Below are 452,089 nucleotides of genomic sequence, written 5' to 3'. Positions count from 1 at the left end.
GCTTGTAATCCGTTGTTCCGTGTCAGTGGAGGCGCATTATAGGGAGTTATTTCAGGCTGACAAGGGGAAATTTAAAATAACTTTCCGAGTGCGTGTTTTTTCATCAAAACCACCATTAACATGCCATAAAATAAGCAAATTGCCGTTTTTGCAGCCGCAATCACATTTCCTGGTGGCATACTAATGAATAAGAAAATAAGTAAGGAAGAACATTCATGCCGTTAAATGCCCAACAGCTAGCCGCACAGAAAAACCTGTCCTACGTTCTGGCCGAAAAGCTGGCTCAGCGAATATTAAAAGGTGAATACGCACCAGGCGCGATATTGCCTGGCGAAATAGAGCTGGGCGATCAGTTTGGCGTGAGTCGCACTGCGGTAAGAGAAGCGGTAAAAACGTTAACGGCAAAAGGTATGGTATTACCGCGCCCGCGTATTGGTACACGCGTCATGCCGCAAGCAAACTGGAACTTCCTCGACCAGGAACTGCTCACCTGGTGGATGACGGAAGATAATTTCCCACAGGTCATTAAACATTTTCTGGTGATGCGTATCAGCCTGGAGCCTCAGGCGTGTTCACTGGCGGCGACCATAGGCACGGCAGAACAGAAAGCGCATCTCAACACGCTGATGGAAGAGATGGTCGAGCTGAAAAGAAACTTCAGACGCGAGCGCTGGATTGAAGTTGATATTGCATGGCATGAACACATCTATGAAATGAGTGCGAATCCGTTCCTTATATCCTTTGCATCACTGTTTCATTCCGTTTACCAGACCTACTTTACTTCTATTACCTATAACGACGTGGTTAAACTGGATCTGCACCAGGCCATTGTTGATGCAATTGATGATAGCGATGGCGATCGCGCCTTCACTGCCTGTCAGGCATTGCTGATAGCACCAAACGTGCTACCGGATAAATAATATGTCAGAAAAGAAATCACGCAGTATGGCCGGGCTGCCGTGGATAGCAGCCATGGCCTTTTTTATGCAGGCACTAGACGCCACAATCCTCAATACCGCCTTACCCGCAATAGCACATAGTCTTAACCGCTCTCCGCTCGCCATGCAGTCGGCCATTATCAGCTACACCCTGACGGTCGCCATGCTTATCCCGGTGAGTGGATGGCTGGCAGACAGGTTCGGCACCCGGCGCGTCTTTATGATTGCCGTTAGCCTGTTTACATTGGGATCGCTGGCCTGTGCGCTGTCCAGCTCCCTAAGCGAACTGGTGATTTTCCGCATCATTCAGGGCATCGGCGGCGCCATGATGATGCCCGTTGCCCGTCTGGCATTATTGCGAGCTTACCCCCGCAGCGAACTGCTTCCCGTGCTTAACTTCGTAACCATGCCTGGACTTGTAGGGCCGATTTTAGGTCCGGTATTGGGCGGTGTACTGGTCACATGGGCTAGCTGGCACTGGATATTCCTGATTAATATTCCAATTGGCGTGGCAGGTATCTTCTATGCACGCAAATATATGCCGAACTTCACCACGCCGCGCCGCAGTTTTGATATGACCGGTTTCTTTCTGTTTGGTTTGAGCCTGGTGTTGTTTTCCAGCGGGGTAGAGCTTTTCGGTGAGAAGCTTGTCGCAACCTGGATAGCGCTCAGTATTATCCTTGCCAGCATTTTGTTACTGCTTGCCTACATTCGCCATGCGCGTCGTCACCCAACGCCGCTGATATCGCTTCCTATATTTAAAACCCGAACCTTTTCTGTCGGGATCGCCGGAAACCTCGCCACTCGTCTGGGTACAGGGTGCGTGCCTTTCTTAATGCCGCTGATGTTGCAGGTAGGCTTTGGTTACCCGGCGCTGATAGCCGGTTGCATGATGGCGCCAACGGCACTGGGATCAATACTGGCGAAATCAATGGTGACGCAGGTACTGCGCCGGCTCGGCTACAGGACCACACTGGTCGGCGTTACGGTGTTTATCGGCCTGATGATTGCGCAGTTCGCGCTGCAATCTCCCGCCATGCCGGTCTGGATGCTGATCCTACCGTTGTTCATTTTAGGTATGGCGATGTCCACCCAGTTTACCTCAATGAATACTATCACTTTAGCGGATCTGACCGATGAAAACGCCAGTAGCGGCAACAGCGTGCTGGCTGTCACTCAGCAGTTATCAATCAGTTTAGGGGTCGCCATCAGCGCCGCCGTTCTGCGAATCTATGAAGGTATGGAAGGAACCAATACGGTCGAGCAGTTCCACTACACCTTTATAACGATGGGCGCTATCACGGTAGTGTCTGCGCTGATGTTCATGCTGCTAAAAGCCAAAGATGGACGCAACCTGATTAAAGAGCGACATAAGCCTAAACCGACCCCCGCTCCATCAAAACAGGAGTAAGTTGCAGGCGCTGCTGCTGCAATGCGGGCTGCGCCATCCGATGAATTAAAACATCGATGGCCAGTTCGCCCAGTTCATCTTTTGGTTGGTGAATGGTCGTCAGGGGTGGCGTCATATAGCGCGCCAGCTCGATATCGTCATAACCCACCACCGCCATATCCTGCGGAATACGCAATCCCGACTGGTACAGAGCCTGATACGCGCCGACCGCCATTGCATCATTGCCGGTAAAAACGGCCTGCGGTCGCTGTTTATGCGATAGCAACGTTTGCATAGCTTCAAAGCCGCCGCCGAACTCAAAGTCACCGGTAATCTCGTAGCCTTCCGGGACAGGCAAGCCCGCCCGCTTCATGGCCGCCCGATATCCTTCCAGACGTAAACGCGCCGGAGTTTTATCCAGCGGCCCGGTAATGCAGGCAATGCGCGTAAAGCCTTTTTCGATAAGATGTTGCGTGGCTAAATCCCCGCCCAGCAGGGAGTTATCCTGAATCAGATCGCTTTCACCATCAAAAGGTGACCAGTCCATCATCACGGTTGGTATAGAAGGATAACGCTGCATTATCTCTCTGGAAGGCTGATGTGTTTCCGTACAGAGCAGCAGCAAACCGTCCACGCGTTTTTGCATCAGCGTTTCCAGATTACGGTTCATGCGCTGTTCATCGCCTTCGGTATTGCACAGCACCAGGCTGTAACCGCGCTCAAAACAGCTACGTTCAACGCCGCGCACCAGCTCAGAATAGAAAGGATTGGTACTGGCAGTAATTAACATGCCAATAGTGCGGGTCTGGTTTAACTTGAGACTACGCGCCAGCGCGGAGGGCGCATAGTTAAGCTCTTTAATCGCCGCTTGCACTTTGTCTGTGACAGACTCACTGACAAAGCGATCTTTATTAATGACGTGAGAAACCGTCGACGTGGAAACACCCGCCAGGCGGGCGACATCCTTCATTGTAGCCAAGCGTTACCTCTGCTGACTTAAAAACGCTTCTATTTCTTCGCGCCATGGAACAGAAGGCTGCGCGCCTTTACGGGTGACCGCAATCGCCGCAGCGGCATGTGCAAAACGGATAGCTTCAGGCAGCGGAGTCTCTTCCAGTAACGCTGTAATTAACGCGCCGTTAAAGGTATCCCCAGCGGCAATGGTATCAACAGCGTCAACTTTAAACCCTGGCACACGCTGACCTTCACCCTTTACGCTGGCCCATACTCCGCGACTGCCTAAGGTAATCAGTACCGTATCGATCCCCTTCGCGTGCAATGCCTGCGCCGCTTTGGCCGCGTCTTCATCGTTTTCGACCCGGATCCCCGTCAGCTTTTCAGCCTCGGTTTCATTCGGGGTAATAATATCCACCAGCGCCAGCAGTTCGTCAGAAAGTTCACGTGCCGGAGCCGGATTCAGGGCAACCGTGGTCTTATTTTGATGTGCAATCTTTGCCGCAGCCAGTACGCTTTCGATCGGCGACTCTAACTGCATCAGTAAGGCTGACGCCTGCGCAATACGCTCATGCTGTGCTTCCACCAGAGCTGGCGAAAGCGCTGCGTTCGCACCAGCATGAATACCGATGACGTTCTCGCCTTCACCATTCACAAAGATCAACGCCACACCGGTCGATTCCCCCGAAATTACGCTAATCGGCGCAATATCGATATTATCTTTGGCTAACTGTTTACGAACACTTTCGCCAATATCATCATCGCCCGTACAGGCAATAAATGCGATATTCGCGCCACTACGACCCGCAGCAACAGCCTGATTCGCGCCTTTACCGCCAAATGCGACCTGATAATGGCTACCGGTTACGGTTTCACCAGGTGTCGGGAAAGAATTAAGATTAAGGATGTGATCGGCATTGATACTGCCAAGAACAACGAGGTTGCCTGCGGTTTTCATATTTGGTGTTCCAAGTCAAAGTGCGCCACCGGGTTAGGGTGGCGCGTGCCCTGCTTTTCTTTTTACGCTTTCATCCCCAAAACCAGATACGGGGATGGCGTATTTATGTCTCCATCAGGCCGCGAGCGACCTGAATCGGTATTACTGCTTGATGACCAGCTTCAGGTCAACCGGATATTTAGCCTGAACCTTCTCGCCTTTCAGGACCTTATCCGCAGTCTCAACGCCTTTGGCGCCGATCTGATCCGGCAACTGAGCAATGGTCGCAGCCAGTTTGCCATCATTTACTGCTTTTTCGCCATCTGGAGTGCCGTCAAATCCAACCACCATCACATCAGATTTACCCGCAGTTTGCAGTGCGCGCAGCGCGCCAAGCGCCATTTCATCGTTCTGGGCAAATACGGCCTGCACGTCAGGATGCGCGGTCAGCAGGTTCTGCATGACGTTCAGACCTTTGGTGCGGTCGAAGTCTGCCGGCTGGCTGGCCAGTACGTTAAATTTGTGTGCCGCAACGGCCTGCTGGAAACCTTCGCCACGCTCACGCGCCGCTGAAGTACCGGCAATACCCTGCAGTTCGATAACTTTAGCGCCTTCACCTGCTTTCTTCGCGATGTAATCACCCGCGATTTTGCCGCCCAACACGTTATCAGACGCAATGTGGCTTACCACTTCGCCTTTGGACGCAACGCGGTCAAGGGTAATAACCGGAATTTTAGCCTGGTTAGCCATTTTCACAGCGTTACCAACAGCATCAGAGTCGGTCGGGTTGATCAGCAGAATTTTAGTTCCACGAACCGTTAAATCCTGAACGTTAGCCAGCTCTTTCGCCGGGTTGTTCTGTGAGTCCAGAATCACCAGGTTGTAGCCCAGCTTATCCGCCTCTTTTTGCGCCCCATCCTTCAGAGAAACAAAGAACGGGTTGTTGAGGGTGGAGACCACCAGCGCAATGGTATCTTTCGCCATCGCATTCGCGCTCACGGTGGCGCTCAGCGCAACAGCAGAAACCAGGGTAGCCAGTTTTTTCATGTTCATATTTAAGATGTCCTGTAATCGTTGTTACTGCTTTTTGTTGTCTACCAGTACCGCCAGCAAAATCACCACCGCTTTAACGATCATCTGGTAATAGGAGGATACACCTAACAAATTCAAACCATTATTGAGGAAACCAAGAATCAATGCGCCGATCAGCGTCCCAACAATACGTCCTTTACCACCCGCCAGGCTGGTACCGCCTAACACTACCGCTGCGATAGCATCCAGCTCATAGCCAGTGCCTGCCGTTGGTTGCGCAGAGGAGAGGCGCGCTACTTCAATGATGCCCGCCAGCGATGCCAGCAGACCGCACAGTGAGTAAACGATAATTTTGATTTTACTGACGCTGATACCGGACAGACGCGTTGCCGCTTCGTTACCGCCCAGCGCATAGATATAACGGCCCAGACGAGTGTGGTGCAGCATGTACCACGCCGCGAGGAAGACAACCCCCATGATCCACACAGGCGTCGGGACGCCTAACGGACGACCAATACCAAACCAGCCAAACAGATCGGCATTATCAGTAAACCCGGTATTTACCGGACTGCCGTTGGTGTAGACCATGGTTACACCGCGCAGCAGCAGCATCATCACCAGAGTTGCGATAAACGCCTGCACGCGGCCTTTTGCAACAATCACCCCGGTGACTGCGCCAATGGCAGCGCCGAGCGCCAGGGCCGCAGCAACAGCCACCAGCGCATTGACTTCAATCCCTACAATCGAAGCTGCAACCGCGCCGGTAAGCGCCAGCAAGGAACCGACTGACAGATCGATACCCGACGTCAGGATAACCAGCGTCATGCCGACGGCCATGATGGCGTTCACCGACGTTTGCTGGAGAATGTTGAACAGGTTATTAACGGTAAAAAAGTTAGGGCTCATGGTAGAAACAATCGCGATCAGCACTAGCAGAGCGATGAGCGACTTTTGCTCCAGAAGCCATGCTTTAGTGAAATAACGGCGACCAGAAACAGCCTGGGTAGTCATCTTTTTTACTCCTGATTCACGCGATTAAGCTTGCCCACAGCGGCAGCCATTAATACTTCCTGAGTGGCCTGCTCGCGAGTGAACTCACCGCCGAGATGCCCTTCATGCATAACGATAATTCGATCGCTCATGCCCAATACTTCTGGCATCTCAGAGGAGACCAGAATGATGCTCAGCCCATCAGCCTTAAACTGGTTGATAAGCTGATAGATTTCTTTCTTGGCCCCAACGTCAACGCCGCGCGTTGGTTCATCAAGGATCAGGACTTTGGGTCGGGTCATGAGACCGCGCGCAATGGCCACTTTCTGCTGATTACCGCCGGAGAGCAGGCCGATAGCCTGTTCCATCGACGGCGTTTTAACATTGAACAGACGAATAAAATCACCTACCGCCTGCTGCTCATCTTTATGCTTCAGGCTTCCACCGGCGCGGCTGAAATAGCGCAGCGCGGTCAATGACATGTTCTCTTTCACCGACATGCCCAGCACTAAACCATCGCGTTTACGGTCTTCAGAAATATAGACGATGCCGTTTGCCAGTCCATCCTGCGGCGAACGGGTGACAACCTCATGGCCATCAAGCGTGACGTAGCCGCTGGTGCGTGGCAATGCGCCGTACAACACTTTCATCAGCTCGGTACGTCCGGCTCCCATCAGCCCTGATACGCCAAGGATCTCGCCTTTACGCAGCGTGAACGAAACATCATTTACGCCAGGGCCACACAGGTTATCGACCTTCAGGCGAATATCACCCGGCGCTTTTTCCAGGCGCGGGTACTGATCTTCCAGCTTACGTCCCACCATCATTTCAATCAGCGAGTCTTCGGTGAGCGAGGCGACTTCACGCTCGGCAATAAACTGCCCGTCGCGGAAGACGGTTACGTCATCGCAAATCTCGAAGATCTCTTTCATGCGGTGAGAAATATAGACAATGCCGCGTCCCTGGGATTTCAGTTCGCGAATGACGCGGAACAGAGATTCAGTTTCAGTATCGGTGAGCGCATCCGTCGGTTCATCCATAATGATGACCTTCGATTCAAAGCTCAGCACTTTGGCAATTTCGACCATCTGCTGATCGCCAATCGACAGCTCACCGACCAGCCTGTCGCTTTTAAAGCGCAGATTGAGTTTGGCGAGCAGCAAATCGGCTTCGGCGTACATCTTTTTCCAGTCAATTTTGCCAAAGCGATTCACAAACTCGCGGCCAAGAAAAATGTTCTCGGCGATAGTGAGTTGCGGGATCAGGTTCAGCTCCTGGTGGATGATACCGATTCCGGCTTCCTGGGAGGATTTCGGGCCGTTAAAGGTGGTCTCTTTCCCCAGCCATAATAAAGAGCCGGCATCACGGGTGTAGATCCCGGTCAGCACTTTCATCATGGTGGATTTGCCCGCGCCGTTTTCGCCCACCAGCGCCATTACGCGGCCTGGATAGACATTCAGCGCAGCGCCGGATAGCGCTTTTACGCCCGGGAACGCTTTATCGATCCCTTTGAGTTGCAGTAATGCGTTCATGATGGCCTCAGAACGTGACGCCAGCACAGAGAATGATATTCGCATACGGAGAACACTCTCCGCTGCGAATTACCGCCTGACTGTCTGCGGTTTGTTTTTTGAATTGTTCATGCGTGGTGTAACGAATTTCAATGGTGTTTCCCTGGTGTTGTTGCAGTTGCTCAATGAACTTAAGCAACGTTTCGTGGAGTTGCGGATTATGTTGTTTAATTTCCGACGCGAGAATGGCCGCCTCGACCTGCATTTCACGTGTAACCACATCCAGTACCTGCATAAAAGAAGGTACGCCCTGGGTTAATGCCATATCAATACGCGTTGTGCTGTTCGGGATGGGTAAACCTGCATCACACACCACCAGCGTATCGGTATGCCCCAGACGGGAGATCACCGTTGAAATTTCAGAGTTGAGTACCGTGCCTTTCTTCATTTTCTTTCCCCACTAGCGAAACGTTTCGCTGAAGATAAGTGTAGTGTGAAGAGTGGACAGAAAACCACCGTGACGTTACGAAAATGTGATCGTCATCGAAACGTTTCGCAAGGATTATCATTCGATGAAATGAAAACTGAGAGGGACAAAACAAAACGCCCCCTTTCGCGATGAAAGAGGGCGTCGATGAGATTAAATCTCGACCTGAGTACCGAGCTCAATAACCCGGTTCGGTGGGATTTCAAACTGGTCCGGCGCGCGCAGCGCGTTGCGCTGTAGCAGCAGATACAGCTTGCCGCGCAGACGCAGATACCATGGCCGCTTGCCAACAATCAACGACTCGTGCGACATGAAGAAAGAGGTTTCCATCATTCTACAGCTTAAACCTTCCAGACCGCAGCGATGGAACACTTCCTCAACGTTCGGCGTTTCGCGCCAACCATAGCTGGCCACCACGCGCCAGAAGGTGGGCGATAATTGCTCAATCTGCACCCTACGCACGTTGTGAACATAGGGCGCATCTTCCGTGCGCAGCGTCAGCAGAATAACGCGCTCATGCAGCACCTTGTTATGTTTGAGGTTATGCAGAAGCGCAAACGGGATGACGTTCAATGCACGAGACATATACACCGCCGTTCCCGGCACGCGTACCGGTGGAGATTTCTCCAGAGAGGCAATCATCGCCTCCAGAGAATTGCCGTGCTCATGCATGCGACGCAGCAGACGGAAACGCTCGCTTTTCCAGGTGGTCATGATGGTGAACATCACCAGCCCCAGCGTCAGAGGCAGCCAACCGCCGGAAATCAGTTTATCGAGGTTCGCGGAGAACAGCGGAATATCGACGCACAAGAACGCCACCAGGATCAGGAAGACAAAGTATTTATTCCAGTGCCAATTTTTGCGCGCCACGGTGGTCGACAAAATTGAGGTCAGCACCATCGTTCCCGTCACCGCAATTCCGTACGCCGCGGCCAGATTACTGGAGTGCTCAAAGCTCACAATCACGATAACCACCGCAAAATAGAGCATCCAGTTAACGAAAGGAATGTAGATCTGGCCAGATTCCATTTCCGAAGTATGAATGATACGCATCGGTGACAAATACCCCAGACGCACGGCCTGACGCGTCAGCGAGAAGACGCCAGAGATAACTGCCTGTGAAGCGATGACCGTTGCCAACGCGGCGAGGATCAGAAGCGGTATCAACGCCCAGTCCGGCGCCAGCAGGAAGAACGGGTTTTTGATCGCTTCAGGATGCTTTAACAGCAACGCCCCCTGACCAAAATAGTTCAGCACCAGCGAAGGTAATACCACGGAGAACCAAGCCAGGCGAATCGGCAACTTACCGAAGTGGCCCATATCTGCATACAGCGCTTCAACACCGGTGATCGACAGCACCACCGCACCCAGCGCTATAAAGGACAACGTTTTGAATTCGAGGAAGAAATGCACCGCCCAATACGGATTGAGCGCCTGCAGCACTTCCGGATTGCCAATAATACTGCGTACACCTAATACCGCGAGCGTCAGGAACCACAGCAGCATAATCGGCGCAAACAGCTTACCGACCATGCCGGTACCGTGTTTTTGAATCAAAAACAGCAGGGTCAGCACGATTATCGAGAGCGGAACAATCCAGGTGTCCAGTTGCGGGGCAACTATCTCCAGACCTTCAATCGCCGACATCACCGAGATGGCAGGTGTTATCACCACTTCTCCATAGAAGAAGCTGCCGCCAATCAACCCCATAATCACCAGCATGGAGGTGGTTCGCGCCGAGGTATTGCGCCCCGCCAATGACATCAGCGTCAGGATCCCGCCTTCTCCGGCGTTATCCGCGCGCATGACAAACGTCAGGTATTTAATGGAAACAACAAAGATAAGCAGCCAGAAAATCAGCGAGAGAAAGCCAAATACGGCATCACGTTCAACGCCAAAACCAAACTGGCCGGACAAACATTCACGAAGCGTATAAAGTGGGCTGGTACCAATATCACCGTAGACAACCCCAATGGCCGCAAGGGTAATCGCAGACAATGATTGTTTATTATCAGTGCTCATAGACTCGTCTTTCGTTTATACACATCATCTTTCAAGCCGCCTCCGCGTGGGCTGCATTCGTTATTCCCCCCATCCCCGGAGAAAACTCCATTGCCGCCTTGGTGCAGCTTGATTGATTTGGTGTATATATAAGAAATGTGTGCGTCGTCCCTTGGCCCACAAAAAGGCGCACAGTATGCACGATTAATCGCAAAATCGTACCCCTAAATGAGACCAGATTAATCTGGCTCAAAGAAAAATAAGCGCACCTTCAGTCTATTACTGCACTGGTGTGAAGCATCTATACTCGCAGTTTATGCAGTACATTTGGCGAAAGGACGCCACTTCATTATGGCTCACCCACATTTATTAGCGGAAAGAATTTCCCGTCTGAGCAATGCGCTGGAAAAGGGACTTTATGAACGTAGCCACGCTATTCGCCTGTGTCTGCTGGCTGCACTCAGCGGCGAGAGCGTTTTCTTATTAGGTCCTCCCGGGATTGCGAAAAGCTTAATTGCCCGCCGACTGAAATTTGCTTTTCAAAATGCTCGCGCCTTCGAATACCTGATGACGCGTTTCTCTACACCGGAAGAGGTTTTCGGCCCGCTGTCGATTCAAGCCCTTAAAGATGAAGGTCGCTATGAACGCTTAACCGCAGGCTATCTTCCTGAAGCTGAAATCGTCTTTCTCGACGAAATCTGGAAGGCGGGCCCGGCGATTCTTAACACCCTGCTAACCGCCATCAACGAACGCCACTTTCGTAACGGCGCGCATGAAGAGAAAATCCCGATGCGCTTGCTGGTGGCAGCCTCCAATGAACTGCCAGAAGCAGACAGCAGCCTGGAAGCACTGTACGACCGTATGCTGATTCGCCTGTGGCTGGATAAAGTTCAGGACAAAGCCAACTTCCGCTCGATGCTGTTAAGTCAGCAAGATGAAAGCGACAATCCGGTCCCGGCGTCGTTACAGGTGACGGATGAAGAGTATAACCAGTGGCAAAAGGACATTGGCGCCATCAAGCTTCCCGATCGCGTGTTTGAGCTTATTTTCACGTTGCGCCAGCAACTGGACACGCTACCGAATGCCCCTTATGTGTCCGATCGGCGCTGGAAAAAAGCCATTCGCTTACTCCAGGCCAGCGCTTTCTTTAGCGGACGTGATGCCGTAGTACCTATCGACCTGATCCTGCTGAAAGATTGCCTGTGGTACGACGCGCAAAGCCTGAATCTGATGCAACAACAGCTGGAAATATTGATGACCGGACACGCATGGCAGCAGCAAGCCATGCTGACGCGACTGGGCGGTATTGTGCAGCGCCGCATTCAACTCCAGCAGCAGCAAAGCGACAAAACGGCGTTCACGGTGATCCGCCAGGGCGGCATGTTCAGCCGTCGCCCTCATTATGATTTACCGCCGGAAGCTACGTCTTCTGTCGTAACATTACTCCTGCAAAAGCCCTTAAAGCTGCATGACATGGAAGTTATCCATATTGCTTTCGAACGCGGCGCACTGGAGTTGTGGCTCACCAAAGGTGGTGAGATCCGCGGAAAATTAAACGGGATCGGTTTTGCCCAGACGCTGAACATGGAAGTGGATAGCGCGCAGCACCTGGTCGTGCGTGATGTCAGTTTACAAGGCTCTCGACTGGCATTGCCCGGTTCTTCACAAGAGAGTATGCCTGCAGAGATAAAACAAGAGCTCGAAGCACTTGATAACGAGTGGCACCAGCAGCACAGCGCATTTAGCGAGCAGCAAAAATGTCTGTTTATTCATAGCGACTGGTTAGGCCGCATTGAGGCCAGCCTGCAGGATGTCGGGGCGCAAATCCGCCAGGCGCAACAATGCTGACCCTTGATACACTCAACATCATGCTGGCAGTCAGTGAAGAGGCGATGATCGAAGAGATGATCGTCGCCCTGCTGGCTTCTCCAAAGATGGTGGTCTTTTTTAAAAAATTCCCCCGCCTCAAAAAAGCGATCGCTGAAGATATACCGCGCTGGCGTGAATCTTTGCGTAGCCGCCTTAAAGATACCCATGTGCCGCCGGAGTTGGCGGAAGAGGTCATTTGTTATCAGCAAAGCCAGCTCCTCTCTCATGCGCAGTTTATCGTCCAGCTACCGCAAATATTGTCGCTATTGCACCGCCTCCATTCGCCGTGGGCCGGACAAGCGCAACAGTTGGTCAATGACAACAGCGCGTTTACGCCTGCCCTCCATACGCTTTTTCTTCAGCGCTGGCGCCTGAGTCTGGTGGTGCAAACCACAACCCTGAATCAGCAACTGCTGGAAGAAGAACGCGAACATTTGCTCAGTGAAGTACAGGAACGGATGACCCTTAGCGGGCAACTGGAACCCGTACTGGCAGAAAATGACAACGCCGCAGGCCGGTTATGGGATATGAGCGCGGGTCAAATCAAGCGCGGTGATTATCAGTTGCTGGTTAAATATGGCGAATTCCTGACGCAACAGCCCGAACTCCAGCGTCTGGCTGAGCAGTTAGGCCGTTCCAGAGAGGCGAAATCCGTGCCGCGTAAAGATGCGCCAATGGAAACCTTCCGTACCCTGGTACGCGAACCGGCAACCGTACCGGAGCAGGTGGATGGCATCCAGCAAAGTGACGATATCCTGCGCCTGTTGCCGCCGGAACTGGCCACGCTGGGCATTACCGAACTGGAATACGAGTTCTATCGTAGGCTGGTGGAAAAGCAACTGCTGACCTACCGTCTGCACGGCGAAGCATGGCGCGAGAAAGTAACGGAACGTCCGGTGGTGCATCAGGATTTTGATGAGCAGCCGCGCGGGCCTTTTATTGTTTGCGTAGATACGTCGGGATCGATGGGCGGGTTCAATGAACAGTGTGCGAAAGCCTTTTGCCTGGCGCTAATGCGCGTCGCCCTTGCCGACAATCGGCGCTGTTTCATTATGCTGTTTTCAACAGAAGTGGTGCGCTATGAGCTGTCTGGTCCAGAGGGTATCGAACAGGCGATTCGTTTTTTAAGTCAGCGCTTTCGTGGCGGTACCGATATTGCCAGCTGTTTTCGCGCCATTATTGAGCGCATGCAGGGTCGGGAATGGTTTGATGCCGATGCGGTGGTTATCTCTGATTTTATCGCTCAGCGATTACCCGATGAGGTCGTCAGCAAAGTGGGGGAATTACAGCGGGTACACCAGCACAGATTTCACGCGGTGGCGATGTCTGCACATGGCAAACCCGGCATCATGCGCATTTTCGATCATATCTGGCGCTTTGATACCGGGATGCGAAGCCGCCTGCTCAGACGCTGGCGGCGTTAATTATTACAGCAGAGAGGCGACGCTTTCACGTACCTGTGCCGGCCATACGCCACACTGAACCTGACCAATGTGCGGTAATTGCAGCAACAGCATGGTCAGACGCGACTGCCCAATGCCGCCACCAATTGTCTGCGGCATTTCACCGCGCAGCAGCGCCTGATGCCATTCCAGACTCAGGCGATCTTCATCACCGGTCAGAGACAGTTGGTGTTTCAGGGCGTCAGCATCTACACGGATCCCCATAGAAGACAGCTCAAACGCATCTTCCAGCACCGGGTTCCAGACCAGAATATCCCCGTTCAGACCGGCGTGACCCAGCTCGGACGCTGAACTCCAGTCATCATAATCCGGCGCACGTACATCGTGACGGTGACCGTCACTGAGCTTGCCGCCGATCCCCACCAGGAATACCGCGCCCAGCTCTTTAGCGATCGCACGTTCACGACCTTTTGCATCAAGATCCGGATAACGAGATAACAACTCCTGGCTATGAACAAAGTGGATCTGCTCTGGCAGGAACGGTGCCAGACCAAACTCTTTGCTAACCGCAGCCTCAGTAGCCTTAATACCCGCCCAGATAGCCTCTACCGTGCTTTTCAGAGTGGAGAATTGACGCTCACCGTCGCCCATCACGCGCTCCCAGTCCCACTGATCAACATACACTGAGTGCAGCGGGGAGAGGCGATCTTCATCGGGACGCAGGGCCTTCATGTGCGTGTACAGCCCTTCACCTGCGCTAAAGTCGTGTTGTCCTAACGTTTGACGCTTCCACTTCGCCAGTGAATGAACCACTTCGAATTGAGCGTCTGGCAATGCTTTAACCTTCACCTGCACCGCTTTTTCACAGCCCGACAAGTTATCCTGCGTGCCATCTCCAACGCGGCTGAGGATCGGTGCCTGAACTTCGATCAGACCTAAACGCTCTTCCAGCTGACGAGAAAAATGAGATTTTACGAAGCTAATTTGACGTTGTTTGGCAATGTAAGCGGTTTTCATTATGTGTACTCCTGTGTCCTGTTGCCTATGATTAAGCAACAGAATGGAGGTAATATTCAATAATCAACAAACAAAAAGCCGACTTCGATTTTGATTCGTTAAAATTAACGTCTAAAATAGAGGGAATCATTAATCTACATAAGAAAAACCTATGGAAAATTATCAGATCGACAATCTGGACCGCGGCATTCTTGACGCCCTGATGGAAAATGCCCGTACCGCCTACGCAGAATTAGCCAAACAATTCGGCGTCAGCCCAGGAACAATTCACGTACGTGTAGAAAAGATGAAACAGGCCGGGATTATTACCGGCGCGCGGATTGATGTGAGTCCCAAACAGTTGGGCTATGACGTCGGCTGCTTTATCGGCATCATCCTGAAAAGTGCGAAAGACTATCCGTCAGCGCTGGCCAGACTGGAAAGCCTCGATGAAGTGACCGAAGCGTATTACACCACCGGGCACTACAGCATCTTTATTAAGGTGATGTGCAAGTCGATCGACGCGTTGCAGCAGGTACTTATCAACAAGATCCAAACAATTGACGAAATTCAGTCCACGGAAACCCTGATCGTCCTGCAAAACCCGATCATGCGTACCATCAAGCCGTGATCGCTTTTTTTAATACCCTGGTTTTCCACAGGTAGATCCCAGCTCGCTCACAGCGTACAATACGCCCTCTTTATAAAGGTGGGCGATCATGGCAGACATCACTCTTATCAGCGGTAGTACGCTTGGCAGTGCGGAATATGTAGCAGAACATCTGGCTGAAAAGCTGGACGACGCCGGTTTTTCCAGCGAAATACTGCATGGGCCAATGCTTGAAGAGGTTCCGACTGACGGCATCTGGCTGATTATTAGCTCTACGCACGGTGCGGGAGACATTCCTGACAACCTACAGCCTTTATATGATGCGTTACGCGAGCAAAAGCCGGACCTGTCACAAGTGCGGTTTGGCGCAATCGGGATCGGAAGTCGTGAATATGACACCTTTTGCGGCGCAATCGACAAGCTGGAAGCCGAATTGAAGACCTGTGGAGCAAAACAGGTAGGCGAAACGCTCAGGATCAACGTACTGGAACATGAAATTCCGGAAGATCCGGCTGAAATTTGGCTGGGATCGTGGCATCCATTGCTCAGAGATTTGTAAAGATCGTACTTTTTTATGTGGATAACTCTGGTTAAAAGCTTGGATCAACCGGTAGTTATCCCAAGAACAACCGTTGTTCAGTTTTTGAGTTGTGTATAACCCTTCATTCTGATCCCAGCTTATACGGACCAGGATCACCGATCATTCACAGCTAATGATCCTCAGCAACCTGTTGATCTTATTCAAAGGATCGCCCTTATCCACAGAAACTTGCGATCCTAATAAGAGATCACAATAAAACAGATCTCTAAATAAAAAGATCTTCTTTTTAATACCCAGGATCCCAGGTCTTTCTCCATCGACTAAAGTTGAGTAGAATCCACGGCCCGGGCTTCAATCCATTTTCACACCGCGTTATGCGAGGCAATTACCATGTTTTATCAGGATCCTTTTGACGTCATCATCATTGGCGGGGGTCATGCAGGCACCGAGGCCGCAATGGCCGCGGCGCGAATGGGTCAACAGACTCTGCTTTTGACACACAATATCGACACTCTGGGGCAGATGAGCTGCAATCCGGCGATCGGCGGTATTGGGAAGGGACACCTGGTAAAAGAAGTGGATGCGCTTGGTGGGTTGATGGCAAAAGCGATCGACCATGCAGGTATCCAGTTTAGGATACTAAACGCAAGCAAAGGGCCAGCCGTTCGCGCTACCCGAGCTCAGGCCGATCGCGTGCTCTATCGCCAGGCGGTACGTACCGCGCTGGAGAATCAACCCAACCTGATGATCTTCCAACAGGCGGTTGAAGATCTGATTGTTGAAAACGATCGTGTTGTGGGCGCAGTGACCCAAATGGGACTGAAGTTCCGTGCCAAAGCGGTTGTATTAACCGTGGGGACTTTCCTCGACGGCAAAATTCATATTGGTCTGGATAACTACAGCGGTGGCCGTGCTGGCGATCCGCCGTCTATCCCGCTGTCACGTCGTCTGCGTGAACTGCCGCTGCGCGTCAGCCGCCTGAAAACGGGTACACCGCCGCGTATCGATGCGCGCACTATTGATTTCAGCGTGCTTGGCCAGCAAAACAGCGATAACCCGATGCCGGTCTTCTCATTCCTGGGCGATGCTTCTCAACATCCGCGCCAGATGCCGTGTTACATCACGCATACCAATGAGAGAACCCATGACGTGATCCGCAATAACCTCGATCGTAGCCCGATGTACGCCGGCGTGATCGAAGGTATCGGCCCGCGCTACTGCCCGTCGATCGAAGACAAAGTGATGCGCTTTGCCGATCGTAACCAGCATCAGATCTTCCTCGAACCGGAAGGACTGACGTCTAACGAAATTTACCCGAATGGCATCTCTACCAGCCTGCCGTTCGATGTGCAGATGCAAATTGTCCGCTCTATGCAGGGAATGGAAAATGCCAGAATCGTCCGCCCTGGCTACGCTATTGAGTATGATTTCTTCGATCCGCGCGACCTGAAACCTACTCTGGAAAGCAAATTCATCCAGGGTCTGTTCTTTGCGGGACAGATTAACGGTACAACCGGTTACGAAGAAGCCGCCGCGCAAGGCATGCTGGCTGGTCTGAACGCCGCACGCTTGTCTGCTGAGAAAGACGGCTGGGCACCGCGTCGCGATCAGGCTTATCTTGGCGTGCTGGTGGACGACCTGTGTACGCTAGGCACTAAAGAACCGTACCGCATGTTTACCTCACGCGCAGAATACCGTTTGATGCTGCGTGAAGATAACGCCGACCTGCGTCTGACCGAAATTGGTCGAGAACTGGGTCTGGTGGACGATGAGCGCTGGGCTCGCTTCAACGAGAAGCTGGAGCGCATCGAACAAGAACGCCAGCGTCTCAAATCAACCTGGGTAAACCCGTTAGCGGAATCTGCAGCAGAAGTGAATGCTCACCTGGCAACGCCTCTGTCACGTGAAGCCAGCGGTGAAGATCTGCTGCGTCGCCCGGATATGACCTATGCTCAGTTGACCTCTTTATCTGCGTTCGCACCAGCGCTTGACGATGCTCAGGCCGCGGAACAGGTTGAGATTCAGGTGAAATACGAAGGGTATATCGCCCGTCAGCAGGAAGAAATTGAAAGACAGCAGCGTAATGAGAACACCCTGTTGCCTGCAACGCTGGATTATCGCCAGGTCTCTGGCTTGTCGAATGAAGTCATCGCCAAACTGAACGATCACAAACCGGTATCGATCGGTCAGGCATCGCGCATTTCCGGCGTAACGCCTGCCGCCATCTCCATTCTGCTGGTATGGCTGAAAAAACAAGGTATGCTGCGCCGCAGCGCTTGATAACTCTCATTTGGCGGGGGCGCTTCGCTTGCCCGCCGTACAAATTTGTAGGCCCGATAAGCGAAAGCGCATCGGGCATTTGATTATTAACAGGTAACGACCGTGCTCAACAAACTCTCTCGTCTGCTGGCTGATGCCGGTATTTCTCTTACCGATCACCAGAAAAATCAGCTGATTGCGTATGTCGATATGCTGCACAAATGGAATAAAGCGTACAACCTGACGTCGGTGCGGGATCCTAACGAAATGTTGGTGCGCCATATTCTGGACAGCATTGTCGTCGCGCCGTATCTGAAGGGGGAGCGTTTTATCGATGTGGGGACGGGACCTGGCCTGCCGGGAATTCCGCTCTCTATCGTGCGCCCTGAAGCGCATTTCACACTGCTGGATAGCCTGGGAAAACGCGTCCGTTTCTTGCGTCAGGTGCAGCATGAGCTTGCGCTTACTAACATCACGCCTGTGCAAAGCCGTGTTGAAGAATTCCCTTCAGAACCGCCGTTCGATGGGGTCATTAGCCGTGCTTTTGCATCACTCAATGATATGGTGAGCTGGTGCCATCATTTGCCAGGACCTGATGGACGTTTTTATGCGTTAAAAGGGCAGTTGCCTGCAGATGAAATTGACTCGCTGCCAGCAGAATTCAGCGTCGAGTCGGTTGAAAAATTACGCGTTCCGCAGTTGGAAGGCGAACGTCATTTGGTGGTTATTAAGCCAAACAAAATTTAATTTTTATCAAAAAAAATAGAAAAAAAACGGCAGTTCAGGTGTTAAAAGTCATAGGGAATAGTGTGGTTAAATGTCGTTACATTTCACCAATGCCTTACGGTTTTGCATCATAACTATAACGTACCGTTTTTTGTTAAAAGCGAAACAAGTCAGCTGTGAAAATATCAGTCTGCTAAAAATAGAACGTAAGAATCACCCGTTGTGTTAATTTTTTATTATAAATGTCAATGCGTGGTTTTTTTGTTGTTAGCTGTTGTTTTTTAAATAGTGGCTATTTTTACGCTTAAATATCAAAAAGATGAAAAGGCATCATTTGCCACGTAAATAAATTATGCGAAGGTGAATATGTTCAATATGTGATCTGGTGCACGCTTTGCCGCCAGTGTTTACGCGGCATTTGCAGTTTTGCATGATCGTTCACAGTTTGCCAAAAAGTGATAAATGTGGGGTAGCGAAAAATATTTAAACATTTATTCACTTTTTAGCTACTTATTGTTTGAAATCACGAAGCCGCACCGTATAATTTGACCGCTTTTTGATGCTTGACTCTAAGCCATAAAGAACGTTTTATACGACACGCGGCATACCTCGTAGGGAGCAGGAGTAAAAACGTGATGTCTATGTCGCTCTTGAGTCGAAACGTTGCTCGTAAGCTTTTGCTCACACAGCTTCTGGCGGTAATAGCAAGTGGATTGCTGTTTAGCCTCAAAGACCCTTTCTGGGGCATCTCCGCGTTGTGCGGTGGATTGGCAGTGTTACTGCCTAACGTGTTGTTTATGATATTTGCCTGGCGTCACCAGGCGCATACACCAGCTAAAGGTCGAGTAGCCTGGACGTTCGCTTTCGGCGAAGCCTTCAAGGTGTTAGCGATGCTGGTTTTGCTGGTGGTGGCGTTGGCTGTTTTGAAAGCGGTATTCATGCCGCTGATCGTTACGTGGGTTTTGGTGCTGGTGGTTCAGATACTGGCGCCGGCTGTAATTAACAACAAAGGGTAAAGGCATCATGGCTTCAGAAAATATGACGCCGCAGGATTACATAGGACACCATCTGAATAACCTTCAGTTGGACCTACGTACATTCTCGCTGGTGGATCCGCACAACCCCCCAGCCACCTTCTGGACGCTCAATATTGACTCCATTTTCTTCTCGGTGGTTCTGGGTCTGTTGTTCCTGCTTATGTTCCGTAGCGTAGCCAAAAAGGCGACCAGCGGCGTACCAGGTAAATTTCAGACCGCGATTGAGCTGGTAATCGGCTTTGTGCATGGTAGCGTGAAAGACATGTACCATGGCAAAAGCAAGCTGATTGCTCCGCTGGCCCTGACGATTTTCGTCTGGGTATTCCTGATGAACTTGATGGATTTGCTGCCTATCGACCTGCTGCCGTACATCGGTGAGCATATCTTTGGCCTGCCGGCTCTGCGTGTGGTTCCGTCTGCTGACGTGAACATCACCCTGTCGATGGCGCTGGGCGTATTTATCCTCATTCTGTTCTACAGCATCAAAATGAAAGGCATCGGTGGCTTCGCGAAAGAGTTGACGCTGCAGCCGTTCAATCACTGGGCGTTCATCCCTGTCAACTTAATCCTTGAAGGGGTAAGCCTGCTGTCCAAACCAATTTCTCTTGGTCTGCGACTGTTCGGCAACATGTATGCCGGTGAGCTGATTTTCATTCTGATTGCTGGTCTGTTGCCGTGGTGGTCACAGTGGATCCTGAATGTGCCATGGGCCATTTTCCACATACTGATTATCACGCTGCAAGCCTTCATATTTATGGTTCTGACGATTGTCTATCTGTCGATGGCATCTGAAGAGCATTAATTTACCAACACTACTACGTTTTAACTGAAACAAACTGGAGACTGTCATGGAAAACCTGAATATGGATCTGCTGTACATTGCTGCCGCTGTGATGATGGGTCTGGCGGCAATCGGTGCTGCGATCGGTATCGGCATCCTCGGGGGTAAATTCCTGGAAGGCGCAGCGCGTCAACCGGATCTGATTCCTCTGCTGCGTACTCAGTTCTTTATCGTTATGGGTCTGGTGGATGCAATCCCAATGATCGCTGTAGGTCTGGGTCTGTACGTGATGTTTGCTGTCGCGTAGTAAGCGTTGCTTGAATTAAGAGCAATATCAGAACGTTAACTAGATAGAGGCATTGTGCTGTGAATCTTAACGCAACAATCCTCGGCCAGGCCATCGCGTTTGTCCTGTTCGTTCTGTTCTGCATGAAGTACGTATGGCCGCCATTAATGGCTGCCATCGAAAAACGTCAAAAAGAAATTGCTGACGGCCTTGCTTCTGCAGAACGAGCACATAAGGATCTTGACCTTGCAAAGGCCAGCGCGACCGACCAGCTGAAAAAAGCGAAGGCGGAAGCTCAGGTAATCATCGAGCAGGCGAACAAACGCCGCGCTCAGATCCTGGACGAAGCTAAAACTGAAGCAGAGCAGGAACGTACTAAAATCGTGGCACAGGCGCAGGCGGAAATTGACGCCGAGCGTAAACGTGCTCGCGAAGAGCTGCGTAAGCAAGTTGCTATCCTGGCTGTTGCTGGCGCCGAGAAGATCATCGAACGTTCCGTGGATGAAGCTGCTAATAGCGACATCGTGGACAAACTTGTCGCTGAACTGTAAGGAGGGAGGGGCTGATGTCTGAATTTATTACGGTAGCTCGCCCCTACGCCAAAGCAGCTTTTGACTTTGCCGTTGAGCACCAAAGCGTTGACCGTTGGCAGGATATGCTGACGTTTGCCGCTGAGGTGACTAAAAACGAACAAATGGCAGAGCTTCTTTCTGGCGCACTGGCGCCGGAAACGCTCGCTGAGTCGTTTATCGCCGTGTGCGGTGAGCAGTTGGACGAAAGCGGCCAGAACCTGATTAGGGTAATGGCTGAAAATAACCGTCTGAATGCGCTCCCGGATGTTCTTGAGCAGTTTATTCACCTGCGTGCAGCCAGTGAGGCTATCTCTGAGGTAGAAGTCACTTCTGCCAATGCACTGAGTGATGAACAGCTTACGAAGATTAGTGCAGCGATGGAAAAACGTCTGTCACGCAAAGTTAAGCTGAATTGCAAAATCGATAAGTCTGTAATGGCAGGCGTAATCATCCGAGCGGGTGATATGGTCATTGATGGCAGCGTACGCGGCCGTCTTGAGCGCCTTGCAGACGTCTTGCAGTCTTAAGGGGACTGGAGCATGCAACTGAATTCCACCGAAATCAGCGAACTGATCAAGCAGCGCATTGCTCAGTTCAATGTTGTGAGCGAAGCTCATAACGAAGGTACTATTGTTTCTGTAAGTGACGGTGTTATCCGCATTCACGGCCTGGCCGATTGTATGCAGGGTGAGATGATTTCCCTGCCGGGTAACCGTTACGCTATCGCACTGAACCTGGAGCGCGACTCCGTAGGTGCAGTTGTGATGGGTCCATACGCTGACCTTGCCGAAGGCATGAAGGTTAAGTGTACGGGTCGTATTCTGGAAGTTCCGGTTGGCCGTGGCCTGCTGGGTCGTGTGGTGAACACTCTGGGTTCCCCGATTGACGGTAAAGGTCCGGTTGATAACGATGGCTTCTCGCCAATCGAAGTTATCGCACCAGGCGTAATCGAACGTCAGTCCGTCGACCAGCCAGTACAGACCGGTTATAAATCTGTTGATGCCATGATCCCAATCGGTCGTGGCCAGCGTGAGCTGATCATCGGTGACCGTCAGACAGGTAAAACTGCGATGGCAATCGACGCCATCATCAACCAGCGTGATTCCGGCATCAAATGTGTGTACGTGGCTATCGGCCAGAAAGCGTCCACCATTTCCAACGTGGTTCGTAAACTGGAAGAACACGGCGCACTGTCCAACACCATCGTTGTGGTGGCGACTGCGTCTGAATCTGCTGCACTGCAATACCTGGCGCCATATGCCGGTTGCGCAATGGGCGAATACTTCCGTGACCGCGGCGAAGATGCACTGATCGTTTACGATGACCTGTCTAAACAGGCTGTTGCTTACCGTCAGGTTTCCCTGCTGCTCCGTCGTCCGCCAGGACGTGAAGCATTCCCAGGCGACGTATTTTACCTCCACTCCCGTCTGCTGGAACGCGCATCCCGCGTAAACGCGGAATATGTTGAGAAGTTCACCAATGGTGAAGTGAAAGGTAAAACCGGCTCCCTGACCGCTCTGCCGATTATCGAAACCCAGGCGGGTGACGTTTCTGCGTTCGTTCCGACCAACGTAATTTCCATTACCGATGGTCAGATCTTCCTGGAAACCAACCTGTTCAACTCCGGTATTCGTCCGGCTGTTAACCCGGGTATCTCCGTATCTCGTGTAGGTGGCGCAGCGCAGACCAAGATCATCAAGAAACTGTCCGGTGGTATTCGTACCGCACTGGCGCAGTATCGTGAACTGGCAGCGTTTTCTCAGTTCGCTTCCGACCTGGATGAAGCTACGCGTAAGCAGCTGAGCCACGGTCAGAAAGTAACTGAACTGCTGAAGCAGAAACAGTATGCCCCAATGTCTGTAGCACAGCAGGGTGTGGTGCTGTTTGCGGCTGAACGCGGTTACCTCGAAGATGTGGAACTGGCGAAAATCGGTAGCTTCGAAGCCGCTCTGCTGGCTTACGTTGACCGTGACCACGCTCCGCTGATGCAAGAGATCAACCAGTCCGGTGGCTATAACGATGAAATCGAAGGCAAGCTGAAAGCTATCCTCGATTCCTTCAAGGCAACCCAGTCCTGGTAACGTCTGGCGGTCTGCTTTAGGGCGGACCGCAAGGCATTGAGGAGAAGCTCATGGCCGGCGCAAAAGAGATACGTAGTAAGATCGCAAGCGTCCAGAACACGCAGAAGATCACTAAAGCGATGGAGATGGTCGCCGCTTCCAAAATGCGTAAATCGCAGGATCGCATGGCGGCCAGCCGTCCTTATGCAGAGACCATGCGCAAAGTGATTGGTCACCTTGCGAATGGTAATCTGGAATATAAGCACCCTTACCTGGAAGAACGCGACGTTAAACGCGTGGGCTACCTGGTGGTGTCGACCGACCGTGGTCTGTGCGGTGGCTTGAACATTAACCTGTTCAAAAAGCTGCTGGCGGATATGAAAACATGGTCCGATAAAGGCGTTCAGTGCGATATCGCAATGATCGGCTCTAAGGGCGTGTCTTTCTTTAACTCCGTTGGCGGTAATGTGATTGCTCAGGTAACCGGTATGGGGGATAACCCTTCCCTGTCCGAACTGATCGGTCCGGTTAAAGTGATGCTGCAAGCCTACGATGAAGGTCGTCTGGACAGACTGTACGTTGTCAGCAACAAATTTATTAACACCATGTCTCAGACGCCAACCATCACCCAACTGCTGCCTCTGCCGGCATCAGATGATGATGAATTGAAGCGTAAATCCTGGGATTACCTGTATGAACCAGACCCGAAAGCGCTGCTGGATACCCTGCTGCGTCGTTATGTCGAGTCTCAGGTTTATCAGGGCGTGGTAGAAAACCTGGCCAGCGAGCAGGCCGCACGTATGGTGGCGATGAAAGCCGCGACCGACAATGGCGGCAGCCTGATTAAAGAGCTGCAGTTGGTATACAACAAAGCTCGTCAGGCCAGCATTACTCAGGAACTCACCGAAATCGTCGGTGGTGCATCCGCGGTATAACCAGGTTAATTCGTAGAGGATTCAAGATGGCTACTGGAAAAATTGTCCAGGTAATCGGCGCCGTGGTTGACGTCGAATTCCCTCAGGATGCCGTACCGCGCGTGTACGATGCTCTTGAGGTTATGAATGGTAAAGAGAGCCTGGTGCTGGAAGTTCAGCAGCAGCTCGGCGGCGGTATCGTACGTACCATCGCCATGGGTTCTTCCGACGGTCTGCGTCGTGGTCTGGAAGTTAAAGACCTCGAGCACCCGATCGAAGTCCCGGTAGGTAAAGCAACTCTGGGTCGTATCATGAACGTCCTGGGTCATCCGATCGACATGAAAGGCGATATCGGTGAAGAAGAGCGTTGGGCTATCCACCGCGCGGCTCCTTCCTATGAAGAGCTGTCCAGCTCTCAGGAACTGCTGGAAACCGGCATCAAAGTTATCGACCTGATGTGTCCGTTCGCTAAGGGCGGTAAAGTTGGTCTGTTCGGTGGTGCGGGTGTAGGTAAAACCGTAAACATGATGGAGCTGATCCGTAACATCGCGATCGAGCACTCCGGTTACTCCGTGTTTGCGGGCGTAGGTGAACGTACTCGTGAGGGTAACGATTTCTACCACGAAATGACCGACTCCAACGTTCTGGACAAAGTATCCCTGGTATATGGCCAGATGAACGAGCCGCCGGGAAACCGTCTGCGCGTTGCTCTGACCGGTCTGACCATGGCAGAGAAGTTCCGTGACGAAGGTCGTGACGTACTGCTGTTTGTCGATAACATCTATCGTTACACCCTGGCCGGTACTGAAGTATCTGCACTGCTGGGTCGTATGCCTTCAGCGGTAGGTTACCAGCCGACTCTGGCGGAAGAGATGGGCGTTCTGCAGGAACGTATCACCTCTACCAAAACCGGTTCTATCACCTCCGTTCAGGCGGTATACGTACCTGCGGATGACTTAACTGACCCATCGCCAGCAACCACCTTTGCTCACTTAGATGCAACCGTGGTACTGAGCCGTCAGATCGCATCTCTGGGTATTTACCCGGCAGTTGACCCGCTGGATTCCACCAGCCGTCAGTTGGATCCGCTGGTTGTTGGTCAGGAACACTACGACACTGCGCGTGGCGTACAGTCCCTGCTGCAGCGTTATCAGGAACTGAAAGACATCATCGCCATCCTGGGTATGGATGAACTGTCTGAAGAAGATAAACTGGTGGTAGCACGTGCGCGTAAGATCCAGCGCTTCCTGTCCCAGCCGTTCTTCGTTGCGGAAGTATTCACCGGTTCTCCGGGTAAATACGTATCCCTGAAAGACACCATCCGTGGCTTTAAAGGCATCATGGAAGGCGAATACGACCACCTGCCAGAGCAGGCGTTCTACATGGTTGGTTCTATCGACGAAGCCGTGGAAAAAGCCAAAAAACTTTAACGCCTTAATCGGAGGGTGATATGGCAATGACTTACCACCTGGACGTCGTCAGTGCAGAGCAACAAATGTTCTCTGGTCTGGTCGAGAAAATCCAGGTAACGGGTAGTGAAGGTGAACTGGGTATTTTCCCGGGTCACGCACCGCTGCTCACCGCCATTAAGCCTGGTATGATCCGCATCGTTAAACAGTTCGGTCATGAAGAGTTTATCTATCTGTCCGGCGGCATTCTCGAAGTGCAGCCTGGCAGCGTGACCGTCCTGGCTGATACCGCGATTCGCGGACAGGATCTCGATGAAGCGAGAGCCCTGGAAGCGAAGCGTAAGGCTGAAGAGCACATCAAGAGCTCTCATGGTGACGTGGATTACGCTCAGGCATCTGCGGAACTGGCCAAAGCGATCGCGAAACTGCGCGTTATCGAGTTGACCAAAAAAGCGATGTAACACCGGCTTGAAAAGCACAAAAGCCAGTCTGGTTTCCAGGCTGGCTTTTTTTTGGGTTTTGTTTCAGTAAGAGTGAAACTAAAAAGCTATTTTATTGTTTTGTGATTTGTATCACAAAAATGTTGATCGGTTAAAAAATGAGGCGTAGACTTCTTTTTGTGATATATGTCACATAATTAATTCAGATAAAAACAGGATATCAACATGAAACTGATTAACAAAATCATCGCGCTTTTCAGCAGCATGGAAGTTTAGTCTTCCCTGAACTGCTCTGTGGCGCGATGCTTCATACGGTTACCTGCTCGCGCCATCTGTTAATAAATTCCCCTCCCCCGTATTATCATTTGTACTCTTTCCTTTTAAAACTGTATTTCTCCTGTCTGTTTTTTCTGCTTTTCACTGAATCACTTTAATAAAATTGTATTTTTCTTTTGTAGCTCTTTATTCATGCAGTAAAAAAATAGCAAAAACATTAACCTAAGGCTTTAATAAGAGCAGACTCCTGGTTTTTGGGAGACAAAAGACGCCGAAATAGATGAAAATAGATAGTTATCAGAGGGAAAACTTCCCCGATTGAACGTTTTATCTTCGGTCCATTTTACGCTGAAAAAAATGTAGTATTTTCAATGTGAAACGGTATAAATTCGTTCTCAAATTACAGTCAGGACGTGTATGTTGAATAATGCTATGAGCGTCGTGATCCTTGCCGCAGGCAAAGGCACGCGTATGTATTCCGATCTCCCTAAAGTGCTGCATACCCTCGCAGGAAAACCGATGGTTCAGCATGTCATTGATGCTGCTAATGAATTAGGTGCGACTCACGTACATCTGGTCTACGGGCACGGTGGTGATTTGCTCAAGCAGACGCTGAAAGATGGCAATCTAAACTGGGTTTTGCAGGCAGAGCAGTTGGGCACCGGCCATGCAATGCAGCAGGCAGCGCCATTCTTTGGTGATGACGAAGACATTTTAATGCTCTATGGCGATGTGCCGCTGATCTCTACCGATACCTTGCGTCGCCTGCGTGAAGCCAAACCGCAGGGTGGCATTGGCTTGTTAACGGTAAAACTGGACGACCCGTCCGGTTATGGGCGTATTACGCGTGAAAACGGTAACGTCACCGGTATCGTTGAGCATAAAGATGCAACCGACGAGCAGCGGCAAATCCAGGAAATCAACACCGGTATTCTGATTGCCAATGGCGCAGACATGAAACGCTGGCTGTCCAAACTGACTAATAACAATGTGCAGGGTGAATACTACATCACCGATATCATTGCGATGGCATACCAGGAAGGGCGCGAAATTGCTGCGGTACATCCGGCACGTATTAGCGAAACGGAAGGGGTGAATAACCGTCTTCAGTTATCCCGTCTGGAGCGCGTGTATCAGTCCGAGCAGGCAGAAAAACTGCTGTTAGCGGGCGTGATGCTGCGCGATCCTGCACGTTTTGATCTTCGCGGTACGCTTATTCACGGGCGCGATGTTGAAATTGATACTAACGTTATCATTGAAGGTAACGTAACCGTTGGGGATCGCGTCAAGATTGGCGCCGGCTGCATCATCAAAAACAGCGTTATTGGTGAAGGTTGTGAGCTTAGCCCATACAGTGTGGTTGAAGATGCCCATCTGGAAGCCGCTTGCACCATCGGCCCATTCGCGCGTCTGCGTCCGGGCGCTGAGCTGCAGGAAGGCGCGCACGTGGGTAACTTTGTCGAAATGAAAAAAGCGCGTCTGGGTAAAGGCTCCAAAGCCGGTCACCTGACCTATCTGGGCGATGCGGAAATTGGCGATAACGTGAACATCGGCGCGGGTACGATCACCTGCAACTACGATGGTGCCAATAAGTTTAAAACCATTATTGGTGATGATGTGTTTGTGGGTTCTGATACTCAGCTGGTGGCGCCTGTCACCGTGGGTAAAGGTGCGACGATTGCCGCAGGAACTACCGTAACGCGTAATGTTGCCGATAACGAACTGGTATTAAGCCGTGTACCTCAGGTCCATAAACAGGGCTGGCAGCGTCCGGTGAAGAAGAAGTAATTTATTTTGCCGGATGGCGGCCTACGTGCGGTGACGTTCTGTAGGCCTTATAAGCGTGAGCGCCATCAGGCAGACAAGAGATGAGGGGATAATATAATCCTCCGCTCAACAAGCAGTACCTAAAAAAATAACCCCACTCTCTACAAGGCTCGGGGCGCCCGGAAAGGGCAAATACAGGTCAGCGACAACGACAGGCACAATGCCTAAATTCGGAATCAAAAAATATGTGTGGAATTGTTGGCGCTATCGCGCAGCGTGATGTAGCTGAAATCCTTCTCGAAGGTTTACGTCGTCTGGAATATCGTGGTTATGACTCTGCTGGTCTGGCCGTTGTCGATGCTGAAGGCAATATGACCCGTCTGCGTCGTCTGGGTAAAGTGCAGATGCTGACTGCTGCTGCGGAAGAACATCCGCTGCATGGTGGGACAGGTATCGCTCATACCCGTTGGGCGACACACGGCGAACCTTCAGAAGCGAACGCGCATCCTCATGTTTCTGAACACATTGTCGTGGTGCATAACGGCATCATTGAAAACCATGAACCGCTGCGTGAACTGCTGAAAACCCGTGGTTACACCTTTGTTTCTGAAACAGACACCGAAGTGATTGCTCACCTGGTGCACTGGGAACTGGAACAGGGTGGTACGCTGCGTGAAGCCGTGCTGCGTACTATTCCGCAGCTGCGCGGTGCCTACGGCACGGTGATCATGGATACCCGTAACCCGGAAACCCTGCTGGCCGCTCGTTCTGGTAGCCCGCTGGTGATTGGGCTGGGTATGGGTGAGAACTTTATCGCTTCCGATCAGCTGGCGCTGCTGCCGGTAACCCGTCGCTTTATCTTCCTGGAAGAGGGTGACATTGCGGAAGTGACCCGTCGTTCGGTTACCATTTTCGACAAGTCTGGCGCGGAAGTTAAACGTCAGGATATCGAATCTAATCTGCAATACGATGCGGGCGAAAAAGGTATTTATCGCCACTACATGCAGAAAGAGATCTACGAACAGCCGAACGCAATTAAAAACACGCTGACCGGGCGCATTAGCCACGGTGAGGTGGATTTAAGCGAGCTGGGTTCGCATGCCAACGAGCTGCTGTCTCAGGTTGAGCATATCCAGATTATCGCCTGCGGTACGTCGTACAACTCAGGTATGGTATCGCGCTACTGGTTTGAATCGCTGGCGGGTATTCCTTGTGATGTCGAAATCGCTTCTGAGTTCCGCTATCGCAAATCTGCCGTGCGTCGTAACAGCCTGATGATCACCCTTTCCCAGTCTGGTGAAACGGCGGATACCCTGGCGGGTCTGCGCTTATCTAAAGAGCTGGGCTATCTGGGCTCGCTGGCTATCTGTAACGTCCCGGGATCTTCTCTGGTGCGTGAATCCGATCTGGCGATGATGACCAATGCCGGTACCGAAATCGGTGTGGCCTCCACGAAAGCCTTTACCACGCAACTGACCGTTCTGCTGATGCTGGTGGCGAAACTGTCTCGTCTGAAAGGCCTGGATGCGTCTATTGAGCAGGAAATCGTTCACGGACTGCAGGCGCTGCCGAGTCGTATTGAGCAGATGCTGTCTCAGGACAAACGCATTGCCGCTCTGGCTGAAGGTTTCTCTGACAAACACCATGCGCTGTTCCTTGGTCGTGGCGATCAGTACCCAATTGCGCTGGAAGGCGCGCTGAAGCTGAAAGAGATTTCTTATATTCACGCTGAAGCGTATGCCGCAGGTGAACTGAAGCACGGTCCACTGGCGCTGATTGACGCTGATATGCCGGTTATCGTCGTGGCACCGAACAACGAACTGCTGGAAAAACTGAAATCCAACATTGAAGAAGTTCGCGCCCGTGGCGGCCAGCTGTACGTCTTCGCTGACCAGGATGCTGGCTTTACCAGCAGTGAAAACATGCACATCATTGAGATGCCGCATGTGGAAGAGGTAATTGCACCAATCTTCTACACCGTTCCGCTGCAACTGCTGGCGTATCATGTGGCGCTGATTAAAGGCACCGACGTGGACCAGCCGCGTAACCTGGCGAAGTCGGTTACCGTAGAGTAATCCGTACTTAACTGAACTGAAAATGCCCTGCTACAAGCGGGGCATTATTTTTTCGTTTGTTCTGTTTTTAATCAATTATCCCGCCTGTTTTATGTGACAAACCGTCATCTTCAGCTACTGTTTGCAGTGTCATAAAAAGAAAATTTTAGCGAAATGTTATTGTCATGATAATGACTAACGTTTTGTTTTAAATATATTTTTATCTAAAAAACTTCACGTATTTTTCGTTGTCATAAAACTGTCATATTTCGTACATTTAACTGTCACCTGTTTGTCCTATTTTGCTCACAGTAGCAACTCAAACAACGATTTACGAAAACCGTGCAGGAGACATTATGAAAGTTATGCGTACCACTGTCGCAACTGTTGTCGCCGCGACCTTATCCATGAGCGCGTTCTCTGCGTTTGCAGCAGCGAGCCTGACAGGTGCAGGTGCAACCTTCCCTGCGCCAGTGTATGCCAAATGGGCAGATACCTATCAGAAAGAGACCGGTAGCAAAGTAAACTACCAGGGTATCGGCTCCTCCGGTGGTGTAAAACAAATCACTGCGAATACCGTTGATTTCGGTGCTTCAGATGCGCCGCTGTCTGACGAAAAACTCAATCAAGAAGGCCTGTTCCAGTTCCCGACCGTTATCGGTGGTGTGGTACTGGCAGTCAACATCCCTGGCCTGAAATCCGGCGAGCTGGTGCTGGACGGTAAAACGCTCGGCGACATCTACCTCGGTAAAATTAAGAAGTGGGATGATGAAGCCATCACCAAACTGAACCCGGGTCTGAAGCTGCCTTCGCAGAATATCGCCGTTGTACGTCGTGCTGACGGTTCCGGTACGTCCTTTGTCTTCACCAGCTATCTGGCAAAAGTGAACGAAGAGTGGAAATCTAAAATTGGTTCCGGCTCTACCGTTAACTGGCCGACCGGTCTGGGCGGTAAAGGTAACGACGGTATCGCCGCGTTCGTCCAGCGTCTGCCGGGCTCTATCGGCTACGTTGAGTACGCTTACGCTAAGCAGAACAACCTGGCGTACACCAAGCTGGTCTCTGCTGATGGTAAACCGGTAAGCCCGACCGAAGAAAGCTTCGCTAATGCCGCAAAAGGCGCTGACTGGAGCAAAACCTTCGCTCAGGATCTGACTAACCAGAAAGGTGACGATGCGTGGCCTATCACTTCCACCACCTTCATCCTGGTGCATAAAGAGCAGAAGAAACCTGAGCAGGGCGCTGAAGTGCTGAAGTTCTTCGACTGGGCGTACAAAAATGGCGGCAAACAGGCTAATGACCTGGATTACGCCAGCCTGCCGGACAGCGTGGTTGAGCAGATTCGTGCTGCATGGAAGACCAACGTGAAAGACAGCAGCGGTAAAGCGCTGTACTAAATACCCGTCATACTTCGAGCCGCAGCAGTGTTGGCTGTGCTTGTTCACCCCAGTCACGTAGTGAATCTATGCTCCTGGGGATCCACAAGCTTGCCGCCTTGCTGCAACTCGAATTATTTAGGGTATGGCATTACGTTAGCCGGGAAGCACGATAAAATGCGTGCTTCCTGGCCCAAACTTAAAGAGTGATTTATGGCTGCAACCAAGCCTGCTTTTAACCCACCGGGTAAAAAGGGTGACATGATATTCAGCGCGCTGGTAAAACTGGCTGCGCTGATTGTGCTATTGATGTTGGGTGGCATTATTGTCTCTCTGGTTATCTCCTCCTGGCCAAGCATTCAGAAATTTGGCTTCTCCTTTCTGTGGACTAAAGAATGGGATGCGCCAAACGACATCTATGGTGCATTAGTACCGATTTACGGTACGCTGGTCACCTCGCTTATCGCGCTGCTGATTGCCGTTCCGGTGAGTTTCGGCATTGCTTTATTCCTGACTGAACTTGCACCTGGCTGGCTGCGTCGCCCGCTGGGTATCGCTATTGAACTGCTGGCGGCAATTCCAAGTATCGTGTACGGCATGTGGGGCCTGTTTATTTTTGCTCCGCTGTTTGCGACTTATTTCCAGGAACCGGTCGGGAACATCCTTTCCAACATTCCGTTTGTTGGCGCGCTGTTTGCTGGTCCGGCGTTTGGTATCGGTATTCTGGCTGCTGGCGTGATCCTCGCTATCATGATCATCCCGTACATTGCGGCGGTTATGCGCGATGTGTTTGAACAAACGCCGGTCCTGATGAAAGAGTCAGCCTACGGCATCGGCTGTACTACCTGGGAAGTTATCTGGCGCATCGTCCTGCCGTTCACCAAAAACGGCGTGATTGGCGGAGTGATGCTTGGTCTGGGCCGCGCGCTGGGTGAAACCATGGCGGTGACCTTTATCATCGGTAACACCTACCAGCTCGACAGTGCCTCGCTGTACATGCCTGGCAACAGTATTACCTCTGCGCTGGCGAATGAATTTGCCGAAGCGGAATCAGGGCTGCACGTTGCCGCGTTGATGGAACTGGGTCTGATTCTGTTTGTGATCACCTTCATCGTACTGGCGGCGTCTAAGTTCATGATCATGCGCCTTGCGAAGAACGAGGGGGCACGCTAATGGCTACGCTTGAAATGCAAAACACCGCTGCACTAGCGGAATCCCGCCGTAAAATGCAGGCGCGTCGTCGCCTGAAGAACCGCATCGCGCTGACGCTCTCTATGGCGACCATGGCGTTCGGTCTGTTCTGGCTGATCTGGATCCTGATGTCCACGATCACCCGCGGTATTGACGGTATGTCGCTGGCGTTGTTCACCGAAATGACGCCTCCGCCGAATACGGCGGGCGGTGGTCTGGCGAACGCCCTGGCCGGTAGCGGGCTGTTAATTCTGTGGGCGACCGTGTTTGGTACACCGCTTGGTATTATGGCGGGCATCTACCTGGCAGAGTATGGACGTAAGTCCTGGCTGGCTGAGGTCATCCGCTTTATCAACGACATCCTGTTGTCTGCGCCATCAATCGTAGTTGGCCTGTTTGTTTACACCATCGTGGTAGCAAAAATGGAGCACTTCTCCGGCTGGGCGGGCGTTATCGCGCTGGCGCTGCTGCAGGTGCCCATTGTTATTCGTACCACGGAGAACATGCTCAAGCTGGTGCCGGATAGCCTGCGTGAAGCTGCCTATGCACTGGGTACGCCGAAGTGGAAGATGATTTCTGCGATCACCCTGAAGGCGTCTGTCTCGGGCATTATTACAGGGGTTCTGCTGGCTATTGCACGTATCGCAGGTGAAACGGCTCCGCTGCTGTTTACGTCGCTCTCCAACCAGTTCTGGAGCACCGACATGATGCAGCCTATCGCCAACCTGCCGGTCACTATCTTTAAGTTTGCGATGAGCCCGTTTGCTGAGTGGCAGCAACTGGCCTGGGCCGGGGTGCTGATTATTACCCTGTGCGTACTGCTGCTGAACATTCTGGCGCGCGTCATTTTCGCGAAGAAGAAACACGGTTAATTTTTACGGCGTGGCTGATGCGGCGCCGGATGAGGAAGAGATTGAAATGAGTATGGTTGATACTGCCCCGGGTAAGATTCAGGTTCGTGATTTGAACTTCTACTATGGCAAATTCCATGCCCTGAAGAACATCAACCTGGATATTGCTAAAAACCAGGTAACGGCGTTTATCGGGCCGTCAGGCTGTGGTAAATCGACGCTGCTGCGTACATTCAACAAAATGTTTGAACTGTACCCGGAACAGCGTGCGGAAGGCGAAATCCTGCTGGATGGCGACAATATTCTCACTAACACTCAGGATATCGCTCTGCTGCGTGCCAAAGTGGGCATGGTATTCCAGAAGCCGACGCCGTTCCCGATGTCCATCTACGACAACATCGCTTTTGGGGTGCGTCTGTTTGAGAAACTCTCGCGTGCGGATATGGACGAACGTGTGCAGTGGGCGTTGACCAAGGCCGCACTGTGGAACGAAACCAAAGATAAATTACACCAGAGCGGGTACTCTCTCTCCGGTGGTCAGCAGCAGCGTCTGTGTATTGCGCGCGGTATCGCCATTCGTCCGGAAGTGCTTCTGCTTGATGAGCCGTGTTCAGCGCTCGACCCTATTTCTACCGGGCGCATTGAAGAGCTGATCACTGAGCTGAAACAAGATTACACCGTCGTTATCGTAACCCACAACATGCAGCAGGCTGCGCGTTGTTCCGATCACACGGCGTTTATGTACCTGGGCGAGTTGATTGAGTTCAGTAACACGGACGATCTGTTCACCAAGCCCGCGAAGAAACAAACTGAAGATTACATTACTGGCCGCTACGGTTGATATGCCCGGGCATCTGGAGAAATGATGGACAATTTAAACCTTAACAAACATATTTCCGGCCAGTTCAATGCAGAGCTGGAAAGCATCCGTACCCAGGTGATGACCATGGGCGGCATGGTCGAGCAGCAGCTTTCTGATGCGATTACCGCCATGCATAACCAGGACAGTGAGCTGGCGAAGCGCGTCATTGAAGGCGATAAGAACGTCAACATGATGGAAGTGGCGATCGACGAAGCCTGCGTACGTATCATCGCCAAGCGTCAGCCGACCGCTAGCGATCTGCGTCTGGTGATGGCGATTATCAAAACCATCGCCGAGCTGGAACGTATTGGCGACGTGGCGGACAAAATCTGCCGCACCGCGCTGGAGAAATTCTCGCAACAGCATCAACCGCTGCTGGTAAGCCTGGAGTCACTGGGCCGCCACACCGTACAAATGCTGCATGACGTGCTGGATGCGTTTGCGCGTATGGATCTCGACGAAGCGGTACGTATTTATCGCGAAGATAAGAAAGTCGACCAGGAATATGAAGGCATCGTGCGTCAGCTGATGACCTACATGATGGAAGATCCACGTACCATTCCAAGCGTGCTGACCGCGCTGTTCTGCGCCCGTTCCATCGAGCGTATCGGTGACCGCTGCCAGAATATCTGCGAATACATCTTCTACTTCGTGAAGGGACAGGACTTCCGTCATGTGGGCGGCGATGAGCTGGATAAGCTGCTGGCGGGCAAAGATCCTAAAGAGTGATAAAAACGCAGAAAGTAGGCCGGATAAGCGTTAGCGCCATCCGGCAATTGCCCGGTGGCGCAAGCTTACCGGGCCTACAAAAAATTACCGGGTAATATCCCAACCCCGCGCTTTCCACAATTCCGGCAACTGTGCCAGATCGGTAAACGTCGTGACTTTTGGATGATCGATCGGTTTGTTGTGCGGATCGGCGCAGAAATAGAACACTTCCATTCCCGCAGCAATCCCCGCCTGCGCGCCGGCACTGGAATCATCGACCAGAATGCAGTTCTCAACGTTAACGTCCATCGCTTTCGCCGCATGGAACATCAGGGCCGGATCGGGCTTCCAGCGCTGAATATCGTATCCGCTGAACAGTAAATCAGGGAAATGGTGCAACATGCCCAGTTTACCCAGCGAATGCTGCATTTTGCTGACCGGACCGTTGGACACTACGCACATGGGCACCGTCATACTGTCCAGCAGCGCATTAGCGCCAGCGATCACCTCCAGTTCCGTATCGAACAGACGTGCGACCTCAGCGCGGTAGACCGGTTCTAAATCGGCTTTTGCCAGTTCGACACCGTGCTCTTCGTTGATAATGTCGATGATCTCGTACAGCTTTACCCCTTTGAAGCGTTTGAACGTTTCTTCAAGATCGAGCGTAATGCCGAACGCCTGGAACATGCTGACATACGCGCGAGAACAAATCACTTCACTGTCGACAAGGGTACCGTCACAGTCAAAAAATACGGCTTCTATCTGGGACATGTCATTTCCGTTTTAACAAGTTTAACGTTTTCGTAATGCATTATTAGGCAACGCAATCGTTGCCGTATAAGCAAAATCAATGAAAAAAGTTGCTCATAACCCAACCCTATTGTCGCATTTTGGTATAGGATAGCGACGAATTTTCCCTCCTTGTTCGGAAATTGATAATGAGTCAACAACACACAACCCAGGCTTCTGGCCAGGGGATGCTGGAACGCGTGTTCAAACTGCGCGAACATGGCACGACGGCACGGACCGAAGTGATCGCCGGTTTAACCACCTTCCTGACGATGGTTTATATCGTTTTTGTTAACCCGCAAATTCTTGGCGTGGCTGGCATGGATACCAGCGCCGTCTTTGTTACCACCTGTCTTATTGCTGCATTTGGTAGCATCCTGATGGGGCTATTTGCCAACCTGCCGGTCGCACTTGCGCCAGCTATGGGCCTGAACGCATTCTTTGCTTTCGTGGTCGTTGGCGCCATGGGCCTGTCATGGCAGATCGGTATGGGGGCTATCTTCTGGGGTGCGGTAGGTCTGCTGCTGCTGACCATTTTCCGCGTACGTTACTGGATGATAGCCAATATCCCGGTTAGCCTGCGCGTGGGGATCACCAGCGGTATTGGTCTGTTCATCGGCATGATGGGGCTGAAAAACGCCGGCGTTATCGTGGCGAACAAAGACACCCTGGTGTCCATCGGCAACCTGACCTCCCACAGCGTACTGCTCGGCATTCTGGGCTTCTTTATCATCGCGATTCTGGCGTCACGTAATATTCATGCGGCGGTGCTGATCTCCATCATTGTGACCACGCTGCTGGGCTGGATGCTGGGCGATGTTCATTACAACGGAATCGTCTCCGCGCCGCCGAGCGTAATGTCTGTTATCGGACATGTTGATCTGGCTGGTTCGTTTAACATTGGCCTGGCGGGTGTAATTTTCTCGTTCATGCTGGTCAACCTGTTCGACTCCTCCGGTACGTTGATTGGCGTCACGGATAAAGCTGGTCTGGCGGATGCGAAGGGCAAGTTCCCGCGCATGAAGCAAGCGCTGTATGTGGATAGCGTGTCGTCTGTTACCGGCGCGTTTATCGGGACGTCTTCCGTTACCGCGTATATTGAGTCTTCTTCCGGGGTTTCAGTCGGCGGACGTACTGGCCTGACAGCGGTAGTTGTTGGCTTGCTGTTCCTGCTGGTTATCTTCCTGTCGCCGCTGGCGGGAATGGTGCCGGGCTATGCGGCCGCAGGTGCGCTGATTTATGTTGGTGTGCTGATGACATCAAGCCTGTCGCGCGTGAAGTGGGATGACCTGACAGAAGCGGTTCCGGCGTTTATTACCGCCGTGATGATGCCGTTTAGCTTCTCGATTACCGAAGGTATCGCGCTGGGCTTTATTTCCTACTGTGTGATGAAAATCGGTACCGGACGTTTCCGCGATCTCAGCCCGTGCGTCATTGTTGTCGCGCTGCTGTTTGTGCTGAAGATTGTGTTTATCGACGCGCATTAATGTACACATGCTTCAGTCTTATGATTTAAGGCTGAAGCATAATTTTTTATCACTCATCTCCTGTCAGACCTGCAAATTATCTCTCTTCAATCAAAAGTCTTAAGTGATTTATTCACCGTCCTTCATTGTGATTTGCTAGCCGTGAACTGTTGCTTCATCTGGTGAATTATCTGTTAATAAATTGAAATGTTTTCATTTTGATTTTTTTGAAATATCAAAAATAGCCTTAATAAATGCAGGGGCTATTTCAACTTTCGCACAGGCTTTTTTCGTTACTGTTTCTTATCTCTATTAAAAGGAGTTTAGAAATGAAGAAGACTGTCATTGCGACGTTCTGCGTCTCCCTGTTTTTTCCGTTATTCGCGTATTCGGCTACCAGCGTAACGCTGGATGGTCATTCATTGACACTGGATGATGCCTGGGCCATCGCTCAAGGAGAAAAACAAGTCGACATCGCTTCAACTGCAATGGATCGCGTCGATAAAGCGAACAAACTTTTGATGATTGCTGCCGGTAAAGGGGTTCCTGTTTACGGGCTGACGGTAGGTGTCGGTCTCAACAAAGATAAATCATTGTTCGATGCGCATGGAAAATTGACGCCGGAAGTTATTCAGGCCTCACGTGAATTTAATATCAACGCTCTGCATGCACACGCAGCAGGTGTTGGGCCCGATATGCCGGATGAATTGGTTCGTCTGGCGATGGTGATCCGCCTTAATACGATGTTGACGGGAAATACAGGAGCCCAACCGCAGGTAGCCAAACTGTATCAGCAGTTCCTCAATAAGCATATTACTCCCGTCGTGCCCTCGCGCGGTTCCGTTGGTGAAGCTGATATAACGCTTGCATCACATATTGGCGACGTAATGATTGGTGAGTGGCGTGTTCGTGTGAAAGGCGTCGAGATGGATTCAGCGAAAGCCCTGAAACAGGCGGGCATTGAAAAGCTGGAACCGCTTGGTAAAGATGCTCTCTCAATTCTCTCTTCAAATGCGATATCAACAGCCTACTCCGCTCAGGCCTTACTGGAATCCCGCCAGATCATAAACGTTACACCTGTGGTCTATGGTTTATCTCTGGAGGCGCTTAATGGCAATGTTGCCCCATTCTTGTACCAAAGCTTAAGTGTGCGGCCTTTCCCTGGAATTCAGGATACTGCCGGAAGTATTCGTAATGTACTAACCGGTTCTTATCTTTGGCAGCATCAGGATGGACGACCTTTACAAGATCCGCTCTCTTTCCGTACGACAGTATTTGTTCTTAATGAAGCACGTCGCGAGTGGAATGAAGCCTGGCAAATGCTGGAAATTCAGATGAACAGCTCTGATGACAATCCGGCGGTGATCGTAAATGCCGATCGTTCGTTGGCGGAAAATAGCCAGGTTGAGCAGTACTTCGTGAGCGAAAAAGAGGCCAATGGCGAAACCCTCAGCGGCGCGATTTTCCCAACCTCTAATTTTGAACCTCTGCCTCTGGCGCTGGCAATTCAGAATCTGTCTTTAGCGATGGGGCATTTGGCGCATAACAGCGTACAGCGCACTTTGCATTTATCTGACGAGCATTTCACTGGATTGAGTCGCTTCCTTGCTTCTGACACCAATCAACAAGGACATGCTTTTGGGGCAATTCAGAAGCCACAGGTTGCGCTACTGGCTGATATTCGCGACCTGGTTAATCCGGTATCCCTTGATGGCCAACCGATGGCGGGCACGATTGAAGATACCTATACCAATAATCTCCGGGCGTCCAAACGCTTGAATCAGATCGCTGATGATATGCGTAGCATTTATGGTCTGGAATTGTTGCATGCCAGCCAGGCTATCGATCTAAGAAAACAAAAAAATCCTGACCTGAAGTTGGGAGAGATGACAGGCAAACTTTTTGCCGCTTATCGGGAAAAAGTACCGTTTGTTTCGCAGGATCGGATTTTCAGCGACAACATTGCAGATTCCTCTGCATTAGTCGCATCGTTTCCTGCCGGGACCCTGGTTAATACGCAAGCAGGGAGCAAATGACGAAAATGAAAAAAACCGTTAATGCATCGCGGCGGGCCTTTTTAACGAAAAGCACCATTCTGGCGACGGGAGGTGCGCTGACGGCGCTGGCGGGGAGTGCGCGAGCACAGCTGAGCAGCTGTCAGGCAACGGCGGTTCGTTACCATAAAATTTACGATGTGATTGTGGTGGGAAGTGGTTTTGCTGGGTTAGCTGCTGCGCTCGAAGCGGCCCAGGCAGGCCGCAGTGTACTGGTGATCGATAAAATGCCGGTTTTTGGCGGTAACTCTGCGATTAACGGTGGTGCCGTTGCGGTTGCGGGTTCTCCGTTGCAGGAAAAAGAGGGGATAGTTGACTCTCCTGAGCTGATGTTTAAAGACATGCTTAAAGCCGGGCGGGGGCTTAATGATAAAGATCAACTGAAAATTTTGGTCAGTAATACCATGGCTGCCTATGAGTTTACCCTGCAACATGGCGTGAAATATAAACCGTTTGTCCAGCATTTTGGCGGTCACTCGGTTCCCCGTACGCTGCAAACTGTCGAGAGCTCAGGGGCTGGTATCACCCGGCCCCTGAAAGAGTCTGCTGCAAAAATGGGGGTTGTTTTTCGTTCACGATGCAAGCTGGAATCTTTCCGACTAAACGGCGAGGGGCGAGTGGTTGGTCTGACTGTTCGTGATGGGTATCGTTTCCCTGATGAACAGACGGGTCAGATAAGGCACTACGGCGCACGATACGGCGTGGTGATGTGTTCTGGCGGTTTTTCTAACGATTTACGTTTTCGTAAAATGCAAAACCCCATGCTGGATGAGCGTGTCGACTCCACAAACCATCCTGGTGCGACGTCGGAATGTCTGGTGCAAATGCTACGTATTGGCGCAACACCAGTACAACTTGACCTTATTCAGCTAGGCCCCTGGTCTTCACCAGACGAACGCGGATTTGGTTACGTATCGCAGTTCAATACTATCTCCGGTTTTCCTAATGGAATCATGGTTAACCCACGTACTGGCCATCGCTTCACAAACGAACTTGCCGATCGTAAAGAGCGTGAAGAAGGGATTTTGGCACAAGTCGATGAAAAGGGAGATCCACTTTATCCCATCTGTTTTACCACCCTGGAAGGCGCAAAACAGGCACAAAGCCTGGGGCATGCCCTGCACTATGGCGTGGCCTGGCAATTTGACTCCCTGGAGTTGTTGGCTGCGCATTTCGGTATACCTTACGACGTGCTGACAGAAGAAGTAGATACCTACAATGCCGCCGTAGCCCGTAAGGGGGGCGATCGCATGAAGAAAGATGTGAGTCGTGCAGTTCCACTGGATAAAGGACCATTTGTCGCCGTACGTGTGTGGCCAAAAGTGCACTACATCATGGGTGGAGTACAGATAAATATGCGGACAGAGGTACTTAACGCTGCTGATAGTAAGCCGATCCCAGGTCTGTATGCTGCCGGAGAAGCAACTGCAGGTTCACATGGTGGAAGTCGTCTTGGTAGTTGTGCTGTGGCTGATTGTCTGGTTTTTGGTCGGATTGCAGGCGCCAGCGTTGCTTCTTCGAGCGCAGTGGGTGATGTATTTGATGTTGAGGGAATTTAACATGGCAAAGTTATGGATAGCCCTGTTGCTGCTTATTGGTGGTTTTTCCCAGGTTACAGCTGCGGCGGATGATGAGGCTGCTTTTCATCAGCAACTGAACACAATGACCGTTAAGCCTTATCACCATTCGCTGGAGGCAACCGGACGAGATACATCATGTCAGTTGTGCCATGGCGCCAGTACGCCAGTTGCGGCACCCAATGATAAGTCGTGCCTTAGTTGTCACGGTTCACGCGATCAGGTTGCCGAATTAACGCAACCTAATCCACAAGATAAAAATGCTGAGCCTAACCCGCATGACTCAATGCATTACGGAAAAGATGTTCCTTGTACTGCTTGTCATAACGAGCATAAACCCTCGGTAATTTATTGTAATAATTGCCATCTATTTAAATATCCGGATATGAAGCCATGAGGGAAATCATGCGCGGATTCTTAATAAGAGGCTTCTTTTTTCTACTGTCAGGGGGGATGCCGCTGTCGGGATTTTCTGCGCCAATTCCGACACAACAACTCAATCAACCTTGTCTGGCATGTCACGCAGACGGAGATATCCAGGGCATATCGACGGATAAAGTGCAGGATAATTTATTCGTTTCACCAGATAAGTATCACGATAGCGTGCATGGCGAGGTGCCATGTATCGCTTGTCATCAGAGTAAACCCGGAAGCGAGGGATTTTCAGTTACCCCTCATGTTTTAAAAGCAGGAGCAGAGAAGAGTTGTGAAAGCTGTCATGGCGTAGTCATGCGCGATACGGTACATGCCGTACAGCAGAGTGTGCATAGTGAAAAGATTGCCAATGGCGAGTTCACCTGTACCTCGTGCCATAACGCACACACCATGACTGCTGGAGAACTAAATCATCCGGGTAAACAACGGGTTGCTGACGACAATTTAATGTGTACGAACTGTCATTCGCGGGCGGGGGTCTTTACGCAGTTGTCAGGGGGAAAAACCTCAACTACTCAGAATCTGGCGCACTCGGCGCTCCCTTATGCTTCTGAGCATCTCAACAGTTTACGCTGCATTGATTGTCATGCTGATATAGCCGATACCACCCTGCATCGAATTCTGCCTGCCTCGCAAGCTGTCAGTTGTGAACAGTGTCATGGAGATAGCGCGTTGCTGACGAGCCGACTGAAAACGTTCGCGCCGGATGAAAATGCACTGGCTGGAAGTCTTTTAGGGAAAGGGCTCTTTGATGAAAGTGTGCTGAGGGAAAAACTCGCGACGGTATCAACGTTACCACCGGTCGTTCGCCAGGTTGATGGTGCTTTGTTTACCAATACCTACATGATTGGTAATAATGGCAGTGGGCAGGCGGATAGTCTGGTGGCCTGGGGATTGGGCGGCCTTGTCGCTTTGTTAATCTGCCATGGTTTGGGACGAATCATCTTGTCTCACCGCGCTATCGATATGTCGATGGATAAACATTATCTTTATACGCTTCCTGTCCGTTGCTGGCACTGGCTGAATGCGCTCTGCTTTACTGCACTGATCGTTAGTGGTTTTGCACTACACTGGGTAAGTGCGCAATTCTCACTTTGGGTCGATGTGCATAATATTGCTGGTGTATCGTTATGTATTATTTGGCTGGGCTTCATCCTGGTGGCGATATGCGGTAACGGGCATCATTATCGAGTAAGCTGGCAAGGTTTTATGGGGCGGTTTACCCGGCAGACACGTTATTATCTATACGGTATTTTTCGTGGCGAATCCCATCCAGAGCAAGCATCGCCAGAGGCTAAATTCAATATCCTCCAACAACTTGGCTATATTGGCGTGATGTTTTTGTTGTTGCCGTCGTTGATAGTGACCGGATTATTCATGATGTATTCTGATCTTACTCCCGAAACGCTATTTTCGTTGCCGGGTAAGCAGGTTGTGGCCTGGCTCCATTATGGTCTGGCTGTGGTTATGATAGCCTTTATCATCGTGCATCTTTATTTATGCAGTACAGGAGATAAGCCAGGATCACTAATTAAAGGTATGATTGACGGTTTCCATCGTTCCAAAAAACTGTAGTAATGAAAATTCTCCCCTTTCCCATACCAGGGGAAGGGGATTAATCTTTAACAACTATGCCCAGCTTTTTTATTTTGCTGTAGAGGGTGTTACTGTTGACACCGAGTAGTTCTGCGGCCCCATCTTTACCTGATATTCTTCCCCCTGTCTGTTTTAATGCCTTTTGAATGTGCTGGCGTATAGCCTCATCAAGCGTGCTGATTGACAAAGTATTCCTCTCTCGGGGGATAATAATATTCAATTCATTAGCTGGGCAACGGAAGAACGCATTCTCTAATAATCCAATTAATTCTGTGATGTTGCCCGGCCAGTTATATTGCAATAATAATCGTAGAGCATCATCCCCTAACACTGGTAGAGTATGGTATTTATGTTGACCTGATAATTTCCTTAAATAATGTGTTAACAACAGAGGGATGTCATCATGGCGATACCGTAGGGGCGGTAAGGTGATTATCTGGCAGAGAATGTTAGCATACCGTTGATTTGTCAGATGGCCTTTAGATATATCGTAGATACCGGAGTTTTGTACCATTGAAAATGGTTGTGTTTGCGTAGCAATAATCTGCAACTGGCAATACTCGCGATAGCTTGCATGGAGTGCGAGTAGAAAAGTTTGCCAGCGCTCGGGAAATGACTTTATTTCTTTTACTAGTAAAGAACCTTGATGTAATATCAAAAACATAGCCATATTAGGTGTTTTATTCAAGTCTATGTTTATTGTTCTATCTACAACCCCACTTCTCATAATAACCAACTGGCCTTGAGGTGTTATCAATCCATAATAACCACTACGGTTGGTTTTTCGTTGTTGAAGTTCTGAGGCTAGTGTTGTTTTTCCTACACCTTCCTCGCCCAGTAGTAAAATAGGTTGCTCACTATTTGCTAATTTATCCAGCGACCTATATAACTGATACAGATGGGAATTGGTTTGACTGATGATAAATTTTTCATTCTCTTCTGGGACAGGAAGTTCTGATAGTGGAACTGGAGTATTATTCACTAAAAGATTTTGTCGTGACAAGGCAATAAAAGCCAGTAATGAGAGCTCTCCTCTCACAGATTCAAATAATTCAGCATGTTGAGGTGTAAAGGCATTTGCATGGTGGCTAAATATACCCATTGCACCAAGTCGTAAACCATCCAAATGCATGCGCATCAGGATAAGCGATTTGATATTACGAAAGCAGGTACTAACCACATATTCAGTCAACGGGCATTGGCTCAGATTGTCGATAACCTGAGTAGAAAAATTATCTGAGTGATTGAATTGTCGGGCAATGTTTTCAGGAATGGGGATGACATCCCTTTTCAATCGTGCCGTTTTATGCGTCGCCAATGCTAAAAACTGGATGCAACGAATATCACTACGGTAGTAGTTAAAGAAAATACCGTCGCAAACTATTGAATCTGGTATCGATTGTAGGCAAGCATACATGGATTTCTCCAATTGTGTACTGCTACATAAAGCGGTCCTGAGATGTGAAAATGTCCTGTCCATGGCATATCCATTGTTCACGGTAGACAAAATGTCGGGAAAATATTAGAAATATTTATTGGTATAATTGCAACTGCAATGTCTGGTAACACTATGCCACAATAGTGAAGGAGAAAAAATAGACAAAAGTGAGTTATTGGATTGGTTTACGGAAATAAGAAAATAATCCAGAAGCATAGACACTTACTGGATTATTTAAGAGTACGAAGCAAATTTTCTTTTACGCTTTCACGCGCTGAATGTAGTCACCAAATGCGGTCAGCTGACCGGTCAGATGGTCCAGCGTACTTTGGTCGATCACTTCGCCCGTCTGCGGGTCAACTTTGTTCTGAATGACGCCGCCCATAAATTCAGGCTTGTTCATAACCATGGCGTCAAGGAACACCAGGATCTGACGCAGATGGTACTGGCAGCGCGCGCCGCCAATGGCGCCCATGGAGCTGGTCTGAATCAGCACTGGTTTGCCCGATAACGGCTGATCCGGCAGACGAGACAGCCAGTCGATAGCGTTCTTCAGTCCGCCGGGTACTGAATAGTTATATTCCGGCGTCACGATGACAACACCGTCAGCCTTCCTGATTTGCTCTGCCAGCGCTTCTACGCTTGCCGGAAAACCTTCTTCCTGCTGGAGATCGGCATCGTACAGTGGGATATCACCAATCGATGGTAACGCGTTCACTTCCATGCCCGCTGGAGCAATCTTAGGCAGCGTACGGGCAACCATTCCATTAAACGAACCTTTGCGCAGACTTCCCAGTAACGTAACAACATTCAATGTTTCAGACATGGTAACTCCTGTTTCATCATGAAGGTTAAATCAGCTAAGCGTATAGCTCTTCGCTGCGCATAATTGAGAGAATCGAATCAGACGACCTGTAGGCTCATTGGCGCGAGTCTGGATATCCGGCAAACTTTTCCAGTCCTGTTTACCATCAAACTCCCAAACCTTGAGTTTTTCAATGGTTGGCGTAACCGCAACCGACCACACCAGCACATCTTCCGCATCGCAAATGGCTTCAACCTGCGCAACGTGGGCACATTTCAGACGTCCTGCACCGGGTAAAAGCTGGAGTTCGCGCGGGTCGTCATTGCACACATCGCCGGTGAGTTTGAGTACGCTCTGGCGCAACGTAATGAGCTGCGCGCGTGCTTCGTTGGGGTCGTTTTGATTGTTGATCCACAGATTTTCGTTGCTGGAGAAGCGCCAGGTTTCCGCTGAATTCGGATTGTGAAAGCCGCGGGTAGCCCGCTGAAGCTCCAAATCCAGGCCGCACGTTCCTTCCGTCGTTAGCGCAACGCCGACGATATTCCCGGCATAAGAAATCGAAAACCCCGGCAGGTTCGTATCGCGAAAAACGGGTTTTCCTTTGGCCTGAGTAACAATCTCGGGCAGCGTGCTGGTGCCGTAAAGCATAAACATCAGTTCGGCGAGAAGACTTCGGGAAGCCAGGAAACGTGTTCGGCGATGAACGGGTAGATCTCTTGCTTCGATATGACATGGAGAAGGGAGGCGAGCTGAAACCAGGTGTCCCTCCGTAAGAATCCCTCTGGCAAAATGTGTCGCCATTTGTCGCTCCGTGAGTAATGGTCCGTGATAATTACCAGAGTAACATTTACGCGCTTTCCAGGCAGGCTTTGCTGCCCAAAAAGTAAGCTGAAATGGAATACATTACGCGATATTTACATTTCTGTTGCCAGAATAGTCGATTCAGCAACAAAGTGGCGGCGGATCGTCAGGACATATCGCGATAAAGCGCCTTGATCGTGTCTTTCAACCAGACGATCTTAGGATTATGACTGTTACGTTTATGCCAAAGAAGGGTGAAGGGTACGCGCATTTTTTCCAACTGCGCGGCATCAAAAGGCATTGGGCGCGCCACCAGCGGAAGCTGGTGGAGTTGGTTATAACGCTGGCAATAAACCGGAGCTGTGGCTATCAGCGCGTGTTCCGGCTGGGCGGCCATGAACAGCGATTGCTCAAAACCGGGCAGACATAACGCGATATTGCGCGCGCGCCCCATCTCTTGCAGGACTTCATCCAACGCCCAGGTATCGCTTTGCTCCCAGCTAATGCTGATGTGCGGATAGCGCAGAAAAGTGTCCAGATTCCACTCTTCCTGCAGTGCGGGATGATCTTCACGTAGCCAGACGCAGGGCAGATCGGAAAACAGCACTTCATGGTCGATCGACAGCGGCAATAAACTTAACAGCTCACGCGAGCGTGGATGGCTTTCACGCCCGGTAAAGCCGATATCCACTTCGCCGCGAATAATCGCATCCAGCGAATCATAGTCCCAGTTGCGAATTTTGATCGTCGCCTGAGGATAACGCTGATAAATCTGCCTGGAAAGCGCGTTGAACATGATCATCACCAGCGGCGTTTCGGCCACCAGATCAAACTTCAACCCGCGCGGCGCTTCATGATGTGGCTTATCCAGCAACTGGTTGCTCATCTGCATCCACTCTGCCAGGTTCTGTTCCATGCTGACCATCAGCGGCGTTGGCGTTAGCCCCAGCGGGGTGTTTACAAACAGCGGATCGTCAAACCAGGCCCTTAACTTCGACAACGATTTACTCACCGCCGACGGCGTGACGTTCATCCGTTTGGCGGTTTTGGTGACGCTGCGCTCCTGCATCAACAGCTGCAGGCAGAGTAATAAATTAAGATCGAGACTGCTGAGCGATTTCTTCATGAGTTGGCGCGGACCGGTTAGGTGCAACAGTGATAATCAGCATGATACTCACTATGCTACAGCCAATCAGAATCCCGATCAGCATATTCAACGCATCAAGGCCGAGCACCGCCGCCAGCCAAATCCACAGCGAGGAACCGCAAACCTGCGCAATACCTAACGCCGAGCTGGCAACGCCCGCGCGCAGCGAGAACGGACCCAGTGCCTGGCTCATGGCGACACCAAAACCAACCGAGAACCCCGCGCAGATTAAAGTCAGCCCAAACAGCGTTACTGCGTGTGAGGCGGCAAGGGTTAACACCACACCTGCACACAGAAACAGCACCTGCGAGGTCAACATCAGAACGCGAGGCTTAAATACGCTCAGAGCGAATGGTGTGGAGAAAGAGACCGCCATGCTGATGCCTGCGGTCATGGCCATGGTGGTGGCGTACTCGCCGCGGTCGAAGCCCATCACTTCCATCAACAGCACTGGGGAGGTATTCACGAAGGTCAGGATCACCGACACGCTGAGGGTGGTAATAGCCAGGCGGCTTAAGAAAAAGCGGTTAACCAGAGATTCGGACAGATGATTCTTTTCCGCAGAGGCCGGGAGCATCGCTGGGCGCGATTCTCGCAGGACAAACACCGACAGCAGGCAAACAGCCACCCCCATACCGATCATCGTGTAGAACAGGCTCTGCCACGGGTATTTGAGCATGATCAGATGCCCCATCACTGGAGCCAACACCGGCACAATACAGGTAATTCCGTTCAACAGCGACAGTACCTTCGCCCGGCGGCGATCGTCGAGCGTATCGCGCAGAATAGCGAAGGCCACCACATAGCAGCAACCTGCGCCTGTGCCCTGAATAAAGCGGCCAATAAGAAACGGCGTACCGCTTTCGGCGAATGAACACAGCGCAGAGGCGAAAATAAAGATGAGGGCGCCGACAATAGCGACGGGTTTGCGTCCTGACCGATCGGCAATTTTTCCCGCGAACAGCATCGCCGTCGCCATTCCCGCCAGATAAACCGAAAACGCGATATGCAGTTGCGCCTCGCTGGCCTGTAAATCGGCAGCAATACGGGGCAGCCCTACCAGATACATATCAATACCGGCGGGATAAAGTAACACCAGGGCGAAACTGCAGATTAGAAAGCGTGTCATAGCGACCTCATGAGGAATGTGGCGCTAAGCATACGGTGATAGAGTCAACTGCACGAGTTGCCATTTGGACAACAGTGATTTCCCCATGGGAAATTATTGTTGCCGGATGGCTGCGTAGGCCCGGCAAGCATCGCGCCACCGGGCAACACAACGTTACTTACCAATACAGAAACTGGAGAAAATCCGTCCAAGCAGATCGTCGGAGGTAAATTCCCCGGTGATCTCACTGAGGTTCTGCTGCGCCAGACGTAGCTCCTCTGCCAGCAGTTCTCCGGCCCATGCTCCGAGCAGTTGGGCTTTGCCTTGTTCAAGATGTTCCGCCGCTTCTGCCAGCGCCTGCAGGTGACGACGACGCGCCAGAAAGCCGCCTTCCATATTGGTTTCAAAGCCCATGCTCTGCTTGAGATGATTACGCAGCACGTCAACGCCTTCCCCGGTACGCGCGGAGAGGCGAACCAGTGAGTGGCCATTTACTTCGCTAAGGCCCAGCGTCTCACCGGTAATATCCGCTTTGTTACGCACTACGGTAATCGGCAGTTTAGCTGGCAGACGGGCAATAAAGTCTGGCCAGATGTCAGCCGGATCCACGGCGTCGGTGGTGGTGCCATCAACCATAAACAGTACGCGGTCGGCCTGTTCGATTTCCTGCCACGCACGTTCGATACCAATGCGTTCAACTTCATCGCTGGCATCACGCAGACCGGCTGTGTCGATGATATGCAGCGGCATCCCGTCGATATGGATATGCTCACGCAGCACATCGCGGGTTGTCCCGGCGATGTCGGTGACAATGGCTGCCTCACGGCCAGCCAGGGCGTTTAACAGGCTTGATTTCCCGGCGTTAGGACGCCCGGCAATCACCACCTTCATCCCTTCGCGCAGCAGACTGCCCTGACGCGCTTCGGCACGAACGGCATCAAGATCGCTGATAACGCTGTTGAGCTGCGCTTCAATCTTGCCGTCAGACAGGAAGTCGATTTCTTCATCCGGAAAGTCGATCGCCGCTTCCACATAGATGCGCAGGTGAGTGAGCGCTTCCACAAGATGATTTACCCGTGCGGAAAATGCGCCCTGCAACGAGTTTAGCGCCGAGCGAGCCGCTTGCTCTGAGCTGGCATCGATCAGGTCGGCAATCGCCTCTGCCTGGGCTAAATCGAGCTTATCATTGATAAATGCGCGCTCGGAGAATTCACCTGGTCTGGCAATGCGCAGCCCGGGAATAGTCAGAATACGTTTGAGCAGCAGATCAAGAATCACCGGACCGCCGTGGCCCTGAAGCTCTAAAACGTCTTCGCCAGTAAAGGAGTTCGGGCCGGGGAACCACAGGGCAATCCCCTGATCCAGCGCGCTGCCATCCGCGTCTTTAAACGGCAGATAGTCGGCATAACGCGGTTTTGGCAGTTTCCCCAGTACGGTTTCTGCGACTTCACGTGCCTTCAGGCCGGAGATACGCAGGATACCCACGCCACCACGTCCCGGAGGGGTGGCCTGAGCGACGATGGTGTCGTTATGGCTCATGGTTTGTCTCTTCTTAATACAATAAAAAAGGCGGTCTAAAATGACCGCCCTTTACTTTATGTTCCGTTTGCCGGATGGCGGCTTCGCCTAATCCGGCCTACACCGAATCAGGAGTTTTTCTTCTCGCGGCTATGCAGCCCACGCTTCTCCAGACCACGGTAAATCAGCTGTTGCTGAATAATGGTTACCAGGTTGCTGACGATATAGTACAGCACCAGACCTGACGGGAACCACAGGAAGAACACGGTGAAGATGACCGGCATAAAGGTCATGATCTTCTGCTGCATCGGGTCGGTCACGGTGGTCGGAGACATCTTCTGAATGAAGAACATCGTCACGCCCATCAGGATCGGCAGGATGTAGTACGGGTCCTGTGCAGACAGGTCATGGATCCACAGAGCGAACGGCGCATGACGCAGTTCAATGGAGCCCATCAGCATGTAGTACAACGCCAGGAAGATTGGCATCTGGATGATCAGCGGGAAGCAGCCGCCCAGCGGGTTAACCTTCTCAGCTTTGTACAGGGCCATCATTTCCTGGCTCTGACGCTGTTTGTCATCGCCCAGACGCTCACGCATAGCCTGAATCTTAGGCTGCAGCATACGCATCTTCGCCATGGAGGTGTACTGCGCTTTGGTCAGCGGGTACATGATGCCACGAACGATAAAGGTGATAACGATGATGGAGAAGCCCCAGTTACCCAGGAAGCTATGGATCCACTTCAGCAGTTTAAACAGCGGCTGAGAGATGAACCACAGCCAGCCGTAATCCACGGTCAGATCCAGGTGCGGTGCAACGGCCGCCATTTTATCCTGAATTTCCGGGCCGACCCACAGGGTGCTGGTCATCGCGCCAGTCTGACCAGGCTGAACCAGTACCGGCTGTGATTTATAGCCGATAGCGGCAATGCCGTTACCCAGATTAGCGGTGTAGAAATTGTTGGTACCGTCGTTACGCGGAACCCATGCCGTTGCGAAATACTGTTGCAACATTGCGACCCAGCCGTCTTTAGCGTTGACGTTCAGGTTTTCGTTTTCAGCAATGGTGTCGAATTTGTATTTCTCATACTTCTCATCCGGCGTGGAGTACGCCGCGCCACGGAAAGTGTGCAGCGCAAAGTTGCTGCTCCCGGTGTCGCGATGAGATGGCAGATTGATGGATTGCTTCAGCTGACCAAAGGTGGAGACTTCCAGCGGTTTTTCGCCGGCGTTCTGCACGCTGTAGTTAACGTTGACAGCATATTCACCACGCTTGAGGACAAACGTTTTAGTGAATGTGTTACCCGCTGCGTCAGTATAGGTCATCGGGATCTGCAGTTCGTTCTGACCGTCAGCCAGTACAAACGCGTCTTTTTCGACGTTGTACAGCGGACGCGGGCCGTTAGCCGGGTTATCCGGGCCGTCACGACCTGTCAGGCCACTCTGTGCCTGGTAGATGAACTGTGGCGTGGTTTCCAGTAACTGGAACGGTTCGGTAGAACCGAGTTCTTTCGGGTAAGCTGGCAGTGAAGCCTGTTCCACATCACCACCACGGGTGTTGATGGTCAGATCAAGCACGTCAGTTTTAACCGTAATCAGTTTCCCCTGGCCACTGGCCGGTACGCCCTGGTCTGCGGCGCTACCCGCTGCGGTGGTCGTTGTCTGCGTGGTCTGTTGGGCCTGAGGTTGCGGGTTTTTATCCTGCTCCCAGGCTTGCCAGATCATGAAAGACACGAACAGCAAAGCGATGACTAAAAGATTGCGTTGCGAATCCATCGTTAGTGTTCTCTGGTATCAAATGGTCCGGGCGGGACGGGATCGTCACCACCAGGGTGTAAAGGGTGGCATTTTAATACGCGTTTCACCGTCAACCAACTGCCTTTTATCACTCCAAACCTGCGCAATGCCTCAATTCCGTAGCTCGAACAGGTTGGAGTGAAACGGCAATGCGGCCCAAGCAGCGGACTGATCAGGCGTTGATAGACCCGAATGAGGGCTATCAGGACCCGCGAGCCAGGCGACAATGGCGACGCCATAATTTTTCCAACGCTTCCGAGAGAGCACGGTTATCGAGGTCAGCAACCCCTTTTTTCGCCACCACCACGAAATCCATTGCTGGAAGCTCGTGCTGACGTAAACGGAAGCTTTCACGCGTCAGACGTTTAATCCGATTGCGTTCATGCGCACGCTTAACATTTTTCTTGGCGACTGTGAGACCGATACGGGGATGCCCCAGCGAATTCAGGCGGCCGAGGATGGTGATTTGCGGCGTGCCAGCCCGTTGTGGCTGCTGGAAGACGAATGTGAAATGAGTGGGAGTTAACAAACGTAACTCCCTGGGAAATGCGAGCTTAACCACTCAGGGGCTAGCTTTTATTACTTAGAAACGGTCAGACGAGAACGGCCTTTAGCACGACGACGTGCCAGAACCTGACGACCATTTTTATTAGCCATACGAGCACGGAAGCCGTGAGAACGGTTGCGCTTCAGTACAGACGGTTGAAAAGTGCGTTTCATGGCGATTTCTACCTAAACTTGAATAAATTCACTGACTTTTGCGTATACCCGAACGAGTTTCGAACGACTTACGCCACAGTGTGGGTGATTAAAGAGGCCGGATTGTAATAATTGTACACTCCGGAGTCAATTCTCTTTCCTTATTTCCCGCTTTTTTCCGCACGGTTTCGCGTAAAAAACAGGCAGCGTTGACGCCGTAAGGCGACCGTTACTCGCTGGGGGTAAGAATTATACGGGCTGGTGGATAAAGCGCAAGGATCGCACGGGATCTTTATTAGATCGTTTAAGCAGTAAAGCATCTTTACTCATTAATTTTTTCAATATGCGCGCTAAAACCTGCAGCACTTCTCCAGGATCGTTTACACTTAGCCGATTCTGGATCATCCTGTGGATAAATCGGGAAGAATCTGTGAGAAACAGAAGATCTCTTTCTCAGTTTACGCTATGATCCGCGGTCCCGATCGTTTCAATGGATCCTGATCGGGGAAAAATTGCAGATAGCAATTCGCACGTCACCCTTTGCATAGGGTCTTGTCGATGTGCGTCAACAATCATGAATGTTTCAGCCTTTGTCATTTATCGACTTTTGTTCGAGTGGAGTCCGCCGTGTCACTTTCGCTTTGGCAGCAGTGTCTTGCCCGATTGCAGGATGAGTTACCAGCCACAGAGTTCAGTATGTGGATACGCCCGTTGCAGGCGGAACTGAGCGATAACACGCTGGCTTTGTATGCGCCAAACCGTTTCGTGCTCGATTGGGTAAGGGATAAATACCTTAATAATATTAATGGATTACTCAATAACTTCTGTGGAGCGGATGCCCCACAGCTGCGCTTTGAAGTCGGTACTAAACCCGTCACGCAAACGCTGAAGACGCCGGTGAACAACGTTGTTGCGCCCGCTTACGTAGCGCAGCAAGTGCAACCGCAACGCGCCGCTCCGGCAGCGCGCCCAGGCTGGGATAACGTCCCGGCCCCGGCAGAACCTACCTATCGTTCTAACGTCAACGTCAAACACACGTTTGATAACTTCGTTGAAGGTAAATCTAACCAACTGGCGCGCGCGGCGGCACGTCAGGTGGCGGACAATCCTGGCGGCGCCTACAATCCGTTATTCCTTTATGGCGGTACGGGTCTGGGTAAAACTCACCTGCTGCACGCTGTCGGTAACGGCATAATGGCGCGTAAGCCAAACGCGAAAGTGGTGTATATGCACTCCGAGCGTTTTGTGCAGGACATGGTTAAAGCCCTGCAAAACAACGCGATCGAAGAGTTTAAACGCTACTACCGCTCCGTTGACGCGCTGCTGATTGACGATATCCAGTTCTTCGCGAATAAAGAACGATCGCAGGAAGAGTTTTTCCACACCTTTAACGCCCTGCTGGAAGGCAATCAGCAGATCATCCTGACCTCGGATCGCTATCCGAAGGAGATCAACGGCGTTGAAGATCGTCTGAAATCCCGCTTCGGCTGGGGACTGACTGTGGCGATCGAACCACCTGAGCTGGAAACGCGCGTCGCGATCCTGATGAAAAAAGCCGACGAAAACGACATTCGTCTGCCCGGGGAAGTGGCGTTCTTTATTGCCAAACGTCTACGCTCTAACGTGCGTGAACTGGAAGGCGCATTGAACCGCGTGATCGCCAACGCCAATTTTACCGGCCGGGCGATTACTATCGATTTCGTGCGTGAAGCGCTGCGCGATCTGCTGGCTTTGCAGGAAAAACTGGTCACCATCGACAATATTCAGAAGACGGTGGCGGAGTATTACAAAATCAAAATTGCGGATCTGCTTTCTAAGCGTCGATCTCGCTCGGTAGCTCGTCCGCGCCAGATGGCGATGGCGCTGGCAAAAGAGCTCACTAACCACAGTCTGCCGGAAATTGGCGACGCGTTTGGTGGGCGTGACCATACTACCGTGCTTCATGCCTGCCGCAAGATTGAGCAGTTGCGTGAAGAAAGCCATGATATTAAAGAAGATTTCTCCAATTTAATCAGAACATTATCTTCGTGACGCTATGAAATTTACCGTTGAACGTGAACATTTATTAAAACCGCTTCAGCAGGTCAGCGGCCCGCTGGGTGGACGTCCTACACTGCCTATTCTCGGAAACCTGCTGCTGCAGGTTGCTGACGGTGCGCTTTCGCTGACCGGTACCGATCTCGAAATGGAGATGGTGGCGCGCGTGGCGCTGATCCAGCCGCATGAACCTGGTGCGACCACCGTTCCGGCGCGTAAATTCTTCGATATTTGCCGCGGGTTGCCGGAAGGCGCGGAGATTGCCGTTCAACTGGAAGGCGACCGTATGCTGGTGCGTTCTGGTCGCAGCCGTTTCTCGCTGTCTACGCTGCCTGCTGCCGACTTCCCGAATCTGGACGACTGGCAGAGCGAAGTCGAATTTACCCTGCCGCAGGCTACGATGAAGCGTCTGATTGAAGCCACGCAGTTTTCGATGGCGCATCAGGACGTACGTTACTACTTAAACGGCATGCTGTTTGAAACCGAAGGGGAAGAGCTGCGTACCGTGGCGACCGACGGTCACCGCCTGGCGGTCTGTTCAATGCCTGTCGGTCAGCCGTTGCCAAGCCATTCGGTGATCGTACCGCGTAAAGGCGTGATTGAACTGATGCGTATGCTCGACGGCGGTGATAACCCGCTGCGCGTGCAGATTGGCAGCAACAACATTCGTGCGCACGTGGGTGACTTCATCTTTACTTCCAAGCTGGTTGACGGTCGGTTCCCGGATTATCGCCGCGTATTGCCGAAGAATCCGGACAAACATCTGGAAGCCGGTTGCGATATCCTCAAACAGGCATTTGCTCGTGCGGCGATCCTCTCTAACGAGAAATTCCGCGGCGTGCGTCTGTATGTCAGCGAAAACCAGCTCAAAATCACCGCCAACAACCCGGAGCAGGAAGAAGCAGAAGAAATTCTGGATGTCTCCTATCCTGGTACTGAGCTGGAAATCGGCTTTAACGTGAGCTACGTACTGGACGTTCTGAACGCGCTGAAGTGCGAGAACGTGCGTATTCTGCTGACCGATTCCGTATCGAGCGTACAGATTGAAGATGCAGCGTCACAATCTGCAGCCTATGTCGTCATGCCTATGCGCTTGTAAAGAATATCGGGCTATCTTACTTGTTATTCTGGCTCCGGGCAGTGCTCGCAATCCTCACGTACTTCAGTACGCTCCGGTTGCTGTGCGCTGGCCGTAACCAGACTAACTGCGACGATAACGCCCTGGTTATGAGTTGATATGTCGCTATCCCGACTCCTGATTAAAGATTTCCGCAATATTGAAAATGCGGATCTCGCTTTATCTCCCGGCTTTAACTTTCTGGTTGGCGCGAACGGCAGCGGCAAAACCAGCGTGCTGGAAGCCATCTATACGCTCGGCCACGGCCGGGCGTTTCGCAGTTTGCAGATTGGTCGCGTCATTCGCCACGAGCAGGAGTCGTTTGTTTTACACGGGCGTTTGCAAGGGGAAGAGCGTGAGACGTCGATTGGTCTGACGAAAGACAAACTGGGCGACAGCAAAGTGCGTATTGACGGCACTGACGGGCACAAGGTTGCAGAACTGGCGCACCTGATGCCGATGCAACTGATCACGCCAGAGGGGTTTACTTTACTCAATGGCGGCCCCAAATACAGAAGAGCATTCCTTGACTGGGGATGCTTTCACAATGAAGCCGGATTTTTCACCGCCTGGAGCAACCTGAAACGACTGCTCAAGCAGCGTAATGCGGCGCTGCGCCAGGTGAGTCGTTATGAGCAACTGCGCCCGTGGGATAAAGAACTGATCCCGCTGGCGGAACAAATCAGCACCTGGCGCGCGGAGTACAGCGCCGGTATCGCGCAGGATATGGCGGATACCTGCCAGCAGTTTCTTCCCGAGTTTTCTCTCTCCTTCTCATTCCAGCGCGGCTGGGAGAAAGAGACTGATTATGCCGAAGTGCTGGAACGCAGTTTTGAACGCGATCGCATGTTGACCTACACCGCGCACGGCCCGCATAAGGCGGATTTCCGCATTCGTGCCGACGGTGCGCCGGTGGAAGACACGTTGTCGCGTGGGCAGCTAAAGCTGCTGATGTGCGCCTTACGTCTGGCGCAAGGGGAGTTCCTGACCCGTGAAAGCGGACGGCGCTGCCTGTACCTGATAGATGATTTTGCCTCTGAACTGGATGACGCGCGTCGCGGGCTGCTGGCCAGCCGCTTAAAAGCCACGCAATCTCAGGTCTTTGTCAGCGCAATCAGCGCTGAACACGTTATAGACATGTCCGATGAAAATTCGAAGATGTTTACCGTGGAAAAGGGTAAAATAACGGATTAACCCAAGATAAAATGAGCGAGAAACGTTGATGTCGAATTCTTATGACTCCTCCAGTATCAAAGTCCTGAAAGGACTGGATGCGGTGCGTAAGCGCCCTGGTATGTATATCGGCGACACGGATGACGGCACCGGTCTGCACCACATGGTATTCGAGGTGGTAGATAACGCTATCGACGAAGCGCTCGCGGGTCACTGTAAAGATATCGTGGTAACGATTCACGCTGATAACTCCGTGTCCGTTACCGATGATGGCCGTGGTATCCCGACCGGTATTCACCCGGAAGAAGGCGTTTCGGCGGCGGAAGTTATCATGACCGTTCTGCACGCAGGCGGTAAATTCGATGATAACTCCTATAAAGTTTCCGGCGGTTTGCACGGCGTGGGTGTTTCTGTCGTTAACGCCTTGTCGCAGAAACTGGAGCTGGTGATTCGTCGTGAAGGCAAAGTGCATCAGCAAACTTACGTGCACGGTGTGCCGCAGGCGCCACTGGCGGTAACCGGCGAAACAGAACTGACCGGGACTCAGGTCCGTTTCTGGCCAAGCCACGAAACCTTTACCAATGTCGTTGAGTTTGAATACGACATTCTGGCGAAGCGTCTACGTGAGCTGTCCTTCCTGAACTCCGGCGTCTCTATTCGTCTGCGCGACAAGCGCGACGGCAAAGAAGATCATTTCCACTATGAAGGTGGCATTAAGGCGTTTGTTGAATACCTCAACAAAAATAAAACGCCGATCCACCCGAATATCTTCTACTTCTCCACTGAAAAAGACGGTATCGGCGTTGAAGTTGCGCTGCAGTGGAACGATGGTTTCCAGGAAAACATCTACTGTTTCACCAACAACATTCCACAGCGTGACGGCGGTACTCACCTTGCAGGCTTCCGTGCGGCGATGACCCGTACCCTGAACGCCTACATGGACAAAGAAGGCTACAGCAAAAAAGCGAAAGTCAGCGCCACCGGTGACGATGCCCGTGAAGGTCTGATTGCCGTTGTTTCTGTGAAAGTACCGGATCCGAAGTTCTCCTCACAGACCAAAGATAAGCTAGTCTCCTCTGAGGTGAAATCGGCGGTAGAACAGCAGATGAACGAACTGCTGAGCGAATACCTGCTGGAAAACCCATCTGACGCGAAAATCGTCGTTGGCAAAATTATCGATGCTGCGCGTGCCCGTGAAGCTGCACGCCGCGCGCGTGAAATGACCCGTCGTAAAGGCGCGCTGGACTTAGCCGGTCTGCCGGGCAAGCTGGCGGACTGTCAGGAACGCGACCCAGCCCACTCTGAACTGTATCTGGTGGAAGGGGACTCCGCGGGCGGATCTGCGAAGCAGGGCCGTAACCGTAAAAACCAGGCGATTCTGCCGCTGAAGGGTAAAATCCTCAACGTCGAGAAAGCGCGCTTTGACAAGATGCTCTCCTCTCAGGAAGTCGCGACGCTGATCACCGCGCTCGGCTGTGGCATCGGTCGTGACGAGTACAACCCGGACAAACTGCGTTATCACAGCATCATCATCATGACCGATGCGGACGTCGACGGCTCGCACATTCGTACGCTGCTGTTGACCTTCTTTTATCGTCAGATGCCGGAAATCGTTGAGCGCGGCCACGTTTACATTGCACAGCCACCGCTGTACAAAGTGAAAAAAGGCAAGCAGGAACAGTACATTAAAGATGACGAAGCGATGGATCAGTACCAAATTTCTATCGCTCTGGATGGCGCAACGCTGCACACCAATGCCAGCGCACCAGCCCTGGCGGGTGAAGCATTAGAAAAACTGGTTTCTGAATACAACGCGACGCAGAAAATGATCGGCCGTATGGAACGTCGTTTCCCGAAAGCGCTGCTGAAAGAACTGGTTTATCAACCGACGCTGGCTGAAGACTGCCTGTCTGATGAAGCGAAAGTGACGGCCTGGGTTTCCCAGTTGGTTAACGTGCTGAATGAAAAAGAAATGCACGGCAGCACCTGGAACAGCTTCGTGCGTAAAGACGCTGAACTGAACCTGTTCGAACCGGTGATCCGTGTGCGTACCCACGGTGTCGATACCGATTATCCGCTGGAGCATGAATTTGTGACCGGTGGCGAATACCGTCGTATTTGTACACTCGGCGAGAAGCTGCGCGGGCTGATCGAAGACGATGCGTTTATCGAACGTGGCGAACGTCGTCAGCCAGTATCAAGCTTTGAGCAGGCGCTGGAATGGTTGCAGAAAGAGTCTCGTCGTGGTCTCGCTATCCAGCGTTATAAAGGTCTGGGTGAGATGAACCCGGAACAGCTGTGGGAAACCACCATGGACCCGGAAAGCCGTCGTATGCTGCGCGTTACCGTGAAGGATGCGATCGCCGCCGACCAGCTGTTCACCACGCTGATGGGTGATGCCGTTGAACCTCGTCGTGCGTTTATCGAAGAAAACGCCCTGAAAGCGGCGAACATCGATATTTAACCTGCACCCGGGCCTGCTCCTGTGGGCCTGTGACCGATCGACAAAAGGGGAATCTCGATTCCCCTTTCTATCCCCCTTTTCGTAGCTGTTTTTTGAGCGGAATCGCGTTAGCATGAGGACGGACTCATTTCATCCGGGGAACTCATGGCTATCAAACTTATTGCTATCGACATGGATGGCACACTTCTGCTGCCCGATCACACCATTTCACCTGCGGTCAAAACGGCAATTGCCGCGGCGCGCGCGCGTGGCGTGAATGTGGTGCTGACCACGGGGCGCCCGTATGCCGGCGTTCACAGCTATCTGAAAGAACTACATATGGAACAACCCGGTGACTACTGCATTACCTATAACGGTGCGCTGGTGCAGAAAGCGGGGGATGGCAGTACCGTGGCGCAAACCGCGCTGAGCTATGATGATTATCGTTACCTGGAGCAGCTCTCCCGGGAAGTTGGCTCGCATTTCCACGCCCTCGATCGCAATACGCTGTATACCGCGAACCGTGATATCAGCTACTACACGGTGCATGAATCGTTTGTTGCGACGATTCCGCTGGTGTTCTGCGAAGCCGAGAAAATGGATCCCGCAACCCAGTTCCTGAAAGTGATGATGATTGACGAGCCGGAGATCCTTGATAAAGCCATTTCGCGCATACCTGCAGAAGTAAAAGAGAAGTACACCGTGCTGAAAAGTGCGCCGTACTTCCTCGAAATCCTCGATAAACGCGTCAACAAAGGAACTGGCGTAAAATCGCTGGCCGATGCGTTGGGCATTAAAGCCGAAGAGGTGATGGCGATTGGCGATCAGGAAAACGACATCGCGATGATTGAATACGCAGGCGTGGGCGTTGCCATGGACAACGCTATTCCATCAGTCAAAGAAATCGCCAACTTCGTGACGAAATCCAACCTTGAAGATGGCGTCGCGTATGCCATTGAGAAATTTGCGCTGAATTAAGAAGTTATGGGCAAGTGCCTTGTTACATTTGCCCATTTAAATTTTTATTGGTGATAATAATTAAAAAATAATATTTGTAATGGAGAGGTTACGACATCCAGAGTGATAGTAATGGGCAGTAGTCCGTTTGTGACGAATTCGGGTATATGTGAGGTTTTATATTCGTAAAAACCAACGGTAAATGGATGATAAAACGTAAGCATCTGCGAGTAATCCTGTTTGGTGCTTTTTTTATGGATTGTCCCTTCCAGTTTGGATAGATTTTTAGTGCAGTATTGCGCTGAGCAGTCAAAACCGTAGCCCGTAAGCACTTGTTTAACGTCCTGCGTTTCCCCTGTGTATTTAAGCGTTAATACGCCTTTAAATCCCTTTTTATTGTCGCTGATGATGAATTCGGCGATATCAACGGCCTGTAAATTATGACGGTCGATTTGCGGATCTTGCAGCAACTTCACCACGCTTTCGGCACCACTGGTTATCAGATAATCAAACGTTTTGCCGACAAAGACATAGCCTTCATTACCATCATTATCTTTACCTGACGATAAGCCAATAACGGTGTCTGTTTTCCACTTTTCCCTTGTTGTTTGTGGATCGCCTGCTTTGAGCCACATAAAGCTCAGGCACCCTGATAACATAACGCTAAGCGATGATACGACCAGCGATTTTACCAACCAGCTATGTTTTATGTTCAACTTAATCCCTTAAAAAAACGCGCCGTAATGTCATGGCCATACTACGCGATTTATCACGCTTTTCTTTTGCTGGCGGGTGACTTTCAGATTTTGCCAAGGGAATGTGCGCCACGCCGCTGCGCATTATCCATTTACGGGAAAACGCCGATGTCAGGGCGCGACTTTTCAGGATTTTGCCATACAGTTTGAGGCGTAACTTGCGGGTGGCGTTGCGGTAGGCGTGATTCATATCTGGCGTATCCCGCAGGAGTACAGATTTGAGGATCTCCGCGCTGTCCAGCGCATAGCTAATCCCTTCCAGCGAGCTGGCGCTGATAAAACCGGCCGCTTCGCCAATCAAAAATGCGTTGTCCTCTCCGCAGACGAAGTCTTTCCAGCGTGAGGGGAACAGCACCGTACATTTTTCGCTTTTCACCGGTTTGCCGAACTGGAAATGGAACGCTTCCAGCTTCTCTTTCAGCGCGTCAAAGCGCGCCTGGCCGTCCTTCATGGGGTACGCGCCGCCAAAGATAAAATAGCCGTCTTTGCTGATACTCCAGGAATAACAGTCGGTTGCGTCATTATCAAAAATACAGGAATAGAACGGGACAGGATGTTTTTCCGTAAACCATTGTTGAATAGCGACATATTTACGGATTTGGTGCTGGGGATAGAGATGACGGCGTACCAGTGAATTCGCTCCGTCGGCACCTACCAGATAACGCGCGGTGATCTGCTGCTCCCAACCGTCGGCGCGGAAGATTACATGCCATTTATCGCCCTCGCGCCAGATTTTCCGACACAGGCTGTCGTGGTACACCTGTACATCGTCAGGAATGAGCGATTTAAGCCATAAATCAAACGCATGGCGATTGATATTAATGTAGCTACGTTGGTAGTTACGCGTCAAAGAAGCGGCAACATCAACCGTTTTAACGCTAAATATCTGCGGGTTGGCGATGACATTAACGGGTAAGGTTATCCCGTCGCGGATAAACGAACGCTGGGCATCCGGGGCCAGCAGACCGCCGCAGGGTTTGGTAAAACCTTCGTTGCCGCACTGGCGTTTTTTATCCAACGCGATCACGCGCATTTTTCCACTCAACTGCCGCGCCAGCGCTGCGCCTGCCGGGCCTAATCCGATAATCGCTACGTCAAAATGTTCCATCTTTCTGTCCGCAAAAAATGAAGATAGCGATACGCTAAAGCCTGAAAGTGAAGTGCTTGTGAAGTATGATTGCTGAAATCGTCTTGTATCAGGGCATCCCATGAAGCAAATCACCTTTACGCCGCGTAATCATCAGCTTACCAATATCAATACCTGGACACCGGACAGCCAGTGGCTGGTCTTTGATGTGCGCCCCTCCGGCGCCTCTTTTACCGGTGAAACAATTGAGCGCGTTAATATCCATACTGGCGAGCTGGAGGTGATTTACCGGGCTAGTCAGGGATCACACGTTGGCGTGGTGACCGTTCATCCAAAGTCGGAAAAATATGTATTTATTCATGGGCCTGAAAATCCTGATGAAACATGGCATTACGACTTCCATCATCGGCGTGGGGTGATTGCTTCGCAGGCTGGGATGGAGAATCTGGATGCGATGGATATTACTGCGCCATATACGCCGGGCGCGCTGCGCGGCGGCAGTCATGTGCATGTTTTTAGCCCGAACGGCGAGTTTGTCAGTTTTACCTATAACGACCATGTGCTGCATGAGCGCTCTCCGGCGCTCGATTTACGCAACGTCGGCGTGGCTGCGCCGTATGGTCCGGTGAATGTTTCCTCGCAGCATCCCCGTGAATACAGCGGTAGCTACTGGTGCGTGCTGGTGAGTCAGACGACGCCAGCGCCAAAGCCGGGGAGCGATGAGATTAACCGCGCCTATGAAGAGGGCTGGGTGGGGGAAAGCAGACTGGCGTTTATCGGCGATACGTTGTCCGCCTCTGGTGAGAAGGTGCCGGAGCTGTTTATTGTTGATTTGCCACAGGATGAAAGCGGCTGGAAACAGCCTGGCGACGAGCCACTGGAGGGGACTGAGGCGACAATGCCTGCGCCGCCATCCGGCATAACTCAACGCCGCCTGACGTTTACCCATGAGCACGTCTTCCCTGGGCTGGTTAATCAGCCGCGCCACTGGGTGCGCAGTAATCCAGGAGCCTCTGAGATTGCGTTTTTAATGCGCGATGATCGTGGTGTTGTGCAACTGTGGCTGATTTCCCCACAAGGAGGGGAGCCGCGTCAGCTTACCCGCTGCGCCACGGATATTCAGTCAGCGTTCAACTGGCATCCGTCGGGGAAATGGCTGGGATTTGTACTGCAGAACAAAATCGCCTGTTGTGATGCTCTTACGGGAGAGATTGATTTTTTAACGGATCATCATGGCAACCCGCCGTCAGGCGACGCGATCGTCTTTTCTCCTGACGGTCAATGGGTTGCGTGGATGGAAGACGTCGAGGGTTTCCGCCAGTTATGGGTGACAGAAACCAGGCGCTAGCTTAAGGCGCGGTCATTTCAGCCGGGGGAATAACCGCGTTTGTGGCCTGCGTTCTCTCCTCGCTTTTTTCTACGCGGGATCTCACCGAGTTGTCTTTGCGAAAGAGATCCCACGGAAGCAGTACCGTATCCAGTACGGCGGTAAACGGCATATCCAGAATCGCCAGCGACTTGGTTCCCCAGTTTGTATCACTTTCGCTAATCATTGTGGCGCTGGCGCGCGTGCCAGGATACGTCCCTTCCTTGCCTCCGGTATGTGACATAATGCTGGAACAGCCGCTCAAAAACGCCATCCCGCTGCACATTGCCAGTGTTACCAACATTTTTTTTATCATCATTTATTCATCTGTATTTATCGTGTTTGCATGGTGAGTTAAAGCGATCCGTTGCGAAAATAACATCACCATTTCGTCGCACTGTGGCGGCTATCGCGATTTAACGATAACAACTGCTTCCCCCAGTGTATGCAATAGACACCAAACTGCAAAAAAAGTCAGATGAATACGCTTGAAAAGTTTGTATTAAGACCCATTTTTAGAGTGTAGACAAATGAAGGGCATGCCTGATGGGTGTCCTGGCTACCTGACCTGTCCATGATGGAAGGTCGATTATTCTCGCTGATTTCAGGAGCTATTGATTATGCGTAACTTTGATTTATCCCCGCTGTACCGTTCTGCAATTGGTTTTGATCGCCTGTTTAACCTGCTGGAAAACAATCAGGGCCAGAGCAATGGCGGCTACCCTCCGTATAACGTTGAGCTAGTAGACGAAAACCATTACCGCATTGCGATTGCCGTTGCCGGTTTTGCTGAAAGCGAACTGGAAATTACTGCCCAGGACAATCTGCTGGTGGTGAAAGGCGCTCATGCGGACGATCAAAAAGAACGTACTTACCTGTATCAGGGCATTGCCGAGCGCAACTTCGAACGTAAGTTCCAGTTAGCGGAGAACATTCATGTTCGCGGCGCAAACCTGGTGAATGGTCTGCTGTATATCGATCTTGAGCGCGTGATTCCCGAAGCGAACAAGCCGCGCCGCATCGAAATCAACTAATTCTGTGGGCCGCTGCAGGCGGCCCTGCTAAGTCATCGGCTTGCCGTCAGGGAGCCGAAAAGTACCTACTCGCTTCTTAGAAGGAGATTATTATGCGTAACTACGATTTATCCCCACTGCTGCGTCAATGGATCGGTTTTGACAAACTGGCCAATGCCTTGCAAAACACCGGTGAAAGCCAGAGCTTCCCGCCATATAACATCGAAAAGAGCGATGATAACCACTACCGCATTACCCTTGCGTTAGCCGGTTTCCGCCAGGAAGATCTGGATATTCAACTGGAAGGCACGCGCCTGACCGTGAAAGGTACGCCGCAACAGCCGGAAAAAGAGACCAAATGGTTGCATCAGGGGCTGGTCACTCAGCCGTTCAGCCTGAGCTTCACGCTGGCTGAAAATATGGAGGTCTCCGGCGCAAGCTTCACTAACGGCTTGCTGCATATCGATTTGACCCGGAATGAACCTGAAACCATTGCTCCACAACGTATCGCCATCAGCGAACGTCCCGCATTAAATAGCTAAATAGCTCCATGCCTTTGCCCCGCCAGAAATGACGGGGCTTTTTTGTGCTTTACCACCCATACATTGCGACTGTACTCTGCGAGAATCCATTTACTTAATGATGTTATTCACAGGGAACAGGATAATGAGTGATATAGCATTGACGGTCAGCGTTCTGGCATTGGTGGCGGTTGTCGGATTATGGATCGGCAACATAAAAATACGTGGTGTTGGTTTTGGCATTGGAGGCGTGCTGTTCGGCGGTATTATCGTCGGACATTTTGTCGATCAGGCAGGGATGACCCTGAGCGGCGACATGCTGCATTTTATTCAGGAATTTGGCCTGATTCTTTTCGTCTACACCATCGGTATTCAGGTGGGGCCGGGCTTTTTTGCGTCACTGCGCGTTTCCGGGCTGCGGCTGAATCTGTTTGCCGTACTGATTGTTATTATGGGTGGCCTGGTCACCGCGATCCTGCATAAGATTTTTGCCATTCCCCTTCCGGTGGTGCTGGGAATATTTTCCGGTGCGGTCACCAATACCCCGGCCTTAGGCGCGGGCCAGCAAATTCTGCGCGATCTGGGTACCTCTGCTGATGTAGTGGATCAGATGGGGATGAGCTATGCCATGGCCTATCCTTTTGGTATCTGTGGTATTTTGCTCACGATGTGGCTGATGCGCCTCATTTTTCGCGTTAACGTCGATGCCGAAGCCCATCAGCATGAATCCACGCTGACCAACGGACACGCGCTGATTCAGACGATGAACATCCGCGTGGAAAACCCAAACCTCAACAATATGGCGATTCAGGATGTCCCGATTCTGAACAGCGATAAAATCATCTGCTCGCGTCTGAAACGTGAAGAGACATTGATGGTGCCGTCGCCAGGGACAATTATCCAGATGGGCGACCTGTTACACCTGGTCGGTCAGCCTGGCGATCTGCACAACGCGCAGGTGGTGATTGGGCAGGAGGTGGACACATCGCTGTCGACGCGAGGTACCGATTTACGCGTTGAGCGCGTGGTGGTGACCAACGAACAGGTACTGGGTAAACGAATCCGCGACCTGCATTTCAAAGAGCGTTACGACGTGGTTATCTCCCGTTTGAACCGTGCGGGGGTTGAGCTCGTAGCCAGCAGCGACGCCAGCCTGCAATTCGGCGATATCCTCAATCTGGTGGGGCGTCCCGCGTCCATTGATGCCGTCGCCAATGTTGTCGGCAACGCGCAGCAAAAACTGCAGCAGGTGCAGATGCTGCCGGTATTTATTGGTATCGGGCTGGGTGTTCTTCTGGGTTCCATCCCACTGTTCATCCCGGGGTTCCCGGTGGCGTTAAAACTGGGTCTGGCCGGTGGGCCGCTGATTATGGCCTTGATCCTGGGGCGTATTGGCAGCATTGGTAAGCTGTACTGGTTTATGCCTCCCAGCGCTAACCTGGCGCTGCGAGAGTTAGGTATTGTGCTGTTTCTCGCGGTAGTTGGTCTGAAGTCAGGCGGTGATTTTGTCGATACCCTGACGCAGGGCGATGGCCTGAGCTGGGTGGGCTACGGTATTTTCATTACTGCGATTCCGCTGATTACCGTGGGTTTGTTAGCTCGACTATTTGTCAAAATGAACTACCTGACGCTGTGTGGCATGCTGGCTGGCTCAATGACCGATCCCCCTGCGCTGGCGTTTGCTAACAACCTGCATGCCACCAGCGGGGCAGCTGCGCTCTCCTACGCCACCGTTTATCCGCTGGTGATGTTCCTGAGGATTATCACGCCACAGCTGCTGGCGGTGATCTTCTGGGGGCTGGGTTAAAGAGCGAGTATCCGGCCTGCATCTCCTGCAGGCCGGATGAGACGGTATTTCACTTCTCATGTTTAAGCACTGCCGAGGGCGCGTAGCCAAACTTGTGTTTAAAGGCTTTGCTGAAATGAAATGAGTCAAAAAAGTTAAGCATATCTGCCACCTGTCCGACCGTATTCCCTTCCTGCTTTAACAGTGACAGCGCCAGTTCCAGCCGGGCATCGAGATAATATTCCTTCGGTGTTTTACCGGTGTAACGTAAAAAAAGACGACGTAGCCAGGCTTCGCTGCAGGGGATGGTGGCCGCCATATCCGCCACGCTCCACCGCCTTTGCAGGCTGGCATGCAGAGTGGCAATCAGTTTTTCAATTTGTATCCGCTGTGGGTCTTTTTTACCTTCGGCGTAAATAAGACAAATCCATTGATAAATTATTTTTGTGAGAAAAGCGACGGCCAGATTATTTTTCATTGAGTCTTGTGACGTAATTAATCGCGAGACCTCGGCCAGTTCTTGATTATAAATATCACCATTATAAATAATGCTTTGCTGGCGTAACGGAATATCCATTACGCTGGTTGGAGTGAATTCCATCCAGTATTGTTCCCATACTAATCCTTCACAATGATAAGACTGAATGTCTGTTGGTTTTAAAAATATTATACAATTTCCGGTGAGGGTAATGTGTTCGCCGCCTTTTAGCAGGATTTTCCCACAGCCCTGGACGGTATAGACAGCAACCCATGAATTAGCTATCAGTGGCTTTTTCTTATCGCGTGGCCAAATAACCCGGTAATGTTCGTCGGCATAGGTGTGCCACAGCGAGATCAATGAAATTCCGCTTGAGATCACATTTTCGTTAATCAATAGGGGAATATTGTACGTAGTTTCGTTTTTTACATGCGAACTTTGCATCTTTCCATTCATTTTAATTTCCCGCCGGAGAATTATGCCCACAACCTGAACTTAACAGAAAAAATCCGTTCAGGGATATGACGTTTTTATTTTAAGAAATCTGACTGCCTGACCCGGTGCGTAATACCTCCGATTTTCCCTACCGCTGCCGGGACATAATGATAAAAAGGGCTATGAGATGAATACGCTACAAATTCTAAGCTTTGTGGGTTTTACGCTACTGGTGGCGGTAATCACCTGGTGGAAGTTACGGAAAGCGGATACCGGATCGCAACAAGGATATTTTCTGGCGGGGCGATCGCTAAAAGCGCCGGTTATTGCTGCGTCGCTGATGCTAACGAATCTCTCGACGGAACAACTGGTAGGGTTAACCGGCCAGGCTTACCGCAGTGGAATGTCGGTAATGGCATGGGAAGTTATCTCAGCGATCCCGCTCATTTTTCTGGCGCTGATTTTTTTGCCGCGCTATCTGCAGCGCGGCATTGCTACTATTCCGGACTTTATTGAGGAGCGTTATGACAAAACGACCCGCATTATCATCGATTGCTGTTTTTTAATTGCCACGGGGATTTGTTTTCTGCCGATCATTTTGTATTCCGGCGCGCTTGCCTTTAACAGTATGTTTCATGTTACTGAAACCTTTGATATTTCCCAGCATACGGCAATTTGGTTGATGGCGGTGGTATTGGGGATTAGTGGTATTTTGTACGCCGTGGTCGGTGGGATGCGTGCCATCGCTATTGCCGATGTGATCAACGGTATCGGTCTGGTGATTGGCGGTCTGATGGTGCCACTGTTTGGCCTGATGGCAATGGGTAAAGGCAGCCTGAGCGAAGGGATTACGCGCTTAACGCAGGATCACAGCCAGATGTTGAATTCGATTGGCGGGAGCAACGACCCGGTACCGATCGGCGCGGCACTGACCGGGCTTATTCTGGTGAATACCTTCTACTGGTGTACGAACCAGGGAATTGTTCAACGTACGCTGGCGTCAAAAAGCTTATCAGAGGGACAGAAAGGGGCCTTATTGACGGCGGTGTTGAAGATGCTGGATCCGCTGATTCTGGTATTGCCTGGCGTTATCGCCTTTCACCTTTTCCAGGATCTCCCAAAAGCGGATATGGCTTACCCGGCGCTGGTAAACAAAGTCATGCCGTTGCCGCTGATTGGCTTTTTCAGCGCCGTATTGTTCGGCGCGATCATCAGCGCGTTTTGCGGTTTTCTCAACAGCGCCTCGACACTCTTCAGCCTCGGTATTTATCGTCGACTGATTAACGAGCAGGCCAGCCCCGATAAACTGGTCAGCGTGGGACGTCGCTTTGGTTTTATCGTCGCGGTTATTTCTGTGCTGGTTGCGCCGTGGATTGCGTATGCGCCACAGGGGCTTTACAGCTGGATGAAACAACTCAACGGCATTTACAACGTACCATTGGTGACCATCGTTATTATGGGCTTCTTTTTCCCCCGCATCCCGGCGTTGGCGGCGAAGGTTGCGATGGGGCTGGGTATCGTCAGCTACATCACCATCAACTATCTGGTGAAATTCGAGTTCCACTTCCTCTACGTGCTGGCCTGTACCTTCTGCATCAACGTGGTGGTCATGCTGGCTATCGGTGTTATCAAGCCGCGTGCCACGCCGTTTAAATTCCATGATGCTTTCGCGGTCGACATGAAGCCGTGGAAAAACGCGAAGATCGCCTCTGTTGGCGTCCTGTTTGCGATGATTGGCGTTTATTCTGGTCTGGCGCAGTTTGGTGGTTACAACTCTCGTTGGCTGACAATCTTCAGCTACGCCATCACGGCAGCAGTAGTGATATACCTGATTTTCAGCAGTTGGCAGTCGCGGCGTATCTCTACTGAACACTGTGTCTCTGACGCTAAGGATAAAGCATGACCCGCCCTAATTTTCTGTTCATTATGACCGATACTCAGGCGACCAATATGGTCGGCTGCTACAGTGGTAAGCCGCTGAATACCAATAATATTGATAGTCTGGCGGCGGAAGGTATTCGCTTCAATTCCGCTTATACCTGCTCACCGGTCTGCACCCCGGCCCGCGCGGGGTTGTTTACCGGTATTTATGCCAACCAGTCCGGTCCGTGGACCAATAACGTCGCGCCGGGGAAAAACATTTCCACCATGGGGCGCTACTTCAAGGATGCGGGCTATCACACCTGCTACATCGGCAAGTGGCATCTCGACGGGCATGATTACTTTGGTACCGGCGAGTGTCCACCCGAGTGGGATGCCGACTACTGGTATGACGGGGCCAATTACCTGGCAGAACTGACGGATAAAGAGATCGGTTTGTGGCGTAACGGTCTGAACAGCGTGGAGGATTTGCTGGCCAACAATATCGACAAAACCTTCACCTGGGCGCATCGTATCAGCAACCGGGCGGTCGATTTCCTCCACCAACCAGCGCGTAACGATGACCCCTTCCTGATGGTGATTTCCTACGACGAGCCGCATCACCCGTTTACCTGTCCGGTGGAGTATCTGCAGAAATATCAGGACTTTTACTACGATCTGGGCGCGAAAGCGCAGGATACTCTGTGCGATAAGCCTGAGCATCATCGCCTGTGGTCGCAAGCGATGCCGTCTCCGGTGGGTGAAGACGGACGCTATCACCATCCACTCTATTTTGCCTGCAACGATTTTGTTGACGATCAGATTGGCCGGGTGATTGATGCCTTAACGCCAGAACAGCGGGAGAATACCTGGGTTATTTATACCTCCGATCACGGTGAGATGATGGGAGCGCATAAGCTCATCAGTAAGGGGGCGGCGATGTATGACGACATCACGCGAATTCCGCTGATTATGCGCCCGCCGCAGGGAGAACCGATGCAGGTAGACACGCCGGTCAGTCATATCGATCTGCTGCCGACGATGATGGCGCTGGCGGGCATTGAGCAGCCACAAATCCTGCCGGGTGAAAACATCCTTAACATTGAAAAGCCACGCGGCGTGATGGTGGAGTTCAACCGTTATGAGATTGAACATGACAGTTTTGGCGGATTTATTCCGGTACGCTGCTGGGTGACAGACGACTGGAAACTGGTGCTGAATCTGTTTACCAGCGATGAGCTTTACGACAGACGAAACGATCCCGATGAGCTACACAACCTGATAGATTCGCCACAATTGGCCGACGTTCGCTGCCAGATGCACGATGCTCTGTTGGACTATATGGATAAAATCCGCGACCCGTTCCGTACCTACCAGTGGAGTTTGCGTCCGTGGCGTCCGGACGCCGTACCGCGCTGGATGGGCGCTTTCCGCCCACGCCCGCAAGATGGCTATTCTCCGGTGGTACGCGATTACGACACCGGTTTACCAACCCAGGGCGTAAAAGTGGAGGAGAAAAAGCAGAAGTTCTGAGGGAACGCCCTGCCGGATCGGGTTCTCACGCCGCCATCCGGCAGGCTGGTCAAACTGGAGAAGCACCGCCGAGAAAGGAAAATATCAACATGAGCAGAATGATGCCGCAGATAATGGCAATGCCAAAAAGCAGAGCATGAAAGGCAAGTGTCGCGCCGCCGAAGAACATTGCGCCATGAATACTCCAGCGATTTTCTTTACGCATGCCGCCGATAAACGCACATATCAGCGCGATGACGGCAAGAGCGATGCCGCTGTTATCCAGTATTTTATCGATATCAGTGGCAGTTTTTTTCGCAGCAGCGGGCGGTTGTTCCCCTTTCAGACCGGCAAGAATCCCTTTTTTAACGGCGGATACCTTCTCTGCCACCACGCTTTCCAACGCTGGCGGTGGGGCGGAAAAGGGGCCAAAAGAAAAATGAAAAATGCCGAGAATCAACGCAATGGCGCCAAATAGCATTCCCAGTGAACTACATTTGTTTTGCGATATGATGTCCATCAGACCTCCCTGTGCTGGTTCAGGTAGAGGGTATCAGCATTCCGCTGTACGAAATTCTGAAAATGACCAGACAACGTAGCTGAGCTATGAATGAAAAAGGAGTTTGGATGAAGATTTCCCGCCTTGGAGAAGCCCCGGATTATCGCTTCTCGCTGGCAAATGAACGTACCTTTTTGGCGTGGATCCGTACCGCATTGGGATTTCTGGCGGCGGGCGTTGGTCTTGACCAACTGGCTCCGGATTTCGCCACGCCGGTCATTCGTGAGCTTTTGGCGCTGTTACTGTGTCTGTTTGCCGGTGGCCTGGCGATTTATGGTTACCTGCGCTGGCTGCGTAATGAGAGGGCAATGCGTCTGAAAGAGGATTTGCCGTATACCCATAGCCTGTTAATCATCAGCCTGATTTTGATGATCGTCGCGGTGATTGTCATGGGACTGGTACTGTATGCCGGATAGCCGTAAGTCGCGACGTATCGCCGACCCGGGATTACAACCGGAGCGAACATCGCTGGCCTGGTTTCGTACGCTGCTGGGCTATGGCGCGCTAATGGCGCTGGCGCTGAAGCACAACTGGCATCAGGCGGGCTTTCTGTTTTGGGTTTCAATTGTGGTGCTGGCGATGGTGGCCATCGTACTTTGGCGCTATACCCGTAGTCGTACCCTGATGGATGTTACGCATAGTGATTTTTCTGAATCTCGCGCGGTGCGTGACAAATTTATGATCTCCCTCGCGGTGTTATCCCTCGCAATACTGTTTGCTGTAACGCATGTTCGCCAACTTATTGCATTTATCGGGAATTTAGCATGACAGGATGTCAGGTCATGGCCAAGCCGGCCAGCTCTCGTTGTAACCTTGATTGTCGTTACTGTTTTTACATTGATAAACCCACTCAACCCGAAATGGATGATGCCACCTTAGAGACGTTTATTCGCCAGCATATTGCCGCGCAGCCGGGGTCTGAAGTGATGTTCGCCTGGCAGGGTGGAGAGCCAACCCTTTGTGGTATCGACTTTTTTCGCCGCGTAGTGACCTTGCAAAAACAGTACGGGCAAGGGAAGCAAATCCATAATGCTTTCCAGACCAACGGGATTTTGCTCAACGACGAATGGTGTCAGTTTTTACGTGAAAACGGCTGGCTGGTTGGGATTTCCCTGGATGGCCCTGCCGAGTTTCACGATGCGTATCGCGTTAACCGTAGTGGAAAACCGACTCACCATAAGGTGGTGGACGCCATTGCCAGGCTGCGTGAGCATCAGGTGGAGTTCAATCTGCTGGTGGTGGTTAATTCTCTGAACAGTCAGCGGCCCGGGTTGATGTATCACTACCTTCGCCAGCTTGGCACGCCGTTTTTGCAGTTCATTCCGCTGGTTGAATATGATGAAAAAGGCGAGCTTACCGCCGAATCTGTCCCGCCGCAGGCATGGGGAACCTTCCTGAATTCCGTCTTTGATATCTGGGTCAGAGAAGATATTGGTCGCGTATTCGTCCAGTTATTTGATTCAACCCTGGGCGTATGGTGCGGGCATCCGGCGCAGATGTGTTCGCTAAGCTCCACTTGCGGGCATGCGTTTGCCCTGGAAGCGAATGGCGATCTGTATCAATGCGATCACTATGTTTACCCTGATTTTCGCCTGGGTAATATTCATCACACGTCGCTGAGTGAGCTCAATGCCAGCCCGCAGGTAACGGCGTTTGGTCAGTCCAAGAAGGCCACGCTGAGTGCGGAATGTCAGGCGTGTTCGTTGTTACGCTTTTGCCATGGTGATTGTCCAAAGCATCGCGACAGCAGTGGAAAAAGTGCGATTTGCGGCGGGTACAGCGCTTTCTTCAACCATACCGCGCCGCATATGCGCGTGATGCGTGACCTGCTTAAGCAACATCGCTCACCGATGGAACTGATGGCGATGCTGCGTTAAGGTCAGCAACGTTTAACGCCCTTTGGCCAGATACTGCGCCATTTCTTCTTCAGGTACCATGCCGCCGCCGGTCGCCCACACCAGGTGGGTGGCGTTATTGAGCTGCTCTGCGCTGAAGCCGTGCATCTGCTGATAGTCAGCAGAGGCGCATACGCGTTGCGGACCGGCCATCCCGGCCAGCGCCGACGGCTCAAGGCGAATGCCTTCTTCCTGCGCCAGCCAGCCCAGCATGTCGTACATCGTCTGATCGTCCAGGGTGTACAGACCGTCGAGCAGACGTTCCATCGCCCGGCCAACAAAGCCGGACGCACGACCTACCGCCAGCCCATCCGCCGCCGTCAGGTTATCGATGCCGATGTCCTGCACGGAAATCGTATCGTGCAGCCCGGTATAAATCCCCAGCAGCATGCAGGGGGAATGGGTCGGTTCGGCGAAGAAGCAGTGCACGTTGTCGCCGAAAGCCAGCTTCAGGCCAAATGCCACGCCGCCAGGACCACCGCCGACGCCGCACGGCAGGTAAACAAACAGCGGATGGTCGGCATCCACCACGCGTCCCTGCTGGGCAAACTGCGCCTTCAGACGCTGGCCCGCGACCGCATAGCCTAAAAACAGCGTGCGGGAATTTTCATCATCGATAAAGAAACAATTCGGATCGGATTCTGCCGCCTTACGACCCTGCTCTACCGCCACGCCGTAATCTTCTTCATACTCCACTACCGTCACGCCGTGACTGCGCAGTTTGGCTTTTTTCCACGCGCGAGCGTCGGCAGACATATGCACCGTCACCTTAAAGCCGATACAGGCGCTCATAATGCCAATCGACATGCCGAGGTTGCCGGTGGAGCCTACCGCGATGCTGTACTGGCTGAAGAACTGTTTGAACTCAGGTGAAAGCAGAATGCTGTAATCGTCTTGTGTGGTCAGCAGACCGGCTTCCAGCGCCAGTTTTTCCGCGTGTGTCAGCACTTCATAAATACCACCACGCGCTTTAATTGAGCCGGAAATCGGCAGATGGCTGTCCTTCTTCAGCAGGATTTCTCCGCGGATAGGCTGCCCGTACTCTTTTACCAGCCGTTTTTGCATCGCAGGGATCGCGGCCAGCTCGGATTCGATAATGCCGCCGGTGGCTGCGGTTTCCGGGAATGCCTGCGCCAGATACGGCGCGAAGCGCGTCAGACGAGCATGGGCATCCTGAACATCGTGCTCGGTCAGGCCAACGTACGGTAAACCTTCCGCAAGAGAGGTGGTGCCAGGGTTAAACCAGGTCGTCTCCTTGAGAGCGACCAGGTCTTCCACTAAAGGATACTGGGCGATAAGTGTTTGAATATTTTCCATAGTCAGTCTCTTTGCGTTTAAATAATAAAGGAAAGCAGGAATGTGCAAACCAGTGCAATCACGGACGCGATAAATGTCGCGGTCGTATAGTATTTGAACGTCTCATTCAGGGTGGCGCCGCAGTACTGCTTCACCAGCCAGAAGAGGGAATCGGTCACGATCGTGCAGCCAATAGCGCCGGAACCGATGGCAATGGCGATGATCTCCGGGCTAACGTTAGGATAGAGCGGCAGCATCGGTGCCACGATAGCCGTCGCCCCCATCATCGCCACCGTGGCGGAGCCTACTGCGGCATGCAGGATTAACGCCACCAGCCAGGCCAGCAGAATCGGGTGCATATGCATGTTTGAGAGGATCAGTGCGAGGGTATCCGCCAGCCCGCTGCTCTTGAGGATAGCGTTGAATGCGCCGCCTGCGCCGATAATCAGCAAAATGTTAGCAATCGAGCCAAAACCGTTTTCGGTGTGGGTCAGTAGCGCCCCCATGCCGATATGCTGACGCAGACCGAGAATGTAGTAGGCCACGAAAACGGCAATAAACATCGCGGTGATCGGGTTACCGATAAACTCCAGCAGCGTATACACCGTGCTGCCTTTCGCCATGTTCAGCTCTGCGACGGTTTTTACCAGCATCAGGGCAATCGGCAGCAGAACGGTAAACAGCGTAGCGCCCAGCGACGGCAGTGTACTTTCGTCGCGCACTTTGAGGTCGGAAAACTCAGCCGGAACCGGTTTAAACGGCAGGCGGTTACCGAGGAATTTCAGGTACAGCGGACCGCCGATCAGTGAGGCCATCAAACCGACCAGTAAACCGTAAACAATCACGGTGCCAATGTCCGCACCCAGCTTATTCGCCACGAACAGGGCGGCCGGATGCGGCGGCACGACGCAGTGTACCGCCATCAGCGCCGTACACAGCGGAATCGCCAGCTTCAGGAGTGATGTATTGGTCTTTTTGGCAATCGAAAAAGCCAGTGGAATCAACAGCACCACGCCGACTTCAACAAACAGTGTGATCCCGCATATCAGTCCGACCAGTACCATAATGACGTCAGCGGAAAGCCAACGGCAGCGCTGCAGCGTCAGTCCGATGCGTTCGGCCGCGCCTGAGACTTCCATCATTTTGCCCAGAATGGTTCCAAGGCCGATAACCGCGGCGAGGAAGCCCAGCGTACCGCCGATGCCACTCTCAATGGCATTGACCATATCCAGTGGCCCCATACCCATCATCGTACCCACGAAGAAGCTGGCTAACAGCAGCGCCAGAAACGGGTGGAATTTGAACTTCACGATGGTCAAAACGATTAACACGATGCTTATCAGCAGCGTGCTCACAACCCAGATTTGAGAGTGCATAGCTCACCTTGCCCTGTGATTAATATAGGGGTATTGGACAAAAATAAGGCAGGGTTTGACAAACGATATAAATCCCCTTTCACATGAGCCAGATTGCATCAAGTGAGTGATTTACGTCTAATTGTGCCTGGTTTTTGCGATATGGTTCACTTTGATTCATCTTTATGCTGATTTTTGCAGCGAACTTTTTTACACTCCGGCGAATGAATCAGGAGGACAAGAGGTGAGTATGGATCCCGTACGCGAGGTCAGAAATCGTCTGCTCAATGGCTGGCAGTTGTCAAAACTGTATACTTTTGAAGTGGCTGCGCGGCATCAGTCGTTTGCGCTGGCGGCAGACGAGCTGTCATTAAGTCCCAGCGCCGTCAGCCATCGGATTAATCAGTTGGAAGAGGAGTTAGGCATTCAACTGTTTGTCCGCTCGCACCGCAAAGTGGAACTCACCCACGAAGGCAAAAGGGTTTTCTGGGCGCTGAAATCGTCGCTGGACACGCTCAACCAGGAAATTCTTGATATCAAGAATCAGGAGCTCTCGGGGACGCTCACCGTCTACTCGCGGCCCTCTATCGCTCAGTGCTGGCTGGTTCCGGCGCTCGGCGACTTTACCCGTCGCTACCCGTCAATTTCGCTAACCATGTTGACCGGGAACGACAACGTCAATCTACAGCGTGCGGGTATCGATCTCGCCATCTATTTTGACGATGCACCCTCCGCGCAACTCACGCATCACTTCCTGATGGATGAAGAGATCCTGCCGGTGTGCAGCCCGGACTACGCCCGCCGCCATGACCTTGCCGGTTCGCTGGTGAATTTGCCGCACTGTACGTTGCTGCACGACAGGCAGGCCTGGAGTAACGATTCCGGGACCGATGAATGGCACAGTTGGGCACAGCATTTTGCAGCAAACCTGCCGACATCGTCGGGAATTGGTTTCGATCGCTCTGATTTAGCGGTCATTGCGGCAATGAACCATATCGGCGTGGCGATGGGCCGAAGGCGGCTGGTGCAAAAACGTCTCGACAGCGGAGAGCTGGTCGCGCCTTTTGGCGATATGGCGCTGAAATGCCATCAGCACTACTACATCACCACGCTGCCCGGCAGGCAGTGGCCGAAAATCGAGGCGTTTATTGGCTGGCTACAGGAGCAGGTTAATTAGGCAGGTCGCGAATATTTTTTACGCTTTCTCTCTACACGGAAAGTGAAAAAGCATGCTAAATACGTGATATCACTCCTGATGATTTGCGTAAGGACGACCGTGTTAAAGCCGATTGTTTCCCTTTTGCTGTTAGCCAGCGCCACCGTATATGCCACGCAACCTGCGCTGACGGCGACGCAGTATGCGCAGCAGCTTGGCGTTGGGATGGACGTAGACTGGGCGCGCACCGATCGGGGTATCCGTGAATTCGATCCGCTGGTGGTGCGGGATTTTAAGGCGAAAGGGTTGACCCACGTGCGCATTCGCGTGGCGGGAGAGCCGACGGAGGCGCGGCTTATACACTTGCGTAAACTGGTGGAAGCCTGTGAGCAGTATGGCGTGATCCCGATAATCGCCTATCAGGCTGACGAATATAAAAAAGACCCCAGCGCCGGTAACGAAAAAGAGGTGGTTAACTGGTGGGTGGCGGTGGCGCATTACTTTGGTCAAAGCTCGCCGTTGCTGGGTTTCGACCTGATATTTGAACCCTCTGATAAGCTCAACCATAATCAGGCGTCGCTTAATCGGGTGTATGATAAAACCATTCGTAACATCCATGCCATCGACCCGCAGCGGATGATTTTCATCGCGCCGCGACTGCGTGCTGCACCGGAAGATTTGCTTAACCTGAAACTGCCGCCGCAAAGTCAGAATACCGTGCTGGCCCAATGGCATATTTTTCCGTGGGGACCGCTGAAAAATAACGGCAAATACCCGTGGACCTCAGGGACTGCGGCAGAAAAGGCCGCTATTCGCGCCCGCATCAATACCGCCGTTCATTGGCAGCAGAAAACTGGTCATGTCAGTTGGGTAGGAGGCTGGTCGCCAGGAGAAACCATCAGGAACGCGCCTTCAGCCTCACAAATGGCGTTTGCCCGCTTTATGGCGTGCGAGCTGAAGAAAGCGAAAATTCCCTATGCTATCAATGCGGATACACAGTTCTATGATGGCGAGGAGGGTGCCTGGCGTCCGACGCTGGAGCCGCTGCTGACGACGATGATCGCGCCTGAATGCGAAAAGCCCGGCGATAAGCCGGGCCATCATACGCTTAAACCGCCTGTCCCTGATGCGACACGCGTGACGCCAGTGGAATCCAGCAAACAAAAATCAGCAGCCCCATAAGGGTCATCAACAATCCCAGACTGGCTTGCCCGGTCTGCGGCAGCATGGCAGAGAACCACGCCAGCACGCCGGAACCAATGTTTTGTAATCCCCCGACCAGCGCGCCGGCTGTGCCTGCCAGGAACGGGAAAGGTTCCATTGCGCCGCTGGTTGCCAGCGGAAACAGCATCCCGGCACCGAAGAAAAACAGCGCGGCGGGAACCAGCAGCGTCCAGACGTTCATCACGTCGAACAGCCCAGGGATCCACATCATCAAACCGGCGACCAGACAGCAGATAACCGACTGCCACATCAGCGTCGAGAAACGCTTGTTCGGGCGACCGGCGAACCAGGCGCCGAAAAACGCCGCCGGGATGGGCAGAATAAACAGGATACTGACCACCATACTGCTCAGACCGAGCCGTGCGCCCAACAATACCCCGGAGCAGGCTTCGAAGACCGCAACGCCTGCCAGACCACCGATCAGCATCAGCACGTAACAGGTGAAAGCGCTGTTGCCAAACAGCGTTTTATAGCTGGCGATAAGCCGTGGGCGCGGGGCACCTGCAGGGCGCGTTTCCGGCATCCAGCGCGCCATGCTAAACGTGACGCCCGCGCACAGAACCAACAGGAAGATGTAGCACGCGCGCCAGTTCCACAGGGTATCCAGCATGCCGCCAATCAATGGCGCCAGCAGTGGGCTGACCAGAATCCCCATGTTTAACAAACTATTCGCGTGGCGCAACTGCGAGCCTTCGTACAGATCGCGCGGTAAGGTTCTCGCCATCACACCGCCGACGCCCGTTCCCATCCCCTGAATTGCACTGGCGATAATCAGTACCGTCAGGCTGTGAGTGGTAATCGCGACCAGCGTGGCCAGCATAAAAATAGACATTCCGGCGAGGATCACCGGGCGGCGGCCAACGCGATCGGAAAGCGGGCCGTAAAACAGTTGTGACAGGCCGTAGGTCAACAGGTAGGCGGCCATCACACTTTGCACCGCCCCTTCGCGAACGTTCAGTTCACGCGCCATATCAGCAATTGCGGGGATATAAATGGTTTGCGCCATCTGACCTACCGCCACCAGTAATACCAACATCAACAACAAATTGACGCTTCTATGCCTTTTCATTTCGCTGATTACTTTTAAAAAAGAGAAAAAAGAAGAATAAGGTGCTGCACTTTCCCGTAAATGTGCGTGGAATCTACCACAACAGAAAAAGAAGGCCAGATAGTAGGCTGGAATGTTTAGGGGGTGGACGGCAGGAAATGTAAACAAAAAGCGGCAACAAATGTTGCCGGATTGCATCGGGTTACAGCACGATCAAGACAAACGTAGTAATACCGCGCCTACGGCAATGCCTGCGGCCGCGACAAGACGTATTCCGGCAACCTTTTCTTTCAGCAGCAACCACGCGAGCAGAGCGCCAAACAGAATGGAGGTTTCACGCAGCGCCGCGACCACAGCCAACGGAGCCTGGGTCATGGCCCATAGCGCCAGACCGTAAGAACCCATCGTGCCAATCCCGCCAAGAATACCTTTCTTCCACTGCTGCACCAGATAGCGCGACGCTTCCCGGCGCCTGGCGATCATCGCCCAGGTGAGCAGGCAGGAGCCGTTCAGAAAGAAGGTCCACAGCGTATAACCCAGCGCGGTTTCTGATAAGCGTACGCCGGTGCCATCAACCAGCGTGTAACCGGCGATAAAGCAGGCATTAATGAGCGCCAGTACGATCCCGCGTTGCGAGCTGCTGCGTCCGTTAAATGCCATACCGAGAATGGCCAGACAGATCGTGGCAATCCCCACCCACGCCAGCATAGACAGACTATCCCCAAGGAACAGAACGCTGATAATTGCGACCAGCAGCGGCGCTGTACCGCGCATTAACGGATAGGTCTGGCTCATATCCGAAACCTGATAGGTTTTGGCGACCAGGACCGTATACACCACTTGTAGCGCGGTTGAGACGGCCAAAAACGGCAGGCTGGCGGCGGAAGGTTGAGGCGCGAAGGGTAAGCAGATCAATGCCATAATCGCTGCTGAGCCGCTAACGCCGATCGCCGAATACAGTTTATCGTTTCCAGCTTTGACGATGGCGTTCCAGCTGGCGTGCAGCAGCGCGGCGAACAGCAAAATGCAGAAAACAGAAAGCGTCATGGTGGAATTCTTCCCTGAGAATGTCATAAAAACGTAACATATTGGCGCGACACAAGCACCAGGGAGAAGGTGAAAGGGGAGCGGAGTGTTACCCGCCCCCCTTTGGTGCGACTTGAATCTGAATTACTTAATGTATTTCAGAACGGCATCAAGGAGTTGCAGTGCTGCAACAATGAGTTTGAGGATAAGAATAGCGATATCCACGAGGCTCATACGCTCTCCTTTTGGTACAAGGAGCACGGTGCTGACGTACCTCGCCGCTGCCTGTTGCCAGCACCTTTGTTGACATAACACAGTGTGCTCACACGGGGGTTAAGGCGCTGACGGCACCACCCGTTTCAGCCAGGACTTTGATGCGCCGGTTTACGATGCGGCCCCCGTATAACACATTGCGTACCGAGACATTATAGATAAATACTGTATAAATTAACAGTATTTTATGGACGTTACGCCATTCATGTCCCATACTCAAAACCATCAAAATTCGTGCCGAAATTGCGTGTTCTTCGCAGAACGCGTATACTTTTTTCGTTGACATAACACAGTGTGTTCGGCGGCTACCAACCGCACAGCGCTGAAAAAACCTCGCTCCGGCGGGGTTTTTTGTTTTTCGGCCAGGTCCTGTGAAATGTGATCGTTGACGCATTTTTATGCAGATGAAAATTTTTCCATTGTCACGCTGAAAAACCTGTGTTTGTATAAATCCAGTTAATCAACAAACAGACAGGTCCCTAATGAACCCTTCCATGCTGACTGCGACCCTACTAAAAACTGCGCCATCTCGCGCAGCGGTCGTCGTGCGTGTGGTGGTGGTCGTCGGCAATGCGCCGTAGGGTCCGAATCAACACACGATTCCAAAACCCCGCCGGCGCAAACCGGGCGGGGTTTTTCGTTTCAGAGACCTGCCCGGAGCAAAGGCCCAGAATAAAAGGACTGGAGCATGGCAAGTTCGGGCATAACATCCAAGCGTACGCGTTTTACGGGCGCAGAATTCATCGTTTATTTCCTGGAACGCCAGGGCATTCAGGTTGTTACCGGTATTCCCGGCGGATCGATTCTTCCCGTCTATGACGCCTTAAGCCAAAGCACGCAAATCCGTCATATCCTGGCGCGCCACGAGCAGGGCGCAGGGTTTATCGCGCAGGGAATGGCGCGAACCGATGGCAAACCCGCCGTCTGTATGGCCTGCAGCGGACCGGGCGCAACCAACCTGGTAACCGCCATTGCCGACGCGCGTCTGGATTCCATCCCGTTGGTGTGTATCACCGGGCAGGTTCCGGCTTCGATGATCGGTACCGACGCCTTCCAGGAAGTCGACACCTACGGCATCTCTATCCCCATCACTAAGCACAACTATCTGGTCCGCCATATCAGTGAATTACCCCAGGTTATGAGCGATGCGTTCCGCATTGCGCAGTCCGGACGTCCAGGCCCGGTGTGGATAGACATTCCTAAGGATATTCAAACTGCCGTTTTTGATATTGAAGAGATGCCGGAGCCCGCGCAGAAAATGGCGGCGCCAGCGTTCAGCCAGGACAGCATTCGCGATGCCGCAGCCATGATTAACGCCGCACAGCGCCCGGTGCTGTACCTCGGCGGCGGCGTGATTAACGCGCCTGAGCGCGTGCGTGAACTGGCAGAAAAAGCGACGCTGCCTACCACCATGACCTTAATGGCGCTCGGTATACTGCCGAAAGCGCATCCGCTGTCGTTAGGTATGCTAGGCATGCACGGCGCGCGCAGCACCAACTTTATTCTGCAAGAAGCGGATTTACTGATTGTTCTGGGCGCACGTTTTGATGACCGGGCGATTGGTAAAACCGAGCAGTTCTGCCCGAACGCCAAAATCATCCATGTGGATATCGACCGCGCGGAGCTGGGTAAAATCAAACAGCCGCACGTGGCGATTCAGGCTGATGTCGATGAGGTTCTGGCGCAATTGATCCCATTAATTGACGCGCAGCCGCGAGAGCCGTGGCATCAAATGGTGGCCGATTTACAACGCGAATTCCCTTGCACTATTCCGCAGGAACGCGACCCGCTCAGCCACTATGGATTGATCAACGCCGTGGCTGCCTGCGTGGATGACAGCGCCATTATCACCACCGATGTAGGCCAGCATCAGATGTGGGCGGCACAGGCTTACCCGCTGAATCGTCCGCGTCAGTGGCTGACCTCTGGCGGTCTGGGAACCATGGGCTTTGGTCTGCCGGCGGCAATTGGCGCGGCGCTGGCCAACCCGGACAAAAAAGTGCTGTGCTTTTCTGGTGACGGCAGCCTGATGATGAATATTCAGGAAATGGCGACCGCCAGCGAAAATCAGCTGGATATTAAAATTATCCTGATGAATAACGAAGCGTTGGGTCTGGTGTATCAGCAGCAAAGTTTGTTTTATAAGCAGGGCGTTTTTGCGGCGACCTATCCGGGGATGATTAACTTTATGCAGATAGCCGCCGGGTTTGGTCTCGAAACCTGCGATCTGAATAACGAGGCGGACCCGCAGGCAGCGCTGCAGGAAATTATTAATCGCCCTGGACCTGCGCTGATTCACGTGCGCATTGATGCCGAACAAAAAGTGTACCCGATGGTGCCGCCGGGTGCGGCAAACACAGAAATGGTGGGGGAATAAGCCATGCAACAGCAGACTCATGACAACGTAATCCTGGAACTCACCGTGCGCAACCATCCGGGCGTAATGACTCACGTCTGCGGGCTGTTTGCCCGCCGCGCGTTCAACGTGGAAGGCATTCTCTGTCTACCGATTCAGGAAAGCGATAAGAGCCGCATATGGCTACTGGTCAACGACGATCAACGTCTGGAGCAGATGATAAGCCAGATAGACAAGCTGGAAGATGTGGTGAAAGTGGCCCGCAACCAGTCCGACCCGTCGATGTTTAACAAAATCACCGTGTTCTTTGAGTAGTTCGCTCAAGACTTGAACAGCCACGCGCTTATCGTTAAGGTAAGCGCGTTTTTTTATCCGCCAGGACAAACCCATGATTACCATCGCCCTTATCGACGACCACACTATCGTTCGCTCCGGCTTTGCCCAACTGCTGGGGCTGGAACCTGATTTGCAGGTTGTGGCTGAGTTTGGCTCAGGCAGCGAGGCGTTGGCGGGATTACCGGGACGCGGCGTGCAGGTGTGTATCTGTGATATCTCGATGCCCGATATCTCCGGCCTTGAACTGTTGAGTCAGTTGCCAAAGGGAATGGCGATTATCATGCTCTCCGTCCATGACAGCCCGGCGCTGGTGGAGCAGGCACTGAACGCGGGCGCACGTGGTTTCCTTTCTAAACGCTGCAGCCCGGATGAGCTGATCGCGGCGGTGCATACCGTGGCGACCGGTGGTTGCTATTTGACGCCGGACATCGCCGTCAAACTGGCGGCCGGTCGTCAGGATCCGCTGACTAAACGCGAACGTCAGGTGGCGGAAAAACTGGCGCAAGGCATGGCGGTGAAAGAGATTGCCGCCGAGCTGGGGCTGTCTCCGAAGACGGTACATGTGCATCGCGCCAACCTGATGGAAAAGCTCGACGTCAGCAACGACGTGGAACTGGCTCGCCGGATGTTTGACGGCTGGCAATGAACACGCTCTGTTCCCGGTTAATCACCGTTGTTGCCTGCTTTTTTATTTTCTCTGCCGCGTGGTTTTGCCTGTGGAGCATCAGCCTGCATCTGGTTGAGCGCCCGGAACTGGCGGTGCTGCTGTTTCCGTTTGGCCTGCGTCTGGGGCTGATGCTGCAATGTCCGCGCGGCTACTGGCCGGTGCTGCTGGGCGCGGAATGGCTGCTTCTTTTCTGGCTGACACAGGAAGTGGCGCTGGCCCATTTGCCACTTTTGATGATCGGAAGCGCCCTCACGCTACTCCCGGTGATGCTGATTTCGCGATACCGCCATCAGCGCGACTGGCGCACGCTGCTGTTGCAGGGCGCGGCGCTGACGGCGGCGGCATTGTTACAATCGTTGCCCTGGATTGGGCAAGGCGAAGAGGCGTGGAACGCGCTGTTGCTGACGCTCACCGGCGGATTAACGCTGGCGCCGATCTGCCTGGTGTTCTGGCACTATCTGACCAGCACAACCTGGCTGCCGCTGGGCCCGGCGGTGGTGTCGCAGCCTGTGAACTGGCGCGGGCGGCACCTGGTCTGGTATCTGCTGCTGTTTAGCGTCAGTCTGTGGTTGCAGCTTGGCCTGCCGGATGAATTGTCACGCTTCACGCCGTTTTGCCTCGCGTTGCCGATCATTGCGCTCGCCTGGCACTATGGCTGGCAGGGGGCGCTGATTGCGACGCTAATGAACGCCATCGCGCTGATTGCCAGCCAGACCTGGCACGATCATCCCGTCGATTTACTGCTCTCGCTGCTGGCGCAAAGCCTGACCGGGCTACTGCTCGGCGCGGGCATTCAGCGTCTGCGCGAGCTTAACCAGTCGCTGCAAAACGAATTAGCGCGCAACCACCGTCTGGCTGAACGCCTGCTGGAGACCGAAGAGAGCGTGCGCCGGGATGTGGCGCGCGAACTGCACGACGATATCGGCCAGACCATCACCGCCATTCGCACGCAGGCGGGTATTGTCCAGCGCCTGGCCCCGGAAAACGCAGGGGTGAAGCGCAGTGGGGCGCACATCGAACAACTTTCTCTCGGCGTGTACGATTCAGTACGTCGCTTGTTAGGCCGCCTGCGACCACGTCAACTGGACGATCTCACGCTGGAGCAGGCCATCCGCTCACTGATGCGCGAAATGGAGCTGGAAAGCCGCGGCATCGTCAGCCATCTCGACTGGCGAATTGATGAATCTGTGCTCAGCGAAAGCCAGCGCGTAACGCTGTTTCGCGTTTGTCAGGAAGGGCTGAACAACATCGTGAAGCACGCCAACGCCAGCGCGGTGACGCTTCAGGGTTGGCAACAGGATGAACGGTTGATGCTGGTGATTGAGGACGACGGCAGCGGCCTGCCGCCGGGGTCGAATCAGCAGGGATTTGGCCTTACGGGGATGCGCGAACGCATTAGCGCCCTCGGCGGTAAGCTCACGATTTCCTGTACGCACGGCACGCGTGTCAGCGTGTCGTTACCCCAGCGATATGTGTAAGGCGCAGTCATGTTTTCGTTTTTAAAAGCCCCGGCCAGTGCGCCGCTCATTACTGATAAGCGTGAGGTGGATGCCCGCTACCGCTACTGGCGGCGGCATATTCTGACCACCATTTGGCTCGGCTACGCGCTGTTCTATTTCACACGCAAGAGTTTCAACGCCGCCGTACCGGATATTCTCACCAGTGGTGTGCTGACCCGCAGCGATATTGGGCTGCTGGCGACGCTGTTTTACATCACCTACGGCCTGTCGAAGTTTGTTTCTGGTATTGTCAGCGACCGCTCCAACGCCCGCTATTTTATGGGTATCGGGCTGATTGCCACCGGCGTGGTGAACATTCTGTTTGGATTTTCCACCTCGCTATGGGCTTTTGCGGTGCTGTGGGCGCTGAACGCCTTTTTCCAGGGCTGGGGATCGCCGGTCTGCGCGCGTTTATTGACCGCGTGGTATTCGCGTACCGAGCGCGGCGGCTGGTGGGCGCTGTGGAATACCGCGCACAACGTCGGCGGGGCGCTGATCCCCATCGTGATGGCGGCGACGGCGCTGCACTACGGCTGGCGCGCCGGGATGACCATCGCCGGGCTGCTGGCGATTGTAGTAGGGATTTTTCTCTGCTGGCGGCTACGCGACAGGCCGCAGGCAATTGGCCTGCCGCCGGTTGGCGACTGGCGGCATGATGAACTGGAGATCGCCCAGCAGCAGGAAGGAGCAGGGCTGAGCCGCAAAGAGATCCTCACCCGCTATGTGCTACTGAATCCTTATATCTGGCTGCTGTCGCTGTGTTATGTGCTGGTGTACGTTGTGCGCGCCGCGATCAATGACTGGGGTAATCTGTATATGTCGGAGACGCTCGGCGTGGATCTGGTGACCGCCAATACCGCCGTGACGATGTTTGAGCTGGGCGGATTTGTTGGCGCGCTGGTGGCGGGTTGGGGTTCTGACAAGCTGTTTAACGGCAACCGCGGTCCAATGAACCTGATTTTCGCCGCCGGAATTTTACTCTCCGTTGGCTCGTTGTGGCTGATGCCGTTCGCCAGCTACGTGATGCAGGCAGCGTGCTTTTTCACTACCGGATTCTTCGTCTTCGGCCCGCAGATGCTGATAGGCATGGCGGCGGCGGAGTGCTCGCACAAAGAGGCGGCGGGCGCGGCAACCGGGTTTGTCGGACTGTTTGCTTATCTGGGGGCATCGCTCTCCGGCTGGCCGCTGGCGAAGGTGATGGAGGTCTGGCACTGGACAGGATTCTTTGTGGTGATCGCCATTGCGGCGGGGATTTCCGCGCTGTTGCTGCTGCCGTTTTTAAACGCCCAGGCCCCGCGCGATCTCAACGAAGCGTGATGTACCTCACCTTTTTGCCCTGAGTGGGGCAAAACTAAGAAATTTTCCCGGTTTCACCTGGACGCTGTCTCAGGCGCGTCTTCCGGCTGATTTTTACAATGCCTGCCATTCGCAGGTATAAAAAATTAGCTCGGGAGTGTCAAATGCTGGCCTTTCTAAACCAGGTGCGCAAGCCAACCCTGGATCTGCCGCTCGATGTGCGGCGCAAAATGTGGTTCAAACCGTTCATGCAGTCCTATCTGGTGGTCTTTATCGGCTACCTGACCATGTACCTGATCCGCAAAAACTTCAACATCGCGCAGAATGACATGATCTCCACCTACGGGCTGAGCATGACGCAACTGGGGATGATTGGCCTGGGCTTCTCTATCACCTATGGCGTGGGTAAAACGCTGGTTTCCTACTACGCGGACGGTAAAAACACCAAGCAGTTCCTGCCGTTTATGCTGATCCTCTCCGCCATCTGTATGCTCGGCTTCAGCGCCAGCATGGGCGCGGGTTCAACCAGTCTGTTTTTGATGATCGCCTTCTACGCGCTGAGCGGTTTCTTCCAGAGTACCGGCGGCTCGTGTAGCTATTCCACCATCACCAAATGGACGCCGCGTCGCAAGCGGGGTTCTTACCTCGGCATGTGGAACATCTCTCACAACCTCGGTGGTGCGGGTGCGGCGGGCGTGGCGCTGTTTGGCGCTAACTATCTGTTCGACGGTCACGTCATCGGGATGTTTATCTTCCCGTCAATTATTGCCCTGATTGTTGGTTTTATCGGCCTGCGCTACGGCAGCGATTCCCCGGAGTCATACGGCCTCGGTAAAGCCGAAGAGCTGTTCGGCGAGGAGATCAGCGAAGAGGACAAAGAGACCGAAGAAAACGAGATGACTAAATGGCAGATCTTTGTTGAGTACGTGCTGAAAAACAAAGTGATCTGGCTGTTATGTTTCTCGAACATCTTCCTGTACGTGGTGCGTATCGGTATTGACCAGTGGTCCACCGTCTACGCTTTCCAGGAGTTGAAGCTCTCCAAAGAAGTGGCGATTCAGGGCTTTACCCTGTTTGAAGTGGGCGCGCTGGTCGGCACGCTGCTGTGGGGCTGGCTCTCTGACCTGGCGAATGGCCGCCGTGCGCTGGTGGCCTGCGTGGCGCTGGCGTTGATTATCGCCACCCTGGGCGTTTATCAACATGCCAGCAACCAGTATGTCTATCTGGCTTCGCTGTTTGCGCTGGGCTTCCTGGTGTTCGGTCCTCAGTTGTTAATCGGCGTTGCGGCAGTCGGATTTGTGCCGAAAAAAGCGATCGGCGCGGCCGATGGGATTAAAGGCACTTTCGCTTATCTGATTGGTGACAGCTTCGCCAAGCTGGGTCTGGGGATGATTGCCGACGGCACGCCGATTTTCGGTCTGACCGGCTGGGCGGGCACTTTCGCCGCGCTGGATGCTGCCGCCATCGGTTGTATCTGCCTGATGGCCGTGGTGGCCGTATTTGAAGAACGGAAAATTCGCCGCGAGAAAAAGATTCAACAATTGAAAGTCGCTTAAGTTAAGTGTGCATTGGTAACTTTTGCCCGCCTTAATGGCGGGCTTTTTTATGTTTGAGGCTGAAGCATCTCGTATTCAGGTTGTTTCAAAGTCAGTTGATTAATCGTCGGCAATGACCATTTTTTTATCAAAGTTGATCAGTAGCGAGCAGATGAGATAACCCACTGCAGCCAGTGCAAAGAACATCATGGCGGCGTAATAGTTGCCGGTAGATTGAACCAGGAAACCGATAAAAATGGGTAAGATGGCGGCGAACAGGTTACTAGTGAAGTTCATGGTCCCGCAAATGGTGCCTGCAACAGATTGTGCGCCCAACAGTCCCGGTATTGACCAGTAAACGCTGGCCCACCGCAGAGGGAAAAGGGCAATAGTGAGTAAGGTGATGGCGACGGCTGGCGTCGAACTTTGTGCGCAAAGGAAAATGCCAACACCAGCAGTAGTGGCGGAAATAGCCAACATGGTATGCATAACACGGCTTGTTTTTGCTCCTTTGCTGCGCCATTTATCCATAATGTAACCGCCCGTCAATTGGCCGACAAAGCACAGCAGGAAGATCAGCGCCATTGCTCCGCCCATCGATTTGATATCAAAACCGTAGGTGGCTTGAAAATAGAGCGGCAGCCAGGTCATCAGACCGTAGAACACAAAGCTGTAGCAGACCCACCCCCCGATAAGCGCAATTACATTTCGTTGTTTCAGGTAAGGTTTGATATCAGCTAAACGGTATTTTTTACTGCTGGTTTCCGCGCCGTTTGCGGCAGCAATGTGGTCCAGCTCAGCTTTATTAATGCTCGGATGTTCTGATGGATATGTGCGGATGTACCACCAGGCCAGAAGGCCGACGACCATTGTTCCGACGCCTGCCACTACAAATGCCATACGCCAGGAGTCGAACATTGCAATAAGACCGGCGATGATTACTGCCCCTAACGCCGTACCCAGGGGGGCGCCACCATCAAGCAGCATCGAACCGCGTCCGCGCTCTGTTGGTGTTAACCATGTCCCCATTAACTTCGCACCAGCGGGCATGATTGGAGATTCAGTGACGCCTAACCCCAGACGAGAAAGTGAAAGGGTGAAAATAGAGTGACACAGAGCTGCGACGGCCTGAAATGCACCCCATAAGATAGTGGCCAGGGCAATGATATTTCTGGCTTTGAATTTATCGGCAATGATGCCACTGGGAATTTGCATTAATGCATACGCCCAGAAAAAAGCACTATGAATAACGCCGACAACGCGGGTGTCGGTAATACCAAATTCATCCGTAATATAAGGCATGGCAATAGAAAGAGAGGTGCGGTCAATATAGTTAATGGCACCTAATAAAAGCATGATGATAAATATCCGCCATCTTACTGTTGTTGCCTTTAATTTATCTTCTTCAGTATTTGTATTAATAATAGACATAAAGACTCCTTGCCATACTCATAGTGAGTATGGCGGTACGAGGTATTATTATATTGTGGAGCGTTACATTATGGAGCCAATAGTCCAGGGGACGAATTCTTGACTGCCATAGCCAAATTCCTCACTCTTCGTTTTTTTTCCGGATGCCATTTCAAGGATCATCTGGTAAATACGTTCGCCAACTTCCGCAATGGTTTCTTCCCCCTCGACAATGGTTCCGCAATTAATATCCATATCCTCCTGTTGGCGTTCCCAAAGCGCATTATTGGTAGCCAACTTCAGGCTTGGCGTTGGTTTGGAACCAAAGGCCGAACCGCGGCCTGTGGTGAAACACAGAAGATTTGCCCCTCCGGCGATTTGACCCGTGACGGCGATGGGGTCATATCCAGGAGTATCCATAAAGACAAAGCCTTTCGCGGTTACCGGTTCGGCATACTCATACACTTCTGTCAGATTGGTTGTGCCTGCTTTAGCAATACCACCTAGTGATTTTTCCAGAATCGTCGTCAATCCGCCGACTTTGTTACCGGCCGAGGGGTTATTGTTCATTTCGCTCCCGGTACGGCGGCAATACTCTTCCCACCAGTGAATGCGTGCAATGAGTTTTTCACCTACTTCGCGAGAAACGGCGCGGCGGGTAAGAAGATGTTCAGCGCCATAAATTTCCGAGGTTTCAGATAAAATTGCTGTTCCGCCTTGTTGCACCAGTTTATCTGCCGCATAGCCCAGAGCTGGATTGGCCGAAATCCCGGAATAGCTGTCGGAACCGCCACACTCAAGCGCGAGGATAATTTCTGAAGCAGGGATGGGTTGACGTGTAACCTGGTTAGCAACAGGTAGCATCTGGTTAACCAGGATAATACCTTTCTCAATGGCGTGGCGTGTGCCGCCTACATCCTGAATGGTATAACTGTGCATCATGGGGCCATCGGCCAGGCCATGGGCGTTCATCATGTCTTTAATTTGACTGGATTCGCATCCCAAACCAATGATGATTACCCCGGCGAAGTTCGCATGGGTGGCATAACCGGCCATCGTACGTCTCATGACGTCCATTGATTCACTTTTAGCGCCGATAGCGCAGCCAAAACTTTGTGGTAATGATACTACGCCATCAACGTTTGGATAATCTGCAAGGCCGTGCAGGCGGAAGTGATCCTCAATGGCCCTGACGACAGTGGCGCTGCAGTTGACGGAGCTTAAAATACCGATGTAGTTACGTGTGGCTGCTCGGCCATCTGCACGGCGGATACCCATAAATGTATCTTGTTGAGGGACTGGAGGAAGTGAATGGCAATCTTCACCCCAGGCATAGTCGCGCTCAAAATCGCCCATTCCCAAATTGTGCATGTGGACGTGTTCGCCAGGTTTAATCGGCTGGGTTGCGAAGCCTATAATCTGTCCATAGCGTTTGACCGCGTCGCCGACACTCAGCGCACGCAGGGCGATTTTATGCCCTGCAGGAATTTCACTCAAAACCGTAATTTGTTCGTCTTCAAGCCAGGTCTCACTGGGCACTGTTTGTCTTGCGATAACCACATCATCTTTGGGATTCAATTTTAGTACAGGGTTGATGTTCATTATCATTGCTCTCATGCTGGTTTATACCGAGATACGGGTCAAAATACTCTTAACCTGCGCTATTTTTTCTTTATCTAACGGTAATGCAGGAGGGACAACTGCGGTAGATATGTCCACACCACTTAATTTTATGGCGGTTTTTATAACGCCAAAGAAAGGTTGTTCTAAGGCATATAAAGGTGATAATCCGGCAAGTTGTTGTTGAAGCGTTTTGGCTGTAGCAAGATCGTTTTGTTGAACAGCCTGATAAATTCCCCGCGTAATATGAGGCGCAAAGTTAAAGGTTGCCGGAATTCCGCCATGTCCACCCAGTAGTAATGTATCAAGTAAATATTCGTCATAACCGCTGAAAATGATAAAATCTGGGCGAAAACAGTGAACTCGATTAATAATTTCCCTTGTGTGGCTAATGTTATCAATAGTGTCTTTAATACCGACGATATTTGGTACATCACGGGCAAGACGGGTGATGACGTCTAAACCAATATCCTGACCGGTTAGCTCTGGAAAGTTATATAAGAAGACTGGGATGCTTAACGCTTCTGCGATCCGTTTGTAATGCGTAAAGCGGGCCTCATCGCTGAGTTTTGCATAATAGGGGTTAACTACCAGTACTCCTTGTGCCCCCGCGTTTTCGGCGTGTTTTCCAAGCTGGATAGTTTCCGCAGTGCTCGCGCAGGCAATACCGATGAGAACTGGAACTCTGTCGGCAACATGTTGCAGACTAAATTCTGCAATCTGTTTTCTTTGCTCAGACGATAAATGTGAGAATTCGCCGCCGCTGCCCAGAATCAACATACCGTCAGCACCATTGCTAATAACATGGTCAATCATTGCTGCCATTCCTGCGCGATCCAATTCACCGTTATCGTCAACGATGGTCGGTACTGGCGGGAAAATACCTTTGAAAACGTTCAACATTGCCATTCCTCTAGTTCTATATGTGGAACTCATGTTCTGTATGTTGAAGTTAGTACAGCAAATATCCAAATCGTTCGTCAATGCTTTTTGCGGAAAAAACGAACAATTGTGAGATGGATCGAGTTTGGGGAATTGACATTTAGGGAATGGAGCTCATTTGCTGATGTGCAAAAAAGCCGCATTCCTGAGAAAAGTGATTGCGGTATACTGTGCAGAGTCTATGAATAAAAAAAGATTAATAGCGCATGAACCAAGACATTACGACCTCTGTTCCCGCATTGGATAAGACAGTAAAAATCTGTAATTACCTTTTCAATTCCCCTGGGGCGACGTTCAGCCAGATTCAGCAGGATCTGGGATTACCCAAAAGCAGCACATCCTCGTTGCTAAATGCCCTGGTTGAGCATCATCTTTTGCGCCTGGAAAAGGGGCGTTTCTTTTTGGGACTAAAGCTGTATGAATGGGGGAATCGTTCGCTGGAACAGTTTGATATCCGTAATGCAGCGCTTCCAGTTTTGGAAAAACTGCGTGAGCAAACGGACCTGACCTGCCATCTGGGCATACTGGATGAAGTTGCCCCAATTTATCTCATGAAGCTGGAAAACACTCAGGCTATTAGTATTCGTACCTGGGTCGGTAAAAAGTTACCGATGCACAGCTCCGGTGTGGGGAAAGCGCTTTGTGCCTGGCTGCCGCAGGATAAAATAGATGAACTGTTACCGAATGAGGAATTGCCGCAGTATACAGATACCACCATTACCAGCAAAAAAGCGTTGATGAAAGAGTTTGCCAAAATCCGCGAGCAGGGTTGGGTATTTGATAACGCCGAGGACTCCCCTGGCATCTATTGCATTGCTGCACCGGTATTTAATCGTAATAAAGAAGTAATTGCGGCAATAAGTATCAGCGGCGTTGAATTACAAATGCCTAAAGATTGTATTCCACAATATTCACAGTGGGTGCGCGAAGCCTGCCAGTCACTCTCGGAAAAATTAGTTTAAGCAGGCGGGTATCGTCATTAATGATTTGGATAATGCTGGCCACGTTGGTGGTTGTTTTTGTGGTGGGTTTTCGGGTGCTGACGTCCGGGTCGCGGCGGGCAATTCGTCGTCTGAGCGAGCGACTGAATATTGATGTCGTGCCGGTAGAATCGATGATCGATCAGATGGGAAAAGTACAGGGTGAGGCTTTTTTACAGTACCTGCACCGCCCGGATGAATCACATCTGCAAAATGCCGCCCAGGTGCTGTTGATCTGGCAAATCGTGATTGTCGACGGCAGTGAGCAGAATCTGCTGCAGTGGCACCGTTGGCTGCAAAAAGCCCGGCTGGCTGCACCGATTACCGACGCGCAGGTGCGTCTGGCGCTCGGATTTCTGCGCGAGATGGAGCCGGATATGCAGGAGCTTAATGCGTTTCAGATGCGCTATAACGCCTTTTTCCAGCCCGAAGATGGCGTGCACTGGCTGCACTGATAGTGATGCCTGATGGCGCTACGCTTATCAGGCTTACAAACAGGTTCAATCGTAAGCCGGATAAGGCGCAGCCGGCATCCGGGGAATAGTTGTCAAAACGTTAAATACGTCACAAATTTAATGTTACACTGCGTAACTTTTCTACAATAACCCCACGCAGGTAACAAAATGAGTGAAGCTGTTGAACAAAAATCCCGCGCTGAGGCAAATGTCCGCCCGAACTGGTCGGCGGTATTTGCCGTGGCGTTCTGCGTTGCCTGCCTGATAACCGTTGAATTTTTGCCCGTTAGCCTGTTAACGCCGATGGCGCAGGATCTGGGGATTTCTGAAGGCGTTGCCGGACAATCAGTGACCGTGACGGCGTTTGTCGCCATGTTCGCCAGCCTGTTTGTGACGCAAATTATTCAGGCGACCGATCGTCGCTACGTGGTGATCCTGTTTTCGGTGCTGCTGACGCTCTCCTGCCTGCTGGTTTCCTTTGCCAACTCTTTTTCGCTGTTGCTCGTTGGCCGTGCCTGCCTCGGTCTGGCACTTGGCGGTTTCTGGGCGATGTCGGCGTCGCTGACCATGCGTCTGGTTCCCGCACGTACGGTACCGAAAGCGCTGTCGGTGATTTTTGGCGCAGTCTCAATCGCGCTGGTGATTGCCGCGCCGTTGGGGAGCTTTTTGGGCGGCATTATCGGCTGGCGCAACGTGTTTAACGCGGCGGCGGTAATGGGGGTGTTGTGTACCATATGGGTGGTGAGAGCGCTGCCTTCGCTGCCGGGCGAACCTTCGCATCAGAAACAAAACATGTTCAGTCTGCTGCAGCGCCCGGGCGTGATGGCCGGGATGATTGCCATCTTCATGTCCTTTGCCGGGCAGTTCGCCTTCTTTACCTATATTCGTCCGATCTATATGAATCTGGCGGGCTTTGGCGTTGATGGCCTGACGCTGGTGCTGCTGAGTTTTGGTATCGCCAGCTTTGTCGGGACGTCGCTCTCCTCGGTAATTCTGAAGCGCTCGGTAAAACTAGCCTTAGCTGGTGCGCCGCTGGTGCTGGCGCTCAGCGCGCTGGTCCTGATTCTGTGGGGCAGCGACAAAGTTGTGGCGGCAGGCATTGCGATTATCTGGGGACTGGCGTTTGCGTTGGTACCGGTCGGTTGGTCGACGTGGATCACCCGCTCGCTTGCCGATCAGGCAGAAAAAGCCGGATCCATCCAGGTCGCCGTGATCCAGCTTGCCAATACCTGCGGGGCAGCGGTGGGAGGCTATGCGCTCGATAACCTCGGACTGCTGTCGCCCCTGATGCTCTCCGGCAGCCTGATGCTGCTGACGGCGCTTCTGGTGGCAGCGAAAGTTCGCATAAAGGGTATGCAATAAACTAAATCACGATATGCCGGATCGCTATCCGGCATCCTGGTGGGTTTCAATCAAAACCATTATTTTCGGCGGTGTGGGCAAACCATTCGCCGCTCTTTTTCACCGTGCGTTTTTGCGTTTCTAAATCTAACTGAACAAAACCGTAGCGGTTTTTATAGCCGTTGAGCCATGACCAGTTATCAATAAAGGTCCACATATGGTAGCCAAGACAATTACACCCTTCGCTAATTCCTTTATGTAGCCATTTGAGATGCTCAGCAACAAATTCAATACGGTAGCTGTCGTTGATTTGCTCTTGCTGAATAAAACGCTGCTCATTCTCGACACCCATACCGTTTTCAGAAATAAAACAGCGTGGATTGCCATAATTATCACGCAAATTGGTAATGATATCGTAAATACCCGGCTCATAAATTTCCCAGCCACGGTAAGGATTCATTTTCCGACCCGGCATTTCGTAATAATCAAACAGCCACTCCGGCATAAACGGTGCATCCGGGTTGACGGCGCTATCACGGCATTTCACGCGACGCGGCTGATAGTAGTTGATGCCGAGCAGATCGATTTTGCCCTCGGCGATCAACTGGCGGTCGCCCGGCTGGCATGCCGGTAATTGATCGTACTCTTTCAGCAGTTCGACCAAATCTGCCGGATATTCACCCTTCAGCACCGGGTCGAGGAAGCTGCGGTTAAACAGCAGATCCGCATAGTGTGCGGCTTTCACATCCGCCGGATTTTGTGAGCGTGGATAGGAAGGCGTTAAATTCAGCACCACGCCGATTTCACCGTCATGGTTTGCGCCACGATACGCCCGAACCGCCGTCGAATGCGCCAGTATGGTGTGATACGCCACGGTGGCTGCACGTTTGAAATCCACTACGTTAGGGTAATGGAAGTCATACAGATAGCCGCCTTCTACCGGGACAATTGGCTCGTTAAAGGTAAACCAGTGCTTAACCCGGTTGCCGAACAATGTAAAACAGGTCTGTGCGTAGCGGCCAAACGCCTCGACCACTTCACGGTTTTCCCAGCCGCCTTTCTCCTGCATCACCATTGGCATATCGAAGTGGAACAGGGTGATAAATGGCGTAATACCTTGTGCCAGCAGCTCGTCGATGATGTTGTTATAGAAATCGACAGCTTCAGGATTAACCTCGCCGGTACCGTCCGGGATCAGTCGCGACCAGCTCAGAGACGTACGGAAGCTGTTGTGTTTCAGCTGTTTGAGCAGTGCGATGTCTTGTTTCCAGTGCTGATAAAAGGTCGAGGTAGTTGCCGGACCAACCCCCTGATGGAAACGACCTGGCTGACGATCGAACCACACGTCCCACGTGGTCTGGCTTTTGCCGCCGTTCAGGCTATCCCCTTCGGTTTGCAGCGCTGAGCAGGCACTTCCCCACCAAAAGTTTTCAGGAAAACGGTATCGCATTATTGTTGCTCCATTGCTATTTATACGTTCTGGCAACAATACGTGTTTTTGTGACACAGAAACCGGTTACAGTACTCATTTTACAACAAGATGCTTATAAATCCGGGCATTCAACTTTGCCAAGCGCTTCCCAGTAGTTGTTCTGATTGTTTCTTTGAATTGCCAGAATGGCTTCGCGGATGTGCTGTTGGTTACGCGTATCAGCCATAATCGTTTTTTCCCATACCTCATCAGATGGCGAGCCTTGCGGGGTGCAAATCTTACGTAAGTCCTTCAAAACGGTATTCTTTTCGTGTACAGCCTGCAGACTGCCATATGCCGAGTCGGCTTGCGCCAGACCGGGTAGCATGAAAAGGACGGCAATAATCGGAAAAATGACTCGTTTCATGATAATAATCCTTGTTGTCTATGCGCATCATCTCAAGAGTAAGTGTAGACGGCATACGACTCACTCATCACCCTGTGTTAATGTCTAAAAATAAATCAGCCAGAAGTTGTAGTTATTTCAGGAGGATAGGATGCAAGAGCTGCCGTTTTATCAGAAAAACGGCTATCAGCTGCAAATGACCTTCGATAACTTCCCGGAAACCGGTTCCGCGCGCCATTATTTGTCAAAAACGTTTTGATGACCGGAAGGTCTGGACGCCGCCTCACTTTCTTGCGCAGCAGAATAGTGTATGTTCTGAACAATCATTTATTTCTTAAGCGGTAAAGAGATGAGACGGATTGAGATAATACTGGGAGAGCTGGAACGGCTGACGCGAGGACTGAATCTTGCCTATCTGGCGCAGGAAAGGGCGTTCACGGCGGAGGCTATCGGCTTCAACCTCGGGCTGGCGCGCAACTCGGTCAGTAAAGATCTCAATCAGCTCTGGAACGACGGCCTGGCGATTAAAAGCCGCGGTCGCCCGGTATTCTTTCTGCATCGTCAGGCGATTGAAACGCTACTGGGGCGCAAACTGGATGAGTCCGAGCGTGAAGTGCAAACCGTTGCCGACCTGTTGCCTGTTCAGGAAAACCAGGCGACAGACGATCCCTTTTCCGGCCTGATTGGTTACGATCGCAGCCTGCGCGATGCGGTGGAAAAAGGCCGCGCGGCGGTGCTGTATCCCCACGGGCTGCATGTTCTGCTAACCGGTCCCTCCGGCGTAGGTAAAACCTTTTTTGCCGAACTGATGCACCGTTTCGCCTGCGAACGTGCAGCGGGAACGCCTCCCCCGCTGGTCTATTTCAACTGCGCGGAATACGCGCATAACCCGGAGCTGCTCTCTTCACACCTGTTTGGTCATCGACAGGGGGCGTTTACCGGCGCAAACGAGAATAAACCCGGTCTGGTCGAACAGGCTGATGGCGGCTATCTCCTGCTCGATGAAGTGCATCGTCTGCCGTATGAAGGCCAGGAAAAGCTGTTCTCTATTCTCGACAAAGGCGAATACCGGCCGCTGGGTTCAAGCGCCGTGGCGCGTTCCATCTCGGTTCGCCTGATATGTGCGACCACCGAACCGGTAAGTTCGGCGTTGCTGCGCACTTTTCAGCGACGTATTCAGGTATGTATCGATCTCCCTGGCATCCGCCAGCGTTCGGTGGAAGAGCAGGTTGAACTGATCGTTGGCTTCTTACAGCGTGAGAGCCGCAAAATCGAGCGTACGATAAGCATCGACCGTACCCTGCTGCTCTGGCTGCTGAACAAGCCGCTGGAAGGCAATATTGGTCAGCTCAAGAGCGATATTCAGTTTCTCTGCGCCCAGGCCTGGGCTTCGGGAATGACGGAGCACAGCGATACGCTACAGCTGGATAAACGTCTGACCGAGATCCCCTTTAACGCCACGCCGGAACAACGTCTGCTGGTTGGGGCGCTGTTCGAAGGCAAAGAGCACCTGAGCATCGATGCCCGTACGCTGCCGGCACTGAAAAATTCGCTGGCCACCGGAGCTGAAATTGAAGAGAGCGATCTCTTTTATAGCTTCCTGACCCGGGAATATATCAATCTGCGTAACAGTAACGTACCGCCAGCCGAAACGCTGGCAATCCTCAAAAACAAACTCAGCTCGATTTTTGAATATGGTCTCTATAGCCGCGACAGCGTGGCGCATCCCCCGCGCTATGGCGATCAGATTGAAGAGCGAGTCACGCTGCTGATCGGCTGTGTTGAGCAGGTGCTTGGCTTCACGCTGCCGGAAAATCTGGTTAACCCGTTACGCAAACACTTCCTGGCGCTGATTGGCTATGTGCAGCGCGGCCTTATTCCGCAACTTTATTCTTCCAGCCTGATCCTCGATCGCTGCAAAGATGAATACGAAAACGCTACGTTGTTATGCCGAAAAATCAATGAACTGCTGCATATTCAGTGTCCGGCGACGGAGGTGGTCTGGCTGTGCCTGTTCCTCAAAGAGTGTCGCCATTACCGCCAACGGATTGACGCCAGTCCGGACTGCGGGGTGATTTTGATTGCTCACGGTGCGACGACCGCCACAAGTCAAGCGCAGTACGTGAATCGCGTACTGGAGCGCGAGGTGTTCAGCGCTATCGATATGCCTTTCGAGCAGTCGGTGCATGACACGCTGGAAGCCCTGACGCAGATGATCCAGACCCGGCAGTATCGCCGATTAATCCTGATGGTGGATATTGGCTCGCTGGTCCATTTTGGCAGTACGATCAGCAAATTATTCCAGATAGATGTTCTGCTGATGCCCAATATTACGCTCACCAGCCTGCTGGAGATTGGGCTGGATTTAAGCTACGAAACCAGCGACTTGCCGCAGCTGGCGGCGTTGATGCAGAGCAAAAATATTCCCTGTCAGCTCTGTACGCCGCAGCAGGAAAACAGCGGTAAAGTGCTGGTTATCTCCTGCATTACCGGGATGGGAACAGCAGAAAAAATCAAAAAGGTGCTGGAAGAGAGCTTCGGCGAGCTGATGTCGCAGGATACGCGGATGGTGATCCTCGATTACAACGAAGTTCGCAGCCTGGAGCGCGTTCAGCAGGCGATTAACGCCAGTGAACGTCTGGCGGGAATCGTGGGTACTTTCCAGCCGGGACTGCCGGATATTCCGTTTATCTCGCTCGAGGAGCTGTTCTCTGAGCAAGGCCCTGAACTGGTGCTCAGCCTGCTGACGCCCGATCTCTCCAGCAGCGAACGCCGTCTGGAGATGGAGCGCAGCGCGATGCGCTTTATCAGCGCGTTGACCATGGAGAGCATCATTAACCATATTTCGGTGCTCAACCCGCAGCGTATTCTGAAAGAGATGGAAGGCGTGCTGAATCATCTGACCACCACGCTTTCGCTCAAACCGAGCCGTCAGGTGACACTGCGCTTCCTGATCCACTGCTGCTGTATGGTCGAGCGTATCGTGATTAACCGCAAACCGTTACAGATGGCGCTGGAGAACAAGCCGGATCTGGATATTCGTGCGTTTAGTGTCATTAAATCTGCTTTCCTGCCGATCGAAGAGGCCTATGCCATTCGCTTATCGGACGCGGAATATTTTTATATCTACGAACTGCTGTATAGCTAACCCCAAGACTTGCGGGGCTTTGCGCCCCGTCGGCATCCATAACTCCCCCGCGTGACACAAATTCTGGCACAGCCTTTGCTCTGTTTACCTATGTCTATGTAATCGAGCCAGGAGGCCATTTTGACTACCACTGAATCCTTGCCCCAGATCCTGCTGCTGACCCATGGCGGCTGGGGGCAACAGCTTTGCAACAGCCTGCGCATGGTGATGGGCGAAATCAAAGGCGTGACGGAAATTGCGCTGATGCCCGTTGATACGCTCGGCGAATTTTATCAGCGCGTCGAAGCCGTAGTGAAAGCTATGCCGGAAGGCTCACTGATCCTGACCGATTTTATTGGCGGAACCACCTCTAACGTGGCGGCACGGCTGAGCGCCGATTACCCGGTGGCAGTGATTTCTGGGCTCAACGCCTCGTTGTTACTGGAGGCGCTCGACAAACGCGAGCATGGCCAACTGACCACCTGCGTGGCCGATCTGGTCGAGGCCGGGCGTAGCAGCTGCCTGGACGTTGTTGCCCACGTACGTCAATTACAACAATCACAATAAGGAATAAACATCATGGCAAACATCGTTTTATGTCGTATCGATAGCCGTCTGATTCATGGACAAGTGGTGACCAAATGGGTTGGGCAATCTCAGGCAAACCGGATTGCGGTGGTCAGCGATGAGCTGGATGCCGATCCGTTTATGAAAAACATCTACCTGATGGCCGCGCCGCCGAACATCAAAGTGGATTGTTTCAGTAACCAAAGTTTTGCGGCAGCCTGGAAAGAAAACCAGCTTGGTGACGGCAAAGTGCTGGTGCTGTTCCCTTCTCTGGCGGCGGTTCAGGAAGCGGTCCAGTTGGGGTTTGACGTCACTACCATTCAGGTCGGTGGACTGGGCGGTGGGCCAAACCGCAAAGCGGTATTCCAGAACATTACGCTGGATGAAAAAGACGTCGGCATTCTGAGCGACCTGAAAAATCGTGGGATTCAGGTGTTCTTCCAGACTATCCCGGAAGATAAGCCTCAGTCGCTGGACGATATCCTGAAAAAAATCTAATTCTTTGATAACAGGGTACTTAATTATGGATACTTTAGTCTTTGCAAGCCTGATGGGGTTGTATTACTGGTTTGCCCGATTACGCCTTGGCTACACCTTCTCAGCCATGCTGCTACAACCCGTCGTGATTGCCGTATTCGTTGGCCTGCTGTTAGGCAACATGGAAACGGCGATGATCATCGGCGCAGGTATGCAGCTGGTTTATCTCGGCGTGACCTCCACGCCGGGCGGCAACGTCCCGTCGGATCCGGCGCTGGCTGCCTGTATTTCAATTCCTATCGCCGTGAAGGCCGGAATGGACCCGAACCTGGCTATCGCACTGGCGATCCCGTTTGGCGTCATCGGCGTGTTTCTCGACCAGCTGCGCCGCACGTTAAACGCGGCGTGGGTGCATATGGCCGACAAGCATGCGGAAACGGCAAATATGGCGGGCATTATGCGCTGTGCGTTCCTCTACCCGGCGTTACTCGGGCTGGTGCTGCGTTTCCCGGTGGTTTTCGCCGCTAACTATTTTGGTCAGGACGTGGTGGAAAGCTTCCTGAAGCTGATGCCTCACTGGCTCACCCACTCCTTTGAAATTATGGGCGGCATTCTGCCGGCGCTGGGCTTCGCCATCACCATTATGGTGATCGGTAAAAAGAGTCTGCTGCCGTGGTTTATCGGCGGATTCTTTGCGGTGCTGTACCTGAAGGTGGACATCATGGCGATGGCAATCTTTGGTACCTGCGTGGCCTTCCTGATTAAAGGTCTGGCGAAAAATGAAGGAGCAGCATGATGAGCAGCGACGTAATGCAGCATGAACTGGTGGAGCGCGCGCGTGAAAGCGGCACGCTGACTAAAGCAGACATCACCAAAGCCTGGTTTATCTACTGGCTGGGCGCGGAAGTTTCCAGCTCCTATGAGCGATTGCAGAGCCTGATTTTCTGCGCCTCAATGACGCCGATCATCAAAAAACTCTACCCGCAAAAAGAGGAGCAGGTTGAAGCGCTGAAACGCCATTTGAACTTCTTCAACTCGGAGCAGACGTTCGGGGCGGTGATTCAGGGGATCTCCATTGCGATGGAGGAACAGAAAACCCGCGGCGAGCCGATCAGCGATGCCTCCATCACCGGCATTAAAACCGGACTGATGGGACCGCTGGCCGGGATGGGGGACTCCATCATCTGGGCCGCCGTGATGCCGCTGTTAATTGCTATATTCATCCCGTTCGCCGCCAATGGCAGCGCGATGGGCGGAATTGTGCCGTTAATTCTCTATCCTGCTATTACGCTGGCAATCAGCTATGGCATGGTTCACAAAGGCTATACGCTGGGGCGTGACTCGATAATTGGCCTGCTGCATGGAGGGCGAATAAAGGAGCTTATCTACGGCGCGAACGTGCTGGGCTTGATCATGATGGGGGCGCTTTCTGCTAGCTACGTCAAGATCACCACGCCGTTAAAACTCAGTGCCCTGAAAGGTTCTGAAGTGGTGGTTCAGCAAATCCTCGACTCTATTGCCCCCGGTCTGTTACCGCTGGCGGCGGTGTTCGCCATTTACTTCTACCTGGTAAAGAAAGGGCCGCGTTATACCACGATTTTGCTGTCGATTGTCGCGCTCAGCGTGGTCTGTTCGCTGCTGGGAGTGCTGTAAGCCATGACGCAAAATATCTATCAACAGTTGGGGCTAAAACAGGTCATTAACGCCTGCGGCAAAATGACGATTTTGGGCGTTTCCAGCGTGGCCCCGGAAGTGATGCAGGCCACCGCGCGGGCAGCTTCGGCTTTTGTTGAAATCGATCGGCTGGTGGACAGAACCGGAGAACTGGTTTCCCGCTACACCGGCGCTGAAGACAGCTATGTCACCTCCTGTGCGTCGGCGGGTATTGCCATCGCTGTTGCTGCCGCCATTACCCGCGGTGACCAGGCAAGAGTCACGCTGATGCCGGACAGTGCAGGTATGGCTAATGAAGTGGTTATGCTGCGCGGACATAACGTTGACTATGGTGCGCCCATCACCAGCGCCATCCGCCTGGGCGGCGGGCGGGTGGTGGAGGTTGGCTCGAGTAATCTGGCGGCCCGCTGGCAACTGGAGAGCGCGATTACCGACAACACAGCCGCGCTGCTGTACGTGAAATCGCACCACTGTGTGCAGAAAGGCATGTTGAGCATTGCGGATTTTGTGCAGGTCGCGCAGGTTCACAACCTGCCGCTAATTGTCGATGCCGCCGCCGAGGAGGATTTACACGCCTGGGTGGCGAGCGGGGCAGATATGGTGGTCTACAGCGGGGCAAAAGCTTTTAACGCGCCGACCTCCGGATTTATCACCGGGAAGAAACAGTGGATTGCAGCGTGTAAAGCGCAGCACCACGGGATTGCCCGGGCGATGAAAATCGGCAAAGAGAATATGGTTGGGCTGGTGTATGCCCTGGAAAACTACCATAAGGAACAAACCGTGGTCACCGCTGAAGAACTCCGCCCCGTGGCGCAGGCGATTTCAGCGATTCGCGGACTGGATGCGGATATCGAGCAGGATGAGGCCGGACGCGCCATCTGGCGGATACGTATTCGGGTGAATGCGCAGGTGCTGGGAATGGATGCTTACGCCGTAGAAGCGCAACTTCGCGGGGGTGAAATCGCGATTTACGCTCGTCGTTACAACCTTCATCAAGGCGTTTTTAGTCTTGACCCGCGTACGGTCGCAGAAGGGGAAATGGCGCTGATCGTGGCGCGATTAAAGGAGATTGCAGACCATGCAGCAGATTAATTTTTATCGGAATAAAGTGGCCATTAACGTACTGGCGAAGGATATCGCTAATGCCCGGGAAATCTATGAAGCTGCCGAAGGCCACGCGGTGATCGGTATTCTTTCGGCGCAGTTTTCCTCGGTTGAAGAAGGGATCAAAGAAGTAAAACGTTGGATGACCGATGTGCCATCAATTTCCGTGGGGTTGGGCGCGGGCGATCCGGCGCAGTATTACAAAGCGGCGATGATTGCCTCACGGGTCCATCCGGCACACGTCAACCAGACCTTCACCGGTTGTGGGTTTGCGGCAGGGGCGCTGGCGGCCACGGGCGGTGAACAGACCCATATCAACGCGTTAGTCAGTCCCACAGGCACGCCGGGGGAAGTGTTGATCTCGACCGGCGTCAGCAGCAGCCAGGGAACGCCAGCCCGCGTTTCCTGCGATGCAGCGGTACGTATGATGCTTGATTCCGGGGCTCACGCGGCGAAATTCTTCCCGATGGGCGGTGAGCGGTCGCTTCCTGAGCTGTACGCACTGGCGACGACTGCAGCACGAAACGGCATGACGCTGATTGAACCGACCGGCGGGATCGATCTCGAAAACTTCGGCGTTATCCTGCAATCCTGTCTGGAGGCGGGAGTACCGCGCGTCATGCCGCATGTTTACAGCTCGATTATCGACCCACAGACCGGCAATACCCGGCCTGCAGACGTCGTCAGGTTGATGGAGATAGTGAAAGAGATGGTGTGATGTTGTTATCGCCGGATGGCACTTCGCTTATCCGGCCTACAGATAACCTCATGTCACCAGCCCGGTCAGCGTAAGCGCTACCGGGCATTTTTGTCCATATGTCTGCTTTATGCTTTTTTCTTCTTGCTGATGCTTTTTCGTTTTTTAAACCGCAGCGGCCTTCCCGCTATAGTCATTTCATTACTCATCAGGCGGTTATTGCAAAAGGATAAAACGTGAAACTGAAGATACCTTATTTCGGGGCCGGGGCGGTGGTATTACTGGCGGGATTATTGCTGGCAGGATGCGATCAGCAGAGCAATGATGCAAAGCATATCAAAGTGGGCGTGATTAACGGCGCAGAACAGGATGTGGCGGAAGTCGCGAAGAAAGTCGCTAAAGAAAAATATGGCCTGGAGGTGGAGCTGGTGGGGTTTAGCGGCTCTCTGCTGCCCAACGATGCCACTAACCATGGTGAGCTGGATGCTAACGTCTTCCAGCATCGTCCGTTCCTTGAACAAGATAATAAAGCGCACGGCTATAAGCTGGTCGCGGTGGGTAATACCTTTGTGTTCCCGATGGCTGGATATTCGAAGAAAATCAAAAGCGTTGCTGAGCTAAAAGACGGTGCGACGATTGCGATACCTAACGACCCAACCAACCTTGGGCGGGCGCTGTTGCTGCTGCAAAAAGAGAAGTTAATCACTCTGAAAGCGGATACTGGCCTGCTGCCAACGGCGCTGGATATTACTGATAATCCGCGGCATCTGAATATTATGGAACTGGAAGGCGCACAGTTACCGCGCGTGCTGGACGATCAAAAAGTGGATGTGGCGATTATCAGTACCACCTACATCCAGCAAACCGGGCTTTCCCCGGTACATGACAGCGTATTTATTGAAGATAAAAACTCACCGTACGTGAACATTCTGGTGGCGCGGGAAGACAATAAAGATGCCGAGAATGTAAAAGAATTCCTGCAATCTTATCAGTCACCGGAAGTGGCGAAGGCGGCAGAAACTATCTTTAACGGCGGCGCGGTTCCGGGCTGGTAATCATGACCCGTTGCCGCGCTGGTTGAGGTTAAACCGCTCTGGCGCGGCGACGTGAGTCCATTGAGATAAGTATTACCGAAGAGAGGATCAAAAGCGTGCCCAGCCAGTCTGGCAGGGTAAAGGTAATGCCTAACAGCAGCAGGGACAGCAACGCGCTGCTCAACGGTTCAGCGCAGCTTAAAATGCTCGCTTTCGGTCCACCAATCATCTGCGCGCCTTTCAGGTACAGGCTAAACGTGAGCGATGTGCCGATAACCACCAAATAGAAAAACGCCAGAATCAAACTGCCATTCACCACGAAATTAGTGCCTTGCCCGGCATAAAACGGCAGCAGGATCATCCCGCCGATCAACATACTCCAGCCGACGACCGGCAGTGTGCCGTAGCGCGCGATGAGCGTTGAAGGGTAGGTAGTATAAAACGCGGCGGCAAACGCCGAGGCAATTCCCCAGAACAGCGCGGCAGGTGAGATTGATAGCGACGTCGGGTTACCGTGGGTGACCAGTAAGAAGGTGCCGATAAGCGAGGTGAAGATTGCGGTCAGCACTAAAATCCCCGGTCGCGCTTTGCGCACCACGGAGAACCACGCCACGATAATGGTCGGTGACAAAAATTGCAGCACCGTCGCGGTGGCGGCGTTGGATTTTTCGATGGTCAGCAGAAAAGTTAGCTGGACGGTAAGCGCCCCGACTACGGAGAAAATCAGCAGGCTGATAGCATCTTTGCGGTTTTTAATTATGGAGAACACTTTGTCGCCGTGAACGAAAGAGAGCATCAGCAGAATTAGCCCGGCGAATATCAGGCGCGTCATGGTCAGAAACTGCGACGACATCTGACTTTGCTCCATGATGTACTGCGCGCAAACGCCTGAACTTCCCCATAATACGGCGGCAATCAGGACATTCATCATCCCTCTTCTGGTGGAACTCATCTTTTCCTCGGCATGTTGTTTTGTTTTATTTGTGTGCAGGCATCATAGCAGAGATAGCGAAGCGAGGGAGGCATGGCTGACAACGCCCCCCACTCGGCAGGGGGCTGGCGATAATATCAAGGTGCAATCGGCGTCAGATAATCCAGCCGTAGTGGTTCGGCCAGCAGATCGTTCATTTGCAGAATGAACGTCTGGAAATGCGGCAAAGCGATATGTTCGTCCAGACCGGCCTGGCCGCGCCAGGATTCGCGTACGTAGAACACATCCGGCGTGTCGCGTAGCTGGAACAGGGCATATTCAATATTGCCTGGCTCCCGGCGCGTGGGCAGCAGCAGGGCCTGCAGCGCGTGTTTCAGTGCGTCGATTTTTCCCGGTCTGGCTTTCAGTACCGCAATAATTGAAATTACTTCTGAATCAGACATATTAAAACCCCTCCAGCACAATCTTGCCGACCGAGCGACCGGTTTCAATTTGCGTGTGGGCTTTTTGCAGATTCGCCGCGGTGATCGCGCCAAAATGCTCGCCCAGCGTGGTACGGAGGATATTGTCGTCGATCAACCGTGCTACGCGGGTCAATAGCTGATGCTGCGCAATGATGTCTTGGGTGGTAAACATTGAACGGGTGAACATAAACTCCCAGTGCAGCGAAATGCTTTTGGCCTTCAGCGGACGCGCATCGAGGGATTGCGGATCGTCAATCAGCGCCAGTTTGCCCTGCGGCGCCAGGGCGGCAATAATTTGCGAATAGTGCTGCTCGGTATTGTTCAGGCTGGCAACGTGCGTCACCTCTTTAATACCTATCCGTGTCAACTCTTCCGTCAGCGGTTTGCTGTGGTCAATTACATGATGAGCGCCCGCTTCACGTACCCATTTTTGACTCTGTGGACGTGATGCCGTACCGATGACGGTCATTTTGGTCAACTTACTGGCCAGTTGCGTCAGGATAGAACCGACGCCGCCAGCCGCGCCAACAATCAATAACACATCATTTTCATTGTCGTTTTCCGCAATACCCAGACGGTCAAACAGCATTTCCCAGGCGGTGATGGCGGTTAGCGGCAGCGCCGCCGCAGAAGCATTATCCAGTGATTGCGGCTTCAGCGCGGTAATACGTTCATCAACCAACTGAAATTCACTGTTACTGCCAGCGCGACCCAGCGCACCGGCGTACCAGACTTCATCGCCAGGTGCGAACAGAGTGACCGCTTCACCCACGGACTTCACCACGCCAACAGCGTCCCACCCCAGCACGCGCGGCACATCAGCGTTAAAACCTTCGCGGACCTTGGTATCAACGGGGTTGACGGAAATGGCTTTCACTTCAACCAGCAGATCGTGCCCGGTGGCGACTGGCATGGGCAGATCAATCTCTTGTAAAAATTCAATGTTATTGCCGTCGGTCGCGGCGCGGGTAATAGCGATGGCTTTCATAATCTCTCCGGTCACAGGAATCAGTTGAATAATTCGATGGTAAACCGGTAGCAGAACGGGAAAAATAGCCGTACGGCGACAGGACTTATACTCGGGGAGTGAAAATGTTCCGGCTTGAAGATCTCACGTTGTTTGTCCGCGCCGCGGCGCTGAATAGTTTTAGCGATGCCGCGCGTGAAGTCGGGGTTCAGCCTGCCCAGGTCAGTTCTGCTATCAAGCGCCTGGAGTCTACGTTGGCTATCCGCTTGTTCGCCCGCTCCACGCGCAGCCTGCGCCTGACGCCGGAGGGCGAGGTCTGGCTGCCCTATGCTCGCCAGATGCTGGATGTGATGCATGCCGGGCTGCAAAAAATTCAGACCCCGGAAGATGAAGTGTCAGGCACGCTGCAAATCGCCGTGCCTTCCGATCTCGGTCGTAACCTGCTGCTGCCCGTCTTTCAGTCGTTTCGACGCCGCTATCCCGCGCTGCGCCTGCGGATTTTTTTCTCTGACCAGGTGACGGATGTCTTTAAAGATCCCGTCGATGTTGCGTTTCGCTATGGCAACATTGAAGACGCGTCTTACATTGCACTGCCCGTTGCACCGGGTAATCGACGCGTGCTGGTGGCATCACCGCAATGGGTTAAGCAAAACGGCGCGCCGCAAACCCCGGACGATTTAACTCAGCTCAACGCCATGACCTTCGTATTACGCGGCCGCCTGCACGATCGCTGGACGTTTACGCGTAACGGCGAGGTCAGCAGTGTACAGGTTAACGGCGCCATTATGAGCGACGATGCGGAAGTTATTCGACGGCTGGCGATTGCCGGAGAAGGCGTGGCGTACAAGTCGTGGCTGGATGTCAGCGAGGATGTGCGTGACGGTCGATTACAACTGCTGATGCCGGATTATCAGGGGGAGAAAGTTCCTCTGAATATGATTTGCCCGCATCGGAAGCAGCTTTCGACGGCGGTCCGTCTGCTGCACGACGCGGTGAAGGCGCGGTGTGAAATGCTGGCGCAAAGCTAATATGCGCTTGCGCCAGAATATTATCGCGTTGTTACTCAGTCTTTTTTCGCCGCGTTTGCAAAGAAAATATCAGACTGAATGTCTTTCGTGCGGATGGTAAACAACTGATTAGTGAGGTCTTCCGTCAGCTTCTCGGCGTCGGCCATGATGCGCAGGTTGAAGTCATTCAGCATCTTATCGGCGGCTGGTTTATCAGTTTTGGCCATCTTCAGGTACTCTGCTTCGACCTCTTTTTGCTCCTTCGCCACTTTGTCTTCCCACGCTTTGTAGGCTTTTTTGACGATTGGCGCGAGCTTCGGATAATCAGTCATCGTCAACGTCTGTAGCTTGCGGTATTTCCAGTAAATGGATTGATCGTCCGCTTTGTCGCTACCCATCGTGTAGTTTGCCGGATACGCTTTCAGGCCGCTGTAGTACGGAACAAAAGCGGTGAGGTCGGCCATGCCCAGACCAATGTAGGTCGTTTCACCAATCTCTTTTGGCAACCACGGACGGACCTGCATAACGTGCGCTTCATAGGTGCGGAAGACGCTGACCGGACGCCATGGTTCTTTGCCGTTCAGACCGTTGGTGTAGGGGTCATGGCTGGTGCCTTCGTAATGATTACGCAGTACGGCCTTCACATCGTCCAGCGTCATTTTCTTCTCTGGCGTCATGAAGACCGGGAATTCACGCCCTTTGGCCATATCCTGGTTTACGGAAGGATTGAACTCTTTCTGGATGGTCCATACGCGAGGATCGTTATACGTGCGATCGCGCTCATCATCACGGGTATAGGCTTTGGAGAAGTTGAATTTGCCATCTTTTGTTGGTTCGTACAGACCTTTTTCAGTCGCAAATTGAATCAGGTTTTTTGACGCCATCATGTCCGGGTTTTTCGGATCGTAATCCTGTAAGCGGCCCTGATTACCGGTGGCAAAATACTGGTTATTTGGCAGACGCTGCGCCATCCACTGATGGCCGCTGCCGGTTTCCAGGTACCAGATCTCGTTATCGTCGACGACGGCAACGCCAAAGCCTTCACCTGCGCCGACGGTCTCAACGATATGGCCCAGCAGCGCCACGGCTTCACGCGCGTTTTTACTCTGCGACAGCAGAATATCTGGAATATCGTCTTCGGTGATCCCTTTATCCTCAACGTACGGGTCGGCGGCCAGCGCTTTTGGTGAGGCAAAAATAGATTCTGTGCCGCTCACGCCAACGCCCAGCTCGTTAAATCCGGTCGCGCCGTGCAGTTGAGTTTTCCAGTTTGGAACGGTGGTATAACGCAGAGAGTTTTTGGGGAGCGGCCAGGTAAAGTCATTCGCACCGTTATGTGCTTTGGTACTGTATACCCCGGTCTGATTCTGTTTTGCCGGATGAATGACAAAATGTTGCGCTTTTAGGGCATCGCTGTCTGCGCTACGGGCTACCAGCATAGAGCCGTCCGCTGATGCTTCGTTACCGACCAGCAGGGTCGTACAGGCAAAACCTGATGAAACAACGGCCAAATTTATAGAAAGTGCAATCAGGCACTTTTTAAAAGTAAACATTACGTATCCCTCATATGTACGCCAAAAATACACCGGAAACACACCGTTTCCTGAAGTGCGATAACGCCTGAACGCGCAGACATTGCTCGCGAGAGAGATAAACGCCCCTGCCCACGTCTTCTCCAAATATCCATCTGTAGGTTGAAGTCTTCTGGGCAAAATAAAACGCCCATTTCGCTTAATTATTACGCAATGGATATCGTGGTATTCAGGATGTTTCCTGATTCGGGATGAAGAATAGCAATGGGTTATTAGTGGATTCAGTGACCCATGTCGCGTAAGTCGATGATGGAAAATATGAATTCCATTGGGGAGGCGCGATTTTTGTATCCGGATAAGACGTTACCTTTTGCGGCAGTACAGCGAGGGTACATTGGAGCTGGCAAAAATCCATGCGCCCTTATACTCCTCCATGACCAGGCTTAGGGTTCGTCCGCTTTGGCGATAAAATCCGGGTAATGTGTTGTTAATATCAGCTTCATCGGCGCTATCAGCAAAGGTTTTGACCACCTGCATCGCCTGTAGCACTCGGGCTTCGTGCTGCCTGGTATAGTTGAAATAGATGTTCCTGCTAATGTCTGAGGTATTACGTCCGTACAGTTTTCCGGTAATGGTCGATAGCCCTGCATCTTTGTACATTCGGAATGAAATCGTACCGGCAAAGCGGTTGCTGCCAATATTCCATTCAACATTTCCAACGCAATTTAGCGGTTTTTCGGCATAGCGTGAATGCCATAGCCATCCACCAGAGCCGAGTAATGTCGCCAGGCCGATCACCAGCAAAATAAGGTGGCGTGTTTTTTTCATTGCCCGCGCATCCAGTAATAATGGGTGGTACAAAACGCGTGAGCATCTACCCGCGCATCTTTATCACAGACAAATGCCACAATCCTCTCCGCTTTTCGGTAGCCGGAAAGGAACACATGCTTGTTGTTTTCACAGAGATAGGGATGCAACTGCATCAGATTGAAATAATTCTCCTGATCGTGCTCATTCGGTGAGTAAAAGATTTTACAGTTTTGTCGTGAGGGGACCTGCATAGAAACCGACACGAATTTACTAAACGGCATAACAGGACGTGTTTGATACCACACCAGCCAGATAAGCAGGGTGGCAATAACGATGCCAGCGCTAAAAATAATGTCCCACCAGGGTACCCGCGTCGTTTGTTGAGGCGCGGGAGGAATTATCTTTGGGGGCGCGTAATCCTCTATAACCGGCGGCTGGTAAACGTCACTCTCAGGATGCGTTATTGCCTCTACCTGCGTATTTTCATTTAATCTGAGCCCGCGCCGGGAAATAGTTTTCACCGTATCTCGTGGTAGCCCCACATCCGCCAGCGCATTACGTAGCGTCAGAATAGCCTGGTAAAATGTGTTGGTGGTGGTCACATTATTTCTCTCGCCCCAACCTACTTTCATCAACGTGCTCTGCGAAACAATGTCACTTGCGTGAGTAATTAAATAGAGAAAACAAAGTGAGGCTGGGAGCTGAAGTTGTATTGCCCGCCCGGTCTGACGATTGACCAGACTTTTGCTATCAGGATTAAATTCGACCAACTGATTGATAAGGTACAATTGCCAACCCTCAGTAACCACAACGTATCACCGCGTGTGCCAACATCTCCCTTAAATTTTACATCCAAATCGAAAATATGCCTCACTCTTTGTACGTGATCGAAGATAAGAATTTTACTTAAGGAATTAAAACTCTTTAAATACAATGACTTATGGTTTTCAGTTCTTAGGTGAGAATTAACTAATGTTAAATAATGAGAATTCATTACAGTTTTATCTGAATTATCATTATATTTATCCACAGCACTTCAAGGGTGATTGAGTTATCAGTATTGTGTAATTAATGAGTATCGTTTACATCGGTTGTTTTTTAGCAAATAGTGCTTTTTTACTGTTTTATCCTGGAATCTGAATTTATGCATAAAATTCCTAATGCTCAGGCTGTAATTCTGAGGTAAGGCACAAAAAAGCTTAGCGCAATCGTATTAATCACAGCCCATACATAATAGCACATCAGGAGTTTATTACATTTTATTAGCACCACTGTTATTAACTGACAAGGAATGTCAAACGTGTCGGATTGACACATTTATTTACCAATGAAATATTTATGGAAAAATAACAGGAGTCATTTTTGATGAAGAGATCACCGTCACAGAGTGTTCGTTGCATAAGCTGTGAATTATCCTGTCAATTATTTCCGGATACTGCGGTTCGCGCCAGCTACTGTCACCGTGCCGCTTTTGCGATCTGGCCAGAGGGAAATGGCTTTCTGCAAAAAGGAATTATTGAAAAACTTCTGCTTAATAATCAAAACCATTTGTCGCGCGGGTTTATTTTTGTGGACTTTTCTTTCCCGAATCTGCGCCTGTTCGCCGACCCGCAATGGGTAGACCGCCTGGCCTATAGCGGTATGCATATTGTGTTGATAGCAGACAGGAACCTGGCGCCGTTAGCCAACTACTGGTTGTCAAAAAGCAATAAAATTCAAGGGATTATATATTCCGATGATGATGATGAGGTTCAGCGTCAGAAAATTCGCCGATTATTTACCGGTCACCTCGCTAACAGTAAACGCGGACGCTCACTCAATTACACAGAAATGATATTACTGAAGCGCTTTGTGTCAGGAAAAAGCATTCAGCAAATTACCAAAATAGATAATATCGATATTAAGAAAATATATGTCTACAAGCTCAGGCTTGAAGATAAGTTAGGCCATAGTATTCATCAAATATTGTCGAATATTTTATAACGCATTTCTGATTTTTATTATTTTCACATCCTTGTGATGTGGTGGACGCTCTACGCCTGATAGCAGGAGGCTGATATGCCAAATCCCAAATCTTACTCTCGTATTGCCATAGCGGTTTCAGCCGCATTAACCTCTATGGTATTTTCAAGCCATGCGGCATGGGTTGACGTTGATAGTCTTCCTTCCAGCGGACTGGTTAGTAGTTTGCCCCCAGAGTTGCAGGCAATAATACCTGCGCAGGCAAATTCCAATTTCGCTAAAACCAGCGCCATGCCGAATTATGTTTATCAATGGAGTGCGGGTACTATTCCCGTTTATGGCAATGGATTAACGATTAATGGACCCGGTGCTGAAGCTTTTGAGCACTCTGTTACCGTTATTCAGAATAGTACCACGGGTAGCCCGGGCGTTATTTTCGGTGACGACCTGACGATTCGCACACAGTCGAAGAATGCCGCCAATAATGGTAAAGATGTTGACGGTATCCGCACGCATGGGGCCAATACGCCTGATAACCCAGTCTTTATCATTACAGGCGACCGCACCAGCATTTATGTGGACGGTCAGGATGGTGACGGTATTAACGCCGGTTACAACTCCTATAGCCAGGGTTGGAAAGGATCGGCCAGCATTTATGTCGGCGACGATCTGTATATTCAGACCACCGGTACCCAGGGACGTGGCATCACTGCAAACGCAATGAAAGACGCCACGCAGGCCAAAAATACGATTGTCGTTGGCGACCGGGCACACATTGTGACGACAGGTGACAGTTCAGAAGGTCTTCGCACCGGGCAGAGCGGTTCCTCGATCCTGCTTGGCAATGACGCCACCATTGAGACATCGGGTTCCTCTTCCACGGGGATTTATGCCGCCTCGTCTTCCAAAACAGAACTGGGCAACAACGCGACGATTACGGTCAATGGCGTTAGCGCACATGCGGTCTACTCCACCAACGCGACCGTAAATCTCGGCGAAAATGCAACAATCAACGTCAACAGTTCGGCGAAAGCGGCGTCATACAGTAAAGCGCCACGCGGCCTGTATGCGACTTCACGCGGGGCGATAAACCTGGCAGGCGGTGCCGCCATTGCCATGGCGGGCAATCACAGCAATGAAAGCTATGCCATCAGCACCGAAACGGGCGGCACCGTAGACGGCTCCGCTGGTGGGCGCTTTCTTATCGATGGCGATCTTCACGCCGCCGGCGCGACTGCTGCAACCAGCAGCCTGCCGCAGCAAAACAGTACCATTAAGCTCAACATGACCGACAACTCGTTGTGGAGCGGGGCGTCATACATCACCAGCGCCACTGCCGGGACGGGCGTTATCTCGCTGCAAATGAGCGACGCGACCTGGAATATGACCAACAGCTCAACGCTCACCGACCTGACGCTGAACAGCGGGTCAGTGGTGAACTTTGGGCATGCTGACGGTGAACCGTGGCAGACGCTTACCATCAATGAAGATTTTACCGGAAACGGCGGCAAACTGGTTTTCAATACCGTCCTGAATGACGATACCTCCGAAACCGACAAGCTGAAAGTGCTCGGCGACACCGCGGGTAACGCGTTTGTAGCGGTGAACAATATTGGCGGAACCGGGGCGCAGACCGTTGAAGGCATTGAGATCATCGAAGTGGCCGGTAATTCTGACGGTACTTTTGAGAAAGCGGGCCGTATTGTTGCCGGAGCGTACGACTATAACGTTGTGCAGAAGGGCAGCAACTGGTATCTGACCAGCTTTATTCCGGCTCCGCCTGATCCGGAAGAGCCGGACCCCGTTGACCCGGACCCGGTTGATCCCATCGACCCCGACCCCGTTGACCCGGATCCGGTTGACCCTATTGACCCAGGTCCGGTAGATCCAGACCCCGTCGATCCTGTAGACCCGATTATCCCTGAGCCGGAAGAACCTGTTGCGCCTCCTGTTACTGAGCAGCAGTACCGCCCGGAAGCAGGCAGTTATCTGGCGAACAATTACGCCGCTAACACGCTGTTTATGACCCGACTGCACGACCGTCTGGGTGAAACGCAGTACATCGACATGCTGACGGGCGAGAAAAAAGTCACCAGCCTGTGGATGCGTAACGTTGGAGCGCATACCCGCTTCAAAGACGGTAGCGGACAGTTGAAAACCCAAAGCAACAGCTATGTCTTGCAGTTAGGCGGCGATCTGGCGCAGTGGAGTAGCGACGGTCTCGACCGCTGGCATCTTGGCGCGATGGCAGGTTATGCCAATAGCCAGAACCGCACGCAGTCCAGCCTGACCGGCTACCATTCACGTGGTCAGGTCACAGGTTACAGCGTGGGACTGTACGGCACATGGTATGCCAATGACGCCGACAAGACCGGTACCTACGTGGATACCTGGGCGCTGTACAACTGGTTTGATAACAAAGTGATGGGCCAGGAACAGGCGACAGAGAAATACAAATCCAGCGGGATAACCGCTTCTGTTGAAGCCGGTTACAGCTTCAAACTGGGTGAAAACGAGCGCAATAGCTACTGGCTGCAACCGAAAGCGCAGGTGGTGTGGATGGATGTGCAGGCCGACAGCCACCGCGAAGCGAACGGTACCCGCGTGAGGGACAACACCGATGGCAACCTGATGACCCGTCTGGGGGTAAAAGCCTTTATCAACGGTCACAATGCCATCGACGACGGTAAATCTCGCGAGTTCCAGCCGTTTGTTGAAGCCAACTGGATCCACAACACGCAGACAACCAGCGTGAAAATGGACGATGTGAGCAACGATATGCGCGGCACCAAAAACATCGGCGAGCTGAAAGTCGGCGTTGAGGGTCAAATCACTCCGCGTCTCAACGTATGGAGTAACGTGGCCCAACAGGTCGGCGATAAAGGATACAGCGATACCCGCGGTATGCTCGGCGTGAAATATAATTTCTAATGTAATGCAGTAATGTAAAAGCCGCTGATTAACCGATCGGCGGCTTTTTTACGTATTGAAGATGGTGGTTATTGCAGTTGTTCGGTAAAACCGAACAACTGCAAATGAAAGGCCGCAACGTTGTCACTTGTTGAGTGCAGCCCGTAGGCCGGATAAGCGTTAGCGCCATCTGGTAAATAAGGTGGCGGGCTACAAACGTTGTCCGAGATGTGTTGTTGGTACTCGGCTTTGGTGTAAGACTGCCAATACAACAATATTTGTGTCTTGTGTACTGTAGTAAATCATATGGCTAACATAAGGAAAGCTGTAAATATCTTCACCAAAATCATCAATTCGATGATGCCCCATGCCTGGCATTTCAGCTAACTGAGAGAGAACGCCCCGTAATTTTCTAAGATAATCCCTGGACTGTTTAGCGCCCCAATTTCTTGATGTGTAATCACGGATTTCAATAATATCGCGCTGTGCTTCTCCAGTAAGTTTGTAACTCACTTTTTATCCTTTGTGTTGATCCATCAACTCATCAAAAAAAGCATCACCATCAACAGTATTGCCCAAATGAATATCGTTTTGAGCACGCTGAATTTTGGCCTTCAGTAACTGAAGCTTCATGGCTTCCATTTGTTCATAGTCTTCAATGGAAACGACAACTGCAACAGGTTTACCGTTACGGTTAATTTGCACAGGCTCTCGCTGCGCTTTAAGTAGCATATCGCCAAACTGGGTTTTGGCTTCATTTGCCGTAAGAGTATGCATATTGTCACCATTTCGCATGAATCGTTCGATTCGTTCATTATAGTCGATATCTTTCTGGTGGTCACTATGAGGAGGGGAGCAGACAAAGGGGATTGTGAAAGTAGGCCGGATAAGCACAAGCGTCATCCGGGACCTGGTAATCTGTAAGTAACGCTTACAGGTTCAGCCGTGCTTCACTGAAGAGTCGCCAGCGTGCTCTCAATCCTATTCAACTTCTGATTGGCGTCTTTCAGCTCATCCTGCAATCGTTGCTTCTGCTCGCCATAGACCATCAGGACGATACAGCCATTCATCGCTTTTACGGTAATCTGTTGCCCGGTATCAAACCCCGCAGCGCGTAGCCACTTGCAGGAAAGAATAATTTTGGGTGTGGATTTGTCGAAAACATTCGGGCGGTATCCCACAATTACCGAACGCTTGGTTCCGGATTGGTCGGTGTCTGAGGTAGAATGCGAATCAGCCATAATCAACTCCTTGATAGTTGGTGAGGTTAGACGCTCCGGCTTTGTTCCCGCACAACGGGGCGTTGCTAGTGTAGGAGGCTTTTAGGTGGTCTCCTATATGATTGAGATAGTTGGATCGGTGGCCCCATATCAATCATATCGCGCGAAAAAAAACCAAAAGGCGGCGGTCAATCACCACAATTCAAAATGCGTATTGATCCGGCATTGAAAGAGCAGTGGATGCTGTGGCGGCAGAAGAAGGGGTAAGTCTCGCCAGTTGGTTGAAGGAACTGGCGAGGGAGGAGTTGCGTCATACAGGAATTGAGCCAAAAGGTTAGGACTTATTACTATCAAGGTCTTGGCTGCCCATCTGAGCTTCCTGATCCCTTGCATTTGCCCCGTTGAAGGGGATATTCGTTATAGTCATTGGTAAAGAATTTTTACCAGAAAATATATCTTCAAGACCTTTTAATATGTTAGCTTGAGTGGTTTCTAGATCTCCATGAGCTATCGGTCTATAACAATCTCTTTGTAATTGTACTTTATCAAAGTCATAATTCATGGCTTGTGCGATCGTATATAAAAGCTCGGTGAATAAATCATCGGATTTTGATATCCATATATTTATATCAGGGTATTCTTTTGCTTTGTTTAAGTGATTGTTATAGCTTTCCAGGCATGGGTTACTGCCTGCTCTCTGCTTGTTTGATACCGTGTCTTAATTAATGGAATTTTCCGTCCGTAGAATTCAATATCAATCATGTTTAGTGCCTGTACGTGATCTCTATGCAGTCTTTGTGATCTGGTTGACATCAAAGTTCTAAATATATATAAGCGATTTTGTTTTTTTCACGAAATTGCTCTAATATTTTTTGTATTTCTACAGCAAGTATGGGGCCAATTATTACTGCTGCTGTCATTACAATATCTTTGTATTCCATGCCGAATAAACCACTCATTATTTCACCTGTGAAAGTTATAGATATAAATGGTATTGAATTAATGGATATACTCTAAATTAGGAGTTAATTATTATTATAATTGGCGGAAGATCACAGGAGTCGAACCTGCCCGGGACCGCTGGCGGCCCCAACTGGATTTGAAGTCCAGCCACCTCACCGGAGATGACGATCTTCCGCGCCTCGATTGCTACATGGAGGCGGGGCGCATTATAGCTACTTCCAAACGTTTCCACACCCCCTCACTCACTTTTTTAACTTCCGTTTCACGTTACCATGACCCGTTTCAAATAAATCCCTACGAAATCCATAAGTTACAGTGATGATTATTTTTTGACGCTACCCCGATCACAGAAAACAAGAATCGTAATTTGATAACGAGATATCGGAATACCCGCGCCAACAGGGATGGTTTACAAAAGCTGTAACCGGTACCAGCGCGTGAGAAAGTGCAAACAAGGATGCGTAATGAAAAGTGAGATTCTGTCTGTTAAAGAGAAAATCGGCTACGGCATGGGCGATGCCGCCAGCCATATTATTTTCGATAACGTCATGTTCTATATGATGTTTTTCTATACCGATATTTTTGGTATTCCTGCCGGATTTGTCGGCACCATGTTTCTGCTGGCCCGCGCGCTGGATGCTATCTCAGACCCTTGCATGGGGCTACTGGCCGACCGTACCCGGTCGCGCTGGGGGAAATTCCGTCCGTGGGTGCTGTTTGGCGCTCTGCCGTTTGGTCTGGTCTGTGTGCTCGCTTACAGTACGCCAGACCTCAGCCTGCACGGCAAAATGATTTATGCCGCAATCACCTACACGCTGCTGACCCTGCTTTATACCGTGGTGAATATTCCCTACTGCGCGCTGGGCGGTGTTATCACCAATGACCCGACGCAGCGCATCTCCCTGCAATCATGGCGCTTCGTGCTGGCGACGGCGGGCGGCATGCTCTCCACCGTGCTGATGATGCCGCTGGTGAATCTGATTGGTGGCGAAGATAAAGCGCTGGGCTTCCAGGGCGGGATTGCCGTGCTCTCGGTAGTGGCGTTCCTGATGCTGGCGTTTTGCTTCTTCACAACCAAAGAACGTGTAGAAGCGCCGCCGAGTAGCACCTCAATGCGTGAAGACCTGCGCGACATCTGGCAAAACGACCAGTGGCGCATTGTCGGCCTGCTGACCATCCTCAACATCCTGGCCGTCTGTGTTCGCGGCGGGGCGATGATGTATTACGTCACCTGGATCCTGGGCACGCCGGAAGTGTTTGTCGCCTTCCTCACCACTTATTGCGTCGGCAACCTGATCGGCTCTGCGCTGGCAAAACCGCTGACCGACTGGCAATGCAAAGTCAGCGTCTTCTGGTGGACGAACGCCCTGCTGGCGGTCGTCAGCCTGGCGATGTTCTTCGTGCCGATGCACGCCAACATCACCATGTTCGTCTTCATCTTCGTGATTGGCGTACTGCATCAGCTCGTGACGCCCATCCAGTGGGTAATGATGTCCGACACCGTTGATTACGGCGAGTGGTGCAACGGAAAACGTCTGACGGGGATCAGCTTTGCGGGCACGCTGTTCGTGCTCAAGCTGGGTCTGGCGCTCGGTGGGGCGATGATCGGCTGGATGCTGGCGGGCGGCGGTTACGATGCCGCAGCGAAAACCCAGAACAGCGCCACCATCAGCATCATTATCGCATTGTTCACGATTGTCCCGGCTATTTGTTACCTGCTGAGTGCCGTGATCGCCAAACGCTTCTATACCCTGAAAACGCCGTATCTGACGGAAATTATGAGCCAGTTGGCTCAGGGCGCGCGCCGCAATCAGCAGGATTTTACGACGAAAGAATTACAGAACTAAGGAACTGACGATGAAAATTAGCGATGGTAACTGGCTGACGCAACCTGGCCTGAATTTAACTCACCCGATTCAGGTATTCGAGGTCGAACAGCAGGGTAACGAGATGATCGTCTACGTTGCGCCGCGCGACGTGCGTGAACGTACCTGGCAACTGGATACCCCACTCTTCACCCTACGCTTTTTCTCGCCGCAGGAAGGCGTGGTTGGCGTGCGTATGGAACACTTCCAGGGCGCGCTGGATAACGGTCCGCACTACCCGTTGAACGTGCGGCAGGACGTCAACGTCGAGATGCAAAACACCGCTGAATTTGCCGAACTGAAGAGCGGTAATTTGAGCGTGTGGGTCACCAAAGGTGAGTTCTGGTCGCTGGATTTCCTGCGTAACGGGGCACGTATTACCGGCAGCCAGTTGAAAAATAACGGCTATGTCCAGGATACCCACAGCGGGAAAAACTATATGTTTGAGCGCCTGGATCTGGGCGTTGGGGAAACGGTGTACGGGCTGGGAGAGCGCTTTACCGCGTTGGTACGTAACGGCCAGACGGTGGAAACCTGGAACCGCGATGGCGGCACCAGTACCGAGCAGTCTTACAAGAACATCCCGTTTTATCTCACCAATCGCGGCTACGGCGTGCTGGTGAACCATCCGCAGTGTGTGTCGTTTGAAATCGGCTCTGAGAAAGTGTCGAAAGTGCAGTTCAGCGTTGAAAGCGAGTATCTGGAGTATTTCGTCATCGACGGCCCAACGCCGAAAGCGGTGCTGGATCGCTATACCCGCTTTACCGGTCGTCCGGCGCTGCCGCCCGCCTGGTCGTTCGGCCTGTGGCTGACCACGTCGTTCACCACCAATTATGATGAAGCGACGGTGAACAGCTTTATCGACGGCATGGCCGAGCGCAATCTGCCGCTGCACGTCTTTCACTTCGACTGTTTCTGGATGAAAGCCTTCCAGTGGTGCGACTTTGAGTGGGATCCGGCGACTTTCCCGGACCCGGAAGGCATGATCCGTCGCCTGAAGGAGAAAGGGCTGAAGGTCTGCGTCTGGATAAACCCCTATATCGGTCAGAAATCCCCGCTGTTCAATGAATTGAAAGAGAAAGGGTATCTGCTCAAACGTCCGGACGGTTCCCTGTGGCAATGGGATAAATGGCAGCCGGGTCTGGCGATTTATGACTTTACCAATCCGCAAGCCTGCGAGTGGTATGCCAACAAGCTGAAAGATCTGGTGGATATCGGCGTTGACTGCTTCAAAACTGACTTTGGCGAACGCATTCCCACCGACGTGCAGTGGTTTGACGGTGCCGATCCGCAGAAAATGCACAACCATTATGCATACATCTACAACGAACTGGTGTGGAACGTGCTGAAAGAAACCGTCGGTGAAGAAGAGGCTGTGCTGTTCGCCCGTTCGGCCTCCGTGGGCGCGCAGCAGTTTCCGGTGCACTGGGGCGGTGACTGCTACGCCAACTATGAATCGATGGCCGAAAGCCTGCGCGGTGGGTTGTCTATCGGTCTGTCCGGCTTTGGCTTCTGGAGTCACGATATTGGCGGCTTTGAGAATACCGCCCCGGCGCACGTCTACAAGCGCTGGTGTGCGTTCGGGCTGCTCTCCAGCCACAGCCGCCTGCACGGCAGTAAATCCTACCGTGTGCCGTGGGCGTACGATGACGAATCCTGCGATGTGGTGCGCTACTTCACCGAACAGAAATGCCGTATGATGCCGTACCTGTATCGCGAAGCGGCACGCGCCAATGAGCAAGGCACGCCGATGATGCGCGCAATGATGCTGGAGTTCCCGGACGATCCGGCGTGTGATTATCTCGACCGCCAGTACATGCTGGGCGATAGCGTGATGGTTGCGCCGGTGTTTAGCGAGGCAGGAGATGTGCAGTTCTACCTGCCGGAAGGACGCTGGACGCATCTGTGGCATAACGACGAGGTGGCGGGCAGCCGTTGGCATAAACAGAGGCATGACTTCCTGAGTCTGCCGGTGTATGTGCGCGACAACACCCTGCTGGCGCTGGGGCGCAATAATCAGAAGCCGGACTACGCCTGGCACGAAGGGACCGCCTTCCAGCTGTTCCATCTGCAGGAGGGCCGGGAAGCGATTTGTGAAGTCCCGGCGGCTGACGGTTCGGTTATCTTCACGCTGAAGGCGACGCGTGCGGGTAATACCATCACCGTGCAAGGGAGTGGCGAAGCGCGTAACTGGACGCTGTGCCTGCGTAATATTGCGCAGATCAGCGGCGTGATGGGCGGTTCATCTGCGGGCAGCGAGTGGGGAATGGTCATCACGCCTGGTGAAGATGTGCTGACGATTACCCTGTAAATTCAGTCTACGTGGTGCCGGATGTGTTTTATCCGGCCCACGCTGCGAGCAGCGTTCCAGATCTGAAAATCAAAAACATCCTGATTTAAAATTTTATATCTCCATATTTGCGAGCGTTATCACTCTAATTCCCGCGAAAAATGTGATCTGCGCCGTAAATATCTCACTATTTCCCCTTTTTGTCTTATTTCTGTCCGGAATACAGGACACGATTTAGTATTGTTGGCGCATCGTAGTCCTCTTATATTTATCATCACGGAATACACGTGGAGCATAAATGCTTCTTTATAACCTAAATAATTCGAGTTGCAGGAAGGCGGCAACGCAGCGAATCCCCTGAGCGTACATAAGTACGTGACTGGGGTGAGCCAGAAAAGCCAACGCACATGCAGCTTGAAGTATGACGGGTATAGATATTTAATCTGGTATGTAATAAGGGTAAATAATGCAAATGATTACCTCGCGACAAAACAGATTATTAAAATTTCTTCTGTCCCGGAAGGAATATGTCACACTGCTGAAAATTGCCGAATATTTATCTGTTTCAGAGAAAACAGTCCAGCGCGATCTACGGCTACTGGAATCATGGTTAGCGGAATGGAAAATAACCATTGATAAACGTACCGGTGCGGGCGTGATATTAATTGCCGATAATATTACCGATCTTTTATATCTGGATCAGTTATTAGGGGCGGAGGGTGAAGATGCTGACGGCATGATGAATAATTCACGACGAGTCAAAATAGCCTCCCAACTATTAAGTGAAACGCCACATGAAACTTCGATCAGCAAATTATCCGAACGTTATTTCATTAGTAGCGCATCGATTGTTAACGATCTGAAAGTGATTGAGTCCTGGATCACTCCGCTGGGCCTGTCGCTGATTCGCAGCCAAAGCGGTACGCACATCGAAGGCAGTGAGAGCGGCGTGCGTCAGGCGATGGCGTCGCTGATTAACGGTGTGATTAACCATAATGAACCTGGTAACGTGGTTTATTCACGCCTTGACCCGGGCAGTTATAAAGCGTTAGTGCATTACTTTGGCGAAGAAGACGTTTTATTTGTCCAGACGTTGTTGCAGGAAATGGAGAACGATCTGTGCTGGTCGCTGGGTGAGCCTTATTACGTCAATATCTTTACTCATATTCTGATCATGATGTACCGCATCACGCGGGGCAACGCGCTTGCGAGAAAAGAAGAAAACATCACTTTATGTGACGAGAACATTTTTTCCATTGCCAGCCGTATGATTCAGCATATCGAAAAACGTATTGCCCATCCGCTACCGGAAGACGAAGTCTGGTTTATTTATCAATACATTATCTCCTCCGGTGTAGTGATTGAGGAACATAACGATGTGAGCGTGATTGGCCATATGCACTCCAGCGACGAAGCACGCTTAATTACCCAGCGGCTGATTGCCACCTTCGCCGAAATGGTTGACAGCGATCTTAGCCAGGACACTGCACTGTACGACGGATTGCTGATCCACATTAAGCCGCTGATAAACCGCCTGAACTACCAGATCCGTATTCGTAATCCCCTGCTGGAGGACATTAAAGGCGAGTTACAGGATGTCTGGCGTCTGACTCAGTGTGCGGTAAATCGGGTGTTTAGCGGCTGGGGCGAGCGGGCCGTGTCGGAAGATGAGGTGGGATATTTAACCGTGCATTTTCAGGCCGCAATGGAGCGGCAGATAGCACGAAAGCGCGTGCTGCTGGTCTGCTCAACCGGTATCGGCACCTCTCACTTACTCAAAAGCCGCATTTTGCGCGCCTTTCCGGACTGGACCATCGTTGGCGTGGTGTCGGCAGGCAGCCTGCCCTCCGTGCTGACGGACGATATTGAACTGGTGGTATCGACGATCAATTTACCTGCCGTTGCCATCCCGGTCGTGTATGTCACTGCCTTCTTCAATGATGCGGATATTAAGCGGGTAACAGAAACGGTTATTACGGAAAAATTACATCGGGCGACGTCGCTGGTCGTTGCAAATTAATGTCTGAACTCCATGAGGTAAGATTGATGGACATCACGAAAATACTCAATACAAATCGCGTTATTTTGGACATGAAGGCCACAAACAAAACGGAGGCTATTGAGGAACTGACGGATATTCTGCAAAAAGATGGGGCAATTAGCTGTCGGGAAACATTTATTCAGGATGTCTGGCTGCGTGAATCAGAAGGTTCGACCGGCTTCGAAAATCATATTGCGATCCCGCACGGGAAATCTTCGGCGGTGGTTAATACTACGCTGGCGATTGGTCGTACCCGCCAGGACATTCCATGGGAAACCCTGGATGGCAGCAACGTGCGCTGCATCATTCTGTTTGCCGTACGCCTTGAAGATCAAAACACCACCCATATTCGTCTGCTTTCGCAGGTTGCCGGCGCGTTGGCGGATGACGATATTATTGAACAACTGTTAGTCGAAAGCAGTCCACAGAAAATTATTGAGCTTTTTAGCCAATATGCTGAATCCAATGTTTGCTAAATAAAAAAGTGGAGCATGTTATGAATATTGTTTGTGTCGCCGCCTGTACGGCGGGTATTGCGCACACCTATATTGCTCGTGAAAAGTTAATTAAAGGTGCTAAAGCGCTTGGCCATAATATAAGAGTAGAAACCCAAGGGACCATTGGCACGGAGAACGAACTGCTGGCAGAGGATATTTCTGCGGCTGATGTCGTGATTCTTGCTGTCGATGTAAAAATAAAAGGGGAGGAGCGCTTTTCAAATAAACGCATTGTGCGAGTGAAAACCGAAATCGTCATAAAATCGCCGATTCAGTTTCTTGAAAAGGTCGAAAAATCATTAGTTAATACTAACCAGTAGCGATCCTCATTCTGGAGGGATTTCACATGAGTGAAAATAAAATTCCGCTATCTCAGGAAATAAAAAGACATTTATTAACGGGAATTTCGTGGATGATCCCGTTAATTGTTGCCGCCGGGATCTGTATTGCTCTCGGGCAAATACTTGGCGGCACTAACGTGGGTGAAAAAACAGGCACCATACCCTGGATGCTCAACCAGATTGGCGGCTGGGGAATGGGGTTAATCGTACCGCTGATTAGCGCGGCGATTGCGTACTCCATTGCCGATCGTCCCGGATTCGCGCCGGGCCTGATTGTCGGCTTCGTCTGCGGAGAAATTCATACCGGTTTTATCGGCGGGATGCTGGGCGGGTTTCTGGTCGGTTATACCGTCCTGCTGCTCAAACGCTATATCCGTTTGCCACAGTCGATGCAGGGGTTGATGCCCATCATGGTGTTGCCGGTACTGAGTACCGTTATTGGCGGCCTGTTGATGATGACGCTGATTGGCAAGCCGATAGCCTGGCTGCAGGACGCGTTGATTCATCTGCTGGAGTCCATGCAGGGCGGATCCCGCTTTCTGATGGGCGCTATCCTCGGCGCAATGGCGACATTCGACTTTGGCGGCCCGGTGAATAAAACCATGTCGCTGTTTGCTGACGGCATGCTGGTCAGCGGTGTGTACGGTCCGGAAGCGGTGAAGTTTGTCGGTTCGATGATCCCTCCGTTTGGCATTACGCTCTCTTTCCTGCTGACGCGTCACAAATACACCCGTGCGGAGCGCGAGGCGCTGAAAGCGGCATTCCCGATGGGGATCTGCATGATAACCGAAGGGGTTATCCCGATTGCGGCGCGCGACCTGCTGCGCGTGGTGGGGTCCTGCGTGGTAGCTTCGGCGATAGCGGGCGGCTTGATAATGGTATGGGGCGTCGAAAGCCCGGTACCGCACGGCGGCATGTTCGTGGTCCCACTCTTTACGCATCCGCTGCTGTTTTGCCTGGCGCTGGGGATTGGCACGGTGATTTGCGGCGTCATGCTGTCGCTGTGGAAGAAACCGGTGACCGAGCGTGACGAAGAGTTTGATGAACTTAGCGATCAAAAGCTGAAAGACGAAGAGATCACCTTCACCCTGGAATAACCGGAGGCCGTATGTTTGCCGATATGAAAAGCATGGTGACGAAAGCCTGGCGCGAGCAGTACGCGCTGCTGGCTATCAACTGTATGAACCTGGAAAGCGCCCGTGCGGCGGTACGGGTGGCTGAGAAACACCGTGCGCCCATCATTCTGAATCTGTATCAGGGACACCTGGACCATTTTCCGGCTCCGATAGCGGTAGCGGTGGTCAAAACGCTGGCAGAGGAAGCCTCGGTACCGATCGCGCTGGCGCTGGATCATGGAAAGGATCCTGTACGCATTCGCCAGGCTTTTCGCGCCGGATTCAGCGGGTTAATGATCGACGCCTCCGCCTTTGCCCTGGAGGAGAATATTCGCCAGACCCGGGCGGTGGTTGATCTCGCTGCCAGCGTGCAACTGTGTGTAGAGGGTGAGCTGGGCCATCTGGCCGATGCTCCGTGCTATGACCACGCCGCTAACGCCGATTTGATGACCCAGGCCGCTGACGTGGAACCCTTTATCCAACAGACCGGGATCGATTTACTGGCGGTATCGGTTGGCACGGCGCACGGCATGTACGCGCCGGGCGTCACGCCAGCTATTGATTTTCAACGGCTGGAGGAAATTGCCCGGTTATCAACGGTGCCGCTGGCGCTGCATGGCGGTAGCGGGACGCCGTTTGACCAGCTACAGCGCTGCCCGACGTTTGGCGTTGCCAAGATAAACGTTGGCGCGGCGGTTTTCGAAGCCGGAAAGGCAGCGCTACTACATACCCTGTGTCGCGACACATCCGGTGAACTTGTTGATGTCCTGGCCCTGATGGAGCAGGCCTGCGAGGAAGCCATTATTCCGTACCTGCAGGCCAGCGGCGCTATCGGCAAAGCCTGATTCATTTTCTGTAACGCCTTCTATGCCTCTGCGACGACGCACTGGCAGGGCTTTCTACACCCTGAAACTGGAGAATTAACATGTTAGTTTCGATGAAAGAATTACTGCAACCTACCCGTCAGCACGGTTTTGCCATCGGCGCATTCAACGTGGCGGACAGCTGCTTTGTACGTGCCGTAGTGGAAGAAGCGGAAGCGACCAATACCCCGGCGATTATCTCCATTCACCCCAGCGAACATGATTTTGTCGGCGATGCGTTTTTTAGCTACGTGCGCGATATTACCCTGCGCAGCCCGGTTCCTTTTACTCTGCATCTGGACCACGGCGCTTCGGTTGAGCATGTCCTGCGGGCAATTCAGTGTGGGTTTACCTCGGTGATGATTGATGGCTCGCTGCTGCCGTATGAAGAGAACGTGGCGCTGACCCGAGAAGTGGTCAAACTGGCGCATGCGGTAGGCGTTTCGGTGGAAGGGGAGTTGGGTACGATTGGCCAGACCGGGACGTCAGTGGAAGGCGGCGTGTCGAAGGTTACTTATACCGATCCTGCTCAGGCACAGGATTTTATCGCCCGTACCGGCGCGGACACGCTGGCGGTGGCAATTGGAACTGCGCACGGGATCTACCCGAAAGGGATGCAGCCAGAGCTGCAAATGAATATCCTGCGCGACATCGCCGGGCGGGTGGATATTCCGCTGGTGCTGCATGGCGGTTCCGCGAACCCGGATGCGGAAATTGCCGAATCCGTGACGCTGGGCGTTGGCAAAATCAATATTTCCAGCGACATGAAATACGCCTACTTCCAGAAAGTCCGCGAAATCCTGGCGAAAGAAACCTGGTGGGATCCTAACGTTATTTACCCGGAAGCCATTAGCGCCGCGCGTGACGTCATCCGCCATAAAATGAAACTGTTCGGCTCAACCGGCAAAGCGTCACTTTACTAACGGCATGCAGGCGGGGCGACCCGCCTCTTTCGCAATAAGGAAAAGTGGAATGAAGCGTTCACACATTAATTATGCCGTCGATAAAGCGCATGCCATCGCCGAGACTTTTCGAATCTGTCTGCCTGACTTTGCGTATTTTACCGTCGACGCCTGGCGGCAACAGGATCAAACTCTGTGGCGTGAAGTACTCGATCTCCAGTTGGGATGGGACATTACCGACTTCGGGCGCGGAGATTTTGCGCAAACAGGGCTGACGTTACTGACGTTGCGCAATGGTCTGATGGGGTCAGTCAATTACCCCAAACCGTACGCCGAAAAGATGCTGCAAATTCAGCAGGATCAGCAAACACCATGGCATTTTCATCGCCATAAAATGGAAGATATCGTTAATCGCGGCGGCGGTGATTTGTGTATGCAACTGGCGTGGGCCACGCCTGATGACGGGTATGATGCCCGGCGCATTGTTGAGGTTAGCGTGGATGGTCAGCGGCGTACCGTTGACGCTGGCGAGACGCTGGTATTGAAACCGGGACAAGGAGTGTGTTTGCCGCCGCGATTGTATCACCGCTTTTGGGCGGAGAAAGCGTTCGTGTTGGGCTGGGAAATCTCGATGGTCAATGACGACCTGCATGACAACCATTTCCTTGAGCCGGGCGGTCGCTTCCCGGCGATAGAAGAGGACGAGCCGGTGAAATGGTTGTTATGCAGTGAATATATTCGTTTATAAGCGGGGGTAGGCCCGGTAAGCGAAGCTCTACCGGGCAATAATCACTGCGCAACGGGTGGGGCGGTAATTTCACTCCCGGATACCACGCCCGCCCGCATGGCTTGCGTTACCTGTTGTTTCTCCACATTCACCGCATGTAACTGACCGTTGACCGTAGGCTTGAGCGGTGCATCGGCCTGAAGACCGCCGCTGGCGGTAAGCTGGATGTTACCGTCACCGGAAAGCGGCAGCGCGGGCCATCCCCAATGTTGCAGAATCGTCATTGGCACGCCGCGCCCGTTCAGGCTGACCTGAGTCTGGCGCTGAGGCAACTGCGAAATGCTGGCGGTGGACTCCAGTAGCCCTTTTTCCGTATAGGCGCTCAGTTCGCTGATATTGATGGTGCTGCTGTTCGCGGTCAGCGCCAGCGAAGGACGACGCACGTCGGTGCGGTTAAAGGTGGCTGCAGCGGCGTTGAGGGTGGCGCTTCCGCTCCAGACCCCCCACTGATTGTTCTGTACCAGCCCGAGGTTGGCGCCGTAACCGTCCAGCGCGGTGAGTTGCCACGGGAAGTCCGGATCGATATCAATCACCAGATTACGGCTGGCGCTGAATTTCTTCAGCGTCAGGCTGTTTAGCCAGGCTGGCAAGGGTTTCATCCAAAGCTGTTTCCAGTTTTCCGGCAGCGTATATTCCAGACCGGCAATAGCGGCATCATCGAGGACCAGCGCTTTGTTGCTGCGCATCCAGCTTCCGGATGTTCTGACCATACCGCCTTCCCAGCGGGTGGTGAACTGGCGCAGAGCAATACCCTGTGGTGAGAACTCGGCGTTCAGGATTGGATCGAAGAAGTGCAGAGAGCCGTAAATAAACTCGCTGGCATTCATCGACAGTTTGCCTTCCTGGGTTTGCCAGTCGTCCTTACTGAAGGTCATGTTGCGCAAGCTCAGGTCGAGATCCGTCACCGCCCAGTCGGGGCCTTGCAAACGGGCATCTGTTACCTCCAGACGACCAATTTGCAGGGAAGGAATCGTGCTTAACGGAGCAAAAAACTCGGCCAGCGATTTGTCGCTTTGCAGCCGGATATCGTTCAGGCGCAGATTCTCCACTACCCAACTACCGTCGGCATTGCGCTGCGCCACGCCGGTTAATGCCCCACGCGCCACGTCTGCACCAATATTGCTAAGCGTCACCCGGTCATGGTCGATGCTGCCTTCAATCAATACGTTAGTGGTCGGGACATCGTTGAGCGTCAACGAACTGGCGCTGAGCTGAATTTGCGCTTTACTCCCGAGAATTTTACCCGCCTCAGGGCTCCAGGGAATGACGCCGCCGTTAACGCGCTGCGCGCTCAGGGTCCACTCGCTACCGGGGCTGTTAAGGGCCATATCCTGCAACTGCAGGCGATCGGCCTGGAACGGCAGCGGCGCGGTTTGCTGCGACAAATTCAGCGTGCCGTTTTGCAACAAAATGGTGTCGACATGCAGCGGGTCGGTGATTTGGCGGCTGCTCAGTCCAATATCGACCGTTTTGGCGACCAGCGTCGCGGGCTGACCATCCCGGCCAAAGGTGACGTTTTCCAGCAGAATATGGGAAGGGGAAGAAAATCGGTGATCGATGGCATCAAAGGCCAGATGGTAGCTGCTGTTCTCCGAGACCCAGGCGCTGACATGCTCTGCGCCCCAGCGGGTTTGCAGTAGAAAATAAAGGCCAAGGATCGCCACTGCAAGGGCGATCAGCACGTAAAGAAGCAGCTTTCCAATAAATTTCATGGTCTTCCATCCCGCGAAGTGCACATAGTCAAGTTATGCACGATTTAGGCGCAATGCTCAAGGCGGGAATGGTGAAAGAGCGTTACAGCGGCGTTGATTCAGAATCAACGCCGCATTTTGCTTATTGCTTTTCTGGCGGGAATACCAGGTTCAGAACGATAGCGGTGATACCGCCTGCGGCAATGCCGGAAGAGAGCAGGTTTTTCACCCAGTCCGGAGCGAACTGCAGGATCAGCGGCTGCTGGGAAACGCCCAGGCCGACGGCCAGCGACAGGGCGATAATCAGAATCGCACGGCGGTTCAGTGGCTCGCGGGACACGATACGTACGCCGGATGCCGCGATCGTACCGAACATCACCAGCGTTGCGCCGCCGAGTACCGGCTCAGGAATATGCTGTACAAAACCGCTGACCGCCGGGAACAAACCCAGCGCGATCAGCATCAGCGCCACCACAAAACCGACATAGCGACTGGCAACGCCTGTTAATTGAATAACCCCGTTGTTCTGGCCAAAACAGGAGTTAGGGAAGGTGTTGAACACGGCGGAAACAAACGAGTTCAGACCATTCGCCAGCACGCCGCCTTTCAGGCGTTTCATGTACAGCGGACCAGAAACCGGCTGCTCGGAGACGTCGGAGGTGGCCGTAATATCACCGATGGTTTCCAGTGAGGTGATCATAAAGACCAGCATCAGCGGCAGCAGTAAACTCCAGTCGATACCCAGGCCATAATACAGCGGCGTTGGCACCATCAGCAGATCCTGGCTTACCGGCGCGGTATTTTGCGGCAGCATGTCCATAAACCAGGCCAGCAGGTAACCCGCCGCCATTGCAATCACCAGTGACGCAACGCGCAGGTACGGGTTGCGCTGGCGGTTAAGCAGAATAATTAGCGCCAGCACGACGCCTGCCAACAGTAAATTCTTCGGTGCGCCAAAGGTGTTGTCGCTCATTGCGGCATAGCCGCCGCCAATCGACGTCAGACCGACCTGAATCAGCGACAGGCCGATAATCATCACCACCACGCCTGAGACCAGCGGGGTAATGATACGACGCGCCAGATGCAGTACGCGTGAAATAACCATCTCAGTGCAGCTGGCCAGCATCAGCGTACCGAACAACGCCGCCATCATGGTTGGGACATCTGCGCCACCGGTTTTTAGCGCTGTACCGCCCATAATCAGTGGCGCAACAAAGTTAAAGCTGGTGCCCTGAATGGATAACAGCCCTGAGCCGACCGGGCCCCAGGCTTTGATCTGAATGATAGAAGCTACGCCGGAAGCGAACAGCGACATACTGATAATGTGTTGAGTATCCTGAGCCGGTAAGCCGAGCGCCTGGCAAATTAACAGAGCAGGAGTGATTACCGCGACGAACATGGCCAACAGGTGCTGGCAGGCGGCAAACAGGGTCTGGGCTAGCGGGGGGCGATCTTCAAGACGGTAAATCAGTTCACTGTTGTGAGTCTGCGCAACCGGTTGCGCATTTGTTGACTCTACGGCGTTAACGGACATCAGAGGCAATCCCATGGTGGAAAAGCGGTGATTTTATCTGACCAGGGCAGAAATGCAAACGTTTGCTACCAGGTATTCTTAATATTTAAAACGGATAAACAAACATTTTTATATAACTTTTCATGATTTTCTGCTTAAAATCCACCCCGAAAACTCAATAAGAGCTAAAAATCGGTCTGGAATGCATCGTGCGTGATTGTGCTAAACGCACTAATGGAGCTGTAAATGTTTTATCTCGATACGTTATCAACGCTGGTTGCGGCAACCCTTGTATTGCTGCTGGGACGTAAGCTCGTCCAGTCTGTTTCCTTCCTGAAAAAATACACCATTCCCGAACCTGTAGCGGGCGGATTGCTGGTAGCGATTGCGCTGCTGGTACTGAAAAAAAGTATGGGTTGGGAAGTGAACTTCGACATGACCCTGCGCGACCCACTGATGCTGGCCTTCTTCGCCACCATTGGCCTGAACGCCAATATCGCCAGTCTGCGTGCCGGTGGCCGTGTGGTGGGAATCTTTCTGATTGTGGTTGTTGGCCTGCTGCTGATGCAAAACGCCATCGGTATTGGTATGGCGACCCTGCTGGGCCTGGATCCGCTGATGGGGCTGATTGCTGGTTCAATAACCCTCTCTGGCGGACACGGAACCGGGGCCGCATGGAGCAAGCTGTTTATTGAACGTTATGGCTTCACCAATGCAACTGAAGTGGCGATGGCTTGCGCAACGTTTGGCCTGGTTTTGGGCGGATTGATTGGCGGTCCAGTGGCGCGCTATCTGGTCAAACACTCCACCACGCCTGACGGCATGCCTGACGATCAGGCCGTGCCGACCGCGTTTGAAAAGCCGGACGTCGGGCGCATGATCACCTCGTTGGTGCTGATTGAAACCATCGCGCTGATCGCTATCTGTCTGACGGTGGGTAAAATCGTTGCGCAAATGCTGGTGGGAACGGTGCTGGAACTGCCGACCTTCGTTTGCGTGCTTTTTGTTGGCGTGATCCTCAGTAACGGCCTGGCGCTACTGGGCTTTTATCGGGTATTTGAGCGCGCGGTTTCGGTGCTGGGTAACGTCAGTCTGTCGCTTTTCCTGGCGATGGCGCTGATGAGCCTGAAGCTGTGGGAGCTGGCTTCTCTGGCTCTGCCGATGCTGGCAATTCTGGTCGTGCAGACCATTTTCATGGCGCTGTACGCGATATTCGTCACCTGGCGCATGATGGGTAAGAACTACGATGCCGCCGTGCTGGCAGCCGGACATTGCGGTTTTGGCCTCGGCGCGACGCCGACGGCGATTGCCAACATGCAGGCGATTACCGAACGTTTTGGGCCGTCCCATATGGCGTTTCTGGTGGTGCCGATGGTGGGGGCGTTCTTTATCGATATCGTCAACGCGCTGGTGATTAAGCTGTATCTGCTGTTGCCGATTTTCGCGCAATAAAGGCTGTGCGGCGGAGTCACATCCGCCGCCGCTAAGAATCAACTATGCGTTGGAGTAGCGTTCGGTTTCCGGCATCCAGCGCTCGATTAGCGCCACAGCCTGTTGCGGGTAACGTTCATGAATATGGCGGGCAATACGCTGAACTTCCGGGATAATCGCTTGATCACGCAGTAAGTCCGCAACTTTGAATTCCGCCGTTCCGGTCTGGCGTGTACCCAACAGCTCGCCGGGGCCGCGAATCTCTAAATCTTTTTGCGCAATGACGAATCCGTCGTTGCTATCTCGCAGAACCTGCAGGCGTTGTTGTGCAGTTTTTGACAGCGGTGATTTATAGAGCAGGACGCAATGGGAGGCCACCGCGCCTCGACCTACGCGACCACGTAGCTGGTGCAACTGCGCCAGGCCCAGGCGCTCCGGGTTTTCAATAATCATCAGGCTGGCATTGGGTACGTCCACGCCCACTTCAATCACCGTGGTGGCAATGAGCAGATGCAAATCTCCCTGTTTAAAAGCAGCCATTACCGACTGCTTCTCGGCAGGCTTCATGCGCCCGTGTACCAGGCCAATATTGAGTTCGGGCAACGCCAGTTTAAGCTCTTCCCACGTCGCTTCAGCCGCCTGAGCTTCTAACAAATCAGACTCTTCAATTAACGTACAGACCCAGTACGCCTGACGCCCTTCGTGGGTGCAGGCGTTGCGCACGCGGTCAATAATATCGCTGCGGCGGGTATCCGGAATGGCCACCGTAGTGACCGGCGTACGCCCCGGAGGCAGTTCGTCAATGACCGACGTGTCGAGATCGGCATAGGCGGTCATCGCCAGCGTGCGCGGGATTGGCGTGGCGGTCATGATTAGCTGGTGCGGGTGAAAACCCTGCTGCTGGCCTTTCTCCCACAGCGCAAGACGCTGATGCACGCCAAAACGGTGTTGCTCATCGATGATAACCAGCGCCAGTCCGTTGAACTGCACCTGCTCCTGGAAAATCGCGTGTGTGCCGACAATCATCTGTACCTGGCCGCTGGCGATGGCTTCCTGCTGTGCCTGGCGCGCTTTGCCTTTCTGCTTACCTGCCAGCCAGCCCACTTCAACGCCCAGAGGCGCGAACCAGTTGCGGAAGTTATTCGCATGCTGTTCAGCCAGCAATTCGGTGGGGGCCATCAGCGCCACCTGCTTACCATGTGCGATAGCCCGCAGCGCGGCCAGAGCCGCAACCAGGGTTTTACCGGAGCCGACATCGCCCTGCACCAGACGCATCATTGGGACATCCAGCGCCATATCGCGTTCGATCTCAGCGGTAACGCGGGCCTGTGCGCCGGTGGGTTTAAACGGTAGCGCCGCCAGCAGTTGGTCTTTCAGCGTGTCGTTTGCGCTCAGCGGCTGGGCGTGGAAGCGCTGTGCCCCGGCGCGTAGCGCCAGCATGCTGAGGTTATGCGCCAGAAGCTCTTCCAGAATCAGACGTCGCTGCGCCGGATGCTGGCCGGTTTCCAGATCGCTCAATTGCAGTGACGGCGGTGGACGGTGTAGCGTGCGCAGGGCTTCCGGCAGGCTCATCATGCCCTGTAACAGCTCTGGTGGCAGCAGTTCGGCAATGGCGCAGGTATCGAGCAGATCCAGCGCTTGATCGGTCAGTTTGCGCAGCGTGGCCTGCTTCACGCCTTCGGTAGTTGGATACACCGGTGTGAGCGTTTCTTGCAATTCCGGCGTGCTGAGATCGCCCTGCACGCGGTATTCCGGGTGAATCATTTCTGCCCCATATTTCCCGCGTTTGGCTTCACCGTAGGCCAGCACCCGGCGACCGGTCGCAAGGCTGTTTTTCATCGCAGCGCTGAAATTGAAAAAGCGCATGGTGAGAATGCCGGAGCCATCGCTGATCTGACAGGTCATCATCCGGCGGCCACCGAAGGTGATATTACAGTTCAACACTTCGCCTTCAACGGTGGCATAGACGCCCGGTAACAATTCGCCAATGGGGTACAGATGGGTACGATCTTCGTAACGCAGAGGGAGGTGGAGCAGGAGGTCCTGCACGGTGTGCAGGCCAATTTTCGCCAGTTTACTGCTTTGCGCTGCGCCAACGCCGGTCAGAGAGTTGAGTGGGATGGCATCCAGTAAACGGCCTTTCATCGCGTTTATCTCGCAGATTGCATAGTGGCCCACCACGTTGCATCGGCTTCAATTTCGCCCTGCGTGTTGACGTGAGGGTAGGGAAGACCTTTGCGCTTAGCGACATTCGCCAGCACCGGATAACCGCCTTCAAACAGTAAGCGCTGCTGCTCGTCTTGTGGCAGCATGCTGTTTTCTCGTCGGTACATGCCAGCATTTTGCCGCTGGCGCTGCGCTTCGTACAGGATTAGCGCGGAGGCGACAGAAACGTTCAGCGACTGCACCATGCCAGTCATGGGAATGATGATGTCCTGATCAGCCAGATCCAACGCTTCCTGAGTGATGCCGGTTTTCTCCTGGCCCATCAGGATGCAGGTGGGCCGCGTGTAATCAATCTCGCGAAAATCCACGGCGTTATCTGACAGATGAGTAGCCAGAACCTGCATGCCCTGGCTTTTTAAATGTGTGACCGCATCGCCAATGGTAAGGTGAGTTTTCACCTGCACCCAACTGTTGCTGCCTGCGGCAGAAGAGGCCATGGTGCGCATACGGCTACCCGGCCAGACGGCGTGGACTTCATGCACGCCGACCGCATCTGCAGTACGAATGATCGCAGAAACGTTATGAGGTTTGTGGACCTGCTCCATGCAGACGGTCAGATCGGGCTGCCGACGCGCGAGCATCTCGCGGATACGTGCATAGCGCTGTTCATTCATAAGACTAGTTTCGGTTTCGGGTGACTTTTATCACGTCCGGCATGACGCGAATTTTGCGCATGATATTCGCCAGGTGCACGCGATCGCGAGCGGTCAGGCGAATAAAGGCGCTATAGACGCGGCCATCTTTCTCTTCCGTATTCAGACTTTGAATGTTGGAGGTGGTCGTGTTGATTGCCGCCGTCAGGTTCGCCAGAGCACCCTGGTGGTTAAACATATCCACCTTAATCTCTGTAATGAACTCCTGCTCCGTCTCTTTATCCCATTCCACCGCCATAAACTTCTCTGGCTCTTTCTGGTAGCCACGAATATTACGGCAGGATTCATGGTGAATCACCAGACCTTTACCCGGACTGACGTGGGCAATGATTGGATCGCCTGGAATCGGACGACAGCATTTCGCAAAGGTGATCAGCACGCCGTCTGCGCCTTTGATCGGCAGATGACCGTGACCAGATTGCGCCGGCACATTTGTCGTTGCTTCGCCCTGCTGAAGGTTTTTCGCTACCACCACGCTCATGGCGTTACCCAGACCGATTTCTGCGAGCAGATCGTCAAGCGTGGCGAGCTTCATACGCTCAAGCTCACGCTGGATGCTCTCTGGTGGGATCTCAGCCAGTTTACGGCTACCGCCCAGGGCATGGTTGAGCAGTCGACGACCCAGACTAACGGAATCATCGCGCTTGAGGTTTTTCAGCAGTTGGCGAATTTTGGCGCGCGCTTTCGAACTGACGACGAAGTTGAGCCATGCGGCGTTCGGACGTGCGCCCGGCGCGGTAATAATCTCAACGGTCTGGCCGCTAAAGAGCGGTTGTGAAAGCGGGTAAGGCTGTCTGTCGACGCGTGCGCCAACGCAGGCGTGACCGATATCGGTATGCACGGCGTAGGCAAAGTCGACAGGCGTTGCACCGGCAGGCAGTTCGACAATGCGCCCTTCCGGTGTGAAAACATAAATCTCATCCGGGAAGAGATCAGATTTAACGCTTTCAATAAATTCAAACGAGCTACCGGCGCTCTGCTGCAGTTCCAGCAGGCTTTGCATCCAGCGCTGAGCGCGGATTTGCGCAGTGGTGCTGCTTTCGCCGCCGTGCTCTTTGTAAGCCCAGTGCGCTGCAACCCCCATCTCTGCCATCTGGTCCATGTCTTCAGTACGAATCTGTACTTCTACCGGGACACCGTGTGGGCCGATCATTGAGGTGTGCAAAGACTGATATCCGTTAGCTTTCGGAATGGCGATATAGTCTTTCACGCGACCAGGACGTGGTTTGTACAGGCTGTGCATCTGGCCGAGTACGCGATAGCAGGTATCGGAATCATGAACGATAACGCGAAACGCGTAGATGTCCATGATGGAGTGAAAACGCTGCTCTTTGAGCACCATTTTGCAGTAGATCGAGTACAGGTGCTTCTCACGCCCGCTTACGCGACACGGAATGCCTGCCTCTTGCAAACGCCCTTCGATTTCCGAGAGGATTTTTTGGATCATCTCTTTACGGTTGCCGCGAGCGGCTTTTACCACTTCTTTAATCACGCGATAGCGGTTTGGGTACAACGCTTCAAAACCCAGCTCTTCCAGCTCGGTTTTAATGTGATGAATACCTAAACGGTGCGCCAGCGGACTATAGATTTCGAGGGTTTCACGGGCGATGCGGCGACGCTTGTCCGGGCGTAATGAGCCCAGCGTGCGCATGTTGTGGGTACGGTCAGCAAGTTTGATGAGAATGACGCGGATATCCTGCACCATCGCCATAATCATCTTGCGAAAGTTTTCAGCTTGCGCCTCTTTCTTATCGCGAAACTTAAGCTTATCAAGCTTCGATACCCCTTCTACCAGTTCTGCAACGCTTTTACCAAAAAGCTGTTCCATATCCTGGTAGGTGGCTGGAGTATCTTCAATCACGTCATGCAGCAGCGCAGCCATCAGCGTTTCGTAGTCGAGTTTCATCTCGGCCAGAATGCAGGCTACCGCTACCGGGTGCGTGATATAGGGTTCACCGCTTGAACGTGTCTGGCCCTCGTGAGCGTCACGTGCAACGAGATACGCCTGCCGAAGACGCTTAATCTGGTCTTCCGGCAGGTAGTTTTGAATCAGTTGATTCAGGCTTTCAAACAGATACAAGGGCGACCCGCTTTGTGATTAACGACGACCTTCAGCAATAGCGGTAACGGCTTGTAATTCAGCGGCTTCCTGCTCTTGCTGTTCCTGGCGCTCACGCACGTCGAGGATCTGGTTGTTGATCAGACCTTCTTCGATTTCGCGCAGCGCGATAACGGTAGTTTTATCGTTTTCTTCCGGTACGAGCGGATCCTTTCCGCCTACCTGCATCTGACGAGCGCGACGCGCGGCGACCAGTACCAGGTCAAAACGGTTACCAATTTTCTCTACAGCGTCCTGAACAGTTACGCGTGCCATACTTAAAATGCTCCACGGGTGAAGAAATGACTGGGCATGATACTGAATGTGGGTTCAGTCTGCCAACAGTTTGCTGATTAAAGCGTCATGACGCTGCTTTTGGCGGCTCATGCGCAGACGTTCGGCGCGAATGATAGTTTTCAAATCGCCCAGGGCGGTATCGAAGTCATCATTCACAATAAGATAATCATATTCGGCGTAATGGCTCATTTCTGCAACAGCTTGCGCCATACGTTTTGCGATCACGTCTTCGCTATCCTGACCGCGGCCACGCAGACGGCGGTCCAGCTCAATCTTAGATGGCGGCAAAATAAAAATACTGCGCGCATGCGGCATTTTTTCACGAATTTGCTGCGCACCTTGCCAGTCGATATCTAAAAAGACGTCTACGCCGGATGCTAATACTTGCTCAATGGTCTCACGCGAGGTGCCGTAGTAATTACCGAAAACCTCAGCGTGTTCCAGAAACGCGTCTCTGCCAATCATGGTTCTGAATTCATCATGGTTCACAAAGAAATAGTGTTCACCGTGCACTTCCCCCGGGCGCGGTGCGCGCGTGGTGTGCGAAACAGAAACCTGGGTGTCATACAACGGTTGGGTCTTTAATAAAGCCTGAATCAGGCTGGATTTACCCGCGCCACTGGGGGCAGAAACAATATAAAGCGTGCCTTGAGCCATGAGTATCTTAATGTATGTGATTGTCGAAAGAGAGCCTACATACGGGCTTATTATACACGTAGCCGCTATGTGACGTAGCCCTTGTCACACTTTTTGCGCATGTTTATTGCGTTTTGCGTACCAGTTTTCTGTTTTATCCGCGATTTGCAGCAATTTGTGCAAATGTCAGGAACGGTGCTCGCAGGATGATTTTTTGCCGCTCTGTTTCCCTTTTACTTCGCGCTATATCTGCCGGGAAATGCAGTGTTCAGCGGAGGTAACATGGGATTATGGAAAGGCATAGGGCTGGTTTTGCTAATGGGATGTCTACCCGCATGGGCGGTATGCCCAGTCTGGTCTCCTGCCAGGGCAAACGAAGAAATTTCTCGACTACAGCAGCAGATCACACAGTGGAATGACAGTTACTGGAAACAGGGTGAAAGTGCCGTAGACGACGGCGTTTATGACCAGCTCAATGCGCAACTCATCCAATGGCAGCGCTGTTTTGGCGATGAAGCCCCACCAGATCTGTCTACGCCCCCAATAAGTGGCACCGTCCCGCATCCAGTTCCCCACACGGGAGTCCGTAAACTTGCCGATAAGCAAGCGCTACAGCAATGGATGCACACTCGCAGCGATCTCTGGGTACAGCCAAAGGTGGACGGCGTGGCGGTCACGCTGGTCTATCGCAACGGCAATCTGATACAGGCGATTAGCCGTGGTAACGGCCTGAAAGGCGAAGACTGGACGCAAAAGGTTCTTCAGATCCCTTCCGTGCCACGCACCACCACAGGACAGCTCGCTAACAGTACGTTGCAGGGGGAGATATTTTTACAGCAGCAGGGGCATATCCAGCAACAGAAAGGCGGAATGAACGCCCGCTCAAAGGTTGCTGGAATGATGATGCGCCAGAGCAACCCGGAAATATTACGCTCGCTGGATATTTTTATCTGGGCCTGGCCTGATGGTCCGGCGCTCATGTCTGAAAGACAGGAACAACTCACTGCTGCCGGGTTCAGTTACACGCAACGCTTTACTCAGGCTGTGAAAAATGCGGATGACGTCGAAAAGTCGCGCGCCAGGTGGTGGAGTTCAGCATTACCTTTTGTGACGGATGGCGTAGTGGTGCGAACGGCAAAAGAGCCACGGGCACAGTATTGGCTACCCGGACAGGGTGACTGGCTGGCGGCGTGGAAATATCCTCCTGTGGCAAGGGTATCTGAGGTAACGGGTATTCAGTTCTCCGTTGGCAAAAGCGGGAAAATTGCGGTGGTGGCATTGCTGACCCCCGTCATGCTGGATGATAAGCGGGTGCAGCGCGTCAATATTGGCTCTGTACGACGCTGGAATGAATGGGATATCGCGCCTGGCGATCAGATTCTGATAAGCCTCGCTGGACAAGGGATCCCCCGTATAGATGAGGTGGTCTGGCGCAGTACCCAGCGTATTAAGCCGGTGCCACCTGAGGAGCGCTTCAATTCATTAACCTGTTTTTATGCCACAGCGGAGTGCCAGGAACAGTTTGTTGCCAGACTGGTCTGGCTGGGCGGTAAAGAAGTGCTGGGGCTGGAGGGTATCGGCGAGGCGGGATGGCGAGAGCTCCATCAGGCGTATCGCTTTGAACATATCTTTTCCTGGCTAGGATTAACCCAGGCGCAGCTACAGTCCACCTTCGGCGTGAACAAAGGGGAGAAGTTGTGGCATCAGTTCAACCTGTCGCGCCATCTCCCGTTCACGCGCTGGGTGATTGCCATGGGAATACCGTTAACACAGGCAACACTGAATGCCAGTCGGGATGGTTCGTGGCAGCAGTTACAGGCGCGCAGTGAACAAAGCTGGCGGCAGTTGCCTTTCATGGGGGAGCGGCGGGCACGCCAGGTGATGCAGTGGCTGGAGAATAGAGAGATCATTGCGCTGAGCAACTGGTTAGCTGCTCAGCGGATCGCGGGCTTTATGCCTTAATGGCCTTCATGGCGATAGTAAAATACCGGTAGCCCTAACTTCAGGCGCAGCGCCAGCAGTCGGGCGGTGAAGCCGAAGAGCAGGGTAGAGATAACCACTACATCGTGACTGGAGACATAATGTTGCAGCACGATGTACAGCACTGCAGCGGCAAATGAAACGCCGGCATACAGTTCTTTCTGGAATACTAATGGGATACGTTTGCAGAACATATCACGTAAAACACCACCAAAGACGCCGGTAGTGACTGCAGCGACTACGGCGATAATCGGCCCATGACCCATATCCAGCGCCACCTGAGCGCCAATAATAGAAAAAACCACCAGGCCCAGCGCATCCAGTACAAGGAATATTTTACGCAGATAGGGCATGACGGGAGCAATAATGGTGGTGAGTACCGCAGCGGTCGCCACGATAATGACGTATTCAGGGTGCTTTACCCAGCCAAGCGGATAGTGGCCGAGAAGAATGTCGCGTACTGAGCCGCCGCCAATGGCGGTCGCGGTGGCAATAATAATGACGCCAAATGTATCCATACGACGACGCCCAGCCGCAAGCGCACCGGTCATGGCTTCAGCTGTAATACCAATTAAATATAAAACGTGTAGCAGCATGTATTCCCCCTGATTTGCTGGGGGCTAAGGTTAACGATTTGTGCGCATTGTCACGATTGAGATTTTCTAAGGTGAAACGATTTTAATAACTACAGCTAATGCGAATGTGCTGAAAATACGTGGTGATATGCGCTTTGTGTTATGGGTGGTGATAATAAATGATGAGAAAATATAATTCGGAATGAATGGGAAGAGTACCAAAGCGAAGGGAAAACACGTAGTCCCGCCGTTTATTGGCGGGCTACGTAGAATGCTGGCTTATTCGATGTTCTGGATCTGCTCGCGCATTTGCTCGATCAATACCTTCAGTTCAATCGCGGAATTCGTCACCTCGGCATTGATAGACTTGGATGCCAGAGTGTTCGACTCACGGTTGAATTCCTGCATCATGAAGTCCAGACGACGGCCAACGGCCTCTTTTTTCTTCAGGATGTTGTAGGTTTCTTTGACGTGGGCTTCCAGACGATCTAACTCTTCTGCCACATCGATGCGCTGCGCCATCAGCACCAGTTCTTGCTCAAGGCGGTTATTTTCCAGTTGCACCTGGGCGTCTTCCAGTTTGGCTACCAGGCGCTCGCGCTGCCATTGCAGGATTTCCGGCATATGTGCACGTACTTTCGTAACTTCAGCGCTGACGCCTTCCAGACGCTGCTCGATCAGCGCTTTCAGCGCCTGACCTTCGGTTTCACGCGCGACGATGAAGTCATCCAGCGTACCGTCAAGCGCAGCGAGGATTTCGGCGGCAATGGCGTCCAGATCTTGCTCCTGGGCAGCCATTACGCCTGGCCAGCGCAGGATATCAACCGGGTTAATTTCACCTTCATCACTCTGCATTTTTACCCAGTTAGCCGCACTCACGAGCTGTTTAGCGAGCTTTTCATTCAGAATCAGCTCGCCCTGGGCGCTGGCATCGGGCTCAAAACGCAGCGTACACTCGACTTTACCGCGCGTCAGACGTGTGCGGATGCGCTCGCGAACAACGGGTTCAAGGCTACGGAACTGCTCCGGCAGGCGAAAATAAGTTTCCAGATAACGCTGGTTTACCGAGCGCATTTCCCAGGTTGCGCTACCCCATTCACCCTTGATTTCACGCCGGGCGTAAGCGGTCATGCTGCGGATCATAGACGTTCCTGTTTTTAAAGATGAGATGGGAGGATTATAGCCATCCACGTCTTGTCAGGATAGGAATAACAGTCGGAAGTCCGTATAATGCGCAGCCACATTCGTTTCAAGCCGGAGAATTTATCATGCGTCCAGCAGGTCGTAGTGCCAATCAGGTGCGTCCCGTCACCCTGACCCGTAATTATACAAAACACGCTGAAGGCTCCGTGCTGGTCGAATTTGGTGATACCAAAGTGCTGTGTACCGCCTCGATTGATGAAGGCGTACCGCGTTTTCTGAAAGGACAGGGCCAGGGCTGGATCACCGCAGAATATGGCATGCTGCCACGCGCCACGCACACCCGTAACGCCCGTGAAGCGGCGAAAGGTAAGCAGGGCGGTCGTACCATGGAAATCCAGCGTCTGATCGCGCGTGCGCTGCGCGCCGCCGTTGATCTGAAGACGCTCGGCGAATTCACTATTACGCTGGACTGCGATGTTATTCAGGCCGATGGCGGTACGCGCACCGCATCCATTACCGGTGCTTGTGTCGCTTTGGCTGACGCGCTGAACAAACTGGTAGCAAGCGGTAAGCTGAAAACCAACCCAATGAAAGGGATGGTCGCGGCGGTCTCCGTAGGTATTGTGAACGGCGAAGCACTCTGCGACCTGGAATACGTTGAAGATTCTGCCGCAGAAACCGACATGAACGTGGTGATGACTGAAGACGGTCGCATTATAGAGGTGCAGGGCACGGCGGAAGGCGAGCCGTTCAGCCATGAAGAACTTCTCACCCTACTGGCATTGGCCCGAGGGGGGATCGAGTCCATTGTAGCGACGCAGAAGGCGGCGTTAGAAAATTGATTTTAAAGGCGACTGATTAGTCGCCTTTTTTTTGTCTGTAATAAAGTGAGATGAGGAGCGAATCCATGAAACCGTATCAGCGCCAGTTTATTGAGTTTGCGCTTAGCAAGCAGGTACTAAAGTTTGGTGAATTTACGCTGAAATCCGGGCGCAAAAGCCCCTATTTCTTCAACGCCGGGCTGTTTAATACCGGGCGCGACCTGGCACTGTTAGGCCGTTTTTATGCCGAAGCGCTGGTGGATTCCGGTATTGAGTTCGATTTGCTGTTTGGTCCGGCCTACAAAGGTATTCCGATTGCTACCACAACGGCCGTTGCGCTGGCGGAACACCATGATAAAGATTTGCCGTACTGCTTTAACCGTAAAGAGGCGAAAACCCACGGCGAAGGCGGTAATCTGGTAGGTAGCGCACTTGAAGGGCGTGTCATGCTGGTCGATGATGTTATCACCGCAGGTACGGCTATTCGTGAGTCGATGGAAATTATCCAGGCTCATGGCGCCACGCTGGCGGGGGTACTGATTTCTCTCGATCGTCAGGAACGCGGTCGCGGCGAGATTTCAGCGATTCAGGAAGTGGAACGCGATTATGGCTGCAAGGTGATTTCTATCATTACCCTGAAAGAATTGATTGCGTATCTGGAAGAGAAGCCAGAGATGGCAGAGCATCTGGTGGCAGTACGGGCCTATCGCGAAGCGTACGGCGTTTAAGAACTGCCGGATGGCGCTGCGCTTATCCGGCCTACGTAACCCCGTAGGCCGGACTAAACAAATCTGCTATTGCAACTGAGCAGCCACCAACGGCCAGCGGGTGTCGAAATCATCCGTCGGACGATATTTAAATTCGCTACGTACAAACCGGGACAGCATACCTTCGCAGAAAGCCAACAACTGGCTGGCCAGCAGCGTTTCATCCACGGTGTAGCCTTCACCTTCACGCATTCTTTTTTCTCGCAGAACCTGGCGTAATTGCGCCTCAATTCGCTCAAAAAGCTGGTTAATACGGCCTTGCAGACGATCTTGCTCGAACATCAACGCGTGTCCGGTCAGAATTCGCGTCAGGCCAGGGTTGCGCTCACCGAACCCTAAAATGAGCAGTACGATCAGACGCAAGCGCGCGTTGGTGTCCTTTTCATCTTTCAAAATCAGATTGATACGGGTAATCAGACTATCTTCGATAAACTCAATCAGGCTATCGAACATGCGAGTCTTGCTGGGGAAATGGCGATACAATGCCGCTTCGGATACGCCAACTGAGGCTGCCAGCTTTGCTGTGGTGATGCGTTGGCTACCATCGCTGGACTCAAGCATCAGTGCCAGAGACTGAAGTATTTCTTCGCGACGATTCCTTTTCGCAGTTTGCTTTTCTACCATGTTACAAAATACCCCTGAAAATAAGCTCTTGCCAGGCAGGCATCCACACAGCGACCGCAAACTGTTGTTTGCGGTATGTTATTGCGTTATTACGCTGTGGGATACTTTTCTGCGGGTTACTTGCGCCCGGAATGGCCGAAGCCACCTTCGCCACGATCGGTGGCTTCAAACTCTTCCACCAGATTAAATTCAGCCTGCACAACCGGTACAAATACCATCTGCGCGATGCGCTCGCCCGGCTCGATAGTGAAGCTGTCCTGACCACGGTTCCAGACGGATACCATCAGCTGGCCCTGGTAGTCGGAATCAATTAAACCGACCAGATTGCCCAGTACGATACCGTGCTTATGGCCCAATCCGGAACGCGGGAGCATTACCGCTGCCAGAGAAGGATCGGCAATGTGGATAGCTAACCCCGTTGGTACCAGCGTTGTTGCGCCCGGCGCCAGTTCTACGGCGTCATCAAGACAAGCACGCAGGTCAAGTCCGGCAGAACCAGAGGTGGCGTACGTAGGAAGCGGAAATTGTTGCCCTACGCGCGGGTCCAGAATCTTAACGTCGATTTTTTTCATCATAACGGGTCACGATCTCGTCGAGTAATAATTGGCCCAGGAGTTCTTTGCGCTCAAGCGGTAAGACTTTATCTCCATCCTGCCAAAAAAGGTGTAATGCGTTGCTGTCGCTGTTAAATCCTTGAGTAGACAGCGAAACATCGTTCGCACAGATCACATCAAGGTTTTTGCGGATGCGTTTTTGCCGGGCATATTCTTCCACATTATTTGTTTCGGCGGCAAACCCAACGACAAAGGGACGGTTAGCAACCAGTGCGGCAACACCGGCGATAATATCCGGATTTTTGACCATTTTTACTGTTAATTCATCACCCTGCGTCGCCTGCTTTTTGATTTTTTCGTGGGCGATCGTGTCAGCGCGATAATCAGCGACTGCGGCGCAGCCGATGAAAATATGCTGTTGTTGCACCGCAGATTGCACGGCGGCTTCCATCTCCAGCGCGGTCATCACATCAACGCGCTGGACAAATGGCGGAGTGGGTAACGAAACCGGACCCGATACCAGCGTGACGTTTGCTCCGCGCTTTGCGGCCGCGGCTGCGATAGCAAATCCCATTTTCCCGGAGCTGTGGTTGGAAATATAACGCACAGGATCAAGCGGTTCACGCGTCGGGCCCGCCGTAATCATGATGTTGAGATGTTGCAGGGAGTTGACAGGTGAAAAATGTTCTGCCGCCATATCCACAATGGTTAATGGGTCCAGCATACGTCCAGGACCGATATCACCACATGCCTGACTACCGCTGTCAGGGCCCCAAATGAGCAACCCTCGCGAAGCAAGGATGCCCAGGTTGTTCTGGGTCGCGGCAGCGCGGTACATCTGCTGGTTCATGGCCGGTAGCACGGCAACAGGCGCTGGCGTTGCCAGACAGATTGTTGACACCAGATCGTTGGCCATACCTGCGGCAACGCGAGCAATCAGGTCTGCCGTAGCAGGGGCCAGGATAACCAAATCGGCCCATTTCCCCAGCTCAATGTGGCCCATCGCGGCTTCGGCTGCAGGATCAAGCAGGCTGTCGGAAACGGGATAACCCGAAACGGCCTGTAAGCTCAGAGGTGTAATAAACGCTTTTGCCGCTTCGGTCATCGCCACGCGGACGTCAGCGCCGCGTTCCCGTAAACGACGTACCAGCTCAGGGGTTTTGTACGCAGCAATGCCGCCACTGACGCCAAGTACGATTTTTTTACCGGCCAGGCTCATCATGATCTTTCCTGTTGGGTTTCACCAGAAGGCGGATATTTTATCACAATCCGCAATTTGTCGTGCTTTTGCCCGCGACCCAGTTTGCGAGGCGCTACGAAGAAGTGAAAACAGAGCGTCGATTCACCGCTGGCGTTATGCCACTATGCGCACGCTAAAGGAGAGGAAAAGCATGGGAAATACAGGACGTATAATGCCTCGGGAAAAGCTGTTGGCGCAGGGGGCCAGTTCGCTGACCGACGTTGAGCTACTGGCTCTATTTTTACGCACCGGGATGCTGGGTAAAGATGTGCTTACGCTGGCGAAAGAGATGCTTCAGCATTTTGATTCGCTGTATGGCCTGTTGTCTGCTGATTACTTGGATTTCAGCTACGTTCAGGGCATCGGTATCGCGAAGTACGCGCAACTGAAGGGAATAGCGGAGCTGGCGAGGCGTTATTACAACGTACGGGTGATAGAGGAGCGCGCGATACTTAGCCCGGAAATGGCGCGCGAATTTCTGCAAAGTCAGCTCTCGCAAGAGGAACGCGAGATCTTTTTTGTGATCTTTATGGATTCTCAACACCGTGTGATTAAGCACAGCAAACTTTTTTCCGGTACGCTAAGCCACGTTGAGGTGCATCCACGAGAAATTGTCCGTGAAGCGATAAAAATGAATGCTTCGGCGGTGATCCTTGCACATAATCATCCTTCGGGGTGTGCAGAGCCGAGCAAAGCAGATAAACTCATCACCGAGCGTGTTGTGAAATGCTGTCAGTTCATGGATATCCGGGTGCTAGATCATCTGGTCATTGGGCGCGGAGAGTACGTTTCTTTTGCGGAACGCGGTTGGATTTAACGCACTTTACGCGATCCATCGGGATCTTTGTCTGTTCGGGACTTGAGCATAACGCCGGGTCAGCGTATACTACGCCACCTTTGAGAATCTCGGGTTTGGCATTTGGGCCTGGCAATCGAGAGTTCACTTAGAACTATGCGATGACCGGGCTGTAAAGCCTGACGAGGCGCCGATACCCCATACGAAGCTCGAGCTAATTTGATTTTTGGAGAATAGACATGTCCCGAGTCTGCCAAGTTACTGGCAAGCGTCCGGTGACCGGTAACAACCGTTCCCACGCACTGAACGCGACTAAACGCCGTTTCCTGCCTAACCTGCACTCTCACCGTTTCTGGGTTGAGAGCGAGAAGCGTTTTGTCACCCTGCGTGTATCTGCTAAAGGTATGCGTGTTATTGATAAGAAAGGCATCGAAACAGTTCTGTCTGAACTGCGTGCCCGTGGCGAAAAGTACTAAGTACTAAGAGGAAATAAATCATGGCTAAAGGTATTCGTGAGAAAATCAAGCTGGTTTCTTCTGCTGGTACTGGTCACTTCTATACCACTACGAAGAACAAACGTACTAAGCCGGAAAAACTGGAACTGAAAAAATTCGATCCAGTTGTCCGTCAGCACGTTCTCTACAAAGAAGCGAAAATCAAATAATTCTCGCTTTGATGTAATAAAAAACCTCGCTTCGGCGGGGTTTTTTGTTTTCTGGCCGTCCCCATATTAATGTGACCTGATACATCGCCGGAGATACTATGCCTGAATTACCTGAAGTCGAAACCAGCCGCCGCGGTATTGAGCCGCATCTGGTGGGGGCAACGATTATGCACGCGACGGTGCGTAACGGTCGTTTGCGTTGGCCGGTATCTGAGGAAATCTATCGTCTGAGTGATAAACCCGTTCTGAGCGTACAGCGGCGCGCGAAATACCTGCTGCTGGAGCTATCGGATGGCTGGGTAATCATTCATCTGGGGATGTCGGGTAGTTTGCGTATCCTCCCTGAAGAACTTCCGGCAGAAAAGCATGACCATGTTGACCTGGTGATGAGCAACGGCAAAGTCCTGCGCTATACCGATCCACGCCGTTTTGGCGCATGGCTGTGGGCTAAAGAGCTGGATGGGCATAATGTCCTCGCTCATCTTGGTCCTGAGCCGCTGAGCGATGATTTCAACGCCGGTTATTTGCAGCAGAAATGTGCGAAGAAGAAAACTGCGATTAAGCCCTGGCTGATGGATAACAAGCTGGTGGTGGGGGTGGGTAACATCTATGCCAGCGAGTCGCTGTTTGCGGCTGGCATCCATCCTGACCGTCTGGCGTCATCTTTGTCGCAGGACGAGTGTGAACTGCTGGTGCGCGTCATCAAGGCGGTTTTGCTACGTTCTATCGAGCAGGGTGGCACCACGCTGAAGGATTTCCTGCAAAGTGACGGTAAGCCGGGCTATTTTGCCCAGGAGCTGCAAGTCTATGGGAGAGAAGGTGAACCCTGTCGCGCGTGCGGCGCGCCAATCATTGCGACAAAACACGCCCAGCGCACAACGTTCTACTGCCGTCGCTGTCAGAAATAACACCGTTATTGGCCGGAGGTCGCATACGTCTCATCCGGCCAGACGTATTACTTCAGTTTACCCAATAATGCCTGATGGACGTTTTTCGGCAGAAAATGCGTCACGTCACCCTGATGGCGGGCAACTTCTTTCACCAGCGACGATGAGATAAATGACCACTCTTTAGACGGCATCAAAAAGACGCTTTCCAGTTGTGGCATCAGGTGACGGTTCATATGGGCCAGCTGCATTTCATATTCAAAATCGGCTACCGCACGCAGACCACGGATCAGAATATTAGCCTGATTATCGCGGGCAAAATTTGCCATCAAATCGCTGAATCCCAGAACTTCGACATTGCCAAGATGCGCCGTTGCCTGTTGCGCCAGCTCAACGCGCTCTTCCAGAGTAAACATCGGCTGTTTACTGGGACTTGCGGCAATGGCCAGGATTACGTGATCGAACATGCTTGTTGCACGCGTCACAATATCGAGGTGGCCGTTAGTAATGGGATCAAAGGTTCCTGGATAAATCGCCCGTTTTTGCATGACTTGCCTCAATGCGTTTTGGGTGGCAGATAAGGTTCCAGCAGCTGCAGCAGACGCTGTAGCGCGCCCTGATTTTGATACAGAACTTCAACTGCGTGACGGCCATAAAAATTACGATAATCTGCATCGGTCAGTAAAGAAGAGACCTCTTTCACCAGCGTCGTTGCGTCGGTGACGGTGATCAATCCGCTTGCCTGTTCGAGGCGGGCGCAAATATCTTTAAAATTAAAAGTATGCGGTCCCATTAATACAGGAATGGCGTGTGCCGCGGCTTCCAGTGGATTGTGTCCACCACGTTCAACCAGTGAACCGCCGACAAAAGCGAGGTCGGCAATGCCGTACAGTAGCATCAGCTCGCCCATGGTGTCGCCGATCACAACCTGAGTACCCGATGACGGAACTTCGCCCGAAGAGCGTGTGGTATAGCTTAGCCCAGCCTGGCGTACGAGGTTAATAGCATCCGGGAAGCGTTCCGGATGTCTGGGAACCAGAATCAGTAAAAGATTCGGGAACTGATTTAATAACGCCTGATGGGCGGCAATGATAATGCTTTCTTCGCCGTCGTGAGTGCTGGTTGCAATCCACACCGGGCGGTGAGGCGCCCATTGACGACGTAATGTGACTGCTTTTGCGGCCAGTTGCGGCGTGACGGAAATATCAAACTTCAGGCTGCCGGTGACGGTGACCTGATTGCTTCTGGCGCCAAGCGCAATAAAACGTGCACCATCTTCTTCGTTCTGGGCGGCAATCAAGGTGATACGACGCAGCAGCCTGCCAACAAATTTCCCTAATTTAGCGTAGCCAGCAGCTGAACGAGCTGAAAGACGTGCGTTGGCAATAACCAGCGGGATGTGGCGCTTATGGAGTGCCGCGATCAGATTTGGCCACAGCTCTGTTTCCATAATTAACACCAGCTTGGGGTCAACTTTATTCAGAAAACGGTTCAGGGCATCCGGTAAATCGTACGGCAGATAAATGTGTTGAACGTCAGTGCCAAAAGCGGATTGTACGCGCTCGGAACCGGTTGGCGTCATGGTGGTTACCGTGATTGGCAAGTCGGGATAACGATGTCGCAGAGCGCGGACTAATGGGATAGCTGCCAGCGTTTCGCCTACTGAAACCGAATGAAGCATGATGCCGCCTGGTTTAAGCGGACGGCGGTAAAAGCCGTAGCGTTCACCCCAGCGTTTACGGTAGGCCGGAGCCTTACGTCCGCGCACCCAAAGCCGTATCCAGATCAGAGGCTGAATAAGGTAGAAAAGGGCGGTGTAAAGCAATTCGAGCATAATGGTAGCTGACTTATGAATGTGCTGGGGATTCTATGTATTTAGTTGTGGCTTTACCAATACTTTTCCTATTTTTAAATTAAATAGCGTCTCAGGCGGGGATTACCTTGGGTGCAAACATCTTTTGCATCTTTACGATATCTGTTGATATTTTCAGGTTTAGTCGAGCCAGAGAGCTTAAAATCAAAAGGTCTTGACAGGGTAATTTATTGATTTATATGGATTAATGATATTGGTTGTGCAAGAATTATTCGAGTCGGAACATGGCGAAAGAAGTGATACACTAGCGCGTAAAAAATCAGTGCGATATCAGTAATCAGGTAGCTGTTGAGCCTGGGGCGGTAGCGTGCTTTTTTCTGCTTAACTTTACCGGACACTCACGATAAAAGAGCCGCTTGTGGATAAGCCAATTAATAGAATTCTGGTCATAAAAATGCGTTTTCACGGAGATATGTTGTTAACAACTCCTGTCATTAGTACGCTAAAGCAGAACTATCCTGAAGCGAAAATCGACGTGCTTCTTTATCAGGATACCATCCCAATTTTGTCGGAAAACCCAGAAATTAATGCCCTTTATGGTATTAAAAATAAAAAGACAAAAGTAACCGACAAAATTACTAATTTCATGCACCTGGCCACAACGTTACGCGCAAATGGGTATGATTTAGTTGTAAACCTTACCGACCAGTGGATCGTCGCGATATTGATGCGGCTACTGAATGCGCCGATTAAAATCTCTCAGGATTATGCTCATCGGCAATCTTCTTTTTGGAAAAATAGTTTTACATGTCTGGCTCCGCTGAGCGGAGAAAATGTGGTGGAAAGTAATCTGTCTGTGCTGGCCCCGTTGAAACTTAACTCGACTGTTACGCATACCACAATGAGCTATCCTCCGGATAGTTGGGAACGTATGCGCACAGAATTAAATCGGGCTGGGGTTGGTGATGAATACGTTGTTATTCAACCGACGGCACGTCAACGCTTCAAGTGTTGGAATAACGAAAAGTTTTCACAGGTAATTGACGCCTTACACCAGCGTGGTCTGGAGGTAGTTCTGACCTCTGGCCCAGGCGCAGACGATCTGGCTTGCGTGAATGAAATTGCACAAGGTTGCAAAGAAAAGCCCGTTACTGCGTTGGCCGGAAAGATGAGCTTCCCAGAGCTAGGAGCAGTCATCGATCATGCCCAGTTGTTTATTGGGGTGGACTCTGCTCCCGGACACATTGCTGCTGCGGTTGATACACCATTGATATGCCTGTTTGGCGCAACGGATCATAATTTTTGGCGACCATGGTCAAAGCAGATGATTCAATTTTGGGCTGGTGATTACCGTCCGATGCCACCACGTGAGCAGCGCGATCGCAATGAAATGTATCTTTCGGTGATTCCCGCTGACGATGTTATTGCTGCTGTCGATAAACTATTACCCGGTAGACTTGTGCCGCCACAAGCGGGGAGTCCCGTATGATTGTTGCTTTCTGTTTGTATAAATACTTCCCATTCGGTGGGTTACAGCGTGATTTTATGCGCATTGCGCAAACTGTAGCGGCACGAGGTCACCATGTTCGTGTCTACACGCAGTCCTGGGAAGGTGAGTGTCCTGACGTTTTTGAATTAATTCTTGTACCGGTAAAGTCCCGGACAAACCATGGCCGCAATGCGGAGTATTATTCCTGGGTCCAGGCACATTTACTTCAGCATCCTGTCGATCGGGTTGTTGGTTTTAATAAAATGCCGGGCCTGGATATCTACTATGCTGCTGACGTTTGCTATGCCGAGAAAGTGGCGCAAGAAAAAGGTTTCCTCTATCGGTTAACTTCACGATATCGGCACTATGCAGCGTTTGAGCGTGCGACGTTTGAGCAGGGTAAATCGACGCAGCTATTAATGCTAACTGATAAGCAGATTGCTGATTTTCAGAAGCATTATCAGACAGAAGCTGAGCGATTTCATATTCTTCCTCCCGGGATTTATCCGGACAGAAAGTATAGTCAGCAGATCCCGAATAGCCATGAAGTTTTTCGCCAGAAAAACGGTATAACAGAGCAACAAAATCTTTTATTACAGGTAGGCTCTGATTTCACTCGTAAAGGTGTGGATCGTTCAATTCGCGCGTTGGCATCATTACCAGAAACTCTTCGAACCAATACGCTACTGTTTGTTGTTGGACAAGACAAACCGAGAAAATTTGAGGCGTTGGCGGAAAAACTTGGCGTACGCAGTAATGTCCATTTCTATTCAGGCCGTAATGATGTTGCAGAATTAATGGCTGCGGCTGATTTATTGATGCATCCGGCTTATCAGGAGGCGGCAGGCATTGTGCTACTAGAGGCAATCACTGCAGGGCTGCCGGTTTTGACCACAGCTGTATGCGGTTACGCGCATTATATTGTTGATGCTAACTGTGGTATGGCAATTGCAGAACCATTCCGGCAAGAAAGGCTGAATGAAGTCTTACGTAAAGCGCTGGTAGAGCCTTCATTGTGTTCTGAGTGGAGGGAAAATGCGCGAAACTATGCGGATACGCAAGATTTATACAGCCTACCGGAGAAAGCAGCGGATATGATTACGGGTGGTTTAGATGGTTGAATTAAAAGAACCGTTAGCCACATTATGGCGCGGGAAAGATGCATTTGAAGAAGTTAAAAATTTACAAGGTGAAGTATTCAGAGAGCTGGAAACTCGCCGTACGCTACGATTTGAACTAGCGGGTAAAAGCTATTTTTTAAAATGGCACAGAGGCACTTCTCTGAAGGAGATTGTTAAAAATCTACTTTCATTACGCATGCCAGTATTAGGTGCTGATAGAGAATGGAATGCTATTCATCGCCTGAGTCAATTGGGCGTGGATACAATGACAGGGGTGGGATTTGGTGAGAAAGGATTGAATCCACTGACTAAAACCTCGTTTATTATTACTGAGGATCTCACTCCAACCATCAGCCTGGAAGATTACTGTGCGGAATGGGCCACAAATTCTCCCGATGTGAAAGTGAAGCGTATTATTATTGATCGTGTTGCCACCATGGTGCGTAAGATGCATGCTGGAGGTATCAATCATCGCGATTGCTATATTTGCCACTTTTTATTACATCTTCCTTTTTCTGGGCATGAGGACGATCTCAAGATTTCAGTGATTGATTTGCACCGTGCTCAGATTCGGTCGACCGTTCCCCGACGCTGGCGTGACAAAGACTTGATTGGTCTCTATTTTTCATCCATGAATATTGGATTAACACAGCGTGATATATATAGATTTCTACGCGTCTATTGCGAGTTGCCATTGAAAAGCATCCTAAGCCAGGAGGCTGATTTGTTCAATGAAGCACAGGTTAAAGCTAATAAAATACGCGAAAGAACAATTCGTAAATCTCTGTGATTAATTTATCCTGAACTATTTGGAATAGGGCATGTGAGAACGTGGTCTATTTCTCAAAAATTGGTAAGAGTCAAATGTCTCAATTTAGTGATAAAGAAGTTATCCTTTCTGTTTTTGAGTACGATTTTCGGGAAAATACTTCTGCTGACTGTTTTAATATCGGTTATGGTATTGACAGGAATTTTTTATTTGGCTGCGGCGTTTCAATAGCCTCTATATTATTGTCGAATAAAAAAATCGATTTCACATTTCATATATTTACTGATTATTTCGATGAGAGTGATAAAGCCAGATTCTCCGATCTGGCTAAACAATATCAATCCTGTATCAAAGTCTACCTAATTGATTGCAATAAATTAAAAGACTTACCTAGTACCAAAAATTGGACTTATGCAACATATTTCCGTTTTGTTATTGCAGATTATTTCTATAATAAGGTAGATAAATTATTATACCTTGATGCTGATATTGCTTGCCAGGGTTGTGTGCGAGAACTGGTCGATTATAAGTTTTCCGCAGATGAGATCGCTGTCGTTGTAACGGAAAGAGATTCCGAATGGTGGCATAATCGTTCTGTAACGCTGGCCACTCCAGAATTAACTGCCGGATACTTTAATGCTGGGTTCTTACTTATCAATATCAACGCATGGCACAGTAATAATATCTCTTCCCGAGCCATCGAAATGTTGCGTATTCCAGAATGGGTGGAAAGAATAACTCATCTTGATCAAGATGTCCTTAATGTGTTGTTAGCCGGAAAAGTAACTTTTATCAATGGTAAATACAATACTCGCTTTAGCATTAATTATGAACTGAAAGATAAAGTAGTCAACCCTGTTAATAATGAAACTGTCTTCATTCATTATGTAGGACCGACTAAACCCTGGCATGAGTGGTCCAACTATCCGGTATCGAAGAGTTTTTTAGTTGCGAAAGAGGCCTCGCCCTGGCATTCAGTCGCGCTTCTCAAACCGACCAATAGTAACCAATTCAGATATTGTGCAAAGCATAAATTTAAACAAGGGTTATACGTTCAGGGACTGTATAGCTACTTTAATTATTATCTGACTAAGTTGAAAGGTTAACTGCTGGTTAAGTGCATTACTAAAATCATCCATAACTATGCAGAACTTGGCCGCTGAAAAATATAGCTGAAATAATTAAAGGTAATTAAATTGGACTTCAAAAGGTTAACTAACTTCAAAGATATCATTGAGTTAGACAGACGTGTTACTCCATGTGATGATCGTGACACTTTTAATATTTCATGGGGGATCGATAAAAATTACCAAACTGGTGCGGCAATCTCTATTGCATCTATCCTTGAAAATAATAAAGAGAGTAATATTAATTTTACCTTTCATATTATTGCGGATTATTTAGACCAAGATTATATTGCACTTTTGACACAGTTAGCAGAACAGTATAAAACAGTTATTAAGCTATATCATATTGATTCTGAACCGTTGGTGTCACTGCCTAAAACAAATATATGGCCAGTGTCAATATACTATCGCTTGCTTTCATTTGATTACTTTTCTGAACGATTAGATCGACTGCTATATCTAGATGCTGATATTACGTGTAAAGGCTCTTTAGAGGATCTTGCCGCTCTGAAATTTGATGGGGAATATGGTGCGGTCGTAGTAGATGTTGATTCCATGCAGGCTAAAAGCGCAGAACGTTTACATAACCCTGAGTTTAAAGGCAACTACTTTAACTCGGGGGTCATGTATATAAACTTGCAACAATGGCTTAACTCTAGTTTGACGAAGAGATTTTTTGAACTATTGTCAGATGAAAATATAGTTTCCAAAGTAAAATATCCTGATCAAGATATTTTAAATATTATGTTTTTGCATCATGCGGTATTATTACCGAGAAAATTTAACTCAATTTACTCATTGAAGTCTGAGTTTGAAATTAAAAATAAAAATCATTATAAATCAGTGATTAATGAAGAGACAGTATTTATTCATTATACTGGTGTAACAAAACCATGGCACGAGTGGGCTGATTATTCCTCAGCACAGTTTTTCCGCACAGTATATGATAAGTCACCATGGAAGAATCAGCCTTATCAAGTTGCAAAACAAAAACATGAATATAGAGAAAAATATAAGCATCTTCTTTATCAAAATAAAATAATTCCAGGCCTGATCGCAGCAATTAAATATAAGACAATGTGAAGGTGATCTTTATGATTGATAAAATCATATTTACTGTAACCCCTATTTATTCTATTCCACCACGTGGTGCCGCAGCAGTTGAGACCTGGATGTATCAGGTTGCACAGAGAACTCAATTCCCTAATCGTATTGTCTGCATAAAGAATGAAGGATATTCTGATTATTCTTACGTAAACGAACGATGCAGTATTCATCGCATTGGATTTAGTCCGTTATATAAACGTATTTTCCAAAAGTGGACCCGACTGGATCCGGTACCTTATTCAAAGCGCATACTGAAAGTTGCTGAAAAGTTTGAGATAACCGATCAAAGTGTGATTGTTGTCCATAACAGTATGAAGCTATATCGACAAATTCGTTCGCGAGCTCCTCAGGCAAGAGTTGTGATTCATATGCATAATGCTTTTGAACCTAAGTTGCTCGATCAAAAAGTTAAGATGATCGTACCAAGTTTGTTTTTGAAGAATTATTATCAATCTTATCTTCCTGAAGCTGATATTGTTATTGTACCTAATGGTATTGACCTGGATATCTATCAATCGTCCTATGAATCCATATCAAAGAGTAAATTAAATATTTCCCCAGAAAGCAAGGTGGTATTTTTTGCTGGACGCATAGTACCTGATAAAGGTGTTCTCTTGCTTCTGCAGGCTTTTGAAAAGCTGCAACATGAAAACAAAAATCTGAAGCTTGTGGTCGTTGGTGATCACATGGAAGTAAGTAAGAATGATAAAGGTGATTATCAGCGCGAAGTGCGGGAGATAGCCGAGCGTCTCAAACCACATTGCATTATGTTGGGTAGTATCTCTCCCGAGAAAATGCACTATTACTATCCACTGGCAGACATAGTAGTGATTCCTTCGCAGTTTCAGGAGCCATTTTGTATGGTGGCAATTGAGGCTATGGGAGCCGGAAGGCCTGTATTAGTCAGCACTCGAGGCGGCATGATTGAGTTTGTTAAAGATAAGATTACAGGCTATCACTTAACAGAGCCGATGACTGCAGACACTATTGCTGAGGATATCATCAGGGTTATGCTGGAAAGTGATTTACCGAATACGGCCCAACGAGGGCAGCAATACGTCTTTAAAAACTATAGCTGGTCTGCGGTTACGCAACGTTTTGAAGAGGTTATTTGTAACTGGTTCGAGTGATAAAAAGGCTACATAAAGTAGCCTTTTTTAATGATTTATTTATTCTTCAGGGCTAACAGTAACCCAGCAAAAATACCCAACAGATCTAATTCAATCTGCTCAACGTTACCGCGAATAATAAAATAACCGACAAATGAAAGTAAAATTATCATGTAAGCATTGTATGGGGAGTGATAATTCTCCCTAAATGCATGCGTGACACACTCTCTCACAATGCTTGTGTACACCAGTATTAATCCCAGAAGTCCAAGCAACCCTGTACCAAACCAGACAAAGAGAATAAGGTTGTGTGGTCCAATTGACTCGCGGAATGTCCAGTTTGGATAATCAACAACACGCTTGTTGTACACTATCTTATAAGCATTGTTACCAAAGCCATAGCCTATAACCGGGTTTTCAAGGATTAGGTCAAACGCACTTCCTTGGGTACCATTAGTATAGCGGTATGAGCTGTCAGTTTGTTGTAATTTAAATGTCAGTTTCTCTGACATATCTTTATGTGAAAAAATAGCTGTCAGGGCAACAATAGCAATGAGGCTTCCAACAGCAAGCAATCGCCATTGTTTGTATATGACTATCCATGTTAGAGCGATAATAAATACCGATAACCAGGCGCCACGGGACAATGTTCCGAGAATTAGAAAGGTATATATTGCCCCTAGCGCCAGGAATAATATACGGTATTTTGCTGATTTAAGTAACCATAGATTCAGAAGCGCGGGGAATAAAAATACCATTGCATCTGAAATTCCGCGGTGTTGATAATTAGTAAAAGGCATGATTCCTTGCTGATAGTCCTGATAATAAAGGACAAGTTCTGAAAGGCATCGCAAACTAAGAGCAGTAAGGAACGAGAAGAATATCAACTTCGAAATGGTTTCTTTGCTTTCTTCTCTTAATAAAACAGGGATCGCAATGGTGCATAATAAGACATTTTCAACAACTGAGTTGTTTATCTCTTTCAGGCTAGCTTTTAGTTCAGGAGTGAACATTAAAGAGACGAAAGTAGCGATTACAAGAAATAATACGCTTGCAAAAATAAATGTTTTAAAAGTTAAAATGTAATGACGAGGATTCTTGCATAAATAAACTATCGTAGTGATGGTCATTAGTATGACAATCAAATGTTTATAACGTGTAATATCACCTAAGAAATAGGTGGCGATAAAAAGAAATACAAGTCCTCTATTCCAGTTTATCTTCCAGTTTTTTTTCTCATTTGAAAAAAAATTTGTTAAAGCCATCATTTCTCCGACACCGGCAGACAATTATTTAAAAAAACGCAATTAATTGATTCAAATACGGTCGAAGAAAGCAAGTCTGAAAGGTTTTCACTTCCTGAGCGACATACCACTTGATTCTTCCCATACCCACCAATCAATCCTGGGTCCGTTGGACCGTACAACGTAATATTAGGGCGATCCAGCGCAGCGGTTAAATGGCTCAGGCCTGTATCAACCGACACCACAAATTTTGCCCCCGCCAATACGCGAGCGACCTCTTCAAGAGTCATCCGTGGAAGAACATCAACATAAGAAAAACCATCCGCCAGCCTAAGGGCCCGTGCTTCTTCATGGGGAGCACCCCAGGGCAGTTTAATACGTATGCCAGCGTTATTTAACAGGCCAATTAGCTCCCGCCAGTTGGCTTCTGGCCAGTGTTTATCATCACGCGTCGTGGCATGCAGAAATACGGCATACTGTCCTGTCTCAGCATTACGTTCTTTCAGAAAATGCTGAGCGATAGCGTAATCACCCTGCGACTGCGGTTTAGCATATCCCAGACTTTTGGCGAACAGCTCACGCGTACGTTCTACCGCATGCTGCTGCCGGGCAATGTGATGTTTGCGATTATAAAACAGGCTAGCCAAGGGTTCGCGTGCCGTGCTCCAGTCCATACCATGCTTGATGCCACGCGCCAGACGCGTAACCAACGCTGCGCTTTTAACCAAACCCTGCGCATCAATTATCGCGTCATACTGGCGTAAACGCACCGCATCGCGAAAGGCTTTACGCTCGGCTTTAATCGGCGCTGAAAACCAGGCTTTACGCCAACGACGAATCGCCACTGGGATCACGCGGTCAACGGCCGCATGCCAGGATGGGATCTGCGCGAAGCCCTCTTCCACTACCCAATCAAATTGAATATCCGGCATGACCTGCTGCGCATCAGTTAATGCAGGTAACGTATGCAGTACATCGCCCATAGACGATGTTTTAACGATCAGTACCCGCATTCGTCAGGCTTCCTCGTGTAACAACAGGTCGTTGAGTTCTTTCAGTACGCGCTGGGGGGTAATGTCAATCAGGCTCTGATGATAGCCTTCTGCCGCATCGCCCTTGCGTACTTTGTGATAACCTGTAATCAGGCGAATCACGCGCGCCTTGTGTGAAAGAGGCGGAGTGAAATCCGGGCTGCTGGGGCCGTATAATGCGACCAATGGGCGGTTTAGCGCGGCGGCAACGTGCATTAATCCAGAGTCGTTGGTGACCACCGCTTTGCAGGCTGCGAGAAGGATGACGGCCTGCTCCAGCTGTGTTTCCCCCGCCAGATTACGGCACCATGCCTGCTGTTCAACGCTCAGCGTCGCCAGGATCTCATTTCCGGCCTCATGGTCTTTTGCCGAGCCAAACAGCACAATCTGATGGCCCTCATCGATCAATTGCTTTGCCAGTTCTGCGTAGTGGTAATGTGGCCATCGTTTTGCAGGGCCAAATTCCGCGCCAGGGCAAAAGCCGATGATGGGGCGTTCGGCAGAGAGGGAAAACTGACTACAGGTCAGTGATTTCTCGCCTTCGCTGACCTGCAACTGCGGCCATAGCAGAGGCTGCGGCAAATCTTTGGCCGTCAGCATCACACCTTTATCATAAGCCAGGGCCACATAGCGCTCGACCATCAACGGCCATGCGTCTTTATCCAGCACGCGCGCATCGTTTAGCAGACCGTAGCGCATTTCGCCACGCCAACCGGTACGATGGGGAATGCCAGCAAAGAACGGCACCAGAGCTGATTTAAACGAGTTAGGCAGCACATAGGCGCGGTCATAGCGCTTTTCACGCAGGCTGTGACCGAGTTTACGGCGTTCGCCGATCTCCAGCGCGCCATGACCCAGCGGCATGGCAATGGCTTCGTTGACTTCAGGCATGCGCGACAGCAGCGGACGGCACCACGCAGGTGCCATCACGTCGATTATCGCCTGGGGATAGCGCGCCTTAAGCGTGCGATAGAGACTTTGCGACATCATCATGTCGCCCACCCAGGACGGGCCCACCACCAGAATCCTCATTGATTGCCTGCCTTACGCGTCGCGGTTCAGCCAGGCCATATATTCCGTAACGCCTTCGGCGACGGTTTTAAACGGCTTGTCATAGCCCGCTGCGCGCAGGTTAGTCAGATCGGCCTGCGTAAATGCCTGGTAGCGACCTTTCAGTTTTTCCGGGAATGGGATGTACTCAATGCTGCCTTTGTTGTGATACGCAAGCGTAGCATCGGCAACGGCCTGGAAAGATTCCGCACGACCGGTACCGAGGTTAAAGATGCCGGAAACCCCGTTTTCCAGGAACCACAGGTTTACCGCAGCCACATCGCCGACATAAACGAAATCACGTTTGAAGTTTTCACTGCCTTCGAACAGTTTTGGTGTTTCGCCATTGTTGAGCTGGGTATTGAGGTGGAAGGCGACACTCGCCATGCTGCCTTTATGGCCTTCACGTGGTCCGTAGACGTTGAAATAGCGGAAGCCAACAATCTGAGAGGTCGCTTCTGGCAGGATCTGACGAACGTACTCGTCGAACAGGAATTTTGAGTAACCGTAGACGTTCAGCGGCTTCTCATATTCACGGGATTCGATGAAATCAGAAGTGCGACCGCCATAAGTGGCGGCAGAAGACGCGTACAGGAACGGGATTTCACGCTCCAGGCAGTAGTGCAGCAGCTCTTTGGAGTATTGATAGTTGTTATCCATCATATACTTGCCGTCCCACTCGGTGGTGGAAGAGCATGCGCCTTCGTGGAAAATCGCTTCGATATCGCCGAAATCTTCCCCGGCCATAATCTGGATCAGGAAGTCTTCCTTGTCCATGTAGTCAGCAATATTCAGATCCACCAGGTTAACAAACTTGGTGCCGTCTTTCAGGTTGTCCACCACCAGGATGTCGGTGATGCCTTTATCATTCAGGGACTTAACGATGTTGCTGCCGATAAAGCCCGCGCCGCCGGTAACGATGATCATAAATGTAACCTTCGAATTATGGAGTCAGAGACAATCTCAGACACTAATGTTTGTAATCATACCATCACATCGGCATCCCTTCAGCCTCTTAAGTAAGATGGCGAGTCGGCAGACGGTCTATAAACACTGGCATAAGAATGCTTATTTAATGGTTATTATCTGTATTGAATTATTCTTAAATGTATTGCGGTTTTTTAATAACCACCCATGTATATTATATGTACAAAAACAAAAGCTATGTGATATAATATTTTTTTTATTAATGGTTTGATATGGCTATGAAATCATCTACCACTATTGTTACAGCATATTTTGATATCGGTAGGGGGGAGTGGACTGTTAATAAAGGCTTCCGTGAAAAACTATCCCGATCTTCTGATGTCTATTTTGATTACTTCAAGCGGTTAGCCGATTTAGAAAACGATATGGTTATTTTTACTTCGCCTGAGTTTGAAGCCAGAATTGCGGAAATACGCAAAGGTAAGCCCACAAAAATTATAGCTATAGATTTAGATAATAAATTCAAACATATTAAAAATAAAATTAGACAAATCCAGCAGGATGATGCCTTTAAGAGTAAGTTAGAAACTCGACAGCTTGGTAACCCTGAATACTGGTCTCCAGAATATGTGTTGATCACTAATTTAAAAGCATATTTTGTAGCTAAAGCTATTAATTTAGGCTTAGTTAATACTCCGATGGTTGCGTGGATCGACTTCGGGTATTGTCGTAAACCTCAGGTCACTGGCGGTTTAAAGGTATGGGATTTCCCATTTGATCGTAATAAAATGCATCTCTTTACGATTAAAAAAGGCTTGGTTGTGTCATCAATAAAGCAAGTGTTTGACTTTATGATTGGGAATCATATTTATATTATCGGTGGCGCTATTGTTGGCTCTCAGGAAAAATGGAAAGAGTTTTATTCATTAGTCACTGAATGCCAAAAAGAGACCCTCAGAAATAATATTGTTGATGATGATCAGGGTATTTTTGTTATGTGTTATTACAAACGCCCTGCGCTATTAATGCTTAATTACCTTGGTCGTGGCAAATGGTTCGATCTGTTCCGTGTTTATCGGCGAACCGCGTTAGGTGCAAAACTCCAGGCACTACGAATTTTTCTGACCCGAAAGTAGTGGTTCGAATGGGATCTAAGGGTTACCTGAGCAGATAGAATGCTGTGAAGGCATTCTTCTGTTATTGATGCTGTTTTTTCACCTCAATCAATAAAGCTCTTCTAAATCAAGTGGTTGTGAATTATCCCTCCTAATAAAGATACACGGCAGCATCACTGATTAGCCATGTGGATATACGTGATTTATGCTTCATTTTGAAGAAGTAGTGATGCGTCATCTCGTATCAACGTATAGCTTTGGGTAATATGTGCTGAAATTTGCCCAGTCTGGAGAATTGAAATGCGTGGGGATTTTTACAAACAGTTAACCAACGATCTCGACACCGCACGTGCGGAAGGATTGTTTAAAGAAGAGCGCATTATTACGTCTGCCCAGCAGGCGGATATCACCGTGGCGGACGGAAGCCACGTTATTAACTTTTGTGCGAACAACTATCTGGGGCTGGCTAACCACCCGGAGCTGATTGCAGCGGCAAAAGCGGGCATGGATTCTCACGGATTTGGTATGGCTTCGGTCCGCTTTATTTGCGGTACCCAGGACAGCCATAAGCAACTGGAGCAAAAACTGGCGGCATTCCTCGGTATGGAAGATGCCATCCTTTACTCTTCCTGCTTTGACGCCAACGGCGGCCTGTTCGAAACGCTGCTGGGCGCCGAAGATGCGATCATTTCAGATGCGCTAAACCACGCGTCTATCATTGACGGCGTTCGCTTGTGTAAAGCAAAGCGTTTCCGTTATGCCAACAACGACATGGTCGAGCTGGAAGCGCGCCTGAAAGAAGCACGTGAAGCGGGCGCCCGTCATATTCTGATCGCCACCGATGGCGTGTTCTCTATGGATGGCGTTATCGCTAACCTGAAAGGCGTTTGTGACCTGGCGGATAAATACGACGCGCTGGTCATGGTTGATGATTCTCATGCGGTCGGCTTTGTCGGCGAAAACGGTCGTGGCTCCCATGAATACTGTGATGTGATGGGCCGTGTGGACATCATCACCGGTACGCTGGGTAAAGCGCTCGGTGGCGCATCCGGCGGTTACACCGCAGCGCGCAAAGAGGTTGTTGAGTGGCTGCGTCAGCGTTCCCGTCCGTACCTGTTCTCCAACTCACTGGCTCCGGCGATTGTTGCAGCCTCCATTAAAGTGCTGGAGATGGTCGAGGCTGGCAACGAGCTGCGCGATCGCCTGTGGGCGAACGCACGTCAGTTCCGTGAGCAAATGTCTGCCGCAGGCTTTACGTTAGCGGGTGCGGATCACGCGATTATCCCGGTCATGTTGGGTGATGCGGTTGTGGCGCAGGCGTTCGCCCGTGAACTGCAAAAAGAGGGGATTTACGTTACCGGATTCTTCTATCCGGTGGTTCCAAAAGGCCAGGCGCGTATTCGTACCCAGATGTCTGCGGCGCATACCCCTGAGCAGATCACGCGTGCTGTTGAGGCCTTCACACGCATTGGTAAACAACTGGGCGTTATTGCCTGAGGATGTGAAATGAAAGCGTTATCCAAACTGAAAGCGGAAGAGGGCATTTGGATGACCGACGTTCCTGAACCGGAAGTCGGCCATAACGATTTGCTGATTAAAATCCGTAAAACAGCCATCTGCGGGACTGACGTTCACATTTATAACTGGGATGAATGGTCGCAAAAAACCATCCCGGTACCGATGGTCGTTGGGCATGAATATGTCGGCGAAGTTGTTGGCATCGGCCAGGAAGTTAAAGGCTTTAAAATCGGCGATCGCGTTTCAGGCGAAGGTCATATCACCTGCGGGCATTGCCGTAACTGCCGCGGTGGGCGTACTCACCTGTGCCGCAATACGACCGGTGTCGGCGTAAATCGTCCTGGCTGCTTTGCAGAGTACCTGGTGATCCCGGCATTTAACGCGTTTAAAATTCCGGACAACATCTCCGACGACCTGGCGTCTATTTTCGATCCGTTCGGTAATGCGGTGCACACGGCGCTGTCGTTTGATCTGGTTGGGGAAGATGTGCTGGTTTCCGGTGCGGGTCCAATCGGAATTATGGCAGCAGCGGTCGCGAAGCACGTTGGCGCACGCCACGTGGTGATTACCGATGTTAATGAGTATCGCCTTGAGTTGGCGCGTAAAATGGGCATCACTCGCGCGGTCAACGTCTCGAAAGAGAATCTGACTGACGTGATGGCTGAACTGGGTATGACCGAAGGGTTTGATGTAGGTCTGGAGATGTCCGGTGCGCCGCCAGCGTTTCGCGCCATGCTGGACACTATGAACCACGGTGGGCGCATTGCTATGCTGGGTATTCCGCCATCTGACATGTCAATCGACTGGACGAAAGTTATCTTTAAGGGGCTGTTTATTAAAGGTATCTACGGTCGTGAGATGTTTGAGACCTGGTACAAAATGGCTGCACTGATTCAGTCTGGTCTGGATTTGTCGCCAATCATCACCCATCGATTCTCCATCGATGAATTCCAGCAGGGCTTTGACGCGATGCGTTCAGGCCAGTCAGGGAAAGTGATCCTGAGTTGGGATTGAAGGCTCGATTTGTATTAAATGTTACCAACGGCCAGATTATTTGATCTGGCCGTATACATAATAAATGCTATTTACCACGAAGCTTTCTGGATAAAGATCTTGTCGCTTCTTTGAGGCAGATGAGCTTATACACTAACCCTTTCCCTTTGATTTTAATATTATATTTTCGCTGCAACGCTAAAATGTCATTAGCCTGACAAATCTTCATGTTTCCCTTACAAGATAAGTCGATAATTCTTAATTCACCGCCTGGCGTACGAATGAAGTTTCCTGGGTGGATATCATTAGATGCCAACCCGGCTTTGTGAAGGCGCAGAACGCACTGCTTCACTTCATCGGCATTCTTAGGGCTAATTTCTTTTAAAGGAGTACCTTCAATATATTCATGAATAATATAAACATCATGACACTGACGAAGGCGCACTTTCTCTGCAGCGTAGTAGAGATCGGCTGTACAGGCGCGCATTTCCGGGGAGAGCTTGTCCAGCTTCTTGATGAGCCTGGAATAGAAGGGACCGGAGATAAAATTCTGCATTTTTTTCTCGAATCGAGGATCAACTTCACGGTCGTTTTTGATGATAAATTTTTGTGAGTTGTACTCGACCAGTTCCACGCTGCGCATAGCGTTACCACTGCTCAACGGTTTGCCACTGATTTCTTTATTTATATACTTACTCATCAGTGACTTAAGGTCTATATTGGTCTCTTTACAATAGACCGTATAACCTTTTTCATGTGTCTTACTGATGGCCATCACTTTCCTCAATATCAGTGTACATAATGCGTTAATTTATAGCGATATAGTATACAGGTTGCGCCCCTCAATATGTAGACGATCTGAGCTTTCACTGCCCGCTGAAATCAGGTTTCGCATAGCATTTTCTCATACTGGCTGCTTTCGCCGCGCCGCTTCTGGCGATAAATCGTTCCAGGCTTAATAATTCCTTAATGAAACTGTAGTAAAAGTCATCAGTGTACTAACAAACCAGGGTTAGCTGATGAGAAACAGCACAAATATGTTGAGTGTCATTATTCCGTTGTATAACGCGGGTGATAGTTTTCGGGATTGCATGGAATCTTTGATCGCACAGACATGGAGTGCGATAGAGATCATTATTGTCGATGATGGCTCAACGGATAACTCTGTTGATATTGCAAGACAGTATGCTGATAACTATCCCCATGTTCGGTTGTTGCATCAGGCTAACGCTGGGGCATCTGTTGCGCGTAATCGTGGTCTGGCAGCGGCCAGAGGGGATTATGTTGCATTTGTCGATGCTGATGACCTGGTTTATCCCAATATGTATGAAACCCTGATGACCATGGCACTTCAGGATGACCTGGATCTGGCGCAGTGCAATTCTGACTGGTGCATTTTCGAAACGGGGGACACCTGGCAATCAATACCGACGGACCGTTTGCGGTCTACGGGTGTATTGACCGGCCCTGACTGGTTACGTATGGCATTGGCTTCACGCCGTTGGACACATGTGGTCTGGATGGGGGTTTACCGCAGGGATGTTATCGAGAAAAATAAGATATCGTTTGTTCCTGGGTTGCATCATCAGGATATTGTATGGACGACGGAGTTTATGTTTAACGCCAAACGTGTACGATATACCGAACAATCTTTATATAAATACTTCTTACATGATCAATCAGTTAGCCGTCTTAAAAGACAAGGCTTAAAAAATCTCAATTACCAACGACACTATATTAAAATTACACGGTTATTGGATAAGTTGAATCGTGAATATGCTGGACGGATTACTCTTTATCCGGAATTTCATCAGCAAATAACCTATGAAGCTTTGCGCGTTTGTCACGCAGTACGCAAAGAACCGGATGTTCATATTCGTCAGCGTATGATTGCAGAGATTTTTGTCTCGGGTATGTATAAACGCATGATTACTAATGTACGCAGCGCCAAAGTTATGTACCAGGCGCTGCTATGGTCATTCCGTCTCTGGAAATGGCGAGATAAAACATCGTCGCCTTCTCGTATTACACGTAAAACGCTTAATCTACGTTAGCGTTCATAGTGCCGGGAGAGGATGTATTTCCCCAGCCCTGCCACTGCAGCTTCATGTACTGCACCAGCGTGCTTTGGGTGATGCTTTCACCGAGCACGCTGAAGAAGCGGCTGGCGTAAACCGGCTCTAACGGCTGTTTCGGTTTGCATAATTTCACCCCGCGGAAAGGATTACGCGGTGCGTCAGGCGTACCGTTTTTTGGCGGAGTGAGGTTTGGTCTGGACGTATCCACCTGTGGTTCATTGAGCAGGCTGCTTGGGCGAACCAGCGTGATGTCGGCTGGCAGGCTATAAAGCATCTGCTGTAGGACGCGAACCGTAGACGGGTGAGGGTGGCCAATGGCAATTGCCGAGCCGTTGCGACGCGCAAGTTCGACGGCACGATTAAACTGACGGCGAATATCGGCTTCGTTTTGCGTGTCGTCCAGGAAGACTTTGCGTTTGATGACCTTCACACCGGTTCCTGATGCTGCGCGCATGGCCTGGCTGTTGCCGATGGTCATGCTGTCGAGGAAGTAGAGGTCGTATCGTTCCAGCGCCTGCATCACCTTCTGCATGCCAAACAGGCTGGAGGTCATCGCGCTGCCCATATGGTTGTTCAGACCGACCGCATTCGGTACTTTGCTTACCGCATCGCGAATAATCCGCTCAATCTCTTCGCTGCTCATTTCCGGGCGTAAAGTGTCTTTCTCTAACGGCTGTTTGCTCAGTGGCGCCATCGGTAGATGGATCAGGACTTCATGCCCGCTGTTATGCGCTTTGGTTGCCATTTCCCGCGCATGCGGAGCATTAGGCAAAACGGCAACGGAGATGGCGGAAGGCATCGCCAGCACCTGATTTTCAGTGTGTGGACGATAGCCGAAATCATCAATGACGATGGCGAGTTTGCCAGCAAAAACAGGTGTTGCGAAGGCCAGCAGGCTGGCGAGAGAGAGTAATAGACGACGAAATTGAGGCAAAACTTATCTTCCCAACCACGGCTGTGGATTGACCGCCTGACCCTGGCGACGAATTTCGAAATAGAGCGCCGGTCTACCCTGACCGCCGCTGCTACCCACAAGTGCAATAGGCTGCCCGGCGCGAACCTGCGTACCGACGCTGACCAGTGCGCTCTGGTTATAACCGTACAGGCTCATATCGCCTTTACCGTGCTCAACGACGACGACCAGGCCATAGCCCTGCAGCCAGTCCGCCAGAATGACGCGACCATCGGCAATGGCTTTAACTTCGGTGCCTTCGGATGCGCCAATAACCATCCCCTTCCAACGTAGCTCACCCTGCAGCTGTTCGCCATAACGATGTAACGTTGGACCACGAACGGGCCAGAATGCCTGGCCACGTGGCGAACCCAAACCGCCGGTACGCGACATCAGTGATTTTTCACTTTCGGTTGGCTTATAGGTTGAGCCTTTCCGTGAGGCATCCTGCTGCTTATCGCGTACGGCCTGCGCCTCGCGGGCTTCACGTTCCGCGCGTGCTTTGGCTGCGGCTTCGGCGCGAGCAATGCTGTTACGCAGGCGCGATTCGTTGGCGCGCATTTCGCCCAATTGCTGTTGACCCTGTTGAATCGATGACTCCAGACCCGAGAGCGTCTTCTGGCGTTCATTACGCGCCTGCTCCAGCTTAGCCTGCTGAGCACGCTGCTCGTACAACAGAGTCTGCTGTTCGCTCTGCTTATCTTCCAGCTCGGCTTTTTGCGAGTCGACCTCTTCGCGGGTTTGTTTCAGCTGCGCGATGGTTTCCTGTCGCGCCTGGTTCAGATAGCCGAAATAGGCCTGCAGGCGTTGCCCACGCTGGCTTTCTTCACCGCTAAGAATGAGCTGAATGCCGGTATGTTCGCCCTGGCGAAATGCAGCGTCGAGTTGGGCTGCCAGGCTGCGTTCTTGCGCGGCCCGCTGTTTTTCCAGCTTCGCAAGGGCGGCATTCATCTCTGCGATTTGCGCGTTCAGCTGCGCCAGTGAGTTTTGCGTTTCGCGCAGTTGCCTGGCGGCAACGGCAATGGCCTGTTCCTGCGCTTTAAGCTGAGCGAGTAGGGTGGCGCGTTGTTGTTGCTGTTGGCGTACCGCGCGTTCTTTTGCCGCGATATCGGCCTGAATAGATTTGAGCTGGTCGCGTTCGTCCGCGTGGGCGGAAAAGGCGCACAGCAATACGCCAGCGCTAAGCGCGCTGGCGTAGAACAAGGGCCTGACTGAAAGCTTGCGCAGCTTCACGGCCCGAGTGATGGTATTAATCGCCTTTCCCCTCATGGGGAGGGATTATTCCACGATGAACAGCGGCTTACCAGTCATCTCTTGCGGGATTTCCATACCCATCAGCGTCAGCATCGTCGGGGCGATATCAGAAAGTTTGCCGCCTTCGACTGCTTTGACGTTTTTACCACCGACATAAATCAGCGGAACGGGCAGGTTGGTGTGCGCTGTATGTGCCTGACCGGTGGACGGATCGCGCATTTGCTCTGCGTTACCGTGGTCCGCGGTGATCAGCAACTGGCCGCCAACGGATTCAACCGCTTTAGTCACCTGCTCAACGCAATGATCCAGCGCTTCAACCGCTTTAACCGCTGCTTCCATCACCCCGGTGTGGCCAACCATGTCGCCGTTCGGGTAGTTACAAATGATGGTGTCGTATTTTCCGCTCTCAATCGCAGCAACCAGTTTTTCGGTCAGCTCTGCAGAGCTCATTTCCGGCTGCAGATCGTAGGTCGCGACTTTCGGCGAGTTGATCAGGATGCGGTCTTCGCCTTTGAACGGTTCTTCTACGCCGCCGTTGAAGAAGAAGGTCACGTGCGCATATTTTTCGGTTTCGGAAATACGCAGCTGCGTTTTGTCGTTCTTCGCCATCCACTCGCCAAGGGTATTGGCCAGAGACGCTGGTGGGTAAGCTACCGCAGTTTTGATGTCGGCCGCGTATTCGGTCAGCATCACAAAGTTGAGGTTAACGACTTTCTTACGGGCGAAGCCGTCGAAGTCAGCGTTAACAAACGCACGGGTAATTTCACGCGCACGGTCAGCACGGAAGTTCATGAAAATCAGCGTATCGCCGTCTTCCATGGCGGCTTCAGCCTGGCCTTCAGCACGGATCACGGTCGCTTTCACGAATTCGTCGTTTTCGTCGCGGGCATAAGCAGCCTGCAGGCCTTCAACCGCCGTAGCGAACTGGAACTCGCCTTTTGCCAGCGTCATCAGGTCATAAGCCTGTTCAACGCGATCCCAACGGTTGTCGCGGTCCATAGCGTAGTAACGACCGATGATGGACGCTACGCGGCCTTTGCCCAACGCGGCAAATTTCTCTTCGAATTTCTGCAGGGAATGTTCAGCGCTGCGCGGCGGGGTGTCACGGCCATCAAGGAAAGCGTGCAGATAGATTTTCTCAGCGCCACGTTCAGCGGCCATTTCTACCATCGCCATGATGTGATCTTCGTGGCTGTGAACGCCGCCAGCAGAGAGCAGACCCATGATGTGTACCGCTTTGCCGCTATTTTTTGCCTGGTCGACCGCATTGGTCAGCACCGGGTTAGCGAAGAAAGTACGCTCTTTAATTTCAACATCCAGACGGGTCAGGTCCTGATACACGATGCGGCCAGCGCCCAGGTTGACGTGGCCCACTTCGGAGTTGCCCATCTGGCGATCGGGCAGGCCGACTTCCAGGCCAGACGCATCAATCAGGGTATGCGGACGTTTTGCCCACAGGGCATCCATTACCGGGGTTTTGGCATTAAAGATGGCGTTATCCTGGCTGTCTTCACGATAACCGTAGCCATCCAGAATCACCAGTACCATAGGTTTTTTAGAAACCGACATTGCGACAACCTCACACTTAATAGATAAAAAATAATTGCGTAATTTTACTACAGCTGAATCGATAAAGTAGCCCCAGAAGATCAAATAATCGACCAGAGCGCGCCGCAGAGGGCGCGGATTTACGTTTTTTTTTCCGTAGCGCCCCGCAAAAATGCAATCCAATGCACGCTCTGGCTGTATTTGCGCCAACGCGCAGGTATACTCCTTTCCTGGTTTTTTAATCACTGAGTCGGGAGTTGTTACCCCCCATGCAAGAAATTATGCAATTTGTTAGTCGCCACCCTGTCTTGAGTATCGCCTGGATTGCGTTACTGGCGGCTGTATTATTTACCACGTTTAAGAGCCTGACTTCGAAAGTGAAGGTGATTACGCGCGGAGAAGCTACACGTCTTATCAATAAAGAAGATGCGGTGATTGTGGATTTACGTCAGCGCGACGACTTCCGTAAAGGTCATATCGCAGGCTCCACTAACCTGCTGCCGAGCGAAATCAAAGCCAATAATTTTGGCGAGCTGGAAAAACACAAAAACAAACCTGTTATTGTGGTTGATGGCTCAGGCATGCAATGCCAGGATTCAGCAACTGCGCTGATTAAAGCCGGTTTTGAGCAGGTATCTGTACTGAAAGACGGCGTAGCGGGCTGGAGTGGTGAGAACCTGCCACTGGTTCGCGGCAAGTAATTTACCCGTCTTCTTTCATACCGCAGGGTAAAAGAACACTGGAGATAAGTCATGGCCAATATTGAGATCTATACCAAAGCAACCTGCCCATTTTGCCATCGCGCAAAGGCGCTGCTGAACAGCAAGGGTGTGAGTTTCCAGGAACTTCCGATTGACGGCGATGCCGTGAAGCGCGAAGAGATGATCAAGCGCAGTGGCCGTACTACGGTTCCGCAGATTTTTATTGATGCACAGCACATTGGTGGTTGTGACGACTTGTATGCGTTGGATGCGCGTGGTGGACTGGATCCACTGCTGCGTTAAGGCGTACCGAAGTATTTAAAGGACAACACTAAAGGGTTTTCTCAACATGTCAGAACAAAATAACACTGAAATGGCTTTCCAGATCCAACGTATCTATACCAAGGATGTGTCTTTCGAAGCGCCAAATGCACCGCATGTTTTCCAGAAAGATTGGCAGCCAGAGGTTAAACTTGATCTTGATACCGCATCTACCCAACTGGCAGATGATGTGTATGAAGTAGTGCTGCGTGTCACCGTAACGGCTTCTCTGGGCGAAGAAACTGCGTTCCTGTGCGAAGTTCAGCAGGGCGGTATTTTTTCCATCAGTGGTATTGAAGGGACTCAGATGGCGCATTGCCTTGGCGCATACTGCCCGAACATTCTGTTCCCGTATGCCCGCGAATGCATCACCAGCCTGGTTTCACGCGGTACATTCCCGCAACTGAACCTTGCGCCGGTCAACTTTGATGCGCTGTTCATGAACTATTTACAGCAGCAGGCTGGCGAAGGTACTGAAGAACATCAGGATGCCTGATGAACCAAAGTAATGCTTCAATGACTGTGATTGGTGCCGGCTCGTACGGCACCGCTCTTGCCATTACCCTGGCAAGAAATGGCCATCAGGTTGTCCTGTGGGGCCATGATCCGAAACATATCGCGACCCTCGAGCACGATCGCTGCAACGTCGCGTTCCTCCCTGATGTGCCTTTTCCCGAAACGCTGCGCCTGGAAAGTGACTTAGCCACTGCGCTGGCCGCCAGTCGTAATATTCTGGTGGTAGTGCCGAGCCACGTTTTTGGCGAAGTGCTGCGTAACATCAAACCGCTGATGCGCCCTGACGCGCGGCTGGTCTGGGCGACAAAAGGTCTGGAAGCGGAAACGGGACGCCTGCTGCAGGACGTCGCGCGTGAAGCGTTAGGTGATTCTATTCCACTGGCGGTTATCTCCGGTCCGACGTTCGCGAAAGAGCTGGCGGCGGGCATGCCGACGGCGATATCTCTGGCCTCAACGGATGATACTTTTGCTGACGATCTCCAGCAGTTGCTGCACTGCGGCAAAAGCTTCCGTGTGTACAGCAACCCGGATTTCATTGGCGTTCAACTGGGCGGCGCGGTGAAAAACGTCATTGCGATTGGCGCGGGGATGTCTGACGGCATTGGTTTCGGCGCCAATGCGCGAACCGCATTGATCACCCGTGGTCTGACCGAAATGTCTCGTCTTGGCGCGGCGCTGGGTGCCGATCCTGCCACCTTTATGGGGATGGCGGGTTTGGGCGATCTGGTGCTGACCTGTACCGACAACCAGTCACGTAACCGTCGTTTTGGCATGATGCTCGGCCAGGGGATGGACGTGCAGGGCGCGCAGGACAAGATTGGTCAGGTGGTTGAAGGCTACCGCAATACGAAAGAAGTTCGTGAATTGGCGCACCGTTTTGGTGTTGAGATGCCAATAACCGAGGAAATTTATCAAGTATTGTATTGCGGAAAAAACGCGCGCGAGGCAGCATTGACGTTATTAGGCCGTGCACGCAAGGACGAGCTGAGTCGCCACTAGCTGTAAGGAACTGTTGAATATAACGACCCGACCCGCGAAGAACGGGTCGGTCGTTTTGCTACCTTCTGGAGTACGCAATGCCGTGTGAAGAACTGGATATCGTCTGGAAAAACATTAAAGCGGAAGCCCGGGCACTGGCGGAATGTGAGCCAATGCTGGCCAGTTTTTACCACGCAACGCTGCTCAAGCATGAAAATCTCGGCAGTGCGCTAAGCTATATGCTGGCGAATAAACTCGCCTCTCCGATCATGCCTGCCATTGCGATTCGCGAAGTCGTGGAAGAGGCCTACGCCGCCGATCCTGAAATGATTGCCTCAGCGGCCTGTGATATTCAGGCGGTACGTACGCGTGACCCGGCTGTCGATAAATATTCCACCCCACTTCTGTACCTGAAGGGTTTTCATGCGCTTCAGGCCTACCGTATTGGTCACTGGCTGTGGCATCAGGGGCGTCAGGCACTGGCGATCTTCCTGCAAAATCAGGTGTCCGTTAGCTTCCAGGTAGATATTCACCCGGCGGCAAAAATTGGCCGTGGGATCATGCTCGATCACGCCACCGGTATTGTGGTGGGTGAAACCGCCGTGATTGAAAACGACGTCTCTATTTTGCAATCCGTTACGCTCGGCGGGACCGGTAAAGCCGGCGGCGATCGTCATCCGAAAATTCGTGAAGGGGTGATGATTGGCGCAGGAGCAAAAATTCTCGGCAACATTGAAGTCGGACGCGGCGCGAAGATTGGCGCAGGTTCCGTGGTTTTACAGCCGGTCCCCCCGCACACTACCGCGGCAGGCGTTCCGGCACGCATCGTCGGTAAGCCAGACAGCGATAAGCCGTCCATGGATATGGATCAGCATTTCAATGGGATTCATCATACTTTCGAATACGGCGACGGCATCTGATTTCGAGCCATGCCCGGTGGCACTGCGTTTACCGGGCCTACGTGGTATTTGTAGGCCGGATAAGGTGTAGCCGCCATCCGGCATTTAATTCTTTTACGACCGCAATACCGCGCCGGGATAACCTAACTGGCGCCAGGCCTCATACACCACCACCGACACCGCATTTGACAGGTTCATGCTGCGACTGTCCGGCATCATCGGAATACGAATTTTTTGTTCGGCAGGCAGCGCATCGAGGATGCTGGCTGGCAGGCCGCGGGTTTCCGGGCCAAACATCAGATAATCTCCGTCCTGATAGCTTACCGCGCTGTGCGCTGGCGTACCTTTGGTGGTCAGGGCAAACAAACGTTGCGGATGTTCTGCAGCGACGAAGGCGGCGTAATCAGGGTGGCGAAGCACGGCGGTAAATTCATGGTAATCCAGCCCCGCGCGACGCAGGCGCTTATCGTCCCAGGTAAAGCCCATTGGCTCAATAATATGCAGACGAAAGCCGGTGTTGGCGCAAAGACGGATAATATTGCCGGTATTTGGCGGGATTTCTGGTTCGAATAAAACGATGTTAAGCATACTGCCCCCTTAATAACGGGGGGCAGAATAGCAGAAAGAGCCGGTACTATGCGACGGTCAGCGCGTGCGGTTTATAGCGTTGCAGCTTGTAAATCGTCGCGGCCGCGGCGACCAAAGCCGGAAGGCTGAGGAACATTAAGATACTGTCTGCCTGCCATTGCAGGGAAAGCAACTGGGCGCTCATCATCGTTCCGGCTACGCCGCCGAAGCGGCCCACGCCCTGCATCCAGGCAATGCCCGTTGCGCGGCAGTGGGTTGGATAAAACGTTGCAGCCAGCGTCTGTAGCCCGGACTGCGCGCCGTTCATGGTAATCCCCATCAGGAAGATCAGTGCGCCAAACAGGATGATATGGTTGTGTTCAAACCCGAGAGCGAGGGCAAACAGCATCGTCAGAATAAAGCCGAGTGACACCACTTTATGCGCTTCCCAACGGTCCATTAACCAACCGGCCAGCAGGATCCCTGCAGTACCGCCGAAGGTAAACAGTGACGTCAGCCAGGCGGATTCAGCCAGCGGATAGCCCATGCCCAGCATCAGCGTTGGCATCCAGCTCAGCAGCACGTAATAGATAACCAGCCCCATAAAATAGGTCGTCCAGAGCATCAGCGTGCCCGGCAGCCAGGGCATACTGAATAGCTGCGCCACGCTGCCTTTTTTGATCGTGACGCGGTCTTCATCCAGATAAAACTGAGTAACCTGTTCCAGATTTCCCGACATAAAACGTTGAGCAATGCGTTTAACCTGTGCCACCCCTTTACCGCGGTGAACCAGATACTTCACCGACTCCGGCAGGAACAGCACCAACAGTACGGTGAGGGCCAGCGGGGCGATCGCACCGGCAAGCAGAACACTGTGCCAGCCGTAATTGGGAATAAGCCAGGAGGAGATTACGCCGCCGCCCGCAGCACCTAACGGAAAGCCGCAGTACATGGTGTTAATCGCCATTGAACGACAGCGTTTCGGGGCGAATTCTGACACCAGGGTGATGGCGTTGGGCATTGCCGCGCCAAGCCCAAGTCCAGTGAGAAAACGCCAAAATGTGAGCATATTCAGGGTCTGGGCATAGGCGGTTCCCAGACTGGCGAGGCCAAAGAACAGACAGGAAAAGACCAGGACACGCTTACGGCCCATACGATCGGAAATCGGTCCGGCGAGCAGGGCGCCAAATGACAGGCCTAATAGCGCGGCGCTTAACACCGGTCCGAGATCTTGCTTCTTGATGCCCCAGTCGGCTGAGAGCGTGGGAGCAATATAACCCATCGCCGCGGTATCGAAGCCGTCAATGGCTAAAACCAGAAATCCCAGGACAATAATGACCCAATGGAAGCGCGAAAAAGGACTGTCATCTATCGCCTGCTGGATATTCACTTTACCGGAATAAGCCATGTCACCCTCGCCCGTTATGATGGTTGTTATCTGTATAAATCGCTCTTGTATTAGCTTGTATATACATTTGGCAGGTGGATAAAAAGTTGTCAAATATATTGGTTGTAAATGTTAACTGGTCGTTATTTTTGGATAAAAAATGGCCGGGCTGAGAACAGGCCGACCATGCAGAAAACGCGATTTTACGGGGGAGAGTGTTACGCAGCGCTACCCTGGGCCAGAGGCGCTAATGCAGCAGGCAGGCTCTTACCCAGTTCCTGTACCAGCGAATCACCGCTGATTTCGCTAATCGACTTCGCACCGGTCAGGGTCATTGCCACTTTCATCTCTTTCTCGATCAGATTCAGCAGATTCGCCACCCCGGCCTGGCCGTGGGTCGCCAGCGCGTACAGATAGGCCCGCCCCAGCAGCACGCTATCCGCGCCCAGCGCAATCATGCGCACAACGTCCAGACCGTTGCGGATCCCGCTATCGGCCAGAATGGTGATATCGCCCTTCACCGCATCGGCAATGGCGGGCAGCGCGCGAGCAGAAGACAGCACACCATCTAACTGGCGGCCACCATGGTTAGAAACGACAATGCCATCCGCGCCGAAACGGACTGCATCACGAGCATCTTCCGGATCGAGGATCCCTTTGATCACCATCGGGCCGTCCCAGAATTCACGGATCCACTCGAGGTCTTTCCAGGAAATCGACGGATCGAAATTATTCGCCAACCAGCCGATGTAATCCTCAAGGCCGGTGGGTTTGCCAAGATAGGTCGAGATATTGCCTAAATCATGCGGGCGACCGTTCAGGCCAACGTCCCATGCCCACTGTGGATGAGTGGCTGCCTGCCAGTAGCGACGCAGCGCGGCGTTGGGACCACTCATACCGGAATGGGCGTCACGGTAACGTGCGCCGGGCGTAGGCATATCGACGGTAAAGACCAGCGTGGAGCAACCCGCTGCTTTGGCGCGCTCCAGGGCGTTACGCATAAAGCCGCGATCGCGCAGGACATACAGCTGGAACCACATCGGACGCTTGATGGTCGGGGCGACTTCTTCAATAGGACATACGGATACCGTGGAAAGCGTAAACGGAATGCCTTTAGCGTCAGCGGCGGCGGCGGCCTGAACTTCCCCCCGGCGTGCGTACATGCCGCACAGTCCGACAGGCGCGAGGGCCACCGGCATAGAAAGCGTTTCGTTGAACAGCTTTGTTTCCAGGCTCAGGTCGGACATATTCTTCAACACGCGCTGGCGCAGCGCCACTTCCGACAGGTCTGCCACGTTACGGCGCAAGGTGTGCTCGGCATACGCCCCACCGTCAATATAATGGAACAAGAAGGGGGGTAGGATGCGCTGGGCTGCGGCGCGATAGTCGCTGGCTGCTGAAATAATCATGTGTTGTTCTCCCTGCTATTATCACCAGAGTCACCGGGCAGGCGGGTGATACGCGCCTGGCGGGCCTGATCTTCATCAAATCGTTTAATCGTGGTGTGGACAAAACTAAGGTGCGCCATCATGGCCCTACGCGCCCCGTCGGCATCGCCGGCGACAATGGCGTCCAGCACTGCCTGATGCTGCGCCGTCAGTTGTGAAAATACGGGGGGCACGAGGTACATACGTTGGCGGCTCTGTTTAACCGAAGACTGCAATACGTCGAAGAAACCGCGCATGGTCTGCAACAGCACCACGTTGTGCGAGGCCTCCGCAATGGCGAGATGAAAGCGCACGTCAGCCTGTGAGGCGAGATCCGGATCTTCGCTTTGCGTGGCGTCGAAACAGAGCCTGATTTTCTCTTTGTCGGCGGCGGTGGCCCGCATCGCTGCGTGCCATGCGGTGCTGGCTTCAATGGCGTGGCGGGCTTCAAGAATATCGAAGCTGTAGTCGGGATCGTCCGCCAGCAGGCTCTTCAGCGGCTGAACGATGTTTTGTTCAGACCAGGCCTCATGCTGCCAGCGGATAAACGTCCCGCCGCCACGACGGCTAATCAGTACGCCTTCGCTCACAAGCTTTGCTAACGCCTCGCGCAGCGAGTTGCGCGAGACGCCGAGCTGTACGGCCAGCTGACGCTCAGCGGGCAACTTCATGCCCGCCTCCAACTGTTGTTCTTCAATCAGCGCCCGCACACGAGATGCGACTTCGTCTGACAGGCGTCTGGGCATCACTATCATGGAATCATCCAGGTTAAGACATAGGCCTGCAGCGTGGTGATCACACCCACCATGCAGGTGAAAATCAGGCTGTGCTTCACGGTAAAGCGGAACAGGTCAGATTCTTTCCCCACTAATCCCACTGCCGCACAGGCAATAGCGATAGATTGTGGAGAGATCATCTTGCCGGTCACGCCGCCGGTGGTATTTGCCGCCACCATCAGTACGTCTGATACGCCGATTTGCTGAGCGGCCGTGGCCTGCAGGGCGGCAAACAGTGCGTTTGATGAGGTGTCGGACCCGGTCAGGAATACCCCCAGCCAGCCGAGGAACGGCGAGAAGAAAGTAAACGCGCTGCCGGTGTGCGCCAGGGCCAATGCCAGGGTTGATGAAAGACCTGAGTAGTTAGAGATAAACGCGAACGCCAGCACCATGCCGATGGAGTAAATAGGCAGCGCCAGATCTTTCAGCGTGCTGCCAAAGGTTTGCAGCGCAGCAGACGGCTTCATCTTCAACCAGACGATAGACAGCAGGGCGGCAAACAGGATCGCGGTACCGGTCGCAGAGAACCAGTCAAATTTGTACACCGCCGCGTAGGCTGTGGCTTCGTGTACGACCGGCGGCATACGGGCAACCAGCTTGTCGAGGAACGGGACTGGAATATTGACCACCCAGTGGTACATCGCGCCGCCGGGCGCAAACAGCGCTTTAAACGGCGGTATGCTCCACAGCGTGACGGTGGCGGTCAGGAACAGGAACGGAGACCAGGCGCGTACCACTTGTCCTGCGGTGTAGCGGGTGCGCGACAGGTCCATATCGACCTGCGAAGCGCCCATATCGCCAAAGCGGAAGATGCGTACTGGCTGCCAGCGTTTCAGGAACAGCGTCAGGCAGACCAGCGAAACCAGAGAAGAGATGATGTCTGGCAGCTCCGGTCCGATAAAGTTAGAGCTGAGATACTGCGCGATAGCAAACGAGCCTCCAGCGACCATCACCGCAGGCCAGGTCTCTTTTACGCCGCGCCAGCCATCCATAATCGCCATAATCCAGAAGAGCACGATAATGGTCAGGAACGGCAGCTGACGGCCCACCATCTGGCCAATCTCGAAGCTGTCCAGTCCGGTCACCTGACCGGCAACCAGAATCGGAATGCCCATTGCGCCAAAAGCGACCGGCGCAGTATTTACGATCAAGCACAAACCTGCCGCGTACAGTGGGTTAAAGCCGAGGCCTACCAGCAGCGCGGCGGTAATCGCTACCGGAGCGCCAAAGCCTGCTGCTCCTTCGAGGAAGGCACCAAAGGAGAAACCGACAATCAGCATTTGCAGACGCTGGTCCGGGGTAATCGAGAGTATCGATGAGCGGATGATGTCGAACTGCCCGGTTTTCACCGAGATTTTATAGACGAATACCGCGGCGATAATGATCCAGGCAATCGGCCACAAACCATAGAAGAAGCCGTAGACCACGGAAGCCAGAGCGTGATCGACCGGCATTTTGTAAAACAGCAGGGCGACCGACAAAGCAATCACCACCGTCCATGATGCCGCAACATAGCCTTTCAGCTTGAGCTTAATCAGGGCGAAGAAAAAGAACAGGATAGGGAGCGATGCGATCAAACTGGAAAGCCAGATGTTACCGGCCGGGTCGTAGTTCTGTTGCCAGAGATTCATTGCAGGTCTCCTGGGGGCCGCCGACATAATGGAATGAGTCTGTGCTCATCTCCAGGTCACATTATGTGTAAAAGTGGCCCTGCCAATATTGTTGTGTAGGGGTAATGACAATGAATGGTTAATCAAATGTTATCTATTGGCAACGGTATTGTACGCGCATTTTAATGAAATGTGAGGTGCTGGTAGGATCTGACTGAAATTGGTAGGGCCAATTGCGAGGTGAAATGAAGGACCGGGCAAGCGGATGTTGCCCGGTGGGAGATTAGAACTCGCTCTTCGCGAAGCCCGTCATCTCTTTCAGGCCCATTTCACGGCCAAGCTCGGTCATCGGGTGAACGACAATCAGGCCGCGCACGCTCTTCTTCAGCTTGCCCATATCCGCCTGCTCTTTTTTGGTGATGGCGCGACGGAAAGGGAGTTTCGTCAGCTTTTGCGCTTCTTTGCTCAGCTTCTGGCCATGGACTTCACGCAGACGCGCAATCTCGGTTTCCAGAGTTTCTTTCTCTTGTTCCAGCTCGGCATATTTGTCGGCGGCCTCAACCAGAGACAGGTCAGCCTGCTGGTGGCGGATAGCGTCCAGACGATCGCTCAGGCGTTTAATTTCGTTTTTTTCGACTTCTTTCATAGGATAGCTTCTGATAAAAATAGGATGAATATCCTATAGTATGCGCGCAGAGCGGGATTATTCACAACTAATCGAAGATAAATAATCAAATGCCGCAAGTATTATTCAGCTAATGGAAATACTACCATTTTGATTAGTAAGGAATTTTAAGCGATAAGATCGGCCATGGCGCTTTTTATTGGCGGGTTCATAGTGAAGCACGTTTTCCTCAATGTAATTGCCCAACCGATCCTAAACTTAAATGATCAACCGCGCAGGCTGAGCGTGGTTAATACATGGAGGAGGGAAGATTATGGCGAAAATAGGTGAGAACGTCTCGGTCCTTATTGATAAGACGGTCGATTTTATGGCTTCAAGCCAGGCTTTTCGCGAGTATCTGAATAAAACACCACCGCGCAACGTTGTCCCTTCTGAAATACCGCAGGAGAATGCGCAGCTGTATCTGCAACGTCTGGCGTACTATCGGCAGCTTTATCGACCGCAGCAGGAAGAGAAGTAAGCCTGCAGGGTCTTATTTTTGAAAGGCTTTTTTTAAGCTGATTTTAGAAATCAGCTCGGTCAGGGAAAGTACCATCGTGGAGCGCACCATCTGCTGGTAGCGCTGGATCTGCATCGCGTGCAGACCTGAGTCTGAGGTATCAAACTGCGGTGGCGGCGGGAGTGCCGTCACGCAGTGGAGTTCGCCAAACGGACCAAGAATTTCGTCGTCGGTGAACGCATATTCATTGCCGTCATGGTTTAACTCTTCCCGCAGCGCCATCAGAAGCTCCGCGTCTTCATACTCCGGCCGGCTGAGTACGCCCAGACCGTAGATGAGCTTCAGGCGAACGGAAAGATCGCCCAGCGGACCGTCGCCGTCAAGCAGCGGTTCTACAGCATATTTCACCGCATAGTCGTCTTTGCGAAATACCTGAAGCACAAGAATATTCACCGCCTCGGTAAGCAGTTCTACGGCGGTGATGAGGAAGCTGCGTACGGTTTTGCCAGCATTCAGACGCTCAAGCACACGATTTTCAAAGGCCTGCGTTTGTTCCATTATTGCCTGCATATCTGACAATCTGTCATTTTGGCGCAGGCTGACCTGCGCCACATTCTCTATCATTTGGTCGCGTTATATGCGTTAACCGCCTCCGCCACCACATCACTGTTGGCATCCAGGCCGGAGATCTGCGCCAGCGCGGCCTGTGGACCTTTTTCGTCAATCAGCGCGGCCAGTTCCTGTGCCTGAGGATCTTCCTCACTGCGATAGTGCATTGCAGCGGCAATACCGGTGACCAGATTGGCGTGCGGCAGAGCATACTCCAGCGTGCCCAGCAGCGGTTTAATCAGACGATCGCCCGCGCTCAGCTTACGCAGCGGCTGACGACCCACGCGCTCAACGTCATCTTTCAGATACGGGTTTTCAAAGCGACCGAGGATTTTCTGAATGTATGCCGCATGTTTTGCTGCATCAAAGCCATAGCGTTTAATCAGTACCGCGCCGCTCTCTTCCATCGCACCTTTTACCACTGCGCGGATTTTCTCGTCGAGAATCGCGTCACGGATGGTCTGATGACCGGTCAATTTTCCGAGGTACGCGGTTATAGCATGCCCGGTGTTCAGCGTGAAGAGTTTACGTTCGACAAATGCCATCAGGTTATCAGTTAATTCCATTCCCGGGATGTTCGGCAATTCGCCTTTAAACTGCGTTTTGTCGACAATCCACTCACTGAAGGTTTCAACGGTAACTTCCAGCGGGTCATTGGTCGCAGAGGCTGAAGGAGGAACAATACGGTCCACGGCGGAATCGACGAAGCCAACATGTTCTTCAACCCAGGCTTTGTCTTCATCTGCCAGCGCGTTCATTACATGGCCTTTCAACTGGGTCGTTCCGCGAACCATGTTTTCACAGGCGATGATATTTAGCGGAGTAGCTATGCCCTGTGCCTTGCGTTTAACCAGCCCTTTGGCGATGGCCGGAGCGATACGCTCAAGCACGACCGGACCGACGGCGGTAGTGACTAAATCTACATGGGCAATCAGGTCGACGACATCATCGCCGATGCTGCTCACGGCGTTGACGCCGGAGACGGTATCAACCTGCTCGTTTTCACCCACCACATGAACCTGATAGCTATGACGGGCATTCAGGGCATCGAGCACGACCTGGTTTACATCCGCGAACGTCAGCTGTATCCCCGCGTCCGCCAGCAATTTGCCGATAAAGCCACGACCGATATTACCTGCGCCAAAATGTAATGCTTTCATAGTATTAACCTTCATTAATGTTTTTACCCAAGAGGGCTGGGGTGAGGCTTTTCCCTCAACCTAACCCTCTCCACAAGGGAGAGGATATCGCCTTCATATTTCGAACTGCAGATGCGTTGGCTCTCCTCGCTCACCCCAGTCACGTACTTATGTACGCTCCTGGGGATTCACTGCGTTGCCGCCTTCCTGCAGCTCGAACTATTTTGGAGATACTTAAGCGTTAAGCTTTTTTACCCGCCAGCAGTTCCAGAACTTCATCCACGCTGGTGGTATGGGCCAGACGTTCGATCACAGATTCATCATCCAGAGCGTTGGTCAGGCTGGTAATCACCTGGATGTGCTCGTTGTTACGTGCTGCGATACCAATTACCAGGCGGGCAATATCGTCTTCTTCTTCACCGAAGCGAACGCCTTCCGGGTATTGGCAGAACACCACACCGGTTTTCAGCACGCGGTCTTTGGCTTCAACCGTACCATGCGGTACTGCGATGGACTCGCCGAGGTAAGTCGGGGTCAGTTTTTCGCGGTCCAGCATCGCCTCAACGTATTCTGGCTCAACGTAACCACCTTTCACCAGTTGCTCACCGGCAAAGCGAATCGCTTCCTCTTTGTTAGTGGCTTTACGGCCAAGGAAGATATTCTCCGCACCCAGCTTGAACAGGTGGGTATCACCCTCTTCAAAGCTGTCTTTCAGGTGATCGCGGACTTTCACTTCATTCACGTTGTGGCGCTGTGCCGCAACCAGACGTTCGGTCAGGCTGGAGTACAGACCGCTGTCGAGGAAGTTGGTCAGCGAAATGTGCTGTGCCTGAGGCACCTGGCGCATCGCACGTTCGGTCAGGTCACGGTGGGTAATGACCAGATCCACATCCGGCGGCAGATTGTTAATCGCGCTGTTGGTGACAGAAATCTGAGACAGACCGGCATCCTGCACTTTCTTACGCAGTACGCCCGCACCCATGGCGCTGGAACCCATACCGGCATCGCAGGCAACGATGATTTTACGCACATGGCTCAGGTCGTTAGTCACGTCGCCAGCCGCCAGCGGAGATGCGCCTTTAGATTCCGCTTTCATGTCGTGCATACGACGTGTGGCAGCATCAATGTCATCATCTTCTTTCACTTTGCTGGTTTTCAGCAGAATGGCTGAGACTACAAAGGAGACCGCCATTGCTGCACAGATAGCGGCGATGTTAGCGAAGTAAGCCCCCTTCGGCGTCATTGCCAGCACGGCCAGGATAGAACCCGGAGAGGCCGGAGAAACCAGACCGCCGTTCAGGATAGTCAGGGTAAATACGCCAGTCATACCGCCGAGGATAACGGCCAGGATCAGACGTGGGTTCATCAGCACGTACGGGAAGTAAATTTCGTGGATACCACCCAGGAAGTGAATGATTGCCGCGCCGCCCGCAGACTGCTTAGCGCTGCCGCGACCGAAGAACATGTATGCCAGCAGGACGCCCATACCCGGACCCGGGTTAGCTTCAATCAGGAAGAAGATGGATTTGCCCATCTCATGGGATTGCTGAATACCCAGCGGTGAGAAAATACCGTGGTTGATGGCGTTATTGAGGAACAGGATTTTCGCCGGTTCAACGAAGATAGACGCCAGCGGCAGCATGTCATGGACAACCATGAAGTTAACGCCTGCCGCCAGGATTTTGGACAGTGCTTCAACCAATGGGCCAATGCCAAGGAATGCCAGAATGGCGAGGATCATCCCGATGATGCCTGCGGAGAAGTTATTCACCAGCATCTCAAAACCGGACTTGATCTTACCGTCTACCCAGTTGTCGAAATGTTTGATAGCCCAGCCGCCCAGCGGACCTGCGATCATCGCGCCGAGGAACATTGGCATATCAGCACCGACGATAACGCCCATGGTGGTGATAGCACCAACCACGCCGCCACGCTCGCCGCCAACCAGCTTACCACCGGTATAACCGATCAGTAGCGGCAGCAGATAGGTGATCATTGGGCCGACAAGCTTCGCCAGCGTTTCGTTCGGCAACCACCCTGTCGGAATGAATAATGCGGTGATAATACCCCACGCGATAAACGCGCCGATATTTGGCATCACCATGTTGCTGAGGAATCGACCAAAGCTTTGCACCTTGATCTTAATATCGGATGACATAAAAACACCCCTTCTTATGTTTGCTATCGCGCAGGCTGAAAGCCCGAGGTTTGTTAATGTAGCGGCAGGAGGTAGCCGGACCCTGTAGATACTGCGAAATCTGGCACTGAATCGTTCAACTGTCCAGTCGACGCCCTTTTGTGTGACTTCCGTCACGTAAATATAGGGTGTGGGGCGCTAGTTAATGTGACCTTAATCACAAAATTCCGGTACAAAAAAACATCACTGGATCAGAATTCGCCAAAAACGAGGGTTAAATGTGAACTGATTCACATTTTTGCTTTTGCTGTTTGTTGAATCTTTGTGATGTAGATCGCAAAGTATTTTTATCTGCATTTGCTCGGATGTGATCTACAGCAGGTTCTACCCCCGACATTTTTATTGCAAAAGAAAGCAACTTCTCACCAGAAAAAATATTTTTTTTGTGGTATGGCGAAAACCCCAAACTGCAGTTATGTTCAAAACATCAGCCTGGGTGCATACGGCTGCCGGCATAAAAAAACTCTAATTAGCGTGAATTCGAGGCAGGTATGTTTCTTAATTATTTCGCGTTGGGCGTGCTGATCTTCGTATTTCTGGTGCTGTTTTATGGAATCATCGCCATCCACGATATCCCCTATAACATGGCTAAGAAGCGCAACCATCCTCATGCCGATGCCATCCACACGGCGGGATGGGTGAGTCTTTTTACATTGCATGTTATTTGGCCATTCCTGTGGATTTGGGCGACGCTCTACCAGCCTGAGCGTGGCTGGGGCATGCAGTCACACATCACGTCGACCGGAAAGGATCCAGACCCCGAGATTGCTGCGCTGGCAGCGCGCATCAGCCAGTTGGAAAAAAGACTGGATGGGGAGAATAAAACCGATAACTCCACCTTTCCGGAGATTTAATCATGGATCTGTTGATTGTCCTGACCTACGTGGCATTCGCCTGGGCCATCTTTAAAATATTCCGTATTCCGGTCAACCAATGGACGCTTGCAACCGCTGCATTAGGCGGCGTGTTTATTGTGGCGGGACTCATTTTATTAATGAACTATAACCACCCGTATACCTTTACGGCGCAAAAAGCGGTTATTTCAATTCCTGTTACCCCGCAGGTCACGGGAATTGTTAGTGAGGTGACAGATAAAAATAATCAGCTGATTAAAAAAGGCGAGGTGTTATTTAAACTCGACCCTGTGCGTTATCAGGCGCGGGTTGACAGACTTCAGGCAGACCTGGTGACCGCGACGCATAATATCGACAATCTGAAAGCACAGCTGTCGGAAGCGGTCGCTAATACCACCCGCGTGTCTGCGGAACGTGACCGCCTGTATAAGGATTATCAACGCTATTTGAAGGGCAGCCAGGCGAGGGTAAACCCATTCTCTGAAAGCGATATCGACAACGCCCGGCAAAACTATCTGGCCCAGGATGCGCTGGTCAAAGGATCGGTTGCGGAACAGACACAGATTCAAAGCCAGTTAGACAGTATGGTCAACGGGGAGCAATCTCAGGTTGCGTCTCTGCGCGCTCAGCTCGCTGAAGCCAAATACAATCTTGAGCAGACTATCGTCCGTGCCCCCAGCAACGGCTATGTTACGCAGGTGCTTATTCGGCCCGGGACCTACGCTGCCGCGCTGCCTCTGCGCCCGGTGATGGTGTTTATTCCGGAACAGAAACGACAAATCGTGGCGCAATTCCGCCAGAACTCGCTGTTGCGCCTGAAACCGGGCGATGAAGCGGAAGTGGTGTTTAATGCGCTACCAGGTCAGGTTTTCTCCGCTAAGTTGACCTCCATTCTGCCGGTTGTGCCGGGCGGTTCTTATCAGGCTCAGGGGGCATTACAATCCTTAACGGTGGTGCCGGGTACCGATGGGGTGCTGGCCACGATTGAACTGGATCCTAATGCCGATGTAGATGCGTTGCCGGACGGTATCTATGCCCAGGTGGCGGTCTATTCTGACCATTTCGCCCACGTGTCGGTGATGCGTAAAGTGTTGCTGCGCATGACCAGTTGGATGCATTACCTTTATTTGGATCATTGAGATCGTCATCACCTGCCATTTACGGCGACCTGAGCCATACTGATATTTTTGTTGGCAAAAAGGACCCGGCATGAAACTCATTGGCAGCTATACCAGCCCTTTTGTGCGTAAAATTTCTATTCTGTTACTGGAAAAGGGCATCACCTTCGAATTTGTGAATGAACTTCCCTATAACGCGGATAGCGGCGTGGCGCGCTATAACCCGCTAGGAAAAGTGCCCGCGCTGGTCACCGATGAGGGCGAGTACTGGTTTGACTCCCCGATCATTGCGGAATATATCGAGCTGCTGGATATTGCGCCAGCTATGCTGCCGCGTGAACCGCTGGCGGCGCTGAAGGTACGCCAGTTGGAAGCGCTGGCAGACGGCATTATGGATGCGGGTTTAGTCTCGGTGCGTGAGCAGGCTCGCCCCGCCGCGCAGCAGTCAGAAACGGAACTGTTACGCCAGCGGGAAAAGATTACCCGTAGTCTGGATATGCTGGAGGGCTATCTGGCGGACGGTACGCTGAAAACGGATACGGTTAACCTGGCAACCATTGCGATTGCTTGTGCCGTCGGTTATCTCAATTTCCGTCGGGTCGCGCCCGGCTGGTGTGTTGATCGCCCGCGCCTGGTCAAACTGGTGGAAACGCTCTTTCAACGCGAAAGTTTTGCCCGTACTGAACCGCCAAAGGCTTGATACACATTTACACTTCATCCTTCAAGCTGCCTCTTTGTTGGCAGCGTTTCTTCGCCCCAGTTACGTACTATTCGTACGCTCCTGGGGACTCATTCTCTTGCCGCCTCGATGCATCTTGAATGATTTTGTGTATGTATGTCCGCCTGAGCAAAGTCACGGTACAATCCTTCCTATATCGATATCCCTCTCCACGGTGGAGAGGGCCACCAACAGCCAGGCCCTTTCATGACAACCGACATGCGTTCACTCTACAGCCAGCTTCCCGCTATCGATCGTTTATTGCGCGATAGCGCCTTCCCAGCCTTACGTGAGTCTCACGGTCATACCCGAGTGGTTGACCTGCTGCGTCATATGCTCGACGAAGCCAGAGAAGCCATCCGCGACACGCACGCGCTCCCGGCATGGTGTGAGGACTGGGCGCAAGAAGCCAGCGCCCGGCTGGAACGAGAATCGCAAAGCGCGCTGCGTCCGGTGATTAACCTGACCGGCACGGTGCTGCACACCAACCTTGGTCGCGCGTCGCAGGCAGAAGAAGCGATCGAGGCGGTGGTGCAGGCGATGCGCACGCCGGTGACGCTGGAATACAGCCTGGATGATGCCGGGCGCGGACATCGGGATCGGGCGCTGGCGGATTTACTCTGCCGTCTGACGGGGGCGGAAGACGCCTGTATCGTTAATAACAATGCAGCAGCGGTTTTACTGATGTTGGCCGCCACGGCTAACGGCAAAGAGGTGGTCGTTTCACGCGGCGAACTGGTAGAAATTGGCGGCGCGTTTCGTATTCCGGACGTTATGTGCCAGGCCGGATGTATGCTGCGTGAAGTGGGTACCACCAACCGGACCCATGCGAAAGATTACCGTCAGGCGGTGAATGAAAACACCGGGCTGCTGATGAAGGTGCATACCAGTAATTACAGCATCGAAGGCTTTACGAAGTCGGTGGGTGAGGCTGAGCTGGCCGCTATTGGTAAGGAGCTGGATGTACCGGTGGTGGCGGATCTCGGCAGTGGCTCGCTGGTCGATCTCAGCCAGTATGGACTGCCGCAGGAGCCGATGCCGCAGCAACTGATTGCCGCTGGCGTCAGTCTGGTGAGCTTTTCTGGCGATAAATTACTGGGCGGGCCGCAGGCCGGGATCATCGTCGGTAAAAAAGAGATGATCGCTCGCTTACAGAGCCATCCGCTGAAACGTGCATTACGGGCTGATAAAATGACGTTGGCTGCGCTGGAAGCGACGCTGCGGCTTTATCTGCACCCGGAAGCATTGGCGACGAAGCTGCCGACGCTACGCCAGCTCACCCGTTCGCAAGAGGCTGTCCATGCGCAGGCCCAACAATTACAGGCACGGCTTGCTGAGCATTACGGCGACGAATTCGCCCTGAATGTGATGCCTTGCCTGTCGCAGATTGGCAGCGGCTCGCTACCTGTTGATAGGCTGCCCAGCGCGGCATTAACCTTTACCCCCCACGACGGGCGCGGTAGCCGCCTTGAAGCGCTGGCCGCTCGCTGGCGTACGTTGCCCGTGCCGATCATTGGGCGAATTTATGATGGTCGCATGTGGCTGGATCTGCGCTGCCTTGAAGACGAGACCCGGTTTATGGAGATGATGCTGAAATGATTATTGCAACCGCCGGACACGTTGACCACGGAAAAACAACGTTATTACAGGCGATTACCGGCGTGAATGCCGACCGTCTGCCGGAAGAAAAAAAGCGCGGCATGACCATCGATCTCGGCTATGCCTACTGGCCGCAGCCGGACGGACGGATACTGGGATTTATCGATGTTCCGGGACACGAAAAGTTTTTGTCCAACATGCTGGCAGGTGTCGGCGGGATTGACCACGCGCTGCTGGTGGTGGCGTGTGATGATGGCGTGATGGCGCAAACGCGTGAGCATTTGCAAATTTTGCAACTGACGGGTAATCCGCAGATCACCGTGGCGCTCACGAAAGCCGACCGCGTGGATGAGGATCGCATCAACGCGGTACGTGCCGAGGTGCACACCACGCTTGAGAATTATGGTTTCGCCGGTGCGGTTCTGTTCGTGACGGCCGCCAGTGAAGGTCGTGGGATTGAAGAACTGCGCGAGCATTTGCTGCAATTAACGTCGCGCGAGCATGCCTGCGATCGCAGCTTTCGCCTGGCGATTGACCGTGCCTTTACGGTCAAAGGCGCGGGGCTGGTGGTGACCGGGACGGCGCTTAGCGGTGAAGTGAATATCGGTGACACGCTGTGGCTCACGGGCGTCAACAAACCGATGCGCGTACGTAGCCTGCATGCGCAAAATCAGGCCACCGAACGCGCGCAGGCGGGGCAACGTATCGCGCTGAATATTGCCGGCGATGCGCAAAAAGAAGAACTTAACCGCGGCGACTGGCTACTTTCTGATGCGCCGCCGGAGGCTTTTACCCGCGTAATTGTTTCTTTAGAACATGCCGCGCCGCTGATGCAGTGGCAACCGCTGCATATTCACCACGCGGCCAGTCATGTAACCGGGCGAATCTCGCTGCTTGAAGGAACGCTGGCGGAACTGGTGTTTGATACACCGCTTTGGCTTGCTGATAACGACCGTCTGGTGCTGCGCGATATTTCTGCCCGCACGACGCTAGCAGGTGCGCGCGTGGTAACGCTCAATCCGCCGCGTCGCGGGAAACGTAAGCCGGAATATCTGCAGTGGCTGTCGGCGCTGGAAAAGGCGCAGAGTGACGGCGACGCCCTGGCGCTGCATCTGACGCGTGGGGCGGTGAATATTCCTGATTTCGCCTGGGCGCGCCAGCTCAACGGCAACGGGATGCGTCCGTTGATTGAGCAACATGGTTTTATTCAGGCGGGATACAGCCTGTTGAATGCTCCCGTTGCGGCGCGCTGGCAGCGAAAAGTCCTCGATACGCTGGCGACCTACCACGAACAGCACCGTGATGAGCCAGGGCCTGGACGCGAACGTCTGCGGCGTATGGCTTTGCCGATGGAAGACGAAGCGCTGGTCTTGCTGCTGATTGAAAAGATGCGCGAGAGCGGTGCCATCCATAGCCATCATGGCTGGCTGCATTTGCCGGATCATAAGGCGGGTTTCAGCGATGAGCAGCAGGCAATCTGGCTAAAAGCAGAACCGCTTTTTGGCGATGAGCCGTGGTGGGTACGCGATCTGGCAAAACAGACGGGTACGGATGAGCAAATGATGCGCGTGGCGTTACGACAAGCGGCACAGCAAGGCATTATTACCGCGATCGTTAAAGATCGCTATTACCGTAACGATCGGATTGTGGCCTTTGCCAATATGATCCGCGAGCTGGATCAGGAACGGGGATCGACCTGTGCGGCTGATTTCCGCGACAGGCTGAACGTTGGGCGCAAATTGGCTATTCAGATTCTGGAATATTTTGACCGCATTGGTTTTACGCGTCGCCGGGGAAATGATCATTTATTACGCGATGCGTTATTGTTTCCGGAAAAATAATGAAACAATTAATTCATGGTTTAAATGAATTAATACAAAATATATGTTGATTGAAATAAGCACATTAGATTCTAAGCCTAATGTGCTTTTTTATTTATGGTGTTATTAAAATAACCACCACGATCATATTTTGTTGAAAAATTCACACGTATGCTTCCTGGCTCTTCAGAATAAAATAAGGAACGTACAATGGCTGCTTCAACATTTTTTATTCCTTCCGTGAATGTAATTGGCGCTGATTCATTAAAAGACGCGATGAATACAATGGCGGAATATGGTTTTCGCCGTACGCTGATTGTCACAGATGCCATGCTGACGAAATTAGGTATGGCTGGCGAGATTCAAAAGGCATTACAGGAACGTGATATTTTCAGCGTCATTTACGACGGTACGCATCCTAATCCGACGACCAGCAACGTTGCTGCTGGCCTGAAAATGCTGAAAGAAAATGACTGTGATAGCGTTATTTCTCTCGGCGGTGGTTCGCCACACGATTGTGCGAAAGGCATTGCGCTGGTGGCGGCTAACGGTGGCTATATTCGCGATTACGAAGGCGTGGATCGCTCAGCAAAACCTCAGTTGCCGATGATCGCCATTAACACCACCGCGGGTACGGCGTCGGAGATGACGCGTTTTTGCATTATTACCGATGAAGTACGCCATATTAAAATGGCGATTGTGGATAAGCATGTTACGCCGCTGCTGTCCGTTAATGACTCCTCGCTGATGGTCGGTATGCCGAAGTCTCTGACGGCGGCCACTGGTATGGATGCGCTGACCCACGCTATCGAAGCCTACGTTTCTATTGCTGCAACCCCAATTACCGATGCTTGCGCGCTGAAAGCGGTCACCATGATTGCGGAAAACCTGCCGGTCGCTGTTGAAGACGGCAGCAATGCTCAGGCACGTGAGGCTATGGCCTACGCGCAGTTCCTCGCAGGCATGGCCTTTAACAACGCTTCTCTGGGTTACGTGCACGCCATGGCGCACCAGTTGGGTGGTTTCTACGATCTGCCGCACGGTGTATGTAACGCTGTTTTGCTGCCGCATGTGCAGGTTTTCAATAGTAAAGTGGCTGCCGCTCGTCTGAGTGATTGCGCTAAGGCGATGGGCGTGGACGTTGCTGGCTTGAGCGCAGAGCAAGGGGCGGAAGCTTGCATCGCGGCGATCCGCGAACTGGCGCAGAAAGTGAATATTCCTGCCGGTCTGCGTGAGCTGAACGTGAAGGAAGAAGATATTGCCGTACTGGCGACCAATGCCCTGAAAGATGCCTGCGGTTTCACTAACCCGATTCAGGCGACTCATGAAGAAATTATGGCGATTTATCGCGCAGCCATGTAATTCGTGATACCTGTCGTAAAGCAGGAAATGGCTGGCGAATAATTCGCCAGCCCCGTCTACCCTTGTAGTACCCCTACAGCAAGGAGACGGTCATGACCAATAATCCCCCTTCAACGCGTATTTATCCCGGCGAATATGGTTACCCTCTGAAGTTAAAAGCCCGATACGATAACTTTATCGGTGGTGACTGGGTTGCACCGGTGGACGGCGAGTATTACCAAAACCTGACGCCGGTAACCGGGCAATTACTGTGCGAAGTGGCCTCTTCCGGCAAAAAGGATATCGATCTCGCCCTGGATGCCGCGCACAAGATAAAAGACAAGTGGGCGCAGACATCCGTGCAGGACAGGGCGGCGATTCTGTTCAAAATCGCCGATCGCATGGAGCAAAATCTCGAGCTGCTGGCGACGGCAGAAACCTGGGATAACGGTAAACCTATCCGCGAAACCAGCGCGGCAGACGTGCCGCTGGCTATTGACCATTTCCGCTATTTCGCTTCCTGTATTCGTGCGCAGGAAGGGGGAATCAGTGAGGTTGATAGCGAGACCGTGGCGTATCACTTCCATGAACCTCTAGGTGTGGTAGGGCAAATTATCCCGTGGAACTTCCCGCTACTGATGGCCAGTTGGAAGATGGCGCCCGCGCTGGCGGCGGGTAACTGCGTGGTGCTTAAACCTGCGCGTCTGACGCCGCTGTCCGTACTGCTGTTGATGGAAGTCATCGGCGATCTTCTCCCACCAGGCGTAGTGAACGTGGTAAACGGCGCGGGTGGAGAAATCGGTGAATATCTGGCGACATCTAAACGCATTGCGAAAGTGGCGTTTACCGGCTCAACGGAAGTCGGGCAGCAGATCATGCAGTACGCCACGCAGAATATTATCCCTGTCACGCTGGAGCTGGGTGGGAAATCTCCCAATATCTTCTTTGCAGACGTGATGGATGAAGAAGATGCGTTCTTTGACAAAGCGCTGGAAGGCTTTGCGTTGTTTGCCTTCAACCAGGGCGAAGTGTGTACCTGTCCAAGCCGTGCCCTGGTGCAGGAATCCATTTACGAACGTTTTATGGAAAGAGCGATTCGCCGGGTGGAAAGTATTCGTAGCGGCAACCCGTTAGACAGCGTGACGCAAATGGGCGCGCAGGTGTCGCATGGTCAACTGGAAACCATTCTGAATTACATCGACATTGGTAAGAAAGAAGGGGCAGATATTCTCACTGGCGGGCGGCGTAAGCAGCTGGATGGTGAGTTAAAAGAGGGTTACTACCTCGAACCGACCATTTTGTTTGGTAAGAATAATATGCGGGTTTTCCAGGAAGAGATCTTCGGACCGGTACTGGCCGTCACGACCTTCAAAACCATGGAAGAGGCGCTGGAAATCGCCAATGACACCCAATACGGTCTCGGTGCTGGCGTCTGGAGTCGTAACGGAAATCTGGCGTACAAGATGGGCCGCGGTATTCAGGCGGGGCGTGTATGGACCAACTGTTACCATGCTTACCCGGCGCATGCGGCGTTCGGCGGTTACAAGCAGTCGGGCATCGGGCGCGAGACGCATAAGATGATGCTCGAGCATTATCAGCAAACCAAATGCCTGCTGGTGAGTTACTCAGATAAACCGCTGGGGCTGTTCTAATATCCCGTCACTTACTGCCCGGACGCGTTTAGCGTACCGGGCATCCCCAGGATGCTTACTCAGGTAAGTGGCTGGGGTGAACGAACGCAGCCAACAAAGAAGCAGCTCGAAAGACGACGGGTATATATAGAAACCCATATATCGTTATATAAATAACACCATTGCATCCAATCTGGTCATTCCACTACTATTATCAACTCTATTGTTTAAATCAAACAGCAGCCGAATTTTTAATTTAAATCCCTGAGGCAAATATGTTCCTTGATTATTTTGCATTAGGAGTGCTTATTTTTGTATTCCTGGTCATTTTTTACGGGATTATTATTCTGCATGATATTCCCTATCTAATTGCAAAGAAACGTAACCATCCACATGCTGACGCAATACACGTCGCGGGCTGGGTTAGTTTGTTTACCTTACATGTTATTTGGCCCTTTTTGTGGATCTGGGCAACGCTTTATCGCCCCGAGCGCGGATGGGGCATGCAGAGCGCGGATCCTTCCCTGATCCAGCTTCAGGCACGGGTGGCCGATCTGGAAAAGAAACTGGGTGAGGCGAAGACCTCTCCGGCGGAGTAATATCGATGGATTTACTGATTGTTCTGACCTATGTGGCGTGCGCATGGTCAATATTTAAAATATTTAAAATTCCTGTAAATAAATGGACAGTACCCACTGCAGCCTTAGGCGGTATATTTATTGTTTGCGGGCTGATATTACTGATGAATTATAACCATCCGTATACATTTAAGGCGCAAAAGGCGGTAATTTCAATTCCCGTAGTGCCGCAGGTAACGGGTGTAGTGACGGAAGTAACGGATAAGAAAAATACGCTGATCAAAAAAGGCGAGGTTCTTTTTAAGCTTAATCCGGGACGTTATCAGGCACGGGTAGATCGTCTGAAAGCTGATATTGTCACCGCACAGCATAAAGAGCAGGCTCTGGTGGCACAGTTAGACGAAATGCAAGCCAACACGCAGCAGGCAAAGGCCACGCGCGACAAACTGGCTAAAGATTACCAGCGCTATGCGCAGGGGAGTCAGGCGAAGGTGAATCCTTTTTCTGAACGCGATATCGACGCGGCGCGGCAAAACTATCTGGCGCAGGAAGCCGCGGTGAAATCCTCCGTTGCAGAACAACAGCAAATCCAGAGTCAGTTAGACAGCCTGGTGCAGGGTGAGAATTCGCAAATTGCCAGCCTGAAAGCACAGTTAGCTGAAGCGGAATTCAATCTGGATCAGACCGTGGTTCGCGCGCCCAGCGATGGTTACGTAACCCAGGTGCTGATGCGCCCCGGAACCTACGCCGCCGCGCTGCCGATGCGCCCGGTGATGGTGTTTATTCCGGATCAAAAACGGCAAATTATCGCCCAGTTCCGTCAAAACTCGCTGCTGCGACTGGAGCCCGGCGATGAAGCGGAAGTGGTCTTTAACGCCCTGCCGGGTAAGGTATTTAGCGGCAAACTGGCTGCCATCAGCCCAGCCGTACCGGGGGGGACATACCAGTCGAACGGGGCGCTACAATCCTTAAACTCGACGCCCGGTTCGGAAGGGGTGATCGCCACAATTGAGCTAAATGAAAATGCGGATGTGAGCGCATTACCTGATGGGATTTACGCCCAGGTCGCCGTTTACTCTGACCACTTCGAGCATGTGTCGGTCATGCGTAAGGTCTTGCTGCGGATGACCAGCTGGGTGCATTACCTGTATCTCGACCACTAGGTGCAGGCTATTTTTGAACCTGGGCCGTGTTCAAACTACCTGCGCCAATAACGCCTGTTGAGTCTGGTATCCTCATTTTGCTTACTCAGTCTGCTGCTCCAGCGACTGAGTAAGCTGCTGGCGGATCTCTGCCAACATCTCATCAAGAATAAACTGTACCCGCCATGGCTGGTATTCACGCTTGCGGAAAATCGCCACCAAATCCAGCCACCATTCATGTTGTTCTGAGAAACATGGGACCAGCAATCCGGATTGAACATCTTTTTGTACACTCGCATTCGGCGCAAAAACAATGCCCAGATGGTTACGTGCCAGCGCCAACGCAGACTGTGTATTGTCGCAGACATAATTTCCGGTCACCCGATAATCGTGCATTTCCTTGCCGCCGGAGGAGGTGAAGCGCCAGATATTGGCATCATCTATCATCATGGAATCAATCAGAATGCAGGAATGTTCTTCCAGCTCATCAGGACTACTAATAGGATGTTGTTTGATGTATTCAGGGCTGGCAAATGCCGTCACTGCATATTTGGTAATAAAACTGGCGACCAGTGATTCATCTTTAGGGTGTGCATAGGTGATTAAAACATCACAATCATCAGGAAAGTCGACGCCTTCATAAAATGCTTTACGTTCAAGGTTACATGTTTTAAGTGAGAGGCTAATGCCGCCGATATTCTGAATTTTTGCAATAACATGTTGCGATAAGTAAGCAATAATTCCCGTTGGTGCATAGACCGTTACCCGCCCACGTTTTTCATGCTTATAATCAGCAATGAAACTATTGAGCTGATCGTTTCTTTCCAGCATATCATTGATGTAAGGAAGCAGCGCCGTACCAAACGGCGTAAGAGTTAGCTGCCGAGTGGTGCGGTCAAACACCTTTAATCCAACTTTTGATTCGAAATCAGCCAGGTACTTGCTGACGTTGGCCTGTGCGATGCCGAGAACCGTAGCGGCATGACTGATGTTTTCACTGGCAGCAATTACCGAAATAATTTTCAGTTCCCGGTGTTTGAGTTGTAATTTGTTCATCGCCAAACCCAATATATATATGTTTGTATATATTACTATATAAATATGAATGTTGCATCGATGAAATTGTAAGCATTATTATGCACGCGCTTTGTAGCTTATTTTAAAATGGAATGTTGGCATGTTAATTAAACGCAATATTGTGGCGCTGTTCGCCTTTTCTTTTATGGCGAGTGCAACTGCCGCAGAATTTTCTATTGGTGCTGGCGCTGTATATAATGAATCTCCTTATCGTGGATATAATGATAACGTTCACGCAGTACCGCTTGTCAGTTATGAAAGTGAATCCTTTTATTTTAGGCAAACAACGTTAGGTTATATTCTTTCAAAAAACGAAAGTAATGAATTTAGCATTACTGCCTCATACATGCCGCTTGAGTTTGATCCAGGTGATAACGACGATCATGCGATGAAAAAGCTGGATAAGCGTGACGCGACCGCCATGGCGGGCGCCGCGTGGTATCACCATCAGAAATGGGGCAGTGTGAAAGTCTCCGCCGCAGCGGATGTGCTGGATAACAGCAATGGCTGGGTCGCGGAAATGTCTCTGTTCCGCCAAATGCCGATGGGCAAGCTAACGCTGACGCCGGCGATTGGCGTGCTCTACTATGACGAAAACTTCAACGAATATTACTACGGCATCTCTGGCAATGAATCCCGCCGTAGTGGGTTATCAAGCTACTCTCCTGGGGACAGCTGGACACCGTATGTTGGCCTGTCCGCTAAATACGCGTTGACCAGCAACCTGACGCTGCTGGCCAGCGCCAACTACAGTGCGCTGCCGGACGACATTAAAAATAGCCCGATGGTTGATCGCGATGACAGCTTCACCTTGATGTCCGGTCTGACCTGGCGTTTCTGATTCTCACCCGTTTGTCCTCAGGGAGGAGGGCAATCTTTTCAGTCGCCAGACCGGATAAGACGCGAAGCGTCGTCATCCGGTACGCTTACCGTTACTGCTCGTTTACCCAGATTCGCATTTCGCCTTCACCACGGTTCGCCCAGCTAAACCACGGAATAAACGTCAGCGTATGCGCCTGGCGAGAAGCCGGTGAAACATCATAGTGCCACAAGGATTGCTGCGTCGCGTCGGCGCAGCTTTGCTTCACGCCTTCAGCCTGAATTAACATCTTATGGCTGAACAGCCCCTTACCCTCGAATACCCTGAATTCGCTCTCTTTCGCCAGCCACAGATTATGCAGTTCTTCGCCGTTGTCGGCCTGCTCCAGGCAATACACCAATGGCCCACGTTGAATAGCGACCTTACCGGCAACATGACGCACCAGTGGGTTTCCGTACACCCGACGCACTGGCATTGGCAGAGTCAGACTGAGCGTATCGCCCTCCTGCCAGGTTCGGCTGATGTGCAAATAGCCTTTGCGAATATCCTGCTCAACCGGTTGGCCATTCAGCAAAACCTGCGGCGCGGAGCACCAGTCAGGCAAGCGCAAGGCCAGGGTGTGATACACCGACTGCGGTGATTCAATGGCGATTTTCACCTGCTCATGCCATGGATAATCCCCGCTAATGCGCAGTTTGAGCGCGCCATCTGCCACGGGGACTTCCATGCTATTGCCCACATACATATTGATATACAGCGCGTCCTGACGTGGCGTGTAGATGTAATGGCCAATTGAGGTTAAGACGCGGGCGATATTGGGCGGACAGCAGGCGCAGCCGAACCAGCGTTGGCGAACGGGCTTCACGTGGTCGTAAATATGATTGAATTTTAATGACTTAGGGTGTACTTCCAGTGGGTTAACGTAGAAGAAGTGTTTACCGTCCAGCGCCATGCCGCCGAGAACGGTGTTATACAGGGCGCGCTCCATGACGTCGGCATACTGGCTGTCGGCCTCCATTTCCAGCATTCTGCGGGCGAACATCATCAGTCCGATTGAAGCGCAGCTTTCCGCGTACACGGAGTCGTTGGGCAGATCGTAATCGCTGCTAAACGCCTCGCCACTGCTTTGAGAGCCGATCCCGCCGGTAATGTACAACTGGCGCTGGGCCATATTTTTCCACAGACGCAGGCAATCCTGACGCTTGCCTTCGTCCTGGCTTAAACGTGCCAGGTGCGCCACGCCGGTCATCAGATAAACAAAGCGCACCGCGTGACCGATAGCCGTTTGCTGTTCTGAAATGGGCTGATGTGCCTGGCTGTAGGGTTTATCTTTCACCATCCACGCCGGGCCGTAAGTGTGCCAGTAAGAGGTTTGCCCCCGCTTTTCGTACTCTTCGTCATAGAAATGGGGCTGAGCGCCGCGCTGCTCAACAAAGTAATTTACCAGCGCCATATAGCGTGGCTGCTGAGTCACTTCATATAAGCGCATTAAGGCCAGCTCGATTTCCGGGTGTCCGGGGTAGCCGCGTAACTGATTTTCACCAAGCCCAAACACGCTGTCGATATGATCCGCCAGGCGGCACACCACTTCTAACAGACGACGCTTACCCGTCGCCTGGAAGAATGCGACGCCCGCTTCAATTAAATGACCGGCGCAGTACAGTTCATGGCATTCGGCGAGGTTGGTCCAGCGTTCATCCGGAGCTTTTACCGTGAAGTAAGTATTGAGATAGCCGTCTGCACACTGTGCCGCAGCCACCAGTTCAATGACCTCATCAGCGGTTTTCTCAAGTTCCGCATCGGGTTTCTGGCACAGGGACCAGGCGACGGCCTCCAGCCATTTCGCCACGTCGCTATCCTGAAAAACCATGCCGTAAAACTCGCCATCCTGCAGCCCCGCGGCGATACGGAAGTTTTCTATCGCATGGCTTGGTTCCGCCTCTGCAATGCGGTCATTAAGCGCATCCCACTGGTAGGGGATCACCACATCACGCACCAACTGCTGATATTGTCCGAGGAACGGATCGCTGACCGTGAGCTTATGCAGGTCGACTTCCAGTACGTTCATTTCATGCTCCTTAAGGCTGTACATGACGCTGACGCAGATCGGTGGCAATGCGCGACATCATCGGGTTATTGAGTTTGCAAAGGCGGATAGACAGCGCCAGCAGCAGGTGGAACAGCGCGGGCAGCAGCGTTTCCATCGCGGTAATCCCTTGCAGCGAACTGGCGGTTTGGTTACCAGCGCCTGGCTGATAGGCGACAAAAATAAACAACAGGCTGATGATCCCCGCGCTTGAGGCCCAGGCCAGCTTGATGAAAAACAGGTTGAAGGCGAAATTCATGCCGGAAGAACGCACGCCGGTTTTCCACTCGCCGTAGTCGTCGGCAAAGGCCATCAGCGAGAAATGCAGCGGCAGCGTAAAGCCCAGAATAATGCCGTTGCCGAGGATCACCGCCAGCCACAGCGTCTGATAAGCCGGACCGGTTGGCAGGAACCACATCAGCACCGCCAGCGCCGTCAGCACCAGGTTGGTGTAGTAATAGAGTTTGACGGTATCCATGCGGCGGGTCAGCGGGCTGACGATCACCGAACCGATGATGGACGCGAAGGTGACCATGGTGAAAAACAGCGACGTGTAAGCGGTGCTGCCCTCCAGCACATAGGTAATGAAGTACATGTACCCGCCACCGCGAATATTAAAGACGTTAATCAGCAGGAAAGACATTACCAGCATCAGTAATAGCTGATCATTTTTGCGCAGCCCGCCAATGTGTTCGCGCAGGGTAAATTTCCCCATCATCGCCAGCGGCACGCGCTCGCGCACCCAGAAGAAGCAGCACAGGAACATCACTACCGCGATGGCGCACAGGATACCCACGCCGAACTGATAACCCTGCGCAGCGTTGCCCTGACCCAGAACATCCACCATCCACGGCAGGCCGACGGAGACAAGGAATCCCGCCACGCCGCACAACACAAAGCGCCAGGACTGGCAGGCGATCACCTCATTGTGGCGGGTGGTCATGGTGTTGATCAGCGCACAGTACGGCACGTTGATGGCGGTATAGCCGACGGAGAGCAGCAGATAGGTGCCGAACGCCCAGGCAATTTTTACGCTCATGCTGGCGTCAGGGACGGTAAACGTGAGTACGCCAATAATGCCAATGGGAACCGCAACCCAAAGCTGCCAGGGGCGAAAGCGCCCCCAGCGGCTTTGGGTACGGTCGGCCAGCACGCCCATTATCGGGTCGGAAATGGCGTCAAATACGCGCAGGGCAATAAACAATGTACCAACCAGTGCGGGCGTTAACCCGAAGACATCGGTGTAGAAAAATGTCAGGAAGTTCATGATCAGACAGGTAATGACCGTCCCGCCCGCATCGCCTAACCCATAGCCTATTTTTTCACGCAGAGAGAGTTTGTCGTCCTGGGCACGCTGTGCCAAATCGGATGTCGTAATCGGAGCCGAAGTCATAAATAACTCCCGGAGAGAATGTTCAGAAAAATTCCCGCTACACTGCGGGTTATTTGTGGGTAATTTGCAAAGTACGTTATTTATTCTGCACGAAATGTTTGGAGCAACAAGGGAAGAGAAAAGTATAAAAAGATAACAATTCCGACTTCATTTAGAAAATGTGATTTCGATCCGGTGAAAACTGGGTTTATCGTGAATAATCAATAATAAAGACCGATTCAAAGAATGCTGAAAGCGGGAATTTGAATATATATGCTCGAATTATCCATGTCTCTTCCGATTAAAGTACAAAATGGCGGATTATTTATTTCCCGGGGTGTGGGCAGTCATCCTGCGCGACGATTGCAATCCTGGGAAATTATCTTTGTCGAAAAAGGGACATTAACGATTCGCGAAGGCCAGACCGTTTTTTGCGTGAATGCCGGAGAAAGTTTGCTGCTGTGGCCGCAGCGCTCGCATATTGGCGTTGGGCAATTTCCGGCTGATTTGAAATTTTACTGGCTGCATTTTGAGGTGACGGCAGAAAGCGACGCATCAATAACGGAACCGTTACTTGCTATCCCTCAACATACCCGGGTGAGCGAGCCACAATATATTATCTCGTTGTTTCGTCAGTTCTTACGCGAGCAGGAAAATATTCATCGCAGCATAGCGCTGGAACTGATCCTGCTGCTGATTTTGCAGCAAATATCCGCGGCTGCCAGCGAGCAACCACCAGACAGTCCGGGTAATGCGCTGGCGTGGAAAGCGCAGCAGATAATTCACACTCAGTTCCACCTGCCGATTAGTGCCTCAACGCTGGCGAAAGAGCTGCATTGCAATGCGGACTATCTGGGGCGTTTATTCCGCAGCGCGTTCCGGCTGACACTCACCGAAGCGTTGCATCGCCAGCGGGTAAGGGCGGCAGAAAAACTGTTGATCAGTGATTCGCTATCGCTTACCGAAGTGGCGATGAAATGTGGATTTAATGAGGTGGGTTATTTTCGCAAAATCTTTCGCAAGCATACCAGCCTGACGCCCGCGGCGTGGAAACGGCGCTATTGCAAAGAGCATATTAATAGCGCCTGACCCATTACTGCCCGTAATACGCATTCACGCCATGTTTGCGCAGATAATGTTTATCCAGCAACTCAGGCTGCATATCCGGCAACTGCGGAGCTAACTGGCGCGAGAACAGCCCCATGTAGGCGCACTCTTCGAGCACCACGGCGTTATGCACGGCGTCTGCGGCGTCTTTACCCCAGGCAAACGGACCGTGTGAATGCACTAACACCGCCGGAACCTGCATCGGGTTCAGGTTCCGTTGCTCAAAAGTTTTAATGATGACTTCGCCGGTCTGGTATTCATATTCACCGTTGATCTCCTCAACGGTCATCAGACGGGTACATGGAATAGAACCATAGAAATAATCGGCATGCGTAGTGCCCCATGCAGGGAGATCAAGACCCGCCTGCGACCAGATCGTCGCGTGGCGTGAGTGGGTATGGACGATCCCACCGATCTCAGGGTAGCGGCGGTATAGCGCCAGATGGGTTGGCGTGTCAGATGAGGGTTTTTTACTCCCTTCAACCACGTCGCCGCTGGCGATATCCACCACCACCATATCGTCGGCGGTCATCACGTCATATTCTACGCCGGATGGCTTAATCACCATCAGTGTCCGCGTTTCATCTACTGCGCTGACGTTACCCCAGGTAAAGGTGACTAAACCATGAGCCGGAAGCGCCAGATTGGCCGCCAGCACCTCGGCCTTCAGTTGTTCTAACATGGAAATCCTCCTTCCTGCATACGTGCTTCTATCCAGCGTCGTGCCTCGATAATTTCCAGTACTGGCTCTTTCGCTTTTTCAGTCCACATTTCAATCAGAAACGACCCGCGATAGTTCAGCTCATGCAGCGTTTTGAAGATACCAACAAAGTCCACACACCCTTCGCCAAAGGGCACATCGCGAAACTGGCCCGGATGGGTTTCGGTTACTGGCAGCGTGTCTTTCAGGTGGATAGCGGCGATACGGTCAATACCCAGCGTCAATTCGGCAGTGACGTCATTACCCCAGGCGCTGAGGTTGCCTACGTCCGGATAGACGGTGAACCACGGCGATGACAGCATTTCATCCCACTTTTTCCACTTGCTGATCGAGTTCATGAACGCGGTATCCATGATTTCTACCGCCAGCATGACCTGCGCGGCGGCGGCTTGCTCGACTGCCCATGCCAACCCTTCGGCAAAGCGCTGCTGCGTACCTTCGTCATGTTCTTCGTAATAGACGTCGTAGCCTGCCAGCTGAATGGTGCGAATACCGAGATCGCGCGCCAGACGAATGGCTTTGGTCATGATGTCGCGCGCCCGGACGCGTGCAGATTCATCGCGGCTGCCAAACGGAAAACGGCGGTGGGCGGACAGGCACATTGAGGGGATTGCCACACCGGTTTCCAGCATCGCGCTCACCAGCGATGCGCGCTGAGTGGGACTCCAGTCGAGACGCGACAGGCGTTCATCGGTTTCATCCACTGACATTTCGACGAAATCAAAACCGCAGCTTTTCGCCAGCACCAGACGCTCCGGCCAGGAGAGGTCTTTCGCCAGCGCTTTTTCATAGATACCTAACGGATGATTACGCATACTGTGCTCCCCAGATGGCATCGATTTGCGCATGGAATTCGCCAGCAACCTGCGTTGGGTTTTTCGCCCCAGCCAGCGCGCGTCCGGCGATAAAGGCTTTGACGTTGATATCGCGAAACAGCGGCAGGTCGGCGGGCGTAATCCCGCCGGTAATCGACAGTTCCAGACCAATATCGGAAAGCGCTTTCATGCGTGCCAGATCCGCTTCTCCCCACTGTTGCCCGCTGGCTTGGGCATCGCGCCCGCGATGGTAAATCGCCTGACGAACCCCTACGCGATACCAGTCTCGGGCGTCATCCAGCGTCCAGTTGCCGAACAGTTCCATCTGAATTTCACCGCCGCAGGACTGCGCGACGCCATGACCTTTTTCTACCGTCGCCAGCGGCGCAGCGCAGATGATGGTCATCCAGTTAGCGCCAGCGTCAAACGCTTGCTGTGCAAGGGTTTCGCCCGCATCGGCCACCTTCCAGTCGGCGACGATGATTTTATTTGGGCACTGGGCGCGTAACGCTTTTACGGCGCTAAGGCCTTCGGTTAAGCAGAGAATCGTCCCCGCCTCAACGATATCAACACTCTCTTGTAGCAGTGCGACATCGCGCTGGGCCGCCTGCAGGTTGGTGTGGTCGAGCGCCAGTTGCAGTAATGGTCGACTCATCATTCGTACTCCTTAATGCGGGCGTGGTAGCCCTGTAGTGCGGTAATTAAATTCTGGTATTGGCGGTATTTACGCTGGTAGCTCGCATGCGCGGCGGCGTCTGGCAGCAGCGTGCGTACCGGGTGCTGTAAGCTGCGCTGGGCGTCGCTGAAATCGTGATAAACGCCGGTGCCTACGCGGGCAGCAAGCGCTGCGCCAAAGCAGCCGGTCTCTTCAATCTGCGGCAGCTCGATACGTAAGCCGCTGACGTCGGCCAGCATTTGCATCCAGACATCTGAGTGCGCCGGACCTCCGGTGACGCGCAGGGTATGCGCCTGCGTAAAACGTTCGCGCATGCGGTTGAGGTGGGTCATGTGGCTGAAAACCACGCCTTCGTAGATGGCCTGTAATAAGTGGGCGCGAGTGTGTATAGCCTGCATGCCATAAAAGCCGCTGGTCATGTCCAGCCCGGCGTTGCTGCCGTACAAAAAGGGCAGGAAGAAAAGCTCGCTACCGGCTTTCGGTAAGCTGTCGACGGCCTGATTGATCTCATCAAAAGAGAGTTCGCCCCACTGAGCGGTAAACCATTCCAGATTGCCGGAGGAGGTCGGACTGGCTTCGTGAACGATGTACTGCCCGTCATTCACATAGCGGCCATAAACATAGGGATGGGCCTCGTGGTCACGCAGGCCGTGAGCGATCCCGCTGGTGACAGCCCAGGTTCCCATCACCGCGTTGAGGGTGTGCTCATCTTCGATACCGGCGCAGAGTGCGGTGGAAACCACATCAAACAGACCGCCGACGACGGGCGTACCCGCCGCCAGACCGGTGATGGCGGCTGTCTGAGCGGTGATTTCCCCGCATATTTCTGCTGAGCCAACGACAGGTGGCAGGGCAGCGTCGATTTCACTGATGCCCAACCATTGGGTCAGTCGCGGGTCGTACTGACCGGTGGTCATGTTGTAGAGGTTCGACTCGGAGATATTGCTTTCTTCGCAGCCTTTGACGCCGGTTAAGCACCAGCGCAGGTAATCATGGCCCATCATGACGCTGCCAATTTGCGCGTAGCGCTGAGGGGTATTCTCCTTTACCCAACGCAGGAGCGATGCCGGATGCCCGGTCCACAATGTCTGGCGGGTGACCGGGTAGAGCTGCTCAGGGATCCCATCCTGCTGCCAGCGCTGAACGATGTCCATCGCGCGTCGATCGGAAGAGAGAATGGCATTGCCCAGCGGTTTATCCTGCTTATCAAGAAGAAACAGGCCTTTGCCCTGAGCGGAAATACCGACGCCTTTAATTTGATCGCCACAGACGCCAGTGCGTTTTAGCAGACCGGCAATGGTCGCGACGCACTGTTGCCACAGTTGGTGCATATCGCGTTCGGCGTAACCGGGTAACGGCGATATTGTCTGCAGCGATTGCCGGTTAATTCCCTGCTCATGACCTTTGGCATCATACAAACCTGCTTTCAGATATGTACCGCCACAATCAATACCCAGCCAGAAGGTCGCTTTCTCACTCATCTTTGTCATCTCATTTTGACCGGATGACGCTGCGCTTATCCGGCCTGGGGTATGTATGGATTTCGTCGGCCCGATAAGCGAAGCGTCACCGGACATCGTGTTACGCCGCGTGTTTACGCGGATTCAGCGTCTTTAGCGGCGCAGAACCGGCATCGCATTTTGCTGGCAGCAGCAGTGCCATCAGCGCGGCCAGCGCCAGTGAGATTGCCAGGCAGTAAACGCCCGCATCTTTGCTGTACAGGGTGATGAGTACGCCGACCGCGTAAGGACCGCAGAAGCCTCCAAGGTTGCCGAGGGCGTTGATAACCCCACGTGCGCCACCGGCCATTTCCGCGCTGAACAACCGCGCCGGAATGGTCCAGAACACGCCCGCAGCCGATTGCAGGAAGAAGCCACAGCCGACCAGCGCGGCATAAGCCAGCCAGACGTTATTTTTCAGCGCCACGGAGAGGAACATGCACAGGGCAAAGCCTATCAGCGGCAGGCAGACGAACAGCTTGCGTTTACCGGTGCGGTCAGAGAGAGAAGAGAACAGGAACATCCCGGCAATTGCGCCAACGTACGGCAGAATGGCGAGCATACCGACCTGTCCCATGCTGCTGTGCGTCAACTCTTTGAGGATGGTCGGTAGCCACAGGGTGTAACCGTAAATCCCGGTTTGGTAGAAGAAGTTCAGTGCGATCAACTGCCACATGGTTTTATCGGACAGCACCGCGCCCAGAGAGGCATTTTTGACTTCGGTTCCGGCAATAGCTTTTTGCTCGGCGGCCAGCGTTTCAACGAGGTAATTTTTCTCGGCGTCAGAGATCCAGCGTGCTTCCTGCGGTCGGTCGTAAACGGTATAGGCCCACAGCACCAGGACCACAATGGAGAGTAAACCTTCAATAATGAACAGCCAGCGCCAGTCGAGCACGGTGATGATCCAACCCGAGAGCGGGGCGGTAATGATCCCGGCAATCGGCACAAACATAATCACAATCGCATTGGCGCGACCGCGCTCGGCGTCGGGGAACCAGTTGCTGATCATCGTCAACACAACCGGCAGCATGCCGCCTTCGGCAACGCCGAGTAAAAAGCGCAAAACCAGCAGTTGATACTGATTAGTGATCAATCCCGTCAAAACGGAAATGACCGCCCAGGCAACCAACGACCAGCCGATAAATTTCTTGCCGCTACCGTGTACGGCAATTTTTCCGCCGGGAACCTGTAAAAACAGATAACCGATAAAGAAAATACCGCCAGCCAGTCCCGCCATGGTGGCGGAAATACCTAATTCGGCGTCCATGCCGCCCGGCATCGCAAATGCGATATTAACGCGGTCCATATAAGAAATAATACAGGCGATGAGAATGGGTGGAATAATTCGCAGCCAGCGCTGACGGGGTATATCTTTGAGTGTAGGGCGAGAGGTCATGTTCATATTAATATTCTCGTAGAGTAGTATGTTATTTTTATAATTTTGTTTTGTTTAATGCAGCGATACCGTCGCGCAATATTGCTACGCGATGATCCACATCTGCATTGGCATTTATTTCCAGTAATTTAATACCGGCAAATTGCAATGGCTCGGTTCCTGCGCAGGCGAATAATTCGCGGGCATGGTCGGTGGTCATCAAGCTTTGCGGGCAGAAAGGAGCAAACGGCGCGTGTAAGTCTTGCCACTCGCCATACTCTCCCGTGATTGTGGTGCCGGAAAACATCAGCGCGCCCAATTTACCGGCCTGTTGGACCTGCTGCGTGTGGGTCAGCGGTAGGGCGAGGTTCTGCCCTTCAATGGCCGATCGCGCCCAGTTAATGCACACGCTGATGTCATATCCGGTTATTGCGTCCAGCACGTTTTCTAACGGCAAAAAGCCTTTGCGTGGCGCAGGGCCCGTCATGGCATCGCAATGCTCCAGCACCAGATCGCAGGACCAGTCCCAGTGGGTAATTTCTTTCAGTGAACGAGCGAACGCGTCGGTGGCCTGGGCGACGTTCGGGTTGCCTGCCAGCGGGGCAGCGTGCAACTCCAGCGCGATCACTTTTCCGCCATTAGTTGCATTGATATGGTTGATTTTCTGGTGCAGATGGCGGTAATACGCCACACAGGCTTTACGCTGATCTTCGTCGCTGGAGGCCAACCCGAAACCACCCTCAGTACCGCGGCGGCGCATGGTTTCCATAATGGCCGTGACCACGATTTGCCAGTCGCCCGGCGTATGGCGCAATAACCATTCGTCGCCCAACGGATGCAGATGTTCAAGGCAGGGCTGTTCCAGTCCGCGAATATCCGGGGTATCGGAGAGCTGCCGCCAGAATTCCTTCTCTTCCTCTTCACTCTTTTGGTGAAATGAGGGTGCACAGGGGTACGCACCGATAATATAACCGGTTGTATTAGCTTTCATTTTTTGTGCTCCTTTTATAAAACTGAAATAGCAACCTTCACGACTATTTTGCGGATCGGTGTGGCGACAGTTTTATGACATCCCGGACGATGAACATCCTGCGGGAAAAATATGGCGTAGCTTCCCGGAGTCATTTCAATAAAAGATTCATGTTCACTGGCGTGATAAAAAATAATATCGCGCTGTTCTAATAACGCTTCGCTGATTTCATTATTTCCGGTATCAATAGCGATACCGATTTTTTCTTCACCCCAGGCTAAAAACTGAATATCAAGATAGCGGCGATGCACTTCCGGGCGATTTTCGGCTGGGTCACGGGTAGTTAAATCGATAATCTGCGCGAAGATATTTTTACCGTCTATCTCCACCACGCCCGGCTCCAGTTTGCGGAAATCCGTGGTGCGCAGAAAATCGAGCGCCCTTTCAATCGCTGCGGGCAAACGACACGGATTAGGCTGAGCAATATGTCCAAAGATCATGGTGTTGCTCCTTACAGCGACTGAATTTTTGCCCAGACACTGTCATCAATGGTGATGCCGTTTTGGCGATTTTCTGCCAGTAGCTTTGTAAACTCGTGGCCCGGCAGACGAACAGGCGTGTTTTCATCAGCGCGTTCGGCGGTGGTGATGAAATCCATAATCCGCTGTAGTTTGGCATCGCGGGTGGCGCCATCGATTAGCTTATCCACTTCAATGGCGATGAAAATCTGTGAAACGCCATATTCATCGCTGTTATCCTGGGTGACTTCCGCCACGGAGGAACCGTCAGAAAGCAGGGTGGCAATCATATCCAGCACAATCGACAGGCCTGAACCTTTCCAGTAACCCATTGGTAAAATGCGGCGATTTTTTTCGATAACGCCCGGCTCTTTGGTGAGATTGCCTTCATCGTCAAAACCACCGTCTACCGGCAGTTCGCGACCAGCCAGGCGATTCACTTCCAGCATGCCGTAGGAGAACATCGACATCGACATATCAACCATGGTGATTGGCGTGGAGGGGATCGCGACAATCAGCGGGTTGGTACCAATACGGCACTCTTTCGAACCCCATGGCGGCATTACGGCAATCGAGTTGGTCCAGCAGATACCAATGTACCCTTTCTCTGCCGCCTGCCAGCCATAGCTGCCGCCGCGCATCCAGTGGTTGGCGTTACGCAGCGCGACCAGGCCAATGCCGTGATCGGAAGCCAACTCAATAGCTCTGTCCATCATCTTTTTCGCCGTCAGGTTGCCGATCGAACGCTGGGCATCCCATTGTTCAATCGCCCCCAGGCTGGTAATGCGCTGCGGTTTGGCCTCAGGAATGATGTCGCCGTTATCCAGTTGCTGAATGAAACGGGGGAAGCGATTCACGCCGTGCGAATAAACGCCGGACTCGGTGGTGCGCGCAAACATTTCGGCACAGGCATCGGCGGTTTCAACGGCGATACCGCGTGCCAGCAGTACCCGATTGAACGCATCTTTCAACTGCTCAAAAGTGACTTTCATTCCTGTTTCCTTGTTTAAGTTTGATCGCTTTTTTATCTCTAAATTTCACTATGCGAAATCTGATTTCAAATATAGCGATCAAATTTTGACAGATCAACGGGGTGGTCTATTTTTTAAAATCATCAAAATCAAATAGTTGTGTTTTTTTGGTTCAGATCGTGAACTGAAACACACTTTGCGCTACCATCAGAGCGCGACGAAAAGGGGAGCGGAAGCGATGGGCACCAAAGAGAGTGAAATGACGCAAGATAAAGAGAGGCCAGCCGGAAGTCAGAGCCTGTTCCGTGGTTTGATGTTGATTGAGATCCTGAGCAACTATCCGAATGGGTGTCCGCTGGCCCATTTGTCTGAACTGGCCGGGCTGAACAAAAGTACCGTGCATCGACTCCTGCAAGGCCTTCAGTCATGCGGATACGTCACGCCCGCACCCGCTGCGGGCAGTTATCGGTTGACCACTAAATTTATCGCCGTGGGACAAAAGGCGCTGTCGTCACTGAATATCATCCATGTTGCCGCACCGCACCTTGAAGCGCTGAACATCGCCACTGGCGAAACGATCAACTTCTCCAGTCGTGAAGATGACCATGCGATTCTGATTTATAAGCTGGAGCCGACGACAGGCATGCTGCGTACCCGCGCCTATATCGGCCAACATATGCCGCTGTACTGCTCCGCGATGGGCAAAATTTACATGGCGTTTGGGCATGCGGATTACGTGGAGTCCTACTGGGAGAGCCATCAGGATCTGATTCAGCCGCTGACCCGCAATACCATTACCGGTCTACCGGCGATGTACGATGAACTGGCGCAGATCCGCGAAAGCAGTATGGCGATGGATCGGGAAGAGAATGAGCTGGGGGTATCCTGTATTGCCGTGCCGGTGTTTGATATTCATGGCCGGGTGCCCTACGCGGTATCAATTTCACTCTCGACATCGCGACTTAAGCAGGTAGGGGAAAAGAATCTACTCAAGCCGCTGCGGGAAACCGCACAGGCCATTTCAAATGAGCTGGGCTTTACCGTTCGCGATTAGGCGCATGCCAGGCGTCATTCAGACACCTGACACTATTTAACCGTTTCCCCTGTCCGATCAAAGCGACAGGGGCAGTCTCTCTGGCAATCTGAAGTTTTCATGCAGAAGGAGGGGGCAATGAACGAGTTTATTATGGCGGATGCGGCAAAATGTATTGGGTGTCGTACCTGTGAAGTTGCCTGCGTCGTCGCGCATCAGCAAAACCAGGACTGTGCGTCGGTCTCTTCTTCTGCGTTTGTCCCGCGGATTCGGGTGATCAAAGACGATGCCTTTACAACGGCAGTCGCCTGCCATCAATGTGAAGATGCTCCCTGCGCGAATGTTTGTCCAACGCACGCTATTCGCCGTGAACATGGACATATCTTCGTTGAACAAACACGGTGTATTGGCTGTAAAAGCTGTATGCTGGCCTGTCCGTTTGGGGCAATGAATGTTGTCGCCCGCTCATCGCGGGTGCAGGCGATAAAATGCGATTTGTGCTGGCATCGCGAAACGGGGCCTGCGTGTGTTGAAGCTTGCCCGACAAGTGCGTTGCAGTGCGTAAGCGAGAATCAGATCGCGCAGCTAAACTGTGAAAGGCGTAGCCGTACGGCGTTTTCTACCTTTTGAACATTGAGCAAGGACGCATAATTATGGCATCAAACAAGCAAGCGTATCTCGCCGCTGCGAACAACGGTCTGTTTAAAACGGACTCCGAGTTTGTAGCGACCCCGCCACAACCCGTTACCCTTGAAGCGTTACAGGCGCGTGTGGAGGGGCAGACGCTATTTCCGGAGCTGTTGTCACGTATTGACGAAGAGAAAGAAGAACTGCATCTGACCTTTACCGCAGGCGGTGAGCTTTATCTTTATCGCGTTTCTCTCTTTAGCTGTGAGCACGATCCTTCCGCCCTGGAATACGTCCCTGGCGCACGTTCTGTTGCACCGGAAGTACTTTCTGAGATGGCAGAATATCGCCAGCGAATCTCAGTCACGACCCGTTTTAGTAATGATGTTTTCCTGAGCTGGCAGCAGGCGATCAAAATTGTGGGACTGTTGGTGCCGGACCTGCTGGTGGCCCAGGACGCTAGCGCAGGCGGTAGGCTGTTTTCCCGCGAGCGGTTACTGTTTGAAGCGCGTTTTCCGGCGCGGCCGCGCGCAGATACACTGTATGCGATCCACGCCGTTCACGATGATGAAAACGATCATTACTGGTTGCACACGCATGGCCTGCGGCGGTTGGGTTTACCGGAGTGCGAGGTGATTATTCACCAGCCGGTGGAAAGTCTGGGCAGTATTGGCTACATGATTGAAGCGTTTGTGAATATCTGTATTGACGATCGCGGCATGTATTGTAATGAACCGCTGATGCTGGCGCGAACTCACGAAGGCGAGCAGTATATTGTGGCCATTCCCTGGGAACAGGGACTTAGCGTGATCGAACATGGCGGCAACCTGAACCTGTTGCCTGAGATCGCAGAGAGGGTGGGTGATATCTCAGATTTACCTTCCGGGCGTTTTTCCGGCGATCTGGCCGATCGGGAAGATGAGCATAATGGCCCGTCGTGCCTGTTGTTCCGTCTAGCCGATGAGCGTGGCGGAATTGGCAGCGTGGTTGACGGTGGGCTGGGCGGCGATCAAGTGATGTTCATGAAAAGTATCGCATTGTCGGATAGCGATGCGCAAAAAGCGCAAATGCGCTGGCCTTATTTCCAGCATATTTTTGAGACGCAGCATAATGAAATATCAGCGCCCCTTGTCAAAATCGGTGTTCCCTACGGCGATGACGATAAGCGCGAACATATGTGGTTTATGTTGCAGAACATCGCTGATGAACATCTGACAGGCGTATTAACCAATCAGCCGTATTACGTGCATCATATGCAGGAAGGCGAGCAATATACGTTACCGTTTACACTGCTCAGTGACTGGCGCATTTATCATCCGCGGGGAGTGTTTACCCCAGATAATATTTTCGAGCTGATATCGCACAGTTCGTGATGCTAGCGCCCGATACAAAACGGTATCGGGCGACAAAAATCAGCTGCTCCCTTCGCTCCAGGCGCGCTCGATCTCTTCCGCCAGAATCTTCACCCCTGCTTCGATTTTCTCCGGCTCCGGAACGTAGTTCATCCGCATGCACTGATGGGTATGCGGCCAGGGTTTATCCAGACCCGGGAAGAAGTAGTCACCGGGAACCATCAGTACGCCGCGCGCTTTCAGGCGCTGATACAGCAGCTCGGTGGTGATCGGCAAATCTTTAAACCATAACCACAGGAAAATCGCGCCCTCCGGTTTGTGGATCAGGCAGCGATCTTCAGACAAATAGCGGCGAATGATCGCAATCGTCTCCTGAACACGCTGATAATAAAACGGTTTGATTACCGTTTCGGAGAGGCGCAGCAGATCGTTACGTTTAATCATCTCGCACATCATTGCCGGCCCCATTCCGCCAGGCGCGAGGCTGATGATGCCGTTCATATTGGTGATGGCGGTGATGATTTTTTCATTCGCGATGATGATGCCGCAGCGGGAGCCTGGCAGGCCCAGCTTCGAAAGGCTCATGCACAGCACAATGTTGGGGTTCCACAGCGGGCGCGCTTCGCTAAAGATGATGCCGGGGAACGGTACGCCATAGGCGTTATCAATCACCAGCGGGATCCCATGCTGGTTGGCCAGCCGGTCCAGCTTCATCAGCTCTTCGTCGGTGATCACGTTGCCTGTCGGATTCGTCGGACGAGACACGCAAATCATCCCCGTCTCTTCACCAATATGCAGGTGTTCAAAATCAACGTGATACTTAAACTGGCCTTCCGGTAACAGTTCGATGTTTGGGCGCGCGGAGACAAAGAGTTCCTCTTCCAGCCCGGAATCGGCATAACCAATGTATTCCGGGGCTAACGGGAACAATACTTTTTGCGTTGTGCCGTCGGCGCGACGTCCGGCGAACAGATTGAATAAGTAGAAAAACGCGCTCTGACTGCCATTTGTCAGAGCAATATTTTGTGGCTCGATATCCCAACCCTGCTTCTCACGTAGCAGTTTCGCCAGCTCAGACAGTAGCTCGGTTTTTCCTTGTGGACCGTCATAATTACAAAGCGCATCAGTGGCTTTGCCGTTTTCCAGCATATCTGCCAGCAGAGACTGAAAGTAATTTTGCATCTCTGGAATTTGCGCCGGATTACCGCCGCCAAGCATGATGGCGCCTGGGGTGCGTAAACCGTCGTTGAGGTCCTCCATCAGGCGTGTGATGCCTGAATGGCGGGTGAATTTGTCGCCAAAAAGTGAGAATGTCATAGCAGGTGGTCTGTCGAACTGAGTAGTAAAGTGGCTAACCATAGCGCTACCCATGGCAGGGTGCAAATCGGGGGCATCAGGTTGGATTGAGGTTTTGTGCTGTAGATTTTTATCTGGCTGGTTTTTTATGTTGAATCAGGCTTCCCGCTGCGTGCACAGCGAGAAGCCGGGCGCGTCAGGGCTGACCGGCCCACACCACCATCACTTTGTCGTCGCCATGTTCGCGGATAAATCCGTATCCCTGCTTCAGGGGCAGCGTGGTTTGTTTACCGGCGCCAATGGCCGGATGTCTGGCCCTGAACTGGCTGATACGTTGCCAGTGTGCGACGCTGGCGGCAGATTTCCCGGTCACATCCTGCCAGTTCATCTCCGAGCGCGTCCCCTGTAATGGATCTGAGCCGGTTGGGCCAAAGGGGCGGGCCGACTCGTCGCCATAAAAGAGTTGTACCGCGCCAGGCGCCAGCAGCAATAGCTCGGCGGCTTTGTCTCCACCTTCGCGGAACAGACGCGTATCGTGTGAGGAGAGATAGCTCAGAACGTTAAAGTCCTGCAGTTTATCCGCCATCTGCTGCCAGGTGGGGTCCATATTCGCCAGACACTCGACGGCTTTTGCCGCTTGCTCCTGGTAGTCGAAATTGATCATCGCATCGAAGCCGTGACGGTAATAGTCGCTTTGCATCACGCCGTGGCCCCAGGCCTCGCCGGTCATCCAGAAGGGTTTATCATCCAGCGCTTTGTCAGGGTTGGCTTTCTTCCATTCGACCAGCGCCGTGCTGGCCTGTGTTTTTAGCTGCTGCCAGGCGGGAAGTTCGACGTGTTTAGCGGTATCGACCCGAAAGCCGTCAATCCCGTAATCACGCACCCACTGACTGAGCCAGTGCGTCAGATAATCCCGGGGCGTGTATCCGGCGATAGCTTTAGCGTGCGTATCCGGCTTGTGCTGATAAAAATGTGGCAGCCCGGAGGGCGTGGTGGAATCGGTTTTCAGGTCGGGCAGGAAGGCCAGCGACATGGTGAGGTCGTCAAAGCCAGGATTGTCGTAATCGCCAATATCGGTGCGGATCCAGTTTTTCCCCCACCATTTTTCCCAGCCGGCTTTATCGCTGAAGTTGATGTAATCATTAAAGCTGTGCCAGCTCTGCCCGGCGGCCGGTTTCCAGTCAGTCCAGCGTTCGCCGAGCGTTTTTTTCAGCTCATCGCCCGATAAGTACAGCGCCCCAAACTGATATTCCTGCATATCCGCCAGGGTGGCGTAGCCGGTATGGTTCATTACCACATCAAACAGAACACGGATGCCGCGCTGATGTGCGCCATCAACCAGCGCGCGCAGGTCTGCTTCGTCACCCATATTGGCGTCGAGCGTGGTCCAGTCCTGAGTGTAGTAGCCGTGGTAAGCGTAGTGAGGGAAGTCGCCTTTGGTGCCACCACCGACCCAGCCGTGGATTTGCTCAAACGGCGCACTGATCCACAGGGCGTTGACGCCCAGTTGTTGCAGGTAGTCGAGTTTGCTGGCGAGCCCGCGCAAATCGCCGCCGTGGAAGGTGCCAATTTCCTGCATGCCGTCGCTGCGACGCCCATAGCTGTGGTCGTTACTCGGATCGCCATTTACAAAGCGGTCCGTCAGGACGAAATACACCGTGGCGTTATGCCAGTCAAAAGCGGTAGGGGCATCAGTTTCCGCCCGTTCGAGCAGCAACAGCCCGTTACTGGTTGCGGCGGGCTGCAGGGTAATCGCCCCGTTTTTTACCGTCGCGGTTTGCTGGCTGTAGAAATCACGTACCACGGCACCTTCCGGGAAGGTCTGGCTCACGTTCAGCGTGACCGGCGCACCGTCCCATTTCGGGCACTGGCGAATCTGGGTCGTGACAGGGTCTGCGGCGCTTTTTACCGAGAGCATCAGCGTTGGCGTGCCGGAGCGGGTATCCACTTCCAGCGTGTAATCGCCGTCTTTGAATAAGCGCCACTGCGGCGGGGCGCCTTCACACGGTTTTAGCGACAGCATCTGGTTGAGTTTTATCGCATCGGCGGGCTGCCAGCACTGTTGGTCAAAATTCAGGGTTAAAGGACGAGTACCCTTCGTCAACGCTGCATGGCTGACGAATTTACCCGTACCTTCCGCTTCGAAGGTAGGTAGTCCCTGAGAAGTCCATGATGAAGCGATGGCAATGCCGGGTATGAGCGCCAGCGCAACGGCGGCAAGTTTCATAATGCTGTCCTTGATGCTGCGATTTTCGCCAGTTTGCCAGTGAAATCAGGCCGGAAACTCCTCCTTAGAGTCGATTCCGCCAGGAGGAGAAGTGAGGGTGAGTTAACGCGCGCAAAAAACAAACTGATTTTGCGATAACCCCCACATTTTCTTCGAATTAATGGCACCCCGAACCGTTAATGCGTGACATAGTTTCAGAATTGGACTATTCCTTTGGGTGCTCTTGACAGCTATTTTTGATATGATTTGAGATTCATCTCTCATTTTTGTGAAAAATATAAGGTGTTGGAATGTATAAATCCGACCAGGAGACCTAATGATATTGACTCCCATTCGACGATATGGGGCAATGATTCTTATGTTACTCACCGTTGCATTTTCGGGTGAGGTGCTGGCAAAGACACACACGGCGACAACGAGTCACAAGCCCCAGATAACCAAGGCAAGTAATAAACAGGTTAGCAGTAAACAAGAGTATTCTCGCAATAGTGCAAAGAGTAGTTCACTTCCTGATTTGCGAAAATACCCTTCCGGAACACCAAGGAAAAAAGCGTTTCTCCGGACGGTTATGCCTTATATTACCAGTCAAAATGCTGCCATTACGGCGGACCGTAACTGGCTGATTTCAAAACAGTACCAGAACCGCTGGTCACCGACTGAGCGTACGCGGATGAAAGACATCGCGAAGCGCTACAAAGTGAGCTGGTCTGGTAACACGCGTAAAATTCCGTGGAATACGCTGCTTGAGCGCGTAGACATTATCCCGACCAGTATGGTGGCAACCATGGCTGCGGCCGAAAGCGGCTGGGGCACGTCGAAGCTGGCGCGCAGCAACAACAACCTGTTTGGCATGAAATGTGGCAAAGGTCGTTGTAACAATGCACCAGGTAAGGTGAAAGGCTACTCACAGTTTGAATCGGTGAAAGAGTCGGTGAATGCTTACGTCATCAACCTGAACACGCATCCGGCTTACTCTTCCTTCCGTAAGTCACGCGCGCAGTTGCGTAAAGCCGACCAGGAAGTCACCGCTACCGCGATGATCCATAAGCTGAAGGGTTACTCCACTAAGGGACAGAGCTACAACAACTATCTGTTTGCAATGTATCAGGATAACCAGCGTTTAATCGCCGCGCATATGTAATTTCGCGTGCTGATCCGGTCTACAAGTCATCTCGTAGGCCGGATCAGACGAAGCCGCCATCCGGTAATTCCCTCTATAGCAACACTTCACTGTTCACATCGCGATACTCTTTTGGCGTCGTGTCGTACTCTTTCTTGAAGACCGAATAGAAATACTGCAGAGACGGATAGCCGCACATCTGTGAAATTTCGTTGATTGAAAGTGTGGTAGAAATCAACAGGCTACGCGCTTTTTCTAGCTTTTCTGCATGAATCACAGCGTGAATAGTCTCGCCGACCTCTTCTTTAAAGCGCTTCTCCAGGTTAGAGCGTGAGATTCCTACTGAATCCAGCACCTGTTCAACCTTAATACCTTTACAGGCATGATTACGGATAAAGTGCATCGCCTGAATGACCGCCGGGTCGGTTAAGGAACGGTAGTCGGTTGAGCGACGTTCAATGACACGCACCGGAGGAACCAAAATGCGTTGCAGCGGCAGTTCCTCATTCGCCAGTAAACGGTGCAGGAGTTTAGCAGCCTGATATCCCATCTGCCTGGCTCCCTGAGCCACGGATGACAGCGCCACCCGGGACAGGTAGCGGGTCAATTCTTCGTTGTCTATTCCTATCACGCACAGTTTTTCCGGTACCGGAATATGCAGGTGTTCGCAGACTTGCAGGACGTGTCGTGCCCGCGCGTCGGTAACGGCGATAATACCGGTTTGCGGCGGCAGAGTTTGTAGCCAGTCCGCCAGTCGATTTTGCGCGTGCTGCCAGTTCTCCGGCGCGGTTTCCAGCCCCTGATAGACGACACCGCGGTACTTCTCTTTGGCAACCAACTGGCAAAACGCATATTCACGTTCCGCGGCCCAGCGTTTACCGCTTGAGGAGGGCAGGCCGTAAAATGCAAAGCGGTTAACTCCCTTCTCTTTCAGATGCAGGAAAGCGCTTTCTACCAGCGCGTGGTTGTCGGTGGCGATGTAATGTACCGGTGGGTAATCTTGCTCCAGATGGTAAGAACCTCCAACACCGATGATGGGAACATCGACATCGGCAAGTAATTGCGCAATGTCATCATCGTCATAATCAGCAATAACGCCGTCGCCTAACCAGTCTTTAATATTATCGATACGGGCGCGGAAGTCTTCCTCAATGAATATATCCCACTCGGATTGCGATGCCTGTAAATATTCACCCACTCCTTCTACCACCTGGCGGTCGTAGGCTTTATTGGCATTAAATAGCAGAGTGATGCGGTGACGTTTATCAAACATAAGAACCTGTCCTGGAAAGGTTAACGTGGGCCTGTCGATACTAGCAAAACCGCAGGTACGACTGCTTGATGAAGCGTGACAAATTTCTTATTTGCCTGGCGCTACGCAAAATTCACATACTGTCAGCGGGATGACAATTGTCATTTTTTATCTACGCATTACGGTTTTTTGTTTAATGGCTAACCTTCGATCGCGATCGCTTTTTTATTTCTTTTTTCAGCGCGTTTTTTTGGGAGCCAGCGCACGTTTGGGTATTCTCTTAATAGCGGTGTGAAATAACGTAATTGAGCAATAAATCAGGAAATTCCAGTATAGCTATATCGCAGTTTACTTGCCGTATTACCTGATTATGGAGCTTATTATGCCGGCTTATTTTGACCAACTCGATCGTGTTCGTTTTGAAGGCACTCAATCCACCAACCCGCTCGCATTCCGCCATTACAACCCTGACGAAATCGTGTTGGGCAAGCGCATGGAAGATCATCTGCGTTTTGCGGCCTGCTACTGGCATACCTTCTGCTGGAACGGTGCGGATATGTTCGGTATGGGGGCTTTCGATCGCCCATGGCAGCAGCCTGGTGAAGCACTGGCGCTGGCGAAACGCAAAGCGGATGTGGCATTTGAGTTCTTCCACAAGCTGAACGTGCCTTATTACTGCTTCCATGACGTGGATGTTTCGCCGGAAGGCGCGTCTTTGAAAGAGTATAAAAACAACTTTGCGCAGATGGTTGATGTGCTGGCGGCAAAACAGGAACAAAGCGGTGTGAAGCTGCTGTGGGGAACGGCAAACTGCTTCACCAACCCACGCTACGGCGCGGGCGCGGCCACGAACCCGGATCCGGAAGTGTTCAGCTGGGCCGCCACGCAGGTGGTTACGGCTATGGATGCCACGCATAAGCTCGGCGGCGAAAACTACGTTCTGTGGGGCGGTCGTGAAGGCTATGAAACACTGTTGAATACCGATCTGCGTCAGGAACGTGAGCAGATTGGCCGCTTCATGCAACTGGTGGTGGAACACAAACACAAAACCGGTTTCCAGGGCACTTTGCTTATTGAACCGAAACCGCAGGAACCGACCAAACACCAGTACGACTACGATGCGGCGACCGTGTACGGATTCCTCAAGCAGTTCGGTCTGGAAAAAGAGATCAAACTGAATATCGAAGCCAACCACGCCACGCTGGCAGGCCACTCGTTCCATCACGAAATTGCTACCGCCATCGCGCTGGGTCTGTTTGGTTCTGTCGATGCCAACCGTGGTGACGCACAGCTGGGCTGGGATACAGACCAGTTCCCTAACAGCGTCGAAGAGAATGCACTGGTGATGTATGAAATCCTGAAAGCGGGCGGCTTCACCACCGGCGGCCTGAACTTTGATGCCAAAGTGCGTCGTCAGAGTACCGATAAATACGATTTGTTCTATGGTCATATTGGCGCGATGGATACCATGGCGCTGTCGCTGAAAATTGCGGCCCGTATGATTGAAGACGGTGGTCTGGATCAACGCGTGGCTAAACGCTATGCCGGTTGGAATGGTGAGCTGGGCCAGCAAATTCTGAAAGGACAGATGACGCTGACGGAAATTGCGCAGTACGCTGAGCAACACAACCTGGCGCCGGTGCACCAGAGTGGTCATCAGGAATTGCTGGAAAATCTGGTAAACCATTATTTGTTCGACAAATAACGGATCTCTGAGAACGTCGGTAAGCCCGGTCAGCTCGCGCTACCGGGCCTTTCTTTAAGGAACGATGCCCTATGTATATCGGGATAGATCTAGGTACATCAGGCGTAAAGGCTATTCTGCTCAATGAGCAGGGCGATGTGGTCGCTTCGCACACGGAGAAACTCACCGTCTCGCGGCCTCATCCGTTATGGTCTGAACAAGACCCTGAGCAGTGGTGGCGGGCAACGGATCGTGCGGTGACAGCGCTGGGCCAGCAGCATTCACTTCGCGAAGTGAAAGCGCTGGGGATTGCCGGACAAATGCACGGCGCCACGCTACTGGACGAGCAACGGAAGGTATTGCGTCCAGCTATCCTGTGGAATGATGGACGCTGTGCTGAAGAGTGCGTGATGCTCGAGAACCTGGTTCCGCAGTCGCGCGCCATCACCGGCAACCTGATGATGCCTGGCTTTACCGCGCCAAAGCTGCTGTGGGTGCAGCGCCACGAACCGGAGATTTTCAGCCGGGTTGATAAAGTCCTGCTGCCGAAAGATTACCTGCGCCTGCGTATGACCGGCGATTTTGCCAGCGATATGTCTGATGCGGCAGGTACGATGTGGCTGGATGTCGCGAAGCGTGACTGGAGTGATGTCATGCTGGCCGCCTGTAAGCTGACTCGTGCGCATATGCCTGCGCTCTATGAAGGCAGCGGTATTACCGGAACATTGTTGCCAGAGGTCGCCCACGCCTGGGGTATGCAGGAGGTTGCGGTGGTTGCCGGCGGCGGCGATAACGCGGCGGGAGCAGTGGGTGTGGGCATGATGAATGCCGGTCAGGCGATGTTATCGCTGGGTACTTCCGGGGTCTATTTTGCGGTCAGCGACGGCTTTCTCAGCAAACCGGAAAGCGCAGTCCACAGCTTTTGCCATGCCTTGCCTGAACGATGGCATCTGATGTCCGTGATGCTTAGTGCGGCGTCCTGCCTGGACTGGGCGGCAAAATTAACCGGACTGGCGAGCGTTCCTGCGTTGATTGCTGCTGCGCAAGAGGCGGATGAACACGCTGAGCCGGTCTGGTTTTTACCCTATCTGTCCGGGGAACGTACGCCGCACAACAACCCACAGGCAAAGGGCGTATTTTTCGGTCTGACGCATCAGCACGGGCCGGCGGAACTGGCGCAGGCGGTGCTGGAAGGCGTGGGTTTTGCGCTGGCCGATGGTATGGACGTGGTTCATGCCTGCGGCGTGCAGCCCGCCAGCATCACGCTGATTGGCGGCGGGGCGCGCAGCGAATACTGGCGTCAGATGCTGTCTGACATCAGCGGATTGCAGCTGGATTACCGTACCGGCGGCGATGTCGGTCCTGCACTCGGCGCGGCGCGACTGGCGCAAATTGCCATGAATCCGCAGCGGCCTTTATCAGACCTTCTGCCTCAGCTTACGCTGGAACAAGCGCATTATCCGGATGCCGGGCGCCACGCGCTTTACCAACAGCGTCGGGAAACCTTCCGCCAAATCTATCAGCAATTAAAACCGCTGATGTCCTGACCCTAAATCCCCTCTGGTAAACAGTGGGGATTTATCAAATATATATTTCAATCTAATAAATAATTAGCGTGCATGAATTTATTCTGAAAGTCCGGCGTAGTGGCATTTTTCTGTGTTGTCTTTAGCGGGTTATTCATATTGTATCCATGATGGATAAGGAGATCCCAATGAAGACGACAAGGCTGTTGCCATGGATATTATTCCTCTCTGGCGCGTTGATTTACGTTATTGGCTTATGGCGAGCATGCCCGTTATTGAGCAGCAAAGGCTATTTTTTTGGTGCGCTGATGACGGGAATGTTTGTGACGTACGCTTACCAGCGTGCTGAAAATCTCAATCAGAACGACGAACGCTTCGCTTCCGTGTGTCAGATGGTGGCGCTCATAACGATCGGATTGTTGCTGGTGGGGGTGTGGAATACCCCGTTAGCACCCATCGAAATGGGGCTGTACCCGGCGGCATTCTTTGTGTGTTTACTGGGGCAAGTTTTACTTATGCGCCCAGCAGAATATTTATCTAAAGGACTGGAACTCTAAATGGAAAACAGGACATCAACTTATTCACCCGCATTTAGCATTGTGTCGTGGGTCGCGCTGCTCGGCGGTATTGTGGTTTATCTGTTGGGGTTGTGGAACGCCGATATGCAGTTGAACGAAAAGGGGTATTACTTTGCTGTTTTGGTGCTTGGTTTGTTTTCTGCTGCGTCTTATCAAAAAACGGTACGGGATAAATATGAAGGGATCCCGACTACGCCGATTTACTACGTAACCTGCCTGGCCGCGTTTGTTATTGCGGTGGCGTTGTTGGTTATCGGTTTGTGGAATGCCACGCTGCTGCTAAACGAGAAAGGATTTTATGGCCTGGCCTTCTTTTTGAGCCTGTTTGGTACCGTTGCGGTACAGAAAAATATCCGTGATGGTGGTTTGGATCAATCAAAAGAAACGCCAGCAGTAGCGGAAGATTTTACAGAATGATCGCTTGCCCTCGATGGTTACCGATCGAGGGCTTTTCTTTTTAGCTCACCAGCCTGCGCGTATCGATACGCTGCAACAGTATGGACAACAGTAAACTACCAGCCAGCGTAGCGCTGAAAATCCACAGCATATCCAGCGGTGGCCAGCTCTTGAGTTCAAGGCCGTTGGTGCGCAGCGCGTGAATGATCAGCGCATGAAAGCCATAAATGCCCAGCGAGTGGCGGGAAATAAGGCCCAGTACCGGCAAAGTGCGCGTGCTGAGCGTATTTTTGACCAGCGTCAGGAGCGAGACGGCGCAAATAAACACAGCCGGGCCGCAGTAGAGGTACCAGGTATCGGCAAAATTGCCTCGCCAGCGCAGTTCATGCAACGTGCCCCGAGAAATAATAAACACCGCGGTGATGAACAACGCCGCACAGAGCCAGGTGAGCACGCGCTTTTGCGTATCCATCATGCCAATCGCCCGACCCAGCAGGCCGTACACGATGTAATAGAAAGTGTCGCCACTGATGTACAGATTGATGGGCAGCCATTCAAAACCGCCAATTTTTTGCGAGACGGTGTTGGGATTGGCAATCACCCCAATCACTACCATGAGCGCCAGCAGCATCTTGCCGCTGATATTTTTCACCTGTATCAGCGGTGAAACCAGGTAGATGACGGCGATCGCGAAGAAAAACCACAGGTGATAGAACACCGGCTTTTGCAGCAGGTTTTTCAGCGACAGCCCGGCGTTGATCGAGGTAAACAGCAGGATATAGGCCAGCGCCACGCTGCTGTAAAACAAAATGCAGAGCGCGATGCGCGTGAAATGGCGCGGTTTGGCGCTGCGCTCGCCAAAAAACAGGTAGCCAGAAATCATAAAGAACAGAGGGACGCTGACGCGAGAGGCTGAATTGAGCACATTGGCCAGATCCCAATTCAGCGGGCTGACGCTTTGCGCATTGGTGATGTACCAGGTCGTGGTGTGGATCATCACGACCATGAGACAGGCTATCCCGCGCAGGTTATCAATCCAGAAAATTTTGGGCTGCATCAGTTCCTCTGTATCCGTTAAAAAAAGTCTGACCGAAATTTTGCGCGCGTAGCTCACTGGAATAATCCGAGTTCTTACGCTAAAGCTTGAGATGGTCTGATGAGATTCTCAAAATAGGATCCGTTTCCAGACACTAATAATAAGACTGACCAGCAAACCAGGCGGTAATAAAATGATGATGAAGTATTTCTTTCCCGCGATCGCTACCCTCATGCTGGTAGCGTGCGCTAACACACAGCCGCCTGCACCCGCGCAGAAGGCGCAAAAGGTTAAGGTCAGTGCAACACGCTCGCTGGATATGGAGTCGCTGTGCAAAAATGAGGCGGCACAACTTTATAACACCGGCGCGCAGAAAATTGATATCTCCGGCCTGGAACAATTCCAGGGCAGCTATGAGATGCGTGGTTCGACCTTCCGTAAAGAGAGTTTTGTCTGCTCTTTTGATGCAGACGGGCAGTTTTTGCACCTTTCCATGCGCTAAGTTCCCCCTTTTTCCCGTTTCGTACTGTATATCTTGCAGCCAGCGGGTATACTGACCGCTTCCTTTAAATCCACACGTATCCAGCACGAAATAATATGCAAAAGTTTGATACCAGGACCTTCCAGGGCTTGATCCTGACCTTACAGGATTACTGGGCTCGCCAGGGCTGCACCATCGTTCAACCATTGGACATGGAAGTCGGCGCGGGCACATCTCACCCAATGACCTGCCTGCGTGCGCTGGGGCCGGAACCGATGGCGACTGCTTATGTGCAGCCTTCTCGTCGTCCGACCGATGGCCGCTATGGCGAAAACCCGAACCGCTTACAGCACTACTATCAGTTCCAGGTAGTGATTAAGCCGTCTCCGGACAACATTCAGGAGCTGTACCTGGGTTCTCTGAAAGAGCTGGGTATGGACCCGACCATTCACGATATCCGTTTCGTGGAAGATAACTGGGAAAACCCGACGCTGGGTGCCTGGGGTCTGGGTTGGGAAGTGTGGCTGAACGGCATGGAAGTGACGCAGTTCACCTACTTCCAGCAGGTTGGTGGTCTGGAGTGTAAACCTGTGACCGGGGAAATTACCTACGGTCTGGAACGTCTGGCCATGTACATTCAGGGCGTAGACAGCGTTTACGACCTGGTCTGGAGCGACGGCCCGCTGGGTAAAACCACTTACGGCGACGTGTTCCATCAGAACGAAGTGGAGCAATCCACCTACAACTTCGAATACGCCGACGTGGACTTCCTGTTCACCTGCTTCGAGCAGTACGAGAAAGAAGCACAGCAGTTGCTGGCGCTGGAAAATCCGCTGCCGCTGCCTGCGTATGAACGTATCCTGAAAGCCGCCCATAGCTTCAACCTGCTGGATGCGCGTAAAGCGATCTCCGTCACCGAGCGTCAGCGCTATATCCTGCGCATTCGCACCCTGACCAAAGCAGTGGCAGAAGCTTACTACGCTTCCCGTGAAGCCCTTGGCTTCCCGATGTGCAACAAAGACAAATAAGAGGCGGCCATGTCTGAGAAAACTTTTCTGGTGGAAATCGGCACTGAAGAGCTGCCACCAAAAGCACTGCGCAGCCTGGCTGAGTCCTTTGCTGCGAACGTTACTGCGGAGCTGGATAACGCTGGCATCGCGCACGGCAACGTGGAGTGGTTCGCCGCGCCGCGTCGTCTGGCGCTGAAAGTCGCGAGTCTGGCACAAGCGCAACCTGACCGTGAAGTTGAAAAACGTGGCCCGGCCATTTCCCAGGCGTTTGACGCTGAAGGAAAACCGAGCAAAGCGGCAGAAGGTTGGGCGCGTGGCTGCGGCATTACGGTTGACCAGGCTGAGCGTCTGACCACCGACAAAGGTGAGTGGCTGCTGTATCGCGCGCATGTGAAAGGTGAAAGCGCTGAAGCGCTGCTGCCGAATATGATCGCCACCTCTTTGGCGAAACTGCCTATCCCGAAACTGATGCGCTGGGGCGCGTCTGACGTGCACTTCGTGCGTCCGGTTCACACCGTGACCCTGCTGCTGGGCGACAAAGTCATTCCGGCAACTATTCTGGGTATTCAGTCAGATCGCGTGATCCGCGGACATCGCTTTATGGGCGAGCCGGAATTCACCATCGATTCTGCCGATCAGTACCCAGAAATCCTGCGTGAGCGCGGCAAAGTGATTGCGGATTACGCTGAGCGTAAAGCGAAAATCAAAGCCGATGCTGAAGAAGCGGCGCGTAAGATTGGCGGTAACGCTGACCTGAGCGAAAGCCTGCTGGAAGAAGTCACCTCGCTGGTGGAATGGCCGGTAGTGTTGACTGCGAAGTTCGAAGAGAAATTCCTCGCGGTTCCGTCTGAAGCGCTGGTACACACCATGAAAGGTGACCAGAAGTACTTCCCGGTTTACGCGAACGACGGCAAACTGCTGCCGAACTTTATCTTCGTTGCCAACATCGAATCGAAAGATCCGAGCCAGATTATCTCCGGTAATGAGAAGGTAGTTCGTCCACGTCTGGCGGATGCCGAGTTCTTCTTCAATACCGACCGTAAAAAACGTCTGGAAGACCATCTGCCGCGTCTGCAAACCGTGCTGTTCCAACAGCAACTGGGTACGCTGCGCGACAAGACTGACCGTATCCAGGCGCTGGCGGGCTGGATTGCTGGTCAGATTGGCGCTGACGTTAACCACGCAACGCGTGCTGGCCTGCTGTCTAAGTGCGACCTGATGACCAACATGGTCTTCGAGTTCACTGATACCCAGGGCGTAATGGGCATGCACTACGCGCGTCACGATGGTGAAGCGGAAGATGTGGCTGTGGCGCTGAACGAGCAGTATCAGCCGCGTTTTGCTGGTGATGACCTGCCGTCTAACCCGGTTGCCTGTGCCGTGGCGATTGCCGATAAGATGGATACTCTGGCGGGTATCTTCGGTATCGGTCAGCATCCGAAAGGTGACAAAGACCCGTTTGCGCTGCGTCGTGCCGCGCTGGGCGTACTGCGTATCATCGTTGAGAAGAACCTGAACCTGGATCTGCAAACGTTGACCGAGGAAGCGGTTCGTCTGTATGGCGATAAGCTGACTAACGCCAACGTGGTGGATGACGTTATCGACTTTATGCTTGGTCGCTTCCGCGCCTGGTATCAGGATGAAGGTTACACCGTCGATACCATCCAGGCAGTACTGGCGCGTCGTCCGACTCGTCCGGCTGATTTTGACGCACGTATGAAGGCGGTTTCGCACTTCCGTACGCTGGAAGCCGCGTCCGCGCTGGCTGCCGCGAACAAGCGTGTATCGAACATCCTGGCGAAGTCTGAAGAGACGTTGAATGACCGCGTAAATGCGGCAACGCTGAAGGAGCCGGAAGAAATTGCGCTGGCGATGCAGGTTGTGGTGCTGCGCGATAAGCTGGAGCCTGTTTTTGCAGCCGGTCATTACCAGGAAGCGCTGGTTGAGCTATCGGCGCTGCGTGAACCGGTTGATGCGTTCTTTGAGAAAGTGATGGTTAACGTGGAAGATAAAGATCTGCGTATTAACCGTCTGTCTATGCTCGAAAAACTGCGCGAACTGTTCCTGCGCGTGGCGGATATTTCTCTGCTGCAGTAATGGTCCTGAGCTGACTTAGAAAATGCCGGATGGCGGCTGTGCCTTATCCGGCATTTTTTTATGTTGTTAGCGCAACTGTAATTTTGTCAGACAGGTCTGGCTGTCTTCCATCGTCGTGATGGGATACTGCGCTGTTTTACCGTTGTAGCTTACTGCGATGGTACCTGTCATATTGCGCGGTAACCATATCCCGACGAAGCCATTTCGACCGCTCTTCATCTCTTTTTGGACCACCAAGCCCCCCTTGTTATCCGTCACTTTGACATTGAATGTTTTCTCCGGCATTTCACCCTGGCAGCCAGAAAGGCTGTGGTTGAAGCAAGGATGTGTTTGCCATTCATAAGGGGCAAATGACAGATAGAACTTGTCACCGAGCGGCAGGGTATAAATCTGATCGCCCGACGAGAGCTTTAATTCGGTACTGGTGATGGATGCGGAGTACGGCAGCGGGCGGCTCTGCGGCGACTGGTCAATGGTTTCGACGATTTGCTCGACGGATTTACCGCTGAGCCCATTCTCCGCCAGAAAAGTCGCTGGTGGGGTTGCAGCGAACGCGCTACCGGTTGTGAGCAAACCTAATATCAGCAGCAGTGAAGATTTCGACATAGCTTCAATTCCTTGTGAATGTTGTGGAATACAGACTGGCTCACTATAAAGCTTGCCCTTAGGGAAAGGTCAAAGGGACGACGGGTAAAGTAATGCAAAGAAGCGTTTGGGGGGAAGCCTTGCGAAGTACAGATAAAAAAAATCCCCGCCGTATGGCAGGGATTCAGAATTTTGAGCTTTTTAAGCTTACAGGCTGGTTACGTTGCCAGCTGCCGGGCCTTTAGCGCCGCTTTCGATGGTGAAGGAAACTTTCTGACCTTCGTCCAGAGATTTGTAGCCATCGTTCTGGATAGCAGAGAAGTGTACGAACACGTCTTTAGAGCCATCGTCAGGAGTGATGAAGCCGAAACCTTTGTCAGCGTTGAACCATTTTACGATACCAGTCATTTTACCGGACATAGTGTATTACCTTTTAAAAAATAAGTGTGCCTTTCGGCGATATGGCGTGCTCTACAGATTTTTTAACAGTAAAGGAAATGCTCACTACGAGGGGTATCAACGATAACTCTTGAAGGGACTTGCCTTACTAACTGCTGTAATGGTCTGTACGTCAAACCGTTGAGGGCATTAACTCATTTTCCGCATGTGGATGCAACTACTATTTTCTCATTTGTGGATACTCTCCGTAAGGGAACGGTCCTTTTACCGGACCGTTCTTAGGTAAAATTGAAAAATAGTTCAATCCATCAATTGCTTACTTAGTCTTGGGTCTGCCTGAATCAGGCGCATTAACTTCAATTCGGTACTGGAAGGCTTTACGCGTTTAGACTCCCATTCATGAACCATTGCGACCGTCACGCCCATCACCCGGGCAAAATCGTCTGTTTTTAAACCTGTCCCTCGTCGTAGCTGTTCAAATTCGGTGAAAGGGTTGGTTTTTTGCGTCAGAGTGACCGTCTGCGATACATCTTTAAAAACAATCTGCTCCAGACTGCTCAGCAGTTCAAACATAGGATCTTTGTATTCCATTGAGAACTCCTACAAATCACACAGCGGGATCGTGAATTTCATCGAAGCTCATTAAGAGTAGTCGGAAAAAATGAAGCCGGATTTAAGCTTTGCGTGATGGATTCGTTTCAGCGGATCGTGGCCGATAATCTTTTGCAGGCTAACGAACTGATAACGGTCGGGATCTCCGAACGAGCGAACCCGATTGTAAAGATGACTAAAATATGACGCCGTGGGGCAAATGCAGCATTGTTTAGCAAAACGAAGGGTGGCGGGAGTGGTTATTTTCCCCCACAAGATTACGCGGAAAGGGTATCTTGCGGGGCTGACCTGGACTATCCTTGTCAACGTCAGGCACGCGGGTGTCGTTGTGCGCATTTTTGGGTGAAAGGAGTATTAAAATGGCGACAGGTAAGTCCTGCTCTCGCTGGTTTGCGCCTGTTTTGGCGCTCTTAATGGTAGTTGGCCTGAGTGGGTGTTTTGATAAAGAAGGCGATCAACGCAAAGCGTTTATCGATTTTCTGCAGAATACTGCAATGCGTAGCGGAGAGCGTTTACCAACGCTGACCGCCGATCAGAAAAAACAGTTTGGCCCGTTTGTGTCCGATTACGCGATTCTGTATGGCTATTCACAGCAGGTTAATCAGGCGATGGACTCCGGTCTGCGTCCGGTGGTTGATAGCGTAAATGCGATTCGTGTTCCTCAGGATTATGTGACTCAGCGTGAACCGTTGCGTCAGGCAAATGGTGCGTTGGGCGTGTTAGGGCAACAGTTGCAGAATGCGAAACTGCAGGCGGATGCTGCGCATGGCGCGCTGAAGCAGGGCGAGGATCTGAAGCCGGTCTTTGACCAGGTCTACAACAAAGTCGTCACTGTACCTTCAGAGGCGTTACAGCCGCTGATTCCTGCCGCGCAAATCTTCACGCAGCAGTTAGTGCAGGTCGGTGATTTTGTCGCGCAGCAGGATACACAGGTGAGCTTTGTCGCCAACGGTATCGAGTTCCCAACGTCACAGCAGGCAAGTCAGTACAACACGCTGATTGGCCCGTTGGCTTCTCAGCATCAGGCATTTAATCAGGCCTGGACTGCTGCGGTGAATGCCGCTCAGTAATTAAGACGCTGTAATACATGAAAGGCCGGGTGAGCGTAAGCGCTACCCGGCCTTTTGTTTATGGCGCGACCTGCGGGTTCACGCAGTTTTTCTCAAGGTGTCCTTGCAGCGCATCGATTAAATTATCCACTGCACAGGCCGCCATGTTATAGCGTGTTTCATGCGTGGCTGAACCAATGTGCGGCACGGCAACCACGTTTGGCAGCGACAGCAGCGGTGAGTCAGCCGGTAATGGCTCCTGCTCAAACACATCCAGGCCTGCGGCATGAATTTCCCCATTTTGCAGGGCGGCAATCAGCGCTTTTTCATCTACCACTGGTCCACGTCCGGCATTAATGAAAATGGCGGAAGACTTCATTTTGGCGAACTGTTCGGTGCTGAACAGATGATGCGTTTCTTCGGTTAACGGCAGGATCAGGCAAACAAAATCAGACTCCTGCAACAGCGTATCAAGATCGCAGTAACGTGCATTGAAGCGCTCTTCCGCCTCCTGGTGATGACGACGCGCGTTGTAGAGAATTGGCATGCTAAAGCCGAAATGCGCGCGTTGTGCCAGTGCCAGGCCAATACGGCCCATGCCGACAATCCCCAGCGTTTTGTGGTGTACATCGGTACCAAACCAGTCCGGCCCGATACTTTTGGTCCATTCGCCAACTTTAACTCGTTCAGCGACTTCTACCACGCGGCGAGCGGTGCTTAACACCAGTGCCATCACCGTATCGGCGACGGTTTCCGTCAGCACGGTTGGCGTGTGCATCAACAGCACCTTACGCGCGTTGAGAGCATCGACGTCGAAGTTGTCATAGCCTACGGAAATTGTGGATGTCGCACGCAGCCTGGGCATTTTCTCCAGCAGGGCGGTATTGACGGCTTCACTGGAGCCTAGGAGACCTTCTGCATTGGCAAAAGCGTCGGCGTGCTGTGCGACCGTGTCCGGGCGCAGGTTAGGCACCTGAGTCACAGTAAAATGCTCTTCCAGGCGATGCAGTAAATCGTCAGGTAACGCTTTATAGAGAATAATGGACGGCTTCATGCGAATCTCCGTAAGTTAAAATTTAAGCGTGGCGTGCGCCAATAGGTAGCTGTTGATTATTAGCAGGCTTAACGATCAAAGTTAGCCATACTGAGACAAAAAGCGCTACCCCCATAAAAATGTACGAGGCGGACGGGCTGCCGGTTGCGCCATTTAGGTAGCCGACAAACCATGAACCAAAGAATGAGCCTAGCGCGCCCATGCTGTTTATCAGCGCCATTGCCCCACCGGCGACGTTGCGCGGCAGCATTTCCGGAATGATGGCGAAGAAGGGGCCATAAGGGGCATACATTGCCGCACCCGCAATAACCAACAGCGTGTAAGAAATCCAGAAGTGGTCTGCGCCCACGGCCCATGAGCCGATAAAAGCGAAAGCGGCAATGAGTAACAGCGGCCAGACAAACAGTTTACGATTTTGCAGCTTATCGGAGGCCCAGGAGACGAGGATCATCGCCGCCGTCGCCGCCAGATACGGTACGGATGACAGCCAGCCAACCTCTACCATCCCCAGATTTGCACCGCCGTTGCGGATAATCGACGGCAGCCACAGGACAAAACCATAGACGCCAATACTCCAGGCGAAATACTGCATGCACAGCAGGATAACGTTACGTGAGCGGAAAGCCTCGCTGTAGTTACGTACGGCTTTGATGCCTTGCTGCTCTTTTTCCAGTTGCGCCTGAAGCGCGGCTTTTTCAGATTCTGACAGCCAGCCGACCTGAGACGGTTTGTCTTTTACCAGCACCCACCAGCAGAATGCCCAGATGATGGCCGGGAAGCCCTCGATGATAAACATTTCCCGCCAGCCCAGCGCCTGAATCAGGTAACCGGAAACCACGGACATCCACAGGACGGTGACCGGATTACCGAGGATCAGGAAGGTGTTAGCGCGCGAGCGCTCGGATTTTGTAAACCAGTTGCTGATATAAATCAGCATTGCCGGCATCACGGCGGCTTCAACGACGCCAAGAATAAAGCGAATGGCGGCAAGCATTGGAATATTGCTGACCATCCCGGTTAACGACGCGCAGGCACCCCAGAGGATCAGACAGACAAAAATCAGTTTTCGTACGCTGCGGCGTTCGGCATAAATTGCGCCCGGGATCTGAAAGAAGAAATAACCAAGGAAAAACAGCGCGCCCAGCAGGGAAGAGATCCCTTTGGTAATGCCGAGGTCCTCGTTGATACCTGCGGCGGAGGCGAAGCTGAAGTTCGCGCGGTCAAGGTACGCCAGGCTATACGTGATAAACACGATTGGCATGATGTACCACCAGCGTTTTGCTGCATTAGTTGAGCTATTCATAGACTGCCCTCTGGTTATGCTGTTACGCCGCCTCTGTATGTAGGGTACAGAGTTGGCCGGGAATTTATTCCCCTAATTGTTCACGTGTGGGTAATCCTTCGCTGTCGCCCTGAACCTGAATGGCCAGTGCGCCAATTTTATTGCCGCGGGTCACTGCCTGATGTAGCGAGCGGCCTTCGAGCAGGGCGCTGATAACGCCCACGGCAAAGCCATCGCCTGCGCCGACCGTATCGACCACGTTGTCGACTTTTACCGGCGCAACGCAGCCTTGTTCACCGCTGGCAGTTTTGTACCAGGCGCCATCAGCCCCGGTTTTAACGATCACGGCCTTCACGCCATGGCGCAGATAAAAGTCGGCGATGGCTTCAGGCGTTTGCTGACCGGTTAAAATCATGCCCTCTTTTAACCCGGGTAGAACCCAGTCAGCCTGAAATGCCAGCCGGTTCAGTTTTTCCACCATCTCGGCTTCGCTTTTCCACAGTACCGGGCGCAAATTCGGGTCGAACGAGATGGTCTTCCCCTGGGCCTTCATGGTGCGGGCGGTATGCGCCAGTAGTTCATAAGAGCTGGAGGAAAGCGCGGCTGCTACGCCGCTCAGGTGCAGGTGGCGTGCGCTGGCGAAATAGGCCTCGTGGTAATCCTCAACGCTGAGGCGGCTGGCAGCGGAACCTTTGCGGAAATACTCCACAATGGGATCGGTTCCATTTTCGACCTTAGATTTAAGCTGAAAGCCGGTAGCGTAACGCCCGTCCTGGGTGACTCCCTGCGCATCAATCCCTTCTTTTTCCAGCGACTTAACGATAAAACGGCCAAAACTGTCGTTGCCAACGCGGCTCACCCAGCCGACCTTCAGGCCCAGACGGGCAAGACCGGTCGCCACGTTAAGCTCCGCGCCTGCAACGCGCTTGATAAACTGCTCCACATCCGCCAGTTCGCCAGTTTGCGTGGCGACAAACATCGCCATCGCTTCACCAATAGTGACCACATCCAGTGAATTTTTCATACGTTACTCCTCGCGTAACAGCTCGACGTAGTGGCGGGTAACCGCCGTCAGATCCTGCCCTTCCAGGGGGAACTCAATGCCGCGCGGGACGTCGTTGGGCAGCGTTTTTAGCAGCGCCATCCAGCGCGAGTCTGTTGCATCTGGCGGTACGGCGCGGTAGCTGTCGCGATGTGTGACAGCGGCTTTGACATGGATATAGCCAACGGTTGACGCCAGGTTTTGTGCTGCTTCTTCCGGGGAGTCGCCCACCCACAGCCAGTTGCCCATATCGAAGGTTAAAGATATCGGCAGGTTTTGCGTCTGACAGGCTTCGTTAAAGCGCTGCATCGGTTGCAGGCGTCCGCAGGCGGTTTGATCGTTCTCAACAACCAGCTCCATTCCGCTGTTGTCGAGCCATTCGCGTAAAACGTTGAACTGTTCGGTATGGGAAAAATGGCCGAGGGAGACTTTTAACCACAGCGCCTGCAGGGCCTGCGCTTCTTCAAGTAGCGCGGGAAGTTGGGGGTTGAGGTTACCGTTCGCAAGGAACAATGGCTCAGGTGCTGAGTAACAGGCCAGCAGGCCGAAGATTTCGATAGCAGAAGCCATCGTAGGGAGCGTTTTCAGCTCGGCATCGGTTAATAACTCGCGGCGGATTTCAACGCCGTCAGCACCGGCTTCGGCAATGATAGGCAATAATGCCGTTTGTCCGCCTGCGGCCCGCACCTGGTCTTGGCCGTAAGCGGCGGTGACCACCATAATTTTTCTTTTCATGGAAACTCCAGACTAGCGTTCTTGTAATAACGCTAGATGGAACCGGTTCCAAAGAAAAGCCTGGGATGTCGAATTTATGATCACCATCACGAAGGTAATTTAACGGGCGGTAGAGCCGCGTACGATCAGCTCGCCGGAGAAGACCTGTTCCTGAATGGCAGAAGAGCCGCCATCAATTCGGCTTACAACCTGCTCAACGGCAGTGTAGCCAATCTGCCAGGTGGGTTGTTTCAATGTGGTAATACCGACGCCCGCCAGCTCTGCCCATTCCAGTTCGTCAAAACCGAGCAGGCCGATATCGCTGCCCCAGTTAAGGCCAATGCGCTTCAGGGCGCGGGCAACCTGTAGCGTGAGGGCGCCATTGGCGGAGATAACGGCTTTACGCATGCCCCGATGCTGCTGGTGGAAATGGCGCAGCGTGTCATCCAGTTGCGTATTGTCCGTTAGCGGGACTTCAGCATTTTGCGCGATAACGCCGGGGTACTGCGCGAGCGTGGCGCGAAAAGCGCTCAGACGTTCGCGGCGCGTATTCACCATGCCCAGCGGTTCGCTGAGGAACAGGATGGCTTCAAAACCTTGCTCGACCAGATGCTCGGTGGCAACCGTTGCCGCCTGGGTGTTATCCAGCCCGACCATATCGCAGGCGAAATCGGGAATTTTACGGTCAATCAGCACCATCGGCAGCGCAGACTGCTGCAGGCGGTTCAGCCCCTCTTCGCGCATCCCGACGGCGTTGACCACAATCCCTTCAACCTGGTAACTGCGCAGCAGGTCGAGATAATGCAGCTCCTGATCCACTTCGTTGTTGGTGTTACACACCAGCGGGGTAAAGCCCTTATCGCGACAGGCGGCTTCAATACCGCTTAACACGTTGACGGAGTAGGGATTTGTAATATCGGCGATGATCAGGCCAATCAGGCGGGTACGACCGTGTTTCAGGCCTCTTGCCATCAGGCTGGGGCGGTAGTCGAGATCGGCAATGGCTTGTTCAATGCGGGCCAGCAGCGCGTCGGAAAGCAGGTGCTTTTCACCGTTGAGATAACGTGAAATGCTGGTCTTGCCGGTTTTTGCGGCTTTCGCCACATCGCTGATGGTTGCTCGTGTTGATTTGCTCATCGCTGATTTCCCTGAGTTTGGTGACAACACCTTAACGCGAAAATCAACGATGGCAAGTGCTTCATGCCGGATGGATTCGACCTGTCTTCACCCGGCACAAAACGTTACTGAAGTGGGCTTAAGGTGATTTCTACGCGACGGTTCTGCGCTTTACCTTCTGCCGTGCTGTTGCTGGCGATCGGATTTGCCGGGCCCATACCTTGAGTGCGGATACGGTTAGCCGCGACCCCTTGAGTGATTAAGGCGCTGGCGACGGAGTCCGCGCGCTGCTGCGACAGACGCATATTCAGATCCTGGCTGCCGGTGCTGTCGGTGAAGCCCAGCACGTTGACGGCGGTTTTATTGTACTCTTTCAGTACCATTGCTACGCCGGTCAGGGTGTTGGCACCAGCAGGTTTCAGGTTGGCACTGCTGCTGTCGAAGGTGACGTTATTTGGCATATTCAGAATGATGTTATCGCCACTACGCGTCACGCTGACGCCGGTTCCCTGCATTTTTTCGCGCAGTTTTGCTTCCTGCACGTCCATGTAATAGCCGACACCGCCGCCAACGGCCGCGCCAGCCGCTGCGCCAATCAGTGCGCCTTTGCCGCGATCTTTCTTCGAAGAAGAGAGTGCGCCAATGCCCGCGCCGACCAGAGAGCCAATACCCGCGCCAATGCCGGATTTACCCGCTTCGCGTTCGCCGGTGTAAGGGTTTGTTGTGCAGCCAGAAACCGCCAGGGCGCCGCTCACGATGGCAGCAATAACAAAAACACGTTTCTTCATCTTAATTCCTTAATGACTTTTTCTTCTTTGCCACAGCGACCGTGGCGGTTGATTATGACGTGTGAACATGAAGAAAATTCCAGGGAAGACTCTGAAATTTGTAAGTAACATTGAACGGCATAATAAATAAGCCGTCACATCGCATTCAGGAGCACCATCTTGGCTAATTCACCCGCACATTACTCGGTGTTAACCGCCGCTCACTGGGGACCAGTCCTTGTCGAAACCGATGGGGAGACGGTTTTCTCCTCGCGTGGCGCGCTGCCTGGCACCCATCCCAACTCTTTGCAAACCGTGGTGCGCGACCAGGTTCACAGTAAAACGCGGGTACGTTTTCCGATGGTGCGTAAAGGCTTTCTCGCCTCGCCGGATAACCCACAGGGGGTGCGCGGGCAGGATGAATTTGTTCGCGTCAGTTGGGATGACGCGCTAAATCTTATCCATACGCAGCATAAACGCATCCGTGACAGCTACGGCCCGGCCTCGATTTTTGCTGGTTCCTACGGCTGGCGTTCCAACGGCGTGTTACACAAAGCCGCGACGCTGTTACAGCGTTATATGGCGCTGGCGGGCGGTTATACCGGGCATCTGGGGGATTACTCGACGGGGGCTGCGCAGGCCATCATGCCGTACGTGGTGGGCGGCAACGAAGTTTATCAGCAGCAAACCAGCTGGCCGGTGGTGCTGGAGCACAGCGAGGTGGTGGTGTTATGGAGCGCCAATCCGCTGAATACCCTGAAGATTGCCTGGAACGCTTCTGACGAACAGGGGATCGCTTACTTTGCGGCTTTACGCGACAGCGGGAAACGATTGATCTGTATCGATCCGATGCGATCGGAAAGCGTCGATTTCTTTGGCGATAAGATGGAATGGATCGCCCCGCATATGGGGACTGACGTGGCGTTGATGCTGGGTATCGCGCATACGCTGGTGGAAAACGGCTGGCACGACGAGGACTTTCTCGCCCGGTGCACGACCGGTTACGCCCGTTTTGCCGACTATCTGCTGGGTAAATCTGACGATGTTGCAAAAACGGCGGAGTGGGCAGCCGACATTTGTGGCATTCCGGCAGCGAAAATACGTGAGCTGGCGGCGATATTTCACCAAAACACCACCATGCTGATGGCAGGATGGGGGATGCAGCGCCAGCAGTATGGCGAGCAGAAGCACTGGATGATCGTCACCCTGGCCGCCATGCTTGGACAAATCGGCACGCCAGGCGGTGGCTTTGGGCTGTCGTACCATTTTGCCAACGGCGGCAACCCAACGCGCCGCTCTGCGGTGCTGGCCTCAATGCAGGGCAGCATTAAAGGCGGCACCGACGCGGTGGATAAAATCCCGGTGGCGCGTATTGTCGACGCGCTGGAGAACCCCGGCGGTTTTTACCAGCATAATGGAATGGACCGCCATTTCCCGGACATCCGCATGCTGTGGTGGGCGGGCGGGGCTAACTTCACTCATCACCAGGATACCAACCGTTTAATTCGCGCCTGGCAGAAACCGGAGCTGGTGGTTATTTCGGAATGTTTCTGGACTGCCGCAGCGAAGCATGCCGATATCGTGCTGCCGGCGACAACGTCGTTTGAGCGTAATGATTTGACCATGACCGGCGATTACAGCAACCAGCATCTGGTACCGATGAAGCAGGTCGTACCGCCGCAGGACGAAGCGAGAAATGATTATGATGTCTTTGCCGAGCTGAGTGAACGCTGGGAAAAAGGCGGATATGACCGATTTACCGAAGGTAGAAGCGAACTGGCGTGGCTGGAGACCTTTTACAATATTGCCGGGCAACGCGGGGCCAGTCAGCAGGTGACATTGCCGCCTTTCGCCGAGTTTTGGCAGCGCAACGCCCTGATCGAAATGCCAGAAAACGCCGCCAGCGCGCAGTTTATCCGTTTCGCGGATTTTCGCCGCGACCCGCAGGCGCATCCGCTGAAAACGGACAGCGGAAAAATTGAAATCTACTGTGAGAGGATTGCCGGTTACGACTACGCAGACTGTGCGGGACACCCGATGTGGCTGGAGCCTGATGAGTGGTTCGGTAACGCAGAGCCGGAGCAGTTACAGTTGCTTTCCGCTCATCCGGCTCACCGTTTGCACAGCCAGCTTAACTACAGCGCGTTGCGCGAACAGTATGCGGTAGCGGATCGTGAGCCGGTCACGATCCACCCGCAGGACGCCCACGCGCGCGGCATTGTGGATGGCGACACGGTCAGGGTGTGGAATCAGCGAGGACAAGTTCTGGCGGGAGCGGTGGTGTCGGCAGGTATTAAACCTGGCGTCATCTGTATTCATGAAGGCGCCTGGCCTGATTTGGATCTCGCTGCTAACGGTATTTGTAAAAATGGCGCCGTCAACGTGCTGACCAAAGATCTCCCCAGCTCGAAGCTGGGGAATGGCTGCGCGGGCAACACTGCGCTGGCGTGGCTCGAAAAATACAGCGGACCAACGTTGACCCTTACGGCGTTTGATCCGCCTGCCAGCCCATAATCCACGTGGGATGGTGAGTTTCCTCCTGCCATGCGCCGTCTTCAATGCGAAAACCCAGCGCATGGTAGAAGTTCACCGCCGATTGGTTCTTCTGGTAGACCTCAAGGCTGAGTATCGAAAAGCGCTGCTGCACATGCTGCACCAGCGCTTTGCCGATCCCGTTTCTGATGGCGGCAGGCGCGACAAACAGCGCGCCGAGAAAGCGGTCATCAATAACGCTGGCAAAGCCTTTGAGCTCGCCTTCTTCTTCCCACACCCAGGTTTGCGCGGCGGGCAGGTAAACATCACGCACGATGGATTCACTTTCGCGCCAGTAGCGCTCTTCGATAAACGGGTGGGCATGGATTGTGCTTTCCATCCATAGCGCCAGAATCGCCGGTAGATCGTCAGCCTTTGATTCACGAATCATGTTGTTCTCCCGGATAGCAGATGCAACTGGTGACATGATCGTTGACCAGGCCGCACGCCTGCATAAAGGAGTAACAAATGGTGGTGCCGACAAATTTAAACCCGCGTTTTTTTAACGCTTTAGACAGCGCGTCTGACGCAGGCGTTGAGGTGGGGATATCGCTCAGGTTGGCGGCGCGGGTCACTTGCGGTTGGTTATCAACAAATGACCAGACGAACTCGCTAAACGACTCTCCGTTTTGCGCCATGGTCAAAAAGGCGCGAGCGTTGCCGATAATGGCCTGAATCTTTCCGCGATGGCGAATAATGCCAGCATCCAGTACCAGCCTCTCCACATCCTCTTCAGTCATGGCCGCCACTTTTTCCGGGTCAAAATGGTGGAAGGCGTGGCGATAATTTTCCCGTTTCTTTAGTACGGTAATCCACGATAATCCGGCCTGCTGGCCTTCAAGGCAGATCATTTCGAACAGCTTTTTGCCATCGGTTTCGGGGACGCCCCATTCCTTGTCGTGGTAGGCAATGTAAAGTGGGTCCTGGCTGACCCATCCGCAACGCTGCATATTCTTCCTCGCTGTTTTTACTGGCGTAAAAATTTCATTCGGCCCGCCTTGACGCGCCAGCTAAAAAGACAATATTTAATACAGGGCCTGATGGGCCCGATATCCTTCACACAATGACAATAATATCGCCGAATTCGGCTCTTTTCTGGAGTCGCGTTGATGATTATAAGAAACAGTAGTGGTCGCCAAAGGTTAACTCTGGCGAGCGTCATAGTTTGTGCGCTGTCCATCAATACAGCATATGGCTGGCAACAAGAATATATCGTTGATGCGATGTCAGGGCATACGGCTGAACGTTATACATGGGACAGCGATCACCAACCACGTTATAACGACATTCTGGAAGAACGTATCCGCTCCACTCAAAACGTAGCGGGGCCCGTGGTGAATCTGGCGGATGAGACGCCTATGGAGGCGACCAGCGGCATGAGTATGGGCTGGAACTTCCCGCTTTCAAGGCAGGTGACAACCGGTCCGGTTGCCGCGCTGCATTATGACGGTTCAACCACGTCTACTTACAACGAGTTTGGCGATAGCGCGACGTCGGTAGCGCAGAACGATCCGTTGTGGCATGCCAGCGTCAGCACGTTAGGCTGGCGAGTAAACTCCCAGTTCGGTGATGTGCGACCGTGGGCGCAAATCAGCTATAACCAGCAGTTTGGCGAGAATATCTGGAAAGCGCAGTCGGGCCTCAGCCGCATGACGGCGGCGGGTCAGGACGGTAACTGGCTGGATGTTACCGTCGGTGCAGACATGCTGTTGAACCCGCACATGGCGGCTTATGCGGCGCTCTCGCAGGCGGAAAATAGCACCAACAACAGCGACTATATGTACACCATGGGTGTGAGCGCCAAATTTTAACGTAAAAAATCATCAGGAAAACATCTCTGTTACATATTGAGATCAACAATCACACGCGCCTCAGCGATAGCGTGTACTAACTCATGCGATAAAATTCAGTAACCCAACTTTTTGTCTCGTCATTCATTCCACAATCCAGGCATTTCATTCCGTCCTGGCGGCATTTCATGCCGTTTTCTCCTGCTCATAAAAGCGCTTCGGTATGGTTGTTGGCAGAGAATTTCCCATTTTGTTTATGCAGGAAGACTGCCATGAAAACTTCTGATTATCAGCGTACCCGCTGGCTGACTCTGATCGGCACCATTATTACCCAATTTGCTTTAGGTTCTGTTTATACCTGGAGCCTGTTTAATGGCGCACTCTCTTCTAAGCTTGATGCGCCAGTGAGCCAGGTTGCCTTTTCCTTTGGCTTGCTGAGCCTTGGGCTGGCGATTTCCTCTTCCGTTGCCGGCAAGCTGCAGGAACGTTTTGGCGTGAAACGCGTCACCATGGCCTCCGGTGTTTTACTCGGCGTCGGCTTCTTCTTAACCGCCCACTCCGACAGCCTGATTATGCTGTGGCTGAGCGCCGGTGTGCTGGTTGGTCTGGCGGATGGTGCAGGTTACCTGTTAACGCTTTCCAACTGCGTAAAATGGTTCCCGGAGCGTAAAGGGTTGATTTCCGCCTTTGCCATCGGTTCTTATGGCCTTGGCAGCCTCGGTTTTAAATTTATCGATAGCCAGTTACTGAGTACCGTAGGCCTGGAAAAAACCTTCATGATTTGGGGCGCGATTGTGCTGGTAATGATCGTCTTTGGCTCCACGCTGATGAAAGATGCGCCGAATCAGGAAGTGAAAACGAAAAATGGCGTGGTCGAGAATGACTTCACCCTGGCGCAGTCCATGCGTAAACCGCAGTACTGGATGCTGGCGGTCATGTTCCTGACGGCGTGTATGAGCGGCCTGTATGTGATTGGCGTGGCGAAAGATATCGCACAAAGCCTGGCGCATATGGATGTGGCAACGGCGGCAAATGCGGTTACCGTGATTTCTATCGCGAACCTGTCGGGCCGTCTGGTGCTGGGGATTCTGTCCGATAAAATCTCCCGTATTCGCGTTATCACCATTGGCCAGGTTGTTTCGCTGGTGGGTATGGCTGCTCTGTTGTTCGCGCCACTGAATGACCTCACCTTCTTTATGGCGATTGCCTGTGTCGCATTTAACTTTGGCGGCACCATCACCGTGTTCCCGTCACTGGTGAGCGAATTCTTCGGTCTGAATAACCTGGCTAAAAACTACGGTGTTATCTACCTGGGCTTCGGTATTGGCAGTATTTGCGGTTCCATTATCGCCTCGCTGTTTGGCGGGTTCTTTGTGACCTTCTGCGTTATCTTTGCGTTGTTAATCATTTCGCTGGCGCTTTCTACCACCATTCGTCAGCCACAACGTAGCGTCTACACCGAGGCGCACGCCTAAATCTATTAGTAGTCTGATTAATACCTGGCGCATATATTTACAAAAATATATGCGCCATTTTCATTCTCTATAAGCACTTTTTCTCCCTCCTGTGGTCTACTTACCCGCGCCCGTAGACATTTCACTTCTGCTGTTGTCGCATTTTTCCTCTGTCCGGTCTGATTGATCGCTGCACAGGGTGTTTTTATCCCGATTTCCAGGGTTTGTTTGCATGAGATACATTAAGTCGATGACGCAGCAGAAACTCAGTTTCTTGCTGGCAATCTATATCGGTTTGTTTATGAACTGTGCTGTATTTTTCCGTCGCTTTAGCGGATATGCGCACGAGTTTACCGTCTGGAAAGGACTCTCCGCGGTTGTTGAATTGGCCGGCACTGTGCTGGTGACCTTCTTTTTACTCCGACTTCTCTCGTTATTTGGCCGACGCGCCTGGCGTGTGCTGGCAACCTTTGTGGTGCTGTGTTCTGCCGGCGCCAGTTATTATATGACCTTCCTGAACGTGGTAATTGGCTACGGCATTATCGCCTCCGTTATGACCACGGATATTGATTTATCGAAAGAAGTCGTCGGCTGGCATTTCATCGTGTGGCTGGTTTCGGTCAGTATTATCCCATTGGTGCTGATCTGGAGTAACCGCTGCCGCTATACCCTGATGAGACAGATTCGTACGCCGGGTATGAGATGGCGTAGCGTGGGGGTAGTATTGTTAGCTGGCCTGCTGGTATGGGCGCCGATTCGCCTGCTGAGCATGCAACAGAGAAGCGTTGAACGTGAAACGGGGATCGATCTACCCAGCTATGGCGGGGTCGTGGCGAACTCTTATTTGCCGTCAAACTGGCTTTCAGCGCTGGGTCTGTACGCCTGGGCACAGGTGGATGAATCTTCAGACAACAAATCGCTGATGAACCCGGCGAAGAAGTTCACCTACGTTGCGCCCAAAAATCTCGACGACACCTATGTGGTCTTTATTATCGGGGAAACCACGCGTTGGGATCATATGGGGATTTTTGGCTATGAGCGCAATACTACGCCAAGACTCGCCCAGGAGAAAAATCTGGCCGCATTCCGGGGATATTCCTGCGATACGGCAACTAAACTTTCGCTGCGCTGTATGTTTGTACGCCAGGGCGGGGCGGAAGAAAACCCGCAGCGTACCCTGAAGGAACAAAACGTCTTTGCTGTGCTCAGCCAGTTAGGGTTCAAGACAGACCTCTACGCGATGCAAAGCGAGATGTGGTTCTACAGTAATACCATGGCGGAGAACATCGCTTACCGTGAGCAGATTGGCGCTGAGCCGCGTAACCGTGGCAAAAACGTTGACGATATGCTGCTGATTACCGAGATGCAGCAGTCTTTGCAGAATAATGAAGATGGTGACAAGCATCTGATTATTCTGCACACCAAAGGCTCGCATTTTAACTACACTCAGCGCTACACCCGCGAATATGCGCAGTGGAAGCCGGAGTGCGTCAATGTTGATAGCGGCTGCTCGAAGGCCGAGATGATCAACTCGTTTGATAACTCGGTAACCTATGTTGATCACTTTATTACCAAAGTGTTCGATCAACTGCGCGATAAGAAAGCGATTGTGTTCTACGCCGCCGACCACGGTGAGTCGATTAACGAGCGTGAGCACCTGCACGGTACGCCGCGTAAAATGGCGCCACCAGAGCAGTTCCGGGTTCCTATGATGGTGTGGATGTCAGACAAATATCTGGAAGACCCAGACCATGCGAAGGCGTTTGCACATCTGAAGCAAGAAGCTGATATGAAGGTGCCACGTCGTCATGTGGAACTGTACGACACTATTTTGGGTTGCCTCGGTTATACCTCGCCAAATGGCGGTATTAACGAGAATAACAACTGGTGCCGCATTCCGGACGCGAAGAAGGTTAAGGCTCAGTAATTGGGCTGCTGACTTTCTCACCGATCAAATGGCATTTTGATGCTAAGGGATTGACGGGCGCGCTGCTGAGCAGTAAGATGCGCCCCGCATTCGGTGATTGGCGCAGCCTGGTAGCGCACTTCGTTCGGGACGAAGGGGTCGGAGGTTCGAATCCTCTATCACCGACCAAATTCAAAACCCTGCTCAACGAGCAGGGTTTTTTGCATTATAGCCTGTGAGGATGAGAACCTCCGGGGGCAAGAGGTTCGACTCGAGCGCAGCGAGAGAACGTTGCGCCAGCAACGGCCCGCAGGGCGAGGCACGCAGTGGCGAGTAATCCTCTATCACCGACCAAATTAGAAAAGCCCGCTCTTTGAGCGGGTTTTTTGCTTTCCGGAATCCACGAGGATGAGAACCTCCGGGGGCAAGAGGTTCGACTCGAGCGCAGCGAGAGAACGTTGCGCCAGCAACGGCCCGCAGGGCGAGCCACGCAGTGGCGAGTAATCCTCTATCACCGACCAAATTTAAAACCCTGCTCAACGAGCAGGGTTTTTTGCATTATAGCCCGTGAGGATGAGAACCTCCGGGGGCAAGAGGTTCGACTCGAGCGTACGAGAGAACGTTGCGCCAGCAACGGCCCGCAGGGCGAGCCACGCAGTGGCGAGTAATCCTCTATCACCGACCAAATTCAAAACCCTGCTCAACGAGCAGGGTTTTTTACTTTAGCGCCATCAGGCAACGGCTGAACCGCTCAGATCAACGTACCAGCCGTCATCACCGCGCGTTACCGCTGTGATTTCCCAGTCAGCCGGGGCATTCAGTAATGAAACGTTCAATTCATCGGTTGAAGCATTCTCGATGATAAGCCCGCAGTCGCCGGTCCAGGTGACGGTCGAGCCATCCTCACTCAGCGAACCATAACGCAGGTTGCATTCATGGTAATCAAGTTTAGAGGCGCTATAGGGGGCAATGCACAGCAAGCCTGGCTGGGTATCCGGTTTGCTCATGCAAAAAGAGGAATAATCTCGCTGGTCGAATTGGATGAGATCGGTAATAAACTCGCTTTGGAGGACAAAACCTTTCCAGTTATCGGCGTCTACTGTGTTCGTCAGGCGCACAAAAACCGGCACGGCATTACTTGTATAAACTGCGGTTACAGCAGCGGAAGTATGGTTTAATGCGACAGGAATATTATCCACACCTGTATTGGTGATTAAATTGCGGAACTCATTGAAGTCAAAACCTACGCCATCTGTAGGGTAAGGTGTTGTGAAAAAAAACAGCGGTGAATTTGCTGTACTAAAAATTGATGCTGATTGGTACAGCCAGTTATTTGCATCATCTTTTAAATTCACGCTGAACTGAGTGCTTAAAACTGACATGTCACCGCGATATTCCTCTTGATCGTAAAAAAAACTATGGTCGTAGTTTTCTACAATGTATTCATAGTGAACAATAAAATGGTTATCACTCAGTTTCTCAATTGTATAGGGCAATACACTGACATCTGGCGTTAGGGTAATCGTCTCTGATTCAGGTAAATAAGTGACGGTAACGCTGGCTAATTTATCGTAACTGGATTGACAGCCATCGGGATATTTTGCCGTCGTAGCCTCGGCAGTCAGTGAGGTAGACTCAGAAAGCTGCGTTTCCGGGTTCAAAAAAACCATCACGCCAGGGATGTTTTGTTGGGTATGATTAAAGTAACAATCTGTATTAATATGGGGTAATGATGAAACATATGAATCTATAGATGTTCTGAAGTTATTCAGTTTGTTAGTGACATCCATGCTGACAATAATTTCATTTTCAGGTAGGGAAATTGCAAAAACGCCAGATAAGTTCTCAATATTATTTGTCAGTACGGTCAGGTCGCTGACATCCTCATTAATAAAAAGCTCTGAACGATAAGGAATAACCGACTCATTTTCCTGAACAGCATCAATACTCTGAAGAAAAAGTTTATTCCCGTTTACCTTAACCGAACGAAATGCCCAGATACCATACTCAAAGACATCTAATACTTTATGCACTGGCAGGATAATGGATGTGCCCTGAAAATTGGTCTCAGTATAAAAAATCATATCGCTCATTATATTTCTCCATTTCATATTTAATTGTGGACGCGGCTGGTTGTTAGCCGTGAATCAAATTTAATGGAGAAGGCAGGGTTAAATGAAATCACATCAGATAAAAATCGGTTTATTTATAATTTTGATAGAAAAATGCAGCTGGCATCTATGATGCTGTGTGATTTAATGGGAGATAGTGATGTCGGCTGTTGAGGCCAACGCGCCAATTTTCACTCAGGTCTTGCCCCTTATAATGCGAACTGAAGATAAGTTTGAAAGCATAAAAAAAGCCTCATCAGAGAATCGATGAGGCTTTTGTCGTCTTATAAAAGAAGATGATTGCCTATCAGGCAGGAACAGAGCCGCTCAGATCAACGTACCAGCAGTCGTCACCGCGTGTTACGGCTGTAATCACCCAGTCTGCTGGGGCATCACTACCCAGCGACAGGGTCAGAGTATCACTGGAAGCATATTCAATGTTAAGCGTTGTTTCTCCTGCCCAAGTGACGGTCGCACCATCAGTACTCAGAGAGCCATACCGAAGTATGCAGGTATTAAAATCCTGAAGATTATTGTTCTCACTTACCACGCATACCATACCGGGTTGTGCAGCATCTGGGTTATTAGCACAGAAAGTATGATATTCAATGGGGTAATGGATAGTGAATATTTTGGTGTTAAAGTAGCTTTCAATGACAAAATCTTTCCAGTTTGCGGAAGCATCTGTATTTGCCAGGCGTAATAACACCGGAATTCCGCCTGCGCAATACGCCAATGACACTTGATTTGAGCTACCGCTGTCAAAAATATTATTGAATCGAGGTAAGGAAGTTGATGTTGTAAAACTGCGATATTGGCTCATATCATATCCATCGCCGCCTGCAGGGTAATCTGTCCAAAGCCACGATGTTTTATAATTAGAATCTGAAATAATCTCCATGGATTTATAGTTCCAGGCGCCGCTTTCATTTCTGACGTTAGAAAACTGATCTTCAGGAGTAATTGCATTATAACTACGATAATCCTCCTCAGGATGCATTATACAATGATCGTAGATCCCGCAGTCATAGGTAAAATGAGCGAGGAAGTGATTCTCATCCACTTTTTCTACGGTAACAGAGACTTGTTTGGCCGCGGGTGTCACGACAACGTCTTTTGTTTCTGGAGAGTACGTAATCGTCGCAGTCGTTGCTGTTCCATAACCTGCACCAATGCTGCCGACTGAGTAAATTGAAACTGATTCACAGGTCAGATATACAGATGAGGATAGTAACGTCACCGGGTTCAAAATAGCGAGCGTGCCTGAAATAGTATCTGCACTGTAGTTTTCATAGCAATACGAATCGAACAGAGGCGGTTGTTTTGCTTCACTATCAATGTTTGTTTTAAACCCTCGCATATCACAGTGCGGATCCATACTGACAATGATATCATCACTGTTTAGGTTAAAAACCGTGACTGATGACAAAGAGTCCTTCACATGAATAGTGTCCGCTAAATCACGGATATCTTCACTCATGAAATTTTCTTGTTGATTGACAGGATCAAAGTTGATATATGATGCGCTAACCATAGCCTTGTTATTTTTAAGTCTTACTGAGCGATACGCCCATTTCGTTAGAGCATACACCTCAACTTTATCATGGCTTGCAACAGTCAGGCTTTCTCCCTGGAAATCTGGTTCAGTATAAAAAATCATGTCACTCATTGTATTTCTCCATTTCATATTTAATTTTGGATACGGCGGGTTGTTGGCCGTGAATCAAATTTAATGGAGGTAACAGCAATGAATGAAATCACATCAGATAAAAATGGCTTTATTTATATATTTATAGAAGAACGCCATCCCCTCAATGATACTGTGAGATTTTACGAGAGGAGATGATGTCGGCTAGGGAGGATAACGTGCCATTTTGTGACATCTTCTATTGATTTTATGTATGAGCTTGCGCTGAGAAAGGTGTCTGAACTTATGTCTGAAAGTAGCATTTTCACCTGTGCGTTTTAACGTTCACAGAAGGTCATGCTCACATATTCAGCAAAATGTGAGTTATTTTTCATAATCTGCGTAAAATTTATACTCTAAGTGTTGCAATATGTTTGGTTTTTTATGCTGAGTCAGAGGGCGTAGCATAAATTTCCCTGCTGGAAATGTTTCAGAAATGTTTTTTTTATCTTTGTTCGGGATTTCTCATCCTCCGCGTAAATCAAGGCTCCCTTATTGACGTTTACACATTCTGTTGACAGATTGTAGGGCATGAGGGGCATTTCATGGAGAATCCGCACTGCAACTCAGTCGCTTATGTGAACGGAATCCCCATCCTCTTAACGCCGACCCGGCCGGGTAAAAAACAAAAAAGGCCAGGCGGTGCAAACCCACTGCAAAGGGTAAAACAACAAACATCACATTTGGAGCAGAAGAATGAGTATTTCCTTGAAGAAGTCAGGGATGCTGAAGCTTGGTCTGAGCCTGTTGGCCATGACCGTTGCAGCAAGCGTACAGGCTAAAACTCTGGTTTATTGTTCAGAAGGATCTCCTGAAGGCTTTAACCCGCAGCTTTTTACCTCTGGCACCACCTATGATGCCAGCTCCGTACCGATCTATAACCGCCTGGTTGAGTTCAAAACGGGTACAACTGAAGTCATCCCGGGCCTTGCTGAGAAGTGGGAAATCAGCGAAGACGGTAAAACCTATACTTTCCACCTGCGCCAGGGCGTGAAGTGGCAAGACAACAAAGATTTCAAACCGACGCGCGATTTAAACGCCGATGACGTGGTGTTCTCTTTCGATCGTCAGAAAAATGCCCAGAACCCGTACCACAAAGTGTCCGGCGGCAGCTATGAATACTTCGAAGGGATGGGTCTGCCAGATCTGATCGCCGAAGTGAAAAAAGTGGACGATAAAACCGTTCAGTTCGTCCTGACTCGCCCGGAAGCACCGTTCCTGGCTGACCTGGCGATGGACTTCGCTTCTATTCTTTCCAAAGAATATGCGGATAACATGCTGAAAGCCGGTTCCCCGGAGAAAGTGGATCTGAACCCAATCGGTACCGGTCCGTTCCAACTGCAGCAGTACCAGAAAGACTCCCGTATTCTGTATAAAGCATTCGAAGGTTACTGGGGCACCAAGCCGCAGATCGACCGTCTGGTCTTCTCCATTACGCCTGACGCTTCCGTGCGTTACGCCAAGCTGCAGAAGAACGAGTGCCAGGTGATGCCGTACCCGAACCCGGCAGACATCGCGCGCATGAAGCAGGATAAAAACATCAACCTGATGGAGCAGGCCGGTCTGAACGTTGGCTACCTCTCTTTCAACACCGAGAAGAAACCGTTTGATGACGTGAAAGTCCGCCAGGCGTTGACCTACGCGGTGAACAAAGAAGCCATCATTAAAGCGGTTTATCAGGGCGCTGGCGTCGCCGCGAAGAACCTGATCCCGCCGACCATGTGGGGCTATAACGACGACGTTAAAGACTACACCTACGACCCTGAGAAAGCCAAAGCGCTGCTGAAGGAAGCCGGTCAGGATAAAGGCTTTACCGTTGAGCTGTGGGCGATGCCGGTACAGCGTCCGTACAACCCGAACGCTCGCCGTATGGCGGAGATGGTTCAGGCCGACTGGGCGAAAATTGGCGTTCAGGCCAAAATTGTGACCTACGAGTGGGGCGAGTATCTGAAACGCGCCAAAGCGGGCGAGCATCAGGCGGTGATGATGGGCTGGACCGGTGACAATGGGGATCCGGACAACTTCTTCGCCACCCTGTTCAGCTGTGCGGCAGCGAAAGACGGTTCCAACTACTCTCGCTGGTGCTACAAGCCGTTTGAAGACCTGATCCAGCCGGCGCGTGCGACTGACGATCACAACAAACGTATTGAACTGTACAAGCAAGCGCAGGTAGTTATGCACGATCAGGCTCCGGCTCTGATTGTTGCTCACTCCACCGTGTACGAACCAGTGCGTAAAGAAGTGAAAGGCTATGTGGTTGATCCATTAGGCAAACACCACTTCGAAAACGTTTCTGTCGAATAATTAAAAGCAATTAAGGAAGCGCTGCGCCCCGGTATTGTGTAGGCCGGATAAGCGCAGCGCCATCCGGCGTAATGCTTTACCCGCGATGCAGTTTGCGTGGGATAAGATTTGTGAGCAATACAGACTCACGGTTCCAGGCCGTGCGTCATTAGAGAGAATCCGGGTTATGTTGCAGTTCATTCTCCGACGTTTGGGACTCGTCATCCCCACGTTTATCGGTATCACTCTTCTCACTTTTGCCTTCGTCCATATGATCCCCGGCGATCCGGTAATGATCATGGCGGGTGAACGTGGAATCTCCCCTGAGCGTCATGCTCAACTGTTGGCTGAACTCGGTCTGGATAAACCGATGTGGCAGCAGTACCTCCATTATATCTGGGGGGTTATGCATGGTGACTTAGGTATCTCGCTGAAAAGCCGCTTACCGGTATGGGAAGAGTTCGTACCTCGCTTTAAAGCAACGCTGGAACTCGGCGTTTGCGCGATGATTTTCGCCGTCGCGGTGGGTATTCCGGTGGGCGTACTTGCTGCCGTGAAGCGCGGCTCTATTTTCGATCACACCGCCGTTGGCCTGGCGCTGACCGGTTACTCCATGCCGATCTTCTGGTGGGGCATGATGCTGATCATGCTGGTTTCCGTGCAGTGGAACCTGACGCCGGTTTCCGGTCGGGTGAGCGACATGGTGTTCCTTGATGACTCCAATCCCCTGACCGGTTTTATGCTGATAGACACCGCCATCTGGGGGGAAGAGGGCAACTTTATTGATGCGTTGGCGCATATGGTTCTGCCGGCGATGGTGCTGGGTACCATTCCTCTGGCGGTCATTGTGCGTATGACCCGTTCATCGATGCTGGAAGTGCTGGGCGAGGATTACATTCGCACCGCGCGCGCCAAAGGCCTGACTCGTATGCGCGTCATCATCATTCACGCTCTGCGTAACGCGATGCTGCCCGTGGTAACCGTAATCGGCCTGCAGGTCGGTACGCTGCTGGCCGGAGCAATCCTGACCGAAACTATCTTCTCCTGGCCGGGGCTGGGGCGCTGGCTGATCGATGCGCTGCAACGCCGTGATTATCCGGTGGTGCAGGGCGGGGTGCTGCTGGTCGCGACGATGATTATTCTCGTCAACCTGCTGGTAGACCTGCTGTACGGCGTGGTGAACCCGCGTATTCGGCATAAGAAGTAAGGGGCCATCATGTCACAGGTTACTGAAAATAAAGTTATTGCTGCACCGGTGCCAATGACTCCGCTGCAGGAGTTCTGGCACTATTTTAAACGCAACAAAGGTGCGGTTGTTGGGCTGGTGTACGTTGTGGTGATGATCCTGATTGCGGTCTTTGCCAACGTCCTTGCGCCGTACAATCCGGCTGAGCAGTTCCGTGATGCGCTGCTGGCACCACCTGCGTGGCAGGAAGGCGGTACCATGGCGCATCTGTTTGGTACAGATGATGTGGGCCGCGATGTGCTGTCCCGCCTGATGTACGGTGCGCGTCTGTCGCTGCTGGTCGGCTGTCTGGTGGTGGTGCTCTCCCTACTGATGGGCGTGATTCTCGGGCTTATCGCCGGCTACTTTGGCGGGATTGTCGATAACGTCATTATGCGTGTGGTCGATATCATGCTGGCGTTGCCGAGCCTGTTACTGGCGCTGGTGCTGGTGGCGGTGTTTGGCCCCTCGATTGGCAACGCCGCGCTGGCGCTGACGTTCGTGGCATTGCCGCACTATGTACGTCTGACGCGCGCCGCCGTGCTGGTGGAAGTTAACCGCGACTACGTCACCGCATCCCGCGTGGCGGGAGCCGGTGCGATGCGCCAGATGTTCGTCAATATTCTTCCTAACTGTCTTGCGCCGCTGATTGTTCAGGCGTCGCTGGGCTTCTCTAACGCCATTCTCGATATGGCTGCTCTCGGCTTCCTGGGGATGGGCGCACAGCCGCCTACGCCGGAATGGGGCACCATGCTCTCTGACGTGTTGCAGTTTGCGCAAAGCGCCTGGTGGGTCGTGACCTTCCCGGGGTTGGCAATCCTGCTGACGGTGCTGGCATTTAACCTGATGGGTGACGGTCTGCGTGACGCGCTCGATCCCAAACTGAAGCAGTAAGAGGTTCGAGATGGCGTTATTAAATGTAGATAAATTATCGGTGCATTTCGGCGATGTCGGTTCCGAATTCCGCGCCGTAGACCGCATTAGCTACAGTGTGAACCAGGGTGAAGTGGTTGGCATTGTTGGGGAGTCAGGCTCTGGTAAGTCCGTCAGCTCGCTGGCGATTATGGGATTGATTGACTACCCAGGCCGGGTAATGGCCGAAAATCTGGAATTTAATGGTCGCGACCTGAAGCGCATCTCTGAGAAAGAGCGTCGCCAGTTAGTGGGCGCGGAAGTCGCGATGATCTTCCAGGACCCGATGACCAGCCTTAACCCGTGCTATACCGTTGGTTACCAGATTATGGAAGCCATCAAGGTGCACCAGGGCGGCAACAAAAAAACGCGTATTCAGCGGGCGATTGACCTGCTGACGCTGGTGGGGATCCCCGATCCGGCCTCGCGTCTGGATGTATATCCGCACCAGTTGTCCGGTGGGATGAGCCAGCGCGTCATGATCGCGATGGCGATAGCCTGTCGTCCAAAGCTGCTGATTGCCGACGAACCGACCACGGCGCTGGATGTGACTATTCAGGCGCAAATCATCGAGCTGCTGCTGGAGTTGCAGCAAAAAGAGAACATGGCGCTGGTCTTAATTACGCACGATCTGGCGCTGGTGGCCGAAGCGGCGCACAAAATTATCGTGATGTACGCCGGGCAGGTCGTGGAAACCGGGGCCGCGCAGGATATTTTCCGCGCGCCGCGTCACCCGTATACCCAGGCGTTGCTGCGCGCGTTGCCGGAGTTTGCTCAGGATAAAGCGCGTCTGGCTTCGTTGCCGGGCGTGGTGCCCGGTAAATATGACCGCCCGAACGGCTGTTTGCTGAATCCGCGCTGCCCCTATGCGACCGACAAATGCCGCGCTGAAGAACCTGAACTGAACCTGCTGGAAGGCGGTCGTCAGTCGAAATGCCACTACCCACTTGATGATGCCGGGAGGCCTGGGCTATGAGTACGCAAAAGGCCGCTTTGCCACAGCCGCTGTTGCAGGCAATTGACCTGAAAAAACACTACCCGGTGAAAAAGGGCATGTTCGCCCCGGAACGCCTGGTGAAAGCGCTGGACGGTGTCTCCTTTACCTTAGAACGCGGTAAAACATTGGCGGTGGTCGGCGAGTCGGGCTGCGGGAAATCCACCCTTGGCCGCCTGCTGACAATGATTGAAGTTCCGACCGGCGGTGAGCTGTATTACCAGGGGCAGGATCTGCTTAAGCACGACCCTCAGGCGCAGAAGCTGCGTCGGCAGAAAATCCAGATTGTGTTCCAGAACCCGTACGGTTCCCTGAACCCGCGTAAAAAAGTCGGGCAGATTCTGGAAGAGCCGCTGCTAATCAACTCCGCGCTGAGCAAAGAGCAGCGTCGTGAAAAGGCGCTGGCGATGATGGCGAAAGTGGGGCTGAAAACTGAGCACTACGATCGCTATCCGCACATGTTCTCCGGCGGTCAGCGTCAGCGTATTGCCATCGCTCGTGGGCTGATGCTTGACCCGGACGTGGTGATTGCCGATGAGCCGGTCTCGGCGCTGGACGTTTCCGTTCGTGCGCAGGTGCTAAACCTGATGATGGACTTGCAGCAGGAACTGGGGTTGTCATACGTCTTCATCTCCCACGACCTGTCGGTAGTTGAGCACATTGCCGATGAAGTGATGGTGATGTACTTAGGGCGCTGCGTGGAAAAAGGAACGAAGGATCAGATCTTCAATAATCCGCGTCATCCGTACACGCAGGCGCTGCTTTCCGCAACGCCGCGCCTGAACCCTGACGATCGTCGTGAGCGTATCAAGCTGACCGGTGAGCTGCCAAGCCCGCTGAATCCGCCGCCGGGCTGTGCGTTCAACGCGCGCTGCCGTCGTCGCTTTGGTCCGTGTACCCAGCTTCAGCCGCAGTTGAAAGATTACGGCGGTCAACTGGTCGCCTGTTTCGCCGTTGACCAGGATGAAAACCCGCAGCAATAAACGTGGGTTATGACCCAATAACCGGAGCCTTGTGCTCCGGTTTTTTTATATTTTGTTTTTACGCCCACAATGTGAGTCCTCTGGCAGAACATTATTCCATAGCGTCTAAAATGTAGTCAGATTTTCTCTTGTCACAGAAATATCTGTTTCGCAGTTGCTAACTATCAGGAGCAAATGTGGTCACGATACGCTGGGATATTAAAACAATTGATCGTCTGTCGATGGTTGAGGATGTCCTGAAGGAATTTTCCTGCTGCGATATCAATATCATCTCGATGAAAGTCACGCCGGGACGGATCCTGATTAAATCCTGGTGCCGCCAGTTACAGGATATTTCCTGCGTGCAATCCTGTTTAAGCCAGCGCGCAGATATTATTAACGTCGCTTACCTGTGCGAAGAGATAAGCGAGCTGTCGATGTCTGAGCCGGAACGCCCGCGCTATTTCTCTGACATTATTTGCAGCAGCCAGAGCATGCGCTTGCTTATCGAAAAGGCGATAAAAATTGCCGACAGCAAATACACTGTTCTGATCCGCGGCGATACGGGTACCGGCAAAGAGCTGTTGGCCCGGGCTATCCATAATTCCGGGCAGCGACGTTTTTATCCGTTTATTCCGGTCAACTGCTCTGCGCTACCTGAGTCGCTAATGGAGAGTGAATTCTTTGGCTACGAGAAAGGGGCTTTTAGCGGCGCAGACGGTAAAGGCAAAAAAGGGCTGTTTGAAATGGCCGATAAAGGCACCCTTTTTCTCGATGAATTTGGTGAAATGCCGCTGAGTTTACAGGCTAAATTACTGCGTGTTCTTCAGGATGGCGGGATCCGTCGCGTTGGCGGGGCGCAAATTATTCCGGTCAATGTGCGCATTATTGTGGCCACCAACGCCAATCTGGAAGAGAGGGTGGAACAACGTCTGCTGCGCGCGGATCTCTATTACCGCATCAACGTGCTTTCACTGACTATTCCGCCTTTGCGGGAGCGCCCACAGGATATCAGCCTGCTGATTCGCCACTTTGTGCAGAAATACGCGAAGGAATTCCAGCGGCGGATCATTCTGGATAAAGCCTGCTTTGATGCCCTGCATCATCACAACTGGCCGGGAAACGTGCGTGAACTGGAAAATACCATTATTCGCCTGATGCTGATGGCGGAATCCGATGTTATTACGCGGGAAGAATTAGGGATGGTGAATTTGCCCGCCGTTGAGCAGGCACCGACAGAACGTCCTTTTAAAGAACAGGTTTTGTGTGCTGAACGTCAGCTTATTGAACAGATGGTGGAAGAGAATGTGTCGTCGCGGCATATTGCCAAAGCGCTGGGGGTATCACATACCACGGTACTGAATAAAATTCGCAGCTATCAACTGGAGGGTGTGGATTAAGCGCCGCCAGTGGCTGACGGCGCAGTATACGTGGATTATTCAATCAGCTTCAATAATGGCGACAGGCACAGCAGGATCCCGTACAGCAGGATGAGCCAGGTTTTCAGCCCGCGCAGTTTTTCCAGTTGCGTTACTTTATAGATCAGGAAAAACGGAATAATACACGACACAATCCCGTACAGTGGGCTACCCAACTGGAAGAACACCAGTACCGAGACGCGAAATGATACCCAAATGACCAGGGTGATAACAATAAAGGTGCAAATACCTAGTGTAAGCACCAGGGGATTAATTTTCTCGACGTCAATAACGCGACTCAGAACGTTAAGAATAATACCTTTAATCGCCTCGTGGAACCCCAGATAAATACCAAAGAATGCGGTTAATACGGCGAAGATATTCAGCACCGTGGAGGTGATATGAATAATTTGCCCTGGAATGACCTGCGCCGCCAGCGCCAGTGCGGAAATATTTTGTTCAAAGGCCGAAACGGCCTCTTCATGGCTAATAGAAAAGGTAAAAGAGAAAGAGAAAAACAGAATGACCGCAATCAGCGTAATGTAACTGATCCGATGCGTACGGATTGCCATACGCGTGGCCAGCACCCGATCCGCCACCCGTTTGCGGTAGGCGATGTTCATTGGGTTCAACACCTGAATAAACACCGCTGAGAAGAAGCAGAACGGGATGGTCAGCAGCACGTCGCGAAAGAAGACCGATGCTTCAGGGAATGCGCTGATATTAGCGAAGTTCCAGTGCGGAACCATCGCAAAACCAAACACGATGATGATACCCACTTTGACTACCACCATCGGACCGGAGATTTTGAACAGCAGTTTTTCTCCCCCGGAAGCAATGGCGACCAGCACGGCAAAAATGGCCACTTTGTAGATTATCGACTGTGAGAGATCGGCCTCGGTCAAGCCGAAAGTTTTGATATATGAGGCACTGTCAAAAACCACGGATAAGGAATAGATAAATATGCCGTGAATAATCATCAGAAAATAGATGACGCCAAGAAATACGCCCCAGTTCTTGCCCAGATAATGACTAATAATATCAGTATAGTCATTACAGGTTTCACTTTCTGATAATGTTTTTAAATAAATATCCTGCACAATATAGGTTGCCGGATAGGCAATAATAAAGGCGACAATGAATACCCAAATGCCTGTTAAACCTATTTGTACCGGCATCAGTACCGTTCCGGCGCCAATTGCCATGCCGATGCACAGTAATACCCAGCCAAAATCGTATTTCGTGAATGGTATTTTCTTTGAGAATGGTACGGCGGTTGCTGTATTGTTGCTTAGTTGTAGTGTGTTGTCCTGCATAGAACCCCCTGCCCAAAATACGCGCTCCCCCCGAAACAGGATTGCGCGTATTGCCAGACTGTTGTGCCTTGATTCTCAACAACCTGAACCGATCTGCGTCGGTTCAGGTCATAATGGTCAGAATGTTGCCTTTCTGATGGCGTGTTCAAGGTCGTTAATAATATCTTCTGGATCTTCAAGACCCACAGAAAGACGGATAAGCCCGTCGGTAATACCTGCTTTAAGCCGCTCCTCTGGCGCAACGGGCGAATGTGTCATAGACGCTGGGTGCTGAATGAGGGTTTCGGTATCACCGAGACTGACCGCGAGGAGGCACAATTCTACAGAATTGATCATCCGTCTGCCAGCCTCGAGGCCGCCAGCGATTTCGAAGCTGATGATTCCTCCTGGCAAGCTCATCTGCCGCTGGCCCAGCTCATACTGCGGATGCGAAGACAGGCCAGGATAATAGACCCGGGTAATGGACGGATGCCCTTCAAGGAAGCGGGCGATTTTCAACGCGTTTTCACAGTGGCGCTCCATACGAATACCCAGCGTTTTAACGCCGCGCAGCGTCAACCAGGCGTTGAACGGACTCATGCAGCCGCCGGTGATATCTTTCAGCCCAACAAACCGAGCCTGGTCGATAAACTCCTGCTTGCCGACAATGATGCCGCCAATCACGTCCCCGTGGCCGTTGATGTATTTAGTGACGCTGTGCACCACGATGTCTGCGCCCAGTTGCAAAGGCTGCTGACAGTAGGGCGACATAAAGGTGTTATCCACCACCAGCAATGCGCCTTGCTGATGGGCAATGCCGGCCACCGTTTCAATATCAACCAATGAGAGCGTCGGGTTAGCGGGTGTTTCGATATACACCACTTTGGTTTCCGGACGCATGGCGGCGCGAATTTCTTCAGGCTTAGCCGCATCGACAAAGCTGACGTTAATACCAAACTTCGGCATGCTGTGCGACAAAAACGCGTGGGTACAGCCGTAAATCGCGCTGGCGGAAACAATATGGTCGCCCTGCTGGCATAACGTCAGCAGCGTTGTGGTGATGGCAGAAATACCGGACGCGGTTGCCAGCCCGGCTTCACCTCTTTCCAGTACCGCCAGCTTTTTCTCCAGCGCATCGGTGGTGGGGTTACCCAGGCGGGTGTAAATGTACCCGGACTCTTCGAGCGCAAAGCGGGCGGCACCTTGTTCGGCGCTGTCAAAAACAAACGTTGAAGTCTGGAAAATAGGCGTACTGAGCGCGCCAGTTGAAGGGTCGGGTTGTTGCCCCGCGTGAACGATCTGGGTGTTGAATCCGTAAGTACGACAGTCAGACATGATATCTCCTTTAATTCGGAACAGAACAGCTCACAGTCAAATAGCAATCGCTGTGCCAGAAATTGAATTAATAGATATCAATGGGTTATGTGTTTTCCTGGATTGATAGTCGGCAGGAATGTTGCCAACTGGCAAGAATCTTTCCAGCGTACTGGCGAGAAAAAAGGGTGAAATGCGAGGCGCTACGCAGAGCGGAATATTGCGCAGTGATATGGCAAGTGGGCTACCGTAGAATCAGCGGCAAGCCGGGAATTCCCGGTGAGGCGCAATGTTGCGGGGGCTTGATCCCCGGCGGCATCGGTTGCTGGAAAGAGAAAACCCCCGCACGTTGTTCGGTATAAACCTGGCAACAAAACGGGGGCTGACTTGAACCTGAACAACTCAAGGATAGCCGTGAACAGTTGCCATTGCAACACAGGCGGCTATATGACGCTCGCACAGTTAGGCGTGGCCTTCTGGCACGATTTAGCGGCTCCAGTCATCGCTGGCATTATTGCCAGCCTGATTGTGAGCTGGCTGCGTAACAGGAAGTAATGCGCTTTGTGGGCGTCTGTTTGCCGCGATGGCAACATGCGCCCGAACCAGGCCGCAGGGGCGACCTTGCGGCCTTTTTCGGCTTAAATGCAGATAAATCTCGTCGTCAGGTGCCTATCCTGTCGCGATAATGCATGCTGGGAAGTTTTCAGATACCGCCTCTCTTAATACCGCTACGATCGGGTATACTCTGACGGCAGTTTCGTCTATCCGTGGAGAGTCAGTTTGCGTGTCAGTCGCTCGTTAACAATTAAGCAGATGGCAATGGTTGCGGCCGTTGTCATGGTGTTTGTGTTTATTTTTTGCACCGTTTTGTTGTTCCATTTGGTCCAGCAGAACCGCTATAACACGGCTACGCAACTGGAAAGTATCGCTCGCTCCGTCCGTGAGCCTCTGTCGGGCACAATCCTGAAAGGGGATATTCCCGAAGCGGAAGCCATTTTACGAAGTATTCGGCCTGCAGGCGTGGTCAGTCGTGCCGATGTGGTGCTGCCCAATCAGTTTCAGGCGTTGCGCATGAGCTTTATCCCTGAGCGTCCGGTTCCGGTTACGGTGACCCGTCTGTTTGAGCTTCCGGTACAAATCTCGCTACCGGTCTATTCTCTTGAGCGTTCTGCGAACCCGCAACCGCTGGCGTATCTGGTGCTGCAGGCGGATTCTTACCGCATGTATAAGTTCGTGATGAGTACGCTCTCAACGTTAGTGACCATTTACTTACTTCTATCGTTAATCCTCACAATAGCCATCTCATGGTGTATTAACCGATTGATTTTGCATCCATTACGTAAAATAGCACGTGAGTTAAACGATATTCCCCAACAGAATCTGATTGGCTATCAGCTGACGCTGCCGCGTCTGCATCAGGATGATGAGATTGGCCTGCTGGTGCGTAGCTACAACCTCAATCAGCAGCTGATTCAGCGCCACAGTGAAGAACAAAGCGACAATTCAATGCGGTTCCCGGTTTCCGAACTGCCCAACAAGTCGTTTCTGATGGAACTGCTGGAGCAGGTTGTTACCCGCCAGCAGACGACGGCGCTGATGATTGTCACCTGCGAAACCCTGCGTGATACCGCGGGGGTGTTATCCGAGACCCAGCGGGAAATCCTGTTGCTTACGCTGGTGGAAAAGCTGAAGTCAGTATTGGCCCCCAGAATGGTGCTTACCCAGGTGAGCGGCTATGACTTTGCCATCCTCGCACATGGCGTAAAAGAGCCCTGGCACGCGATTACGTTAGGTCAGCAAGTACTTACTATCGTTAATGAGCGATTACCGATTCAGGGTATTCAACTCCGTCCTGCCTGCAACATTGGGGTGGCGATGTTTAATGGCGATTTGACCGCAGAACAGCTATACCGCCGGGCGCTCTCAGCCGTGTTAACGTCGCGCCACAAGGGTAAAAACCAGATTCAGTTCTTTGATCCGTTGCAAATGGAAGAGGCGCAGCAGCGTTTGACGGAAGAGAACGATATTCTTACCGCGCTGGATAACCGTCAGTTTGCGCTCTGGATGCAGCCGCAGGTGGAGATGTCCAGCGGAAAGGTATTGAGCGCAGAAGCATTATTGCGAATGCAGCAGCCGGACGGAAGTTGGGAGCTGCCAGAAGGGTTAATCGACAGGATTGAGTCCTGTGGTCTGATGGTAACGGTCGGTTACTGGGTGCTGGAAGAGACATGCCGCCAGCTGTCAGCCTGGCAGGAACGCGGCCTGATGCTGCCTCTGTCGGTGAACCTGTCTGCGCTACAGCTGATGCACCCGAGTATGGTGTCGGATCTGCTGGAATTGTTAAATCGCTATCGCATCAAGCCAGGGACGTTGATTCTGGAAGTGACCGAAAGCCGGCATATTGATGATCCTAATGCCGCTGTGGCTATTTTACGCCCGCTGCGCAACGCAGGCGTGCGTATCGCACTGGACGATTTTGGCATGGGGTATGCCGGTCTGCGACAGCTGCAACATATGAAGTCGTTACCGGTAGATGTACTTAAAATCGATAAGATGTTTGTCGATGGCGTTCCTGAAGATTGCAGCATGATCTCCGCCATTATTCAGCTGGCTCATAGCCTTAATTTGCAGATGATCGCCGAAGGCGTCGAAACCGAAGCGCAACGAGAATGGTTATCACAGGCCGGAGTTGAAGTGGCGCAAGGGTTCCTGTTTGCAAGGCCGGTCCCGGCAAATATCTTCGAAGAACGTTATCTGACGCCGGAAAACGCTGATTACAAAAGTTAAAAAAGGTCTCGCTTGTGCGAGCCAGCTCAAAATTTTTAACATTTTTGTATCAATTATGATCCAGGTGCATTTCTGTCATGTTGAGTGGGTGTTACTTTAAGGCCGCAGGTTAAACAAAACCTTACAAGACCTGTGGTTTTTACTTTAAGGACACCCTATGAAAACCTCTATATTCAAAAGCCTTTACTTTCAGGTCCTGACAGCAATTGCCATAGGTATTCTCCTTGGCCATTTCTATCCTGAATTAGGCGCACAAATGAAGCCGCTTGGTGATGCTTTCGTTAAGCTCATCAAAATGGTCATCGCACCTGTCATCTTCTGTACTGTCGTTACCGGCATTGCAGGCATGGAAAGTATGAAAGCCGTAGGCCGCACCGGTGCGGTTGCACTGCTTTATTTTGAAATTGTCAGTACGATTGCGCTGATCATCGGCCTTATCATCGTCAACGTGGTGCAACCCGGTGCCGGGATGAACGTCGATCCGGCGACGCTGGATGCCAAAGCGGTTGCAATGTATGCAGAGCAGGCAAAAGACCAGGGGATCGTAGGTTTCCTGATGGATATTATCCCGGCGAGCGTCATTGGCGCGTTTGCCAGCGGTAACATCCTGCAGGTATTGCTGTTTGCAGTAATGTTTGGTTTTGCGCTGCATCGTCTGGGTAGCAAAGGCCAGATGATTTTCAACGTGATTGAAAGTTTCTCACAGGTTATTTTCGGCATCATCAATATGATCATGCGCCTGGCGCCGATCGGTGCTTTCGGTGCCATGGCCTTTACCATCGGTAAATATGGCGTCGGGACGCTGGTCCAACTGGGTCAGTTGATCATCTGCTTCTACATCACCTGTATTTTGTTCGTGGTGCTGGTGCTGGGCTCAATTGCGCGCGCAACCGGCTTCAGTATCTTTAAATTCATCCGCTATATCCGTGAAGAACTGCTGATCGTTCTGGGGACTTCCTCTTCCGAGTCCGCGCTACCGCGCATGCTCGATAAGATGGAAAAACTGGGCTGTCGGAAGTCGGTTGTCGGATTGGTTATACCCACGGGCTACTCGTTTAACCTTGATGGGACATCAATCTATCTGACGATGGCGGCGGTGTTTATCGCACAGGCCACCAACAGCCATATGGATATCTTCCATCAGATAACCCTGTTGGTAGTGCTCCTGCTCTCCTCAAAAGGTGCTGCGGGTGTGACCGGGAGTGGCTTTATTGTTCTGGCCGCGACTATCTCTGCGGTGGGGCATTTGCCGGTTGCAGGTCTGGCGCTGATTCTCGGTATTGACCGCTTCATGTCTGAAGCCCGTGCGCTGACCAACCTGATTGGTAACGGTGTGGCAACTGTCGTTGTGGCTAAATGGGTGAAAGAATTGGACACCAAAAAGCTGGATGATACGTTGAATAACCGTGCGCCGGATGGCAAAACGCACGATTTATCCTCTTAATCTCGTCACTTATGCCCGTAGTCCCTTCCAGGACTGCGGGTGTTTGCGCATAATTACCCCCTGTGCCTGAAACTGCCGATTCGGCGGCGTCGGGATTTTTTCACTTCCTCCGTGACATTTTTATGTTCTTGCGGTCTAACACGAAGTGTTTTTAACGTCATATTCAGAGAGTCCTTTCACGGGCTGTCTTTTTATTTCCAGGATAGTTGATCAGGGGTTCACATGCAGGGCACAAAAATTCGACTTTTAGCGGGCGGCTTGCTGATGATGGCCACTGCCGGCTATGTGCAGGCAGATGCGCTCCAGCCTGACCCGGCGTGGCAACAGGGTACGCTGGCAAATGGTTTACAGTGGCAAGTCTTGGCCACTCCCCAGCGCCCCAGCGACCGTATTGAGGTTCGCCTGCTGGTTAATACCGGTTCACTCACCGAAAGTACGCAACAGAGTGGTTTCAGCCATGCGATCCCACGTATCGCGCTGACGCAAAGCGGCGGCCTCGACGCCACGCAAGCCCGTTCACTTTGGCAGCAGGGGTTCGATCCCAAACGTCCCATGCCGCCCGTTATCGTTTCCTATGATTCCACGCTGTATAACCTCAGTCTGCCTAACAGCCGTAACGATCTGCTGAAAGAGTCGCTTTCATATCTGGCCAATATTTCCGGCAATTTGAGCATTACCCCTGAAACGGTCAATCATGCGCTGAGTAGTGAAGACATGGTGGCAACCTGGCCGTCAGATACCAAAGAGGGATGGTGGCGCTATCGTCTGAAGGGATCGACGCTGCTGGGTCACGATCCAGCCGATCCGCTGAAAACGCCTGTCGATGCGACGAAAATCCAGTCCTTCTACCAGAAATGGTATACCCCGGATGCGATGACGCTGATTATTGTCGGTAACGTAGATGCGCGCAGCGTGGCTGAGCAAATCAACAAAACCTTTGGCGAGTTAAAAGGTAAACGCGAAACCCCGGCGCCGGTACCGACGCTCTCTCCGCTGCGTGCAGAGGCTGTGAGCATCATGACTGATGCGGTACGTCAGGATCGTCTGTCTATTATGTGGGATACGCCGTGGCAGCCGATCCGTGAATCTGCCGCACTGCTACGTTACTGGCGCGCTGATTTAGCTCGCGAAGCGTTGTTCTGGCACATTCAGCAGGAGCTCACCAAAAACAATGCCAAAGACATTGGCCTTGGATTCGACTGTCGGGTGCTGTTCCTGCGCGCGCAGTGCGCCATCAACGTTGAATCACCGAACGGTAAGCTGAATGCGAACCTCGGTACGGTTGCGCGTGAGCTGGCCAAAGTGCGTGATAAGGGGCTGCCGGAAGAAGAGTTTAATGCGCTGGTGGCGCAAAAGAATCTGGAACTGCAGAAGCTGTTTGCCACCTATGGTCGCACCGATACCGATATTTTGATCAGCCAGCGTTTGCGCTCGCTGCAAAATCAGGTGGTGGATATTGCGCCTGAACAGTATCAGCGTTTACGCCAGAGCTTCCTGAACAGCCTGAGCGTTGAGATGCTGAATCAGGACCTGCGTCAGCAATTGTCGCAAGACATGGCGTTAATCCTGCTGCAGCCAAAGGGTGAACCTGAATTCAATATGAAGGATCTGCAGGCGACGTGGGATAGCATTATGGCGCCGGTTACCGCAGCGGCAACCTCGGTTGAGACGGATGAATCACATCCTGAAGTGTCGGACATCCCGCCGGTACAGTAAACCTGTAGGCCGGGCAAGCTAAGCGCCCCCGGCCTACAAGAACAACACGTTATTGCGGCATGGCGTCGCGGGGGATAATCGCCCCACGATGCTGAATGACGGTGCTTGCCGTCAGATGGCCGCGTTTTGCGGCATCAGCAGCATCGCCACCGGTCAGACGTACCGCCAGATACCCGGCGCTGAAGGAGTCTCCCGCAGCGGTGGTATCGATCACCTTCTCTTTCGGCAGTTTTACGGCCGGAACGTCGATCAGTTCTTCGCCTGCAATGGAAACCAGGCAAGAGTCTGCGCCGCGCTTCACAACCACTTCCTGAACGCCAGCAGCGTGAGTACGGGCAATCACCTCGGCAACGGGTTTTTCACCCCACAGCGCGTCTTCATCGTCCAGCGTCAGGAACGCAATATTGGTGCATTGCAGCATCTGCTGATACACCTGCTGGGTCTCTTCTTTACTGCTCCACAGGCGTGGACGGTAGTTATTGTCAAAAATGACTTTTCCACCGTTGGCACGGCATTCACGCAGCAATGACAGCAGCTTGTCACGACTTGCCGGGCTTAAAATCGCCAGGCTGATTCCGCTCAGATACAGATAGTCAAATGTCGCCAGCTCTTCGCAAATCGCGGTGGACTGTTCGCTCTCCAGCCAGAATTTTGCGGCGGCTTCATTACGCCAGTAATAGAAGGTGCGCTCGCCGGTGCTATCGGTCTCAATGTAATAGAGGCCCGGCAGGCGGTTTTCCATGCGCTGAGTTAATGAGGTATCGACGTTTTCGCCCTGCCAGGATTCCAACATTTGTTGGCTAAAACTGTCGGTACCCAGTGCAGTCACATAGTGTACGGAAAGTGCCGCAGCATCGACCTGACGGGCGATATAAACGGATGTATTCAACGTGTCGCCACCGAATCCGCGCTGAACGTCAGCGCCTTTCTGTGACAGCTCAATCATGCATTCGCCAATCACGGCAATCTTTCTGGACATAGTCGTAACCTGCTCTGAAAAAAATTAGCGTTAGTGTGCGCTGTGGGTGTTAAGTGGTCAACTATATTAAAACATCGTTCCATTATTTTTTTGAGCCAGCACGTGTTCTGCGTCGTTTTTTGCCGCTTAGTTTCTATTTTGCGTACGGCTGAACGTAAAGTTCTGCGCCTGAGCGCCGATAACCTTTGACGAGTCCGGTCAGTCACACTCTTATTTACAGGACATCTCAAATGATAAAGCAGGTTACCCAGCAGCTAATTACGCCCGATGCGAGTATTGAAAGCTTGCAGGAGAGACGCTATTGGCTGCAGTGCGAGCGTGCTTACACCTACCAGCCGATTTACCAGACCAACGGTCGGCTGATGGCCGTTGAGCTGCTGACCGTCGTGAGCCATCCTGAAAACCCCTCCCAACGCATCGCGCCAGACCGCTATTTTGCCGAAGTCGCCGTCCGACATCGTGTCGATGTGGTGAAAGAGCAGCTTTTACAGCTTGAACAAAAAGCAGCGTTTTTCCGGGTCAATAATCTGCTGGCATCAGTGAATGTCGACGGGCCAACACTTATTGCCATGCGCCAGGATCCCGATATCCTGAAAATCATCGAATGCCTGCCGTGGCTGCGCTTTGAACTGGTGGAGCATATCCGTTTGCCGAAGGGCTCGTCGTTCGCCTCAATGTGCGAATTTGGCCCGCTCTGGCTGGATGATTTCGGTACCGGTATGGCGAACTTCTCGGCCCTGAGCGAAGTGAGTTACGACTATATCAAAGTGGCGCGGGATCTGTTTGTCATGCTGCGCCAGACGCCGGAAGGCCGCAATCTCTTCACGCTACTGTTACAGCTGATGAACCGCTATTGCCGCGGCGTAATTGTTGAAGGTGTCGAAACGCTGGAAGAGTGGCGTGATGTGCAAAACTCACCGGCTTTCGCGGCCCAAGGCTATTTTCTCTCTCGTCCAGTGCCCCTGGATACCCTCGAAGACGTTATTCTGTCGCTTTGATGAGGATGTAGAGCGCCTCCTTTTCTTCTACTGGACTATCTTTAGGACAGGCAAGGAAGGAAGTAAGGAGGTTAGACATGACGAGAACAGGTAAAATAACCACTTCAGTAATAGGGGTTTTCTTGTTGTTGATCGTCGTACTCATCATTGTGATTGCGACATTTGACTGGAACCGGCTCAAACCGACCATCAACCAGAAAGTCTCTACAGAACTCAACCGGCCCTTCGCCATACGAGGGGATCTGGGCGTGGTTTGGCAGCGTCAGCAGCAGGAAACCGGCTGGCGTAGCTGGGTTCCGTGGCCGCATATCCATGCCGAAGATATTATCCTTGGCAACCCGCCAGATATTCCTGACGTTACCATGGTGCATCTCCCGCGCGTTGAAGCCACGCTCGCCCCACTGGCGCTGCTGACAAAAACCGTCTGGCTCCCGTGGATCAAGCTGGTCAAACCCGATGCGCGGCTTATCCGCCTGTCGGAGAAAAACAATAACTGGACCTTTAACTTAGCAGGGGATGAAAATCGCGATCCCAATGCGCCGCCATCCGCGTGGTCGTTCCGGCTGGATAACATTCTGTTCGATCAGGGACGTATCGCCATTAACGATAAGGTGACGAAGTCAGAGCTTGAGATCCTGGTCGATCCGCTGGGTAAACCGTTGCCCTTTAGCGAAGTGACCGGCGCAAAGGGTAAAGAGAGCAACGCCCGCGTCGAGGACTACGTATTTGGGCTGAAAGCGCAAGGGCGATATAACGGCGAACCGCTAAGCGGTAGCGGGAAAATAGGCGGAATGCTGGCGCTGCGTGGTGAAAATACCCCTTTCCCGATTCAGGCTGATTTCCGTTCGGGCAATACGCGCGTGGCGTTTATCGGCACGATAAACGATCCGTTGAACATGGGCGGGGCGGATCTGCGGCTTAAATTCTCGGGAGATTCGCTAGGGGATTTGTACGATTTGACCGGCGTACTGCTCCCGGATACGCCGCCGTTTGAAACCGACGGGCGTCTGGTGGCAAAAATCGACCCGGAAAAATCCTCTGTTTTTGATTATCGCGATTTTAATGGCCGCATTGGCGATAGCGATATTCACGGAACGCTGGCCTATACCACCGGTAAACCGCGACCCATGCTGAAGGGGGATGTTGAGTCTCGCCAACTGAGGCTGGCTGATTTGGGTCCGTTGATCGGTGTGGATTCAGGCAAAGGGGCAGAACGGGCAAAACAATCTGAACAGCGCAAAGGTGAGAAGAGCGTTCAACCTGCGGGCAAGGTCTTGCCGTATGACCGTTTTGAAACCGACAAATGGAACGTGATGGACGCTGACGTGCGTTTCAAAGGACGGCGTATTGAGCACGGCAGCAGCCTGCCGATCAGCGATCTCTCCACCCATATCATCCTGAAAAATGCCGACCTGCGCCTGCAGCCGCTGAAATTCGGTCTTGCGGGCGGCAGCATTGTTTCCAGCATCCATCTGGAAGGGGATAAAAAGCCGATGCGGGGGCAGGCGGATATCCAGGCTCGCCGCCTGAAGCTTAAAGCGCTGATGCCGGATGTGGAACTGATGCAAAAAACGCTTGGTGAAATGAATGGTGACGCCAGGTTTAGTGGGAGCGGAAACTCGGTCGCTGCGCTGCTTGGTAACAGCAATGGCAACCTCAAGCTACTGATGAACGATGGTTTGATCAGCCGGAATCTGATGGAAATTGTGGGCTTGAATCTGGGTAACTATATCGTCGGGCAGATATTTGGTGATGACGAGGTGCGGGTGAACTGCGCGGCGGCGAATCTGGATATTGTGAACGGCGTGGCGCGTCCGCAGATTTTTGCTTTCGACACGGAAAACGCGGTCATCAATGTCACCGGTACGGCGAGCTTTGCGTCGGAGCAACTGGATTTAACCATCGATCCAGAGAGCAAAGGCATTCGTATTATTACGCTGCGTTCGCCGCTGTATGTTCGCGGCACCTTTAAGGATCCGCAGGCTGGCGTGAAGGCCGGGCCGCTGATTGCGCGCGGTGCGGTTGCTGCCGCGCTGGCAACACTGGTGACGCCAGCGGCGGCCTTGCTGGCGCTGATTTCGCCGTCAGAGAGTGACGCGAATCAGTGCCGGACGATCCTGTCGCAGATGAAGAAGTGACGTCTGGCCGGATGCGGTGGTTACACCGTATCCGGCAATAGAATCACAATGACTGATGGCGGGTTTCGTGGGTTAACAGCAGCGCAATCAGCGTTAACGCCGCCATCGATGCCAGATACGTACCGACCGCCGCCAGACCGTAATTCGCCTGCAGCCATGCGGCAATGTAAGGGGCAACGGAAGCGCCAAGAATCGATGAAACATTGTATGAAAACGATGCCCCCGTGTAGCGCACTTCGGTCGGGAACAGCTCCGGCAGCAGCGCGCCCATCGGACCAAATGTCAGTCCCATCAGACTCAAGCCCAGCAACAGGAAGGCGAAAACCAGCACCGGATTGCCAGAGCCGAGCAGTGGTTTAAAGGCAAACAACGCAAACAGAATGATAAGCGTGGTGATGATGAGCATGCTCTTGCGACGACCAAACGCGTCGGCCAGCAGACCCGCCACCGGCACCATAACGCCAAAGCCAATAACCGCCATCATCAGCATCCACAACACTTCATTACGCGGCAGGCCAAGCCCTACAGGCGCTGCAGCGGTGCTGAACGTCATCGAATAGACGGTCATGATATAGAACAGCGTATAGGTCGCCAGCATGATGAACGTGCCGAGGATCGTCACGCGGACATGTTTTGTCAGCAGGGTTCCCAGCGGGATTTTCACCTGTTTTTTCGCCGCAGCCACTTTGGCGAAGACCGGAGATTCATGCAGCGAGACGCGTACGTACAGACCGATAATCACCAGCACCGCAGAGAAGATGAACGGCACGCGCCAACCCCAGCTCATAAACTGCTCGTCGGTCAGCAGCCAGGAGAGCAACAGGAAAGTGCCGTTGGCGAAGAAGAAGCCGATAGGCGCGCCCAACTGCGGAAATGATCCGTACAGCGCGCGTTTACGCGGCGGTGCGTTTTCCGTCGCCAGCAGCGCAGCACCACCCCATTCACCACCCAGACCTAACCCCTGGCCAAAACGCGCCAGAGCCAGCAGCAGCGGGGCGAAAATGCCGATAGTTTCATAGCCCGGCAGCAGGCCAATGACAACCGTCGAGATCCCCATGGTGAGTAGCGAAGCAACCAGCGTGACTTTGCGCCCTACGCGATCGCCAAAATGGCCGAACACAGCGGAACCGATCGGCCGTGCGACAAAGGCGATAGCAAAGGTGGCGAGCGACTGCAGCGTAGCAGCGGTCGGATCCCCCTGGGGGAAGAAGATATGCGGGAACACGATTACCGCAGCGGTGGCGTAAATATAGAAGTCGAAGAACTCAATGGCGGTGCCAATGAGCGAGGCGACGACGACTTTATTGCGCGAGTTGACCGGGGTATGTTCCTGTTCGTTGTCGAGCGTTGTGGCTGTTGCTTGCATAATATTTTCTTATTTTAGGTCGAACGAAAGGTCATATTACGCACAGCAAAAGAGACATTTCAATCTGTAACAAACCTTGGCGTTGGTCAAAAATGGAGCAAAAAGTGGATAATTTTTAGGCTGGAGATTTCACTTCCATGAAATGCTTCACAAAATTTAAAACTTGGATGATAAAACTGGTTTTTGGTTAAATAAAAGTTACAGGCTGGATTTATTCACTAAATCAGTGAGAACAGGCGGCATTATAATTGCCGGATGGCGCTGCGTTTATCCGGCCTACAAACTCACCCGTAGGCCGGATAAGCGCAGCACCATCCGGCCAGTTAACAAAGATTAGCGGTGGGTTTTACCCGGCATTCGCGGGTCGTCTTTGTATTCCGCCGTGGCAATCCAGGCTGCGCAAAACAGCGTCAGACGGGCGAAGAAGTAGAAAAATGCCATCAGTCCAAGCACGGAACCAAATGCCGCGCCTGACGGTGATTGGACCAGCGATGGCAGCGTGTACGTCATGATCATTTTGATGACTTCAAACCCCAGCGCCGCGATAAACGTACCGCGAATGAGCGCTTTCTTACGCGGTCGGTGACGCGGTAGCCGCCAAAAAATCCAGAAGAACAGCAGGTAGTTGGCGAAAATAGAAATGGCCAGGCCGATCAGTCGCCAGGCGGGCTTCAACCAGTCGATACCGTCGAGATACAGCGCAGAGATAATCATCTGCTGGGCGGAACCGGCGATGGAGGTAATGGACAGAGTAACAATCAGCGCAATCAATAAGCCAATCAAGGACACAAAATCACGCAGATATTTGACCCAAATTTTTTCCTGATCCTGTGGGGTACGCTCCCAGACATCCCGCGACTGGGCACGAATCGCTTCGCGCAGATTGCCCATCCAGTTAATTCCGGAATAGAGCGCAATGCCAAGCCCGACCAGACCCACGGTGGTACGTTGCTGAACGGCGGTATTGATGGTGTTTTTCAACGTGGAGGCGAGCGTCGGGTCGCTGACGTTGAGCAGAATTTTGCTGAAGATATCCTGCAACAGCGTAGGGTGCGAAGCGAGAATAAAACCTGCGGCGGCAAACGACACCATCAGAATGGGGATCATCGACAGAAACGAGAAGTAGGTGATGGCGGCGCCAAACTGGTTTCCCATGCGGTCATTAAAACGCTCTGCAGCACGAATCATATGGGCGATGACGGGCTGACGTTGAATTTTATCGGCGAAGGTCAGGGCGGTTTTCAACGCCTGATTGGTCGTACCGTCGGTTTCTGTTTTTTTACGCTCCTGGGTCTCAATTTTTGGGATCGGTGCGTGCTCAAGTTCCTGAATGGGGCGTTTAATTTCTTTTTCCTGCGTCATCAGGGCAGTAATCCTTGTTTTATTCATTCTCAAGACAGTATAGCTTGTCAGTCCACGTAGTCTTTCATCACGCCGGTCAACCATTCCTTAAACAGGTGTACCCGGCGGGAGAGGTTGCGGCGATGCGGATAGAGCAATGAAACCGGTAATGGCTCGGCGCGATATTGCGGCAATACTTCGACCAGTGTACCGGCGCGCAGGGCTTCACGTACACCCACGCGCGGTACCTGAATAATGCCCAGACCGGCAAGACATGCCGCATGATACGTTTCGGTACTGTTCACCGTCAGCATACCGCCGGTTTTAACCCATTTAGCACCGTTGTCTGTCGCCACTTCGAAGCCTTGCGCACGCGTTCCCAAATTGACCGAGTAGTGCACCACCGCATGGGAGGCTAAATCTTCGAGGCTTTCCGGATAACCAAAGCGGGCGAGATATTGTGGGCTGGCGCAGTTAATCTGGGTGAGTTTTCCCAGCGGGCGTGCAATCAACCCTGAATCTTTCAGCGTTCCCACGCGTACTACACAGTCGAAGCCTTCGCGGATCAAATCCACCAGACGGTCGCTGCTGCTGAGTTCGAGCTCAAGGCCCGGATATTGATGCAAGAAGGTCGGTAAGCGGGGCATCACCAGATTTCTCGCCACGCCAACCGGCATATCGACGCGCAGCTTGCCGCTGATGCTGGCCGGATCGTGATGAAATAGCCCATCCAGTTCATCCAGGTTGCTCAACAGATCTTTCGCACGTTCGTAATAAATCATGCCGTCTTGCGTGAGCTGAACGCGACGGGTAGTGCGATGCAACAACTGCGTGCCCAGATGATTTTCCAGGGCCTGGATTTGGCGCGATACGCTACCTTTAGGAAGTCCGAGGGTGTCTGCCGCGCGCGAAAAGCTCTCCAGTTCTGCGACGCGGATGAACAACTGCATTGCGTGAATTTTATCCATTCTCATGCCCTATTGTTGTTCTAAATGAAACAGTAATGCGCAGTCAGCGGTATTTATTGTTTTTCTACCACCTAATAAGCTTTATCTCAATTTTAACAACACCTGAAATGAGGTTTCTTATGACGCAACGTATCGCATTGGTGACCGGCGGCGGCCGTGGACTCGGTAAAAACGCGGCGCTGAAGCTGGCGAGTAAAGGAATTGGTATCATCCTGACGTGGAACAGCAATGAAAAAGAAGCGCAGCAGGTTGTGGAGGAGATCCGCCAATCTGGCAGTAAAGCAGCGGCATTGCCGTTGAATGTCGGCGATATTTCGACTTTCCCACAGTTTGCTAAACAGGTGCAGGAAACCCTACGGACGCACTGGCAAAGCGACACCTTTGATTATTTATTGAACAATGCCGGGATTGGCATTAACGCACCGTATCCGGCGTTCACCGAAGCGCAATTTGACCAGCTTTTGAACATCCATTTTAAAGGTCCTTTTTTCCTGACGCAGAACCTGCTGCCGTTGATCAACAGCGGTGGACGGATCCTTAATGTTTCGACCGGGCTGGCGCGCTTTGCGCTGCCAGGCTACAGCGCTTACGCTGCCATGAAAGGCGCGATGGAGGTGTTAACCCGTTATCAGGCAAAAGAGCTGGGCGAGCGCGGTATTACGGCGAATATTATAGCGCCTGGCGCAATAGAGACGGATTTTAGCGGCGGAAACGTGCGGGATAATGCGCAACTGAATGCGTACATCGCATCGCAAACGGCGTTGGGGCGCGTTGGGTTACCGGATGATATTGGCGACGCTATTGCTGCGTTGCTCAGCGATGAGCTGGCCTGGATGACGGCGCAGCGTATCGAAGTCTCTGGCGGGATGTTCCTGTAATCGACCCTCTTTTGGTCAGCCTTTGGAGCAATAGAAAACTGGCGCGCTATCATAGTTAAAAATATAGCTGGTGGCGTTTGCCGGTATTATCTGAAATCTGATCCCGCGATCGCGGTGCTGAAAGAAATCGGGGATAAACGTTCTGAAGAATTCATTCTTCTTCGGGAGTGGATTTGTTTCATCAGAAACCATGATCACTTCCCCATCCTCATGCCAGTATTTAAACGTCACTTTATTACTGACGGACTGAGACTGAGCGCCATCTTCTGTATATTCCCCCACGGCTTCATAGTTACCATTACCGTTATTAAGATTAAAGTCCAGGATCATATCCAGTACCGAATTGTCATACACAATGGCGGTGTGGATCTCACAGCTAAAATTCGCTCGCTGATGTTGAATATAAATGGCGGCCAATAGCGGTGCCGCAATCGCCAGAGCAATCAGCGACCAGATTAGAAGACCCTTATTTATTTTCATTATATTGCTGCTTGTAATAAATGGAGCGGCAACGTGTGGCGCTCTTTTGTGGGTTATTATCGCAAATTAACACCGTTACACCACGCTGCGCATGGTTGAGGGTTAAATAAGCATTTTCGCCTTCATGACAACTGAATGGATAGCGACCGGACAACGCTTCAAATGCGCTTTGGCTTTTGTCACGATCGTACCAGGAAGAGAAAACCGTGCATCCGTTCATTTGGCCAACAGGGTGATAGCGAGCAAAAATGGGCTCTTCATATTTCCAGGTCTGATAAAGGACGCTGCAGGAGAGAATAAACAGCAGGAGAGCTACCCAGTACGGCCACAAACGCTTTGGTGATGTTTTAGTGGCCTCGACAAATGCTTCTGTTTGTTCAGATGATGGTGCGATTAAAACGGGGTCGGCAGATATTTTCTGCGGTTTAATAAAATTGTCCCGCTCACCCGCAACAACCCGGGCGATACACTTAAAGCCCGCCTTGGGCAGCGTTTTTACCACATCATCAGCCAGACCCGCCGCCTTCAGCGCTTTGCGGATGGATGAAATCGTCTGATAAAGCGCATTGGTCGTGACAACCGCTCCCTGCTTTTCCCATACGGCAGAGAAAAGATAACGTTGTGTAAGTACTTCTCCATTGTGTTCAAGTAGTTGCGCCAGGCATTCATTTACCGGGCCATGCAGAGTGACCGCGCGTTCCGGGTAACTCGCTAATGACCCAAGGCGGCGAAGTTCCGGTTCAAATATTACCGTTTCGTTTATCAGAAACACTTTATTCATGACATGACCATTTGCGGCCGTTCAGGGGCCGGATTGTCCGCGATGTTTAACTGGCTTGCGCGTAAAACTTCTGATTCAGATTTTTTAGTTTGTAAATCAAATAATTATCGTTATATCTGTCAGCGTGTTTCACGCGTTTCCCCTCAAGTTGTGCGCTATGATTCAGTATAAATCAAAAAATATCACTGCTTCTTGTGGCCGATTGCTCTTATCGTGGCGTCAATGTGATAAAGGGAGCAGACGATACAGCGAGTCAGGGGGGTAAGGATTTAATTCTTTAGAATTATAAAAATTCGACATTAAAAGTTGAGTGTTCGATCGCTTATGCGCAAACAGGGTACATACTCTGAAAATTTCACATATGAAGAATAATAAACCGTGAATTTAATTTATAACTTCTAATCTACCATAAACGAATGCTAAACGACCGGTTCCTTATAGTACATCGGGTTGTGGATTGGAAAGCATTCATAGCAGCCATATAATCCACCACATAAACGGTATGGATTATCTCAACGCTTATATGTAGAGGTGCATGTTAGTCTTCATTTAACGTGGGTATAAGATATGGGCTATCGTCTATATGGATTTATGATCGGTGATGAAATTCATTTTGACATTTCTAATCGCCGACTGTATCGGCTTACAGGTAGCCATACCGAGAAAAGCCTCGCTTTTGCGTCAATTTATTTTAATGAAACAATGTTAAGGCTTTTCCTGTATTTATTAATGAATGCCAGGAGCCAGCCGGTAACGAAAGAAGAGTTATTTGAAAAAATCTGGGAGGCGCACAGTCTGAGCCCCTCCACGCAAAGATTATGGCAGGTTCTGCACAATCTTAATAATAAACTTAGCCTGCTGGGGTTACCCAGGGATTTTATTCTTAATATAAGAGGGCGGGGGTATATTATCAATTATCCTGATGTCATCCCCGTTTATTATAGAGTGAGCGAACTCCCGACTCACGCCGTTAAAAAAAGGGAGAAGACAGATAACCTGAGTGAGTGATGTCAACCCAGGTATTTGCCCTGAGCACGCAGGTGTGAGGGGCTTTTTTTTATCGTTACCTTTTCTATATCTATTTTCTATTAATGTTCGTTAAATAGCATTGTTGTTCGGTATATACCGACTCTGGGGTAATATATGGGCATAATTAATCGGTTTACCAATTTAAAAGTCAGTAAGAAATTATTCTTTGGATTTTCAATCGTCCTGCTTGTTACGCTTGCTATTCTGGTTTCGGGCTTGTTTGGTTTGGCAAATATCCAGGACAAAGTGAGAAAAAACGGACATACCACCGATCTGTTTAACGCGCTGTCCGAGGTACGCCTGGGACGCACGAATTTTCAGTATACGCTGGACCAGAAATATCTGGATCAAATCAACGCCGCCACCAAACGCATGCAGGGTATTGCCGTTGAGATGGATACGTTGTCCTGGTCCCAGGAGGGGAAAAAGGCGCTGGACGATACGGTAAATGCAGTCAATAGCTACGTTGCGAGCCTTGAACCCTTTACGAAAGCGCTTTCTGAAAAGAAAATCAGCGAACAAAAACTGAATACCCAGGGACTGTGCGATAACTCTGAGCTGGCTTCAACGCTGAGCCGGAATGGTACGCTGGACGCCCAACATGCGCTTGTTGCGGCGCAAATCGCATTTATCATGAGTGACATTGACTCACAGATGTCGCTGTATAAACAGCATCCGACAGATGAGTTAATGAATGGGATCCGCAAACGTCTGGAGACGGCAAAGTCCGATACCGGGCAACTGCTGTCGGTTGCTTCTGAAGATCAAAAGGTCTGGTTGCAGTCCGGGCGTGAAAACATGCAGAGCGTAGCGGCTGAGCTGGTCAATTACAAAAGCGTTTGGGATCAACAGGCAGCGCTCTCCGATACCTTGACCGGCAAAGCGGTCACGCTGACCCAGGAGATTCAGACCTTATTTAGCATGCAGCAGAAAAAGGTCACCGATACGGTAGAGAGCGTCCAACTGCAGATGGGCATAGTCGCCGTTATTGGTATCGCGCTGGGCGTCCTGCTGGCAATGGGGATTACCTTATCCGTTACTCGTCCGCTGAACGAAACCCTGCGCGTGGCGGAGCTTATCGCCAGGGGGGATTTAACCAGCACCCTGACCAGTACGCGTCGTGATGAGCCGGGCCTGCTCATGCAGGCGGTTTCCACCATGAACAGCAACCTGAAAAACATCATTAACGATGTGCGTGACGGCGTGGATAGTGTTGCCAGGTCGTCCTCAGAAATTGCGGCGGGGAATATGGATTTATCGGCCCGCACTGAGCAACAGTCTGCCGCGGTAGTGGAAACTGCCGCCAGTATGGAAGAGCTCACCTCGACCGTCGCGCTGAACGCTGAAAATGCTAACCATGCGCGACTGCTGGCGGATGAAGCCTCACAGAACGCGACGGAAGGAAGCACGATCTCACTGCAGGTGATTGAGACCATGAAGAGCGTGCGCGACAGTTCGCACCGTATTTCTGAAATCACCACCGTCATTAACAGTATTGCTTTCCAGACTAATATTCTGGCGCTCAATGCCGCGGTAGAAGCTGCCCGTGCGGGCGATCAGGGGAAAGGTTTCGCCGTGGTTGCGGCTGAAGTGCGTACGCTTGCCCAACGCAGCGCTCAGTCAGCAAAAGAGATTGAAAACCTGATTAATGAGTCCGTGGTGTATGTGGATAACGGTTTTCACCTGGTGGAGAGCGCGGGCGTTGCGATGACCAGGATTGAGACTTCCGTGTCTCAGGTGCGCGATATCATGAATGAAATTGCCGCCGCGACCGATGAACAAAGCCGCGGGATTTCGCAAATTGCGCAGGCCATGGCGGAGATGGATACCACCACCCAACAAAACGCTGCTCTGGTTGAAGAGTCTTCAGCAGCGGCCAGCTCGTTGGAGGAACAGGCCGTACAACTTGAAAAAGTGGTGTCGATTTTCCGCGTGTCGAACGATCAAAGCGCCATTGCGCGAAACCACAAGGAAAAGGGTGGGAACACCGTCAGGCAGACCTCGATGGTACGTCCTTCCTCTAACGACCAGGACGACTGGGTCAAGTTCTGATGATTGCCGTGCGGCTGTTCTGGACCGGCTGCCGCACGCTTGAGGCTCGTGATGATTACCATAACCAGGCAACTCCCGACATTATTCTCTGACGCCAGTGGCTTGCTGGCCCGTTTCCTTACCTGTGCGCCGGTAAAAGCGTTGAAGACAGCCATTGCTCAGCGCCAGTTCAGACCAGTGTATCAGCCCATTTTTAACAGCCAGACGGGTAAAATAGCAGGTATTGAGGTGCTCGCCCGATGGACGCATCCCCTGTATGGCACTATTCCCCCTGATGTATTTATTCCCCTGGCGGAGGAGCATGGCCTGATTGCCTCGCTGACGCATCAACTTATCCAGCAGGTCATTGCCGATCTGCAGCCACGACTCCCTCTTTTCCCCAATGGACTTTACCTTAACCTGAATCTGAGCCCCGAAAACTGCCTCGATCCGCGCTTTGAATCGGACGCCGTGGCGCTCATGCAAAAACTTGCCCCGGGTCAGGTTCAACTGGTTATCGAAATTACCGAAAGACGCCCTCTGCACTTTACCCCTCAGTTAAGCGAGTGGTTTGCCTCGTTGAGAAAATCCAATATCGCCGTGGCGTTAGATGACTTTGGGACGGGATACTCGAATCTGTGTTACCTCCACGCGCTGGAACCGGAGTTCATCAAGATAGACAAACTGTTTGTCGGCCAGATTGGCGAGGGAGGTGATACCAGGATTATCGATACGCTTATTGAGCTGGCGCAAAAGATGAATCTGCGCATGATTGCCGAAGGCGTTGAGACTCGGGCTCAGGCTGACTATCTGCGCGTAAAACGCTGTGATTTTTTACAAGGGTATTATTTATGCAGACCCGTTCCGCTTGAAGGGCTGATTGGAGTAATGCAATCACCTGCAATCTTTAGCGTCGATTGATACGGCAATACTGCCCGGGTAAACCACAGGTGATGATCATTTGATGCGACATTTCGTTTTGTAACATATTTGTCTGTTATTGTGAGTTCCTTATTTTTAGCTAAGAATATAGACTCTGAAAATTAATATTAACGTTCCGATTTTGAACGTCCAGTATTAAGGATTTTCTTAATATTGGACTCCGTTTTTGATCCTTTGTGTGATTCTTTGGTTTGAGCTGTAACTATTCATAACTTCTCCTTTTTTCTTTTCCGTCTATCGGTAAAATGGCCTCCGCCAAATGGTGGCTTCTTATTTTACCCCTCGGGTAATACCCTTCCGCGTGTTAAGGCTAATATCTTATTCAGACGGAGATAAATAATGCAGGTAATAATGTTTGACAGGCAGTCAATATTTATTCATGGAATGAATGTAAGTTTGCAAGAGCATATTCCAGGAGTGGATGTTCAGGGTGTCAGTCAGGCAGATGACCTTTGGCAGATGCTGGAAGACAGCCCTGATGCGTTGGTTATGCTGGATGGCGACCTTGATGCAGAGTTCTGCCGTAGCTTGCTGCAACAGATAGCAGAACGCTTTGCGACGGTAAAAGTGCTGGTAACCGCAACGGATTGCCGTAAAAAGTGGCTGCAGGAGGTCACGCAATTAAATGTGCTGGCCATTGTTCCGCGTGATTCGGACGCGGAAACCTTCACGCTGGCTCTCAATAGCGTCGCGATGGGGATGATGTTTATCCCCAGAGATTGCATAACTGCTACCGAAAGCGGTGGGCAAAATATCAGATTGCTCAGCGCGCGTCAGCGGGAGATTCTGACGATGCTGGCCGCCGGAGAATCTAATAAACAAATTGGTCGATTGTTAAATATCAGCACCGGAACGGTAAAAGCCCATCTTGAATCGCTGTATCAGCGCCTGGAGGTAAAAAACCGTACCCAGGCGGCAATGATGTTAAACGACGCCATGTAGTGGGCACATATTTCACAGTCAGAATGTTTCTGGCTGTGAAATAGCCACCGGCCAGATTTCTTTAGCGCAAAATCGGGCAATCCCCACGCTGAATATCCATATAATTAATGCTTCCAGCTGAAACCTGTCTTTTATTTGCGGCATTTCCTTATGGATGAATGCCTCGCAGATACGCATATCCGCGAGCAGCAATGTTTCTGCCTGCATCGCTGTTATTGGGGTAGCAAAGGTTTCGTTTGCAGTGATTTCATGCCCGTGGCCAATAACCCAAATTCCCTTTTTGTCCTGATACTTTTCCAGCGACAGGCCCTGCCATTGCTTAATAAATGTGACACAGGCGGGCGTGAAAGGCGTCGAGCGCAGCGGCATAATAATCTCTGTGCAAAGAGACCTATTCTAAGTAATGCTCAGCGTTACGCCAGTTGCCACCCAGCCAGTTTTTACAGCAATATGCCTTATGGCGCGGGCGGCTGATATTCATGTTTTAACAGGCCAAAAATCCAGTCATCATCTTGCAGCGGGCGACAGATGAGACGCGAGGTGTGCAGTACAGGCACTGGCTTATCCCCTGAATAATTTGCAATGATTGTGCGGAAGTCACTGTAAAACACTTTTATTTACTATATGAATATGTTTTGGTCGGCGTCACAGCGCTGCGTTTATAAAAAGATAACTACATACTATTGTGAGACCGTACTTTTTGGGGCCTTTTAGGGAAGATAATGACCAATAGCGCATTACAGGCGACATGTACACCATTTGAACATTGTTTGGGGATAATCCGCCAGGCGTCGGTAGAAATATTGCTGATGCTGGGTGTGCACGTAGCAGAGGGGAAAGATCCACGCTGGTTTCTCGAGCAGCTTGACCAGGCACGACTGAATCTGGGCGGTTGGGGAGTTGTCGCCAGACGGTTGCAGATGAATGATGCGCAATTGAGCCAGTTCACTTTGCGCCTGCGTCATCTTCAGCAGAGCGTACCCCAATATGAAAATGGTCAGGACGTCAGTGAAAACCAACTGATTTCTGCGCTGCGTTTTGTCGCCTCTCTGGAACAGTTGCGCCAGCAACAGCCCATCCTGAAGTATCCAACCGAGATTGAACGTGCAGAACCGGATGCACAGATGCGGGCGCAGCGTCAGCTTCGCGCAATAGAATTAACCCTCAAATCCCTGATTGCGCGGGTATGGCCGGATCAACATCCGCTCAACAGCTTCCTGAAACAGCACTTTGGCGGTGAACGCTTGCGTCGCTGGTTAAAACTGGGGGAAAGCCGGGATGCGCTGGACGGCATGATGTTTAGCGAACTGGCGCTGATGGTCGTCGATAAGAAATTATTCGTACGCCACTTTACCCAGATTTTTAACGATACCTCAGTGCTCATGTCGTTTGTTGAACCACGTATCACGCTGCGGATGTTCCTGGATGATTGCCGCCTCGCCCGTAACTGTGTTATCGCGCAGCAACCTCTAACCTCAGTACAACTGTTGCTGCTGGATTACCAGTACCGTCAGATTACTCACTCTGTGCAGCGAGCATTTGAAGAACGGCGTACGCGCATTAATCCTGCGTCGTATCTGGAGTCAGATGAGGCGACGGTTCGCCAGTTTTGGGAAGCCGCAAAGCAAAAAGACGAGCAGGCGGGTGGTGATAAACAAGAAATCGCAGACAGTATCGATCCGCCGGAGAAGCGGACCAAACGCACGGCGGAAGAACGTGAGCAGCTAATTTCCGGCATGTTGTGGGTCGCGGTAGGCGTGATGGTGCTGGCGATTTCGCTGGGTGCGTTCTGGTTATTCACTGTGCCAGCGCCACAGGCGCCATCCGGGCAATCCGTTGAAATTGTGCAGGAAGAACCGCGACGTGACGCCCCCAGCGCGCGGGAGGCGGTAACCCGAATGGGCATCACCTGGGATGCCTTTAACATGCGCGCGGCTATCGATCGCAATGACACCCGCGTGACGTCTCTGTTCCTGCAGGGCGGAATGGACTGGAAGCTGGCATGGACGGAGCAGGCGTTCTCGGCGGGCAATACCGAGGTGTTGAGGCTGCTGCTGCGTTACCCTTCGCAAATGGACGAAAGCAAACCATGCCGACAGTTTATGACCACGCTCAGCCATGCGATGTCGAATGGGGCGTCACTCACTTCGCTGCACAAAAGTTATCTGCAAAGTTTTTGCTCAGTGCCTGCGGTCGTCGCACGTCAGCAGTATGATCTTGAACAGGCCGAGCTGCGCGTTCGCGCCCAGCCAAGCCCGGAAAACAAGAAATGGCAGAAAATTCACGCCGAACTGTATGATGCGATTAACTGACAGCCTGATGATTCAGACCGTCAGCCGCTAGGGCTCGCCATACAGACCGATGAGTCTGCGCACCACGCCATTGGTCCAGCCAAAGCCGTCCTGCAACGGATATTCCCCGCCGCCGCCTTCGCGCGGCGCGGCATCCGCAATGTGGTATTTTTCGATAATCTTATGGTGTTCCTGATAAAAGAGATTCACCGTTTTCAACCAGTTACGTGCGATTTCATCTCCGAGATGATCGTCTCCGTACAGTTTGAAACCCTGGATCGCCATCCACTGCAGCGGCGCCCAGCCGTTGGGCTTATCCCACTGCTCACCGGTTTCATGCTCCGTGGCTAAAATCCCGCCAGGCGTTAGCAGGCGGCTACGCACCGCATTGGCAAGTCGGTCGGCTTGTTCATGGGTTGCCATGCCGACATACAGCGGCACAATACTGGCGGCAGAGAACAGGGCCATTTGCTCGCGTCGCCAGTCGTAATCACGATAGCAGCCGTTTTCATCGTCCCAGAGATAGCGGTTCACCGCATCGCGGCGGTCACTGGCTTTCTGGCGAAACTGCGCTTCAGTTTCTTTGTCGCCTTTCAGTGCCGAAATATTGGCGATAGTGCTCTCCAGCTTGTAGAGGAATGCGTTCAGGTCAATCGGGATGAACTGAGTGGTGCGTATGCTGGCAAGGCGGCCTGCGTCGCGTAGCCAGCGCGAGGAGTAATCCCAGCCGGAGGCCGCGCCCGCGCGTAAATCCCGATACACCTCATTGGGTGGGCGACCCGAATGCTTAGCGGTCTCGACGTCTTCAAGCCACGACTCATCGCGTGGCGTGTCGCGATCGTCCCAATAGCGGTTGAGTAGAGAGCCGTCAGACATTCTGATCACGTGACGGTAGGCCTGGTTAAGCACCAGGGAGTCAGCGCCATCCATCCAGAACGCGTACTCCATTTTTAAATGATCAAGGTAACGACGCGCGCCGCGTACGCCATCCTCTTCAAACAGTTCCACCATCAGCGCAAAAACTGGCGGCTGCGAGCGACTCAGGTAATAAGTACGGTTACCGTTCGGGATGTGACCATAGTTTTCAATCATCCAGGCAAAGTTATCCGCCATACATTTCAGCAGGTCTTCGCGACCGCTCTCGGCCAGGCCCAGCATAGTGAAATAGGAGTCCCAGTAGTAGGTTTCGCTAAAACGTCCGCCGGGCACAATGTATGACTGCGGTAATGCCAGCAGGGAGGACCAGGGGATGTGATCCTGTGGCTCGCGCGTCAGTACTGGCCACAGTTGATCAATATGCTCTTTCAGCGAATTTTCCGGGTCAGAAACGTATTCACTGGAGGGCGTTTCCGGGAGCCAGAAGTGGTTCTCGACAAAGCGTCGCAGATCAAAGTCGCGGTGGCGTTTAACCTTGCGATAGCGGATTAAAATGTCCAGCGGGTCCATTTTGGGCGCGCAATCGGGAAAGGTTTTGCTATCTGCAAACAGTTTTGACGACTGAACGTGTTCGAACAGTTCGAGGTAACGATCGGCGGGGGTTAACGCATCTGAGGCGGGTAACCCTGCAATCATCTCCGGTTCAGGCTCCGCCTCAATCATTTCATCCAGCTTTAACTCGCACGGATCCATTTCATAAAGCAGATCGATGTCGATCGTCATTTCTTCAGAAGGGGCGTGGGGTAGTTTCTGGTTGAGCATAATGAGAAAGACCTCCGATGGACGTTGAAAGATTAAGGCTATTGCCCGCTCGTCAGTTAAGCGTAGACATTCGCTTCGGTGTCTGGTGAGTAAAGCGTGCGGTCGATCACGTTTTAATGCTGGGCAATATTTTAAAAATAAAACTATCCCAATGAAAATAATGAATAATTCAGAATTCTGCGCGACCTGAAGATATTCCATTTTCAGAACATTCGATTGCAACGAGGTGTGAACAAAACAGGTAACGTCTTATCTCTATAATAGGCACAGGCTATTCTATCGATAGTTCTCCCCCATGTAATTGCTTGATACTTATCAAAATAGTAATCCCCTCATTTCCTATGATGGTCAGGTCCGACAAAGACTGTGTGTTAATTAGTCTATTTTCTGGGTCACAATAACTCACAACGGTGAGGGTAAAAATAATGAAAATCATTACCCGTCTTACCGCGATTGCTATAGCTGGCATCGCGATTTGTTATTTTGGATTATCCGGTTATGTGTGGTATCACGATAATCAACGTAGCAAACAGGCTGATGTTCAGGCCTCTACGCTGGAAGAAAATAATAAAGTATTAGGGTTCTTACGCGAAAAAGGATGCGATTATTGTCACACCCCTTCAGCCGAATTACCTTTCTATTCTTCTTTTCCTGTCGCTAAACAGTTGATGAATTACGACATTCAACTGGGATACAAATCATTCAATCTTGAGGCCGTTCGTGCGGCGCTGGTCGGGGATAAACCCGTATCGCAAAGCGACCTGAATAAAATTGAATGGGTGATGCAGTACGACACCATGCCACCGACGCGTTATACCGCATTGCACTGGGCTGGCAAGGTAAGCGATTCGGAGCGAGCCGAGATCCTGGGCTGGATTGCGAAACAGCGTGAGCAGTACTACGCCAGTAACGATACCGCCGCACAGCATCGTAACGAACCTGTGCAGCCGATACCGGAAAGTATCCCGACCGATGCCCGCAAAGTGGCGCTGGGCTTTACGCTTTACCACGACCCGCGTATTTCCGGCGATAGCACAATTTCTTGCGCCCACTGCCACGCCCTGAATGCGGGCGGCGTGGATGGCCGGAAAACATCAATCGGCGTAGGCGGCGCGGTTGGGCCTATTAATGCGCCAACGGTATTTAACTCGGTCTTTAACGTAGAACAATTCTGGGATGGCCGTGCGCCAACACTGCAGGCGCAGGCGGGTGGTCCACCGCTCAATCCAATTGAAATGGCGTCTAAATCCTGGGATGAAATCATCCAGAAACTGGATAAAGACCCGACCCTGAAGCAAGAGTTTATCGCTGTTTATCCGCAGGGATTCAGCGGGGATAATATTACCGATGCGATTGCCGAGTTTGAGAAAACGCTGATCACGCCAAATTCGCCGTTTGATAAATGGCTGCGTGGTGATGAAGGCGCGTTAACGGCCCAGCAAAAACATGGCTATCAGTTATTTAAAGATAATAAGTGCGCGACCTGTCATGGCGGTATTATTTTAGGCGGACGTTCATTTGAACCACTGGGTTTGAAAAAGGACTTTAATTTCGGCGAGGTCACTGCCGCAGATATTGGCCGCATGAACGTCACCAATGAATTACGTGACAAGCTGCGTCAAAAAGTCCCTGGCTTGCGTAACGTTGCGCTGACCGCGCCTTATTTCCATCGCGGTGATGTGCCAACGCTCGACGGTGCGGTAAAACTGATGCTGCGTTATCAGGTGGGTAAAGAACTGCCGCAGGAAGATATCGACGATATCGTGGCGTTTCTTGAGAGTCTGAACGGTGTGTATACGCCGTATATGCAGGGTAAATAAGAGAAAACCGGATGGCAAAGCGCCATCCGGTTTTTAATTGCTTAACGCATGGTAACGAACTCTTCTGCTGCCGTTGGGTGAATCGCAACGGTGTTATCAAAGTCTTTCTTGGTTGCGCCCATTTTCAGAGCCACCGCGAAGCCTTGCAGCATTTCATCCATCCCAAAACCGATGCCGTGAATACCGACAATCTTCTCTTCCGGACCGACGCAAACCAGCTTCATGCGGCACGGCTGACGGTGCGTGGTGACAGCGGTATACATCGCGGTAAACGATGATTTATACACTTTCACCTGGTCATCGCCGTGCTGTTCGCGAGCCTGCTGCTCGGTTAAGCCCACGGTGCCAATTGGCGGGTGGCTGAAGACCACGGTCGGGATGTTGCTGTAGTCTAAATGCTCGTCCGGTTTGTTGTTAAATAGACGCTCGGACAGGCGACGGCCCGCGGCAACAGCAACCGGCGTCAGCTCAACGGCACCGGTGTTATCGCCGACGGCATAAATTCCCGGCACGCTGGTGTTCTGATATTTATCAACGACGATGTAGCCTTTTTCGTTGGTTTTCACGCCAGTCGCCGCCAGGTTGAAGTTGTCGGTAGCAGGTTCACGACCAATTGCCCAAATCAGGCAATCTACCGTTTCGCTACGGCCATCTTCCAGTTGCAGGGTCAGACTGCCGTCAGCATTTTTAACGACTGCTTTCGGAATTGCATGAGTATGCAGAGTCGGGCCTTCGGCGTTCATCACCTCAACCAGCGTGTCGACGATCATTGGATCGAAGCTGCGCAGCGGCGCGTGTTTACGTACGAACAGATGCGTTTGGGCACCCAGGCCGTTTATCACGCCCGCCAGCTCAACGGCGATATAGCCTGCGCCAACAACAGCCACGCGTTTTGGCAGCGCTGGCAGTTCAAAGAAGCCATCGGAGTCGATACCGTATTCCACACCCGGAATGCTCGGATGGCTCGGGCGACCACCGGTAGCAATCAAAATATGATCGGCAGTAATGGTTTCTCCGTTCACTTCAATGGTTTTGGCATCTACAAAGCGGGCAAAGCCTTTAATCACATCGACATTATTTTTGCCCAGCACGTTGTCGTACGAGGTATGAATGCGGTCGATATAAGCGGTACGCGTGGCGATCAGTTTATCCCAGTCGAACTTATTGATGGTGGTGTCGAAACCGTAATCCGGACCGTACATGTGGATCGCTTCGCGGACCTGTGCGGCATGCCACATCACTTTCTTCGGTACGCAGCCAACGTTAACGCAGGTGCCGCCTAACTCTTTGGCTTCAATCAGTGCGCATTTCTGGCCGTACATTGCTGCACGGTTAATGGAGGCAATACCGCCGCTGCCGCCGCCAATAGCGATGTAATCATAGTGCTTGGTCATGACCGCTCCTTCATGTTCATTGTAGGGCGGAGAAGCGTTACGCCATCCGCCAAAATATTCGCGATTGTATACCTGATATTAAAAGGTTCCACCGATGGCTGCGATTACTCCGGCACGATCCAGCTTACCGAGGTATGGCCGGTTCCTGCCGATACCAGTTTGCTGTGCAACCACGGCAGAACGTTGTTCATCTGCTGCTCCAGCTTCCACGGCGGGTTAATCACAATCATGCCGGACGCCGTCATGCCGCGCTGATCGCTGTCCGGGCGTACCGCCAGCTCAATTTGCAGAATTTTGCGGATGCCGGTGTCTTCGAGATCGTGGACCATGCGCTTGATTTGCTGGCGCAAAACCACCGGATACCACAGCGCATAGGTGCCGGTCGCGAAACGCTTGTAGCCTTCGTTAATACCGGTTACCACCGCCTGGTAGTCACTTTTGATTTCATATGGTGGATCGATAAGGATCAGCCCGCGACGGGAAACTGGCGGTAATTTTGCTTTTAGCTGCTGATAACCATCGGCTTTGGCCACGCGAGCGCGCTCATCCTTCTGGAATTCGCCGCGCAGCAGAGGAAAGTCGCTCGGGTGCAGTTCAGTTAATTGCAGGCTGTCCTGTTCGCGCAGCAGCTGGCGAGCAATTAACGGAGAGCCCGGGTAGTAGCGCAACTGACCGCTACGGTTGAAGTGCTGCACCACACCAATGTAGGGTTCCAGCTCGGCAGGCAAATCGTCCTGCTGCCAGATACGGGCGATCCCTTCAAGATATTCACCGGTACGTTCGGCATGCTCACTGCTCAGCTGATAACGGCCTGCGCCAGCATGGGTGTCCAGATAGAGAAACGGTTTTTCTTTCTCTTTGAGCGATTCAATGATCAGGCTCTGAACGGTGTGTTTAAGGACGTCGGCGTGGTTGCCAGCGTGATAACTGTGGCGATAACTGAGCATGGGTAAACGTGTTCCAGGTTATAAACGTAGGCCCGAAAACAGCGCGATATCGGGCGAAAATAAAGCGTATCGCCACAGTATACAGAAAACTCGTCACTGCCGCGAAAGCGCAACGCCTGGCATTGAAATCCTCTACACTTAACCCCATTGTACAAATTAATATGCACAGCGCCGGATACGCGCTTCATTCACTCTTTTCAACAGGACCGCGCTAATGACCAATCCATTGCTGACTCCCTTCGAACTGCCGCCGTTTTCTAAAATTCAGCCTGAGCACGTTGTGCCTGCCGTCACTAAGGCGCTGAATGATTGCCGCGAAAACGTTGAGCGAGTGGTTGCGCAGGGCGCGCCGTACACCTGGGAAAATCTCTGCCAGCCGTTGGCAGAAGTTGACGATGTGCTGGGGCGTATTTTCTCTCCTGTTAGTCACCTGAACTCGGTGAAAAATAGCCCGGAACTGCGCGAAGCCTACGAGCAAACGCTGCCGCTGCTGTCTGAATACAGCACCTGGGTTGGGCAACATGAAGGTTTGTATCAGGCGTACCGCGATCTGCGTGATGGCGATCATTACGCCACTCTGAACACCGCACAGAAAAAAGCGGTCGATAACGCACTGCGCGATTTTGAACTTTCTGGTATTGGTCTGCCGAAGGAAAAACAGCAGCGCTATGGCGAGATCGCTACCCGCCTGTCTGAACTGGGTAATCTGTACAGCAACAATGTGCTGGATGCCACCATGGGCTGGACTAAGCTGGTGACTGATGAAGCGGAACTCTCCGGCATGCCGGAGAGCGCGCTGGCCGCCGCAAAAGCCCAGGCTGAAGCTAAAGAGCAGGACGGCTATCTGTTAACGCTGGATATCCCAAGCTACCTGCCGGTCATGACCTACTGCGACAACCAGGGACTGCGTGAGGAGATGTATCGCGCTTATTCCACTCGCGCGTCTGACCAGGGACCAAACGCTGGCAAATGGGACAACAGCCCGATAATGGAAGAGATCCTCGCGCTGCGCCACGAACTGGCACAGCTGTTGGGTTTCGAAAGCTACGCTTTTAAATCGCTGTCCACCAAAATGGCGGAGAACCCGCAGCAGGTGCTCGACTTCCTGACCGATCTGGCGAAACGCGCCCGTCCGCAGGGTGAGAAAGAGTTAGCCCAGCTGCGCGCCTTCGCAAAAGCGGAATTTGGCGTTGATGAGCTGCAGCCGTGGGATATCGCTTACTACAGCGAGAAACAAAAACAGCACCTCTACAGCATCAGCGACGAGCAGTTGCGCCCATATTTCCCGGAAAACAAAGCCGTTAACGGCCTGTTTGAAGTGGTTAAACGTATTTATGGCATCACCGCCAAAGAGCGCACCGATGTTGACGTCTGGCACCCGGAAGTCCGTTTCTTCGAGCTGTATGACGAAAACAACGAACTGCGCGGCAGCTTCTATCTTGACCTGTATGCCCGTGAGCATAAACGTGGCGGGGCGTGGATGGACGACTGTGTCGGGCAGATGCGTAAAGCCGACGGTACGCTACAAAAGCCTGTTGCCTACCTGACCTGTAACTTTAACCGTCCGGTGAACGGCAAACCCGCCCTGTTTACCCACGATGAAGTGATTACCCTGTTCCACGAGTTCGGCCATGGTCTGCACCATATGCTGACTCGTATCGAAACCGCGGGGGTTTCCGGCATCAACGGCGTGCCGTGGGATGCGGTCGAACTGCCGAGCCAGTTTATGGAAAACTGGTGCTGGGAGCCAGAAGCGCTGGCATTTATCTCCGGTCACTTTGAGACCGGTGAGCCGCTGCCGAAGGAACTGCTGGATAAAATGCTGGCGTCGAAAAACTATCAGGCGGCGCTGTTTATTCTCCGTCAACTGGAGTTCGGCCTGTTTGATTTCCGTCTGCACGCGGAGTTTAACCCGCAGCAAGGGGCGAAAATCCTCGACACACTGGCGGAAATTAAAAAGCAGGTTGCCGTGGTGCCGGGCCCAACGTGGGGCCGCTTCCCACATGCCTTCAGCCACATTTTTGCTGGTGGCTATGCGGCAGGTTACTACAGCTATCTGTGGGCCGACGTGCTGGCGGCAGATGCCTTCTCTCGCTTTGAAGATGAAGGGATTTTCAACCGCCAAACCGGACAATCGTTCCTCGATAACATCCTCACCCGTGGTGGTTCTGAAGAGCCGATGGAACTGTTCAAGCGCTTCCGTGGCCGCGAGCCGCAGCTGGATGCAATGCTGGAGCATTACGGGATCAAGGGCTGATTGTTCGCGTGAAAATTTGTTTACTGGATGAAACAGGCGCCGGAGACGGCGCCTTATCTGTTCTGGCCGCCCGCTGGGGACTGGAACACGATGAAGATAACCTGATGGCGCTGGTGATGACGCCGGAACATCTGGAACTGCGCAAACGTGACGAACCTAAACTTGGCGGTATCTTCGTTGATTTCGTGGGCGGTGCAATGGCCCATCGGCGCAAGTTTGGCGGTGGCCGCGGTGAAGCGGTGGCGAAGGCGGTTGGCATTAAAGGCGATTACCTTCCGGATGTAGTCGATGCGACAGCCGGGCTGGGGCGCGATGCGTTTGTACTGGCCTCGGTAGGCTGCCGCGTCCGAATGCTGGAACGTAACCCGGTAGTGGCGGCGCTGCTTGATGATGGTCTGGCGCGCGGCTATGCCGACCCGGAAATCGGCCCGTGGCTGCAGGAACGTTTACAACTGATCCATGCCTCCAGCCTGACGGCGTTAACCGATATCACCCCGCGCCCGCAGGTGGTATATCTCGACCCGATGTTCCCGCATAAGCAGAAAAGCGCGCTGGTGAAAAAAGAGATGCGGGTGTTTCAGTCGTTGGTAGGGCCGGATCTGGATGCGGACGGCCTGCTGGAGCCTGCGCGTCAGTTGGCCACCAAACGTGTAGTGGTGAAACGCCCGGACTACGCGCCGCCGCTGGCGGATGTCGCCACGCCGAATGCGGTAGTCACGAAAGGGCATCGGTTCGATATCTACTCAGGGACAGCATAGTTTGTAGGCCGGATAAGGCGGTAGCCGCATCCGGCATTACGGCTTAAACAAACGGTGCCAGCGGATCGGCAATCTCAAACGCTACCGCACGGTCTGCTTTCGGTGGGTAAATCAGCTCGCTGACAATCGACACCTTCAGCTTCTTCGCTTCTGCGCGCGTCAGTTTCACCTGTTGGTCCCAACCTTCGGTATATACCGCGCCCCAGGCTCCCAGATCCAGACAAGTGACGTACATCTCCTGGCGGTACGGCAGCGGCGCCACGTCCAGCACGCTTGCTGCGGCGTTGTTCCCGGCGAACTTGCCCAATAAAATTGCGTGCTGGCAGGTCATTAACGCATGGTTGCCTTTGTCGTCGGTGGCGGCATAGGCCACATCGCCGGTGGCGTAGATATCATCGTGACCCACAACCTGCAGATGGGTATTTACATGCAGACGGCCCTGGCGATCGCGCGGAGCGTTAATCTGTGCTGTCAGGCTATTCGCTTGTACGCCGACCGTCCAGATAACCGTCTGCGAAGCAATCATCTGACCATCTTTCAGCGTGACGCCGGAGGCATCCACGCACTCTACTTCCGCATTGACCAGCCATTCGACGCCCAGTTCAGCGGAGGCTTCGATAATGACGTCACGTAATTCCTGGCTCCAGCGCCCGCCTGGCTGAGCGCCGCGTTCAACTACGACAACTCTGGTCTTAGCATCAGCGCCCAATATTTCGCGCAAACGCCCCGGCAATTCCAGCGCCATCTCAATCCCGGTAAAGCCGCCACCACAGACCACGACCGTATTGCGGGCCTCACTTTCCGGTTGTAATGCGAGATCCTTAATGTGCTGCTCCAGTACAGCGGCGCTCTCGAGCTGGTCGAGGTCAAACGCGTGCTCAGCGGCGCCGGCGACAATGTCGCGGTTTACGTGGCTGCCGCTGGCGAGCACCAGGCGGTCATAGCGGCGCAGATGAATTTCACCGTTGGCATCTTTCCAGCTTATCTCTTTAGAGTCCGGGAGGATCTGCTCGACGTGGCCTTGCAGGAAGTTGACGCCAGTAACGTCAAACAACGGCTGCAGCGGGGCGACCAGGGTTTGTACGGCGCTTTCATAAAAGCGTGGACGGACACGCAGCTCTGGTTGTGGCGCAATTACGGTAATATCAATGGCCTGCTGATGTTTATCCGCCAGTCGTGCGGCGCTTAATGCTGCCCACATACCGGCAAAGCCGGCGCCCACGATCAGAATTTGTTTACGCATTAGGGTTTTCTCACTAGTGACTACGAATTATTTACTCGGATTTTATTTGTCGTAGTTAGGAATTGCAATGCGATCAAACTCCTTTTTACTAAAAAGGGTAAGGGTTTTTTAATATCTATCTGATAAATATGTATTTAAAATTATATTTTAAAGTGGCTTCACTTTGCTGTCTGGAATGAATGAGACGAAAAAGCTACAATAAACTCAGATTCATTTTGGCTGAGATAAGAGAATGGCATTCTACAGTTCCGGGGTTGAGTACGGCATTCATAGCCTGATGTGTATGGTCGACAGCAAGGGCGACGCGCGGGATATGAGCGTGCGTGAAATTGCCGAGCTGCAAAGCGTGCCGTATGACTATCTGGCGAAAATTTTTACCCGTTTATCGAAAGCGGGCCTGGTACGCAGTATTGAGGGCAAGGGCGGCGGTTTCCAGTTGGCTAAACCCGCTGAACATATCACGGTGTTGGACGTGGTGAACGCCATCGATGGCGATAAGCGCATCTTCGAATGTCGCGAAATTCGCCAGCGGCTGGCGGTATTTGAGGAGCATCCGCCAGAGTGGGCCTGTGAAGGCATTTGCGGTGTGCGCTCGGTAATGGATATGGCCCAGCAGCGAATGGAAGAAGCGCTCGGCCAGCATACGATCCTCGATTTGGCGCGCAAAATGTATCGCAAAGCGCCGGACACTTTTGTCGTTGAAGTTCAGGAGTGGATAGACGCCCGCAAAGGGTAGCGATTGAAAATGCCCGATGGCGCCAGGCTACCGGGCATTTTGAATGTAGGCCGGATAAGGCAATAGCCGCCATCCGGCACTGATGATTATTGCTCGGTACTTGGCGTATTAATCATGCGGTTCAGCCATGGCACCATAATCGCCATCACGACCGTTACTGCCAGAGTGACCAGGCCAATCTTACTGAAGACGTTGGTGTAGATAGGCAGCGTTTGCAGCGGGTCGGTGATGTTCTCTGGTACGGCGGTGAAGGTGGCGACATAACCCCCCATCAGGAAGGCCGCAGCCTGGGTCAGGAACCACATCCCGAGAATAAAGCCCATCAGGTGCTGTGGCACGAGAGCGGCGACCATCGCCAGTCCCAGGGCGCTAATCAGCAGTTCACCCAGACTCTGGAACAGGTAGACCAGCACGATAAACCACGGTGACGTCAGCCCCTGCGCATCGGCAAACCACATCCCGGCAGCGGCGGCCGTCAGGAAGCCCAGCGAGCACAGGAACATACCGAGCGTAAATTTCATCGGCATGGTCAGGTCTTTGCCTTTGTTTCCCAGACGGGTATAGACAGCGGCCAGCACCGGACTTGCCAGTACCACCCAGAACGGGTTCAGCGCCTGGAAGCTCACCGGGTTGATGGCAAAACCGAGAATTTCATGGTGCACGTTATTGATAGCAAAGAAGTTCAGCGATGTCGGCATCTGCGCGTACAGAACGTAAAACACCACCGCTTCCAGCATCAGGATAAAGGCCACGAACATCTTGTTACGCCCGGTTTTATCCAGTTTGAATGCCTGACGGAAGAAGATGATCGTCACGGCAATCGACAGGACAATCAGCACCAGGTTGGCAACCTGCACGTTGTGCATCAGCCAGGCGCAGATAAATACCATCACTACCGTACCGGCCAGCACGCAGAATAGATTACGGAAACTCAGCGGCTTATGGTCTGGCTCAGAGCCGATATCCTTCACCATGCCACGACAGGCAAAGTAGACCAGCAGCGCGACGATAAGCCCGGCACCGCACAGGTTGTAGGTCACTGCGTAGCCAAACTTATCGGCGATCACTGGTGCCAGCGACAGCGACAGCAACGAACCGATGTTAATCGACATATAAAACAGGGTGAAAGCACCGTCCAGACGGGCGTCTTTCGGTGGATAGCATTTTGACAACAGGCTTGCCGGGTTGGCTTTAAACAACCCGTTACCAACGGCAATGGTACCCAAAGCAATAAAGATCAGATCGGGCTTAAGCAGCGACATCCCGGTCATGAAGTAGCCGATGGCCAGTACAATGGCACCGAGTACCAGTGTGCGCTTGGTGCCTAGCAGGTGGTCGCCGACGTAGCCGCCGATCGAGATTAGGCCGTAGACCAGCGCGGCAAAGGCACCAAAGGTGACGAATGCCTGTTCTTGTGAAAATCCGAGCTGCTTAACAAAAAATACCGCCAGGATGCCCTGAACGCCGTAATAGCCAAATCGTTCCCACAATTCTACGAAGAAGATCATGAAGAACGGACGAGGTTGCTGCAGCAAGCCCGTAGGTGCAGTTTTATTCATATTCCATCGCCTTTCAAAGCCATCCCGAAAAGTATGAACGCGTATGCTTAAACGCGCCGAAAAAGTCTTATTTTGTTATAGACTGCGGTTATTGGCCGCGAGGGTAGAGTATTATAGAGATGGTTTTCGATCCAATTAGTTGATCACACTAATTATGATTTGTTTGTTGGATTGATGTACTAATTGTGTCCGAATGATAAAAACAAAAACGCCCGCACAGGCGGGCGTTTACAGGCTAAGCGACTTGCTGCGGGCCGGGTTATGTTCCGGCGGTAAGCATTTTATGCTTCTTCGTCGTCACGCAGCGGAACAATCAACATGTCGACGTGGACAGTGTTGATCAGTTGGCGCGCGGAGGACATCAGTTTGCTCCAGAAATCCTGGTGGTGACCACAAACGACCAGATCCATGTCGTATTTTTTGATGGCATCAACCAGAACCTGACCCAGATCGCCGCTACCGCTCAGGGTTTCGGTGATAGGGTAGCCTGCATTGGTGGACAGCTCGGTTAACGCGTGGTGGGTTTCTTCAGAAATGCGTTTCTGCATGTCGCCCAGATTCACGTCGATAAGCCCGGTGTACAGGTCGGAATAGTTTACGTCAACGTGGATAAGGGAGACTTTAGCATTGTAAGGCCGCGCCATAGAGACCGCTTTTTCAACCAGAACTTTGCTTTCCGGAGAAAGATCAACCGCGATAAGAATGTGTTTATAAGCCATAGTGTTACTCCTTCCATAAGTTGTCGATGACTAGCCTGCTGGCGTTATCTGCCGCCGCGTCATCCGCGTCCTGCGAACCTTGCGCGCGGGGCTAGCCCAGTCGTAAAAACGTACCATATAAGGACTATCCTTACATTATAGCGACCAGGATAATCCGTCAATCCGCCTTGCTTGCCAAGCAGTTAAACAAATTTTTTAGTTAATTGCATTGATAGCGATTAACCTTCTGGCAAAAAAATTAACTAATCTCCTACACTATCTAGAGGGGCGTTCGGATGCGTGATACTAATACGAACGGTTTCGGCTGTACTCTTCACTGAATGGTTTGGCAGGGTATCGGGGAGCGGTAGTCCCGGAAAGGAGTTCCGTGGGCGGGTCGCCGGGGAGGAGGTATGATAAGCACCATTGCATTGTTCTGGGCTTTATGTGTCGTTTGCATTGTTAATATGGCGCGCTATTTTTCTTCGCTACGCGCACTGTTAGTGGTACTTCGTGGTTGCGATCCATTGCTTTACCAGTATGTAGATGGAGGAGGCTTTTTTACCTCGCATGGGCAACCGAATAAGCAGATGCGTCTGGTGTGGTATATCTACGCTCAGCGTTACCGCGATCATCATGATGATGAATTTATTCGCCGCTGTGAGCGGGTTCGCGGTCAGTTCATTCTCACCAGCGCGCTATGCGGCCTGGTGTTAATCAGCATGGTTGCGCTGATTATCTGGCACTGATTCCAACGACAGATACAAAAAAAGCGGGCCAGTTTCCTGACCCGCTTTTTTACCGTGCATTCGCTTAGATAAGCTTCAGGGAGAGCCAGTACAGCACCCCGGAAAGAATAATCGCAGCCGGTAGGGTGAAGACCCAGGCCATCAGAATGCTGGTCACTGTTTTACGCTGCAAACCGCCGCCATCAACAACCATCGTTCCCGCAACGGAAGAGGAAAGAACGTGAGTGGTGGAAACGGGCATACCGGTGTAACTGGCGAGACCGATAGAGACTGCGGCAGTCATCTGCGCCGACATCCCCTGGGCATAGGTCATACCTTTCTTACCGATTTTCTCGCCGATGGTGGTGGCTACGCGACGCCAGCCAATCATCGTACCAATACCCAGCGCCAGTGCGACGGCCATAATGATCCAGATAGGCGCGTACTCAATGGTGCTCAGCATGTCAGCTTTCAGTTTCTTCAGCAGACGCTGATCGTCAGCGCTTACGCCAGGCAGCTTAACCACTTTATCGGTGGTATCAGAGATGCACAGCATAATACGGCGCAGCTGACCACGCTGCTCGACGCTTAACTTGTCGTAAGTTTCCAGATTCGCCAGCATACCTTTCGCGCGTTCCAGCGCGTTGATGGTATTCGCCGGGTGGCAATGGAACTCTGTCGCCGTCGCGGGTGCCGCGTCCGTCGGTGACGGAATCAACTGGTCTACGCCTGTGGCCTGTTTAAGCAGGTCAGGGCGCTGCTGGAAGAAGACTTCGACGTTATTGATTGCATCACGGGTACGGGTAATCTCGTAACCGGAAGCATTCATATTCACCACGAAACCTGCAGGCGCTACGCCAATCAGCACCAACATCACCAGACCAATGCCTTTCTGACCATCGTTCGCACCGTGGGAGAACGCCACGCCGATTGCGGAGAGGATCAGTGCAATACGCGTCCAGAACGGCGGCTTTTTCTTACCGTCTTTCTTTTCACGTTCTGCCGGCGTCAGGTGGATACGGGCACGTTTTTTCGTACCGCTCCAGTAGCGACGCAGAATGAAAATAAGACCACCTGCAACCACCAGACCGACAATTGGCGAGATGATTAGCGAGGCAAAAATACCGATAACTTTCGGGATGTTAAGTGCGTCCACCACCGAGGTGCCGGTCATCAACGCATTGGTTAAACCAATACCGATAATGGCGCCAATCAGCGTGTGGGAGCTGGATGCAGGCAAACCAAAGTACCAGGTACCCAGGTTCCAGATAATTGCCGCCAGCAGCATGGAGAACACCATGGCGAGGCCATGTGACGATCCCATATTTAGCAGCAGATCCGTTGGCAGCATATGCACGATGGCATACGCCACGCTGAGACCGCCCAGCAAAACACCAAAGAAGTTGAACAACGCAGCCATGACCACCGCCAATTGCGAACGCATTGCGCGGGTGTAGATCACGGTTGCGACAGCATTGGCTGTGTCATGGAAGCCGTTAATTGCTTCGTAGAACAGCACGAAAGCCAGAGCAAGCAATAGTAAAAGCCCGGTATGTAAATCCAGGCCAGCAAACAAATGTAGCATAGGACGTTACGCCATTTTGAGGACATGAACGCGGCGCATTATCAGTGACTTTGGCGGCGCGGGCAAAGTGAAATATAGAGTTTTTTTGATTTGTCTCCTGCTTTGTTTTACACCACTAAAGAATTATCCTATATATTTCAGATAAATACCCTTTATCGGTAGTTTGGTGCTGGTGCGACCACTGAGGAATCTTTACAATTCACTCCCGCTTTTTAGAGAGGATCGCAACGTGGAAAGGTTTGATACCGTTATTATAGGCGCTGGCGCAGCGGGTATGTTTTGTGCCGCGCAGGCAGGACAAGCAGGTAGTCGCGTACTGCTGATCGATAATGGTAAAAAGCCAGGGCGCAAGATTCTCATGTCTGGCGGGGGCCGCTGCAACTTTACTAATCTTTATGTCGAACCGGCCGCGTATTTGAGCCAAAACCCGCATTTTTGCAAATCGGCGCTGGCGCGTTATACGCAGTGGGATTTTATCGATCTGGTGGGCAAGCACGGCATTGCCTGGCATGAAAAAACGCTAGGTCAGCTTTTCTGCGACGATTCCGCCCAACAAATTGTCGATATGCTGGTGGACGAGTGTGAAAAAGGTAACGTAACTATGCGGTTACGTAGCGAAGTCCTGAGCGTTGAGCGCGATGGTGACGATTTTATCCTGGAATTGAATGGGATGACTGTCGGCACGAAAAAGCTGGTTATCGCCTCCGGTGGCCTCTCTATGCCGGGTCTGGGCGCAACGCCGTTTGGCTATAAAATTGCCGAACAGTTCGGCCTGAACGTGTTGCCGACCCGCGCAGGTCTGGTGCCGTTCACTTTACATAAGCCGCTACTGGAGCAGCTTCAGGTGCTCTCTGGCGTATCGGTTTCCTCCGTTATCACCGCCGAGGACGGCACCGTATTTCGTGAAAACCTGCTCTTTACGCACCGCGGGCTTTCTGGTCCGGCCGTGCTGCAGATTTCCAGTTTTTGGCAGCCAGGTGAATTTGTCAGCATTAATTTGTTGCCGGATGTTGACCTCGCGGGCTTCCTCGATGACCAACGAAGCGCACACCATAATCAAAGCTTAAAGAACACGTTAGCGATGCAGTTGCCAAAGCGTCTGGTGGAATGCTTACAGCAGTTAGGGCAAATTCCGGATGTCTCGCTGAAGCAGCTTAACGTACGCGATCAGCAAACGCTGGTTGAAACGCTGACCGAGTGGCGGGTGCAGCCGAACGGTACGGAAGGGTATCGTACCGCTGAAGTCACGTTAGGTGGCGTCGATACCAACGAGCTGTCATCGCGCACGATGGAAGCGCGCAAAGTGCCGGGGCTGTATTTTATCGGCGAAGTTATGGACGTCACCGGTTGGTTGGGCGGCTATAACTTCCAGTGGGCGTGGTCGAGCGCCTGGGCGTGCGCACAGGATTTAGCCTCTGGGGTAAAAACACAGTAGATTTTACCAGCAAGAAGTCAGCATTTTATGAATGGAATCAATTAGCAGTGTGCTCAATCGCTATCGTTATTCAGGCCGTTAGCGGGAACAGAACCTCACTTAGGGTTTACCCGGTTTGCGGCCAGGTAAACCCTATATGATCACTACGCGACCACTTCCATTTCCATCATCACCGGATGGAAACGGCGCTTGAAGTAAATCAGCCCGTGGCCTTGCTGGCTGAGGGTAATGTTCTTGATTTCGACCAGATAGACCAAATGGCTGCCGATAGTCTGCACTTGATTAATCTCACCCTCGAGGCTTGCCAGCGATCCTTTCAGTACCGGTTGGCCTTGCGCGCCTTTCTGCCAGCATGAAAGGTTGAAGCGATCTTCCATAGCCATGCCTGTCATCCCGGCGAAATGGCGGGCCATCACTTCCTGCTCGTGGTTCAACACGTTGATACAGAGCTTGCCGTTGCCCTGAAACACCGGGTTCATTGCGCTATTGGCGTTGATACAGACCATCACCGACGGTGGCGAGTCGGTCACCGAACAGACTGCCGTAGCGGTGATCCCGCAGCGGCCCGCTTCGCCTTCGGTGGTGATGACGTTAACGGCGGCCGACAGACTGGCCATGGCATCGCGAAAACGCAGACGTTGTTCATCTAATTGCATTGTGACCTCCCGCTGCTGGTTACTTCAGCAGCTTATCCAGCATGTTGATATCGGAATTGTTGTGCAAATGTGGAACCGTCCAGCCATTTTGGTCGTACTCGGACAGGCAGCGATCGACCATCGCCATCATTTTGTCCATGTTGCCGGAGCTCTGTGCCTGGCGCAGACACTGCAGGCGGATTTCGTCCTGGCTACCGGAGTAGTTGATTTCATACAGCTCGTGGCGGCCACCAAATTCGCTGCCGATGGCGTCCCACATTAGTTTGAGGATCTTGATGCGCTCGACGTGATCCATACCGTTCGATCCGCGTACGTATTTCGCCAGATATTCGTTGATTTGCGGGTTATTGAGATCACGTGCGCTGGACGGCAGATAGATCAGGCCGCTGGTGACGCTGCGCTCGATAATATTTTTGATTTTGGCGTAAGCCATCGGCGCCATCACGCGATAGGTTTGCAGCGCGGCGTGATCCGGCAGATATGCCCCGTTGACCCACGGCGTTGCTTCAGCGCACATTGAGTCGCTCAGCGCCCAGAACATATTGCGCCAGGCCACGACTTCGCCAAGCTCGGCCTGTACGCCGCGGAACTCCAGGGTACCGGTGCACTCCAGCGAGCGCTTCAGCAGGGCTGTGATAAAGTCGAGCTTCACCGCCAGACGTACGCAGGCCTGCAGCGGATACATACGGGCGAAGCCACCTTCCATCGTCCAGCGGCGGCAGCGGTCAAAGTCGCGGTAAATCAGCACGTTTTCCCACGGGATCAGCACGTTATCCATGACCAGGATCGCATCGTTTTCGTCGAAGCGACTGGAGAGCGGATAATCGTATGGCGATCCGGTTGCTCCGGCGACCAGTTCATAGGAGGCGCGAGAGATAAGTTTGACCCCTTCGGCATCCATTGGCGCGACGAACATCAGCGCGAAGTCCGGGTTTTCGCCCATCACCTGCGCGGAGCCGAAGCCAATCATGTTGTAGTGGGTCAGCGCAGAGTTGGTCGCCACCACTTTTGCACCGCTGACGATAATCCCGGCATCGGTCTCTTTCTCGAGCTTGATATAGACGTCTTTCACTTCATCCGCTGGCTTATGGCGGTCGATCGGTGGATTGACGATGGCGTGGTTAAAGTACAGGCCGGTTTCCTGAATGCGGGTGTACCAGTTGCGGGCGTTCTGTTCAAACTGACCATAAAATTCTGGGTTAGCACCCAGCGCACAGCCAAACGCGGCTTTGTAGTCCGGAGTACGCCCCATCCAGCCGTAGCTCAGGCGCGACCATTCGGCGATGGCATCGCGCTGCTGGCGCAGGTCATCGGCACTTCTAGCGACGCGGAAAAACTTGTGGGTATAGCCGCCGCTGCCGGTGTCGGTACCCCAGCACAAGGTGTCCTGCAGTTCGGGTTTGTGCAGCGCATCGTACATTTGGGCGACAGAAGCGGCTGCGTTGCGAAAAGCTGGATGCGTAGTCACGTCTTTAACACGCTCACCGTAAATATAGATTTCGCGGCCGTCCTGCAAGCTCTTCAAATACTCTTCACCAGTTAACGGGCGTTTAGCGTCTGCACGGAAATTTTCAGGTTTCATAGGGGACCTCTTCAGTATTAATCGGATTGTGATGTTAAATTTATGTTTTGTTTTTGTTGTTCAATTGAAGCGGTTAACAAGGTTTTCGTGAAGAGACTTTTAGGTCATCTGTGGGTACTTTTCAGGTGAGATAACGTTCTGTGATCCAGACGCCATTTAGAATGAAAGGGTAAGCAGAGTCACGACACGGGCACTTTCTTCAGTCTGAACGCGCTCGGTGAGCAGCCGACTAAGCGGTTAAAGAAGCGAGCGAAATAGGCTGGGTCCTTAAAACCCAATTGCCAGGCTATTTCGTTGATCGCGCTGTCGGAAAACAGCAATAGCCGCTTGGCTTCGCGCAACTGCCTGTCGAAAATTAGCCTTTTTGGTGGGCGGTTAGCGAAGCGGCGACAGATATCGGTCAGTCTGGATTCGGTCAGATGCAGCTCGTAGGCGTAGTCCGGCACCGTCCAGTGCTGGTGATAGTGGTTATCGATTAGCTGGTTAAAACGTTGAAACAGCCTTAGCTCGCCGCGTATCCCGCTGGCGGCATGATCGTCAAGCTTCGCATTCCGTAGTAGTAGGGTGAACACCGCCTGCGCCAATAGCATCAGTGTGTGTTCACGTCCCGGTAATTGCGAGGTCGACTCACGTTGAATCAGCCGCCAGTAGTGCGTTAGTGCCTCCAGTTCTTCGGGCTTATCGGCCAGCGACAGGCAGATACCCGGCAGGCCGAAGGCTTCCCGTGTGCCGGGATAAAGTACCTCCAACAGCGGCCAGACCAAATCCTCCCGCACTGTCAGTACGTGCCCATCACTATCAGACTCAGTGATAAAGGCGTGCGGCACCGACGGCGGTGTCAGAACGAACAGCGGTGCCTGTACTGAATAACGACTCTCGTCAAGCTGCAGCTCAATCTGCCCGGTATCAAGAAAGTGCATCTGAAAATATTGGTCGTGACGGTGCGCCTGCATATCGCGGCCAAAGAACTCAGCCATGCGGGCAAACGACTGATAATGCACATCTTCCGTTCCCAGACTCTCATCGTACTCTTTGTTGATATCGATATTGGCGATAGAGCTCTGACACATAGCGGCTCCTTACGGCGTCGCGCGAGGACGCGATCCTTTCATCGGAATAGCCCAGATAATCACCGCGCCAATGACCAACAGGGTGGCAACAAACCACAGACCACTGCTAAAGCTGCCAGTAATATCTTTCAGCCAGCCGATCATTAATGGGCTTACTGCTGATCCAATATTGCCGGTGGCGTTGATCACCGCGATACCGATCGCTCTGGCGCGTAGGCTGATCGACTGATCCGGGGTGGTCCAAAAGATGGCCATGGCGCTAAAGGAGCCGGTGGAGGCCATCACGATCCCCAGTAGTTGGATTAGGTTGTGATCGGTGGCTGAAGCCAGCAGCCAGCCTGCAGCGGCAAACAGAAAAGGTAGAGCGGTATGATGCTTACGCTCTCGATGTTTATCAGAGTGACGGCTCCAGTAGATCATTCCGAGAATGGTACAAATCTGCGGGATTGCCGCCAGCAGGCCGATAGTGATGTTGCTGCTGCTTTCGTTAAAGCTTTTAAGGATCTGCGGCGTCCAGATACTGATCGCACTGAGTGTATTCGTCAGGCAGAAGTAGGCCAGGGTGTACATCAGCACGATCGGCGTAAATACTTCCCGCCACAGGCTGCGTTGTTGCATGGCGTGATGGCTGATCGCCCCTTCCGGCTGTACCAGCATGAGGCGATCGTTATCCATCATCTCCTGCAGGCACTTTTTGTCTTCTGCCGTCAGCCATTTCGCCTTCGACGGTGAATCATCGAGCCAGAACCAGACCATAACGCCGAGCAGCACCGACGGGAAGCCCTCCAGCAAGAACAACCATTGCCAGCCGCGCAGGTTAAGCATGCCGTCCATAGACAGAATATATCCAGAAACGATCGACCCCAGCGCGGTAGTCACAGGCATAGCAATCATAAACAGCGCGTTGGCGCGGGCGCGGAAAAAGGCCGGGAACCAGAAGGTCAAATACAACAGGATGCCGGGCAGGAAACCGGCCTCGGTAATCCCCACCAGCATCCGCAGGATGTAGAGGCTGTTCGGCCCGGTGGCGAACATGGTGGCGGTAGAGGCGATGCCCCATAGCACCATGATGGTGGCAATCCAGCGGCGAGCGCCGACGATGCTGAGCATCACGTTGCTGGGTATGCCAAAAATCACGTAGGTAACGTAAAACAGGGTGGTGGCAAGGCCGAACATGGTGGCGTTCAGTCCCAGATCCTGCCCCATGGTCAGTCCGGCAAAGCCGATATTGATCCTGTCTAAAAACGAAAAGATAAAGAGTACGAACAAAAATACGATCAGGCGACGGAACAGTTTGTTGATAACTGACTGCTGCTGCGCCGTCAGCTGTTTATGCTGGTTAGCCGGATCGAACTTTTCCGGGATGGCAGATGATGTATCGCTCATTGTCATTTTCCTCTAATGGGAATTTTGTAGGGTACGGCTATTTTGCCCGGTAGCGCTGCGCTTACCGGGCACTAGTAGACGCCTGGTGAACCCGGCGCGTTTATTTCCCCCCCAAACCGCGCCGCCAGCGCTTCTGCGCCACGGGCCAGCAGAGTGGTATCAACGCCGACGGCAACGAACAGTGCGCCTAGCGCCAGATAACGTTTCGCCAACTGTTCGTTAGCCATCAGGATCCCCGGCGCTTTACCGGCTGCACGAATTTGCGCGATGGCCTGTTCGATGGCAGCCTGCACCTCCGGGTGCTGCGGATTGCCGCCAAATCCCATATCAGCACTGAGATCGGCCGGGCCGATGAACACGCCGTCCACGCCCTCAACGTCGAGGATCTGTGGCAGATTTTTTAGCGCTTCGCGGGTTTCAATTTGCACCAGCACGCACATTGCGTCGTTGGCCTGATGGATATATTCGGGGATGCGGTTCCAGCGTGAGGCGCGGGCGAGCGCGCTACCTACGCCGCGAATACCTGCGGGCGGGTAGCGGGTGGCCTTCACTGCCAGTCGCGCTTCGTCAGCGTTTTGTACCATCGGCACCAGCAGAGTCTGCGCACCCACATCCAGCAATTGTTTAATTTGCACCGGGTCGTTCCATGATGGTCGCACCACAGGTTGGCTGGGGTAAGGGGCGATCGCCTGCAGTTGGGTCAGTATCGTTTGCACGCTGTTCGGCGCATGCTCTCCGTCAATTAACAGCCAGTCGAACCCAGCCCCGGCCAGTAGCTCTGCGCTGTAGCTGCTGGTGAGTCCAAGCCATAGGCCAATCTGTGGGCGACCGGCTTTTAAGGCATCTTTAAAGGCGTTATTCATCATGTTTCTCCTAAACAAACCGGCAGCTAATCGCGCCCATGTTGCCGTAGTCAACGTGGAAAGTGTCGCCCTTGCGCGCCGGAACCGGACGGGTAAAGGAGCCACCGAGAATAATCTGCCCGGCTTCCAGTTGGACGTCATACGGCGCAAGCTTGTTCGCCAGCCAGGCCACGCCGTTGGCTGGGTGATTGAGTACCCCTGCAGCCACGCCAGTCTCTTCGATCACGCCGTTGCGATAGAGCAGGGCGGAGATCCAGCGCAGATCCAGTTCGTCGGGTTTGATGGGGCGACCGCCGAGGATCACCCCGGCGTTGGCGGCGTTATCGGAGATGGTGTCGAAGACCTTGCGCGGGCGCTGGGTCTCCGGGTCGATGTTGTGGCAGCGGGCATCGATAAGCTCCAGCGCCGGAATCACATAGTCGGTAGCGTTGTAGACGTCGAACAGGGTGCAGTTCGGGCCGCGCAGCGGTTTGGCCAGCACGAAGGCCAGCTCCACTTCGATGCGCGGGACGATAAAGCGGTCGGTAGGAATATCGCCGCCATCGTGGAAAAACATATCGTCCAGCAGCGCGCCGTAGTCCGGTTCGCTAATCTGCGAGCTGGCCTGCATCGCTTTGGAGGTCAGACCGATTTTGTGGCCTTTAAGGACGCGGCCCTCGGCGATTTTCATTTTTACCCATTCGCGCTGAACGGCGTAGGCGTCTTCGATGGTGATCGTCGGGTGATCCAGCGAAATAGCGCGGATCTGTTCGCGCTGTTTTTCCGCCTGGTTTAGACGCTGGGCGATCAGGGTATGGGTATGTTTATCGAGCATAGTGGTTCCTGTGGCATTGCATTGCCGGATGGCGCTTCGCTTATCCGGCCTACAATTCATGGCCGGTGTAGGCCCGGTAAGCACAGCGCCACCGGGCAATTTGCACATTATTTAAATAACGCGTGCACGTTGTTCTGTTTGTAATTCAGCGTCGGGTGCAACTCCTGGATTTCGAACGACAGTGCCAGATAGCGGCTCTCCATCAGCGTGGCGAAATGGGCCTTAATCAGCGCAAACAACATCTCACCCACGTCCTGACGGCTCTCCAGGCTACGCCCGGAGCCGATTTTCAGCGTCATATGCACGAAGGCATAATCATGCTGGCCGTCGGCCATCTGCCAGGTATCCAGCCAGATGGCGCGACTGCGAATGCCGCCGATGGGAAAGATGCCGGTCGCCGCCAGCGCTTCGTTCACTTTGCCGAACAGACCCGGTAAATCGGCCTGTTCGCGGATGTTGTCGGTACACTCGGCAATAAAGTGCGGCATTCTGAACTCCTTAAACCTGCTCAGGCAGCGGGAAGACGGCGTTGACCTGGCCGGTGCCGGAACTGGCGAAAAGCTCGGTGATAAATTCAACGTTGCCGTCATATTTATCCCAGCCCAGCATGCCGAGCAGCATCACCGTGTCGTGCATGTTGCCCTCGCCGTAGCAGTAGTTGGCGTACTCCGGCAGCATGGTGCAGAACTCTTTGAACTTACCTTCACGCCACAGCTTCACGACCCGCTCGTCCATCTGATGGTCGAACTCGCGGGTGTAGCTGTTCATGCCTTCTTCCGCACGCTGATCGTCGATAAAGCGGTGCGACAGTGAGCCGCTGGCCAGGACCGCCACGGTGCCGTCGTATTTCTCGATAGCTTTAAGAATTGCTTCACCCAGCTTGCGACTGTCCGCGAAGTCATGCACGGTACAGAATGCTGAGATGGAAACGACTTTGAAGTAGTTGTCTTCGTTCATATAACGCATGGGGACCAGAGTGCCGTATTCCAGCGTCAGGCTGGGAATATTGTGTGCCTGAGCACGCACACCCAGTTTGACGGCTTCATCGGCGATTGATTGGCCCAGTTCCGGGTTCCCCTCGTAGCGGTAGGCCATGTCGCGAATAAAGTGCGGCAGTTCGTGGCTGGTGTAGTTCCCCTCAAAATGGGGGCTACAGTTGATGTGGTAGGCGCTGTTGACCAGCCAGTGGGTGTCGAACACAATGATGGTATCGACGCCCATTTCGCGGCAGCGTTTGCTTATCTCTTTATGTCCATCGATGGCTGACTGACGACAGCCGTGGTTTTTCCCCGGCAGTTCAGAGAGATACATCGACGGAACGTGTGTAATTTTTGCAGCTAAAGCTAACTTTCCCATATCAGACTCCCCATTTTGGGATCGGATGGTCGCCCATCGAGATGCAGACGTTTTTCATTTCGGCGAACACTTCAAAGCTGTATTCGCCGCCTTCACGGCCTGTACCAGAAGCCTTCACTCCGCCAAACGGCTGACGCAGATCGCGGACGTTCTGCGTATTGACGAACACCATTCCGGCTTCGATGCCGCGTGCCAGGCGCAGCACTTTGCTGATGTCCTGGGTCCAGATATAAGAGGCGAGGCCGTACTCCACATCGTTGGCCAGGCGCAGACCTTCCGCCTCGTCTTTAAACGGCAGCAGACAGGCTACCGGGCCAAATATCTCTTCCTGCGCGACACGCATGCGGTTGTCGACATCCGCCAGCACCGTTGGGCGCAGGAAGTTGCCGCTTTTCAGATGTGCAGGCAGGTCGGCGGGTTTATCCGGGCCGCCCGCCAGCAGGGTCGCCCCTTCTTCAATGCCGAGGCGGATATAACCGGTGACTTTCTCCCAGTGCTGTTGGCTAATCAGCGCGCCTACCTGAGTGTTCAAGTCGGCTGGGTCGCCGACGCGCAGGCGGTTGGCGCGTTCAGCAAAGCGTTTGACGAATTCGGGGTAGATGCTCTGCTGGATAAAAATGCGCGAGCCAGCGGTGCAGCGTTCGCCGTTGATCGAGAAGATGGTAAACAGCGCGGCATCAAGAGCACGTTCAATATCGGCATCTTCAAAAATTAGCACCGGTGATTTACCGCCAAGTTCCATGGAGTATTTTTTCAGCCCGGCATTTTTCATGATATTGCGCCCGGTGGCGGTACCGCCGGTAAACGACACCGCGCGTACGTCGTGGTGGCGTACCAGCGCATCGCCTGCCGTTGCGCCGTAGCCCTGAACCACGTTCAATACGCCTGCCGGAATGCCTGCTTCTAACGCCAGTTCACCCAGACGATCGGCAGTCAGTGGCGAAAGCTCGGACATCTTCAGCACAGCGGTATTGCCCAGCGCCAGGCACGGCGCGACTTTCCAGGTGGCGGTCATAAACGGCACATTCCACGGCGACACCAGTGCACAAACGCCGACCGGCTGTACGAGGGTGTAGTTGAGCATCTTGTCGTCGACCGGATAGGTCTTGCCATTCATCTGCTGGCACACTTCGGCGAAAAATTCGAAGTTATGCGACGCGCGAGGGATCAGCACGTTTTTGGTCTGGTGGATCGGCAGGCCGGTATCGGCGGTCTCCATGGCGGCAATTTCAGGGACGTTCTGGTCGATCAGGTCGCCCAGACGGCGCATCAGGCGTGCACGCTCTTTCATCGGCAGATTGGCCCATTTAGGGAACGCTTCCTTCGCTGCCGCCACCGCCTGATTCACTTCGTCGGCACCGCCGGAGGCCACTTCCGCCAGCACTTCACCAGTTGCCGGGTTGGTGGTGTGAAAATACTCCGTAGCCGCGACGTTTTTGCCGTTGATCCAATGGTTAATCTTTTTCATGACAGCTTCTCCTCATATGCCTGCTGACTGATGATGCGGTTGACCAGACGGCCGACGCCTTCCACTTCGACGAGCACTTCATCGCCCGGCACCACGTCTGACAGCCCTTTTGGCGTACCAGTGGCGATCATGTCGCCCGGTTGCAGGGTCATAAACTCGCTCAGATAAGCGATCAGGAACGGGATGCTGAAGATTAGATCGGCGGTGGTGCCCTGCTGGCGCAGTTCGCCGTTGACCCAGGTGCGCAGGGCCAGGGTGTGCGGGTCAGGAATATCCGCTTTGTCGACGATGCAGGGGCCTATTGGCGTCAGAGTGTCGCGGCTTTTTACCCGCAGATTGGGGCGATAGTAGTTTTCCAGATAGTCGCGGACAGCGTAGTCGTTGCAGACGGTGTATCCGGCTACGTACTCCATGGCGTCGGCTTCGGCGACCTTACGCGCGGTTTTGCCGATCACCACCACCAGTTCGGCTTCGTAGTGCATGTACTCAACGTTATCCGGGCGTACCGATTCCTGCTGGTGGCCGATAAAGGTGTTTGGCGCTTTGATAAACACCAGCGGTTCGGTGGGCGGCTTGAACTCCAGCTCGCTGGCGTGATCGGCGTAGTTCAGACCCAGCGCGAACAGCGTGCCGTCGGCGGGCGGCAGCCAACGAAATTCGCCTTCTTTTAGCAGTCTGCCGTCAGCCAGGCGAACCTGCTCGCGTTCATCGATCTGGACGTTGTGTTGTTGTCCCTGCCACTCAATACGTGCTTGTTTCATGCCAGTTCTCCTTCGGTAACCACCGGGTTTTCCAGCGGCAGGAGGCCTGCGGCAAGAATACGTACGCGATCGCCTGGTCGCAGGGTTACGCGGTTGTGCGGGGTGCCGATCAGAATGGCGTCGCCAGGGTTGAGGGTCGCGAATTCACTCAGGGCGCTTAGCAACTCGGCGGCGGAGCGCTGGAGATCAACAGTGTTCCAACTGTCAGCTTCCCGACCGTTGATTTCGGTGATAATGGTCAGGTTATCGACGTCGCTGAGCGTAGAAAGTGCGCCAATCGGGCAGAAGCCATCGCGGCATTTGGCTTTGATTGCCGGGCGATAGAAGCTCTCTTCCGGCAGGCTTACGTCGTTAGCCAGCGCATATCCGGCAATGTAAGCAACCGCTTTTTCTGCAGTTACTTTACGGGCGATTTTACCGACGATCAGGGCCACAGTCCCTCCGCTTAGCACGGTTTCACCCTGCGGGAAGGGGATGCTATCTCCGTTGCCGATAACGGTATTACGCGGTTTGATAAACCACACCGCGGTCTTTGGCGGCGTTTTGTAGGGGGTCTGTTGGAACGCTTCGCGCCAGGCATCGAGCTGGCTGCGGTGGTTAAGCGCCACGGCGAAGATGGTACCTTTCATTCACCACTCCTCTGATTCTGATTTCGGATACGATCATTTCATTAACATATTAATGATCATTTTTTATGCTTTGCAGAAAGGTTTGGCAAACAGAAGTGAATGATTTGTGATCGGATTAACAATAAATTTACAGATTTTGTTTTTATTTCTTATAAATCAATATATAAGATTATCTTCTTATCTCGACCTGTACTTTTCAGAGACAGAAACCGGTTGCGTTCTGGTGTGATTAACGCTAATTATTAACTTATTAACAAATGAAGGTGTGATTCAGAGGTCAGTCATGCATGATTCATTAACTATCGCGCTACTACAGGCGCGGGAAGCGGCGATGGCCCACTTTCGCCCGATCGTTAAACGCCACAATCTTACCGAACAGCAATGGCGTATCGTGCGTATCCTTGCCGAAAACCCGTCGATGGATTTTCACGATCTGGCTTTTCGCGCCTGTATTTTACGCCCGAGTCTGACGGGCATCCTGACCCGCATGGAACGCGATGGCCTGGTTCTGCGCCTCAAGCCAGTTAACGATCAACGCAAGCTGTACGTTTCTCTAACCCCGGCCGGTTCAAAACTTTATGAAAGTGCGCAGGTCCAGGTGGAAGAGGCCTATCGCCTGATAGAAGCCGATTTTACCGTCGAAAAAATGCAGCAACTTACCATGCTGCTGGAAGAGTTTATTTCCCTGGGCAATGGAGCGCGGGCAGAGGAAGAGGGATCTTAAGGCGTTCCAGAGCCAGAAGTAACGTTCTGGACGCCATACAAAAAATGGTACTTTCAGTGCGTTACATTAGTCATCCAGCAAACCTTCTAAGAAAAACGTTTGTCCGGCAAATGGATTGCCGGGCACGATTTTTTGCCTGCAACATCCGTGCTACAACCGAATAGACATATTGAATCCAGGTGTTAGTATTCAATAGACAGCAGTTATGAGTATGCGTGTTTCATTTCCGGCCAGGAACGCTGATGATGACAACATTACTACCCGATCTCACAGCACTTTCGTCATTCACTTCCTGCGCGGTGCAGGTTGCCTTAGCGCCTGTCCGCTCTCTGGCCATTGTTTCTCATTCCTTCTCATCCCGGATGGAATCTCCCGCTGAATAGCTATTTAGTGGGCTTTGTGACACGCATCGTTTGAAAACAGGGATTACGGCGGGTCGAATATGGATAAGTTGAAGCGTCATTTGATGTGGTGGGGCGCGGGCCTCCTGGTCGTGGTGGCCGCGATAGCGTGGTGGATGCTCCGCCCTGCCGGAATACCGGAAGGGTTCGCAGCCAGCAACGGCAGAATTGAGGCCACGGAAGTGGATATTGCCACCAAGATTGCCGGACGAATTGACACGATCCTCGTGTCAGAAGGGCAATTCGTTCGTCAGGGCGAAGTGCTGGCGAAAATGGATACCCGTGTGCTGCAGGAGCAGCGGCTGGAAGCGGTCGCCCAAATCAAAGAAGCTGAAAGCGCGGTGGCGGCGGCGCGGGCGCTGTTAGAACAGCGGCAAAGTGAAATGCGCGCCGCGCAGTCGGTGGTCAAACAGCGCGAGGCGGAACTGCAGTCGGTCTCTAAACGCCACGTGCGTTCTCGTTCTCTATCCCAGCGTGGGGCTGTATCTGAGCAACAACTGGATGACGATCGGGCTGCGGCAGAAAGCGCACGCGCTGCGCTGGAATCCGCAAAGGCGCAGGTCTCTGCGGCAAAAGCCGCCATTGAAGCCGCTCGCACCAGCATTATTCAGGCGCAAACCCGCGTAGAAGCCGCGCAAGCCACCGAACGTCGTATAGCGGCTGATATTGATGACAGCGAGCTGAAAGCCCCGCGCGATGGTCGCGTGCAGTACCGCGTAGCCGAACCGGGCGAGGTACTTTCTGCGGGCGGGCGCGTGCTGAATATGGTCGATCTCAGCGATGTCTACATGACGTTCTTCTTGCCTACCGAGCAGGCTGGCTTACTGAAGATTGGCGGTGAAGCGCGCCTGGTGCTGGATGCCGCACCGGATTTGCGTATTCCGGCGACCATCAGCTTTGTGGCAAGCGTGGCGCAGTTCACGCCGAAAACGGTCGAAACCAGCGATGAACGGCTGAAGCTGATGTTTCGCGTCAAAGCGCGTATCCCGCCAGAGTTGTTACAGCAGCATCTTGAGTACGTGAAAACCGGTCTGCCGGGTATGGCGTGGGTGCGTGTTGATGAAAATCGCGCCTGGCCTGACGACCTGGTGGTGAGGTTGCCGCAATGACGCATCTGGCGCTGGTTCCCGTTCCTCCCGTGGCGCACCTTGACGGCGTGAGTCAGCATTACGGGAAAACGGTAGCGCTGAACAATATCACGCTGGATATCCCCGCCCGCTGCATGGTGGGGCTGATTGGTCCGGATGGCGTCGGAAAATCGAGCCTGCTGTCTCTCATATCCGGGGCTCGGGTTATTGAACACGGCAACGTGAGGGTACTGGGCGGCGATATGCGCGACCCGAAGCATCGCCGGGATGTCTGCCCGCGAATTGCCTGGATGCCGCAGGGGCTGGGGAAAAACCTGTACCACACGCTGTCAGTGTATGAGAACGTCGATTTCTTTGCCCGGCTGTTTGGTCATGACAAAGCGGAGCGCGAAGCACGGATTACCGAGCTGCTGAACAGCACCGGACTGGCGCCGTTTCGCGATCGTCCTGCCGGGAAACTCTCGGGCGGCATGAAGCAAAAGCTGGGGCTGTGCTGCGCGTTAATCCACGACCCGGAACTGTTGATTCTTGATGAACCCACCACCGGGGTCGACCCGCTGTCCCGCGCCCAGTTCTGGGATCTGATTAACAGCATCCGCCAGCGACAGACCAACATGAGCGTGCTGGTTGCCACCGCCTACATGGAAGAAGCCGAGCGCTTTGACTGGCTGGTGGCGATGAACGCCGGGGAGGTGTTAGCCACCGGGAGCGCGCAGCAGCTCCGTGAACAAACCGCCAGCGACACGCTGGAGCAGGCATTTATCGCGCTGTTACCCGAAGCCCAGCGCCAGGCGCATAAACCGGTGGTGATCCCGCCGTATCACGCTGAGCAGGAAGAGATTGCCATCGAGGCGAAAGACCTGACCATGCGCTTCGGTAAATTTGTGGCGGTGGACCACGTTAACTTCCGTATTCCGCGCGGGGAAATCTTCGGTTTTCTCGGCTCTAACGGCTGCGGTAAATCCACTACCATGAAAATGCTCACCGGGCTGCTGCCCGCAAACGAGGGCGAGGCGTGGCTGTTTGGGCAAGCGGTTGACCCGAAAAATATCGATACCCGCCGCCGGGTAGGCTATATGTCACAGGCGTTTTCGCTCTACAGCGAGCTGACCGTCCGGCAAAACCTCGAACTACACGCGCGGCTGTTCCATATCCCCGAAGCAGAAATTCCGGGGCGGATACAGGAGATGAGCGAGCGCTTTTCGCTGACCGATGTCGAAGACGCGTTGCCCGGCGCGCTGCCGTTGGGGATCCGTCAACGCCTGTCGCTGGCGGTGGCGGTTATCCATCGCCCGGAGATGTTGATTCTCGATGAACCGACCTCCGGGGTCGATCCGGTGGCGAGGGACATGTTCTGGCAACTGATGGTTGATCTGTCGCGCCAGGACAAAGTGACCATTTTTATCTCCACCCACTTTATGAACGAAGCGGAGCGCTGTGACAGGATGTCGCTGATGCACGCCGGAAAAGTACTGGCCAGCGGCACGCCGCAGGAGCTGGTGAAACAGCGCGGCGCCGCCAGTCTGGAAGAGGCGTTTATCTCCTGGTTACAGGAAGCGGCTGGTCCGGCGCCGGAAGCTCAGTTAGCGCCAGCCAATGTTCCGGCAGTGCATGAAAACAATAACCCGCCGCGGCAGGGTTTTAGCCTGCGGCGCTTGTTCAGCTACAGCCGCCGCGAAGCGCTGGAGCTGCGGCGTGACCCGGTTCGTTCAACGCTGGCGCTGATGGGCACGGTGATCCTGATGCTTATCATGGGCTATGGCATTAGCATGGATGTGGAAAACCTGCGGTTTTCGGTGCTCGATCGTGACCAGACCGTCAGCAGCCAGGCGTGGACGCTGAATCTGGCGGGCTCGCGCTATTTTATCGAGCAGCCGCCTCTCGCCAGTTATGACGAGCTGGACAAACGGATGCGTTCGGGCGAAGTCGCGGTAGCAATTGAAATCCCGCCAAATTTTGGCCGCGATATTGCGCGCGGAACACCGGTGAAGATTGGCGTCTGGATCGATGGCGCAATGCCGAGCCGTGCTGAAACGGTCAGGGGCTATGTGCAGGCGATGCACCAGACCTGGCTGCAGGATGTGATGGCGCGTCAACCCAATGCCAGTGGGCAAAACGGATTGATGACCATTGAAACTCGCTATCGTTACAACCCGGATGTGAAAAGTCTGCCGGCGATTGTTCCGGCGGTGATCCCACTGCTATTGATGATGATCCCTTCCATGCTCAGCGCCCTCAGCGTAGTACGTGAGAAAGAGCTGGGGTCGATTATCAACCTGTACGTTACGCCCACGACCCGCAGCGAGTTTTTACTCGGCAAACAGTTGCCTTACATCGTGCTGGGCATGCTGAACTTCTTGCTGCTGTGCGCGCTGTCGGTGTTTGTGTTCGGGGTCCCGCATAAGGGGAGCTTTGTGACCCTGGCGCTGGCCGCGCTGCTGTACGTCACCATTGCCACCGGGCTGGGCTTATTAATCTCTACGTTTATGAAAAGCCAGATCGCCGCCATTTTTGGTACGGCGATTATAACGCTGATCCCGGCGACGCAGTTTTCCGGGATGATCGATCCGGTCGCCTCGCTGGAAGGGCCGGGACGGTGGATTGGTGAAATTTACCCGACCAGCCATTTTCTGACTATCGCGCGTGGGACGTTCTCTAAAGCGTTGGATCTGACCGATCTCTGGCCGCTGTTTATTCCGCTGGCGGTGGCCATTCCGGTGGTGATTGGTCTGAGCGTATTACTGCTGAAAAAACAGGAGGGGTGATGCGCCGATTACGCAATATTTACAACCTCGGCATCAAAGAGTTACGCAGTTTGCTGGGTGACAAAGCGATGCTGACGCTGATCGTCTTCGCTTTCACGATTTCGGTTTACTCTTCCGCGACCGTCCTCCCGGGTTCGCTGCATCTGGCGCCGATTGCCATTGCCGATATGGACCAGTCGCAGTTGTCGAATCGGATTGTGAACAGCTTTTATCGCCCGTGGTTTTTACCTCCGGAGATGATTACTGCCGATGAGATGGATGCCGGGCTGGATGCCGGACGCTACACCTTCGCCGTGAACATTCCGCCTGATTTTCAGCGTGATGTTCTGGCCGGACGACAACCGGATATACAGGTGAACGTCGATGCCACTCGGATGAGCCAGGCCTTTACCGGCAACAGCTATATCCAGAATATCATCAGCGGCGAGGTGAACAGCTTTGTGGCACGTTACCGTGATAACAGCGAGCCGCCGGTGGCGCTGGAAATGCGCATGCGCTTTAACCCTAATCTGGAACCTGCTCGATTTGGCGCGGTAATGGCGATTATCAACAACATCACCATGCTGGCGATCGTGCTTACCGGGTCGGCGCTGATTCGCGAGCGCGAGCACGGAACCATTGAGCATCTGCTGGTGATGCCGGTGACGCCGTTTGAGATCATGATGGCAAAAATCTGGTCGATGGGGCTGGTGGTGCTGGTGGTTTCCGGTCTGTCGCTGATGCTGATGGTAAAAGGCGTGCTCGGGGTACCGATTGAAGGCTCAATACCGCTGTTTATGCTGGGCGTGGCGCTGAGCCTGTTCGCCACCACCTCGATCGGCATTTTTATGGGCACGCTGGCACGTTCTATGCCGCAACTGGGGCTGCTGATGATTCTGGTGCTGCTGCCGTTACAGATGCTCTCCGGAGGTTCTACACCGCGTGAAAGTATGCCGCAGGCGGTGCAGGACATTATGTTGTCGATGCCGACTACCCATTTCGTCAGTCTCGCGCAGGCGATACTTTATCGCGGAGCCGGGTTTAGCATCGTCTGGCCGCAGTTTCTGACGCTGCTGGCGATCGGCAGCGCGTTTTTCCTGATAGCGCTACTACGCTTTCGAAAGACGATTGGTACGATGGCGTAATTGGTTGGCTTCATATCTTGACTGCATTGTGTGCTGTTATAATATGACTTCAAAGGATGAAGTCATAAGGACATGCGATGAAGGAAAAAGTGTTGTCTTTACGCAAAAAGCAAAAGAACACGCTGGATCAGCTTTTTAAAGCACCGACGCCGCAGGGAATCAAGTGGTCGGAAATTGAGTCACTGATCAAGGCGTTAGGTGGCGAAATCAAAGAAGGACGAGGCTCACGGTGTAAATTTCTTTTAAATAAGAGCATTGCGAGTTTTCATAGACCACATCCTTCTCCGGATACAGATAAAGGCGCGGTCGAAAACGTACGTGACTGGTTAACAAGTATAGGGGTAAAACCATGATCAAACCCAAAACGCCAAACTCAATGGAAATCGCCGGTCAACCTGCGGTGATTAATTATGTCCCTGAGCTTAATGCGTTTCGCGGTAAGTTCCTGGGATTGTCAGGCTATTGTGATTTTGTCTCTGACAGCATTCAGGGGCTGCAAAAAGAGGGAGAGATCTCCTTACGAGATTATCTTGATGATTGCTCTGCCGCAGGGATAGAACCTTACGCAAACCCGGAAAAGCTGAAGACATTTACTCTGCGCTATCCAGAGTCTTTCGGAGAACGTTTAAGTTTTGCGGCAGCGGAAGAACAGGTATCAGTCAATACATGGATCATCGAAACGCTCAGCAAAAGTCTCAAACAGGCATAGTTGCTAGCTGGTTTGCTCATCATTGCCGGGGGCGCTTCGCTTGCCCGACCTACAGACGGTAACGGACGTAGGCCGGATAAGGCGCAGCCGCCATCCGGCAACGAAACAGGCAATTACTCTTCTTTCGGCAGGCACTGCAAATGACCGTGGCGCACGCCGCGCTGGGAAATCACGTCATCGGCAAAATGTTGCACCTCGCCCATGTCGCCTTTCAGCACGGCGATTTCCAGACAGTCGTCATGGTTGATGTGCACGTGCAGCGTGGCGACCGATAAATCGTGGTGGTGGTGTTGAGTAGAAACAATGCGGCTCGCCAGGTCACGTTTCTCATGCTCATAAACATATGAGAGCACCGCGAAGCCCTGAGTGCCATGCTCCTGAGTGGTTTCCTGCGCCAGTGCGCCGCGCAGAATATCGCGGATCGCTTCGGAACGGTTGTTGTAGCCACGGCGCTGGCTCAGGCCGTCGAGCGTTTCCAGTAAATCATCATCGAGGGTAATGGTGATACGTTGCATCCGATTTCAACCTTACGATATGGCGCGGTGGCGCACGGGAATGAGGGCGTTACAGACGCTGCACGGCGTCTGCGGTCAGGGTAAACGGCGTGGGGGTACAGACCGCCAGACTCAGGGCGTCGAGCTGGCACTGGCTGACAGAGAGTGAGGAGGTTAGTGCGGTGCTATCGACGCTGACGATTTGCCAGGCGCTGCCGCCACGCTGTTTCACAATAGCTTCTTTACGCGTCCAGATGCGCCAGAACGCCGCCAACTGTTGCTCCGGGCATTCGGCCTCAACTTCGGCATGTTCTCCGAGACTGAACACCGTGTTTGCCAGCGTCTGCCAGTTATCGCGTGGGCGCACGACTTCAATATCGCAGCCGACTTCCCCTTCGTCGCTGAGCAACAGGGCGATATCATCGCCGCTGTGGCTGAGATTGAACCACAGCAGCGTGTCGGCGGAAAAGGCCGGTTTTCCTTGCTCACCGTAGACAATGTCCGGTAATGGCGAAAGCGCATGGGAAAGCAGCACGCGACCTGCCAGCCAGCGCGCACGGTGAGCACCTTGCGGGGCCTGATCACTCAGTGCGGCAGGCAACGCGCCAGTGCTTAAAACAGAAACTTTCCCAAGAACAATCCGGTACATATCACGGCTAACCTTTAGTAATAATGGGGTTGTGTACCATTCTTCACATGCCGTTTGCAAGTTTATCCCGGTAATCGGCTTTTGGGCCTGCCGGGCCCCAGCAAAATTGCCAGCTTACTGCCGCCTGTGGTCGTTTCCATCCAGATTTTACACACGCTGGTTAACGGCACGGAGAGCAACATACCAACCGGACCAAGCAGCCATCCCCACACTAACAAAGAGAGAAAGACGATAAGCGTCGATAATCCCAGCCGGTGCCCCATCATGCGGGGTTCGAGGATATTGCCAATCACCATATGCACCACCAGAAACAGCGCGCCAACCAGCACGCATTCGTAAACGCCGTTGAACAGCAGCGCCTGGATCATGGGCGGGACGGCGGAAATGACCGAGCCAATATTGGGCACGTAGTTTAGCAGGAATGCCAGTACGCCCCACATCAGAGCAAACTGAATACCCATCAGCGCCAGCCCCAGCCAGACAATAGCGCCGGTCCATAGGCTGAGCAACGTTTTCAGCGCCAGATAGTGAGATACACCCTTTAACGCCCGATGCAGTCCTGCAATATGGATTTGTGGGTTGTTCAGCGCAAAGCGCAGTTTATAGGGGACATGACGCACTTCAAACAGCATAAAGACCACCGTCATCACCAACAGGACGACGCTGGCCATGGCGCCGGATAGACTTGTCATCAGCGTGGTTGTGAAGGTCATCAGCTTGTCGGAGTCCATGCGTTGCAGCATGCGTTCTGGGGACATATGCAGATTCAGAAAAGGCACCATCTCTTGCAAATACAGAACTTTGCGCGTCAGCTCCTTATTGTATTTTGGCAGCAGGTCCATGAATTCAGTGATTGACGACGCCAGAACGCCGACCAACGCCGTAAGAACGATCAGCATCACCACGACCACTAACGTAATGGCTACCGGGCGACGTACCCCCCGGCGAATAAACCAGGTGACCAGTGGATTCAATACGATGGCAAAAAAGAGAGCCAGTAGCAGTTGCACAATGATATCCGCCGCGGCATGGATACCTGCGAGGATCACCACCAGAGCGGCCAGTTTGAGCAAAATGTGCAAACCCGTTTTATCGGGCTGAGCGGTTGTCATGTTTTCTTCCTGCCTGTGTTTTTGCATTAAGTGTAGCGGCTGGTTTGCGACTAAAACTCCTAAACTGGCTGCTGATTTCTGCTCTGCAACATGGTAGAAATGAAACACTGTTGTGAAAACGTGGTGACCCTCCATGCCCGAACCCGTCGCTGAACCGACGCTTAGCGGTTTACGCCTGAATCTGCGTATTGTTTCTGTGGTGATGTTTAACTTCGCCAGCTACCTGACCATCGGCCTGCCGCTCGCGGTATTGCCTGGCTACGTCCATGACGTGATGGGATTTAGCGCTTTCTGGGCAGGTCTGGTCATCAGCCTGCAATATTTCGCTACGCTGCTGAGCCGTCCTCATGCAGGTCGCTATGCCGACCTGCTGGGACCAAAGAAGATTGTGGTATTCGGGCTGTGCGGCTGCTTTTTAAGTGGGCTGGGCTATTTACTGGCGGGCTCAACGAACGGCTGGCCGCTGGCCAGTCTGCTGCTGCTATGCCTGGGGCGCGTGATTCTTGGCATCGGGCAAAGCTTTGCCGGAACCGGCTCTACGCTGTGGGGCGTGGGGGTTGTTGGCTCAATGCACATCGGACGGGTGATTTCGTGGAACGGCATCGTGACTTATGGCGCGATGGCGATAGGCGCTCCGCTGGGCGTTCTGTTTTATGCCTGGGGAGGCTTACGGGGGCTGGCGCTGACCGTGATGGGCGTGGCGTTGCTGGCGATACTGCTGGCGCTCCCTCGTCCGGCGGTGAAAGCCAGTAAAGGCAAACCATTGCCGTTTCGCGCGGTACTTGGGCGCGTCTGGTTGTACGGTATGGCGCTGGCCCTGGCCTCCGCTGGATTTGGGGTAATCGCTACCTTCATTACCCTGTTTTATGATGCCAAAGACTGGGATGGCGCCGCATTCGCGCTGACGCTTTTTAGCTGCACGTTTGTGGGCACGCGTTTGCTGTTCCCAAACGGCATCAACCGCTTAGGCGGACTGAATGTGGCAATGATCTGCTTTAGCGTCGAGATTGTTGGGCTGCTGCTGGTCGGGATGGCTTCCATGCCGTGGATGGCGAAAATCGGTGTTCTGCTGGCCGGCGCTGGGTTCTCGCTAGTCTTCCCGGCGCTGGGCGTGGTGGCGGTAAAAGCCGTTCCGCAGCAAAATCAGGGCGCTGCGCTGGCGACCTACACGGTGTTTATGGATTTATCACTGGGGATTACCGGGCCGCTGGCCGGGCTGGTCATGACGTGGGCGGGCGTGCCGGTTATCTATCTGGCGGCAGCCGGGCTGGTAGCGGTGGCGTTGTTGCTGACCTGGCGGTTAAAAAAACGGCCTCAGGTGGTGTCACCGGAAGCCGCGTCATCGTCTTAACCGTTACTGGATAACCAGCGTGTTAATGATATTTTCTGCGGTCGTCTGCGCTTTTTGCTGATCGTCAGCAGGCAGCGTGATTTGCAGAGTCAGCAGTTGGTTGTCCACTTTACCCAGCACTACGGAAGAGTAAGCGGTCTGGCCTTTGGCCGAGATGATGCTGTCTAACTGCTGCAGCGTGTGGCCTTTCAGCTCAATAGATTTATTGGTGACGACCTGCAGTTGCGGGTCGCGGCTACGCTGCTGATCTTCCAGGCGTTTTGCCAGTACGGCAAGATCTTCGTTGGTATTGTCGCCAACAATCACAATCACCGCTTTCTGGCCGGTTGCGTCAGAATATACGTGCATATTGTTCGCCTGAGTGCCCAGCTTGCCGCTCTGATCGGTCATATCCGCAGGCAGGGAAAAACTGAGTTTGCCGTCCAGCAGGCTGACCGGTTGTCCGGTGGCGCTACTCTCCGCGGCAGCACCCTCTGCTGGCGCTTTTGTATCGCTATTATCACAGGCCGCAAGCCCCATAACCAGCAGGCCAATACCGACATATTTAACCAGATTGCGCATTGACTTCTTCCTTTCGATAAACGGCCATAACGGCTCATTCGTTCATCTTATCACAACTCGGAAAATGAACCTTTAACTCGTCTGCAATGCAGAGATTTCGGATTTATCTGCCAGCCTTTTCAGTAACATATTCAGCAGTACGCCATACATTGGCAGGAAGAAAATAATGCTGATCAGCACTTTGAAGCAGTAATCGACCAGCGCGATTTCCATCCAGTGCTCGGCCATAAAGGCGTCCGGGCTGCGCCAGAAGGCGATAAAGAAGAAGGCCAATGTATCGCTGATGTTGCCAAACAGCGTGGAAGCCGTCGGCGCCAACCACCAGCGCCGGTTCTGACGCAGGCGGTTGAAGACATGCACATCCAGAATTTGTCCCAGCGCGTAAGCCATAAAGCTGGCGGCGGCGATACGGGCGACAAACAGATTAAAGTGCAGCAACGCGCCGAAGCCCTGCCACGATCCCATATAGAACAGGGATGAAACGACATAAGAGATCAGCAGCGCAGGGATCATTACCGCAAAGATGATACGACGTGCCAACGGCGCGCCAAAAATACGCACGGTCAGGTCGGTCGCGAGGAATATAAACGGAAAGCTAAAAGCGCCCCAAGTGGTATGGAAACCAAAAATGGAGATCGGGAGCTGCACCAGATAGTTGCTGGAGGTGATCACCAGCAGATGAAATAGCGATAGCCAAAACAACGCTTTTACGCGCTGAGATTGTGTAAACGGAGTCATATTGTGACCTTTTTGTTGGATGGGGTGAGGGAACCCAATAAAAAACCGTCGCATGATACTGCTTTAAGAGCACATTGCAATGGTTGTTTTTCACGCAATCGTTAACCTGATTGGCTTACGCCACAACAGAGCGTAAAATAACGCCGTTTTTGAATGAACGAGACTACGATGAGCGATCTGTTTACCTCTCCCGACCATACTCTTGATGCCCAGGGGTTGCGCTGCCCGGAACCCGTAATGATGGTACGTAAAACCGTGCGCGGCATGCAGGCGGGTGAAACGCTGCTGATTGTCGCCGACGATCCGGCAACAACCCGTGACATTCCCGGCTTTTGTACCTTTATGGAACATGAGCTGGTGGCCAAAGAGACTGACTCTCTGCCGTACCGCTATCTGGTGCGCAAAGGCCAGTAATCTTGTTATGCCGGATGGCGCTAACGCTTATCCGGCCTACAAAGACGGTGTAACCTCCAGGACGGATAAGGCAACGCCGCACCCGGCGCACACATTATCCTTTACGCAATAACCGCAGCGCGTTAGCGGTCACCAGTACCGTCGCCCCCGTATCGGCCAGCACCGCCAGCCACAGCCCGGTTATCCCGAGCAGCGTGGTAACGAGAAAAATCCCCTTCAGGCCCAGCGCAATCGCAATGTTCTGGCGAATATTGGCGTGGGTGGCGCGCGCCAGCTGAATCATTTGCACCAGACCACGCAGACGGTTGTGGGTCAGGGCGGCATCGGCGGTCTCCAGCGCGACGTCGGTCCCGCTTCCCATCGCAATACCCATTGTGGCCGCTTTCATTGCCGGAGCGTCGTTGATGCCGTCGCCGACCATCGCCAGCGGCGACTGTTGGTTAAGATGGGTAACGGCCTGTACCTTATCTTCCGGCAAAAGACCCGCTTTGAATTCGAGGCCCAGTTCACCGGCAATGGCGGCCGCCGCACGTGGGTTATCACCGGTCAGGATCACCCCTTTCACGCCAATCTGATTAAGCTCGCTGATGGCGCTGCGAGCGTCGTCTCGCAGCGTGTCCTGTAGGGCCAGCACGCCGAGAACGGTATCGTTACGCAGCACCAGCACTACCGTTTGGCCCGCGCTTTCCAGCTCGCTTATCTGCCCGGCAAAGGCATCGGCAGGCTGCTTACCGGCCGCGCAAATCAGCACGCGTTCGCCGTTGACCAGCGCTTCAATTCCAGAGCCAACCAGCGCCCGTTGCTCTTTTGCGACAGGAATAGTCAGCTCGCGCGTTTGTGCTTCCCGAACAATCGCTTGTGCCAGCGGGTGCGTCGCGCCCTGCTCTACAGCCGCTGCCAACGCCAGCAGTTCAGCCTCACCAATACCGCTTGCCGGATGAATCGCCGTGACGCGTGGTTTACCGACGGTCAGGGTGCCGGTTTTATCAAACGCCACCTGCGTGACTCTACCCAACTGTTCCAGTGCGGCCCCGCCTTTGATTAACGCGCCACGACGCGCCGCGGCGGCAAGACCAGAAGTAATGGCTGCGGGTGTTGAAATCACCAGAGCGCAAGGACAGCCAATCAGCAGCAGCGTCAGTCCTTTGTAAATCCACTCCTGCCAGGATGCGGCAAATAGCAGCGGCGGTACGAGGGTGACCAGCAGCGCAACCGCCATAATGGCCGGGGTGTAAATCCGGCTGAAACGGTCAATAAAGCGCTCAATGGGGGCACGGCGTTCTTCCGCTTCTTCAATCAGCTTCAGAATACGATCAATGGCGCTGGCACCCGGCTCGGAGAGTACTTCCAGCGTTACAAGACGGTCCACGCTGGTGGCGCCGGCCGGGACTTTCTCGCCGGTGGCGCGTTCAACGGGGATCGATTCGCCGGTCAGGGCGCTTTCATCAAAGCTGGCAAAACCAGAGACCAGTTTGCCGTCGGCAGGTAAACGTCCACCTGCGGCAACTTCAATAACATCGCCAGGCCGGAGAGTATTGATAGCCACCTCTTCGCGCTCGCCGTTACGTAAGCGTGTGGCGGTTTCCGGTTTGAGCGCCATCAGCGCGCTGACCCCTTTGCGGGCGCGGCTGGCGGCCCATCCTTCCAGGCGTTCGCCAATTAAAAACAGCAACAGCACCATGGCGGCTTCCGCCGTAGCGCCGATAAACAGTGCGCCAATGGCGGCCACGCTCATCAACGTTTCAATGGCAAAGTAGCTGCCGGTTTTCATCAGGCGCAGAGCCTGAAGGGCAATGGGATACAGACCAACCAGCGTGGTGGCGATAAACGCTATCTGACCAAAGGGGTGATTGAACTGCTCCAGCCCCCAACTAATCGCCATCATGATAATCAGCGAAATCAGCGGCAGGTTCTCTTTAAAGCGTGACTCGGGAGCGGCGTCCGACGCGTGCTCATCGCGCAGGGTATAGCCTGCCTTCTGCACCGCGTTTTCAACTTGCTGACGGATATCGGAACCGGCATCGACTACCAGTTTTTCAGTGGCGAACAGAACCTGGACCTGGTTGACGCCGCTGACCTGGCGGACCGCATTCTCTACTTTTCGGGCGCAGGCCGCACAGTCCATGCCCGCCACTTTCCAGGAATAGCGGGTACCTTGTACGGTATCGGATACGGGCGGTGGGGTAGAGCAGCTTCCTTCGCAGCAGCAGTCATCCACCTTTTGTGGCGCAGGCACTGGCTTGAAAGAAGAGAATTGTGGGACCTTTTTGCCACGGGTATCGGGTGTCGACATGGCATCCTCCGGTTGATAATCATTTCGTATTAACCGGAGGATACACTCTGGAGTCGACTCCAGAGTCAAGCGTTTTAAAGATACAACGAACGAACAATCAGGAAATGTCCGGCGAAGTAGCAGGCGGCGGCAATTGCGTTATCGGCGCGGAAGCGGCGACGATAATGGCTACCCAGCCAGACAATGTTGCCGATGAACAGGAGCGATGCGCCCATAAATGCCGACAGCGCCGGCGCGGTCGGGCGGAAGAACCACAGCTCACCGGCCATCCAGACCATCATCAGCGTGATACCGATAAAGGTGCAGATAGCGACACGCAGCTCTTCCAGACGCGTCCAGATCACGGCAATCAGCAACGCCCCCATTACGACCAGCACCAACGGCAGAGGCCAGAAAAACGACAGCGTCATTTGGCTGGCGAAGTAGATGGTATACAGCAGATGCGACAGGAAGAATGCTCCCACGGCGTACAGCAGGCGTTGGCGCGGTAACAGCGTAAGCGCATCACCCAGCAGTGAGGCAAGCAGGCCAGCCAGTACCAGATAGCTGATAGCGTTAAACATTGGCGCCTGCCAGGCCAGCAGCGCCAGGAGCAGCAATGTCAGGGGCTTAAAGACCCAGCGTTGCCATGCAGGCCCACGATAGGAAGCATCCACGAACAACCACGCGGAAAGACAGACAGCGATAAACGACCAAAGCATCTTAGTTCCTTGAATTCGTTATTTTTTCGTAAGCGGGGTGCTCACGGCTCTACTGTCCAGTGTAGAGGCCGACACAGCCAGATGACAACACCATAACAGGCAATGTATGCTTATTTCCGCATTTTCTGATGGGTTAATAACATGAGCAAACCACCACTTTTTTTCATTATTATCATTATCTTAATCGTTGTCGCCGCGTCGTTTCGTTTTGTCCAGCAGCGGCGTGAAAAAGCCGATAATGATGCGGCGCCGCTGGTGCAAAAGCAGGTGGTGGTGAGTAACAAACGGGAAAAACCGCTTAACGATCGGCGATCCCGTCAGCAGGAAGTGAGCCCGGCAGGAACCAGCATGCGCTATGAAGCCAGCTTTAAGCCACAAAGCGGCGGCCTCGAGCAAACCTTTCGTTTGGACGCCCGCCAGTACCATGCGTTAACGGTTGGGGATAAAGGCACGCTGAGTTACAAAGGTTCGCGTTTTATTGATTTTACGGCTGAACGCTAAGATTTCATCTGACTGATGCCGGATGGCTGCTTACGCCTTATCCGGCCTACAAATTTTGTCGCCCCGGCTCGCAACGCGCCGCTGGGCGAAAAGAGCGCAGTTACTTCTTCAACTGATCTTTAATCTTCTTCTGCCACACCAGCAGTTCAAAAACGCCGAACAGAAAAATACGGATTTTCTCTCCACCGGTCATCTGCGGGCCATCTTTGGGCATGGTGCTTTTTAGCAGCGCCAACTGCATGCCATGCATTAGCACCATAAATATCAGCGCGACGTTAACGAAGATGTTAAGCGGACGTGGAAAGGGTTGAAAAATATTCAGTAGTAAAAATGCCCAGACGCACAGCATCAGCAGGCGTCCCAGGTTAATCAGCATCGTGTTCTCCTCGTGCTTCACGTTGGTACAGGCGATAGGCGACCTGTCCGGCGACTTTTTCACGGTATAGCGACCAGTTTACCGGAACCGGCGGCAAACCGTTTTCTACTTCGCTTTCAACGTAAATATACGCTTCATTTGCCAGCCAGCCATGAGTTTCCAGAAGAGTTAATGTTTCTTCCAGTAATCCTTTGCGGAACGGCGGGTCAACAAATACCACGTTATGCGGCGTACCCGTCTGGGCCAAAAATGTCAGCGTATTGGTATTGACGACGCGGGCATGGGGGGCTTTCAGCGTGGCGAGATTCTTTTGTAGCTGCTGAGATACCGCGCGATCCATCTCCAGAAGCGTCGCATTTGCCGCATAGCGAGAGAGAGCTTCCAGACCCAGCGCGCCGCTGCCGGCGAAGCAGTCCAGGCAGTGGGCATCGACCATTACCGGGGCCAGCCAGTTAAACAACGTTTCGCGTACACGGTCAGTGGTCGGACGCAGGCCAGGGCTGTCCGGAACCGGGAGTTTACGGCCACGCCATTGCCCGCCAATAATGCGAATCTGGCCGCTACCAGAGTGATTCGGTTTTTTCATTTCTATTATTGCTCAATCCGCCTATAGCATGTCATTCCAGGCGGTGATGTGAGTTAAGTTAACCCTTCGCCTTTCAAGTTACCTCTTCGTTGGCTGCACTTACTCACCCGAATCACTTACTAAAAGTAAGCTCATCGGGATTCGTGCGCTTGCCGCCTTGACGTAACTCGAAATTCATTGGGTATAAGTGATAGACTATTTCATCATTTTTTTAGCTGCTATGTACATAGCGTTGACGCTGTGCCATGAAGCAACAGCGGGGGAGTGTAGTCGCAAATGGCGAAAGAGAAAAAACGTGGCTTTTTTTCCTGGCTGGGCTTTGGTCAAAAAGAGCAGGCACCGGAAAACGAGACAGAAGTAAAAAACGAAGAAAAACAACCGGTTGCTGAAGAAACTACCGTCGTTGACGAACCGCCGCGCACCGAGGAAACCCGTAGCGAAGCACAAACGCAAGCCTTTGCAGCTGAAGTCGTTGAAGTGACTGAACAGGTTGCGGAAATCGAAAAACTGCAGCCGGAAGAAGAACCTGTCGCCGAACAACCACAGCCGGAAATTGAGCCGGTTGCTGAACCCGTTGTGGAAACGCCAGCAGCGGTGGTCATCGAACGCGAAGAATTGCCGCTGCCGGAAGAGGTTAAAACCGAAGATGTTTCTACCGAAGAGTGGCAGGCCGAAGCGGAAACCGTGGAAATCGTTGAGGCGGCTGAAGAGGAAGCTGAAAACGAACCGCAACTGACCGACGAAGAGCTGGAAGCACAGGCGCTGGCCGCTGAGGCTGCTGAAGAAGCCGTCATGGTGGTGCCGGTAGAAGAACCAGCCGTTGAAGAACCGGTAAAAGAAGAGGCAGTCCAGGAGCAGGAAAAACCAACTAAAGAAGGTTTCTTTGCGCGCCTGAAACGCAGCCTGCTGAAAACAAAAGAAAACCTCGGTTCCGGATTTATCAGTCTGTTCCGTGGTAAAAAGATCGACGATGATCTGTTTGAAGAGCTGGAAGAGCAGTTGCTCATCGCCGACGTGGGCGTAGAAACGACCCGCAAGATCATTGCGAATCTGACGGAAGGCGCCAGTCGCAAGCAGCTTAAAGACGCGGAAGCGCTGTACGGTCTGCTGAAAGACGAGATGGGCGAGATTCTGGCGAAGGTTGACGAACCGCTGAATGTTGATGGCAAAACACCCTTTGTTATCTTAATGGTTGGCGTCAACGGCGTGGGCAAAACCACCACTATCGGTAAGCTGGCGCGTCAGTTTGAGCAACAGGGTAAATCGGTCATGCTGGCGGCGGGCGATACTTTCCGTGCGGCGGCGGTAGAACAGCTGCAGGTCTGGGGTCAGCGTAACAATATCCCGGTGATTGCTCAGCATACCGGTGCCGATTCTGCGTCCGTTATCTTTGATGCCATCCAGGCGGCGAAGGCGCGTAACGTAGACGTGCTGATCGCTGATACCGCAGGGCGTTTGCAGAATAAATCGCACCTGATGGAAGAATTGAAAAAAATCGTTCGCGTCATGAAGAAGCTGGACGAAGATGCGCCGCATGAAGTTATGCTGACTATCGATGCCAGCACCGGGCAGAATGCGATAAGCCAGGCCAAACTGTTCCATGAAGCGGTGGGCTTAACCGGTATCACCCTGACCAAGCTGGACGGTACGGCGAAGGGCGGGGTCATCTTCTCGGTTGCCGATCAGTTTGGCATCCCTATCCGCTATATCGGTGTGGGCGAACGTATCGAGGATTTACGTCCGTTTAAAGCGGACGATTTTATAGAGGCACTTTTTGCCCGAGAGGATTAACAATGATTCGCTTTGAACATGTCAGCAAGGCCTATCTCGGTGGGAGACAAGCGCTGCAGGGAGTGACCTTCCATATGCAGCCTGGCGAGATGGCGTTTCTGACCGGCCACTCCGGCGCGGGGAAAAGTACCCTGCTGAAGCTGATTTGTGGAATTGAACGGCCCAGCGCCGGGAAAATCTACTTCAGCGGGCATGACATCAGCCGTTTGAAAAACCGTGAAGTGCCGTTTCTGCGTCGTCAGATTGGCATGATTTTTCAGGATCACCACCTGTTGATGGACCGAACCGTGTTTGACAACGTGGCAATCCCGCTGATCATCGCGGGCGCCAGCGGGGACGATATTCGTCGTCGCGTGTCAGCGGCGCTGGATAAAGTCGGGCTACTGGACAAAGCGAAAAACTTCCCGATTCAACTCTCCGGCGGTGAACAACAGCGCGTGGGCATCGCTCGTGCGGTGGTGAACAAACCTGCGGTACTGCTGGCGGATGAACCAACGGGGAACCTGGATGACGCGCTGTCAGAAGGGATCCTTCGCCTGTTCGAAGAGTTTAACCGCGTCGGGGTCACGGTATTAATGGCCACGCACGATATTGGCCTGATCTCCCGTCGCTCCTATCGCCAAATGGTTCTGAGCGATGGACATCTGCATGGAGGCCTGGCGCATGAATAGACGTGACGCTATTAATCAAATCAAGCAGTTCGGTGGCCGACTGGATCGCTTTCGTAAATCGGGCGGTGCGCCGGGAGACGGCGGTCGCAATGCGCCAAAGCGGGCGAAAGCTGCGCCAAAGCCGAACTCGCGTAAAACCAATGTCTTTAACGAGCAGGTACGTTATGCGTTCCAGGGCGCGTTGCAGGACCTGAAAAGCAAGCCGCTGGCGACGTTTCTGACGGTGATGGTTATTGCCATCTCCCTGACGCTGCCAAGCGTGTGCTACATGGTTTATAAGAACGTAGACCATGCGGCAAGCCAGTATTATCCGTCCCCGCAGATCACCGTTTACCTGCAAAAAACGCTGGATGATGATGCGGCGGCGCGGGTGGTGGGTCAGTTGCAGGCCGAGCAGGGCGTGGAGAAAGTGAATTATCTTTCCCGTGACGACGCGCTGGGTGAATTCCGTAACTGGTCTGGTTTTGGCGGCGCGCTGGATATGCTGGAAGAGAACCCGCTGCCGGCCGTGGCGGTGGTTATCCCTAAACTGGACTTCCAGGGGACGGAGTCGCTGAACACGCTGCGTGACCGCATCGCACAAATCAACGGTATTGATGAAGTGCGGATGGATGACAGCTGGTTCGCTCGCCTGGCGGCGCTGACGGGCCTTGTTGGACGCGTTTCCGCGATGATTGGCGTGCTGATGGTGGCGGCGGTCTTCCTCGTCATTGGTAACAGCGTGCGTCTGAGTATTTTTGCGCGTCGCGATACCATTAACGTGCAGAAACTGATTGGCGCGACGGATGGATTTATCCTGCGTCCGTTCCTTTATGGTGGTGCACTGCTCGGTTTTTCCGGCGCATTTCTTTCACTGATTTTGTCAGAAATTTTGGTGATGCGTCTGTCGTCAGCGGTAACTGAAGTGGCGCAGGTTTTTGGAACCAAGTTTGATATCAACGGCTTATCATTCGACGAATGCCTGTTATTGCTGCTGGTGTGCTCGATGATTGGCTGGGTGGCAGCCTGGCTTGCCACGGTTCAACATTTACGCCACTTTACCCCCGATTAAAAAATCTCTGGTATAATCTTTCCCTGCACTGAGTAGTTCGCTCTGCAGGGAAAGAGTCCCTGTTGTCTCTTCCCGGCGTATTCATTGTGATGTCACATTTTGTGCGTAATCTATACACATTACGACATGGAACTTGTGGATAAAATCACTGTCTGATAAAAGATTGAATGATATTCTCGTTGCTCATAAGCTCTGGCATGGTTGTTGCTATTGGTTTTAGCCAATGCGCCAGATGAAAAGATTGAGAGGATTTGAATGACCAAAGAAATGCAAAATTTAGCTTTAGCCCCTGTTGGTAACCTGGAATCTTACATCCGGGCTGCGAACGCGTGGCCGATGTTGTCGGCTGACGAGGAGCGGGCACTGGCTGAAAAGCTGCATTACCAGGGCGATCTGGAAGCAGCTAAAACGCTGATCCTGTCTCACCTGCGCTTTGTTGTTCATGTTGCTCGTAATTATGCGGGCTATGGCCTGCCGCAGGCGGATCTGATTCAGGAAGGTAATATCGGCCTGATGAAAGCCGTGCGTCGTTTCAACCCGGAAGTGGGTGTGCGCCTGGTTTCTTTCGCCGTGCACTGGATCAAAGCTGAGATCCACGAATACGTCCTGCGTAACTGGCGTATCGTTAAAGTCGCGACCACCAAAGCGCAGCGTAAACTGTTCTTTAACCTTCGTAAAACCAAGCAGCGTCTGGGCTGGTTTAACCAGGATGAAGTCGAAATGGTTGCTCGCGAACTGGGTGTTTCCAGCAAAGACGTGCGCGAAATGGAATCCCGTATGGCGGCGCAGGACATGACGTTTGACATGTCTTCAGACGATGAGTCTGACAGCCAGCCGATGGCTCCGGTGCTGTATCTGCAGGATAAATCTTCTAACTTTGCCGACGGCATTGAAGAAGATAACTGGGAAGATCAGGCCGCGAACAAACTGACCCACGCAATGGAAGGCCTGGACGAGCGTAGCCAGGACATCATTCGTGCCCGTTGGCTGGACGAAGACAACAAATCGACGTTACAGGAGCTGGCCGATCGCTACGGCGTTTCCGCTGAACGTGTTCGTCAGCTTGAAAAGAACGCCATGAAAAAACTGCGTGCGGCGATCGAAGCGTAATCTTCCAGCCGACCTGGAAATGCTGATAAACCCTGGATGAAAATCCGGGGTTTTTTGTTTTTATTACTCCCTCTCCCTCCTGACGTTTATGCTTTTTGTCATCAAGTTGTTATCTGCATGTCAAATTTAGCTATTCCAAAATAATAAAAATCGGGTATGTTTTAGCAGAGTATGCTGCTAAAGCACGGGTGGCTATCCAATAATCGAAATAAAGTGCTGAACAACAACATCACAACACACGTAATAACCACAATAATGGGGATTGTCAGGATGAATATGAAGGGTAAAGCGTTATTGGCAGGATGTATCGCCCTGTCTTTGAGCAATATGGCGTTTGCTAAGGATATTAAAGTGGCCGTTGTCGGCGCGATGTCCGGTCCGGTAGCGCAGTATGGCGATCAGGAATTTACTGGCGCAGAGCAGGCGATAGCAGATATCAACGCCAAGGGCGGCGTGAAGGGTGACAAACTGGTCATGGTGAAATATGACGATGCCTGTGACCCGAAACAAGCGGTAGCGGTTGCTAACAAAGTGGTCAACGACGGGATTAAATACGTTATTGGTCACCTGTGCTCTTCTTCCACTCAGCCTGCATCAGACATCTATGAAGACGAAGGTATTCTGATGATCACCCCAGCGGCAACGGCGCCAGAACTGACCGCGCGCGGCTATAACCTGGTGTTGCGTACCACAGGTCTGGATTCCGATCAGGGCCCAACTGCGGCGAAATATATCGTCGATAAAGTGAAACCGAAGCGCATTGCCATCGTTCACGACAAACAGCAGTACGGCGAAGGCCTGGCGCGCTCCGTGCAGGACAACCTCAAGAAAGCCAACGCTGATGTGGTGTTCTTCGACGGTATCACCGCCGGCGAAAAAGATTTCTCTACGCTGGTGGCGCGTCTGAAGAAAGAAAATATTGATTTCGTTTACTACGGTGGTTACCACCCGGAAATGGGGCAGATTCTGCGTCAGGCGCGCGCTGCTGGCCTGAAAACCCAGTTTATGGGACCGGAAGGGGTAGCGAACGTATCGCTGTCTAACATCGCGGGCGAGTCTGCGGAAGGTTTACTGGTGACGAAACCGAAGAACTACGATCAGGTTCCGGCGAACAAACCCATCGTAGATGCTATTAAAGCCAAGAAACAGGATCCGAGCGGCGCATTCGTCTGGACCACCTACGCCGCGCTGCAATCCTTGCAGGCCGGCCTGAACCAGTCTGACGATCCGGCTGAAATTGCCAAATACCTGAAAGCAAACTCAGTGGAAACCGTAATGGGGCCGCTGTCATGGGATGCGAAGGGCGATCTGAAAGGCTTCGAGTTCGGCGTGTTTGACTGGCACGCAAACGGGACGGCGACAGACGCCAAGTAATTGAGTGCCGGGTGGCGGCTTCGCCTTACCCGGCCTACATACTTACCAGGTCTACAACGAGCACTTCGTAGGCCGGATAAGCGTCAGCGCCATCCGGCTTTCTTTTAGCGCTTCTCCCAGCCATTCTCCTGGGCTGTAAACCCTAACGCCTGCATAAACGCGGCCATCACGCTGCGGTCTTCAACGCCGACGTCGGCCATCCACCATGAACTCACGTCAGGGTTTTCCCGGATCACTTCTTCGATCAAATACTGCCCGACGCCGCGACGGCGGGTGATATCGCGCACGCGCAATGAATCCAGCGCGCCTTGTGTGCCGCTCAGGGTTACGCGAACTGCGCCTAACAGACGCTCGTTAAAGCGCGCGGCGTAAATCCGGTGCGTTTCATCTACGCTTAACGATGAGGCGGAATATTCCGGCCAGATTTTACCCAGATCAATCTGGTCCTGGTCGCTAAAGTTATCTAAACGAACGATGGTCAGCTTCATTAACAGCATGTCCAAATCACAAAAGATGGAATCAGTGTACCGAAATAATTCGCCCGGATGCTTTCTCTTTTTTACGTGATTCACCAGGTTAATAGTTTTGTAACAACGGTAATGACAGATTGAAACAGTAGAGATTGAAAAACAGGCAGGATAATCCCCTGGAATGCAGCATTTTATTCCGCTCTTTGTGCCATTATTTTATGCTGACAAACGCGCTTTTTTTTGTTTATCTATAGTGAAAAGCAGAATATTATCTTTTCTTAATCGACTGAAAAATAGAGCTTTTAGCCGTAATTTGCTTAAAAAACTGTGCTAAGCCATTAATGAGACTGGTAAAAATAGCACAGCGCAAAAAAAGCACAGTCTGCTTTTTAACCACATAAATACAAAATATTAATTACGTCACGAATGGGGATTCAGAAATGAAACGGAATGCGAAAACAATCATCGCAGGGGTGATAGCACTGGCAATGTCGCATGCGGTCATGGCGGAAGATATCAAGGTCGCTGTTGTTGGCGCGATGTCAGGTCCGGTCGCGCAGTGGGGTGATATGGAATTTAATGGCGCACGTCAGGCCATAAAAGATATCAATGCCAAAGGTGGAGTCAAAGGCGACAAACTGGTCGCTGTGGAATATGACGACGCTTGCGATCCAAAACAAGCCGTTGCGGTAGCGAACAAAATCGTCAATGACGGCATTCAGTACGTTATTGGTCATCTGTGTTCATCTTCTACGCAGCCTGCATCAGATATCTATGAAGATGAAGGCATTCTGATGATTTCTCCTGGCGCAACCAATCCAGAACTGACCCAGCGCGGTTATGCACACATTATGCGTACAGCGGGCCTGGACTCCTCTCAGGGGCCGACCGCCGCGAAATACATCCTGGAGAAAGTGAAGCCGCAGCGCATCGCCATCATTCACGATAAACAGCAATACGGTGAAGGCCTGGCGCGTTCAGTTCAGGACAGCCTGAAAGCGGGCAAAGGCAACATCGTCTTCTTCGATGGGATCACCGCCGGGGAAAAAGATTTTTCTGCGCTGATCGCCCGCCTGAAAAAAGAAAATATCGACTTTGTTTATTACGGCGGCTACTACCCGGAAATGGGGCAAATGCTGCGCCAGGCGCGTTCTGTCGGGCTGAAAACCCAGTTTATGGGACCAGAGGGCGTCGGCAATGCGTCGCTGTCTAATATCGCCGGTGATGCCGCTGAAGGCATGCTGGTGACCATGCCAAAACGCTATGACCAGGATCCGGCGAATAAAGCTATCGTCGATGCGCTCAAAGCTGACAAGAAAGATCCAACTGGTCCGTACGTGTGGATCACTTATGCAGCAGTCCAGTCATTGGCAACTGCAATGGATCGCAGCGGTAGCAAAGAGCCGTTGGACCTGGTGAAAGATCTGAAAGCACACGGGGCTGATACCGTGATTGGGCCGCTGAAATGGGACGAAAAAGGCGATTTGAAGGGATTTGAGTTTGGTGTCTTCCAGTGGCACGCGGACGGATCATCGACCGTCGCGAAGTAATCGCTGAAGACGAGTTATCCCACCGCCCGTACAAAACGGGCGGGTTAAGAAAGGTTACCTTATGTCCGAGCAGTTCCTCTATTTCTTGCAGCAGATGTTTAACGGCGTCACGCTGGGAAGCACCTACGCGCTGATCGCTATCGGTTATACGATGGTGTACGGCATTATCGGCATGATCAACTTCGCCCACGGCGAGGTGTATATGATCGGCAGCTATGTTTCCTTTATGATCATCGCTGCGCTAATGATGATGGGTATTGATTCCAGTTGGCTACTGGTCGCGGCGGGTTTCGTCGGCGCGATTGTGATTGCCAGCGCCTACGGTTGGAGTATTGAACGCGTGGCGTATCGGCCCGTGCGCAGCTCCAAGCGCCTGATTGCGCTGATTTCCGCCATCGGGATGTCTATCTTCCTGCAAAACTACGTCAGCCTCACCGAAGGTTCGCGTGATGTGGCGCTGCCCAGCCTGTTCAACGGCCAGTGGACTATCGGCAGTAGCGAAAACTTCTCTGCGTCTATCACCACCATGCAGGCGGTTATCTGGATTGTAACCTTCCTGGCGATGCTGGCGCTGACGATTTTCATCCGCTATTCGCGTATGGGTCGCGCCTGTCGTGCCTGCGCGGAAGATCTGAAGATGGCCAGCCTGCTCGGCATTAACACCGATCGCGTGATTGCGCTGACCTTTGTGATTGGCGCGGCAATGGCGGCGGTAGCGGGCGTACTGCTCGGTCAGTTCTACGGGGTAATTAACCCGTACATCGGCTTTATGGCCGGGATGAAGGCCTTTACCGCGGCGGTACTGGGCGGCATCGGCAGCATTCCTGGGGCGATGATCGGCGGCCTGATTTTGGGCGTTGCCGAGGCGCTCTCCTCTGCTTACCTGAGTACCGAATACAAAGACGTGGTGTCGTTCGCGCTGCTGATTCTGGTGCTGCTGGTGATGCCGACCGGTATTCTGGGTCGCCCGGAGGTAGAGAAAGTATGAAACCGATGCATTTTGCAATGGCGCTGCTTTCCGCCGCTATGTTCTTCATTCTGGCGGGCGTCTTTATGGGCGTTCAACTGGAACTTGACGGCACCAAACTGGTGGTGGATACCGCTGCGGATATCCGCTGGCAGTGGGTATTTATCGGCACTGGCGTGGTCTTTCTCTTTCAACTGTTGCGTCCTGCTTTCCAGAAGGGGCTGAAGAGCGTCTCCGGACCGAAGTTTATTCTGCCGGCGATTGATGGCTCCACCGTTAAACAGAAGCTGTTCCTGGTGGCGCTGCTGGTGATTGCCGTGGCGTGGCCGTTTATGGTGTCGCGCGGAACGGTGGATATCGCCACGCTGACGATGATTTATATCATCCTCGGCCTCGGCTTAAACGTGGTAGTGGGGCTTTCCGGCCTGCTGGTGCTGGGCTACGGCGGCTTCTATGCCATCGGCGCTTACACCTTCGCACTGCTGAACCATTATTACGGACTCGGCTTCTGGACCTGTCTGCCGCTGGCAGGGCTGGTTTCCGCTGCTGCGGGCTTCCTGCTCGGCTTCCCGGTACTGCGCCTGCGCGGTGATTATCTGGCGATTGTGACGTTAGGCTTCGGCGAAATCGTCCGTATCCTGCTGCTCAACAACACCGAAGTGACCGGTGGCCCAAATGGTATCAGCCAGATCCCGAAACCCACCTTTTTCGGTCTGGAGTTCAGCCGTACCGCCCGTGAAGGCGGCTGGGATACTTTCAGCAACTTCTTTAATGTGAAGTACGATCCGTCTGACCGCGTCATTTTCCTCTATCTGGTGGCGCTGCTGCTGGTGGTCTTCTCGCTGTTTGTCATCAACCGTCTGCTGCGTATGCCGTTGGGCCGTGCGTGGGAAGCGCTGCGTGAAGATGAAATTGCCTGTCGCTCGCTGGGCTTAAACCCTACGCGCATCAAGCTGACCGCCTTTACCATTAGCGCTGCGTTCGCGGGTTTTGCCGGTACGCTGTTTGCTGCGCGCCAGGGTTTTGTCAGCCCGGAATCGTTCACTTTTGCCGAGTCGGCCTTTGTGCTGGCGATTGTGGTATTGGGCGGAATGGGCTCACAGTTTGCGGTGATCCTCGCGGCTATCCTGCTGGTGGTGTCACGCGAACTGATGCGTGATTTCAACGAATACAGCATGTTAATGCTGGGTGGTTTAATGGTACTGATGATGATCTGGCGTCCGCAGGGCTTGTTGCCGATGACCCGTCCGCAGTTGAAGCTGAAAAACGGGGAAGCGAAAGGAGAGCAGGCATGAGTCAGCCATTATTATCCGTTAACGGCCTGATGATGCGCTTCGGCGGTCTGCTGGCGGTAAACAACGTTGAACTGGAACTGCGTCCGCAGGAAATCGTCTCGTTAATCGGGCCAAACGGCGCGGGGAAAACCACGGTCTTTAACTGTCTGACCGGTTTTTATAAGCCGACCGGCGGCACGATTAAGCTGCGCGACCAGCACCTTGAAGGGCTGCCGGGTCAGCAAATCGCGCGTATGGGCGTGGTGCGTACTTTCCAGCACGTGCGCCTGTTTCGCGAAATGACGGTGATTGAAAACCTGCTGGTGGCGCAACATCAGCAGCTGAAAACCGGTGTCTTCTCCGGTCTGTTGAAAACTCCGTCGTTCCGTAGCGCGCAGAGTGAAGCGTTGGATCGCGCCGCCACCTGGCTTGCGCGTATTGGTTTGCTGGAGCATGCCAACCGGCAGGCCAGTAACCTGGCCTACGGCGATCAGCGCCGTCTGGAGATTGCCCGCTGCATGGTGACCCAGCCGGAAATCCTGATGCTCGACGAACCCGCCGCAGGCCTCAACCCGAAAGAGACCAAAGAGCTGGACGAGCTGATTGCTGAACTGCGTAACCATCACAACACCACCATTTTGTTGATTGAGCACGATATGAAGCTGGTGATGGGGATTTCCGACCGTATTTACGTGGTGAACCAGGGCACGCCGCTGGCGAACGGGACGCCGGAACAGATTCGTAATAACCCGGATGTTATCCGCGCCTATTTAGGAGAAGCATAATGGGGGCGAGGTATAATATGGATAACGTGATGTTATCGTTCGACAAAGTCAGCGCCCACTACGGCAAGATACAGGCGCTGCACGATGTCAGCTTGTATATCAACCAGGGTGAAATCGTTACCCTGATTGGCGCCAACGGCGCGGGAAAAACCACGCTGCTCGGTACGTTATGCGGCGATCCGCGTGCGACCAGCGGGCGAATTGTCTTTGATGGTAAAGACATTACCGACTGGCAGACGGCGAAAATCATGCGCGAAGCGGTCGCGATTGTTCCGGAAGGGCGTCGCGTGTTTTCCCGCATGACGGTCGAAGAGAACCTGGCGATGGGCGGCTTCTTTGCCGAAAAGGACCAGTTTCAGGAACGCATCAAATGGGTGTATGACCTGTTTCCTCGCCTGCATGAGCGTCGAATTCAGCGTGCGGGAACGATGTCCGGCGGTGAACAACAGATGCTGGCGATAGGTCGTGCGCTGATGAGCCAGCCGAGGCTGCTACTGCTTGATGAACCGTCGCTGGGTCTGGCACCGATTATCATCCAGCAGATTTTTAACACCATCGAGCAGTTGCGCGAGCAGGGGATGACCATCTTCCTCGTTGAACAGAACGCTAACCAGGCACTGAAGCTCGCCGATCGCGGCTACGTGCTGGAAAACGGTCATGTGGTGCTGGAAGACACCGGTGATGCGTTACTGGCTAACGAAGCGGTGCGCAGCGCGTATCTGGGCGGTTAACCATTCTCTGAATAGAAAAGGGGCCCGCTGTGGCCCCTTTTTATTGCTCTATGTTATTATTGAGAATAGTTATCAATAATAAAAATGAACATGGAGAAAGGATGATTCGTTCAGGTACCTGCATGATGATTGGTAGTTTGTTTTTGACGCTTTCATTAAATACCCTGGCCTCAGCGCCGCCAGCGTTCGACCCGCGCGACCCATCAATCTGGGAAGAGAAACCGGACAACCCGTTAGCGCAGTCCAACTCGCCCTGCGAAGTCTTCACCAGCTCAGTATGTCCGGGCTGGGAAGATGAGAAATCGGATATCCAGCGCGAACGCGAGCGGCGTGAACAGCAGCGTTTACAGAATGAATATGAACGACGCGGGCGTAAAGATTAATGTTCCTTGCTGGCAGTAACAGATAACATCATCCTGGTCGGGTAAGACATAGCGCTACCCGGCTTTGTTGTGCACCACCCCGCATTTTCCTGTCACTACGCTTTCACCGCCTTGCCATCTGTTTGTCGCCTTACTATCTTTTTTTTGTAATAAAAAAGTTATTTTTCTGTCATTCGAGCATGTCATGTTACCCCCGCGAGCATAAAACGCGTGATATCGCGCATCCGGCACAACAAGAGAGATAACCGATGATATCGTTACGACATACAGCTTTAGGACTGGCACTTAGCCTGGCATTTGCAGGTCAGGCACTGGCGGTCACCACTATCCCGTTCTGGCACTCAATGGAAGGCGAACTGGGTAAAGAAGTTGACTCACTGGCGCAACGTTTTAATGCCGCCAATCCCGACTACAAAATTGTTCCGCAGTACAAAGGCAACTACGAGCAAAGCCTGAGCGCAGGTATTGCCGCCTTCCGTACCGGAAACGCGCCTGCGCTGTTGCAGGTTTATGAAGTGGGTACGGCAACAATGATGGCCTCGAAAGCCATTAAACCGGTCTATGAAGTCTTCAAAGAGGCCGGCATTAACTTCGATGAGTCTCAGTTCGTACCGACCGTTTCCGGTTACTACACCGACTCTAAAAGTGGGCACTTGCTCTCCCAGCCGTTTAACAGCTCCACTCCGGTGCTGTACTACAACAAAGATGCCTTCAAAAAAGCCGGTTTAGACCCGGAGCAGCCGCCGAAAACCTGGCAGGATCTGGCGGAATACACCGCGAAGCTGAAAGCCGCAGGAATGAAGTGCGGTTACGCCAGCGGGTGGCAGGGATGGATTCAGATTGAAAACTTCAGCGCCTGGAACGGTCTGCCGGTAGCAACCAAAAACAACGGTTTTGACGGTACTGACGCGGTGCTGGAATTCAATAAACCGGAGCAGGTAAAACATATTGCCCTGCTGGAAGAGCTGAACAAAAAAGGGGATTTCAGCTACTTTGGGCGTAAAGATGAGTCCACCGAGAAGTTCTATAACGGGGATTGTGCCATTACCACCGCCTCTTCTGGTTCTCTGGCTGACATCCGTCACTACGCTAAATTCAACTATGGCGTCGGAATGATGCCGTACGATGCCGACGTGAAGGGCGCACCGCAGAATGCGATTATCGGTGGGGCCAGCCTGTGGGTTATGCAGGGTAAAGACAAAGCAACTTACGAAGGCGTGGCGCAGTTCCTCAACTTCCTGGCGAAGCCTGAAATTGCTGCCGAATGGCACCAGAAGACCGGCTATCTGCCCATCACCACTGCTGCCTACGACCTGACCCGCGAGCAGGGCTTCTATGATAAGAACCCAGGGGCTGATATCGCCACTCGCCAGATGCTGAACAAGCCGCCGTTGCCGTTCACCAAAGGGCTGCGTCTGGGCAACATGCCGCAGATCCGCACTATCGTGGATGAAGAGCTGGAAAGCGTCTGGACCGGGAAGAAAACCCCGCAGCAGGCGTTGGATACCGCCGTTGAACGTGGCAATCAGTTACTGCGTCGTTTTGAGCAATCGACCAAGTCTTAAGTGTATAAGTGCCTGATGGCGCTGCGCTTATCAGGCCTACAGCGTTTGTAGGCCGGATAAGGTGCCTGCACCGCCATCCGGCACCTTCCAGGAAAAGTCTACATGTCTTCATCCCGTCCGGTATTCCGCTCGCGTTGGCTTCCCTATTTGCTGGTGGCTCCGCAGCTGGTTATCACCGTTATTTTCTTTATCTGGCCCGCCGGTGAAGCGCTGTGGTATTCGTTGCAATCCGTTGATCCGTTTGGTCTTTCCAGCCAGTTTGTCGGACTGGAGAACTTTGTCGCGCTGTTTCATGACCCGTACTACCTTGATTCGTTCTGGACCACCATTAAGTTCAGTACGTTCGTCACGGTAAGCGGTCTGCTGGTGTCGTTGTTTTTTGCGGCGCTGGTGAATTACGTGGTGCGTGGCAGTCGTTTTTACCAGACGCTGATGCTGTTGCCTTATGCCGTCGCGCCCGCCGTCGCCGCCGTATTGTGGATCTTCCTGTTTAACCCAGGACGCGGACTGATTACCCATTTTCTCGGTGAGTTTGGCTATGACTGGAACCATGCGCAAAACAGCGGTCAGGCGATGTTCCTGGTGGTGTTTGCGTCGGTCTGGAAGCAGATTAGTTACAACTTCCTGTTCTTCTTTGCCGCACTGCAGTCTATTCCGCGGTCGCTGATTGAGGCCGCCGCGATTGATGGCGCAGGGCCGGTTCGCCGCTTCTTTAAGCTGGCGTTGCCGCTGATAGCCCCGGTCAGCTTCTTTCTGCTGGTGGTGAATCTGGTTTATGCCTTCTTTGATACTTTCCCGGTGATCGATGCCGCCACGGCGGGTGGCCCGGTACAGGCGACCACTACGTTGATTTATAAGATCTATCGCGAAGGGTTTGTTGGGCTGGATCTCTCCGCTTCGGCCGCGCAATCGGTGGTGCTGATGTTCCTGGTCATTATTTTGACGGTGGTGCAGTTCCGCTATGTGGAAAGTAAGGTGCGTTACCAATGATTGAGAACCGTCGTGGGCTAACAATATTCAGCCATGCCATGTTGATTATGGGGATCATGGTGATCCTGTTTCCGCTGTACGTTGCGTTTGTCGCGGCGACGCTGGACAACAAAGCGGTGTTTGAAACGCCGATGACGCTGGTGCCCGGCACACAGCTACTGGAAAACATGAAATACATCTGGGTCAACGGCGTGGGCGTCAATAGCGCGCCGTTCTGGCTGATGATGCTCAACAGTTTCATTATGGCGTTCAGTATTACGGTAGGCAAAATCACCGTTTCTATGCTCTCCGCATTCGCCATCGTCTGGTTCCGTTTTCCGCTGCGCAACCTGTTCTTCTGGATGATTTTTATCACCCTGATGCTGCCGGTTGAGGTGCGTATTTTCCCGACGGTGGAGGTTATTGCCAACCTGAAAATGCTCGACAGCTATGCGGGTCTGACGCTGCCGTTGATGGCATCGGCTACTGCGACCTTCTTGTTTCGGCAGTTCTTTATGACCCTGCCGGATGAACTGGTTGAGGCGGCGCGTATTGACGGTGCGTCACCGATGCGTTTTTTCCGCGATATCGTACTACCGCTGTCAAAAACCAACCTGGCGGCGCTGTTCGTTATCACCTTTATCTACGGCTGGAACCAGTATCTGTGGCCGTTGTTAATTATTACCGACGTCAATTTGGGCACTGCGGTGGCGGGTATCAAAGGCATGATTGCCACCGGTGAAGGTACCACCCAATGGAATCAGGTAATGGCAGCCATGCTGCTAACGCTTATCCCTCCGGTAATCATCGTGTTAGCCATGCAGCGCGCGTTTGTACGTGGTTTAGTGGACAGTGAGAAATAAAATGGCAGGACTCAAACTACAGGCAGTAACCAAAAGCTGGGACGGCAAAACCCAGGTGATTAAACCGCTGACGCTGGACGTCGCGGACGGGGAATTTATCGTCATGGTCGGGCCATCTGGCTGCGGCAAATCTACGCTACTGCGGATGGTGGCCGGGCTTGAGCGGGTGAGCGGCGGCGATATCTGGATTGATAATAAGCGCGTTACCGAGATGGAGCCGAAGGATCGCGGCATTGCGATGGTCTTTCAGAACTACGCGCTCTACCCGCATATGAGCGTGGAAGAAAACATGGCCTGGGGGCTGAAAATCCGCGGGATGGGTAAGGAGCATATTGCCGAACGGGTGAAAGAGGCGGCGCGTATTCTTGAGCTGGGTGAACTGCTCAAGCGTCGTCCGCGCGAGCTTTCCGGCGGACAGCGCCAGCGCGTGGCGATGGGGCGGGCGATTGTCCGCGACCCGGCGGTATTCCTGTTTGATGAACCGCTTTCCAATCTCGATGCCAAGCTGCGCGTACAGATGCGTCTCGAGTTACAACATCTGCATCGCCGCCTGAAAACCACTTCGCTGTACGTGACGCACGATCAGGTTGAAGCGATGACGCTCGCCCAGCGGGTGATGGTGATGAACAAAGGCATTGCCGAGCAGGTAGGTACGCCGGTTGAGGTGTATGAAAAGCCAGCCAGCCGCTTTGTGGCGAGTTTTATCGGCAGCCCGGCGATGAACCTGCTGGACGGGCGCATCAGCGCCGCGGGTACCCATTTTGAGCTTGACGACGGTATGACGTTGCCGGTCGGCAGAAGCGCCAGAGTGTCTGGTGGGCGTAATATGACGCTGGGTATCCGCCCGGAGCATATTGCGCTAAGCTCGCAGGCCGAAGGCGGCGTGCCACTGGTCGTCGACACGCTGGAAATGCTGGGAGCGGATAACCTGGCACATGGACGTTGGGGTGAGCAAAAGCTGGTGGTGCGACTGGCGCATCAGCATCGCCCGACGGCAGGCAGCACGCTGTGGCTGCATCTGCCAGAAAATCATCTGCATCTTTTTGATGGCGAAACAGGACAACGCGTATGAGTTACTGGCCTTACCCCCATATTGTCGCCCATCGTGGCGGCGGTAAGCTGGCACCGGAAAACACCCTGGCGGCGATCGACGTGGGGGCGCGATACGGGCATACCATGATCGAGTTTGACGCTAAATTGTCGAAAGACGGTGAGATCTTCTTGCTGCATGACGACAACCTGGAGCGAACCAGTAACGGCTGGGGCGTGGCAGGCGAGCTGAACTGGCAAGATTTATTGCGCGTGGACGCCGGCGGCTGGTTTAGCGGTGAGTTTAAAGGTGAACCGCTGCCGCTGCTCTCGCAAGTGGCCGAGCGCTGCCGTCAGCACGGTATGATGGCGAATATTGAAATTAAACCCACAACCGGCACCGGAACCTTAACCGGCAAAGTCGTTGCGCTGGCCGCGCGGGAACTGTGGGCGGAAATGACGCCACCACTGTTGTCATCCTTTGAAATTGATGCGCTTGAAGCGGCGCAGCAGGCGGCGCCTGAACTGCCGAGAGGTTTGCTGCTGGATGAATTGCGCGAAGACTGGCGTGAGCTGACAACGCGGCTTGGCTGCGTCTCTATTCATCTTAATCACAAGCTGCTGGATGAAGCTCGCGTGGATGCGCTACGCGACGCGGGGCTACGGATACTGGTGTATACCGTCAACCGACCCCAGCGCGCGGCGGAACTGCTACGCTGGGGAGTGGACTGTATCTGTACCGATGCTATTGATACGATTGGTCCGGATTTCCAGCCCTGTTAAGGTCCAATCGTTTTTAACGGAACGTTAGGCTGCGGCGTGCTGGAGGGCTTCAGCATGTCGCCGTTCTTTTTCTCTGACAGCATATGTTGCTTATTCAGCGAGCTGTCCGGGTTACGGGTTCCACTCAACATCCCACCGTTGCTGTTGGAAAGCATCTGCTGCTGACCGGAATTCAGCTCGCCAGGCTGAGACTGAAGGACTCGCTGGGAGTTGGTGTTGATTTGGTTTTCCATATGCTGTTGCTGCATACGCGTCTGCGTTTGCAACTGCTGGTTGAGCATCCCTTTCTGTTGAATCTGCTGCGATTGCATTTGCGTCTGCATACGCTGCTGACTCGGGATCTGATAACCCGGTTGATTCGGGTTATTCATGGTGTTGATAGGCTGTGCAAAGCCTGCAAACGGCAACAGCATGGCTAAAAGTAAGAGTCGTTTCATCGCTTTTCTCCTCTCGGGGATCGTTTAAGTTTACTCCTTTCTCGCCGTTACGATGATTATTTCAGAGTTATGCACCAGGCTTATTGGGGGCCGACCCCCATACATCTGGAGAATAACGATGATAAAACCGACGTTTTTACGCCGGGTAGCCATTGCTGCTCTGCTCTCAGGAAGTTGTTTTAGCGTTGCTGCCGCGCCGGCTGCGCCACCGCCGGTATCCTACGGTGTTGAGGAAGATGTGTTCCATCCTGTGCGCGCGCAACAGGGGATGGTGGCCTCCGTGGATGCGCTGGCTACCCAGGTTGGGGTGGATATTCTCAAACAGGGGGGGAATGCCGTCGATGCCGCCGTGGCCGTTGGCTACGCGCTGGCGGTAACGCATCCTCAGGCGGGCAATCTGGGCGGTGGTGGTTTTATGCTGCTGCGTACTAAAGACGGTAACACCACCGCGATCGATTTTCGTGAAATGGCGCCTGCTGGCGCGACCCGTGACATGTTCCTCGATGAGCAGGGCAACGCCGATGCGAAAAAGTCGCTGACGTCGCATCTGGCATCCGGTACGCCGGGTACCGTGGCGGGTTTCTCGCTGGCGCTGGAGAAATACGGCACGATGCCGCTGAACAAAGTGGTGCGCCCGGCAATGAAGCTGGCGGAAGAAGGCTTTGTGGTTAACGATGCGCTGGCCGACGATCTGAAAACCTATGGCAGCGAAGTGCTCCCTAATCACGAGAACAGCAAAGCCATTTTCTGGAAAGACGGCGAGCCGCTGAAAAAGGGCGACAAGCTGGTGCAAAAGAATCTGGCGAAAAGCCTCGAGATGATTGCCGAGAACGGTCCGGACGCGTTTTATAAAGGGGCGATTGCCGATCAGATTGCCGGGGAAATGCAGAAGAACGGCGGGCTGATGACCAAAGAGGATTTAGCCAGCTATAAAGCCGTGGAGCGTACGCCGATTAGCGGTGACTATCGCGGGTATCAGGTCTTCTCCATGCCGCCGCCGTCCTCTGGCGGTATTCACATCGTGCAGATCCTCAATATTCTCGAAAACTTCGACATGAAGAAGTACGGGTTTGGCAGCGCCGACGCCATGCAGGTCATGGCTGAAGCGGAGAAATATGCTTACGCCGACCGTTCAGAGTATCTGGGCGACCCGGATTTTGTGAAAGTGCCGTGGCAGGCACTGACCAACAAAGCCTATGCTAAAACGCTTGCGGATCAAATTGATATCAACAAGGCTAAGCCTTCCAGCCAGATCAAACCAGGCAAGCTCGCCCCGTATGAAAGCAACCAGACCACCCACTTCTCGGTGGTGGATAAAGACGGCAATGCCGTGGCGGTGACCTATACCCTGAATACCACCTTCGGGACCGGCATCGTGGCGGGTAACACCGGTATCCTGCTCAATAATGAAATGGATGATTTCTCCGCTAAGCCGGGCGTGCCAAACGTTTATGGACTGGTGGGCGGCGATGCTAACGCGGTTGGGCCGAAAAAGCGCCCGCTGTCGTCGATGTCACCGACTATCGTGGTAAAAGACGGGAAAACCTGGCTGGTTACCGGCAGCCCTGGCGGGAGTCGAATTATCACAACCGTGCTGCAAATGGTAGTCAACAGCATTGATTTCGGGATGAACGTCGCCGAAGCGACCAACGCGCCGCGCTTCCATCATCAGTGGTTACCGGATGAACTGCGCATCGAGAAGGGCTTCAGCCCGGATACAATCAAGTTGCTGGAGCAAAAAGGACAGAAAGTCGCGCTGAAAGAGGCGATGGGCAGCACGCAGAGCATTATGGTTGGACCGGATGGCGCACTGTATGGCGCGTCTGACCCGCGTTCCGTGGATGATTTAACGGCGGGATACTAAGAATAATGGCCTACAGCGTTCTAAGTGGTGTAGGCCTGACTGGTTGGTTATGGCGCATATCCCTGCAGTGACTCAGACCAGCGGAATATTTGGCTGCTTTTATCCTGCAGGTTAACGCGTTCTAAATCATAAAATCCGTGCGTCTTTGCCGAGCGCATTTTGAGAATGTACTTGCTTTCGCTGATGTCGTGCTGCCTTGTGCCGTCTTTATTCCAGTCTCCGGCGATGTCCGTATATTGATAAACAAGGTCGGAATACACGTTGATTATCCTGTTGTCTTTGATCGTATAGAGCTCCAGCACTTCGTAAAATGCGCCGCCGCCGGAATACGCATCAGAGTATCCACCACGCACCCCGAACGCCAGGGTATCGGGGGCGATCCGGTACGGTGCCAGATCCAGTTTTGTATAATAAGCTAGCGGTCTGACGGACTCATCATCGCTCTCTTTTTCGGCGGCTTTATTCCACTCCGAGAGTTGGTTTAACGGTTTTTCCGAACGTGCAATCGGCGTTAGCCGTTGGTTCTGCCAGGAAAAAACGCCGAGATATAATTTATTAGCGCGCCCGTTGCTGTAGTTTTCAGGACAGGTGTTATCCGCGTATTTCTTTGCCTGCCCGGCATCCGCCTGATTGTCAGCGAAACAAGCGACGCCAATATATTTGCCGTCTTTGCCCCAGGCTTTGGCACCCGTGAGGATCAGGTTGTCAGGATCCTCATTCGGCGCAACCCAGGCAATCCACTGGTCCTCGGATAATCCCTGCGGAAGCTCGCCAAATCCTTTCGCGGGTGTTGCTCCCGCCATTTGCTCAGCGAAAATCTGTTTGCCTTCCGGGTGTTGAATGGCGCTGGGTACGGAATCGAGATTTTGTACGGTAGTGGCAAAAGCAGGGGAGAGCGTTGCCAGCAACACCAGGGGAAGGTACTTTTTCACTATTGCGTCCTTTCAATAAGCAGGGCGATACGACTCGCCCTTAAATTTATTTCACGCGTGCCATAAAGTAGGCATCAACATACTCACCGTTGCGCAGGCCGTATTTCTTGCCGGTGCCTTCGATTTCAAAGCCGTATTTCTTATACACCGCCACGGCAGGCTCATTATCAACAAATACCGTTAGCTCAATACGCTCGACGCGCAGCCAGTTGTCGCACATGTCGATCATCGTGCGGATCAGCGCGCTGGCAACGCCGCGATTGTGCCACCGGGCATCCACGCAGATACCAAAATCGGCCACGTGGCTGCGGCGTGGGCGCTGCGCAACCTCAATACAGAGATGCCCCACGACGATATCGTCAATGCAGGCAACCAGTTGTTTAACCCCGGCTTGCTCGGTTAGCCGCGCCTGCCACATCTCGAGGGAAGGATGAGGAACCTGTAGCGTGTTGTGGTACACCTCCGGCTGAGCGTGGATCTGACGAATTGCGTCGTAATCTTTTGGTTCAGCGTGGCGTATCACTATTTCACTCATTCCTTATCTCCTGCAGGGTTAATTGTGTATTTACACTCGCTGAGAAAGAAAATCCCGTCAACTGCATTTTTTTGCAAAAAGAAGTAGACAAGTGCGAATGAGAATGATTATTATTGCTCTGCGTTCAGGGGAACCCCTACGGAGAACCTGAAAGCACGACATTGCTCACATTGCTTCCAGTATTACTTTAGCCAGCCTTGCGCTGGCTTTTTTTTTGGTTTTGTTTCTGCCTGGCTTACTTGTCATTTTGTCCCCGGGATGATGCCGGATGGCGCTTGCGCTTATCCGGCCTACAGCTGAGACCTGGGTTTTGTAGGCCGGATAAGGCTCCGCCGCCATCCGGCAAAGAATCCAACATTCAGTCTCCAGCCGCTTTGCGCTATGGTGTAGACAATCACTTTCAAAAGGATCGTCTCATGACCTTACACTGCGCATTTATTGGTTTTGGTAAAAGCACCACTCGCTACCATTTGCCGTACGTCCTCAATCGCAAAAATAGCTGGCACGTTGCGCACATTTTCCGCCGCAACGCCAAGCCGGAAGAGCAGGCGCCGCAGTATTCCCATATTCACTTCACCAGTGACCTCGACGAGATCTTAAACGATCCGCAGGTGAAGCTGGTGATCGTCTGTACCCATGCTGACAGCCATTTTGAATACGCCAAACGCGCGCTGGAAGCGGGTAAAAATGTGCTGGTTGAGAAACCCTTCACCCCGACGCTTGCGCAAGCAAAAGAGTTGTTTGAGCTAGCGCAAAGCAAAGGACTGACCGTTACGCCGTATCAGAATCGTCGTTTTGACTCCTGTTTCCTCACCGCTAAAAAAGCGATTGAGAGCGGCAAGCTCGGCAAGATTGTTGAAGTTGAAAGCCATTTCGATTACTACCGTCCCGAAGCAGAAACCAAGCCGGGGCTGCCGCAGGACGGCGCGTTTTATGGTCTGGGCGTACACACCATGGATCAGATTATCTCGCTGTTCGGACGCCCCGATCATGTGGCCTATGACATCCGCAGCCTACGCAACAAAGCGAACCCGGACGATACCTTTGAAGCGCAGCTGTTTTACGGCGACCTGAAAGCCATTGTTAAAACCAGTCATCTGGTGAAAATCGACTATCCGAAGTTTATCGTCCATGGCACCAAAGGCTCGTTTGTGAAGTACGGCATCGACCAGCAGGAAACCAGCCTGAAGGCTAATATCATGCCAGGTGAGCCAGGTTTCGCTACCGATGATTCCATTGGAATGCTGGAATATGTCAACGATGACGGCATCACGGTGAAAGAAGAGGTGAAGCCGGAAGTGGGAGACTACGGTCGCGTCTATGATGCGCTGTACCAGACGCTGACGGCCGGTACGCCTAATTACGTCAAGGAATCTGAAGTTCTTACCAACCTGGAAATCCTCGAACGCGCCTTTGAACAGGCAACGCCTGCCACGATAACCCTCGCCAAATAGCCTGCACAGACTCCTCTGGGCTTGTTCATATTTTTTGAACAGAGGAGTCAATTTTCACCCTCTATGATCCCACACGGATTGAGTCCACACTTACTCCATCGAAAACATCTGGGGGTGAACACAATGATCTATTTACGCAAAGCTAATGACCGTGGCCACGCTAATCATGGCTGGCTCGATTCCTGGCATACCTTCTCTTTTGCCAACTACTATGACCCGAACTTTATGGGGTTCTCGGCACTGCGCGTGATTAACGATGATGTAATCGACGCAGGCCAGGGCTTTGGCACTCACCCCCATAAAGACATGGAAATCCTGACCTATGTGCTGGAAGGTGCAGTGGAGCATCAGGACAGCATGGGCAACAAAGAGCAGGTTCCGGCCGGTGAGTTTCAGATTATGAGCGCCGGGACGGGGATCCGTCACTCGGAGTATAACCCGAGCAATACTGAGAAACTGCATCTGTATCAGATCTGGATCATGCCGCAGGAAAACGGTATTACGCCGCGCTATGAACAGCGCCGTTTCGATGCCGCCCAGGGTAAACAACTGGTGCTGTCGCCGGATGCCCGTGATGGTTCGCTGAAAGTTTACCAGGATATGGAGCTGTACCGTTGGGCGCTGGTCAAAGATGAGCAGTCGGTGCATCAGATTGCCGCTGAACGCCGCGTCTGGATCCAGGTGGTAAAAGGCAATGTCACCATTAATGGCACCAAAGCGACCACCAGCGACGGCCTGGCCATCTGGGATGAACAGGCAATTTCGATTCATGCCGACAGCGATAGTGAAGTGTTACTGTTTGACCTGCCGCCAGTCTAAAAATACACGGCATCCTTCAAGCTGCATCTGTGTTGGCTTTCCTCGCTCACCCCGGTCGCGTACTTAATGTACGCTCCCGGGGATTTACTGCGTCGCCGCCTTGATGCAACTCGAATGATTTTGTGTATTTCTCACAATAAAAAACTCCTTTTTTTCTCTGCGAAGGTTCACGCACGTCCGTGGTAAACTGGGGGAATCTATCCCTTTTTAACGCTTCAGGACGATGAAAAAGAAAAGACCCGTACTTCAGGATGTAGCCGACCGCGTGGGCGTGACCAAAATGACGGTCAGTCGCTTTTTGCGTAACCCGGAGCAGGTCTCCGTGGCGCTGCGGGGCAAAATTGCCGCTGCACTTGATGAGCTGGGTTATATTCCCAATCGCGCTCCTGATATCCTTTCTAACGCCACCAGCCGCGCGATCGGCGTGCTGTTACCCTCTCTTACTAACCAGGTTTTTGCTGAAGTGCTACGCGGCATTGAGGCCGTCACCGACGCCCATGGTTATCAAACTATGCTCGCGCACTACGGCTATAAACCTGAGATGGAACAAGAGCGCCTGGAGTCGATGCTGTCGTGGAATATTGATGGCCTGATCCTCACCGAACGTAGCCATACGCCCCGTACGCTGAAAATGATTGAGGTTGCGGGTATCCCGGTGGTTGAACTGATGGACAGCCAGTCACCGTGTCTGGATATTGCCGTCGGCTTCGACAACTTCGAGGCCGCGCGCCAGATGACCGCCGCTATTATCGCCCGTGGGCACCGTCATGTTGCCTATCTTGGCGCACGTCTTGATGAACGTACTATCATCAAACAGAGAGGCTACGAGCAGGCAATGCGCGATGCTGACCTGGTGCCGTATAGCGTGATGGTGGAGCAGTCTTCTTCCTACTCATCCGGTATTGAACTCATTCGTCAGGCGCGACGTGAATACCCGCAGCTTGATGGCGTCTTCTGTACCAACGATGACCTGGCGGTAGGGGCGGCTTTCGAATGTCAGCGTTTAGGGCTGAAAATCCCTGATGATATGGCGATTGCCGGATTCCACGGTCACGACATCGGACAGGTGATGGAGCCGCGTCTGGCGAGCGTGCTCACGCCGCGTGAGCGAATGGGCAGCATTGGCGCAGAGCGCCTGCTGGCGCGCATTCGTGGTGAAGCAGTCACACCTAAAATGTTAGATTTAGGTTTCACCTTGTCACCGGGCGGATCTATTTAAGCCAACAACTTTGAAGTAGCTCACACTTATACACTTCGAGCACGAATGGATATTGCTTCTCTATTTATCCGGCTGGACAATGTTACCGATAACAGTTACCCGTAACAATTTCCTGATTCTTGTACCAGTGGGGGCAACGCTTTGAGCACGACTAATCATGATCACCACGTTTACGTTCTGATGGGCGTATCGGGCAGCGGTAAATCTGCTGTCGCCAGCGAAGTGGCGCATCAACTGCAGGCCGCGTTTCTTGATGGCGATTTTCTCCATCCGCGCAGCAACATCATGAAAATGGCTTCCGGTGAGCCACTTAACGATGACGACCGTAAACCGTGGTTACAGGCGCTGAATGACGCCGCCTTCGCGATGCAGCGGACCAATAAAGTTTCGCTGATCGTCTGTTCCGCCCTGAAAAAAGTCTACCGCGACCAGCTGCGCGACGGTAATCCAAACCTCTCTTTCATCTATCTGAAAGGGGATTTTGACGTTATCGAAAGCCGCCTGAAGGCGCGTAAAGGCCACTTCTTCAAAACGCAGATGCTGGTGACCCAGTTTGAAGCGCTGGAAGAACCGGGTGCCAATGAAAACGATGTACTGGTGGTCGATATCGATCAACCACTGGACGGTGTGGTCGCCAGCACCATTGAGGTTATTAACCAGGGCAGTAAGTAGTGAGTACATTAACGCTTGTTTTAACAGCAGTAGGGTCCGTTTTATTACTGCTGTTTTTAGTGATGAAGGCGCGTATGCACGCTTTCGTTGCTTTGATGGTGGTATCCATTGGTGCAGGTCTCTTTTCCGGTATGCCGCTCGATAAAATCGCTGCGACCATGGAAAAAGGGATGGGAGGCACGCTCGGTTTTCTGGCGATTGTTGTGGCGCTGGGGGCGATGTTCGGCAAGATTTTGCATGAGACGGGCGCGGTCGATCAGATTGCCGTCAAAATGCTGAAATCTTTCGGTCACAGCCGCGCGCATTACGCGATTGGCCTGGCCGGTCTGATTTGCGCGCTGCCGCTGTTCTTTGAGGTGGCAATTGTGCTGCTGATTAGCGTGGCGTTCTCAATGGCGCGCCACACCGGTACTAACCTTGTAAAGCTGGTCATTCCGCTGTTTGCGGGCGTGGCGGCTGCCGCAGCGTTCCTGCTGCCGGGGCCTGCGCCAATGCTGCTGGCCTCTCAGATGCACGCCGACTTTGGCTGGATGATCCTGATTGGTCTGTGCGCCGCGATTCCGGGCATGATTATCGCCGGGCCGCTGTGGGGTAACTTCATCAGCCGTTATGTTGAGCTGCACGTACCGGAAGACATTACCGAGCCGCATCTGGGTGAAGGCAAAATGCCATCCTTTGGCTTCAGTTTATCGCTTATCCTGCTGCCGCTGGTGCTGGTTGGCCTGAAAACTATCGCCGCACGCTTTGTGCCGGTCGGTTCTTCAACCTACGAATGGTTCGAGTTTATCGGTCACCCGTTTACCGCGATTCTGGTGGCGTGTCTGGTGGCGATTTACGGTCTGGCGATTCGCCAGGGCATGCCAAAAGACCGCGTGATGGAGATCTGCGGGCATGCGCTGCAGCCGGCGGGAATTATTCTGCTGGTGATTGGTGCGGGCGGTGTGTTCAAACAGGTACTGGTGGATTCCGGCGTGGGTCCGGCACTGGGTGAAGCATTAACCGGCATGGGCCTGCCGATTGCCATCACCTGCTTCGTGCTGGCGGCGGCGGTGCGTATCATTCAGGGTTCCGCGACCGTGGCCTGCTTAACGGCGGTCGGTCTGGTGATGCCGGTGATTGAGCAACTGAACTACTCCGGGGCCCAGATGGCAGCGCTGTCTATCTGTATCGCGGGTGGCTCTATCGTCGTCAGTCACGTTAACGACGCCGGTTTCTGGCTGTTCGGTAAATTTACCGGCGCGACCGAAGCGCAAACCCTGAAGACCTGGACGATGATGGAAACCATCCTCGGCACGGTCGGTGCGATTGTCGGTATGATTGCCTTCCAGCTGCTGAGCTGAGTCTTGTTGCCCGGTGGCGCTGCGCTTACCGGGCCTGGAATCGATCACAGAACCACATCTGTAGGCCGGGTAAGGCGAAGCCGCCACCCGGCTTTTTACAGCATCATCACACCATCCTCGGTTTTCAACCAACGCGGCGCTTTTAACGTATCGGCGAAATAGCCTACCAAATCCTGCAGTAAATCACCCGCCACGCGTTCCATCTCGTCAGACAGCGTTTTGCTCATCAGTAAATGCGTCAAAAGCTGGCAGTAACGCCCCATCTGATCTGGTTCGGGTTCAAAGAGGGGAGAGCGGGTCGGTAAGGTTTCTACCGTCAGGCTGGCCTGTAGATGCTGCGGTACAGGTTCCGTTAAGGTTGGTTGCAGTAGTGCCAGACAGGCCGACAGGCGCGCACAAATCGCCAGTTTTTCAACAGGGTCATGACATTCAACAAGCCATTCGACAAAACGCTCACAGTTATCCGCCAGCTCGGTGAAGTCCGTGGCATGGCTAAAGGGCAGGGTAAATAAAGAGTGTGAAAAGAGAGGGGTCGTTGCCATAGGGCAGCCTCCGATGAGTGATTTTCATCCACCACTGGAGAGGCTAATCTCACTGGAGGTGGAGCCGAACAGGGTTAGCCTTACCGGCCTCATCGGATACCGGCGCGTCTTGCGACACCCCCGCCCGGTCCACCATTGGAGTGTACCTAAGCGTGCGACACAAAAATACTTGCGTCACCGATGAAGGAGTTCAGAAGGCTAATTCTGGCACCTGATTTTGCAGGTGCAGCGAGAAGATAATGCTTATCCGTGATGCTGACAAGAGGGCATTCCGGAAGGCGCTTCGCAGAAATGAAAATACGCTTTTTCAGAGACTTAAATGATTGAGGTGTTTCTCATAAACACATTCACGGCGCTGATTGCCCGGTGGCGCTAGCGCTTACCGGGCCTACAAACGAGCAACATATCAACACCGTAGGCCGGGTAAGGCGAAGCCGCCACCCGGCGTAAAGTGAGTGCGTTACCCCTTCATCCACATCCGCACGCCGTCGAGGAACATCTGGGTTGCCATCATCACCAGAATCAATCCCATCAGGCGCTCCAGCGCGTTAACCCCTTTCTCCCCCAGCAGGCGTAAAAACAGCGAAGACTGCAGCAAAATCACGAATGTCCCGCCCCAGGCGATCAGCAGCGCAATCACCAGATGCCCCATCTGGTTCGGATACTGATGTGACAACAGCATTAATGACGCCAGGATTGTCGGACCGGCGACCAGCGGAATCGCCAGCGGCACGATAAACGGCTCTTCGCCTGCCGGAAGTCCGGTGCTATTCCCGGTGGCGCTGGGGAAAATCATCTTGATGGCGATCAGGAATAAAATAATGCCCCCGGAGATCGACACGGTCTCCGCGCGCAGGTTCAGAAATGCCAGAATTTTCTCGCCCGCAAACAGGAATATCAGCATCACCAACAGCGCAATGAACAGCTCGCGAATCATAATCGCGCGACGGCGTTTTGGTTCGGTATGTTTCAATACGGACATGAAAATGGGCAGATTTCCGAGCGGATCCATAATCAGGATCAATAAAACTGCCGCTGAAATGATTTCATTCATAACTCAAATTCCCTGATAATTACCGCGGACTTTCTGCTTGCTTGCGCAGCGGGATAAGTCGCATTACTGATGGCTTCGCTATCATTGATTAATTTCACTTGCGACTTTGGCTGCTTTTTGTATGGTGAAGGATAGGCCAGTAGGATACTGGTTAGCATACACAGCACACATCTCTGCAGGAAAAAACGCTATGAAAAATGTTGGTTTTATCGGCTGGCGCGGTATGGTCGGCTCTGTACTCATGCAACGCATGGTTGAGGAGCGTGACTTCGACGCCATTCGCCCTGTTTTCTTTTCTACTTCCCAGCTCGGGCAGGCGGCACCTACATTCGGTGGAACCGCGACCGGCACGCTTCAGGACGCTTTTGATCTGGACGCGCTGAAGGCGCTCGATATCATCGTGACCTGTCAGGGCGGCGATTATACCAACGAAATCTATCCAAAGCTTCGTGAAAGCGGTTGGCAGGGTTACTGGATTGACGCGGCCTCTTCGCTGCGTATGAAAGACGATGCCATCATCATTCTCGATCCGGTTAACCAGGATGTCATTACTGACGGCCTGAATAAAGGAATTAAGACCTTTGTCGGCGGAAACTGTACCGTTAGCCTGATGCTGATGTCCCTTGGTGGCCTGTTTGCCAATGACCTGGTTGACTGGGTTTCCGTGGCGACCTATCAGGCGGCTTCCGGCGGCGGCGCGCGTCATATGCGCGAACTGTTGTCCCAGATGGGTCATCTGTATGGCCATGTGGCCGATGAACTGGCGACCCCTTCCTCTGCTATTCTCGATATCGAACGCAAAGTGACGGCCCTGTCCCGCAGCGGTGAACTGCCGGTTGATAACTTTGGCGTACCGCTGGCCGGTAGCCTGATTCCGTGGATCGACAAACAGCTTGATAACGGTCAGAGCCGTGAAGAGTGGAAGGGACAGGCCGAAACCAACAAAATTCTTGATACGTCTTCTGTGATCCCGGTCGATGGTCTGTGCGTGCGCGTCGGCGCGCTGCGCTGCCACAGCCAGGCGTTCACCATTAAACTGAAAAAAGATGTGTCTATTCCGACCGTGGAAGAACTGCTGGCGGCGCACAATCCGTGGGCCAAAGTCGTGCCAAACGATCGGGATATCACTATGCGTGAGTTAACCCCGGCGGCCGTTACCGGCACGCTGACCACGCCAGTAGGCCGTCTGCGTAAGCTGAATATGGGACCGGAGTTCCTGTCAGCCTTTACCGTAGGCGACCAGTTGCTGTGGGGGGCTGCGGAGCCATTGCGCCGTATGCTGCGCCAATTGGCGTAATAGTTTGTTAACGATCAAGGGGTGAGGAATCACCCCTTTTTTTGCGTAATACAGGAGTAAGCGCAGATGTTTCATTTTTTACCAGGAGTAAGATAAAGCATTGGCTATTCTTTAAGGGTGACTTAGTACCGGAGGTATTAAGTTGTTGCCTGAAGGTGGGACGACGCAGAGAGGATGCACAATTGTGCTGCGCCGTTCAGGTCAAAAAAAGTGTCACTACCTGATGTCGAAAATCAGTTGGAAGGGGTGACACCATAAAACAGGATGACAACCATGTCCGTTCGTATCGATAGAGACGTGATTAATGCGCTAATTGCAGGCCATTTTGCGGATCCTTTTTCCGTACTCGGTATGCACCAAACTGATGCTGGACTTGAAGTCCGCGCCCTATTACCTGACGCCACCGAAGTGTGGGTGATCGAACCCAAAACCGGACGTAAAGTCGGCAAGCTGGATTGCCTCGACTCTCGCGGTTTTTTCTGTGCTGTACTTCCCCGCCGTAAAAATTTCTTTCGCTATCAGTTGGCCGTTGTCTGGCATGGACAACAGAATCTGATTGATGACCCTTATCGTTTTGGCCCGCTGATCCAGGATATGGATGCCTGGCTGTTATCTGAAGGTACGCACCTGCGACCTTACGAAACGCTGGGCGCGCATGCGGATACCATGGATGGCGTAACAGGTACGCGCTTCTCCGTCTGGGCGCCTAACGCTCAACGTGTGTCAGTGGTTGGGCAGTTCAACTACTGGGATGGCCGTCGCCACCCGATGCGCCTGCGCAAAGAAAGCGGTATCTGGGAGTTGTTTATCCCCGGTGCGCAACAGGGTCAGCTGTATAAATACGAGATGATCGATGCGAACGGTAAGCTGCGAATCAAAGCGGATCCTTACGCCTTCGAAGCGCAAATGCGCCCGGAAACCGCGTCGCTTATCTGCGGCCTGCCGGAAAAAGTGGTGCAAAGCGAGGAGCGCAAAAAAGCCAACCAGTTTGATGCGCCGATCTCTATCTATGAAGTGCACCTGGGTTCATGGCGTCGTCATACCGATAACAACTTCTGGCTGAGCTACCGTGAGCTGGCGGATCAACTGGTTCCTTACGCCAAGTGGATGGGCTTTACTCATCTCGAACTGTTGCCGATTAACGAGCATCCGTTCGACGGTAGCTGGGGCTACCAGCCTACCGGCATGTATGCGCCGACCCGTCGCTTTGGGACGCGTGATGATTTCCGCTATTTTGTGAATGCCGCGCATCAGGCCGGACTGAACGTCATTCTCGACTGGGTGCCGGGCCATTTCCCGTCGGACGACTTTGGTCTGGCAGAGTTTGATGGCACCAACCTGTATGAGCACAGCGACCCGCGAGAAGGGTATCACCAGGACTGGAACACGCTGATCTACAACTACGGTCGCCGTGAAGTCAGCAACTACCTGGTGGGCAACGCCCTGTACTGGATTGAACGCTTTGGTATCGATGCGCTACGCGTGGATGCCGTGGCGTCGATGATTTATCGCGACTACAGTCGTAAAGAAGGGGAATGGGTCCCGAACGAATTTGGCGGTCGTGAAAACCTCGAAGCTATTGAGTTTTTACGCAATACCAACCGAATTCTTGGCGAGCAGGTGCCAGGTGCGGTGAGCATGGCGGAAGAGTCCACCGACTTTGCCGGCGTCTCAAGGCCGCAGGATATGGGCGGTTTAGGGTTCTGGTATAAGTGGAACCTCGGCTGGATGCACGACACGCTGGACTACATGAAGCTGGATCCGATTCATCGTCAGTACCATCACGACAAGCTGACCTTCGGCATGCTGTACAACTACACCGAAAACTTCGTCCTGCCGCTGTCGCACGATGAAGTGGTGCACGGTAAAAAATCCATTCTCGACCGCATGCCGGGAGACGCATGGCAGAAGTTCGCCAATCTGCGCGCCTATTACGGCTGGATGTGGGCCTTCCCGGGCAAGAAACTGCTGTTTATGGGCAATGAGTTCGCTCAGGGGCGTGAGTGGAACCATGACGCCAGCCTCGACTGGCATCTGCTGGAGGGCGGTGATAACTGGCACCACGGTGTACAGCGTCTGGTACGCGATCTGAACCTTACCTATCGCCACCACAAAGCGCTGCACGAGCTCGACTTTGATGTCTATGGCTTTGAATGGCTGGTGGTGGATGACAAAGAACGTTCGGTGCTGGCTTTCGTTCGTCGTGACAAAGTTGGTAATGAAATCATCGTTATCAGCAACTTTACGCCAGTGCCTCGCCACGGCTATCGCTTCGGTATCAACCAGCCGGGCAAATGGCGCGAGATCCTCAATACCGACTCGACGCATTACCACGGCAGTAATACCGGCAACGGCGGCGCGGTGCAAAGCGATGAAATCGCCAGTCATGGTCGTCAGCACTCACTGAGCCTCACGTTGCCGCCGCTGGCAACGGTCTGGCTGGTTCGGGAGGGGTAATGACGCAACTGGCAACCGGCAACGCCACCCCCCATGGTGCAACGTATGACGGCCATGGCGTCAATTTCACACTCTTCTCGGCCCACGCTGAACGCGTTGAATTATGCGTATTCGATGAGCAAGGCTGCGAACTCCGCTATGACCTGCCGGGGCGTAGCGGCGATGTCTGGCACGGCTATCTGGCCAACGCCCGTCCAGGTCTGCGCTATGGTTATCGTGTACATGGTCCATGGCAACCGCAGCAGGGCCACCGGTTTAATCCGGCGAAGCTGCTGCTTGACCCTTGCGCGCGTCGGGTGGATGGCGAGTTAAAAGATAACCCGCTGCTGCACGGCGGGTTAAATGAACCGGATAATCATGATAATGCCGCCATTGCGCTGAAGGGCGTGGTGGTGTCTGACCATTATGACTGGGAAGACGATGCCGCGCCGCGCACGCCGTGGGGCAATACCGTGATTTACGAAGCGCATGTTAAAGGGCTGACGTATTTGCATCCTGACCTGCCGGAAGAGATTCGCGGAACCTACAAGGCGCTGGGACATCCGGTGATGATCGACTATTTCAAGCGCCTCGGCATTACCGCCCTGGAGCTGCTTCCGGTGGCGCATTTTGCCAGCGAACCGCGGCTTCAGCGGCTGGGCCTGTCGAACTACTGGGGCTACAACCCGGTGGCGATGTTCGCGTTGCATCCGGCTTATGCCTGCTCACCGGAGAGTGCGCTTGATGAGTTTCGCGATGCGGTAAAAGCGCTGCACAAAGCGGGGATTGAGGTCATTCTCGACATCGTTTTGAACCACAGCGCCGAGCTTGATCTCGAAGGGCCCGTCTTCTCGCTGCGCGGAATTGATAACCGTAGCTATTATTGGATCAGGGACGATGGTGATTACTACAACTGGACCGGTTGTGGGAACACCCTCAACCTGAGCCATCCAGGCGTTGTGGAATATGCATGCGAATGCCTGCGCTACTGGGTTGAAACCTGTCATGTGGATGGTTTTCGTTTTGATTTGGCTTCCGTCATGGGGCGTACACCTGCGTTTCGTCAGGATGCGCCGCTGTTTACCGCGATCCAAAACTGTCCGCTGCTCTCACGCGTTAAGCTGATTGCGGAACCGTGGGATATTGGTGAAGGCGGGTATCAGGTGGGGAATTTCCCCCCGCCGTTTGCCGAGTGGAATGATCATTTCCGTGATGCGACGCGACGCTTCTGGCTCCAGCGTAACCTCTCGTTGGGCGAGTTTGCCGGCCGTTTTGCCGCATCCAGCGACGTGTTTAAACGCCAGGGCCGCAAACCCAGCGCTACGGTCAATCTGGTGACCGCGCACGACGGTTTTACGCTACGTGACTGTGTTTGCTTCACAAATAAGCACAATGAAGCGAATGGTGAGGAAAATCGCGACGGCACTAGCAATAACTACAGCGACAATCATGGTAAAGAAGGATTAGGCGGCACGCTGGACCTGATTGAGCGGCGGCGCGACAGCATTCATGCGCTGTTAACCACGCTGTTGCTCTCACAGGGGACGCCGATGTTGTTGGCGGGCGATGAGCATGGTCATAGCCAGCACGGCAACAATAACGCTTACTGCCAGGATAACGCCTTAACCTGGCTGGACTGGCAGCAGGCAAACAGTGGGCTAACCACATTTACCGCCGCGCTGATTCATCTGCGCCGACAAATACCTGCATTAACAGGTGATTGCTGGTGGGAAGAGGGCGACGGCAATGTGCGTTGGCTGAATAAGTACGCACAACCCTTAAGTGCGGATGAGTGGCAAAACGGCCCGAGGCAGATGCAAATTCTGCTTTCAGACCGTTTCCTGATTGCAATAAACGCCACGCTTGAGGTGACAGATATCGTTTTACCTGAAGGGGAATGGCACGCTATTCCCCCATTTGCCGGAGAGGATAATCCGGTGCTTACGGCTGTCTGGCAGGGACCTGCGCACGGACTGTGTGTGTTCCAGAGAAGATAAAAAGGAGTTAGTCATGGTGAGTTTAGAGAAGAACGATCGTGTAATGTTGGCGCGCCAGCTGCCATTAAAATCTGTTGCCCTGATCCTGGCCGGTGGCCGCGGCACCCGCCTGAAAGATTTAACCAACAAACGTGCCAAACCCGCCGTGCACTTTGGTGGAAAGTTCCGCATTATCGATTTTGCTTTATCCAACTGTATTAACTCCGGGATCCGTCGCATTGGCGTGATCACCCAGTACCAGTCCCACACGCTTGTGCAGCACATTCAGCGCGGCTGGTCGTTCTTTAGCGAAGAGATGAATGAGTTTGTCGATTTGCTACCTGCCCAGCAGAGAATGCAGGGTGAAAACTGGTATCGCGGCACGGCGGATGCGGTGACCCAAAACCTGGACATCATTCGACGCTATAAAGCGGAATATGTGGTGATCCTCGCGGGCGATCATATCTACAAGCAGGACTACTCACGCATGCTGATCGACCACGTCGAGAAAGGCGCGCGTTGCACCGTGGCCTGTATGCCAGTGCCTATTGAAGAGGCCAGCGCGTTTGGCGTGATGGACGTGGACGACACTGATAAAATTATCGAGTTCGTTGAAAAACCTGCCAACCCGCCAGCTATGCCAGGCGATCCGACCAAATCCCTTGCCAGTATGGGGATCTACATTTTTAACGCCGACTACCTGTATGAATTGCTGGCGGAAGATGACCTCGATGAAAACTCCAGTCACGATTTCGGCAAAGACATTATCCCGAAAATCACTGAAGCTGGCATGGCGTATGCACATCCATTCCCGCTGTCCTGCGTGCAGTCTGACCCGGAATCCGAGCCGTACTGGCGCGATGTGGGAACGCTGGAAGCCTACTGGAAAGCGAACCTCGATCTGGCTTCGGTGACCCCTGAACTGGATATGTACGACCAGGACTGGCCAATCCGTACGCATATGGAGTCTCTGCCACCGGCGAAATTTGTGCAGGACCGTTCCGGTAGCCACGGTATGACGCTGAACTCGCTGGTTTCCGGCGGCTGTATTATTTCTGGTTCGGTGGTGGTGCAGTCCGTTTTGTTCCCGCGAGTGCGGGTGAATTCATTCTGTAACATTGATTCGGCAGTGTTGTTACCTGAAGTGTGGGTGGGACGTTCGTGCCGCTTACGTCGTTGCATTATCGACCGTGCCTGCGTTATTCCTGAAGGCATGATCATTGGTGAAAACGCGGAAGAAGATGCACGTCGTTTCTACCGTTCAGAGGAAGGTATTGTGCTGGTCACGCGTGAAATGCTGCGCAAACTGCAGATCAAACAGGAGCGATAATGCAGGTTTTACACGTTTGTTCAGAGATGTTCCCCCTGTTAAAAACCGGGGGACTGGCGGATGTTATTGGGGCGTTACCCGCAGCGCAAATAGCGGACGGCGTGGATGCCCGCGTGTTGCTCCCGGCGTTTCCTGATATTCGTCGCGGCATTCCCGATGCGCAGGTCGTGACGCGTCGGGATACCTTCGCCGGACGTATCACGCTGCTTTTCGGGCATTTCAACGGCGTGGGTATTTACCTGATTGACGCGCCGCATCTCTATGACCGTCCCGGTAGCCCGTATCACGACACTAACCTGTTTGCCTATACGGATAACGTACTGCGTTTTGCGCTGCTGGGTTGGGTCGGCTGTGAAATGGCCTGCGGCTTTGACCCATTCTGGCGCCCGGATGTGGTGCATGCGCACGACTGGCATGCCGGACTGGCCCCGGCGTATCTGGCAGCGCGCGGCCATCCGGCGAAATCGGTGTTTACCGTACACAACCTGGCGTATCAAGGCATGTTTTATGCAAAGCATATGGATGACATCCAATTGCCATGGTCGTTCTTTAATGTGCACGGACTGGAGTTTAACGGACAGATTTCGTTCCTGAAGGCCGGATTGTACTACGCCGACCACATTACGGCAGTCAGCCCGACCTACGCGCGGGAAATTACCGAGCCGCAATTCGCCTACGGCATGGAAGGTCTGTTGCAGCAACGTCATCGTGAAGGACGTCTTTCCGGCGTGCTGAACGGCGTTGATGAAAAAATCTGGAGCCCGGAAACCGATCTGCTGTTGGCATCGCGATATACGCGCGACACGCTGGAGGAGAAGGCGGAGAACAAACGTCAGCTACAGATAGCGATGGGACTTAAGGTTAACGATAAAGTGCCGCTGTTTGCAGTCGTCAGCCGCCTGACCAGTCAGAAAGGGCTGGATCTGGTGCTGGAAGCGCTGCCGGGGTTATTAGAGCAGGGTGGGCAGCTGGCATTGCTTGGCGCGGGCGATCCGGTTTTACAGGAAGGTTTCCTCGCCGCGGCGGCGGAACATCCAGGGCAAGTGGGCGTGCAGATTGGTTACCACGAAGCCTTCTCGCACCGCATTATGGGGGGTGCCGATGTCATATTGGTTCCCAGCCGTTTCGAGCCGTGTGGCTTAACGCAGTTGTATGGACTGAAGTACGGTACGCTGCCGCTGGTGCGGCGCACCGGTGGGCTGGCTGATACGGTCTCTGACAGTTCGCTGGAAAACCTGGCGGACGGTATCGCCAGTGGGTTTGTATTTGAAGATAGTAATGCCTGGTCGCTGCTACGCGCGATCCGGCGTGCTTTCGTATTGTGGTCCCGGCCTTCGCTGTGGCGGTTTGTACAACGTCAGGCCATGACCATGGATTTTAGCTGGCAAGTCGCGGCGAAGTCATACCGTGAGCTCTACTATCGCTTGAAATAGATATCCAGGAATCACCTATATGAATGCTCCATTTACTTATGCATCGCCCACACTCAGCGTAGAGGCACTTAAGCATTCTATCGCCTATAAGCTGATGTTTACGATTGGTAAGGACCCGGTCATTGCCAATAAACATGAGTGGCTGAACGCCACGTTGTTCGCGGTGCGCGATCGTCTCGTGGAGCGCTGGCTGCGTTCTAACCGTGCGCAATTATCTCAGGAAACTCGCCAGGTCTATTACCTGTCCATGGAGTTTTTGATTGGCCGCACGCTTTCCAATGCACTGTTATCGTTGGGTATTTATGACGATGTCAAAAATGCGCTGGAAGGTATGGGGTTGGATCTTGAAGATCTGATCGACGAAGAAAACGACCCGGGTCTTGGCAACGGCGGTCTCGGGCGCCTGGCGGCCTGTTTCCTGGACTCACTGGCAACGCTGGGCCTGCCGGGACGCGGCTACGGTATTCGTTATGACTACGGCATGTTCAAGCAGAACATTGTTGATGGCCGACAGAAAGAGTCGCCGGACTACTGGCTGGAATACGGTAACCCGTGGGAGTTCAAACGCCACAATACGCGCTACAAAGTGCGTTTTGGCGGGCGTATTCAGCAGGAAGGTAAGAAAACGCGCTGGATAGAAACCGAAGAGATCCTCGCGGTTGCTTACGACCAGATTATCCCTGGTTACGACACCGACGCCACCAACACGCTGCGCCTGTGGAATGCCCAGGCCAGTAGCGAGATTAATCTCGGTAAATTTAACCAGGGCGACTACTTTGCGGCGGTGGAAGATAAAAACCACTCCGAGAACGTCTCCCGCGTACTGTACCCGGACGACTCCACCTATTCGGGACGCGAACTGCGTTTGCGCCAGGAGTATTTCCTGGTCTCCTCCACGGTGCAGGACATCCTGAGCCGTCATTACCAGCTGCACAAAACCTACGACAACCTGGCGGATAAAATCGCCATTCACCTCAACGACACCCATCCGGTGCTGTCGATCCCTGAGCTGATGCGCCTGCTGATCGATGAGCACAAGTTCAGTTGGGACGATGCGTTTGAGGTCTGTTGCCAGGTCTTCTCGTACACCAACCACACCTTGATGAGCGAAGCGCTGGAGACCTGGCCCGTCGATATGCTGGGCAAAATTCTGCCGCGCCATCTGCAAATTATTTTCGAGATCAACGACTACTTCCTTAAGACCTTGCAGGAACAGTACCCGAACGATACCAGCCTGCTGGGGCGGACGTCGATTATCGATGAATCTAACGGTCGCCGCGTACGTATGGCATGGCTGGCGGTGGTAGTGAGCCACAAGGTTAACGGTGTTTCCGAGCTGCACTCCAACCTGATGGTGCAGTCGCTGTTTGCTGATTTTGCGAAGATTTTCCCGACTCGTTTTTGCAACGTCACCAACGGCGTGACGCCGCGCCGCTGGCTGGCGCTGGCTAACCCGTCGCTCTCTGAAGTGCTGGATGAGAATATTGGCCGCACCTGGCGAACCGATCTCAGCCAGCTCAGCGAGCTTGAGCAGCATTGCGATTATCCGCTGGTAAATCAGGCGGTGCGCCGTGCGAAGCTCGAGAATAAAAAGCGTCTGGCCACGCTCATTGCCCAGCAGCTTAACGTGGTGGTGAACCCGAAATCGCTGTTTGATGTGCAGATCAAGCGTATTCACGAATACAAACGCCAGTTGATGAACGTGCTGCATGTAATCACCCGCTACAACCGCATTAAGGCCGATCCTGACGCCGAGTGGGTGCCGCGTGTGAATATCTTCGCCGGTAAAGCGGCTTCGGCCTATTATATGGCGAAGCACATCATTCACCTGATCAACGACGTCGCGAAGGTGATCAACAACGATCCGCAAATTGGCGACAAGCTGAAAGTGGTGTTTATCCCCAACTACAGCGTCAGCCTGGCGCAGGTGATTATTCCTGCTGCCGACCTGTCTGAGCAGATTTCTCTGGCCGGAACTGAAGCCTCTGGTACCAGTAATATGAAATTTGCCCTCAACGGCGCGCTGACCATCGGGACGCTGGACGGCGCCAACGTAGAGATGCTGGAGCACGTGGGCGCAGAGAATATCTTTATCTTTGGTAATACGGCGGAAGAGGTCGAGGCTTTACGCAGCCAGGGTTACAAGCCGCGTGAGTATTACGAGAAAGATGAAGAGCTACACCAGGTGCTGACGCAGATCGGCAGCGGTGTATTCAGCCCTGAGGAGCCGGGACGCTATCGTGACCTGGTGGACTCGCTGATCAACTTTGGCGACCACTATCAGGTTCTGGCGGATTATCGCAGCTACGTTGACTGCCAGGATAAGGTTGATGAACTGTATCGTCACCCGGAAGAGTGGACCACCAGGTCGATGATTAATATCGCCAACATGGGCTACTTCTCGTCGGACAGGACGATTAAAGAGTACGCCGAAAACATCTGGCATATTGATTCGGTGCGGTTGTAACAAGGGATAGGGTTAACTGTAGGCCGGATAAGGCGCTAGCCGCCATCCGGCAAAAAGCCCGGTGGCGCTGACGCTTACCGGGCCTACAGGGCGCTCGTTGCCGGGGGCGCTTCGCTTGCCCGGCCTACGTTCGTGTACTTGCTTACGACGCCAGCGACAGCTGGTGCTTCTCAATGTACTCCGACAACCACTGGGTCATGCGCGACTGCTGCTCAGCGTTCAGCCACATACCCTCTTTCGTGCGACGCCACAGCGCATCTTCCGCACGACGAACCCATTCGTGATCGACCAGATATTTCAGCTCGGCCTCATAGAACTCATGGCCGAAGTCTTCACCTAACTCGGCAAGCGAGGTGGCTTCGCCGATAATCCATTCGGTGTTGCTGCCGTAGGTGCGGGAATAATGGCGTGCCAGCGACTCGGTCAGGAACGGGTAGCGACGGCGCAGTTTGGCCGCGTAATCTTCGCGATCGCCGCCAATGTCACCACCTGGCAGAATGCACTCTTTCGTCCACGCCGGACCAATGCCCTGATAGTACGACGCCAGTTTTTCCATCGCGTGTTCAGCCAGCTTACGGTAGGTCGTCAGCTTACCGCCAAAGACCGACAGCAGCGGCGCTTTGCCATTTTCGTCGTGGATATCCAGCGTGTAATCACGGGTGATAGCCTGCGGCGAGTCGGACTCGTCATCGCACAGCGGACGTACGCCCGAATATGTCCAGACGATATCGTCACGGCCAAGCTGTTTCTTAAAGTGCGCGTTGTAGACCTTCAGCAGGTAATTGATTTCGCTCTCATCAATTTTCACCGCTTTCGGGTCGCCTTTGTATTCAACGTCGGTCGTCCCGATGATCGAGAATTCGTCCATCCATGGGATAACAAACACAATGCGTTTATCTTCGTTTTGCAGAATATAAGCCTGCTTCTGGGTATGTACGCGCGGAACCACGATGTGGCTACCTTTAATCAGGCGAATGCCATACGGCGATGGCAGATGCATGCCGTCGTCGAAGAACTCTTTCACCCACGGGCCGGTGGCGTTGACCAGCCCACGTGCCTGCCAGGTGTGCTTTTTGCCAGTATCGATATCTTCAGCTTCAACAATCCACAAACCGTTTTCACGGCGAGCGGAGGTGGCACGCGTGCGGGTTAATACTTCCCCGCCTTTGCGTACGACCATTTGGGCGTTTGCCAAAACCAGTCGCGCATCGTCTACCCAGCAGTCAGAATATTCGAAACCGCGCACAATCTCAGGTTTCAATACGGAGTCTGCGCCAAAACGCAAACCGGTAGAACTCGGCAAACTGGTGCGTTTGCCCAGATGATCGTACATAAACAGACCAATGCGGATCATCCATGCCGGGCGCAGGTGCGGGCGATGGGGCAGACGAAAGCGCATAGGAAAGGCGATATGCGGTGCCATTTTCAACAGCACTTCACGTTCGGCCAGCGCTTCGCTCACCAGGCGAAATTCGTAATGTTCCAGGTAGCGCAGGCCACCGTGAATGAGTTTGGAGCTAGCGGAGGAGGTTGCGCAGGCTAAATCCTGCGCTTCCAGCATCAGCACGGATAAACCGCGTCCAGCGGCATCTGCCGCGATACCGGCACCATTGATGCCTCCACCTATCACAATCAGATCTTTGGTTTCCATGCTGGCCTCTCGCACTTTCGTTATAGCTCATTAATGTTCGTTATCGAGCATAATAGCAAAGATTCGCGCCATTGGTAACATCGGATAAACAATTTACAGTGATACATATAACATTATGGCGTTTAACTGCCGTCGGGACGTACACTAAGAAGTAACATGTCCGAAAAGCGTCACCTGCCATATAAAGAAGAGAGAGCAATGGATCAGTTTGAATGTATTAATGTCGAAGAAGCGCATCAGAAGCTGCATCAGGGGAGCGCGGTGTTGGTGGATATCCGCGATCCGCAAAGCTATGCGATGGGTCATGCCCCGCAGGCGTTTCATCTGACGAACGACACGCTGGGGTCGTTTATGCGCGAGCATGATTTCGACACCGCCGTATTGGTGATGTGTTATCACGGCAACAGCAGTAAAGGTGCGGCGCAATATCTTCTTCAACAAGGCTATGACGCGGTTTACAGCGTTGATGGCGGCTTCGACGCCTGGCATCGACATTTTCCGGCAGAAGTGGCATACGGTTCGTAAGGCTATACCCAAATTAATTCGAGTTGCATCGCGACGGCGACGCAGCGAATCTCCGGGAGCGTACGAACAGTACGTGACCGGAGTGAGCGAGGAAAGCCAACAAAGATGCAGCTCGAAGTAAGAAGGGTATATATACTGTCCTCTTTTGTGTGGATGAAGCGACAGCAACCATGTTGATGATTACCTCTTTTGCTAACCCCCGCGTGGCGCAGGCATTTGTTGATTATATGGCGACACAGGGCGTTATCCTGACGATTCAACAACATCAGCAAACGGATGTCTGGCTGGCGGATGAGTCCCAGGCCGAGCGCGTGCGTGCTGAACTGGCGCGATTTCTGGAGAATCCGGGCGACCCGCGTTACCTCGCGGCAAGCTGGCAGTCAGGCCAGACCGATAGCGGTCTGCGCTACCAACGTTATCCGTTCCTGGCCACATTGCGCGAACGCGCAGGCCCGGTAACGTGGGCGGTGATGGCCGCATGTGTGGTGGTGTTTATCGCCATGAACGTGCTGGGCGACCAGGCGGTGATGCTCTGGCTGGCATGGCCGTTTGACCCTACGCTGAAATTTGAATTCTGGCGTTATTTTACCCACGCTTTTATGCACTTCTCGCTGATGCATATTCTGTTCAACCTGCTGTGGTGGTGGTATCTCGGCGGTGCGGTTGAAAAGCGTTTGGGTAGCGGAAAACTGATAGTCATTACCGTGATCAGCGCCCTGCTGAGCGGTTATGTTCAGCAGAAATTTAGCGGTCCGTGGTTTGGTGGACTGTCTGGCGTGGTATATGCGCTGATGGGCTATGTGTGGTTGCGCGGTGAGCGCGATCCGCAGAGCGGTATTTTCCTGCAGCGTGGTTTGATTATTTTTGCTTTGATCTGGATTGTTGCCGGCTGGTTTGATCTGTTTGGCATGTCGATGGCGAATGGCGCACATATCGCCGGGCTGGCCGTGGGTCTGGCAATGGCGTTTGCCGATACTATTCATGTGCGAAAACGAACGTAATTTCAGGGAACCATAATGAAGCAAACACAACGACATGACGCGATCATTGAACTGGTAAAAAAACAGGGATACGTCAGTACTGAGGAGCTGGTGGAGCATTTCTCCGTTAGCCCGCAGACGATTCGCCGCGATCTTAACGATCTGGCCGATCAGAACATGATTTTGCGCCATCACGGCGGCGCGGCGCTGCCATCCAGCTCGGTCAACACCCCGTGGCATGACCGTAAAGCGACGCAGACGGCGGAAAAAGAGCGCATTGCACGCAAAGTTGCCACGCAGATCCCGAACGGCTCTACGCTGTTTATTGATATCGGCACTACGCCGGAAGCGGTGGCTCACGCGCTGCTCAATCACAGCAATTTACGTATCGTGACCAACAACCTCAATGTGGCGAATACGCTGATGGCGAAAGAGGATTTCCGCATAATCCTCGCCGGTGGCGAACTGCGTAGCCGCGACGGGGGTATTATGGGCGAAGCGACCCTCGACTTCATTTCTCAGTTCCGACTGGACTTCGGCATCTTAGGGATCAGCGGCATCGACAGCGATGGTTCTCTGCTGGAGTTTGATTATCACGAAGTTCGCACCAAACGCGCGATTATTGAGAATTCACGGCATGTGATGCTGGTGGTGGATCACTCGAAATTTGGGCGTAACGCGATGGTGAATATGGGCAGTATCAGCATGGTGGATGCGGTGTATACCGACACGCTGCCGCCCGCTGGCGTGATGCAGGTTATCGCGGACCATCATATTCAGTTAGAGCTGTGCTGAGATAATTGCCTGATAAGCGTAGCGCATCAGGCATTAACTAAACCCCATATCCCATCATCTTCAGCAGCTTCTGCGCATGTTGCACCGCATCCTGACGATGTGCGACGCCAAGTTTTTGGTACAAATTGCGGATGTGCGTCTTGATGGTCGTTGCCGCGACGGCCAGCTCTCCGGCGATCTGCTCGTTGCTGTAGCCCGAATAAATCAGTCCCAGAACCTGCCATTCGCGCTGGGTCAGCGGACTGGTGCGGATAAGCTCCGGCACTTCCGGATGAGTAAGAAGACGCTCAACGAATCCTTCATCGAAGTGGGCGAATTTATGGCGGTGGTGCTGGTTAATCTCGCGCAAAATGCGCTGGGCGCGGTGCTGATCGAGCTCCGGTAAGGTATTGAGCTGAATCAGCTGACGCAGTTGTTGCGCCATGGCCTCGCCTTCAATAACAAAGTGACTGATAAACCCGGTGCGGTTCGCCAGCTGCAGCGCATCGAGTAATACGCGCTGGGCGTCATTTTTGCGTCCTGCCTGCCAGTACAACTGATTAAGCAGCAGCAGATTACGGTTCAGATCGCTCATCAGACGCAGATTACGCGCATTTTCATTCAACTCTTCCAGCACAATTTCAGCCGGTTCAAACTCGCCGAGCAGGATCTGCGCGCGGGCGATGTTGCGCCACTGGCTTTGCAGGAAGTGGTTATTGGCGAATTCCGGTTTCGGCGTGTGGCGCAGCCAGTTGGCGGCCGAGTTTTTGTCGCCTACCATTTGCCAGTAAATCACCCGCACCTTATCGGCGTTTGAGATCCAGTCGCTGTGATAGTGGCCGTTGCCCAGCAGGTTTTCCAGACGGTTAAGCAGGCTACGCGCATTGTCCAGATCGCCCCGCGCCAGCGAACACTGAATCAGCAATGTCAGGCACTGTAGCTGTTGCTGCGGCTGGAAAGTGGAAAGCAGTTCAATACCCGAGCGGGCAGACGCTTCGGACTCGTCCAGACGCGCCCATGCCCACAGTAGCTGCGCGCGAATGCGTACCAGGAACTCGTGCATCGGCAGTTGTTCCAGATGCTGCTCTTTGATCAGTTGAAACGCTTTTTCCTGAGTCTCCCAGGCGGCCTGTAAAAAGCCCTGGGCAAACAAAATCTCGCTTTGCTGGATAAGGCTCCACAGCGCGTAATGCCAGACGTCATGATGGCGGGCCATTTGCTCGGTTTGCTGCATCAACGCCAGAGAGCGCGTGAGATCGCCCTTACAGTGCAGGACTTCGCCGTGCACCGAGGTGGCGACGATACGGCTATAGAACCAGGCGATGGGTAACTCATCCAGCGCCAGTTTCGCCAGACGCTCGGCTTCGTCAGGGTTTCCGTCGTTAATCGCTACCTGCGCCCGCAGGGCGTTGAATTCGGCGTGCAGCGTTGGCTCCATGTCGCCTTTTATTTCCTGCTCAGCGCGCGCCAGCAGAGTGTTAACCTCTCCGTAGCGGTGCTGGCTTTGCATCAGCCAGGCCTGGAGCAGAACCAGACGCGGATTTTCCAGCAGGCTTTCCCATGGCAGAGCTTTCAGCGACTCTTCCAGCAGCGTCAGCTCGCTGTGGTTAAACAGTCCCCACGCATGATTAAGCAGGATATCGCGGAGCATATGGGCGTCGCCTGCCGCCAGCGCGTGGTGGATAGCTTCGCTGGGGAAACCTTGCGCCATCCAGCTTTCCGCAGCAGCGCGGTGTATTTCGGGCAGTTCGCTCGCCAGCTCCCACTGACAGCGCTGGCGTAAAAAGCTGCCAAACAGCGGGTGATAACTGAACCACTCGCCAACGTCATCCATCCGCTGCAGGAATAAGCCCTGGCGCTCAATCTCCTCCAGCCGCATCTGGCCGTTTTCTTCCCCGGTAACGCGGACGATCAGCGCATCGTTCATAGAGCGCAGAATGGCGCTTTTCAGCAGGAAGTGACGGGTGCCGAGGTCGACGCTGTCCAGCACTTCATCAACCAGGTAATCAGATAAATGGCTGGCGTTGATCCCAGCGAGGCGACGTGCCGACTGGTGAGCAGAGTTATTGTTCTGGCGGGCGGAAAGGGCGATCAGTTGTAACGCTGTGGCCCAGCCAGCAACGTCATCACACATCCGGCTGCTTTCAGCCGCTTCAATGGGGGAGGACAAACGTCGGTCGAAAAATTGTTTGGCTTCCTGATGGTTAAAGGCTAACTGTTGGCTGCCTATCTCCAGTAGTTGATCGCGTACCCGCAGGTTAGCAATGCCCAACTGCGGCAGGTTGCGCGACAGCACGACCAGCGTAAGGTTCTCAGGCTGGTGACGCAGGAAAAACCGCATCGCTTCGTGAATAGCCGGATTAGAGATCAGATGATAATCATCCACCACCAGGTAGAGCGGGCGGTGCCACTCGGCCAGTTCGATAAATAGCTGGGCAAACAGTGACGTCAGGCTGGCGTATTGGCGCTTTTGCACCATCGCTTCGCTGGTGGTGCAATGTCCACCGGTTGCCTGCTGGATGGCGGCGATCAGATAGCTCGCAAAACGTTCTTGCTGATTATCGCCTTCATCCAGAGAGTACCAGCCTAAGTCGTTCTTCCCCGCCGCCCATTGTGAAACCAGCGTCGTTTTTCCATACCCAGCAGGACTTGTTATCAGGGCGAGCCTGAAATTGTTCGCGCCGGAAAGTTTAGCCAACAGGCGCTCACGAACCACCGTATGGTCGAGTCGAACCGGACGACTTAATTTAGACGGAATCAACATAAGTTAGTCACTTCACTGTGTGAAAATGGGGAAGAGTGATTTTTTTTGCGCTTCGTAATTAATGGATATAAGGTCGGCCAGATTAGAGTTTTATGCAAGCTAAGCGGACTTTTTGTGTGTCTGATTTTGCACTATGTCACAAATCTATACATCTATTACATTAATTGGTTTAAAGAGTCGCAACAGGCGTGGCGACTGGATCCGTCGTTATTTTGACTGCGCCGAAAAATGCCTCATTTTTTATAAGGCTACTCAGTGAGTTAATGTAAAGCACCGAATCTTGTGGCCGACTTAAAAGTTTCATGTGAATTATCTTATCTGGCCCAGGTATTTCAGGTTAGAAACTATTTCTCTGTTTACACATTGTTTCCCCACCGTCACCCCACTATTTGATATTGTCGATTTATCCCTTGCTATTAATGCGTCGTCCGTTATGCGGGATTACGCGAATTTACGGGCGATTACGCTACCTTTAAGTGGCAGCGATCACATTTTTATGCTCATCCCCGCTCCTCCTCCCTGCCTAATCCGTGCCAGGATGAGGAATGTCAACAACGAGCCAGGCAAACTAGCGATAACGTTGTTTTATTACCTAAGGATCTGGAACCCCTATGTCACAGCCTACTTTCAACAAAGATCAATTTCAGGCTGCCCTGACACGTCAGTGGCAGCGCTTCGGTTTACTGTCGGCTCAAGAAATGACGTCGCGCCAGTGGTGGCAAGCAGTGAGTGGGGCGTTGGCTGAGTTACTCAGCGTCCAGCCTGCGGCAAAACCGGCAAAAAATCAGCGTCACGTTAACTACATCTCGATGGAGTTTTTGATTGGTCGTCTGACCGGCAACAACTTACTTAATCTCGGCTGGTATCAGGCGGTGAGCGATGAGCTAAAAGCGCATGACGTCAACCTGACCGACCTGCTGGAAGAAGAGATCGATCCGGCGTTAGGTAACGGTGGGTTGGGGCGTCTGGCGGCCTGCTTCCTTGATTCGATGGCGACGGTCGGCCAGTCGGCGACGGGCTACGGTCTCAACTACCAGTACGGCCTGTTCCGTCAGTCGTTTGCCGATGGGCAACAGATGGAAGCCCCGGACGACTGGCATCGCGGCAGCTATCCGTGGTTCCGCCACAACGAGGCGCTGGATGTGCAGGTTGGAATTGGCGGCAAAGTCATCAAAGAAGGGCACTGGGAACCAGGATTTATCATCACTGGTCAGGCCTGGGATCTGCCGGTTCTTGGCTATCGCAACAGCGTGGCCCAGCCGCTGCGTCTGTGGCAGGCCAGCCACGCGCATCCGTTTAACCTGACCAAATTTAATGACGGCGATTTCCTGCGGGCAGAACAGCAGGGCATTGACGCCGAAAAACTGACCAAAGTGCTGTACCCGAACGACAACCACACCGCGGGTAAAAAGCTGCGCCTGATGCAGCAGTATTTCCAGTGCGCCTGCTCCGTAGCCGACATTCTGCGTCGTCATCATCTGGCAGGGCGTAAACTGCATGAGCTGGCTGATTACGAAGTGATTCAGCTTAATGATACCCACCCGACCATCGCGATCCCAGAGCTGCTGCGCGTGCTGATTGATGAGCATCAAATGAGCTGGGACGATGCGTGGGCGATTACCAGTAAAACCTTTGCTTACACCAACCATACCCTGATGCCGGAAGCGTTAGAGTGCTGGGACGAGAAGCTGGTGAAAGCGCTTCTGCCGCGCCATATGCAAATCATCAAAGAGATTAACGACCGCTTTAAGACGTTGGTCGATAAAACCTGGCCGGGTGATGCTGAAGTCTGGGCGAAACTGGCGGTGATGCACAACAAACAGGTGCGCATGGCTAACATGTGTGTGGTCAGCGGTTTTGCGGTTAACGGCGTGGCGGCGCTGCACTCCGATCTGGTGGTGAAAGATTTGTTCCCGGAATATCACCAGCTCTGGCCGAATAAATTCCATAACGTCACCAACGGGATTACCCCACGTCGCTGGATTAAGCAGTGCAACCCGGCGCTTGCCGCTCTGCTGGATAAATCGCTGAAAAAAGAGTGGGCCAACGACCTCGACCAGTTGATTAACCTGGAAAAATACGCTGACGATGCGAAGTTCCGTCAGCAGTATCGTGACATCAAGCTGGCGAACAAAGAGCGACTGGTGAAGTTTATTAAAGCGCGTACCGGTATTGAGATAACGACCAACGCGATTTTTGATATTCAGATTAAACGTCTGCATGAGTACAAGCGTCAGCACCTCAACCTGCTGCACATTCTGGCGTTGTACAAAGAAATTCGTGAGAACCCGCAGGCCGATCGCGTGCCGCGTGTATTCCTGTTTGGCGCAAAAGCCGCGCCGGGTTACTACCTGGCGAAAAATATCATCTTCGCCATCAACAAGGTTGCGCAAACCATCAATAACGACCCGCAAGTGGGTGACAAACTGAAGGTTGTCTTCCTGCCGGATTATTGTGTCTCTGCGGCGGAAATGCTGATCCCGGCGGCGGATATCTCTGAGCAGATCTCAACCGCAGGGAAAGAGGCTTCCGGCACCGGTAACATGAAGCTGGCGCTGAACGGTGCGTTAACCGTCGGTACGCTGGATGGCGCAAACGTCGAAATCGCCGAGAAGGTGGGTGACGAGAATATCTTCATCTTTGGTCATACCGTGGAAGAGGTGAAGGCGCTCAAAGCCAAAGGCTACGATCCGGTGAAATGGCGTAAGAAAGACAAAGTGCTGGATGCTGTCCTGAAAGAGCTGGAAAGCGGGAAATACAGCGATGGCGACAAACATGCCTTCGACCAGATGTTGCACAGTATTGGCAAGCAGGGCGGTGACCCGTATCTGGTGATGGCGGACTTCGCGGCCTATGTTGAAGCTCAGAAGCAGGTTGACGTGTTGTATCGTGACCAGGAAGCCTGGACCCGGGCGGCGATTCTGAATACCGCGCGTTGCGGCATGTTCAGTTCGGATCGCTCCATCCGCGATTATCAGGCTCGTATCTGGCAGGCGAAACGTTAAGGGATCGCGATGGAAAGCAAACGTCTGGATAATGCCGCGCTGGCGGCGGGGATCAGCCCCAATTACATTAATGCCCACGGTAAACCGCAGTCTATTGGCGCCGAAACCAAGCGGCGTTTGCTTGACGCCATGCATCGCACCCCCGCCGCTGCCGTTCAGGTGGCGGTGACGCCGGTGCCGAATGTCATGGTTTATACCGCTGGTAAGAAAATGCCGCTGGCGGTTGAGGGAAGCGGGGAGTTTAACTGGCTGCTGACTACCGAAGAGGGCGTGCAGCACAAAGGGCATGCCGTCGGCGGTAAATCTTTTAACCTTCCAGCCAGGCTGCCGGAGGGGTATCACACGCTGACTCTGACCCAGGGCGAGCTGCGCACCCATTGCCGCATCATCGTCGCGCCGAAACGCTGCTATGAGCCACAGGCGCTGCTTGCCGGGCAGAAGCTGTGGGGCGCATGCGTTCAGCTCTACACCCTGCGCTCGGAAAAAAACTGGGGGATCGGCGATTTTGGCGATCTCCGCACCATGCTGGTGGATGTGGCGCAACGCGGGGGCGCGTTTATCGGGCTTAATCCGATTCACGCACTGTATCCGGCGAACCCGGAGAGCGCTAGCCCGTATAGTCCATCGTCACGTCGTTGGCTGAACGTTATTTATATTGATGTTAACGCAGTCGATGATTTCCACCTGAGTAAAGAGGCACAGGCCTGGTGGCAGAAACCTGCGACGCAGCAAGCTTTGCAACGCGCGCGCGATGCCGAGTGGGTTGATTATTCTGCCGTTACCGCACTGAAGATGACGGCGCTACGTATGGCGTGGAAAAGCTTCTCTGCGCGCGATGATGAGCAGATGGCGGCATTCCGCCAGTTTGTGACTCAGGAAGGGGATAGCCTCTACTGGCAGGCGGCCTTTGACGCGTTGCATGCCAATCAGGTGAAAGAGGACGCATTGCGCTGGGGCTGGCCGGTGTGGCCGCAGGCATTCCAGTCGGTGGACTCGCCAGAGGTAAAACGCTTCTGCGAAACACATCGTGATGATGTGGATTTCTACCTGTGGTTGCAGTGGCTGGCGTATAGCCAGTTTGCTGACTGCTGGAAAACCAGCCAGGGCTTTGCGATGCCGATTGGACTGTATCGCGACCTGGCGGTTGGCGTGGCCGAAGGTGGGGCGGAAACCTGGTGCGACCGCGAGCTGTACTGCCTGAAAGCCTCGGTGGGCGCGCCGCCGGACATTCTCGGTCCGCTCGGACAAAACTGGGGACTGCCGCCGATGGATCCGCACATCATCACGGCACGTGCTTACGAACCGTTTATCGAATTGCTGCGCGCCAATATGCAGAACTGTGGCGCGCTGCGTATCGACCATGTTATGTCGATGCTGCGTCTGTGGTGGATCCCTTACGGAGAAACAGCCGATCACGGTGCCTACGTGCATTATCCGGTAGATGATCTGCTTTCCATTCTGGCGCTGGAAAGTAAACGTCATCACTGCATGGTGATTGGTGAAGATCTGGGTACCGTGCCGGTGGAGATCGTCAGCAAGCTGCGTGACAGTGGTGTCTATTCCTACAAAGTACTTTATTTTGAGAATGACCATGAGAAGAACTTCCGTGCGCCGAAAGCGTACCCGGAACAATCAATGGCAGTCGCGGCGACGCATGACCTTCCTACGCTTAAAGGTTATTGGGATAGCGGCGATCTGACGCTCGGTAAGGCGCTGGGCCTGTACCCGGATGAAGTCGTGCTGCGTGGGTTGTATCAGGACAGAGAACTGGCGAAACAGGGGCTGCTGGACGCGCTGCACAAATACGGTTGCCTGCCAAAACGTGCTGGTCACAAGGCGTCCCTGATGTCGATGACGCTGATTCTTAATCGCGGTATGCAACGCTACATCGCTGACAGCAACAGTGCGTTGCTGGGCCTGCAACCGGAAGACTGGCTGGATATGGCTGAGCCGGTCAACATTCCGGGGACCAGCGACCAGTACAAAAACTGGCGGCGTAAGCTCACCGCCACGCTGGAACAGATGTTTGCCGATGAGGGCGTGAATAAGCTGATTAAGGATTTGGATAAGCGCCGCAAAGCGGCCGCGAAGAAGAAGTAAAAAGCCGGGGATTTCCCCGGATTTTTTATGGTGCTAGATCGTAGGCCGGATGGCAGCTTTGCCTTATTCGGCCTACGAGCCGTCTCGTTTAAACCACCATACCCAGCAGCAGACACCCTACCAGACCACAGACGGAGATAATGGTTTCCAGCATTGACCATGACTTGATGGTCTCACCGATGGTCAGGTTGAAGTACTCCTTGAACAGCCAGAAGCCTGGATCGTTCACGTGGGAGAAAATGACGGAACCGGAACCAACCGCAATAACCATCAGCTCTGGGCTTACGCCGGTCGTTGCAATCAACGGCGCTACAATCCCACCTGCTGTAATCGCAGCAACGGTCGCGGAACCCAGTGCGATACGCAGTACCGCCGCGATAGACCATGCCATCAGCAGTGGAGACACGTTAGAGCCGTGCATCATTGAAGCGATGTATTTGTCCACGCCGCTATCAACCAGGACCTGTTTGAAGGCACCGCCACCACCGATGATCAACAGCATCATTGCGATGATTTTGATTGAGGACACCAGCGTGTCGTTAATCTGATCCATCGAACGTCCACGGTTCAGACCAAAAGTGAACATCGCAATCAGCACTGCGATAAGCGTTGCCATGACCGGATCGCCGAGGAACTCTGCAACCGTCAGGAAAGCATGACCTTTTGGCAGAATCATCTCCGCCACGGCGCGCATTGCCATCAGGATAACCGGTACCAGAGAGGTCCAGACGCTGACGCCAAAGCCAGGCATCTCTTCTTCAGTAAAGGTTTTCGCGCTGTACAAACCTTCCGGGATTGGCTTATCGATGCCTTTCAGGAAACGTGCGTACACCGGACCGGCGAGAATAACGGTTGGGATTGCCAGAATCGTACCAAACAGCAGGGTTTTACCCATATCTGCGTGGAAAATGGTGGCAATAGCGGTTGGACCCGGGTGTGGCGGCAGGAAGCCATGTGTTACGGACAGCGCAGCAGCCATCGGTACGCCAACGTACAGCAGCGGGATATTGGCAGCAGCGGCGATGGTGAACACCAGCGGCAGCATCAGCACGAAGCCGACTTCGTAGAACAGGGCAAAACCGACGGTGAAGCCAGTTAATACCACCGCCCACTGGATATGTTTTTTGCCGAATTTAGCAATCAGGGTGGTTGCGATGCGCTGTGCGCCGCCGCAGTCCGCCAGCATTTTGCCCAGCATGGCGCCAAACCCCATAATCAGGGCGAGGCTGCCAAGGGTTCCGCCGACGCCGGCTTTAATTGAACCGATGACTTTATCCAGTGGCATCCCTTGCATCAATCCGACAGCAAGCGCCACCAGGACGAGAGCGATGAAACCGTTCATTTTGAAACGGATCATCAGGAGGAGTAACAAGATTACACCGATAGCAACGATGACTAATGGCATGATTTACCTGGCCTTTACTTTGTTATGGGTAACGTCAGTGTTTAGATGACAAATTCCGATTGTCCCGACCGGGAACAGAGTATTCTCAGCACCAATGCTGGTTGCCTTCAAAACTAATCAGTTTAGCTGGCTATTATGTGTGTATTAGGTGCTGATATGAATGATACGGGTAACATGTGGCGCTTGAAAATCACCTGGGCAGGCAAAATTTAAATTATGAGAGGCTGGTCAAATTATGAGGGGGATTGTTGCAGGATAGATGCCCGGAAAGGGGGGGAAGCCGGAGACCGCGATTACGCTGCCATCCGGCGTTAATGCCCGATGGCGACGCGGGGCGTCTTATCGGGCTATAGAAAGTCTACAGGTTTGGGCGTTAGTAGTAAGAGTGCTCGCCGCGCTGGTGTTCGGTTAAATCGCGAACGCCTTTCAGTTCAGGGAATTCAGCCAGCAGCTGTTTCTCGATACCTTCTTTCAGCGTGACATCTACCATTGAACAGCCGTTACAGCCGCCGCCAAACTGCAGAATGGCGTAGCCTTCATCGGTGATTTCCATCAGAGAGACGCGACCGCCGTGGCCAGCCAACTGAGGGTTGATCTGCGATTGCAGCATGTACTCCACGCGTTCCATCAGCGGCGCATCATCGGCAACTTTACGCATTTTGGCGTTTGGCGCTTTCAGAGTCAGTTGAGAGCCTAACTGGTCGGTCACGAAATCGATTTCTGCATCTTCCAAATACGGTGCGCTCAGTTCATCAACATATGCGGTCAGCAGGTCAAATTTAATGGCGGTGTCGGTTGCTTCCACGGCGTCCGGCGGACAATAAGAAACGCCGCATTCAGCGTTAGGCGTGCCGGGATTAATCACAAATACGCGGATTTGTGTCCCTTCTTCCTGATTTGCCAGCAGTTTGGCAAAGTGCGCTTGTGCAGCATCGGAAATATGGATCATAGTAATGGCCTAATAGTTGACTATTTTACTTGGTTATAATACGCCCATCATCGAGGCTCTACAAGGTTCGACACAGGCACCATACCTGGACAGTCGCCGCGCCGTTGCGTAAAAGCAGCTGCGCGATTTCCGCGACGGTACTTCCGGTAGTGACGACATCATCCACAATAACCATATGGAGTCCCCGCACCGGCAATTCAAGGCGAAAGGCGTTTTTCAGGTTACGTTTACGTAATCGGGCGCTGAGATGGTGCTGCGTCGCCGTCGCCCGAACCCGCGTGATAGCCTGGCTGTTCCAGTCGCAGCCCAGCCAGCGCGCCAGAGGGCGGCACAATAAATCGCTCTGATTAAATCCTCTGCGCCAGTGTCGGCGTTGCCAGAGCGGGACGCTGACCAGCCTGTCCGGCAGAGGAAGGCCGCTGGCGCGCCGGGCCTGTAATACCTCCAGCAACAGTAAACGTGACAGGGCGCAGGCCATTTCGCTGCGTCGCGAAAACTTGAGCTGGTGGATAAGCCCGCTCAACGGTGGAATGTAGTCGCTGACCGTGACCAGTCGCTGCCACGGTGGTGGTTTTTGCAGGCATCGCCCGCAGGGAATGACGGTATGAGCGGCAGGGAGGCCACATTGAGGGCACAGGCTGCCGCGCTGACGCGTTGCCCGCGTGCAAACAGAGCAAATCCCCCAATGCCCCAACGTCAGGGGCATTCGGCATAGCCAGCACAATCCCGGTACTGTTAGCATAGAAGCATCCTTTCAGGCTAAAAGAGAACAATAACTGATGAATGACATCTGGTGGCAGACCCAGGGTTCGGGAAATTGCCATCTTGTGCTGCTGCACGGATGGGGACTGAATGCGCAAGTCTGGAATTGCATAAGTGAGGAACTGAGCTCGCATTTCACGCTGCATCTTGTCGACTTACCGGGATTTGGCCGCAGCCAGGGTTTTGGTGCAATGTCGCTGGAAGAGATGGCTGAGCGGGTATTAAAACAGGCGCCGGAGAACGCTATCTGGCTCGGCTGGAGTCTGGGCGGGCTGGTTGCAAGCCAGGTGGCGTTAACGCATCCTGGCCGTGTTCAGGCGCTGGTGACCGTGGCGTCTTCCCCTTGCTTTAGCGCGCGAGACGAGTGGCCGGGTATCAAGCCAGAAGTGCTGGCAGGCTTCCAGCAGCAGTTGAGCGAAGATTTTCAGCGTACGGTGGAGCGTTTTCTGGCATTGCAAACGATGGGTACGGAAACCGCGCGTCAGGATGCGCGAGCGTTGAAGAAAACGGTGCTGGCTTTACCCATGCCGGAAGTCGAGGTGCTTAATGGCGGGCTGGAGATCCTGAAAACAGTCGATCTGCGTGAGCCGCTGTGCTCGGTGGATATGCCTTTCCTGCGGATGTATGGTTATCTTGACGGGCTGGTTCCGCGCAAAGTTATCCCGATGCTGGATGCCCTGTGGCCCCAGAGCGAGTCGTTGGTGTTTGCTAAGGCGGCGCATGCGCCGTTTATCTCGCATCCTGCTGAGTTCTGCGCAGCGCTGGTGGCGTTGAAGCAGCGGCTATAAATTCGTTGCGTTGCCCGGCACAGCCACGCTTGCCGGGCTTGAGATTAATGACTGCGCGCAGCCAGATCCTCAGCGGTCAGACCGGTAATTCTGAAGATGGTCAGCGGGTCTATACCATCAGCGTGCATGGTTGATGCAATTCGTAAAGCTTCCTCTCGTTTGCCTTGTTGCAGACCCGTTTGTAACCCCTCTTGTAACCCTTTCCTATGACCTTCCTGAAGACCATTAAAGTGCCCTTCTTGTCGTAATTTTTCGGCGATAGTCATCAGCTTTTCCTTATGTTGGGGTAAACGTTCGGCGACTTCATAAAGGAACTCGCCAAAATGTGCGGTGTCCCCGGCCTGCAGTAAATAATTAAACAGGGCTTTCAACTGGTTGTCATTAGCGTGTCCTTTAACAAGCAGGATGGCCAGCTTTTCTACCAGCCCCATCAAATCGCGTTTACGAATATGTTTTTGGATGAGTTCCAGCAGCGCCATCCGACGATGCTGCATAATCTCGTCATCGGGCACGACGGTGATATCGATCAGTGGAAACGCGGTACTATAAAGTTGTCTGGCGGATTCAGGGTCATCAAACTCGTCCAGCCAACAAAGTGAGTAGGGGTATGGGCTTGCTGAGCCATGATAAAAAAGCATGGGGATCACCAGCGGGAGTTTCTTATGGCCTGCCGCTAAATGGCGGTGCATTACCGCAATGGCATAACGCATCAGCCGAAATGCCATATGGCTATCGGCGGTGCTCTGATGCTCAATAATGGTGTAAATATAGCCATCGCCTTCGCGCGTTTTTAACGACCACAGCACATCGGAATAGTAGGCGCGCAAATCGTCCTCAATAAAACTGCCGGATTCCAGTTGCAGCGTTTTAAGATCGCAAAGTTTTTGCAAAGAGGCTGGAAGATGAAGCTGAATAAAGTCGCGTGCGGTCGCAGGGTTGTTTAAGAACGTTTTGAAAATCGCGTCATGCGGTGTAGCTGTCGTGTCAGTATTCATGGCGATCCGTCACCTGAGAAACAAGATGACGGGACTCTACTTCTCTGGTCGGCAGTAATCATCCACGAGTTGATAACGATGCGCGGCTGGCTGGAGGATAGATCTGTTTTGCTGAAAACAGAGAGGTCTTTGTGGAATCCATTACGCAAAAAGCCGGATATCAGCTTAAACGCTATATCCGGCCTGAACGTTTGCAGTTATTTGTAGGCCGGATAAGCGTAGCGCCATCCGGCATCGAACTAGCGTAAAGCCCACCACTCGCGCAGGCAGGCTTTACCTTGCGGACAACTTTTGCAGCTTCCGGAGAGACACCCGTCGGCATCTTCCTGAATCCGCATCGCTTTGCCCATCTTTTCTAACTGATTCAGCATGGCGTCAATCATGGGCTGCGGGGTATGCAGCGTGTGGCTAATTTGTGTCGCCTCCATGCGCCCCCGCAAAGCCAATAAATCACGAACCTGAATAAGCGATGCCATCGTCGATAACCTTAGTGGCAATCGCCAGTGGTGCTTGAACAACAGGAACTTGCCGTCCTGTTGGTTGCCAGCAGCGCGAGGTCCACGCGGCTGCGAGCTCGACGCAGCAGGCCCAGCAACACGATGTTAAACAGGATGACGGCTAAAATGCACACCAGACTGTAGGTCGGGTGTTCTTTGTAGCTGACCGTCTGATAAAACAGCGTCGACAGAGAGTAGGCGATGTTCAGACCCCACAGAATCGAGAAGCTCATCCAGCCACGGCTGGATTCACGTGCGATTGCGCCCATCACTGAAATGCACGGTACATACAGCAGAACAAAGATCAGGTAGCTGTACGCGGCGGCGGCGCTGCCAAATTTCTCGCCCATCACGCCCATTGCGCCTGTCGCCATTTCACCGTCGCCCTTGCTGGCTTCGATAGGGTTAGCCAGCACGCTCAGGCTGAAGGTGTCTTTCAGGCTTTGCCAGGTTTCATCCACCGCGCCGAGCAGCTCGTCACCGAGGTGGAAATCCGCCGGATTGAACTCTTCTTCCTGAATGTTTTCTGCGGTATAGAGCGTGTTCAGCGTACCGACAACCACTTCTTTCGCCATCGCGCCGGTAAACAGACCTACGGTTGCCTGCCAGTTATCTTCGTGAACGCCAATCGGCTTAAAGACAGGGGTAATAACGCGGCTAACGGAGGCCAGAGCAGAGTCGTTGATGTTGTCGACGATTTTTCCGCTCAGCGAGAAGCTGTTAAACGCGCTGAGGAAAATGCTGACGATGATGATGACTTTACCCGCGCGCAGAACGAAGCCTTTCAGGCGTTGCCAGGTCTGAATGATCAGACTCTTAATGTGCGGCACGTGGTACACCGGCAGCTCCATCACGAACGGCGTTGCTTCACCACGCATGATGGTGTGTTTGAGCATCAGACCGGTCAACACCGCCATAACGATACCCAGCACGTACAGTGAGAAGACCGCCAGCGCGCCGTTCTGACCAAAGAACGCTGCGGCGAAGACGGCGAAAATCGCCAGACGTGCGCCACAGGACATAAACGGCGCCATCATGATGGTCATCAAACGCTCACGCGGGGCATCCAGCGTACGTGCGCCCATTACAGACGGTACGTTACAGCCAAAGCCGACGATCAGCGGGACAAACGATTTGCCCGGGAGTCCCAGCGCCTGCATCAGTCGGTCCATCACAAACGCGGCGCGCGCCATGTAGCCGGAGTCTTCAAGGAAGGAGAGGAACAGGTACATCATGCCGATTTGCGGTACCAGCGGCAGCACGGTGTTAATCCCGCCGCCAAGGCCCTGGGCCAGGAAGATGGTAAGCCAGTCCGGGAAGTGCAGCGTGTAGCCAATCCACTGAATACCATGGATAAAGAGCGCCACGGAGCCGACGTCAAACAAGGGCTGCAGCGCGCCGCCAATGTTGATGGCGAGCAGGAACATCAGGTACATCACGAACAGGAAAATCGGCAGACCAAGGAAGCGGTTAAGGACGATTTTATCTACAGCGGTGGTGAAACGGCTTGGCTCTGCCGTCAGGGTGTTACTGACGGTATCGCAGATAGCGGCAATGCACTGATAACGCGCATCGGCGATATGCAGCGCCGGATCGTCCATTGTCTCGCTCAGGCGCGCAATGGCGGCATCAAGGTTTTGCGCGGCATCGCCGGCGTAAGCACGGCTGTAGATATCGCCTTCCAGCATCTGCAGGCCCAGCCAGCGACGCTGTTTAAGCGGCATATCTTTGGTCATCGCGTCGGCCAGGGAGTCCGCTTCTTGCAGCAGCGGCTGGGCATAATGGACCAGCTCGACGGTGTCGTTTTCTTTATAGCGATCGATCGCCAGCTTCAGCGCTTCAATGCCGCGAGCGCGGGTGGAAACCAGCGGAACCACCGGGCAGCCAAGACGAGCGGAGAGGGCGTCGATATCGATACGGATTTGCTGCTTCTCAGCGATATCCAGCATGTTCAGCGCGACGATGCAGGGGATGCCCAACTCAAGCAGTTGCAACGTCAGGTAGAGGTTGCGCTCAAGGTTTGAAGCATCGACCACGTTGATCAAGAGATCCGCGTCGCCGCTTAAAATATAGTGGCAGGCAATCTGCTCATCGAGAGAGGTTTGCGATGAGATTGTCGTCAGAGAATAGGTGCCGGGTAAATCGACCAGTGTGACCTGATGGTCCGTTGTGGCGAAATGACCTTCTTTACGCTCAACGGTAACGCCAGCCCAGTTGCCTACACGCTGGCGTGCGCCGGTGAGCTGGTTGAATAAAGTTGTCTTGCCGGAATTAGGATTACCAATTAAACCAATGGTTAGTTTTTTCATTTTTATAGACTCACTGTATTAACAGGAAACCGCTTCCACTTCTAATAACGCCAAATCCTTTTTACGCAATACCAGACTTACGCGACGCGTTTCGATATGGATAGGATCGCCGAGCGGGGCGACGCGTACCACGTTGAAGGATGAGCCGGGTAGCATGCCAAGTGACAACAGTTTCTGACGATAAGCTGGGCTGATTTCACGGGCAAAACCGGTAATTTTCCACGCACTGTCAGGAGTGAATTGCATAGGGACCTACTTATATCTCGCTAACTGGATGATTACCTCATGGGGCGAATGGGCGGCATGAGACCAGATGATTAGCCAACGTAAGGAAAGAGTAAATAATCAACAAATCAATGATAATGAGAATGGTTTCTATCATCAATAGAATAAATGTGACGGAATGTACAATTGGATAATAATTTGAGCCAATTTTGATATTCCTCAATATTTATTCTGGTTGGGCATGAAGGATTCACGGAAGTAATTAGTGGGGATCTTAATGTTTAATTAAGGTTTCATCTGTTAATGAAGTGATAAATATATTGTGGTGCAAAGCGGGAAATAGATTAAATATGCCGGATGGCGACGCTCATGTGTCTTATCCGGCCTACAAATTAATGGCGACAACCAGGCCGGACAGGGTGTTTACTCCACCATCCGGCACACGGTTTAAACTTAGCGCTTTTTACCCATTGCCGCCGCCAGCGCATCCATCATGGCGCTGTTGCCCGCAGGCTGGGCGTCACGGCCACGCGGTTTCGCGGCTTTTGGCGCCGGGCGATTGCTCTGAGTGCGATCGTTATTCCCGCCGCCGCGACGCGCATTGGTTTCACCCGGCTGCTCGTCCAGACGCATGGTCAGCGCGATACGCTTACGCTGCAGGTCCACTTCCAGCACTTTCACCTTCACAATGTCGCCCGCTTTCACCACGGTGTGTGGATCTTCGACGAACTTATTCGACAGCGAAGAGATATGCACCAGACCATCCTGATGCACGCCAATATCAACAAACGCGCCGAAATTGGTGACGTTGGTGACAGCCCCTTCCAGAATCATTCCCGGCAGCAGATCGTTCATGGTTTCGACGCCATCAGCAAACTGCGCGGTTTTAAATTCAGGACGCGGGTCGCGGCCCGGTTTTTCCAGCTCTTTGATGATGTCGGTGACGGTCGGCACCCCGAAGCGTTCGTCGGTAAAATCGGCGGCTTTCAGATTGCGCAGTTCGCTGCTGTTGCCCATCAGATCGCGCAGCGATTGCTCGGTGGCGGCCAGAATGCGTTCCACAATCGGATAAGCTTCCGGGTGAACGGTAGAGGCATCCAGCGGGTTATCGCCGTGGTTGATACGCAGGAAGCCCGCGCACTGTTCAAAGGCTTTAGGCCCCAGACGGCTGACTTTTAGCAGTTGCTGACGGTTCTGGAACTGACCGTTCTCATCGCGCCAGGCGACGATGTTTTGCGCCATCATGCGCGTCAGGCCGGCAACGCGGGTCAGCAGTGGTACGGAGGCGGTATTCAGATCGACGCCGACGGCGTTCACACAGTCTTCCACTACCGCATCCAGCTTACGCGCCAGCTGCGTCTGGCTAACGTCGTGCTGATACTGGCCCACACCGATAGATTTCGGATCGATTTTCACCAGCTCAGCCAGCGGATCCTGCAGACGACGGGCGATAGACACCGCACCGCGTAGCGAAACGTCGAGGTCCGGGAACTCCAACGCCGCCAGCTCGGAAGCAGAGTAAACTGATGCCCCAGCTTCACTGACGATCACTTTCTGTGCCGTCACTTGCGGGAATTGCTTCTGTACGTCGAGGAAGAAACGCTCGGTTTCGCGCGACGCCGTACCGTTACCAATCGCCACCAGCTCAACGTTATATTTTTCGCATAACGCCGCAACGGCAACGGCGGCTTTGGCGGCCTGGCCGGTATGCGGATAAATGGTATCGGTCGCGACCAGCTTGCCGGTACCGTCAACTACCGCCACTTTTACACCGGTACGCAGACCAGGATCGAGCCCCATGGTGGCGCGCAGTCCGGCCGGGGCGGCCATCAGCAGGTCATGCAGGTTACGGGCAAAGACGTTGATCGCTTCATCTTCCGCACGTTCGCGCACGGTACCCATCAGCTCGGTTTCAAGGTGCATCAGCACTTTGATGCGCCACGTCCAGCTCACCACGCCTTTACGCCAGCTGTCGGCAGGTGCATTGTTCAGGCGCAGTCCCAGGTGATCCTGGATAATCTGCTCGCCGTGGCTCTCTTTTGGCGGCTCATCGAATTGCGGATCGGCGTTCAGTGAAAGCTGCAACACACCTTCATTACGACCACGGAACATGGCCAGGGCACGGTGGGATGGCACGGTGGAGATAGGCTCGTGGTGATCGAAGTAGTCGCGGAACTTAGCGCCTTCCTCTTCTTTACCGCTGACCACGGTGGCGACCAGGTGGGCGTTTTTCCACAGATAATCACGCACTTTCGCCAGCAGCGCGGCGTCTTCGGCGAAGCGCTCCATCAGAATGTAGCGGGCGCCGTCGAGGGCGGCTTTGGTATCCGCCACGCCGTTTTCGGCATTGAGATATTTTGCGGCTTCCGTTTCCGGGTCGTGGGAGGGTTCGTTCCACAGCAGGTCTGCCAGTGGCTCCAGTCCGGCCTCAATAGCGATCTGCCCACGGGTGCGGCGCTTAGGTTTGTACGGCAGATAGAGATCTTCGAGTTCGGTCTTACTTAACGTGCCGTTGATCGCGTTCGCCAGATCGTCGGTCAGTTTGCCTTGCTCGCCGATAGATTTCAGGATTGCCTGACGGCGGTCTTCCAGTTCACGCAGATATCCCAGACGGGTCTCCAGATTACGCAGTTGCGTATCGTCCAGACCGCCGGTGATTTCCTTACGATAACGTGCGATAAACGGCACGGTGTTCCCTTCATCAAGCAGGCGAACGGCAGCTTCTACCTGTTCAGCACGAGCCTGAATTTCACCTGCGATAATGCGGCAGAAAGAATCATTCATCATGGATAGCTTCGTCTATAGGATAAAAAATCAGGGGATAGTTATACGGATTGACTGGCAAAAATGCCAGTCATCTACGGGGGCTTCGGATTGTTCCGGTCTCACTTCACGTATTCAATCTCGTTCACGTACCAGCTGGCTTCACCGCCGGGAGTGTTTACTATCGCGAGATCGCCGACCTCTTTTTTCAGCAGCGCCCGCGCCATCGGCGAGTCGATAGAGATGTAATCTTTTCGACCGAAGATCTCATCGTAGCCGACAATGCGGAATTTGCGGATGTCGCCATCGTCATTTTCGATCTCAACCCATGCGCCAAAGAAGACTTTGCCCTCCTGCTGGGGGGAGTAATCGACGATTTTCAGATTCTCCATGCACTTGGTCAAATAACGGACGCGGCGGTCGATCTCACGCAGGCGCTTTTTATTATACTGGTAGTCGGCATTTTCGCTGCGGTCACCCAGACTTGCGGCCCAGGTAACTTTTTTGGTGACTTCCGGGCGCTCTTCACGCCAGAGATAATTCAGCTCTTGTTTAAGTTTTTCATACCCTTCACGGGTTATCAGGGGCGTTTTCATCTTATTGTTTTACCTTCGACTCTGTGATGATGCGCACAATTGGTATTACGTGAGCATATCAACAGAATAAATAATGTATTGCGAGAAACATTGTATACTTAAGCTGCTGTTTAATATGCTTTGTAACAATTTAGCCTGGAATTCATACCAGAATTCGCTGGTGACTCACGTTAGCTTTCTTAAGAATATACACTTAATTGTTGCGAACCTTTGGGAGTAATAACAATGCAAGAGAACTATAAGATTCTGGTGGTCGATGACGACATGCGCTTGCGTGCGCTTCTGGAGCGTTATCTGACCGAGCAGGGCTTCCAGGTTCGAAGCGTCGCAAACGCTGAGCAGATGGATCGTCTGCTGACCCGTGAGTCCTTCCACCTGATGGTGCTGGATCTAATGCTGCCGGGAGAAGATGGCCTGTCTATTTGCCGTCGCCTGCGCAGCCAGAGCAACCCGATGCCGATCATTATGGTCACCGCGAAGGGTGAAGAAGTTGACCGTATCGTAGGGCTGGAAATCGGCGCTGACGATTACATCCCGAAACCGTTTAACCCGCGTGAACTGCTGGCGCGTATTCGCGCTGTACTGCGTCGTCAGGCGAACGAACTGCCGGGCGCGCCTTCTCAGGAAGAAGCGGTCATTGCGTTTGGTAAGTTCAAACTGAACCTCGGTACGCGTGAAATGTTCCGCGAAGATGAGCCAATGCCGCTCACCAGCGGGGAATTTGCGGTACTGAAAGCGCTGGTAAGTCACCCGCGTGAACCGTTGTCCCGCGACAAGCTGATGAACCTGGCCCGTGGCCGTGAATACTCGGCGATGGAGCGTTCTATCGACGTCCAAATCTCCCGTCTGCGTCGTATGGTGGAAGAAGATCCGGCGCATCCGCGTTATATTCAGACCGTATGGGGTCTGGGCTACGTCTTTGTTCCGGACGGTTCTAAAGCATGAGGCGAATGCGCTTCTCGCCACGAAGTTCGTTTGCCCGCACGTTATTGCTCATCGTCACCTTGCTGTTTGCCAGCCTGGTGACGACTTACCTGGTAGTGCTGAACTTCGCGATTCTGCCGAGCCTCCAGCAGTTTAATAAGGTCCTGGCCTACGAAGTTCGTATGCTGATGACCGATAAACTGCAGCTGGAGGACGGTACGCAACTGGTGGTGCCGCCCGCATTCCGCCGGGAAATTTACCGTGAGCTGGGCATTTCCCTCTATTCCAACGAGGCCGCTGAAGAAGCCGGGCTGCGTTGGGCGCAACACTATGAATTCTTAAGCCATCAGATGGCGCAGCAGCTGGGGGGCCCAACGGAAGTCCGCGTTGAGGTGAACAAAAGCTCGCCGGTCGTCTGGCTGAAAACCTGGCTGTCGCCCAATATCTGGGTACGCGTACCGCTGACCGAAATCCACCAGGGCGATTTCTCACCGCTGTTCCGCTATACGCTGGCGATTATGCTGCTGGCTATCGGTGGGGCATGGCTGTTTATTCGTATCCAGAACCGACCGTTGGTGGATCTGGAGCATGCGGCGCTGCAGGTGGGGAAAGGCATCATTCCGCCGCCGTTGCGTGAGTATGGCGCTTCAGAGGTGCGCTCCGTAACCCGAGCCTTTAACCATATGGCCGCAGGTGTGAAGCAACTGGCCGATGACCGTACGCTGTTAATGGCGGGTGTGAGCCACGATTTACGTACTCCGCTGACGCGCATTCGTCTGGCGACCGAAATGATGGGCGAAGAGGACGGTTATCTCGCGGAATCCATCAATAAGGACATCGAAGAATGTAACGCCATTATCGAGCAGTTTATCGATTACCTGCGTACCGGTCAGGAGATGCCGATGGAGATGGCGGATCTGAATTCGGTGTTAGGCGAAGTGGTCGCGGCGGAAAGCGGCTATGAACGTGAAATCGAAACTGCGCTGCTGCCTGGCAGCATTCAGGTGAAGATGCACCCGCTGTCGATCAAGCGTGCGGTTGCCAATATGGTGGTTAACGCCGCCCGCTACGGCAACGGCTGGATTAAAGTCAGCAGCGGTACGGAGACGCATCGCGCCTGGTTCCAGGTAGAGGATGATGGTCCGGGCATCAAGCCTGAGCAGCGTAAGCATCTGTTCCAGCCGTTTGTCCGCGGCGACAGCGCGCGTAGTACCAGCGGCACAGGGCTGGGTCTGGCGATTGTGCAGCGTATTATTGATAACCATAACGGTATGCTGGAAATTGGTACCAGCGAGCGAGGAGGGTTGTCGATTCGCGCCTGGCTTCCGGTGCCCTTCACTCGTGCGCCGGGTAACACGAAAGACGCATAACAAAGGGAGGCGAAATGCCTCCCTTTTTGTTGCTGTAGGCCGGATAAGGCGAAACCGCCATCCGGCACTTTTCGTTACAGCTTCGGTCCGGCGCTAACCAGCGCTTCACCCGCAGGGGTGTCGGTGTATTTCTCGAAGTTCTCGATAAACAGTTTCGCCAGTGCATTGGCTTTTTCCTGCCACTGCTCCGGAGACGCGTAGGTATTACGCGGATCGAGAATGCGAGTGTCTACGCCCGGCAGCTCGGTAGGGATAGCGAGGTCAAACATCGGCAGACGGAACGTTTCCGCGTCATCCAGCGAACCGTTCAGGATGGCGTCGATAATCGCGCGGGTATCTTTGATAGAGATACGCTTGCCGGTACCGTTCCAGCCAGTGTTAACCAGATATGCCTGCGCACCTGCCGCCTGCATGCGTTTCACCAGCACTTCTGCGTACTGCGTTGGGTGCAGCGACAGGAATGCTGCGCCGAAGCAGGCAGAGAAGGTTGGGGTTGGTTCGGTGACGCCACGTTCGGTACCGGCCAGTTTGGCGGTGAAGCCAGACAGGAAGTGGTACTGGGTTTGGTCTGCCGTCAGGCGAGAAACCGGCGGCAGCACGCCAAACGCGTCGGCGGTCAGGAAGATAACTTTGGTCGCGTGGCCCGCTTTCGACACCGGCTTAACGATGTTTTCGATGTGATAAATCGGGTAGGACACACGGGTGTTTTCAGTTTTGGAACCGTCATCGAAATCGATGGAACCATCTTCGCGCACGGTGACGTTTTCCAGCAGCGCATCACGACGGATCGCGTTGTAGATTTCCGGCTCGGCGTCTTTAGACAGTTTGATGGTCTTCGCGTAGCAACCGCCCTCGAAGTTAAACACGCCATCGTCATCCCAGCCGTGTTCGTCATCGCCAATCAGGCGGCGTTTCGGGTCAGTGGACAGCGTGGTTTTACCGGTGCCGGACAGGCCAAAGAAGACCGCCACATCACCTTTTTCCCCGACGTTTGCCGAGCAGTGCATGGAGGCAATGCCCTTCAGCGGCAGCAGGTAGTTCATTACGGAGAACATACCTTTCTTCATTTCGCCGCCGTACCAGGTTCCGCCAATCAGTTGGATACGCTCAGTCAGGTTGAAAGCTACGAAGTTTTCGGAGTTCAGACCCTGCTCTTTCCACTGTGGGTTGGTACATTTAGCGCCGTTCATCACGATGAAATCAGGTTTGAAATCAACCAGCTCTTCCTCGCTTGGGCGGATGAACATGTTTTTGACAAAATGCGCCTGCCAGGCAACTTCGGTAATGAAGCGTACGGAAAGGCGGGTATCGGCGTTAGCGCCGCAGAAAGCATCAATGATAAACAGACGCTTGCCTGAAAGCTGCTGGGTGACTAATCCTTTCAGATGCTGCCAGGTTTCCTGGGAGAGCGGTTTGTTGTCGTTCTTACCTTTACCTTTGTCTGACCACCAGAGCGTGTCGCGCGTGGTGTCGTCACGGACAATGTACTTATCCTTTGGCGAACGTCCGGTAAAGATACCGGTATCAACTGCAACGGCGCCCAGGTTCGTTAACACGCCACGCTCATAACCTTGCAGGGAAGGATCAAGTTCCTCCTGGAAAAGTGTGTCGTAGTCTGGATTGTAAACGATATCCTGAACGTCATTGATACCATAAGCCTTGAGATCTTGCGGGGTTAAACTGGTGTTCACACGCATTTCACTGCTCCTTAGCCAATATGTATTACCTGGAATAGTAAGGTTTTTTAGGGATTGCTAACCGCGACAAGGCTCATAGATTTACGCATCCGGGAAAATCACGGGTAACCGAATGCGCTGCGACTCCTGTCACAAAGAGGCGGATATTATGGCAGGAAACCCTTTTTTGTTGTGGAAAATGTTCTTAAAACGTTAATAGAGAGTGTTTTTGGCGGGAATCTTGTGAGTGTAATCGCATTCACGTAAGAAAATAACGTAACTCATACATAAACAATATCGATTCACTTCCCGTGGCGGTGGTCTGAATTCGGTCCATCAATGCTCAAAATTGTGAAGTTGATGCGATTATGAGGCTTTCTCGTGATGCTGGATGACGACATGCATAGTGTTGAACGTTCACGAATCACTTACTGGAGCATGAGATCTATTGGTCTGCGGCAGACGGGGGCGAATGAGCAACTGGATTCAGCGTTCAGAGCGTGGCGTATATTGTCATTCACGGCGCACGGATAAAGATGCAGTATTACGCAGAGTAAGCGGAATTTAGCCCGGTAGAGCAAACTACCGGGCTAGTGATTTAATGTACCTGCGGGTCTGCCGGGGATGCATTGCTGCGGATCTCAGCAATGTCCATGGCGTTAAACAGATAGTGGCTACCGCAATAATCGCAGTGCATATCGATCTCGCCTTCTTCCGCCAGAATGCTGTCCACTTCTTCGTCCGGCAGCGTTTTCAGTGCACCAGCGCAGCGTTCGCGTGAACAGGTGCATTTGAACTCAACGTCCTGCGGATCGTAGAGGGTGACCTCTTCTTCGTGGTACAAGCGCCACAACACTTCGTTGGCCGGCAGCGTCAACAGCTCTTCGGTTTTAATGGTTTCGGTCAGGGCGGTCAGGTGATCGAAATCATCGGCCTGCGCGTTTTGCGCCGGCATTACCTGCAGCAGCATTCCGCCAGCAGCAGGTTTGCCATCGACGTCGCCAGTACGGATAAACAGGCGTGTCGGCAGCTGTTCAGAACGCATGAAGTAATCTTCCAGACAGGCGGCCAGCGTGTCACCTTCCAGACCGACCACGCCCTGATAGCGTTCGCCTTCTTCCGGGGTAATGGTGATCACCAGGTAACCGTTGCCTACCAGCGTTTTCAGATCCGCGCCTTCAGGAATATCACCCTGCATGCGGGCCACGCCTCGCATCTGCTGATTGTTGTTGCCGTTAATGACGGCCAGGCTCAGCGGACCATCACCCTGCAGCTGCACGGTGATATCACCGGCAAACTTCAGCGTGGCAGTGAGCAGGCTGGTGGCGACCAGCAGTTCAGCCAGCACGTTTTTGACCGGCTGCGGGTAAGTATGATTTTCGAGGATCTGTTGCAAAGTTTCCGAAACGGTCACCAGCTCGCCGCGCACGGCAAAGTTTTCAAACAGATAACGATGTAATTGGTCATGTTGCGGCATAATCATCTCTCTTGCAGGTGACAGTCACTCACTGTCGCCATGTTTAAATCGTAACAGGTCGCGGCGCTCTTTCTTGTCCGGTCGCCTGTCCGGGTGCGGCATGGTTAACGCGTTAAGTTTACGCGCCAGCGCCACTTTTTCGCGTTTTTCCACGCTTTCCGCGGTTTCTTCATACAGCGTAACGGCTTCCGTGGCCGGGCGACGCTGCTCGGTAATAGCCTTGATAATGACCGTTCGTTCGTCATTTCCCTGGCGCAGGGTGAGGGTGGCGTTCAGCTCGACAATCTTGCTCGGCTTGCTGCGCTGGCCGTTGTAATGCACCTTACCGCCTTCAACCATTTCGCGGGCTAGCGCACGCGTTTTGTAAAAGCGTGCCGCCCACAGCCATTTATCCAGCCTGACTTCAGTAGAGGGCTTTTCTTTCATGGCGTCTCCTTCACATCAGTGAGGGGATCAGTCGGCGGTAGTCATTCAATGACGGATGGCGTGCGTACTGTTTTTCCGCAATGCCAGAGTCGGGATTGGTTACGCCGAGGCAGTAACGAATACCATACAGGGCAGCGGCGTCGAGAATGGGTTCGCTGTCGTCAATAAATAGCGTCTTCTCTGCACTCATTCCCGTTTCTTCAGCCACAGCGTGCCATAACCGCTGATCCTCTTTGGGATAACCAAATGTGTGGGTGGAAAGTAATAAATCAAGGTGTGAGGCCAGACCGGTATGCTCAAGCTTCACCGCCAGATTATGCGGATGCGCGTTGGTGAGCAAAATACGGCGCTTGCCGCTGGCTTTTAAGGCATCAAGAAACGGTACGGTATCTTCACGCAAAACGGCGCGCGGTCCCTGTTCCGTAGTCATGGCGCAAATATCCAGATCCAGGCACTCGCTCCAGTAATCCAGGCAGTACCAGTTTAGCGTATGCTGCACGGCATGATACTGCTGACGAATATAGTCCTGGGCTTCCTGGGGAGAGATACCCTGCTTCGCGCCATAGGTTTCCGGCACCAGCTTTTGCCAGAAATAGTTATCGAATGCCAGGTCGAGCAGCGTGCCGTCCATATCTAACAACACGGTGTCGACATCCTGCCAGGCAATATTGATATGCATGGAAACTCCCCAGAAGAAAACATGATGCGCGACAGAGTAGCATATCCTGTCGCGCGAGCGTGTTATCGAATCAGGCTTTCCGGGTCGTCAATCAGCGTTGGATTCAGGCAGCTTTCGTAGTAGCTCTGAATTTCCGCGATGCGGGTGCGGTTACGCTGATAGCGTCTGAATGCCTGTATGCTGTTGTAGACAGCGCATCCGAGCATGGAGAACATCAGCAGCGTCGTGCCAAGGTAGCGCCATAATCCTGAACGATCCGGGATACGGTGCAGACCAATGTGCTGGGTGCCATTGGCGTCAGTCGAAATATTGGTGACGATCCCCTCCGCGCGAAACGGCGTCTGCATCAGCATCTGCGCCAGGCGCTGAAAGGCGTTCCACTGTTCCTGGGGAGGATAGTCATATAACGAGGTCGTCGGCCACGGCTGATCGACCAGATCGCTGCCTTCGTCGCTGATAATCAGGAAACCGCCGGGAGCAGGGCTATTCAGCGCCTGGGCCGCTCGCGCAGTCTCGCGTGAAATAAACGGCGCCGTAGAGGTATTCACCAGATTATCCAGCGACTCCGCGCTTACCGGACGCAGCAGCACGTTCACGCCATCCAGTTTGCCTGCGTTTGCTCGTTTCACCAGCGCGGTCCAGTCTTTACTGTTACCAAGGTTTACCAGCGCATTTTTTAAACGTACACATTCATCTTTGGCTGCGCACAGATCGGCCGTTTTCAGGACAATCTCGCCAAAATCGTCAAGTAACACCATGCCGGACTTTTGGATGGCCGAGCGTAACGATGCGCTGACGCGAGAGTCATCATCAGCTTTGGGATGCAGCTGGCGGTTCACGGCCTGCGTGAGCGCGGTAGCTTTATTTACCAGATCGGACTCAGGTAGCGGCAATGCGCGCGCGTCATTCCAGATAATTTGCGTGCAATCGAAAGGCATAAACGGCGTGGCAGGCTGCGCATTCCAGCTCCCCTGGGTATGAATGTTACACATACCCGTACCGCTCAGGTGCAGCGTGTCACCCACGCGAACGCCCGCGTTTTCGAGCTGTTTTACGCTGGTGGCTTCGATAGTTTGCGCGCCCTTCATCCAGGAAAGCGTTAGCTTTATCGGCATATCCAGAGGGATCCAAAACAGCAGCATCAGCAGTACCAGCAATGAGCCGCCCGCGATGACGGCGTTGCGCAGCCAGTGCTGTAACGGGAAGTTTTTCACTTCATCATGCAGGGATAAAAAACGCCCCTGGCGGACAACATGGCGATCGAGATAAATATCGATATCCGTTTGCTGGCCAAGATCCTGTGCGATGTAAGGCTGCCAGTGAGGGGGATAAATAAGATCAATAATGCCTAGCGAGATATTATTGATTTGCTCCTGATCATTTTCGCCAAACAGTCCCCAGCGACGCGGCGTACCGCGCAGACAATGAATTTCCCGCAGGGCGGTTTTAGACGGCGGGGCGAACAGTCCCCACAAACCTGCCGCCAGTAGCAGCACCGCGCCACCAACGACCCACGGAGCAAACGTATCCGGAATGATTAAGCAGAAAAAGAACAGCAGGAATGATGCGGCAATCAGCAGCGCTTCGCGCAATCCCGACGGGCGGCTGAGTGCGTATTCTTCATGGGTTTCCTGGCGAATATTCAGCAGTTCGATCTGCTCGCTTTCTTCACCGCGAATGGACGCCTGGGTAGAGGCGGTATGCTGTAGCGCATAGCCACGCGCTTCCTGCATATATTCCTGCAGCGTGTGGCCGTTCAGAGAGATAACCAGCGGTATCGTATTGGTGTGGATTAACTCAACGCTGTTTTCGTCATTGATGTATTGTTCCCAGAAAGGGGGAAGATGTACCTCAACGGAATCGAGATAGTAACGCCACTTGTTAGGATCGTCGGTAGTAATGCCGTAACGTGTAATCGCGTGCGTCAGTACGATGACGCTATTACTTTGGGCATTCAGCGTTAACGATACCGGCGCGGAGCTGGCGCCCGTGGGACTCGGCACCTGCTGAATTTGGCTAAGGCTTTCGAGATAGTTTTCAACTGCACTGCGCTCTTCAGGCGTGAGTTTACGCTTTGAGGCGTCTGAGAAGACGTTGCTCAAGGGTAAATTTTTCCGTCTGGATTTCGTTCTGAGTAGCCATCCTGCAAGCAATGAGCAGGCCAGCAAAGCAGCTAAAAAAATCAGAATGGTGCTCATGCTTTCCCCATCTTACTTAGTCTGTCAGGCGTGGCCAGTCGCACCCTGTTCAATATTCGTGATTCTGTGGTTGGCTATCGGCAAGTGTGGAGTCGAACTTGAGCATCTTTAAGTACAGCCCAGTAAATGCGAATCATAGCAAAATCACCAAAAATGGAATATCAGCAAATTCCTGGAGTTATTTCAACCTATTGACTTTTAATTTGAAATAGGGATTAACTTTTAGTACGTTACATAAATGTAAATAAACGGCAATTCACATTGCCGAAACCGTGCGGTATATCGCACAATAACCCCAGATTTCACAGCAAAGATCCTCACAATGAGCAAATCATTACAGAAACCCACGATTTTGAAAGTGGAAACCGTCGCCCAATCCCGGCTGTTTAAAGTCGAAAGCGTGGACCTTGAGTTCAGCAATGGCGTGCGCCGCGTTTATGAACGTATGCGTCCGTCCACGCGTGAAGCGGTAATGATTGTGCCGATTGTGGACGACCACCTGATCCTCATCCGCGAATACGCGGTTGGGACCGAATCTTACGAACTGGGTTTTTCCAAGGGATTAATCGATCCTGGCGAAAGCGTGTTTGAGGCGGCGAATCGGGAGTTAAAAGAAGAAGTGGGGTTTGGCGCAAAGGATCTGACTTTTTTAAAGAAACTCAGCATGGCGCCATCTTATTTCTCCAGCAAGATGAACATCGTGGTGGCAGAGGACTTATATCCTGAATCGCTGGAGGGTGATGAACCTGAGCCATTACCGCAGGTACGCTGGCCGCTGGCGCATCTGATGGACCTGCTGGAAGATCCTGATTTTCACGAAGCGCGTAATGTCAGTGCGCTGTTCCTCGTACGCGAATGGCTGAAAGGGCAGGGACGATTGTAGTTTATGTTGCCGGATGGCGGCTGACGCCTTATCCGGCCTACAACATCCAGCAATATCAAATGATTACGCCGAAAATGTAGGCCGGATAAGCGAAGCGCCATCCGGCAATCGATCAGAACAATTCGTGCGTCTCACCATTATCGATAATGGTAGTCCCCACCTCATGCACCGCCTGTTGCGTCGGCTGTGTGCCTTCAATGAAGTACTCTGCGCGGCTGTTGCCGCCGTTTGCCAGTTGACCGGTGCTGCGATCGATGTTGACCGTCACGATACCCGGCGGCGGCGTCAGCGGCTGCTCAGGCACGCCTTCCAGCACGGACTTCATGTAGGCATCCCATGCAGGCTGCGCACTCTTCGCGCCGCCTTCGTAGCCGGAGATTTGGTCTTTGATCGCCCCGGAAGCAGTCGTGTGGCCAAGGTTGCGACGATGGTCATCAAAGCCGATCCATACTGACGTCACCACCCCTGGCCCGTAGCCGGAGAACCACGCATCTTTAGAGCTGTTGGTGGTCCCGGTTTTCCCGCCGATATCGTGACGTTGTAAATCACGACCTGCGCGCCAACCGGTTCCCATCCAGCCTGGCTCACCAAAGATATTGGTGTTCAGTGCGCTTTTAATCAGGAAGGCCAGCGGCGTGTTGATCACGTGTGGGGCGTACTCCTGCGTTCCACTTTGTGCGACCAGCGCCTGGTTGGCCTGCTCAAGCTGCGGCATTGGCACGGCGGCATTTTGCTGTTCCTGCGAGACGGCAACATCTTCTACGTTACTGTTTTCCAGCACGTTAGATTTCTGGGTATCGCCGTAAATCACCGGAATATCGCATTCCGGACAGGCAATTTTCGGCTTCGCTTCGAAGATAACGCCGCCCATATCGCTTTCGATCTTACTGATGAAATACGGGTCGACCAGGAAGCCGCCGTTAGACATCACCGCGTAACCGCGCGCCACCTGCAACGGCGTGAACGAGGCCGAACCCAGCGCCAGCGACTCGGTGTGCACAATGTTCTGTACCGGGAAACCAAAACGTTGTAGATACTCTGCCGCGTAATCCACGCCCATGGCGCGCATGGCGCGTACCATCACCACGTTTTTCGACTGGCCCAGCCCCTGACGTAAGCGAATAGGACCAGCATACTGCGGCGGTGAGTTCTTCGGCTGCCAGTCGGAACCGGCACCGGCATCCCAGCGGGAGATCGGTACGTCGTTGAGCATACTCGCCAGCGTCAGACCTTTATCCATCGCAGCGGTATACAGGAAGGGTTTGATGTTGGAACCCACCTGGCGTAGCGCCTGGGTTGCACGGTTAAACTTGCTCTGGTTGAAGTCAAAACCACCGACCAGCGCCAGCACCGCGCCGTTTTGCGGATTGATGGACACCAGTGCGGAGTTGACGTCCGGCACTTGCGCCAGCCACCAGGCATCGCCAACCTGGCGTACCCAGATTTGCTGGCCGGTCTGTACTACGTCGGTCACTTTACGCGGCGTTGGGCCTTGCTGGGTATCCGAGCGGTAAGGACGCGCCCAGCGCATACCATCCATTCGTAATGACACGGAGGTACCATCCGCCAGCGTGGCAATGGCTTCCTGCGGATTAGCGCTGGTAACAACCGCCGGAAGCAATGGGCCATAAGTCGGCAGTGCTTTCAGCGTATCGGTGATTTTCTTGCTGTCCCAACTGCTTTCGCCCACTTTCCACAGCACGTTCGACGGGCCGCGGTAGCCGTGGCGCATGTCGTAATCCATCACGTTGTTACGTACCGCCTGCTGGGCTGCTTGCTGTACTTTGCGCGTAATGGTGGTGGTGATGCGATACCCGTCTTCATAGGCTTTCTCGCCATAACGGTTATACATCTCCTGGCGCACCATTTCAGACAGATACGGCGCGGAGAAGGCGATTTCCGGCGCATGGTAGTTGGCGTCAATGGCCTCGCCGCGTGCCTGATCGTACTGGGCCTGCGTGATGTAGTTTTCGCTCAGCATACGCGACAGCACGACGTTACGTCGCGCGGTTGCCCGGTCCATCGAATAGAGGGGGTTGAAGGTTGACGGCGCTTTTGGCAGACCGGCAATCACCGCAATTTCACTTAAGCTCAGCTGATCTACGGTCTTACCGAAATAGACCTGAGCGGCAGCACCCACGCCATAGGCGCGATACCCCAGATAGATCTTGTTCAGATACAGTTCGAGGATCTCATCTTTACTCAGCAGTTGTTCAATGCGGATCGCCAAGAACACTTCCTTGATCTTACGCATCAGCGTACGTTCCGGGCTGAGGAAGAAGTTTCTCGCCAACTGTTGGGTAATGGTACTCGCCCCTTGCGATGCGTGGCCGGAAAACAACGCGACGCTGGCTGCACGGAAGATCCCCACCGGGTCTACCCCATGGTGCTCATAAAAGCGACTGTCTTCTGTGGCGATAAAGGCTTTAACCATCACCGGCGGCATTTGATCCAGCGTAACCGGGATTCGACGTTTCTCGCCATATTGCGCGATCAGCTCGCCGTCAGCGCTGTAAACCTGCATCGGGATCTGTAAACGCACATCTTTGAGCGTCGCGACGTCAGGTAATTGCGGCTCAATATAGCGATAGAGGCCATAAATCGAGCCTGCTCCCAGCAGGATGCAACATACTGCAAGGATTAATAAATACTTTACGAACTTCACTGGAGATTTCCCATTTAGTGGCATTTGGGCAGTTTATAAACAAACGCGCGGTAGTATAAAGGCAAGCCAGACGCATTGATATACCCGTTAAAGCAACGGGTGATAAGGAGATCATCAGCAATGGCTTTCAATATCTGGAAAATTGGTTTGCATATTCAGCAACATGAAGCGCTGGCTGTCGCCGCTGTTCACGACGCATCCGGTTGGTTTCTCCAGCGCTGGTGGCGTATACCGCTGACGTCCCAGGTTATCGTCGATGGCCACATTCGCGGGCCTGAACAGCTTGTCGCAGCGCTACTGCCGTGGAGCCGGGAGCTTCCTCGCCGACACCATATTCATCTCTCCTTTCCCGCCAACAGGACGTTACAAAAAAAGTACCCTCGTCCGGAAATGACGTTGCGTGAGCCGGAGCAAACCGCCTGGTTGTCCGGCTCGATGGCGCGAGAACTGGATATGGCGCCGGATGCGCTGCATTTTGATTATAGCGAAGACACGTTGAGCCCGGCGTTTAACGTCACGGCTGCGCAAAGCAAAGAGATTTCAGCGCTTCTGACGCTTATCCAAACGTTGAAGGTACATGTTACGGCGATTACGCCGGATGCCAGCGCATTACAGCGATTTATACCCTACCTGCCCGATCATCATCAGTGTCTGGCATGGCGTGATGACGCCCAGTGGCTATGGGCGACCCGTTCGGCATGGGGACGTAAATCAACAGGCGATATTGACAGTATCGACGAGCTTGCCGCGACATTGTCGCTTCCCACGACAGCCATTGCGCTATGCGGTCCCGGCGGCTTCGATCCGTTAAGCGTGGTGTCTGTACGCCAGCCGCCAATTCCAACGCCAGGCCATCGCTTCGCCATTGCTCTGGGACTCGCTATGGGAGGCGCGTGCTAATGATAGCGACTATCAACCTTCTGCCCTGGCGCCAAACGCGACGCCGCGACTGCCTGCGCTTCTGGTGTGTTTTATTTAGCGCTTCAATCCTGCTCAGTATCGGCGTGTTATTGCGCGGTTACAGCGTGATGAACGTCGAAAACCGGGCTGAATTACTGCTGGCAGATGCCGAAAAGACGCGGGCCGAGGCCTTAATGGCGCTAAAGCCGCGTATGCAGCAGCGCCAGCAACGATGGCTACAGGTTCAGGCGCGGAACAAACAGCGTGAGCAGACCCGAAACTGGCAGCAGGTTTTGCAAGGGCTGGCGGAATTACTGCCGGAGCAGGCGTGGCTAACAAAAATCACCTGGCAGCAGGAGACGCTGGAACTGACGGGAAACACGCTGAACTTTACCGCGCTGAGGGCGCTGGAAGCGCAATTACGCCAGCAACCGCTGTTTACATTGGGCAGTCCTGGTGAAACGCTGCAGGATGCGCAGGGACGCTGGCAATTCCACTATCGACTGACGCGGAGCGGTGCGCATGATAACGCTCTGTGATAGCTGGTTAGCGCAGTCGCCACGTTTTCGAGTTTTCTGCTGGTGCGCCTGGATGTTGGGACTGCTCATCGCCGTCTTGCTATGCCTCAACTCCCCCTGGCAGAAACGGATTATGCAGCAAGAGGCGCTAAGCCAGCAACGCGCGGCCATTCAGGCGCAATGGCGAAATTTATATCTGTTGGCGGCATCGCCAGGAGAGCCTGAAGAGACGTTGATTCCGTTTTCCCCGCTGCGGTTTCAGACTCCTCTGGCACGTCTTCTCCACTGGCAGCCCTCTGCACAGGGCGGAGAGATGACGCTGAAGCCCGCCTGGGATGCCATCCCGCCGATGTTTGCCCAACTGGCGGATCAGGGGATGAACGTCAGCCGGTTTTCGCTTAGCGCTGAAGGCTCGGAGCTGCTGCTAACGCTACAACTGGAGCGCCTGAATGACGGTTGAACGTTGGCTGTTGGTATGCGTAAGCGTACTGATGCTCACTGGTATGCGTAATCCCTTTCTGCCGCCGGAGGACCGTTGTCAAATTGCTGAGCTGCCGACATGGCGTTTTCAGGGCATGGTGAGCCAGGGCGCACGACCTATCGGCATTGTTCAGGATAGCCAGAAAAAATGGCGACGGATTGAGCGAAATGACCTCCTGAAAAACGGTTGGACGATTACACAGATAACGGCCCTGAGCGTAACGCTCGACACAGGGAAAAACTGCGAGCCGCCGCGGTGGCAGTGGCAACGACAAGGAGCGGTAAATGAAGCGATGGATAGCGTGGATACTCTTCGCGTTGGCGGTTGGAATAACGAGCGCGCTGGCGGGAAAACCACAAAACGTGACGCTGGTGGTCGATGATGTACCGGTTGCACAGGTATTGCAGGCGCTGGCTGAACAGGAGCAGAAAAACCTGGTCGTTTCACCGGATGTGAGCGGCGTGCTGTCGCTGCATTTGACGGATGTCCCCTGGAAACAGGCATTGCAAACGGTGGTGAAAAGCGCCGGGCTGGTATTACGTCAGGAGGGCAATATTCTGCATGTACATTCTGTCCAATGGCAGAGTGAAAATGCGGCCCGCCAGGACAATGAACAGGCACGGGTTCAGGCCAGTTTGCCACTGGAGCAGCGCAGCATTATTTTGCAATATGCCGATGCCGCCGAGCTGGCCAAAGCCGGAGAAAAGCTGCTTAGCGCCAAAGGAAGCATTACGGTGGATAAACGAACCAACCGCTTACTGCTGCGTGACAATAGCGTTGCGCTTAATGCACTGGAAAAATGGGTGGCGCAAATGGATTTGCCGGTTGCCCAGGTCGAACTGGCGGCGCATATCGTCACGATTAATGAAAAAAGTTTGCGTGAGCTGGGGGTTAAGTGGTCGCTGGCTGACGCACAGCAACCGGGGGCGGTAGGGAACGTCACAACGCTTGCCAGCGATCTCTCTGTATCCGCCGCCACATCACGTGTGGGATTTAACATTGGCCGTATTAACGGCCGTTTACTTGAGCTGGAGCTGTCTGCGCTGGAGCAAAAACAGCAACTGGATATCATTGCCAGTCCTCGCTTACTGGCTTCTCACCTGCAACCTGCCAGTATTAAGCAGGGTAGCGAGATCCCTTATCAGGTCTCCAGCGGTGAAAGCGGCGCGACATCCGTCGAGTTTAAGGAAGCGGTACTGGGGATGGAGGTAACGCCCACCGTATTGCAGAAAGGGCGCATCAGGCTGAAACTGCATATCAGCCAGAATGTTCCCGGGCAGGTGCTGCAGCAGGCGGATGGCGAGGTTCTGGCTATTGATAAGCAGGAGATTGAAACCCAGGTCGAGGTAAAAAGCGGCGAGACGATTGCGCTGGGCGGGATTTTTTCACATAAGAATAAATCCGCAGCCGACAGCGTGCCGTTGTTAGGCGACATTCCCTGGCTTGGCACTTTCTTTCGCCATGATGGTAAAGAAGACGAACGGCGCGAATTAGTGGTTTTTATTACGCCCAGACTGGTTTCAGCGCAATAACTTATGCATGAAAAGCCGTTGTTTTTGCACTGAACACGTTTCAGGGATTTGACGTGCGGGTGTATTTAGCATACAAGGAGTACCGATTTGAGCGTCGGTGCTTTTCTTTACTTATGCGGCAGTAAATACGCTTTGCCTTTCTGGTGGTGTGTCATAGGCTTATTTGGTGTCATTTGGCTGCGCGATACGTCGCCAGGTCTGATGTTTGCAGGGTAGCATGCCTGCCACGACCAGAAATGCGTAAGGTTTGGTGATTTATTCAGTTGCCAAACCCGCTTGAGTATTGAGATAATTTTCAGTCTGACTCTCGCAATATCTTATGAGGTTTCAGTTCATGTCCTGCTGCGCTGGGTGTCTGCGAAGCGGGTTTATCATTAACGAATAGTCTTAGTAGTACCGAAAAAATGGCAGAGAAACGCAATATCTTTCTGGTTGGGCCTATGGGTGCCGGAAAAAGCACTATTGGGCGCCAGTTAGCTCAACAACTCAATATGGAATTTTACGATTCTGATCAAGAGATTGAGAAACGAACCGGAGCTGATGTGGGCTGGGTCTTCGATGTAGAAGGTGAAGACGGCTTCCGTGATCGCGAAGAAAAAGTCATCAACGAGTTGACGGAAAAACAGGGTATTGTGCTGGCAACTGGCGGTGGCTCTGTAAAATCACGTGAAACACGTAACCGTCTCTCCGCGCGTGGCGTCGTGGTCTATCTTGAAACGACAATTGAAAAACAACTTGCGCGTACTCAACGCGACAAGAAACGCCCGCTGCTGCAGGTAGAATCACCGCCTCGTGAAGTTCTGGAAGCGTTGGCTGACGAACGCAATCCTCTGTACGAAGAGATTGCTGACGTGACCATTCGCACCGACGATCAGAGCGCAAAAGTCGTAGCAAACCAGATTATTCATATGTTGGAAAGCAACTAATTCTGGCTGAATACACACTCGTCTGCGGGTACAAGTAACTAAGGTGGATGTCGCGTAATGGAGAGGATCACAGTCACTCTCGGGGAACGTAGTTACCCTATCACCATCGCGGCTGGTTTGTTCAATGAGCCAGCTTCATTCTTACCGCTGAAATCGGGCGATCAGGTTATGTTGGTGACCAACGAAACCCTGGCTCCCCTTTATCTCGATAAGGTTCGCGGCGTACTTGAACAGGCGGGTGTTAACGTTGATAGCGTTATCCTTCCCGATGGCGAGCAGTATAAAAGCCTGACGGTTCTGGATACGGTTTTCACCGCGTTACTGCAAAAACCGCACGGTCGTGATACCACGTTAGTCGCACTTGGCGGCGGCGTGATTGGCGATCTGACCGGTTTTGCGGCAGCCAGTTATCAGCGTGGTGTGCGTTTTATTCAAGTCCCGACAACCCTGTTGTCACAGGTCGACTCCTCCGTTGGCGGCAAAACCGCCGTAAACCATCCCCTCGGTAAAAACATGATTGGCGCGTTTTACCAACCGGCCTCCGTGGTGGTGGATCTCGATTGTCTGAAAACGCTTCCTGCGCGTGAGCTGGCATCGGGGCTGGCGGAAGTGATCAAATACGGCATCATTCTTGACGGTGAATTTTTCAGCTGGCTGGAAGACAATCTGGATGCGTTACTGCGTCTGGACGGTCCGGCGATGGCGTACTGTATTCGCCGTTGTTGTGAGCTGAAAGCAGAAGTTGTTGCAGCAGACGAGCGCGAAATGGGCTTACGTGCTTTACTGAATCTGGGACACACGTTTGGCCATGCGATCGAAGCTGAAATGGGTTATGGCAATTGGTTACATGGTGAAGCAGTCGCAGCAGGTATGGTAATGGCTGCTCGTACGTCAGAACGCCTTGGGCAGTTTACCTCCGCAGATACGCAGCGCATCATTACGCTACTGCAGCGAGCGGGCTTACCGGTTAATGGGCCGCGTGAGATGTCTGTTGAAGCTTATCTGCCGCATATGCTGCGAGATAAAAAAGTGTTAGCGGGAGAGATTCGTTTAGTGCTTCCGCGGGCCATAGGGAAGAGTGAAGTGCGCGGCGGAGTGTCGCACGAGGTGGTTCTTAACGCTATTGCTGATTGCCAGCAGGCGTAACAACAAGAAAGGTCTGGCTTACGTTGCAAAACGTAGGTCTTTTAGCTTCAGGTTATGTGCAAAGTCGTTAGCATTAACCTTTGAGTGGGGTGTTAAATGGATGAATTCAAACCAGAAGACGAGCTGAAACCCGATCCCAGCGATCGTCGTACTGGTCGTTCTCGTCAATCGTCTGAACGCGATAATGAGCCGCAAATCAATTTTGATGATGTTGATCTGGATGCTGACGATCGCCGTCCTGCGCGCACGCGTAAAGAGCGTGAAGAAGAGCGGGACATTGAAGAAGAGTATGAATCTGATGACGATGGCGTGGATGAAGAGCGTGTAGAACGTCGTCCGCGCAAGCGTAAGAAAGCCGCCAGTAAGCCTGCCTCTCGTCAGTATATGATGATGGGTGTCGGTGTTCTGGTGCTGTTGCTGCTGATCATCGGTATCGGTTCTGCGCTGAAAGCCCCCTCATCCTCTTCCAGTGAGCCTACTGCATCTGGCGAGAAGAGCATCGATCTTTCTGGCAGCAACGCGACGGATCAGGCGGGTACGACTACGCCTGCAACGGGCGCTGAGCAGACCGCTGGCAATACCCAGCAGGATGTTTCCCTGCCGCCGATTTCCTCAACCCCAACTCAAGGTCAGACGCCTGTGGCAACTGAAGGCCAGCAGCGTGTTGAAGTGCAGGGCGATCTGAACAACGCTCTGACGCAGCCGCAAGGTCAGGAGCAGGTTAACAACGTCGTGGTTAACTCTACGCTGCCGACCGAGCCTGCGACCGTTGCGCCGATGCGTAATGGTAATGCTGCGCGCCAGACTGCGAAAACGGAAACGACTGAACGTCCTGTGGCTACGCATCAGGAACGTAAACAGGCCGTCATTGAACCGAAGAGCAAACCGCAAACTACGGTGAAAGCGACGCCGATAGAGCCGAAACCTGTTGCTCAGGCAAAACCAACCGCAACTGCGCCGACGACCACAACCAAAGCACCTGTGGTTACCGCTACGCCGAAGGCGACGGCTGAGCCGAAAGCAACCGCGACTACCACGCCTGCTCAGACCGCAACGCCTGCGCCAACCGCAACAGCGTCAACGCCTGTTGCTGGCGGAGCGAAAAGTACAGGAAATGTTGGAGCGTTAAAATCTGCGCCGTCCAGTCATTACACGCTGCAGCTCAGCAGTTCTTCTAACTACGACAACTTGAACGGTTGGGCGAAGAAAGAAAACCTGAAGAACTACGTGGTGTATCAGACGACGCGTAACGGTCAACCGTGGTATGTTCTGGTGACGGGCGTGTATGCGTCTAAAGAAGATGCTAAACGTGCAGTGTCTACGTTACCCGCCGATATTCAGGCGAAAAACCCGTGGGCAAAACCGCTGCACCAGGTTCAGGCCGATTTGAAGTAAGATAGGATATGTTCTGCAATGGTTTGCTGTTTCGCCCAATTGCGGGACAAAGACTAAAGCGCAGGATGCTGTCGGAGCTTTCTCCACAGCCGGAGAAGGTGTAATTAGTTAGTCAGCATGAAAAAAAATCGCGCTTTTTTGAAATGGGCAGGGGGAAAATACCCCCTGCTTGATGATATCAAACGGCATTTACCTAAGGGTGAATGCCTGATTGAACCTTTCGTGGGTGCCGGGTCGGTGTTTCTTAACACCGACTTTTCTCGTTATATTCTTGCCGATATCAACAGCGACCTCATCAGTCTCTATAACATCGTGAAGACGCGTACCGATGAGTATGTGCAGGCTTCACGTGAGCTGTTTATGCCTGAAACCAATCAGGCTGAGGTGTACTATCGGTTCAGAGAAGAATTTAATGCCAGCCAGGACCCCTTCCGCCGTGCAGTGCTGTTCTTGTATCTGAACCGCTTCGGTTACAACGGATTGTGTCGCTATAACCTGCGCGGCGAGTTTAACGTGCCGTTTGGTCGTTATAAAAAACCGTATTTCCCGGAAGCCGAGTTGTACCATTTTGCTGAAAAAGCGCAGAATGCGGAGTTTCATTGCCTCTCCTATGAAGAGTGCATGGATCGTGCGGATAGCAACTCTGTGGTCTATTGTGACCCGCCTTATGCACCGCTTTCGGCGACGGCAAATTTCACCGCGTATCATACCAACAGCTTTAGCCCAAAAGAGCAGGCGCATCTGGCCGAAATGGCAGAAAAGCTGGTCAGTAAGCAGATCCCGGTGTTAATTTCGAATCATGACACGCCCGATACCCGTGAGTGGTACCGATCGGCGAAACATTTTCAGGTCAAAGTGCGGCGCAGCATTAGCAGCAATGGCGGCACGCGTAAAAAGGTGAACGAACTGCTGGCACTGTATAAACCAGGAGTTGTAGCGCCTGCGAAGAAATAATTCTCAAGGAGAAGCGGATGAAACAGTATTTGATCGCCCCCTCAATTCTGTCGGCTGATTTTGCCCGCCTGGGTGAGGACACCGCGAGAGCGCTGACTGCCGGTGCCGACGTTGTGCACTTCGACGTCATGGACAATCACTACGTACCGAATCTGACCATCGGACCGATGGTCCTGAAATCGCTGCGTAAATATGGCATCACCGCCCCGATTGATGTTCACCTGATGGTGAAACCGGTCGATCGTATTGTCCCGGACTTCGCCGCCGCTGGCGCCAGCATCATTACTTTTCATCCGGAAGCCTCCGAGCATGTCGATCGCACTTTACAGCTGATCAAAGAGCATGGTTGTAAAGCGGGCCTGGTGTTCAACCCGGCAACGCCGCTAAGCTATCTGGACTACGTCATGGATAAGCTCGACGTGATCCTGCTGATGTCCGTTAACCCAGGCTTTGGCGGGCAGTCCTTCATTCCGCAAACATTGGATAAGCTGCGCGAAGTGCGTCGCCGCATTGATGAATCTGGCTATGACATTCGTCTGGAAGTGGACGGCGGCGTCAAAGTGAACAACATTGGTGAAATCGCCGCGGCAGGCGCAGATATGTTTGTCGCAGGCTCTGCTATTTTCGACCAACCAGATTACAAAAAAGTCATTGATGAAATGCGCAATGAACTGGCGAAGGTAAGTCATGGATAAGTTTCAGGATATTCGGGGCGCCGCATTTGACCTCGACGGCACGCTGGTCGACAGCGCGCCGGGATTAGCCGCTGCGGTGGATATGGCGCTGTATGCGCTGGAACTGCCGGTTGCCGGTGAAGAACGTGTTATCACCTGGATTGGTAACGGTGCAGATGTACTGATGGAGCGCGCGCTGGCGTGGTCTCGTCAGGAGCGCGCAACTTTACGCAAAACGATGGGTAAACCCCCCGTTGATGATGATATTCCCGCCGAGGAACAGGTACGTATTTTGCGTAAGCTGTTCGACAGATACTACGGCGATGTCGCAGAAGAGGGAACATTCCTGTTCCCTGATGTTGCCGATACGCTGGGCGCGCTGCATGCGAAAGGATTGCCGCTGGGTCTGGTGACCAATAAACCGACCCCGTTTGTCGCGCCATTGCTCGAGGCGTTGGATATCGCCAAATACTTTAGCGTGGTCATCGGTGGTGACGACGTGCAGAATAAAAAACCGCATCCGGATCCGCTGCTGTTGGTGGCAAGCAAGCTTGGCATCAAGCCTGAGCAAATGCTCTTCGTAGGGGATTCACGCAATGATATTCAGGCGGCAAAAGCTGCTGGCTGTCCGTCCGTTGGCCTGACCTATGGCTACAACTACGGCGAGTCGATCGCGCTGAGCCAGCCCGACGTTATTTACGACCGTATTAATGAACTACTGCCCGCTCTCGGGCTTCCGCATAGCGAAAATCAGGAATTAAAAAATGACTAAGCCCATCGTTTTTAGTGGCGCACAGCCCTCAGGTGAATTGACCATTGGCAACTATATGGGTGCGCTGCGTCAGTGGGTGAGCATGCAGGATGACTACCATTGCATCTACTGCATCGTTGACCAACATGCCATCACCGTTCGTCAGGATGCTCAGCAACTGCGTAAAGCAACGCTGGATACGCTGGCGTTGTATCTGGCATGCGGAATCGATCCTGAAAAAAGCACCATTTTCGTGCAGTCTCACGTACCGGAACATGCCCAGCTAGGTTGGGCGCTGAACTGCTACACCTACTTCGGCGAACTGAGCCGTATGACCCAGTTCAAAGACAAATCCGCGCGCTATGCGGAGAACATCAACGCCGGTCTGTTTGATTATCCGGTGCTGATGGCGGCAGACATCCTGCTGTATCAGACCAACCAGGTGCCGGTTGGCGAAGATCAGAAACAGCATCTGGAACTGAGCCGCGATATTGCCCAGCGCTTCAACGCCCTGTATGGCGACATCTTCAAAGTGCCTGAGCCGTTCATTCCTAAATCCGGTGCGCGCGTGATGTCGCTGCTGGAGCCGACGAAGAAAATGTCCAAGTCGGATGACAACCGCAACAACGTGATCGGCCTGCTGGAAGATCCGAAATCCGTGGTTAAGAAAATCAAACGAGCGATGACCGACTCCGAAGAGCCGCCGGTTGTTCGCTACGACGTGCAGAACAAAGCAGGTGTTTCCAACCTGCTGGATATCCTCTCTGCCGTCACTGGCCAGAGCATTCCGGAGCTGGAACAGCACTTCGAAGGCAAAATGTATGGTCATCTGAAAGGTGAAGTCGCAGAGGCCGTTTCCGGCATGCTGACCGAGCTTCAGGCGCGGTATCACCGTTTCCGTAACGATGAAGCTTTCCTGCAGAAAGTGATGAAAGACGGTGCGGAGAAAGCCAGCGCCCGCGCGTCTGTTACGCTGAAAGCCGTTTACGAAGCGATTGGTTTTGTGGCCAAGCCGTAATGCGCTCTGCGTTGTTGAAGAAACCGGGTTACGCCCGGTTTTTTTTCGCCTGTTCGTTGGTAAATCTCAAAAAATGTGAGGCGCCTCGCCGTTTGCACATTTCCTCATTGCGCTATATCTTCACTTTAATGAAGATATAAATATTCACTTTACTGAAAATATAAAATGCGTCGGACATTTATCAAGAAAGAGGGGGTTGTGTTGACAACCCTGGCCCGTTACCTGCTCGGTGAAAAGTGCGGTAACAGACTGAAAACTATAGATGAACTGGCTGCCGAGTGTCACTCATCGGTAGGGTTAACCCAGGCCGCGTTGAAAACGCTGGAATCCTCCGGGGCGATCCGTATTGAGCGCCGCGGGCGTAACGGTAGCTATCTGGTGGAGATGGATAACCGTACGCTGCTAAAGCATGTGGATATTAATAACGTGGTCTGTGCGATGCCGCTGCCCTACACCCGTTTATATGAAGGACTGGCGAGTGGGCTTAAGGCTCAATTCGATGGGATCCCGTTTTATTACGCACACATGCGTGGGGCTGATATTCGCGTGGAATGCCTGCTGAACGGCGTCTATGACATGGCGGTAGTTTCCCGCCTGGCGGCGGAAAGTTACCTTGCCCAGGATGGATTGCGCATTACGTTAGCGCTGGGACCGCATACCTACGTCGGCGAGCATCAGCTGATTTGTCGCAAGGGCGAATCCGCAGATGTAAAACGTGTCGGGCTCGATAACCGTTCGGCGGATCAGAAAATCATGACCGAGGCCTGTTTTGGCGACCGTGACGTTGAATTGATCGATATGCCTTATCACGAAAGCTTGCAGCGTATCGCGAGAGGGGATGTGGATGCGGTTATCTGGAACGTGGTTGCAGAGGCCGAGTTGGCGGTACTGGGATTAGAAGCCACGCCGCTCACCAACGATCCGCGATTTCTGCAGGCCACGGAGGCGGTAGTGCTGACCCGGGCGGAGGATTATCCGATGCAACAGCTACTACGAGCGGTCGTCAATAAAGAGGCGCTGCTTGCCCACCAACAGCGTGTGGCGAACGGTGAACAGGAACCCAGTTATTAAGTGAAGGCGAACGATATGGAAAACAGGCTTAACCTGCTGTGTGAAGCGGGCGTTATCGACAAGGATATTTGTAGCGGCATGCTGCAGGTGGTCAGGCGGCTGGATGAAGAGTGGTGTTTGCCGGTTTATAGCGAGCAAGGGACCATGGCGATGACCCATATGGCGAGCGCGTTAATGCGCAGTCGCCAGGGCGAAGTGATTGAAGCGCTGGATGGTGAGCTGTTGGAGGAGTTGGCGCAATCTCATCTGTGGCCAACTATTTTATTGGTACATCAGGCGCTGCTGAAAGAGTTCACGGTGATGCCGCACGCGAATGAAGAAGGCTATATGTTGGCTAACCTGTACGGATTGTGGATGGCGGCGAACGAAGGCGTCTGAAATCAATGGGCAATTAGCTTATTGCACCCTAAATATTCAAAAAAATGAATATTTAACTGAAGGATTAGAACGAGGCAGAGAAATGTTTATAGATGCATTGAAACGCCAGAACCCCGCACTTATCTCGGCCGCTATCGCGTTGTGGCAGCAAGGGAAGATCGCGCCTGACAGTTGGGTCATTGATGTTGATCAGGTCATTGAGAATGGCAAACGCCTGCTGGATGTCGCCAGGCAACATGGCATCTCGCTATATCTGATGACCAAACAGGTAGGACGTAACCCGTGGCTGGCAGAGAAGCTGTTACAGCTTGGCTATGAAGGCATCGTGGTTGTCGATTACAAGGAGAGCCGCGTCATGCGCCGCGCCGGGTTACCGGTTGCGCATCAGGGACATCTGGTGCAGATCCCGTCGCGGCTGGTCAATGAGGCAGTGGCGCAAGGCACTGAGGTCATCACATTGTTCTCGCTGGAGAAAGCGCGCGAAGTTTCGGCTGCGGCGGTGAAGGCCGGCTGTGAACAGAACGTGATGCTGAAGGTGTATGACAAGGATGATTTTCTCTATCCGGGGCAGGAAAGCGGATTTCCGCTGAAGTATCTGACGGATGTGGTCAATGAAATCCGCAGCCTGCCGGGCCTGTGTCTGTGCGGGTTAACCCATTTCCCCTGCCTGTTATGGGATGAAAAATCAGCGCAGACGATGCCGACGCCTAATCTGCACACGCTGGTGAGCGCCCGACGTCAGTTGGCGGAAGCCGGGATTGCCATTGAGCAGCTTAATGCGCCGTCAGCCAGCAGTTGTTCATCGTTACCCCTGCTGGCGGAATATGGCGTCACCCATGCCGAGCCGGGTCATGCGCTGACCGGCACCATTCCTTGTAACCAAAAAGGCGACCAGCCGGAACGCATTGCGATGCTGTGGTTAAGCGAGGTTTCACACACGTTTCGTGGGGACAGTTATTGCTATGGCGGGGGCTATTACCGTCGTGGTCACGCGCAAAACGCGCTGGTCTTTACGCCGGAAAATGACGCCCCAATAACCGCAAAGCTTAAACCCGTCGACGACAGCAGCATTGACTACTACCTGCCTGTAGCCGGCGAATTTCCGGTGAGTAGCGCGGTGATCTTCTGTTTTCGCACCCAGATCTTCGTGACGCGTAGCGACGTGGTGCTGGTGTCGGGCATTCAGCGCGGCGCGGCTGAAATCGTCGCGCGTTACGACAGTCTCGGCAATATTCTGGAGGACTAATGGCTCGATTCGTCGTGTTGGTGATCGACAGTTTTGGTGTTGGCGCAATGAAAGACGTCACGCTGGTCAGGCCGCAGGATGCGGGAGCGAATACCTGCGGCCATATCCTGGGCGAACTCCCGCAGTTACGGTTGCCAACGCTGGAAAAGTTGGGGCTGATTAACGCTCTGGGCTTTGCGCCTGGCGTGATGAAACCTTCAGCATCGGCGGTTTGGGGCGTTGCAGAGCTGCAGCATGAAGGGGGAGATACCTTTATGGGCCATCAGGAGATTTTAGGCACACGACCTCAGGCTCCGCTGCGGATGCCATTTAGCGACGTCATCAATGGCGTTGAGCAAGCGCTGAAAGCCGCGGGCTGGCAGGTGGAACGCCGCGGCGGCGATCTGGCGTTTCTTTGGGTCAACAATGCGGTCGCAGTGGGCGATAACCTCGAAGCGGATTTAGGTCAGGTCTACAACATTACCGCCAATCTTGCCGTTATCCCATTTGATGAGGTGCTAAAAATAGGCCGTGTGGTGCGTGAGCAGGTTCAGGTCGGGCGCGTGATCGCGTTTGGCGGTCAGCTTAAAGACAGCCAGCGCATTCTGGATGCAGCCGAGACCAAAGAAGGACGCTTTATCGGCATTAACGCTCCACGTTCCGGCGCCTATGAAAATGGCTTCCAGGTCAGGCATATGGGTTTTGGCGTAGATGAGCAGGTACAGGTGCCGCAAAAACTGCATGACGCCGGAATCCCTACCGTGCTGGTCGGTAAAGTGGCGGACATCGTTGCCAATCCGCACGGGCGCAGCTGGCAAAACCTGGTGGATAGCCAGCAGATCATGGATATCACGCTTAACGAATTTAACGCTGAGCCGACGGTATTTATCTGTACCAACATTCAGGAAACCGATCTTGCCGGGCACGCTGAAGACGTAGCGCGGTATGCCGAACGGTTGCAGCTTGTCGATCTTAATCTTTCACGCCTTTTGGCCGCTATGGATCCAAGTGACTGTCTGATGGTCATGGCCGATCACGGCAACGATCCGACCATCGGTCACAGCCATCATACCCGGGAAGTTGTGCCGGTACTGGTGTATCAACAGGGGCTGGAGCCTGCGCAATTAGGCATCCGGGCGACGTTATCCGATGTTGGCGCGACGGTGTGTGAATTTTTCGGCGCGGCGGCGCCACAAAATGGCTGCTCTTTTCTCTCGGCATTGCGCCTTACAGGAGACACCTTATGAACTTTGATCCGACGGGCTATACCTGGGTCCACGAACATCTGCATATCGATCTCTCTGGGTTCAAAAATAACCTCGACTGCCGGTTAGATCAGTACGATCTGATTTGTCAGGAGATGAAGGATCTCCGGGCGTCAGGCGTCAGCAATATTATTGAGATGACCAACCGCTATATGGGGCGTAATCCACAATTCATGCTCGACCTGATGCGCGATACCGGTATCAACGTCATGGCCTGCACTGGCTATTACCAGGATGCGTTTTTCCCTGAACATGTCGCGGCTCGCAGCGTGGAACAGCTCGCGCAGGAGATGGTCGATGAGATAGTCATCGGTATTGATGGTACTGAATTGAAGGCCGGAATTATTGCGGAAATTGGCTCCAGCGAAGGGGTGATTACGCCGCTTGAAGAGAAGGTGTTTATTGCCGCGGCGCGGGCGCACATCGAAACCGGACGTCCCATCTCCACCCACACCTCGTTTAGTACCATGGGCCTGGAACAGCTGGTGTTGCTGCAGGCGCACGGCGTTGACCTTTCTCGCGTAACCGTTGGTCACTGCGACCTGAAAGATAATCTCGACAATATCTTACGCATGATCGATCTCGGCGCGTATGTGCAGTTCGATACCATCGGTAAAAACAACTATTACCCGGACGAGAAACGCATTGGCATGCTCCATGCGCTGCGCAATCGCGGGCTGCTTGATCGCGTGATGCTTTCCATGGACATTACCCGCCGCTCGCATTTAAAAGCCAATGGCGGCAATGGCTACGACTATCTGTTAACCACTTTTATCCCACAGTTGCGCCAGTCAGGATTCAGCCAGGCCGATGTGGACACGATGTTACGTGATAACCCCTCAAAATTTTTCCAATAAGGACAGAATCATGAAAAAGATTGGCGTTGCTGGCTTACAGCGTGAGCAGATTAAAAAGACCATTGAAACCGCAGCTCCGGGTTGCTTTGAAGTATCCATTCATAACGACATGGAAGCGGCGATGAAAGTGAAATCCGGACTGCTGGATTACTACATCGGCGCTTGTAACACCGGCGCGGGCGCGGCGCTGTCGATTGCCATCGCGGTGATTGGCTACAACAAAAGCTGCACTATCGCCAGGCCGGGTATTAAGGCGAAAGACGAACATATCGCAAAAATGGTTGCGGAAGGGAAAGTGGCTTTTGGTCTCTCCGTCGAACATGTTGAACATGCGATTCCGATGCTGGTTAACCATTTGAAATAAAAGGCATGACTATGGATCTGTATATTCAGATTGTGGTGGTGGCCTGCCTGACCGGCATGACGTCACTTCTGGCACATCGCTCGGCGGCCGTCTTTCATGACGGTATCCGCCCTATTCTGCCGCAGCTGATCGAGGGGTACATGAATCGCCGTGAGGCGGGGAGTATCGCGTTTGGTCTGAGTATCGGCTTTGTGGCGTCGGTGGGGATCTCATTTACCCTGAAAACCGGCTTGCTCAACGCCTGGCTGCTGTTCCTGCCGACGGATATTCTCGGCGTGCTGGCGATGAACAGCCTGCTGGCGTTCGGTCTGGGCGCTATCTGGGGCGTATTGATTCTGACCTGCCTGCTGCCGGTGAACCATCTGCTCACGGCGCTGCCGGTTGATGTACTGGGTAGCCTCGGTGAACTGAGTTCTCCGGTGGTTTCCGCATTCGCACTCTTCCCGCTGGTGGCGATTTTCTATCAGTTTGGCTGGAAGCACAGCATTATCGCGGCGGTGGTGGTACTGATGACCCGCGTGGTGGTGGTGCGTTACTTCCCACACCTGAACCCGGAATCAATTGAGATTTTTGTGGGGATGATGATGCTGCTGGCGATCGCCATTACGCATGATATTCGCCACCGCGGCGATGACGAGATGGATGCCAGCGGGCTATCGGTCTTTGAAGAACGAACCTCGCGGATTATTAAAAACCTGCCGTATATCGCCATTGTCGGCGCGTTGATTGCCGCCGTCGCCAGTATGAAGATTTTCGCTGGCAGCGAGGTTTCAATTTTTACGCTGGAAAAAGCGTATTCGGCTGGGATTTCGCCGGAGCAGTCGCAGACGCTGGTGAACCAGGCGGCCCTGGCGGAGTTTATGCGCGGGCTGGGTTTTGTACCGATGATTGCGACAACCGCGCTGGCGACGGGCGTGTATGCGGTAGCGGGTTTTACCTTCGTGTTCTCCGTAGGTTATCTGGCGCCGAACCCGTGGATAGCGGCAATCCTTGGCGCTATCGTGATTTCAGCGGAAGTGTTGCTGCTGCGCTCTATTGGCAAATGGCTGGGGCGTTATCCGTCAGTGCGTAACGCATCGGACAATATTCGTAATGCGATGAATATGCTGATGGAAATGGCGCTGCTGGTAGGCTCGATTTTTGCCGCCATCAAGATGGCAGGCTATACCGGTTTCTCAATTGCGGTAGCGATTTACTTCCTCAACGAATCGATAGGGCGTCCGGTTCAGAAGATGGCGGCTCCAGTCGTAGCGGTAATGATCACCGGTATTGTGCTGAATATTCTCTACTGGTTTGGTCTGTTTGTTCCGGCTTGAGGAGGCGTAAAACATGAAGACGTTCCCTCTGCAAAGCCTGACGCTTGCGCAGGCACAGCAAAAGCAGTTTGCGCTGGTGGATACGCTTTGCCGTCACTTTCCTGGCGCTGATTTTCTGGCCGGTGGTGATATAGGGCTGGCCCCGGGGCTGAATCAGCCTCGGGTGACGCAACGCGTGGAAAAGGTGCTGGCCGAGGCGTTTCACGCTGAGGCCGCAGCGTTGGTTCAGGGCGCAGGCACCGGGGCTATTCGCGCCGGGCTGGCTGCGCTGCTCAAACCCGGCCAGCGGCTGTTAGTTCACGATGCGCCTGTGTATCCTACAACCCAGGTGCTCGTCGAGCAGATGGGCATTACCCTGGTGAGGGCGGATTTTAACTGCCTCCCGGCAATCACCCAGGCGATTACGCAGCATCGTCTTGACGCCGCGCTGGTGCAGCATACGCGTCAGCAACCGCAGGATTGTTACGTGTTAGCCGAGGTGCTGGCGGAAATCGCGCGGTGCGGCGTACCGACGTTAACCGATGACAACTACGCGGTGATGAAAGTTGACGGTATTGGCTGTGAATTTGGGGCGACGCTGTCTACTTTTTCGTGCTTTAAACTCTTCGGCCCGGAGGGCGTCGGGGCGGTGGTCGGCAAGGCGGAGGCTATCGCGAAAATCCGCGCGACGCTTTATTCCGGCGGCAGCCAGATTCAGGGGGCGCAGGCGCTGGAGGTGCTTCGTGGTCTGGTTTTCGCGCCGGTGATGCATGCGGTACAGGCTGGCGTTGCTGAACGGTTGCTGACGATGCTTAATAGCGGAGCGCTACCCGAGGTGAAAAAGGCCGCCATCGCCAATGCCCAGTCGAAGGTGCTGATCGTGGAGTTTCATCAGCCGATTGCCGCCCGCGTGCTGAAAGCGGCGCAAGAGAGAGGCGCGCTGCCATACCCGGTGGGAGCTGAGTCGAAGTATGAGATCCCTCCGCTGTTCTATCGCCTTTCGGGGACGTTTCGCGAAGCGAATCCGTTGCTGGGTGATTATGCGATTCGTATTAATCCAAACCGAAGTGGAGAACAGACCGTGCTACGTATTCTGCGCGAGAGCGTGAGTGCGATAACATGTGAATGAGCATCTAATCTATAAATGCAAAAAACCGGGAAATTCCCGGTTTTTTTGTATCTGCGCAATCGCTTTTATTACTGGTTTGCAGCCGGACCACAGCCACCAATAATTTTAGAAATTGAAATCGCTGGATGCAGGAAGTAATCGTAGCTGCAGTTATTTTTTGTATTTTCGATATGGCCAGTACACGCGGTCAGCGTAGCCAGAACACCAGCAACGAGGGTGATTTTTGCAAATTTCAGCATGTTAAAATCCTTGTAAGATATCTATTTTTAAATGGATGAAATCCATTTCTCGGCGGTTAGGATATCAACTAAAATAAACTTTAAGTAGTCCGGATAAGGACATGATAAGCTTTATATAATTAATGAATTAGATTGCTGGATGCTTATATTTTAATTAATGATTAATAGTCGGATTATTGAGGAGAGTATATAGCGCGGTTCGTTTTTTATTTATTTCTGCTGGGGGATAAATAGATGCCCTGAATATCAGGGCATCTTCAGAAACTAGATTAATGGTTCGAGAACCAGTTCAGCTTATCGCGAAGGCCTACCACACGACCGACGATAATCAGCGCCGGGCTTTCAACCTGCTGCGCCAGTTCGCCGAGCTGCGTCAGTACCCCGTTGACGACGCGTTGCTTCACAGAAGTACCGTTTTCTACCAAAGCGACAGTCATATCGGGCTGCATACCAAATTCGATCAGTTTTTCCTGAATGGTGGCCGCCTGGTTCAGACCCATGTAGAACACCAGCGTCTGTTTCTCTGCCGCCAGGTTTTCCCAGTCCAGCTCTCCGCCGGTTTTCAGGTGTCCGGTAACCAGACGTACGCTCTGGGCGTAATCACGATGGGTCAGCGGAATGCCGGAATAGGCGGAACACCCGGAAGCAGCGGTAATACCCGGCACAACGGAGAATGGAATACCGGCGTGGCACAGGGTTTCCAGCTCTTCGCCGCCGCGGCCAAAGATGAACGGATCGCCACCTTTCAGTCTCACGACGCGTTTACCCTGTTGCGCTTCACGCAGCAGGATCTGGTTAATCTCTTCCTGCGGTACGCAGTGGTAGCCCGCGCGTTTACCGACGAATACCCGGTCCGCATCGCGGCGTACAAGGTTCATGATGTCGTCGGACACCAGACGGTCATAGACCACGACATCTGCTTGCTGGATCTGCTGTAGTCCTTTCAACGTCAGCAGTCCGGCATCGCCAGGACCGGCGCCAACCAGCACCACTTCCCCGCGATGATCCAACGGTTCGCTAAGCAACTGCTCGGTGGTTTCCTCGACGGCTTTCTGGTCACTGTTCGCCAGCGACTGCGCCAGGCGGTCATTCACGAACAATTTTTCCCAGAAGCGACGACGCTCTCCCATGCTGGCAAACTGTTGCTTCACTCGGGAACGCAACTTGCCGGCATACTGCGCGACCTGGCCCAGATGCTGAGGCAATACGGATTCAAGTCTTTCACGCAGTAGACGGGCAAGCACCGGCGATGTCCCGCCGGAGGAGACCGCCACCATCAGCGGCGAGCGGTCGATAATGGAGGGCATGATAAAACTGGCTGCTTTTGGCGCATCGACCACGTTGCAGAAAATACGGCGTGATTCTGCGGCGGTACTGACGCTTTGGTTGACGGTATCGTCATCGGTGGCGGCGATAGCCAGCCAGCAGGCGTCGAGCAGAGACTCATCGAATGGCCCTTCAACCAGCGTCAGCATGCCTTCATCTGCCCATACTTTGAACTGCGGAATAAACGCCAGCGCATTAACCGTTAAACGTGCGCCCGCTTCCAGCAGTAACCGCGCTTTGCGTTCTGCGACATCACCACCGCCGACGATCAAGCAGTCGCGGTCACGTAGTTGACAAAATATAGGCAAATGATCCACGACATTACCCCTTAATTATTGGCAGCAGCCTCTGGCTGGTTGATTTTTGCCGGAACAGGACGCTCCGATTTTGGCGTAGCATACCAATAACCCAATCCCATGAATACGACACCGGACAAAGTATTACCGAGTGTCACCCACAGCAGGTTATGACCAATTCCTGACAGGGTATACGCTTCGCTGTGGTGACCGAACCAGGAGAGGGCAAACAGCGTCATGTTGGCAACCGAGTGCTCGTAGCCGGAAGCAATAAACGCCAGCAGACACCACCAGATAGCGAGGAATTTTGCCGCGCCTTCGGTACGGATTGCCATCCAGATTGCCAGACAAACCAACCAGTTACACAGCGCGCCTTTAAAGAACAGCACCGTTGCAGGCGCGGTCGTTTTCGCCAGCGCAACCGAATGGACGATGCTGGTATCAACCGGCAGCAGGCTGCCGCCGCCCCAGCTGTAAAGCAGGGCGACAAACACGGAGCCGACCAGGTTACCCAGCCAGGTTTGCGGCAGGATAGCCCACATCTGGCCGTGGCTGATGGTACCCGCTTTGACGCCGAGCGTCAGGAACATGGTGTGACCGGTAAACAATTCCGAACCGGCGATAATGACCAGCGTTAAAGCGATGCCAAAGGTTGCCCCCATCACCAGAGGACGTACGGACGGGTCGAGTAGATTGCCGAGGGTGAAAATAAGGATGATGCCGAGACCGACGTAGGCCCCTGCCATTGCCGAACTGACCCAGAATCCGAGCGGGTTATTAGCCGACAGGCGTGCGATGCGCGCAGCGTTAGCCGCACACTTATTGATAGTGTCAGTAAACATTTGATTATCCTTGAAGTACAAAAAATAAAAAAAATCGTAACCGTAGGCCGGATAAGGCATTTATGCCGCCATCCGGCAATGTGCTTTTGCAATTGCCTGATGGCGCTACGCTTATCAGGCCTACCAATAAAAGACCTGCAAATACGTCAAAAAAGGGGAGGCGTTGCGCCTCCCTAAAATTTATTAACCGCGCAACTGCACCACGCCGTCTTTCACTCGCGCTTCGTAATGTTTCACGGAGAACTGTTCGTCTTCCATGCACAGACCGTCGCTTAAACGAAAGCGCTGTTTTTTCAGCGGGCTGGCGACCCACAACTCGCCCTGATGTTCAGCAATCAGCCCACGAGAAAGTACGCTGGACTCAAAGAACGGGTCGATGTTGCTGATCGCAAACACCTGGTCGCTGTGATACGGGCGGAAAATCGCAACTTGCTCACTACCTAACAGGGCGCAGACGCCTGTTGCAGGCAGAATGTCATCGATTTTGCAGATGTTTTGCCACTGGCTCATGCGTTTTCCTCCACCAGAGTCACCGGAATACGCTCATAAGGCGTGGCCGGACGATGTTGTTCACGTTCAGGCACAACCTGGACATTTGGATCGCGTTTTTCGCTGTTGATAAAGTGTTTGAAGCGAACCTGCGCGGATGGGGTGTTAACCGTTTCTGTCCATTCGCAGACCACCGCTTCACGCAGACGGGTCATCTCTTCTTCCAGGTGCTGGTTCAGACCCAGCTTGTCGTCGATGATGACAGATTTCAGATACTCGATACCGCCTTCCAGATTGTCTAACCACGGTGCGGTACGGGTCAGTTTGTCGGCGGTACGGATGTAGAACATCATGAAACGGTCAAGGTACTTGAGCAGCGTGTCGCGATCGATATCCGCCGCCAGCAGATCCGCATGACGAGGTTTCATCCCGCCGTTACCGCAAACGTACAGGTTCCAGCCTTTCTCTGTGGCGATGATACCCACGTCTTTACCCTGTGCTTCGGCACATTCACGGGTACAGCCGGAGACGCCGAATTTCATTTTGTGCGGGGTACGAATGCCTTTGTAGCGATTTTCCAGTTCTACGCCGAAGCCGACGCTATCGCCGACGCCGTAACGGCACCAGGTGCTGCCCACGCAGGTTTTTGCCATACGCAACGCTTTGGCGTACGCGTGGCCGGTTTCGAAGCCCGCTTCAATCAGCTGACGCCAGATTTCCGGCAGGTCGTCTTTTTGCGCGCCGAACAGGCCGATACGCTGAGAACCGGTGATTTTGGTGTACAGGTTAAATTCACGCGCGATACGGCCCACGGCCACCAGCCCTTCAGGGGTAATCTCACCACCCGCAGAGCGCGGGATCACGGAGTAGGTACCGTCTTTCTGGATGTTCGCCAGGAAGTTGTCGTTGGTGTCCTGCAGAGGCGTGTGCTGCGGTTTGAGAATGTACTCATTCCAGCAGGAAGCCAGCAGAGAACCGACGGTCGGCTTACACACTTCACAGCCGTAGCCTTTCCCGTGTTTTGCCAGCAACTCTTCGAAGGTTTTGATGCCTTCTACGCGGATGAGATGGAACAGTTCCTGACGTGAGTACGGGAAGTGTTCGCACAGGTTGTTGTTAACTTCGATACCCTGTTTCGCCAGTTCGGCGTTCAGGACCTGCGTTACCAGCGGGATACACCCGCCACAGCCGGTACCGGCTTTGGTTTCAGCTTTCAGCGCTGCAACGGTGTGGCAGCCTTTGTTGATAGCGGCAATCAGCATGCCTTTGGTGACATCGAAGCAGGAGCAAATCTGCGCGCTGTCCGGCAGTTTATCGACACCGATAGACGGCTTACCGCTACCCGCGTGTGCTGGCAGAATCAGTGAATCCGGGTTTTCCGGCAGTTCGATGGCGTTCAGCACCAGCTGCAGCAGGTTGCCGTAATCGCTGGTGTCGCCGACTAAAACTGCGCCGAGCAGGGTTTTGTTATCTTCGCTAACGATCAGGCGTTTGTAGACTTCTTTGCTTTCGTCGAGATAGACGTAGCTACGGGCACCCGGCGTACGCGCATGTGCGTCGCCAATCCCGCCGACGTCAACGCCGAGCAGCTTCAGCTTGGCGCTCAGATCCGCGCCTTCAAAGGCGTTTTCGGTTTCGAGAATATGGTCAACGGCAACCTGCGCCATTTTGTAGCCTGGAGCGACCAGACCATACACGCGGTTGTTCCAGCTGGCGCATTCGCCGATGGCATAGATATCCGGGTCAGAAGTCTGGCAGGTGTCGTTAATCACGATACCACCGCGCGGAGCGACGTCCAGGCCGCATTGGGTGGCCAGTTTGTCGCGTGGACGAATACCGGTAGAGAAGACGATGAAATCGACTTCCAGTTCGCTACCGTCGGCAAAACGCATGGTTTTGCGCGCTTCGGTGCCTTCCTGGACGATCTCTTTGGTGTTTTTGCTGGTGTGCACGCGCACGCCCATGCTTTCAATTTTGCGACGTAACTGCTCGCCACCCATATGATCCAGCTGTTCAGCCATCAGCATTGGGGCGAATTCAATCACGTGGGTTTCAACGCCGAGGCTTTTCAGCGCGCCGGCGGCTTCCAGGCCCAGCAGGCCCCCCCCGACGACGGCGCCGCGTTTGCTCCGGCGTGCGCAAGATTCAATGGCGTTGAGGTCTTCGATGGTGCGGTAAACGAAGCAGTCCTGGGTTTCCGAACCTTTAATCGGTGGGATCCACGGGTAAGAGCCCGTCGCCATGATCAACTTATCGTAATAGACCGTGCGACCCGCGCTGGAGTGGATCACTTTCTCCTGGCGGTTGATGGTAATTGCGCGCTCGCCCACTAACACCTTAACGCCGTGCTTCTCGTAGAATCCTTCACGCACCAGAGAAAGCTCTTCGGCGGTGTGGTGGGAGAAGTAGGAGGACAGGTGTACACGGTCGTACGCTTTGCGGGGTTCTTCACAGAAGACGGTAATATCAAAATTGGCAGCGTCGGATTTATCAAGAAGATCCTCAATAAAGCGATGGCCGACCATACCATTACCGATAATAGCGAGTCTGACTTTGCTCATTTTTGCCTCGATTTCTTTTCTATTACTGCCTACCTTAACGATTCAGCAACCCCGCTTATTGATGCAAATCAAATTCGCCTTTATATACTCCTTAAGAGGTATATAACTGATTTGTCAGCATTTTTATAAGTGACGGAATTAACTGACTTTTCGTGTTTGTATAAAAAGCATACAATTTAAGGGGCTTTTGTAAGAATTGGCCTACATGACCAGTGAAAGGCAGAGGGAGTGAGAATGTGCCGGATAGCGCAGATACCATCCGGCAGTGAGATTAATGCGTTGCTGGCACGTTATGTTGGCGATGGCGCGTGACGAACCCAAGGATGAAGCACATCACGAATACTACGGCATACAAGCCGTTGGCCGTCTGTAATGCTGCCAGCGGTCCGCTGTGCGCCACGATAGGGCCGGTTACCACGAAAGTGAGCATAGTACCAATGGTGCCGCAGGTCAGAACGAAGTTAACCAGTTTAGGTGATGCGACCTTCGTCTGCTGGGAGCCGAGAGTAATAATGGTGGTATAAATCGCGCTGGAGAAGAAGCCCAGTGTCAGAATAAACCACGGCATATGCTCCGGCGTACCGGTGATGAACAGATACATCAGGACGGTGGCCAGACCCGCCAGTACGGTCAGGATGCGCTGCAAATCGAAGAAACGCAGGATAAAGCTAAACGCCCACATGCCAACCATGTAAGACATCCAGAAGTCGCTGACCAGTTTACCTGCGTCGTTCAGGCTCATGCCAAGGCTTTTGGCGTATTCCGGCACCCAGGAGATAAAGCCCAACTGACCGAGGATGTAGCACAGTGCGGCGATCGCCAGGAACAGCACGCCAATACCCCATTTTTCTTTCACTACCGGCGCGTCCGGTTGCTGCGCGTGTTTGCCCAGCGCCGGGAATTCGCAGCCGAAGGTCAGCAGGAAAATGGCGACGTATACCAGGCCGATACAGGCATAGACCCAATACCATTCGATGCTGCGCGCTAACAGGAACGCGGCCACCATCGGGAAAATCATGCCAGCCATGCTGAAGAAGGAGTCAGTAAACAGCAGACGAGAACCGCGCTGGCGGCCTTCGTACATCTGAGTCACCAGAAACGTACCAATCGACATGGTGATACCGCTCACCAGACCCAGTACAAACATGGCGGCTGAGAACAAGGCCAGGCTATGGCTGAGCATCAGTCCGGCGACCGCCAGAACCATCAGGATAAAGCCAAAGCGCAATTGGGTTTTCAGGGGCACAATTTCCATCAGCCAGGCATTCAGGAAGATAGAGATCAGAATGCCGGCATTCAGAAAGGTGAAGGTGTTACTCATACTGGAAACGGGCAAATGGAAGTACTCTGCGATGTTTCCCATCACCATCCCGGTGACAATTACCAACGCGCCTGTCAGGGCGTAGGAGAGAAAGCTAATCCATGTGAGCTTGATGCGATTGCTGTTAGTCATGACTGGCCTGTATAGAAGTGGGAGGCGCATTGACTGCGCCGTGAGCGGGCAGATTTTAGGCGTTTTAGTGATGCATTTAAATGTTTATTGGCAATTACCAGCTCCGTTACATTTTTTTATGTGATCTAGATCGCATTGAGGCTTGGGGCTATAAGGTTACATTTGTTTCAAGTACGTAAAATTAAGTAAAGGGATGGCCTTGTTCTTGAAGGCTCTTTAGAATCAATTCACTTGCTTCATTTCTGCTCTTGTTAAGGAATTCTCATGCTCAAATCGACTCTGGCGGCTGTTGCAGCTGTTCTCGCTCTTTCTGCTCTTTCTCCCGCAGCACTGGCAGCAAAAGGTGACCCGCATGTCCTGCTGACAACCTCTGCCGGTAACATTGAGCTGGAGCTGAACAGTCAGAAAGCCCCGGTTTCAGTGCAAAACTTTGTCGATTATGTCAACAGCGGTTTCTATAACAACACTACGTTCCACCGCGTGATCCCTGGCTTCATGGTGCAGGGCGGCGGTTTTACCGAGCAGATGCAGCAGAAGAAACCTAACCCGCCAATCAAGAATGAAGCCGATAACGGACTGCGTAACACCCGCGGCACGATTGCTATGGCGCGTACAGCGGATAAAGACAGCGCGACCAGCCAGTTCTTTATCAACATTGCGGACAATGCGTTCCTCGATCACGGCCAGCGCGACTTTGGCTATGCTGTCTTCGGTAAAGTTGTGAAAGGTATGGATGTCGCGGATAAGATCTCTCAGGTACAGACCCATGATGTCGGTCCTTACCAGAATGTTCCGTCAAAACCGATTGTTATCCTGTCTGCTAAAGTCCTGCCATAACCGTATTTTGCGCGGGCAGTTCTCGCCCGCGTTCTCTCCCTTCTCTGCGTAACCCGAAATTGCTGCTTATACTTGTGGCAAGTGTCGGCTCATTCAGGGAGGTCATGTGAAAAAACTCACCGATAAACAAAAGTCCCGGCTCTGGGAACAACGACGAAATGCCAATTTCCAGGCCAGTCGGCGGTTGGAAGGTGTGGATATTCCACGGGTTACTCTGAGTGCTGAAGACGCCCTGGCGCGTCTTGAAGAGTTGAGGAGGCACTATGAGCGATAAATTCGGTGATGGACGCGACCCCTATTTGTATCCGGGCCTGAATGTCATGCGTAACCGTCTGGGGATCCATCAGGCGCAACGACTGACGCAGGCGGCCTATGAACTGACGGCGCTGCGTGCGGCCACTATCGAGCTGGGCCCGCTTAAACGGGGATTGCCGCATCTGTGCGCCATTCATCGCCAGCTGTATCGGGATATTTTTGACTGGGCGGGACATCTGCGGGAAGTTGATATCTACCAGGGCGATACCCGTTTTTGCCATTTCGCTTATATCGAGAAAGAGGGCAATGCGTTGATGCAGGACCTGGAAGATGAGTCCTGGCTGGTGGGGTTGCCGGAAGACAAGTTTGTCGATCGTCTTGCACACTATTATTGCGAAATCAACGTGCTGCATCCGTTTCGTATTGGCAGCGGCCTGGCGCAGCGTATTTTCTTCGAACAATTAGCGATTCATGCCGGGTATATGCTGAGCTGGGATGACATCCCGGTTGAGGAGTGGAATCTGGCTAATCAGAGCGGGGCGATGGGTGACTTGTCTGCGCTGCAGGCGATATTTCGTAAAGTGGTAAGCGAAGCCCCGGAAACTGAGTAGAATAGCGCGGTTCTTATGTACCGGAGCCGCCATGATCCTGCTTATTGATAACTATGATTCTTTTACCTGGAACCTGTACCAATACTTCTGCGAACTGGGCGCTGATGTCCTTGTCAGGCGTAACGACGAGCTGACGCTGGCGCAAATCGATGCGTTGAGCCCGCAAAAAATCGTGATTTCCCCAGGACCCTGCACGCCGGATGACGCCGGTATCTCGCTGGATGTAATTCGCCATTTCGCGGGCAACATCCCTCTGCTGGGCGTGTGTCTCGGTCACCAGGCGATGGCGCAGGCCTTTGGCGCGAGCGTGGTTCGGGCGGCAAAAGTGATGCACGGTAAAACCTCGCCGATTACGCATAACGGGCAGGGCGTTTTTCAGGGACTCGCCAACCCATTAACGGTGACGCGCTACCATTCTCTGGTGGTTGCCCCCGAAACGCTTCCTGACTGCTTTGAAGTGACGGCCTGGAGTGAAACGCAGGAGATTATGGGCATTCGTCACCGTGAGTGGGATATGGAAGGGGTGCAGTTTCACCCGGAGAGTATTCTCAGCGAACAGGGGCATCAGCTGCTGGCTAATTTCCTCAATCGCTGAATTGTGGTTGCTATTCAGTGATTTTTTATTCATATTTTGTGATTATAATTTCACTAGCATTTCTGCTTAACAGGGTGGTAATGACATGGCAACTGAACAAACTGCTATTACACGCGCGACATTCGATGAAGTGATTCTGCCGATTTATGCACCGGCTGAGTTTATCCCGGTAAAAGGAAAAGGGAGTCGAGTCTGGGATCAACAGGGCAAAGAGTATGTTGATTTCGCGGGCGGCATTGCAGTTACCGCGCTAGGGCATTGCCATCCGGCACTGGTTGAGGCGTTAAAAACCCAGGGGGAAACCCTGTGGCATACCAGCAACGTTTTCACCAATGAACCCGCGCTGCGTTTAGGCCGTAAAATCATTGATGCGTCCTTCGCCGAGCGCGTGCTGTTCATGAATTCAGGTACGGAAGCCAACGAAACCGCCTTTAAGCTGGCGCGCCACTATGCCTGTGTGCGTCATAGCCCGTTCAAAACCAAAATCATTGCCTTCCATAATGCGTTTCACGGCCGTTCGCTGTTTACCGTTTCTGTTGGCGGGCAGCCGAAATACTCCGACGGCTTTGGACCAAAGCCGGCAGATATCATCCATGTCCCGTTTAACGATCTGCATGCGGTAAAAGCGGTGATGGACGATCACACCTGCGCGGTGGTGGTTGAGCCAGTTCAGGGGGAAGGCGGCGTCACTGCGGCTACGCCGGAATTCCTGCAAGGTTTGCGCGAACTCTGTGACCAGCACCAGGCGCTGTTGGTATTTGATGAAGTGCAGAGCGGGATGGGGCGTACCGGCGATTTGTTTGCCTATATGCACTACGGCGTGACGCCGGATATCCTCACCAGCGCGAAGGCGCTCGGCGGCGGTTTCCCGGTGAGCGCGGTGCTGACCACTCAGGAGATTGCCTCCGCGTTCCACGTGGGTTCGCACGGTTCCACTTACGGCGGTAACCCGCTGGCCTGCGCGGTAGCGGGTGCAGCGTTTGATATCATTAACACGCCGGAAGTGCTGGGAGGCATTCAGGCCAAACGTCAGACGTTTGTCCAGCATTTGCAGCAGATTGATCAACAGTTCGACATTTTCAGCGATATTCGCGGGATGGGGCTGCTGATTGGCACCGAGTTGAAGCCGCAGTTTAAAGGCCGGGCGCGCGATTTCCTCTATGCCGCCGCGCACGAAGGGGTGATGGTGCTGAACGCCGGGCCGGACGTAATGCGTTTCGCGCCGTCGCTGGTGGTAGAGCAGGCGGATATCGATGAAGGGATGCAGCGTTTCGCGCAGGCTGTCGCGAAGGTGGTGGGCTGATTGCCTGATTGCCGGATGGCGGCGTGAGCGCCTTATCCGGCCTACAGGGTAAGGTGTGATTCGTAGGCCGGATAAGCGTAGCGCATCCGGCAAATCTTTTAACCCTTCATGTCCCGTAGTCGGCGGCTCAGCCAGATCCCGTGGTGCGGTCGCTGACGCCATGCTACCGACGAAATGGTATGCATGGTGTTCAGATGCCCAAGAACCCGTTGCAGATGCTGCTCAAGAGTGCTTAACGGACCGTGGGACAGCATCTCCGGCGCTTCGAGAATATTCACATCGCCCGAGCTTCCCGGTCCGTCATACTCCAGCCGCTGCTGACAGCGCTGAAGCGCAATTTCACAGGATTCCAGATACCGCTGCGCCAAATCCGGCGTCAGCATCGTATGTTCCCTTGCCAGCGTGGTCATCGCGTTAATGTGTTCGACGATGAACTGGCTGTGCGTGACCCACAGTTTCATGTCCGCAAGGTAGTGCGAGTTGAATCCTGGCTCCTGCATCGCCTGGTTCAGTGAGTTGAACAGCGTGTTCTGCGCCTGGTTAACCCGCATGCGTTGATACGCCAGCGGCGTGGCCTGCGGATCGTTGCTGAGGATCAGGCGAATGGCCTCCTGGTCGGCTTCTAACGCGTCGTGGGCGTTCTTACGCAACAGACCGCTCTGCCACTGTGGCCACAGCCAGAGCGTGCCGCCAAAGGCGATTAGGCAGCCAATGATCGTATCGACAAATCGCGGCACGATAAACTGTTCCCCGTTCAGCGTCAGCAGTTGCAGGGTGTAAACTGCCGTGACCGTAAAGCCGACGGTAGCCCAGCCGTAATTTTTACGGATGATCAGATAGCTCACCAGGGTTATCAGCAGCATGGCTGCCAGCGTGAAACCTTCCGGAATATGAAAGTGCAGCGTGACGCCGGCAATCACCAGCCCAACGAGCGTACCTACCGACCGATGTAAGATGCGTACCCGGGTCGCCCCGTAGCCATTTTGCGTGACGAACAGAATAGTCATTAAAATCCAGTAGGGCTTTGGCAGGTGTAAGGCGCTGCCCATCAGGCTGGCGATACTCAACATAACGCTGATGCGTCCGGCATTGCGCAGCGCTGGAGATTTCAACGACAGATAGTTTTTCAGGGCTGGGATCAACGGCAACCGACGCTGCTTGTCAGCCATCAAGTCACGGGCATACAACGGGCGCTGGGTGCGTAGCACGCGGGCAATACGGCTAAAGTGCCAGTAGCAAAATTGTCCCACCGGGTTGTCCGGATGCTGCCTGGCGATTTTCTCCAGTGTGCCAATCTGTTTTTCCATCGAGAAACGGGTCGGCAAACGGTGATACAAAATATCATCGGCCAGTACCCGAAGGCGTTCGGCTACGGTACGCGCATTCCAGCGAATCACCTGCTCCGCATGGCTACGCTCGACCAGCTTTTGCACCTCTTCCGGCTGGTGGAGGCTAACGGAAATATGCTCTTGTAAATCGAGCGCCTCCTGAAAGGCACGCAGCAGGCGCTTGTAATCGTTGTTGCGATGCGCCGACAGCATATGCATTTGCTGATAACACTGGGTAATCAGATCCACTGCCTTTTGTTGGCGAACCAGCAGGGGAGGCAGCGCTTTTTCTGGGTCGGCATGCTGGGTCAGCATGCTGTACTTAGCTTCACAGTAATCGGCTAATTCACGATACAACAGGCTGAGCGATTCACGGAGCGGCTGCTCGCGCCACATCCAAAACCAGAACCAGTTGAACAGGCCATACCATAACGTGCCCAGCGCGTAGATCAGCAGCGGCTCCCAGACGGGCATGTTGCCGGCCAGGCTTAGCGTGAAAATCGCTGCGATAAGTGAGGCAGGCAATAGTCGCGCATGCAAAGGGCTCAACTCGGCGGTTACACCAAGAATTAGCGTCAGGCCGGTGAGGATAAGCGGCAGTGGTATATCTTTTGCCAGCAGTAATTGCATGATCAAACTGCATCCGGCAAACAAAGACGCGCCAATAGCTAAACGTTTGAAAAAGCGCTTATGCGGGGTATCAAGACCGGCAATGTTGCAGCAGGCAGGGACCAGGGAGAAGAGGAGGCCCAGATGAAGCTGACCGATGATCAGACCAACAGCCACAGGTAAACATAGCACCAGCGTCTGCCGTAGTGCGTAGTTGATCTCTGGGTGGTATATCAGTCTTCGCCACATCGGTGCAAACAAAAGTGGCGCATTACTGGGTAACGCGCCACTTCGATGGGGTTAACGGGTGCCGTAGACGACGATAGTCTTACCGTGTGCGGAGATCAGGTTCTGATCTTCCAGCATCTTCAGAATACGGCCGACGGTCTCACGGGAGCAGCCAACGATCTGGCCGATTTCCTGACGGGTGATTTTAATCTGCATGCCGTCCGGGTGGGTCATCGCATCAGGCTGTTTCGCCAGATTCAGCAGAGTCTGCGCGATACGACCAGTTACGTCGAGGAAGGCGAGGTTGCCGACTTTTTCAGACGTGACCTGCAGACGACGAGCCATCTGAGAAGACAGGCGCATCAGAATATCCGGGTTGACCTGGATTAATTGGCGAAATTTTTTGTAGGAAATTTCAGCGACTTCACATGCGGTTTTGGCACGTACCCAGGCGCTACGTTCCTGACCTTCTTCGAAGAGGCCTAATTCACCAATAAAATCGCCCTGATTCAGATAAGAAAGGATCATTTCTTTCCCTTCTTCATCTTTGATCAGCACTGCCACTGAGCCTTTAACGATGTAATACAACGTTTCCGCTTTTTCACCCTGGTGAATCAGCGTGCTCTTCGATGGGTACTTATGAATATGGCAATGAGACAAGAACCATTCGAGAGTCGGGTCTGTTTGCGGTTTGCCAAGCACCATGCGCGGTTATCCTCTGTTATAAGCTGTCTCCAGAGCCAGAAAACGACGCTGCCTCTGGGTTTGCAAAAATGTGCTTCCCGCTACCTGGGAAGGGGGCTACTAAAAATATACTGCAGCCTGTAATGTGATGTCCTCTGCATACATGCAGTACGTCAATGTATTACTGTAGCATCCCGACTGTTTTAGCATAGCTTTCGCCGTGTGTCTCCTGGTGTCTCGCTTCAGCATGACGCAGGTCGCCTTCCATTGCGAGAATTGTTATGTGCGCGTAATCTGTCAGGAAAATTGAAACATTGGAGTTACGAAATATGCAAGCGCGTGTAAAGTGGGTTGAAGGGTTAACCTTCCTCGGTGAGTCCGCCTCTGGCCACCAAATTCTGATGGACGGTAACTCCGGTGATAAAGCGCCGAGCCCGATGGAAATGGTATTAATGGCGGCGGGCGGTTGTAGCGCAATTGATGTGGTATCGATCCTGCAAAAGGGTCGTCAGGATGTGACCAACTGCGAAGTGAAACTGACCTCAGAGCGTCGTGATGAAGCGCCGCGCCTGTTTACCCACATCAACCTGCATTTCATCGTAACGGGTAACGATCTGAAAGATGCATCAGTCTCACGCGCAGTCGACCTCTCAGCGGAAAAATATTGCTCCGTGGCACTGATGCTGGAAAAGGCGGTGAACATTACCCACTCCTATGAAGTGGTTGCCGCGTAATCCCTGACGCCGGATAATGTTGATTCGTAGGCCCGATAAGCGAAGCGCCATCGGGCACTTTCCACGCCTCACCCTATCTTTTTGCCTTCCATCAGTCGCTGGACCAGCGGCAGCATAATCAATTCCATCGCCAGGCCCATCTTGCCGCCCGGCACGACCAATGTATTGATATGGGAAATGAATGAGCCCTGCAGCATGGCCAGTAGCCACGGGAAGTCGATCCCTTCCAGGTTACGAAAATGAATCACGACAAAGCTTTCATCCAGAGACGGGATACTCTTGGCGGCAAAGGGGTTAGAGGTATCGACGGTCGGGACGCGCTGGAAGTTAATATGCGTCCGGGAGAACTGCGGCGTGATGTAATTGATGTAATCGTCCATTGATCGCACCACCGAGTCCATCACCGCTTCACGCGAGTGTCCACGCTCGCTGGTATCGCGAGTCAGTTTCTGGATCCATTCCAGGTTTACGATCGGCACCACGCCAACCAGCAGATCGACATGCCGGGCCACGTTTTGCTGTGGGGTGACGACGCCGCCGTGCAGTCCTTCATAAAACAGGACATCCGTCGGTTCAGGCAGCGGCTGCCAGGGCGTGAAAGTCCCTGGCACCTGGTTCCACGGTACGGCCTCATCGTAAGTGTGCAGATATTTTCGCGACTGGCCTTTGCCCGTCTGACCGTATTCGATGAAAGTTTGTTCCAGCAGACCGAAGTCATTCGCTTCGGGGCCGAAATAGCTGATATGCCGCCCGGCATCGCGCGCTTTGCGAATCGCCATGTCCATTTCCGGACGGGTATAGCGATGAAAACTGTCACCTTCCACCTCGGCGGCACGCAGATTTAACTGCGCGAAAATTTTACGAAACGCGAGGCTGGTGGTGGTGGTCCCCGCGCCGCTGGATCCTGTTACCGCAATCACCGGATGTTTGGCAGACATAACAACTCCATGAAATGGTTATAATTATAGTAAAGTCGGCCGGCGGCTACGGATTACTCGTGAATCTGCTTCCTCGGCATAATATTGACCGTTTCATGCAGTTCAGACCACACCAGCACGGCTTCACCTGATTGTAGTTGGCGTTTGACGTCGGCGACTTTTTGTTCGAGCGAACGTTCATGTTCACCATAATCGGTGCCTTCACGCAAGACAAAGCTTTCAATCAGATTGTCCAGCGCGTCCGGGGAGATATCTTGCCAGGGGATGATCATGATGAGACCTCCAGATACGTTGTCAGCCAGTCGGGGATTCTGGATTCCAGCCACATCTCAGGATGGCGTACCGTGCCGCCAATGAATCCGACGTGGCCACCGTGTTCAGTCAACTGATACTCCACCTGCGAAGGCAGGTTTTCCGGTTTCGGGATCACGTGATGATCCATAAACGGATCGTCCTTGGCATGGATAATCAGCGTGGGTTTGGCGATCTGGTTGAGCAACGGCATGGCGCTACACTGACGATAATAGTCTATAGCATCGGCGAAACCGTGGATTTTGGCGGTGATCAGATCGTCAAAATCGCGGATGCGACGCAGAGATTTCAATTGGGACAGACTTACCGGCAGCGAGCCTGGATAGGCCTCAAGCTTACGCGAGGCATTGGCTTTCAACAGATTGAGCAGGTAGCGCTGATAGACCCGAGAGAATCCCTTGTCCATATGGTAACTACAGGCTTCCAGCACGAAAGGCGCGGAGACGATAACGGCGGCATCAATTGGAATCTCGTTGCCTTCTTTGGCCAGCAGGCAGGCCAGCATGTTGCCACCGAGCGAATAGCCCACCGCTGCGGTCGGCACGCGACCGAACTCACGCTCCAGCCAGTGTAAAAACCAGGTGCCATCTTCTGTTTCGCCCGAATGATAAATGCGGTTCAGACGATTGGGTTCACCGCTGCAGCCGCGAAAATGCATTACCACGCCCAGCCAGCCGCGCTTTTGCGCCGCTTCAATCAGGCCATGTGCGTACGGGCTGTTCAGACTACCTTCCAGACCGTGAAAAACCACCAGGCGCGGTTTGTGTTTTGCCTGTTGCGGATCTTCACTCCACGCCAGATCGACAAAATCACCATCGGGCAATTCCAGACGCTGCCAGTGGGCGTCGAACTTCACCTTGCGGCGAATTAAGCGCGGCAGCATCGTCTGCAGATGGCGGTTACTGATACCGCGCATCGGGCGGAATTCTCGCGAATCGTCGGTAGGTGGGGTCATTTCTGTGGACGTGATTTCAACCATAACACCAGAGCAATTAATAATCGGAAAGAATAACTATACCGCGCACAGCGCGTGCGGGTTAGCCAATATGTGATTTTGTCGCTAGTCAGCCAGCAGGTTACGCGAGAAAAGATGAAAATCGACGTCGGGTTTACGTCGCCACAGGCGAGCTTTACGCGTCCCTGTCGCCATGCTTTCTCCGGTATCTTCAAACATTCCTGACGCTTCAAAGCGGCGAATCAGACTTTTACGCTGGATCGACTGACCAAGGATAACCTCGGTGGCTTCAAGCAGTTGTCCATGGGTAAATGTCTCCGGCAGGCAGTATACAGGCAGGAGTGAGTACATCGTTTTTTGCCGTAAGCGATGCAGTGCCGCCGTAATGATGTCTCCGTGATCGAACGCGAGTGAATGGTTTTTCAACTCGTCAACCGGTACCCAACGGGCGTTACTGACGCTGGCAATATGCGGCGCGCAGTCTACCCAGGCGATTAGCGCAAACCAGGTGACCGTCAGGCTCCAGCCGCGCGGGTCTCGTTCTGGCCCGGAAAAGGTATCCAGTTGTTCAAGCCACGAAGGCGAAACGCCCGTTTTTTCAGTGAGCTTGCGTAGCGCGGTGGCGCGGGTTGAATCATCGTTTTTGATATCAATAAAACCGCCAGGTAATCCCCAACGTCCTTTTTGCGGCTGGTTTGCCCGCTCGACCAGTAATACGCACAGCGCCTGCTGATGCAGGGTAAATAACACGCTATCTACCGTCACCAGAGGTGAAGGGAAGCGGCTGGCGTCGTACTGATTCAGGTAGTCGGCTTCGGTGGTCATAAGGTACTCACGATGATTTGTAACGCTGACAAGTGTACCAGCCCGGCACTGGGGGGCAAGGTTCGTTTTTTATCATTACTTATCAGTGGATTATCTCTTGTTCTAAAAATAATGCATTTTATGCTTGCTTAATATGTGTCTTAAGGACATTATTAATTGTGTCGAAGGGACACACTTAAGGGGTGAGAGCGATGAGCGTAAAACTGACATTAACTTTGGACGACCAGGCCTACGCAGTTGCCAGTGGTATTTTTCCTGATGGCGCCGGCTGGTTGAAAGTCACTGATGCACTGCCATCGTTTGCTCGCCTGATGCGCATTCGTGCGACGGCGATGCGCGACATGAACGACTTTATGCTGTTGGCGCAACTGGTGGAGGCGGTCCGTCATCAGACGGATGTACTGGTCAGCCATCTCGACCTCCCCTGGCTGCCGTGGGCGCGTCAGGACAGACATATGGTGGCGGGTGATAGCTTTGCGCTGAAAGTCTTCGCCAGCCAGCTCAATACGCTGCAATTCGATAAGGTGAAGGTGCTCGATCCGCACAGCGACGCGGCGGCGGCAGCTATCAATAATTTTGTGGCGATTTCACAAGAGACTTGCCTGCTGCACAGCGCGACTTTGCAGCGCCAGTTCCAGCAAAAAACGCTAATGCTGGTTGCCCCCGACGCCGGAGCTTTGAAGAAAATTGATGCCGTTGCCAGAGTGGTCGGTGTAGCGGAGTATGCCGTCCTGAGCAAAAAGCGCGATGTAGCAAGCGGCAAGCTGACGGGATTTTCGTTAATGGCCGGAGACGTGAGGGGCAGGGATATGCTGATTGTTGACGATCTGTGCGACGCAGGGGGTACGTTCATTGGTTCCGCGCAGGTACTACGTGAGGCCGGTGCCCACAGCGTCAGTCTGTATGTCACCCACGGTATTTTTTCTAAGGGCGTCGAACACCTGTTTGCCAACGGCATTGATGCTATCTACACCACCACCTCTTTTGCTGCCCCGACGCTGGAGCATCCGCAGCTTGAGCTTATCGACATTGACGCGATTTACCGCGCCTGAGGGAGATGCTGATTATGAAAATGAACCCAATTCTGGCTATCGACGGCTACAAAGTTTCTCACCGCGTGCAATATCCGCAGGGAACCCGTCGCGTGTATTCCAACTTTACTCCGCGCAGCGATCGCTTTTTTTCCTCGCCGTTGGCGGATGGCAAACTGGTATTTTTTGGCCTGCAGGGTTTTTTGCAGTGGTTTTTAGTCGACCTGTTTAATGAGGCGTTTTTTGCCCGTCCGGAAGACGAGGTTGTCAGCGAATATAAACAGGTCATGGACAGCTATCTCGGCAAAGATGCGGTGGCGGTGGATCATATCCGCGCCCTGCATCAGTTGGGCTATCTGCCGTTGCACATCAAAGCGCTGGATGAAGGCAGCAAAGTTCCGATGGCGGTACCGGTCTTAACCATTATCAACACCAAACCCGAGTTTTTCTGGCTGGTGAATTACCTGGAAACCGTGCTGTCGGCAGAGCTGTGGAAAGCGTCAACCAACGCCACGATAGCTCACCACTACCGCAAAATCTGCGCGCGGTGGGCAGAGAAAACCTGTAGCGACCTGGCACACCTTGACTTCCAGTGTCATGACTTTTCCTTTCGCGGCATGTCCGGATTACAGGACACCATGCAGGCGGGCAGTGGGCATTTGTTAAGCTTTAAAGGGACCGACAGTATTCCATCTCTGCTGTACGCCCGCGATTACTACACCGACGGCGAACCCTATTTTATCGGCGCCAGTATTCCGGCTACCGAACACAGCGTGATGTGTATGGGTGAGCGCGAGCATGAGATTGAAACCTTCCGCCGCCTGATTGCCGATCTCTATCCGCAGGGATTTGTATCGATAGTCTCCGATACCTGGGACTACTGGCAGGTGCTGACGGAATACACCCGCGAACTGAAGAACATCATTCTGACCCGTGAAGGGCGGGTGGTATTCCGTCCGGATAGCGGTAATCCGGTTGAGATTCTGTGCGGTACTGGTGCGGATGAGGATACCCGAGCCGATCGTACGGCACAGGAGAAAGGCTCTGTGGAGGTGCTGTGGGAGATATTTGGCGGCACGGTTAACGCCAAAGGCTACAAGGTGCTCGACCCACATGTGGGGCTAATTTATGGCGATTCCATTACCCTTGAACGGGCGAATGAGATCCTGCGTCGTCTTGAAGCGAAAGGATTTGCCAGTTCAAACGTCGTGTTTGGCGTCGGTTCCTTTACCTATCAGTACAACACGCGTGACACCTTCGGTTTTGCAATGAAAGCGACGTGGGGAGAAGTCGATGGCAAAGGCCGGACGATTTTCAAAGAGCCGAAAACCGATAATGGCTTAAAGCGCTCTGCCCGCGGTTTGCTTCGAGTAACACGTGATGAGCAGGGGGAATTGCGCCTGCATGATGAACAAACGTGGGAGCAAGAGCAGGAAGGAGAACTGAAAACCCGTTTTCTTAACGGCAAGCTGTTTAACCGTGAACATTTTGAAGATATCCGCCAGCGTCTGGCGATGTAGAGATAATTCAACAAAAATGCCTGATAAGACGCGCAAGCGCCTTATCAGGCACTCATGACTATTCGGCCAGCATCTGCTCAAGCTGTTCCTGCGCTTCCAGCCAGGCCATCTCGCACTCTTCCAGTCCGGATTTTGCACTGGCCTGCTGCTGCAGGCATGCGGTGAGTTCGGCTTTGCGGCTTTGGTCATACAGTTCGCTGTCGCCGAGTTTTTCTTCCGCCTGCGCCAGCTGTGCGTGCAGTTTCTCCATCTCTTTTTCCAGACGGGTAATCTCTTTACGCAGCGGCTGCGTCAGGGTGCGCAATTCAGCTTCGCGACGCTTCTGGTCTTTACGCGCCTGGGCGCTGTTAACGCTCTCTTTCGCCGGTTCGTCGTTCTGGTTTTCTTGTTTTTGCACATCGCTCAGCCACTGCTGATAATCCTCCAGATCGCCGTCAAACGGCTCGACTTTTTTGTCGTGCACCAGATAGAGGTCATCGGTGGTGGAGCGAATCAGGTGGCGGTCGTGCGAGACCACGACCAGCGCGCCTTCGAAATCGATCAACGCTTCGGTCAGCGCCTGGCGCATATCAAGGTCCAGGTGGTTGGTCGGTTCATCAAGCAGGAGCAGGTTCGGGCGCTGCCAGACGATCAACGCCAGCACCAGACGCGCTTTTTCACCACCGGAGAAGCGGCGAGTCTCTTCGCTGACTTTATCGCCCTGAAAGCCGAATCCGCCGAGGTAGTCCCGCAGTTTCTGCTCCAGCTCCTGCGGCGCCATGCGCGCCAGGTGCTGAATAGGCGATTCATCGGCGCGTAAAAACTCCAACTGGTGCTGCGCGAAGTAGCCCAGCTTGATACCTTTCGCCAGGCCAATCTCGCCGCTAATGGGGGCCAGTTCGCCGGCCAGCAGCTTAATCAGCGTCGATTTACCCGCGCCGTTGCGACCGAGCAGGCCGATGCGGGAACCCGGCACCAGATTCAGTTTGATCGAATCGAGAATGACGCGATCGCCGTAGCCAGCGCTGACCTTTTCCATCTTCAGCAGTGGATTCGGCAGGCTTTCTGGTTCACGAAAGCTGAAGTGGAACGGGTTGTCCACGTGTGCCGGGGCAATCAGCTCCATGCGTTCCAGCATTTTGATACGGCTTTGCGCCTGCTTTGCTTTGGTTGCTTTAGCGCGGAAACGATCGATATAGCTTTGCAGATGCGCCACGCGCTCCTGCTGGCTTTCGTACATTGCCTGTTGCTGCGCAAGGCGGGTCGCACGCTGGATTTCAAACGCGCTGTAGTTGCCGGTGTACTCGAACATGGTTTGCTGTTCGATATGAATAATTTTGTCCACCACCGGGTCGAGGAAGTCGCGGTCGTGGGAGATCAATATCAGCGTGCCCTGGTAGCTTTTCAGCCATCTTTCCAGCCAGATTACCGCGTCGAGATCGAGGTGGTTGGTGGGTTCATCGAGCAGCAGCAGGTCTGAACGGCAAATCAGCGCCTGGGCCAGGTTGAGACGCATACGCCAGCCACCGGAAAAGTCGCTGACCGGGCGCTCAAGCTGTTCGTTGGAGAAACCGAGACCATGCAGCAGGCTGGCGGCGCGTGAGCGCACGGTCCAGGCGTCGATGGCATCCAGTTTGCCATGGACGGTGGCAATAGCGTGTCCATCGTTACGTTCGTTGGCATCGTTCAACTGCGCTTCCAGTTGACGATACTCGCGGTCGCCGTCAATCACGTACTCCAGCGCGGGCTGCGGCAATGCTGGCGTTTCCTGATTCACCCACGCAAGCTGCCAGTTTCCCGGATAGGTAAATCCTCCGGCGTCGGCGCTGAGTTCATTTTTCAGCAATGCCAGCAGGGTAGATTTACCACAGCCATTTTTACCTACCAGACCAACTTTCTGCCCTGGATTAATGGTGGCCGTGGCATTGTCCAGCAAGACGCGCACGCCGCGACGAATTTGTAACGATGAGAAAACAATCATAAGGCGCCGTATGTTCAGACTATGTTAATTTATCATTATGATAATGTAATGTGTGGGCCATTTGCCGCACCGAGGCGCAATGGTAGCCCAAAACGTCGAAAATAGACAAAAGACAAAACCGGGAGGGGGATGATGTTCCAGCCAGCGAAAGTCTTGCTGCTGTATGCCCATCCGGAATCTCAGGACTCGGTTGCGAACCGGGTTCTGCTTAAACCGGCCATGCAGCTCAGCAATGTTACCGTGCACGACCTTTACGCGCACTATCCTGATTTTTTTATCGACATTCCGCATGAGCAGGCGCTGCTGCGTGAGCATGATGTGATTGTTTTTCAGCATCCGCTTTACACCTATAGCTGTCCGGCGCTGTTAAAGGAGTGGCTTGACCGTGTACTGAGCCGCGGATTTGCCAGCGGCCCCGGAGGGAATCAACTGGCGGGAAAGTACTGGCGGAGCGTTATCACGACCGGAGAACCGGAAAGCGCCTATCGCTATGACGCGCTAAACCGTTATCCAATGAGCGATGTACTGCGTCCTTTTGAGCTAACGGCCGGTATGTGCCGCATGCACTGGATGAGCCCTATTATCGTCTACTGGGCCAGGCGGCAAACGAAGCAGGAGCTGGACAGCCATGCGAAAGCGTATGGTGACTGGCTGGCGAATCCGATCCCTGTGGGAGGCCGCTGATGGAAGGTTCTGATTTATTGACGGCGGGAGTGTTGTTCCTCTTCGCGGCGGTGGCGGCAGTTCCCCTGGCCTCAAAGCTGGGTATCGGTCCGGTGCTGGGTTACTTGCTGGCGGGGATTGCTATTGGCCCGTGGGGATTAGGATTCATCAGCGATGTGGATGAAATTCTGCACTTTTCCGAGCTGGGTGTGGTCTTTTTGATGTTCATCATTGGGCTGGAACTTAACCCTGCCAAGTTATGGCAATTGCGGCGTTCAATTTTTGGTGTCGGTGCCGCGCAGGTGATGCTGAGCGCAGTGGCGCTGGCTGGCTTGCTGATGCTCACTGCGTTCTCCTGGCAGGCGGCAGTGGTCGGCGGCATTGGTCTGGCGATGTCATCGACCGCCATGGCGCTACAGTTGATGCGCGAAAAAGGCATGAACCGCAGTGAATCCGGACAACTGGGTTTTTCGGTGCTGCTGTTTCAGGATTTGGCGGTGATCCCTGCGTTGGCGCTGGTTCCGCTGCTGGCGGGTTCTGCTGACGAACATTTTGACTGGATCAAAGTGGGAATGAAGGTGCTGGCCTTTGCCGGCATGCTGATTGGCGGGCGCTATTTGCTGCGTCCGGTTTTCCGCTTTATTGCGGATTCTGGCGTGCGGGAAGTATTTACCGCCGCGACGCTGTTGCTGGTGCTGGGTTCGGCTTTATTTATGGATGCGCTGGGGCTGTCGATGGCGCTGGGAACGTTTATCGCGGGCGTGCTGTTGGCGGAAAGCGAATACCGACATGAGCTGGAAACGGCAATCGATCCGTTTAAAGGCCTGCTGCTCGGCCTGTTTTTTATCTCCGTAGGCATGTCACTCAATCTTGGCGTGCTCTATACCCATATTCTGTGGGTGGCGGCGAGCGTGATAGTACTGGTGGTTGTAAAAATGCTGGTGCTGTATGTGCTGGCACGACTGAACGGCATGAGAAGCTCAGAACGGATGCAGTTTGCCGGGGTTTTGAGTCAGGGCGGTGAATTCGCTTTCGTGCTGTTTTCAACGGCATCCTCGCAACGGCTGTTTCAGGGCGACCAAATGGCGTTGCTGCTGGTGACCGTCACGCTGTCGATGATGACCACGCCGCTGATGATGAAGCTGATTGACAAATGGCTCTCCCGTCAGTTTAACGGCACGGATGAAGAAGATGAAAAACCCTGGGTAGAAGATGATAAACCGCAGGTGATTGTGGTGGGGTTTGGGCGCTTTGGTCAGGTTATTGGTCGCCTGTTGATGGCCAATAAAATGCGGATTACCGTTCTGGAGCGGGATATCAGCGCGGTGAATTTGATGCGTAAATATGGCTATAAGGTTTACTACGGTGATGCCACGCAGGTGGATCTGTTGCGTTCTGCGGGTGCGGAGGCGGCACAGTCTATCGTTATTACCTGTAATGAGCCTGAAGACACCATGAAACTGGTGGAACTGTGCCAACAGTATTTTCCGCATTTGCATATTCTTGCGCGTGCGCGCGGACGTGTAGAGGCGCATGAGTTATTACAAGCTGGTGTGACGCAGTTTTCCCGCGAAACGTTCTCCAGTGCGCTGGAGTTGGGGCGTAAAACGCTGGTTACACTGGGGATGCATCCGCACCAGGCTCAGCGCGCTCAGCTGCATTTTCGTCGGCTGGATATGCGCATGCTGCGGGAGCTGATCCCCATGCATACGGATACCGTACAAATCTCTCGAGCCAGGGAAGCCCGGCGCGAGCTGGAGGAAATTTTCCAACGAGAGATGCAGCAAGAGCGGCGTCAGCTGGATGGCTGGGATGAATTTGAGTAGAGGTAATCATGGCAATTCGTAAACGTTTTATTGCAGGCGCAAAATGTCCGTCCTGCCAGGCGCAGGATACGCTGGCAATGTGGCGCGAAAATAATATCGATATTGTTGAATGTGTTAAGTGCGGCCATCAGATGCGGGAAGCGGATAAAGAGGCGCGCGAGCACGTTCGCAAAGAAGAGCAAGTGATCGGGATTTTTCATCCGGACTAGCGATATGGCGCAGCTTTTTTTAAGCTAGAGGGTACACGGGTGCAGAATTCCGCTACAATCTGCGCCACTATTCTTTCCATGCTCAGGAGATATCATGAAAGTAGCAAAGGACCTGGTGGTCAGCCTGGCCTATCAGGTACGTACAGAAGACGGTGTGTTGGTTGATGAGTCTCCGGTGAGTGCACCGCTGGACTACCTGCATGGTCACGGTTCCCTGATTTCTGGCCTGGAAACAGCGCTGGACGGTCATGAAGTTGGCGACAAATTCGATGTTGCTGTTGGCGCAAACGACGCATACGGTCAGTACGACGAAAACCTGGTGCAGCGCGTTCCTAAAGACGTCTTCATGGGCGTTGACGAACTGCAGGTTGGCATGCGTTTCCTGGCTGAAACTGACCAGGGTCCAGTACCGGTAGAAATTACCGAAGTGGAAGACGATCACGTTGTAGTTGATGGTAACCACATGCTGGCTGGCCAGAACCTGAAATTCAACGTAGAAGTTGTTGCTATCCGCGAAGCGACCGAAGAAGAACTGGCTCACGGCCACGTTCACGGCGCGCACGGTCACGACCACGATCATGACCACGGTCATGACGGTTGCTGCGGTGGTCATGGCCACGGTCACGACCATGGTCACGAGCACGGCGGCGAAGGCTGCTGCGGCGGTGGCGGTAAAGGTAACGGCGGCGGCTGCGGTTGCCACTGATCGGTATGATTGCCTGATGGCGCTACGCTTATCAGGCCTACCGTAGGCCGGATAAGACGTTTACGTCGTCATCCGGTACAAAAAAGCGGGATATTCCCGCTTTTTTTACGTCTCAATAATGTGGCGGCGGGGTCTCTTCAGACTGCGACGCAATGTGGGACGGCTGCGTTGCTTTGAGCTTTTCTGTCAGTAAACGCAGATGGTCGCGGAGTTTGGCCATTTCCAGTTCATGCGCGGTCACCGTCACGTTGAGCTCTTCAATGGTTATCTCCTGAAATGCCAGGCGACTTTCCAGTTCAGCCAGGCGAGTTTCCATTGTTGTATCCTGCATGATTCACCTCTTTCTTTTTTCTCCGGCAGATCGCGGACTGCGGCGAATTCTACTTAACTTTGCCTGTTTGCACAGCACTCAATCTTCGGTCACGAAACTAATTTAAACAAAAAGAGTCTGAAATGTGGTGATAATAGGGCGTGCCCGTATGTTGATTTGTTCTACAACGCTTTATAGTACATTTTTGTTTTAGCTAACCCTGGGGTGAGATGCCCCGGCCCTGGAGATATGGATGAAATCACTGTTTAAAGTAACGCTGCTGGCGACCACAATGGCTGTTGCTCTGCATGCCCCGATCACCTTCGCTGCTGATGCTGCGAAACCAGCCGCTACTGCTGACAGCAAAGCAGCATTCAAGAATGACGACCAAAAAGCCGCTTACGCGCTGGGCGCGTCCCTGGGTCGTTATATGGAAAACTCTCTGAAAGAGCAGGAAAAACTGGGCATCAAACTGGATAAAGATCAGCTGATCGCTGGCGTTCAGGATGCGTTTGCAGACAAGAGCAAGCTGTCTGACCAGGAAATCGAACAAACTCTGCAGGCGTTTGAAGCGCGCGTGAAGAGCTCCGCTCAGGCGAAAATGGAAAAAGACGCGGCTGATAACGAAGCCAAAGGTAAAGTTTACCGCGAGAAATTTGCTAAAGAGAAAGGCGTTAAAACCTCTGCTACTGGCCTGGTCTACAAAGTAGAGAAAGAAGGTACTGGCGCTGCGCCGAAAGACAGCGATACCGTGGTAGTCAACTACAAAGGTACGCTGATTGATGGTAAAGAGTTTGATAACTCTTATACCCGCGGTGAGCCGCTCTCTTTCCGTCTTGACGGGGTAATCCCGGGCTGGACTGAAGGCCTGAAAAACATCAAGAAAGGCGGCAAAATCCAGCTGGTTATCCCACCGGATCTGGCTTACGGCAAAACTGGCGTACCGGGCATTCCGGCCAACTCTACGCTGGTCTTTGATGTTGAACTGTTAGACATCAAACCGGCACCGAAGGCCGATGCGCAGCCAGATGCTGCACCGGCAGATAAAGCTGCAGACAGCAGCAAAAAATAAGTGACCAGAAACCGCCGCCCACAGGGCGGCGGTTTTTTATTATCGACAGGATATAATTAATACTGGAAAGCGCATTGTGCGCTGTATTACTTTAGATGCCCCTATAATAGTGATGAGCCTGCCCTGACAACATAACGACAGGCTCCTGAAAAGGAGTGCTTTTTTTCATGTCCAGGTCGCTTTTAACCAACGAAACCAGTGAGCTAGATTTACTGGATCAACGTCCTTTCGATCAAACTGACTTCGATATCCTCAAATCCTACGAAGCGGTTGTGGACGGGTTGGCGATGCTCATTGGTTCCCATTGTGAAATCGTATTGCACTCTTTGCAGGATTTGAAATGCTCGGCTATCCGCATTGCTAACGGTGAACACACGGGCCGCAAAATTGGCTCGCCGATTACCGACCTTGCATTGCGTATGCTGCATGATATGACGGGTGCGGATAGCAGCGTGTCGAAGTGTTACTTCACACGTGCGAAAAGCGGTGTCTTGATGAAGTCGGTGACGATTGCTATTCGCAACCGTGAGCATCGCGTGATTGGTCTGCTGTGCATCAATATGAACCTTGATGTCCCATTCTCGCAGATAATGAATACCTTTATCCCACCGGAAACCCCGGAAGTGGGTTCTGCCGTCAACTTCGCTTCTTCGGTGGAAGACCTGGTTACCCAAACGCTGGAATTCACGATCGAAGAAGTGAACGCCGATCGCAATGTTTCCAACAACGCCAAGAATCGTCAGATTGTCCTGAATCTGTATGAGAAAGGTATCTTCGATATTAAAGATGCCATCAACCAGGTTGCCGATCGGCTGAACATCTCCAAGCACACGGTCTACCTCTATATTCGTCAGTTCAAAAGCGGCGATTTCCAGGGGCAAGATAAGTAATGCGTTTTGCCATCATGGTGACGGGGCCGGCTTATGGTACGCAGCAGGCGAGCAGCGCGTTGCAATTTGCTCATGCGCTACTCAAAGAAGGGCATGAGCTAAGTAGCGTCTTTTTCTATCGTGAAGGTGTGTATAACGCCAACTTACTGACTTCGCCTGCCAGTGATGAATACGATCTGGTACGGGCCTGGCAACAGCTGAACCAGCAGCATGGCGTGACGCTGAATATTTGCGTGGCGGCGGCGTTGCGTCGCGGCGTAGTTGATGAAACTGAAGCGAAACGTCTGGGCCTGGCAGGCGCTAATTTACAATCAGGTTTTAACCTCAGCGGGCTGGGTTCGCTGGCTGAGGCGTCCCTGACCTGCGACCGCGTGGTGCAGTTTTAATGAAACGTGTTGCTTTTGTCTTTTCTACCGTGCCGCACGGCAGCGCGTCTGGCCGTGAAGGATTAGATGCCTTGCTGGCGACATCGGCATTAACGGAAGACCTCGGCGTATTTTTTATCGGCGATGGCGTTTTTCAAATCCTTCAGGGACAACAGCCGGATGTTGTGTTGGCGCGAGACTACATCGCAACCTTCAAACTGTTGGGATTGTACGATATTGAGCAATGTTGGCTTTGCGCCGCCTCTTTACGCGAGCGGGGTCTTCAGCAGGGTGTTAATTTTGTGGTCGATGCGACAGCGTTAGAACCGGAAGATTTACGCCGTGAGCTAGGCAACTATGACGTCATTTTAAGGTTTTGAGATACTCATGCTGCACACATTACATCGCTCTGCGTGGCTTACCGATTTCTCCTCTCTTCTCCGCCTGATTGATAAAGACGATGAACTTTTATTGCTCCAGGATGGCGTGACCGCGGCAGTAGAAGGAAGCCGTTTCCTTGAAAGTCTGCAAAATGCCTCCATTAAGGTCTATGTACTGGAAGAAGACATTCAAGCTCGCGGCTTATGTGGTCAAATTTCAGACAGTGTCGTCAGGGTTAGCTATACTGACTTCGTCAGACTTACGGTGAAGCATCCCAGCCAGATGTCCTGGTAATTGTGGGATCGTTGTATATTTCTTGACACCTTTTCGACACCGACCTAAAATTCTGCGTCCTCATATTGTATGAGGTCGTTTTATTACGTGTTTACGAAGCGAAAGCTACAACCAGGAGCTATTTAATGGCAACAGTTAACCAGCTGGTACGCAAACCACGCGCACGCAAAGTTGCAAAGAGCAACGTGCCTGCACTGGAAGCATGCCCGCAGAAACGTGGTGTATGTACTCGTGTATATACTACCACTCCTAAAAAACCAAACTCCGCACTGCGTAAAGTATGCCGTGTGCGTTTGACTAACGGTTTTGAAGTGACTTCCTACATCGGTGGTGAAGGTCACAACCTGCAGGAGCACTCCGTGATCCTGATCCGTGGCGGTCGTGTAAAAGACCTCCCGGGTGTTCGTTACCACACCGTTCGCGGTGCGCTTGACTGCTCCGGCGTTAAAGACCGTAAGCAATCACGCTCCAAGTATGGCGTGAAACGTCCTAAGGCTTAATGGTTCTCCGTTAAGTAAGGCCAAACGTTTTATATTAATGTCAAACTAAACTCGTAGAGTTTTGGACAATCCTGAATTAACAACGGAGTATTCCCATGCCACGTCGTCGCGTCATTGGTCAGCGTAAAATTCTGCCGGATCCTAAGTTCGGATCAGAGCTGCTGGCTAAATTTGTAAATATCCTGATGGTAGATGGTAAAAAATCTACTGCAGAAACCATCGTATACAGCGCGCTGGAGACCCTGGCTCAGCGTTCTGGTAAAGATGGCCTGGAAGCTTTTGAAGTAGCCCTTGAAAACGTGCGCCCGACTGTCGAAGTTAAGTCTCGCCGCGTTGGTGGTTCTACTTATCAGGTTCCAGTTGAAGTCCGTCCGGTTCGTCGTAATGCCCTGGCAATGCGTTGGATCGTTGAAGCTGCTCGTAAACGCGGTGATAAATCCATGGCTCTGCGCCTGGCGAACGAACTTTCTGATGCTGCAGAAAACAAAGGTACTGCAGTTAAGAAACGTGAAGACGTTCACCGTATGGCAGAAGCCAACAAGGCGTTCGCACACTACCGTTGGTAATCCCTTCGGAGTTTTAGTCACCAGGCGGGCGCTTCTAGTAAGCAGCCCGCTTTGGGCTACTTAAATTGAACGCCTAAAAGATAAACGAGGAATCAAATGGCTCGTACAACACCCATCGCGCGCTACCGTAACATCGGTATCAGTGCGCACATCGACGCCGGTAAAACCACTACTACCGAACGTATTCTGTTCTACACCGGTGTAAACCACAAAATCGGTGAAGTTCATGACGGCGCAGCCACCATGGACTGGATGGAACAGGAGCAGGAGCGTGGTATTACTATCACCTCCGCAGCGACTACTGCATTCTGGTCTGGTATGGCTAAGCAGTATGAACCGCATCGCGTAAACATCATCGACACCCCGGGGCACGTTGACTTCACTATCGAAGTAGAACGTTCCATGCGTGTGCTTGATGGTGCAGTAATGGTTTACTGCGCAGTTGGTGGTGTTCAGCCTCAGTCTGAAACCGTATGGCGTCAGGCAAACAAATATAAAGTTCCACGCATTGCGTTCGTTAACAAAATGGACCGTATGGGTGCGAACTTCCTGAAAGTTGTTGGTCAGATCAAAACCCGTCTGGGCGCGAACCCTGTTCCGCTGCAGCTGGCAATTGGCGCTGAAGAAGCGTTCACCGGTGTTGTTGACCTGGTGAAAATGAAAGCCATCAACTGGAACGAAGAAGATGCAGGCGTAACCTTCACTTATGAAGATATCCCGGCTGACATGCAGGAACTGGCTGAAGAATGGCACCAGAACCTGATCGAGTCCGCTGCAGAAGCTTCAGAAGAGCTGATGGAGAAATACCTGGGTGGTGAAGAACTGACTGAAGAAGAGATCAAAAAAGCTCTGCGTCAGCGCGTTCTGAACAACGAAATCATCCTGGTAACCTGTGGTTCTGCGTTCAAGAACAAAGGTGTTCAGGCGATGCTGGATGCGGTAATTGATTACCTGCCATCCCCAGTCGACGTACCTGCGATCAACGGTATTCTGGACGACGGTAAAGATACTCCGGCTGAGCGTCACGCTAGCGATGATGAGCCGTTTGCTGCTCTGGCATTCAAAATCGCTACCGACCCGTTCGTGGGTAACCTGACCTTCTTCCGCGTGTACTCTGGTGTGGTTAACTCCGGTGACACCATCCTGAACTCAGTGAAAACTGCACGCGAGCGTTTTGGCCGTATCGTACAGATGCACGCTAACAAACGTGAAGAGATCAAAGAAGTTCGCGCGGGCGATATCGCTGCTGCTATCGGTCTGAAAGACGTGACCACTGGTGACACTCTGTGTGACCCGGATCACCCGATCATTCTGGAACGTATGGAATTCCCTGAGCCGGTAATTTCCATCGCGGTAGAACCGAAAACCAAAGCTGACCAGGAAAAAATGGGTCTGGCTCTGGGCCGTCTGGCTAAAGAAGACCCGTCATTCCGCGTTTGGACTGACGAAGAATCTAACCAGACCATTATCGCCGGTATGGGTGAGCTGCACCTCGACATCATCGTTGACCGTATGAAGCGTGAATTCAACGTTGAAGCGAACGTCGGTAAACCTCAGGTTGCTTACCGTGAAGCGATTCGCGCGAAAGTTACCGATATCGAAGGTAAACACGCTAAGCAGTCTGGTGGTCGCGGTCAGTACGGTCATGTTGTTATCGACATGTACCCGCTGGAGCCGGGTTCAAACCCGAAAGGCTACGAGTTCATCAACGACATCAAAGGTGGTGTAATTCCTGGCGAATACATCCCGGCCGTTGATAAAGGCATCCAGGAACAGCTGAAATCCGGCCCACTGGCTGGTTACCCGGTTGTTGATCTGGGCGTGCGTCTGCACTTCGGTTCTTACCATGACGTTGACTCCTCTGAGCTGGCGTTTAAACTGGCCGCTTCTATCGCCTTCAAAGATGGCTTTAAGAAAGCGAAACCAGTTCTGCTTGAGCCTATCATGAAGGTTGAAGTAGAGACTCCGGAAGAGAACACCGGTGACGTAATCGGTGACTTGAGCCGTCGTCGTGGTATGCTTCGTGGTCAGGAATCCAACGTCACTGGCGTTGTTATCCATGCTGAAGTTCCGCTGTCTGAAATGTTCGGATATGCAACCCAGCTGCGTTCTTTGACCAAAGGCCGTGCTTCTTACTCCATGGAGTTCCTGAAGTACGACGATGCGCCGAACAACGTTGCTCAGGCCGTTATTGAAGCCCGTGGTAAATAATCCACAGGATTAAAACCTAAGTCCCGTGCTCTCTCCAAAGGGGAGAGCACTATAGTAAGGAATATAGCCGTGTCTAAAGAAAAATTTGAACGTACAAAACCGCACGTTAACGTCGGCACCATCGGCCACGTTGACCACGGTAAAACTACCCTGACCGCTGCAATCACTACCGTACTGGCTAAAACCTACGGCGGTGCTGCTCGTGCATTCGACCAGATCGATAACGCGCCGGAAGAAAAAGCTCGTGGTATCACCATCAACACTTCTCACGTTGAATATGACACCCCGACTCGCCACTACGCACACGTAGACTGCCCGGGCCACGCCGACTATGTTAAAAACATGATCACCGGTGCTGCGCAGATGGACGGCGCGATCCTGGTTGTTGCTGCGACTGACGGCCCGATGCCGCAGACTCGTGAGCACATCCTGCTGGGTCGTCAGGTAGGCGTTCCGTACATCATCGTGTTCCTGAACAAATGCGACATGGTTGATGACGAAGAGCTGCTGGAACTGGTAGAAATGGAAGTTCGTGAACTTCTGTCTCAGTACGATTTCCCGGGCGACGACACGCCGATCGTTCGTGGTTCTGCTCTGAAAGCGCTGGAAGGCGACGCAGAGTGGGAAGCGAAAATCATCGAACTGGCTGGCTTCCTGGATTCTTACATCCCAGAACCAGAGCGTGCGATTGACAAGCCGTTCCTGCTGCCTATCGAAGACGTATTCTCCATCTCCGGTCGTGGTACCGTTGTTACCGGTCGTGTAGAGCGCGGTATCATCAAAGTTGGTGAAGAAGTTGAAATCGTTGGTATCAAGGACACTGCTAAGTCTACTTGTACCGGCGTTGAAATGTTCCGCAAACTGCTGGACGAAGGCCGTGCTGGTGAGAACGTTGGTGTCCTGCTGCGTGGTATCAAACGTGAAGAAATCGAACGTGGTCAGGTACTGGCTAAGCCGGGCTCTATCAAGCCGCACACCAAGTTCGAATCTGAAGTGTACATTCTGTCCAAAGACGAAGGCGGCCGTCATACTCCGTTCTTCAAAGGCTACCGTCCGCAGTTCTACTTCCGTACTACTGACGTGACTGGTACCATCGAACTGCCGGAAGGCGTTGAGATGGTAATGCCGGGCGACAACATCAAAATGGTTGTTACCCTGATCCACCCAATCGCGATGGACGACGGTCTGCGTTTCGCAATCCGTGAAGGCGGCCGTACTGTTGGTGCGGGCGTTGTTGC

Annotated in this window: 412 protein-coding genes, 2 tRNA genes, 3 other RNA genes, 5 pseudogenes and 1 other annotated feature; of the genes and pseudogenes, 243 read left to right on the top strand and 179 right to left on the bottom strand. The window is 52.8% G+C overall.

The features are described 5' to 3' along the window. The first annotated feature begins 215 nt into the window (after window positions 1-215). Together OGW16_RS10405 and mdtD are read left to right on the top strand one after the other, a co-directional pair. A complete protein-coding gene (locus OGW16_RS10405; RefSeq protein ID WP_043018832.1) occupies window positions 216-920 on the top strand; it encodes a FadR/GntR family transcriptional regulator in 705 nt (234 codons plus the stop codon). Between the two features lies 1 nt (window position 921). Next, the gene (gene mdtD, locus OGW16_RS10400) at window positions 922-2,349 is read left to right on the top strand and encodes a multidrug transporter subunit MdtD (protein ID WP_043018831.1); all 1,428 of its coding nucleotides are present in this window, start codon (window positions 922-924) and stop codon (window positions 2,347-2,349) included. Here the strand turns inward: mdtD and rbsR are convergent. The 7 genes from rbsR to kup form a co-directional block, all read right to left on the bottom strand. Further along, window positions 2,315-3,307, bottom strand: a complete 993-nt coding sequence (gene rbsR / locus OGW16_RS10395; protein WP_087050730.1) for a ribose operon transcriptional repressor RbsR — start codon at window positions 3,305-3,307, stop codon at window positions 2,315-2,317. The genes mdtD and rbsR overlap by 35 nt on opposite strands. A gap of 3 nt (window positions 3,308-3,310) precedes the next feature. After that, a complete protein-coding gene (gene rbsK / locus OGW16_RS10390; RefSeq protein ID WP_047407672.1) occupies window positions 3,311-4,240 on the bottom strand; it encodes a ribokinase in 930 nt (309 codons plus the stop codon). A 141-nt stretch (window positions 4,241-4,381) separates the two neighbouring features. Further along, the gene (gene rbsB, locus OGW16_RS10385) at window positions 4,382-5,272 is read right to left on the bottom strand and encodes a ribose ABC transporter substrate-binding protein RbsB (protein WP_003023760.1); all 891 of its coding nucleotides are present in this window, start codon (window positions 5,270-5,272) and stop codon (window positions 4,382-4,384) included. A 24-nt stretch (window positions 5,273-5,296) separates the two neighbouring features. Next, complete coding sequence (gene rbsC, locus OGW16_RS10380; RefSeq protein WP_043018828.1) at window positions 5,297-6,262, bottom strand: ribose ABC transporter permease; 966 nt, start codon at window positions 6,260-6,262, stop codon at window positions 5,297-5,299. Window positions 6,263-6,267: 5 nt separating this feature from the next. Beyond that, window positions 6,268-7,773, bottom strand: coding sequence for a ribose ABC transporter ATP-binding protein RbsA (gene rbsA, locus OGW16_RS10375; protein ID WP_003023764.1), 1,506 nt, complete (start codon window positions 7,771-7,773; stop codon window positions 6,268-6,270). Window positions 7,774-7,780: 7 nt separating this feature from the next. Beyond that, window positions 7,781-8,200, bottom strand: coding sequence for a D-ribose pyranase (gene rbsD / locus OGW16_RS10370; RefSeq protein WP_043018826.1), 420 nt, complete (start codon window positions 8,198-8,200; stop codon window positions 7,781-7,783). A 192-nt stretch (window positions 8,201-8,392) separates the two neighbouring features. Continuing rightward, window positions 8,393-10,261 carry a low affinity potassium transporter Kup gene (gene kup / locus OGW16_RS10365; RefSeq protein ID WP_075145440.1) on the bottom strand — a complete coding sequence of 623 codons (1,869 nt, stop codon included), beginning with the start codon at window positions 10,259-10,261 and terminating at the stop codon, window positions 8,393-8,395. Between the two features lie 330 nt (window positions 10,262-10,591). On the opposite strand from kup, the gene ravA reads away from it, so the two are divergent. Next, a complete protein-coding gene (gene ravA / locus OGW16_RS10360; RefSeq protein WP_047407695.1) occupies window positions 10,592-12,088 on the top strand; it encodes an ATPase RavA in 1,497 nt (498 codons plus the stop codon). Further along, window positions 12,082-13,533, top strand: a complete 1,452-nt coding sequence (viaA, locus tag OGW16_RS10355) for an ATPase RavA stimulator ViaA (RefSeq protein WP_043018823.1) — start codon at window positions 12,082-12,084, stop codon at window positions 13,531-13,533. Before ravA ends, viaA begins: the two co-directional genes overlap by 7 nt. 3 nt (window positions 13,534-13,536) lie before the next feature. Here the strand turns inward: viaA and asnA are convergent, their stop codons facing one another. Next, on the bottom strand, window positions 13,537-14,529 hold the full coding sequence (gene asnA, locus OGW16_RS10350) for an aspartate--ammonia ligase (protein ID WP_003827009.1): 993 nt from the start codon (window positions 14,527-14,529) through the stop codon (window positions 13,537-13,539). A 151-nt stretch (window positions 14,530-14,680) separates the two neighbouring features. Between asnA and asnC the strand changes: the two genes are divergently transcribed. The 20 genes from asnC (at window position 14,681) to phoU (ending at window position 35,249) form a co-directional block, all read left to right on the top strand. After that, window positions 14,681-15,139, top strand: a complete 459-nt coding sequence (asnC, locus tag OGW16_RS10345; protein WP_003023780.1) for a transcriptional regulator AsnC — start codon at window positions 14,681-14,683, stop codon at window positions 15,137-15,139. 88 nt (window positions 15,140-15,227) lie between these two features. Then, window positions 15,228-15,677 (top strand): FMN-binding protein MioC, encoded by a 450-nt coding sequence (gene mioC, locus OGW16_RS10340; RefSeq protein ID WP_080625926.1) that lies wholly within the window; start codon window positions 15,228-15,230, stop codon window positions 15,675-15,677. A gap of 372 nt (window positions 15,678-16,049) precedes the next feature. Then, window positions 16,050-17,939, top strand: a complete 1,890-nt coding sequence (gene mnmG, locus OGW16_RS10335) for a tRNA uridine-5-carboxymethylaminomethyl(34) synthesis enzyme MnmG (protein WP_016155085.1) — start codon at window positions 16,050-16,052, stop codon at window positions 17,937-17,939. Window positions 17,940-18,041: 102 nt separating this feature from the next. Then, window positions 18,042-18,665: a 16S rRNA (guanine(527)-N(7))-methyltransferase RsmG gene (gene rsmG / locus OGW16_RS10330; RefSeq protein ID WP_047407700.1), complete on the top strand. Its 624-nt coding sequence runs from the start codon at window positions 18,042-18,044 to the stop codon at window positions 18,663-18,665. 614 nt (window positions 18,666-19,279) lie between these two features. Then, the gene (atpI, locus tag OGW16_RS10325) at window positions 19,280-19,660 is read left to right on the top strand and encodes a F0F1 ATP synthase subunit I (RefSeq protein WP_043018820.1); all 381 of its coding nucleotides are present in this window, start codon (window positions 19,280-19,282) and stop codon (window positions 19,658-19,660) included. Between the two features lie 7 nt (window positions 19,661-19,667). Further along, window positions 19,668-20,483 (top strand): F0F1 ATP synthase subunit A, encoded by an 816-nt coding sequence (gene atpB / locus OGW16_RS10320; RefSeq protein WP_003023792.1) that lies wholly within the window; start codon window positions 19,668-19,670, stop codon window positions 20,481-20,483. Between the two features lie 46 nt (window positions 20,484-20,529). Further along, window positions 20,530-20,769 carry a F0F1 ATP synthase subunit C gene (atpE, locus tag OGW16_RS10315; RefSeq protein ID WP_003023794.1) on the top strand — a complete coding sequence of 80 codons (240 nt, stop codon included), beginning with the start codon at window positions 20,530-20,532 and terminating at the stop codon, window positions 20,767-20,769. A gap of 59 nt (window positions 20,770-20,828) precedes the next feature. Next, the gene (gene atpF / locus OGW16_RS10310; RefSeq protein ID WP_003827022.1) at window positions 20,829-21,299 is read left to right on the top strand and encodes a F0F1 ATP synthase subunit B; all 471 of its coding nucleotides are present in this window, start codon (window positions 20,829-20,831) and stop codon (window positions 21,297-21,299) included. Window positions 21,300-21,313: 14 nt separating this feature from the next. Further along, a complete protein-coding gene (atpH, locus tag OGW16_RS10305) occupies window positions 21,314-21,847 on the top strand; it encodes a F0F1 ATP synthase subunit delta (protein WP_006687767.1) in 534 nt (177 codons plus the stop codon). A 12-nt stretch (window positions 21,848-21,859) separates the two neighbouring features. Next, on the top strand, window positions 21,860-23,401 hold the full coding sequence (gene atpA, locus OGW16_RS10300) for a F0F1 ATP synthase subunit alpha (RefSeq protein ID WP_003023802.1): 1,542 nt from the start codon (window positions 21,860-21,862) through the stop codon (window positions 23,399-23,401). 50 nt (window positions 23,402-23,451) lie between these two features. After that, a complete protein-coding gene (atpG, locus tag OGW16_RS10295) occupies window positions 23,452-24,315 on the top strand; it encodes a F0F1 ATP synthase subunit gamma (protein WP_003023804.1) in 864 nt (287 codons plus the stop codon). 26 nt (window positions 24,316-24,341) lie between these two features. Beyond that, window positions 24,342-25,724 (top strand): F0F1 ATP synthase subunit beta, encoded by a 1,383-nt coding sequence (gene atpD, locus OGW16_RS10290; RefSeq protein ID WP_003023806.1) that lies wholly within the window; start codon window positions 24,342-24,344, stop codon window positions 25,722-25,724. A gap of 20 nt (window positions 25,725-25,744) precedes the next feature. Further along, a complete protein-coding gene (locus OGW16_RS10285; protein WP_003023809.1) occupies window positions 25,745-26,164 on the top strand; it encodes a F0F1 ATP synthase subunit epsilon in 420 nt (139 codons plus the stop codon). A 672-nt stretch (window positions 26,165-26,836) separates the two neighbouring features. Next, window positions 26,837-28,207 (top strand): bifunctional UDP-N-acetylglucosamine diphosphorylase/glucosamine-1-phosphate N-acetyltransferase GlmU, encoded by a 1,371-nt coding sequence (glmU, locus tag OGW16_RS10280; protein WP_048227373.1) that lies wholly within the window; start codon window positions 26,837-26,839, stop codon window positions 28,205-28,207. A gap of 224 nt (window positions 28,208-28,431) precedes the next feature. After that, window positions 28,432-30,261, top strand: coding sequence for a glutamine--fructose-6-phosphate transaminase (isomerizing) (glmS, locus tag OGW16_RS10275; RefSeq protein WP_043018818.1), 1,830 nt, complete (start codon window positions 28,432-28,434; stop codon window positions 30,259-30,261). 335 nt (window positions 30,262-30,596) lie between these two features. Next, entirely contained in the window at window positions 30,597-31,637 is a 1,041-nt protein-coding gene (pstS, locus tag OGW16_RS10270) for a phosphate ABC transporter substrate-binding protein PstS (protein ID WP_043018817.1), read from the top strand. A 192-nt stretch (window positions 31,638-31,829) separates the two neighbouring features. Then, complete coding sequence (pstC, locus tag OGW16_RS10265) at window positions 31,830-32,789, top strand: phosphate ABC transporter permease PstC (RefSeq protein ID WP_038635761.1); 960 nt, start codon at window positions 31,830-31,832, stop codon at window positions 32,787-32,789. Next, on the top strand, window positions 32,789-33,679 hold the full coding sequence (gene pstA, locus OGW16_RS10260; protein WP_016155077.1) for a phosphate ABC transporter permease PstA: 891 nt from the start codon (window positions 32,789-32,791) through the stop codon (window positions 33,677-33,679). Before pstC ends, pstA begins: the two co-directional genes overlap by 1 nt. A 46-nt stretch (window positions 33,680-33,725) precedes the next feature. After that, a complete protein-coding gene (gene pstB, locus OGW16_RS10255; protein WP_042998747.1) occupies window positions 33,726-34,499 on the top strand; it encodes a phosphate ABC transporter ATP-binding protein PstB in 774 nt (257 codons plus the stop codon). A gap of 24 nt (window positions 34,500-34,523) precedes the next feature. Continuing rightward, window positions 34,524-35,249, top strand: a complete 726-nt coding sequence (gene phoU / locus OGW16_RS10250) for a phosphate signaling complex protein PhoU (RefSeq protein ID WP_003023824.1) — start codon at window positions 34,524-34,526, stop codon at window positions 35,247-35,249. A gap of 84 nt (window positions 35,250-35,333) precedes the next feature. On the opposite strand, the gene yieH is transcribed toward phoU, so the two are convergent. After that, entirely contained in the window at window positions 35,334-35,999 is a 666-nt protein-coding gene (gene yieH, locus OGW16_RS10245) for a 6-phosphogluconate phosphatase (RefSeq protein WP_043018816.1), read from the bottom strand. A gap of 167 nt (window positions 36,000-36,166) precedes the next feature. Between yieH and adeP the strand changes: the two genes are divergently transcribed. The 5 genes from adeP to phsC all read left to right on the top strand — a co-directional run bounded on the left by adeP (window position 36,167) and on the right by phsC (window position 43,124). Beyond that, a complete protein-coding gene (gene adeP, locus OGW16_RS10240) occupies window positions 36,167-37,504 on the top strand; it encodes an adenine permease AdeP (protein ID WP_003023830.1) in 1,338 nt (445 codons plus the stop codon). A 308-nt stretch (window positions 37,505-37,812) separates the two neighbouring features. Continuing rightward, a complete protein-coding gene (locus tag OGW16_RS10235; protein WP_075145448.1) occupies window positions 37,813-39,519 on the top strand; it encodes an HAL/PAL/TAL family ammonia-lyase in 1,707 nt (568 codons plus the stop codon). Beyond that, window positions 39,516-41,096, top strand: coding sequence for a flavocytochrome c (locus tag OGW16_RS10230; protein WP_236019710.1), 1,581 nt, complete (start codon window positions 39,516-39,518; stop codon window positions 41,094-41,096). Before OGW16_RS10235 ends, OGW16_RS10230 begins: the two co-directional genes overlap by 4 nt. 1 nt (window position 41,097) lies before the next feature. Then, on the top strand, window positions 41,098-41,511 hold the full coding sequence (locus OGW16_RS10225) for a cytochrome c3 family protein (RefSeq protein WP_087052866.1): 414 nt from the start codon (window positions 41,098-41,100) through the stop codon (window positions 41,509-41,511). Then, entirely contained in the window at window positions 41,508-43,124 is a 1,617-nt protein-coding gene (gene phsC, locus OGW16_RS10220; RefSeq protein ID WP_233592457.1) for a thiosulfate reductase cytochrome B subunit, read from the top strand. The genes OGW16_RS10225 and phsC overlap by 4 nt, the downstream gene beginning before the upstream one ends. 40 nt (window positions 43,125-43,164) lie before the next feature. Here phsC and OGW16_RS10215 read toward each other — a convergent pair whose 3' ends face one another. The 11 genes from OGW16_RS10215 to OGW16_RS26455 form a co-directional block, all read right to left on the bottom strand. Then, on the bottom strand, window positions 43,165-44,625 hold the full coding sequence (locus OGW16_RS10215; RefSeq protein WP_231125752.1) for an AAA-type ATPase lid domain-containing protein: 1,461 nt from the start codon (window positions 44,623-44,625) through the stop codon (window positions 43,165-43,167). Between the two features lie 217 nt (window positions 44,626-44,842). Continuing rightward, complete coding sequence (locus OGW16_RS10210; protein ID WP_003827046.1) at window positions 44,843-45,409, bottom strand: NADPH-dependent FMN reductase; 567 nt, start codon at window positions 45,407-45,409, stop codon at window positions 44,843-44,845. Window positions 45,410-45,439: 30 nt separating this feature from the next. Then, window positions 45,440-46,189 carry a 4'-phosphopantetheinyl transferase family protein gene (locus tag OGW16_RS10205; protein ID WP_043018815.1) on the bottom strand — a complete coding sequence of 250 codons (750 nt, stop codon included), beginning with the start codon at window positions 46,187-46,189 and terminating at the stop codon, window positions 45,440-45,442. Between the two features lie 166 nt (window positions 46,190-46,355). Then, window positions 46,356-47,315, bottom strand: coding sequence for an HTH-type transcriptional regulator YidZ (gene yidZ, locus OGW16_RS10200; RefSeq protein ID WP_043018814.1), 960 nt, complete (start codon window positions 47,313-47,315; stop codon window positions 46,356-46,358). After that, window positions 47,284-48,465, bottom strand: coding sequence for an MFS transporter (locus tag OGW16_RS10195; RefSeq protein WP_087050732.1), 1,182 nt, complete (start codon window positions 48,463-48,465; stop codon window positions 47,284-47,286). Before OGW16_RS10195 ends, yidZ begins: the two co-directional genes overlap by 32 nt. Window positions 48,466-48,618: 153 nt before the next feature. Next, window positions 48,619-49,983 (bottom strand): tRNA uridine-5-carboxymethylaminomethyl(34) synthesis GTPase MnmE, encoded by a 1,365-nt coding sequence (mnmE, locus tag OGW16_RS10190; protein ID WP_043018812.1) that lies wholly within the window; start codon window positions 49,981-49,983, stop codon window positions 48,619-48,621. 107 nt (window positions 49,984-50,090) lie between these two features. Then, window positions 50,091-51,737 carry a membrane protein insertase YidC gene (gene yidC / locus OGW16_RS10185; RefSeq protein WP_003023844.1) on the bottom strand — a complete coding sequence of 549 codons (1,647 nt, stop codon included), beginning with the start codon at window positions 51,735-51,737 and terminating at the stop codon, window positions 50,091-50,093. Window positions 51,738-51,739: 2 nt separating this feature from the next. After that, window positions 51,740-51,997, bottom strand: a complete 258-nt coding sequence (yidD, locus tag OGW16_RS10180; RefSeq protein ID WP_003023846.1) for a membrane protein insertion efficiency factor YidD — start codon at window positions 51,995-51,997, stop codon at window positions 51,740-51,742. After that, window positions 51,961-52,320 carry a ribonuclease P protein component gene (gene rnpA / locus OGW16_RS10175; RefSeq protein ID WP_003844432.1) on the bottom strand — a complete coding sequence of 120 codons (360 nt, stop codon included), beginning with the start codon at window positions 52,318-52,320 and terminating at the stop codon, window positions 51,961-51,963. Before rnpA ends, yidD begins: the two co-directional genes overlap by 37 nt. 17 nt (window positions 52,321-52,337) lie before the next feature. Beyond that, a complete protein-coding gene (rpmH, locus tag OGW16_RS10170) occupies window positions 52,338-52,478 on the bottom strand; it encodes a 50S ribosomal protein L34 (protein ID WP_003023858.1) in 141 nt (46 codons plus the stop codon). Between the two features lie 228 nt (window positions 52,479-52,706). Continuing rightward, window positions 52,707-52,787: a hypothetical protein gene (locus tag OGW16_RS26455; protein WP_418221920.1), complete on the bottom strand. Its 81-nt coding sequence runs from the start codon at window positions 52,785-52,787 to the stop codon at window positions 52,707-52,709. Between the two features lie 297 nt (window positions 52,788-53,084). Between OGW16_RS26455 and dnaA the strand changes: the two genes are divergently transcribed. The 5 genes from dnaA (at window position 53,085) to yidA (ending at window position 60,205) form a co-directional block, all read left to right on the top strand. Continuing rightward, window positions 53,085-54,488 carry a chromosomal replication initiator protein DnaA gene (dnaA, locus tag OGW16_RS10165; RefSeq protein ID WP_043018810.1) on the top strand — a complete coding sequence of 468 codons (1,404 nt, stop codon included), beginning with the start codon at window positions 53,085-53,087 and terminating at the stop codon, window positions 54,486-54,488. Window positions 54,489-54,492: 4 nt separating this feature from the next. Further along, window positions 54,493-55,593, top strand: coding sequence for a DNA polymerase III subunit beta (dnaN, locus tag OGW16_RS10160; protein WP_005121477.1), 1,101 nt, complete (start codon window positions 54,493-54,495; stop codon window positions 55,591-55,593). Window positions 55,594-55,731: 138 nt separating this feature from the next. Next, on the top strand, window positions 55,732-56,805 hold the full coding sequence (recF, locus tag OGW16_RS10155) for a DNA replication/repair protein RecF (RefSeq protein WP_003844434.1): 1,074 nt from the start codon (window positions 55,732-55,734) through the stop codon (window positions 56,803-56,805). A gap of 28 nt (window positions 56,806-56,833) precedes the next feature. After that, on the top strand, window positions 56,834-59,248 hold the full coding sequence (gyrB, locus tag OGW16_RS10150; RefSeq protein ID WP_200008071.1) for a DNA topoisomerase (ATP-hydrolyzing) subunit B: 2,415 nt from the start codon (window positions 56,834-56,836) through the stop codon (window positions 59,246-59,248). A 144-nt stretch (window positions 59,249-59,392) separates the two neighbouring features. Then, window positions 59,393-60,205 carry a sugar-phosphatase gene (gene yidA / locus OGW16_RS10145; RefSeq protein WP_003023871.1) on the top strand — a complete coding sequence of 271 codons (813 nt, stop codon included), beginning with the start codon at window positions 59,393-59,395 and terminating at the stop codon, window positions 60,203-60,205. A 44-nt stretch (window positions 60,206-60,249) separates the two neighbouring features. Here yidA and OGW16_RS10140 read toward each other — a convergent pair whose 3' ends face one another. Continuing rightward, a complete protein-coding gene (locus tag OGW16_RS10140; RefSeq protein WP_491700941.1) occupies window positions 60,250-60,819 on the bottom strand; it encodes a YidX family protein in 570 nt (189 codons plus the stop codon). Window positions 60,820-60,901: 82 nt separating this feature from the next. Then, entirely contained in the window at window positions 60,902-62,047 is a 1,146-nt protein-coding gene (gene cbrA, locus OGW16_RS10135) for a colicin M resistance lipid reductase CbrA (protein ID WP_286518391.1), read from the bottom strand. A 100-nt stretch (window positions 62,048-62,147) separates the two neighbouring features. Between cbrA and OGW16_RS10130 the strand changes: the two genes are divergently transcribed. Beyond that, entirely contained in the window at window positions 62,148-63,374 is a 1,227-nt protein-coding gene (locus tag OGW16_RS10130; protein WP_286518390.1) for a YidR family protein, read from the top strand. A 1-nt stretch (window position 63,375) separates the two neighbouring features. On the opposite strand, the gene OGW16_RS10125 is transcribed toward OGW16_RS10130, so the two are convergent. Then, a complete protein-coding gene (locus OGW16_RS10125) occupies window positions 63,376-63,708 on the bottom strand; it encodes a YceK/YidQ family lipoprotein (protein ID WP_167373431.1) in 333 nt (110 codons plus the stop codon). Window positions 63,709-63,946: 238 nt separating this feature from the next. Continuing rightward, window positions 63,947-64,019 (top strand) — a sequence feature (ROSE (Repression Of Heat Shock gene Expression) occurs in the 5'-region of heat shock genes and acts as an RNA thermometer to modulate expression.). Between OGW16_RS10125 and ibpA the strand changes: the two genes are divergently transcribed. The 3 genes from ibpA to OGW16_RS10110 all read left to right on the top strand — a co-directional run bounded on the left by ibpA (window position 64,013) and on the right by OGW16_RS10110 (window position 66,733). Next, the gene (ibpA, locus tag OGW16_RS10120) at window positions 64,013-64,426 is read left to right on the top strand and encodes a small heat shock chaperone IbpA (RefSeq protein ID WP_003023882.1); all 414 of its coding nucleotides are present in this window, start codon (window positions 64,013-64,015) and stop codon (window positions 64,424-64,426) included. (Overlaps the previous feature by 7 nt.) 92 nt (window positions 64,427-64,518) lie before the next feature. Further along, on the top strand, window positions 64,519-64,947 hold the full coding sequence (ibpB, locus tag OGW16_RS10115; RefSeq protein WP_043018803.1) for a small heat shock chaperone IbpB: 429 nt from the start codon (window positions 64,519-64,521) through the stop codon (window positions 64,945-64,947). 124 nt (window positions 64,948-65,071) lie between these two features. Then, the gene (locus OGW16_RS10110) at window positions 65,072-66,733 is read left to right on the top strand and encodes a putative transporter (RefSeq protein ID WP_286518388.1); all 1,662 of its coding nucleotides are present in this window, start codon (window positions 65,072-65,074) and stop codon (window positions 66,731-66,733) included. Window positions 66,734-66,782: 49 nt separating this feature from the next. Here the strand turns inward: OGW16_RS10110 and OGW16_RS10105 are convergent, their stop codons facing one another. Beyond that, a complete protein-coding gene (locus OGW16_RS10105; protein ID WP_043018801.1) occupies window positions 66,783-67,646 on the bottom strand; it encodes an AraC family transcriptional regulator in 864 nt (287 codons plus the stop codon). Between the two features lie 166 nt (window positions 67,647-67,812). Between OGW16_RS10105 and OGW16_RS10100 the strand changes: the two genes are divergently transcribed. Then, on the top strand, window positions 67,813-69,528 hold the full coding sequence (locus tag OGW16_RS10100) for a solute:sodium symporter family transporter (RefSeq protein WP_043018800.1): 1,716 nt from the start codon (window positions 67,813-67,815) through the stop codon (window positions 69,526-69,528). Next, window positions 69,525-71,018 carry a sulfatase-like hydrolase/transferase gene (locus tag OGW16_RS10095; RefSeq protein WP_043018799.1) on the top strand — a complete coding sequence of 498 codons (1,494 nt, stop codon included), beginning with the start codon at window positions 69,525-69,527 and terminating at the stop codon, window positions 71,016-71,018. Before OGW16_RS10100 ends, OGW16_RS10095 begins: the two co-directional genes overlap by 4 nt. Before the next feature lie 49 nt (window positions 71,019-71,067). On the opposite strand, the gene yidI is transcribed toward OGW16_RS10095, so the two are convergent. Beyond that, the gene (gene yidI / locus OGW16_RS10090; RefSeq protein WP_043018798.1) at window positions 71,068-71,517 is read right to left on the bottom strand and encodes an inner membrane protein YidI; all 450 of its coding nucleotides are present in this window, start codon (window positions 71,515-71,517) and stop codon (window positions 71,068-71,070) included. A gap of 107 nt (window positions 71,518-71,624) precedes the next feature. Between yidI and OGW16_RS10085 the strand changes: the two genes are divergently transcribed. The 3 genes from OGW16_RS10085 to OGW16_RS10075 are packed head-to-tail and all read left to right on the top strand — an operon-like array spanning window position 71,625 to window position 73,433. Further along, entirely contained in the window at window positions 71,625-71,972 is a 348-nt protein-coding gene (locus OGW16_RS10085) for a YidH family protein (RefSeq protein WP_042311462.1), read from the top strand. Beyond that, window positions 71,962-72,324 (top strand): DUF202 domain-containing protein, encoded by a 363-nt coding sequence (locus tag OGW16_RS10080; protein WP_043018797.1) that lies wholly within the window; start codon window positions 71,962-71,964, stop codon window positions 72,322-72,324. Before OGW16_RS10085 ends, OGW16_RS10080 begins: the two co-directional genes overlap by 11 nt. After that, a complete protein-coding gene (locus OGW16_RS10075; RefSeq protein ID WP_286518387.1) occupies window positions 72,321-73,433 on the top strand; it encodes an anaerobic sulfatase maturase in 1,113 nt (370 codons plus the stop codon). The genes OGW16_RS10080 and OGW16_RS10075 overlap by 4 nt, the downstream gene beginning before the upstream one ends. A gap of 12 nt (window positions 73,434-73,445) precedes the next feature. Here OGW16_RS10075 and dsdA read toward each other — a convergent pair whose 3' ends face one another. Both dsdA and dsdX read right to left on the bottom strand, forming a co-directional pair. Next, window positions 73,446-74,768 (bottom strand): D-serine ammonia-lyase, encoded by a 1,323-nt coding sequence (gene dsdA / locus OGW16_RS10070; protein WP_043018795.1) that lies wholly within the window; start codon window positions 74,766-74,768, stop codon window positions 73,446-73,448. A gap of 17 nt (window positions 74,769-74,785) precedes the next feature. Next, complete coding sequence (dsdX, locus tag OGW16_RS10065; protein ID WP_043018794.1) at window positions 74,786-76,123, bottom strand: D-serine transporter DsdX; 1,338 nt, start codon at window positions 76,121-76,123, stop codon at window positions 74,786-74,788. Window positions 76,124-76,352: 229 nt separating this feature from the next. On the opposite strand from dsdX, the gene dsdC reads away from it, so the two are divergent. Further along, on the top strand, window positions 76,353-77,279 hold the full coding sequence (gene dsdC / locus OGW16_RS10060; RefSeq protein WP_193146036.1) for a DNA-binding transcriptional regulator DsdC: 927 nt from the start codon (window positions 76,353-76,355) through the stop codon (window positions 77,277-77,279). Between the two features lie 78 nt (window positions 77,280-77,357). Continuing rightward, window positions 77,358-78,440, top strand: coding sequence for a cellulase family glycosylhydrolase (locus tag OGW16_RS10055; protein WP_100193766.1), 1,083 nt, complete (start codon window positions 77,358-77,360; stop codon window positions 78,438-78,440). Here OGW16_RS10055 and emrD read toward each other — a convergent pair. From emrD to tisB, 3 genes are all read right to left on the bottom strand, one after another. Further along, window positions 78,367-79,551: a multidrug efflux MFS transporter EmrD gene (gene emrD, locus OGW16_RS10050; protein ID WP_043018791.1), complete on the bottom strand. Its 1,185-nt coding sequence runs from the start codon at window positions 79,549-79,551 to the stop codon at window positions 78,367-78,369. The two genes, OGW16_RS10055 and emrD, sit on opposite strands and share 74 nt — an antisense overlap. Window positions 79,552-79,743: 192 nt before the next feature. Next, on the bottom strand, window positions 79,744-80,577 hold the full coding sequence (locus OGW16_RS10045; RefSeq protein WP_047407739.1) for an EamA family transporter: 834 nt from the start codon (window positions 80,575-80,577) through the stop codon (window positions 79,744-79,746). 123 nt (window positions 80,578-80,700) lie between these two features. Then, window positions 80,701-80,790 (bottom strand): type I toxin-antitoxin system toxin TisB, encoded by a 90-nt coding sequence (tisB, locus tag OGW16_RS10040; RefSeq protein ID WP_003840643.1) that lies wholly within the window; start codon window positions 80,788-80,790, stop codon window positions 80,701-80,703. 521 nt (window positions 80,791-81,311) lie between these two features. Here tisB and ivbL point away from each other — a divergent pair. The 7 genes from ivbL to uhpT all read left to right on the top strand — a co-directional run bounded on the left by ivbL (window position 81,312) and on the right by uhpT (window position 88,539). After that, window positions 81,312-81,410, top strand: coding sequence for an ilvB operon leader peptide IvbL (gene ivbL / locus OGW16_RS10035; protein WP_003827118.1), 99 nt, complete (start codon window positions 81,312-81,314; stop codon window positions 81,408-81,410). Window positions 81,411-81,517: 107 nt separating this feature from the next. Next, the gene (ilvB, locus tag OGW16_RS10030) at window positions 81,518-83,206 is read left to right on the top strand and encodes an acetolactate synthase large subunit (protein WP_181230950.1); all 1,689 of its coding nucleotides are present in this window, start codon (window positions 81,518-81,520) and stop codon (window positions 83,204-83,206) included. A 3-nt stretch (window positions 83,207-83,209) separates the two neighbouring features. Beyond that, complete coding sequence (gene ilvN / locus OGW16_RS10025) at window positions 83,210-83,500, top strand: acetolactate synthase small subunit (protein ID WP_087052853.1); 291 nt, start codon at window positions 83,210-83,212, stop codon at window positions 83,498-83,500. 73 nt (window positions 83,501-83,573) lie between these two features. After that, window positions 83,574-84,167, top strand: a complete 594-nt coding sequence (gene uhpA, locus OGW16_RS10020; RefSeq protein WP_043018787.1) for a response regulator transcription factor UhpA — start codon at window positions 83,574-83,576, stop codon at window positions 84,165-84,167. Continuing rightward, window positions 84,164-85,666, top strand: a complete 1,503-nt coding sequence (uhpB, locus tag OGW16_RS10015; RefSeq protein ID WP_087052852.1) for a signal transduction histidine-protein kinase/phosphatase UhpB — start codon at window positions 84,164-84,166, stop codon at window positions 85,664-85,666. Before uhpA ends, uhpB begins: the two co-directional genes overlap by 4 nt. Before the next feature lie 9 nt (window positions 85,667-85,675). Beyond that, window positions 85,676-87,004, top strand: a complete 1,329-nt coding sequence (locus OGW16_RS10010; RefSeq protein WP_043018785.1) for an MFS transporter — start codon at window positions 85,676-85,678, stop codon at window positions 87,002-87,004. 143 nt (window positions 87,005-87,147) lie between these two features. Continuing rightward, a complete protein-coding gene (uhpT, locus tag OGW16_RS10005; protein WP_047407748.1) occupies window positions 87,148-88,539 on the top strand; it encodes a hexose-6-phosphate:phosphate antiporter UhpT in 1,392 nt (463 codons plus the stop codon). 99 nt (window positions 88,540-88,638) lie between these two features. On the opposite strand, the gene OGW16_RS10000 is transcribed toward uhpT, so the two are convergent. From OGW16_RS10000 to OGW16_RS09990, 3 genes are all read right to left on the bottom strand, one after another. After that, complete coding sequence (locus tag OGW16_RS10000; protein ID WP_051642805.1) at window positions 88,639-89,949, bottom strand: MFS transporter; 1,311 nt, start codon at window positions 89,947-89,949, stop codon at window positions 88,639-88,641. 63 nt (window positions 89,950-90,012) lie between these two features. Beyond that, window positions 90,013-91,530 (bottom strand): UxaA family hydrolase, encoded by a 1,518-nt coding sequence (locus tag OGW16_RS09995; protein ID WP_043018783.1) that lies wholly within the window; start codon window positions 91,528-91,530, stop codon window positions 90,013-90,015. 21 nt (window positions 91,531-91,551) lie between these two features. After that, window positions 91,552-92,457: a dihydrodipicolinate synthase family protein gene (locus OGW16_RS09990; protein ID WP_502873969.1), complete on the bottom strand. Its 906-nt coding sequence runs from the start codon at window positions 92,455-92,457 to the stop codon at window positions 91,552-91,554. A 239-nt stretch (window positions 92,458-92,696) separates the two neighbouring features. Between OGW16_RS09990 and OGW16_RS09985 the strand changes: the two genes are divergently transcribed. The 3 genes from OGW16_RS09985 (at window position 92,697) to nepI (ending at window position 95,287) form a co-directional block, all read left to right on the top strand. Next, window positions 92,697-93,452, top strand: a complete 756-nt coding sequence (locus OGW16_RS09985; protein WP_043018781.1) for an IclR family transcriptional regulator — start codon at window positions 92,697-92,699, stop codon at window positions 93,450-93,452. Between the two features lie 20 nt (window positions 93,453-93,472). Continuing rightward, complete coding sequence (locus OGW16_RS09980) at window positions 93,473-93,925, top strand: DUF1198 family protein (protein ID WP_003827141.1); 453 nt, start codon at window positions 93,473-93,475, stop codon at window positions 93,923-93,925. A 168-nt stretch (window positions 93,926-94,093) separates the two neighbouring features. Continuing rightward, window positions 94,094-95,287, top strand: a complete 1,194-nt coding sequence (gene nepI / locus OGW16_RS09975) for a purine ribonucleoside efflux pump NepI (protein ID WP_075145455.1) — start codon at window positions 94,094-94,096, stop codon at window positions 95,285-95,287. 46 nt (window positions 95,288-95,333) lie between these two features. Here nepI and gmuD read toward each other — a convergent pair whose 3' ends face one another. After that, the gene (gmuD, locus tag OGW16_RS09970) at window positions 95,334-96,716 is read right to left on the bottom strand and encodes a 6-phospho-beta-glucosidase GmuD (RefSeq protein ID WP_286518385.1); all 1,383 of its coding nucleotides are present in this window, start codon (window positions 96,714-96,716) and stop codon (window positions 95,334-95,336) included. 94 nt (window positions 96,717-96,810) lie between these two features. Then, window positions 96,811-97,104, bottom strand: a complete 294-nt coding sequence (locus OGW16_RS09965) for a YicS family protein (protein WP_199995062.1) — start codon at window positions 97,102-97,104, stop codon at window positions 96,811-96,813. A 133-nt stretch (window positions 97,105-97,237) separates the two neighbouring features. Here OGW16_RS09965 and OGW16_RS09960 point away from each other — a divergent pair. From OGW16_RS09960 to nlpA, 9 genes and pseudogenes are all read left to right on the top strand, one after another. Beyond that, a pseudogene (locus tag OGW16_RS09960) lies at window positions 97,238-97,342 on the top strand (GNAT family N-acetyltransferase); the annotation flags it as partial. A gap of 90 nt (window positions 97,343-97,432) precedes the next feature. Continuing rightward, window positions 97,433-100,231 (top strand): transcriptional regulator DagR, encoded by a 2,799-nt coding sequence (dagR, locus tag OGW16_RS09955; RefSeq protein ID WP_286518384.1) that lies wholly within the window; start codon window positions 97,433-97,435, stop codon window positions 100,229-100,231. 120 nt (window positions 100,232-100,351) lie between these two features. Beyond that, a complete protein-coding gene (locus OGW16_RS09950) occupies window positions 100,352-100,777 on the top strand; it encodes a PTS sugar transporter subunit IIA (RefSeq protein WP_043018771.1) in 426 nt (141 codons plus the stop codon). A gap of 12 nt (window positions 100,778-100,789) precedes the next feature. Then, complete coding sequence (locus OGW16_RS09945) at window positions 100,790-101,275, top strand: PTS sugar transporter subunit IIB (RefSeq protein ID WP_075145459.1); 486 nt, start codon at window positions 100,790-100,792, stop codon at window positions 101,273-101,275. Between the two features lie 25 nt (window positions 101,276-101,300). Next, a complete protein-coding gene (locus tag OGW16_RS09940; protein WP_003023960.1) occupies window positions 101,301-102,050 on the top strand; it encodes a PTS mannose/fructose/sorbose/N-acetylgalactosamine transporter subunit IIC in 750 nt (249 codons plus the stop codon). Then, a complete protein-coding gene (locus OGW16_RS09935) occupies window positions 102,047-102,907 on the top strand; it encodes a PTS system mannose/fructose/sorbose family transporter subunit IID (protein ID WP_286518383.1) in 861 nt (286 codons plus the stop codon). Before OGW16_RS09940 ends, OGW16_RS09935 begins: the two co-directional genes overlap by 4 nt. A 3-nt stretch (window positions 102,908-102,910) precedes the next feature. Then, complete coding sequence (gene dgaE / locus OGW16_RS09930; RefSeq protein ID WP_172862514.1) at window positions 102,911-104,020, top strand: D-glucosaminate-6-phosphate ammonia lyase; 1,110 nt, start codon at window positions 102,911-102,913, stop codon at window positions 104,018-104,020. Further along, window positions 104,007-104,750, top strand: a complete 744-nt coding sequence (gene dagF, locus OGW16_RS09925) for a 2-dehydro-3-deoxy-phosphogluconate aldolase (protein ID WP_087050738.1) — start codon at window positions 104,007-104,009, stop codon at window positions 104,748-104,750. The genes dgaE and dagF overlap by 14 nt, the downstream gene beginning before the upstream one ends. Before the next feature lie 215 nt (window positions 104,751-104,965). Then, the gene (nlpA, locus tag OGW16_RS09920) at window positions 104,966-105,784 is read left to right on the top strand and encodes a lipoprotein NlpA (RefSeq protein ID WP_043018767.1); all 819 of its coding nucleotides are present in this window, start codon (window positions 104,966-104,968) and stop codon (window positions 105,782-105,784) included. 28 nt (window positions 105,785-105,812) lie between these two features. Here nlpA and OGW16_RS09915 read toward each other — a convergent pair whose 3' ends face one another. The 3 genes from OGW16_RS09915 to OGW16_RS09905 all read right to left on the bottom strand — a co-directional run bounded on the left by OGW16_RS09915 (window position 105,813) and on the right by OGW16_RS09905 (window position 108,146). Next, the gene (locus OGW16_RS09915; RefSeq protein ID WP_003827166.1) at window positions 105,813-106,715 is read right to left on the bottom strand and encodes a carboxylate/amino acid/amine transporter; all 903 of its coding nucleotides are present in this window, start codon (window positions 106,713-106,715) and stop codon (window positions 105,813-105,815) included. A gap of 116 nt (window positions 106,716-106,831) precedes the next feature. After that, complete coding sequence (locus OGW16_RS09910; RefSeq protein WP_043018766.1) at window positions 106,832-107,137, bottom strand: putative quinol monooxygenase; 306 nt, start codon at window positions 107,135-107,137, stop codon at window positions 106,832-106,834. Window position 107,138: 1 nt separating this feature from the next. Next, complete coding sequence (locus tag OGW16_RS09905; RefSeq protein WP_043018765.1) at window positions 107,139-108,146, bottom strand: zinc-binding alcohol dehydrogenase family protein; 1,008 nt, start codon at window positions 108,144-108,146, stop codon at window positions 107,139-107,141. A gap of 104 nt (window positions 108,147-108,250) precedes the next feature. Between OGW16_RS09905 and OGW16_RS09900 the strand changes: the two genes are divergently transcribed. After that, complete coding sequence (locus tag OGW16_RS09900) at window positions 108,251-109,153, top strand: LysR family transcriptional regulator (RefSeq protein ID WP_286518381.1); 903 nt, start codon at window positions 108,251-108,253, stop codon at window positions 109,151-109,153. 35 nt (window positions 109,154-109,188) lie between these two features. Here the strand turns inward: OGW16_RS09900 and OGW16_RS09895 are convergent, their stop codons facing one another. The 3 genes from OGW16_RS09895 to OGW16_RS09885 all read right to left on the bottom strand — a co-directional run bounded on the left by OGW16_RS09895 (window position 109,189) and on the right by OGW16_RS09885 (window position 112,262). Continuing rightward, window positions 109,189-110,685: a C69 family dipeptidase gene (locus tag OGW16_RS09895; protein WP_043018763.1), complete on the bottom strand. Its 1,497-nt coding sequence runs from the start codon at window positions 110,683-110,685 to the stop codon at window positions 109,189-109,191. Window positions 110,686-111,027: 342 nt separating this feature from the next. Beyond that, the gene (locus OGW16_RS09890) at window positions 111,028-111,492 is read right to left on the bottom strand and encodes a hypothetical protein (RefSeq protein ID WP_043018762.1); all 465 of its coding nucleotides are present in this window, start codon (window positions 111,490-111,492) and stop codon (window positions 111,028-111,030) included. Continuing rightward, entirely contained in the window at window positions 111,489-112,262 is a 774-nt protein-coding gene (locus tag OGW16_RS09885) for a winged helix-turn-helix domain-containing protein (RefSeq protein WP_043018846.1), read from the bottom strand. Before OGW16_RS09885 ends, OGW16_RS09890 begins: the two co-directional genes overlap by 4 nt. A gap of 577 nt (window positions 112,263-112,839) precedes the next feature. On the opposite strand from OGW16_RS09885, the gene OGW16_RS09880 reads away from it, so the two are divergent. Both OGW16_RS09880 and misL read left to right on the top strand, forming a co-directional pair. Continuing rightward, a complete protein-coding gene (locus OGW16_RS09880; protein ID WP_043018761.1) occupies window positions 112,840-113,457 on the top strand; it encodes a helix-turn-helix transcriptional regulator in 618 nt (205 codons plus the stop codon). A 75-nt stretch (window positions 113,458-113,532) separates the two neighbouring features. Further along, on the top strand, window positions 113,533-116,367 hold the full coding sequence (misL, locus tag OGW16_RS09875; protein ID WP_286518380.1) for an intestinal colonization autotransporter adhesin MisL: 2,835 nt from the start codon (window positions 113,533-113,535) through the stop codon (window positions 116,365-116,367). Window positions 116,368-116,556: 189 nt separating this feature from the next. Here misL and OGW16_RS09870 read toward each other — a convergent pair whose 3' ends face one another. The 3 genes from OGW16_RS09870 to OGW16_RS09860 form a co-directional block, all read right to left on the bottom strand. Beyond that, window positions 116,557-116,859, bottom strand: a complete 303-nt coding sequence (locus tag OGW16_RS09870) for a type II toxin-antitoxin system RelE/ParE family toxin (RefSeq protein ID WP_286518379.1) — start codon at window positions 116,857-116,859, stop codon at window positions 116,557-116,559. 3 nt (window positions 116,860-116,862) lie between these two features. Further along, the gene (locus OGW16_RS09865; RefSeq protein ID WP_032940654.1) at window positions 116,863-117,123 is read right to left on the bottom strand and encodes a type II toxin-antitoxin system Phd/YefM family antitoxin; all 261 of its coding nucleotides are present in this window, start codon (window positions 117,121-117,123) and stop codon (window positions 116,863-116,865) included. Window positions 117,124-117,296: 173 nt separating this feature from the next. Beyond that, complete coding sequence (locus OGW16_RS09860; RefSeq protein WP_286518377.1) at window positions 117,297-117,587, bottom strand: SymE family type I addiction module toxin; 291 nt, start codon at window positions 117,585-117,587, stop codon at window positions 117,297-117,299. 126 nt (window positions 117,588-117,713) lie between these two features. Between OGW16_RS09860 and OGW16_RS09855 the strand changes: the two are divergent. Then, window positions 117,714-117,904, top strand: a pseudogene (locus OGW16_RS09855) (hypothetical protein). Here the strand turns inward: OGW16_RS09855 and OGW16_RS26355 are convergent. Together OGW16_RS26355 and OGW16_RS09840 are read right to left on the bottom strand one after the other, a co-directional pair. Then, window positions 117,901-118,486 (bottom strand): annotated as a pseudogene (locus tag OGW16_RS26355) (DUF6680 family protein). The pseudogenes OGW16_RS09855 and OGW16_RS26355 sit on opposite strands and share 4 nt — an antisense overlap. Window positions 118,487-118,608: 122 nt before the next feature. Next, a tRNA-Sec gene (locus tag OGW16_RS09840) sits at window positions 118,609-118,703 on the bottom strand. A 290-nt stretch (window positions 118,704-118,993) separates the two neighbouring features. On the opposite strand from OGW16_RS09840, the gene OGW16_RS09835 reads away from it, so the two are divergent. From OGW16_RS09835 to OGW16_RS09795, 9 genes are all read left to right on the top strand, one after another. Continuing rightward, window positions 118,994-120,376 carry a glycoside-pentoside-hexuronide family transporter gene (locus OGW16_RS09835; protein WP_043018758.1) on the top strand — a complete coding sequence of 461 codons (1,383 nt, stop codon included), beginning with the start codon at window positions 118,994-118,996 and terminating at the stop codon, window positions 120,374-120,376. A 10-nt stretch (window positions 120,377-120,386) separates the two neighbouring features. Beyond that, window positions 120,387-122,705 carry an alpha-xylosidase gene (gene yicI / locus OGW16_RS09830; protein WP_286518374.1) on the top strand — a complete coding sequence of 773 codons (2,319 nt, stop codon included), beginning with the start codon at window positions 120,387-120,389 and terminating at the stop codon, window positions 122,703-122,705. A gap of 445 nt (window positions 122,706-123,150) precedes the next feature. Then, complete coding sequence (locus OGW16_RS09825) at window positions 123,151-124,704, top strand: BglG family transcription antiterminator (protein ID WP_043018756.1); 1,554 nt, start codon at window positions 123,151-123,153, stop codon at window positions 124,702-124,704. 26 nt (window positions 124,705-124,730) lie between these two features. Further along, the gene (locus tag OGW16_RS09820) at window positions 124,731-125,201 is read left to right on the top strand and encodes a PTS sugar transporter subunit IIA (protein WP_043018755.1); all 471 of its coding nucleotides are present in this window, start codon (window positions 124,731-124,733) and stop codon (window positions 125,199-125,201) included. A gap of 20 nt (window positions 125,202-125,221) precedes the next feature. Continuing rightward, entirely contained in the window at window positions 125,222-125,542 is a 321-nt protein-coding gene (locus tag OGW16_RS09815; protein ID WP_043018754.1) for a PTS fructose transporter subunit IIB, read from the top strand. 26 nt (window positions 125,543-125,568) lie between these two features. Continuing rightward, window positions 125,569-126,660: a PTS fructose transporter subunit IIC gene (locus OGW16_RS09810; RefSeq protein WP_003837581.1), complete on the top strand. Its 1,092-nt coding sequence runs from the start codon at window positions 125,569-125,571 to the stop codon at window positions 126,658-126,660. Between the two features lie 11 nt (window positions 126,661-126,671). Beyond that, window positions 126,672-127,523: a class II fructose-bisphosphate aldolase gene (locus OGW16_RS09805; protein ID WP_087050745.1), complete on the top strand. Its 852-nt coding sequence runs from the start codon at window positions 126,672-126,674 to the stop codon at window positions 127,521-127,523. An 80-nt stretch (window positions 127,524-127,603) separates the two neighbouring features. Beyond that, window positions 127,604-128,464, top strand: a complete 861-nt coding sequence (locus tag OGW16_RS09800) for a ketose-bisphosphate aldolase (protein WP_040231557.1) — start codon at window positions 127,604-127,606, stop codon at window positions 128,462-128,464. Window positions 128,465-128,513: 49 nt separating this feature from the next. After that, window positions 128,514-129,191, top strand: coding sequence for a D-lyxose/D-mannose family sugar isomerase (locus OGW16_RS09795; protein WP_047407822.1), 678 nt, complete (start codon window positions 128,514-128,516; stop codon window positions 129,189-129,191). Between the two features lie 41 nt (window positions 129,192-129,232). On the opposite strand, the gene OGW16_RS09790 is transcribed toward OGW16_RS09795, so the two are convergent. Then, window positions 129,233-130,942, bottom strand: coding sequence for an AsmA family protein (locus OGW16_RS09790; protein WP_286518372.1), 1,710 nt, complete (start codon window positions 130,940-130,942; stop codon window positions 129,233-129,235). Window positions 130,943-131,063: 121 nt separating this feature from the next. Continuing rightward, window positions 131,064-132,455, bottom strand: a complete 1,392-nt coding sequence (gene xanP / locus OGW16_RS09785; RefSeq protein WP_003024026.1) for a xanthine/proton symporter XanP — start codon at window positions 132,453-132,455, stop codon at window positions 131,064-131,066. 225 nt (window positions 132,456-132,680) lie between these two features. Here xanP and gltS point away from each other — a divergent pair, with 225 nt between their 5' ends. Next, a complete protein-coding gene (gltS, locus tag OGW16_RS09780; RefSeq protein WP_003024029.1) occupies window positions 132,681-133,886 on the top strand; it encodes a sodium/glutamate symporter in 1,206 nt (401 codons plus the stop codon). Window positions 133,887-133,928: 42 nt separating this feature from the next. Here gltS and recG read toward each other — a convergent pair whose 3' ends face one another. Genes recG through gmk form a run of 5 tightly spaced genes read right to left on the bottom strand, consistent with a single transcriptional unit; the run spans window position 133,929 to window position 139,796 of the window. Further along, the gene (recG, locus tag OGW16_RS09775; RefSeq protein WP_075145470.1) at window positions 133,929-136,010 is read right to left on the bottom strand and encodes an ATP-dependent DNA helicase RecG; all 2,082 of its coding nucleotides are present in this window, start codon (window positions 136,008-136,010) and stop codon (window positions 133,929-133,931) included. A gap of 5 nt (window positions 136,011-136,015) precedes the next feature. Beyond that, window positions 136,016-136,705, bottom strand: coding sequence for a tRNA (guanosine(18)-2'-O)-methyltransferase TrmH (gene trmH / locus OGW16_RS09770; RefSeq protein ID WP_043018748.1), 690 nt, complete (start codon window positions 136,703-136,705; stop codon window positions 136,016-136,018). Window positions 136,706-136,709: 4 nt separating this feature from the next. Continuing rightward, window positions 136,710-138,824, bottom strand: coding sequence for a bifunctional GTP diphosphokinase/guanosine-3',5'-bis pyrophosphate 3'-pyrophosphohydrolase (spoT, locus tag OGW16_RS09765; RefSeq protein ID WP_032950538.1), 2,115 nt, complete (start codon window positions 138,822-138,824; stop codon window positions 136,710-136,712). 18 nt (window positions 138,825-138,842) lie between these two features. After that, entirely contained in the window at window positions 138,843-139,118 is a 276-nt protein-coding gene (gene rpoZ, locus OGW16_RS09760) for a DNA-directed RNA polymerase subunit omega (RefSeq protein WP_000135058.1), read from the bottom strand. 54 nt (window positions 139,119-139,172) lie between these two features. After that, complete coding sequence (gmk, locus tag OGW16_RS09755; RefSeq protein WP_003024042.1) at window positions 139,173-139,796, bottom strand: guanylate kinase; 624 nt, start codon at window positions 139,794-139,796, stop codon at window positions 139,173-139,175. 261 nt (window positions 139,797-140,057) lie between these two features. Between gmk and ligB the strand changes: the two genes are divergently transcribed. Next, window positions 140,058-141,737, top strand: a complete 1,680-nt coding sequence (gene ligB / locus OGW16_RS09750) for an NAD-dependent DNA ligase LigB (RefSeq protein ID WP_286518370.1) — start codon at window positions 140,058-140,060, stop codon at window positions 141,735-141,737. Here ligB and OGW16_RS09745 read toward each other — a convergent pair. Together OGW16_RS09745 and OGW16_RS09740 are read right to left on the bottom strand one after the other, a co-directional pair. Then, window positions 141,734-142,351, bottom strand: coding sequence for a trimeric intracellular cation channel family protein (locus OGW16_RS09745; RefSeq protein WP_003024049.1), 618 nt, complete (start codon window positions 142,349-142,351; stop codon window positions 141,734-141,736). The genes ligB and OGW16_RS09745 overlap by 4 nt on opposite strands. Window positions 142,352-142,609: 258 nt before the next feature. Continuing rightward, entirely contained in the window at window positions 142,610-143,473 is an 864-nt protein-coding gene (locus tag OGW16_RS09740; RefSeq protein ID WP_003024052.1) for a YicC/YloC family endoribonuclease, read from the bottom strand. 125 nt (window positions 143,474-143,598) lie between these two features. Between OGW16_RS09740 and rph the strand changes: the two genes are divergently transcribed. After that, a complete protein-coding gene (gene rph / locus OGW16_RS09735; protein ID WP_003024054.1) occupies window positions 143,599-144,315 on the top strand; it encodes a ribonuclease PH in 717 nt (238 codons plus the stop codon). 65 nt (window positions 144,316-144,380) lie between these two features. After that, window positions 144,381-145,022, top strand: coding sequence for an orotate phosphoribosyltransferase (pyrE, locus tag OGW16_RS09730; RefSeq protein WP_043018746.1), 642 nt, complete (start codon window positions 144,381-144,383; stop codon window positions 145,020-145,022). A gap of 66 nt (window positions 145,023-145,088) precedes the next feature. On the opposite strand, the gene slmA is transcribed toward pyrE, so the two are convergent. The 3 genes from slmA to coaBC all read right to left on the bottom strand — a co-directional run bounded on the left by slmA (window position 145,089) and on the right by coaBC (window position 147,458). Further along, window positions 145,089-145,685, bottom strand: coding sequence for a nucleoid occlusion factor SlmA (slmA, locus tag OGW16_RS09725; RefSeq protein ID WP_003827257.1), 597 nt, complete (start codon window positions 145,683-145,685; stop codon window positions 145,089-145,091). Window positions 145,686-145,801: 116 nt separating this feature from the next. Continuing rightward, window positions 145,802-146,260, bottom strand: a complete 459-nt coding sequence (dut, locus tag OGW16_RS09720; RefSeq protein WP_003827259.1) for a dUTP diphosphatase — start codon at window positions 146,258-146,260, stop codon at window positions 145,802-145,804. Then, on the bottom strand, window positions 146,238-147,458 hold the full coding sequence (gene coaBC, locus OGW16_RS09715; RefSeq protein WP_087052877.1) for a bifunctional phosphopantothenoylcysteine decarboxylase/phosphopantothenate--cysteine ligase CoaBC: 1,221 nt from the start codon (window positions 147,456-147,458) through the stop codon (window positions 146,238-146,240). Before coaBC ends, dut begins: the two co-directional genes overlap by 23 nt. Before the next feature lie 172 nt (window positions 147,459-147,630). On the opposite strand from coaBC, the gene radC reads away from it, so the two are divergent. The 4 genes from radC to mutM all read left to right on the top strand — a co-directional run bounded on the left by radC (window position 147,631) and on the right by mutM (window position 149,847). Further along, entirely contained in the window at window positions 147,631-148,296 is a 666-nt protein-coding gene (gene radC / locus OGW16_RS09710; protein ID WP_047407836.1) for a RadC family protein, read from the top strand. A 218-nt stretch (window positions 148,297-148,514) separates the two neighbouring features. After that, a complete protein-coding gene (gene rpmB, locus OGW16_RS09705) occupies window positions 148,515-148,751 on the top strand; it encodes a 50S ribosomal protein L28 (protein WP_003024071.1) in 237 nt (78 codons plus the stop codon). Window positions 148,752-148,771: 20 nt separating this feature from the next. Continuing rightward, window positions 148,772-148,939 carry a 50S ribosomal protein L33 gene (gene rpmG, locus OGW16_RS09700; protein ID WP_003024094.1) on the top strand — a complete coding sequence of 56 codons (168 nt, stop codon included), beginning with the start codon at window positions 148,772-148,774 and terminating at the stop codon, window positions 148,937-148,939. Between the two features lie 98 nt (window positions 148,940-149,037). After that, a complete protein-coding gene (gene mutM, locus OGW16_RS09695) occupies window positions 149,038-149,847 on the top strand; it encodes a bifunctional DNA-formamidopyrimidine glycosylase/DNA-(apurinic or apyrimidinic site) lyase (protein ID WP_043018743.1) in 810 nt (269 codons plus the stop codon). Between the two features lie 47 nt (window positions 149,848-149,894). Here mutM and coaD read toward each other — a convergent pair whose 3' ends face one another. After that, window positions 149,895-150,374, bottom strand: coding sequence for a pantetheine-phosphate adenylyltransferase (gene coaD, locus OGW16_RS09690; RefSeq protein ID WP_080625955.1), 480 nt, complete (start codon window positions 150,372-150,374; stop codon window positions 149,895-149,897). 8 nt (window positions 150,375-150,382) lie between these two features. Continuing rightward, window positions 150,383-151,660 (bottom strand): lipid IV(A) 3-deoxy-D-manno-octulosonic acid transferase, encoded by a 1,278-nt coding sequence (gene waaA, locus OGW16_RS09685; protein WP_043018741.1) that lies wholly within the window; start codon window positions 151,658-151,660, stop codon window positions 150,383-150,385. 397 nt (window positions 151,661-152,057) lie between these two features. On the opposite strand from waaA, the gene rfaQ reads away from it, so the two are divergent. The 6 genes from rfaQ (at window position 152,058) to OGW16_RS09655 (ending at window position 158,382) form a co-directional block, all read left to right on the top strand. Further along, window positions 152,058-153,128: a lipopolysaccharide core heptosyltransferase RfaQ gene (rfaQ, locus tag OGW16_RS09680; RefSeq protein ID WP_072033413.1), complete on the top strand. Its 1,071-nt coding sequence runs from the start codon at window positions 152,058-152,060 to the stop codon at window positions 153,126-153,128. After that, window positions 153,125-154,249, top strand: a complete 1,125-nt coding sequence (locus OGW16_RS09675; RefSeq protein ID WP_286518369.1) for a glycosyltransferase family 4 protein — start codon at window positions 153,125-153,127, stop codon at window positions 154,247-154,249. The genes rfaQ and OGW16_RS09675 overlap by 4 nt, the downstream gene beginning before the upstream one ends. Then, the gene (gene rfaP / locus OGW16_RS09670) at window positions 154,242-155,039 is read left to right on the top strand and encodes a lipopolysaccharide core heptose(I) kinase RfaP (RefSeq protein WP_286518368.1); all 798 of its coding nucleotides are present in this window, start codon (window positions 154,242-154,244) and stop codon (window positions 155,037-155,039) included. The genes OGW16_RS09675 and rfaP overlap by 8 nt, the downstream gene beginning before the upstream one ends. A gap of 74 nt (window positions 155,040-155,113) precedes the next feature. Beyond that, the gene (gene waaO, locus OGW16_RS09665) at window positions 155,114-156,124 is read left to right on the top strand and encodes a lipopolysaccharide 3-alpha-galactosyltransferase (protein WP_286518367.1); all 1,011 of its coding nucleotides are present in this window, start codon (window positions 155,114-155,116) and stop codon (window positions 156,122-156,124) included. 90 nt (window positions 156,125-156,214) lie between these two features. Then, window positions 156,215-157,228, top strand: coding sequence for a glycosyltransferase family 8 protein (locus OGW16_RS09660; RefSeq protein ID WP_286518366.1), 1,014 nt, complete (start codon window positions 156,215-156,217; stop codon window positions 157,226-157,228). An 11-nt stretch (window positions 157,229-157,239) separates the two neighbouring features. Next, on the top strand, window positions 157,240-158,382 hold the full coding sequence (locus OGW16_RS09655) for a lipopolysaccharide N-acetylglucosaminyltransferase (RefSeq protein ID WP_286518365.1): 1,143 nt from the start codon (window positions 157,240-157,242) through the stop codon (window positions 158,380-158,382). Window positions 158,383-158,417: 35 nt separating this feature from the next. Here OGW16_RS09655 and rfaL read toward each other — a convergent pair whose 3' ends face one another. From rfaL to rfaD, 4 genes are read right to left on the bottom strand one after another with little or no spacing between them, the layout of a single operon-like run. Beyond that, window positions 158,418-159,626: an O-antigen ligase RfaL gene (rfaL, locus tag OGW16_RS09650; RefSeq protein ID WP_100194898.1), complete on the bottom strand. Its 1,209-nt coding sequence runs from the start codon at window positions 159,624-159,626 to the stop codon at window positions 158,418-158,420. Then, window positions 159,626-160,618, bottom strand: coding sequence for a lipopolysaccharide heptosyltransferase RfaC (gene rfaC, locus OGW16_RS09645; protein WP_080625957.1), 993 nt, complete (start codon window positions 160,616-160,618; stop codon window positions 159,626-159,628). Before rfaC ends, rfaL begins: the two co-directional genes overlap by 1 nt. A gap of 3 nt (window positions 160,619-160,621) precedes the next feature. Beyond that, on the bottom strand, window positions 160,622-161,668 hold the full coding sequence (gene rfaF / locus OGW16_RS09640; protein WP_286518364.1) for an ADP-heptose--LPS heptosyltransferase RfaF: 1,047 nt from the start codon (window positions 161,666-161,668) through the stop codon (window positions 160,622-160,624). 12 nt (window positions 161,669-161,680) lie between these two features. Beyond that, window positions 161,681-162,613 (bottom strand): ADP-glyceromanno-heptose 6-epimerase, encoded by a 933-nt coding sequence (gene rfaD, locus OGW16_RS09635; protein ID WP_286518363.1) that lies wholly within the window; start codon window positions 162,611-162,613, stop codon window positions 161,681-161,683. A gap of 278 nt (window positions 162,614-162,891) precedes the next feature. On the opposite strand from rfaD, the gene yibB reads away from it, so the two are divergent. The 3 genes from yibB (at window position 162,892) to tdh (ending at window position 166,260) form a co-directional block, all read left to right on the top strand. Further along, window positions 162,892-163,749, top strand: a complete 858-nt coding sequence (yibB, locus tag OGW16_RS09630) for a protein YibB (protein WP_286518394.1) — start codon at window positions 162,892-162,894, stop codon at window positions 163,747-163,749. A gap of 279 nt (window positions 163,750-164,028) precedes the next feature. Further along, window positions 164,029-165,225, top strand: coding sequence for a glycine C-acetyltransferase (gene kbl, locus OGW16_RS09625; RefSeq protein WP_043018731.1), 1,197 nt, complete (start codon window positions 164,029-164,031; stop codon window positions 165,223-165,225). Window positions 165,226-165,234: 9 nt separating this feature from the next. Next, a complete protein-coding gene (tdh, locus tag OGW16_RS09620) occupies window positions 165,235-166,260 on the top strand; it encodes an L-threonine 3-dehydrogenase (RefSeq protein WP_003024132.1) in 1,026 nt (341 codons plus the stop codon). A gap of 67 nt (window positions 166,261-166,327) precedes the next feature. On the opposite strand, the gene rfaY is transcribed toward tdh, so the two are convergent. Then, window positions 166,328-167,014, bottom strand: coding sequence for a lipopolysaccharide core heptose(II) kinase RfaY (gene rfaY, locus OGW16_RS09615; protein WP_043018730.1), 687 nt, complete (start codon window positions 167,012-167,014; stop codon window positions 166,328-166,330). Window positions 167,015-167,258: 244 nt separating this feature from the next. Here rfaY and OGW16_RS09610 point away from each other — a divergent pair, with 244 nt between their 5' ends. Next, window positions 167,259-168,293 (top strand): glycosyltransferase, encoded by a 1,035-nt coding sequence (locus OGW16_RS09610; RefSeq protein WP_043018729.1) that lies wholly within the window; start codon window positions 167,259-167,261, stop codon window positions 168,291-168,293. On the opposite strand, the gene OGW16_RS09605 is transcribed toward OGW16_RS09610, so the two are convergent. From OGW16_RS09605 to gpmM, 3 genes are read right to left on the bottom strand one after another with little or no spacing between them, the layout of a single operon-like run. Then, the gene (locus OGW16_RS09605; protein WP_100193747.1) at window positions 168,280-169,251 is read right to left on the bottom strand and encodes a divergent polysaccharide deacetylase family protein; all 972 of its coding nucleotides are present in this window, start codon (window positions 169,249-169,251) and stop codon (window positions 168,280-168,282) included. The two genes, OGW16_RS09610 and OGW16_RS09605, sit on opposite strands and share 14 nt — an antisense overlap. Window positions 169,252-169,254: 3 nt before the next feature. Continuing rightward, window positions 169,255-170,514 (bottom strand): murein hydrolase activator EnvC, encoded by a 1,260-nt coding sequence (gene envC / locus OGW16_RS09600; RefSeq protein ID WP_230586371.1) that lies wholly within the window; start codon window positions 170,512-170,514, stop codon window positions 169,255-169,257. Between the two features lie 33 nt (window positions 170,515-170,547). Further along, entirely contained in the window at window positions 170,548-172,092 is a 1,545-nt protein-coding gene (gene gpmM, locus OGW16_RS09595) for a 2,3-bisphosphoglycerate-independent phosphoglycerate mutase (RefSeq protein WP_043018843.1), read from the bottom strand. 248 nt (window positions 172,093-172,340) lie between these two features. Here gpmM and OGW16_RS09590 point away from each other — a divergent pair, with 248 nt between their 5' ends. The 5 genes from OGW16_RS09590 (at window position 172,341) to cysE (ending at window position 175,507) form a co-directional block, all read left to right on the top strand. Continuing rightward, entirely contained in the window at window positions 172,341-172,772 is a 432-nt protein-coding gene (locus OGW16_RS09590) for a rhodanese-like domain-containing protein (protein WP_005120473.1), read from the top strand. A gap of 51 nt (window positions 172,773-172,823) precedes the next feature. Further along, window positions 172,824-173,075, top strand: a complete 252-nt coding sequence (gene grxC / locus OGW16_RS09585) for a glutaredoxin 3 (protein WP_003024152.1) — start codon at window positions 172,824-172,826, stop codon at window positions 173,073-173,075. A 46-nt stretch (window positions 173,076-173,121) separates the two neighbouring features. Continuing rightward, on the top strand, window positions 173,122-173,589 hold the full coding sequence (gene secB, locus OGW16_RS09580; RefSeq protein ID WP_003024155.1) for a protein-export chaperone SecB: 468 nt from the start codon (window positions 173,122-173,124) through the stop codon (window positions 173,587-173,589). Continuing rightward, window positions 173,589-174,608 (top strand): NAD(P)H-dependent glycerol-3-phosphate dehydrogenase, encoded by a 1,020-nt coding sequence (gene gpsA / locus OGW16_RS09575; protein ID WP_043018726.1) that lies wholly within the window; start codon window positions 173,589-173,591, stop codon window positions 174,606-174,608. Before secB ends, gpsA begins: the two co-directional genes overlap by 1 nt. 77 nt (window positions 174,609-174,685) lie before the next feature. Next, window positions 174,686-175,507 (top strand): serine O-acetyltransferase, encoded by an 822-nt coding sequence (gene cysE / locus OGW16_RS09570; RefSeq protein WP_016154965.1) that lies wholly within the window; start codon window positions 174,686-174,688, stop codon window positions 175,505-175,507. 93 nt (window positions 175,508-175,600) lie between these two features. Here cysE and trmL read toward each other — a convergent pair whose 3' ends face one another. From trmL to OGW16_RS09540, 6 genes are all read right to left on the bottom strand, one after another. Further along, entirely contained in the window at window positions 175,601-176,074 is a 474-nt protein-coding gene (trmL, locus tag OGW16_RS09565; protein ID WP_043018725.1) for a tRNA (uridine(34)/cytosine(34)/5-carboxymethylaminomethyluridine(34)-2'-O)-methyltransferase TrmL, read from the bottom strand. Between the two features lie 46 nt (window positions 176,075-176,120). Beyond that, complete coding sequence (locus tag OGW16_RS09560; RefSeq protein WP_172862507.1) at window positions 176,121-177,461, bottom strand: MFS transporter; 1,341 nt, start codon at window positions 177,459-177,461, stop codon at window positions 176,121-176,123. A gap of 197 nt (window positions 177,462-177,658) precedes the next feature. Then, entirely contained in the window at window positions 177,659-178,849 is a 1,191-nt protein-coding gene (gene lldD, locus OGW16_RS09555) for an FMN-dependent L-lactate dehydrogenase LldD (RefSeq protein WP_043018724.1), read from the bottom strand. Further along, window positions 178,846-179,622 (bottom strand): transcriptional regulator LldR, encoded by a 777-nt coding sequence (gene lldR / locus OGW16_RS09550; RefSeq protein ID WP_286518362.1) that lies wholly within the window; start codon window positions 179,620-179,622, stop codon window positions 178,846-178,848. The genes lldD and lldR overlap by 4 nt, the downstream gene beginning before the upstream one ends. Then, the gene (gene lldP / locus OGW16_RS09545; protein WP_003827332.1) at window positions 179,619-181,274 is read right to left on the bottom strand and encodes an L-lactate permease; all 1,656 of its coding nucleotides are present in this window, start codon (window positions 181,272-181,274) and stop codon (window positions 179,619-179,621) included. Before lldP ends, lldR begins: the two co-directional genes overlap by 4 nt. A gap of 262 nt (window positions 181,275-181,536) precedes the next feature. Continuing rightward, window positions 181,537-181,899, bottom strand: a complete 363-nt coding sequence (locus tag OGW16_RS09540; protein ID WP_043018722.1) for a YibL family ribosome-associated protein — start codon at window positions 181,897-181,899, stop codon at window positions 181,537-181,539. A gap of 292 nt (window positions 181,900-182,191) precedes the next feature. Here OGW16_RS09540 and OGW16_RS09535 point away from each other — a divergent pair, with 292 nt between their 5' ends. After that, the gene (locus tag OGW16_RS09535; RefSeq protein ID WP_003827334.1) at window positions 182,192-182,398 is read left to right on the top strand and encodes a hypothetical protein; all 207 of its coding nucleotides are present in this window, start codon (window positions 182,192-182,194) and stop codon (window positions 182,396-182,398) included. A 12-nt stretch (window positions 182,399-182,410) separates the two neighbouring features. Here OGW16_RS09535 and mtlR read toward each other — a convergent pair whose 3' ends face one another. The 3 genes from mtlR to mtlA form a co-directional block, all read right to left on the bottom strand. Then, a complete protein-coding gene (gene mtlR, locus OGW16_RS09530; RefSeq protein WP_047407889.1) occupies window positions 182,411-183,001 on the bottom strand; it encodes a mannitol operon repressor MtlR in 591 nt (196 codons plus the stop codon). Continuing rightward, entirely contained in the window at window positions 182,998-184,146 is a 1,149-nt protein-coding gene (gene mtlD, locus OGW16_RS09525; protein ID WP_043018719.1) for a mannitol-1-phosphate 5-dehydrogenase, read from the bottom strand. The genes mtlR and mtlD overlap by 4 nt, the downstream gene beginning before the upstream one ends. A 220-nt stretch (window positions 184,147-184,366) precedes the next feature. Beyond that, a complete protein-coding gene (mtlA, locus tag OGW16_RS09520; protein WP_043018718.1) occupies window positions 184,367-186,283 on the bottom strand; it encodes a PTS mannitol transporter subunit IICBA in 1,917 nt (638 codons plus the stop codon). Between the two features lie 530 nt (window positions 186,284-186,813). On the opposite strand from mtlA, the gene OGW16_RS09515 reads away from it, so the two are divergent. The 9 genes from OGW16_RS09515 (at window position 186,814) to OGW16_RS09475 (ending at window position 197,144) form a co-directional block, all read left to right on the top strand. Continuing rightward, window positions 186,814-187,176 carry a DUF3302 domain-containing protein gene (locus OGW16_RS09515; RefSeq protein ID WP_043018717.1) on the top strand — a complete coding sequence of 121 codons (363 nt, stop codon included), beginning with the start codon at window positions 186,814-186,816 and terminating at the stop codon, window positions 187,174-187,176. Between the two features lie 2 nt (window positions 187,177-187,178). Next, window positions 187,179-188,315, top strand: a complete 1,137-nt coding sequence (locus OGW16_RS09510) for an HlyD family secretion protein (RefSeq protein WP_047407893.1) — start codon at window positions 187,179-187,181, stop codon at window positions 188,313-188,315. A gap of 70 nt (window positions 188,316-188,385) precedes the next feature. Next, window positions 188,386-188,994: a glutathione S-transferase gene (locus OGW16_RS09505; RefSeq protein WP_075145483.1), complete on the top strand. Its 609-nt coding sequence runs from the start codon at window positions 188,386-188,388 to the stop codon at window positions 188,992-188,994. 225 nt (window positions 188,995-189,219) lie between these two features. Then, window positions 189,220-190,611, top strand: a complete 1,392-nt coding sequence (gene selA, locus OGW16_RS09500) for an L-seryl-tRNA(Sec) selenium transferase (RefSeq protein ID WP_087050755.1) — start codon at window positions 189,220-189,222, stop codon at window positions 190,609-190,611. Next, window positions 190,608-192,452: a selenocysteine-specific translation elongation factor gene (gene selB, locus OGW16_RS09495; protein WP_043018713.1), complete on the top strand. Its 1,845-nt coding sequence runs from the start codon at window positions 190,608-190,610 to the stop codon at window positions 192,450-192,452. Before selA ends, selB begins: the two co-directional genes overlap by 4 nt. Before the next feature lie 189 nt (window positions 192,453-192,641). Next, a complete protein-coding gene (yiaY, locus tag OGW16_RS09490; protein WP_286518361.1) occupies window positions 192,642-193,793 on the top strand; it encodes an L-threonine dehydrogenase in 1,152 nt (383 codons plus the stop codon). A gap of 92 nt (window positions 193,794-193,885) precedes the next feature. Beyond that, window positions 193,886-195,424 (top strand): aldehyde dehydrogenase AldB, encoded by a 1,539-nt coding sequence (aldB, locus tag OGW16_RS09485; protein WP_043018711.1) that lies wholly within the window; start codon window positions 193,886-193,888, stop codon window positions 195,422-195,424. Window positions 195,425-195,678: 254 nt separating this feature from the next. Then, entirely contained in the window at window positions 195,679-196,002 is a 324-nt protein-coding gene (locus tag OGW16_RS09480; protein ID WP_047407908.1) for a DUF3302 domain-containing protein, read from the top strand. A 5-nt stretch (window positions 196,003-196,007) separates the two neighbouring features. After that, complete coding sequence (locus OGW16_RS09475; protein WP_047407922.1) at window positions 196,008-197,144, top strand: HlyD family secretion protein; 1,137 nt, start codon at window positions 196,008-196,010, stop codon at window positions 197,142-197,144. Between the two features lie 81 nt (window positions 197,145-197,225). On the opposite strand, the gene OGW16_RS09470 is transcribed toward OGW16_RS09475, so the two are convergent. Next, on the bottom strand, window positions 197,226-198,179 hold the full coding sequence (locus OGW16_RS09470; RefSeq protein ID WP_286518360.1) for a LysR family transcriptional regulator: 954 nt from the start codon (window positions 198,177-198,179) through the stop codon (window positions 197,226-197,228). 121 nt (window positions 198,180-198,300) lie between these two features. Between OGW16_RS09470 and OGW16_RS09465 the strand changes: the two genes are divergently transcribed. Then, window positions 198,301-199,041 (top strand): MipA/OmpV family protein, encoded by a 741-nt coding sequence (locus OGW16_RS09465; protein ID WP_047407925.1) that lies wholly within the window; start codon window positions 198,301-198,303, stop codon window positions 199,039-199,041. A 91-nt stretch (window positions 199,042-199,132) separates the two neighbouring features. On the opposite strand, the gene OGW16_RS09460 is transcribed toward OGW16_RS09465, so the two are convergent. Together OGW16_RS09460 and OGW16_RS09455 are read right to left on the bottom strand one after the other, a co-directional pair. Then, complete coding sequence (locus tag OGW16_RS09460; protein WP_043018706.1) at window positions 199,133-201,088, bottom strand: glycoside hydrolase family 127 protein; 1,956 nt, start codon at window positions 201,086-201,088, stop codon at window positions 199,133-199,135. Window positions 201,089-201,098: 10 nt separating this feature from the next. Then, window positions 201,099-202,499, bottom strand: coding sequence for an MFS transporter (locus tag OGW16_RS09455; protein WP_043018705.1), 1,401 nt, complete (start codon window positions 202,497-202,499; stop codon window positions 201,099-201,101). 252 nt (window positions 202,500-202,751) lie between these two features. On the opposite strand from OGW16_RS09455, the gene OGW16_RS09450 reads away from it, so the two are divergent. Further along, complete coding sequence (locus OGW16_RS09450; RefSeq protein WP_286518358.1) at window positions 202,752-203,567, top strand: helix-turn-helix domain-containing protein; 816 nt, start codon at window positions 202,752-202,754, stop codon at window positions 203,565-203,567. A 4-nt stretch (window positions 203,568-203,571) separates the two neighbouring features. Here the strand turns inward: OGW16_RS09450 and araD are convergent, their stop codons facing one another. The 8 genes from araD to yiaK all read right to left on the bottom strand — a co-directional run bounded on the left by araD (window position 203,572) and on the right by yiaK (window position 211,151). After that, window positions 203,572-204,267: an L-ribulose-5-phosphate 4-epimerase gene (araD, locus tag OGW16_RS09445; protein ID WP_286518356.1), complete on the bottom strand. Its 696-nt coding sequence runs from the start codon at window positions 204,265-204,267 to the stop codon at window positions 203,572-203,574. Next, window positions 204,261-205,121, bottom strand: coding sequence for an L-ribulose-5-phosphate 3-epimerase (locus OGW16_RS09440; RefSeq protein WP_043018702.1), 861 nt, complete (start codon window positions 205,119-205,121; stop codon window positions 204,261-204,263). The genes araD and OGW16_RS09440 overlap by 7 nt, the downstream gene beginning before the upstream one ends. Further along, the gene (ulaD, locus tag OGW16_RS09435) at window positions 205,114-205,776 is read right to left on the bottom strand and encodes a 3-keto-L-gulonate-6-phosphate decarboxylase UlaD (RefSeq protein ID WP_043018842.1); all 663 of its coding nucleotides are present in this window, start codon (window positions 205,774-205,776) and stop codon (window positions 205,114-205,116) included. The genes OGW16_RS09440 and ulaD overlap by 8 nt, the downstream gene beginning before the upstream one ends. After that, entirely contained in the window at window positions 205,776-207,278 is a 1,503-nt protein-coding gene (locus OGW16_RS09430) for an FGGY-family carbohydrate kinase (protein WP_286518354.1), read from the bottom strand. The genes ulaD and OGW16_RS09430 overlap by 1 nt, the downstream gene beginning before the upstream one ends. A gap of 100 nt (window positions 207,279-207,378) precedes the next feature. Next, a complete protein-coding gene (locus OGW16_RS09425; protein WP_043018700.1) occupies window positions 207,379-208,698 on the bottom strand; it encodes an MFS transporter in 1,320 nt (439 codons plus the stop codon). 31 nt (window positions 208,699-208,729) lie between these two features. Then, window positions 208,730-209,662: a DUF4862 family protein gene (locus OGW16_RS09420; protein ID WP_043018699.1), complete on the bottom strand. Its 933-nt coding sequence runs from the start codon at window positions 209,660-209,662 to the stop codon at window positions 208,730-208,732. Window positions 209,663-209,676: 14 nt separating this feature from the next. After that, window positions 209,677-210,141, bottom strand: coding sequence for a YhcH/YjgK/YiaL family protein (locus tag OGW16_RS09415; protein ID WP_043018698.1), 465 nt, complete (start codon window positions 210,139-210,141; stop codon window positions 209,677-209,679). Between the two features lie 11 nt (window positions 210,142-210,152). Next, entirely contained in the window at window positions 210,153-211,151 is a 999-nt protein-coding gene (gene yiaK, locus OGW16_RS09410) for a 3-dehydro-L-gulonate 2-dehydrogenase (RefSeq protein ID WP_043018697.1), read from the bottom strand. Between the two features lie 217 nt (window positions 211,152-211,368). On the opposite strand from yiaK, the gene yiaJ reads away from it, so the two are divergent. The 3 genes from yiaJ to OGW16_RS09395 all read left to right on the top strand — a co-directional run bounded on the left by yiaJ (window position 211,369) and on the right by OGW16_RS09395 (window position 214,163). Next, a complete protein-coding gene (gene yiaJ, locus OGW16_RS09405; protein ID WP_043018696.1) occupies window positions 211,369-212,184 on the top strand; it encodes an IclR family transcriptional regulator YiaJ in 816 nt (271 codons plus the stop codon). A gap of 117 nt (window positions 212,185-212,301) precedes the next feature. Then, window positions 212,302-212,793, top strand: a complete 492-nt coding sequence (locus OGW16_RS09400; RefSeq protein ID WP_043018695.1) for a 4Fe-4S dicluster domain-containing protein — start codon at window positions 212,302-212,304, stop codon at window positions 212,791-212,793. Window positions 212,794-212,816: 23 nt separating this feature from the next. Beyond that, the gene (locus OGW16_RS09395) at window positions 212,817-214,163 is read left to right on the top strand and encodes a DUF4026 domain-containing protein (RefSeq protein WP_181634217.1); all 1,347 of its coding nucleotides are present in this window, start codon (window positions 212,817-212,819) and stop codon (window positions 214,161-214,163) included. Between the two features lie 39 nt (window positions 214,164-214,202). On the opposite strand, the gene avtA is transcribed toward OGW16_RS09395, so the two are convergent. Next, a complete protein-coding gene (gene avtA, locus OGW16_RS09390) occupies window positions 214,203-215,459 on the bottom strand; it encodes a valine--pyruvate transaminase (protein ID WP_043018693.1) in 1,257 nt (418 codons plus the stop codon). Window positions 215,460-215,634: 175 nt separating this feature from the next. Continuing rightward, on the bottom strand, window positions 215,635-217,665 hold the full coding sequence (malS, locus tag OGW16_RS09385) for an alpha-amylase (protein ID WP_199995050.1): 2,031 nt from the start codon (window positions 217,663-217,665) through the stop codon (window positions 215,635-215,637). A 316-nt stretch (window positions 217,666-217,981) separates the two neighbouring features. On the opposite strand from malS, the gene OGW16_RS09380 reads away from it, so the two are divergent. Next, window positions 217,982-218,806, top strand: coding sequence for a protein bax (locus OGW16_RS09380; RefSeq protein ID WP_003024247.1), 825 nt, complete (start codon window positions 217,982-217,984; stop codon window positions 218,804-218,806). 73 nt (window positions 218,807-218,879) lie between these two features. On the opposite strand, the gene xylR is transcribed toward OGW16_RS09380, so the two are convergent. Next, window positions 218,880-220,058 (bottom strand): D-xylose utilization transcriptional activator XylR, encoded by a 1,179-nt coding sequence (gene xylR / locus OGW16_RS09375; protein ID WP_043018691.1) that lies wholly within the window; start codon window positions 220,056-220,058, stop codon window positions 218,880-218,882. A gap of 361 nt (window positions 220,059-220,419) precedes the next feature. Here xylR and xylA point away from each other — a divergent pair, with 361 nt between their 5' ends. The 4 genes from xylA (at window position 220,420) to yiaA (ending at window position 224,242) form a co-directional block, all read left to right on the top strand. After that, window positions 220,420-221,742, top strand: a complete 1,323-nt coding sequence (xylA, locus tag OGW16_RS09370) for a xylose isomerase (protein ID WP_003024252.1) — start codon at window positions 220,420-220,422, stop codon at window positions 221,740-221,742. A 71-nt stretch (window positions 221,743-221,813) separates the two neighbouring features. Next, window positions 221,814-223,268 carry a xylulokinase gene (xylB, locus tag OGW16_RS09365; protein ID WP_199995049.1) on the top strand — a complete coding sequence of 485 codons (1,455 nt, stop codon included), beginning with the start codon at window positions 221,814-221,816 and terminating at the stop codon, window positions 223,266-223,268. Between the two features lie 167 nt (window positions 223,269-223,435). Continuing rightward, the gene (yiaB, locus tag OGW16_RS09360; RefSeq protein WP_286518350.1) at window positions 223,436-223,804 is read left to right on the top strand and encodes an inner membrane protein YiaB; all 369 of its coding nucleotides are present in this window, start codon (window positions 223,436-223,438) and stop codon (window positions 223,802-223,804) included. Next, window positions 223,805-224,242: an inner membrane protein YiaA gene (gene yiaA / locus OGW16_RS09355; protein ID WP_075145496.1), complete on the top strand. Its 438-nt coding sequence runs from the start codon at window positions 223,805-223,807 to the stop codon at window positions 224,240-224,242. Between the two features lie 40 nt (window positions 224,243-224,282). On the opposite strand, the gene OGW16_RS09350 is transcribed toward yiaA, so the two are convergent. Continuing rightward, window positions 224,283-225,278 carry an acyltransferase gene (locus OGW16_RS09350; RefSeq protein WP_075145497.1) on the bottom strand — a complete coding sequence of 332 codons (996 nt, stop codon included), beginning with the start codon at window positions 225,276-225,278 and terminating at the stop codon, window positions 224,283-224,285. A gap of 172 nt (window positions 225,279-225,450) precedes the next feature. Here OGW16_RS09350 and OGW16_RS09345 point away from each other — a divergent pair, with 172 nt between their 5' ends. From OGW16_RS09345 to glyS, 3 genes are all read left to right on the top strand, one after another. Further along, complete coding sequence (locus tag OGW16_RS09345) at window positions 225,451-225,759, top strand: YsaB family lipoprotein (protein ID WP_047407959.1); 309 nt, start codon at window positions 225,451-225,453, stop codon at window positions 225,757-225,759. A 95-nt stretch (window positions 225,760-225,854) separates the two neighbouring features. Continuing rightward, the gene (glyQ, locus tag OGW16_RS09340) at window positions 225,855-226,766 is read left to right on the top strand and encodes a glycine--tRNA ligase subunit alpha (RefSeq protein WP_001168551.1); all 912 of its coding nucleotides are present in this window, start codon (window positions 225,855-225,857) and stop codon (window positions 226,764-226,766) included. A 9-nt stretch (window positions 226,767-226,775) separates the two neighbouring features. Continuing rightward, the gene (gene glyS, locus OGW16_RS09335; RefSeq protein ID WP_075145498.1) at window positions 226,776-228,845 is read left to right on the top strand and encodes a glycine--tRNA ligase subunit beta; all 2,070 of its coding nucleotides are present in this window, start codon (window positions 226,776-226,778) and stop codon (window positions 228,843-228,845) included. 66 nt (window positions 228,846-228,911) lie between these two features. Here glyS and cueP read toward each other — a convergent pair whose 3' ends face one another. The 3 genes from cueP to OGW16_RS09320 all read right to left on the bottom strand — a co-directional run bounded on the left by cueP (window position 228,912) and on the right by OGW16_RS09320 (window position 230,420). Continuing rightward, complete coding sequence (gene cueP, locus OGW16_RS09330) at window positions 228,912-229,451, bottom strand: copper-binding periplasmic metallochaperone CueP (RefSeq protein WP_047407962.1); 540 nt, start codon at window positions 229,449-229,451, stop codon at window positions 228,912-228,914. Window positions 229,452-229,637: 186 nt separating this feature from the next. After that, window positions 229,638-229,850 (bottom strand): transcription antiterminator/RNA stability regulator CspE, encoded by a 213-nt coding sequence (gene cspE / locus OGW16_RS09325; RefSeq protein WP_000014594.1) that lies wholly within the window; start codon window positions 229,848-229,850, stop codon window positions 229,638-229,640. A gap of 279 nt (window positions 229,851-230,129) precedes the next feature. Then, entirely contained in the window at window positions 230,130-230,420 is a 291-nt protein-coding gene (locus OGW16_RS09320; RefSeq protein ID WP_005133819.1) for an HTH-type transcriptional regulator, read from the bottom strand. Between the two features lie 380 nt (window positions 230,421-230,800). On the opposite strand from OGW16_RS09320, the gene OGW16_RS09315 reads away from it, so the two are divergent. Next, a complete protein-coding gene (locus OGW16_RS09315; RefSeq protein WP_286518347.1) occupies window positions 230,801-231,511 on the top strand; it encodes a DUF3053 domain-containing protein in 711 nt (236 codons plus the stop codon). Window positions 231,512-231,569: 58 nt separating this feature from the next. Here OGW16_RS09315 and ghrB read toward each other — a convergent pair whose 3' ends face one another. From ghrB to OGW16_RS09285, 6 genes are all read right to left on the bottom strand, one after another. After that, entirely contained in the window at window positions 231,570-232,544 is a 975-nt protein-coding gene (ghrB, locus tag OGW16_RS09310; RefSeq protein WP_075145500.1) for a glyoxylate/hydroxypyruvate reductase GhrB, read from the bottom strand. Between the two features lie 22 nt (window positions 232,545-232,566). Next, window positions 232,567-233,847 (bottom strand): MFS transporter, encoded by a 1,281-nt coding sequence (locus tag OGW16_RS09305; RefSeq protein ID WP_003827389.1) that lies wholly within the window; start codon window positions 233,845-233,847, stop codon window positions 232,567-232,569. A gap of 64 nt (window positions 233,848-233,911) precedes the next feature. After that, window positions 233,912-234,850 carry a sugar kinase gene (locus OGW16_RS09300; RefSeq protein ID WP_043018681.1) on the bottom strand — a complete coding sequence of 313 codons (939 nt, stop codon included), beginning with the start codon at window positions 234,848-234,850 and terminating at the stop codon, window positions 233,912-233,914. A gap of 3 nt (window positions 234,851-234,853) precedes the next feature. Next, a complete protein-coding gene (locus tag OGW16_RS09295) occupies window positions 234,854-235,603 on the bottom strand; it encodes a sugar phosphate isomerase/epimerase family protein (protein WP_075145501.1) in 750 nt (249 codons plus the stop codon). A 99-nt stretch (window positions 235,604-235,702) separates the two neighbouring features. After that, entirely contained in the window at window positions 235,703-236,719 is a 1,017-nt protein-coding gene (locus OGW16_RS09290) for a LacI family DNA-binding transcriptional regulator (RefSeq protein ID WP_075145502.1), read from the bottom strand. 104 nt (window positions 236,720-236,823) lie between these two features. Continuing rightward, the gene (locus OGW16_RS09285) at window positions 236,824-237,486 is read right to left on the bottom strand and encodes an OmpA family lipoprotein (RefSeq protein ID WP_043018678.1); all 663 of its coding nucleotides are present in this window, start codon (window positions 237,484-237,486) and stop codon (window positions 236,824-236,826) included. Between the two features lie 159 nt (window positions 237,487-237,645). Here OGW16_RS09285 and OGW16_RS09280 point away from each other — a divergent pair, with 159 nt between their 5' ends. Then, on the top strand, window positions 237,646-239,979 hold the full coding sequence (locus OGW16_RS09280) for a molybdopterin guanine dinucleotide-containing S/N-oxide reductase (RefSeq protein WP_172862496.1): 2,334 nt from the start codon (window positions 237,646-237,648) through the stop codon (window positions 239,977-239,979). On the opposite strand, the gene OGW16_RS09275 is transcribed toward OGW16_RS09280, so the two are convergent. Both OGW16_RS09275 and tag read right to left on the bottom strand, forming a co-directional pair. Further along, entirely contained in the window at window positions 239,948-240,388 is a 441-nt protein-coding gene (locus OGW16_RS09275; protein WP_047407975.1) for an N-acetyltransferase, read from the bottom strand. The genes OGW16_RS09280 and OGW16_RS09275 overlap by 32 nt on opposite strands. Beyond that, window positions 240,378-240,947 carry a DNA-3-methyladenine glycosylase I gene (gene tag / locus OGW16_RS09270; protein ID WP_003846107.1) on the bottom strand — a complete coding sequence of 190 codons (570 nt, stop codon included), beginning with the start codon at window positions 240,945-240,947 and terminating at the stop codon, window positions 240,378-240,380. The genes OGW16_RS09275 and tag overlap by 11 nt, the downstream gene beginning before the upstream one ends. A gap of 159 nt (window positions 240,948-241,106) precedes the next feature. On the opposite strand from tag, the gene OGW16_RS09265 reads away from it, so the two are divergent. The 7 genes from OGW16_RS09265 (at window position 241,107) to OGW16_RS09235 (ending at window position 245,832) form a co-directional block, all read left to right on the top strand. After that, on the top strand, window positions 241,107-241,808 hold the full coding sequence (locus tag OGW16_RS09265) for an autotransporter outer membrane beta-barrel domain-containing protein (protein ID WP_075145504.1): 702 nt from the start codon (window positions 241,107-241,109) through the stop codon (window positions 241,806-241,808). A gap of 251 nt (window positions 241,809-242,059) precedes the next feature. Beyond that, entirely contained in the window at window positions 242,060-243,262 is a 1,203-nt protein-coding gene (locus OGW16_RS09260) for an L-lactate MFS transporter (RefSeq protein WP_043018673.1), read from the top strand. Window positions 243,263-243,473: 211 nt separating this feature from the next. Continuing rightward, on the top strand, window positions 243,474-245,168 hold the full coding sequence (gene eptB, locus OGW16_RS09255) for a kdo(2)-lipid A phosphoethanolamine 7''-transferase (RefSeq protein ID WP_100193732.1): 1,695 nt from the start codon (window positions 243,474-243,476) through the stop codon (window positions 245,166-245,168). Window positions 245,169-245,259: 91 nt separating this feature from the next. After that, window positions 245,260-245,336: transfer RNA gene (locus tag OGW16_RS09250), tRNA-Pro, on the top strand. A gap of 32 nt (window positions 245,337-245,368) precedes the next feature. After that, window positions 245,369-245,501: non-coding RNA, RtT sRNA (locus OGW16_RS09245), on the top strand. Window positions 245,502-245,535: 34 nt separating this feature from the next. Then, window positions 245,536-245,668, top strand: a non-coding RNA gene (locus OGW16_RS09240) — RtT sRNA. Between the two features lie 32 nt (window positions 245,669-245,700). Next, window positions 245,701-245,832: non-coding RNA, RtT sRNA (locus OGW16_RS09235), on the top strand. A 46-nt stretch (window positions 245,833-245,878) separates the two neighbouring features. Here OGW16_RS09235 and OGW16_RS09230 read toward each other — a convergent pair. Both OGW16_RS09230 and OGW16_RS09225 read right to left on the bottom strand, forming a co-directional pair. Further along, on the bottom strand, window positions 245,879-247,240 hold the full coding sequence (locus tag OGW16_RS09230; RefSeq protein ID WP_181634222.1) for a hypothetical protein: 1,362 nt from the start codon (window positions 247,238-247,240) through the stop codon (window positions 245,879-245,881). A 325-nt stretch (window positions 247,241-247,565) separates the two neighbouring features. Next, window positions 247,566-248,927 (bottom strand): hypothetical protein, encoded by a 1,362-nt coding sequence (locus OGW16_RS09225; protein WP_286518340.1) that lies wholly within the window; start codon window positions 248,925-248,927, stop codon window positions 247,566-247,568. Between the two features lie 714 nt (window positions 248,928-249,641). Here OGW16_RS09225 and dppA point away from each other — a divergent pair. From dppA to OGW16_RS09195, 6 genes are all read left to right on the top strand, one after another. Then, window positions 249,642-251,249, top strand: a complete 1,608-nt coding sequence (gene dppA / locus OGW16_RS09220) for a dipeptide ABC transporter periplasmic-binding protein DppA (RefSeq protein ID WP_172862492.1) — start codon at window positions 249,642-249,644, stop codon at window positions 251,247-251,249. 166 nt (window positions 251,250-251,415) lie between these two features. Next, window positions 251,416-252,435: a dipeptide ABC transporter permease DppB gene (gene dppB, locus OGW16_RS09215; RefSeq protein ID WP_003837733.1), complete on the top strand. Its 1,020-nt coding sequence runs from the start codon at window positions 251,416-251,418 to the stop codon at window positions 252,433-252,435. 9 nt (window positions 252,436-252,444) lie between these two features. Next, window positions 252,445-253,347 (top strand): dipeptide ABC transporter permease DppC, encoded by a 903-nt coding sequence (dppC, locus tag OGW16_RS09210; RefSeq protein WP_043018668.1) that lies wholly within the window; start codon window positions 252,445-252,447, stop codon window positions 253,345-253,347. A 10-nt stretch (window positions 253,348-253,357) separates the two neighbouring features. Beyond that, window positions 253,358-254,341: a dipeptide ABC transporter ATP-binding protein gene (dppD, locus tag OGW16_RS09205; RefSeq protein ID WP_005133837.1), complete on the top strand. Its 984-nt coding sequence runs from the start codon at window positions 253,358-253,360 to the stop codon at window positions 254,339-254,341. After that, the gene (gene dppF, locus OGW16_RS09200; RefSeq protein ID WP_047407999.1) at window positions 254,338-255,342 is read left to right on the top strand and encodes a dipeptide ABC transporter ATP-binding subunit DppF; all 1,005 of its coding nucleotides are present in this window, start codon (window positions 254,338-254,340) and stop codon (window positions 255,340-255,342) included. The genes dppD and dppF overlap by 4 nt, the downstream gene beginning before the upstream one ends. A gap of 176 nt (window positions 255,343-255,518) precedes the next feature. Next, window positions 255,519-256,721 carry a sigma-54 interaction domain-containing protein gene (locus tag OGW16_RS09195; RefSeq protein ID WP_181634223.1) on the top strand — a complete coding sequence of 401 codons (1,203 nt, stop codon included), beginning with the start codon at window positions 255,519-255,521 and terminating at the stop codon, window positions 256,719-256,721. Between the two features lie 35 nt (window positions 256,722-256,756). Here OGW16_RS09195 and OGW16_RS09190 read toward each other — a convergent pair whose 3' ends face one another. Beyond that, complete coding sequence (locus OGW16_RS09190) at window positions 256,757-258,055, bottom strand: aromatic amino acid transport family protein (RefSeq protein ID WP_043018665.1); 1,299 nt, start codon at window positions 258,053-258,055, stop codon at window positions 256,757-256,759. 117 nt (window positions 258,056-258,172) lie between these two features. Continuing rightward, window positions 258,173-259,369 carry a methionine gamma-lyase gene (gene megL / locus OGW16_RS09185; protein WP_003023295.1) on the bottom strand — a complete coding sequence of 399 codons (1,197 nt, stop codon included), beginning with the start codon at window positions 259,367-259,369 and terminating at the stop codon, window positions 258,173-258,175. A gap of 426 nt (window positions 259,370-259,795) precedes the next feature. Between megL and OGW16_RS09180 the strand changes: the two genes are divergently transcribed. From OGW16_RS09180 to OGW16_RS09165, 4 genes are all read left to right on the top strand, one after another. Continuing rightward, window positions 259,796-259,903: a type I toxin-antitoxin system toxin Ldr family protein gene (locus tag OGW16_RS09180; RefSeq protein ID WP_043018663.1), complete on the top strand. Its 108-nt coding sequence runs from the start codon at window positions 259,796-259,798 to the stop codon at window positions 259,901-259,903. A gap of 225 nt (window positions 259,904-260,128) precedes the next feature. Further along, window positions 260,129-262,135 carry a biofilm formation regulator HmsP gene (gene hmsP, locus OGW16_RS09175; protein WP_047408009.1) on the top strand — a complete coding sequence of 669 codons (2,007 nt, stop codon included), beginning with the start codon at window positions 260,129-260,131 and terminating at the stop codon, window positions 262,133-262,135. 157 nt (window positions 262,136-262,292) lie between these two features. Then, the gene (gene dctA / locus OGW16_RS09170; protein WP_003827429.1) at window positions 262,293-263,579 is read left to right on the top strand and encodes a C4-dicarboxylate transporter DctC; all 1,287 of its coding nucleotides are present in this window, start codon (window positions 262,293-262,295) and stop codon (window positions 263,577-263,579) included. A 222-nt stretch (window positions 263,580-263,801) separates the two neighbouring features. After that, on the top strand, window positions 263,802-265,295 hold the full coding sequence (locus OGW16_RS09165) for a M16 family metallopeptidase (protein WP_043018661.1): 1,494 nt from the start codon (window positions 263,802-263,804) through the stop codon (window positions 265,293-265,295). 49 nt (window positions 265,296-265,344) lie between these two features. Here the strand turns inward: OGW16_RS09165 and kdgK are convergent, their stop codons facing one another. Then, complete coding sequence (gene kdgK, locus OGW16_RS09160; RefSeq protein WP_172862489.1) at window positions 265,345-266,274, bottom strand: 2-dehydro-3-deoxygluconokinase; 930 nt, start codon at window positions 266,272-266,274, stop codon at window positions 265,345-265,347. 230 nt (window positions 266,275-266,504) lie between these two features. Between kdgK and pdeH the strand changes: the two genes are divergently transcribed. After that, window positions 266,505-267,272 carry a cyclic-guanylate-specific phosphodiesterase gene (gene pdeH / locus OGW16_RS09155; RefSeq protein ID WP_172862488.1) on the top strand — a complete coding sequence of 256 codons (768 nt, stop codon included), beginning with the start codon at window positions 266,505-266,507 and terminating at the stop codon, window positions 267,270-267,272. A gap of 77 nt (window positions 267,273-267,349) precedes the next feature. Further along, a complete protein-coding gene (locus OGW16_RS09150) occupies window positions 267,350-269,410 on the top strand; it encodes an AsmA family protein (protein WP_047408021.1) in 2,061 nt (686 codons plus the stop codon). Between the two features lie 43 nt (window positions 269,411-269,453). Here OGW16_RS09150 and OGW16_RS09145 read toward each other — a convergent pair whose 3' ends face one another. The 3 genes from OGW16_RS09145 to OGW16_RS09135 all read right to left on the bottom strand — a co-directional run bounded on the left by OGW16_RS09145 (window position 269,454) and on the right by OGW16_RS09135 (window position 273,085). Next, entirely contained in the window at window positions 269,454-270,776 is a 1,323-nt protein-coding gene (locus tag OGW16_RS09145; RefSeq protein ID WP_003023312.1) for an MFS transporter, read from the bottom strand. Window positions 270,777-271,109: 333 nt separating this feature from the next. Then, complete coding sequence (gene yhjD, locus OGW16_RS09140; RefSeq protein WP_087050777.1) at window positions 271,110-272,138, bottom strand: inner membrane protein YhjD; 1,029 nt, start codon at window positions 272,136-272,138, stop codon at window positions 271,110-271,112. Between the two features lie 47 nt (window positions 272,139-272,185). Continuing rightward, on the bottom strand, window positions 272,186-273,085 hold the full coding sequence (locus OGW16_RS09135; protein WP_286518332.1) for a LysR family transcriptional regulator: 900 nt from the start codon (window positions 273,083-273,085) through the stop codon (window positions 272,186-272,188). Between the two features lie 119 nt (window positions 273,086-273,204). On the opposite strand from OGW16_RS09135, the gene OGW16_RS09130 reads away from it, so the two are divergent. Next, on the top strand, window positions 273,205-273,963 hold the full coding sequence (locus tag OGW16_RS09130; RefSeq protein WP_286518330.1) for an SDR family NAD(P)-dependent oxidoreductase: 759 nt from the start codon (window positions 273,205-273,207) through the stop codon (window positions 273,961-273,963). Between the two features lie 15 nt (window positions 273,964-273,978). Here OGW16_RS09130 and OGW16_RS09125 read toward each other — a convergent pair whose 3' ends face one another. Further along, window positions 273,979-274,443 (bottom strand): YqeJ family protein, encoded by a 465-nt coding sequence (locus tag OGW16_RS09125; RefSeq protein ID WP_043018654.1) that lies wholly within the window; start codon window positions 274,441-274,443, stop codon window positions 273,979-273,981. Beyond that, window positions 274,430-275,224, bottom strand: a complete 795-nt coding sequence (locus tag OGW16_RS09120; RefSeq protein WP_051642800.1) for a winged helix-turn-helix domain-containing protein — start codon at window positions 275,222-275,224, stop codon at window positions 274,430-274,432. The genes OGW16_RS09125 and OGW16_RS09120 overlap by 14 nt, the downstream gene beginning before the upstream one ends. Window positions 275,225-275,791: 567 nt before the next feature. Between OGW16_RS09120 and OGW16_RS09115 the strand changes: the two genes are divergently transcribed. From OGW16_RS09115 to OGW16_RS09100, 4 genes are all read left to right on the top strand, one after another. Continuing rightward, window positions 275,792-276,232 carry a winged helix-turn-helix domain-containing protein gene (locus tag OGW16_RS09115; RefSeq protein WP_043018653.1) on the top strand — a complete coding sequence of 147 codons (441 nt, stop codon included), beginning with the start codon at window positions 275,792-275,794 and terminating at the stop codon, window positions 276,230-276,232. A gap of 135 nt (window positions 276,233-276,367) precedes the next feature. Continuing rightward, window positions 276,368-278,305 (top strand): methyl-accepting chemotaxis protein, encoded by a 1,938-nt coding sequence (locus OGW16_RS09110; RefSeq protein ID WP_286518328.1) that lies wholly within the window; start codon window positions 276,368-276,370, stop codon window positions 278,303-278,305. Between the two features lie 51 nt (window positions 278,306-278,356). Then, complete coding sequence (locus OGW16_RS09105) at window positions 278,357-279,205, top strand: EAL domain-containing protein (protein WP_286518326.1); 849 nt, start codon at window positions 278,357-278,359, stop codon at window positions 279,203-279,205. Between the two features lie 360 nt (window positions 279,206-279,565). Then, a complete protein-coding gene (locus OGW16_RS09100) occupies window positions 279,566-280,168 on the top strand; it encodes a helix-turn-helix transcriptional regulator (RefSeq protein WP_043018650.1) in 603 nt (200 codons plus the stop codon). An 18-nt stretch (window positions 280,169-280,186) separates the two neighbouring features. Here OGW16_RS09100 and OGW16_RS09095 read toward each other — a convergent pair whose 3' ends face one another. Next, window positions 280,187-280,537: a glycoside hydrolase family protein gene (locus OGW16_RS09095; protein WP_043018649.1), complete on the bottom strand. Its 351-nt coding sequence runs from the start codon at window positions 280,535-280,537 to the stop codon at window positions 280,187-280,189. Window positions 280,538-280,890: 353 nt separating this feature from the next. Here OGW16_RS09095 and OGW16_RS09090 point away from each other — a divergent pair, with 353 nt between their 5' ends. After that, window positions 280,891-282,480: an STY4199 family HEPN domain-containing protein gene (locus tag OGW16_RS09090; protein WP_080625986.1), complete on the top strand. Its 1,590-nt coding sequence runs from the start codon at window positions 280,891-280,893 to the stop codon at window positions 282,478-282,480. A 27-nt stretch (window positions 282,481-282,507) separates the two neighbouring features. Here OGW16_RS09090 and OGW16_RS09085 read toward each other — a convergent pair whose 3' ends face one another. Continuing rightward, complete coding sequence (locus tag OGW16_RS09085; RefSeq protein ID WP_043018647.1) at window positions 282,508-284,157, bottom strand: alpha,alpha-trehalase; 1,650 nt, start codon at window positions 284,155-284,157, stop codon at window positions 282,508-282,510. Window positions 284,158-284,582: 425 nt separating this feature from the next. On the opposite strand from OGW16_RS09085, the gene OGW16_RS09080 reads away from it, so the two are divergent. Continuing rightward, on the top strand, window positions 284,583-285,977 hold the full coding sequence (locus tag OGW16_RS09080; RefSeq protein ID WP_043018646.1) for a cytochrome-c peroxidase: 1,395 nt from the start codon (window positions 284,583-284,585) through the stop codon (window positions 285,975-285,977). 41 nt (window positions 285,978-286,018) lie between these two features. On the opposite strand, the gene gorA is transcribed toward OGW16_RS09080, so the two are convergent. Together gorA and OGW16_RS09070 are read right to left on the bottom strand one after the other, a co-directional pair. Beyond that, entirely contained in the window at window positions 286,019-287,371 is a 1,353-nt protein-coding gene (gene gorA / locus OGW16_RS09075; protein ID WP_043018645.1) for a glutathione-disulfide reductase, read from the bottom strand. Between the two features lie 104 nt (window positions 287,372-287,475). Then, the gene (locus tag OGW16_RS09070; RefSeq protein ID WP_286518322.1) at window positions 287,476-288,318 is read right to left on the bottom strand and encodes a 23S rRNA (adenine(2030)-N(6))-methyltransferase RlmJ; all 843 of its coding nucleotides are present in this window, start codon (window positions 288,316-288,318) and stop codon (window positions 287,476-287,478) included. A gap of 214 nt (window positions 288,319-288,532) precedes the next feature. On the opposite strand from OGW16_RS09070, the gene prlC reads away from it, so the two are divergent. Beyond that, window positions 288,533-290,575 (top strand): oligopeptidase A, encoded by a 2,043-nt coding sequence (prlC, locus tag OGW16_RS09065; protein ID WP_221922601.1) that lies wholly within the window; start codon window positions 288,533-288,535, stop codon window positions 290,573-290,575. Between the two features lie 8 nt (window positions 290,576-290,583). Continuing rightward, window positions 290,584-291,333, top strand: coding sequence for a 16S rRNA (guanine(1516)-N(2))-methyltransferase RsmJ (gene rsmJ / locus OGW16_RS09060; protein ID WP_047408053.1), 750 nt, complete (start codon window positions 290,584-290,586; stop codon window positions 291,331-291,333). 43 nt (window positions 291,334-291,376) lie between these two features. On the opposite strand, the gene OGW16_RS09055 is transcribed toward rsmJ, so the two are convergent. Next, window positions 291,377-292,576, bottom strand: a complete 1,200-nt coding sequence (locus tag OGW16_RS09055) for an NAD(P)/FAD-dependent oxidoreductase (RefSeq protein WP_043018641.1) — start codon at window positions 292,574-292,576, stop codon at window positions 291,377-291,379. A gap of 232 nt (window positions 292,577-292,808) precedes the next feature. Between OGW16_RS09055 and OGW16_RS09050 the strand changes: the two genes are divergently transcribed. Next, a complete protein-coding gene (locus OGW16_RS09050; RefSeq protein ID WP_003023361.1) occupies window positions 292,809-293,312 on the top strand; it encodes an RrF2 family transcriptional regulator in 504 nt (167 codons plus the stop codon). Window positions 293,313-293,398: 86 nt separating this feature from the next. On the opposite strand, the gene dtpB is transcribed toward OGW16_RS09050, so the two are convergent. Both dtpB and uspA read right to left on the bottom strand, forming a co-directional pair. Beyond that, window positions 293,399-294,871, bottom strand: coding sequence for a dipeptide/tripeptide permease DtpB (gene dtpB / locus OGW16_RS09045; protein WP_043018639.1), 1,473 nt, complete (start codon window positions 294,869-294,871; stop codon window positions 293,399-293,401). 281 nt (window positions 294,872-295,152) lie between these two features. After that, entirely contained in the window at window positions 295,153-295,590 is a 438-nt protein-coding gene (gene uspA / locus OGW16_RS09040) for a universal stress protein UspA (RefSeq protein ID WP_003023368.1), read from the bottom strand. A gap of 392 nt (window positions 295,591-295,982) precedes the next feature. Between uspA and uspB the strand changes: the two genes are divergently transcribed. Then, complete coding sequence (uspB, locus tag OGW16_RS09035) at window positions 295,983-296,318, top strand: universal stress protein UspB (RefSeq protein WP_003023371.1); 336 nt, start codon at window positions 295,983-295,985, stop codon at window positions 296,316-296,318. 64 nt (window positions 296,319-296,382) lie between these two features. On the opposite strand, the gene pitA is transcribed toward uspB, so the two are convergent. After that, window positions 296,383-297,882 carry an inorganic phosphate transporter PitA gene (gene pitA, locus OGW16_RS09030; RefSeq protein WP_043018638.1) on the bottom strand — a complete coding sequence of 500 codons (1,500 nt, stop codon included), beginning with the start codon at window positions 297,880-297,882 and terminating at the stop codon, window positions 296,383-296,385. A 229-nt stretch (window positions 297,883-298,111) separates the two neighbouring features. On the opposite strand from pitA, the gene OGW16_RS09025 reads away from it, so the two are divergent. After that, window positions 298,112-299,317, top strand: coding sequence for a BaiN/RdsA family NAD(P)/FAD-dependent oxidoreductase (locus OGW16_RS09025; protein ID WP_286518319.1), 1,206 nt, complete (start codon window positions 298,112-298,114; stop codon window positions 299,315-299,317). Window positions 299,318-299,460: 143 nt separating this feature from the next. On the opposite strand, the gene OGW16_RS09020 is transcribed toward OGW16_RS09025, so the two are convergent. From OGW16_RS09020 to OGW16_RS08970, 11 genes are all read right to left on the bottom strand, one after another. Further along, a complete protein-coding gene (locus OGW16_RS09020; RefSeq protein ID WP_043018636.1) occupies window positions 299,461-299,973 on the bottom strand; it encodes a 4-hydroxyphenylacetate 3-monooxygenase reductase subunit in 513 nt (170 codons plus the stop codon). A 19-nt stretch (window positions 299,974-299,992) separates the two neighbouring features. Further along, window positions 299,993-301,555 (bottom strand): 4-hydroxyphenylacetate 3-monooxygenase, oxygenase component, encoded by a 1,563-nt coding sequence (gene hpaB / locus OGW16_RS09015; protein ID WP_043018635.1) that lies wholly within the window; start codon window positions 301,553-301,555, stop codon window positions 299,993-299,995. 179 nt (window positions 301,556-301,734) lie between these two features. Beyond that, complete coding sequence (gene hpaA, locus OGW16_RS09010) at window positions 301,735-302,625, bottom strand: 4-hydroxyphenylacetate catabolism regulatory protein HpaA (protein WP_043018634.1); 891 nt, start codon at window positions 302,623-302,625, stop codon at window positions 301,735-301,737. 9 nt (window positions 302,626-302,634) lie between these two features. Further along, window positions 302,635-304,011: a 4-hydroxyphenylacetate permease gene (gene hpaX, locus OGW16_RS09005; RefSeq protein ID WP_043018633.1), complete on the bottom strand. Its 1,377-nt coding sequence runs from the start codon at window positions 304,009-304,011 to the stop codon at window positions 302,635-302,637. A 71-nt stretch (window positions 304,012-304,082) separates the two neighbouring features. Continuing rightward, window positions 304,083-304,874 (bottom strand): 4-hydroxy-2-oxoheptanedioate aldolase, encoded by a 792-nt coding sequence (gene hpaI, locus OGW16_RS09000; protein ID WP_043018632.1) that lies wholly within the window; start codon window positions 304,872-304,874, stop codon window positions 304,083-304,085. A gap of 10 nt (window positions 304,875-304,884) precedes the next feature. Next, window positions 304,885-305,688 carry a 2-oxo-hept-4-ene-1,7-dioate hydratase gene (hpaH, locus tag OGW16_RS08995; protein ID WP_043018631.1) on the bottom strand — a complete coding sequence of 268 codons (804 nt, stop codon included), beginning with the start codon at window positions 305,686-305,688 and terminating at the stop codon, window positions 304,885-304,887. Window positions 305,689-305,795: 107 nt separating this feature from the next. After that, complete coding sequence (locus tag OGW16_RS08990; protein ID WP_047408060.1) at window positions 305,796-306,176, bottom strand: 5-carboxymethyl-2-hydroxymuconate Delta-isomerase; 381 nt, start codon at window positions 306,174-306,176, stop codon at window positions 305,796-305,798. Between the two features lie 10 nt (window positions 306,177-306,186). Continuing rightward, window positions 306,187-307,044 (bottom strand): 3,4-dihydroxyphenylacetate 2,3-dioxygenase, encoded by an 858-nt coding sequence (hpaD, locus tag OGW16_RS08985; protein WP_043018629.1) that lies wholly within the window; start codon window positions 307,042-307,044, stop codon window positions 306,187-306,189. Window position 307,045: 1 nt separating this feature from the next. Continuing rightward, window positions 307,046-308,512 (bottom strand): 5-carboxymethyl-2-hydroxymuconate semialdehyde dehydrogenase, encoded by a 1,467-nt coding sequence (hpaE, locus tag OGW16_RS08980; RefSeq protein ID WP_043018628.1) that lies wholly within the window; start codon window positions 308,510-308,512, stop codon window positions 307,046-307,048. Next, the gene (locus OGW16_RS08975) at window positions 308,509-309,273 is read right to left on the bottom strand and encodes a fumarylacetoacetate hydrolase family protein (RefSeq protein WP_286518315.1); all 765 of its coding nucleotides are present in this window, start codon (window positions 309,271-309,273) and stop codon (window positions 308,509-308,511) included. The genes hpaE and OGW16_RS08975 overlap by 4 nt, the downstream gene beginning before the upstream one ends. Next, window positions 309,270-309,902 (bottom strand): fumarylacetoacetate hydrolase family protein, encoded by a 633-nt coding sequence (locus OGW16_RS08970; protein WP_286518313.1) that lies wholly within the window; start codon window positions 309,900-309,902, stop codon window positions 309,270-309,272. The genes OGW16_RS08975 and OGW16_RS08970 overlap by 4 nt, the downstream gene beginning before the upstream one ends. Before the next feature lie 283 nt (window positions 309,903-310,185). Between OGW16_RS08970 and hpaR the strand changes: the two genes are divergently transcribed. The 6 genes from hpaR (at window position 310,186) to OGW16_RS08940 (ending at window position 316,713) form a co-directional block, all read left to right on the top strand. Next, on the top strand, window positions 310,186-310,626 hold the full coding sequence (gene hpaR, locus OGW16_RS08965) for a homoprotocatechuate degradation operon regulator HpaR (RefSeq protein WP_043018625.1): 441 nt from the start codon (window positions 310,186-310,188) through the stop codon (window positions 310,624-310,626). A 442-nt stretch (window positions 310,627-311,068) separates the two neighbouring features. After that, window positions 311,069-312,136: an HlyD family secretion protein gene (locus OGW16_RS08960; RefSeq protein WP_043018624.1), complete on the top strand. Its 1,068-nt coding sequence runs from the start codon at window positions 311,069-311,071 to the stop codon at window positions 312,134-312,136. Beyond that, window positions 312,133-314,880: a ribosome-associated ATPase/putative transporter RbbA gene (gene rbbA, locus OGW16_RS08955; protein ID WP_286518311.1), complete on the top strand. Its 2,748-nt coding sequence runs from the start codon at window positions 312,133-312,135 to the stop codon at window positions 314,878-314,880. Before OGW16_RS08960 ends, rbbA begins: the two co-directional genes overlap by 4 nt. Then, window positions 314,880-316,004: an ABC transporter permease gene (locus OGW16_RS08950; protein ID WP_075145524.1), complete on the top strand. Its 1,125-nt coding sequence runs from the start codon at window positions 314,880-314,882 to the stop codon at window positions 316,002-316,004. Before rbbA ends, OGW16_RS08950 begins: the two co-directional genes overlap by 1 nt. 77 nt (window positions 316,005-316,081) lie before the next feature. Further along, complete coding sequence (locus OGW16_RS08945) at window positions 316,082-316,357, top strand: type II toxin-antitoxin system HicA family toxin (protein WP_003837806.1); 276 nt, start codon at window positions 316,082-316,084, stop codon at window positions 316,355-316,357. Continuing rightward, window positions 316,354-316,713, top strand: a complete 360-nt coding sequence (locus OGW16_RS08940; RefSeq protein WP_087051931.1) for a type II toxin-antitoxin system HicB family antitoxin — start codon at window positions 316,354-316,356, stop codon at window positions 316,711-316,713. The genes OGW16_RS08945 and OGW16_RS08940 overlap by 4 nt, the downstream gene beginning before the upstream one ends. A 113-nt stretch (window positions 316,714-316,826) precedes the next feature. Here the strand turns inward: OGW16_RS08940 and nikR are convergent, their stop codons facing one another. The 3 genes from nikR to OGW16_RS08925 all read right to left on the bottom strand — a co-directional run bounded on the left by nikR (window position 316,827) and on the right by OGW16_RS08925 (window position 318,968). Then, complete coding sequence (gene nikR, locus OGW16_RS08935) at window positions 316,827-317,228, bottom strand: nickel-responsive transcriptional regulator NikR (RefSeq protein WP_043018621.1); 402 nt, start codon at window positions 317,226-317,228, stop codon at window positions 316,827-316,829. A 49-nt stretch (window positions 317,229-317,277) separates the two neighbouring features. Further along, window positions 317,278-317,856: a 4'-phosphopantetheinyl transferase AcpT gene (gene acpT / locus OGW16_RS08930; protein WP_087051932.1), complete on the bottom strand. Its 579-nt coding sequence runs from the start codon at window positions 317,854-317,856 to the stop codon at window positions 317,278-317,280. Window positions 317,857-317,918: 62 nt separating this feature from the next. Beyond that, window positions 317,919-318,968, bottom strand: coding sequence for an AI-2E family transporter (locus OGW16_RS08925; RefSeq protein WP_043018840.1), 1,050 nt, complete (start codon window positions 318,966-318,968; stop codon window positions 317,919-317,921). A 133-nt stretch (window positions 318,969-319,101) separates the two neighbouring features. Here OGW16_RS08925 and OGW16_RS08920 point away from each other — a divergent pair, with 133 nt between their 5' ends. Then, complete coding sequence (locus tag OGW16_RS08920; protein ID WP_286518309.1) at window positions 319,102-320,319, top strand: MFS transporter; 1,218 nt, start codon at window positions 319,102-319,104, stop codon at window positions 320,317-320,319. A 3-nt stretch (window positions 320,320-320,322) separates the two neighbouring features. On the opposite strand, the gene OGW16_RS08915 is transcribed toward OGW16_RS08920, so the two are convergent. After that, window positions 320,323-320,880 (bottom strand): DcrB family lipoprotein, encoded by a 558-nt coding sequence (locus OGW16_RS08915; protein WP_016154847.1) that lies wholly within the window; start codon window positions 320,878-320,880, stop codon window positions 320,323-320,325. Window positions 320,881-320,952: 72 nt separating this feature from the next. After that, window positions 320,953-321,618, bottom strand: coding sequence for a 7-cyano-7-deazaguanine/7-aminomethyl-7-deazaguanine transporter (locus OGW16_RS08910; protein WP_019078120.1), 666 nt, complete (start codon window positions 321,616-321,618; stop codon window positions 320,953-320,955). 168 nt (window positions 321,619-321,786) lie between these two features. Here OGW16_RS08910 and tusA point away from each other — a divergent pair, with 168 nt between their 5' ends. After that, window positions 321,787-322,032 (top strand): sulfurtransferase TusA, encoded by a 246-nt coding sequence (gene tusA / locus OGW16_RS08905; protein WP_003827551.1) that lies wholly within the window; start codon window positions 321,787-321,789, stop codon window positions 322,030-322,032. Between the two features lie 94 nt (window positions 322,033-322,126). Here the strand turns inward: tusA and zntA are convergent, their stop codons facing one another. Further along, the gene (gene zntA / locus OGW16_RS08900; RefSeq protein WP_043018618.1) at window positions 322,127-324,325 is read right to left on the bottom strand and encodes a Zn(II)/Cd(II)/Pb(II) translocating P-type ATPase ZntA; all 2,199 of its coding nucleotides are present in this window, start codon (window positions 324,323-324,325) and stop codon (window positions 322,127-322,129) included. 74 nt (window positions 324,326-324,399) lie between these two features. Continuing rightward, window positions 324,400-325,026: a lysoplasmalogenase gene (locus tag OGW16_RS08895; protein WP_043018617.1), complete on the bottom strand. Its 627-nt coding sequence runs from the start codon at window positions 325,024-325,026 to the stop codon at window positions 324,400-324,402. 141 nt (window positions 325,027-325,167) lie between these two features. Here OGW16_RS08895 and OGW16_RS08890 point away from each other — a divergent pair, with 141 nt between their 5' ends. Continuing rightward, window positions 325,168-325,527 (top strand): DUF2500 domain-containing protein, encoded by a 360-nt coding sequence (locus tag OGW16_RS08890; protein ID WP_075145527.1) that lies wholly within the window; start codon window positions 325,168-325,170, stop codon window positions 325,525-325,527. Window positions 325,528-325,627: 100 nt separating this feature from the next. Here the strand turns inward: OGW16_RS08890 and OGW16_RS08885 are convergent, their stop codons facing one another. Further along, complete coding sequence (locus OGW16_RS08885; protein WP_043018615.1) at window positions 325,628-325,903, bottom strand: DUF1145 family protein; 276 nt, start codon at window positions 325,901-325,903, stop codon at window positions 325,628-325,630. Beyond that, window positions 325,893-326,489, bottom strand: coding sequence for a 16S rRNA (guanine(966)-N(2))-methyltransferase (rsmD, locus tag OGW16_RS08880; RefSeq protein WP_043018614.1), 597 nt, complete (start codon window positions 326,487-326,489; stop codon window positions 325,893-325,895). The genes OGW16_RS08885 and rsmD overlap by 11 nt, the downstream gene beginning before the upstream one ends. Before the next feature lie 276 nt (window positions 326,490-326,765). Between rsmD and ftsY the strand changes: the two genes are divergently transcribed. The 5 genes from ftsY (at window position 326,766) to livJ (ending at window position 332,486) form a co-directional block, all read left to right on the top strand. Then, the gene (ftsY, locus tag OGW16_RS08875; RefSeq protein WP_286518304.1) at window positions 326,766-328,280 is read left to right on the top strand and encodes a signal recognition particle-docking protein FtsY; all 1,515 of its coding nucleotides are present in this window, start codon (window positions 326,766-326,768) and stop codon (window positions 328,278-328,280) included. A 2-nt stretch (window positions 328,281-328,282) separates the two neighbouring features. Next, window positions 328,283-328,951, top strand: a complete 669-nt coding sequence (gene ftsE / locus OGW16_RS08870) for a cell division ATP-binding protein FtsE (RefSeq protein ID WP_003023420.1) — start codon at window positions 328,283-328,285, stop codon at window positions 328,949-328,951. After that, entirely contained in the window at window positions 328,944-330,002 is a 1,059-nt protein-coding gene (gene ftsX, locus OGW16_RS08865) for a permease-like cell division protein FtsX (RefSeq protein WP_016154839.1), read from the top strand. Before ftsE ends, ftsX begins: the two co-directional genes overlap by 8 nt. Window positions 330,003-330,257: 255 nt before the next feature. Next, window positions 330,258-331,112: an RNA polymerase sigma factor RpoH gene (rpoH, locus tag OGW16_RS08860; RefSeq protein ID WP_003023425.1), complete on the top strand. Its 855-nt coding sequence runs from the start codon at window positions 330,258-330,260 to the stop codon at window positions 331,110-331,112. 270 nt (window positions 331,113-331,382) lie between these two features. After that, window positions 331,383-332,486 (top strand): branched chain amino acid ABC transporter substrate-binding protein LivJ, encoded by a 1,104-nt coding sequence (gene livJ, locus OGW16_RS08855; RefSeq protein WP_140389828.1) that lies wholly within the window; start codon window positions 331,383-331,385, stop codon window positions 332,484-332,486. A 104-nt stretch (window positions 332,487-332,590) separates the two neighbouring features. Here the strand turns inward: livJ and panM are convergent, their stop codons facing one another. Further along, on the bottom strand, window positions 332,591-332,974 hold the full coding sequence (panM, locus tag OGW16_RS08850) for an aspartate 1-decarboxylase autocleavage activator PanM (RefSeq protein ID WP_003827573.1): 384 nt from the start codon (window positions 332,972-332,974) through the stop codon (window positions 332,591-332,593). 422 nt (window positions 332,975-333,396) lie between these two features. On the opposite strand from panM, the gene livK reads away from it, so the two are divergent. From livK to ugpQ, 11 genes are all read left to right on the top strand, one after another. Next, on the top strand, window positions 333,397-334,506 hold the full coding sequence (livK, locus tag OGW16_RS08845) for a high-affinity branched-chain amino acid ABC transporter substrate-binding protein LivK (protein WP_043018611.1): 1,110 nt from the start codon (window positions 333,397-333,399) through the stop codon (window positions 334,504-334,506). Window positions 334,507-334,567: 61 nt separating this feature from the next. Beyond that, window positions 334,568-335,494, top strand: coding sequence for a high-affinity branched-chain amino acid ABC transporter permease LivH (gene livH / locus OGW16_RS08840; RefSeq protein ID WP_286518301.1), 927 nt, complete (start codon window positions 334,568-334,570; stop codon window positions 335,492-335,494). Then, window positions 335,491-336,768: a branched chain amino acid ABC transporter permease LivM gene (gene livM / locus OGW16_RS08835; protein ID WP_043018609.1), complete on the top strand. Its 1,278-nt coding sequence runs from the start codon at window positions 335,491-335,493 to the stop codon at window positions 336,766-336,768. Before livH ends, livM begins: the two co-directional genes overlap by 4 nt. Further along, window positions 336,765-337,532 (top strand): high-affinity branched-chain amino acid ABC transporter ATP-binding protein LivG, encoded by a 768-nt coding sequence (gene livG / locus OGW16_RS08830; RefSeq protein ID WP_181230995.1) that lies wholly within the window; start codon window positions 336,765-336,767, stop codon window positions 337,530-337,532. The genes livM and livG overlap by 4 nt, the downstream gene beginning before the upstream one ends. A gap of 17 nt (window positions 337,533-337,549) precedes the next feature. After that, window positions 337,550-338,263 carry a high-affinity branched-chain amino acid ABC transporter ATP-binding protein LivF gene (gene livF / locus OGW16_RS08825; RefSeq protein WP_087050797.1) on the top strand — a complete coding sequence of 238 codons (714 nt, stop codon included), beginning with the start codon at window positions 337,550-337,552 and terminating at the stop codon, window positions 338,261-338,263. Window positions 338,264-338,364: 101 nt separating this feature from the next. Beyond that, window positions 338,365-338,646 (top strand): hypothetical protein, encoded by a 282-nt coding sequence (locus OGW16_RS08820; RefSeq protein WP_080626001.1) that lies wholly within the window; start codon window positions 338,365-338,367, stop codon window positions 338,644-338,646. Between the two features lie 248 nt (window positions 338,647-338,894). Next, complete coding sequence (gene ugpB, locus OGW16_RS08815; RefSeq protein ID WP_043018605.1) at window positions 338,895-340,211, top strand: sn-glycerol-3-phosphate ABC transporter substrate-binding protein UgpB; 1,317 nt, start codon at window positions 338,895-338,897, stop codon at window positions 340,209-340,211. A gap of 102 nt (window positions 340,212-340,313) precedes the next feature. After that, window positions 340,314-341,201 (top strand): sn-glycerol-3-phosphate ABC transporter permease UgpA, encoded by an 888-nt coding sequence (gene ugpA / locus OGW16_RS08810; RefSeq protein WP_043018604.1) that lies wholly within the window; start codon window positions 340,314-340,316, stop codon window positions 341,199-341,201. Then, window positions 341,198-342,043 (top strand): sn-glycerol-3-phosphate ABC transporter permease UgpE, encoded by an 846-nt coding sequence (gene ugpE, locus OGW16_RS08805; protein WP_003023450.1) that lies wholly within the window; start codon window positions 341,198-341,200, stop codon window positions 342,041-342,043. Before ugpA ends, ugpE begins: the two co-directional genes overlap by 4 nt. A 1-nt stretch (window position 342,044) precedes the next feature. Next, window positions 342,045-343,115: a sn-glycerol-3-phosphate import ATP-binding protein UgpC gene (locus OGW16_RS08800; RefSeq protein WP_047408101.1), complete on the top strand. Its 1,071-nt coding sequence runs from the start codon at window positions 342,045-342,047 to the stop codon at window positions 343,113-343,115. Beyond that, the gene (gene ugpQ, locus OGW16_RS08795; protein ID WP_286518298.1) at window positions 343,112-343,855 is read left to right on the top strand and encodes a glycerophosphodiester phosphodiesterase; all 744 of its coding nucleotides are present in this window, start codon (window positions 343,112-343,114) and stop codon (window positions 343,853-343,855) included. The genes OGW16_RS08800 and ugpQ overlap by 4 nt, the downstream gene beginning before the upstream one ends. Here the strand turns inward: ugpQ and OGW16_RS08790 are convergent. After that, window positions 343,852-344,292: a DUF2756 family protein gene (locus tag OGW16_RS08790; protein ID WP_043018601.1), complete on the bottom strand. Its 441-nt coding sequence runs from the start codon at window positions 344,290-344,292 to the stop codon at window positions 343,852-343,854. The genes ugpQ and OGW16_RS08790 overlap by 4 nt on opposite strands. A gap of 118 nt (window positions 344,293-344,410) precedes the next feature. Here OGW16_RS08790 and ggt point away from each other — a divergent pair, with 118 nt between their 5' ends. Next, window positions 344,411-346,156, top strand: coding sequence for a gamma-glutamyltransferase (gene ggt, locus OGW16_RS08785; RefSeq protein ID WP_043018600.1), 1,746 nt, complete (start codon window positions 344,411-344,413; stop codon window positions 346,154-346,156). Window positions 346,157-346,203: 47 nt separating this feature from the next. Here the strand turns inward: ggt and OGW16_RS08780 are convergent, their stop codons facing one another. Together OGW16_RS08780 and yhhY are read right to left on the bottom strand one after the other, a co-directional pair. Beyond that, on the bottom strand, window positions 346,204-347,088 hold the full coding sequence (locus OGW16_RS08780; RefSeq protein WP_043018599.1) for a hypothetical protein: 885 nt from the start codon (window positions 347,086-347,088) through the stop codon (window positions 346,204-346,206). 46 nt (window positions 347,089-347,134) lie between these two features. Further along, on the bottom strand, window positions 347,135-347,623 hold the full coding sequence (gene yhhY, locus OGW16_RS08775) for an N-acetyltransferase (protein WP_019078130.1): 489 nt from the start codon (window positions 347,621-347,623) through the stop codon (window positions 347,135-347,137). Window positions 347,624-348,039: 416 nt separating this feature from the next. Here yhhY and OGW16_RS08770 point away from each other — a divergent pair, with 416 nt between their 5' ends. From OGW16_RS08770 to gntU, 5 genes are all read left to right on the top strand, one after another. After that, window positions 348,040-349,077, top strand: a complete 1,038-nt coding sequence (locus OGW16_RS08770; RefSeq protein WP_123915597.1) for an oxidoreductase — start codon at window positions 348,040-348,042, stop codon at window positions 349,075-349,077. 123 nt (window positions 349,078-349,200) lie between these two features. Beyond that, window positions 349,201-349,896 (top strand): quercetin 2,3-dioxygenase, encoded by a 696-nt coding sequence (gene yhhW, locus OGW16_RS08765; protein WP_003023472.1) that lies wholly within the window; start codon window positions 349,201-349,203, stop codon window positions 349,894-349,896. Window positions 349,897-350,119: 223 nt separating this feature from the next. Beyond that, window positions 350,120-351,115 (top strand): gluconate operon transcriptional repressor GntR, encoded by a 996-nt coding sequence (gntR, locus tag OGW16_RS08760; protein WP_016157654.1) that lies wholly within the window; start codon window positions 350,120-350,122, stop codon window positions 351,113-351,115. Window positions 351,116-351,256: 141 nt separating this feature from the next. Beyond that, window positions 351,257-351,787, top strand: a complete 531-nt coding sequence (gene gntK, locus OGW16_RS08755) for a gluconokinase (RefSeq protein ID WP_003023475.1) — start codon at window positions 351,257-351,259, stop codon at window positions 351,785-351,787. Further along, window positions 351,787-353,127, top strand: a complete 1,341-nt coding sequence (gene gntU / locus OGW16_RS08750) for a gluconate transporter (RefSeq protein ID WP_047408130.1) — start codon at window positions 351,787-351,789, stop codon at window positions 353,125-353,127. The genes gntK and gntU overlap by 1 nt, the downstream gene beginning before the upstream one ends. Here the strand turns inward: gntU and OGW16_RS08745 are convergent. From OGW16_RS08745 to yhgN, 3 genes and pseudogenes are all read right to left on the bottom strand, one after another. After that, window positions 353,050-353,224 (bottom strand): annotated as a pseudogene (locus tag OGW16_RS08745) (MarC family protein); the annotation flags it as partial. The gene gntU and the pseudogene OGW16_RS08745 sit on opposite strands and share 78 nt — an antisense overlap. Beyond that, window positions 353,223-353,669 carry a hypothetical protein gene (locus OGW16_RS08740; protein WP_286518295.1) on the bottom strand — a complete coding sequence of 149 codons (447 nt, stop codon included), beginning with the start codon at window positions 353,667-353,669 and terminating at the stop codon, window positions 353,223-353,225. The pseudogene OGW16_RS08745 and the gene OGW16_RS08740, both read right to left, overlap by 2 nt. Before the next feature lie 460 nt (window positions 353,670-354,129). Then, window positions 354,130-354,723, bottom strand: a complete 594-nt coding sequence (yhgN, locus tag OGW16_RS08735; RefSeq protein WP_003023480.1) for an NAAT family transporter YhgN — start codon at window positions 354,721-354,723, stop codon at window positions 354,130-354,132. A 190-nt stretch (window positions 354,724-354,913) separates the two neighbouring features. On the opposite strand from yhgN, the gene asd reads away from it, so the two are divergent. The 6 genes from asd (at window position 354,914) to glgP (ending at window position 365,662) form a co-directional block, all read left to right on the top strand. Continuing rightward, a complete protein-coding gene (asd, locus tag OGW16_RS08730; protein ID WP_043018595.1) occupies window positions 354,914-356,020 on the top strand; it encodes an aspartate-semialdehyde dehydrogenase in 1,107 nt (368 codons plus the stop codon). 273 nt (window positions 356,021-356,293) lie between these two features. Next, complete coding sequence (glgB, locus tag OGW16_RS08725; RefSeq protein WP_286518293.1) at window positions 356,294-358,477, top strand: 1,4-alpha-glucan branching enzyme; 2,184 nt, start codon at window positions 356,294-356,296, stop codon at window positions 358,475-358,477. Beyond that, window positions 358,477-360,453: a glycogen debranching protein GlgX gene (gene glgX, locus OGW16_RS08720; RefSeq protein WP_286518291.1), complete on the top strand. Its 1,977-nt coding sequence runs from the start codon at window positions 358,477-358,479 to the stop codon at window positions 360,451-360,453. The genes glgB and glgX overlap by 1 nt, the downstream gene beginning before the upstream one ends. 13 nt (window positions 360,454-360,466) lie before the next feature. Beyond that, window positions 360,467-361,762 carry a glucose-1-phosphate adenylyltransferase gene (glgC, locus tag OGW16_RS08715; protein ID WP_043018592.1) on the top strand — a complete coding sequence of 432 codons (1,296 nt, stop codon included), beginning with the start codon at window positions 360,467-360,469 and terminating at the stop codon, window positions 361,760-361,762. Then, on the top strand, window positions 361,762-363,195 hold the full coding sequence (gene glgA, locus OGW16_RS08710; protein WP_047408145.1) for a glycogen synthase GlgA: 1,434 nt from the start codon (window positions 361,762-361,764) through the stop codon (window positions 363,193-363,195). Before glgC ends, glgA begins: the two co-directional genes overlap by 1 nt. Window positions 363,196-363,214: 19 nt before the next feature. Beyond that, window positions 363,215-365,662, top strand: coding sequence for a glycogen phosphorylase (glgP, locus tag OGW16_RS08705; RefSeq protein ID WP_075145537.1), 2,448 nt, complete (start codon window positions 363,215-363,217; stop codon window positions 365,660-365,662). 142 nt (window positions 365,663-365,804) lie between these two features. Here glgP and glpD read toward each other — a convergent pair whose 3' ends face one another. After that, window positions 365,805-367,313, bottom strand: a complete 1,509-nt coding sequence (gene glpD / locus OGW16_RS08700; RefSeq protein WP_043018589.1) for a glycerol-3-phosphate dehydrogenase — start codon at window positions 367,311-367,313, stop codon at window positions 365,805-365,807. A 198-nt stretch (window positions 367,314-367,511) separates the two neighbouring features. On the opposite strand from glpD, the gene glpE reads away from it, so the two are divergent. From glpE to OGW16_RS08685, 3 genes are all read left to right on the top strand, one after another. After that, a complete protein-coding gene (glpE, locus tag OGW16_RS08695; protein WP_003827629.1) occupies window positions 367,512-367,838 on the top strand; it encodes a thiosulfate sulfurtransferase GlpE in 327 nt (108 codons plus the stop codon). A 170-nt stretch (window positions 367,839-368,008) separates the two neighbouring features. Then, entirely contained in the window at window positions 368,009-368,839 is an 831-nt protein-coding gene (gene glpG, locus OGW16_RS08690) for a rhomboid family intramembrane serine protease GlpG (protein WP_043018837.1), read from the top strand. Window positions 368,840-368,854: 15 nt separating this feature from the next. Then, window positions 368,855-369,613, top strand: coding sequence for a DeoR/GlpR family transcriptional regulator (locus tag OGW16_RS08685; protein ID WP_003023499.1), 759 nt, complete (start codon window positions 368,855-368,857; stop codon window positions 369,611-369,613). Between the two features lie 37 nt (window positions 369,614-369,650). Here OGW16_RS08685 and malT read toward each other — a convergent pair whose 3' ends face one another. Next, a complete protein-coding gene (malT, locus tag OGW16_RS08680; RefSeq protein ID WP_181634239.1) occupies window positions 369,651-372,356 on the bottom strand; it encodes an HTH-type transcriptional regulator MalT in 2,706 nt (901 codons plus the stop codon). Between the two features lie 611 nt (window positions 372,357-372,967). On the opposite strand from malT, the gene malP reads away from it, so the two are divergent. Further along, window positions 372,968-375,361: a maltodextrin phosphorylase gene (gene malP / locus OGW16_RS08675; RefSeq protein WP_286518290.1), complete on the top strand. Its 2,394-nt coding sequence runs from the start codon at window positions 372,968-372,970 to the stop codon at window positions 375,359-375,361. A gap of 9 nt (window positions 375,362-375,370) precedes the next feature. Continuing rightward, a complete protein-coding gene (gene malQ / locus OGW16_RS08670) occupies window positions 375,371-377,461 on the top strand; it encodes a 4-alpha-glucanotransferase (RefSeq protein ID WP_286518289.1) in 2,091 nt (696 codons plus the stop codon). A gap of 88 nt (window positions 377,462-377,549) precedes the next feature. On the opposite strand, the gene gntT is transcribed toward malQ, so the two are convergent. The 3 genes from gntT to gntX all read right to left on the bottom strand — a co-directional run bounded on the left by gntT (window position 377,550) and on the right by gntX (window position 380,557). Continuing rightward, window positions 377,550-378,866, bottom strand: a complete 1,317-nt coding sequence (gene gntT / locus OGW16_RS08665) for a gluconate transporter (protein ID WP_003023507.1) — start codon at window positions 378,864-378,866, stop codon at window positions 377,550-377,552. Window positions 378,867-379,239: 373 nt separating this feature from the next. Then, the gene (nfuA, locus tag OGW16_RS08660) at window positions 379,240-379,815 is read right to left on the bottom strand and encodes a Fe-S biogenesis protein NfuA (protein WP_003023509.1); all 576 of its coding nucleotides are present in this window, start codon (window positions 379,813-379,815) and stop codon (window positions 379,240-379,242) included. 58 nt (window positions 379,816-379,873) lie between these two features. Then, on the bottom strand, window positions 379,874-380,557 hold the full coding sequence (gene gntX / locus OGW16_RS08655) for a DNA utilization protein GntX (RefSeq protein WP_043018585.1): 684 nt from the start codon (window positions 380,555-380,557) through the stop codon (window positions 379,874-379,876). 37 nt (window positions 380,558-380,594) lie between these two features. On the opposite strand from gntX, the gene bioH reads away from it, so the two are divergent. Continuing rightward, the gene (gene bioH / locus OGW16_RS08650) at window positions 380,595-381,365 is read left to right on the top strand and encodes a pimeloyl-ACP methyl ester esterase BioH (protein WP_043018584.1); all 771 of its coding nucleotides are present in this window, start codon (window positions 380,595-380,597) and stop codon (window positions 381,363-381,365) included. Between the two features lie 44 nt (window positions 381,366-381,409). Here bioH and OGW16_RS08645 read toward each other — a convergent pair whose 3' ends face one another. The 6 genes from OGW16_RS08645 to greB form a co-directional block, all read right to left on the bottom strand. After that, window positions 381,410-382,360, bottom strand: coding sequence for an Rpn family recombination-promoting nuclease/putative transposase (locus tag OGW16_RS08645; protein WP_286518288.1), 951 nt, complete (start codon window positions 382,358-382,360; stop codon window positions 381,410-381,412). A 239-nt stretch (window positions 382,361-382,599) separates the two neighbouring features. Further along, window positions 382,600-382,836 carry a [Fe-S]-dependent transcriptional repressor FeoC gene (gene feoC / locus OGW16_RS08640; RefSeq protein ID WP_043018582.1) on the bottom strand — a complete coding sequence of 79 codons (237 nt, stop codon included), beginning with the start codon at window positions 382,834-382,836 and terminating at the stop codon, window positions 382,600-382,602. A gap of 11 nt (window positions 382,837-382,847) precedes the next feature. Continuing rightward, window positions 382,848-385,166: a Fe(2+) transporter permease subunit FeoB gene (gene feoB / locus OGW16_RS08635; protein WP_043018581.1), complete on the bottom strand. Its 2,319-nt coding sequence runs from the start codon at window positions 385,164-385,166 to the stop codon at window positions 382,848-382,850. Window positions 385,167-385,184: 18 nt separating this feature from the next. Continuing rightward, window positions 385,185-385,412 carry a ferrous iron transporter A gene (gene feoA, locus OGW16_RS08630; RefSeq protein WP_003023519.1) on the bottom strand — a complete coding sequence of 76 codons (228 nt, stop codon included), beginning with the start codon at window positions 385,410-385,412 and terminating at the stop codon, window positions 385,185-385,187. Between the two features lie 432 nt (window positions 385,413-385,844). Next, complete coding sequence (locus OGW16_RS08625) at window positions 385,845-388,178, bottom strand: Tex family protein (protein ID WP_043018580.1); 2,334 nt, start codon at window positions 388,176-388,178, stop codon at window positions 385,845-385,847. A gap of 98 nt (window positions 388,179-388,276) precedes the next feature. Further along, the gene (gene greB / locus OGW16_RS08620) at window positions 388,277-388,750 is read right to left on the bottom strand and encodes a transcription elongation factor GreB (RefSeq protein WP_016154802.1); all 474 of its coding nucleotides are present in this window, start codon (window positions 388,748-388,750) and stop codon (window positions 388,277-388,279) included. Window positions 388,751-388,975: 225 nt separating this feature from the next. Here greB and ompR point away from each other — a divergent pair, with 225 nt between their 5' ends. Both ompR and envZ read left to right on the top strand, forming a co-directional pair. After that, entirely contained in the window at window positions 388,976-389,695 is a 720-nt protein-coding gene (gene ompR / locus OGW16_RS08615; RefSeq protein WP_001157751.1) for an osmolarity response regulator transcription factor OmpR, read from the top strand. Next, window positions 389,692-391,044, top strand: a complete 1,353-nt coding sequence (gene envZ, locus OGW16_RS08610; RefSeq protein ID WP_043018579.1) for a two-component system sensor histidine kinase EnvZ — start codon at window positions 389,692-389,694, stop codon at window positions 391,042-391,044. Before ompR ends, envZ begins: the two co-directional genes overlap by 4 nt. Window positions 391,045-391,118: 74 nt before the next feature. Here envZ and pckA read toward each other — a convergent pair whose 3' ends face one another. The 5 genes from pckA to igaA all read right to left on the bottom strand — a co-directional run bounded on the left by pckA (window position 391,119) and on the right by igaA (window position 397,500). Then, window positions 391,119-392,741, bottom strand: a complete 1,623-nt coding sequence (pckA, locus tag OGW16_RS08605) for a phosphoenolpyruvate carboxykinase (ATP) (RefSeq protein WP_043018578.1) — start codon at window positions 392,739-392,741, stop codon at window positions 391,119-391,121. Window positions 392,742-393,318: 577 nt separating this feature from the next. Next, window positions 393,319-394,197 (bottom strand): Hsp33 family molecular chaperone HslO, encoded by an 879-nt coding sequence (hslO, locus tag OGW16_RS08600; RefSeq protein WP_016157640.1) that lies wholly within the window; start codon window positions 394,195-394,197, stop codon window positions 393,319-393,321. Window positions 394,198-394,221: 24 nt separating this feature from the next. Beyond that, window positions 394,222-394,623, bottom strand: a complete 402-nt coding sequence (gene hslR / locus OGW16_RS08595; protein ID WP_019078146.1) for a ribosome-associated heat shock protein Hsp15 — start codon at window positions 394,621-394,623, stop codon at window positions 394,222-394,224. Between the two features lie 10 nt (window positions 394,624-394,633). Then, window positions 394,634-395,302 (bottom strand): GMP/IMP nucleotidase, encoded by a 669-nt coding sequence (gene yrfG / locus OGW16_RS08590; protein ID WP_003023533.1) that lies wholly within the window; start codon window positions 395,300-395,302, stop codon window positions 394,634-394,636. 62 nt (window positions 395,303-395,364) lie between these two features. Continuing rightward, window positions 395,365-397,500 (bottom strand): intracellular growth attenuator protein IgaA, encoded by a 2,136-nt coding sequence (gene igaA / locus OGW16_RS08585; RefSeq protein WP_286518286.1) that lies wholly within the window; start codon window positions 397,498-397,500, stop codon window positions 395,365-395,367. A 322-nt stretch (window positions 397,501-397,822) separates the two neighbouring features. Here igaA and nudE point away from each other — a divergent pair, with 322 nt between their 5' ends. Next, complete coding sequence (gene nudE / locus OGW16_RS08580; RefSeq protein WP_003827667.1) at window positions 397,823-398,383, top strand: ADP compounds hydrolase NudE; 561 nt, start codon at window positions 397,823-397,825, stop codon at window positions 398,381-398,383. Between the two features lie 112 nt (window positions 398,384-398,495). On the opposite strand, the gene mrcA is transcribed toward nudE, so the two are convergent. Further along, window positions 398,496-401,048 (bottom strand): peptidoglycan glycosyltransferase/peptidoglycan DD-transpeptidase MrcA, encoded by a 2,553-nt coding sequence (mrcA, locus tag OGW16_RS08575; protein WP_286518284.1) that lies wholly within the window; start codon window positions 401,046-401,048, stop codon window positions 398,496-398,498. Window positions 401,049-401,168: 120 nt separating this feature from the next. On the opposite strand from mrcA, the gene OGW16_RS08570 reads away from it, so the two are divergent. The 20 genes from OGW16_RS08570 to OGW16_RS08475 all read left to right on the top strand — a co-directional run bounded on the left by OGW16_RS08570 (window position 401,169) and on the right by OGW16_RS08475 (window position 418,927). Next, entirely contained in the window at window positions 401,169-401,948 is a 780-nt protein-coding gene (locus tag OGW16_RS08570) for a DNA utilization protein HofM (RefSeq protein WP_286518283.1), read from the top strand. Then, entirely contained in the window at window positions 401,948-402,487 is a 540-nt protein-coding gene (locus OGW16_RS08565) for a PilN domain-containing protein (RefSeq protein ID WP_286518281.1), read from the top strand. Before OGW16_RS08570 ends, OGW16_RS08565 begins: the two co-directional genes overlap by 1 nt. After that, window positions 402,471-402,926, top strand: coding sequence for a HofO family protein (locus OGW16_RS08560; RefSeq protein WP_047408189.1), 456 nt, complete (start codon window positions 402,471-402,473; stop codon window positions 402,924-402,926). The genes OGW16_RS08565 and OGW16_RS08560 overlap by 17 nt, the downstream gene beginning before the upstream one ends. Continuing rightward, entirely contained in the window at window positions 402,916-403,329 is a 414-nt protein-coding gene (locus OGW16_RS08555) for a HofP DNA utilization family protein (RefSeq protein WP_047408192.1), read from the top strand. Before OGW16_RS08560 ends, OGW16_RS08555 begins: the two co-directional genes overlap by 11 nt. Continuing rightward, window positions 403,232-404,479 (top strand): DNA uptake porin HofQ, encoded by a 1,248-nt coding sequence (hofQ, locus tag OGW16_RS08550; protein WP_286518278.1) that lies wholly within the window; start codon window positions 403,232-403,234, stop codon window positions 404,477-404,479. Before OGW16_RS08555 ends, hofQ begins: the two co-directional genes overlap by 98 nt. Window positions 404,480-404,883: 404 nt before the next feature. After that, window positions 404,884-405,405 carry a shikimate kinase AroK gene (gene aroK / locus OGW16_RS08545; RefSeq protein ID WP_003023552.1) on the top strand — a complete coding sequence of 174 codons (522 nt, stop codon included), beginning with the start codon at window positions 404,884-404,886 and terminating at the stop codon, window positions 405,403-405,405. A 57-nt stretch (window positions 405,406-405,462) separates the two neighbouring features. After that, window positions 405,463-406,551, top strand: a complete 1,089-nt coding sequence (aroB, locus tag OGW16_RS08540) for a 3-dehydroquinate synthase (protein WP_043018570.1) — start codon at window positions 405,463-405,465, stop codon at window positions 406,549-406,551. Between the two features lie 96 nt (window positions 406,552-406,647). Then, window positions 406,648-407,946 carry a cell division protein DamX gene (gene damX, locus OGW16_RS08535; RefSeq protein WP_286518276.1) on the top strand — a complete coding sequence of 433 codons (1,299 nt, stop codon included), beginning with the start codon at window positions 406,648-406,650 and terminating at the stop codon, window positions 407,944-407,946. A gap of 117 nt (window positions 407,947-408,063) precedes the next feature. Continuing rightward, window positions 408,064-408,900 carry an adenine-specific DNA-methyltransferase gene (gene dam, locus OGW16_RS08530; protein ID WP_181231009.1) on the top strand — a complete coding sequence of 279 codons (837 nt, stop codon included), beginning with the start codon at window positions 408,064-408,066 and terminating at the stop codon, window positions 408,898-408,900. 17 nt (window positions 408,901-408,917) lie between these two features. Further along, window positions 408,918-409,595 carry a ribulose-phosphate 3-epimerase gene (gene rpe / locus OGW16_RS08525; RefSeq protein WP_003023561.1) on the top strand — a complete coding sequence of 226 codons (678 nt, stop codon included), beginning with the start codon at window positions 408,918-408,920 and terminating at the stop codon, window positions 409,593-409,595. Next, window positions 409,588-410,346, top strand: a complete 759-nt coding sequence (gene gph, locus OGW16_RS08520) for a phosphoglycolate phosphatase (RefSeq protein WP_047408202.1) — start codon at window positions 409,588-409,590, stop codon at window positions 410,344-410,346. Before rpe ends, gph begins: the two co-directional genes overlap by 8 nt. Then, on the top strand, window positions 410,339-411,343 hold the full coding sequence (trpS, locus tag OGW16_RS08515; RefSeq protein ID WP_043018566.1) for a tryptophan--tRNA ligase: 1,005 nt from the start codon (window positions 410,339-410,341) through the stop codon (window positions 411,341-411,343). Before gph ends, trpS begins: the two co-directional genes overlap by 8 nt. Before the next feature lie 165 nt (window positions 411,344-411,508). Beyond that, window positions 411,509-412,414: a GntR family transcriptional regulator YhfZ gene (gene yhfZ / locus OGW16_RS08510; RefSeq protein WP_043018565.1), complete on the top strand. Its 906-nt coding sequence runs from the start codon at window positions 411,509-411,511 to the stop codon at window positions 412,412-412,414. Between the two features lie 15 nt (window positions 412,415-412,429). After that, a complete protein-coding gene (locus OGW16_RS08505; RefSeq protein WP_043018836.1) occupies window positions 412,430-412,792 on the top strand; it encodes a hypothetical protein in 363 nt (120 codons plus the stop codon). Between the two features lie 82 nt (window positions 412,793-412,874). Further along, a complete protein-coding gene (locus OGW16_RS08500; RefSeq protein ID WP_043018564.1) occupies window positions 412,875-414,038 on the top strand; it encodes a YhfX family PLP-dependent enzyme in 1,164 nt (387 codons plus the stop codon). Further along, complete coding sequence (locus tag OGW16_RS08495; RefSeq protein WP_286518272.1) at window positions 414,038-415,264, top strand: phosphopentomutase; 1,227 nt, start codon at window positions 414,038-414,040, stop codon at window positions 415,262-415,264. The genes OGW16_RS08500 and OGW16_RS08495 overlap by 1 nt, the downstream gene beginning before the upstream one ends. After that, the gene (locus OGW16_RS08490) at window positions 415,261-416,139 is read left to right on the top strand and encodes a phosphotriesterase-related protein (protein WP_043018562.1); all 879 of its coding nucleotides are present in this window, start codon (window positions 415,261-415,263) and stop codon (window positions 416,137-416,139) included. The genes OGW16_RS08495 and OGW16_RS08490 overlap by 4 nt, the downstream gene beginning before the upstream one ends. Window positions 416,140-416,149: 10 nt before the next feature. Continuing rightward, a complete protein-coding gene (locus tag OGW16_RS08485; RefSeq protein WP_087051954.1) occupies window positions 416,150-416,503 on the top strand; it encodes a DUF2620 domain-containing protein in 354 nt (117 codons plus the stop codon). Window positions 416,504-416,514: 11 nt separating this feature from the next. After that, on the top strand, window positions 416,515-417,819 hold the full coding sequence (locus OGW16_RS08480) for a YhfT family protein (RefSeq protein ID WP_075145553.1): 1,305 nt from the start codon (window positions 416,515-416,517) through the stop codon (window positions 417,817-417,819). Window positions 417,820-417,832: 13 nt separating this feature from the next. Then, window positions 417,833-418,927, top strand: coding sequence for an aminotransferase class I/II-fold pyridoxal phosphate-dependent enzyme (locus OGW16_RS08475; protein WP_286518269.1), 1,095 nt, complete (start codon window positions 417,833-417,835; stop codon window positions 418,925-418,927). A gap of 68 nt (window positions 418,928-418,995) precedes the next feature. Here the strand turns inward: OGW16_RS08475 and OGW16_RS08470 are convergent, their stop codons facing one another. From OGW16_RS08470 to tsgA, 6 genes are all read right to left on the bottom strand, one after another. Beyond that, entirely contained in the window at window positions 418,996-419,166 is a 171-nt protein-coding gene (locus tag OGW16_RS08470) for a YhfL family protein (RefSeq protein WP_003827690.1), read from the bottom strand. Between the two features lie 269 nt (window positions 419,167-419,435). Further along, the gene (cysG, locus tag OGW16_RS08465) at window positions 419,436-420,809 is read right to left on the bottom strand and encodes a siroheme synthase CysG (RefSeq protein ID WP_043018559.1); all 1,374 of its coding nucleotides are present in this window, start codon (window positions 420,807-420,809) and stop codon (window positions 419,436-419,438) included. Between the two features lie 11 nt (window positions 420,810-420,820). After that, window positions 420,821-421,630: a nitrite transporter NirC gene (nirC, locus tag OGW16_RS08460; protein WP_043018835.1), complete on the bottom strand. Its 810-nt coding sequence runs from the start codon at window positions 421,628-421,630 to the stop codon at window positions 420,821-420,823. Window positions 421,631-421,813: 183 nt separating this feature from the next. Continuing rightward, window positions 421,814-422,140, bottom strand: a complete 327-nt coding sequence (nirD, locus tag OGW16_RS08455; RefSeq protein ID WP_199995016.1) for a nitrite reductase small subunit NirD — start codon at window positions 422,138-422,140, stop codon at window positions 421,814-421,816. Beyond that, entirely contained in the window at window positions 422,137-424,680 is a 2,544-nt protein-coding gene (nirB, locus tag OGW16_RS08450; RefSeq protein ID WP_043018557.1) for an NADPH-nitrite reductase large subunit, read from the bottom strand. Before nirB ends, nirD begins: the two co-directional genes overlap by 4 nt. Before the next feature lie 271 nt (window positions 424,681-424,951). Beyond that, window positions 424,952-426,133 (bottom strand): MFS transporter TsgA, encoded by a 1,182-nt coding sequence (gene tsgA / locus OGW16_RS08445; protein ID WP_043018556.1) that lies wholly within the window; start codon window positions 426,131-426,133, stop codon window positions 424,952-424,954. A gap of 264 nt (window positions 426,134-426,397) precedes the next feature. Here tsgA and ppiA point away from each other — a divergent pair, with 264 nt between their 5' ends. From ppiA to argD, 5 genes are all read left to right on the top strand, one after another. Next, a complete protein-coding gene (gene ppiA, locus OGW16_RS08440; protein ID WP_003023595.1) occupies window positions 426,398-426,970 on the top strand; it encodes a peptidylprolyl isomerase A in 573 nt (190 codons plus the stop codon). A 106-nt stretch (window positions 426,971-427,076) separates the two neighbouring features. Beyond that, entirely contained in the window at window positions 427,077-427,244 is a 168-nt protein-coding gene (ficA, locus tag OGW16_RS08435; RefSeq protein WP_003827708.1) for a FicA/YhfG family antitoxin, read from the top strand. Beyond that, window positions 427,234-427,836 (top strand): putative adenosine monophosphate-protein transferase Fic, encoded by a 603-nt coding sequence (locus OGW16_RS08430; protein WP_043018555.1) that lies wholly within the window; start codon window positions 427,234-427,236, stop codon window positions 427,834-427,836. The genes ficA and OGW16_RS08430 overlap by 11 nt, the downstream gene beginning before the upstream one ends. A gap of 31 nt (window positions 427,837-427,867) precedes the next feature. Continuing rightward, a complete protein-coding gene (pabA, locus tag OGW16_RS08425; protein ID WP_043018554.1) occupies window positions 427,868-428,431 on the top strand; it encodes an aminodeoxychorismate synthase component 2 in 564 nt (187 codons plus the stop codon). 85 nt (window positions 428,432-428,516) lie between these two features. Continuing rightward, window positions 428,517-429,734, top strand: coding sequence for a bifunctional acetylornithine/succinyldiaminopimelate transaminase (gene argD / locus OGW16_RS08420; RefSeq protein ID WP_080626019.1), 1,218 nt, complete (start codon window positions 428,517-428,519; stop codon window positions 429,732-429,734). 98 nt (window positions 429,735-429,832) lie between these two features. Here argD and OGW16_RS08415 read toward each other — a convergent pair whose 3' ends face one another. Next, complete coding sequence (locus OGW16_RS08415) at window positions 429,833-431,920, bottom strand: YccS/YhfK family putative transporter (protein WP_080626020.1); 2,088 nt, start codon at window positions 431,918-431,920, stop codon at window positions 429,833-429,835. A gap of 51 nt (window positions 431,921-431,971) precedes the next feature. Continuing rightward, the gene (gene crp / locus OGW16_RS08410; protein ID WP_000242758.1) at window positions 431,972-432,604 is read right to left on the bottom strand and encodes a cAMP-activated global transcriptional regulator CRP; all 633 of its coding nucleotides are present in this window, start codon (window positions 432,602-432,604) and stop codon (window positions 431,972-431,974) included. 308 nt (window positions 432,605-432,912) lie between these two features. On the opposite strand from crp, the gene OGW16_RS08405 reads away from it, so the two are divergent. Beyond that, window positions 432,913-433,317 (top strand): OsmC family protein, encoded by a 405-nt coding sequence (locus OGW16_RS08405; RefSeq protein WP_043018552.1) that lies wholly within the window; start codon window positions 432,913-432,915, stop codon window positions 433,315-433,317. Between the two features lie 68 nt (window positions 433,318-433,385). On the opposite strand, the gene OGW16_RS08400 is transcribed toward OGW16_RS08405, so the two are convergent. The 4 genes and pseudogenes from OGW16_RS08400 to OGW16_RS08385 form a co-directional block, all read right to left on the bottom strand. After that, window positions 433,386-434,255 carry a phosphoribulokinase gene (locus tag OGW16_RS08400; protein WP_043018551.1) on the bottom strand — a complete coding sequence of 290 codons (870 nt, stop codon included), beginning with the start codon at window positions 434,253-434,255 and terminating at the stop codon, window positions 433,386-433,388. 53 nt (window positions 434,256-434,308) lie between these two features. After that, window positions 434,309-434,527: a YheU family protein gene (locus OGW16_RS08395; RefSeq protein ID WP_003023615.1), complete on the bottom strand. Its 219-nt coding sequence runs from the start codon at window positions 434,525-434,527 to the stop codon at window positions 434,309-434,311. Then, window positions 434,524-435,592 (bottom strand): annotated as a pseudogene (locus tag OGW16_RS08390) (hydrolase). Before OGW16_RS08390 ends, OGW16_RS08395 begins: the two are co-directional and overlap by 4 nt. Window positions 435,593-435,627: 35 nt before the next feature. Beyond that, a complete protein-coding gene (locus tag OGW16_RS08385) occupies window positions 435,628-436,347 on the bottom strand; it encodes an NUDIX domain-containing protein (RefSeq protein WP_286518263.1) in 720 nt (239 codons plus the stop codon). 191 nt (window positions 436,348-436,538) lie between these two features. Between OGW16_RS08385 and prs the strand changes: the two genes are divergently transcribed. Together prs and OGW16_RS08375 are read left to right on the top strand one after the other, a co-directional pair. Continuing rightward, a complete protein-coding gene (prs, locus tag OGW16_RS08380; RefSeq protein WP_080626021.1) occupies window positions 436,539-437,399 on the top strand; it encodes a ribose-phosphate diphosphokinase in 861 nt (286 codons plus the stop codon). 14 nt (window positions 437,400-437,413) lie between these two features. Then, a complete protein-coding gene (locus OGW16_RS08375) occupies window positions 437,414-438,898 on the top strand; it encodes a nicotinate phosphoribosyltransferase (RefSeq protein WP_075146358.1) in 1,485 nt (494 codons plus the stop codon). A 58-nt stretch (window positions 438,899-438,956) separates the two neighbouring features. Here OGW16_RS08375 and OGW16_RS08370 read toward each other — a convergent pair whose 3' ends face one another. Then, entirely contained in the window at window positions 438,957-440,858 is a 1,902-nt protein-coding gene (locus OGW16_RS08370) for an ABC transporter ATP-binding protein (protein WP_043018547.1), read from the bottom strand. Between the two features lie 132 nt (window positions 440,859-440,990). On the opposite strand from OGW16_RS08370, the gene kefG reads away from it, so the two are divergent. From kefG to slyD, 4 genes are all read left to right on the top strand, one after another. After that, window positions 440,991-441,542 (top strand): glutathione-regulated potassium-efflux system ancillary protein KefG, encoded by a 552-nt coding sequence (gene kefG / locus OGW16_RS08365; protein WP_003023629.1) that lies wholly within the window; start codon window positions 440,991-440,993, stop codon window positions 441,540-441,542. Next, on the top strand, window positions 441,542-443,347 hold the full coding sequence (gene kefB / locus OGW16_RS08360; protein ID WP_075145557.1) for a glutathione-regulated potassium-efflux system protein KefB: 1,806 nt from the start codon (window positions 441,542-441,544) through the stop codon (window positions 443,345-443,347). Before kefG ends, kefB begins: the two co-directional genes overlap by 1 nt. Window positions 443,348-443,355: 8 nt before the next feature. Next, window positions 443,356-443,556 (top strand): YheV family putative zinc ribbon protein, encoded by a 201-nt coding sequence (locus OGW16_RS08355; protein WP_016154768.1) that lies wholly within the window; start codon window positions 443,356-443,358, stop codon window positions 443,554-443,556. A gap of 94 nt (window positions 443,557-443,650) precedes the next feature. Next, on the top strand, window positions 443,651-444,262 hold the full coding sequence (gene slyD, locus OGW16_RS08350) for a peptidylprolyl isomerase (RefSeq protein ID WP_008786294.1): 612 nt from the start codon (window positions 443,651-443,653) through the stop codon (window positions 444,260-444,262). A 112-nt stretch (window positions 444,263-444,374) separates the two neighbouring features. Here the strand turns inward: slyD and OGW16_RS08345 are convergent, their stop codons facing one another. Beyond that, a complete protein-coding gene (locus OGW16_RS08345) occupies window positions 444,375-444,593 on the bottom strand; it encodes a protein SlyX (RefSeq protein WP_003023639.1) in 219 nt (72 codons plus the stop codon). A gap of 232 nt (window positions 444,594-444,825) precedes the next feature. Between OGW16_RS08345 and fkpA the strand changes: the two genes are divergently transcribed. The 9 genes from fkpA to tuf all read left to right on the top strand — a co-directional run. Continuing rightward, the gene (fkpA, locus tag OGW16_RS08340; protein ID WP_003023641.1) at window positions 444,826-445,644 is read left to right on the top strand and encodes an FKBP-type peptidyl-prolyl cis-trans isomerase; all 819 of its coding nucleotides are present in this window, start codon (window positions 444,826-444,828) and stop codon (window positions 445,642-445,644) included. Between the two features lie 167 nt (window positions 445,645-445,811). Then, window positions 445,812-446,534, top strand: a complete 723-nt coding sequence (locus OGW16_RS08335; protein WP_003023643.1) for a helix-turn-helix transcriptional regulator — start codon at window positions 445,812-445,814, stop codon at window positions 446,532-446,534. Next, entirely contained in the window at window positions 446,534-446,920 is a 387-nt protein-coding gene (tusD, locus tag OGW16_RS08330; RefSeq protein WP_003023646.1) for a sulfurtransferase complex subunit TusD, read from the top strand. The genes OGW16_RS08335 and tusD overlap by 1 nt, the downstream gene beginning before the upstream one ends. Then, window positions 446,920-447,279 (top strand): sulfurtransferase complex subunit TusC, encoded by a 360-nt coding sequence (gene tusC / locus OGW16_RS08325; RefSeq protein WP_043018545.1) that lies wholly within the window; start codon window positions 446,920-446,922, stop codon window positions 447,277-447,279. The genes tusD and tusC overlap by 1 nt, the downstream gene beginning before the upstream one ends. 7 nt (window positions 447,280-447,286) lie before the next feature. Further along, window positions 447,287-447,574, top strand: coding sequence for a sulfurtransferase complex subunit TusB (gene tusB / locus OGW16_RS08320; protein WP_047408236.1), 288 nt, complete (start codon window positions 447,287-447,289; stop codon window positions 447,572-447,574). Window positions 447,575-447,699: 125 nt separating this feature from the next. Beyond that, window positions 447,700-448,074: a 30S ribosomal protein S12 gene (gene rpsL, locus OGW16_RS08315; protein ID WP_003023654.1), complete on the top strand. Its 375-nt coding sequence runs from the start codon at window positions 447,700-447,702 to the stop codon at window positions 448,072-448,074. 95 nt (window positions 448,075-448,169) lie between these two features. Further along, window positions 448,170-448,640 (top strand): 30S ribosomal protein S7, encoded by a 471-nt coding sequence (rpsG, locus tag OGW16_RS08310; RefSeq protein ID WP_016154763.1) that lies wholly within the window; start codon window positions 448,170-448,172, stop codon window positions 448,638-448,640. 96 nt (window positions 448,641-448,736) lie between these two features. Further along, the gene (gene fusA / locus OGW16_RS08305; protein ID WP_003023659.1) at window positions 448,737-450,851 is read left to right on the top strand and encodes an elongation factor G; all 2,115 of its coding nucleotides are present in this window, start codon (window positions 448,737-448,739) and stop codon (window positions 450,849-450,851) included. Between the two features lie 69 nt (window positions 450,852-450,920). Further along, window positions 450,921-452,089: elongation factor Tu (tuf, locus tag OGW16_RS08300; protein ID WP_286502589.1), on the top strand; the 1,169-nt coding region annotated here is incomplete at its 3' end.

The sequence above is a fragment of the Citrobacter sp. Ce104 genome, from assembly GCF_030334595.1.
In the GTDB taxonomy this organism is placed as follows: domain Bacteria; phylum Pseudomonadota; class Gammaproteobacteria; order Enterobacterales; family Enterobacteriaceae; genus Citrobacter; species Citrobacter europaeus.
This window is presented reverse-complemented; position numbering and strand designations above follow the sequence as displayed.

Coding starts and splice junctions, on each gene's coding strand:
- OGW16_RS09430 (WP_286518354.1), bottom strand. CDS start 207,278: ATGAGTGAGAAAGCGACCTTCTGGCTGGGTATTGATTGTGGCGGTACA.
- atpA (WP_003023802.1), top strand. CDS start 21,860: ATGCAACTGAATTCCACCGAAATCAGCGAACTGATCAAGCAGCGCATT.
- OGW16_RS09305 (WP_003827389.1), bottom strand. CDS start 233,847: ATGAATAGCTCAACTAATGCAGCAAAACGCTGGTGGTACATCATGCCA.
- OGW16_RS10285 (WP_003023809.1), top strand. CDS start 25,745: ATGGCAATGACTTACCACCTGGACGTCGTCAGTGCAGAGCAACAAATG.
- OGW16_RS09315 (WP_286518347.1), top strand. CDS start 230,801: ATGGCGACAGGTAAGTCCTGCTCTCGCTGGTTTGCGCCTGTTTTGGCG.
- yrfG (WP_003023533.1), bottom strand. CDS start 395,302: ATGCATATCAATATTGCCTGGCAGGATGTCGACACCGTGTTGTTAGAT.
- OGW16_RS10205 (WP_043018815.1), bottom strand. CDS start 46,189: ATGGCGACACATTTTGCCAGAGGGATTCTTACGGAGGGACACCTGGTT.
- ftsX (WP_016154839.1), top strand. CDS start 328,944: ATGAATAGACGTGACGCTATTAATCAAATCAAGCAGTTCGGTGGCCGA.
- tag (WP_003846107.1), bottom strand. CDS start 240,947: ATGCAGCGTTGCGGATGGGTCAGCCAGGACCCACTTTACATTGCCTAC.
- recG (WP_075145470.1), bottom strand. CDS start 136,010: ATGAAAGGCCGTTTACTGGATGCCATCCCACTCAACTCTCTGACCGGC.
- dsdA (WP_043018795.1), bottom strand. CDS start 74,768: ATGGAAAATATTCAAACACTTATCGCCCAGTATCCTTTAGTGGAAGAC.
- rpoH (WP_003023425.1), top strand. CDS start 330,258: ATGACCAAAGAAATGCAAAATTTAGCTTTAGCCCCTGTTGGTAACCTG.
- OGW16_RS10125 (WP_167373431.1), bottom strand. CDS start 63,708: ATGATAAAAAAAATGTTGGTAACACTGGCAATGTGCAGCGGGATGGCG.
- OGW16_RS09480 (WP_047407908.1), top strand. CDS start 195,679: ATGTTCCTTGATTATTTTGCATTAGGAGTGCTTATTTTTGTATTCCTG.
- OGW16_RS09415 (WP_043018698.1), bottom strand. CDS start 210,141: ATGATCTTTGGACATATTGCTCAGCCTAATCCGTGTCGTTTGCCCGCA.
- lldR (WP_286518362.1), bottom strand. CDS start 179,622: ATGATAGTGATGCCCAGACGCCTGTCAGACGAAGTCGCATCTCGTGTG.
- dsdX (WP_043018794.1), bottom strand. CDS start 76,123: ATGCACTCTCAAATCTGGGTTGTGAGCACGCTGCTGATAAGCATCGTG.
- atpG (WP_003023804.1), top strand. CDS start 23,452: ATGGCCGGCGCAAAAGAGATACGTAGTAAGATCGCAAGCGTCCAGAAC.
- malT (WP_181634239.1), bottom strand. CDS start 372,356: ATGTTGATTCCGTCTAAATTAAGTCGTCCGGTTCGACTCGACCATACG.
- yidI (WP_043018798.1), bottom strand. CDS start 71,517: ATGGACATCATATCGCAAAACAAATGTAGTTCACTGGGAATGCTATTT.
- OGW16_RS08490 (WP_043018562.1), top strand. CDS start 415,261: ATGAACTTTGATCCGACGGGCTATACCTGGGTCCACGAACATCTGCAT.
- hpaR (WP_043018625.1), top strand. CDS start 310,186: ATGCATGATTCATTAACTATCGCGCTACTACAGGCGCGGGAAGCGGCG.
- OGW16_RS08925 (WP_043018840.1), bottom strand. CDS start 318,968: ATGACAACCGCTCAGCCCGATAAAACGGGTTTGCACATTTTGCTCAAA.
- dgaE (WP_172862514.1), top strand. CDS start 102,911: ATGACGCAAAATATCTATCAACAGTTGGGGCTAAAACAGGTCATTAAC.
- OGW16_RS08500 (WP_043018564.1), top strand. CDS start 412,875: ATGTTTATAGATGCATTGAAACGCCAGAACCCCGCACTTATCTCGGCC.
- rbsD (WP_043018826.1), bottom strand. CDS start 8,200: ATGAAGAAAGGCACGGTACTCAACTCTGAAATTTCAACGGTGATCTCC.
- glgA (WP_047408145.1), top strand. CDS start 361,762: ATGCAGGTTTTACACGTTTGTTCAGAGATGTTCCCCCTGTTAAAAACC.
- OGW16_RS09350 (WP_075145497.1), bottom strand. CDS start 225,278: ATGCAGCCCAAAATTTTCTGGATTGATAACCTGCGCGGGATAGCCTGT.
- cspE (WP_000014594.1), bottom strand. CDS start 229,850: ATGTCCGGTAAAATGACTGGTATCGTAAAATGGTTCAACGCTGACAAA.
- nikR (WP_043018621.1), bottom strand. CDS start 317,228: ATGCAACGTATCACCATTACCCTCGATGATGATTTACTGGAAACGCTC.
- OGW16_RS09295 (WP_075145501.1), bottom strand. CDS start 235,603: ATGAAAAGAAAAATTATGGTGGTCACCGCCGCTTACGGCCAAGACCAG.
- ompR (WP_001157751.1), top strand. CDS start 388,976: ATGCAAGAGAACTATAAGATTCTGGTGGTCGATGACGACATGCGCTTG.
- OGW16_RS08485 (WP_087051954.1), top strand. CDS start 416,150: ATGAAAAAGATTGGCGTTGCTGGCTTACAGCGTGAGCAGATTAAAAAG.
- hslR (WP_019078146.1), bottom strand. CDS start 394,623: ATGAAAGAAAAGCCCTCTACTGAAGTCAGGCTGGATAAATGGCTGTGG.
- OGW16_RS09935 (WP_286518383.1), top strand. CDS start 102,047: ATGATGAGCAGCGACGTAATGCAGCATGAACTGGTGGAGCGCGCGCGT.
- gpmM (WP_043018843.1), bottom strand. CDS start 172,092: ATGTCGGTTTCTAAAAAACCTATGGTACTGGTGATTCTGGATGGCTAC.
- coaBC (WP_087052877.1), bottom strand. CDS start 147,458: ATGAGCCTGGCCGGTAAAAAAATCGTACTTGGCGTCAGTGGCGGCATT.
- hpaX (WP_043018633.1), bottom strand. CDS start 304,011: ATGAGCGATACATCATCTGCCATCCCGGAAAAGTTCGATCCGGCTAAC.
- feoC (WP_043018582.1), bottom strand. CDS start 382,836: ATGGCATCGCTTATTCAGGTTCGTGATTTATTGGCTTTGCGGGGGCGC.
- araD (WP_286518356.1), bottom strand. CDS start 204,267: ATGTTAGAACAACTGAAGGCCGAGGTGCTGGCGGCCAATCTGGCGCTT.
- OGW16_RS10215 (WP_231125752.1), bottom strand. CDS start 44,625: ATGGACAGGACATTTTCACATCTCAGGACCGCTTTATGTAGCAGTACA.
- OGW16_RS09190 (WP_043018665.1), bottom strand. CDS start 258,055: ATGCAGGACAACACACTACAACTAAGCAACAATACAGCAACCGCCGTA.
- OGW16_RS10055 (WP_100193766.1), top strand. CDS start 77,358: ATGATTTGCGTAAGGACGACCGTGTTAAAGCCGATTGTTTCCCTTTTG.
- OGW16_RS09515 (WP_043018717.1), top strand. CDS start 186,814: ATGTTTCTTAATTATTTCGCGTTGGGCGTGCTGATCTTCGTATTTCTG.
- phsC (WP_233592457.1), top strand. CDS start 41,508: ATGAGGGAAATCATGCGCGGATTCTTAATAAGAGGCTTCTTTTTTCTA.
- hpaA (WP_043018634.1), bottom strand. CDS start 302,625: ATGTGTCAGAGCTCTATCGCCAATATCGATATCAACAAAGAGTACGAT.
- mnmE (WP_043018812.1), bottom strand. CDS start 49,983: ATGAGCCATAACGACACCATCGTCGCTCAGGCCACCCCTCCGGGACGT.
- OGW16_RS09225 (WP_286518340.1), bottom strand. CDS start 248,927: ATGAGTGACATGATTTTTTATACTGAACCAGATTTCCAGGGAGAAAGC.
- OGW16_RS10010 (WP_043018785.1), top strand. CDS start 85,676: ATGTTTTCGTTTTTAAAAGCCCCGGCCAGTGCGCCGCTCATTACTGAT.
- kup (WP_075145440.1), bottom strand. CDS start 10,261: ATGAGCACTGATAATAAACAATCATTGTCTGCGATTACCCTTGCGGCC.
- OGW16_RS09095 (WP_043018649.1), bottom strand. CDS start 280,537: ATGCCGCTGCGCTCGACGCCTTTCACGCCCGCCTGTGTCACATTTATT.
- ugpE (WP_003023450.1), top strand. CDS start 341,198: ATGATTGAGAACCGTCGTGGGCTAACAATATTCAGCCATGCCATGTTG.
- OGW16_RS09825 (WP_043018756.1), top strand. CDS start 123,151: ATGCAAATGATTACCTCGCGACAAAACAGATTATTAAAATTTCTTCTG.
- OGW16_RS09230 (WP_181634222.1), bottom strand. CDS start 247,240: ATGAGCGATATGATTTTTTATACTGAGACCAATTTTCAGGGCACATCC.
- OGW16_RS10075 (WP_286518387.1), top strand. CDS start 72,321: ATGACAGGATGTCAGGTCATGGCCAAGCCGGCCAGCTCTCGTTGTAAC.
- gntT (WP_003023507.1), bottom strand. CDS start 378,866: ATGCCATTAGTCATCGTTGCTATCGGTGTAATCTTGTTACTCCTCCTG.
- ggt (WP_043018600.1), top strand. CDS start 344,411: ATGATAAAACCGACGTTTTTACGCCGGGTAGCCATTGCTGCTCTGCTC.
- trmL (WP_043018725.1), bottom strand. CDS start 176,074: ATGCTTAACATCGTTTTATTCGAACCAGAAATCCCGCCAAATACCGGC.
- atpE (WP_003023794.1), top strand. CDS start 20,530: ATGGAAAACCTGAATATGGATCTGCTGTACATTGCTGCCGCTGTGATG.
- tusC (WP_043018545.1), top strand. CDS start 446,920: ATGAAACGTGTTGCTTTTGTCTTTTCTACCGTGCCGCACGGCAGCGCG.
- OGW16_RS09990 (WP_502873969.1), bottom strand. CDS start 92,457: ATGGCAATGTTGAACGTTTTCAAAGGTATTTTCCCGCCAGTACCGACC.
- OGW16_RS09110 (WP_286518328.1), top strand. CDS start 276,368: ATGGGCATAATTAATCGGTTTACCAATTTAAAAGTCAGTAAGAAATTA.
- phoU (WP_003023824.1), top strand. CDS start 34,524: ATGGACAATTTAAACCTTAACAAACATATTTCCGGCCAGTTCAATGCA.
- tisB (WP_003840643.1), bottom strand. CDS start 80,790: ATGAGCCTCGTGGATATCGCTATTCTTATCCTCAAACTCATTGTTGCA.
- ivbL (WP_003827118.1), top strand. CDS start 81,312: ATGAACCCTTCCATGCTGACTGCGACCCTACTAAAAACTGCGCCATCT.
- OGW16_RS09180 (WP_043018663.1), top strand. CDS start 259,796: ATGACGCTCGCACAGTTAGGCGTGGCCTTCTGGCACGATTTAGCGGCT.
- OGW16_RS08335 (WP_003023643.1), top strand. CDS start 445,812: ATGTCCAGGTCGCTTTTAACCAACGAAACCAGTGAGCTAGATTTACTG.
- OGW16_RS08915 (WP_016154847.1), bottom strand. CDS start 320,880: ATGCGCAATCTGGTTAAATATGTCGGTATTGGCCTGCTGGTTATGGGG.
- yiaK (WP_043018697.1), bottom strand. CDS start 211,151: ATGAAAGTCACTTTTGAGCAGTTGAAAGATGCGTTCAATCGGGTACTG.
- slmA (WP_003827257.1), bottom strand. CDS start 145,685: ATGGTAGAAAAGCAAACTGCGAAAAGGAATCGTCGCGAAGAAATACTT.
- OGW16_RS10100 (WP_043018800.1), top strand. CDS start 67,813: ATGAATACGCTACAAATTCTAAGCTTTGTGGGTTTTACGCTACTGGTG.
- ugpB (WP_043018605.1), top strand. CDS start 338,895: ATGATATCGTTACGACATACAGCTTTAGGACTGGCACTTAGCCTGGCA.
- gntR (WP_016157654.1), top strand. CDS start 350,120: ATGAAAAAGAAAAGACCCGTACTTCAGGATGTAGCCGACCGCGTGGGC.
- dppA (WP_172862492.1), top strand. CDS start 249,642: ATGAGTATTTCCTTGAAGAAGTCAGGGATGCTGAAGCTTGGTCTGAGC.
- ugpA (WP_043018604.1), top strand. CDS start 340,314: ATGTCTTCATCCCGTCCGGTATTCCGCTCGCGTTGGCTTCCCTATTTG.
- dsdC (WP_193146036.1), top strand. CDS start 76,353: ATGGATCCCGTACGCGAGGTCAGAAATCGTCTGCTCAATGGCTGGCAG.
- OGW16_RS09465 (WP_047407925.1), top strand. CDS start 198,301: ATGTTAATTAAACGCAATATTGTGGCGCTGTTCGCCTTTTCTTTTATG.
- gyrB (WP_200008071.1), top strand. CDS start 56,834: ATGTCGAATTCTTATGACTCCTCCAGTATCAAAGTCCTGAAAGGACTG.
- OGW16_RS10085 (WP_042311462.1), top strand. CDS start 71,625: ATGAAGATTTCCCGCCTTGGAGAAGCCCCGGATTATCGCTTCTCGCTG.
- avtA (WP_043018693.1), bottom strand. CDS start 215,459: ATGACATTCTCACTTTTTGGCGACAAATTCACCCGCCATTCAGGCATC.
- nfuA (WP_003023509.1), bottom strand. CDS start 379,815: ATGATCCATATTTCCGATGCTGCACAAGCGCACTTTGCCAAACTGCTG.
- tusD (WP_003023646.1), top strand. CDS start 446,534: ATGCGTTTTGCCATCATGGTGACGGGGCCGGCTTATGGTACGCAGCAG.
- rfaD (WP_286518363.1), bottom strand. CDS start 162,613: ATGATCATCGTTACCGGCGGCGCGGGCTTTATCGGCAGCAACATCGTT.
- OGW16_RS08405 (WP_043018552.1), top strand. CDS start 432,913: ATGCAAGCGCGTGTAAAGTGGGTTGAAGGGTTAACCTTCCTCGGTGAG.
- yhjD (WP_087050777.1), bottom strand. CDS start 272,138: ATGACGCAGGAAAAAGAAATTAAACGCCCCATTCAGGAACTTGAGCAC.
- rfaY (WP_043018730.1), bottom strand. CDS start 167,014: ATGGCCATCAGTAAGACACATGAAAAAGGTTATACGGTCTATTGTAAA.
- dam (WP_181231009.1), top strand. CDS start 408,064: ATGAAAAAAAATCGCGCTTTTTTGAAATGGGCAGGGGGAAAATACCCC.
- igaA (WP_286518286.1), bottom strand. CDS start 397,500: ATGAGCACCATTCTGATTTTTTTAGCTGCTTTGCTGGCCTGCTCATTG.
- rph (WP_003024054.1), top strand. CDS start 143,599: ATGCGTCCAGCAGGTCGTAGTGCCAATCAGGTGCGTCCCGTCACCCTG.
- aroK (WP_003023552.1), top strand. CDS start 404,884: ATGGCAGAGAAACGCAATATCTTTCTGGTTGGGCCTATGGGTGCCGGA.
- kdgK (WP_172862489.1), bottom strand. CDS start 266,274: ATGTCCAGAAAGATTGCCGTGATTGGCGAATGCATGATTGAGCTGTCA.
- OGW16_RS09020 (WP_043018636.1), bottom strand. CDS start 299,973: ATGCAATTAGATGAACAACGTCTGCGTTTTCGCGATGCCATGGCCAGT.
- OGW16_RS08895 (WP_043018617.1), bottom strand. CDS start 325,026: ATGCTTTGGTCGTTTATCGCTGTCTGTCTTTCCGCGTGGTTGTTCGTG.
- uhpA (WP_043018787.1), top strand. CDS start 83,574: ATGATTACCATCGCCCTTATCGACGACCACACTATCGTTCGCTCCGGC.
- bioH (WP_043018584.1), top strand. CDS start 380,595: ATGAATGACATCTGGTGGCAGACCCAGGGTTCGGGAAATTGCCATCTT.
- uspA (WP_003023368.1), bottom strand. CDS start 295,590: ATGGCTTATAAACACATTCTTATCGCGGTTGATCTTTCTCCGGAAAGC.
- atpD (WP_003023806.1), top strand. CDS start 24,342: ATGGCTACTGGAAAAATTGTCCAGGTAATCGGCGCCGTGGTTGACGTC.
- OGW16_RS09905 (WP_043018765.1), bottom strand. CDS start 108,146: ATGAAAGCCATCGCTATTACCCGCGCCGCGACCGACGGCAATAACATT.
- OGW16_RS10230 (WP_236019710.1), top strand. CDS start 39,516: ATGACGAAAATGAAAAAAACCGTTAATGCATCGCGGCGGGCCTTTTTA.
- yieH (WP_043018816.1), bottom strand. CDS start 35,999: ATGTCCCAGATAGAAGCCGTATTTTTTGACTGTGACGGTACCCTTGTC.
- OGW16_RS08345 (WP_003023639.1), bottom strand. CDS start 444,593: ATGCAGGATACAACAATGGAAACTCGCCTGGCTGAACTGGAAAGTCGC.
- OGW16_RS09675 (WP_286518369.1), top strand. CDS start 153,125: ATGATTGTTGCTTTCTGTTTGTATAAATACTTCCCATTCGGTGGGTTA.
- ghrB (WP_075145500.1), bottom strand. CDS start 232,544: ATGAAGCCGTCCATTATTCTCTATAAAGCGTTACCTGACGATTTACTG.
- OGW16_RS08950 (WP_075145524.1), top strand. CDS start 314,880: ATGCGCCGATTACGCAATATTTACAACCTCGGCATCAAAGAGTTACGC.
- OGW16_RS09965 (WP_199995062.1), bottom strand. CDS start 97,104: ATGAAACGAGTCATTTTTCCGATTATTGCCGTCCTTTTCATGCTACCC.
- OGW16_RS09105 (WP_286518326.1), top strand. CDS start 278,357: ATGATTACCATAACCAGGCAACTCCCGACATTATTCTCTGACGCCAGT.
- grxC (WP_003024152.1), top strand. CDS start 172,824: ATGGCCAATATTGAGATCTATACCAAAGCAACCTGCCCATTTTGCCAT.
- OGW16_RS09865 (WP_032940654.1), bottom strand. CDS start 117,123: ATGCATACTCTTACGGCAAATGAAGCCAAAACCCAGTTTGGCGATATG.
- OGW16_RS08885 (WP_043018615.1), bottom strand. CDS start 325,903: ATGCTGATTAACCTGGGACGCCTGCTGATGCTGTGCGTCTGGGCATTT.
- xanP (WP_003024026.1), bottom strand. CDS start 132,455: ATGTCCGTTAACGCCGTAGAGTCAACAAATGCGCAACCGGTTGCGCAG.
- OGW16_RS09135 (WP_286518332.1), bottom strand. CDS start 273,085: ATGGATAAAATTCACGCAATGCAGTTGTTCATCCGCGTCGCAGAACTG.
- dctA (WP_003827429.1), top strand. CDS start 262,293: ATGAAAACCTCTATATTCAAAAGCCTTTACTTTCAGGTCCTGACAGCA.
- OGW16_RS08505 (WP_043018836.1), top strand. CDS start 412,430: ATGGAAAACAGGCTTAACCTGCTGTGTGAAGCGGGCGTTATCGACAAG.
- aroB (WP_043018570.1), top strand. CDS start 405,463: ATGGAGAGGATCACAGTCACTCTCGGGGAACGTAGTTACCCTATCACC.
- OGW16_RS08740 (WP_286518295.1), bottom strand. CDS start 353,669: ATGGCAACGACCCCTCTCTTTTCACACTCTTTATTTACCCTGCCCTTT.
- asd (WP_043018595.1), top strand. CDS start 354,914: ATGAAAAATGTTGGTTTTATCGGCTGGCGCGGTATGGTCGGCTCTGTA.
- xylB (WP_199995049.1), top strand. CDS start 221,814: ATGTATATCGGGATAGATCTAGGTACATCAGGCGTAAAGGCTATTCTG.
- coaD (WP_080625955.1), bottom strand. CDS start 150,374: ATGCAAAAACGGGCGATTTATCCAGGAACCTTTGATCCCATTACTAAC.
- ilvN (WP_087052853.1), top strand. CDS start 83,210: ATGCAACAGCAGACTCATGACAACGTAATCCTGGAACTCACCGTGCGC.
- trmH (WP_043018748.1), bottom strand. CDS start 136,705: ATGAATGAACAGCGCTATGCACGTATCCGCGAGATGCTCGCGCGTCGG.
- tdh (WP_003024132.1), top strand. CDS start 165,235: ATGAAAGCGTTATCCAAACTGAAAGCGGAAGAGGGCATTTGGATGACC.
- OGW16_RS09145 (WP_003023312.1), bottom strand. CDS start 270,776: ATGCAAGCAACAGCCACAACGCTCGACAACGAACAGGAACATACCCCG.
- uhpT (WP_047407748.1), top strand. CDS start 87,148: ATGCTGGCCTTTCTAAACCAGGTGCGCAAGCCAACCCTGGATCTGCCG.
- OGW16_RS09560 (WP_172862507.1), bottom strand. CDS start 177,461: ATGGCTTATTCCGGTAAAGTGAATATCCAGCAGGCGATAGATGACAGT.
- OGW16_RS09740 (WP_003024052.1), bottom strand. CDS start 143,473: ATGATCCGCAGCATGACCGCTTACGCCCGGCGTGAAATCAAGGGTGAA.
- slyD (WP_008786294.1), top strand. CDS start 443,651: ATGAAAGTAGCAAAGGACCTGGTGGTCAGCCTGGCCTATCAGGTACGT.
- yiaA (WP_075145496.1), top strand. CDS start 223,805: ATGGAAAACAGGACATCAACTTATTCACCCGCATTTAGCATTGTGTCG.
- OGW16_RS08960 (WP_043018624.1), top strand. CDS start 311,069: ATGGATAAGTTGAAGCGTCATTTGATGTGGTGGGGCGCGGGCCTCCTG.
- pdeH (WP_172862488.1), top strand. CDS start 266,505: ATGATAAAGCAGGTTACCCAGCAGCTAATTACGCCCGATGCGAGTATT.
- OGW16_RS09150 (WP_047408021.1), top strand. CDS start 267,350: ATGACGAGAACAGGTAAAATAACCACTTCAGTAATAGGGGTTTTCTTG.
- OGW16_RS10000 (WP_051642805.1), bottom strand. CDS start 89,949: ATGTCTATTATTAATACAAATACTGAAGAAGATAAATTAAAGGCAACA.
- OGW16_RS09395 (WP_181634217.1), top strand. CDS start 212,817: ATGGCATCAAACAAGCAAGCGTATCTCGCCGCTGCGAACAACGGTCTG.
- OGW16_RS09745 (WP_003024049.1), bottom strand. CDS start 142,351: ATGCTGCTACACGTTTTATATTTAATTGGTATTACAGCTGAAGCCATG.
- panM (WP_003827573.1), bottom strand. CDS start 332,974: ATGAAGCTGACCATCGTTCGTTTAGATAACTTTAGCGACCAGGACCAG.
- kefB (WP_075145557.1), top strand. CDS start 441,542: ATGGAAGGTTCTGATTTATTGACGGCGGGAGTGTTGTTCCTCTTCGCG.
- kefG (WP_003023629.1), top strand. CDS start 440,991: ATGTTCCAGCCAGCGAAAGTCTTGCTGCTGTATGCCCATCCGGAATCT.
- glyQ (WP_001168551.1), top strand. CDS start 225,855: ATGCAAAAGTTTGATACCAGGACCTTCCAGGGCTTGATCCTGACCTTA.
- rpsL (WP_003023654.1), top strand. CDS start 447,700: ATGGCAACAGTTAACCAGCTGGTACGCAAACCACGCGCACGCAAAGTT.
- rfaL (WP_100194898.1), bottom strand. CDS start 159,626: ATGGCTTTAACAAATTTTTTTTCAAATGAGAAAAAAAACTGGAAGATA.
- fusA (WP_003023659.1), top strand. CDS start 448,737: ATGGCTCGTACAACACCCATCGCGCGCTACCGTAACATCGGTATCAGT.
- OGW16_RS09290 (WP_075145502.1), bottom strand. CDS start 236,719: ATGAGCAAATCAACACGAGCAACCATCAGCGATGTGGCGAAAGCCGCA.
- OGW16_RS08910 (WP_019078120.1), bottom strand. CDS start 321,618: ATGACTCCGTTTACACAATCTCAGCGCGTAAAAGCGTTGTTTTGGCTA.
- OGW16_RS09300 (WP_043018681.1), bottom strand. CDS start 234,850: ATGAAAAATTCACTGGATGTGGTCACTATTGGTGAAGCGATGGCGATG.
- tusA (WP_003827551.1), top strand. CDS start 321,787: ATGAGCGATCTGTTTACCTCTCCCGACCATACTCTTGATGCCCAGGGG.
- asnA (WP_003827009.1), bottom strand. CDS start 14,529: ATGAAAACCGCTTACATTGCCAAACAACGTCAAATTAGCTTCGTAAAA.
- OGW16_RS09455 (WP_043018705.1), bottom strand. CDS start 202,499: ATGACTTCGGCTCCGATTACGACATCCGATTTGGCACAGCGTGCCCAG.
- dut (WP_003827259.1), bottom strand. CDS start 146,260: ATGATGAAAAAAATCGACGTTAAGATTCTGGACCCGCGCGTAGGGCAA.
- gorA (WP_043018645.1), bottom strand. CDS start 287,371: ATGACCAAGCACTATGATTACATCGCTATTGGCGGCGGCAGCGGCGGT.
- OGW16_RS09510 (WP_047407893.1), top strand. CDS start 187,179: ATGGATCTGTTGATTGTCCTGACCTACGTGGCATTCGCCTGGGCCATC.
- rpmB (WP_003024071.1), top strand. CDS start 148,515: ATGTCCCGAGTCTGCCAAGTTACTGGCAAGCGTCCGGTGACCGGTAAC.
- emrD (WP_043018791.1), bottom strand. CDS start 79,551: ATGAAAAGGCATAGAAGCGTCAATTTGTTGTTGATGTTGGTATTACTG.
- OGW16_RS08890 (WP_075145527.1), top strand. CDS start 325,168: ATGAGCAAACCACCACTTTTTTTCATTATTATCATTATCTTAATCGTT.
- rbsA (WP_003023764.1), bottom strand. CDS start 7,773: ATGAACGCATTACTGCAACTCAAAGGGATCGATAAAGCGTTCCCGGGC.
- xylR (WP_043018691.1), bottom strand. CDS start 220,058: ATGTTTGATAAACGTCACCGCATCACTCTGCTATTTAATGCCAATAAA.
- OGW16_RS08495 (WP_286518272.1), top strand. CDS start 414,038: ATGGCTCGATTCGTCGTGTTGGTGATCGACAGTTTTGGTGTTGGCGCA.
- OGW16_RS09790 (WP_286518372.1), bottom strand. CDS start 130,942: ATGAAATTTATTGGAAAGCTGCTTCTTTACGTGCTGATCGCCCTTGCA.
- OGW16_RS09540 (WP_043018722.1), bottom strand. CDS start 181,899: ATGAAAGAAGTCGAAAAAAACGAAATTAAACGCCTGAGCGATCGTCTG.
- livM (WP_043018609.1), top strand. CDS start 335,491: ATGAAACCGATGCATTTTGCAATGGCGCTGCTTTCCGCCGCTATGTTC.
- hpaB (WP_043018635.1), bottom strand. CDS start 301,555: ATGAAACCTGAAAATTTCCGTGCAGACGCTAAACGCCCGTTAACTGGT.
- dnaN (WP_005121477.1), top strand. CDS start 54,493: ATGAAATTTACCGTTGAACGTGAACATTTATTAAAACCGCTTCAGCAG.
- OGW16_RS09120 (WP_051642800.1), bottom strand. CDS start 275,224: ATGAATAAAGTGTTTCTGATAAACGAAACGGTAATATTTGAACCGGAA.
- rpmG (WP_003024094.1), top strand. CDS start 148,772: ATGGCTAAAGGTATTCGTGAGAAAATCAAGCTGGTTTCTTCTGCTGGT.
- asnC (WP_003023780.1), top strand. CDS start 14,681: ATGGAAAATTATCAGATCGACAATCTGGACCGCGGCATTCTTGACGCC.
- pstA (WP_016155077.1), top strand. CDS start 32,789: ATGGCTACGCTTGAAATGCAAAACACCGCTGCACTAGCGGAATCCCGC.
- OGW16_RS08555 (WP_047408192.1), top strand. CDS start 402,916: ATGACGGTTGAACGTTGGCTGTTGGTATGCGTAAGCGTACTGATGCTC.
- yidA (WP_003023871.1), top strand. CDS start 59,393: ATGGCTATCAAACTTATTGCTATCGACATGGATGGCACACTTCTGCTG.
- OGW16_RS09420 (WP_043018699.1), bottom strand. CDS start 209,662: ATGAAAGCTAATACAACCGGTTATATTATCGGTGCGTACCCCTGTGCA.
- OGW16_RS09085 (WP_043018647.1), bottom strand. CDS start 284,157: ATGCTCAACCAGAAACTACCCCACGCCCCTTCTGAAGAAATGACGATC.
- OGW16_RS09940 (WP_003023960.1), top strand. CDS start 101,301: ATGGATACTTTAGTCTTTGCAAGCCTGATGGGGTTGTATTACTGGTTT.
- OGW16_RS09070 (WP_286518322.1), bottom strand. CDS start 288,318: ATGCTCAGTTATCGCCACAGTTATCACGCTGGCAACCACGCCGACGTC.
- cbrA (WP_286518391.1), bottom strand. CDS start 62,047: ATGGAACATTTTGACGTAGCGATTATCGGATTAGGCCCGGCAGGCGCA.
- mtlD (WP_043018719.1), bottom strand. CDS start 184,146: ATGAAAGCATTACATTTTGGCGCAGGTAATATCGGTCGTGGCTTTATC.
- dagF (WP_087050738.1), top strand. CDS start 104,007: ATGCAGCAGATTAATTTTTATCGGAATAAAGTGGCCATTAACGTACTG.
- ftsE (WP_003023420.1), top strand. CDS start 328,283: ATGATTCGCTTTGAACATGTCAGCAAGGCCTATCTCGGTGGGAGACAA.
- OGW16_RS10235 (WP_075145448.1), top strand. CDS start 37,813: ATGAAGAAGACTGTCATTGCGACGTTCTGCGTCTCCCTGTTTTTTCCG.
- misL (WP_286518380.1), top strand. CDS start 113,533: ATGCCAAATCCCAAATCTTACTCTCGTATTGCCATAGCGGTTTCAGCC.
- OGW16_RS09440 (WP_043018702.1), bottom strand. CDS start 205,121: ATGCGTAATCATCCGTTAGGTATCTATGAAAAAGCGCTGGCGAAAGAC.
- OGW16_RS08470 (WP_003827690.1), bottom strand. CDS start 419,166: ATGCTGAAATTTGCAAAAATCACCCTCGTTGCTGGTGTTCTGGCTACG.
- OGW16_RS26455 (WP_418221920.1), bottom strand. CDS start 52,787: ATGAGTAAAGATGCTTTACTGCTTAAACGATCTAATAAAGATCCCGTG.
- ulaD (WP_043018842.1), bottom strand. CDS start 205,776: ATGAGTCGACCATTACTGCAACTGGCGCTCGACCACACCAACCTGCAG.
- OGW16_RS08990 (WP_047408060.1), bottom strand. CDS start 306,176: ATGCCGCACTTTATTGCCGAGTGTACCGACAACATCCGCGAACAGGCC.
- OGW16_RS10110 (WP_286518388.1), top strand. CDS start 65,072: ATGAGTGATATAGCATTGACGGTCAGCGTTCTGGCATTGGTGGCGGTT.
- rpmH (WP_003023858.1), bottom strand. CDS start 52,478: ATGAAACGCACTTTTCAACCGTCTGTACTGAAGCGCAACCGTTCTCAC.
- OGW16_RS09900 (WP_286518381.1), top strand. CDS start 108,251: ATGTTCCGGCTTGAAGATCTCACGTTGTTTGTCCGCGCCGCGGCGCTG.
- glgB (WP_286518293.1), top strand. CDS start 356,294: ATGTCCGTTCGTATCGATAGAGACGTGATTAATGCGCTAATTGCAGGC.
- mtlA (WP_043018718.1), bottom strand. CDS start 186,283: ATGTCATCCGATATTAAGATCAAGGTGCAAAGCTTTGGTCGATTCCTC.
- pstC (WP_038635761.1), top strand. CDS start 31,830: ATGGCTGCAACCAAGCCTGCTTTTAACCCACCGGGTAAAAAGGGTGAC.
- OGW16_RS09860 (WP_286518377.1), bottom strand. CDS start 117,587: ATGGCTGATTCGCATTCTACCTCAGACACCGACCAATCCGGAACCAAG.
- rfaC (WP_080625957.1), bottom strand. CDS start 160,618: ATGCGGGTACTGATCGTTAAAACATCGTCTATGGGCGATGTACTGCAT.
- fkpA (WP_003023641.1), top strand. CDS start 444,826: ATGAAATCACTGTTTAAAGTAACGCTGCTGGCGACCACAATGGCTGTT.
- OGW16_RS08385 (WP_286518263.1), bottom strand. CDS start 436,347: ATGACCACCGAAGCCGACTACCTGAATCAGTACGACGCCAGCCGCTTC.
- OGW16_RS08625 (WP_043018580.1), bottom strand. CDS start 388,178: ATGATGAATGATTCTTTCTGCCGCATTATCGCAGGTGAAATTCAGGCT.
- glgC (WP_043018592.1), top strand. CDS start 360,467: ATGGTGAGTTTAGAGAAGAACGATCGTGTAATGTTGGCGCGCCAGCTG.
- gph (WP_047408202.1), top strand. CDS start 409,588: ATGGATAAGTTTCAGGATATTCGGGGCGCCGCATTTGACCTCGACGGC.
- atpI (WP_043018820.1), top strand. CDS start 19,280: ATGTCTATGTCGCTCTTGAGTCGAAACGTTGCTCGTAAGCTTTTGCTC.
- OGW16_RS09815 (WP_043018754.1), top strand. CDS start 125,222: ATGAATATTGTTTGTGTCGCCGCCTGTACGGCGGGTATTGCGCACACC.
- secB (WP_003024155.1), top strand. CDS start 173,122: ATGTCAGAACAAAATAACACTGAAATGGCTTTCCAGATCCAACGTATC.
- pstS (WP_043018817.1), top strand. CDS start 30,597: ATGAAAGTTATGCGTACCACTGTCGCAACTGTTGTCGCCGCGACCTTA.
- OGW16_RS09980 (WP_003827141.1), top strand. CDS start 93,473: ATGATTTGGATAATGCTGGCCACGTTGGTGGTTGTTTTTGTGGTGGGT.
- OGW16_RS09400 (WP_043018695.1), top strand. CDS start 212,302: ATGAACGAGTTTATTATGGCGGATGCGGCAAAATGTATTGGGTGTCGT.
- OGW16_RS08940 (WP_087051931.1), top strand. CDS start 316,354: ATGATCAAACCCAAAACGCCAAACTCAATGGAAATCGCCGGTCAACCT.
- OGW16_RS09275 (WP_047407975.1), bottom strand. CDS start 240,388: ATGATTCGTGAATCAAAGGCTGACGATCTACCGGCGATTCTGGCGCTA.
- gmuD (WP_286518385.1), bottom strand. CDS start 96,716: ATGCGATACCGTTTTCCTGAAAACTTTTGGTGGGGAAGTGCCTGCTCA.
- OGW16_RS09890 (WP_043018762.1), bottom strand. CDS start 111,492: ATGAAAAAAACACGCCACCTTATTTTGCTGGTGATCGGCCTGGCGACA.
- OGW16_RS10405 (WP_043018832.1), top strand. CDS start 216: ATGCCGTTAAATGCCCAACAGCTAGCCGCACAGAAAAACCTGTCCTAC.
- OGW16_RS09915 (WP_003827166.1), bottom strand. CDS start 106,715: ATGAGTTCCACCAGAAGAGGGATGATGAATGTCCTGATTGCCGCCGTA.
- OGW16_RS10130 (WP_286518390.1), top strand. CDS start 62,148: ATGAAGCAAATCACCTTTACGCCGCGTAATCATCAGCTTACCAATATC.
- feoB (WP_043018581.1), bottom strand. CDS start 385,166: ATGAAAAAACTAACCATTGGTTTAATTGGTAATCCTAATTCCGGCAAG.
- ligB (WP_286518370.1), top strand. CDS start 140,058: ATGGGATTATGGAAAGGCATAGGGCTGGTTTTGCTAATGGGATGTCTA.
- glmS (WP_043018818.1), top strand. CDS start 28,432: ATGTGTGGAATTGTTGGCGCTATCGCGCAGCGTGATGTAGCTGAAATC.
- OGW16_RS08355 (WP_016154768.1), top strand. CDS start 443,356: ATGGCAATTCGTAAACGTTTTATTGCAGGCGCAAAATGTCCGTCCTGC.
- OGW16_RS09880 (WP_043018761.1), top strand. CDS start 112,840: ATGAAGAGATCACCGTCACAGAGTGTTCGTTGCATAAGCTGTGAATTA.
- nirB (WP_043018557.1), bottom strand. CDS start 424,680: ATGAGCAAAGTCAGACTCGCTATTATCGGTAATGGTATGGTCGGCCAT.
- mioC (WP_080625926.1), top strand. CDS start 15,228: ATGGCAGACATCACTCTTATCAGCGGTAGTACGCTTGGCAGTGCGGAA.
- OGW16_RS09130 (WP_286518330.1), top strand. CDS start 273,205: ATGACGCAACGTATCGCATTGGTGACCGGCGGCGGCCGTGGACTCGGT.
- OGW16_RS08685 (WP_003023499.1), top strand. CDS start 368,855: ATGAAGCAAACACAACGACATGACGCGATCATTGAACTGGTAAAAAAA.
- yibB (WP_286518394.1), top strand. CDS start 162,892: ATGAAATCATCTACCACTATTGTTACAGCATATTTTGATATCGGTAGG.
- acpT (WP_087051932.1), bottom strand. CDS start 317,856: ATGTACCGGATTGTTCTTGGGAAAGTTTCTGTTTTAAGCACTGGCGCG.
- hpaE (WP_043018628.1), bottom strand. CDS start 308,512: ATGAAAAAGATTAACCATTGGATCAACGGCAAAAACGTCGCGGCTACG.
- prlC (WP_221922601.1), top strand. CDS start 288,533: ATGACCAATCCATTGCTGACTCCCTTCGAACTGCCGCCGTTTTCTAAA.
- viaA (WP_043018823.1), top strand. CDS start 12,082: ATGCTGACCCTTGATACACTCAACATCATGCTGGCAGTCAGTGAAGAG.
- dppF (WP_047407999.1), top strand. CDS start 254,338: ATGAGTACGCAAAAGGCCGCTTTGCCACAGCCGCTGTTGCAGGCAATT.
- OGW16_RS08430 (WP_043018555.1), top strand. CDS start 427,234: ATGAGCGATAAATTCGGTGATGGACGCGACCCCTATTTGTATCCGGGC.
- OGW16_RS08560 (WP_047408189.1), top strand. CDS start 402,471: ATGATAACGCTCTGTGATAGCTGGTTAGCGCAGTCGCCACGTTTTCGA.
- hslO (WP_016157640.1), bottom strand. CDS start 394,197: ATGCCGCAACATGACCAATTACATCGTTATCTGTTTGAAAACTTTGCC.
- OGW16_RS08370 (WP_043018547.1), bottom strand. CDS start 440,858: ATGATTGTTTTCTCATCGTTACAAATTCGTCGCGGCGTGCGCGTCTTG.
- waaA (WP_043018741.1), bottom strand. CDS start 151,660: ATGCTCGAATTGCTTTACACCGCCCTTTTCTACCTTATTCAGCCTCTG.
- glgX (WP_286518291.1), top strand. CDS start 358,477: ATGACGCAACTGGCAACCGGCAACGCCACCCCCCATGGTGCAACGTAT.
- yidZ (WP_043018814.1), bottom strand. CDS start 47,315: ATGAAGAAATCGCTCAGCAGTCTCGATCTTAATTTATTACTCTGCCTG.
- OGW16_RS08645 (WP_286518288.1), bottom strand. CDS start 382,360: ATGAATACTGACACGACAGCTACACCGCATGACGCGATTTTCAAAACG.
- OGW16_RS08770 (WP_123915597.1), top strand. CDS start 348,040: ATGACCTTACACTGCGCATTTATTGGTTTTGGTAAAAGCACCACTCGC.
- OGW16_RS09115 (WP_043018653.1), top strand. CDS start 275,792: ATGGGCTATCGTCTATATGGATTTATGATCGGTGATGAAATTCATTTT.
- trpS (WP_043018566.1), top strand. CDS start 410,339: ATGACTAAGCCCATCGTTTTTAGTGGCGCACAGCCCTCAGGTGAATTG.
- malQ (WP_286518289.1), top strand. CDS start 375,371: ATGGAAAGCAAACGTCTGGATAATGCCGCGCTGGCGGCGGGGATCAGC.
- OGW16_RS09475 (WP_047407922.1), top strand. CDS start 196,008: ATGGATTTACTGATTGTTCTGACCTATGTGGCGTGCGCATGGTCAATA.
- rbbA (WP_286518311.1), top strand. CDS start 312,133: ATGACGCATCTGGCGCTGGTTCCCGTTCCTCCCGTGGCGCACCTTGAC.
- yidC (WP_003023844.1), bottom strand. CDS start 51,737: ATGGATTCGCAACGCAATCTTTTAGTCATCGCTTTGCTGTTCGTGTCT.
- OGW16_RS09080 (WP_043018646.1), top strand. CDS start 284,583: ATGAAAATCATTACCCGTCTTACCGCGATTGCTATAGCTGGCATCGCG.
- mtlR (WP_047407889.1), bottom strand. CDS start 183,001: ATGATAGAGAATGTGGCGCAGGTCAGCCTGCGCCAAAATGACAGATTG.
- yidD (WP_003023846.1), bottom strand. CDS start 51,997: ATGGCGTCGCCATTGTCGCCTGGCTCGCGGGTCCTGATAGCCCTCATT.
- atpH (WP_006687767.1), top strand. CDS start 21,314: ATGTCTGAATTTATTACGGTAGCTCGCCCCTACGCCAAAGCAGCTTTT.
- gmk (WP_003024042.1), bottom strand. CDS start 139,796: ATGGCTCAAGGCACGCTTTATATTGTTTCTGCCCCCAGTGGCGCGGGT.
- livJ (WP_140389828.1), top strand. CDS start 331,383: ATGAATATGAAGGGTAAAGCGTTATTGGCAGGATGTATCGCCCTGTCT.
- OGW16_RS10225 (WP_087052866.1), top strand. CDS start 41,098: ATGGCAAAGTTATGGATAGCCCTGTTGCTGCTTATTGGTGGTTTTTCC.
- rbsC (WP_043018828.1), bottom strand. CDS start 6,262: ATGACTACCCAGGCTGTTTCTGGTCGCCGTTATTTCACTAAAGCATGG.
- prs (WP_080626021.1), top strand. CDS start 436,539: ATGAGCGTAAAACTGACATTAACTTTGGACGACCAGGCCTACGCAGTT.
- lldP (WP_003827332.1), bottom strand. CDS start 181,274: ATGAATCTCTGGCAACAGAACTACGACCCGGCCGGTAACATCTGGCTT.
- OGW16_RS09610 (WP_043018729.1), top strand. CDS start 167,259: ATGAGAAACAGCACAAATATGTTGAGTGTCATTATTCCGTTGTATAAC.
- OGW16_RS09460 (WP_043018706.1), bottom strand. CDS start 201,088: ATGAACGTACTGGAAGTCGACCTGCATAAGCTCACGGTCAGCGATCCG.
- nepI (WP_075145455.1), top strand. CDS start 94,094: ATGAGTGAAGCTGTTGAACAAAAATCCCGCGCTGAGGCAAATGTCCGC.
- radC (WP_047407836.1), top strand. CDS start 147,631: ATGGGAAATACAGGACGTATAATGCCTCGGGAAAAGCTGTTGGCGCAG.
- OGW16_RS09820 (WP_043018755.1), top strand. CDS start 124,731: ATGGACATCACGAAAATACTCAATACAAATCGCGTTATTTTGGACATG.
- nirC (WP_043018835.1), bottom strand. CDS start 421,630: ATGTTTACTGACACTATCAATAAGTGTGCGGCTAACGCTGCGCGCATC.
- OGW16_RS09505 (WP_075145483.1), top strand. CDS start 188,386: ATGAAACTCATTGGCAGCTATACCAGCCCTTTTGTGCGTAAAATTTCT.
- OGW16_RS08970 (WP_286518313.1), bottom strand. CDS start 309,902: ATGAAAGGTACCATCTTCGCCGTGGCGCTTAACCACCGCAGCCAGCTC.
- OGW16_RS10210 (WP_003827046.1), bottom strand. CDS start 45,409: ATGTCTGAAACATTGAATGTTGTTACGTTACTGGGAAGTCTGCGCAAA.
- OGW16_RS09910 (WP_043018766.1), bottom strand. CDS start 107,137: ATGTCTGATTCAGAAGTAATTTCAATTATTGCGGTACTGAAAGCCAGA.
- OGW16_RS08565 (WP_286518281.1), top strand. CDS start 401,948: ATGATAGCGACTATCAACCTTCTGCCCTGGCGCCAAACGCGACGCCGC.
- OGW16_RS10080 (WP_043018797.1), top strand. CDS start 71,962: ATGCCGGATAGCCGTAAGTCGCGACGTATCGCCGACCCGGGATTACAA.
- ugpQ (WP_286518298.1), top strand. CDS start 343,112: ATGAGTTACTGGCCTTACCCCCATATTGTCGCCCATCGTGGCGGCGGT.
- malS (WP_199995050.1), bottom strand. CDS start 217,665: ATGAAACTTGCCGCCGTTGCGCTGGCGCTCATACCCGGCATTGCCATC.
- ppiA (WP_003023595.1), top strand. CDS start 426,398: ATGCTCAAATCGACTCTGGCGGCTGTTGCAGCTGTTCTCGCTCTTTCT.
- aldB (WP_043018711.1), top strand. CDS start 193,886: ATGACCAATAATCCCCCTTCAACGCGTATTTATCCCGGCGAATATGGT.
- nirD (WP_199995016.1), bottom strand. CDS start 422,140: ATGAGCCAGTGGCAAAACATCTGCAAAATCGATGACATTCTGCCTGCA.
- OGW16_RS09800 (WP_040231557.1), top strand. CDS start 127,604: ATGTTAGTTTCGATGAAAGAATTACTGCAACCTACCCGTCAGCACGGT.
- waaO (WP_286518367.1), top strand. CDS start 155,114: ATGTCTCAATTTAGTGATAAAGAAGTTATCCTTTCTGTTTTTGAGTAC.
- gntX (WP_043018585.1), bottom strand. CDS start 380,557: ATGCTAACAGTACCGGGATTGTGCTGGCTATGCCGAATGCCCCTGACG.
- rpoZ (WP_000135058.1), bottom strand. CDS start 139,118: ATGGCACGCGTAACTGTTCAGGACGCTGTAGAGAAAATTGGTAACCGT.
- rbsB (WP_003023760.1), bottom strand. CDS start 5,272: ATGAACATGAAAAAACTGGCTACCCTGGTTTCTGCTGTTGCGCTGAGC.
- rsmD (WP_043018614.1), bottom strand. CDS start 326,489: ATGAAAAAACCGAATCACTCTGGTAGCGGCCAGATTCGCATTATTGGC.
- glmU (WP_048227373.1), top strand. CDS start 26,837: ATGTTGAATAATGCTATGAGCGTCGTGATCCTTGCCGCAGGCAAAGGC.
- OGW16_RS10195 (WP_087050732.1), bottom strand. CDS start 48,465: ATGACACGCTTTCTAATCTGCAGTTTCGCCCTGGTGTTACTTTATCCC.
- zntA (WP_043018618.1), bottom strand. CDS start 324,325: ATGTCGACACCCGATACCCGTGGCAAAAAGGTCCCACAATTCTCTTCT.
- livH (WP_286518301.1), top strand. CDS start 334,568: ATGTCCGAGCAGTTCCTCTATTTCTTGCAGCAGATGTTTAACGGCGTC.
- hpaD (WP_043018629.1), bottom strand. CDS start 307,044: ATGGGAAAGTTAGCTTTAGCTGCAAAAATTACACACGTTCCGTCGATG.
- uhpB (WP_087052852.1), top strand. CDS start 84,164: ATGAACACGCTCTGTTCCCGGTTAATCACCGTTGTTGCCTGCTTTTTT.
- ibpA (WP_003023882.1), top strand. CDS start 64,013: ATGCGTAACTTTGATTTATCCCCGCTGTACCGTTCTGCAATTGGTTTT.
- OGW16_RS09165 (WP_043018661.1), top strand. CDS start 263,802: ATGCAGGGCACAAAAATTCGACTTTTAGCGGGCGGCTTGCTGATGATG.
- pyrE (WP_043018746.1), top strand. CDS start 144,381: ATGAAACCGTATCAGCGCCAGTTTATTGAGTTTGCGCTTAGCAAGCAG.
- glgP (WP_075145537.1), top strand. CDS start 363,215: ATGAATGCTCCATTTACTTATGCATCGCCCACACTCAGCGTAGAGGCA.
- yiaY (WP_286518361.1), top strand. CDS start 192,642: ATGGCTGCTTCAACATTTTTTATTCCTTCCGTGAATGTAATTGGCGCT.
- envZ (WP_043018579.1), top strand. CDS start 389,692: ATGAGGCGAATGCGCTTCTCGCCACGAAGTTCGTTTGCCCGCACGTTA.
- tusB (WP_047408236.1), top strand. CDS start 447,287: ATGCTGCACACATTACATCGCTCTGCGTGGCTTACCGATTTCTCCTCT.
- glpE (WP_003827629.1), top strand. CDS start 367,512: ATGGATCAGTTTGAATGTATTAATGTCGAAGAAGCGCATCAGAAGCTG.
- cysE (WP_016154965.1), top strand. CDS start 174,686: ATGCCGTGTGAAGAACTGGATATCGTCTGGAAAAACATTAAAGCGGAA.
- OGW16_RS09795 (WP_047407822.1), top strand. CDS start 128,514: ATGAAGCGTTCACACATTAATTATGCCGTCGATAAAGCGCATGCCATC.
- selA (WP_087050755.1), top strand. CDS start 189,220: ATGACAACCGACATGCGTTCACTCTACAGCCAGCTTCCCGCTATCGAT.
- OGW16_RS08480 (WP_075145553.1), top strand. CDS start 416,515: ATGGATCTGTATATTCAGATTGTGGTGGTGGCCTGCCTGACCGGCATG.
- OGW16_RS09810 (WP_003837581.1), top strand. CDS start 125,569: ATGAGTGAAAATAAAATTCCGCTATCTCAGGAAATAAAAAGACATTTA.
- adeP (WP_003023830.1), top strand. CDS start 36,167: ATGAGTCAACAACACACAACCCAGGCTTCTGGCCAGGGGATGCTGGAA.
- eptB (WP_100193732.1), top strand. CDS start 243,474: ATGAGATACATTAAGTCGATGACGCAGCAGAAACTCAGTTTCTTGCTG.
- pabA (WP_043018554.1), top strand. CDS start 427,868: ATGATCCTGCTTATTGATAACTATGATTCTTTTACCTGGAACCTGTAC.
- kbl (WP_043018731.1), top strand. CDS start 164,029: ATGCGTGGGGATTTTTACAAACAGTTAACCAACGATCTCGACACCGCA.
- yhhW (WP_003023472.1), top strand. CDS start 349,201: ATGATCTATTTACGCAAAGCTAATGACCGTGGCCACGCTAATCATGGC.
- nudE (WP_003827667.1), top strand. CDS start 397,823: ATGAGCAAATCATTACAGAAACCCACGATTTTGAAAGTGGAAACCGTC.
- OGW16_RS09895 (WP_043018763.1), bottom strand. CDS start 110,685: ATGTTTACTTTTAAAAAGTGCCTGATTGCACTTTCTATAAATTTGGCC.
- dppB (WP_003837733.1), top strand. CDS start 251,416: ATGTTGCAGTTCATTCTCCGACGTTTGGGACTCGTCATCCCCACGTTT.
- dtpB (WP_043018639.1), bottom strand. CDS start 294,871: ATGAATAAAACTGCACCTACGGGCTTGCTGCAGCAACCTCGTCCGTTC.
- livF (WP_087050797.1), top strand. CDS start 337,550: ATGGATAACGTGATGTTATCGTTCGACAAAGTCAGCGCCCACTACGGC.
- glyS (WP_075145498.1), top strand. CDS start 226,776: ATGTCTGAGAAAACTTTTCTGGTGGAAATCGGCACTGAAGAGCTGCCA.
- feoA (WP_003023519.1), bottom strand. CDS start 385,412: ATGCAATTCACTCCTGACAGTGCGTGGAAAATTACCGGTTTTGCCCGT.
- megL (WP_003023295.1), bottom strand. CDS start 259,369: ATGTCTGACTGTCGTACTTACGGATTCAACACCCAGATCGTTCACGCG.
- rpe (WP_003023561.1), top strand. CDS start 408,918: ATGAAACAGTATTTGATCGCCCCCTCAATTCTGTCGGCTGATTTTGCC.
- OGW16_RS08800 (WP_047408101.1), top strand. CDS start 342,045: ATGGCAGGACTCAAACTACAGGCAGTAACCAAAAGCTGGGACGGCAAA.
- OGW16_RS09995 (WP_043018783.1), bottom strand. CDS start 91,530: ATGAACATCAACCCTGTACTAAAATTGAATCCCAAAGATGATGTGGTT.
- glpD (WP_043018589.1), bottom strand. CDS start 367,313: ATGGAAACCAAAGATCTGATTGTGATAGGTGGAGGCATCAATGGTGCC.
- livK (WP_043018611.1), top strand. CDS start 333,397: ATGAAACGGAATGCGAAAACAATCATCGCAGGGGTGATAGCACTGGCA.
- gltS (WP_003024029.1), top strand. CDS start 132,681: ATGTTTTATCTCGATACGTTATCAACGCTGGTTGCGGCAACCCTTGTA.
- uspB (WP_003023371.1), top strand. CDS start 295,983: ATGATAAGCACCATTGCATTGTTCTGGGCTTTATGTGTCGTTTGCATT.
- mdtD (WP_043018831.1), top strand. CDS start 922: ATGTCAGAAAAGAAATCACGCAGTATGGCCGGGCTGCCGTGGATAGCA.
- OGW16_RS09655 (WP_286518365.1), top strand. CDS start 157,240: ATGATTGATAAAATCATATTTACTGTAACCCCTATTTATTCTATTCCA.
- OGW16_RS09945 (WP_075145459.1), top strand. CDS start 100,790: ATGGCAAACATCGTTTTATGTCGTATCGATAGCCGTCTGATTCATGGA.
- hpaH (WP_043018631.1), bottom strand. CDS start 305,688: ATGCTCGATAAACATACCCATACCCTGATCGCCCAGCGTCTAAACCAG.
- rpsG (WP_016154763.1), top strand. CDS start 448,170: ATGCCACGTCGTCGCGTCATTGGTCAGCGTAAAATTCTGCCGGATCCT.
- dppD (WP_005133837.1), top strand. CDS start 253,358: ATGGCGTTATTAAATGTAGATAAATTATCGGTGCATTTCGGCGATGTC.
- malP (WP_286518290.1), top strand. CDS start 372,968: ATGTCACAGCCTACTTTCAACAAAGATCAATTTCAGGCTGCCCTGACA.
- ilvB (WP_181230950.1), top strand. CDS start 81,518: ATGGCAAGTTCGGGCATAACATCCAAGCGTACGCGTTTTACGGGCGCA.
- lldD (WP_043018724.1), bottom strand. CDS start 178,849: ATGATTATTTCAGCAGCCAGCGACTATCGCGCCGCAGCCCAGCGCATC.
- greB (WP_016154802.1), bottom strand. CDS start 388,750: ATGAAAACGCCCCTGATAACCCGTGAAGGGTATGAAAAACTTAAACAA.
- yhhY (WP_019078130.1), bottom strand. CDS start 347,623: ATGAGTGAAATAGTGATACGCCACGCTGAACCAAAAGATTACGACGCA.
- rbsK (WP_047407672.1), bottom strand. CDS start 4,240: ATGAAAACCGCAGGCAACCTCGTTGTTCTTGGCAGTATCAATGCCGAT.
- dagR (WP_286518384.1), top strand. CDS start 97,433: ATGAGACGGATTGAGATAATACTGGGAGAGCTGGAACGGCTGACGCGA.
- glpG (WP_043018837.1), top strand. CDS start 368,009: ATGTTGATGATTACCTCTTTTGCTAACCCCCGCGTGGCGCAGGCATTT.
- damX (WP_286518276.1), top strand. CDS start 406,648: ATGGATGAATTCAAACCAGAAGACGAGCTGAAACCCGATCCCAGCGAT.
- OGW16_RS10095 (WP_043018799.1), top strand. CDS start 69,525: ATGACCCGCCCTAATTTTCTGTTCATTATGACCGATACTCAGGCGACC.
- ibpB (WP_043018803.1), top strand. CDS start 64,519: ATGCGTAACTACGATTTATCCCCACTGCTGCGTCAATGGATCGGTTTT.
- rfaF (WP_286518364.1), bottom strand. CDS start 161,668: ATGAGGATTCTGGTGGTGGGCCCGTCCTGGGTGGGCGACATGATGATG.
- yiaB (WP_286518350.1), top strand. CDS start 223,436: ATGAAGACGACAAGGCTGTTGCCATGGATATTATTCCTCTCTGGCGCG.
- OGW16_RS09260 (WP_043018673.1), top strand. CDS start 242,060: ATGAAAACTTCTGATTATCAGCGTACCCGCTGGCTGACTCTGATCGGC.
- OGW16_RS08975 (WP_286518315.1), bottom strand. CDS start 309,273: ATGAAACAAGCACGTATTGAGTGGCAGGGACAACAACACAACGTCCAG.
- OGW16_RS08570 (WP_286518283.1), top strand. CDS start 401,169: ATGGCTTTCAATATCTGGAAAATTGGTTTGCATATTCAGCAACATGAA.
- OGW16_RS09345 (WP_047407959.1), top strand. CDS start 225,451: ATGATGATGAAGTATTTCTTTCCCGCGATCGCTACCCTCATGCTGGTA.
- hpaI (WP_043018632.1), bottom strand. CDS start 304,874: ATGAATAACGCCTTTAAAGATGCCTTAAAAGCCGGTCGCCCACAGATT.
- OGW16_RS09265 (WP_075145504.1), top strand. CDS start 241,107: ATGATTATAAGAAACAGTAGTGGTCGCCAAAGGTTAACTCTGGCGAGC.
- cueP (WP_047407962.1), bottom strand. CDS start 229,451: ATGTCGAAATCTTCACTGCTGCTGATATTAGGTTTGCTCACAACCGGT.
- livG (WP_181230995.1), top strand. CDS start 336,765: ATGAGTCAGCCATTATTATCCGTTAACGGCCTGATGATGCGCTTCGGC.
- yhgN (WP_003023480.1), bottom strand. CDS start 354,723: ATGAATGAAATCATTTCAGCGGCAGTTTTATTGATCCTGATTATGGAT.
- pstB (WP_042998747.1), top strand. CDS start 33,726: ATGAGTATGGTTGATACTGCCCCGGGTAAGATTCAGGTTCGTGATTTG.
- OGW16_RS08395 (WP_003023615.1), bottom strand. CDS start 434,527: ATGATCATCCCCTGGCAAGATATCTCCCCGGACGCGCTGGACAATCTG.
- mutM (WP_043018743.1), top strand. CDS start 149,038: ATGCCTGAATTACCTGAAGTCGAAACCAGCCGCCGCGGTATTGAGCCG.
- OGW16_RS09090 (WP_080625986.1), top strand. CDS start 280,891: ATGACCAATAGCGCATTACAGGCGACATGTACACCATTTGAACATTGT.
- OGW16_RS09285 (WP_043018678.1), bottom strand. CDS start 237,486: ATGAAGAAACGTGTTTTTGTTATTGCTGCCATCGTGAGCGGCGCCCTG.
- yiaJ (WP_043018696.1), top strand. CDS start 211,369: ATGGGCACCAAAGAGAGTGAAATGACGCAAGATAAAGAGAGGCCAGCC.
- ftsY (WP_286518304.1), top strand. CDS start 326,766: ATGGCGAAAGAGAAAAAACGTGGCTTTTTTTCCTGGCTGGGCTTTGGT.
- OGW16_RS09470 (WP_286518360.1), bottom strand. CDS start 198,179: ATGAACAAATTACAACTCAAACACCGGGAACTGAAAATTATTTCGGTA.
- OGW16_RS08920 (WP_286518309.1), top strand. CDS start 319,102: ATGCCCGAACCCGTCGCTGAACCGACGCTTAGCGGTTTACGCCTGAAT.
- yhfZ (WP_043018565.1), top strand. CDS start 411,509: ATGCGTCGGACATTTATCAAGAAAGAGGGGGTTGTGTTGACAACCCTG.
- xylA (WP_003024252.1), top strand. CDS start 220,420: ATGCCGGCTTATTTTGACCAACTCGATCGTGTTCGTTTTGAAGGCACT.
- rfaP (WP_286518368.1), top strand. CDS start 154,242: ATGGTTGAATTAAAAGAACCGTTAGCCACATTATGGCGCGGGAAAGAT.
- OGW16_RS09590 (WP_005120473.1), top strand. CDS start 172,341: ATGCAAGAAATTATGCAATTTGTTAGTCGCCACCCTGTCTTGAGTATC.
- yicI (WP_286518374.1), top strand. CDS start 120,387: ATGAAAATTAGCGATGGTAACTGGCTGACGCAACCTGGCCTGAATTTA.
- OGW16_RS09985 (WP_043018781.1), top strand. CDS start 92,697: ATGAACCAAGACATTACGACCTCTGTTCCCGCATTGGATAAGACAGTA.
- recF (WP_003844434.1), top strand. CDS start 55,732: ATGTCGCTATCCCGACTCCTGATTAAAGATTTCCGCAATATTGAAAAT.
- OGW16_RS09425 (WP_043018700.1), bottom strand. CDS start 208,698: ATGAACATGACCTCTCGCCCTACACTCAAAGATATACCCCGTCAGCGC.
- OGW16_RS09450 (WP_286518358.1), top strand. CDS start 202,752: ATGCTCGAATTATCCATGTCTCTTCCGATTAAAGTACAAAATGGCGGA.
- hofQ (WP_286518278.1), top strand. CDS start 403,232: ATGAAGCGATGGATAGCGTGGATACTCTTCGCGTTGGCGGTTGGAATA.
- OGW16_RS09805 (WP_087050745.1), top strand. CDS start 126,672: ATGTTTGCCGATATGAAAAGCATGGTGACGAAAGCCTGGCGCGAGCAG.
- crp (WP_000242758.1), bottom strand. CDS start 432,604: ATGGTGCTTGGCAAACCGCAAACAGACCCGACTCTCGAATGGTTCTTG.
- OGW16_RS08820 (WP_080626001.1), top strand. CDS start 338,365: ATGATTCGTTCAGGTACCTGCATGATGATTGGTAGTTTGTTTTTGACG.
- selB (WP_043018713.1), top strand. CDS start 190,608: ATGATTATTGCAACCGCCGGACACGTTGACCACGGAAAAACAACGTTA.
- OGW16_RS09535 (WP_003827334.1), top strand. CDS start 182,192: ATGGCGAAAATAGGTGAGAACGTCTCGGTCCTTATTGATAAGACGGTC.
- OGW16_RS10105 (WP_043018801.1), bottom strand. CDS start 67,646: ATGAATGGAAAGATGCAAAGTTCGCATGTAAAAAACGAAACTACGTAC.
- OGW16_RS08375 (WP_075146358.1), top strand. CDS start 437,414: ATGAAAATGAACCCAATTCTGGCTATCGACGGCTACAAAGTTTCTCAC.
- OGW16_RS09835 (WP_043018758.1), top strand. CDS start 118,994: ATGAAAAGTGAGATTCTGTCTGTTAAAGAGAAAATCGGCTACGGCATG.
- OGW16_RS09320 (WP_005133819.1), bottom strand. CDS start 230,420: ATGGAATACAAAGATCCTATGTTTGAACTGCTGAGCAGTCTGGAGCAG.
- OGW16_RS10140 (WP_491700941.1), bottom strand. CDS start 60,819: ATGTGGCTCAAAGCAGGCGATCCACAAACAACAAGGGAAAAGTGGAAA.
- pitA (WP_043018638.1), bottom strand. CDS start 297,882: ATGCTACATTTGTTTGCTGGCCTGGATTTACATACCGGGCTTTTACTA.
- tsgA (WP_043018556.1), bottom strand. CDS start 426,133: ATGACTAACAGCAATCGCATCAAGCTCACATGGATTAGCTTTCTCTCC.
- argD (WP_080626019.1), top strand. CDS start 428,517: ATGGCAACTGAACAAACTGCTATTACACGCGCGACATTCGATGAAGTG.
- OGW16_RS09055 (WP_043018641.1), bottom strand. CDS start 292,576: ATGCGTAAACAAATTCTGATCGTGGGCGCCGGCTTTGCCGGTATGTGG.
- mnmG (WP_016155085.1), top strand. CDS start 16,050: ATGTTTTATCAGGATCCTTTTGACGTCATCATCATTGGCGGGGGTCAT.
- dppC (WP_043018668.1), top strand. CDS start 252,445: ATGTCACAGGTTACTGAAAATAAAGTTATTGCTGCACCGGTGCCAATG.
- OGW16_RS10045 (WP_047407739.1), bottom strand. CDS start 80,577: ATGACGCTTTCTGTTTTCTGCATTTTGCTGTTCGCCGCGCTGCTGCAC.
- OGW16_RS09100 (WP_043018650.1), top strand. CDS start 279,566: ATGCAGGTAATAATGTTTGACAGGCAGTCAATATTTATTCATGGAATG.
- OGW16_RS09380 (WP_003024247.1), top strand. CDS start 217,982: ATGATATTGACTCCCATTCGACGATATGGGGCAATGATTCTTATGTTA.
- gpsA (WP_043018726.1), top strand. CDS start 173,589: ATGAACCAAAGTAATGCTTCAATGACTGTGATTGGTGCCGGCTCGTAC.
- ravA (WP_047407695.1), top strand. CDS start 10,592: ATGGCTCACCCACATTTATTAGCGGAAAGAATTTCCCGTCTGAGCAAT.
- OGW16_RS09125 (WP_043018654.1), bottom strand. CDS start 274,443: ATGAAAATAAATAAGGGTCTTCTAATCTGGTCGCTGATTGCTCTGGCG.
- OGW16_RS08945 (WP_003837806.1), top strand. CDS start 316,082: ATGAAGGAAAAAGTGTTGTCTTTACGCAAAAAGCAAAAGAACACGCTG.
- OGW16_RS09050 (WP_003023361.1), top strand. CDS start 292,809: ATGGCATTCTACAGTTCCGGGGTTGAGTACGGCATTCATAGCCTGATG.
- OGW16_RS08790 (WP_043018601.1), bottom strand. CDS start 344,292: ATGAAACGACTCTTACTTTTAGCCATGCTGTTGCCGTTTGCAGGCTTT.
- pckA (WP_043018578.1), bottom strand. CDS start 392,741: ATGCGTGTGAACACCAGTTTAACCCCGCAAGATCTCAAGGCTTATGGT.
- OGW16_RS08415 (WP_080626020.1), bottom strand. CDS start 431,920: ATGTGGCGAAGACTGATATACCACCCAGAGATCAACTACGCACTACGG.
- OGW16_RS08400 (WP_043018551.1), bottom strand. CDS start 434,255: ATGTCTGCCAAACATCCGGTGATTGCGGTAACAGGATCCAGCGGCGCG.
- atpB (WP_003023792.1), top strand. CDS start 19,668: ATGGCTTCAGAAAATATGACGCCGCAGGATTACATAGGACACCATCTG.
- OGW16_RS08475 (WP_286518269.1), top strand. CDS start 417,833: ATGAAGACGTTCCCTCTGCAAAGCCTGACGCTTGCGCAGGCACAGCAA.